323 protein-coding genes, 10 tRNA genes and 1 riboswitch are annotated in these 403,256 nt (G+C 37.2%); of the genes, 101 read left to right on the top strand and 232 right to left on the bottom strand.

Annotated features, from left to right (window positions below; translation table 11 throughout):
• From KO524_RS00005 to KO524_RS00020, 4 genes are all read right to left on the bottom strand, one after another.
• On the bottom strand, positions 1 to 2,553 hold a 2,553-nt coding region (locus tag KO524_RS00005; RefSeq protein ID WP_219287931.1), incomplete at its 3' end, for a hypothetical protein.
• A 1,198-nt stretch (positions 2,554 to 3,751) separates the two neighbouring features.
• Positions 3,752 to 4,276, bottom strand: a complete 525-nt coding sequence (locus tag KO524_RS00010) for a hypothetical protein (RefSeq protein ID WP_219287933.1) — start codon at positions 4,274 to 4,276, stop codon at positions 3,752 to 3,754.
• 3 nt (positions 4,277 to 4,279) lie between these two features.
• Positions 4,280 to 4,666 carry a hypothetical protein gene (locus KO524_RS00015; protein ID WP_219287935.1) on the bottom strand — a complete coding sequence of 129 codons (387 nt, stop codon included), beginning with the start codon at positions 4,664 to 4,666 and terminating at the stop codon, positions 4,280 to 4,282.
• 398 nt (positions 4,667 to 5,064) lie between these two features.
• Positions 5,065 to 6,198, bottom strand: coding sequence for a DegT/DnrJ/EryC1/StrS aminotransferase family protein (locus KO524_RS00020; RefSeq protein WP_219287937.1), 1,134 nt, complete (start codon positions 6,196 to 6,198; stop codon positions 5,065 to 5,067).
• A 1,630-nt stretch (positions 6,199 to 7,828) separates the two neighbouring features.
• Here KO524_RS00020 and KO524_RS00025 point away from each other — a divergent pair.
• A complete protein-coding gene (locus KO524_RS00025) occupies positions 7,829 to 8,110 on the top strand; it encodes a helix-turn-helix domain-containing protein (RefSeq protein ID WP_219287939.1) in 282 nt (93 codons plus the stop codon).
• A 7-nt stretch (positions 8,111 to 8,117) separates the two neighbouring features.
• Here the strand turns inward: KO524_RS00025 and nagB are convergent, their stop codons facing one another.
• A complete protein-coding gene (gene nagB / locus KO524_RS00030) occupies positions 8,118 to 8,912 on the bottom strand; it encodes a glucosamine-6-phosphate deaminase (protein ID WP_219287941.1) in 795 nt (264 codons plus the stop codon).
• 366 nt (positions 8,913 to 9,278) lie between these two features.
• Here nagB and KO524_RS00035 point away from each other — a divergent pair, with 366 nt between their 5' ends.
• A complete protein-coding gene (locus tag KO524_RS00035; RefSeq protein WP_219287943.1) occupies positions 9,279 to 9,680 on the top strand; it encodes a helix-turn-helix domain-containing protein in 402 nt (133 codons plus the stop codon).
• 69 nt (positions 9,681 to 9,749) lie between these two features.
• On the opposite strand, the gene KO524_RS00040 is transcribed toward KO524_RS00035, so the two are convergent.
• Both KO524_RS00040 and KO524_RS00045 read right to left on the bottom strand, forming a co-directional pair.
• Complete coding sequence (locus KO524_RS00040; RefSeq protein WP_219287944.1) at positions 9,750 to 10,478, bottom strand: hypothetical protein; 729 nt, start codon at positions 10,476 to 10,478, stop codon at positions 9,750 to 9,752.
• A 1-nt stretch (position 10,479) separates the two neighbouring features.
• Entirely contained in the window at positions 10,480 to 10,725 is a 246-nt protein-coding gene (locus KO524_RS00045; protein WP_219287946.1) for a hypothetical protein, read from the bottom strand.
• A 13-nt stretch (positions 10,726 to 10,738) separates the two neighbouring features.
• Between KO524_RS00045 and KO524_RS00050 the strand changes: the two genes are divergently transcribed.
• Positions 10,739 to 10,993 (top strand): hypothetical protein, encoded by a 255-nt coding sequence (locus tag KO524_RS00050; protein WP_219287948.1) that lies wholly within the window; start codon positions 10,739 to 10,741, stop codon positions 10,991 to 10,993.
• A gap of 88 nt (positions 10,994 to 11,081) precedes the next feature.
• On the opposite strand, the gene KO524_RS00055 is transcribed toward KO524_RS00050, so the two are convergent.
• The 20 genes from KO524_RS00055 to KO524_RS00150 all read right to left on the bottom strand — a co-directional run bounded on the left by KO524_RS00055 (position 11,082) and on the right by KO524_RS00150 (position 32,555).
• Positions 11,082 to 11,558 (bottom strand): transferase, encoded by a 477-nt coding sequence (locus KO524_RS00055; protein ID WP_219287950.1) that lies wholly within the window; start codon positions 11,556 to 11,558, stop codon positions 11,082 to 11,084.
• Between the two features lie 2 nt (positions 11,559 to 11,560).
• Positions 11,561 to 12,520, bottom strand: coding sequence for a glycosyltransferase family 4 protein (locus KO524_RS00060; RefSeq protein ID WP_219287952.1), 960 nt, complete (start codon positions 12,518 to 12,520; stop codon positions 11,561 to 11,563).
• Between the two features lie 52 nt (positions 12,521 to 12,572).
• Positions 12,573 to 13,472, bottom strand: coding sequence for an NAD-dependent epimerase/dehydratase family protein (locus KO524_RS00065; protein WP_219287954.1), 900 nt, complete (start codon positions 13,470 to 13,472; stop codon positions 12,573 to 12,575).
• A gap of 6 nt (positions 13,473 to 13,478) precedes the next feature.
• Entirely contained in the window at positions 13,479 to 14,603 is a 1,125-nt protein-coding gene (locus tag KO524_RS00070) for a glycosyltransferase family 4 protein (RefSeq protein WP_255555078.1), read from the bottom strand.
• Between the two features lie 618 nt (positions 14,604 to 15,221).
• A complete protein-coding gene (locus tag KO524_RS00075; RefSeq protein ID WP_219287956.1) occupies positions 15,222 to 15,803 on the bottom strand; it encodes an acyltransferase in 582 nt (193 codons plus the stop codon).
• Positions 15,803 to 16,711, bottom strand: a complete 909-nt coding sequence (locus tag KO524_RS00080) for a glycosyltransferase family A protein (protein WP_219287958.1) — start codon at positions 16,709 to 16,711, stop codon at positions 15,803 to 15,805. The genes KO524_RS00075 and KO524_RS00080 overlap by 1 nt, the downstream gene beginning before the upstream one ends.
• 10 nt (positions 16,712 to 16,721) lie before the next feature.
• A complete protein-coding gene (locus tag KO524_RS00085; protein WP_219287960.1) occupies positions 16,722 to 17,888 on the bottom strand; it encodes an O-antigen polymerase in 1,167 nt (388 codons plus the stop codon).
• A gap of 71 nt (positions 17,889 to 17,959) precedes the next feature.
• Entirely contained in the window at positions 17,960 to 19,264 is a 1,305-nt protein-coding gene (locus KO524_RS00090) for a hypothetical protein (RefSeq protein ID WP_219287962.1), read from the bottom strand.
• A gap of 74 nt (positions 19,265 to 19,338) precedes the next feature.
• Positions 19,339 to 19,839: a DapH/DapD/GlmU-related protein gene (locus KO524_RS00095; protein ID WP_219287964.1), complete on the bottom strand. Its 501-nt coding sequence runs from the start codon at positions 19,837 to 19,839 to the stop codon at positions 19,339 to 19,341.
• Positions 19,840 to 19,969: 130 nt separating this feature from the next.
• Positions 19,970 to 21,250 (bottom strand): oligosaccharide flippase family protein, encoded by a 1,281-nt coding sequence (locus KO524_RS00100; protein WP_219287966.1) that lies wholly within the window; start codon positions 21,248 to 21,250, stop codon positions 19,970 to 19,972.
• Between the two features lie 438 nt (positions 21,251 to 21,688).
• Positions 21,689 to 22,747 (bottom strand): N-acetylneuraminate synthase family protein, encoded by a 1,059-nt coding sequence (locus tag KO524_RS00105; RefSeq protein WP_219287967.1) that lies wholly within the window; start codon positions 22,745 to 22,747, stop codon positions 21,689 to 21,691.
• A gap of 3 nt (positions 22,748 to 22,750) precedes the next feature.
• Positions 22,751 to 24,379 carry a cytidylyltransferase domain-containing protein gene (locus tag KO524_RS00110; RefSeq protein ID WP_219287969.1) on the bottom strand — a complete coding sequence of 543 codons (1,629 nt, stop codon included), beginning with the start codon at positions 24,377 to 24,379 and terminating at the stop codon, positions 22,751 to 22,753.
• 50 nt (positions 24,380 to 24,429) lie between these two features.
• Entirely contained in the window at positions 24,430 to 25,752 is a 1,323-nt protein-coding gene (locus tag KO524_RS00115; RefSeq protein ID WP_219287971.1) for a nucleotide sugar dehydrogenase, read from the bottom strand.
• Positions 25,753 to 25,838: 86 nt separating this feature from the next.
• Positions 25,839 to 26,807 (bottom strand): SDR family oxidoreductase, encoded by a 969-nt coding sequence (locus KO524_RS00120; RefSeq protein WP_219287973.1) that lies wholly within the window; start codon positions 26,805 to 26,807, stop codon positions 25,839 to 25,841.
• A 67-nt stretch (positions 26,808 to 26,874) separates the two neighbouring features.
• Entirely contained in the window at positions 26,875 to 27,495 is a 621-nt protein-coding gene (locus KO524_RS00125; RefSeq protein WP_219287975.1) for a hypothetical protein, read from the bottom strand.
• Between the two features lie 15 nt (positions 27,496 to 27,510).
• Entirely contained in the window at positions 27,511 to 28,392 is an 882-nt protein-coding gene (gene rfbA, locus KO524_RS00130) for a glucose-1-phosphate thymidylyltransferase RfbA (protein ID WP_219287977.1), read from the bottom strand.
• Entirely contained in the window at positions 28,389 to 29,447 is a 1,059-nt protein-coding gene (gene rfbB, locus KO524_RS00135) for a dTDP-glucose 4,6-dehydratase (protein ID WP_219287979.1), read from the bottom strand. Before rfbB ends, rfbA begins: the two co-directional genes overlap by 4 nt.
• Positions 29,448 to 29,457: 10 nt before the next feature.
• Positions 29,458 to 29,892, bottom strand: a complete 435-nt coding sequence (locus KO524_RS00140) for an adenylyltransferase/cytidyltransferase family protein (RefSeq protein WP_219287981.1) — start codon at positions 29,890 to 29,892, stop codon at positions 29,458 to 29,460.
• Positions 29,893 to 30,108: 216 nt separating this feature from the next.
• Positions 30,109 to 30,630, bottom strand: coding sequence for an ArsR family transcriptional regulator (locus KO524_RS00145; RefSeq protein ID WP_219287983.1), 522 nt, complete (start codon positions 30,628 to 30,630; stop codon positions 30,109 to 30,111).
• Positions 30,631 to 31,031: 401 nt separating this feature from the next.
• The gene (locus tag KO524_RS00150) at positions 31,032 to 32,555 is read right to left on the bottom strand and encodes a 7TM diverse intracellular signaling domain-containing protein (RefSeq protein ID WP_219287985.1); all 1,524 of its coding nucleotides are present in this window, start codon (positions 32,553 to 32,555) and stop codon (positions 31,032 to 31,034) included.
• A 271-nt stretch (positions 32,556 to 32,826) separates the two neighbouring features.
• Between KO524_RS00150 and KO524_RS00155 the strand changes: the two genes are divergently transcribed.
• The 10 genes from KO524_RS00155 (at position 32,827) to KO524_RS00200 (ending at position 46,423) form a co-directional block, all read left to right on the top strand.
• Positions 32,827 to 33,435, top strand: a complete 609-nt coding sequence (locus KO524_RS00155) for a phage tail protein (RefSeq protein WP_219287987.1) — start codon at positions 32,827 to 32,829, stop codon at positions 33,433 to 33,435.
• Between the two features lie 91 nt (positions 33,436 to 33,526).
• Positions 33,527 to 34,150 (top strand): phage tail protein, encoded by a 624-nt coding sequence (locus tag KO524_RS00160; RefSeq protein ID WP_219287989.1) that lies wholly within the window; start codon positions 33,527 to 33,529, stop codon positions 34,148 to 34,150.
• Between the two features lie 78 nt (positions 34,151 to 34,228).
• Positions 34,229 to 34,840, top strand: coding sequence for a phage tail protein (locus KO524_RS00165; RefSeq protein ID WP_219287991.1), 612 nt, complete (start codon positions 34,229 to 34,231; stop codon positions 34,838 to 34,840).
• 68 nt (positions 34,841 to 34,908) lie between these two features.
• A complete protein-coding gene (locus tag KO524_RS00170; RefSeq protein ID WP_219287993.1) occupies positions 34,909 to 39,582 on the top strand; it encodes a hypothetical protein in 4,674 nt (1,557 codons plus the stop codon).
• Between the two features lie 56 nt (positions 39,583 to 39,638).
• A complete protein-coding gene (locus KO524_RS00175) occupies positions 39,639 to 39,872 on the top strand; it encodes a hypothetical protein (RefSeq protein WP_219287995.1) in 234 nt (77 codons plus the stop codon).
• A 296-nt stretch (positions 39,873 to 40,168) separates the two neighbouring features.
• The gene (locus KO524_RS00180) at positions 40,169 to 41,035 is read left to right on the top strand and encodes a helix-turn-helix transcriptional regulator (protein ID WP_219287997.1); all 867 of its coding nucleotides are present in this window, start codon (positions 40,169 to 40,171) and stop codon (positions 41,033 to 41,035) included.
• Between the two features lie 118 nt (positions 41,036 to 41,153).
• Complete coding sequence (locus KO524_RS00185) at positions 41,154 to 41,696, top strand: hypothetical protein (protein WP_219287999.1); 543 nt, start codon at positions 41,154 to 41,156, stop codon at positions 41,694 to 41,696.
• 78 nt (positions 41,697 to 41,774) lie between these two features.
• Positions 41,775 to 42,575, top strand: a complete 801-nt coding sequence (locus KO524_RS00190) for a molecular chaperone (protein ID WP_219288001.1) — start codon at positions 41,775 to 41,777, stop codon at positions 42,573 to 42,575.
• On the top strand, positions 42,568 to 43,605 hold the full coding sequence (locus tag KO524_RS00195; protein WP_219288003.1) for a hypothetical protein: 1,038 nt from the start codon (positions 42,568 to 42,570) through the stop codon (positions 43,603 to 43,605). The genes KO524_RS00190 and KO524_RS00195 overlap by 8 nt, the downstream gene beginning before the upstream one ends.
• Positions 43,606 to 43,609: 4 nt before the next feature.
• Entirely contained in the window at positions 43,610 to 46,423 is a 2,814-nt protein-coding gene (locus tag KO524_RS00200) for a hypothetical protein (protein WP_219288005.1), read from the top strand.
• Between the two features lie 33 nt (positions 46,424 to 46,456).
• Here KO524_RS00200 and KO524_RS00205 read toward each other — a convergent pair whose 3' ends face one another.
• Entirely contained in the window at positions 46,457 to 47,260 is an 804-nt protein-coding gene (locus tag KO524_RS00205) for a hypothetical protein (protein WP_219288007.1), read from the bottom strand.
• A 111-nt stretch (positions 47,261 to 47,371) separates the two neighbouring features.
• The gene (locus KO524_RS00210; protein ID WP_255555079.1) at positions 47,372 to 48,010 is read right to left on the bottom strand and encodes a helix-turn-helix domain-containing protein; all 639 of its coding nucleotides are present in this window, start codon (positions 48,008 to 48,010) and stop codon (positions 47,372 to 47,374) included.
• Between the two features lie 1,106 nt (positions 48,011 to 49,116).
• On the opposite strand from KO524_RS00210, the gene KO524_RS00215 reads away from it, so the two are divergent.
• Entirely contained in the window at positions 49,117 to 50,058 is a 942-nt protein-coding gene (locus KO524_RS00215) for an MBL fold metallo-hydrolase (RefSeq protein WP_219288011.1), read from the top strand.
• A 15-nt stretch (positions 50,059 to 50,073) separates the two neighbouring features.
• On the opposite strand, the gene brnQ is transcribed toward KO524_RS00215, so the two are convergent.
• On the bottom strand, positions 50,074 to 51,387 hold the full coding sequence (gene brnQ / locus KO524_RS00220) for a branched-chain amino acid transport system II carrier protein (protein ID WP_219288013.1): 1,314 nt from the start codon (positions 51,385 to 51,387) through the stop codon (positions 50,074 to 50,076).
• Positions 51,388 to 51,711: 324 nt separating this feature from the next.
• On the opposite strand from brnQ, the gene KO524_RS00225 reads away from it, so the two are divergent.
• Positions 51,712 to 52,686: a YpdA family putative bacillithiol disulfide reductase gene (locus tag KO524_RS00225; protein WP_219288603.1), complete on the top strand. Its 975-nt coding sequence runs from the start codon at positions 51,712 to 51,714 to the stop codon at positions 52,684 to 52,686.
• A 5-nt stretch (positions 52,687 to 52,691) separates the two neighbouring features.
• Here KO524_RS00225 and KO524_RS00230 read toward each other — a convergent pair whose 3' ends face one another.
• Positions 52,692 to 53,117: a Fur family transcriptional regulator gene (locus KO524_RS00230; RefSeq protein WP_370629706.1), complete on the bottom strand. Its 426-nt coding sequence runs from the start codon at positions 53,115 to 53,117 to the stop codon at positions 52,692 to 52,694.
• 178 nt (positions 53,118 to 53,295) lie between these two features.
• Between KO524_RS00230 and KO524_RS00235 the strand changes: the two genes are divergently transcribed.
• Positions 53,296 to 54,501, top strand: coding sequence for an aromatic amino acid transport family protein (locus KO524_RS00235; protein ID WP_219288015.1), 1,206 nt, complete (start codon positions 53,296 to 53,298; stop codon positions 54,499 to 54,501).
• Between the two features lie 172 nt (positions 54,502 to 54,673).
• Here the strand turns inward: KO524_RS00235 and KO524_RS00240 are convergent, their stop codons facing one another.
• The gene (locus tag KO524_RS00240) at positions 54,674 to 55,681 is read right to left on the bottom strand and encodes an LLM class flavin-dependent oxidoreductase (protein ID WP_219288017.1); all 1,008 of its coding nucleotides are present in this window, start codon (positions 55,679 to 55,681) and stop codon (positions 54,674 to 54,676) included.
• 190 nt (positions 55,682 to 55,871) lie between these two features.
• A complete protein-coding gene (locus tag KO524_RS00245; protein WP_219288019.1) occupies positions 55,872 to 56,687 on the bottom strand; it encodes a DNA alkylation repair protein in 816 nt (271 codons plus the stop codon).
• Between the two features lie 311 nt (positions 56,688 to 56,998).
• Here KO524_RS00245 and KO524_RS00250 point away from each other — a divergent pair, with 311 nt between their 5' ends.
• On the top strand, positions 56,999 to 57,433 hold the full coding sequence (locus tag KO524_RS00250) for a hypothetical protein (protein ID WP_219288022.1): 435 nt from the start codon (positions 56,999 to 57,001) through the stop codon (positions 57,431 to 57,433).
• Positions 57,434 to 57,483: 50 nt separating this feature from the next.
• Here the strand turns inward: KO524_RS00250 and KO524_RS00255 are convergent, their stop codons facing one another.
• The 44 genes from KO524_RS00255 to rpsL all read right to left on the bottom strand — a co-directional run bounded on the left by KO524_RS00255 (position 57,484) and on the right by rpsL (position 92,497).
• A complete protein-coding gene (locus KO524_RS00255) occupies positions 57,484 to 59,871 on the bottom strand; it encodes a M48 family metallopeptidase (protein ID WP_219288024.1) in 2,388 nt (795 codons plus the stop codon).
• Between the two features lie 177 nt (positions 59,872 to 60,048).
• The gene (locus KO524_RS00260; RefSeq protein WP_219288026.1) at positions 60,049 to 61,170 is read right to left on the bottom strand and encodes a calcium:proton antiporter; all 1,122 of its coding nucleotides are present in this window, start codon (positions 61,168 to 61,170) and stop codon (positions 60,049 to 60,051) included.
• Between the two features lie 305 nt (positions 61,171 to 61,475).
• Positions 61,476 to 63,116, bottom strand: coding sequence for a S41 family peptidase (locus KO524_RS00265; protein ID WP_219288028.1), 1,641 nt, complete (start codon positions 63,114 to 63,116; stop codon positions 61,476 to 61,478).
• 114 nt (positions 63,117 to 63,230) lie between these two features.
• Positions 63,231 to 63,689: a PH domain-containing protein gene (locus KO524_RS00270; RefSeq protein WP_219288030.1), complete on the bottom strand. Its 459-nt coding sequence runs from the start codon at positions 63,687 to 63,689 to the stop codon at positions 63,231 to 63,233.
• Between the two features lie 305 nt (positions 63,690 to 63,994).
• The gene (locus KO524_RS00275) at positions 63,995 to 65,299 is read right to left on the bottom strand and encodes a T9SS type A sorting domain-containing protein (protein WP_219288032.1); all 1,305 of its coding nucleotides are present in this window, start codon (positions 65,297 to 65,299) and stop codon (positions 63,995 to 63,997) included.
• 92 nt (positions 65,300 to 65,391) lie between these two features.
• On the bottom strand, positions 65,392 to 66,819 hold the full coding sequence (locus tag KO524_RS00280) for an HmuY family protein (RefSeq protein WP_219288034.1): 1,428 nt from the start codon (positions 66,817 to 66,819) through the stop codon (positions 65,392 to 65,394).
• Position 66,820: 1 nt separating this feature from the next.
• The gene (locus KO524_RS00285; RefSeq protein ID WP_255555081.1) at positions 66,821 to 68,971 is read right to left on the bottom strand and encodes a TonB-dependent siderophore receptor; all 2,151 of its coding nucleotides are present in this window, start codon (positions 68,969 to 68,971) and stop codon (positions 66,821 to 66,823) included.
• Between the two features lie 196 nt (positions 68,972 to 69,167).
• The gene (gene ctlX / locus KO524_RS00290) at positions 69,168 to 70,103 is read right to left on the bottom strand and encodes a citrulline utilization hydrolase CtlX (protein WP_219288036.1); all 936 of its coding nucleotides are present in this window, start codon (positions 70,101 to 70,103) and stop codon (positions 69,168 to 69,170) included.
• Positions 70,104 to 70,129: 26 nt separating this feature from the next.
• Positions 70,130 to 71,044: a dimethylarginine dimethylaminohydrolase family protein gene (locus KO524_RS00295; protein WP_219288037.1), complete on the bottom strand. Its 915-nt coding sequence runs from the start codon at positions 71,042 to 71,044 to the stop codon at positions 70,130 to 70,132.
• Between the two features lie 169 nt (positions 71,045 to 71,213).
• Positions 71,214 to 72,497: a citrate synthase gene (locus tag KO524_RS00300; RefSeq protein WP_219288039.1), complete on the bottom strand. Its 1,284-nt coding sequence runs from the start codon at positions 72,495 to 72,497 to the stop codon at positions 71,214 to 71,216.
• Positions 72,498 to 72,827: 330 nt separating this feature from the next.
• Positions 72,828 to 74,117 carry a phosphopyruvate hydratase gene (eno, locus tag KO524_RS00305; RefSeq protein WP_219288041.1) on the bottom strand — a complete coding sequence of 430 codons (1,290 nt, stop codon included), beginning with the start codon at positions 74,115 to 74,117 and terminating at the stop codon, positions 72,828 to 72,830.
• A 190-nt stretch (positions 74,118 to 74,307) separates the two neighbouring features.
• Positions 74,308 to 75,417: a glutamine-hydrolyzing carbamoyl-phosphate synthase small subunit gene (carA, locus tag KO524_RS00310; RefSeq protein WP_219288043.1), complete on the bottom strand. Its 1,110-nt coding sequence runs from the start codon at positions 75,415 to 75,417 to the stop codon at positions 74,308 to 74,310.
• 129 nt (positions 75,418 to 75,546) lie between these two features.
• Positions 75,547 to 76,032 carry a 50S ribosomal protein L17 gene (gene rplQ / locus KO524_RS00315; protein WP_219288046.1) on the bottom strand — a complete coding sequence of 162 codons (486 nt, stop codon included), beginning with the start codon at positions 76,030 to 76,032 and terminating at the stop codon, positions 75,547 to 75,549.
• Between the two features lie 31 nt (positions 76,033 to 76,063).
• Positions 76,064 to 77,056, bottom strand: a complete 993-nt coding sequence (locus tag KO524_RS00320) for a DNA-directed RNA polymerase subunit alpha (RefSeq protein ID WP_219288048.1) — start codon at positions 77,054 to 77,056, stop codon at positions 76,064 to 76,066.
• Between the two features lie 25 nt (positions 77,057 to 77,081).
• The gene (rpsD, locus tag KO524_RS00325) at positions 77,082 to 77,687 is read right to left on the bottom strand and encodes a 30S ribosomal protein S4 (RefSeq protein WP_219288050.1); all 606 of its coding nucleotides are present in this window, start codon (positions 77,685 to 77,687) and stop codon (positions 77,082 to 77,084) included.
• Between the two features lie 86 nt (positions 77,688 to 77,773).
• A complete protein-coding gene (gene rpsK / locus KO524_RS00330; protein WP_010251764.1) occupies positions 77,774 to 78,157 on the bottom strand; it encodes a 30S ribosomal protein S11 in 384 nt (127 codons plus the stop codon).
• Positions 78,158 to 78,165: 8 nt separating this feature from the next.
• Positions 78,166 to 78,540: a 30S ribosomal protein S13 gene (gene rpsM / locus KO524_RS00335; protein WP_219288052.1), complete on the bottom strand. Its 375-nt coding sequence runs from the start codon at positions 78,538 to 78,540 to the stop codon at positions 78,166 to 78,168.
• 2 nt (positions 78,541 to 78,542) lie between these two features.
• Positions 78,543 to 78,659 (bottom strand): 50S ribosomal protein L36, encoded by a 117-nt coding sequence (gene rpmJ, locus KO524_RS00340; RefSeq protein ID WP_219288054.1) that lies wholly within the window; start codon positions 78,657 to 78,659, stop codon positions 78,543 to 78,545.
• 11 nt (positions 78,660 to 78,670) lie between these two features.
• Entirely contained in the window at positions 78,671 to 78,886 is a 216-nt protein-coding gene (gene infA, locus KO524_RS00345; RefSeq protein ID WP_090677799.1) for a translation initiation factor IF-1, read from the bottom strand.
• 6 nt (positions 78,887 to 78,892) lie between these two features.
• Entirely contained in the window at positions 78,893 to 80,239 is a 1,347-nt protein-coding gene (secY, locus tag KO524_RS00350) for a preprotein translocase subunit SecY (protein WP_219288056.1), read from the bottom strand.
• 16 nt (positions 80,240 to 80,255) lie between these two features.
• Positions 80,256 to 80,708, bottom strand: coding sequence for a 50S ribosomal protein L15 (rplO, locus tag KO524_RS00355; RefSeq protein ID WP_219288058.1), 453 nt, complete (start codon positions 80,706 to 80,708; stop codon positions 80,256 to 80,258).
• Positions 80,709 to 80,719: 11 nt separating this feature from the next.
• Positions 80,720 to 80,902 carry a 50S ribosomal protein L30 gene (gene rpmD / locus KO524_RS00360; RefSeq protein ID WP_219288060.1) on the bottom strand — a complete coding sequence of 61 codons (183 nt, stop codon included), beginning with the start codon at positions 80,900 to 80,902 and terminating at the stop codon, positions 80,720 to 80,722.
• 11 nt (positions 80,903 to 80,913) lie between these two features.
• Positions 80,914 to 81,438: a 30S ribosomal protein S5 gene (rpsE, locus tag KO524_RS00365; protein WP_219288062.1), complete on the bottom strand. Its 525-nt coding sequence runs from the start codon at positions 81,436 to 81,438 to the stop codon at positions 80,914 to 80,916.
• Positions 81,439 to 81,444: 6 nt separating this feature from the next.
• Positions 81,445 to 81,795, bottom strand: a complete 351-nt coding sequence (gene rplR, locus KO524_RS00370) for a 50S ribosomal protein L18 (RefSeq protein WP_219288064.1) — start codon at positions 81,793 to 81,795, stop codon at positions 81,445 to 81,447.
• Between the two features lie 11 nt (positions 81,796 to 81,806).
• The gene (gene rplF / locus KO524_RS00375) at positions 81,807 to 82,349 is read right to left on the bottom strand and encodes a 50S ribosomal protein L6 (protein ID WP_219288066.1); all 543 of its coding nucleotides are present in this window, start codon (positions 82,347 to 82,349) and stop codon (positions 81,807 to 81,809) included.
• Between the two features lie 16 nt (positions 82,350 to 82,365).
• Positions 82,366 to 82,764 (bottom strand): 30S ribosomal protein S8, encoded by a 399-nt coding sequence (gene rpsH / locus KO524_RS00380; RefSeq protein WP_219288068.1) that lies wholly within the window; start codon positions 82,762 to 82,764, stop codon positions 82,366 to 82,368.
• 21 nt (positions 82,765 to 82,785) lie between these two features.
• The gene (gene rpsN / locus KO524_RS00385; protein ID WP_219288070.1) at positions 82,786 to 83,055 is read right to left on the bottom strand and encodes a 30S ribosomal protein S14; all 270 of its coding nucleotides are present in this window, start codon (positions 83,053 to 83,055) and stop codon (positions 82,786 to 82,788) included.
• Between the two features lie 3 nt (positions 83,056 to 83,058).
• Positions 83,059 to 83,610, bottom strand: coding sequence for a 50S ribosomal protein L5 (rplE, locus tag KO524_RS00390; protein WP_219288072.1), 552 nt, complete (start codon positions 83,608 to 83,610; stop codon positions 83,059 to 83,061).
• A gap of 2 nt (positions 83,611 to 83,612) precedes the next feature.
• A complete protein-coding gene (rplX, locus tag KO524_RS00395) occupies positions 83,613 to 83,927 on the bottom strand; it encodes a 50S ribosomal protein L24 (protein WP_219288074.1) in 315 nt (104 codons plus the stop codon).
• Between the two features lie 12 nt (positions 83,928 to 83,939).
• The gene (gene rplN, locus KO524_RS00400) at positions 83,940 to 84,308 is read right to left on the bottom strand and encodes a 50S ribosomal protein L14 (RefSeq protein WP_219288076.1); all 369 of its coding nucleotides are present in this window, start codon (positions 84,306 to 84,308) and stop codon (positions 83,940 to 83,942) included.
• Positions 84,309 to 84,310: 2 nt separating this feature from the next.
• Positions 84,311 to 84,568, bottom strand: a complete 258-nt coding sequence (rpsQ, locus tag KO524_RS00405) for a 30S ribosomal protein S17 (protein WP_219288078.1) — start codon at positions 84,566 to 84,568, stop codon at positions 84,311 to 84,313.
• Positions 84,569 to 84,585: 17 nt separating this feature from the next.
• Positions 84,586 to 84,777, bottom strand: a complete 192-nt coding sequence (rpmC, locus tag KO524_RS00410) for a 50S ribosomal protein L29 (protein WP_219288080.1) — start codon at positions 84,775 to 84,777, stop codon at positions 84,586 to 84,588.
• A 12-nt stretch (positions 84,778 to 84,789) separates the two neighbouring features.
• Positions 84,790 to 85,209 carry a 50S ribosomal protein L16 gene (gene rplP, locus KO524_RS00415; protein WP_219288082.1) on the bottom strand — a complete coding sequence of 140 codons (420 nt, stop codon included), beginning with the start codon at positions 85,207 to 85,209 and terminating at the stop codon, positions 84,790 to 84,792.
• Positions 85,210 to 85,226: 17 nt separating this feature from the next.
• A complete protein-coding gene (gene rpsC, locus KO524_RS00420) occupies positions 85,227 to 85,952 on the bottom strand; it encodes a 30S ribosomal protein S3 (protein WP_219288084.1) in 726 nt (241 codons plus the stop codon).
• 8 nt (positions 85,953 to 85,960) lie between these two features.
• Positions 85,961 to 86,371, bottom strand: a complete 411-nt coding sequence (gene rplV / locus KO524_RS00425) for a 50S ribosomal protein L22 (RefSeq protein ID WP_219288086.1) — start codon at positions 86,369 to 86,371, stop codon at positions 85,961 to 85,963.
• Positions 86,372 to 86,380: 9 nt separating this feature from the next.
• Positions 86,381 to 86,659, bottom strand: coding sequence for a 30S ribosomal protein S19 (gene rpsS, locus KO524_RS00430; protein ID WP_219288088.1), 279 nt, complete (start codon positions 86,657 to 86,659; stop codon positions 86,381 to 86,383).
• A 10-nt stretch (positions 86,660 to 86,669) separates the two neighbouring features.
• Positions 86,670 to 87,494: a 50S ribosomal protein L2 gene (gene rplB / locus KO524_RS00435; RefSeq protein ID WP_219288090.1), complete on the bottom strand. Its 825-nt coding sequence runs from the start codon at positions 87,492 to 87,494 to the stop codon at positions 86,670 to 86,672.
• 6 nt (positions 87,495 to 87,500) lie between these two features.
• The gene (gene rplW / locus KO524_RS00440) at positions 87,501 to 87,791 is read right to left on the bottom strand and encodes a 50S ribosomal protein L23 (RefSeq protein WP_219288092.1); all 291 of its coding nucleotides are present in this window, start codon (positions 87,789 to 87,791) and stop codon (positions 87,501 to 87,503) included.
• Between the two features lie 7 nt (positions 87,792 to 87,798).
• Positions 87,799 to 88,428 carry a 50S ribosomal protein L4 gene (gene rplD, locus KO524_RS00445; protein ID WP_219288094.1) on the bottom strand — a complete coding sequence of 210 codons (630 nt, stop codon included), beginning with the start codon at positions 88,426 to 88,428 and terminating at the stop codon, positions 87,799 to 87,801.
• A complete protein-coding gene (gene rplC, locus KO524_RS00450) occupies positions 88,428 to 89,045 on the bottom strand; it encodes a 50S ribosomal protein L3 (RefSeq protein WP_219288096.1) in 618 nt (205 codons plus the stop codon). Before rplC ends, rplD begins: the two co-directional genes overlap by 1 nt.
• Positions 89,046 to 89,141: 96 nt before the next feature.
• Entirely contained in the window at positions 89,142 to 89,447 is a 306-nt protein-coding gene (gene rpsJ, locus KO524_RS00455) for a 30S ribosomal protein S10 (protein ID WP_026710316.1), read from the bottom strand.
• 11 nt (positions 89,448 to 89,458) lie between these two features.
• Positions 89,459 to 91,594, bottom strand: coding sequence for an elongation factor G (fusA, locus tag KO524_RS00460; RefSeq protein WP_219288098.1), 2,136 nt, complete (start codon positions 91,592 to 91,594; stop codon positions 89,459 to 89,461).
• 19 nt (positions 91,595 to 91,613) lie between these two features.
• Positions 91,614 to 92,090 carry a 30S ribosomal protein S7 gene (rpsG, locus tag KO524_RS00465; protein WP_219288100.1) on the bottom strand — a complete coding sequence of 159 codons (477 nt, stop codon included), beginning with the start codon at positions 92,088 to 92,090 and terminating at the stop codon, positions 91,614 to 91,616.
• 26 nt (positions 92,091 to 92,116) lie between these two features.
• Positions 92,117 to 92,497: a 30S ribosomal protein S12 gene (gene rpsL / locus KO524_RS00470; protein WP_219288102.1), complete on the bottom strand. Its 381-nt coding sequence runs from the start codon at positions 92,495 to 92,497 to the stop codon at positions 92,117 to 92,119.
• Between the two features lie 189 nt (positions 92,498 to 92,686).
• Here rpsL and KO524_RS00475 point away from each other — a divergent pair, with 189 nt between their 5' ends.
• Positions 92,687 to 94,345, top strand: coding sequence for a hypothetical protein (locus tag KO524_RS00475; RefSeq protein ID WP_219288104.1), 1,659 nt, complete (start codon positions 92,687 to 92,689; stop codon positions 94,343 to 94,345).
• A gap of 5 nt (positions 94,346 to 94,350) precedes the next feature.
• On the opposite strand, the gene KO524_RS00480 is transcribed toward KO524_RS00475, so the two are convergent.
• Positions 94,351 to 94,779: a hypothetical protein gene (locus KO524_RS00480; protein ID WP_219288106.1), complete on the bottom strand. Its 429-nt coding sequence runs from the start codon at positions 94,777 to 94,779 to the stop codon at positions 94,351 to 94,353.
• 669 nt (positions 94,780 to 95,448) lie between these two features.
• Between KO524_RS00480 and KO524_RS00485 the strand changes: the two genes are divergently transcribed.
• From KO524_RS00485 to rlmB, 3 genes are all read left to right on the top strand, one after another.
• Positions 95,449 to 98,712 (top strand): SusC/RagA family TonB-linked outer membrane protein, encoded by a 3,264-nt coding sequence (locus tag KO524_RS00485; protein ID WP_219288108.1) that lies wholly within the window; start codon positions 95,449 to 95,451, stop codon positions 98,710 to 98,712.
• 11 nt (positions 98,713 to 98,723) lie between these two features.
• Positions 98,724 to 100,160 (top strand): SusD/RagB family nutrient-binding outer membrane lipoprotein, encoded by a 1,437-nt coding sequence (locus tag KO524_RS00490; RefSeq protein ID WP_219288110.1) that lies wholly within the window; start codon positions 98,724 to 98,726, stop codon positions 100,158 to 100,160.
• A gap of 164 nt (positions 100,161 to 100,324) precedes the next feature.
• Complete coding sequence (rlmB, locus tag KO524_RS00495; RefSeq protein WP_219288112.1) at positions 100,325 to 101,059, top strand: 23S rRNA (guanosine(2251)-2'-O)-methyltransferase RlmB; 735 nt, start codon at positions 100,325 to 100,327, stop codon at positions 101,057 to 101,059.
• A 104-nt stretch (positions 101,060 to 101,163) separates the two neighbouring features.
• Here rlmB and KO524_RS00500 read toward each other — a convergent pair whose 3' ends face one another.
• Entirely contained in the window at positions 101,164 to 101,937 is a 774-nt protein-coding gene (locus KO524_RS00500; protein ID WP_219288114.1) for a rhomboid family intramembrane serine protease, read from the bottom strand.
• A gap of 189 nt (positions 101,938 to 102,126) precedes the next feature.
• Here KO524_RS00500 and KO524_RS00505 point away from each other — a divergent pair, with 189 nt between their 5' ends.
• Positions 102,127 to 103,404 (top strand): replication-associated recombination protein A, encoded by a 1,278-nt coding sequence (locus tag KO524_RS00505; RefSeq protein ID WP_219288116.1) that lies wholly within the window; start codon positions 102,127 to 102,129, stop codon positions 103,402 to 103,404.
• A gap of 562 nt (positions 103,405 to 103,966) precedes the next feature.
• On the opposite strand, the gene KO524_RS00510 is transcribed toward KO524_RS00505, so the two are convergent.
• From KO524_RS00510 to hpt, 9 genes are all read right to left on the bottom strand, one after another.
• A complete protein-coding gene (locus tag KO524_RS00510) occupies positions 103,967 to 104,662 on the bottom strand; it encodes a YjjG family noncanonical pyrimidine nucleotidase (protein ID WP_219288118.1) in 696 nt (231 codons plus the stop codon).
• Between the two features lie 54 nt (positions 104,663 to 104,716).
• Positions 104,717 to 105,412 (bottom strand): DNA repair protein RadC, encoded by a 696-nt coding sequence (gene radC, locus KO524_RS00515; RefSeq protein ID WP_219288120.1) that lies wholly within the window; start codon positions 105,410 to 105,412, stop codon positions 104,717 to 104,719.
• Positions 105,413 to 105,581: 169 nt separating this feature from the next.
• Positions 105,582 to 106,937, bottom strand: a complete 1,356-nt coding sequence (murC, locus tag KO524_RS00520) for a UDP-N-acetylmuramate--L-alanine ligase (protein WP_219288613.1) — start codon at positions 106,935 to 106,937, stop codon at positions 105,582 to 105,584.
• 100 nt (positions 106,938 to 107,037) lie between these two features.
• Positions 107,038 to 109,281, bottom strand: coding sequence for a hypothetical protein (locus tag KO524_RS00525; RefSeq protein ID WP_219288122.1), 2,244 nt, complete (start codon positions 109,279 to 109,281; stop codon positions 107,038 to 107,040).
• Positions 109,241 to 110,242: a hypothetical protein gene (locus KO524_RS00530; protein WP_219288124.1), complete on the bottom strand. Its 1,002-nt coding sequence runs from the start codon at positions 110,240 to 110,242 to the stop codon at positions 109,241 to 109,243. The genes KO524_RS00525 and KO524_RS00530 overlap by 41 nt, the downstream gene beginning before the upstream one ends.
• A gap of 161 nt (positions 110,243 to 110,403) precedes the next feature.
• The gene (locus tag KO524_RS00535) at positions 110,404 to 112,560 is read right to left on the bottom strand and encodes a S46 family peptidase (RefSeq protein ID WP_219288126.1); all 2,157 of its coding nucleotides are present in this window, start codon (positions 112,558 to 112,560) and stop codon (positions 110,404 to 110,406) included.
• Between the two features lie 156 nt (positions 112,561 to 112,716).
• Positions 112,717 to 113,730 (bottom strand): GTPase ObgE, encoded by a 1,014-nt coding sequence (obgE, locus tag KO524_RS00540; protein ID WP_219288128.1) that lies wholly within the window; start codon positions 113,728 to 113,730, stop codon positions 112,717 to 112,719.
• 147 nt (positions 113,731 to 113,877) lie between these two features.
• A complete protein-coding gene (locus tag KO524_RS00545; protein ID WP_219288130.1) occupies positions 113,878 to 114,450 on the bottom strand; it encodes an adenylate kinase in 573 nt (190 codons plus the stop codon).
• Positions 114,451 to 114,471: 21 nt separating this feature from the next.
• Positions 114,472 to 115,002, bottom strand: a complete 531-nt coding sequence (hpt, locus tag KO524_RS00550; RefSeq protein WP_219288132.1) for a hypoxanthine phosphoribosyltransferase — start codon at positions 115,000 to 115,002, stop codon at positions 114,472 to 114,474.
• 120 nt (positions 115,003 to 115,122) lie between these two features.
• Between hpt and KO524_RS00555 the strand changes: the two genes are divergently transcribed.
• The 3 genes from KO524_RS00555 to purE all read left to right on the top strand — a co-directional run bounded on the left by KO524_RS00555 (position 115,123) and on the right by purE (position 117,538).
• Positions 115,123 to 115,665: a hypothetical protein gene (locus KO524_RS00555; protein ID WP_219288134.1), complete on the top strand. Its 543-nt coding sequence runs from the start codon at positions 115,123 to 115,125 to the stop codon at positions 115,663 to 115,665.
• Between the two features lie 84 nt (positions 115,666 to 115,749).
• On the top strand, positions 115,750 to 116,904 hold the full coding sequence (locus tag KO524_RS00560) for a 5-(carboxyamino)imidazole ribonucleotide synthase (protein ID WP_219288136.1): 1,155 nt from the start codon (positions 115,750 to 115,752) through the stop codon (positions 116,902 to 116,904).
• 151 nt (positions 116,905 to 117,055) lie between these two features.
• Positions 117,056 to 117,538, top strand: coding sequence for a 5-(carboxyamino)imidazole ribonucleotide mutase (purE, locus tag KO524_RS00565; RefSeq protein ID WP_219288138.1), 483 nt, complete (start codon positions 117,056 to 117,058; stop codon positions 117,536 to 117,538).
• A 175-nt stretch (positions 117,539 to 117,713) separates the two neighbouring features.
• Here purE and KO524_RS00570 read toward each other — a convergent pair whose 3' ends face one another.
• A complete protein-coding gene (locus KO524_RS00570) occupies positions 117,714 to 118,712 on the bottom strand; it encodes an Rpn family recombination-promoting nuclease/putative transposase (protein ID WP_219288140.1) in 999 nt (332 codons plus the stop codon).
• A 243-nt stretch (positions 118,713 to 118,955) separates the two neighbouring features.
• Between KO524_RS00570 and KO524_RS00575 the strand changes: the two genes are divergently transcribed.
• Together KO524_RS00575 and KO524_RS00580 are read left to right on the top strand one after the other, a co-directional pair.
• Positions 118,956 to 119,447, top strand: a complete 492-nt coding sequence (locus KO524_RS00575; protein WP_219288142.1) for a hypothetical protein — start codon at positions 118,956 to 118,958, stop codon at positions 119,445 to 119,447.
• A 77-nt stretch (positions 119,448 to 119,524) separates the two neighbouring features.
• Positions 119,525 to 121,552 (top strand): M3 family metallopeptidase, encoded by a 2,028-nt coding sequence (locus KO524_RS00580; RefSeq protein WP_219288144.1) that lies wholly within the window; start codon positions 119,525 to 119,527, stop codon positions 121,550 to 121,552.
• 43 nt (positions 121,553 to 121,595) lie between these two features.
• Here KO524_RS00580 and KO524_RS00585 read toward each other — a convergent pair whose 3' ends face one another.
• The 3 genes from KO524_RS00585 to KO524_RS00595 form a co-directional block, all read right to left on the bottom strand.
• Positions 121,596 to 121,955, bottom strand: a complete 360-nt coding sequence (locus tag KO524_RS00585; protein ID WP_219288146.1) for a hypothetical protein — start codon at positions 121,953 to 121,955, stop codon at positions 121,596 to 121,598.
• Positions 121,952 to 122,278 carry a hypothetical protein gene (locus KO524_RS00590; RefSeq protein WP_219288148.1) on the bottom strand — a complete coding sequence of 109 codons (327 nt, stop codon included), beginning with the start codon at positions 122,276 to 122,278 and terminating at the stop codon, positions 121,952 to 121,954. Before KO524_RS00590 ends, KO524_RS00585 begins: the two co-directional genes overlap by 4 nt.
• A 142-nt stretch (positions 122,279 to 122,420) precedes the next feature.
• Entirely contained in the window at positions 122,421 to 123,995 is a 1,575-nt protein-coding gene (locus KO524_RS00595) for a M20/M25/M40 family metallo-hydrolase (protein ID WP_219288150.1), read from the bottom strand.
• 223 nt (positions 123,996 to 124,218) lie between these two features.
• Between KO524_RS00595 and KO524_RS00600 the strand changes: the two genes are divergently transcribed.
• Positions 124,219 to 124,482: a hypothetical protein gene (locus tag KO524_RS00600; RefSeq protein ID WP_219288152.1), complete on the top strand. Its 264-nt coding sequence runs from the start codon at positions 124,219 to 124,221 to the stop codon at positions 124,480 to 124,482.
• A gap of 223 nt (positions 124,483 to 124,705) precedes the next feature.
• Here the strand turns inward: KO524_RS00600 and KO524_RS00605 are convergent, their stop codons facing one another.
• The 3 genes from KO524_RS00605 to KO524_RS00615 form a co-directional block, all read right to left on the bottom strand.
• On the bottom strand, positions 124,706 to 125,986 hold the full coding sequence (locus KO524_RS00605; RefSeq protein ID WP_219288154.1) for a sodium:proton antiporter: 1,281 nt from the start codon (positions 125,984 to 125,986) through the stop codon (positions 124,706 to 124,708).
• Between the two features lie 167 nt (positions 125,987 to 126,153).
• Positions 126,154 to 127,554, bottom strand: a complete 1,401-nt coding sequence (locus KO524_RS00610) for a M17 family metallopeptidase (protein WP_219288156.1) — start codon at positions 127,552 to 127,554, stop codon at positions 126,154 to 126,156.
• Between the two features lie 36 nt (positions 127,555 to 127,590).
• Positions 127,591 to 128,424, bottom strand: a complete 834-nt coding sequence (locus KO524_RS00615) for a hypothetical protein (protein ID WP_219288157.1) — start codon at positions 128,422 to 128,424, stop codon at positions 127,591 to 127,593.
• A 187-nt stretch (positions 128,425 to 128,611) separates the two neighbouring features.
• Between KO524_RS00615 and gcvP the strand changes: the two genes are divergently transcribed.
• The 4 genes from gcvP (at position 128,612) to KO524_RS00635 (ending at position 136,059) form a co-directional block, all read left to right on the top strand.
• Complete coding sequence (gene gcvP, locus KO524_RS00620) at positions 128,612 to 131,401, top strand: aminomethyl-transferring glycine dehydrogenase (protein ID WP_370629707.1); 2,790 nt, start codon at positions 128,612 to 128,614, stop codon at positions 131,399 to 131,401.
• Between the two features lie 147 nt (positions 131,402 to 131,548).
• Positions 131,549 to 132,700, top strand: coding sequence for an alpha/beta hydrolase-fold protein (locus KO524_RS00625; RefSeq protein ID WP_219288161.1), 1,152 nt, complete (start codon positions 131,549 to 131,551; stop codon positions 132,698 to 132,700).
• Between the two features lie 13 nt (positions 132,701 to 132,713).
• On the top strand, positions 132,714 to 133,940 hold the full coding sequence (locus KO524_RS00630; protein ID WP_219288163.1) for a PepSY domain-containing protein: 1,227 nt from the start codon (positions 132,714 to 132,716) through the stop codon (positions 133,938 to 133,940).
• Entirely contained in the window at positions 133,930 to 136,059 is a 2,130-nt protein-coding gene (locus tag KO524_RS00635) for a TonB-dependent receptor domain-containing protein (RefSeq protein ID WP_219288165.1), read from the top strand. Before KO524_RS00630 ends, KO524_RS00635 begins: the two co-directional genes overlap by 11 nt.
• A gap of 460 nt (positions 136,060 to 136,519) precedes the next feature.
• Here the strand turns inward: KO524_RS00635 and KO524_RS00640 are convergent, their stop codons facing one another.
• Together KO524_RS00640 and KO524_RS00645 are read right to left on the bottom strand one after the other, a co-directional pair.
• Entirely contained in the window at positions 136,520 to 138,904 is a 2,385-nt protein-coding gene (locus KO524_RS00640; protein WP_219288167.1) for a TonB-dependent receptor domain-containing protein, read from the bottom strand.
• A gap of 84 nt (positions 138,905 to 138,988) precedes the next feature.
• The gene (locus KO524_RS00645) at positions 138,989 to 140,227 is read right to left on the bottom strand and encodes a DUF4374 domain-containing protein (RefSeq protein WP_219288169.1); all 1,239 of its coding nucleotides are present in this window, start codon (positions 140,225 to 140,227) and stop codon (positions 138,989 to 138,991) included.
• Between the two features lie 453 nt (positions 140,228 to 140,680).
• On the opposite strand from KO524_RS00645, the gene KO524_RS00650 reads away from it, so the two are divergent.
• A complete protein-coding gene (locus KO524_RS00650) occupies positions 140,681 to 141,739 on the top strand; it encodes a 3-oxoacyl-ACP synthase III family protein (protein ID WP_219288171.1) in 1,059 nt (352 codons plus the stop codon).
• Between the two features lie 78 nt (positions 141,740 to 141,817).
• Here the strand turns inward: KO524_RS00650 and KO524_RS00655 are convergent, their stop codons facing one another.
• Positions 141,818 to 143,287, bottom strand: a complete 1,470-nt coding sequence (locus KO524_RS00655; RefSeq protein ID WP_219288173.1) for a lipopolysaccharide biosynthesis protein — start codon at positions 143,285 to 143,287, stop codon at positions 141,818 to 141,820.
• A 94-nt stretch (positions 143,288 to 143,381) separates the two neighbouring features.
• On the opposite strand from KO524_RS00655, the gene KO524_RS00660 reads away from it, so the two are divergent.
• The 5 genes from KO524_RS00660 to KO524_RS00680 all read left to right on the top strand — a co-directional run bounded on the left by KO524_RS00660 (position 143,382) and on the right by KO524_RS00680 (position 147,227).
• Complete coding sequence (locus tag KO524_RS00660; RefSeq protein ID WP_219288175.1) at positions 143,382 to 143,906, top strand: class I SAM-dependent methyltransferase; 525 nt, start codon at positions 143,382 to 143,384, stop codon at positions 143,904 to 143,906.
• Positions 143,906 to 144,754: a glycosyltransferase family 2 protein gene (locus tag KO524_RS00665; protein ID WP_219288177.1), complete on the top strand. Its 849-nt coding sequence runs from the start codon at positions 143,906 to 143,908 to the stop codon at positions 144,752 to 144,754. The genes KO524_RS00660 and KO524_RS00665 overlap by 1 nt, the downstream gene beginning before the upstream one ends.
• Positions 144,755 to 144,822: 68 nt before the next feature.
• Positions 144,823 to 145,569 (top strand): ABC transporter permease, encoded by a 747-nt coding sequence (locus tag KO524_RS00670; protein WP_219288179.1) that lies wholly within the window; start codon positions 144,823 to 144,825, stop codon positions 145,567 to 145,569.
• Positions 145,566 to 146,339, top strand: a complete 774-nt coding sequence (locus KO524_RS00675) for an ABC transporter ATP-binding protein (protein WP_219288181.1) — start codon at positions 145,566 to 145,568, stop codon at positions 146,337 to 146,339. Before KO524_RS00670 ends, KO524_RS00675 begins: the two co-directional genes overlap by 4 nt.
• 180 nt (positions 146,340 to 146,519) lie before the next feature.
• Positions 146,520 to 147,227: a hypothetical protein gene (locus tag KO524_RS00680; RefSeq protein WP_219288183.1), complete on the top strand. Its 708-nt coding sequence runs from the start codon at positions 146,520 to 146,522 to the stop codon at positions 147,225 to 147,227.
• Positions 147,228 to 147,270: 43 nt separating this feature from the next.
• On the opposite strand, the gene KO524_RS00685 is transcribed toward KO524_RS00680, so the two are convergent.
• From KO524_RS00685 to KO524_RS00880, 40 genes are all read right to left on the bottom strand, one after another.
• A complete protein-coding gene (locus tag KO524_RS00685) occupies positions 147,271 to 148,350 on the bottom strand; it encodes a mannose-1-phosphate guanylyltransferase (RefSeq protein ID WP_219288185.1) in 1,080 nt (359 codons plus the stop codon).
• Positions 148,351 to 148,354: 4 nt separating this feature from the next.
• Entirely contained in the window at positions 148,355 to 148,975 is a 621-nt protein-coding gene (locus KO524_RS00690) for a SprT-like domain-containing protein (protein ID WP_219288187.1), read from the bottom strand.
• An 11-nt stretch (positions 148,976 to 148,986) separates the two neighbouring features.
• Entirely contained in the window at positions 148,987 to 149,664 is a 678-nt protein-coding gene (locus KO524_RS00695; protein ID WP_219288189.1) for an SDR family oxidoreductase, read from the bottom strand.
• Between the two features lie 212 nt (positions 149,665 to 149,876).
• The gene (locus KO524_RS00700; RefSeq protein WP_219288191.1) at positions 149,877 to 151,511 is read right to left on the bottom strand and encodes a 2-oxo acid dehydrogenase subunit E2; all 1,635 of its coding nucleotides are present in this window, start codon (positions 151,509 to 151,511) and stop codon (positions 149,877 to 149,879) included.
• A gap of 5 nt (positions 151,512 to 151,516) precedes the next feature.
• Positions 151,517 to 152,515: a pyruvate dehydrogenase (acetyl-transferring) E1 component subunit alpha gene (gene pdhA / locus KO524_RS00705; protein ID WP_219288193.1), complete on the bottom strand. Its 999-nt coding sequence runs from the start codon at positions 152,513 to 152,515 to the stop codon at positions 151,517 to 151,519.
• Between the two features lie 333 nt (positions 152,516 to 152,848).
• The gene (locus KO524_RS00710) at positions 152,849 to 154,240 is read right to left on the bottom strand and encodes a nucleotide sugar dehydrogenase (RefSeq protein ID WP_219288195.1); all 1,392 of its coding nucleotides are present in this window, start codon (positions 154,238 to 154,240) and stop codon (positions 152,849 to 152,851) included.
• Between the two features lie 380 nt (positions 154,241 to 154,620).
• Positions 154,621 to 158,544 (bottom strand): T9SS type A sorting domain-containing protein, encoded by a 3,924-nt coding sequence (locus tag KO524_RS00715; protein WP_219288197.1) that lies wholly within the window; start codon positions 158,542 to 158,544, stop codon positions 154,621 to 154,623.
• Between the two features lie 385 nt (positions 158,545 to 158,929).
• The gene (locus KO524_RS00720) at positions 158,930 to 159,160 is read right to left on the bottom strand and encodes a hypothetical protein (protein WP_219288199.1); all 231 of its coding nucleotides are present in this window, start codon (positions 159,158 to 159,160) and stop codon (positions 158,930 to 158,932) included.
• 18 nt (positions 159,161 to 159,178) lie between these two features.
• On the bottom strand, positions 159,179 to 162,238 hold the full coding sequence (locus KO524_RS00725) for a T9SS sorting signal type C domain-containing protein (RefSeq protein ID WP_219288201.1): 3,060 nt from the start codon (positions 162,236 to 162,238) through the stop codon (positions 159,179 to 159,181).
• Between the two features lie 195 nt (positions 162,239 to 162,433).
• Positions 162,434 to 170,533: a T9SS type A sorting domain-containing protein gene (locus tag KO524_RS00730; RefSeq protein WP_219288203.1), complete on the bottom strand. Its 8,100-nt coding sequence runs from the start codon at positions 170,531 to 170,533 to the stop codon at positions 162,434 to 162,436.
• Between the two features lie 146 nt (positions 170,534 to 170,679).
• Complete coding sequence (locus KO524_RS00735) at positions 170,680 to 177,183, bottom strand: fibronectin type III domain-containing protein (protein WP_219288205.1); 6,504 nt, start codon at positions 177,181 to 177,183, stop codon at positions 170,680 to 170,682.
• A 240-nt stretch (positions 177,184 to 177,423) separates the two neighbouring features.
• Positions 177,424 to 183,813, bottom strand: a complete 6,390-nt coding sequence (locus tag KO524_RS00740) for a fibronectin type III domain-containing protein (RefSeq protein ID WP_219288207.1) — start codon at positions 183,811 to 183,813, stop codon at positions 177,424 to 177,426.
• Positions 183,814 to 183,956: 143 nt separating this feature from the next.
• A complete protein-coding gene (locus tag KO524_RS00745; RefSeq protein WP_219288209.1) occupies positions 183,957 to 191,255 on the bottom strand; it encodes a T9SS type A sorting domain-containing protein in 7,299 nt (2,432 codons plus the stop codon).
• A 493-nt stretch (positions 191,256 to 191,748) separates the two neighbouring features.
• A complete protein-coding gene (locus KO524_RS00750; RefSeq protein ID WP_219288211.1) occupies positions 191,749 to 196,122 on the bottom strand; it encodes a T9SS type A sorting domain-containing protein in 4,374 nt (1,457 codons plus the stop codon).
• A gap of 517 nt (positions 196,123 to 196,639) precedes the next feature.
• A complete protein-coding gene (locus KO524_RS00755) occupies positions 196,640 to 201,025 on the bottom strand; it encodes a T9SS type A sorting domain-containing protein (RefSeq protein ID WP_219288213.1) in 4,386 nt (1,461 codons plus the stop codon).
• 426 nt (positions 201,026 to 201,451) lie between these two features.
• Positions 201,452 to 201,760 (bottom strand): DUF3467 domain-containing protein, encoded by a 309-nt coding sequence (locus KO524_RS00760; RefSeq protein ID WP_219288215.1) that lies wholly within the window; start codon positions 201,758 to 201,760, stop codon positions 201,452 to 201,454.
• Positions 201,761 to 201,764: 4 nt separating this feature from the next.
• On the bottom strand, positions 201,765 to 206,060 hold the full coding sequence (rpoC, locus tag KO524_RS00765; RefSeq protein WP_219288217.1) for a DNA-directed RNA polymerase subunit beta': 4,296 nt from the start codon (positions 206,058 to 206,060) through the stop codon (positions 201,765 to 201,767).
• A 74-nt stretch (positions 206,061 to 206,134) separates the two neighbouring features.
• Positions 206,135 to 209,947: a DNA-directed RNA polymerase subunit beta gene (gene rpoB, locus KO524_RS00770; RefSeq protein WP_219288219.1), complete on the bottom strand. Its 3,813-nt coding sequence runs from the start codon at positions 209,945 to 209,947 to the stop codon at positions 206,135 to 206,137.
• Between the two features lie 126 nt (positions 209,948 to 210,073).
• Positions 210,074 to 210,439, bottom strand: coding sequence for a 50S ribosomal protein L7/L12 (rplL, locus tag KO524_RS00775; RefSeq protein ID WP_219288221.1), 366 nt, complete (start codon positions 210,437 to 210,439; stop codon positions 210,074 to 210,076).
• Between the two features lie 76 nt (positions 210,440 to 210,515).
• The gene (gene rplJ, locus KO524_RS00780) at positions 210,516 to 211,028 is read right to left on the bottom strand and encodes a 50S ribosomal protein L10 (protein WP_219288223.1); all 513 of its coding nucleotides are present in this window, start codon (positions 211,026 to 211,028) and stop codon (positions 210,516 to 210,518) included.
• A gap of 22 nt (positions 211,029 to 211,050) precedes the next feature.
• Positions 211,051 to 211,740 carry a 50S ribosomal protein L1 gene (rplA, locus tag KO524_RS00785; RefSeq protein WP_219288225.1) on the bottom strand — a complete coding sequence of 230 codons (690 nt, stop codon included), beginning with the start codon at positions 211,738 to 211,740 and terminating at the stop codon, positions 211,051 to 211,053.
• An 18-nt stretch (positions 211,741 to 211,758) separates the two neighbouring features.
• Positions 211,759 to 212,196 (bottom strand): 50S ribosomal protein L11, encoded by a 438-nt coding sequence (gene rplK / locus KO524_RS00790; protein WP_219288227.1) that lies wholly within the window; start codon positions 212,194 to 212,196, stop codon positions 211,759 to 211,761.
• A 59-nt stretch (positions 212,197 to 212,255) separates the two neighbouring features.
• Positions 212,256 to 212,807, bottom strand: coding sequence for a transcription termination/antitermination protein NusG (nusG, locus tag KO524_RS00795; RefSeq protein WP_219288229.1), 552 nt, complete (start codon positions 212,805 to 212,807; stop codon positions 212,256 to 212,258).
• A 17-nt stretch (positions 212,808 to 212,824) separates the two neighbouring features.
• Positions 212,825 to 213,019, bottom strand: a complete 195-nt coding sequence (gene secE / locus KO524_RS00800) for a preprotein translocase subunit SecE (RefSeq protein WP_219288231.1) — start codon at positions 213,017 to 213,019, stop codon at positions 212,825 to 212,827.
• A 15-nt stretch (positions 213,020 to 213,034) separates the two neighbouring features.
• Positions 213,035 to 213,105, bottom strand: a tRNA-Trp gene (locus KO524_RS00805).
• 57 nt (positions 213,106 to 213,162) lie between these two features.
• Positions 213,163 to 214,350 (bottom strand): elongation factor Tu, encoded by a 1,188-nt coding sequence (tuf, locus tag KO524_RS00810; protein WP_219288233.1) that lies wholly within the window; start codon positions 214,348 to 214,350, stop codon positions 213,163 to 213,165.
• Positions 214,351 to 214,408: 58 nt separating this feature from the next.
• Positions 214,409 to 214,480 (bottom strand) — tRNA-Thr (locus KO524_RS00815).
• 23 nt (positions 214,481 to 214,503) lie between these two features.
• A tRNA-Tyr gene (locus KO524_RS00820) sits at positions 214,504 to 214,584 on the bottom strand.
• Between the two features lie 28 nt (positions 214,585 to 214,612).
• Positions 214,613 to 214,686: transfer RNA gene (locus KO524_RS00825), tRNA-Thr, on the bottom strand.
• Between the two features lie 92 nt (positions 214,687 to 214,778).
• Positions 214,779 to 215,081: a ribosome hibernation-promoting factor, HPF/YfiA family gene (gene hpf, locus KO524_RS00830; RefSeq protein WP_219288235.1), complete on the bottom strand. Its 303-nt coding sequence runs from the start codon at positions 215,079 to 215,081 to the stop codon at positions 214,779 to 214,781.
• A gap of 26 nt (positions 215,082 to 215,107) precedes the next feature.
• Positions 215,108 to 216,007 (bottom strand): tyrosine-type recombinase/integrase, encoded by a 900-nt coding sequence (locus KO524_RS00835; protein ID WP_219288237.1) that lies wholly within the window; start codon positions 216,005 to 216,007, stop codon positions 215,108 to 215,110.
• 168 nt (positions 216,008 to 216,175) lie between these two features.
• Positions 216,176 to 216,370: a 30S ribosomal protein S21 gene (gene rpsU / locus KO524_RS00840; protein ID WP_219288616.1), complete on the bottom strand. Its 195-nt coding sequence runs from the start codon at positions 216,368 to 216,370 to the stop codon at positions 216,176 to 216,178.
• A gap of 131 nt (positions 216,371 to 216,501) precedes the next feature.
• The gene (locus KO524_RS00845; protein ID WP_219288239.1) at positions 216,502 to 217,254 is read right to left on the bottom strand and encodes a LytTR family DNA-binding domain-containing protein; all 753 of its coding nucleotides are present in this window, start codon (positions 217,252 to 217,254) and stop codon (positions 216,502 to 216,504) included.
• Positions 217,255 to 217,264: 10 nt separating this feature from the next.
• A complete protein-coding gene (locus KO524_RS00850) occupies positions 217,265 to 218,302 on the bottom strand; it encodes a sensor histidine kinase (protein ID WP_219288241.1) in 1,038 nt (345 codons plus the stop codon).
• 1 nt (position 218,303) lies between these two features.
• Positions 218,304 to 218,927 carry a hypothetical protein gene (locus tag KO524_RS00855; protein ID WP_219288243.1) on the bottom strand — a complete coding sequence of 208 codons (624 nt, stop codon included), beginning with the start codon at positions 218,925 to 218,927 and terminating at the stop codon, positions 218,304 to 218,306.
• A gap of 279 nt (positions 218,928 to 219,206) precedes the next feature.
• The gene (locus tag KO524_RS00860; protein ID WP_219288245.1) at positions 219,207 to 219,881 is read right to left on the bottom strand and encodes a hypothetical protein; all 675 of its coding nucleotides are present in this window, start codon (positions 219,879 to 219,881) and stop codon (positions 219,207 to 219,209) included.
• A gap of 508 nt (positions 219,882 to 220,389) precedes the next feature.
• Complete coding sequence (locus tag KO524_RS00865; protein ID WP_219288247.1) at positions 220,390 to 221,532, bottom strand: acyl-CoA dehydrogenase family protein; 1,143 nt, start codon at positions 221,530 to 221,532, stop codon at positions 220,390 to 220,392.
• Positions 221,533 to 221,552: 20 nt separating this feature from the next.
• Positions 221,553 to 222,428: a helix-hairpin-helix domain-containing protein gene (locus tag KO524_RS00870; RefSeq protein WP_219288249.1), complete on the bottom strand. Its 876-nt coding sequence runs from the start codon at positions 222,426 to 222,428 to the stop codon at positions 221,553 to 221,555.
• Positions 222,429 to 222,496: 68 nt separating this feature from the next.
• The gene (locus KO524_RS00875; protein WP_219288251.1) at positions 222,497 to 222,718 is read right to left on the bottom strand and encodes a PspC domain-containing protein; all 222 of its coding nucleotides are present in this window, start codon (positions 222,716 to 222,718) and stop codon (positions 222,497 to 222,499) included.
• 204 nt (positions 222,719 to 222,922) lie between these two features.
• Positions 222,923 to 224,203, bottom strand: coding sequence for a DUF2851 family protein (locus tag KO524_RS00880; RefSeq protein ID WP_219288253.1), 1,281 nt, complete (start codon positions 224,201 to 224,203; stop codon positions 222,923 to 222,925).
• 92 nt (positions 224,204 to 224,295) lie between these two features.
• Between KO524_RS00880 and KO524_RS00885 the strand changes: the two genes are divergently transcribed.
• Positions 224,296 to 225,981 (top strand): GLPGLI family protein, encoded by a 1,686-nt coding sequence (locus tag KO524_RS00885; RefSeq protein WP_219288255.1) that lies wholly within the window; start codon positions 224,296 to 224,298, stop codon positions 225,979 to 225,981.
• A gap of 76 nt (positions 225,982 to 226,057) precedes the next feature.
• On the opposite strand, the gene KO524_RS00890 is transcribed toward KO524_RS00885, so the two are convergent.
• From KO524_RS00890 to KO524_RS00910, 5 genes are all read right to left on the bottom strand, one after another.
• A complete protein-coding gene (locus KO524_RS00890; protein ID WP_219288257.1) occupies positions 226,058 to 227,416 on the bottom strand; it encodes a pyridoxal-phosphate dependent enzyme in 1,359 nt (452 codons plus the stop codon).
• Between the two features lie 185 nt (positions 227,417 to 227,601).
• A complete protein-coding gene (locus KO524_RS00895; RefSeq protein ID WP_219288259.1) occupies positions 227,602 to 229,626 on the bottom strand; it encodes a putative porin in 2,025 nt (674 codons plus the stop codon).
• A gap of 111 nt (positions 229,627 to 229,737) precedes the next feature.
• Positions 229,738 to 231,123 (bottom strand): RagB/SusD family nutrient uptake outer membrane protein, encoded by a 1,386-nt coding sequence (locus KO524_RS00900; protein WP_219288261.1) that lies wholly within the window; start codon positions 231,121 to 231,123, stop codon positions 229,738 to 229,740.
• Positions 231,124 to 231,129: 6 nt separating this feature from the next.
• Positions 231,130 to 234,219 carry a SusC/RagA family TonB-linked outer membrane protein gene (locus KO524_RS00905; protein ID WP_219288263.1) on the bottom strand — a complete coding sequence of 1,030 codons (3,090 nt, stop codon included), beginning with the start codon at positions 234,217 to 234,219 and terminating at the stop codon, positions 231,130 to 231,132.
• A 125-nt stretch (positions 234,220 to 234,344) separates the two neighbouring features.
• On the bottom strand, positions 234,345 to 236,228 hold the full coding sequence (locus tag KO524_RS00910; protein ID WP_219288265.1) for a S8 family serine peptidase: 1,884 nt from the start codon (positions 236,226 to 236,228) through the stop codon (positions 234,345 to 234,347).
• 68 nt (positions 236,229 to 236,296) lie between these two features.
• Between KO524_RS00910 and KO524_RS00915 the strand changes: the two genes are divergently transcribed.
• Positions 236,297 to 236,896 (top strand): ribonuclease HII, encoded by a 600-nt coding sequence (locus KO524_RS00915; protein ID WP_219288267.1) that lies wholly within the window; start codon positions 236,297 to 236,299, stop codon positions 236,894 to 236,896.
• A gap of 138 nt (positions 236,897 to 237,034) precedes the next feature.
• On the opposite strand, the gene lipB is transcribed toward KO524_RS00915, so the two are convergent.
• Entirely contained in the window at positions 237,035 to 237,736 is a 702-nt protein-coding gene (lipB, locus tag KO524_RS00920; RefSeq protein ID WP_219288269.1) for a lipoyl(octanoyl) transferase LipB, read from the bottom strand.
• 9 nt (positions 237,737 to 237,745) lie between these two features.
• Entirely contained in the window at positions 237,746 to 237,904 is a 159-nt protein-coding gene (locus KO524_RS00925; protein WP_219288271.1) for a YqaE/Pmp3 family membrane protein, read from the bottom strand.
• Between the two features lie 288 nt (positions 237,905 to 238,192).
• On the opposite strand from KO524_RS00925, the gene lysS reads away from it, so the two are divergent.
• The 9 genes from lysS (at position 238,193) to KO524_RS00970 (ending at position 247,825) form a co-directional block, all read left to right on the top strand.
• Positions 238,193 to 239,893: a lysine--tRNA ligase gene (gene lysS / locus KO524_RS00930; protein ID WP_219288273.1), complete on the top strand. Its 1,701-nt coding sequence runs from the start codon at positions 238,193 to 238,195 to the stop codon at positions 239,891 to 239,893.
• Positions 239,894 to 240,051: 158 nt separating this feature from the next.
• Positions 240,052 to 240,675 (top strand): SCO family protein, encoded by a 624-nt coding sequence (locus KO524_RS00935; RefSeq protein ID WP_219288275.1) that lies wholly within the window; start codon positions 240,052 to 240,054, stop codon positions 240,673 to 240,675.
• Complete coding sequence (locus KO524_RS00940) at positions 240,676 to 241,050, top strand: hypothetical protein (protein ID WP_219288277.1); 375 nt, start codon at positions 240,676 to 240,678, stop codon at positions 241,048 to 241,050.
• A 43-nt stretch (positions 241,051 to 241,093) separates the two neighbouring features.
• The gene (locus KO524_RS00945; protein WP_219288279.1) at positions 241,094 to 241,960 is read left to right on the top strand and encodes a helix-turn-helix transcriptional regulator; all 867 of its coding nucleotides are present in this window, start codon (positions 241,094 to 241,096) and stop codon (positions 241,958 to 241,960) included.
• Between the two features lie 288 nt (positions 241,961 to 242,248).
• Positions 242,249 to 242,617, top strand: a complete 369-nt coding sequence (locus KO524_RS00950) for a hypothetical protein (RefSeq protein WP_219288281.1) — start codon at positions 242,249 to 242,251, stop codon at positions 242,615 to 242,617.
• Positions 242,618 to 242,925: 308 nt separating this feature from the next.
• Positions 242,926 to 243,846 (top strand): hypothetical protein, encoded by a 921-nt coding sequence (locus KO524_RS00955; protein WP_219288283.1) that lies wholly within the window; start codon positions 242,926 to 242,928, stop codon positions 243,844 to 243,846.
• A gap of 5 nt (positions 243,847 to 243,851) precedes the next feature.
• Positions 243,852 to 245,834 carry a TonB-dependent receptor gene (locus KO524_RS00960; RefSeq protein WP_219288285.1) on the top strand — a complete coding sequence of 661 codons (1,983 nt, stop codon included), beginning with the start codon at positions 243,852 to 243,854 and terminating at the stop codon, positions 245,832 to 245,834.
• 21 nt (positions 245,835 to 245,855) lie between these two features.
• Positions 245,856 to 246,722 (top strand): MbnP family protein, encoded by an 867-nt coding sequence (locus KO524_RS00965; protein WP_219288287.1) that lies wholly within the window; start codon positions 245,856 to 245,858, stop codon positions 246,720 to 246,722.
• Between the two features lie 77 nt (positions 246,723 to 246,799).
• Positions 246,800 to 247,825, top strand: a complete 1,026-nt coding sequence (locus KO524_RS00970; protein WP_219288289.1) for a cytochrome-c peroxidase — start codon at positions 246,800 to 246,802, stop codon at positions 247,823 to 247,825.
• Positions 247,826 to 247,903: 78 nt separating this feature from the next.
• Here the strand turns inward: KO524_RS00970 and hemL are convergent, their stop codons facing one another.
• From hemL to KO524_RS00990, 4 genes are read right to left on the bottom strand one after another with little or no spacing between them, the layout of a single operon-like run.
• Positions 247,904 to 249,193: a glutamate-1-semialdehyde 2,1-aminomutase gene (gene hemL, locus KO524_RS00975; RefSeq protein WP_219288291.1), complete on the bottom strand. Its 1,290-nt coding sequence runs from the start codon at positions 249,191 to 249,193 to the stop codon at positions 247,904 to 247,906.
• Complete coding sequence (locus KO524_RS00980; protein ID WP_219288293.1) at positions 249,193 to 250,062, bottom strand: glucosaminidase domain-containing protein; 870 nt, start codon at positions 250,060 to 250,062, stop codon at positions 249,193 to 249,195. The genes hemL and KO524_RS00980 overlap by 1 nt, the downstream gene beginning before the upstream one ends.
• A 3-nt stretch (positions 250,063 to 250,065) precedes the next feature.
• Positions 250,066 to 250,959 (bottom strand): 1-aminocyclopropane-1-carboxylate deaminase/D-cysteine desulfhydrase, encoded by an 894-nt coding sequence (locus KO524_RS00985; protein ID WP_219288295.1) that lies wholly within the window; start codon positions 250,957 to 250,959, stop codon positions 250,066 to 250,068.
• Positions 250,959 to 251,291 (bottom strand): hypothetical protein, encoded by a 333-nt coding sequence (locus KO524_RS00990; protein WP_219288296.1) that lies wholly within the window; start codon positions 251,289 to 251,291, stop codon positions 250,959 to 250,961. Before KO524_RS00990 ends, KO524_RS00985 begins: the two co-directional genes overlap by 1 nt.
• Positions 251,292 to 251,520: 229 nt before the next feature.
• Between KO524_RS00990 and KO524_RS00995 the strand changes: the two genes are divergently transcribed.
• Together KO524_RS00995 and KO524_RS01000 are read left to right on the top strand one after the other, a co-directional pair.
• Positions 251,521 to 253,509: a urocanate hydratase gene (locus KO524_RS00995; RefSeq protein WP_219288298.1), complete on the top strand. Its 1,989-nt coding sequence runs from the start codon at positions 251,521 to 251,523 to the stop codon at positions 253,507 to 253,509.
• 29 nt (positions 253,510 to 253,538) lie between these two features.
• Positions 253,539 to 254,069 (top strand): DUF4136 domain-containing protein, encoded by a 531-nt coding sequence (locus KO524_RS01000; RefSeq protein WP_219288300.1) that lies wholly within the window; start codon positions 253,539 to 253,541, stop codon positions 254,067 to 254,069.
• A 98-nt stretch (positions 254,070 to 254,167) separates the two neighbouring features.
• On the opposite strand, the gene KO524_RS01005 is transcribed toward KO524_RS01000, so the two are convergent.
• Complete coding sequence (locus tag KO524_RS01005) at positions 254,168 to 255,340, bottom strand: hypothetical protein (RefSeq protein WP_219288302.1); 1,173 nt, start codon at positions 255,338 to 255,340, stop codon at positions 254,168 to 254,170.
• A gap of 387 nt (positions 255,341 to 255,727) precedes the next feature.
• Between KO524_RS01005 and KO524_RS01010 the strand changes: the two genes are divergently transcribed.
• Positions 255,728 to 255,928 carry a hypothetical protein gene (locus KO524_RS01010; protein ID WP_219288304.1) on the top strand — a complete coding sequence of 67 codons (201 nt, stop codon included), beginning with the start codon at positions 255,728 to 255,730 and terminating at the stop codon, positions 255,926 to 255,928.
• 362 nt (positions 255,929 to 256,290) lie between these two features.
• Here KO524_RS01010 and KO524_RS01015 read toward each other — a convergent pair whose 3' ends face one another.
• Positions 256,291 to 257,466 carry a hypothetical protein gene (locus KO524_RS01015; protein WP_219288306.1) on the bottom strand — a complete coding sequence of 392 codons (1,176 nt, stop codon included), beginning with the start codon at positions 257,464 to 257,466 and terminating at the stop codon, positions 256,291 to 256,293.
• 215 nt (positions 257,467 to 257,681) lie between these two features.
• Between KO524_RS01015 and KO524_RS01020 the strand changes: the two genes are divergently transcribed.
• Positions 257,682 to 259,424, top strand: a complete 1,743-nt coding sequence (locus KO524_RS01020; protein WP_219288308.1) for an aromatic amino acid hydroxylase — start codon at positions 257,682 to 257,684, stop codon at positions 259,422 to 259,424.
• 137 nt (positions 259,425 to 259,561) lie between these two features.
• On the opposite strand, the gene KO524_RS01025 is transcribed toward KO524_RS01020, so the two are convergent.
• The 3 genes from KO524_RS01025 to alaS all read right to left on the bottom strand — a co-directional run bounded on the left by KO524_RS01025 (position 259,562) and on the right by alaS (position 263,892).
• Positions 259,562 to 260,197 carry a DUF4230 domain-containing protein gene (locus KO524_RS01025; RefSeq protein ID WP_219288310.1) on the bottom strand — a complete coding sequence of 212 codons (636 nt, stop codon included), beginning with the start codon at positions 260,195 to 260,197 and terminating at the stop codon, positions 259,562 to 259,564.
• A gap of 37 nt (positions 260,198 to 260,234) precedes the next feature.
• A complete protein-coding gene (locus KO524_RS01030) occupies positions 260,235 to 261,188 on the bottom strand; it encodes a GSCFA domain-containing protein (protein WP_219288312.1) in 954 nt (317 codons plus the stop codon).
• 76 nt (positions 261,189 to 261,264) lie between these two features.
• Positions 261,265 to 263,892: an alanine--tRNA ligase gene (alaS, locus tag KO524_RS01035; RefSeq protein WP_219288314.1), complete on the bottom strand. Its 2,628-nt coding sequence runs from the start codon at positions 263,890 to 263,892 to the stop codon at positions 261,265 to 261,267.
• 313 nt (positions 263,893 to 264,205) lie between these two features.
• On the opposite strand from alaS, the gene KO524_RS01040 reads away from it, so the two are divergent.
• Genes KO524_RS01040 through KO524_RS01060 form a run of 5 tightly spaced genes read left to right on the top strand, consistent with a single transcriptional unit; the run spans position 264,206 to position 267,391 of the window.
• Entirely contained in the window at positions 264,206 to 265,183 is a 978-nt protein-coding gene (locus KO524_RS01040; RefSeq protein ID WP_219288316.1) for a M23 family metallopeptidase, read from the top strand.
• Positions 265,183 to 265,512 carry a MerR family transcriptional regulator gene (locus KO524_RS01045; protein ID WP_219288318.1) on the top strand — a complete coding sequence of 110 codons (330 nt, stop codon included), beginning with the start codon at positions 265,183 to 265,185 and terminating at the stop codon, positions 265,510 to 265,512. Before KO524_RS01040 ends, KO524_RS01045 begins: the two co-directional genes overlap by 1 nt.
• Before the next feature lie 18 nt (positions 265,513 to 265,530).
• The gene (locus KO524_RS01050; RefSeq protein WP_219288320.1) at positions 265,531 to 266,121 is read left to right on the top strand and encodes a LemA family protein; all 591 of its coding nucleotides are present in this window, start codon (positions 265,531 to 265,533) and stop codon (positions 266,119 to 266,121) included.
• A gap of 13 nt (positions 266,122 to 266,134) precedes the next feature.
• Positions 266,135 to 266,572 (top strand): TPM domain-containing protein, encoded by a 438-nt coding sequence (locus KO524_RS01055; RefSeq protein WP_219288323.1) that lies wholly within the window; start codon positions 266,135 to 266,137, stop codon positions 266,570 to 266,572.
• Positions 266,573 to 267,391: a YgcG family protein gene (locus tag KO524_RS01060; RefSeq protein WP_219288325.1), complete on the top strand. Its 819-nt coding sequence runs from the start codon at positions 266,573 to 266,575 to the stop codon at positions 267,389 to 267,391.
• A gap of 90 nt (positions 267,392 to 267,481) precedes the next feature.
• Here KO524_RS01060 and KO524_RS01065 read toward each other — a convergent pair whose 3' ends face one another.
• The 3 genes from KO524_RS01065 to era form a co-directional block, all read right to left on the bottom strand.
• The gene (locus KO524_RS01065; protein WP_219288326.1) at positions 267,482 to 270,268 is read right to left on the bottom strand and encodes an outer membrane beta-barrel protein; all 2,787 of its coding nucleotides are present in this window, start codon (positions 270,266 to 270,268) and stop codon (positions 267,482 to 267,484) included.
• Positions 270,269 to 270,335: 67 nt separating this feature from the next.
• Positions 270,336 to 271,640: a ribosome biogenesis GTPase Der gene (der, locus tag KO524_RS01070; RefSeq protein ID WP_219288328.1), complete on the bottom strand. Its 1,305-nt coding sequence runs from the start codon at positions 271,638 to 271,640 to the stop codon at positions 270,336 to 270,338.
• A 117-nt stretch (positions 271,641 to 271,757) separates the two neighbouring features.
• On the bottom strand, positions 271,758 to 272,642 hold the full coding sequence (era, locus tag KO524_RS01075; RefSeq protein WP_219288330.1) for a GTPase Era: 885 nt from the start codon (positions 272,640 to 272,642) through the stop codon (positions 271,758 to 271,760).
• 117 nt (positions 272,643 to 272,759) lie between these two features.
• On the opposite strand from era, the gene KO524_RS01080 reads away from it, so the two are divergent.
• Together KO524_RS01080 and KO524_RS01085 are read left to right on the top strand one after the other, a co-directional pair.
• Positions 272,760 to 272,832 (top strand) — tRNA-Met (locus KO524_RS01080).
• Positions 272,833 to 272,944: 112 nt separating this feature from the next.
• Positions 272,945 to 273,017, top strand: a tRNA-Met gene (locus tag KO524_RS01085).
• 369 nt (positions 273,018 to 273,386) lie between these two features.
• On the opposite strand, the gene KO524_RS01090 is transcribed toward KO524_RS01085, so the two are convergent.
• The 8 genes from KO524_RS01090 to topA form a co-directional block, all read right to left on the bottom strand.
• Positions 273,387 to 275,306 (bottom strand): ABC-F family ATP-binding cassette domain-containing protein, encoded by a 1,920-nt coding sequence (locus KO524_RS01090; protein WP_219288333.1) that lies wholly within the window; start codon positions 275,304 to 275,306, stop codon positions 273,387 to 273,389.
• 119 nt (positions 275,307 to 275,425) lie between these two features.
• Positions 275,426 to 276,475, bottom strand: a complete 1,050-nt coding sequence (locus KO524_RS01095; RefSeq protein WP_219288335.1) for an FAD-binding oxidoreductase — start codon at positions 276,473 to 276,475, stop codon at positions 275,426 to 275,428.
• A gap of 75 nt (positions 276,476 to 276,550) precedes the next feature.
• Entirely contained in the window at positions 276,551 to 277,438 is an 888-nt protein-coding gene (gene gldN / locus KO524_RS01100) for a gliding motility protein GldN (RefSeq protein WP_219288337.1), read from the bottom strand.
• A gap of 32 nt (positions 277,439 to 277,470) precedes the next feature.
• Positions 277,471 to 279,030, bottom strand: coding sequence for a gliding motility protein GldM (gldM, locus tag KO524_RS01105; RefSeq protein WP_219288339.1), 1,560 nt, complete (start codon positions 279,028 to 279,030; stop codon positions 277,471 to 277,473).
• Positions 279,031 to 279,065: 35 nt separating this feature from the next.
• Positions 279,066 to 279,743: a gliding motility protein GldL gene (gene gldL, locus KO524_RS01110; protein WP_219288341.1), complete on the bottom strand. Its 678-nt coding sequence runs from the start codon at positions 279,741 to 279,743 to the stop codon at positions 279,066 to 279,068.
• 64 nt (positions 279,744 to 279,807) lie between these two features.
• Entirely contained in the window at positions 279,808 to 281,202 is a 1,395-nt protein-coding gene (gene gldK, locus KO524_RS01115; RefSeq protein ID WP_219288344.1) for a gliding motility lipoprotein GldK, read from the bottom strand.
• Positions 281,203 to 281,331: 129 nt separating this feature from the next.
• Entirely contained in the window at positions 281,332 to 282,483 is a 1,152-nt protein-coding gene (locus tag KO524_RS01120) for a formimidoylglutamase (RefSeq protein WP_219288346.1), read from the bottom strand.
• Positions 282,484 to 282,488: 5 nt separating this feature from the next.
• A complete protein-coding gene (gene topA, locus KO524_RS01125; protein ID WP_219288347.1) occupies positions 282,489 to 285,017 on the bottom strand; it encodes a type I DNA topoisomerase in 2,529 nt (842 codons plus the stop codon).
• A gap of 350 nt (positions 285,018 to 285,367) precedes the next feature.
• Between topA and miaB the strand changes: the two genes are divergently transcribed.
• The 7 genes from miaB to groL all read left to right on the top strand — a co-directional run bounded on the left by miaB (position 285,368) and on the right by groL (position 292,023).
• A complete protein-coding gene (gene miaB / locus KO524_RS01130; RefSeq protein ID WP_219288349.1) occupies positions 285,368 to 286,816 on the top strand; it encodes a tRNA (N6-isopentenyl adenosine(37)-C2)-methylthiotransferase MiaB in 1,449 nt (482 codons plus the stop codon).
• Between the two features lie 39 nt (positions 286,817 to 286,855).
• Positions 286,856 to 288,151, top strand: a complete 1,296-nt coding sequence (locus KO524_RS01135; protein WP_219288351.1) for a sigma-54-dependent Fis family transcriptional regulator — start codon at positions 286,856 to 286,858, stop codon at positions 288,149 to 288,151.
• Between the two features lie 13 nt (positions 288,152 to 288,164).
• A complete protein-coding gene (locus KO524_RS01140) occupies positions 288,165 to 288,668 on the top strand; it encodes an LptE family protein (RefSeq protein ID WP_219288353.1) in 504 nt (167 codons plus the stop codon).
• 15 nt (positions 288,669 to 288,683) lie between these two features.
• Positions 288,684 to 289,541: a tetratricopeptide repeat protein gene (locus KO524_RS01145; protein ID WP_255555085.1), complete on the top strand. Its 858-nt coding sequence runs from the start codon at positions 288,684 to 288,686 to the stop codon at positions 289,539 to 289,541.
• Between the two features lie 6 nt (positions 289,542 to 289,547).
• Positions 289,548 to 289,928: a preprotein translocase subunit SecG gene (secG, locus tag KO524_RS01150; RefSeq protein WP_219288355.1), complete on the top strand. Its 381-nt coding sequence runs from the start codon at positions 289,548 to 289,550 to the stop codon at positions 289,926 to 289,928.
• A gap of 146 nt (positions 289,929 to 290,074) precedes the next feature.
• Complete coding sequence (gene groES / locus KO524_RS01155) at positions 290,075 to 290,350, top strand: co-chaperone GroES (RefSeq protein ID WP_219288357.1); 276 nt, start codon at positions 290,075 to 290,077, stop codon at positions 290,348 to 290,350.
• A gap of 44 nt (positions 290,351 to 290,394) precedes the next feature.
• Positions 290,395 to 292,023 carry a chaperonin GroEL gene (groL, locus tag KO524_RS01160; protein WP_219288359.1) on the top strand — a complete coding sequence of 543 codons (1,629 nt, stop codon included), beginning with the start codon at positions 290,395 to 290,397 and terminating at the stop codon, positions 292,021 to 292,023.
• A gap of 160 nt (positions 292,024 to 292,183) precedes the next feature.
• Here the strand turns inward: groL and rpe are convergent, their stop codons facing one another.
• The 5 genes from rpe to KO524_RS01185 form a co-directional block, all read right to left on the bottom strand.
• On the bottom strand, positions 292,184 to 292,843 hold the full coding sequence (gene rpe / locus KO524_RS01165; RefSeq protein ID WP_219288361.1) for a ribulose-phosphate 3-epimerase: 660 nt from the start codon (positions 292,841 to 292,843) through the stop codon (positions 292,184 to 292,186).
• A 131-nt stretch (positions 292,844 to 292,974) separates the two neighbouring features.
• Positions 292,975 to 293,838: an RNA polymerase sigma factor RpoD/SigA gene (locus KO524_RS01170; RefSeq protein WP_125016647.1), complete on the bottom strand. Its 864-nt coding sequence runs from the start codon at positions 293,836 to 293,838 to the stop codon at positions 292,975 to 292,977.
• A gap of 410 nt (positions 293,839 to 294,248) precedes the next feature.
• Positions 294,249 to 296,420, bottom strand: a complete 2,172-nt coding sequence (locus KO524_RS01175; protein WP_219288363.1) for a polyribonucleotide nucleotidyltransferase — start codon at positions 296,418 to 296,420, stop codon at positions 294,249 to 294,251.
• Between the two features lie 179 nt (positions 296,421 to 296,599).
• Positions 296,600 to 296,869 (bottom strand): 30S ribosomal protein S15, encoded by a 270-nt coding sequence (gene rpsO / locus KO524_RS01180; RefSeq protein ID WP_219288364.1) that lies wholly within the window; start codon positions 296,867 to 296,869, stop codon positions 296,600 to 296,602.
• A gap of 159 nt (positions 296,870 to 297,028) precedes the next feature.
• Positions 297,029 to 297,487: a GAF domain-containing protein gene (locus KO524_RS01185; protein WP_219288366.1), complete on the bottom strand. Its 459-nt coding sequence runs from the start codon at positions 297,485 to 297,487 to the stop codon at positions 297,029 to 297,031.
• Positions 297,488 to 297,565: 78 nt separating this feature from the next.
• Between KO524_RS01185 and xrtF the strand changes: the two genes are divergently transcribed.
• Genes xrtF through KO524_RS01210 form a run of 5 tightly spaced genes read left to right on the top strand, consistent with a single transcriptional unit; the run spans position 297,566 to position 301,709 of the window.
• On the top strand, positions 297,566 to 298,090 hold the full coding sequence (xrtF, locus tag KO524_RS01190) for an exosortase family protein XrtF (protein WP_219288368.1): 525 nt from the start codon (positions 297,566 to 297,568) through the stop codon (positions 298,088 to 298,090).
• A gap of 23 nt (positions 298,091 to 298,113) precedes the next feature.
• Positions 298,114 to 298,542 (top strand): exosortase F system-associated protein, encoded by a 429-nt coding sequence (locus KO524_RS15480; RefSeq protein ID WP_370629708.1) that lies wholly within the window; start codon positions 298,114 to 298,116, stop codon positions 298,540 to 298,542.
• Between the two features lie 52 nt (positions 298,543 to 298,594).
• Positions 298,595 to 299,032 carry a hypothetical protein gene (locus KO524_RS01200; protein ID WP_219288372.1) on the top strand — a complete coding sequence of 146 codons (438 nt, stop codon included), beginning with the start codon at positions 298,595 to 298,597 and terminating at the stop codon, positions 299,030 to 299,032.
• 55 nt (positions 299,033 to 299,087) lie between these two features.
• Positions 299,088 to 301,349, top strand: a complete 2,262-nt coding sequence (locus KO524_RS01205; protein ID WP_219288374.1) for a TonB-dependent receptor — start codon at positions 299,088 to 299,090, stop codon at positions 301,347 to 301,349.
• 18 nt (positions 301,350 to 301,367) lie between these two features.
• Positions 301,368 to 301,709 carry a heavy-metal-associated domain-containing protein gene (locus KO524_RS01210; RefSeq protein WP_219288376.1) on the top strand — a complete coding sequence of 114 codons (342 nt, stop codon included), beginning with the start codon at positions 301,368 to 301,370 and terminating at the stop codon, positions 301,707 to 301,709.
• A gap of 235 nt (positions 301,710 to 301,944) precedes the next feature.
• On the opposite strand, the gene KO524_RS01215 is transcribed toward KO524_RS01210, so the two are convergent.
• The 17 genes from KO524_RS01215 to mraZ form a co-directional block, all read right to left on the bottom strand.
• On the bottom strand, positions 301,945 to 302,367 hold the full coding sequence (locus tag KO524_RS01215; RefSeq protein ID WP_219288378.1) for a CBS domain-containing protein: 423 nt from the start codon (positions 302,365 to 302,367) through the stop codon (positions 301,945 to 301,947).
• A gap of 778 nt (positions 302,368 to 303,145) precedes the next feature.
• Positions 303,146 to 303,376: a hypothetical protein gene (locus tag KO524_RS01220; protein ID WP_219288380.1), complete on the bottom strand. Its 231-nt coding sequence runs from the start codon at positions 303,374 to 303,376 to the stop codon at positions 303,146 to 303,148.
• A 274-nt stretch (positions 303,377 to 303,650) separates the two neighbouring features.
• Positions 303,651 to 303,724: transfer RNA gene (locus KO524_RS01225), tRNA-Arg, on the bottom strand.
• Between the two features lie 10 nt (positions 303,725 to 303,734).
• The gene (locus KO524_RS01230) at positions 303,735 to 304,187 is read right to left on the bottom strand and encodes a GatB/YqeY domain-containing protein (protein ID WP_219288382.1); all 453 of its coding nucleotides are present in this window, start codon (positions 304,185 to 304,187) and stop codon (positions 303,735 to 303,737) included.
• A gap of 91 nt (positions 304,188 to 304,278) precedes the next feature.
• Positions 304,279 to 306,303: a cell division protein FtsZ gene (ftsZ, locus tag KO524_RS01235; RefSeq protein ID WP_219288384.1), complete on the bottom strand. Its 2,025-nt coding sequence runs from the start codon at positions 306,301 to 306,303 to the stop codon at positions 304,279 to 304,281.
• Between the two features lie 11 nt (positions 306,304 to 306,314).
• Entirely contained in the window at positions 306,315 to 307,745 is a 1,431-nt protein-coding gene (gene ftsA, locus KO524_RS01240; RefSeq protein WP_219288386.1) for a cell division protein FtsA, read from the bottom strand.
• A gap of 3 nt (positions 307,746 to 307,748) precedes the next feature.
• Positions 307,749 to 308,486: a cell division protein FtsQ/DivIB gene (locus tag KO524_RS01245; protein ID WP_219288388.1), complete on the bottom strand. Its 738-nt coding sequence runs from the start codon at positions 308,484 to 308,486 to the stop codon at positions 307,749 to 307,751.
• Between the two features lie 20 nt (positions 308,487 to 308,506).
• Entirely contained in the window at positions 308,507 to 309,868 is a 1,362-nt protein-coding gene (gene murC / locus KO524_RS01250; protein WP_219288390.1) for a UDP-N-acetylmuramate--L-alanine ligase, read from the bottom strand.
• Positions 309,869 to 309,872: 4 nt separating this feature from the next.
• Complete coding sequence (murG, locus tag KO524_RS01255; protein WP_219288392.1) at positions 309,873 to 310,964, bottom strand: undecaprenyldiphospho-muramoylpentapeptide beta-N-acetylglucosaminyltransferase; 1,092 nt, start codon at positions 310,962 to 310,964, stop codon at positions 309,873 to 309,875.
• 278 nt (positions 310,965 to 311,242) lie between these two features.
• Positions 311,243 to 312,535 (bottom strand): FtsW/RodA/SpoVE family cell cycle protein, encoded by a 1,293-nt coding sequence (locus KO524_RS01260; RefSeq protein ID WP_219288626.1) that lies wholly within the window; start codon positions 312,533 to 312,535, stop codon positions 311,243 to 311,245.
• A 15-nt stretch (positions 312,536 to 312,550) separates the two neighbouring features.
• The gene (murD, locus tag KO524_RS01265) at positions 312,551 to 313,885 is read right to left on the bottom strand and encodes a UDP-N-acetylmuramoyl-L-alanine--D-glutamate ligase (RefSeq protein WP_219288394.1); all 1,335 of its coding nucleotides are present in this window, start codon (positions 313,883 to 313,885) and stop codon (positions 312,551 to 312,553) included.
• A 1-nt stretch (position 313,886) separates the two neighbouring features.
• A complete protein-coding gene (gene mraY, locus KO524_RS01270) occupies positions 313,887 to 315,095 on the bottom strand; it encodes a phospho-N-acetylmuramoyl-pentapeptide-transferase (protein WP_219288396.1) in 1,209 nt (402 codons plus the stop codon).
• A gap of 6 nt (positions 315,096 to 315,101) precedes the next feature.
• Positions 315,102 to 316,562 (bottom strand): UDP-N-acetylmuramoyl-L-alanyl-D-glutamate--2,6-diaminopimelate ligase, encoded by a 1,461-nt coding sequence (locus KO524_RS01275; RefSeq protein ID WP_219288397.1) that lies wholly within the window; start codon positions 316,560 to 316,562, stop codon positions 315,102 to 315,104.
• Positions 316,559 to 318,559: a penicillin-binding protein gene (locus KO524_RS01280; protein ID WP_219288399.1), complete on the bottom strand. Its 2,001-nt coding sequence runs from the start codon at positions 318,557 to 318,559 to the stop codon at positions 316,559 to 316,561. Before KO524_RS01280 ends, KO524_RS01275 begins: the two co-directional genes overlap by 4 nt.
• Positions 318,550 to 318,894: an FtsL-like putative cell division protein gene (locus KO524_RS01285; RefSeq protein ID WP_219288401.1), complete on the bottom strand. Its 345-nt coding sequence runs from the start codon at positions 318,892 to 318,894 to the stop codon at positions 318,550 to 318,552. Before KO524_RS01285 ends, KO524_RS01280 begins: the two co-directional genes overlap by 10 nt.
• An 11-nt stretch (positions 318,895 to 318,905) precedes the next feature.
• Positions 318,906 to 319,814 carry a 16S rRNA (cytosine(1402)-N(4))-methyltransferase RsmH gene (gene rsmH, locus KO524_RS01290; RefSeq protein WP_219288403.1) on the bottom strand — a complete coding sequence of 303 codons (909 nt, stop codon included), beginning with the start codon at positions 319,812 to 319,814 and terminating at the stop codon, positions 318,906 to 318,908.
• Positions 319,807 to 320,265, bottom strand: coding sequence for a division/cell wall cluster transcriptional repressor MraZ (mraZ, locus tag KO524_RS01295; RefSeq protein ID WP_219288405.1), 459 nt, complete (start codon positions 320,263 to 320,265; stop codon positions 319,807 to 319,809). Before mraZ ends, rsmH begins: the two co-directional genes overlap by 8 nt.
• Positions 320,266 to 320,634: 369 nt before the next feature.
• On the opposite strand from mraZ, the gene KO524_RS01300 reads away from it, so the two are divergent.
• Positions 320,635 to 321,399, top strand: coding sequence for an alpha/beta fold hydrolase (locus KO524_RS01300; protein WP_219288407.1), 765 nt, complete (start codon positions 320,635 to 320,637; stop codon positions 321,397 to 321,399).
• Between the two features lie 7 nt (positions 321,400 to 321,406).
• On the top strand, positions 321,407 to 322,021 hold the full coding sequence (gene yihA, locus KO524_RS01305) for a ribosome biogenesis GTP-binding protein YihA/YsxC (protein WP_219288409.1): 615 nt from the start codon (positions 321,407 to 321,409) through the stop codon (positions 322,019 to 322,021).
• A gap of 119 nt (positions 322,022 to 322,140) precedes the next feature.
• On the opposite strand, the gene gldC is transcribed toward yihA, so the two are convergent.
• Both gldC and gldB read right to left on the bottom strand, forming a co-directional pair.
• Positions 322,141 to 322,476, bottom strand: coding sequence for a gliding motility protein GldC (gene gldC / locus KO524_RS01310; protein ID WP_219288411.1), 336 nt, complete (start codon positions 322,474 to 322,476; stop codon positions 322,141 to 322,143).
• Position 322,477: 1 nt separating this feature from the next.
• Positions 322,478 to 323,461 (bottom strand): gliding motility lipoprotein GldB, encoded by a 984-nt coding sequence (gldB, locus tag KO524_RS01315; RefSeq protein WP_255555086.1) that lies wholly within the window; start codon positions 323,459 to 323,461, stop codon positions 322,478 to 322,480.
• 74 nt (positions 323,462 to 323,535) lie between these two features.
• Here gldB and nadE point away from each other — a divergent pair, with 74 nt between their 5' ends.
• Positions 323,536 to 324,345 (top strand): NAD(+) synthase, encoded by an 810-nt coding sequence (nadE, locus tag KO524_RS01320; RefSeq protein ID WP_219288413.1) that lies wholly within the window; start codon positions 323,536 to 323,538, stop codon positions 324,343 to 324,345.
• Between the two features lie 69 nt (positions 324,346 to 324,414).
• Positions 324,415 to 325,005 carry a response regulator transcription factor gene (locus tag KO524_RS01325; protein ID WP_219288415.1) on the top strand — a complete coding sequence of 197 codons (591 nt, stop codon included), beginning with the start codon at positions 324,415 to 324,417 and terminating at the stop codon, positions 325,003 to 325,005.
• Here the strand turns inward: KO524_RS01325 and dnaG are convergent.
• The 7 genes from dnaG to rlmN form a co-directional block, all read right to left on the bottom strand.
• Positions 325,002 to 326,975, bottom strand: coding sequence for a DNA primase (dnaG, locus tag KO524_RS01330; RefSeq protein ID WP_219288417.1), 1,974 nt, complete (start codon positions 326,973 to 326,975; stop codon positions 325,002 to 325,004). The two genes, KO524_RS01325 and dnaG, sit on opposite strands and share 4 nt — an antisense overlap.
• 82 nt (positions 326,976 to 327,057) lie before the next feature.
• Positions 327,058 to 328,128: a hypothetical protein gene (locus KO524_RS01335; RefSeq protein ID WP_219288419.1), complete on the bottom strand. Its 1,071-nt coding sequence runs from the start codon at positions 328,126 to 328,128 to the stop codon at positions 327,058 to 327,060.
• Between the two features lie 29 nt (positions 328,129 to 328,157).
• On the bottom strand, positions 328,158 to 328,805 hold the full coding sequence (locus tag KO524_RS01340; RefSeq protein ID WP_219288421.1) for a hypothetical protein: 648 nt from the start codon (positions 328,803 to 328,805) through the stop codon (positions 328,158 to 328,160).
• Complete coding sequence (locus KO524_RS01345; protein WP_255555087.1) at positions 328,784 to 329,353, bottom strand: RNA polymerase sigma factor; 570 nt, start codon at positions 329,351 to 329,353, stop codon at positions 328,784 to 328,786. The genes KO524_RS01340 and KO524_RS01345 overlap by 22 nt, the downstream gene beginning before the upstream one ends.
• 79 nt (positions 329,354 to 329,432) lie before the next feature.
• Positions 329,433 to 331,829 carry a DUF5686 family protein gene (locus KO524_RS01350; protein WP_219288423.1) on the bottom strand — a complete coding sequence of 799 codons (2,397 nt, stop codon included), beginning with the start codon at positions 331,827 to 331,829 and terminating at the stop codon, positions 329,433 to 329,435.
• A gap of 69 nt (positions 331,830 to 331,898) precedes the next feature.
• Positions 331,899 to 332,876, bottom strand: a complete 978-nt coding sequence (locus tag KO524_RS01355; protein WP_219288636.1) for a polyprenyl synthetase family protein — start codon at positions 332,874 to 332,876, stop codon at positions 331,899 to 331,901.
• A gap of 116 nt (positions 332,877 to 332,992) precedes the next feature.
• Positions 332,993 to 334,033, bottom strand: coding sequence for a 23S rRNA (adenine(2503)-C(2))-methyltransferase RlmN (rlmN, locus tag KO524_RS01360; protein WP_219288425.1), 1,041 nt, complete (start codon positions 334,031 to 334,033; stop codon positions 332,993 to 332,995).
• A gap of 162 nt (positions 334,034 to 334,195) precedes the next feature.
• Between rlmN and KO524_RS01365 the strand changes: the two genes are divergently transcribed.
• Complete coding sequence (locus KO524_RS01365; RefSeq protein WP_219288426.1) at positions 334,196 to 334,837, top strand: O-methyltransferase; 642 nt, start codon at positions 334,196 to 334,198, stop codon at positions 334,835 to 334,837.
• A gap of 64 nt (positions 334,838 to 334,901) precedes the next feature.
• On the opposite strand, the gene KO524_RS01370 is transcribed toward KO524_RS01365, so the two are convergent.
• The 3 genes from KO524_RS01370 to KO524_RS01380 form a co-directional block, all read right to left on the bottom strand.
• Entirely contained in the window at positions 334,902 to 335,459 is a 558-nt protein-coding gene (locus KO524_RS01370; protein ID WP_219288428.1) for a phosphatase PAP2 family protein, read from the bottom strand.
• A 1-nt stretch (position 335,460) separates the two neighbouring features.
• Positions 335,461 to 335,760, bottom strand: a complete 300-nt coding sequence (locus tag KO524_RS01375) for a twin-arginine translocase TatA/TatE family subunit (RefSeq protein ID WP_219288430.1) — start codon at positions 335,758 to 335,760, stop codon at positions 335,461 to 335,463.
• Positions 335,761 to 335,858: 98 nt separating this feature from the next.
• Positions 335,859 to 336,605 carry a hypothetical protein gene (locus tag KO524_RS01380; RefSeq protein WP_219288432.1) on the bottom strand — a complete coding sequence of 249 codons (747 nt, stop codon included), beginning with the start codon at positions 336,603 to 336,605 and terminating at the stop codon, positions 335,859 to 335,861.
• A 244-nt stretch (positions 336,606 to 336,849) separates the two neighbouring features.
• On the opposite strand from KO524_RS01380, the gene pepE reads away from it, so the two are divergent.
• Complete coding sequence (pepE, locus tag KO524_RS01385; RefSeq protein WP_219288434.1) at positions 336,850 to 337,557, top strand: dipeptidase PepE; 708 nt, start codon at positions 336,850 to 336,852, stop codon at positions 337,555 to 337,557.
• A gap of 190 nt (positions 337,558 to 337,747) precedes the next feature.
• Positions 337,748 to 339,097 (top strand): acyl-CoA dehydrogenase family protein, encoded by a 1,350-nt coding sequence (locus KO524_RS01390; RefSeq protein ID WP_219288436.1) that lies wholly within the window; start codon positions 337,748 to 337,750, stop codon positions 339,095 to 339,097.
• A gap of 93 nt (positions 339,098 to 339,190) precedes the next feature.
• Here KO524_RS01390 and KO524_RS01395 read toward each other — a convergent pair.
• The 3 genes from KO524_RS01395 to KO524_RS01405 all read right to left on the bottom strand — a co-directional run bounded on the left by KO524_RS01395 (position 339,191) and on the right by KO524_RS01405 (position 339,482).
• Positions 339,191 to 339,263: transfer RNA gene (locus KO524_RS01395), tRNA-Gly, on the bottom strand.
• Positions 339,264 to 339,296: 33 nt separating this feature from the next.
• Positions 339,297 to 339,372, bottom strand: a tRNA-Gly gene (locus KO524_RS01400).
• Between the two features lie 34 nt (positions 339,373 to 339,406).
• Positions 339,407 to 339,482, bottom strand: a tRNA-Gly gene (locus KO524_RS01405).
• A gap of 257 nt (positions 339,483 to 339,739) precedes the next feature.
• On the opposite strand from KO524_RS01405, the gene KO524_RS01410 reads away from it, so the two are divergent.
• From KO524_RS01410 to KO524_RS01430, 5 genes are all read left to right on the top strand, one after another.
• Positions 339,740 to 340,213 (top strand): transcriptional regulator, encoded by a 474-nt coding sequence (locus KO524_RS01410; RefSeq protein ID WP_219288438.1) that lies wholly within the window; start codon positions 339,740 to 339,742, stop codon positions 340,211 to 340,213.
• A gap of 16 nt (positions 340,214 to 340,229) precedes the next feature.
• Positions 340,230 to 341,381: an efflux RND transporter periplasmic adaptor subunit gene (locus tag KO524_RS01415; protein WP_219288440.1), complete on the top strand. Its 1,152-nt coding sequence runs from the start codon at positions 340,230 to 340,232 to the stop codon at positions 341,379 to 341,381.
• 3 nt (positions 341,382 to 341,384) lie between these two features.
• Complete coding sequence (locus KO524_RS01420; RefSeq protein WP_219288442.1) at positions 341,385 to 344,522, top strand: efflux RND transporter permease subunit; 3,138 nt, start codon at positions 341,385 to 341,387, stop codon at positions 344,520 to 344,522.
• A 10-nt stretch (positions 344,523 to 344,532) separates the two neighbouring features.
• Positions 344,533 to 345,945, top strand: a complete 1,413-nt coding sequence (locus KO524_RS01425) for an efflux transporter outer membrane subunit (RefSeq protein WP_219288639.1) — start codon at positions 344,533 to 344,535, stop codon at positions 345,943 to 345,945.
• Between the two features lie 76 nt (positions 345,946 to 346,021).
• Positions 346,022 to 346,648 (top strand): polysaccharide deacetylase family protein, encoded by a 627-nt coding sequence (locus KO524_RS01430; protein ID WP_219288444.1) that lies wholly within the window; start codon positions 346,022 to 346,024, stop codon positions 346,646 to 346,648.
• Here the strand turns inward: KO524_RS01430 and KO524_RS01435 are convergent.
• Both KO524_RS01435 and KO524_RS01440 read right to left on the bottom strand, forming a co-directional pair.
• Complete coding sequence (locus KO524_RS01435; protein WP_219288446.1) at positions 346,643 to 346,936, bottom strand: co-chaperone YbbN; 294 nt, start codon at positions 346,934 to 346,936, stop codon at positions 346,643 to 346,645. The genes KO524_RS01430 and KO524_RS01435 overlap by 6 nt on opposite strands.
• A 76-nt stretch (positions 346,937 to 347,012) precedes the next feature.
• Positions 347,013 to 348,239 (bottom strand): metallophosphoesterase, encoded by a 1,227-nt coding sequence (locus tag KO524_RS01440; RefSeq protein ID WP_219288448.1) that lies wholly within the window; start codon positions 348,237 to 348,239, stop codon positions 347,013 to 347,015.
• 290 nt (positions 348,240 to 348,529) lie between these two features.
• Here KO524_RS01440 and polA point away from each other — a divergent pair, with 290 nt between their 5' ends.
• Positions 348,530 to 351,346 (top strand): DNA polymerase I, encoded by a 2,817-nt coding sequence (gene polA, locus KO524_RS01445; RefSeq protein WP_219288450.1) that lies wholly within the window; start codon positions 348,530 to 348,532, stop codon positions 351,344 to 351,346.
• A 63-nt stretch (positions 351,347 to 351,409) separates the two neighbouring features.
• Here polA and KO524_RS01450 read toward each other — a convergent pair whose 3' ends face one another.
• From KO524_RS01450 to KO524_RS01460, 3 genes are read right to left on the bottom strand one after another with little or no spacing between them, the layout of a single operon-like run.
• Positions 351,410 to 351,895, bottom strand: coding sequence for a hypothetical protein (locus KO524_RS01450; RefSeq protein ID WP_219288455.1), 486 nt, complete (start codon positions 351,893 to 351,895; stop codon positions 351,410 to 351,412).
• Positions 351,846 to 353,003 carry a hypothetical protein gene (locus KO524_RS01455; protein ID WP_219288457.1) on the bottom strand — a complete coding sequence of 386 codons (1,158 nt, stop codon included), beginning with the start codon at positions 353,001 to 353,003 and terminating at the stop codon, positions 351,846 to 351,848. The genes KO524_RS01450 and KO524_RS01455 overlap by 50 nt, the downstream gene beginning before the upstream one ends.
• A gap of 50 nt (positions 353,004 to 353,053) precedes the next feature.
• Complete coding sequence (locus KO524_RS01460) at positions 353,054 to 353,401, bottom strand: hypothetical protein (protein ID WP_219288459.1); 348 nt, start codon at positions 353,399 to 353,401, stop codon at positions 353,054 to 353,056.
• A gap of 597 nt (positions 353,402 to 353,998) precedes the next feature.
• Here KO524_RS01460 and rplM point away from each other — a divergent pair.
• From rplM to KO524_RS01485, 5 genes are all read left to right on the top strand, one after another.
• Entirely contained in the window at positions 353,999 to 354,454 is a 456-nt protein-coding gene (gene rplM, locus KO524_RS01465; RefSeq protein WP_219288461.1) for a 50S ribosomal protein L13, read from the top strand.
• Entirely contained in the window at positions 354,454 to 354,840 is a 387-nt protein-coding gene (gene rpsI, locus KO524_RS01470) for a 30S ribosomal protein S9 (protein WP_219288463.1), read from the top strand. The genes rplM and rpsI overlap by 1 nt, the downstream gene beginning before the upstream one ends.
• Before the next feature lie 138 nt (positions 354,841 to 354,978).
• Positions 354,979 to 355,737 (top strand): 30S ribosomal protein S2, encoded by a 759-nt coding sequence (gene rpsB / locus KO524_RS01475; RefSeq protein WP_219288654.1) that lies wholly within the window; start codon positions 354,979 to 354,981, stop codon positions 355,735 to 355,737.
• Positions 355,738 to 355,840: 103 nt separating this feature from the next.
• Positions 355,841 to 356,665, top strand: coding sequence for a translation elongation factor Ts (gene tsf / locus KO524_RS01480; RefSeq protein ID WP_219288465.1), 825 nt, complete (start codon positions 355,841 to 355,843; stop codon positions 356,663 to 356,665).
• A 217-nt stretch (positions 356,666 to 356,882) separates the two neighbouring features.
• The gene (locus KO524_RS01485) at positions 356,883 to 358,064 is read left to right on the top strand and encodes a dicarboxylate/amino acid:cation symporter (protein WP_219288466.1); all 1,182 of its coding nucleotides are present in this window, start codon (positions 356,883 to 356,885) and stop codon (positions 358,062 to 358,064) included.
• 72 nt (positions 358,065 to 358,136) lie between these two features.
• On the opposite strand, the gene KO524_RS01490 is transcribed toward KO524_RS01485, so the two are convergent.
• The 5 genes from KO524_RS01490 to KO524_RS01510 all read right to left on the bottom strand — a co-directional run bounded on the left by KO524_RS01490 (position 358,137) and on the right by KO524_RS01510 (position 362,207).
• The gene (locus KO524_RS01490; protein ID WP_219288468.1) at positions 358,137 to 358,937 is read right to left on the bottom strand and encodes a hypothetical protein; all 801 of its coding nucleotides are present in this window, start codon (positions 358,935 to 358,937) and stop codon (positions 358,137 to 358,139) included.
• Positions 358,938 to 359,001: 64 nt separating this feature from the next.
• A complete protein-coding gene (locus tag KO524_RS01495; RefSeq protein WP_219288470.1) occupies positions 359,002 to 359,853 on the bottom strand; it encodes a hypothetical protein in 852 nt (283 codons plus the stop codon).
• A gap of 352 nt (positions 359,854 to 360,205) precedes the next feature.
• Entirely contained in the window at positions 360,206 to 360,853 is a 648-nt protein-coding gene (gene aat, locus KO524_RS01500; protein ID WP_219288472.1) for a leucyl/phenylalanyl-tRNA--protein transferase, read from the bottom strand.
• Positions 360,854 to 360,914: 61 nt separating this feature from the next.
• Positions 360,915 to 361,292 carry a DUF3127 domain-containing protein gene (locus KO524_RS01505; RefSeq protein WP_219288474.1) on the bottom strand — a complete coding sequence of 126 codons (378 nt, stop codon included), beginning with the start codon at positions 361,290 to 361,292 and terminating at the stop codon, positions 360,915 to 360,917.
• A 39-nt stretch (positions 361,293 to 361,331) separates the two neighbouring features.
• Positions 361,332 to 362,207: a flavin reductase family protein gene (locus KO524_RS01510; RefSeq protein ID WP_219288477.1), complete on the bottom strand. Its 876-nt coding sequence runs from the start codon at positions 362,205 to 362,207 to the stop codon at positions 361,332 to 361,334.
• 154 nt (positions 362,208 to 362,361) lie between these two features.
• Here KO524_RS01510 and KO524_RS01515 point away from each other — a divergent pair, with 154 nt between their 5' ends.
• On the top strand, positions 362,362 to 363,507 hold the full coding sequence (locus KO524_RS01515; RefSeq protein WP_219288483.1) for a PAS domain-containing sensor histidine kinase: 1,146 nt from the start codon (positions 362,362 to 362,364) through the stop codon (positions 363,505 to 363,507).
• A gap of 56 nt (positions 363,508 to 363,563) precedes the next feature.
• Here the strand turns inward: KO524_RS01515 and KO524_RS01520 are convergent, their stop codons facing one another.
• Positions 363,564 to 363,953, bottom strand: a complete 390-nt coding sequence (locus KO524_RS01520; protein ID WP_219288485.1) for an HIT family protein — start codon at positions 363,951 to 363,953, stop codon at positions 363,564 to 363,566.
• Positions 363,954 to 363,974: 21 nt separating this feature from the next.
• On the bottom strand, positions 363,975 to 364,451 hold the full coding sequence (gene greA / locus KO524_RS01525; protein ID WP_219288487.1) for a transcription elongation factor GreA: 477 nt from the start codon (positions 364,449 to 364,451) through the stop codon (positions 363,975 to 363,977).
• Between the two features lie 151 nt (positions 364,452 to 364,602).
• Between greA and KO524_RS01530 the strand changes: the two genes are divergently transcribed.
• Positions 364,603 to 365,025: a hypothetical protein gene (locus KO524_RS01530; protein ID WP_219288490.1), complete on the top strand. Its 423-nt coding sequence runs from the start codon at positions 364,603 to 364,605 to the stop codon at positions 365,023 to 365,025.
• A gap of 82 nt (positions 365,026 to 365,107) precedes the next feature.
• Here the strand turns inward: KO524_RS01530 and KO524_RS01535 are convergent, their stop codons facing one another.
• The 5 genes from KO524_RS01535 to KO524_RS01555 form a co-directional block, all read right to left on the bottom strand.
• Positions 365,108 to 367,282 (bottom strand): TonB-dependent receptor, encoded by a 2,175-nt coding sequence (locus KO524_RS01535; RefSeq protein WP_219288492.1) that lies wholly within the window; start codon positions 367,280 to 367,282, stop codon positions 365,108 to 365,110.
• 79 nt (positions 367,283 to 367,361) lie between these two features.
• Positions 367,362 to 367,451, bottom strand: a riboswitch (TPP riboswitch).
• Positions 367,452 to 367,555: 104 nt separating this feature from the next.
• Positions 367,556 to 367,960: an alternative ribosome rescue aminoacyl-tRNA hydrolase ArfB gene (arfB, locus tag KO524_RS01540; RefSeq protein WP_219288493.1), complete on the bottom strand. Its 405-nt coding sequence runs from the start codon at positions 367,958 to 367,960 to the stop codon at positions 367,556 to 367,558.
• Complete coding sequence (pnuC, locus tag KO524_RS01545) at positions 367,953 to 368,588, bottom strand: nicotinamide riboside transporter PnuC (protein WP_219288496.1); 636 nt, start codon at positions 368,586 to 368,588, stop codon at positions 367,953 to 367,955. The genes arfB and pnuC overlap by 8 nt, the downstream gene beginning before the upstream one ends.
• 61 nt (positions 368,589 to 368,649) lie before the next feature.
• Positions 368,650 to 369,339 carry a Bax inhibitor-1 family protein gene (locus tag KO524_RS01550; RefSeq protein WP_219288499.1) on the bottom strand — a complete coding sequence of 230 codons (690 nt, stop codon included), beginning with the start codon at positions 369,337 to 369,339 and terminating at the stop codon, positions 368,650 to 368,652.
• A gap of 74 nt (positions 369,340 to 369,413) precedes the next feature.
• Positions 369,414 to 370,046, bottom strand: coding sequence for a 4'-phosphopantetheinyl transferase superfamily protein (locus KO524_RS01555; RefSeq protein WP_219288502.1), 633 nt, complete (start codon positions 370,044 to 370,046; stop codon positions 369,414 to 369,416).
• Between the two features lie 124 nt (positions 370,047 to 370,170).
• Here KO524_RS01555 and ahcY point away from each other — a divergent pair, with 124 nt between their 5' ends.
• Positions 370,171 to 371,487 carry an adenosylhomocysteinase gene (ahcY, locus tag KO524_RS01560; RefSeq protein WP_219288505.1) on the top strand — a complete coding sequence of 439 codons (1,317 nt, stop codon included), beginning with the start codon at positions 370,171 to 370,173 and terminating at the stop codon, positions 371,485 to 371,487.
• Between the two features lie 354 nt (positions 371,488 to 371,841).
• On the opposite strand, the gene KO524_RS01565 is transcribed toward ahcY, so the two are convergent.
• The 7 genes from KO524_RS01565 to KO524_RS01595 form a co-directional block, all read right to left on the bottom strand.
• Positions 371,842 to 373,152 (bottom strand): DUF4302 domain-containing protein, encoded by a 1,311-nt coding sequence (locus KO524_RS01565; protein ID WP_219288508.1) that lies wholly within the window; start codon positions 373,150 to 373,152, stop codon positions 371,842 to 371,844.
• A gap of 2 nt (positions 373,153 to 373,154) precedes the next feature.
• Entirely contained in the window at positions 373,155 to 374,147 is a 993-nt protein-coding gene (locus KO524_RS01570; protein WP_219288511.1) for a substrate import-associated zinc metallohydrolase lipoprotein, read from the bottom strand.
• A gap of 2 nt (positions 374,148 to 374,149) precedes the next feature.
• Positions 374,150 to 375,592, bottom strand: coding sequence for a RagB/SusD family nutrient uptake outer membrane protein (locus KO524_RS01575; RefSeq protein ID WP_219288514.1), 1,443 nt, complete (start codon positions 375,590 to 375,592; stop codon positions 374,150 to 374,152).
• A gap of 57 nt (positions 375,593 to 375,649) precedes the next feature.
• Complete coding sequence (locus KO524_RS01580) at positions 375,650 to 378,991, bottom strand: SusC/RagA family TonB-linked outer membrane protein (RefSeq protein ID WP_219288517.1); 3,342 nt, start codon at positions 378,989 to 378,991, stop codon at positions 375,650 to 375,652.
• 287 nt (positions 378,992 to 379,278) lie between these two features.
• A complete protein-coding gene (mscL, locus tag KO524_RS01585; protein WP_219288520.1) occupies positions 379,279 to 379,713 on the bottom strand; it encodes a large conductance mechanosensitive channel protein MscL in 435 nt (144 codons plus the stop codon).
• A gap of 72 nt (positions 379,714 to 379,785) precedes the next feature.
• The gene (locus KO524_RS01590; RefSeq protein ID WP_219288523.1) at positions 379,786 to 382,221 is read right to left on the bottom strand and encodes a bifunctional UDP-N-acetylmuramoyl-tripeptide:D-alanyl-D-alanine ligase/alanine racemase; all 2,436 of its coding nucleotides are present in this window, start codon (positions 382,219 to 382,221) and stop codon (positions 379,786 to 379,788) included.
• A 373-nt stretch (positions 382,222 to 382,594) separates the two neighbouring features.
• Positions 382,595 to 383,014 (bottom strand): DsrE family protein, encoded by a 420-nt coding sequence (locus KO524_RS01595; RefSeq protein ID WP_219288526.1) that lies wholly within the window; start codon positions 383,012 to 383,014, stop codon positions 382,595 to 382,597.
• A gap of 180 nt (positions 383,015 to 383,194) precedes the next feature.
• Here KO524_RS01595 and KO524_RS01600 point away from each other — a divergent pair, with 180 nt between their 5' ends.
• The 4 genes from KO524_RS01600 to KO524_RS01615 all read left to right on the top strand — a co-directional run bounded on the left by KO524_RS01600 (position 383,195) and on the right by KO524_RS01615 (position 386,502).
• On the top strand, positions 383,195 to 383,755 hold the full coding sequence (locus KO524_RS01600; RefSeq protein ID WP_219288530.1) for a YeeE/YedE family protein: 561 nt from the start codon (positions 383,195 to 383,197) through the stop codon (positions 383,753 to 383,755).
• Positions 383,756 to 383,765: 10 nt separating this feature from the next.
• On the top strand, positions 383,766 to 384,179 hold the full coding sequence (locus tag KO524_RS01605) for a YeeE/YedE family protein (RefSeq protein WP_219288533.1): 414 nt from the start codon (positions 383,766 to 383,768) through the stop codon (positions 384,177 to 384,179).
• Positions 384,180 to 384,321: 142 nt separating this feature from the next.
• Positions 384,322 to 384,966 carry a Crp/Fnr family transcriptional regulator gene (locus tag KO524_RS01610; RefSeq protein WP_219288536.1) on the top strand — a complete coding sequence of 215 codons (645 nt, stop codon included), beginning with the start codon at positions 384,322 to 384,324 and terminating at the stop codon, positions 384,964 to 384,966.
• 126 nt (positions 384,967 to 385,092) lie between these two features.
• Positions 385,093 to 386,502 carry a rhodanese-like domain-containing protein gene (locus tag KO524_RS01615; RefSeq protein ID WP_219288539.1) on the top strand — a complete coding sequence of 470 codons (1,410 nt, stop codon included), beginning with the start codon at positions 385,093 to 385,095 and terminating at the stop codon, positions 386,500 to 386,502.
• A gap of 211 nt (positions 386,503 to 386,713) precedes the next feature.
• Here KO524_RS01615 and lepA read toward each other — a convergent pair whose 3' ends face one another.
• Positions 386,714 to 388,510, bottom strand: a complete 1,797-nt coding sequence (lepA, locus tag KO524_RS01620) for a translation elongation factor 4 (RefSeq protein ID WP_219288568.1) — start codon at positions 388,508 to 388,510, stop codon at positions 386,714 to 386,716.
• 372 nt (positions 388,511 to 388,882) lie between these two features.
• Between lepA and KO524_RS01625 the strand changes: the two genes are divergently transcribed.
• The gene (locus tag KO524_RS01625; protein WP_219288571.1) at positions 388,883 to 389,761 is read left to right on the top strand and encodes a hypothetical protein; all 879 of its coding nucleotides are present in this window, start codon (positions 388,883 to 388,885) and stop codon (positions 389,759 to 389,761) included.
• Here the strand turns inward: KO524_RS01625 and KO524_RS01630 are convergent.
• Positions 389,744 to 393,466, bottom strand: a complete 3,723-nt coding sequence (locus KO524_RS01630; protein WP_219288574.1) for a metallophosphoesterase — start codon at positions 393,464 to 393,466, stop codon at positions 389,744 to 389,746. The two genes, KO524_RS01625 and KO524_RS01630, sit on opposite strands and share 18 nt — an antisense overlap.
• A 28-nt stretch (positions 393,467 to 393,494) precedes the next feature.
• Here KO524_RS01630 and KO524_RS01635 point away from each other — a divergent pair, with 28 nt between their 5' ends.
• The gene (locus KO524_RS01635; RefSeq protein WP_219288578.1) at positions 393,495 to 394,694 is read left to right on the top strand and encodes a Pycsar system effector family protein; all 1,200 of its coding nucleotides are present in this window, start codon (positions 393,495 to 393,497) and stop codon (positions 394,692 to 394,694) included.
• Here KO524_RS01635 and KO524_RS01640 read toward each other — a convergent pair.
• On the bottom strand, positions 394,675 to 397,047 hold the full coding sequence (locus KO524_RS01640; RefSeq protein WP_219288580.1) for a GAF domain-containing protein: 2,373 nt from the start codon (positions 397,045 to 397,047) through the stop codon (positions 394,675 to 394,677). The genes KO524_RS01635 and KO524_RS01640 overlap by 20 nt on opposite strands.
• 95 nt (positions 397,048 to 397,142) lie before the next feature.
• Entirely contained in the window at positions 397,143 to 397,631 is a 489-nt protein-coding gene (locus KO524_RS01645; protein WP_219288583.1) for an ecotin family protein, read from the bottom strand.
• A 435-nt stretch (positions 397,632 to 398,066) separates the two neighbouring features.
• On the opposite strand from KO524_RS01645, the gene dusB reads away from it, so the two are divergent.
• A complete protein-coding gene (gene dusB, locus KO524_RS01650) occupies positions 398,067 to 399,059 on the top strand; it encodes a tRNA dihydrouridine synthase DusB (protein WP_219288586.1) in 993 nt (330 codons plus the stop codon).
• 33 nt (positions 399,060 to 399,092) lie between these two features.
• Here the strand turns inward: dusB and KO524_RS01655 are convergent, their stop codons facing one another.
• Both KO524_RS01655 and KO524_RS01660 read right to left on the bottom strand, forming a co-directional pair.
• Positions 399,093 to 399,920, bottom strand: coding sequence for a mechanosensitive ion channel family protein (locus tag KO524_RS01655; protein WP_219288589.1), 828 nt, complete (start codon positions 399,918 to 399,920; stop codon positions 399,093 to 399,095).
• A 122-nt stretch (positions 399,921 to 400,042) separates the two neighbouring features.
• Positions 400,043 to 401,239, bottom strand: coding sequence for an aminopeptidase C (locus tag KO524_RS01660; protein ID WP_219288593.1), 1,197 nt, complete (start codon positions 401,237 to 401,239; stop codon positions 400,043 to 400,045).
• 218 nt (positions 401,240 to 401,457) lie between these two features.
• On the opposite strand from KO524_RS01660, the gene KO524_RS01665 reads away from it, so the two are divergent.
• Positions 401,458 to 403,113, top strand: a complete 1,656-nt coding sequence (locus KO524_RS01665; RefSeq protein ID WP_219288596.1) for an AarF/ABC1/UbiB kinase family protein — start codon at positions 401,458 to 401,460, stop codon at positions 403,111 to 403,113.
• The last annotated feature ends 143 nt before the right edge of the window (positions 403,114 to 403,256 follow it).

Below are 403,256 nucleotides of genomic sequence, written 5' to 3' on the forward strand. Positions count from 1 at the left end.
GGTTTCAGCAGCTTTTACCAATTCGGTGATGTCGATAATCTGAACTACGCCGTTTTCGTCGTAATACACAAAATTATCTCCGTCGTAAGTCACGTTACCTTCTACCTTGGTTAAATATTCATTAAGAATGTTTTGAACCGTGGTGTTGTTGATGATTTCCTCGAATTTGTTGGTCACATCGGCAATGACGTTGATTTCAACTTTGTCTCCTGCCTCATTTTCGTAAGTATAGACACGGGAAGTAGCGTCTTGAACGATGGTCGTTACGGTTTCAGCAGCTTTTACCAATTCGGTGATGTCGATAATCTGAACTACGCCGTTTTCGTCGTAATACACAAAATTATCTCCGTCGTAAGTCACGTTACCTTCTACCTTGGTCAAATATTCGTTAAGAATGTTTTGAACCGTGGTGTTGTTGATGATGTCTTCGAATTTGTTCGTAACATCAGCAATGACGTTGATTTCAACTTTGTCTCCTGCCTCATTTTCGTAAGTATAGACACGGGAAGTAGCGTCTTGAACGATGGTCGTTACGGTTTCAGCCGCTTTTACCAATTCGGTGATATCAATAATCTGAACTACGCCGTTTTCGTCGTAATACACAAAATTATCTCCGTCGTAAGTCACGTTACCTTCAACCTTAGTCAAATATTCGTTAAGTATGTTTTGAACCGTGGTGTTGTTGATGATGTCTTCGAATTTGTTGGTCACATCGGCAATGACATTGATATCAAATGTGGCTCCTGCCTCATTTTCGTAAGTATAGACACGGGAAGTAGCATCTTGTACGATGGTCGTTACGGTTTCAGCCGCTTTTACCAATTCGGTGATATCGATAATCTGAACTACGCCGTTTTCGTCGTAATACACAAAATTATCTCCGTCGTAAGTCACATTACCTTCTACCTTGGTCAAATATTCATTAAGTATGTTTTGAACCGTGGTGTTGTTGATGATGTCTTCGAATTTGTTCGTAACATCAGCAATCACGTTGATTTCAACTTTGTCTCCTGCCTCATTTTCGTAAGTATAGACACGGGAAGTAGCGTCTTGAACGATGGTCGTTACGGTTTCAGCCGCTTTTACCAATTCGGTGATGTCGATAATCTGAACTACGCCGTTTTCGTCGTAATACACAAAATTATCTCCGTCGTAAGTCACGTTACCTTCTACCTTGGTCAAATATTCGTTAAGTATGTTTTGAACCGTGGTGTTGTTGATGATGTCTTCGAATTTGTTGGTTACATCGGCAATGACGTTGATATCAAATGTGGCTCCTGCCTCATTTTCGTAAGTATAGACACGGGTAGTAGCATCTTGTACGATGGTCGTTACGGTTTCAGCCGCTTTTACCAATTCGGTGATATCAATAATCTGAACTACGCCGTTTTCGTCGTAATACACAAAATTATCTCCGTCGTAAGTCACGTTCCCTTCAACCTTGGTCAAATATTCGTTAAGAATGTTTTGAACCGTGGTGTTGTTGATGATGTCTTCGAATTTGTTGGTTACATCGGCGATTACGTTGATATCAAATGTGTCTCCAGCCTCATTTTCGTAAGTATAGACACGTGTAGTAGCATTTTGAGCAATGGTCGTTACGGTTTCAGCCGCTTTTACCAATTCGGTGATATCAATAATCTGAACTACGCCGTTTTCGTCGTAATACACAAAGTTATCTCCGTCGTAAGTCACATTACCTTCTACCTTAGTCAAATATTCGTTAAGAATGTTTTGAACCGTGGTGTTGTTGATGATGTCTTCGAATTTGTTGGTTACATCGGCAATGACGTTAATATCAAATGTGGCTCCAGCCTCATTTTCGTAAGTATAGACACGGGTCGTAGCATTTTGAGCAATGGTCGTTACGGTTTCAGCATCTTTTACTAAATCGGTAATATTGATGATTTGTAAAACACCGTTTTCATCATAATAGTTGAAATTGGTACCATCATACGTTACATTTCCCTCTATTTTTGTGATGTATTGGTTTAAGATATCTTGAACTGTGGTGTTGTTTATGATCTCCTCGAATTTGTTGGTTACATCGGCAATGACGTTGATATCAACTGTTGCTCCAGCCTCATTTTCGTAAGTATAGATACGGGTAGTAGCATCTTGAACGATGGTCGTTACGGTTTCAGGGCTTGCGATATCCGATAGTAAAACGGAAACCACTTCTCCTTCACTATCCTCTAAAACCAACGCTCCATTAATAACGCTTAACTTAACGTTACTCGTATTTAAGAGCAAAGCAGTATCTTGGTCGCTGATTATTCGAGTCCATCTGTCTCTAAACCAGTAAAAGTAACCCGGTCTAATAGCTGCTGTATCGGTTGTATTGTATACAAGCAAACTCTCTACATTTCCATTTTGAATTGTGGCGTTGTCTGTAACACTGCTTAAAGCAATTTGAGGGATTAAAATCCCCTTGTCTGTCGATCGAACATCTAATTGAGATGACTTATGGGGATAATGAGTACCTACACCTACTTGCGAATACATCATACCACTTACAAATAAGGCTGCTAAGGGAAGTAATTTTTTCTTCATGTTGAAACAAATTATTTGAATTATTTTTCCGTTTTTCCTAAAGTAATAAGACCATCCATGCTCTTTATAGTAAAGAATAACTAACAAATCACATTTTTGATAAAACAATCACCATTTTCGATTATTAATACTTTAGAATGCGAATTTGGCGCTTATTTAAGAGAAATATGTGTCATATTGATGGCTGAATGTAGGTCTAATAATTTGGGACAATCGTAAAAATCAGCTGTTTACAAAAAAAATGAAGGATATAAAATGAAAATAAAAAAAAACGGTAGCTTTTATAAATTTTCTAGTACTTTAACCAGTTAATTCGAATAAATATGTTTTATATTCATCTTAAAGAATTCTATAATTTATCATCCATTCTCGATTATTTAATCTTAGATGTACAAATCGAGACTTTTTTGTCTTTATCTGCTTTAAAAAAAAACTTTAAAATAGCGCAAAAAACACCTTCCTATTCATTATGTTTATAAAAAGGCAAATAAAAGACAGATTTCAGCAACAACTGGCCCCATTATTATATTTAAAAAATAAATTAAAAATTAATTTATTTACTAAATTTTTAAACATAACACAATTAAGAACTTATTCTCTACTTTATTCATTTCTTTAAAATGTGGCCAAAGTCATTCTTTAGTGGAGACTCTACTAGCTCGCTCTATGGTTCAGGTCTTTTTTTCAAGGAGTATATTGCTTTCACATAAAAAGACCTGGAAAAGGCTCGCGCATACAGACCATCCTATTGTGTACTCCCAATAATCTTTAGTTTTGCGAATCACAGAGGTTTTAATCACCTATTTGTGTATATCACCGCTATTTCTAATCCAGCAAGATACGCTATCGAAAAACCACAGTATTCCCGTTTGTCCATCAAAATTTAAAGGGACTGGTTTGCAATGCCAGTTAAAATCACTCCGCAAAGTCAATGGCTCACAACTTATAAAAAGTGTGTTGTTGTTTGCGTTGCAAAACGATTTTTAAAAGATTGTTCCTGTGCTTTTATCACTTTAAGAAAACAAAAACAATATCCCTTGGTTTAGAAAAAGCTACAAGCCGTTTGTAATTTCAGTAAAAAACAAAAGGCCGTCTCGATTTACGAGACAGCCTTATACGTTTTTAACTTAAGTAAAAATTTTATTTTCATGAGTTAAAAAACAAAACTTATAAATAACTTTTAGAAAAAGCAAAGTGATTAACTAACAATAAAATAGGTATTTGTTCCACCAATAGTAAAAAAACTAGCGTAAGTATATTGCGCTTGGGAATAACTGTCAAGACCATGACAGGCTATAGTCTCGGGTAATCCAAGATGCGTACCTTCTGTTATTCCAGTACCAAATATATCGATTTTAAAAGCAACGCGATTCCAAGCAACTAAAGAAGCATAGGCTTGCGCTTGTGCAGGGAGAATCGTATTGACTGGCCCTCCTATACTGGTTTGCAATGTAAATCGTAGTCCGGTGCTAAACGCGCTAAAAGCAGCAAAATTATTATAGGTTACTGCTGAAGCTGTATTAGGACCTATATCCATATAGCCCGCCCAAGCACTTAAATTGTCTTGCGTACCCAATTCTGGGTAACACGAAGTCGTATTTGCTGCATATCCCTTAAAATGTAAGAGGTCGTTACTCGTTCCGTTAATAATTGTTAATGAACCTAAGGCATTAGCCTGATTTACAAAAAAACAAGTGATCGCAAGTAAAAATATTTTTTTCATAATTTAGTTGTTGTTGATTAATGATACATAGACTTTAAATCCAAGATTAATAACTTTATCTCTTTCGTGATTGGTAAGAGCAAGGAAGGTGGCATCGTCCATTCCGGAGGCATAAATCAGTTCTTTCGCAGGGGCATATAATCGCTCCTTATTACCATCCGAAAGTTCGGACCCCAACACTAATCGTTCCTCAGCTGTAGGCTGATTCTCGGGTAAATTAATCCATTTTAAGGCTTTCTTAAAATTAGTAATCTGATCATTAATGTCTTTAGATTGCAATTTTTCTGTGTTGATGTCGTTGCTTTCATCAGTTGATTTGGGCTCGTCGCTACAAGACGTAAAGCCGCACATTAGCACAGTTAAAAATGCGGAAATAATAAATTTTTTCATAATTTTAAGTTTTTGATTATATAAACATACAATTATTTACGCAGAAACAATAACGTTTTGTTAATTTTATTTTACAACAACCTTAACTATTGTCTTTTTAATAATTTCAAAACATACTCAATATAAATCCTAAAAAACAATAAAAACACACGGTAAACAGACAAAACTTTACTATAAACCATATAATAAAACGGTAGTACACCTAATAATACATTGTTGTAGTTCCGTTGTTCGAGAAGTTATAAAAACGGACATAGCTAATTTCAAGCTCTTTTATCGTTAAAATACTTGGCTGTGGTATTCGGAAAAACGGGCACAAAAAAAGCCGTCCCCAATGCGAGACGGCTTTTGATTTAAATACTATAATTACTTAAAAATCCATGTATTGATATTTTACACTAAGCGAAAAAACTGCGTATAGCCGTTGCAATTCGGTGTAATTCATCTTCTTCTAAATTAGAGCCAGAAGGTAAGCACAGACCTGTTTTAAACAAATCTTCTGCTACTTGACCACCATAATAGGCCGAACCTTCAAAAACAGGCTGTAGGTGCATGGGTTTCCAAAGCGGTCTTGACTCAATTTGGTCTTCCAATAAATGCAATCTTAGTTGTTCTGCTGTTTTTCCACAAATCTTTTCGTCTAAAGTAATGCAACTCAACCAATGGTTGGAGAAAAAATCAGCTGATGGTTCAACAAATACCGTAACTCCTGCAATATCTTGAAACAGTTGGCGGTAAAAAGAATTGTTGGCTCTGCGTTGTTGTACACGATCGGCCAATACTTCCATTTGTCCTCTACCTATACCCGCTGCAATATTACTCATACGGTAATTGTAACCGATTTGTGAATGCTGATAATGCGGTGCGTCATCACGTGCTTGAGTAGAAAGAAAAACCGCTTTATCCTTCGCTGCTTTGGTCTGACAAACCAAGGCACCACCACCTGAAGTGGTAATGATTTTATTGCCGTTAAAACTCAAAACACCAAAATCGCCAAAAGTACCACAGTTGACGCCTTTATAAGTACTACCCAAACCTTCAGCGGCATCCTCCACTACGGGAATGTCGTATTTTTTAGCTACTGCATGTATTTCTGTCACCTTATACGGCATACCATACAAATGCACGGCAATAATCGCTTTGGGTTTTATTCCTTGAGCTATTCGATCTTGTATCGCTTCCTCTAAGGCTATAGGACATAAATTCCATGTGTCTTTTTCACTGTCGATAAATACCGGAGTAGCGCCACAATAGGCTATCGGGTTGGCCGAAGCCGAAAAAGTCATAGTCTGACAAATTACTTCATCACCCGCTTTTACCCCCAATTCGATCAAAGCCAAATGCAATGCCGCTGTTCCACTATTCAACGCTGCTACAAAATATTTTTTATTTAAAAAGGACGCTAAGTCCTTTTCAAAATAATCTAAGCAATGTCCCTGTGCGGTAATCCAATTCATTTCAATAGCTTCACGAATATAATGCAATTCATTTCCTCCCATATGGGGAGAAGACAACCAAATTTTTGAATTCATTTTCTGCTTATTTTGGAGATCTAAAGATAATGTTAAATTTTAAAACCTAAAATAGATTTTTAAGGCTTGTTCCTTTTATGTAGCGGCTTTATTGCAATGCAATTTACAGACCTCTATTTTCATACTGGGCTAGAAATAGCAGAAAACAATAAAAATACGAACGTGAAACAGCTGGCGAATACCGTCTGTATAGTTGGAATAATTTGCGGCTGTTTAGCCGCTTAGTCCTCTGTAGGATATATGCAAATCTAAAGGCCTTTTGAGCCCTTTCTGCAACGGAATCAGAACATCCGGCTTAGTAGTCACAATTGGCATCGATGACAGTTTTTATCGCAGTAGTAAAAAAAAACCTTCTCTATTCCCACTACCATGGATTATAGAGAAGGTAAAATACTACGCTGCTTCTAAGTTCCTCTCGAGTCCTTAGACCCGTACATTTCAGTCTAAAACTATTCTACTTAAATATTTATATCATGAAAAAACAACTGAAATGAACGTGACGTAGATTTAAGAAAACAAATTCTCAAAAAGCAAGGAATTACATAAATGGCTAGTTTAAAAAACCCTTGAGACCGTTTTACAAATTCATAAAATTGTTGGCGAAAAAAACCAGATTTTAACTTACAGTAAATCCACTATCGTTCTTCGCATTTATCTAACGCTTATACGCGATTGTCGAGATTATTATTTTAGAGGCTGTCGCCTTTTTCGTTTTAAAAAACGTGAGCACCACTGCCTTAAGACACTCGGCTTATCTACCGGCCGTGGTAACTCACGCAACATCCGCAATATCAATTTAAAATCTCCATTGTTATTAACAACAGGCTTTATTCGAGATTCTAAAATTGCTTTTTAGCATAGGCATTTACACAGAGTCGCTATTGTATAAAACCCGTACTATTAAGGATAGACGTAGGAACCTTAATTCCCAAAATCGCTGTACAGACCCATGCTAGCGTGTTAAAACATCGGCAAGCCCAGCGCTTAAAATAATGAATGTCGTTTCCCTTACAAACATTGCGAATTTTAATCAAAAAATATAAAAAAATGAGCATTCTCATTAAAGACGTGCAAACAAACTCCCTTGCGCTTGTAAAATATTTCAAATAAAAGCTATAAATCAAGCTCCTAACATCGAATTTCGGGCATTGGCTCGTTATTCCATTTTTAATTTTATTATATAACAAATACGTCGTTACTTTCGTTGTATTCATCTACAAAAAGCATCCCTTTCAAAGCAGCTCTTTTACTTAACGAAAAGTGATGCCTTCTACTCCTTTTATAGTCGCTTAGAACCGTTTTTTAAAGTATCTGTAGTTGGTTTAATAACAAGCATCACATTTAAAAAAAGCAAACCTTATTATCAGTTCCTACTTTAAACCTTAAAAAATGATGTAGAGCGAGCCTCCATAAGCGGTGTGCTTTATTTAGTCTATTGACGCCTCACATCAAAACAAGTACTAAAAGAACTTTTAACGTTGTAAACCTTATACCTACCTTAACATTTTCACTCCCTAATCGCGGTATTTAGGATACCTTTATCGAACGTATTGAGTCAAAAATATAAAAAAAAATAAAAGTAACCTATAAGTGTCCTGATTTTTTTTGTTAAAATTCGAAATTTACTTTTATGGATAAAGAGAACTTCAAAGAAGAAAACGAAGCACTGGGCTATCGCATCCGAGAACTCAGGGAAAGCTATGTGAACGAAAAGATTTCACAAGAAGAATTGGGTCTAAAAACAGGGAACGCCAAAAAGACGATTGGCGCGATAGAACGTGGAACTACGAATCCCACTTACGAAACTTTACTCAAAATAAGTAAAGAGCTCGGTTTAAGCATTAATCAGTTGTTCGATTTTGATATGAAAAAATATATCGAATTATCCAAACAGTACAAGCGGGGCAAGTAAGTTTTACTTAGGGATTCGTAACCGCTGAGCAGTAATTGGTGGCGAGTTGAGAAGCGGCTTCTTGATCCAAAACATATTCCACATTTTTAAATTGCTGTAGAAAGGAAGCGGGAATATGGGACGATATCCCTCCTTCAAGGGCTTGTTGAATGATATCGGCTTTGCGTTGTGACAGGGCCAACAAAATGATCTCCTTGGCCTGAGTAATGGTTTTGACACCCATAGTAATCGCCTGACTGGGAACGTGTTCTTTACCTCCAAAGTCGGCTATGGCGTCGGATATGGTTAGGTCGTTTAAATGCACCAAACGCGTTGTGGAATGCACTAAGGATCCCGGTTCGTTAAAACCGATATGCCCCGTACGTCCAATGCCCAACAACTGCAAATCCAATCCACCAAAGTCCTGTATTTTCTTTTCATAAAGCGCACAGTGTGCCTGTACCGCCTCTAAATTCAACGTACCGTCAGGGATATGAATGTTTTCCGAAGGCATATCCACGTGGTTAAACAGGTTGACATTCATAAAAGAACGGTAGCTTTGTTCATCGACCGCTTGCATCGGATAATACTCATCCAAGTTAAAAGTCACCACAGATTTAAAGCTCAATCCCTCATATTGATGCAATCGAATCAATTCTTTATATACCAATTTAGGCGTCGCTCCTGTAGCCAATCCCAAGACTGTTTTTTGACCTAATTCGCTCTTTTTTACGATTAAAGATGCGATGCGCCCCGCCACATAAAGAGATGCTGTTTCACTATTGGGATATACTTTTATAAATTTTTCTTCTTGATTATTCAATGGTTGGGGGGTTTAAATAAAACGTTCTTTGACATCATCGCAGCCTTCATTCAAAAATACAAAAAAAAACTAAAAAAAACAATGTTCTAATCGCAAATAAGGCCCATTTAGTATAGGTTCTCCTTTTTTTTAAAGTCGGGTTAATTTCATTCGAACAGCTCGAATCCCTGCTATTCCTTCTAACATTTACGCGTACAGTCCCCAAGCATTCACTAATTTATCTATCCGTATGGCTGTGTATTTTATTTGAAACCACCGACAGCGGGATACGATAGCGCAACACTCTCACCAAGAAAGCTGTTAATCATTTGTATATCTTATTTCAATCCGTTACTTTTGAGTAGTTACAATCCAAACGCAAAACTTATGGAAACAAAAGATTTAAAGCCAAAAAGGCATATCGGACGCAACATTTGTCGCCTCCGTGAAATCAGGGGGATGAAACAAGAAACCTTAGCCGAAATATTGGGTATTAGCCAACAAAAATTGTCCTTAATCGAAAATACCGAAGAATTGGAAGATCAAAAAATCACAGAGATTGCCAAAGCACTAGAAGTAAACACGGAAACCATTAAAAGTTATTCAGACGAAAAGGTTTTGAGCATTATCAACAATACTTTTCATGATAACGCCTTTCAAAATGGTGTCACTAACTACACACCAACCTTCAACCCCATCGACAAGGTCGCCGAACTCTACGAACGGTTATTAAAAGCCGAACAAGAAAAAGTAGCCTTTTTGGAGCAATTGCTAAATAAGAAGGAGTAATTGGTTTTACAGTATACTACAGCCTTGTTTTGCGGCAAGGCTTTGTGGAGGTAGTAATCGAAAACAGCGTTAATGCAATCCTTCATTTAATTTGAGTCTCTTAACCAAATATTCCATTATCCATTCCGGCACTTGGTCTGTATGAAACCTTACTTTATCGCCTACTTTTTCAAAAAAGATACTTCTTTCGTTTTCAATAGAACTATCGCAAATATATGCCCTGTCAACGGCTAAAAAAGCATCTTTTAATAACTCTAAAGAGGCGTAATACCGTTTCTCAATCTTGCTTTCCTCAACATCATGTCCGCCCTTTAACACTCTTATCTTGACTCTGCTTTTATTAATTGCAGGGTCGCTTGTACTTATAAAATATAAATAAGTTTTAAATCCTTTTTCTTTAGCTTCTTTCAGAAAAGAAACCTTAGAGGCATGAGACATGACCGTTTCAAATGAAAAGGATTTGTCGCACTCTAATAAAATATATCTAAAAAATTCTGCTATAACCGCAGCAAAATAACTATTAACCATACCACTTACTAACAACGTATTGTCAACAATAGTAACTTGTTTTACGTCGATGCTTTTATACCTTAAATCCTCTGTATTTTTAATTATAAAAGAATCCCAGTCTTCTTGACTAACAAGAGAGGGAAAATAATCTGAACATTTGAGTTTGTTCTCATTGGTATGTAAAATTTGCTCTATATCATCTGCATTAATATAATAACCGATAGAGCACTGTTTCTGAATTTCTTTGACAAAGGTAGATTTCCCAGCCCCATTTGGTCTAGCAATCATTCTAAAACGTTTCACTTACTTCTTCAAAGTTCAAGGTAAATTCCCTTTTCTGCGTGGTTAATTGTACCGTAGTGAAACGTGATTTTCTCAACACTCTACGGTTTCCGTTCGCACTAACTTCTATTAATTCATTTCCTTGAACTATACTGTAATTCAAATTCAACGCCTCGTTTTCCAATACAGCATTGGACCACGCCTCACTTTGAATAAAGTTCAGTCCAGCTAATTTTAAATCTACTGTTTTCATAATATTCTTGGTTTTGGATAATGTAAAGATACGTAAAATTAATTGTTTTTATACCTTTCAGACTTGGGGTATAGACGAAAAGGTTTTGAGCATTATAAATAACACTTTTAATAGCAACGACAACGCTACTATCAACGGTGGAAGAGCAACTAATTACTCTCCTAGCTTCAACCCTATCGACAAGGTCGCCGAACTCTACGAAAGACTATTAAAAGCCGAACAAGAAAAAGTAGCCTTTTTGGAGCAATTGCTAAATAAGAAGGAGTAATTGGTTTTATAGTACACTACAGCCTTGTTTTGCGGCAAGGCTTTATTTTAAAATTTAGGTATTAGCATAATTTAAATGCGCTGTAACACTATAAAGTAGCGTTTCTAGCTATAACTTGATTTGCATCTAGAGTCTTCCCTGTAGAGATTAAAGCCCCTCCTCCCACATAAACTCCGGGATAAACACTTACAAAATCCTCAATTATTACATCGTGATCAATAGTCGAATTGGCATTGATTATACAGTGCTTCCCAATTACAGTTCCTGTCTGGATTACAGCATTAGCAAAAACTACCGTACCCTCTCCTATTATTACATCAGTAGCGATTTGCGCCGAGGGATGGATGATGGTTGCAAATGAATGAGAAATTGTCTTTGAAATACGCTTTCTTACTTCATTATTGCCAATTCCTATAATTAGAGGAACAGCAGCATTAAATTCAGCATTATAAGGAAAATCTCTATCTTCAAAATATTCAACTGTGGCGCTGCTATCCTTTTTTAAAATAGCATCGGCAATGACCTGTGCATGTCCGCCCTTACCATATATTAACCAAGAATCCATGTTTATTGAATGTTGTATTTTTTAATTAAACTGCGTTTTAAAACCAAGTAAACAGCACTTAGACCAAATAGCAAGCCGATACCAAATAAGATTTGAGTAGTGACGCTACAATCACTTACCGCGATAACAAGATATCCCACTATAAATTGAATTACCGCATAGGCAACAGACACGGCTAGTTTATTTTTCTTAGCTTCATTACTCAACAGCTGATACAGATGCGAGCGATGCGCTTTAAATATATTTTCTTTTTTAAGAGCACGGCGAAATATTGTCCAAACTGTGTCAATCCCATAAATTGCCAAAAACAATATATATATAAAATTCTCTGTCTTAATCAGTAACATGCCCAACATAAACAATACTATAAAAGCCATACTTACACTACCAACGTCACCGGCAAAACATTTCGCTTTTACTCTAATATTAAAAAACCCAAAGACTACAGTCCCGATTATACTATAGTATATCAAACTGGGATCAATAAAGTTCACTTGTAAATTCACAATGGCTAACAATCCTAAAACAGCTAAGCTATACAAGGCCGTTATACCGTTAATACCATCCATAAAATTGTAAGCATTGATTGTTCCAATCACCACAATCAAACTCAGTAGTATCCAGATTACAGAAAGGTCGAATAAGCCCCACTGCTGAAACATCAATAACACAGACACCAGGTGTATAAATAAACGAATCTTGTTAGACAGCGTAAATACATCATCTAAGAAACTGATTAAAGTTATCAATGTAAGTCCTAAGAAAAACCAAGGATATTCAAAACCAGAATATAAAAAAAATGCCATTACCGCAAAATAAAACACTATTCCCCCACCACGAAGGGTGACCTCAGAGTGAGAACTTCTTTCATTGGGTTTGTCGATAATATTAAACTTATCGGCTATTTTGAAATAAACCCATTCAGTAACAAACAGTAAAATAACGAGTACTAAATAATGCATTTTTATTAGAATTATGTCTTTAAATTAACTAGAAATTGTATTGAAATTATTTTTATTTAAAAGAAGTTACTGTTTTCTTAAGTCCTTCCGATGCTGAATATGGTAAATTTTCTATTCCCAAAGCTTTTTTTATTTTAGAATTTGAAACTTTGTAGTTTTCGGTTAGTTTCTTTAGTCGCTCAGTGTTCAATGGCAAACCAACTTTATCGCCTATTATAGCTATTGTATCCATAAATTTCTTATTTATTGACCATAATTTTGCCTGCTTATTAGACGCTGAAGCGATCAATCGAACTAACTCATTCGTTGACAATGATTTGTCATCTGCAAAATTATAAACTCCAGATTTAACGTTTTTATTAATTAATAGCTGGTATATTAAAAAATTCAAATTATCAATACTTAAAAAAGAACGTTTATTGTCATAAGCCGCAAGTGGCCAAGGAATTCCCTTATTGACAATTTTATACAGTAAATTGAGATTTCCTTTATTTCCTGGCCCGTGAATCATACATGGTCTAATAATCAACAAACGTTTACCCTCTGGTAGGGTTTTACTTATAAGATATTGTTCCGCTTGTAATTTCGACTGTCCATAAGGTGTCATTGGCCTGCCAATAACCTCCTCGTACAAAACACCTTCCACAGTATCTGCGACCGCCTTAACAGAGCTAAAATAAATAAAATCCTTTATATTGCTCTCTAAAAACACATCAAACAACACTTTTGTCAATGTTGTATTAATATCAAAATACTCACTAGCCTCAGCCGTATTTGAAGTATCATGCGCCTTACCAGCTAAATGAATCAAAGCATCGGATTCGAGATCTATTTGAGATATCCAAGTCGTGTTGCGCATCGAAAGCGATGCTACTTGATGACTTTGACCTATCAGGAAATTCGTCAAGTTTTGACCGACAAACCCAGATGTTCCCGTGATTGTTATTTTCATGATATATTACTTAACAAAATTGTCATATATTTCTAGATGTTTTTCTATAACATCTTTTACATCAAATTCTCTTTCTGCCTTTTCTCTAGAAGCTTTTCCCATTTGAATGATACAGTCTTTATCCTTCACAAGTTTTTCGATAGCCTTTGCCAGCTCATTAACAGAATACACAGGTACTTTATATCCATTGACTCCCTCATCAACACATTCTCTACAACCAACAGCGTCTGTAGTTATTATTGCTTTACCAACCGCACAAGCCTCAATTAATGTCTTCGGCATTCCCTCTCTATAAGATGGTAATACTACAATATGAGAGTCATTATAAATTGAAACCATATTTTGTTGATATCCCACCCATTTAACGTAAGAACCATCTTGCCAATCATTTAAATATTGGGCAGAAACACCTGCCTTATTCTCTTCGTCGGCCAAACCCGCTAAAACAAATTGAATCTGATGCCTATAGGTTTCTTTTAAGATATCCGAAGCTTCTTTTAGCTCCCTTACTCCTTTATCCCATAACATCCGAACTGGAAATAAAATTTTAACCACATCAAAAGGAGGAAATTCTGCTTGTTTAAATTTAGTCAAATCAACTCCCGAACCTTTTATACGAACAATACGATTAATAGGACTCACTACTCCTACCTTAGTTAGTTCAGATTGGTCGTCTGCATTTTGAAAAATAATAGTCAAATTTTGACGGTTAAATCCAAATTTCATCAATCTAAGCATTATTCTCTGTACAATTCCTTGACGTCCACTCGTAAAATTATATCCTAATCCGCTAACCGCATTAAGAACTCCTTTTACACCAAGTAACCTAGCCACTATAGATCCGTAAATAACCGGTTTAAGAGTAATATGATGTACTACATCCGGTTTAATCTTCCGATATAGCTTCCGAAAATCATTCAATGTTTTTAACTCATTTAATGGATTTGTTCCAGAACGCGAAAATTTAAAATCGATAAATGTAATTCCATCTATATTAATCTCCTGCCCACGACCAGTATCTTCCGCAGCAACAAATACTTTCCATCCCCGTTTTACCGCTTCTTGAGCGATGCATAAACGATGAGAAATAAAAAACCAATCTACGTTGGCGACCATTAAAAGGGTTTTCATAGTTTATTATTTTTTAAAAAAAAGTAACCAGTTTTTTTATGCAGATTTTTCCACAAGAAAGATATATAAACCCCATGTTTTATGATTTATCACTACCCTCAAAAAAGAAATTAACACCATACGAAATCCTATAAGAAACTTCCTTTAACATATCTGTTACTGCAAAATTATTATAAAGCATAAAATCATTGACAACTTCTGAAATCGGATAGACCAAATTAAAGGTTTCACAGATCCCGTTTTTTTACAAAATTGAATATTGATTACTCTACACCATTAGTTTCCATTATTCTCAAGTCAAAAAACCGTATGGAACATTTCCAATTTATCCTAGACCATACCCACAGTCTATGCCTTAAGTATGTGTGAACGTGCAATAATTGATTTTCCCTTTTGCAAAGTTTATAAAAATTCCATAGGAAAACCAATTTAGCTAATGGAGCAATTGTACAAGTCTTTTATACAGCTACAGAATTTCCGTCATGCTAAAGAACCGCTCCCAAATCTTTTCAACAAGAAGAAAAACTAACCACTTCAAAACCCTGTTGGGTCATAAAATGATGCTGGTCTTGTAAAAGTTTTTCTAAAGAAATAGGAACAGTGGTTATACGAATCAGCTTAGTTTTTATTAATATTCTTTATCAATTTAGCAGGAACCCCTCCTATTAGCGAATTCTCAGCAAACGTTTTGTTTACAACTGCACCAGCAGCGACTACAGAACGTTTCTTTATTTCTACGCCTGATAAAATTCTTACTCCGCAACCAATCCATACATCATCGTTTATAATAATTTCACTAAAGGTCTCTTTATTATATTTTATGGGAATACGTTCATCATCCCAAGTATGGTTTGTCGAAATTAATGATGACGCATGAGCAATAGACACATCATTGCCAATAGTAATACCGCCTGCCCCTTCAATATAACACATGGGATGAATACTTACATTATTACCTATTTGAATATTTTGTAAATTGAACAAAAACACATTAGGTTGTACTGAAACATTATCACCTATGCTTTGACAACAATTTTTCAGAAATACATATCGCAACAAAAGACCTAATTTCCCATTAATATTTCTAGCCATTCTAAGAAAATAAGCATTTCCTCTTTTTCCGAACAAACCAAAAAAAGACACCAATACATTTATGATAACTTTAAATTTACCAAATTGTTTTCTACCCGTTTTTCTCATTATACTGCTCCTTTTTTGCTTGTTTTATTAAGATAAATATTTAATAGTACTCCTAATGGGACAGCAAAAAAAGTAGTTATAGGATATTTATTATTTTTAAAAACATTCTTTTTCGTAAATATACCACTACTAACATAATGAATAGCATTCTTAAATCGCTCAGAAAAGCTGGTAGCTAATCGCATCCGTTCTTGGCGGTAAAACATAAAGGAATTAGGTGCTTTTTTAAACTGACTAAATTTATTCTTTGACAAACCATCCTCAAGGTATTCAACTATACACAAGGGCTTATTTATAATCCATAAATCATAATCCAAATCGATCAGTCGATATAGATAACCTGGAGCAGGAAATTTTTCTCCTTTAAAAGAAGGATAGGGCGGATAGCTACTAATAACGCTTGTTCTATAAATAAATTTTTTATCCCCCTTTACGCCCCGTCTTTCAAAATCGCGGAACTTTATAGAAGATAGACCCTCTGGAAATTCAGTACCCACAACATTACCGTTCTTAAAAACATCTAAACCTACCAAGCCACCGATTTGAGAATTCCCCTTAACTACCCTCCAAACCTTAAAAATTTCATCTAAGGCGTTGTCCGTTAAATAATCGTCCGAATCAACACATACACAGAGTTCTGTTTCAATAATTTGATGAATAAAGTTGAGTTTAGCCATCTTTCCTTCATTTTCTTGTTTGTAAAAGATGATTTTAAACGGCGCTATTTTCATCCATTTTTGAACCAAATGCTCCGTATCATCAGTAGAACCATCATCGACTATCAGCCATTCAAAATCTCTATTCTGTTGAAGCTGTTTACACAAACTATCGTACAATTGATGCAAACAATAACCCCTATTGTAGGTAGGTGTATATACAGTTATTTTATTTTCTATATACTTTGTCATGTTTTTTACTTTATTTATTTTGATACTCAGGCCTTAACACTAAAATGTATCTGAAAAGAACCCAGATTAAGATACAAAATTTAAAAATTCCAAGTACGAACGTAATATCTAACCGATGGGAATAGAACAACAAATAAGTAAAGCTGGAAATATAAATTAGGTTAAAAAAACTCAACCCATTTGTCAAAATATTATTATTAAAATTACTTACTATTTTGTTCATCAATAGATATATGATGATAAAACCTAAAAAACCAGAAATTGCAATTAACTCGGCGTACAATGAAGAAGCCAATCCCCAATGAATATCTACATATTGATTTGCCAAAATCGCAGAATAACGAGGATAATTTTCACCTGTTAGTAAAGAGAAAAAATCACCTCCTCCAGGGACAATACTGAAAATCCTATGAAACAAATATTCTATAGACAAATTGATATCATGATTTATAGAATAATTTAAATTATAAATTACAGCTGTAGGATCTCCAATCAATTGTGCCATCACTAAATCATAATTTAATCCGCCAATGATTGAGGCTAATTCTCCTAAACTTGCTCCCTTTACAACTGCATAGATATATTTAAAAATTGCCATCCCAATAGCAAAAGCAATTCCAAGTATAAATAAAGGGAATTTACTTATCAATCGAATTTTGTTAAATCTGAACATTACAAATGCACATGATATTAAGGTTACAACAAAATAAGACCTTGCCCCATATAAAAGAAAAGAAAATAAAATAAAGAAATAAACAGCTAACGAAATCCATTTTCGATAAAACAAGGAAACTGGTAACATAATCATAGACAGTACAACACTTATTTGTATCAGTGCTATTCGCTCTTCGTTTGTTGATTTACTAGCAACTAAGTAATTGGAAAAACCCAACTGAAATACCCCAATTAAAAAGACTGAAAAAATGAATACCGTTAAGAAATTAATTCTTTTCGAAGTAAGCTTATTTAGGTAACCTCGGGTTTCATATTTAATTATTGGTTTTTTTTTATTATCACTTTTAATCATAAAACATAGTGAAGCAATAAATGCAAAACCATAAACCATATATACTATGGGATTAATGGACTGATTCATCACAACACCTAAAAGCGATATTTTTCCTATCACTAAAGGTAGGGAATAATATAACAATCCCCCAAATAGAATGGTAAACAAATCTACCGATCTCTTTTTAAATAGCATATAACAAAGCGCTATAAAATAGATTAATATAAATATATAATACATTATTTTAATATAATTGGTTCGTTTACTCTTATAAAATCCTCCATATACTCTATACCATCCACATCTAACAGCACTGTTTTACAATTAAATTCTAAACCTTCATATAATGCCGTAGAGAAAACCCCCACCTGATATTCGCAAATCGCCATTAAATAATACATATCTTTTTGATTGGTAACAATCTCTATATCCAATAATTCCTTGAGCTTAATCAAGCTCTTGTTGTTTTGCCAAATTTCAAATTCACCAGGGTGTAATTTATAAATAATTTTTTTTTCTTTAAAAAATTCTATGTTGTCTAACAACTTTTGTGCTACTTTTTCGCTGATAGCAGTCTGAGACAAAATCAAAAAACTGTTTCTAATTTTTGTCTTATCTGAAAATTGTTTCTTTTTAATTTCAAGATATCTAAATTTATCTACAACTATATTGTGTTCCGCTAGAGGAAAATCACTCATTTTCGTCCAATTAGCTCCCCATACTAACAGTTCATCTGGAAAATAATGTAGTGGCTTCGTTATGTTTGGAAAACTATATCCCAAATGATACTTGGATATAATACCGTGCTGCAATTCCATAACTTTAATATTGTTTTCTTTTGCTGCCTTAGTAATTGGTGCATAGTAATATGCGGTCGTTAAATAGATAGAAGAAGGCGTTACTTTCTTAAATATTTTTGAATAAATATCGTAGTATAAATTAAACTGCTTTACTTTATTTTCTAAAAAACTTAAAAAGGAAAAGTTTCCCCCATACTGCTGATTAATGTCATTTTCTATCGAACGGATTAAATCTATTTCTCCCTGATTTAACAGTTGTTTTTTGGCAATAAAAAAATATTTTACATACACCAACTGCTTCACCCAATCCAAAATATGTACGGCATGTTTATTTTTTCTGACATGATTGCCTTGATAGTCGCCTTCAAAATCAACTATAGTTTGACTCGTACTTAATTCGTCTATTAAAAAATTGGTATATATATCAATATAGTCCTCATTAACTTTAACCGATCTAGTGTGACTTAAAAAGATGGTATCGTATTTTCTTAATGTCCAAAAGTTATTAGTCAGAATATTTTTAAAGCTCTTAACAAAAAACCAGATTCTGTTTAGTTTTGACTTTCTTTTTGTTTGAGGAGTCAATACACCTATGGAAACAGCTAAATTGTAATAAAACTGCATTCGAATATACTCCCATATATATACATCATTTATCTTCAGATCAAAAAGTTGATATTTTTCTTCCAAATGCCAAATAAACTCGCACAATTCTTTTACGCTATTAGATGATTCTCTATTCACTTAGTTGATATTTTTAATTTGTTTTATTAATCTATAACAAAACAATAAATTATGTACTTTCCCTTTAATATAAACTACCAAAATTTCTCCTTATCTTTCAAATCATGATAATGTTCTATATCTCTTTGCTTAAATACTTTTGCGGGATGTCCTCCTGCAATGGAATATTTAGGGATATTACTAACTACTACACTACCCGCTTGGATAATTGATCCTTCACCAATCGTAACTCCCCCCATTATCATAACACCTTGTCCCAACCAAACATTATCCTCAATAGTCACATCTTTCTTTATATATTGACCATCATAAGGGATAGCCTCTCCCTCATAATTATGATATTGAACAATTATTACACATTCTGGACCAGAATGAAAATTATCTCCGATATAAACATTACCTCCTTTAGAAATCATCATTCCATTAAAATGAACATTATTCCCTAGATGAACATTACTGCCTATGAAAGACTTCTGGTTTACCTTTATTTTTCCTTTATAACTACCACATCTTTTCTTTGTCAAAAGTGTCCAAAACAAGCTTTTTCCTTTACGGTAATATTTAGTTAACAACATAAAAAATTAAAAATTAAATTAATACTTATCTTTTTTATTACAACGATATATAAACATTTAGCTAAACTACACATATTTATTAAATCCATTATGCCAGACTGCATAGCCCCTTTACTGTATCATATTTTTTCTATCTATCTCTAAATTTAAACCAAGGCATCGGATACAGTTTGTTAGAATACCACCATACAGCAACAAACATAAAAATATAGGATATTAAAGTAGCTTGAGCCGAACCAACAGCTCCATTCATCTTAATCAAAAAATAATTGGCAATCATATTTATCACAGCAGCTGAAAACGTAATGATTCCTAAATATGATGTTTTTCCTACGTGAACACCGTACGGAAATACCAAAGTATACATACCGAAAAAGGCATAACCCAATGCAATCCAAATCACATGTACAAAAGCCCCGTGGTAATGCTTAGTTGTCATAAGTGGCAATAAAAAGTAGGAAATAAAAGTTATTAAAAAAGCCAAGCATACAAATCCGATACCTACCAAATAAGTTGCTTTGACGATTTTTACTTTACTTTCCATTTTGTCTTTTGCTAATAACTCATACACCCAAGGTGTCCAAGTCTGATTAAATGCCGTTGTAAACAAAATCATAATCATTCCAAACTGATAACCTACAGTATAAATCCCCATTTCGGCTTTCCCTACCATTTGATCTATAAAAATTCGATCGCCAAATGCCATAATTACCCCACCTAATGCGTGGGGTATTAATGGTATTGAAATTTTTAAAATCTCCTTGATTTGAACACGATCAAAAATAAAGGTTAAATAACCATTTTTCCAAATACGATAAAATGATATAGCGCCTATAATTATCGTACTTAACAACATTCCAGTAGTACGTCCCTCCCATCCAAAATTATAAACAACAATTAGAAGTATGGTTAAAGAAAGATCAATAATGGTCTTAGAAATTTCAAATGCGCCGTATTGCAATGCTTTTTTACTATTTCTTAAAATCGTTAGATTAAAATCATTAAAAACGTTCATATAAGCAATGATAGGTAAAGCAAAAATCCATCTTTCTGGAATATCAAAACGAGTCCCTCCTAAATACAAATAGATGGAAATTAAAATCAATACTATAACGAAAGTCCCTGTTAAGACTACCATCAGATTATAAACCAACTTTGCAATAAACTCCTTGGACTGGGAGAAAAAATTTCTAGTGATATTATTTTGCATGTTCATGCCAATAAACGGCATAACAAAACTAACCATCACCTGATAAATCGCCAATACCCCATACTCTTCTGGCGATAAATATTTGGTCAAAATTGGAAGCAGTAAAAAAGGAATCGCCTTATTAATTACTGAAGTTCCAAGATAAACAGCAAAGCCTTGTAAGAGATTTCCTCTAAATAAGGATAAAATTTTTTCTTTCATTTACTTTAAAGCGCCATATATTATCAGCACATTTTTAGTGTATTATTATTATTTCTTTCGCATAAAAAGCACCTTGTTTTCTTTCAAAATTTAAAAACACCAATATTCAAAATGAATAAATCTGGGGATATCTGAAATATTAACCCTAAGCATCAAACCGAGTTTCATAGAAATCGTAGTTCAATTGACACTATCTTAACTCTTAGTAATTGAGTAACTGTAAGACATTTTATGCTGTAAAATAGCTAAATCTCTAAAAGTACAATTGTCTTGCAGCTACTAATAGTATCAAAATCATCTTATCTAATACCTTCTAAATACTAAAACAAACAATATTTCTATCCGGTCTTAATTCACTAAAGTGCTACTTGGGACGGTATTTTATTAAAAAATCACCCGCATTGTTTTTACTCCCCGTTAATACAACATAATAATCCTTTATTCTATATTTTTCCAAACGATTACATCATCTTCCGCTATATCAGTAGCTGCGATTTTTCCAATTACACTATCTATATACTTAGGAGAAACCCCATGAGCCGGTCTTTTAAAGGTCAAATCAGCCGCATCAATAAGCTTACCTTTAGGTATTGCTCTGGTAGCCACTAAACTTCTTCTAGCTTCTCTTCTCGATGTTGCCTCTGCTTCAAGAGCAATAATTTTGAAACCGCCAAGTATTTCAAATGTGCTATCAAGATTCTTTCTAAACAACTTCAAATCCTCTTTATCCATAGCATGATAGTGATCATTTCCAGGAAGTGACTTGTCGTGCGTAAAATGCTTTTCAATGATTATACTTCCTAAAAGCGTAGCAATTTCACACACTTTCATATCATTGGGTAAAGTGTGATCACTATAGCCAATTAATTTATCAGGGAATCTAGCTTTTAAATCCATTATCATTCCCAAATTTGCATTTTCATCTGGAGTAGGATAATTAAGTACACAATGAAGTAATGCTACCGGGTTTCCTAGTTTTTCTATCCAACTTACCGCCTCAATAATTTCACTCAAATCACTTGCTCCAGTTGAAAGAATTATAGGCTTCCCAAACGAACACATATATTCTATAAATGGCTTGTTTGTAATATCACTAGAAGATATTTTAAAAACATCCATCATTTCATTTAAAAATGTCGCTGATTCTACATCAAATGGAGTACTTAAGAATTCAATTCCAATATGATCACAGTAATTTTTCAATTCTTGCATCTCGTCTTTCCAAAAACCTTGATGTTTCATAAAAAGTTCGTGCTGACTTTTTGTTGGTTCTTTGGTAGTATCCCAATATGCTGGTGAATTTTTGGAAGCAATGGTATCCGCTTTATAGGTTTGGAATTTAGCTGCATCAGCCCCGCCTTCTTTTGCCTCATCAACTAATCTTTTCGCCAACTCCATGCTTCCTTCATAATTCACACCTATCTCTGCAATTATATAAGGTTTATGTAATTTATTTTCGTACGGATTTATATCACTAAAAAGTTCTTTAAGTTTCATTCTCTATTCGTTTATTAAGTTTTGTATTAGTTTTATAACTGATTCTCTTCCTTTTTTTAAATCTTTTTGCCCCATAAGTTCATGCATACGTAATCGGGTTTCAAAAGACTCTACTAATTCTATAAAATTGTTCTTTAATTCTGTATTGTCAAGCATATAACCCAACCCCAAATTCAAAAATCCGAATTGACTACTTGCAAAAAAGTGAGTCAATTCTCGTTCATTTTGTGCTAAAACTAATGCTGGAGTACCTACACTAGAAATCTCAAATATTGTTCTGCCTGCTGAAGTAAAAACCAAATCAGCTTGCTGCATATAAGTAGAGATATTTGGTGTGTTTTTTATAATATTAACATCCTTAAATACTTCTAAAGTATCGAATTTATCATAACCAAACCCTGTTATAACATTGATTAAAACACCATTATTCCGACAATAGTTCCCGATGGCATCCAAAACTTTTTTTGTATAATTATTAGGATCAACCCCTCCAAAAGTAATCAATATACTTTTTACTTCTCTATTTATCTCTTTTCGCTTTGAATAGATAAATTCATCTCGGAGTAGAAAGTACTTGTGCCCAAAATAATGATTTGACAAGACGCTTTTCTCTGGATATATAGCATTGATAACCAAATCGGCTTTTTTAGCCCCAGCTCCCAAATCTTCAAAATTTATTACTTTAAACTCAAAATTCTTAAGATTTAATACATACTCCTCTGATGTATCCAGTCTGTCATTAATAACAATATCAGGATTGATTTCCTTAATATCATTTACTATATCATCACTAATTTGCATAGAAACGGCATAGTTTTTAGAAGCAATCTTGTCATAAGCTAATTGACTTTCTTTATCAACTAAAAATGAGATTTTATGGTTTAAAATATCGTTAGCTATTAATAGTGTATTATACACATGCCCTAGTCCAACAATATTATTTCCAGTTACTACAAAAAGTATGTGTTTCTTTCTAATATGATATTCGCAAATATTCCAATCTTCGTATGTATCAATATCTAATTCTTCCCCATTAGACAAAACAAATAATTCGATATTCGCTCCTATCCTACTTTCTTTAGTAACAATATCTTTTCTACTTATAAAAAAGCCTCCTGTTTCCGAAAAATTTGGTGTTAGATATTGTCTATTAACCCTTTTTTCGTAATTCGGTAAAAACTTGTTGTCTACTTTCCGCCAAGATAAATGTGTATCATCTTTGGCTGAAATAATCGTATCAATAGCAACATTACCTAAAGCCTGCTCTAAAGCACTATCAAGCGAAATTGTTCTCAAGAGCGGTGAAGTTGGTTGCATCGTAACCACATAATCATACTCTTTATTCTCAACCTCTTTCGCATATTCATAGCAAGAATAAATAACCGGATCAAGGGTAGTGTTATCCTTGGCTATTGCTACGTCTCGTCTATGAACTTTTGCCCCAAACTGAATTGCTGTTTGAAGTATTTCCTCATCCTCACTAGACACATACACATCTAGATTAAATTTTGAATTTAATGCAGTTGCTATCGAATAATAAATTAAAGGTTTACCAGCTAATAATCTCAAATTTTTTCTTGGAATTCCCTTTGACCCTCCTCTAGCAGGTATTACAACAAGTATGTTATTCATAATCTATTTATATTCTTTAGGCATATTATTAAATATTTGCTATGATCTGCTTACAATCTCTCATCACATCGATCTCCTAAAACTCCCTTTACATCATATAAAATGGACTCTTTCTTTTGTAAAGCAGTAATATCCAAACTTAAAAATTCTTTATGTGCTACACCCAAAACGACACCATCAAATTGTTTTGTAGGTAAACTGTCCAAACTATCAATACCGTATTCGTGTTTTACTTCTGCCGGATTGGCCCATGGATCAAAAGTCGTTACTTTGATGCTGTAGTCTTCCAAAGCACGAATAACGTCAACTATTTTGGTGTTGCGTACATCGGGGCAATTTTCTTTAAAAGTCACACCCAACATCAATACTTCAGCGCCATTGACCTTAATGTTTTTCTTGATTAATGTTTTTACTACTTGAGAAGCCACGTATTCTCCCATAGAGTCGTTTAAACGACGACCGGCCAAAATAATCTCCGGGTGGTAACCGTGCTCTTGTGCTTTTTGAGCCAAATAATAGGGATCCACACCAATACAATGCCCACCTACTAGACCCGGCTTAAACGGTAAGAAATTCCATTTGGTTCCGGCAGCTTCCAAAACTGCATGGGTATCGATATTTAACAAATTAAAAATTTTAGCCAATTCATTGACAAAGGCAATATTAATATCGCGTTGGGAATTTTCGATGACTTTGGCCGCTTCCGCTACTTTTATAGTCGGTGCCAAATGCGTACCGGCTATAATAACCGATTTGTATAATTCGTTGACTACTTGTCCTATTTCTGGAGTAGAACCCGCTGTTACTTTTAGAATTTTTTCAACGGTATGCTCTTTATCTCCTGGATTGATACGCTCTGGCGAATAACCGGCAAAGAAGTCTACATTAAATTTTAAACCGGAAACCCGCTCCAAAACCGGAATACACTCTTCTTCTGTAGCGCCCGGATATACCGTAGATTCATAGATAACAATATCGCCCTTTTTTAATACTTTACCCACCGTTTCCGAAGATTTGTATAAAGGGGTTAAGTCCGGACGGTTGTTTTTATCGACTGGTGTCGGTACCGTAACCACATATACATTACAGTCGGAAATGTCTCCTAAATCATAAGAACAGTATAAACCCGTCTGGTTTTTAGAATCCGTAAATTCTGGCGTATTATATATATGAGGGTTTTCTGTCAACAATACCGATTGTAGCAGTTCATCACTGACTTCAAGGGTTCTGTCGGTACCCGAACGCAATTCTGCAATTCTAGATTTGTTGATATCAAAACCGATTACGGCATATTTTGTCGCGAATAAACGCGCTAAAGGCAAGCCTACATAACCTAGGCCTATCACTGCTATTTTGTGTTGTAAATTACTCATCTGAAAATATTGATTCTATGATTTCACATCCCTTTCGGGTTTTCTTTTTGTTTCTTTGAGGCTACTGAAAAGCCCTTCTTTTCTCTTTACTTTAAGTTTTGCCAATACCAGCCAACAGCTTCTGCAAGTCCTTGTTTAATATTATGCGTTGGCTCGTAATTCAACAAGCTCTTAGCCTTATCGATTGATGCTAAGGAATGTGGAATATCGCCTTGACGATTGGGACCGTGTAACACGGCTACCTCTCCAATAGCCTGATCAAAGGCTGTCAAATATTCTTTGAGGTAAGCAACCAACTCATTTAGGGTTGTTCGATCGCCCACAGCCGTATTGTAAACCGTATTGATCGCTTCGGGTTTTTGCGTTAACATGGCGCGTTCGTTCATTTGAATCACGTTGTCTATATAGGTAAAATCTCTAGAGAAATCGCCTGTACCGTTGATCAGCGGGCTTTGGTGGTTCATAAATTGTTTAACAAATAGGGGAATAACCGCAGCATAGGCACCGTTGGGATCTTGACGTCGTCCAAAGACATTAAAATAACGCAAACCTATGGTTTCCAATCCGTAGGTTTTACTAAAGATATCGGCATACAATTCGTTGACATATTTGGTAATGGCATAAGGTGATAAGGGTTTACCGATTTGATCTTCCACTTTTGGCAAGGCTACCGAATCCCCATAAGTCGAAGAACTGGCAGCATATACAAAGCGTTTTACCTGGGCATCTCGTGCCGCTACTAACATGTTTAAAAAACCCGACACGTTGACGTCGTTAGTGGTGATTGGATCATTTATAGAACGGGGTACCGAACCCAAAGCCGCTTGATGCAACACATAGTCCACGCCTTTTACCGCTTTATGGCAATCGTCTAGGTTTCTAATATCGCCTTCGATTAATTCAAAAAGCGGATTTTCTATAAACGGAGCCACATTATGACGGTGACCCGTTGCAAAATTATCCAAAACCACTACTTGGTAATTTTGTTTTAAAAAGTGTTCGCATAAATTGGAACCGATAAATCCTGCCCCTCCTGTTATTAAAATTTTTGCCATGGTCTTTATATATACTGATATCTTAATTTCATTTTTTGACTCTATGTAAATTCAATTTGCAAGTGGTTTAATTCAATTTATAAGCCACTCCCAAATTCGCTAAAAAGTAACCGCCTATAGCGCTTTTTCCGCTGATTTGTGCCGCAGCTCCTTGATAGCCATAATCTTGGCTAAAATTAAGCACATAGCTGGCATCGACAAGCAGACTCCACTGCTCGCTAATATGGTATTTGGGCATTATACCCATTTGAATATTCCCCATCATATCGGAACCCGATTTGATCTCACTTTTACCCAACGACAAACCCAAACCGGCATGTGCCATCACCTCAAAGGGTGTGGAAGTTTGTTGTTGGATGGTACTGATGATATTTAAAGTCACTTCTGCCACCACTTTATGTATTTTTAAACCGGTAGCTTTTTCGTCTTTATGTTCAAAGGCGTTATAGGCATAGGTAGCACGCAACCCCCACAGTTCGTCAATTTCATATAAGGCGCCTGCATAAAAACTCTTAAAACCGGCGAAATCGCTGGTCGTTATGTTATCACTTGGCGCTGTTGGACGGTGGTAACCCAGACCGGCTTCCAATGTAGTTCTGGATAAAAAGTCGCTCTGTTGTGCTTGTGTCTTTATAGCCAACAAAATCGTTATTAATAAACACAGTGTTAAAACAAGCTGTTTCTTCATAATTTATGGTTCGTTCTATACTATAGAATCGTCTAATTTTCTATGGAGGTAATCAAAATACGCTCCTTTTAAACCTTTAATTTGCTTTTGTACTGTTTCTTTGCTGATCCAGTGGTTGTTTAGGGCCACTTCTTCTATACAACCGATTTTTAGCCCGGTTCTGTTTTCAATTACTTTTACAAATTCCGTTGCTTCGTTTAAGGATTCATGGGTACCGGTATCCAACCACACAAAACCCTGATTCATGGTTTGAACCCGAAGCTGATTGGCCTTAAGATAGGCTTGATTGATATCGGTAATTTCCAATTCTCCCCTTTGTGAAGGTTTGATTTTCTTGGCTATTTCAATAACATTATTCGGATAAAAATACAATCCCACTACGGCATAATTGCTTTTTGGATGCTGGGGTTTTTCTTCAATTCCCAGAGCTTTGCCCTTAGCATCAAATTCGACTACACCATAGCGCTGCGCATCTTGTACATAATATCCAAATACGGTGGCTAGCTTGTTTTGTGCTACCTCGAGTATGGCCTGAGTTAACAACTGCTGCAATCCCGCTCCATAAAAAATATTGTCGCCCAAAATCATACAGACATCGTCTTGACCTATAAAGCTTTCGCCTATGATAAAAGCTTGGGCTAATCCGTCGGGATTGGGCTGCTCGGCATAGGCGATTTGCATGCCCAAAGGACTGCCGTCACCCAAGAGTTTTTTAAAATTGGGCAAATCGTATGGGGTTGATATAATCAGAACCTCCTTGATTCCCGCCAACATCAATACCGATAGCGGATAATATATCATCGGTTTGTCGTAAACCGGCAATAACTGTTTGGAAACCGCAACGGTTAAAGGATGTAGTCTGGTGCCGGAACCGCCTGCTAGTATGATGCCTTTCATTTTAATAAGGTATTATATTGGTCCTGATAATAACGCAAATAATCGCCGTTAGTCACCTGTTCCAACCAAGCTTGATTATCCATATACCAGTCGATGGTTTGAGACAAACCTTCTTCAAAGGTAACCGACGGTTTCCAGCCCAATTCGGCGTTGATTTTGCGCGCATCTATAGCGTAACGCAAATCGTGCCCGGGTCTGTCGGTGGTATAGGTAATTAATTTCTCCGAAGTTCCGACGGCTCGTTCTAACTTTTGGTCCATTAATTGGCACAACAGTTTAACCAAATCAATATTGGTCCATTCATTTGAACCTCCTATATTATAGGTTGTTGCGTTTTTACCTTGGTGAAACACCAAATCGATAGCCTTGGCGTGATCAAGCACATACAACCAATCGCGAATAAACTTGCCGTTGCCGTATATGGGCAAGGGTTGGTTGTTTAAAATATTGTGAATACACAACGGTATTAATTTTTCGGGAAAGTGGTTGGGGCCGTAATTGTTCGAACAATTGCTAATCACATACGGCATGCCGTAGGTTTCGCCATAGGCTCGAACAAAATGATCCGAACTGGCCTTGGAGGCGGAATAAGGTGAATTGGGTGCATAGGGTGTGGTTTCTGTAAAAAAACCCGTTTCCCCTAAACTCCCATATACCTCATCGGTACTGATGTGATAAAAGCGTTTTCCTTCCCAGTTGCCCATCCAAAGATTTTTAAAGGCTTGTAATAAGATTACGGTACCCAAAACATTGGTTTTTACAAAGGAAAAGGGATCGCTGATTGATCGATCCACATGCGATTCGGCCGCTAAATGCAAAACGGCATCAAAGCGGTATTTTTCAAACAAATTATTGATTACGGCTTCGTCGGTAATGTCTGCTTTGATAAACGTATAATTGAGCAGTCCCTCCACATCGGAAAGGTTGGCCAAATTACCCGCATAGGTCAGGGCATCCAAATTGTAAATATGATCATTCGGATAATTACATACGAATTGTCGCACTACATGTGAACCTATAAAACCGGCACCGCCTGTAATCAATATTTTCTTCATATATGTTTAACTATCCTATTTTGATAATTTTACTTTTTTCCTTTTCCGCTACTTCTTTTCTCAATGTACTACTTGAAAAACGATGGTCTCTGCGGTTGTAAAACAGCTCGATTCCCTTTTCTTCGCAATAGGATCTACCTGTAAAGTTTTTGTTTTGATATTCGTCTCCAATGATTCGTACATCAATCTTAAAAGAACGCAAAATATCTTCCAAATCCTGTTCGGTAGCATAAGGTACGATTTCATCGACAAAGCGACATCCTTTGAGTTGAATATATCGTTCCACCACGGTTTGGGTCGGGTGATTCTTTTCCGGCCGATCAATGGTTGGATCGGTTTGTAGCCCAACAATCAAATAATCGCATTGGCGCTTGGCCTCTTCGAGCATTTTAATGTGCCCGGCATGCAATAAATCAAAGGCACTAAAGGTAATTCCTACTTTCATAAATTATAATCTTAGCAATACTAATTATTCCTAGTGTGGTTCTAGACTTTTTCTAAAACCATCACATCAAAAACACCGCCATTCTTCAACCGGCTATTATTAAACGAAATAAGTCAAAACCACTTGGTTTCCCTTACCCCAAATTGAGTATTTTCGACTCAAATTATCGTCCTATAACCGCAGCGATTGGCCTAGTTTAATAACCAGTACTATTTTTTAATTTTCATCTTCACTTATACTATCCAATAGAATAAGTCCTGTTTTTTGAGGTGTTGTCGTTAGGGTCAAGGCCACTTTACGATCGATCAAAACCTCTATTTTTTCACTTAACTGAGCCACGTATTGGGAGTCTAATGACTGTCCTACTATAGTGACACAAATGGTGCCAGAATCGAGTCCGTTAGCATAATCTCCAGTAACGACTACTTGTTGTATCTCTCCCATACGCTCGACTACCTTTTCCACTAAGGTGTCCAATCCCAAATATTTGCGAACGATATCTTGTATAGATCCGAACAAAGGATGGTGGATATTGGCTTTATAGCGCACCTTATTTTGTACGTTCTCCTTTTCGAGATAACCCGCATCGGACAGGTTGTTTAATTCCTTGCGGATCGCATTGGTCGATTCTTTAAATTCTGTCGCTAAACCTCTTAAATGCGCTTGATTACTGGCGTTTATAAAAAACTTTACCAATAGACGAAGCCGCGTTTTAGACGTAATTATCGAGTCTAACATTTTATGCTGTTTGTTTTTTGTTGTTTCGTATAACAAAAGTACTCGATTTAACATAACGAGCAAGTTTTTTACTCACTTTTATTTTTTAAATCAAACCAACAAAAAACACATAAATCGCTATTAAAACAGGGTTTTATCAACAAATTCACATTTTTATACGCACTTTAGGTTTTATTGTTAAGAGAATAGTCGGCTATTTTAACTATATTAAAGCGGCGAATGTATAAAAATTTTATAGTTTATTCACAGGAGCTGGGTCATTATTTGACGCACAGTTGTTATAAAAGTTCGCAAGAAGTCCGTATTGCCACCAGGTAGTTTACTCTCTTTTTAGGTATAAAATGATGGTTTTCGGATTTTTACGAATTTTTTTAGGGGAATCGGCAGTGTGGTTTAGGCTATTAACCGTTGGTGGTGGCATTGGTGTATTCGTGCATAAACTTGACGGCCTGGCTTCTGTTTTTGATTTCCAATTTAAAATACAAATTGCTAACATGATATTTTACGGTACTTACCGACACAAATATTTCGTCCGCAACTTCTTGATTAGACAAGCCCTCCGATATCAATTTTAAAACCTGTAGTTCGCGATCGGTTAAGGCATAACTCTGTTTTAAGTTTTGGAAGATTAAAATCATCGGTACAGCGTCAAGGTTGGGTTTGACTTCTTCCGGTATCTCGCGTTCGTTGGAACTGTAGCTCAACAGTTGCAATTGGGCGACATATTTTTGAATTTCGTTTCTATAATGAAAATTTTCTGCTCTGATTTTTTTGATGTCATAAACAATGGCAAAACTGATGCTGATGATTTCAAAAGCACTCGCCAGCCTAAAGGTATCTCTATTGAAAAAATCAAAAAAGGGCGAAACGGAGAACTGATGTAAATTATAGCCAATACCAAACAGCAATACGATGCCAAGCGTAGCAACTAAAAACCGCGCCAATACATTGGTTCGAAACAAGGTAATGGCTATGTAACAACACCATAAGGCCGCTAGAACATTAAACAAATTGGCCAAGAGTAAAAACAGCAAATGATCGAAAGTAAAGTAGGCGAGTGTGCCCACCATGGCAACTAAAATCAATATGGCCGCAACCTTTAAAAAATGGGGTGCTCGGTTTTTTAAATTTAAAAAATGGTAAGTAAACACACAGCTCATGGCAGCGGTTAACAAGGAAAAAAGCAGTACAAAGTTTTTGAGTATCCAGCTGTTAGAGGTAATAAAAAACAACAAACCGTCCTCATATAAAAACTGCAAAAAGACAAAAAGTAATAAAAAGCAATACGAAATAAACCTTTTGTCTTTAAAGATAATAAAGAATACCAGATTAAAGACTATAGACATCATGGCCAATCCGTAGTAGCCCCCGAGTTTAAAGAAGTCCCAGCGTTCGGACAAATACATGGCTTTGGTTTCTTTGATTACCAAATCCACCCCGGCATAGCGGCTTACTTTGTTTTTAATATAAATTACGGGCTGATCGGTTGTAAAGGCAATTTGATTAAATCGGGTGGGAATGCTGTCTCTATTTCGAAAGTTGTTACCCGATTGACCTACCCGATGGAACAAGCCATCATTTCGTTGGGTATAGAGATCGATTTCGTCAAAATACACACTGGAAATTTGCAGGATTAAATCCTTTCCTATCGCTGTTTTAGGCAGTATGCATTTGATCCAAAAGGTATCCTTTTCCAGACCGTCTGCTTTAAACGTTTGATTGTCTTCGTTTAAGTTTTCAAATGTTAGAGAACTAAAAAAAGTCGGTTCCACTACGGCTTGTTCCGATTGAGCAAAAGAAGGTGTTGCCGTTAAAACAAAAACCAAGGTAACGACTAGGATTCGAATAAAATACAATTGCTGTGGTATTAATTTAGATTTAAAGTTTAAACGGACTGCTGCAAATCTAATAAAATATATATACAAAAATTAAGTTAATTCCATTTTTACACAAGTTAATAATATATAAAACACGCAATTTGTATGAAAACACTCTTTTAGAGGGCTGAAGTGATTGTTTTAAAAAAAACAATTTCACAAAAACACAGGTTACTACTAATCAACAACTTAACAATTCAACTGTCCTTTTAAAACTACTAAACTAGCCTAAAGTATAGGTGTTAAAAATTTTATAAGAACTATTTTTGGAGCCAAATAACGTATAAAAGTCCAAATTCATTTATTAACACATTTCCTTATGAACAAAAAACTACGATCCCTTTTAAACTGGACCCTATTGCTCTTTGTAGCCGGTGTGTGTCAGGGCTATTCTCAAACACCCTATGTAGGTGAGATTCGCCTTTTTGGCGGAAACTTCGCTCCTGAAGGATGGGCGATATGCAACGGTCAATTGCTTCCGATATCCGAATTTGAAACCTTATTCGTGCTCATTGGAACTACCTATGGTGGGGACGGAATAAACACTTTTGCCTTACCCAATTTACAGGGAAGAGTTGTAGTGGGAAGAGGGCAAAATGTAGGTACATCCAACTATGTAATAGGACAAAATGGAGGTACGGAACAAGTTAGTTTAATCAGTACAAACATTCCGGCGCACGACCACCTGTTCCATGTCAATAGCGGTATCGGAAATAGCAGCGATGCCACCAACAAAACCTTAGCTGTTAGTCGTTCAATTGACCTCAATAAAACGACCAAAAAATATACTAACAACCCGCCAAATGCCGAACTACATCCTGCCAGTATCTCTACGTATTATCGCGGGCTACCGATCGACAACGTCCAACCCTCCACTGGAATTACGCACATCATATCTTTATTCGGCGTTTTTCCATCAAGCAATTAAAACGTTTGTACTACAGGCCCTAGCCTATGTTGTAAAAACAGCTTAAACTATAGACCATAAAAACAACAATCATCAAAAATAAAATATACCTATGAAAAAAACAGTATATGTGTTCGCCCCCTACTTTTTAATCCTTTTTTTATTGCTATCGTCTAAATCTTGGTCACAGGATCAATTTGTAGGAGAAATCAAGATGTTTGTAGGGAATCTCGCGCCCCGTGGATGGGCAAAATGCGAAGGTCAAATCCTACCTATTCAGAGTTACCATACCCTTTATAGTATCTTAGGCCCTTTTTATGGTGGAAATGGAACAACCACCTTTGCCTTGCCCGATTTAAGAGGCAATGTGCCCGTTGGAGTAGGTCGATCCTCTGGACAAGCTCAATTAGAAACCACGCTGTTTTACGCCGGAACAAAAGTAGGGACAGAAACCAATACTCTGACTATAGATAACCTACCGCCTCACCATCATTCTTTTCGTATCTATAACGGTAGTGGTACTACCGACATAGCTACAGGAGCGGTTTTGGCCGTTGCTCAATCTTTGGACTTAAATACGATTATTTTTCCCTTTTCTACCCAAGCACCGAATACCGATCTTAAAACAAATTCGGTATTGAGCATCGAAGGAAATTTTCCTATAAACAACATCCAGCCCTCCGTAGGGGTATCTTACATTATTGCGCTGGAAGGTTATTATCCGTCACGCTCGTAACTGGCTAACGGATGGAGCACAAATTTAAATGTATAAAGACTTTGCTTACTCAAAACAACTATAAAACAATAACTGTATATGAAAAAAACATACTTTACCCTACTGTTTTCCCTTTTGATAACTTTAAGTTATTCATGGAAAACCGCCGCACAGGACTACCCTATATTGGGTGAAATAAAAATTTCGCCTCTATCTAATCTCATCCCTCGCGGTTTTATGGAATGCAGAGGACAATTAATGAACATTGCACAAAACCAAGCCTTATTTAGTTTGATAGGAACCCGTTATGGCGGTGACGGGGTCCGCACTTTTGCGCTGCCTGACCTGCGCGGTCGTGTGGCCATAGGTGCCGGAACAGGCCCGGGTTTGACAGAGCGCGAGATCGGTCAGGTTTACGGAAACGAGACCACTACCATAACCCGGGAAAACCTTCCTTCTCACGTACACCTTTTAAAGGTATTTAACGGTCCAGGAGACACCCATACCGCCAATGGAAACAGTTTGGCTACAGGGCAAACTCTAGACCTTAACAATTTGGAAATGCCGTATACCACTGCCGAACCAAATGATGTCCTCAATCCCATTTCGGTATCGAGCAACTACAACACCGTTCCAATAAATAATATGCAACCCTATCTTACGATGACCTATATCATATGTATTAACGGACTGTATCCCAGTTCTAATTAAATCCAAAAGCAGTTCGGATTTAAAAAACCAAACGATATGTCTTGCCTTAATGTAAAAACAACCGTTATATGAAAAAAATATACTCCCTAATACTATGGCTCTTATTCCCCCTGTTGTTACAGGCTCAGTATAAGATCAATACGATACTTGGTGATGGAAATACCGCAATAAGCAATCAATCAATCGGAGGCAGTACCAGTATTGCTAGAGATAATCAAGGTAATTTTTATTTGGCTACAGCGGGTAGCCACGTCATTTTAAAAATTTCTACCGCTCAGGTAAAAACCGTTTTTGCCGGTAACGGTACGGCCGGTTTTAGTGGTGACAACGGTCTAGCTGCGGCTGCAACTCTAAATGCTCCGTCGAGCGTGAGCGTACAAGGAAACGATTTATATATAGCCGATCAAGGCAATAGACGCATTCGAAAAATAAATCTAAACACCAATATCATTACTACGGTAGCCGGCGACGGTACCGAAGAAATTACAGGAAATGGATTGGGTGGTTGCGTTGCTGTTGCTGTAGATAACCTGCTCAATATTTATGTGAGTACTGGAAGTAAAAACACCATCAAAAAAATAACTCCAACGGGTGTACACAGTACCTTTGCCGGTACAGGTACCGCTGGATATGACGCCAATCAAACGACAGCAACTGCATCGCCTTTATATGCACCAGCTGCGCTGTTGATCAAAAACAACCACTTGTATATAGCCGATATGGGCAATCGTCGCATTCGAATGATTAACCTGACGACCCATCTCATACGCACGGTTGCTGGAGACGGGACAACCAACATTATAGGTGATGGACTTGGCGGTTGCAACGGTGTTGCCGTGGACGACCAAAACAACATCTATGTGAGTACGGGAGGAAAAAACATAATTCGAAAAATCACCCCAGAAGGTGTACACAGTACGATTGCTGGAACTGGAGTAGCTGGATTTAGCGGTGATGGCAGCACGGCAACATCAGCACTTTTAAAAGGTCCTAGTGGTTTACTTTATTCCAATGCCAAACTCTATGTGACCGATTTGGGTAATTACCGCGTTCGAAGCTTAGTAAACCTCAACTTTCAACCCAATTCCAGTGGTGTTTTATTTGTAAAAAAAGGCAGCACGGGTACAGGAGACAGCTGGAACAATGCCGTAGGCGAATTGGCTGATGCCTTAGAATGGGCTAAAGACCGAGCAGTTGACACCCCTTGGACTTTACAAAATCCGTTGCAAATTTGGGTTGCTGCTGGAACATACGTACCGCAATATAAATTGGCAAATCTGGATTCAAACAACAACCCTACTACCACTCGAGATCAGACGTTTTTAATTCCAAATAACGTTTATCTATATGGTGGTTTTGCTGGGCATGAAGCCTTAGAAACGGACCGAATTTGGAATGCGAATACGACCGTCTTAAGCGGCGATTTGACCGGAAATGATTTGGCCAACTCCTTTGACAATCACACCGAAAACGCTTATCACGTTGTTTGCGCTATTGATGTTAACACCACTTTGGATGGGTTTACCATTAGCGGAGGAAGCACCTCCACCCAAGGATCGGTGTTGTTTAATCAAAAACATATTTATAAAACCTCCGGAGCCGGAATAGTCAGTTACTATTCGACGGTAAAGCTATTTAACGTCACTTTGGAGAAAAACAAAGCAACGGCCGCAGCGGCTGCCTATATTAATCAAAGCATCTTGACATTTAAAAACAGTATTGCTCGAAATAATTTGGCGACCAATATGACCTGTTTTTCAATTTCGAATTCCTCTACGGTTAAGATTCTCAACAGTGCATTTTATAACAATACGGCTACTAACTTGTATGCTGTTTTGATCAACAACCAATCCAGCACTACCATAACCAATAGTGTGTTTACAAAAAACAGCTCGCAAACAATATCCCCTATACAAGGCACTATGATGTCCGATGCATCTCCCGTTAAAATTTATAACAGTATTATATGGGACAACACCACCGGATCGGGCCCTTTTAGCGCGACTAATTTTACGGTTACAAACAACATACTACCGCAACCGCTAACAAACAATTGGAACATAAACCCCGAATTTACCGATGCAGCCAACGGTGATTTTAGCTTAAAAATTACGAGCCAGGCAAGAAACAGAGGTCAAAACTCCCTTTATACCGCAACTGGAGGTGACTTGGCCAACGACAAAGATTTGGCCCATTTTTCGCGTTTGATGGAAACCCAAATCGATTTAGGTCCTTACGAACTTCAAGTGCCCCTATTGCCGTTATCAGCGGTTTTCAGCGATACCCAAATTCTGTGTTATGGACAAAACACAGGAGCCATTTCCACTACGGTAACGGGCGGGATTCCTCCTTATACTTATTTATGGCTCGACACGCCTTCAACAGCAAGTGCGAGAACTGATTTAGCAGCAGGACCTTATTCCTTAACCGTTACTGATGCTATCGGAGGCTCCGTTACGGTGCTTACCACATTAACGCAACCTGCGAGTGCTTTAACGATCACCGAAACTATTAGCCCAATTAGTTGTTATGCAACGGCTACAGCTGCAGTCGAAATCGATGTCACTGGAGGAACTGCTCCTTATACATACACTTGGACAGGCAGTACTTCTACCACTGCGACTGCGACTGATTTGACTGCCGGCAGTTATACCGTAACCGTAACCGACGCGAACGGGTGTAGTACATTTAAACAGTTTACCCTGATACAACCGAGCCCACTAACTGCAGAAGTGACACAAACCAACATACTTTGCCATGGGACTGCCACGGGTGTGGCTTCGGTAAATGCCGATGGAGGAACAGCTCCGTATTCTTATTTATGGTCTAACGGTGCCACTTCACCATCCATTAATGCGCTTACAGCCGGTACTTATACGGTGGTGGTGACCGATCGCCATGCTTGCACTACGAGCAGCAGTGTCACTATTTCGCAAACCGATGCCTTGCAACTGACAAGTACGCAAACCAATATGGGTTGTAGCGGTGGTACTGACGGAACTGCCAACATAACCGTTACAGGAGGTAGCGCACCTTATACCTACAGTTGGATGCCAAATATTAGCGATCAAAGTACTGCAACGGCATTGACAGCCGGTACTTATACGGTAACGGTAACCGACGCCAACGGATGCAGTCAATCCCATGAGATCACTATTCTAGACGATGCCCTTACCACCATTTGGGATGGAGCAACATGGAGTAACGGAACACCTAATTCTTTAGAATACAGAGCTGTATTTAGAGGAGATTACAATTCCATCTCCAATTTAGAAGCCTGTAGTGTTTTAGTAGAGAGCCCTGCCCAAGTTCGTATTCAAGCTGGACATACCCTTACGGTAAATCACGGTGTGGATATCGAAATCGGTGCTGAATTTATACTTGAAGATCAAGCGAATTTATTGCAATTAAGCGACGATGCTAATTCCGGTTTGGCCACGGTTATAAGCAAAAGTGATCCGATGAGATGGTTGGATTATACCATTTGGTCGTCGCCAGTAACGGGACAAAAGGCGTTTGCCTTTTCACCGGCAACAATCAGTACGCGTATTTACACCTATAAAGGTCCCTTAGGAACCATCAATCAGTCTCCGATAGACAATACTATATTATCCAATACTTCTCTAATGGAAGTGGGTTATGGCTATTTCTTTAGAGCACCCAATTCGTATTCGTTACTAAGCGTTCCGACGGCTTATGAAGGTCGATTTAGCGGTGTCTTAAACAACGGAATGGTTACGGTTAACACCTATACCGGCGATTATACTTCTATAGGAAATCCATATCCTTCTGCTTTGGACCTAACGGCTTTAGTAAGCGATTATGATGCGACCTTGTATTTCTATACCAACTCGTATCCTTATGTTGACGGTGCTTATACTGGAAACAACTACGCCAGCTATAACAGCACGGGAGCTACTGCTTCAGGAAATGGTGTGGTACCCACTTCTGTCATCCAAAAAGGACAAGGATTTATTATTGAAACCCTGGCCACTGAAGTGGAGTTCAACAATTCGATGCGGGTAAACAATGCTGAAGTTTTTATGAGAGAAAATCTTATTGAACGACACAGGTATTGGATTGACTTAAAAGACGAGCAAGGCGATGCGTTATACAATCAAATGTTAATCGGGTATATCGAAAGGGCTACCAATGGTTTTGACAACGGAAAAGACGCCAAACTCTTTGGTCATAATGGCAGCTCCGTTTACAGTTTAATCGATCAAGATGAAAACGCCTATGTCATTCAAGCTAAGGGATTGCCTTTTGTTAATACAGACGTGGTTCGCCTTGGATTTAAAGCTGAAAAGCCGAGCACTTTTACGCTTAAATTGAATCATTTTGATGGTTTATTTACGGAAAATCAAAGTATTATTATAAAAGATGCTACGCTAAACATCGAGCAGGATTTGCGTTTGGGCGACTATGTATTTAGCAGTGAGGCCGGTGTTTTCAACAACCGCTTTGAAATTATTTACAAGTCTCAACAACTCAGCACAAATAAACCGACAGCTGTGAGAGATTGGCTGGCTTATAAAAAAGGTGAGGTGTTCGAAATTCACAGTACAGGCTTTGATATTCAAAACATTGAAGTGTATGATATGACTGGTAAAAGACTCTTTAAATCGGCTAAAATCGATGCCAATAGTTATGTATTACCACAAATCAATAACCAGCAAATATTGATTATCAAACTGCAAACTATGGGCAACCAGACCTTTTACAAAAAAGTAAAAAACTAACCAACTAACCAACAATCCGTCTCCGATTTACGGAGACGGATTTAATCATCATTCTTATGAAAAAATATTTTAAAACCCTATCCCTACTCGGTTTATTAGTCTGTTTTCAAACTGCTATCTATGCAGGACCTCTAGACCCTCCGGGCGATCGTGACGAGCCAGAAGAAGAGCCTGTTCCCATAGACGATTACTTACCCTATTTATTAGCAGCCGGTGCGCTAGTAGGCGCTTTTACGCTTTACAAAAGCACTAAAGCTCAAGATAAACGACCAAGACGAAGTGAATATTAGTCATCACCATCCCCAGTAAATAACTGGGGATTTTTATTTTGGTATATATCCCTGAAATACAAGCCCGAGGAGAATCCGTTTTCATCCGTAAACACCGGGTTTAAAAAAATTACTATCTTTATTGCAACTGGCAAAATGTGCCTTAAAAAAAGCCTTCAAACCCCTTGAAAAATCTCAAATCGTCATCTATAAATAAAAATTTAACAAAATCTCATTAAAATAAAATATATTTGTACCATTACACCTATTAATCACAAAACCTTAACGTCGCTATTTGAAAGGCGTAAAAACTAATCATGCTTAATCCTAACATTCACCCAAACTTTATTACACAATTAAAAAGCATTTGTTTACTGAGTTTAGACAGCTTGTTAACGAATTTCCCCGAAGTACTTACCGACCAGAGATGGCCGTGTTATTCGATACTTTGGACTGGAAAACAAGAATACACTCATGTAATTAATACAACAACGGTTTTAATTCCTGAAAATCATTTTCTTTTTATAGGTCCAAACAAACTACATCATTTTTTAACTCAGAAAAACAAACATGCCTATTTGTTAATTTTTAGTGCTTTTTTCTACGCTAGAACTGATTTGGAAATTTTCCAATTAGAAAACAACCCGCTCTTCGCCAATAACGATCGCTTTTATAAAGCTAAAAATTTTATAGATAAGATATCGGTGTTTAAAAATGCCTATTTTCGGTACCTAGCCGATTCGGAAATTTCATTGACAAATCCGATTAAAAGGGGCATTGCTCACAATATAGTAGAACGGATCATACTCAACGGATTGGAAGAGAACGACGTGGTTATTCAAGACACTTCCCTAGATATTTCTGAATTTAAAATCGCTTCTGCCTTTAAAAAAATGGCCTTGGAAAAGGTTATTGAAGAGAAGAATGTTGGCTATTATTCTGACCGATTAAACATCACCAAACGCAGTCTAGACAAGGCTACTGAACGTGTTTTTGGCAAAAAGGCCAAGGCGATTTTGATTGATTTATTGATTGAAAAATCGAAGATATTCTTAGCCAATACCGATCGAACAGTGAAGGATATTTGCATCGAATTGGGCTTTAGTCAGGAAACTAATTTCAGTTCTTTTTTTAAGAATTACACCAACGAATCGCCCTCAGAATTTAGGAATAAATACCTTTAAAAAAATGATATTTATCATCTATTAATTGTCTTTTTTCATCAGTTGTTATTAAAAACTCGCATTACATTTGCATCGCTTCAAATCACACACCCAGGAGCACTTTAATAACGACAAAAAAATGAAAAAAACACTTCTATTCAGCGCGTTACTTGCAGTAACAGCTTTTACAGCAACAGCACAATCTAGTGCAGAAGTAGCTTTATCGGTAACGTTACACCCTATCCAAACTATCGAAATTAATTCCGGTAAGCGTGTAAACTTAGACTATGTAGAGAAAGACCATTATACCAATGGGGTTACGTCTGATCAACTTGACCACCTTAGTATCTACAGTACTGGAGCTTTTGCAGTAAATGTAAGATCTACAGCTACAACATTGAAAAATCCTAACACCGCAGTAGTTACGACAGATATTGCAGCAAAGGATATTAAAATTACACCATCTTTGGGTTCTTCTGAATTAAGAGGTTCCGTTTTAAAAACGGTTAGACTTTCTATTGAACCACAATTGTTGATTTCAAACACTAAAGGTGGATTTGATAAAAAGTTCAACATTAACTATGCAGCTGCAGGTGCAGACAAATATGTTAATAAGTACTTTAAAGAAGAAAGTCCTACTGTTTATTCGACTACAGTAGTTTATACTATCGAAGCTCAATAATAAATAATCACTTTATTATTTTCACTAAGAGAGCAATTAGAAAACACCCTTTTTAATTGCTCTTTTTACTTTATTACTATGATTGCATTCCGCAGATTTTCAACAATTCTACTACTGGTTTTGGCTTATACAAGCATTCAAGCCCAATCTGGTATTTCCGTAAGTCCACCGCGAAATTACTTTACCGTAGCAGCAGGACAAAGCGAAAGCAAAAAGATATTGGTCAGTAATCCAAGTAAAACGACACGCTTGGATTTGGCCGTATCTTTAAATGATTGGAATTACGATTCCTATGGTAGTAATTTGATTCACGACGCGGGTACACTACCCAATTCGTGCGCCAATTGGATTTCTATTTTACCGCAATCCTATTTCTCCTTGGCCCCCGGTGAAACCCATGAAATGGAGTTAATTGTTTCACCTCCGCCTACTATTTCGGACCCCATTCCCGTTCATACAGCCATGTTGTATATCACTCAAATCAATCCTGAAGATGCGGTCAATGAACACGGCGCCAACATCAAAGTTTCGGTGCGAACCGGTATCAAAATATACCAACGCTACCCCGGAGCTCGATTGCCACAACTGGAAATAGACAATTTCAGCTACAGTGATACTAAAGATTTACTACTCGAATTCACCAATAACGGTAATATTTGGGCAGATGGTACTTTAAATTGCGAACTGATCAATCAGGAAACCGGTGCGAAAACCCAATTATCCGACGCCGTTTTTTACACCATACCCAACGATTCTAGAAAGATAATCATTGCACTTCCAGATGATTTAGCCCCAGGTAAATATATCGCGACGGCTATTTTAAACTATGGTGATGATGCAACTATAAAAATGGCTGAATTAAGTTTTTCTCATGAGTAAAGCATTTCCTACCTCTTTAGCTAAATGCGCCCTTTTCTTTATGGCACTGTTGTGTATAACAGTTGTTCAGGCTCAGCCGAATGTAGACATTAACACCTATTCTGATGGTTTTATTCCAATCAGTAGTTATCAGGGAATAACAAAAACAAACCACAGTAGCATACAAATGAACCTCCGAGGCAATTCAAACTTGGAGAATTGGACTCTAACAGTACGAATAACCAATCCTATTCGCAATTCGGAAGGCAAAATATTTCCCGCTGATAAAATAGCTATGAGAATTAATCATATCGAAGGCAGCATACAGGGTATCACTCCAACGATAACAACCATCGGAGCGAATCCCAATCCGATTTTTATGCAACAGTCCGATGTCCATTTAATACAAAATTCACCGTTAAAATTAGTCAGTCCTGCAGGTACCTACAATCAAGTAAAAATAGTTTACGATATCATTATCGCAGGAGGTTCTTATTTACAAAATTTAAAAAGCTGGCAAAATTATACTTTTAACTGCCTAGTGACCTTAAGAAATGCAGCCGGGAACATAGTTTCTCAAGATAATATCTCAAATTATTCCTTGCAAGTAATGCCTACGGACAGTCCGCCTATAGAGACCACCTATGGAATTGAAGTCAATATTAATGCTAAAAACAGTATTTTAAATCTAAAAACCATTTCGGATTATGTATATGGAACACAAGTGCAATATGACAATGCTTTAAAAGTTATTGCTTCTACCCCATATTCTATACAGGTACGCTCGACCAGCGCTCAATTAACCGCAAACCAATTTGAATTACCTATCGGTATTATCAAATTGTCAGTAATAGATAGCAACACCACATCTCAGATCAGATCCGTCGATTTAAGCACCGCTTATCAAACGATTTACCAGAGCAATACCGCTAGTATGACACCTAAATTTTTTCATTTAAAATACGCTACGCCTCCTAATGACTCCCGCTTATTAGAAGCTCAAGCAACTACATACACCACCACGTTAATCTATACGTTAACGCCACAATAGATCGATGCACTTAGTTTTAGAAAAACCTTATATTAAGCGTTTACTGTTGTTGTTTTTACTTGTAAATACTGCGCTATGGAGCCAAGTTACGACCACTCCAGATATCAGCTTAAAAACCGATATCGAAATTCTCGCCGCTAATGAATCACTAGTATCCATCGTGGCTTCTTTAAAAAACAACAGTTCTAAAGATTTTGTTGGAACCTTAGACGTGGATACCAATGAATTTATTAGCCGAGTAAACAAAGGCCCCATTTCAATTCACCTCGCAGCAGGAGAATCTTCTTATTTACCGATAAAATTATGGGTTAACAGACAGCATCCGGCAGGTAGCTCACTGATTAAATTTAACGTCATCAATTTAAATAATGACAGCTCCGCGAATGCTCATACGACAATCACGATTGCACCAAAGCACCAAATTCGCATAGTACCGTTAGAAACACAAATCATGATGAAGCAGGTAGGCGACTCCATACGAGCGAGCGTACGTGTATTCAATAATGGAAATCAAACAGAACGCATTAAATTGATCGCGTCGTTTCCGAAACTAGCGTTTCAAAATACCCAACAAAACAAAGAAATAGAACTCAAACCCTTTACGGATATCACCATTCAATTCAGTAAAATTATCGATCGCGAATTGATGTCATTGGAGTATTTTACGGTAAATATAGCCGCCTTATACGAAAATAACGATTTTATAGGAAATACCCTTTTTACGGTTCAAAATGCATCAGGAGATCGTCGCTATTCACCTCAAACCAATAATGGCTATACACCCAATCATTGGAACAGCAACAAAATAAGCCTTAGTGCAAGGGATTTAGTAGGCCAGTTTCCATCTTATTCTCTATTCGCAAAAAATGAAATGCAACTCAATAAAGGAAAATTGGCGTTTAGCGTGGATGGTACTTATTGGAATCAATCTGTACTCGAACCGCTATTTACCAATACCTGGGTTGAATATGAAGAGAACGGCAAAGGTTTGCTGTTGGGAAACATACAAGAAAATGAACTCGAAATGAATCTAGCAGGGCGCGGAATTAAAGCCTATACTGTTGGAGAAAATCAAGAGAAGATAACGGAGTTAGGCTTTATCGATAAAACTTATAATCTCATTGGCGCCTCGACTTGGGATACTCAAGGCTTTGCCGCTTTTGCAAAACACAAATTTGAATTCAGTGATAAGACAAAGGTCTATAGTTCTGTTATTTTCGATAGAAACTACGGTATCGACAGTTATATCGCGTCCAATAATTTAGCCTATACGCCAAATCAAAACTGGAATTATGAGTTCCGATTATCCAATGGTTTTACCGGAGCCAGTACAACAGATTACAAACTTCCCTATAAACCCTCTTTAGCAGTCGGGGCGAATATTCAAGGAAATGCAGGCGCTTATCAATTGATTAGTAACAATTATTACAGCAGTGGCTATTATCCGGGAATACGAAAAGGGATTTTATCTTTTGACGAGCGTATTTCAAGAAGCTTTAACACTTATCTGATCTGGGCGGGTATCAATTATTATAACTACAGGCCGGAATATATAGATGAAGCTTTCAGTTATCAGAATGATTCGGAAAACTTTCGCGGGGAATGGGGAATAAATTTTTCACTTCCCTCGAATTTTAGATTGAGTATTATTCCTCAGTTTTCCTTTGAAAAAGGACAATTTTTTATACAGCCTAGCACCTCATTTCAAGAAATCCGTTATCAATCCTATATTTTAAACGAAACGGTAAACTGGAGCAGTAAAAACCAAAAGCATTTATTGTATTTATCCATGAATCAAGGTATTGCAAGATATCCTTTTTCAGCTGACAACCAATTGATACACAAAACACAATTGACCTGGAGCTTCCAAGGATTTCAAGTGAGTACTTATTTTCAACAGGGAAATTTTATGCTTACAGAAGGTTTGTTTAACGCTTTTAATTCCAATGAAAAACTGGAACGTCTATCCATCATGCCCAGTTATCGACAGAGCTTTTGGCAAGAGCGCTTATCTATCAATCTCAGTGCCATGTACAGCAAAGACACTTTTTCAGGTGATAATTATATGATTGCGGCTACTAGCGAATGGAAAGCGTTTAAGAATACCACTGTCTTTGTGTCGTTGAATCAATATTATTATCAAAACAACCAATACGAAACTCAAAACAGTTATTTGCAAGCCGGTATCAGTCAGGCCTTACCCAATACTAGTAGCACCATAACAGTCAAAAAAGGCACTATTCAACTTTTTTGTTATTACGACCGCAACACGAATGGCATTTATGACGATGGCGACGAGCCTGCTGCTAATAGGATTGTGATGATCAATGAGTCGGCTTTTGTTACCCAGAAAGACGGTACGGTTAAATACAGAGGAGTTCCTTATGGCTCATACCACATTTCTTTAAAAGGTAAAAACTGGATGGCCGAAGAATACGACGAAAACCTGGTTTCCAAAAACTTACAGCGATCTATCCCACTTCAAGAAACAGGTAATTTAAGAGGAAAATTTGAGTATGTATTCAGTCAAAACTTGCAGTTTGAAGTAACTGGAAATCGCTCCGGTCTTGGGGTGATTCTAAAAAACCAACAGGGCAAAGTGTTTGATTTTAAAACCAACGACCAAGGGGAATTCATGGCCTATCTGCCCTTAGGTACTTATGAGATAACAGTGGACCACAGCCTGTTGCCTAAAAACGTTTATACCGAAGAAACCAGTAGAAAACTAGTTATTAGCAAAGGCAATTCACAGATTATTGAGCCTATTATCCTAAAGGTTAAAGAACGCAAGGTCGATATTAAGCGTTTTGGAAAATAGCGGTATTTATACGAGCCAGAGCAGCTCCATAAACTAAAGTGCTGCTCGGTTTCTTTTAATGGGTGTGCTTTTTATTTCTTGGGTTCTACTTATGGGCACCCCTCTAGCATCCAATAAAATCACCTTCATGTACGATACTACTTGCATTGAATTGGCCGCTTCAATACTGATTTCATTGCGCTGGTTTTCCCCTTCTTTCGGATTGACAATTTTTTGTTTTATCCACCAAAAAAACTTTTGCTTTTCCGGATCAAAATCAAAAGAGACCGATTCAATGGGCTCCACTTTGGTACCCGTTTTCTTAACCAATTCCATGACTTTACAATAATCTAATCCGGCTTCTTCCGGTAAGTAATGTTCTTTTTGAGGAAAGTTAAATGAAGATATGATGTTTTTTTTATCGTCTAAGGCAATGCCAATGCAATACTTAATTTGAGGATTGGGATAGTAATAATAATAGAAAAAATATTTGGTTTTACAGGCATACATATCTACGGGAGGGTAGCGTCCACTAAATTTCTGAATGCTGTCGTAATTACTTATATCTACCGACTTAAATTTCATTTTGGAAAAAAACTCATCGCCTACATAGGCTTGTAATTGTTGCTCTAAAGTCTCTTTCACCGGTAGGATTTCGTCGGCAACCAAACTAATGTCTAAGGATTTTGATGCATATACCCATCCCTTAGCGTTTATACCGTCAAAACTAAAATTAAAAACCGGACAAGGCGAACTGTATTCCTTAGATTGAAAATCGCCAGAAATGGTTTCTTTACATTGTGCCCTAGTGAAAAACGACCCTAAAACAAAAAATAAGACAATAAAAATAATTTTCATTTTAACAAAATTTTAAAAAAACGAAATTAATCAATTATCTCATTTAAAAAACATTTGAAAGCAAAATATGCAGCACAACAGTTCCACGTGATTAGGACGTCATGCTGCCTCTTAAATGGAAAGCATATTGCCCAAATAAGCCGCTTTTATTTCCCATAATTCCCCTATGCTTTCTCTTCTAAATATTTTGTCGTTAAAAAAAGAATTATCGCTGGTAAACAGCAACTCCTCTGCATTGAGAACCGATTTAAATCGATGTAGAAAAATGCCTTTATTAAAATCGACCAAGACATAGATATTTCCTTCGACCAAACCTAAAAGATTGGCTTTCTGACAAATCGCAAAACTACTGACCCGAATAGTCGGTGTCATGTTTTCGCTAATAACCTGAAATGCAATCTCACAGTGATCCAAAAAGGGAAAGTGATAAGCGCGTAAGCTAGGTAAAATCTTTTCAGACTGCAACACATACTGAAATTGCATATCTGAACTGATCATTTTGACCCCAACATTATCCTTACCTTCAGCTGCATAGGGTAGTTTTAACTTATTAACTCCATAAAGAAGTTCATTTAAATCAATATGATGGGTTTCACAGACATCGATAACCGAATCAAACTGCATACTATTTCTTTTCTTCCAAGAAGAAATCGTGTTGGGTTTTACCTTCAAAATTTTAGATAACTGCAAATCAGTCTTCACATTTAAGTGAGTTTTAAGTCGTTTTAAAATAATATTTGTATCTAGCATTCCATATTCACATTATGTGTTATACACTTAACTATCGACTTAAAATCGAAGTTCCTTGCTTTATCAAATCTCCTCTATTGATTTAAGAGCAAACTCTATTTTATACACTTGTTGCAAAACAAGGGAGTGTTTATAAAATAGTATTTAATCGCCAATAGTGCAGTTATATAAATCTTTATTCAAAAAACACACCAATTATATGTCTAACTATTTTCACAATCAAAATAGCGACAAAATAAAAGGCATTATGTCTAATTTAGACTCCAAAAAACTCAAAAGTCACATTTATTATATCACTTTACCGAATTAAATTCACTTTATAGCTAGGCACACAACAAGATATAAAAACACAAAAAGCTGAAAAACAAGAATTTAAAACGATTTAAACCGAAATTTAAAATCCTCAATTATATTAAAAAAAAACATATTTATTTGGTTTAAAAAACAATGTATCCATAACTATCTAAAAATAATTATCTAATTCTTAAAAAAGAGCTGCTGTTCATCCCTAATCCATTCGATATCATTCTGCATTTTGCCGCAAATGTACTCCATATTACAATTTACAAAAAAAATATTTTCTATAAAGAAAATACGGAAATAGATCAAATGCATGTTTGATTTTTTTAAATATCCTCAAATTATTGCCCAGAAGTCCACAGATAACTAACGATTAAGTCCCCAATATGCCGATATAGTAAAAATATCTATTCCAAAACGAAACATTCGTCATTTTTGACACAAAACGTATTAAACCTGACCGTTTGTGATTCGTTTTAAAACTCATTTTTTTGGTATAAACTTCTTCTTATTGCTCCTAAATAAATGCCACGGTAATTTTATAAACAATACTAACAAAGGTATGGGCGCGACCTCCAAAAGCGCGATTGAATTTTGATATATGGTTTGTACGGACTAACGCTAAAAACCAAACCGATATTGCACTGTGATTCCACTGTTTTTGCGGTTATTTCCGCTTTGTATTTTAAACAAACTAAATGAGACCATACCTACCTCAACAACAACTTTTATCTAGCGATATAGGACTTTTTTATAGGGAACTCACACCAATCGCCACAAAAGTAATAACTTTGAAAAAAAACAACATGAAAAAGCTGTTCCTGTTTCTACTTCTTCCCTTTCACGCTATATTGTGGTCGCAATCCTTTGAATTGGTTCCTTTAGGCGTATATGGCGGCGGCGATGAAAGCAACCTTTCGGCCTATTTAATTGGAGAACCGGGTAAAAATGCATTTTTAGCTTTGGATGCCGGAACACTGCGTTCGGGCATTCAAGTTGCCATCGCCAACCAAACCTTTACAGCTACAGAAGCGGTTGTATTAAAATCTTATATCAAAGGATATTTTATCTCCCACGGTCACTTGGATCATTTGGCCGGTTTGATTATCAATTCCCCAGACGACAGTAAGAAGAATATTTATGCGATGGACTATGTGATCGATATCTTTAAAAAATATTATTTCACCAACGGCCCTTGGTCGAATTTCGCCAATGAAGGTGCAAGTCCTGTGCTCAACAAATACACTTATAAAAAGCTGGACACGCAAACCAAACAAAAAATAGAAAACACCGGCTTACAGATAGAAGCATTTGAACTAAGTCACGGTGATTTTAGCAAAAGTTCGGCTGTACTGGTTGAGAACAATGTAGGAGCTGTTGTTTTGTATTTAGGAGATACCGGCGCTGATCGCATAGAAAAATCGGACAATCTAGCCCGTTTATGGAAAAATACGGCTCCACTACTGCAATCCAAAAAACTAAAAACCATATTGATTGAGGTATCCTTTCCCAATAGTCAACCCGAAAATGCTCTATACGGTCATTTAACACCAAAACTCTTAGTAGAAGAGCTCCAAGTATTGGAATCTTATGCCGGAAAGGGAAGTCTCGATCGTTTTAAGGTGATTATTACCCATTTAAAACCCGGTGGTGACCAAATCGAGACCATTAAAAAAGAGTTGGAAGAAAACAACCCATTAGGCCTTGACTATATTTTCCCAAAACAAGGAGAGCGCCTTCTTTTTTAATAGAGATGCACAGACTTATTCGACTTTTTTAGGTTGCGGAAATAAAAGTAAATCGACCAAGTAAAAAAGCACAAAACACACGAATGAGGGTACTACCCAAGCCAAGTCGTATTGTTGTAGCGGAATCCAGGATTTAAAAAGCGCTATATTTTCTTTCTGAAAGTTGAAGCGGGCAGCAAACTCGAGTAAAGCAATAACAGATGTAGCTCCGACAGCCCCGATAAAAGGGGCTTTTCTAAAGACTATTTTTCCAAATAAAACGATATACAAAACCATTGCTAAGGTGATTGGATAAACCACCGCTAAGAAGGTACTGGCATATTCAATTATTTCATCTACCCCTTTTACAGCAAGTACACTGGACGATATACAGGTTGCAATAACCACAACCCTATAACTGAGCAAACCTTTGGTTAGACCGCTGAAGAAGGTTCCCACAGCACAAGTCAAGGCGATGGCCGTTGTTAAACAAGCCAGAGCTACACATAAAGACAAAGCAGCCGTACCACTGGTGCCCAATATATTTTGGGATATATGCAGCAACAAATCGGAACGTTTATAATCGGTTGAAGTATCATAACCCGAAGTGGCTCCTAGATAGACCAAACCTCCGTAGATAAACAACAAACAAAACATAGCAATCATTCCAGCTGCCATAGTAATCTTGGTTTTCTCACTTATAGTAACATAACCTTTGGCTTTGGCTGCCAATATTATTATGCTTGCAAAAATAACCGAGGCCAACACATCCATCGTTTGATATCCCTCTCTAAATCCATTTATAAAAGCTTCTCCAACAGGGGTATCTGTACCCAAGTCAGTGCTCAACGGATTCCATACTCCCATAGCAACCAGTACGACCAATATAAGCAACAGTAAAGGTGTTAAGAATTTACCTATAATATCAACTACTTTAGACGGCGATATAGACAACAACAAGGTTATTGCAAAAAAGATAATAGAAGAAATAATTGGACTAAAATCGGGAACCAATGCCACTACTCCTACTTCAAAAGTAGTTGCTGCTGTACGTGGAATTGCGACCAAGGGACCGATGCTCAGCATGATTACTATAGCCAAAATCACCGCAAAATACTTATTGATTCGCGCCCCCAAATCGGTAAAGGTTTCACCGGAAAACAATACGGCTAGAATTCCTAAAAATGGCGCTAAAATAGCCGTTAAACTAAAACCTGAAATGGAGGCAATCCAGTTAACTCCGGCATTTAAGCCTAATGTTGGAGGCAACAATAAATTGCCTGCGCCAAAAAACATAGCAAATAGCGCAAATCCAATTGTTACGGAGTCGCTGATTTTTTTAGAATTCATTTAAAAACGGTATTAAATAGTAAATTAAAAACAAAGTCACTTGTTTTTAATCCACGCCAATATATTTATATTTAACATTAAGAAATACTATAATATCATATAAGTAGTAGTGCTATTATTTTGCAGTATATTCTATTTTTATACGCGATTTACATCCATATCGGTATAAATCGGTTTACAAATATAACCTTATCTTGGAATTATCTCCATAAATCTAATAAATTCTACCCATTTACACTTCAGCTTTGTCTACTTAAACTTCAACAGTAAACCTATATGGGAACGGTTTTTGAGTATATACTGCTTGAAATCAAGAATATATTCATGAACCACTTCTACGACATTATTATCATTGGCGCCGGTCCTATAGGAATCGCTTGTGCTTTGGAAGCCAAAAAGAAAAACAAAAGCTATTTGATCCTTGAAAAAGGTTGTTTGGTAAATTCCTTATATCATTACCCAACCCAAATGCAGTTTTTCTCTTCTTCGGAATTATTGGAATTGGACAACATCCCATTTACCAGTATAGAAAACAGACCCAAACGAAACGAAGCGCTAGAGTATTACAGGCGTATCGTAGAATCTCGCGATTTAAAAATACAACTATTTGAAGAGGTATTAGGTGTTTATAAAACCGATTTTTTCAACATTCAGACTACCAAAGCCAATTATACCGCTACCCAAGTGATTGTTGCCACGGGTTTCTATGACGTGCCGAATTATTTACATGTTCCCGGTGAGGAACTCACCAAAGTGGCACATTATTATAAAGACCCTCATTATTATGCACAACAAAAAGTAGTTGTGGTTGGTGGTAGCAATTCATCGGTTGATGCAGCCTTAGAATGTTATAGAAAAGGGGCTAAAGTCACTATGGTTATTCGAGATAAAGCCATCGGAAGTCATGTGAAATACTGGGTTCGTCCCGATATAGAAAACCGAATTTCCGAAGGATCTATACAAGTGTTTTACGAAAGTCATCTCACGGAAATATACTCGGATCGTGTTTCGATAGCCACTCCTAATGGCTTGTTTGAACTTGCTAATGATTTTGTCTTGGCTTTGATTGGATACCGCCCCAATATCGAATTTCTAGAACGAATTGGCGTTTGTTTTAGCTCGGATTCAAAAAAGGTTCCCGCTTACGACCCCCAGTCGATGGAAACCAATATAAAGGGTTTGTATTTAGCTGGAGTGGTTTGCGGTGGACTCGACACACATCAATGGTTTATAGAAAACTCGCGAATACACGCCAAACAGATTTTAAACCATATCGACAACGGTTCAACCCCTAAATAAGTTATTTATTTGGTCGAGCAAACACCGCAAATACCGCGAGCCAAAACTTCGTATTCCTGCAATTGAAAGCCCGACGGAATCTCGATTTCAGGAATGTGTACTTGGGTTAAGCAAATGGTTTTTTTACATTGATTACATATAAAATGTACATGGGTATCTCTATGGCTGTCTTCGGAACAACGGGAATCGCATAGGGCATATTTAACTCCAGTACCGGTACTTATTTTATGTATAACGCCTTTTTGCTCAAAAGTCTTTAGTGTTCTATAAAGGGTAACCCGATCGGACTGCCCAAAACCACCTTCGATATCGCTAAGGTTTACTGCCTGTGACTGCGCTTTTAAAAATTCTAATACCAAAATGCGCATTGCGGTAGGCTTAATATGCTTACTCAACAATTCGGTTTCCAACTGTAATTTACTGATAATCAAAACATTTATTTTTTAATTCCAATTAATAAAGTGTCTTTAAATTTAACCTCAGCCGTTATTTACCAGTAAAAGCATGGCGTTAGTTATACTTTTAAGACGAAATGAAGGTATTTCTTAACTTAAAAAAGTACCTTTATTTTTTAAACATAATAATAATCTCAATTTACAATTAATCCCCGTGAGTAGCAAAATTATTGGAAGTATTTTAATTGTTGCCGGAACTGCCATTGGTGGTGGTATGCTAGCCATGCCCATTATATCTGCTGGAGTTGGTTTTGGCGGTATCACTATTGTCCTGTTTTTAATTTGGCTTGCCATGTGTTATACCTCGTTGCTGTTTGTAAAAATTTATAAATACAATCCGCACGATGTAGGTTTGAATACCCTTACTCAAAAATATTTAGGTAAAACCGGGTCTTTTATAACCGCAGTGAGTATGCTCACGTTGATGTATGCACTTATCTCTGCCTATATTACCGGTGGTGGTGCCATCATCAGTACCAATCTCAAACTTTGGTGTAACATCTCCATACCCCCCACTATTAGCGCCTTGATTTTTACCCTGCTGTTCGGCGGAATCGTATCCTTAGGCACCAAACTAGTGGATTTAACAACCAAATGGATTTTTACGATTAAGCTTATTTTTCTATTGGTGGTTATTGTTGCGTTAATTCCCTTTGTAAAAGCCGAAAATCTGGCGACTCTCCCCGTAGAACGCGCACTGATTTTTGCTGCTATACCGGTTATTTTTACTTCTTTCGGATTTCATGTCGTGATTCCGAGTTTGGTATCTTACTTAAAAGGAGATTACAAACAATTGCGATTGGTAATGATTGTTGGAAGCCTTATTCCTTTAGTCATTTATCTAATCTGGGAATTATCTGTACTTGGAAGTATTGACAACAGTATTTTTCTGTCGATTCTACAAAACAATGCCGGCCTAGAAGGTCTGATCCTTTCGATTAGACAAATTTCTAATGCCCCAGTAACCAATATAGCTGTTAATGTATTTGCCGCTGCCGCTATATTAACCTCTTTTTTAGGCGTGGCTTTGGCCTTATATGATTACATCAAAGATCTCGGCAAAAACAACAAATGGATCAGTAATTCCTATGGAAGTATTTCCTTAACTTTTTTACCTTCTTTAGGTTTTGCTATTTACTATCCGGAAGGATTTATCCTGGCCTTGAGTTATGCCTCTATATCTTTAGTAATCTTGTCGCTTATTTTACCCGTATTGATGCTGATCAAGGCAAAAAAAGCCGCCCAAGAAAAAATTTCATTAGGTATGAAAATCAGTTTTTTCGGAATTTTTTTATTATCGATGGTCATTTTTGGAACTCAAGTTTTAATTGCCCTGGGGAAAATACCTAATGTAGGCTAAGATGTGGATAGGTCTATACGCAGATACGCAGATTCACGTATTTGCACATCAGCGTATCTGCGTATCATCATCTAAAGCGTATTCGCCCCAACACGTAAAAAAAGATAAGCCTTTCAACCGATCTGCATCTACACCTATTTGCATATGTGCCTATCAGCGTAGATGCATCCCCTTATGACATCGCTTGTTTGAATAAACCAAAACTCTTTAGTCGTGCTTGATGGTCGTAAATAGGACTGGTAATCATCAATTCGTCGATTTCTAGAACGTCGCAAAAGCGTTGAAGATCGGTCTTTACACTATCTTTGGTTCCTATAAAACTGCAGGATAATTTTTGATATACCAAATTCTCTTCCTCTTCACTCCAAATTTCATCCATAGAATCTACTGGTTTTTGCATGGGTTTACGGTCGTTTCGTATAATTCCCAAAAACATTTGGTACAAAGATGTTGACAAGCGTCTGGCCTCGTCTTGGGTGTCTGCTATCACAGCATTGACACAGGCTAAAAAATAAGGTTCGGTCCATTTTTCGGACGGCTGAAACTCGTTTTTATATATTTGAGAAGCGTGCTGTATTTGTTCGGGTGCAAAATGGCTGGCAAAAGCATAAGGCAATCCCAATTTTGCCGCCAAATGTGCACTATCGGTACTGGAACCTAAAATCCACAGGGGCACTTCCAATCCGTCACCTGGAAAAGCACGTACCTTAGCCGCTGCATTATCTTTGGAAAAAAACTGTTGCAATTCCGCTACTTGTTCTGGAAAATAGTTGGCCGATAAGTTGTTGGTTCTACGTAAGGCCATAGCGGTAAGTCCGTCGGTACCTGGCGCTCTCCCCAATCCCAAATCAATTCTGCCCGGATATAGGGATTCCAAGGTTCCAAACTGTTCTGCGATTACCAAAGGCGCGTGATTGGGCAACATAATTCCTCCAGAACCGATGCGGATGGTTTCCGTTCCCTGCGCTAAATATCCAATTAAAACCGCTGTAGCCGAACTGGCTATATAGGGCATGTTGTGATGTTCTGCCACCCAAAAACGCTTATACCCTAAGGCTTCTACATGTTGGGCCAACAACAAGCTGTTGTTTAAGGTTTGCTTTGTACTTATATCTACGCCTATTACGGCCAAATCCAATACCGATACCGGAATATCTTGAAGGGGTTTATATCTTTTCATCTATTTTACATCTATATTTTCAACACTTAAAGATACAAAAAAAACCACACTTCTAAGAACTGGCTTTGTCGGGAATGCTTCTAAATCTGCGCGTTTTTTACTAGCTAATGAAAAAACAATCTAAGTTGTTAAATGCTTCTTTTTTCTATAGACTAAGCATGAATTCGCAGCTACTTTGACACTCCCCTTTTTACTTATCTAAGGTGCGCAAAGCTCTTTTAACAATGTATTGGGTTGCGGGAACATGGGATTCTTGGCTCCATCTCGCGCATAAATTTCTTACAAATTCGGGCTGGGATTTACTCGCATCATTCAACCAATTAGCCACGCTGTTTTGTACATATAAAGAGGGATCTGCCCTTAAAACTTCTAATATAGGCAAAGCTTGCTCCGGATGATTTTTTAAGGCTACTATGGTTGACGTCCAAACTCCTTTAGGACGGGTCACCTCTGTAATAAATCTACGAATACGCTCGTCGGAATCGCCTGTCCAACCCAACAAATAAAGCAAAACCTCATCGAGCTGTTTGACGAGTTCTGGTCGTAATGCCATCCAAATAATCTCTCTAACTCCAAAATGAGGGTCTGCAATTAGAAAACGTGCTTCCTCTAATCGATGCTGTATACTTAGGTCTTTTTGCAAAGCGATGATATAACAGGCATAACATCGGATACTATCCGATGAATGAGCACACAACGCGGTGTACAGTTGATCTAAGATTTGATTTTCAAAAGCATGTTGATACAGAAATTCACCAATTGCAGCAACGCTTTTCATTGTTGAAGGTTTTGCCAAGCCGTCTATAACAGCGATGATATCGGGTATGATTGCCTCCAAACCCAATTGAGGAAAAGTACTGCGAACCAATTCCCTATGATTAACTGCCGACCATTCTACCAAGTTTACGGACTCTATAAGACCTTGATTTAATAAGCTCACAACAGCTTCAGGAATCAATTCAGCCTTTATAGCACCTTTACGATTCAAAATTTCCAAGTGTTTCATTTCTTTTTTCCTTAATGATTACATGCTAATTTGCAAAAAAAGTCATTATAAATCAATTCATTCATGTCCTACAACAACTTCTTCTTAATTTTATATTTACTGCCCTCTAGGTTAGCGCTTAACACCTATTTCGTTGCGAAAAAAGCACTTCATGTCGATTTATTATGTGCCAAATTTCATGTTTATCATTTTTTGCAATCAAATTCAACACGATATAACAAATTGTTTAGTTAAATTTTAACATTATATTTCAAATGAATTATTTTAATTATATATTTATCCCCTATTTTAAATTTATAAAACACTTTGGCATGAAAAAAACGATATTCCTCTTTGCATTTATTTCTACCTTGTTGATGGGCTGTTCTAAGGATGATGATTCCAATTCCGCAGATAAGTACATGGCTTTTATTACTGTCAAAGACGAATTGGGAAAAAACATACCCAATACAACAATTTATGCCTTGAGCGACTATACTTGGCAAGCCAACAATGAAAAAACAGATTTTGCAGAATGGACCAATATCACCGATAAAAAAGGACATACCGTTTTTAAAGATTTAAACGACGATTTACTGAAGGTGTACAAAGAGGGAATAGCTCAATTTCCAGTAGAATTTCAACCAAAAACAGATTATAAAGAAGGAATTTTTCGCTTTGTCATTAAGCATCAGGATCAAGATTTTATCACTAAAGTGATTTTCGAAAAAGGCGAGCAAAGACACTTTGTTATTATCTTAAAATAATACAGCAAACACCAAAGGCTACAAAATAGCGTTTGGTGTTTTTTTTTATACTATCTTTCTATTTTATGATTGTGTACCAAGTTCGTAACCCAAAGATTCCATAAATACTGTGCTTTTCTTTGGTAGTATTCCGATTCCAAATCAAAATCTATCGGTATGGCTTGTTCTTCATTTTCTTTAAAATGGTAAAACAACACATACATTTTACTTCTTTGTTTAGTCTTAGCACCTACACCAAAAAATCCTTTGGATGTTTCTACCCATTCCACCAGGTTAAAACGGATGGTAACATTTGGTTCTAAGAAATAAAAATCCAACATGGAATCATGGGTTTGTTCGTCAGGCACTTCCCGTTGCGTTCTGCCAATAAAATGAATATGAATATTATCTTCTATCCAGGATTCTGCTTCCAGTTCTCCCGTCTCAACAAATAAATCAATGAGTTGCTTTAAGTAGAGCTCATGAGGTTTGCTTTTATCTGTAATAGAAAAATCAAAGACCTTATCCTGTCTCTGTCTATAAAAATCTCTAATTTTTTTTGCTTTAAGGCTGTCTGCTTCTCTGTCAAATTCGCTTGGAATATCTTTTAGGGTGGATTTAAATTCTTCCATATCCCCATATTTTTCAGCCATTTTACCAAAGTACTGTTGTGCCGTATCCAAATCACCTAATTTATAATAGGCCCAACCCAAATTGTACCACCAATACAAATAGGCTCTTTCTTCTTCCATTTTAATATAAATAGATTCCTGAAAAAAGGCATTGATTAAATCTATGGATTTTCGATAGTCTTTCTTTTCATATCGGACAAATGTAATATACTCCAATGCGAAATTAATCATGTCATTTACTTGATCTTCATCCTCATTGTTCGTTTGTTCAAAGCCGTTTTTAACTTCGTTATAAAAAGCTTCTACCCTTTCCAAATCGTCGATTTGCTGAAAGGCTTTTAGTCGATTAAATTGCACGTTAAACCACGAATCCGTATAGGGTTCATAGTAGGTAAGCAACTGTATTGAAAAAGCTTCTAACTGCTCCAAATCGTTGGCCATTTTACTGATAGCAATACCACTGGCTAAATTTTCCCAAAACGGAGCTAATTCATAACCTCTTTTATGTAGGCCTATGGCGAATTTGGCTTGATCCATATCAAGCACTTTATCTTCCCTTAACTCGATCAAAGTTTTAATAACTACTCCTAGATTATTACATAACAGTGCAAATTCGTAGACACTATTATTATTTGCAGTTCCTATACCGTGAGTGAAATAATCGTCGTAGGCTGCATAAGCTTTCCTCCCATAAAATTCAGCGAGTTCATAAAAATATACAGCTTTATCCCTTTCGCCATGTTCGGCTAAATCTGTAGCCTTTTCCAATAATGCTACATGGACGGCATAGCCATTAAAGCCATCTAATTCGATGGGATAATCAAAGTGCTCCAAAGTCAACTTAAGCTTATCACAAAGTATAATGTAGGTACTGGCTAATGAATCCGAGATCTGCTGTACCATATGATAATATTGCGTATAGCCTTCGTAAGCTTTTTTGCTGTTTTTTTCTATCAACAAATAATGACTCCCGTACATTCTCCAAGCTAATTGATTCGACGGATTTTGATCGATCTCTGTCAAAATCAAAGGCAAAAACTTCTGCCCCCATTCTTTTACAGTAGCCACACCAAATTCCGTATGAAATTCCATTCCGATATTAAAAAACAACCGAAATAGATTCCAATGATTATGCAACAAACCACGATCAAATAATTCTTGTATTTCTTTTGCAAAAACGATATTGGCCTCACCAGGATAGTAGGTTTTATAAGCATCTAACAATAAAAAAGCCTCATCAAATCGGTGTAGTTTTAGCAAAAGCCGGCCGCCGTGATAACTTTGATAGAAATGGTTTGGCGTGTGTTGATGCGACAGCAAATAGTAATCTGCCGCGCTATCTTCTTTGTCCAATTGTTCATAAATCGTTGCTAAACGATAATAAGTATCGCCAAATTCCGTATCTTGAAAAGAACGTTTGTTTTGAATTTGAGAGATTTCAATCAGTTTATCTTCCAAAGCTACAATTGCACGATCCTTCATTTCCAATTTCTCAGAGTATATCCAAGCTTTCCAATCGTATGCTTCTACTTTTTGTTCGCGATCTGTTGTACTATCTAAAATTTGCTCGGTGGTATTCAACATTACCGAAATATCATTAAAGTAGGGACCGTTAAATATTTTAACCTTCCAAAACAAGGCTTCCAACTGCTTTGCATCATTGGACAACACTTCTTCTATGGCCACAAGTATCTGTTCCGAAAGGAGTTGGTTTTGATTAAAAATCAATACCTTTTCCTCATCAGACACTAGTGTATCCTCTTCTAAAAATTGAAGCTGACTATATAAATCTTTAACCTCTGCTAGTTTGAGTTGTACCTCACTCATAATGGTTAATTCGTTTTTAAATGTTTATAAAAAACTAAGTGAAAAAAAAAATCAAGTATAAAGATAATATATAAATTTCACATGATACTTTTTTAAAAAAAAACATAAAAAAACAGGCAGTACGCCTGTTTTAATTTCTTATTCACTTGTTTTTAACACTGTTTCTCAGTAATTCTATTATGGCACTACCGTAGTAAACAAATAGGTCGCAAACAAAACAAGTAATACCACACCTTGTTGAATATTGGTACGACCCGAGTTTAAGGACAGGTATACGGTGAACAATGATAATCCCAAGAGTAAGGTGGATTTGGCATCAATTCCCAAACCGACAGTCATACCAGTAAAGTACGAGACTACTGCTACAGCAGGGATGGTTAATCCAATGGATGCCAAGGCAGATCCCAAGGCTAAATTAAGACTGGTTTGTAGTCTATTTTTTCGCGCAGCCTTATAAGCAGCAAGTCCTTCTGGCAATAAAATAACCGTTGCAATGATGATACCAACTAAAGATTTTGGTGCCCCAATTTCGATGACAAAAGCTTCGATAGTCGGTGATAATGTTTTGGAAAGCAACACCACAGCAACCAAAGCAATCAATAACAAAACCAAAGCAAAAACAGTGGTTATGCTGTTGGGAGGAGCCACATGCAACTCTGAAGACTCGTCAGAACTCTCCGTTTCTTCTGGTAAAAAGTAATTGCGGTGTCTGATGGTTTGTACCGAAATAAATCCACCATATAAAATAAGTGAAATGATGGCCACAAATATCAATTGACTGTTGGAATAACTATTTCCCGCTAAGGTGGTTGTATAGTTTGGTAAAACCAAAGTTAGCACGGCAATGGCAATTAAGGTAATTAAGGCACTACTAACTCCTTGCTTGATAAAATTTTGTTCGCGATAACGCACGCCACCTACCAAAAGACAAATACCTATAATACCCGTTAATATGATCATAATTGCTGCAAAAACCGTATCCCGCGCGAGATAAGACGGATGCTCATTTCCTTCTGAAAGCATAATGGAAACAATAAGAGAAACCTCAATGACCGTAATAGCCAAAGCTAAAATAATGGTTCCAAAGGGCTCTCCAACTTTGTGAGCCACAACTTCAGCATGGTGAACAGCTGCTAATACAGCTGCGATTAATGCCACTCCCAGTGTTATCAAAAACAAACTAGATTCTGGAAAAAACCCTTTTATACTGATTAAAAATAAGGCTAATATAGGACATAGGATGGTCCAAATTGGTAAGTCAATTTTAAAGTTCCTACATAAAAAGTTTTTTGTCTGCATATAGATAAGTTAAGTTAAGGGGATGATATTGTATAAAAAACAAAAATAACATTATTTACTAGAAAACCAGCATTTAAATCGTATTTCATTTCATTTTACAACACAAAAAGCTTTAAATTTAACTTTTTTAAGCACATTTGACAATTTCTTAATATAAAAAAACAGGAGAACCCCATAAATGAAATAAAATTCAACTATTTATCGACTGCTCCTAGGAATGGATCTGCTTTTTTTATTAAATATTTAAGATTTCACCGCGTTAATTACGTTAATCAAAATAAACCGTTCTTAAAATAAGCTTGGACCTATGGCGTCTCCGTTTTTTGCACAAGCCTAAGAATTTTCTCTATAACTTCTTTTCTATCGTCAGAAGTAGCTCCTAAATCTAAAAGCAGATCCGGCTGAATTCCCTTTTGCTGTATATCTGTACCGTCAACATTTTGCACACCTATTCCTGGAAAGAAGGCATTTACATCACCTGGAAGTACTATTTTTGTCAGGTAACCTAAGGTACCGGAACTATGACTCCCTATCGTTACCATACGATCACTTCCCTTTAGAAGTAGCGCTAATAATTCTGCCTGCCCCCTTGTTTTCTCATTGATTAAGACATAGGTAGTCCCTCTAAAAAATCGTTTAACCGCAGGGATTTCATTTTTTTTGGGTACGGTATTAAAGTTTCCGATATAGCGGCTGTTAGGTTCAACCATTTGTGCGAAAATTTTGCTTCGCGGAACCAAGTAGTCGCCCAGTTTTAAACCCGATGGCAATTGGTAATCGCGTAAATCCAGAATCAGATAACGCCTGGTAGCCGAAGCAGCTTGAAATGCATTGATTTGATTGTAATCCAATTCCGAAGCCTTTAACCAAATGATTTTATCATCGACAATATCCCACGCATTATCGGCTTCACTTTTGTCTTTATCCCAGTAGAAGTCAACTACAGCATATCTTTTTTGAACAATTTTGGAGGTTTCACCAGATCGACGTATTGTCAAATCAACCTGATCTTCTACTCCATTCAGTAAGGTAGCTGCAACGGAAACCATGAGACTTTGAGGATTGGAATTAGACATCCAAACGCCATATTCGTCCACTAAGGTCTGAATAGGCTTCCCCGCTACTTCCAAAATCTCGTCGCCCAATTGCAAACTCCCCAAATGGGCCAAAGAATCGTTTTCAAATTCAACTACTTTCCACTTTTGATCAACATACTCTAGCTTAAAGGGAATCTTTTTCTTTCCAATTTTATCGAATATCAAATCTGAAGCGATAAAAGCACTGCTATGAGCTAAATCTTTATTCATTTTTAAAAAACATTCTTGATAAGCTGTAGCTGAGGCAGCCGATGCAAAATCAGGTAACATTTCCGTTAAAACATCCTGCCATTTCACTGCCATTAAATGCTTATACGGATAAAAATAATTAATCGCATTCCAGTATCTCGCCAAGGCCAAAATGCGTTGTGATTTATTGGGCAATGCCGCCGAGGTTATTAGTCGCTCATTGTTAAATAATGGAAGTTGGGTTTTTTGATGAAATTGAACAAAATAATTTTTACCCAAATTTCTGTTTTGCAAAATATAGTGCAACTGGTTTTTGATATCGTCATTTAAAGGAATCTCGTTGATCCAATCCAGCACCACATTACCGGCATAAGCAGTTGTTTTTACAGCACTACACTCCAAACAAGGTTTTGGCGTTTTTAGCTTAGCTAGCCAGTCGATATATATTTTATTCTGTTGATCTACTGTAGTCGTGTTTTGAATTTCTTGCCATTTTTCGACAAATTCCATATCCCAATCCACCACCCCAGTTGCTACTTGAGGATGGTTGTATTTTAGAAAACCCCAAACTTGAATTAAAGTCTCTATTTTATTATTATTATCTTGAGCCCAAGAAGTCGTACCCAAGAAGATTAGCAAAAAAACTATTTTTAATTTCATAAGTGGAATGAGTATTCTCTTTTAAAGTCTTTTGGTAAGGTGTACTACTACATACATATTAATACTACCTCTTTTTAGGTCGTCAAAGATTAGGAATCGCTTTTAAAGCCTTGTCTAATACTTTGAATAAATGATTTTACGTTCCACTTTAATCTGCGGATTGGTATGCAAGATACGTTTAATAAATCCTTTTGGATTTAATGGTGCAAGAAATACGCGTTTCCCCTCTTCAAAATAGATAACCATACCTTTCGAAGCTAAGGCTGGGCGTACACCTTCTTTAGGACGGTTTACCCATTCTATTTTCTCAATATCCTTAATGTAAAAAGAGCCGCGAACAAATGCCGATCGGTAAAAGATTTGATCGTTGATAATATGATAAGTCGTTGTACAATATATCCATAACAAAAACAAAAAAGGAACAAAAGAAATCATACTATAAGGTATCAATTCTTTAAACTGAAAACTTATTAACCAAATATAAATAACCGGAAGAAATAGTGATAAAATAATAAATAGTAAGTAATTACCTTTTTTAGCAGGATACTTTTGAACAGCACTGTTTGTTTTCATAATAGTTGTTGCACTTTACGCAGTTGATTTTTACAATAAATCAAATATTATCAATAAAACACGAATAAAAAAAACAAAATATCTATTTTAACATTTTAATTTTAAATAATTCTCATTTTAAACCCAACTTAAAACAGTACTTTAATTTAAAAAATCAAAAATCAATGTTAATACTCTTATTTTTCGTCTAAGATTTTATCTTTTTTCTTATAAAAACAAAGAACTCCGCTTTCGCGGAGTTCCTAAACAAAAATAAACTAACAACTCAATGAACAACAAATAAAAACTTATTTGCAACGTCACTTTTATTTTAAAATCACTTTTTTGATTTGTGATTGGTTTGCTGTATGTACTTTGACCATATAAACCCCAGCTGGATATCTCGACAAATCAATGACTTGATTATGAAGTCCAGAGGCTGCATTTAATTGCGATTCATATACCAAGGCTCCCGTTAAACTAAAAACAGCGATTGTACTTAAACCTTCTTGAGCTACTTCATAGATTAAATTAATTCGTTTATCAATCGCTGGATTGGGTACGATATCAAATTTAACCTTATCGTCAAAACTGCTCGTAGATAGCCTGCCCACTTTTTTATATTTAAAAGAGAACTTCCCCGTACTTGAGCCTTCAAAAGTTAGAAAATTGATTTTATACAAATCACCATCTTCCGTTTTGATATAATAGTTTTGTGTTGAAGGAACATAACTATATCCCGATAATACTTTAAAGTCTTTTCCAATAGTATTTGATGCTTCCTGATAATCATTCTCCACCGGCAATGCTGTATTTCCCTCAGCGGTTATAGCCACTGCCGCTTCAGGATTCTGTAATATCAAACCATAAGAATAATACACTCCCATACCCGGCACTACTTCATAGTCATTGGTAAACATAAAATCCCATTGTTTTTTAGTCGGCTCCAATATCGTTTGAGTACTGTTTGACGGGTTTTCAAAGGAGAAATAGTTAAAATAACTATTGGGGTTAGTAGCATTGCTGATTGTGGCCTCTTGATCGGCTTGCCATCCTCCGATTCCGTCAGAAATGGCATATTTAATCGTATAAGCAGCCAAATATTTTACTACATACATTTTCACATATTTGGTAGCACTATACTTCAACAAAAAAATTCGATTTCCACGAATGGAATGATCAGACATTTGATAAGTACCCCAACCGATATGGAGTGTACCGTTAGGTCCCATATTCTGTGATGCCGATCCGTTATCCAAGGCTCCTTGAAAAATATTATCGTTGGAGTTGTACAATACGGGCATGGTTGTTTGACTCTCATCGGTATAACTAATGGCATTCCATTGCGCTAAGTCTGAAGAAGCTTCTAAAACCTGAATAGCTCCGAATTTAGACATGTTTACGCGGATTCCCTTATCCATATCATTATCTCGCCTAAAAGCTAAGTCCCAACTACTATCAGTGATATAAGTGACTTTCGCCCCTTCTGGAGTGTCTGTAAGTTTTACAAAAGCAGATTTTTTATATCCAGCCTCTGTATTGACTTCAACGTTATGTTCTTGCCCTTCTTGAGCAAATAACGATAGGGAAGACAGTAATATCCATCCCAAAAAATGTAAAGATTTTGTCATAAATATATTTTTTTGGTTTTAACAAAGGAAATCACTTTAGTCCCTCTGGATTTACTCGTCGCCTCCCTAAGGCTTAAGCGATTTCATGAAAATTAAGGTATTAATTCATACTCAAATTTAGGATATCCACGCTTTCCGTTTTCGTCGAGCATCGACATCATTTTTATTTTATAATAATTATCCTTAGCATCTTTAATAACGAAAAACCGGTCTTTAAAAGCTTGCCCCGAAAACACATCACGCCATTCAGCACCGATGACTCTTTGATCATTGGAAAATTTACTCGAATCAACTACTAGGTTGTTGTAGGCTTCATTTAATCTTTTTGCTACTTCTTCAACTGTTCCATTGTTATCAACAAATACCGCATAGGCTTTAACATTACCCAGTACATTATTACTTACAAAATCAGAATATCCATAAGATCCACTACCGGCAATAATATTGGTAAAAACAGTAAAGTTTAAATCCCAATTTGACTTGGTCGGTTCTACCGAAACTACCGACTCGGTCTTCATACTGAAAAAGCTAAAATTATAGGCTTGATTTTTTGTTATGATTGCCTCTTTATGGGTAGTATCATCCAAATTAGCGTATTGCAACAGGTAAGTGTTGTCGCGTTTTAAGATTCTGATTTTTTTCCAACCTCGGTGTTCTCCTGCTACATCTACACCAGATGGGTTTGCTGCTGTGCCGGGTTCAAAGCCCATATTCACCAAATAAACGGCATTGTCCGCATCGTTTTCTGATATCTTAGCAATAGCGGTTTTGGTGATATCCCCTGTAGGTGAATCAACATAATTCTCGTTGACCGGATTAAAAGTTCCTATAGCCACGTCTGCAAAAAAACCGCTGACTTGATTTTGCCTAACGGCATCTATATTATTGTTATCAAGCTTTTTTACAGCCATATAAATGGATCCGTTTAGCTTGACACGATCGCTTTCCGTTGAAAAGGCTAGATCCCAAGAATCTCTTGCCACCTTTTTCTCGTTACCACTACTCAATTCTACATAAACCTGAAAGGCTTGATTTGGACCCCCAATTTCTGGCGCAATAACACCCCCTAAAGAAGCGGCGAACGAAATCATTGTACGTGAATTTCCTTGAATCAAGGAATCCTCGGGATACGTAATCTTGACAATTTCAAATTGTATTGTTTTATCTTCGCGATCAAAGGGATAAATCAAATTTTTAAATACGAATTCTGTACTTTGAGCACCTGCCTTGATTGGTATTTCAAATTCGTTATTCGCATTGATTCCAGGCATGGTACTATAATCAATACCGTATTCCGCGTTTTTCTGACTTAATTTAACCGTAACAAGCCCATCAAAATCGGCCTTTTTTGAAAATACCAATTCTATTTTTCGCTCATCGCTAATATTGGAATAGCTGGTAAATGGCTGTGCAAAAGCCACTACAAAAATTTGTGGTTGTACCTCATGATCCTTTTCACAACTGGAAAATCCTATTGCTATAACGAAAAGTAAAACAACTATTTTATAAAACGTATTCATCTTATTTGAAATTTAAAAAGTATTGAATTTTCACAAATACACTGGTCCCATACGCTAATAACTGCGTTGATGATGCTGCCGAATGCGCTTCTCCAGAACTGGTAGATGTTTTGGTTTCTTTTACATTTAAGAGGTTACGCACACCTACAGTGGCTGAAAACTTTTTATCTAAAAAAGGTTGATGTACCGTGATGTCTAACAATGAATAAGGATTTTGCTTTCCCTTTACATATACCAGTGGTTTAGTAGGATCAACCGGCCCAGACTCCGCCACTGTCGTAAATTTATACTCCGGTCCGTTGTATTTAAAGAACAGTGAAAAACTGGTATTGGTTTTAGGTAACAAATAACCGATATTGGCATTAAGTTGCCCTGAGAACAACATTTTATCGGTAGTCCCTTTAGGCGATTTATAAATCTCTTTAATCATACCTGCATAAGTAAAACCAATACCCGCAGTTAAATTATCGAAACGCATATTGTTGTTATAGGTAAAACTGTAATTGTGGTATTTATCAAGATTTTCAAATTTGTAATTTTTAGGAGAACTATCCATCTGTATCAATTCAATAAAATCACTAACCAAAAGCGCACGAACAGATAGATTATTTTCCATCTCGAAGGTTTCGTCAACGATAAAGTTTTTCTTTAAATTCAAAGAAGCACTCCATCCTTTTTCTGCTTTTAGATTTTCATTTCCTTGGATATCGTGATTGACATCTACCATATAAGTATAGAGTTCCTCGAAATTAGGTAGTCTTGGCGACATCCCTAAATGCCCGCGTAATTCGTATCCTTGATTAAATAGATATTTGGCGGTTAAACTCGCTGCGTGTTGCGTTGGTAAAAGATTAGACGTCATGGCGCGGTATCCTGGACGAAGAGAAAGCCTGTCGGACAGAACAATTTCCGACGAAGCAAAGAAATCATAACTACCCAAGGTTTTAGTAACCGGTATAGCTTCTTTTAAATTTTCTAGAGACGAGGAATAACCTTTATGCTGAGAGACTTCATAACCCGCCTGAAAGTCGAATTTATCGTTGTTGATAAAATTGCTAAACAAACCCTTTGAATAAAAACCATCTCTGCTTTCCGTTACGTATTGGCGTTGGTTAAATTTTTCATCACTTAAAATTCGATATTGGTATCTATCGACTGTGGTTTCTTGTTTTTGATATGAAAAAGAGGCATCAAAATTAAAAGCATCACGAACGCGACCCGAAGCATTTAATAAGTGGAAAAAACGTTGTGGATTATGAATTGCATCATCTGCTATGGGATTGCTAGTAGCTGTCGGCTTATTGACGTTCATACTAACATTGTCGTTAAAATCCTTCATCGTTTCATCAAAAAACTCGAACTTATAATACACTCGGTAATGGTCGTTATAATAGTTCAACAAGGCTTTGACATTGTGTTGGTTTTTTGGCAACCAACTGTACCCTCTTTTAAAATCATCTACAGCGTGATATTGCCCTTTGCGATCATCCCAAAAGCCCTTAAAATCGTTGTGGATATAGCTGACGCTAGCAAATAAATTATCGGATAACTTGTGTCCTACTTTTATAGACTGTATATGACGCCCCTTATCTCTTAGGTTATACTCATTACCCACGCTTTCTTCTTGTACGCTTGGTGTAATTTCCCATTTATACTGAGAGCTTTTTTTGGTAATGATATTGATGATTCCCGTTACAGCGTTGGCTCCATAGTCTACGCCCATAGCCCCTTCAACAATTTCAATCTGAGCGATGTCGTCCAAATTTATCTGTGTCAAATCGGAGCCCGATCCAAATCCCTCTTCGTTGATTAAGGGAATATTATCAACTAAAATTTTAAAATAGGAAGAACCCAATCCAAAGAGTTTTACCCCCGATTTTCCCGTTTTAGCGGTAGGTATGATATTGATATTTAAAGTCTGATTTAATACATCGGCCAGATTATTCCCACCCTGTCTATCGATCATCTCTCTACTGATAACCGTTACGTTATAGATCGATTTATTAACCGATTGCGGACTAAATTGTCCCGAGATTACAATCTCTCCCAACGGGTTATTTATAGTGGATATACTGTCTTTTTGCTGTGCCTGAACCTGTAGTCCTAGGACAGTAAAAAATCCAGCAGTAAAAATATTTTTAACAAACATCATTTCTCTTAAAGTTTATTCTAAAGGTCAAATATTCCTTTCTTATTATTTAGACTTATTCTTAATTGCAAATATATGTATTAATTTTATTTATACTAGATTTAAATAATATTTTTATCAATATTTTTTATGCAAGTTACTAACAACAAAAAAGCGGTAGCATCAGCTCCGCTTTTTTTATTTATCATCGGTAAAACCGCTATACTTTGGGTAAAAAAACTTCAGCCATCATACAACGAGCACTACCTCCACCACAAGCTTCGATAGTATCCAAGCTGCTGTGAACTATTTTATTATGTTTTTCAATGGATTTGATTTGTTGAGGCGTTAAAGATTGGTATGCCGAAGTACTCATAACTAAGAAACGCTCGTCATTAGCCCCTTTTACCTGCAACATATTTCCCGCGAAGGAATTCACCTGTTCTTCCGTAATGGTTATGATTTCTTTACCAGATTCCTTTAGGTGTTTTAAAACGATTTTACGCTCTTGCTTGTCGTCTATACAATCCGAACAAATAACTGCAAAAGTTTCAGCCAAACACATCATCACATTGGTGTGGTAAATTAACTTACGTTCACCATTAACCGTTTGGTAAGCTTCGAAAATTACCGGATCCATTTCAAAATCCTCGCAAAATTCAATGACTAATTCTTCATCTGCTCTCGGCGACAAGGCACAATAAACTTTTTCATTTTCACGATCGATTAACAAACTTCCCGTTCCCTCTAAGAAAATCCCATCTTCTTCAGCAGCTGTATAATCCATGATATCTTTAGTAGGATAACCTTTTTCTTCTAAAATATCCAAAATATCTTCTCTGCGTTCTAATCTACGGTTTTTAGCAAACATTGGATATAACACCACGTCGCCATTTTCATGGAAAGAAATCCAGTTGTTTGGAAAAATACTATCTGGTGTATCTGGGCTTAAAGTATCGTTTACCACGATTACTTCTACTCCAACCGCCTGTAATTTTTCTACAAAAGCGTCAAATTCCATTTGAGCTTTCGCGTTTACAGTTGCTGGGGTGGTATGATCTAAAACTTTTTGATAGTAATTATTCACTGCCGTTTGCTCATTCATACGAAAAGCTACAGGGCGTATCATTAATATGGTATTGGTCGTTTGACTCATGTTATGGTATATTATATCTTATAAACTTAATCTCTAATCAAAGGCAGCGTAGAACAACGCAACAAGCCTTCTTGCTTGGCGATTTCCGCATAAGGAATTTCCTCCACAGTAAAACCTTTGCTGCGCAGCCAATTGTTTAATCGCGTAAAGTTGCGTTCTGAAACCACCACTTCAGGCGAGATGGAAAACACATTGGAATTCATATTATACATTTCTTCTCTATCGATATGAAACAAATTTTCCTTACCAAATAGATTCACTAAAAACATATAGTCTGCTTCTTCTCTAAATCCACTTTTGTAGATAATGCCTTTGTCTGTACCTACTGGCTGAAAACAACAGTCTAAATGAAGCGCATTGTCACGAGCCTCGATCTTAGATTTTACCAAATCAAATTCTTTAACAATTTTATTTGGAAATTGTTCTCTTAAAAACTGAACCCCTTGCATATTGGTACGTGCCGTAATATAATCTTTGTAGTCGCTTCCTTTATAAGTACCCACAAATATATAATCGTTCCAAGGCATTACATCGCCACCTTCAAAATGAAATTCTTCTGGTGCTGATATAATGTTTTGGGGATCTATTTGATCAATAATATATTGGATAGCTTCTAATTCGCGAGCGCGATCAGGTAGTATATTGGCTTTTACAAATTTATCGTCTATAACAAATCCAATATCTCTAGCGAAAATTTGATTGTAATCTGAAATGAGTTTGGGACGTAAGACCGTCACATCATATTTTTCAAAAACAGCAGCAAAAGCTTCCATTTCCGCAACCATATCTTTTTCAACAGGATAAGTACCTGCTAATATATGCTCGAGTGATTTTGGGTCATAAGCCTCTTCTATTGAAGGTGTGGGTCCATTGCTTGTAGCAATTCCTAGGACCACTGTCCGCAGTCGAGCAGTTTCGTTTTTTACGTTTAACTTAAGCATAGAAATATGTTTTAGCAAAGATACTAAAAGTAAATCGAACTCGGGAATTGATGATCAGTAATCCGTGATTCGAAAGTTGCAAGAGATGCAGGACTATACCGACTTAAGAAATGTAAAATATAAAAAAAGCCATCCGACGGATGGCTTTTTTTATAGTAATAGTGCTCGATTAACGATCATCCATTTTTTTATAAGAACGCAAAGTTTCTCCTACATATACCTGACGCGGTCTTGCTATAGGTTCTTTGTTTACTCTCATTTCTTTCCATTGTGCAATCCATCCCGGTAAACGTCCGATTGCAAACATTACCGTAAACATTTCGGTAGGAATACCCAAGGCACGATAAATAATTCCTGAATAGAAATCTACGTTCGGATACAAACTTCTAGATTTGAAGTATTCGTCTTCCAAAGCTCTTTCTTCTAACTTTTTAGCAATTGCAAGAATCGGATCATCAACACCCAATTTTGCCAATACTTCGTCTGCTGCTTTTTTAATAATTCTAGCACGAGGATCAAAGTTTTTATATACTCTATGTCCGAATCCCATCAAACGGAAAGGATCATTTTTATCTTTTGCTTTGGCCAAATACTTTTCAGCATCCCCGCCATCATTTTGGATTTCTTCCAACATTTCCAACACAGCTTGGTTAGCACCACCGTGAAGTGGTCCCCAAAGTGCTGAAACACCCGCTGAAATAGAAGCAAATAAGCCTGCATGTGAAGAACCTACCATTCTCACTGTTGAAGTCGAACAGTTTTGCTCGTGTTCAGCATGTAGAATAAATAATTTATCAATAGCATTTTTAACTACCGGGTCAATTTCATAAGGCTCTGTTGGCAATTCAAACATCAAACGCAAGAAATTATCTACATAACCTTTAGTGTTGTCGTAGTAATTTAATGGATAACCTTTTGTTTTTCTATAAGTCCAAGTAGCAATAACGAGGAATTTACCCATCGTTTTACAAACTGCATCATACATTTCTTTTTCACTTTCTACATTGACTACTTTTGGATTAAAAGCGGTTAATGCGCTAGTTAAAGAAGACAATACGCCCATAGGGTGCGCATGTTTAGGGAATCCATCAAGGATACCTTTCATCTCTTCGTTAACTAAAGTGTATTTTCTAATATCCGTTTCAAAATCTTTTAATTGCTTGGCTGTAGGTAACTCTCCAAAAATCACCAAATAGGATACTTCTAGAAAATTAGAATTGGCTGACAAATCTTCTATTGAATATCCTCTATATCTTAAAATTCCTTCTTCTCCATCTAAATAAGTAATCTCACTTTTACAAGAACCTGAGTTTTTAAATCCTGGATCAAGTGTAATCGCTCCTGTAAGAGCACGAAGTTTCTCAACATCAATGGCTACCTCATTTTCAGATCCGACGAAAATGGGAAACTCATATCTCTTGCCATCAAGCTCTAATATTGCAGTTTTTGACATATAATTATTGTTTTTTATTTTTTATTTTGCTGATTGCGAATTTAATAAATTAGGTGTAATTTATAAAAGGAAAGATAACAAATAATCTTATTTATTACAAGTTAAATAATTATTATCTTTTTAAAAACTAAACATTTTTAAGGCTGACCAATTTTTAATACCCGCAGTACCATAACGACAATAATAAAACTTTTTTTTTATCATATCTATTTTTTAGACGCCTAAAAAATGATAATTTAACAATCCTGTCCCTTAAGCGTTTGCACTTTTAAAAATAAGAAAGCCCGATAAATAGTTTATCGGGCTTTCTGACTTTAAAAAAATAAATATTTATTTAATTTTAAATGCTTTTTCTTGCGGATAATAAGCCACTTCGGCCAATTCTTCTTCGATTCTCAACAGCTGATTGTATTTAGCCATACGATCAGAACGAGAAGCCGAACCCGTTTTAATTTGCCCACAGTTTAAAGCTACGGCCAAATCGGCTATAGTATGGTCTTCAGTCTCACCAGAACGATGTGACATTACAGAGGTAAATCCGGCATTATGCGCCATGTTTACCGCTGCGATAGTTTCTGTTAACGTACCAATTTGATTTACTTTAATCAAAATGGAATTCGCTATATTTTCATCAATTCCTCTTTTTAATCGACGAACATTGGTAACAAATAAATCATCACCTACCAATTGTACTTTGCTACCAATTTTTTCAGTTAAATATTTCCATCCCTCCCAATCGTCTTCTTGCATACCGTCTTCAATTGAAATAATTGGATACTCTTCTGCCAATGAAGCCAAGTAATCTGCTTGTTCCACAGCCGTACGGATTTTACCTTGAGCGCCTTCAAATTTGGTATAGTCGTATTTTCCATTTACATAAAATTCCGACGCAGCACAGTCTAAGGCAATCATAATATCGCCACCAAAAGTATAACCAGCAGCTTCCGTTGCTTGTTTAATACACTCTAGGGCATCTTCAGTTCCGTTTAACGTTGGTGCAAAACCGCCTTCATCACCTACTGCAGTACTTAAGTTACGGTCTTTTAAGACCTTTTTTAAATGATGGAAAATCTCAGTCCCCATTTGCATGGCTTGTGTAAAATTTGCCGCTTTAACCGGGATAATCATAAATTCTTGAAACGCAATAGGGGCATCTGAATGAGAACCTCCATTGATAATATTCATCATGGGTACTGGAAGTGTGTTTGCAGAAACACCACCCACATAACGGTATAAAGGCAATCCCAATTCATTGGCAGCCGCTTTGGCTACAGCCAAAGAAACACCTAAGATTGCATTGGCTCCTAAATTCGCTTTGTTTGGCGTACCGTCCAAATCAATCAATAACTGATCGATTGCATTTTGTTCGAACACACTCATACCAACAACATTTGTTGCTATATATTCATTTACATTGGCTACGGCGTTTAAAACTCCTTTACCCATAAAGGCTTTTCCGCCATCTCTTAATTCGACAGCTTCGTGTTCTCCAGTAGAAGCTCCAGAAGGAACTGCGGCTCTACCTAAAACACCATTTTCGGTAACGACATCTACTTCTACTGTAGGATTTCCGCGGGAATCCAAAATTTGACGAGCGTGTATTCTAACAATTGTACTCATGATTTATTGTGTGTGTGTTGTATAGTTAGACTTTAAAAGTATATTTTCAACAAATTTACGAATTTATTGTAATTTTAAAATCAATTTCGCTATAAAAAGCAAGCTAAAACCAATAATTGCCAACAAAAAAGGCTGCCTTAAAAAGGCAACCTAGATTATATTTGATAAAAAGTTAGGTCGTATTTGCGAACTAAGCTTTTTTATTTTTCATATTACTAACAAATTGATCAAACAAATAATGTGAATCATGTGGTCCTGGGCTGGCCTCAGGATGGTATTGTACTGAAAACACATCCTTGTTTTTTACGCGAATCCCCGCAACGGTTTGATCGTTTAAATGCAAGTGAGTAATTTCTAAAGTAGGGTGTTTTTCCACCTCTTCTTTATTTACGGCAAAACCGTGATTTTGAGAAGTGATTTCACCTCGATTGGTTAACAAATTCATTACCGGGTGGTTGATTCCACGGTGACCGTTAAACATTTTATAAGTAGAAACACCTTGCGACAAGGCGATTAATTGATGTCCTAAACAAATTCCAAATACGGGTAAATTAGACTCAATGGTTTGAGCTACTACTCTTTTGACATCGTTTAATGGATCGGGATCACCAGGTCCATTTGACAGAAAATAACCATCAGGATTGAACTGCGCTAATTCTTCGAAAGTACTGTTATATGGATAAACTTTAATGTAACAATCGCGTTCTGCAAGACAGCGAAGGATATTGGTTTTTATACCCAAATCCAGAGCAGAAACTTTATAAGTAGCTTCGGGATTCCCGAAAAAATACGCTTCTTTAGTAGAGACCTTAGAAGCCAACTCCAATCCATTCATGGAAGGCACTGTTTTAAGGAGCTCTTTTAGTTCTTCTACCGATTTGCCATCTGTAGAAATTACAGCGTTCATAGCACCATTATCGCGAATATAACTAGCCAATGCACGGGTATCCACATCGGAGATGGCTACTAAATTATTTTCGGTAAGATATTCCAATAAGGTAGCATTAGAATTTGGTCTGGAATTGGTAAAACTAAAGTTTTTACAAACCAAACCTGAAATTTTGATACCGTCAGAATCTACTTCATTCGGATTTACCCCATAATTTCCGATATGAGCATTGGTTGATAACATGATTTGTCCAAAATAAGAAGGATCTGTAAAGATTTCTTGATATCCCGTCATACCGGTGTTAAAACAGATTTCACCAAAAGTAGTTCCCTCAATACCGATTGATTTACCATAAAAAACGGTTCCGTCATTTAAGAGTAGAACGGCGCTATTTCTATTATTATATTCCATTGTGATGTGTTGTATAGTTGGCAAATGTAAAATAAATAAATTAAAATATAGGTCTAAAAAAAAGGACAAACTCGAAAGTGTGTCCTTTTATAAGAATATTAAATAACTACAATTTTATAATTGTAAGTACTATTCATTAGTTTCAGTAGCAGTTTCAGTTGCTTCTGCTTCTGGAGTTGTAACATCAGCTACTTTTTTAGCTCTACCTCTACGAGTAGTTGCTTTTTTAGCTTCTTTTTTACCTCCGTTATAGATTTCATTGAAATCTACTAGTTCGATCATAGCCATATCAGCGTTATCTCCAAGACGGTTACCCAACTTGATAATACGAGTATATCCACCTGGACGATCTCCAACTTTTTGAGCAACTTCTCTGAAAAGTTCAGTTACTGCATCTTTATCTCTAAGGTAAGAAAAAACTACACGACGATTATGAGTATCATCAGTTTTTGATTTAGTTACCAAAGGCTCAATGAATTGTTTAAGCGCTTTTGCTTTAGCTACGGTAGTATTAATGCGTTTGTGCTCTATCAATGAACAAGCCATATTCGCCAACATAGATTTTCTATGTGCGGTTTTTCTGCTTAAGTGATTTATTTTTTTTCCGTGTCTCATTGCTTTCTAGAATTTAGACTAAAAGTCTAGTTTATTCTTTATCTAATTTATATTTGGAAAGATCCATACCGAAGTTCAATCCTTTAACAGCTACGAGTTCTTCTAATTCAGTAAGAGATTTCTTACCGAAGTTTCTAAACTTCATTAAATCGTTTTTGTTATAGGAAACCAAATCTCCTAATGTATCTACTTCAGCCGCTTTTAAACAATTTAATGCTCTAACTGAAAGATCTAGATCTACCAATTTTGTTTTAAGAAGCTGTCTCATATGCAATGATTCCTCATCGTATGATTCAGTTTGAGCAATTTCATCGGCCTCTAAAGTGATTCTTTCATCAGAGAACAGCATAAAGTGATGAATCAGTGTTTTTGCTGCTTCTGTTAATGCGTCTTTAGGATGAATTGAACCGTCAGTGATGATGTCAAAAACCAATTTTTCATAATCGGTTTTTTGCTCAACACGGTAGTTTTCAATAGCATACTTAACATTCTTAACTGGCGTATAAATAGAGTCAGTAAAGATTGTACCTATCGGTGCATTTGGTTTTCTGTTTTCTTCTGCAGGAACATAACCTCTTCCTTTTTCGATAGTTAATTCCATATTAATGGTAATTTTGCTATCCACATTACAGATGATTAAATCTGGGTTAAGAACCTGAAAACCAGAGATGTATTTTTGAAAATCACCTGCGGTTAATTGGTCTTTACCTGAAAAGTTAATGGTTACTGCTTCGTTATCGATATCCTCAATTTGACGTTTAAAACGAACTTGTTTAAGGTTAAGAATAATTTCAGTAACGTCTTCAACTACACCAGGGATGGTCGAAAACTCATGATCAACACCTTCAATACGAACTGATGTAATTGCATATCCTTCAAGAGATGAAAGAAGAACTCTTCTTAGTGCATTACCAACTGTCAATCCGTATCCCGGTTCCAAAGGTCTGAATTCAAACTTACCTTTAAAATCGGTCGAATCAATCATGATAACTTTATCGGGCTTCTGAAAATTAAATATTGCCATATTTGTTTCGACTGAATGTCAATTATTATTTGTTGTACAACTCTACGATTAACTGTTCTTTGATGTTTTCAGGAATCTGAAGTCTTTGAGGAACAGATACAAATGTTCCTTCTTTAGTTTCATTATTCCAAGTAATCCATTCATAAACAGCGCTAGAATTAGATAACGAACGTTCTATAGCATCTAGAGATTTTGATTTTTCACGAACTGCAACTTTATCACCTGGTTTTAATTGGTAAGAAGGAATGTTTACCAATTCACCGTTTACAGTGATATGTCTGTGTGAAACGATTTGACGTGACGCTCTTCTAGAAGGAGCAATACCCATTCTAAAAACCACGTTATCTAATCTTGATTCACATAATTGAATTAATACCTCACCAGTTACTCCACGAGCAGCAGAAGCTTTTTGGAAAAGCCCTCTGAATTGTTTCTCTAGAATACCGTAAGTGTATTTAGCTTTTTGTTTCTCCATCAACTGGATAGCATATTCAGATTTCTTACCTCTTTTTTTTGCTAAACCATGTTGCCCAGGAGGGTAATTTCTTTTTTCAAAAGATTTGTCATCTCCGAATATTGCTTCGCCAAATTTACGAGCAATCTTTGTTTTTGGACCAGTATATCTTGCCATTTCAAAAAATTAAAAAAAGGTAGGGATTATGAATTCAGGTCTCATCCTCCGATAATCTATTCCTACCTTTGGGTTATACTATAAAATTAAACTCTTCTTCTTTTAGGAGGACGACATCCATTATGTGGCATCGGAGTAATATCGATTATCTCGGTTACTTCGATTCCATTATTATGAAGTGATCTGATAGCAGATTCTCTACCATTTCCAGGTCCTTTAACGTAAACTTTTACCTTTTTTAATCCAGCTTCTAAAGCAACTTTACCACAATCTTCAGCAGCCATTTGGGCAGCGTACGGAGTGTTCTTTTTAGAACCTCTGAAACCCATTTTACCTGCAGACGACCATGAAATAACTTCACCTTTCTTGTTAGTTAACGAGATGATGATGTTATTAAAAGTTGCATTAATATGAGCTTCACCTGTTGATTCAACAAGCACTTTACGTTTTTTTGTATTCGCTTTAGCCATATTATTTATTATTTAGTTGCTTTTTTCTTGTTGGCAACAGTTTTTCTTTTACCTTTTCTTGTTCTAGAGTTGTTCTTAGTTCTTTGACCTCTCAAAGGAAGTCCAGTTCTATGACGAATTCCTCTGTAGCATCCGATATCCATTAAACGTTTGATGTTTAATGAAACTTCTGAACGAAGTTCTCCTTCAATTTTGAAGAATGAAACCGCTTCACGGATTGCTCCGATTTCGTCATCATTCCAATCTTGAACTTTTTTATCTTCGCTAACTTGAGCTTTCTCTAAGATTTCTTTAGCTCTGCTGCTCCCAATTCCGAAGATGTAGGTCAAAGCTATAATTCCTCTTTTGTGTTTAGGTATGTCTACCCCTGCGATTCTTGCCATAACTATCCTTGTCTTTGTTTAAATCTAGGATTCTTTTTATTAATCACGTAAAGTACTCCTTTTCTACGTACTATAATGCACTCGGCACTTCTTTTTTTGACTGATGTTCTTACTTTCATTTTAAAAGCCTTTAATATCTATAAGTAATTCTTGCTTTAGTCAAGTCGTAAGGACTCATTTCTAATTTCACCCTGTCACCAGGAAGTAATTTGATATAATGCATACGCATTTTACCGGAGATATGAGCAATTACAATATGTCCATTTTCTAACTCCACGCGGAACATTGCATTTGATAATGCTTCAATGATTGCTCCGTCTTGTTCAATTGCTGATTGTTTTGCCATAAAAAATTAAGCGGTTGCTTTTCTATTTTTACCACTTGTCATCAACCCGTCATACTGCTTATTTAAAAGGTATGCATTAACTTGTTGAATCGTATCAATTGCAACACTTACTAAAATTAACAGCGATGTTCCGCCATAGAACATTGCCCATCCTTGTTGAACACCTAATAAACTTACCACGATTGAAGGGAACACAGCAATCAATGCAAGAAATAGGGAACCTGGGAAGGTAATCAATGACATCACTTTATCTAAGAACTCAGAGGTCTCTGTTCCTGGGCGAATACCCGGAATAAAACCACCACTTCTCTTCAAATCATCAGCCATTTTATTAGTAGGTACTGTAATTGCGGTGTAAAAGTAAGTAAAAATAATGATTAATAGTGCAAAAAGTAAATTATACTGCCATCCGAATACATTATGGAATGTAGAACTGATAGATTGAGCAGTATCTGATGTTGATAAACCGGCTACTGCAGCAGGAATAAACATGATTGCTTGAGCAAAAATAATCGGCATAACACCAGAAGCATTTAATTTAAGGGGAATCCACTGACGGTTTCCACCTAACATCGTTTGATCGTAATCTCCTGATGTGCTTCTTCTAGCATATTGTACTGGAATTCTTCTAACTGCGAGAGTTAAGAAAATACAAGCAATAATAATTAATAACCAAATAATTACTTCAATAACTAACACCATTGGACCTCCGTTGTTATCGGTGATTCTAGATTGGAATTCTTGAATGAAAGACACTGGTAGTCTTGCAATAATTCCGACCATGATCAACAAAGAGATTCCATTTCCGATACCTTTATCTGTAATTTTCTCTCCTAACCACATTGCAAAGACAGTCCCGGTAACTAATATAATTACAGAAGAAAACAAGAATGAGAAAGAATTGAAACCTAGTAAAAAGGCATCTGGTGGTAATTGTAAATACAAGTTATAGATATAACTAGGTCCTTGCAACAAGGTAATACCGATGGTTAACCATCTGGTAATTTGATTCATCTTTTTTCTACCACTTTCACCATCATTCTGCAATTTTTGTAGATAAGGAACCGCGATTCCCATCAACTGAACTACGATGGAGGCAGAAATATAAGGCATAATACCTAATGCAAATACAGATGCTTGCGAGAATGCACCACCTGTAAAAACATTGATCAACCAACCAATTCCTTGGTCAGTCTGCGCCGACAAAGCTTGTAATTTCGTTGCATCAATACCCGGAAGTGTTATTTGTGTACCGAAACGATACACAACTAACAATCCTAGAGTTACTAAAATTTTACTTTTTAGTTCTTCAATTTTCCAAATACTGGCTAATGTTTCTATAAACTTCTTCATCCTGTTTATTAAGATTTTATAAAGTTACAACTTCACCGCCAGCAGCTTCGATAGCTTCCTTAGCTGATGCTGAAAATTTATGTGCGGATACTTTTAATTTAACCTTAAGTTCTCCACCACCCAAAATCTTTACTAAACCATTTTTAGAAGTCAATCCTAGATCCACTAAAAGCGAGAAATCTACTGTATCTGTAACGCTTCCATTATCAACTAAGATTTGCAATCTATCTAAATTGATAGCTTGGTACTCTACTCTGTTGATGTTTTTGAAACCGTATTTAGGTACACGTCTTTGAAGTGGCATTTGCCCTCCTTCAAAACCGATTTTCTTAGAATAACCAGAACGCGATTTAGCTCCCTTGTGTCCTCTTGTAGAAGTTCCTCCTTTTCCTGAACCTTCCCCACGACCAACTCGTTTGTTTTGATTGTGGGTTGAACCGTTCGCTGGTTGTAAATTACTTAAATTCATACTTTACAAAATTATTTAATTTCCTCTACAGAAACTAAGTGTTGAACTTTATTTACCATTCCTAAGATCGCACCTGTAGCTTCATGTTCCACTACTTGGTTTAACTTACGAAGTCCTAAAGCCTCCAATGTTCTCTTCTGTGACAAAGGACAATTGATTTGGCTTCTTACTTGTTTTACTTTAATTTTTGACATATCTCTCAAAATTAACCTTTAAATACTTTGTCCAATGAAATCCCTCTTTGTTTTGCAACAGTAGAAGCACTTCTTAGACGTAATAAAGCGTCAAAAGTTGCTTTTACCACGTTGTGTGGATTAGAAGAACCTTGTGATTTCGACAAAACGTCTCCAATTCCTACTGACTCAACAACGGCTCTAACAGATCCACCTGCAATAACTCCTGTACCCTTAGATGCTGGAATTAAAAACACACGTGCTCCACTAAATTTCCCTTTTTGTTCGTGAGGAATAGTTTGACCGTTTAGAGGAATTCTCACCAAGTTTTTCTTAGCATCTTCTACCGCTTTCGCGATTGCTTCAGAAACGTCTTTAGATTTACCTAAACCATGACCCACTACACCGTTTTCGTCACCTACAACAACTACAGCTGAAAAACCGAAAGCTCTTCCTCCTTTAGTTACTTTGGTAACACGGTTTACACTAACCAAACGATCTTTTAAATCAAGACCACTTGGTTTTACAAATTCTACGTTTTTATAATTTTGATACATAACTAATTAGAATTTTAAGCCAGCTTCTCTAGCGCCTTCAGCCAATGATTTCACACGTCCGTGGTATAAATAACCATTTCTATCGAAAGAAATAGTATCTACACCTGCTTTAGAAGCCTTCTCTGCGATAAGTTTACCTACAGATGCAGCAGTTTCAATATTGGTGCCTCTTGTTATCCCGGCTTCTCTTGAAGAAGCTGAAGCTAGAGTCACTCCGTTTACGTCATCTATTACTTGCGCATAGATTTCTTTATTACTTCTGAATACAGAAAGTCTTGGTTTAGCAGCAGTTCCGCTTACAATCTTTCTGATTCTGAATTTAATTCTTTGTCTTCTTTCAGATTTTGTTAATGACATAGTCTTAATTTTTAAGCTGATTTACCTGCTTTTCTTCTTAGTTCTTCTCCGACAAATTTCACACCTTTTCCTTTGTAAGGTTCTGGTTTACGGAAAGAACGAATCTTTGCAGCAACTTGTCCTACAAGTTGTTTGTCAGAAGAAGTTAATTTAATAATAGGGTTTTTACCTTTTTCTGAAATGGTTTCAACAGTTACTTCTGCAGCAACTTCCAAAAGGATGTTGTGAGAAAAACCTAATGCTAAATCCAGTTTCTGACCTTGATTAGATGCACGGTAACCTACCCCTACTAATTCAAGTGATTTTGTAAAACCTTCTGATACACCAACAATCATGTTGTTGATTAAACTTCTATATAAACCGTGTTTAGATCTTAGATCTTTAGCGTCTGAATCACGCGTAACGATTACTTGTCCGTCTTCTACTTTCACTGAAATATCTACTATTTTCTGAGAAAGTTCGCCTAATTTTCCTTTTACAACAACCACGTCTTCGTTAACCGTTACAGTTACTCCAGCTGGGATTGTTATTGGATTTTTACCTATTCTTGACATTTCTAAGTCTTTTATATTAGTATACGTAACAAACTACTTCACCACCTACATTCAATTGCTTAGCTTGTTTTCCAGTCATCAAACCTTTTGATGTAGAAACAATTGCAATTCCCAAACCGTTTAAGATTCTAGGAAGATCTGCTGATGAGGCATATTTACGCAAACCTGGTTTACTAATTCTTTGGATATCTCTGATAACAGACTCTTTAGTGTCTTTATCGTATTTTAAAGCTATTTTGATGGTTCCTTGAACAGAACTGTCATCGAATTTATAGCTTAAGATATATCCTTGATCGAATAATATTTTTGTGATTTCTCTTTTGAATTTAGAAGCAGGTATTTCAACCACTTTATGATTTGCACGTACTGCGTTTCTAATTCTTGTAAGAAAATCTGCTATTGGATCTGTGTACATTTTATTTACCTTTAATCTTAATTACCAACTTGCCTTTTTTACTCCAGGTATCAATCCATTATTTGCCATTTCACGAAAAGTGACACGGGAAAGTCCGAATTGACGCATATACCCTCTAGGTCTTCCTGTTAATTTACATCTGTTGTGTAAACGAACTGGAGAAGCATTTTTAGGCAATTTTTGTAACCCTTCATAGTCACCAGCATCTAAAAGCGCTTGTCTTTTAGTTGCATATTTATCTACTAATGCTTGTCTTTTAACCTCACGGGCCTTCATTGATTCTTTAGCCATAACTTAATTCTTTTTAAAAGGTAGTCCTAATTCAGCTAGTAATGATTTGGCTTCTTTATCTGTTTCAGCAGAAGTTACAAAAGTGATATCAAAACCAGCGATTTTGTTTACTTTATCGATGTTGATTTCTGGGAAAATGATTTGCTCAGTAACCCCCAAGTTGTAGTTTCCTCTTCCGTCAAATCCATCAGATTTGATTCCAGCGAAATCTCTAACACGTGGTAATGCAGAAGTAACCAAACGGTCTAAAAACTCATACATTCTTTCTCCTCGCAAAGTTACTTTTGCTCCAATCGGCATACCTTTTCTCAATTTAAACGCCGCAACGTCTTTCTTTGAAATAGTAGCTACTGCTTTTTGGCCCGTAATCTTTGTTAATTCTTCTACTGCGTAATCAACTAATTTCTTATCTGATACAGCAGCTCCAACGCCACGGCTTACAACAATCTTTTCAAGTTTAGGAACTTGCATAACATTTTTGTATCCGAATTCTTCTGTAAGCGCAGAGATTACTCTGTTCTTATATTCGTCTTTAAGTCTTGGTAAATAAGCCATAACTATAATACTTGATTTGATTTTTTAGAAACTCTTACTTTCTTGTCTCCTTCAACTTTATAAGTAACTTTCGTTACTTCTTTAGTTTTTGTATCAACTAAAGCGATGTTTGAGATATGAATAGCAGCTTCTTTTTTCACAATACCACCTTGAGGGTTAGAAGCACTAGGCTTCACGTGTTTTGAAATAATATTCACCCCTTCAACAATAGCTTTGTTTTTTTCACGTAATACACGTAGAACAGTACCTTCAGAACCTTTATGGTCTCCAGCAATTACTCTAACGGTATCTCCTGTTTTTATCTTTAGCTTTATCATCTTTCGAACGAATTATAACACCTCAGGTGCTAATGATACAATTTTCATGAATTGTCTTTCACGAAGTTCTCTTGCTACAGGACCAAAAACACGAGTACCCTTCATCTCACCAGACGCGTTTAACAACACACAAGCGTTGTCATCAAATCTGATATAAGATCCATCGGCTCTTCTCACTTCTTTTTTGGTGCGTACAACCACTGCAGTAGAAACTGACCCTTTTTTAACGCTAGCGTTAGGGGTAGCTTCTTTAATTGAAACTACAATTTTATCACCTACAGAGGCATAACGACGTTTCGTTCCTCCAAGTACACGGATAGTCAAAACTTCTTTTGCTCCCGTGTTATCTGCTACTTTAAGTCTTGATTCTTGTTGTACCATAATTATTTCGCTCTTTCAATGATTTCAACTAATCTCCAACATTTTGATTTACTTAAAGGTCTAGTTTCCATGATCTTTACAGTATCTCCAATGTTACAATCGTTTGTTTCGTCGTGTGCAACGTATTTCTTTGTTTTTAACACGAACTTACCATATAACGGGTGTTTTACTCTCTTTGTCTCCGCAACTACAATAGATTTCTCCATTTTGTTACTCGTAACAACACCTATTCTCTCTTTTCTTAAATTTCTTTTTTCCATCTTTCAGCAGAATACAATTATTGTAACTCTCTTTTGCTTAGCTCAGTTGATACTCTAGCAATAGATCTTCTTAAAGATCTGATTTGTAAAGGATTCTCTATAGGAGAAATCGCATGAGCTGATTTTAGGTCGGTATATGTTTTCTTTAACTGACTAAGTCCATCTTGTAACTCAGCTGCAGATAGATTCACTATTTCTGATTGTTTCATAATAAATTTAGATTATGCTTCGAAATCTCTAGCAACGATAAACTTAGTTTTTACAGGAAGCTTCTGAGCTGCCAAGCGCAATGCTTCTTTGGCAACAGAAAGAGGTACTCCTCCTACTTCAAACATGATTCTTCCCGGTTTAACTACAGCAACCCAATATTCTACTGCACCTTTACCTTTACCCATACGCACTTCGAGAGGCTTCTTTGTTATAGGTTTGTCTGGAAATATTTTGATCCACAATTGCCCTTCACGTTTCATAAAACGAGTAGCCGCGATACGCGCCGCCTCGATTTGTCGAGAAGTGATAAATGATGAGTCTAAAGATTTAATTCCAAACATTCCATTTGAAAGTTCATGTCCTCTTTGAGAAATGCCTTTCATTTTACCTTTCTGTACCTTACGGTATTTTGTTCTTTTAGGCTGTAACATTTTTCTTTAGTTTAAAATTACTTTCTTTTGCGTTGGTGGTTCGGTTTAGCCGGTTTTCCTGATCCTGTTGATTTAGACTGTTTTTTGTCCATTCCAACTAACGGAGAAAGATCTCTTTTACCGTAAACTTCACCTTTCATGATCCACACTTTGATTCCCATTCTACCATAAGTAGTATGAGCTTCTGCAAGTGCATAATCAATATCAGCTCTGAAAGTTGATAGAGGAATTCTACCTTCTTTGAACATTTCTGAACGAGCCATTTCAGCTCCATTCAAACGACCTGAAATCAAAACTTTGATTCCCTCTGCATTCATTCTAATCGCTGCAGCAATAGCCATTCTAATGGCACGACGATAAGAAATTCTGTTTTCGATTTGACGAGCGATACTAGTTGCAACTAAGTAAGCGTCAAGTTCTGGTCTTTTAATTTCAAAGATGTTGATTTGAACCTCTTTGTCAGTAATTTTCTTAAGTTCTTCTTTCAACTTGTCTACCTCTTGTCCACCTTTTCCGATAATGATACCAGGTCTAGCAGTAGTGATAGTAACGGTTACAAGTTTTAAAGTTCTCTCAATGATTACTTTTGATACACTAGCTTTCGATAAACGAGCATGGATATACTTTCTGATCTTGTGATCTTCGGCTAATTTATCACCGTAGTCATTTCCACCATACCAGTTTGAGTCCCATCCCCTGATAATACCAAGGCGATTCCCGATTGGGTTAGTTTTTTGTCCCATACTGTTTATTAATTGCTTTGTGTGTTATTACTAGCTCCTAATACCACGGTAACGTGATTTGAGCGTTTTCTTATTCTGTGCGCACGACCTTGTGGAGCTGGACGAAGTCTTTTCAACATCATTCCACCATCTACTCTTATTTCTTGCACAACCAAACCTGCCTCTTCTAAATTAGCTTCGCTGTTTTTAGCTTGCCAGTTTGCGATTGCTGATAAAAGTAGTTTCTCCAATTTACGTGAAGCCTCTTTTGAACTAAATCTTAATATATTAAGAGCTTTCTCTACCTTTTGTCCTCTAACTAGATCTGCAACTAAACGCATCTTTCTAGGCGAAGTAGGGCAATTATTCAGCTTTGCAAAAGCAACATCTTTCTTAGCTTCTTTAATTTGCTCGGCTCTCTCTCTTTTACGAACTCCCATAGCTTCTTATTATTTTTTTCCTTTATTTTTCGCACCCGCATGACCTCTAAAAGATCTAGTTGGTGAAAATTCCCCTAATTTATGCCCTACCATGTTTTCTGTTACGTAAACCGGTACAAATTGACGACCATTATGCACTGCGATAGTTTGTCCAACAAAATCTGGAGTAATCATCGAAGCTCTAGACCAAGTCTTAACAACCCCTTTATTACCCTTTTCAATATTATCTTGAACTTTTTTCTCTAACTTAAAGTGAACATAAGGTCCTTTTTTTAATGAACGTGCCATGTCTTATCTTTTATTTCTTTCTACGTTCTACGATATACTTATTACTCGACTTAACTTTAGAACGAGTTCTGTACCCCTTAGCTGGAATTCCATTTCTAGAACGTGGGTGACCTCCTGAAGAGCGTCCTTCACCACCACCCATTGGGTGATCAACTGGGTTCATCGCTACTGGTCTTGTTCTTGGTCTTCTACCCAACCATCTTGATCTACCGGCTTTACCAGAAACGATCAATTGATGATCATGGTTAGATACTGCACCAACTGTAGCCATACATTCTAAAAGAATCAATCTAATTTCCCCTGAAGGCATTTTGATTGTAGCATATCTACCGTCTCTTGCAACTAACTGAGCAAAAGTTCCTGCAGAACGAGCAATTACTGCTCCTTGACCAGGACGTAACTCGATACAAGAAATAACAGTTCCTAAAGGAATTTTACTTAAAGGCATTGCATTCCCCACTTCTGGAGCTGCATCTGGTCCAGACATTACTGACTGTCCCACTTTCATACCACTTTGGGCGATAACGTAAGATTTCGCACCATCAGCATACGCGATCAACGCGATAAATGCCGTACGGTTTGGATCATACTCAATAGATTTCACTGAAGCAGGAATTCCCACTTTAGTTCTTTTGAAATCAATGATACGGTATCTTTGCTTATGACCACCACCGATATATCGCATGGTCATTTTTCCTTGACTATTTCTACCTCCAGAGTTTTTTTTCGGTGCTAGCAAGCTACGCTCCGGCTTATCAGTTGTAATAGCGTCAAAACTATTCACAACTCTAAAACGCTGACCTGGGGTAATAGGTTTTAATTTTCTAACTGACATTATTTATTAGATATTTGAATAAAAGTCTATTGTCTCTCCTTCTTTCACTTGCACTATTGCCTTCTTGTAGGCATTAGTTTTACCGTTAATCATTCCACTTTTGGTGAATTTAACTGATCGGTCTGCTCTGTAGTTAAGGGTATTTACTCCAACAACACTCACACCATACGCAGCTTCCACTGCGTTTTTGATCTGAATTTTGTTAGCTCTTTTGTCCACTACGAACCCAAAACGATTGAAAATTTCTCCTTGTTTTGTGATTTTTTCGGTAATGATAGGCTTAATTAAAATACTCATCTTCCTATTATTTACTTAAATTTTCAACAATTCCCTCTAAAGAACCTTCTGTTAGAACTAGACTTACCGTATTTAAAATAGCGTAAGTACTTAATTCTGAGTTCATTACAACAGAAGTCTTCTCTAAATTGCGTGAGGACAAATATACATTTTTATTTGAATCACCCAACACAAATAGAGATTTTTTATTTTCCAGTCCTAAAGCATTCAAAACATTGATGAAATTTTTAGTTTGTGGAGTTTCAAAGTTAAAATCTTCAACGATAATTAAATTTGATTCTTTTGCTTTAATCGAGAATGCCGATTTTCTAGCTAAACGTTTCAAATTTTTATTAAGTTTAAAAGAATAACTTCTTGGTCTTGGTCCGAAGATGGTTCCCCCTCCTTTGAATAAAGGGTTTTTCATACTTCCCGCACGAGCGGTACCCGTACCTTTTTGTTTTTTAATCTTACGTGTACTTCCCGCAACTTCAGCTCTTTCTTTAGCCTTGTGTGTACCTTGTCTTTGATTTGCTAAATATTGTTTAACATCAAGATAAACTGCGTGCTTGTTCGGTTCGATTGCAAATACTGAATCCAAAAGTTCAACTTTTCTTCCAGTATCTTTTCCTGTGATATCTAAAACTTTTACTTCCATTACTTCTGAATGATTACATAAGAGTTATTGTGCCCTGGAATTGCTCCTTTAACAACAAGTAGGTTCTTTTCAGCAACTACTTTTAAAACTCTAAGGTTTTGAATTGTTACATTTACTCCTCCCATTCTTCCTGCCATACGCATTCCTTTGAATACTCTAGAAGGATAAGAAGAAGCACCGATAGATCCTGGTGCTCTTAAACGGTTATGTTGACCGTGTGTTGCTTGACCAACTCCACCGAAACCATGACGTTTAACAACCCCTTGGAAACCTTTACCTTTAGAAACACCTTGAACATCTACAAAGTCACCTTCTTGAAAAAGATCTACTGTGATAACATCACCTAATTTATACTCGCTTTCAAACTCCTTAATCTCAATGACTTTTCTTTTTGCAGACGTACCCGCTTTCTTAAAGTGACCTAACTCAGCTTTAATTGCGCTTTTGTCTTTTTTGTCATCGAAACCAAGTTGTAACGCTTCATACCCGTCAACCTCATTGGTTCTGACTTGGGTAACTACGCATGGACCTACTTCAACTACGGTACAAGGGATGTTTTTCCCGTTCTCGTCGAAAATACTAGTCATGCCGATTTTTTTACCTATTAACCCAGACATAAATATTAAATTAATTAATTATTGAATTCTATTAAAAAATCAAGTACCGAAACCCAAGTCTCCGTACTTGATTGTATTATTAAAGGAAGAGTATTATCACACTTTGATTTCAACTTCTACTCCACTAGGTAACTCTAATTTCATTAGAGCATCAATAGTTTTAGAAGAAGAAGAGTAAATGTCTAACAATCTCTTGTAAGAACTTACTTCAAATTGCTCTCTTGCTTTTTTGTTTACGTGCGGAGAACGCAAAACAGTGAAAATCTTTTTATGAGTTGGCAAAGGAATTGGCCCTGTTACCACTGCTCCTGTACTTTTTACAGTTTTTACGATTTTTTCTGCTGATTTATCAACCAACATATGATCGTAAGATTTTAATTTTATTCTTATTTTCTGACTCATTTTCTTTTAGATTAAGCGTTTCCTTTAGCTTTTTTAATAACTTCTTCTGAAATATTAGAAGGTGTTTCAGCATAGTGAGAGAATTCCATAGTTGAAGTCGCTCTACCAGAAGATAACGTTCTAAGCGTAGTCACGTACCCAAACATCTCTGAAAGTGGCACACTAGCCTTAACAACCTTTGCTCCTGCTCTATCGTCCATGTTATTGATTTGACCGCGACGACGGTTTAAATCTCCAACAATATCACCCATGTTTTCTTCCGGAGTTAATACCTCTAATTTCATGATCGGCTCAAGAATAACAGCACCTGCAGCTTTTGCAGATTCTTTATATCCCATTTTAGCTGCTAATTCGAAAGACAAAGCATCCGAATCCACCGCGTGAAACGATCCGTCCGTTAAAGTCACTTTCATCGAGTCCATTTCGAAACCAGCCAAAGGCCCTTGTTTCATAGCTTCTCTGAAACCTTTTTCTACAGAAGGAATATATTCTTTTGGTACGTTACCACCTTTAACAGCGTTAACAAACTGTAAACCAACAAATGGTTTTCCGTCTACGTCATCTGCAGGAGAAATTGTAAATACAATATCTGCAAATTTTCCACGACCACCTGATTGTTTTTTATAAACCTCTCTGTGTTGAGCAGCACGAGTTAAACACTCTTTGTACTCTACTTGAGGCTCACCTTGGTTTACTTCAACTTTAAACTCACGTCTCATACGATCGATAAGTACATCTAAGTGAAGCTCACCCATACCTGAAATTACCGTTTGCCCAGAAGCTTTATCTGTCTTAACCGTAAAAGTAGGATCTTCTTCAGCTAATTTAGCTAAAGCCATACCCATTCTATCAACGTCCGCTTTGGTTTTAGGCTCAATAGCGATACCGATAACTGGATCAGGGAAATCCATACTTTCCAAAACGATTGGGTTTTTCTCATCACACAAAGTATCCCCTGTTTTGATGTCTTTAAACCCTACCGCTGCTCCAATATCTCCTGCCTCGATATAATCGATAGGATTTTGTTTATTGGCGTGCATTTGGTAAACTCTAGAAATACGTTCTTTATTACCAGAACGCGTATTGAATACATAAGAACCAGCATCTAATCTTCCTGAATAAACACGGAAGAAAGCCAATCTTCCTACGAAAGGATCCGTAGCAATTTTGAAAGCTAAAGCAGCGAAAGGCTCCGTTGCTGATGGTTTACGCACAACAGGCAATTCTGTATCAGGATTGATTCCTTCAATACCTTCCTTATCCATTGGAGAAGGCAAGTATCTACAAACAGCATCCAATAAGAACTGTACTCCTTTATTTTTGAATGAAGAACCACAAACCATCGGTATGATAGACATATCAATAGCCGCTTTTCTCAAAGCAACGTGAACTTCTTCTTCTGTAATTGAATCTTCATCTTCGAAGAATTTCTCCATCAAGGTTTCATCGTAATCCGCAACAGCTTCGATTAACGCAGCTCTGTATTCGCGAACTTCATCAACCATATCCGCAGGAATATCAACGATATCGAAAGTTGTTCCATGGTTCTCATCGTGCCATACAATAGCGCGGTTCTTAACCAAATCAACAATACCTCTAAAATCTGCTTCTTCTCCAATTGGTAAAACAATAGGCACAGCGTTAGATTTCAACATTTCTCTTACTTGCTTACACACGTTTAAGAAGTTAGCACCTTGACGGTCCATTTTGTTTACAAACCCCATACGAGGCACCTTGTAATTATCAGCTAATCTCCAGTTAGTTTCTGATTGTGGCTCAACACCATCAACAGCACTAAATAAGAAAACCAAACCATCTAAAACTCTCAAAGAACGGTTTACCTCTACGGTAAAATCAACGTGTCCTGGAGTGTCAATGATGTTAAAGTGATACTCTTTAGATTCTGGCAACTTAGCTCCTTGATTTGTTGGGAAATCCCAAGTACAAGTAGTAGCCGCAGATGTAATGGTAATACCTCTTTCAGCCTCTTGCTCCATCCAGTCCATAGTTGAAGACCCTTCGTGAGTTTCTCCAATTTTATGGTTCTTACCTGTATAGAACAAAATACGCTCTGTAGTAGTAGTTTTACCTGCATCGATATGCGCAGCAATACCAATATTTCTTGTATATAATAAATCTCTAGCCATCTATATTATCTTTCTTGGATTAAAATCTAAAGTGAGAGAATGCTTTGTTCGCTTCAGCCATCTTATGAGTATCCATTCTTTTCTTTACAGCAGCTCCTTCTTCTTTAGCACCAGCTAAAATTTCAGAGGCTAACTTTCCAGCCATAGATTTCTCATTTCTTCTTCTCGCATAAAGAATCATCCATTTCATCGCCATAGAAATTTTTCTATCTGGACGAATTTGCATTGGAATCTGGAAGGTAGCTCCACCAACACGTCTAGATCTTACTTCTACGTGTGGCATAACGTTAGTTAAAGCGTCTTTCCAAATTTCTAATGATGTTTTTTCTTCATCTTGCTTTTTCTCTTCTACGATTTCTAATGCATCATAAAATACTTTAAAAGCAGTCGATTTTTTACCATCCCACATCAAGTTGTTCACAAAACGTGTTACTAATTGATCATTAAATTTAGGATCTGGTAAAAGAGGTCTTTTTTTAGCCTGTCTTTTTCTCATGTCTTTGTCTTAAACGTTTTAAACGATTACTTTTTGTCTTTAGGGCGTTTCGCTCCGTATTTAGATCTTCTTTGAGTTCTACCGTTTACTCCGGCAGTATCAAGAGCTCCACGTACGATGTGATACCTAACCCCTGGCAAATCTTTTACTCTTCCACCTCTAACTAATACTATCGAGTGCTCTTGTAGATTGTGTCCTTCTCCTGGAATATAAGCGTTTACCTCATTACCATTTGTTAAACGAACCCTTGCAACTTTACGCATTGCAGAGTTTGGTTTTTTTGGTGTAGTGGTATAAACACGCGTACAAACCCCTCTTCTTTGAGGACATGAATCCAAAGCAACCGATTTACTCTTCTTAGTCATCTGGGTTCTCCCTGTTCTTACTAATTGTTGAATTGTTGGCATAATGTTTATTAATAATTATCTACTATCTATTAACTCCGCACTTTATACGGGGTTGCAAATGTATGAAGTTTATTTTTTATATACAACACTCAAAACATTAATTTTCAATCGAATTGAAAATTAATTTCTCTTTTCCCTATTGTTGCTTTTATTTATTTTACATTACTTTACATCAAAACTTTCCTTGTCTTGAAAAATTTTATCTTGTTGCTGACCGTGTTTTTTTACTCCTTATATATAGATGCACAAAATACCACATTAAAATTAATAGGCACTTCCCCAACAGAAACTGCCGTTATCGACAGTATCGGATACAGCATTACCCACGAAAACTTTCAATCGATTAAAGAAACTCAAAAAATACTCGAAGAAAAATTAAACCAGATTGGATTTTTATTTCTCGAACAGCAACAATTGGAAAGCGACTCCCTTTCCCTAGTTATTTTTAAATACCAACTTCACCATCGCCTCAATCAAACTCAAATCGACCTGAGCGCTATCGACGCAAACACCAAAAAATTACTGCAACTCCAAAGCGACACGATCAACATACCGTTTCATCAAACACAAGCAACACTACAGTCACTCACCAACCAATTGGAACAACTCGGCTACGGAACCAGCAGCTTAAAACTAAACAAACATCAGATTTCCAATACCACACTCCTCGCCAGTTTGCAAATCGATTTGGACAAAAAGAGAAAGTTGGACAAAATTGAAATAATATCCGACACCAAGATCCCCAAGCAGCTGCTCCAAAATCTTTTAAAACACAAAAAAAACCAACCACTAACCAATCATCTGATCGAAGAAATTGATCGCGAACTCAAGTTAATCCCCTTCATCAAACAACGAAAAACTCCAGAGATTTTATTTACTACCGACAGCACCAAAGTTTACCTCTATGCCGACCGATTTAACGCCAGTAGATTTGACGGAATTGTCGGATTCAACAACGACGAAAAAGGAAAGGTTCAATTCAATGGATACCTTAACCTCCATTTGCTAAATATTTTAAATTACGGTGAAGAATTTCACCTGGAATGGAAAAACGATGGCAACAAACAAACCCTTTTTGACCTGGGAACAGAGATTCCCTATTTGTTTAAATCCCCTATAGGATTAAAAGCCAAAATTGAAATCTTTAAACAGGACAGCACTTTTCAAAACACCAAAATAGACCTTAATCTCGGTTACTATTTTTCTTATTTTAGCAAATCGTACATCGGCTACCAAACCACCAGCTCAGTAACACCGGAAAACAGTAGCCTGATTCAAAGTTTCGACAACCGTTTTATAACCCTGAGTTACGACTACAAAAGACGCAGACCCGAAGACATTCTTTTTCCAGAAAAAACCGTTTTATTTACCCGAATAGGCAGCGGAAAAAGAAGCCTGGAAACCACAGAAGATTCCCAGAAATTCATAGAATTAAACACCTTTAATAACTTTATTTTCAATCCGAGAAACAGCTTATACACCCACCTGCACTTATATTCTTTATTTAGCAAAAACTACATCACCAACGAATTAATGCGTTTTGGAGGCCATAATTCCATCAGAGGCTTTCAAGAAAACAGCCTTCAAGGCAATTTCTTTACCACCCTAAGCACCGAATATCGATACAAACTGAGCCCTACCCTTTATGCACACAGCATTCTGGACTACGGACTTATCGAAGACAAAACCACCGGCATTAAAGAAAACCTCTATTCCTTCGGCGTTGGCTTTGGTATCATGACAAAAAACGGAAAATTAAATTTGATTTACGCCAATGGAAACACCGGCAAACAAGAAATGGAATTAAAAAACTCCATAGTACACATTACTTTTTCTACAGCCTTTTAACCGATCTAATCCGCCGCCCCGACAGACCAATCCCCTTTACTTAAGACCGCCTCCATATCACCTCCTAAACGACTGATCTCACGAAGCAACAACAATCGGTTCTCTTCCAACAACAACACCTTAGCACGTAACAAATCGTTGTTTTCACGCAAAAAGTGCAATTGCATAGCCGCAACGGAGTCCGGATCACCAACAACATCCCCCTGATCAACAGCTGCCCCTCGCAACATCGACCCCTTGCCCGTAAGCAACCATTCTGGATTAACCTCAGTAAAATAATCGAGAAATCTCGTTGTATTTTCCTCGCTCATACCGTTATTTTGAGTTAAAATACCTCGAGTTATACCGGTATCTTTATAAAATTTATATAGCGTAAGCCCCTTATACCGCAGATAAGTCAAAATATTTTGCTTTATAATCGATTTTTCTTGCATATTATTTTTTTTAATCGAGAAATATCGTTTATATTTGGTACTGAATATTTATATAAACCGACGTAGAATTGGATTTAATTTACTAAATCCACTAAAAGTTAACTAATAAATCAAAAAATAGAACTATGAGCTGAAATCAAAAAAATCCCTAATCGAGAGGCTTAAAATTTTAAAGAGTTATAACAAAATTTACAAAGCTAAAACGCATACCACGGTATTGCAGCCCAATCAGCTTGATACCACATTATCATCGTCAACACATACAAAATTGTTACTCTTTAAGGCGCATTTCGCACGCCACAAAGCCCCCCCAAATATTTTCTCCAAACACTAGGAGTATTACACGAATTGCGGTCAATCACCAAGCCCAATCCTTTGATTTTGGGTTTTATACCGACTATTGCTAAAACGAATTAGCAAATACAATTAACAAAGATATTAAAAATTAGCCGCATCAAACAGTAGCTAAATGGAATATTATGCTCCATTTTAAAATCTGACTTAGTTAAAACGCAAATTTAAACTACTTAATTTAATAAAAACAAAAACGCTTTTTATTTTAAACGACTTACGCAAAAAAAAATGTACAGAAAAAACCGTTAAAAGCATATTTTAAAGTCAAAATCATTTTCATTTTATACGCTATGCTTTTCAAACAACCCATAGATTATGAAAAAAGAATTATTTTATATCTGGATCGTGGTACTCGCGACTTTTACAACTATTCACGCCCAAGAAATTAGCGTATCAGGAACTGTAAAAGACCCCAATGGGTTTCCTCTACCTGGAGTGACAGTACAAAACAAACAGTCACAAACTGCAACTCAAACGGATTTAGACGGTATTTATATTTTAAAAGGCCAATTGGGAGCCCTTTACGAATTTAGCTTCCTGGGAATGAAAACCCAAGAACACCGAATTACTTCTGCCCGACTCAACCTAACTTTAGAGGAAGATGTTGTTGAACTCGAAGGGGTGGTAGTTACCGCTCTAGGCCTAACTCGAGAAAAAAAATCCCTCGGATATTCCACCCAACAAATCACGGGAGAAACCCTGTCGGAAACACCTGTAAGAAACTTTGCCGATGCCTTATATGGCGAAATTGCAGGGCTGTCTATTAAATCTTCCGGATCCCTGGGAGGCTCGAGCAACATGATCATCCGCGGCTTTAGCTCCTTGACCGGAAACAATCAAGCTCTTGTCGTTATCGACGGAATTCCCATCAACAACAAGACGCACAATACCGTCGAACAGACATGGGGCCGCGGGGGTTATGATTATGGAAATGCCGCTTCAGACATTAATCCAGATGATATCGCTACTTTAAATGTTTTAAAAGGTGCTGCCGCAACAGCCCTTTATGGTTCAAGAGGACAAAACGGCGTTATCATGATTACAACCAAAAAAGGAACTGACCAGAAAAACAAAGGAATTGCAGTGGAGTTCAATTCATCTCTTATGATCGGTACTGCAGACAAACAAACCCTACCCCAATACCAGAAGAAATATGGAGCGGGATACCGCCCCTTAACTCCAAACGAAAATCCCAATCCAAATAACCCTTATTTTAGCGGCGAAGACATCAACGGTGATGGTGTTCCAGATTATGTGGTACAGTTCGGCGAAGACGCCTCTTATGGTGCCGCTTTCGACCCCAACTTGATGGTTTATCAATGGAACGCCTTCTTCCCAGGTATGTCTACTTATGGAAAAACAACACCATGGGTAGCCGCTAAAAACGACCCGAATTCCGTTTGGGGAACTTCTCACATTTACGTGAACTCCCTAGCTCTTTCTGGAAACACCGACCAGAGTTCGTATCGGTTGGGGCTCACCAACAACAGCACGGAAGGAAATCTCGTAAATAGCCAACTAAAAAGAAACAGCCTTAATCTAAGCGCAAGCCACCAAATTAGTGAGAAACTGCGCTCATCCGCAAACATAACCTATACCAATACCAGTGGATTAGGAAGAGTTGGAACGGGTTACGACGGTCTTAATCCCATGCAAAGTTTTCGCCAGTGGTGGCAAAGTAATGTCGACATGAAAGAACAAAGGGAAGCCTATTTCGCAACCAATCAAAGCAATGCCAGTTGGAATATATATGACACCGAAAACACCAAACCAGTATATACCGATAACTTCTATTTCACCCGATACAAAAATTTCCAAACCGATTCTAGAAATCGCTATACCGGAAACATCGATATCAACTACACTTTAAACCCGTGGATCAATATCAGCGGAAGATACACTTTTGACAATTATGACGAAACACGCGAAGGCCGAACCGCCGTAGGCTCCGCAGGTAGTTTTGGCGAATATACGCTGTTTAACCAATCCGTATCAGAAAACAACTATGACTTGATTGTAAATATCAAAAAAGACCTTAACGAAAACATTACACTTGATGCGAATTTAGGTTGGAACTTAAGAGTTGAAAAAATTGATCGCAACGATCAAAGAACCAACGGCGGTCTTAAACTCCCCGAAATCTATACCTTGGCCAATTCAATCAACCCTTTAACTCCCGATGACATAGTGCAATTTAGAGGAACCAAAAAGGTTGATGGTCTATATGCCCGTGCCAGTATCGGACTGTACCACCTCCTTTATTTGGACGGAAGCATTAGAACAGACCGTTCATCTACCTTATCTAGCGAAGTACAAAACCGCTATTGGTATCCCTCTGTTTCCGGAAGTTTTATATTCTCAGAACTATTCGATAGTTCGTTTATCAATTTTGGAAAATTACGTGCCAATTACGCTCAAGTAGGAAACGACACCGATTTATTTAACCTCCACAATACCTATACCTTAAATGCTTCTTTTGACGATGCGTATTCCGCCAGAAACCCTAACACTTTTCTCAACAAGGCTTTGCGTCCAGAAATGATGAATGAATACGAGTTCGGAGCCGAAATGACAACTTGGAACAACCGTTTGTCACTAGAGCTCTCCTACTACAATCGAACGACTAAAGACTTGATTACTCCCGTAGATGTATCCAGTTCATCCGGTGCCCTAGCTGTATGGATGAATGCCGGTGATATGGTCAATAAAGGGATTGAAGCCAATCTAAACATTACGCCAATACGAACAACGGATTTCAATTGGAAAATCGGGTTGAATTTTGCCCGAAATAGAAACGAAGTTTTAGCGCTAGCCGAGGGCATTGGCGGCTATTTACAGTTAGCCAGTCTTCAAGGCGGTATATCCATCGGAGCCCAAACAGGAGAAGCCTATGGTGTTATCCGCGGAACCGGCTATGTTTACAACGACAATGGTGACCGAGTTGTCGGAAAAAACGGGCAATATTTACACAGTCCGACAACGACTGTTATCGGAAATATGAACCCCGATTGGAATGGTGGAATCAGAAACTCCATTACTTATAAAAACTTAAATCTAAGCTTCTTGATCGATATGCAAAAAGGAGGTAGTATTTTCTCTTTAGATACCTACTACGGTTTTGCAACAGGACTCTATGACAATTTCACCTCCGGATTAAACGACCTAGGCAATCCAGTGCGAAACAGTTTAGAAGAAGGAGGCGGAGTAATTCTTCAAGGAGTCAAGGAAGACGGAACACCAAACGATATCCGTGTCCGTGCCGACCGAGGAGATGGAACTAATAATCCGTGGGGATACCTTAGCAATACAGCACCTAGGCAAGCACACGTTTACGACGCTTCTTATGTGAAATTAAGAAATGTTACCCTCTCCTATGATTTTCCACAAAAATTGATAGAAAACGTCTTTATTAAGAAACTGACTATAGCGGCAATAGGTAGAAATCTATGGATCATTCACAAGAATATCCCATACGCTGACCCAGAAGCCGGTTTAAGCTCCGGAAATATTCAAGGCTATCAATCGGGAGCACATCCAACTATTAGAGAAATTGGAGCCAGTATAAAAGTTCAATTTTAATACCCCAAAAGATGAAAAAATTACTATTAAGCATACTATTCTTAAGCCTGTTGTCTTCTTGTTCAAATGAACACTACGACGCTTTAAATCACGACACCGTCCAACCTGAAAAGGTACCTTCAGATTATTTGGTCACCTCCGCCATAACCAGCTATACCGACCGCCTACACAGCACCAATGTCAATAATAATATCTTTAGACTGGTAGCGCAATACTGGAACGAAACCACCTATACGCAAGAGAGTAATTACGATTTAGAAACCAGAGCCATTAACGATCGTTTTTGGAATGAACTCAATACGAGAGTGCTTTATGATTTAGAAGATGCCAAAAGAACCATTCCCGACGAAATAGGACCTTCTGATATGGATAAGAAAAATCAACTAGCCATTATCGAATTGCTACAAATTCAAACGTGGCAATCCCTAGTCGATACTTTTGGCGATATTCCGTATACAGAAGCTTTAATGGGGACAGCGATAGCCGCTCCAAAATACGATGATGCTAAAACCATTTATGACGATTTGATCAAAAGAGCCGTTGCTGCAACCAACGACCTCAATGTTACCGCAAAGAGTTTTGTAAGCGAAGACATTATTTATCACGGTGATATTGCAAAATGGAAAAAATTCGGAGCATCCTTACAACTAAAACTAGGTCTCAACCTCGCAGATGTTGACCCCAATTTAGCTCACACAACGATTAATAATGCGATAACAACAGGTGTTTTTAGCTCACAAGCAGATAATTTTACTTTAAACTATACAGGAACACTTCCATACACCAACCCTTTATGGGTAGACTTGGTGCAAAGCGGTCGAACTGATTTTGTCGTCGCCAATACCATTGTAGATTATATGAATGCACTAAATGACCCTAGAAGAGCGAAATATTTTCGACAAAATCTAGGTGATGGAATTTATCTAGGTGGCGTATATGGCAACGCTACCTCTTATGCCAATCATACCCAAATCTCCAATACGCTTCATCAAGCAAATTATCCTGGAACCCTACTCGACTATACCGAAGTATTGTTTATGCTCGCCGAAGCCAGTGCAAGGGGAATTAATACCAGCCAAAGTGCGGAATTTTTATATGAATCCGCTATTAGAGCTTCCTTTGATTTTTGGGGCAATACTCCCCTAGAAGCAGATGAATATTTAGCACAAGCCGACGTGAATTACGAAACTGCAGAAGGAAGTTGGAAACAAAAAATAGGCTTGCAATACTACCTTGCCTTATACAATAAAGGCCTGGATGCCTGGACCGTATATAGAAGATTAGACGCCCCTAAACTCAATATAGCCGCCGCAACTGGACTACCTATACCCAACCGATATACGTATCCCGTACGTGAAAGAAATCTAAACAAAGCGAATAACGCACAAGCAGCAAGTGCTATTGGCGGAGATACTCAGTCCACTAAAATATTTTGGGACAAGAATTGAATTAGTTAGTATCAAGGATTTTTTTGTCAAGAAGAGGTTACCTACCCGTAACCTCTTCTACGTTTTATCGCTTAAAATCCTTGATTCTTTTACTCAAAAACACTTAGCGTTGATCCTTTTTCAAAGCACCACCGAAGCGTTGGATTTTTTTATATATTTGCACTATGGAAAAAGAGAATCAAATATTTGGTATTAGAGCCATTTTAGAAGCTGTAGAAGCGGGGAAAGACATTGATAAAGTTTTTATTCAGAAAGAAGCTCAAGGAGAACTAATGAGCGACTTGCTTAAATCTTTGCGTAAAAACAACATCAACTTTTCATACGTACCGGTTGAAAAACTCAATCGTTTAACTCCTAAAAACCATCAAGGCGCCGTAGCTTCAATAGCTCCGATAAGCTTTGTTGGATTGGAACCCCTTATTGAAGGCGTGCTAGAAACTAAAGCCAACCCTCTTTTCTTGATCTTAGATCAAATTTCCGATGCTCGTAATTTTGGAGCGATAATCCGTACCGCTGCATGCTGTGGTGTCGATGGAATTATCATTTCAAAAAATGGAGCTGCTCCCGTTAACGGAGATACCGTTAAAACATCTGCCGGTGCTGTATTCAATATTCCTATCTGTAAGGTAGACCATATTAAAGATGCCATCTTTTACCTACAAAGTTCAGGTGTTAAAACCGTAGGCGCTACCGAAAAAGCAGAAAAAGAAATTTACGACGTTGAATTAAACACGCCCTTAGCGATTGTTATGGGAAGTGAAGAACGCGGAATCAACCCTTCTGTCCTTAAAATAATAGATGAAAGTGCAAAACTACCCATGTCTAGCGCTATTGCTTCACTAAACGTATCTGTTGCCTGTGGTGCATTTCTTTATGAAGCCATTCGTCAAAGAAGATAAATTTTTTAAACTTCATCAAAGGGGCTGTGTCTAATTAGGATACAGTCCCTTTTTTGATCGCTAAATGGCAATTCGTAATCAAAATGCAATTCACCAATAACGCACTAGGATTCGTTTTCGTCTTTTTCCTTTAAATGATATACCACCTGATAATTACATTGGAAATACGACGCTTCAACAGCTTCTGACTGCTCTTCTAACTCAGGTGGTGGTGGTGGTGGGGAAAAATTACCAAATTCATCAAAACACTGCATAAAAGGATCATTTGAACTATCGTAATCGGGCCGTTGCCAATCGTATTTATAAGGGCGATGATAATCCGGCACTTCTAAGGAATAACACAAGATAAGGCCTCCAATAAATCCACTTAAATGCCCTTCCCATGAGATTCCCTCTTCAATATCAGGAAACATATACCAAAACATCCCTCCATACAATACAACTACCGTTAGCGATAAGGCTACCAATCTGTAATAACGCGTTTGTATTCCCTTAAAAAAAATAAAACTCACCAATACATAAATCAACCCACTTGCACCAATGTGATAACTTTCTCTCCCGATCAACCAAGTACCAAAACCCGATAAAGCAATACCCCACAAGAGGACATACCAAAACTGTTGTTTATAAAAATATTGTAAAGCGATTAACAATACAAAAATTGTTATGGAATTGTTGTACAAATGCTTAACACTTCCATGTATAAAAGGACTGGTGAATATACCGATTAAACCGTGAAACGACCGCGGGTAAATTCCCCATTCGTATAACTCTATAAAGTAATTCCAATCCAACCAATACATCCCCCACATGACTACTAAAAATAGTAAGGGCAAGATTAATAGTTGCAAAAGAAATTGGGATTGACTGTTGCTCATTCTTTAAAAATAGAAAACGAATATAATCAATATTGAGCAGACGAAGCACGGAATCGCCTAAATATATATCGCCAAAAGAGAAATAAATTTAGGCATAAATTGTATCTTGCCTTCTTTATTAAAGCCTATTAATGCTCCACAAAAAGGTGAGTATAGCTTTAGCAATTATCGCTTAAAACGTTTACAACCATGCAAATTCCCTTAGCCGAGCGCATTCGCCCACAAGATCTTTCTCAGTATATCGGTCAAGACCACCTGGTAGGTCCCAACGGCGCATTAACCCAACAAATCAAAAGAGGAATCATTCCATCTATTATTTTCTGGGGAACACCCGGCACAGGAAAAACCACCTTAGCCGAAATCATCGCCAAGGTTAGCGATCGCCCTTTTTATGTCTTAAGCGCTATTAATGCCGGAGTTAAGGACGTCCGAGAGGTTATCGAAAAAGCGAAGAAAAATACCGGGATATTTACGGCTCGTAACCCAATCCTTTTTATCGACGAGATTCATCGATTCAGCAAATCACAACAAGACTCTTTACTCGGTGCTGTGGAAAGAGGCTGGATTACTTTGATCGGGGCCACTACAGAAAACCCCAGTTTTGAGGTGATTCCCGCACTTTTATCGCGTTGTCAGGTGTACACCTTAAACCCCTTTACTAAAGCCGACTTGGAGGCGCTATTAGAGCGAGCCATCAAACAAGATGTGCACTTGCAAAAAAAGAATATCATCCTTTCAGAAACAGAAGCACTGTTTCGAATTTCAGGAGGTGATGGAAGAAAGCTTCTCAACACTTTTGAACTCATAGTCAATTCGTCCGTTGGTGATACTTTGGATATCACCAACGAAAAGGTGATGCAAATTGTACAAAAAACCACCGTGTTATACGATAAAACCGGCGAACAACATTACGATATCATCTCTGCATTTATTAAATCCATACGCGGCAGTGACCCCAATGGAGCACTATATTGGCTAGCACGAATGATTGAAGGCGGTGAAGACGTCAAGTTTATTGCACGTCGTTTGTTAATATCGGCTTCTGAAGATATTGGCAATGCTAATCCAACAGCCTTAATTATGGCCAATAATATCTTCCAAGCAGTTGCTGTTATTGGAAACCCTGAAAGCAGGATTTTATTGAGTCAATGCACCGTATATCTAGCTACATCACCCAAAAGCAACTCCACTTACTTAGCCATAGCCAAAGCACAACAAACCGTTAAGCAAACAGGAGATTTACCCATACCTATCCATTTGAGAAATGCACCGACCAAATTGATGAAGGAACTCGGATATGGCGAAGACTATAAGTATGCGCACGATTATACCAACAATTTTGTAACTCAAGAATTTTTACCCACAGAAATCAGTGGCACCACTTTCTACGAACCAGGAGATAACGCACGCGAAAAGGGAACTCGCGAGTTTTTGAAAAATAGATGGCAATTGAAGTATAGGTATTAAGGCTGATACGCGGATGGGCGGATGGGCAAATACGCCGATACGCCGATACGCCGATACGCCGATACGCCGATACGCTGATACGCTGATACGCTGATACGCTGATACGCTGATACGCTGATACGCTGATACGCTGATACGCTGATACGCTGATACGCTGATACGCTGATACGCTGATACGCTGATACGATGATACGCTGATACGATGATACGCTGATACGCTGATACGCTGATACGCTGATACGATGATACGCTGATACGCTGATACGCTGATACGATGATACGATGAGACAAGGATGGGCAGATCAAATTTTCCTCGATCTAAGAGTGATTAATTTATCTAAATGTCGATTTACCACTCTCGAATAACGTTTACTGATTACAGATTACTAACTTTTTCACCTTGCAGATACGCGAATAGGCCTGTAGTCGAATAAGCTGTTAATTCGAGGCATTCACCTCGAGTTTTAGACAAAAATAAATAAGATTAATTTATCACTCTTGCCCAAGTACCGGATTAAAGCGTATACGCGAATAGGCGTGTAGACATATTAATCAGTAACAATTAGAGCAATTGCTTAATCTGCGTTAAAGTGTGTACTTGAATTAATTCTGGACGAAGGGTATTTTTATGCTCGTTAAAATAAATGGTATCCATACCTGCTTTTTGAGCACCATCAATATCCGCAATCAGATTGTCGCCAATCATCACGCTTACTTTAGCGCTGGTTTTAGCCAAATCTAAAGCGAAATTAAAAATCTTCGCATCGGGTTTTTTAACTCCCGCCATTTCTGAATTGGTAACGGTACTGAAATAAGAATCGAGGTTTGAATTTCGAATTTTAAGTTCTTGAACCACATGAAAACCATTCGTAATCACGTGTAAGTTGTAGTTTGGACTGAGGTAATCCAATAATTCAATTGTTCCCTCATACAAATGATTGTACTGAGGTAACATGTCGATATACTGATCAGCAATATTCTCGACTAGCTGGGAAGAAGCTTTAAAAGACAAAGCCTTAAAAGTATCATTTAACCTCCCGAAACGCAGTTGTGACTGGGTAATTTGATTTAAACTATACCGCTCCCAATAGGCTTCATTAATTCCTACATAGTGTCCTAAAAACTCCTTGATGGTAAAAGGCACCTTTTGGGTATTCAATACCGTTTCAAAAGCCAAGGCAGAGTTGCGTTCAAAGTCCCACAGTGTATGATCTAAATCAAAAAAGATATCGGTTTTGTTTTCAAATTTTATAGCCATGATGCTGTTTTTAGAGGAGCAAATTTACAACAACCCCTTGTCCTACCCAAACCTTTATAAGATGTTTTCGTCGGCAAAGCTATAATAGTCTTTTTCGGTAACAATTAAATGATCTAATATCGAAATATCAAATAACAGGGCTGCCTGCTTTATCTTTCTGGTAATGCGTAAGTCGGTTTCACTAGGAGTTAGTTGACCCGATGGATGGTTATGACATAGGATTATGCCAACTGCCTGATGTTCTATGGCCAGTTTAAACAATATACGAACATCAACTACAGTAGCTGTTAAACCTCCTATACTTAGTTTCTGCTGATGAATTATTTTATTAGAATTATTGAGCAATAATACCCAAAACTCTTCGTGAGCTAAATCGCCAATTATAGGTTGCATTAAATCATAGACCATACGACTAGACTCTATCTTAGTCCATAATTTCCCCATTTCTCGTTGCCGACGTTGCCCTAACTCCAAGGCAGCTACTATGGATATCGCCTTGGCCTGACCTACTCCTTTAAATCGCAACAATTGCTTTAAACTTTGCTTGGATAAGTTGCTCAATTTATTGTCGTATTCGTTCAATATCCGCTTACTCAAATCGACAGCACTTTGATCGGTACTACCTGAGCGCAACAATATGGCTAGCAATTCGGCATCACTTAAAGCGGCCTTTCCCTTTAGCATTAATTTCTCTCTAGGCTTATCATCTTCGGCCCACGACTTTATTGATGTTCCCTTATACTCTTTCATAACCAACTACTTAGACAGCTACTAATATATAAAAAACACCCTAAAATCATTTTATTTTTGCTATTCAATTTTCGTTTTTAACAGTAATAAGCTTCCAATAAAAAAGTCCTAATAAAATATTTAAAAGGACTTTTTTATGATATAGATATAAATTATTACAAGCTGTGGCTTACTTTACACTGCTAAAAAGCTCGTTTAAATCAATTCCACCATAATTTCCCGAACTCATAAACAGTACAACGCTGTTGGTTAAATCCAACTGATTTACAAATCCTTTAAATTGATTGGAATCCGTATAAGTCAGCAATCCTTCGCGTTTAAATGCCTTTTCCATTTGTTCGTTTGAAATGGCTTCCAATCGTTTGATTTGAACTGCTTCAGGTGAATAGAATACCACCGCTTGGTCTGCCGCATTTAAAGCTCCTTCATATTCGCTTAGGAAATCGGCATTTAAACTGCTGTAAGTATGCAATTCCAAACAAGCAATCAATTTTCGGTTTGGGAACTGTTGTTTTACCGCTTCAGTTGTAGCGATGACTTTACTTGGCGAATGAGCAAAATCTTTGTAGATTACAGTAGTATCATTTTCTGCAATTTTCTCGAGCCTCTTAGATGCTCCTTTAAAGGAACCGATGGCCTCGTAAAAATCTTCTTCATCGACACCCATATTCTGACAAATCCATTTCGCCCCATTTAAATTGCTCAAATTATGAGCTCCAAATACCTCTAACGGCATAGGACCCTCTGGAGTTTCTAAAAATGTTTTTCCGTTTTCAATAGTATATTTTGGTGTTCCGTAGGGTAGTTTACGGATGGGTTTGGCCGCTTCTTCTACCAATTGAGCAACAATAGGATCTTCTTCATTATAAACCAAAATCCCTCCATTAGTAATTTTGTCTATAAAAATTCTAAATTGATCGACATAGTTTTCAAAAGTGGGAAACACATTGATATGATCCCATGCAATACCGCTAATCAAAGCAATATTTGGCTGATATAAATGGAATTTTGGACGTAAATCTGTTGGTGAGGATAAATATTCGTCGCCTTCCAAAAGGATAAAATCATTTTCCTCAGTCAGATGCACCATACGATCAAATCCTTCCAACTGAGCACCTACTAAATAATCGACCTCGATACCGTGGTAATTCAAAACGTGTAATACCATAGATGTTATGGTTGTTTTCCCATGTGAACCTCCAATAACCACACGGGTTTTTTGCTTGGAATGTTCATATATAAATTCGGGATAGGAATAAATTTTCAATCCCAATTCTTGTGCTTTCAGTAATTCTGGATTATCGGATTTGGCATGCATACCCAAAATAACCGCTTCAATATCTGCTGTTATTTTTTCAGCATCCCACCCCATTTCTTGTGGCAATAATCCTTTGGCTTGCAAACGGGATTTGGAGGGCTCAAAAATAGCATCATCACTACCGGTCACCTGTTCTCCTTTGACATGTAAAGCCAATGCCAGATTGTGCATAGCACTTCCTCCTATTGCGATAAAATGTATTCGCATCATTTTCTTATTTAGTAGATTAATTCCAATGGGTAAATTTACACTTTTATTTTTGTGATAAAATTTTTCCCCAATCAGAATAAAATAATTTTCCTTTAAATTATTGCCCGATATATTTTCTAAAATACCCACATTCGTTAATCACTTCATTGTAAAAGTTGGTATTCGAATACTTTGCTTCCAATTGCTTATACCCTTTAAACGCAATAAAATTTACCGAAGGATAATCGTAATAATTATTGCCTTGATAATACTTATTACTATAAAAAGTATTTCGCTCACATTTAGTCATCATATAGGTACAACGCGCGCGTTGCTCATCATTTGTAGCTGCTTTTAGCGCCATTTGATAATAGGAATTTGCCGTTTTATTACTGTGTAAACGCTCGTTGTTTAACTCTGAAATGTAGTTGCCGTATTCATCCATGATAGGGTTGTCATAAAAAACACGTGCATTACCAAAATAACTCAAATTATAAAATGCATTCCCCAACAACAAAGCATTGTTGTACACATCATCACCTGCTGCTATCTTCGCTTGCATCTCTTGTACTTTCTTTAAAAAGTCGAGCTTACTGTATTTGACTTTTTGAACCGCAACGTGATCGCAGTCGTTACAGTCTTTGATTTTTCCATTAAATGGATTCCCCTGTAATACCGCTATAGTATCAACCTGCGCCATAAAAGCAATCGCCTCAGGAACTTTATTGGCGTAAGTCAATTGAATAGCCTGAAATTCATTGATGTCCGATAACTTAATGCGGTAAATACTCATTCCCAATTTCTCCCAATCACTAAAGTTCCCCTTTTGCATCAAGGTCTTCATCGCGTCCAAATTCACGGTTTTATAATAGTATTCTTTACTAGGTGAAAACAATTCCGCCATCACTTTATCTTTCTGCGCTTCATATAAAGAGGCCACATATTTACGACTCCAATCCAAAGCATAACTATATCGAAACACGCCATCATCAATTGTTTGACTAGGCACGGTTAAATTCAACCATCTAAGCTCTTCTACTAGACTCTTATCTGTTTTGCCGTCTATCTTATCCGTTGCACTTAATTGATTGATTAAACGCAGTAATCGCAATTGATTGGATGCTAATTCTGATTTAGGTGCTGTTTTTTCCACCAAGTCGAATTCTCTTTTAGCAAAGTCGTACTCTTGATTATAAATTGACAGATATCCATTGGCCAAATGCCACAGATAAGGTTTGGTCGTTTTCTGTTCCTTAGCTATTTTTTTTACCAAATTTAAAGCTTCGGAATCCAATTTATTTTTTAGTTCCGAACGATAGGCCTTTGGCGCTTTTATATCGGAATAATACGTATTCAATTTGCTCTCCTCTATATTGACCAAACGGGTCAATAAAAATTCCAAATGCACACTTTTTGGGTTTAGTTTATAAATTTCTTCAATTGCTTTGCGCTCGTTGGTATAGTACCCCAACATGGCCCACAAAGCTACTTTTTCATCGGCCGTTGTCGCCAACTCTAAGGATTGGTCAAAATCCGTTTGTTGCTGTGGTCTAAAATTATAGGCCGTAACCGTTCGAAGCTCTGGGCATTTGTCAAACACAATGCTGTATAGGTAATTGGATTTCGCATATTCCTTAGACCTATAATGCACTCCCGCTACATAAGCCAAACCGCGGTAATACAATAAATTCTTAGGCTGCTTATCTGCAGTAGCATCAAAAAAGCGAATTAGGTCATTTTTATCTTCTCCATAAAAATAAGCTTTCATCGTTTGGAACCAATACCTGTTTTTTAGAAATTCATCAGCTGAGATAGCCTTGTATTTTTTCTCCAAATCCAAGCCGATACTTTTGGATGCAATCGGAATTACCGTTTCTTCATAGTCCCAATAATTATAAGAGGTTGTCGAGAATGCTTCTACGCGTTTAGCATCGGCTAAAAACTTAACAAAGTTTTTTACTCTAGGTTCTTTTATATCCACGCTAGGACGTATAACATTTTTCTTCTTTTTCTCGATGGCGCTATACAAAGTACTAATATCATCGGCGGCATTTTTATCTAACAACAGATAATTAATATCCTCAGCACTCATTACACCTTTTAAATAGTCGTTCCAATCTTGAGTAATATTCGTATTAAAACGCCCAATCCCATCTTCTAAATAACCAATTCCATAGAACTGTTCTTCACTCGAAAAAAACAAAGGACGATAGCTCGGGTCCGCATAGACCTCTGGCGTAAAACTAGAACTGTAGTCATAACCCCAATAGTCGCCTCCTCCACAGGCATAAATAACACCGGCTGAAACTAAGACTGAAAGACTAAAACCCGCTATTAACTTTTTTATAAAATTCTTTTTCATTAGAATAGTTTTTTAAATTTATGGAATCCAAGTCGTAATAGATAATCTCCTTGGGTACTGTTTTAAGATTTTTTTTAATATTTGAAACCATCTTTCTTAAATCAGCCTTTGACACAGTCTCCATCTTAACTTGATCGCCTTGTCTAAAATAGGTACCAAATGCGATTATGTCCTCGTTGATTTCAAAGCGGTTTTTACTTTTTGAAGTAGCTTTTACGGTATTCAACAATTGCTTCTCATTGATTTTTGGAATTAATCCAATCACTTTTTGATTGCGAATGTGAACTCCCCAACCAAATATTGGAAGCGCCACATCTAATGATAAGGGATAAGTGGAGAGACTTTTAATATAACGAGCCGCAATTTGCTCGTCGTAGATGGAATTAAGATCATCACTGGCAACTTGCCCCATATTATAGTACATCAATACACCCTGATCAACATTGGGTACACCCGTTTCTTTGTAATATTTGATTTGATGCAAACGTATAGTGGCCGAGATTTTTAAATTCGCCTTGCGACGCAAAGCGTCGATATACGTCATAAATTGATCTTTACTCTTTAAAGTCCAGTCGCAATCAATTTGAATTTCATCAACGTTAATTAGATTTACCGTATTGATTTTACCAATCATACTCAAAGTTTGATCTGCCAATTCCTCTACATTAACTTGATTATCGAGCATGACCTCATTTTTGACATAAACTACAGGAACGATTTTATAAGAAGTTGTTTTATCCTGAAAACGAATTGGCGACAATGGAACCGCTATACCATCGCGTAGGGCAATATCGAAATACCTCAAATATAATTTACTAACCTCATTTTCTTGAAGCACCTCTTTTTCCGTTGCCGACAACTTAAAAACGGTCTTCCAATAGTAAAACGATACCGCTGGTTTAACTGTCGAAGTACATCCTATAAGCAGTACTACCAAAAGCAGAAATACGTATTTTTTCATCCTTTATTTATAATCACGCAAAAGTACTGATTTATTCAAACATGCCCAAGATTGGCTATTTCTAATTATACCGACCGTATCAAAAATGACAACAGTCCATTTTATAAACAAAAAAAGCCGTTCTTTTTAGAACGGCTTTTGTAAACAATATTTATAGTGATTTAATTAGTCACCAAGGTCATTTCGTCAACAATGTGTTTGGCATCTGCAAACTTGTCAATGATAAACAATACGTAACGGATATCCACGTTGATTGTTCTTTGCAATTTAGCATCGTAGATTACATCTCCAGCCATAGCTTCGATATTTCCATCAAACGCCAATCCGATTAACTCTCCCTTTGCATTCAATACCGGTGAACCTGAGTTCCCTCCAGTAATATCATGATCCGTTAAAAAGTTTACTGGCATATACCCTTTTTTATCCGCATAGATACCGTAATCTTTAGCATTGTAAAGGTCAATTAATTTCTGTGGAACCTCAAATTCGTCGTCCCCAGGAATATTTTTAGCAACCGTTCCTTTTAAAGTAGTGTACCAATTTTCATCTGCATCGTTTACTTTGTTTCCTCTAGGAAGATCAATAACCTTTCCGTAAGTCAAACGCAAAGTAGAATTAGCATCTGGATAGTATTTTCCATTTGGATTTGATTTGCGAATTCCATCAACTAATAAACGATATGATTTTTGGTAATCATTTTCTAAAGCCGCAACATTTTCTGGTTGCTCTCTATATTTATTTAACAGTGCTGTTGAAATCTTTACCAACTCATCATTTTTTAAAGCTGCTGCATCTGGCTTAGCTAAAAAAGCTTCTGCTTTCGCTTTAGAACCGAAGATACTCGTTTCAAAAGCTTTGTTGATTACTGACGTAAAGTCATTGTTATTTGCTTTTCCTAATTCAGCGATATAAGGAGCAATTTCATATCCAGTAGATTTTGTTGCATACAACTTCAATTGCGCACCCAACATTTCTTTTTCTAAAGGCTCGTAATACTCTCCATAAGTAGCTTCAACAACTTCTTTTAATTTAGGTAGCATTTCCTCACGAACTGCTTCAGTTGATGCGGCATATTTTTCAAAGGCACTCGCTAAACGGTATGGCGCAGCAGCCATAGTTGACGTACGTAACATAGTCATCAAATAATTATCGTGACGCGCTTTTTCATTTGTCGCAGCATAATAAGCGTTGATGTTAGCTACTACGTTTCCGTATTTCGCTTTGTTTTCTTTTTTGTTAGCCCATTTATTAAATACAGCTTCTGACTTATCTTTAGTCGCAGCCGTTTTGTGCTCACCTAAAGCCTCAATCATCCCTTGGCGGTTTTTCCAATAGTTAGCTACACCTGCATATTTAGACGCATAATGTAAACGAACTGCAGGATCTTTATCCATGTATTTTTTCATTACATCCATTCCCAATTTAGATCCTTCAACCCAAGCTGGATAAGCAAATTTTACGTTTTGCTCAATACCTTGTGCCGGCATCCAACGGTTCGTTCTACCTGGATAACCTAAAATCATAGAGAAATCACCTTCTTTAATTCCCGTTACAGAAACTGGTAAATGGTGTTTTGGTTTTAATGGTACATTCGACGTAGAATATTCTGCTGGATTACCATCTTTATCTGCATAAACTCGGAAAAGAGAAAAATCACCGGTGTGACGAGGCCACTCCCAGTTGTCTGTATCTCCACCAAATTTACCTATACTGTTTGGAGGTGTCCCTACCAAACGAACATCGTTATAATCTTGATATACGAAATAATAATATTCATTTCCTTGGAAAAATGATTTTACTGAAACGGTGTATTTTCCGCCTTCATCATTCTCTTTTTGAATTTTAGCAATCTCTTGATTGATTACTTTTTCTCTTTCTACCTCAGACATCGCATCGGTTACTTTAGAAAGAATTCTTTTACTCACATCGTCCATTCTCACAAAGAAACGAACCGATAAAGCTTTTGGTTTACGCTCATCAGCTTTGGTTTTTGCCCAAAATCCATTGGTCAAAATATCGTCTTTTGGCGTAGCTAGTTCGGCAATTTTATCATAACCACAGTGATGGTTTGTTAAAACCAATCCTTGATCAGATACAATTTCTGCTGTGCATCCTCCATCAAATTGAACAATCGCATCTTTTAATGAACTATTATTGATGCTGTAAATTTCTTCAGCAGTTAACTGAAGACCCATCTTTTCCATATCTCGTTGGTTTAGACGTTCAATAAACATCAAAAACCACATTCCCTCATTTGCTCTCAGCTGTGCTGGAAGTGCTAATAAAGCTACGGTTAAGAATAAAATAATTTTTTTCATAATTAATTATAGTATGTTATAGCTGCGAAGATAAGTTTTTTCCTCCAATGTATAAAAGCGTTGTTTGAGGAATCTTAAAGGAAAACGCTGTAATATTGTAGTCTTAACAAAAGTTTATGTACAAAAAAAGGTCTTGCTTGGGGCAAGACCTTTTTTTTATGATTTTAATTCGGCATTTAACATCTTCCAAAGGGTGTCTTTCAATTCTGTAAGCCCTTGTTGAGCAATAGAAGAGATAAACATATAAGGAACCCCTTTTAGTTCAATGTCTAATTGTGCTTTTAGCTCTGTTTTCAATTCTTCGTCTAACATATCGGATTTGGAAATAACAAGCAGCCTGTCTTTGTCTAACATCTCTGGATTGTATCGTCTCAACTCGTCCAACAAAATTTCGTACTCCTTTTTAATATCCTCTGCATCGGCTGGCACTAAAAACAACAGGGTTGAATTTCGTTCTATATGTCTTAAGAAATAATGTCCCAATCCTTTACCTTCTGCTGCTCCTTCAATAATTCCCGGAATATCAGCAATTACAAATGATTGAAAATCTCTATAGGCAACAATTCCCAAATTGGGTTTTAATGTGGTAAAAGGATAATCGGCAATTTTTGGTTTTGCTGATGTCAGTACCGACAACAAGGTCGATTTTCCCGCATTTGGAAAACCTACAAGTCCAACATCTGCCAAAACTTTTAGTTCCAAAATGATATCCATTTCTTCAGACGGCAATCCCGGTTGTGAATATCTTGGTGTTTGGTTGGTAGAACTTCTAAAATGCCAGTTTCCCAATCCGCCTTTTCCTCCTTGAGCAATTATTCTCTTTTCACCGTGTTCTGTGATTTCAAATAAAACTTCTCCGGTTTCTTTATCTTTTACAACAGTACCTAAAGGCACTTCAATATATCGATCTACTCCATCAGAACCGGTACTTCTAGATCCACCACCATCTCCACCATGACCCGCTTTTACGTGACGTGCAAATTTTAAGTGAAACAAAGTCCATAGGCCTTCATTACCTACAACATAAACGTGACCTCCACGCCCACCATCTCCACCGTCTGGGCCTCCTTTTTCAATAAATTTCTCTCTGTGTAAATGCGTAGATCCCTTACCTCCTTTTCCTGAAGCAACATATATTTTTACGTAATCGACAAAATTCCCTTCAGTCATCTTTCCTTGTATTATTTTTAATTATAGTTCCGTTATAGATGCTCCTAAAGAATCTATCAAGTGGACTAAGCTTGTGTTTCTGACTGCAAATTTAATTTATTTTCAGCAAAACAGTATAGGTAATCGCAATAAGGTAATTGAATTTCACTAAAGCTGATCAATCACTTGGCTTAAACGCTGAGTGATTTCCTCAATAGTTCCAATACCGTTTACGGCGTGGTATTTGTTTTTAGCTTTGTAATAATCGATTAATGGTGCCGTTTTTTCGTTATACTCAGCATAACGGTTTCTGATTTTCAATTCATCCTGATCATCCGAACGTCCGCTAGTTTTACCGCGTTCTAAAATGCGCTGCACTAAAATATTGTCATCGGCCTCAAGAGCTATAGTAGCTGTTAAATCCCAATTTTTAGAAAGCAACAATTCATCTAATGCCTCAGCTTGCTTGATCGTTCTTGGAAATCCATCAAATAAAAATCCATTACAGTCCTCATTTTTCTCTACCTCATCACGCAACATATCAATAGTGATTTCATCTGGAACCAATTCACCGTTGTCGATAAAAGCTTTCGCTTTTTCACCTAAGGGCGTATTGTTTTTTAAATTAAAACGAAACACATCTCCCGTAGAAATGTGCATTAAATTATATTTTTCTTTCAAAAAAGCAGCTTGAGTACCTTTCCCCGCACCAGGCTTTCCAAATAAAACTATCGTTATCATATTCTTTTATCGTGTATGTTTTTATTTAATTTGATATATCTCTGGTATGTTTCTCCCGTGTTTATCGTAGTCCATTCCATAACCAACGATAAATTTATTGGGAATTTCAAAACCTACGTAATCCAAGGGAATAGTCTTGGTGTATGCTTCCGGTTTTAAACACAATGTAAATATTTTAATTTCCTTAGGCCTGTGTTGTCCAAAAAGCTCTTTTAGAGCTACCAACGTATTTCCCGTATCAACTATATCTTCCACTACGATGATTCTTCTATCCGTAATATCGATATCCAAACCCAATAATTGGTTAACCTGATTGGATGATTGCGTACCAATATACGAAGCCATTTTGACAAAACTCATTTCGCAAGCACTTGAATAGTGTTTCATCAAGTCTGAAACGACCATAAAAGAACCGTTGAGTACACCAATAAACACCGGTACTTCACCATTCATATCAGCTTGAATTTGCTGAGCCAGCTCCTTTAAGCGAACTTGGATTTCGGAAGCCGAAATAAAAGGTACAAAGGTTTTATCTAAAACTTGGATTTCCATAGGGACATAATTGTTCGATTCGCAAATATAATAAATATGAAGCGAAAATTTAAATTCCACGCAAAGAATTACGGATTTATGTTTTTTATTTGTACTCTATTTAAATTTATTACAAAACGCATGGCATCACAACTACGCAGTCGTCTTGAATCTTGCTCTGCCTTATTAGAAAGCAGAACAGCACTCAAAAACCTGGTGTTATCAAAACCCGACTATGTTAATTTGCTTTTTAAAATGGCTATGGATAGCACTTTTAAAAACAATTATCAAGCCTGTTGGATTTTGGAGCTTGTTTTAGCTGAACAACCTTCCTTACTCTACCCTCATATTGCTAGTTTTTGTGATTGCCTAAGCAGCATAAAGCACGAAAGTGCTAAACGCCCTATGGCAAAAATTGCTTTTCTATTGGTCTCGTCATCTGATTTTATCTTAACTCCCTCTCAAAAACAACTTCTAATGGATTGCGCTTTGGAATGGTTAATTACCGACACCAAAATAGCCACCCAATGTTATGCCTTGGATATATTAAGTGAATTGAGTGCCACATATCCCGAATTACTTGAAATCTGTCGATCCATCATCGACCAGAGATACGCTAGTAGTAAACCTTCTTTTCAACGAAGATCAGAAAAGTTTGTACGCCGCCATTTCGGCTCTGTATAGAAAAAGCAGTAAACCGGTTTTAAGCATTTACGGTATGAGTATTTTAAATTATCTTTGCAAAAACACACAACAACAGACAATACTATGAATTATTTTTCTTCTGATTTTAGATTGGGAATTTTAGGGGGCGGACAATTGGGCAAAATGTTGCTTGCTGACGCTCGTAAATTCGATATCGCTACTTTCATTTTAGACCCGAGTTCGGAAGCACCGGCTCAATACGGTGCACATCAATTTTTTAAAGGAGATTTGATGGATTACGAAACGGTTTATCGGTTTGGAAAAAAAGTTTCAGTATTGACTATAGAAATTGAAAACGTGAATTTGGATGCTTTGGATCAATTGGAAAGCGAAGGATTATTAGTGTATCCATCTCCAAAAACTTTACGCCAAATTCAGCATAAAGGCATACAAAAAGATTTTTATAACCTACACCAAATTCCAACTGCCCCATACACCCGATTTGACCGCTTGGAAGATTTGCAAAACCAAGTTGAAACGCAACAAATCTCCATGCCTTTTGTATGGAAATGCGCTCAGTTTGGCTATGACGGTAATGGTGTTAAGGTAGTGCGTAGTCTTTCGGATTTACAGACTTTACCCCATGTGGAATGTATAGCAGAGGTCATGATTCCGTTTAAAAATGAATTGGCTGTTATCGTTGCTCGCAGCGCTAGTGGCGAAATCAAGACTTATCCGGTTGTGGAAATGGAATTTCATCCCGAAGCCAATCAGGTGGAATATGTAATTTGCCCGGCAAGAATTGATTCAAAAGTAGCCGATAAAGCACGTGCTATTGCTTTAAAAGTTTCTGAGAAATTCAATCACGTAGGACTTCTAGCTGTAGAAATGTTTCAAACGGTTGACGATGAAATTTTGGTCAATGAAGTAGCTCCTCGTCCGCATAATTCCGGACATTATTCGATTGAAGCCAGTTATACTTCTCAATTTGAGCAACACTTGCGCGCAATTCTAAACTTACCATTGGGAAATACCGATAGTAAAGTAGCTGGAATTATGGTAAATTTAGTAGGTGGCGAAGGATATCAAGGCGATGTTCATTATAAGAATATGGAAAAAATTCTTCAGATAGATGGGGTTACTCCACACATTTATGGCAAGAGAGAAACCCGTCCATTTAGAAAAATGGGACATGTTACCATCGTCAATGCCGATATGGTGGAAGCCCGTAAAATTGCACAGGTAGTTAAGGAAACAATCGAGGTCATCAGTTTATGATTCAATGCTGCCTTTGATCGACAGCAAGAATTTGCGTTAGAGATGGAAGCGACATCCTTTGCTTTTGCGCAAGCGAAAACAAAGATATAGCGAACAGCCCGACCCGCAGGGTAACGCCCGAAATAGAGTTAAAATAACGAAATAAAACAGTATGAAAATAGCCGTAGTAATGGGTAGTATCTCGGACATGCCGGTGATGCAAGATGCCATAGACATCATTAAAGAATTTGGAATTGAGGTGGTAGTAGATATTGTTTCTGCACACCGTACACCAGAAAAACTAGTAGATTTTTCGTCTCAAGCACATTTAAGAGGATTTAATGTCATTATAGCTGGTGCCGGTGGCGCTGCACATTTACCGGGAATGGTAGCATCAATGTCTCCGCTTCCCGTAATTGGCGTTCCAGTAAAATCGAGCAATTCAATCGACGGCTGGGATAGTGTTTTGTCTATTTTACAAATGCCTGGTGGTGTACCTGTTGCTACTGTAGCACTAAACGGTGGTAAAAATGCCGGTTTACTAGCAATCCAGATATTGGGAAGTCAAGATGAAACATTAAGAAATAAAATGATAACATACAAAAATGGTTTACGCGACGTGGTGCTAGCCGCAGCTGCAAAATTAAATTCTTAAGAAGTTCTTAGAATAAGTAGTAATGGTCTTATCGATCATTACTACTTTAATTCGATGATTTTTCACAACAACCTATCTCCCATACGGATTCCCTTTAGCGAAATCTTCAGCCAATAGGTAATTCCACCGAGCCTTGTATTTTCCTTATTCCGCTAAAATTCCTGTTTACTCGCTTTTATTCTTTTCCCGAATTCGCGCGCACTTCCTTCACAAAATCCAAGGTCACCTTAGCCATATCGCAGATTTGCACGTCTGTAAAATCATACTTACTCAGTAAATTTCGCACAATCTCCGTTTTAACTTCTAGCTTTCCTTCTAGCTTTCCTTCTAGCTTTCCTTCTAGCTTTCCTTCTTCCCTGCCTTCTTCCCTGCCTTCTTCCCTGCCTTCTCTTCTTGCTACTAGTCCTTCTTCTTTTGCTTCTTTTCTAGCTTCTTTTCTAGCTTTTTTCTTGGCTTCATTGATCTGATAATAGGTTGTATTCTCTTGATCTCTTCTTCTTTTTACTTCTGTATTATACATAAACTGTTCTTCTTTAGTTAAATTAGTAAATTCTGCTAAATCAAATAATCTTTCAAATACCGTTTGGTTCAAAAACTCCGGTAGATGATTCAATTTGGACAGATGCTTAAGCACATACATCCAATGATCCAAATCTCCGTCTAAGTCCTCGGGTTGCTTTAAGAAAAGATCTAACTCCAAATAGACAAATTCCAATCCCGAATAAAAAACAACACCGCTATCCTTATTACACAAGCAAACATCATGCACATAACCCGATTTTGAATCTGATATTACAAAACCGTCTATAATCGCTACAACCCCTATTGGTGGAATATTAAAATTCCACTTCTGCCTATCTCGTTTCGGCGCTTGATCAGCTATTAATCTACTACTATAATACAACATGCGCTTTTTTAAATTGTATTGGTTGCTTCGTTGCACTTCAATAATATATTTAGACCCATCTTTAGCTGAACAGGTCAAATCAAAAATGACTGTTCCCATATCCTTGGAATCGCCGACATATTCATTTTTATCATACACCATATCTGACAAATGCTTCTGTCCTCTAAAAACGGCATGAAGCAACGACATCAACAGCTCCTTGTTTGGCTCAGAACCAAATATCTTTTTAAATGCAAAATCGGTAAGCAAATCAATATACCTTGCCACAACATCATAGCACTTTGATTATTAGCTATCTAAAAATAAATAACCTGAAGTAAACAACCAAAATATTTAACGTTTTTATTTAAGCCTTCTTCTCCATTGGCATATCTGAATTGAAAACAATAAAAGTTAAATTTTGCTAAATAAATATAGTATTCTTTTTAATAAGTTTTATTACCTTACTTTAGCCACCATTAAACTACTAATTAAGCAAAAAAAACTACTTAACCTCCTAAAACAAAAATTATGAAAAGATTCACCATCAAAAACCTTTTAACATTACTAGTACTATTTTTAGCCCTGTCTTCGTGTAGTTCCGATGACTGTTCTTCTTACGCTGACTCTCCTCCTCTATTTCTCGCAGATCTAAAATTTGAAGATGCCGAAACCGGTGAGAATTTATTTCTTAGCGGAAAAATCACACCCAACGACATCAAACTAATTGGAAGTGATAACAATCGTATTATCAGAAATGAAGGGGTGGCAGTCGAAAATCCAAAACCAACGATAACCTTTAATTTAGGCACAGAACACCAACAAGCTAAAATCTATTGGGAATATACCATTCACGATAAACCAGCCTTTACAATCAGTTTTAATGCTATTGAAACAAAAAGCAATTCTAAGTGTTCTGGATTCCGTCACTATTTTTATCCAGATCACCAGAGCTTAGAAATCAAAGACACTAAAGGAGTGATTATTAAAGAAGGAGAGACGCAATTTGTAATAAAAATTTGATTTAGAATGAATAGTTTTTTAATGATTTTTCAAAGCATAAAAAAAGTCGTATTTTTAGCTTTTTAAAAATCTGTTTAATGACTATACTGAATTCAAAATTTCAAACGGTTCACGACACTGCTCCGTTTACTCAAATAAAAAAATCCGATTACCTTCCCTCTTTTGAAAAAGCCATTGCAGCGACACGTAAAGAGATTGACCATATAGCCGCCAATATCGATGCTGCTACATTTGAAAACACTTTGGAAGCTTTGGCTTTTTCAGGGATGGAATTGGATCGAATATCCCATATTTTCTTTAACTTAAATTCCGCTGAAACCAGTGATGAATTGCAGGAAATTGCACAGGAAATTGCACCCAAACTTTCTGAACTGGGCAACGACATAACCTTGAATGAAGAGCTTTTTGCACGAGTAAAAGCCGTTTATGACAGTAAAGACAACTTGACTTTATCGACAGAGCAAGAGATGTTATTGACCAAAAACTATTTAAGTTTTGTTCGCAATGGCGCTTTGTTAAACGAAGAACAGAAACACCGCTTACGCGAGATTGATAGCTCCTTATCACTATTGTCCTTAAAATTTGGTGAAAATGTACTAAGTGAAACGAACAATTACCAATTGCATTTAACCGATATAGCAGACTTGGCAGGACTACCGGAAGGATCCATAGAAGAAGCCCGTTCACTGGCTGAATCTCAAAATTTAGAAGGCTGGATATTCACTTTGGACTTCCCGAGTTATTTGCCTTTTATAACCTATGCAGACAATAGAAACTTACGAAAAGAACTGGCTATAGCAGCCGGTAGAAAAGCTTTTCAAAACAACGAATTTAACAACGAAGAAAACGTTTTGCAAATCGCAAAACTTCGCCACGAACGCGCCAATGTATTGGGATACCAAACCCATGCTCATTTTGTATTAGAGGAACGAATGGCACAGAATCCAACCAGGGTATTTGAATTTCTAAACGATTTATTACAGAAAGCTGCACCCGCTGCAAAAAAAGAATTTGCGGAACTCCGCGATTTTGCCCGTGAATTGGACCAGATTGACCATTTGGAAAAATGGGATGGCCCCTACTATTCCGAAAAACTAAAACAACAACGTTTTAATCTTGACGATGAAATTTTAAAACCATACTTTCAACTTGAAAAGGTTTTAAACGGCGCTTTTGAAGTAGCACATCGTTTGTATCAACTTCATTTTAAGGAAGTTTTTACTATCGAAAAATATCATGAGGATGTTCAAACATTTGAAGTGACTGATTCAAACAACCGTTTAATCGCTATTTTTTATACAGACTTCTTCCCGAGAAAGAGCAAACGCAACGGTGCTTGGATGACTTCCTTTAAGTCGCAATACATTCAAAATGGAACGGATCAACGTCCACATATATCCATTGTCTGTAACTTCACCAAGCCAACTGCCACCAAACCATCATTATTGACGTTTAACGAGGTCACTACCCTCTTTCATGAATTTGGACACGCCTTACACGGTATGCTCGCTGATACGGTATATCCGAGTCTTTCTGGTACAAATGTCTATTGGGACTTCGTTGAACTACCAAGCCAAATTATGGAAAACTGGTGTTACGAAAAAGAAGCGTTGGAATTGTTTGCCAAGCATTATAAAACCGGAGAAGTGCTACCTATGGACTTAATCGAAAAAATAAAAGAAAGCGCTAGTTTCCAAGAGGGAATGGCTACACTACGTCAAATAAGCTTTGGACTATTAGATATGGCATGGCACGGTCAGGACCCCACAGGAATAACAAATCTAAAAGCTTTTGAAACCGAACAATTTGCCGATACACAACTCTATCCAGACGTGGCAGAAAACGCGATGAGTACGGCATTTTCTCATATATTTCAAGGAGGTTATTCCTCGGGATACTACAGCTATAAATGGGCAGAAGTACTCGATGCGGATGCTTTTGCCTACTTTAAGGAATATGGTATTTTCAATCGCGAAATAGCTTCTAAATTCAAGGAAAACATTTTATCAAAAGGCGGTACCGAACATCCAATGACTCTCTACAAAAAATTTAGAGGACAAGAACCCAATCCGGAAGCTTTGTTGAAAAGAGCTGGATTGTTATAGGCAGCTACGTCAATTCGCACAAATAAACCCAAAAAAGGCTGTTTCAAGATTTGAAACAGCCTTTTTTGTATAAAAGCATAAAAACCATCGTGCCGATGAAATAACAAATCACATCATAAACGTCGGAGGTGTAACGAGCATTTACGGTGGGCAAATAGCATTCAAAAAAAACACTGTAATAAAGCAATAAAGACAAAGCCATTGACCATGAAAGCTGCGCTTCGACACCCTTTATCTCAACCAATACCGCCCAAACAATCCACAACACCAAAGGCATCACCAATAAGTCATTGAGGTAATTCTGAATAAAGGCAGGTAATTCAACTGCCAGTCTCTGTAGGAAATATACACAAGTACCCAACAGCAGTAAGCCTATAAAATATCTATTTGACAATATCCTCATGCTACGATTACTGCTATTACCCACGCAATAAACCCTCCTACCGCCATCGCAATTACCCAGCCGACATAGACGACTTCAAACAAAACACGAACCAACCAAAATCGGTGGTTTTGCATTTTCTTGATCTGCAATTCTATTTTGGAAGGTCCTTTCTCTGCCTCGCGTTTCCGCACTTCTTTAAACTGTTCTTGACGCACCAATTCACGTTGCTTGACAACGGAAAGCAAAGCACCACAGTTGTCACAATGAATCTTATTTGCGTTAAAAGTTCCACATTGCGAACATCGTATATGAACTTGCTCACTCTTCTTCTCTGTAGTCAAAATTAAATTGAAAATTAAATTAAATCCAAAGTTACACCTTTTTTACGCATGACTATCTGTATTTGTTCTCCGTTCGTTTAAAAGCAAAAAGACCGACACTTGCGTGCCGATCTTTTCTAATTTGAAACTAGTATAAATACAACTAATTGTTCAGTCCTCCAGTTCTTTTTGGACTTTTTTGAGCAGGCCATTCTATAGTCTTGCCATCGCTGCTCTTGGGCAAGTTGATTTTTTGACGCGGTACCAGTTCTTCTTCTTGACTGGCTTTATAAGCCAATATTGCAATTAGAATAGCGTTGTTACGAACCTCATCAAATACGATTTTATCATAGGTATCTCTATTGGTATGCCAAGTATGGTTTCCATAACCCCAACTTAAAGCTCCCAACATAAAAGCAGGTATGTTTGCACTTACAAAAGAAACGTGATCGGAGCCACCTGAAGATGGTGATCCAGGAAATGTTGTTTTTAAATCTTTTTTGTAATCTTCTGGTACATCATAAAGCCATTTTCCCAAGAAATCATAGGCATGTAGAAATCCTTGTCCGTTTAAATTGACTATCCTACCCGTTCCATTATCCTGATTAAAGACTGCTTGAATTTTGTCATGCAACTCCGGATGATCTTCTACAAATGCTCGAGAACCGTTAAGTCCTTGCTCTTCACTTCCCCAATTTCCAATTAAAATCGTTCGTTTGTTATTAGGCAATACTTTTTTTAATATCCGGGCAGCTTCCATCATAACGATAATACCCGTTCCATTATCAGTAGCTCCAGTGCCTCCATCCCAACTATCTAAGTGAGCTGATAAGATAACATACTCATCGGGCGTTTCAGTACCCTTGATTTCCGCAATCGTATTGTATGTTTTTGTCTTACCTAAGTTTTTTGAAATTGCTTTAATTTTGATTTTAGGTTTGATTCCCTTTTCCGCCAAACGATATAAGGTACCGTAGTCCTCCAAAGCCATATCAATAGTAGGTATTTTTGTTGTAAAAGCTTCAAAAATTCGATTGGCCCCCATAATCCCCGTCCAAAATGACGATACTATGCCGACTGCTCCGGCATCTTCTAATGCTTTAGGTAAGGTTTTTATGTCATAACCTGTATTTACTATACGCTGATTCCACGAATCGGTCTGACTTTTCTTCAAATCTTGCATTTTCGCAAAAGAAGCAGGCGTTGCATACTCTTTCCATTGTTCTTCCGATCGACCGGTCGGTTGAAGCATCGATATCAAAATAATTTTTCCCTTAGCATTGGGTAGCCATTTTTGAAATTCAATACTATTGTCCACAAAAGGCAATACAATGACCTCGGCTTCTATGCCCTGATCTACAGTTGAAGGATTCCATGCCAATTGGATGGCTTCCAAAGACTTTAAACGGGGCGCTGTCATCTCCACCTGTGTCACTCCTCGCTGCCACGCTCTCCACTCCCCATATTCCTCATTACGTGCATTTATCCCCATTTTGAGGTATTGATCCACCACCCAATCATGTGCTTGCTTCATTTGAGGAGTTCCCACTAAACGAGGACCAATAACATCCATCAATTCAAAAGCATATTGTTCTAATTGTGAATTTTGATTAGCCTCTTTTACGATAGCATCGACGATTGGGTCTTGTTGTTGTGCACAAACTGTCGAAGTTGACAAAATAAATAGAGCAAACGTTAGCCATCTAACGCTTTTATTCCTTGTAACATAGCTAAACATAGGGTGCATTTTTAAAAGGTGAGATTTAAAAGCAGCAAATTAGTAAAAATACCTCGGCTTTTCAAACCTAAAAGTAAAGAAACTATTTATCGAGCAAGCATAAACTGTATTTACTCTAAAAAAGAAAGCCTATTAAATAATTTATGACAATTGTTTAAATAAGAAAAAAACTGGCATTGTTTTGGATAATAATTTATCAATATAAAACCTTAATCATCTCAGTATGAAAAAATTAATTTTAACAGCATTACTTGCACTACCTGTGCTCGGATTTGCACAAGAAAGGCCTAGAGTCGAGAAAAAGAACAGCGAACCAAGAAAATCTAAGGATAAAATCGCCTATATCTTAAATAACCAATTGGTGAGTAAAGCAGAACTCGATAAACTCTCCACAGAGCAGATTACAAAAATCAATATCGTTAAAGAACCTTTTATCAAAGACGGTATAGAGTATATGGGTCAAATTCAAATGGAATCCATTGAGTAGTTCTCGGGAGGGAATTTTTACCTGGAATATATTCTCACTCCAATGCATTAATAATCCATATTTATTTTTATAAGTAACCAATTCCCTTCGAGTCGGTCGTTATATAGAAATAAATATGGATTTTTTTATTTCAGCATTTTCAAATTTTACAATTAGACGTTTTACCCTCAGTAAATTGCGCTAATGTGCTGATTTTTATTAAAAACCCCGGTTTATACCTCCCTTATTTCTGAGTTGGATTTTCAAGATTCTTTTCACTAGTTTCCTCTTTCAAAACTGTCTTGGCGACTTTTCCAATAGAAAGTCCTTGCACTACGATAGAAAACAACACCACGATATAAGTAATCTCTAAAAGCATTTCTTTGTATTCGTTATAAGGTAGTGATAACACTAAAGCAATCGAAACACCTCCACGAATCCCTCCCCAAACCAACACAATCAAGGATCCTTTAGTATAAATTCTATTTCTCGAAAAAACTCTATAGGGTATTAAGATTGACAACATCCTCGAGAATAAAACAACTAATATCGTAATTAAGGCTAACCAAATATGTTTTTCAATATCGGGTAATAACAACAATTCAAACCCGATAAACATAAACAGAATTGCATTTAGGATTTCATCTATTAACTCCCAGAACTTAGTGAGATAGTCTTGAGTTTCGTCGTTCATCGCCACTTTTTTTCCGTAATTACCAATAACAAGCCCGGCAATTACCATGGCCAGCGGACTTGAAACATGTAAGGTTTTGGTCAGCAGAAACCCACCCATAACCAAGGCCAATGTAATGAGTACAGTCACTTTATAATCGTCTATCTTTTTCATTACATGTGAAGCGGAATAACCCAACAGAAAACCTACCAAAACACCTCCTATAACTTCTTGTGCGAAAAACTTAGACACCGACAAAAAGGTGATGTCCACATCTTCACTCAAAGCCAATCGCAAAACTACCGCAAACATAACTACGGCAACTCCATCGTTAAAAAGAGACTCCCCAGTGATTTTTGTCTCTATGGACTTGGGCACTTTTACCTGTTTTAAAACACTTAAAACCACTATAGGATCTGTCGGTGAAATTAAAGTTCCAAACAGTAAACAATAGATAAAGGGAAGTGAAACCCCAAATAAAGGACAGATATAGAACAGGAATCCAGCAATAAAGAAAGCGGAAAGAACTACACTGACAGTTGAATACAACATAATAGCGAGTCGATGTTCACGCAAATCAGCGATATTGATATGCAATGCCCCAGCAAACAACAAAAAATTCAACATGGCACCCATCAATACCTCATCAAAATCAAACTGACTGATCAACTTAAAAAAATCTCGGGTTGCTTCGGGGAAAAGTTGATCGCCAAGCAAACGTATCCCTATAGATACCAATACGGCAATAACCATGATACCGATTGTCGTAGGCAGTTTTAAAAATCGCAAATTCAAATAAGCAAACCAAGATGCCAATACAATAAATATTGAAAAAGTATAATAGAGCTCCATAAAACAGAATCGTTTACTTCAAATTTAGTCAAAAAACAACAAGTAATTACTCCGGATTCGAAGATACTTATTAAGCAGCTACGAGGATGCGACCATGCGACCATGCGCATATAAAAAAAGCAGCCAATAGGGCTGCTTTATATATATAATTCTAGATTAAAAACCGTTTAAAGTCCTTTGTAGTTAGCTAAGAAATGTACCAAAGTACGGATACCGGTTCCGGTTCCACCATGTCCTTTATAATTTTGAGGAGCTTCTGTAAAAGCAGGTCCAGCAATATCGATATGAACATACGGATATTTGGCAAAATGCTCTAAAAACTTACCTGCAGTAATGGTTCCTGCATTACGACCACCAATGTTTTTTAAGTCGGCGATTGAGGACTTTACTTGTTCTTTGTAATCATCCCAGAAAGGCAATAAAGCCAAACGTTCGTGTACTGCAAATCCCGATTTCACTAAAGCTGCCAAAACCTCATCACTTGCATTACCCATAAGGCAGGAAGCACGGTCTCCCGCCACCATTAAGGCTGCTCCAGTAAGTGTTGCAGCATCAATAATCAATTCGGGTTCATATTGATTGGCATAGGCAATAGCATCACCTAAGATCATACGTCCTTCTGCATCGGTATTCAATACTTCCACTGTGGTACCGTCATACATGGTAATTACATCACCAGGTGTATAGGCGTTTCCACCGGGTCTATTATCCGTTGCAGGAATCAAACCGATGATATGTACATTCATTTTATTTAAAGCCGCTGCATAGATAGTACCCGCCATACAAGCTGCACCACCCATATCCGACTTCATCAAATCCATAGAACTCGGTGTCGGCTTTAAACTCAAACCTCCCGTATCATACACCACCCCTTTACCAACTAAAACCACCGGTTTTGAATTGATAGCATTGGCTGGTTTGTATTCCATAATCGTGAAAGTTGGAGGATCAATCGACCCCTTGTTTACAGCAATTAATCCACCCATTTTCAGGTCTTCAATTTTTGCCTTATCCAATACCTTTACGTCGAAATGAGCTTCCTGACCTAATAATTCAATTTCTTTGGCCAATTGTTCCGCAGTCAAAAAACTAACGGGCTCGTTAACCATTGTTCTAGCCCAATATACCGCTTTAATAGTGTGGTTTAAATCACTGATTATTTTAGCGTCAAAAGCACCTTTCAGTTGAATCTGTTTTAAGGCATAGCTTTTCTCTGCTGCATCTTTGAAATATTTTAAAAACTGATAGTTTGACAAAGCTATACCTTCTGTCAAGGCTAGAGCGGCATCGGTACTACCGACTACAGTTAAATTATCTGCTTTTACATCCAATTGGGTGCGTATCGCATATCCAGCAAGCCGCATTTTCTCTAAATCAGCGTTTTCCTTTACAAAAAAGAAATATTGATTGCTCATTTTAACGAAATCACTTTCTTTTTTTGACTTTAAGAATTCTTCTACAAAAGTAGAAAGCCATTCCACATTAGGAAATTCAAGTGTATTTTGTTCCGCACCCAGGACATAAACGACATTTGCCTGAGTTTGGATTTCATTAACCAGTTGTATCATTTTATTATTTATTTTAGAAATACAAATATACCTTTTTTAGACAAAGCTAAAAAACTTCTCGCCAACTATCAATAGCCACCAAACTATCGGAACACTTTCTACCCAAAAGAGGGTGAAATATTTGGTTTGTTGAGGCGAAGCCTTCCATGTAAAAAATAACACCAAGGCTACGATGACCAAATTATTCCATGCTTGTATAGACTGAAACCCGAGCTTAAAAAACTCTAAAAAATAAAATGGAATCAACAATAAGAAAATGAGTCTTTTGGTTTTTTCCATTCCCAAAGTCTGAGGCACGGTTTTTAACTTTTTATCATCAAATTGCAAATCGACGATTTCAAAAATTAAAATTAAGATCAAGACGAGAAAGAAACGTTGCAAAAACTTGATTCCAATATCCTGTGTCAATGCTAATCCGGCATTAACTATCGGCACAATCAGTGTGACACCAGCCCAACAAAACGATACAATATAAATTTTAATACCTGCCCAATTTCGTAAATTTGGAATTTTCGGGTAAATCGGTATCGCATACAACAAGCACAGTAACAACAGTCCTAAAGTAACGAGCTGTGCATTAAACTGCAGCATAAAAAAACTAAAACCCGCAATCGTCAAAGCAATCAGACTCATCGCAATTATCGCTTTCATGTTTTTTGAAAACACGCCTTTTGACTTATAAACCGTTTCGGCATATTTAATAAAATTATAGGAAAAAAGTGTCCCAAAAAAAGCAAGGGCAGATACGACTGTATCAAATGGAATATTGCAAAAATAAAAAGTCATTTGAACCAGTGAAAATACGGCCAACGAAACATGTACACTCCCATTGAGATAGAGGTTGAAAGCAGTTCGGATAGAGTTATTCATAGGGAGACTTCTGTATGAAGCTGTAATTTAAGTACATTTTTAAAATTAGGTTCTATATTCGGTAAAAATATCGGATTTATGGTTATTTTTGTATGCTTAAACACAACTTATCTTTTATAATAGTAGAATGAAAAAAAATGCATTTGCTTTAAGACACATTGGTCCAAGACCGGCGGATTTGGAACATATGTTAAAAACTGTTCAAGTTGACAACATAGAACAACTGATTTACGAAACTTTCCCAGACAATATTCGGTTAAAACAAGATTTACAATTAGACCCTGCTATGACAGAGTATGAGTATTTGGCTCATATTCAAGAATTGGGTAATAAAAACAAAGTTTTTCGTACGTATATCGGAATGGGATATCACGAAGCAGTTGTACCTGCGGCTATTCAAAGAAATATTTTTGAAAATCCAGGATGGTATACCGCATATACTCCATATCAAGCAGAGATTGCCCAAGGTCGTTTGGAAGCGCTTTTAAATTTTCAGACTACGGTTATAGAGTTATCGGGTATGGAAATTGCCAATGCTTCTCTATTGGATGAAGGAACTGCTGCTGCTGAAGCTATGGCTCTTTTATTTGATGTTAGAACCCGTGACCAAAAGAAAAACAACGCAAACAAATTTTTTGTTTCAGAAGCTATACTTCCTCAAACGCTTTCGATTTTACAAACCCGTTCAACGCCAATTGGAATTGAATTAGTAGTTGGTAATCACGAAACTTTTGATTTCTCAGAAGCTTATTTTGGAGCTATATTACAATATCCAGGTAAATACGGTCAAGTTTATGATTACACAGACTTTATCCATATAGCCAAATCCAAAGACATTAAAGTAGCCGTTGCTGCAGATATTTTGTCTTTAGTGACTTTAAAATCTCCAGGAGAGATGGGCGCTGATGTTGTTGTAGGAACTACACAACGTTTTGGTATTCCACTAGGATTTGGAGGTCCTCATGCAGGTTTCTTCGCAACTAAGGAAGAGCACAAACGCAGTATGCCAGGACGTATCATTGGGGTTTCTCAAGATGCGGATGGAAACCGTGCACTTCGTATGGCTTTACAAACTAGAGAGCAACATATCAAACGCGAAAGAGCGACTTCTAATATTTGTACAGCTCAAGTATTATTGGCTGTTATGGCAGGAATGTATGCGGTTTATCACGGTCCTAAAGGATTGGAGTTTATCGCCAATGAGGTTCACACCAAAGCGGTAACTGTTTCTAAAGCTTTAGAAAAACTAGGCTTTAAACAAAAGAACAGCGATTTCTTTGATACGATTTTGATCGAAGCCAATTCGGCTAAAGTTCGTGCCATTGCAGAACATTACAGTGTAAACTTTAATTATATCGACGAGCAAACACTTTCTATTTCCTTAAACGAAACGGCAAATTTAAGCGACATCAATACGATTGTTGAAATTTTTGCAGAAGTTGCTGACAAGGATTTCTTTAAGATCACCGAAATCGAAACCGGTGTTCATTTTGCAGAAAGACTAGCTAGAAATACACCGTTTTTACAACATGATGTGTTTAATAGTCACCATTCTGAAACGCAATTAATGCGTTATATCAAAAGATTAGAGCGTAAAGATTTGGCTTTAAATCAATCGATGATTTCTTTAGGATCTTGTACGATGAAATTGAATGCTGCTGCTGAGATGCTTCCTTTAAGCAATCCGCAATGGAACAACATTCACCCGTTTGCGCCTGCTGAACAAGCAGAAGGCTATATGACCATGTTAAAAGCTTTAGAAGAGCAATTGAATGTGATTACAGGATTTGCAGGTACCTCTTTACAACCAAACTCTGGTGCACAAGGAGAATATGCCGGTTTAATGGCCATCCGTGCTTATCACCATGCCAATGGAGATTTTCAAAGAAACATCGCCTTAATTCCAGCTTCTGCTCACGGAACCAACCCGGCTTCTGCTGCAATGGCAGGAATGAAAGTTGTAGTTACTAAAACTACGGAAGAAGGTAATATCGATGTGGAAGATTTAAAAGCTAAGGCGGAATTACACAAAGATAATTTATCTTGTTTAATGGTAACTTACCCATCTACTCATGGAGTTTATGAAAGTGCTATTACCGAAATAACAAATATCATTCATCAAAATGGTGGTCAAGTCTATATGGACGGTGCCAATATGAATGCCCAAGTTGCCATGACAAATCCAGCCAATATCGGAGCTGACGTTTGCCACTTAAACTTACATAAAACTTTCGCTATTCCACATGGTGGAGGTGGACCAGGGGTTGGACCAATTTGTGTAGCACCACATTTAGTTCAATTCTTACCGTCAAATCCTTTGGTAAAAACCGGAGGCGAAAACGCAATTACTTCTATCTCTTCGGCTCCTTATGGTTCGGCATTGGTTTGTCTGATCTCTTACGGTTATATCGTGATGTTAGGTGCTGACGGTTTGAAAAAAGTAACGGAACAAGCTATTTTAAATGCCAATTATATGAAAGCCCGTTTAGAAGGTCATTACGACATTCTTTATACGGGTGAAAAAGGAAGAGCCGCTCACGAAATGATCGTAGACTGTCGTCCATTTAAACAAAACGGAATTGAAGTAACCGATATCGCAAAACGTTTAATCGATTACGGTTTCCATGCACCAACGGTATCTTTCCCTGTGGCTGGAACACTTATGATTGAACCAACAGAAAGTGAAAGCGTTGAGGAATTAGACCGCTTCTGTGATGCGATGATTTCTATTCGTAAAGAAATTGCCAACGCAACAGCAGAGAATCCGGTAAACGAATTGAAAAATGCGCCTCACACTCTAGCTTTATTAACTGCTGACAACTGGGATCTACCTTATTCAAGAGAAAAGGCAGCCTACCCAATAGAACACGTAGTGGATAATAAATTCTGGCCTAGTGTTCGTCGTATTGACGATGCATACGGAGATAGAAACTTAGTTTGTTCTTGTGCTCCTATCGAAGCATATATGGAAAACTAGTCGAAAACCGACTTCAAAATAACTTTTAAGGACCTCTAATCGGGGTCCTTATTTTTTTAGCTTTTATTTTTGCTTTTATTTAGACTAATTATGAATAATGATTATATTTGCATCTTTATTAATCATTTCCCCCTAAATAAAAGAAACATGTTCCCCCCTAAAAAAACTTTTTTTAACTGGCTTCTTGTACTTTTACTATCCCACAATTTAACTAGTGCGCAAGATAAAATTGCGATTGGAGAAACCCGTGAACTGCAGTCCAAGATACTTCATGAAAATCGAAGCCTACAAATTTACCTTCCCCCATCCTATCAAAATTCAAAAATTCAGCAGGCCCACTATCCCGTTATTTATTTATTAGATAGCGAAACTAATTTTCACTATCTGACGGGCTTTATCGAAAAAATTTCGCAGGGGCCCTATGCCTATATTCCCGAAATGATTGTAGTAGGTATCGTCAATACCAACCGCTCCAGAGACTTAACTCCCACCCCTATAATCGATAAAAAAACCAAACAACTAGACACTAAAAACTCCGGTGGCAATGAGGCTTTTATCTCTTTTATACAACAAGAACTGTTCCCATGGGTCGATAGTCACTACCGCACTGAAAACTATAAAATACTAATCGGTCATTCCTTTGGTGGAATCACGGCTTTAAATATACTGCTGCATCACACCAAAATGTTTAATGCTTACCTGGTACACGATCCGAGCATTTGGTATGATAATCAGCTTGTTTTAAAACAATTTGAAGCAAGTACTACAACCGACTTATTAAAGCGAAAGCTCTATCTAACTCAAGCCGGAGAACCATTTAATAACACCGAACTCAACGATCATTTTACATCCAACAAAAAATTTAAAGCTTTGTTGGATAAGGGTAAATTCCAAAATTTAAAATGGCAATTTCAACAATATGAAGCGGAAGATCACGGAAGCATACCGATTATTGGCAATTTAGATGGTTTACGATATATTTTTAAAGCACATCAAATCAATATCAAAGCGGTAGCCACACAACCCGATCTAATCAAAAATTCTTACCGTAAATTGAGCGAAGACTTAAATTTTCAATTTCTTCCCACGGAAACCTATATCGAAAAAGTTGCTCGCTATTTGATGCGTATAGGCAAAATGGAACAAGCTCTTGGCTATCTCGAACAAAACCTCAGTAGTTTTCCACACAGTCCGCAAGCCCATTATTCTTTGTATGAATATTATATACAAATCCAGCAAAAAGAAAAAGCTGAAGCTTATTTAAGTGAAGCTTTAACCTTGGGCTATCCTTCTAATTAATACAATCTACATCATGTCGAGGAAATCAAAACCCACGTGGAAACAACGTGCGAAAAAAATACTGGGTCAACTTCACTTATGGCTGGGATTACTCTCTGGAATTATTGTATTTATTGTATCCATAACCGGAGCTATTTACGTTTTTAATGAAGATATCACACATTTTACCAGAAGTCATGTTATTTATCATGGCGAGCAAAGCATCGAAAATAAAAAACCGCTACCTGTATATGAGTTGCAACGTATCGTCAACGATTATGTTCAAGAGGAAATATCGTCAGATGATGTCACTATACCCATTGATAAAAATCAATCTTATCAATTTGGTTTTAACAAAACCAATCGCAAGGGCTGGAATTATTTCGACACTTATTTAATTTACAAAAATGCTTATGTCAATCAATATACCGGTGAAGTACTAGGAGTTTATAACATTCGAGAAAACATTTTCTTTTTTACGATGATACTACACCGCTCCTTGTTGCTTAATGCGGGAATTGGAAGCTTAATCGTAGGAATCGCAACAATCATTTTTACGCTGATGTTGATTACAGGTATAGTATTGTGGTGGCCGAAAAATAAAAAGGCTGCCAAACAACGGATTTGGTTTCGCTGGAAAAACATCAAAGGGTGGAAGCGAAAAAACTATGATTTACACAATATACTCGGATTTTATGCATCGCTTATAGCCATGATTGTAGCCCTTACAGGTTTGTGTTTATCGTTCCGCATTTTAACTAGCGGCATTTATATGTTGCTCTCAGGAGGCACCGGAGATTACCCCAATTTTGATCAGTATAAAACCACCGCTCCGGAATCGGTAGAAACACTACAGACCATCGAAGAAATTATAGAAAAAGTACGCTATTATTATCCCGATGCCGCTTCCTTCGGATTAGATTTAGAGGATCATTCTCAAGGCGATCACCATCACGATAATTTAAGTATTTATGTAAAGAACTCCCCATTTACTTATTATGACAATCACTTATTGATATTTGATGAGCATTCGGGAGACTTATTGTTTAATAGACCCTACCAAGACCAAACGTTGGCCGAAAAAGTAGTCGGCGCCAATTACGACATACATGTTGGTGGTATACTCGGCTTTGGCGGTAAACTGCTGGCGTTTGTATCGAGCCTTATTTGTGCCTCATTGCCGATTACCGGATTTCTAGTCTGGTGGGGTAGAAAAAAGAAAAAAAGAAAGACAATTACAACACAGTATCATGAAAAATAGATTTATAGTTGCCTTAACGCTTTTGACTGTCTGTAGCTATGGTCAAACAGAAGCGCAAATAGACAGTATTTTAGCCATACATAACATACAATTGGGCGAAGTGCTCATTACCGCAAAGAAACCGCTGTTTAGCCAAAAATCGGATAAGATGATTTTTAATGTTGAAAACAGTGTTTTATCTGAAGGAAGTAATGTGCTCGATTTGTTGGCCCGTGCGCCCGGAGTCGTTGTCGGACAAGATGGCGACATATCGCTACGCGGTAAAAGCGGTGTGAGTGTGATGATTAATGGTAAGATGACCTACCTCTCTCAGAAAGATTTGGCCAATATGCTCAAATCCACCACATCGGGTGCCGTAAAACACATCGAAGTAATCACCAATCCTTCGGCAAAATACGATGCTGCTGGTAATGCCGGTATTGTGAATATCGTTTTAAAAACGGCACAACTAGAAGGGCTTAATGGTACGATATTCACCAATTATGGCCGTGGTCGTAAAAACAGAACCAACTCGGGATTTAGTTTAAATTATTCCAAAGCGCGTGTGAACGTGTTTGGAGATTACAGTTATACTTTTAGAGGAGAAGAGGAGCGCAAAACTTTTAAACAAGATTTTTACAACCCAGCGCAACCTTCAATTCTAGAGCGACATACTTTACAGCGCAATACTACCGATGAACCGTTAACATCAAACAATTTTAAATTTGGTGCGGACTACGCTTTAAGCACCAATAGCCAGATCGGCTTTTTAGTCGATGCGAAACTCGGTCGCTATGAAGATCGAGTAGGTGGTAGAAACAGCCTATATAACGGAAAACAACTATTACTAACCGATGCTTTAACCCGAAATCACAATAAAGAATCTTGGAATGACCTTACATACAGTATCAACGGTAGGCATCAATTTAATGAAAAAGGGCTGTTGTTGAATTTCGATATTCAATACAAGAACAACAGCTTTAATTCAAATCAACTTCAACAGGCCAACTATTTACAAATCGACCCCGAATCGACTGTAGAGTTGCGAGATAGACGGGGTCAAATCCCGTCTTCCTTAGAGGTTTGGGATGCTACCGTTGATTTGGTTGTTCCGTGGAATGCCAAAAACAATTTGGAGTTGGGCTGGAAATCAAGTATCAAATCTAATGATAATCCTTCTACATACGAATTTCAAGAAAGCGACCATTGGGTTATTGACCCAAGCGCAACCAATCACTTCGTATTTAAAGAGCAAATCCACGCCGGTTACGCCAATTATAAATTTCAGGGTTCCCGGTTTCATTTTCAAGCTGGCCTACGAATGGAATACACCACTATCGATGGTGAACAGCGCATTTCCAATCTGAAGAATACGGATGATTATATAAAATTCTTTCCTAGCCTATCCATGAAATACGAACTTAACGACCAAAATGCCTTTCATACTTCTTATAGCAAAAGAATTAATCGTCCCAGTCACTTTGATTTGAATCCGTTTCGATTTTATGATGATCCTTTTAATTATTGGTATGGAAACTCCGATTTAATTCCGGAAATAACGCATTCCGTAGAACTGGGATACAGCTGGAGAAACTGGCTTATGAGTTCTCTGTATTTTAGTCAAACCAACAATGTAATGACCGAAGTTTTCGATTACGATTCCCTAACCAATACCACCGCTTCGACTCAAAAGAACTTAGACCATTCGTATAATTACGGTATCAATATAACCAGCTCTGTGAACTTATTTTCCTGGTGGTCTATGAGTAATTTATTTAATGTTTTTGAAAACCGTTACCGCGGAAATTATAAGGATATGACTATAGATACCAACAAGGCTACTTTTACTCTAAGTTCGCAAAATGCCTTTCAAATAGCAACAGGTTTTCAAGCAGAAGCCAACGGTCAATATCATGCGAAATCCAATATTGGACTCTATGAAAGAGCCGCATATTTTGATTTAACTCTCGGTTTATCCAAGCAAATTTTAAATGAGAAAGGCAGTATAAAACTGTCGCTAACCGATGTTTTAAGAACGCGTAATTACGAGGTTATTTCCCATATGCCTAGCTCAACCATTAGCAAAAATTACAGCTTAGATAGCCGAATTGCAACCCTGTCTTTTACCTATAAGATATAAAGTACAATTCGATTTTTGAAACTGTACTACTCCTGCGAGGTCTATTTATAGGTCTCGCTTTTTTTGGCTAAAGATTAAAAAATGCGGTAAAGTCAGCACTTTACAAATAAGATACAAACACTATACAAACACAGCACAACTAAAAACCGGTATATTAAATATCTAATAAAAATGATACAAACCGCTTACAAAGACAGTACAAATATCATACAAAGGCCTCAATACTACGCTTGTGTGATACGAACCCGTAGGTATAGCAACAGCCGTTTGTCAAACACAGCAAATCAGGCGTAAAAAAGAGGCTATTTCCTAATTCGAGGCGCCGCTGTTTTTACCGTATTTTCACTTAAAAACGGATATGTACTTGGTTTTAACGGTTTAATTATAATCGTAAAAAACGAAGAGGCTACCCTTTTGAGATAGCCTCTTTATTAAAATAAAAATACTTTTTTGGACAAACTTAGAAGAAATAGCGAACTTTTCCCGAGAAACTTCGACCGGGTTTTTGCAAGCTAAAATTGTCGTAAACCAATTTATCCCAGAGGTTCCGGCATTCAAAAGTAAATTGAAATTTTTCTTTTTTACCCAAGGTATAGGCAGCCATAAAATCGTGTGTAATCTGTTCTGGAATAAGTCTTTTTCCGTTGTTTTTATCTCCTTGACTCGGCCATAACAAATAAAACTCATGGATATACATCATGGAATATCCAAAGGTCAAATTATCGTCTTTCCCCGTCCATAAGTCCTTTAAGGTATAAGAGGCATCTAGATTTCCGTAAAGATAAGGTACGTTGGGCAAACGGTCTTTATACACTATGCTTTGTACCCCTTCAACATATTTAGTATTGTTTAGCATTTTTTGGTAGGTACCGTTAATGCCGATAGAAAATTGATCTTTATACAAATACCTCCACTCCGCTTCAATACCATAATTTTTGACAGCAGCTAAATTTTCAGACATTTGATAGTTCTCTTTAAAATCCAGTTTTTGTCGGATAAAATCTTTAGAATCTCTATAAAAAAGGTTGGTATCAAAAATCACTCGGTTATGGGAAAAAGGCCATTGAAAATTAAATCCTAAATTATAATTTTCGCTCACTTCAGGTCTTAGATTGACATCGCCAATAATGTTGATCATATCTCCAAAAATCTCACTATTATCCGGAAGTCTGATTGCTTTTTCAAATGAGGCTTTCAATTGAAAATTGTCGTGAATAAAGTAAGAAGCCGTTAAACCATACCCATATTCGTCATACTTTTTTTCAAATTCTTGATAAGCGATGTCACCCCATTTTCCACTAGGATTATAGGATTGACTGTATTTATTAATTTGATTGTAGTATTTGACAAATGCCGAGGCGCTCCAAGTATTGTTCGGAGTAAATTGATAGCCCAAGCCCGAGATGTTTTTTGTTGTTTTTGCCGGTTGTTCGTATTTCTGCGCTTCGGGAAACAGCTCATCACTACCCTTTCTATTGAATAAATTAATGGTGTTACTCAAGGAGATTCCATGGTGTTCCTTCCATTGGTAGTTTAACGAGGAAGACAGCATACCGTTGTTGTTTTTGAATTTATACATCGAATAATCCCTTTCACCGCCTTTTTTCTTATTTTGCAACTGGTAATCGATATAGTCACCCGTCCAGCCATATCTTCTGTATAGGGTATCTATATTTTGTTCCGTTCCCAAATTGTAATTTGCATTGACATTAAAATCCAATCCAGCGATTATGAAATCCTTTTTTTGATATACAAAAGTTGGCATCACAATATTCCCTCGATGATGCAAGCCTCCAAAAATTGTTTCCATACGAGCTCCGGTTTGGATTTCCTTATAACTTTGCCCCAATGTAATTCCAAACGCGAGTTTATCGGCAAACTTTTTATTGACAAAACCAATTTGACCAATAAAAGTCTCGTTGTGATACTGATCGTGAAAACGCTTTAATTTTTTATTCTTTTCAATCAGTTTTCCCGAATTCAAATCGTATAAATCGACTTGAACCTTATAATCATTATCGGAAAAATTTTGGAAGGCATTGATTTGAGTAAAAAACCCATTATCCGTTGCATAAATAAAATTAACATTAGAACGGTGTGTATTGAAGGATCCATAGGAGTAGGACATGTCCAAGCTGGTTTTGCTAAAATTATTGGTGATAATGTTAATCGCTCCCCCTAAGGCATCGGAACCCAAACCAACCGGAACAACTCCTTTGTAAATCTCGATTCGTTTGGCCAAATTAATCGGAATATTATTAAGTTGAAAAGCCGAACCGAAATTATCCATTGGGATTCCATCTAAAAAAAACTTGATTTGATTACCTCCATAACCGTTAAGTGCGAAATTCATTGTGGACCCCACTCCGCCACTTTCTCTTACGCGCATACCCGATACTTTGTTCAGCGCATGCCCAATATCCATGGTGGTATTATGCAACTTGACAGCATCGACAACAGCAACATTAAAGGCTTTTTCCTTGACCTGTTGAATTTGATCTTTGGCCGTTATATTAATTTCTGAAAGCGTACTTACTTTGCTTTCCAAACGAATAGCCAAGACCACACTTACATTTTTAAGGCTGATTTTTTCAGAATAAGTTTCATAACCGATGTCATTTACATCCAACGTATAATCGCCATTTTTCACATTATTAAAACTGTATTCTCCTTTACTGTTGGTTTCAGAAAATTTATTGGTTTCTCTTAAAACAACCATAACTTTAGATACAGCAACCCCATCTTGATCGCTAACCTTGCCCGAAATCTTTATGAATTCCTGCGCAAAACTCGTTTGGATTGCCACTAAAAGCAAAAAGACAATCCACTTCATCTGTTTTTTCATCCTGATTTTTTTTAGTCTATTGGTGTGAAACTTAAAAACAAAACAACTCACAGTGGAGTTGTTTTGTTTAATAAAATCTATAAATTACTCCGCAGATACTTTTGAAATAGCGGTAATTCTACCACCTTCTACTTTCAGTCCTCTGGTAGCAGTTGCAGCTACAGCATCAAATTTATATACATAGGCACCCTCTGGTGCATTGATACCCACATATACCGTTTTACCGTCCATTGGAGCATAATCACCTTTAGTCGCAAAACCGCTGTCTTTTAAATTTGACGGTAAGCCAGTCACCCATTGGAAGGTTTTGTTGTAAACATTAATAGCCGCAAATTTGATTTCATCATTATTGGAAGCCTTGTCGTTAATCATTCTTGCAATAAAGTTACCGTTACCTGCATATTTGAAATCAACTATATATGCACCACCTGAAACCTGTTCTAAATTAAAAAAGTAGTTTTTGTCAAAATCTATGGATTTCCCATCAATTTTTACGATAGCAGAAGGTTTTGTAGTCAACAACTGGTCTTGATCTCCTTTGACATTGGCAGAAGAAAATCCATAAGCATCTCCTTTCTCGTCACGCACCAAACCGTTTAAGTAATATCCGCCTAAATAGCTGGTTCTATCGTCTGTTATCACTTTCTCTAAGGTCATGCTCGGATAAGAATATACTGCAGCCCAGGTCGTATTTGGAAAAGAAGTTCCCCAAACATCACCACCAGCAACGCCGCGAATACTCATATACGGAGCAATTAATTTATTTCCTACTAAGGTAAAACCAGTGAAATGTGCACGCTCTCCGTTATTCGCTAGTTGTACTATATCTATAGCACCACTATTGACAATTTCATTCTTTTCTGTACTCACATTAAACCATCGCGCTTCTGTCTGCCCTGATCGAGGCACTTTACACAACATAATATCGCCACCAATTTCCGAAATCACCTGTACGGTTTCCGTTACAAAATCATTGGTTTTAGTCAATTTACCACTGGTACTTAAACCATATGTAGTTACAGCTCCTGGTCCGCCTTGCCCGTATAACATACTGTAAAACTTGTTTTTTACCGTTAAGTAATAACGATAACCATCTTGTTCAATTCCGTTGCCCGAAGTCGTGATACTACCGCTTTCTAAACTTTCAGCCGTCAATAAATAATCGGCTGTATCCGAGAACTCAACCGGTACAGCGGCAATTACATACCTTTCCTCTCCCTTTTCAATTGGAATTACTAGATTACTATCGTCACTTTTATCACAAGATGTCGTAATTACTCCCATCAAAAGCATCGCAAATACACTGAATTTAATTCTTTTCATTTGTTTTATGTTTATTTAGACTTAATTTTAATAGTGCAAAACTATTAGTTAAAAATCGCAAAACATAATTTTTTACTCATTTTATTTTAAATAAGTCTTAATAAGAATATAAATAGATATTTGCCTTTTTAACTACTTATTTTACAATGACAAATAGTGGGTTTATGTCGGAAAATCACAACAATTAAGAAAAACTAAAAATTCAAAAAAACTTAGCCTCAAACTATAAAACACATTAAAAAAACACAGCTCATTATAAATGTGGTAGTTATAAGTCATTTTCAATTTTAATAATCATAACTTCAAAATGCGTTTTATAAAAAAAAACTGTCTTTGATTACAAACTAGAAATTAATTACTACATTTATATATAATGAACGATTTATTTATCTCTAAACCTCTTATAATTAAAAACTATTTTAGGCGTTAACATATCAAATTCAACAAAAAAACATGAGCGTAAGAATAATTGGTTCGGGATGCTTTGTTCCCAAAAACGCGGTAACAAACAAAGATTTCGGAAAATTCGATTTTAGGGATGAACACGGAACTGTATTAAAGCACTCAAATGAAGTTATTGCTAGAAAACTTCAAGAGATTACAGGTATTGAAGAAAGACGTTATGTCGACGACGACAAACTGACTTCGGATATGGGCTTTTATGCGGCTCAAAAAGCGATTGAAACAGCGAATATTGACCCTGAAACTTTAGATTATATTATCTTTGCACATAATTTTGGCGATGTCAAAAAAGGGGCTATACAAACCGATTTACTACCCACTTTAGCAGCAAGAGTAAAACACAATCTGCGAATTAAAAACGCAAGATGTGTGGCTTATGATGTTTTATTTGGATGTCCTGGTTGGCTGGAAGGATCGATTCAAGCAAAGGCTTTTATCGATGCTGGAATTGCCAAAAGATGTCTGGTTATCGGAGCAGAAACCCTATCTCGAGTGATTGATTTACACGATCGAGATTCGATGATTTATGCCGACGGTGCTGGTGCAACTATTTACGAATTTAGCGATGAAAAAGGCGGTATATTGGCTCATGAAACGGGTTCATTCACTTATGATGAAGCCTTTTATTTATTCTTTGGAAAATCATACAATCCCGATTTAGATCCCGATACGCGTTATATAAAAATGCACGGCCGTAAAATCTATGAATTCGCTTTACAACAGGTTCCTCAAGCCATGAAAAGCTGTTTGGATAAAAGCGGCGTAGCCGTTGATGATGTCAAGAAAATCATCATACATCAAGCCAACGAAAAAATGGACGAAGCCATTGTTTCTCGATTTTACAAGCTATACAATAAAGAAGTTCCTAAAAACATCATGCCTATGAGTATTCATATGCTAGGCAATAGCAGTGTAGCTACCTTACCTACTCTATTTGATATGATTATGCGCAATGAAATGATCAATCATCAATTCAGTAAAGGCGATGTAATTCTCTTTGCTTCAGTTGGTGGCGGGATGAATATCAATTCCATGGTTTATCAGTTTTAAATAGTCTACAGTGAGCAGTTGCTCGTCAGTAGAGCACAGCAATATATGAATTAAGCAGTAGTTACGAATGACTGCTCACTAGAACCTAAAAATGTTCCCCATAATGCGCTTTATCCAATATTTTACTGCAGGACACCAAGGCGTAAAATAAACTACAGTAGTGTTTACTCCTAAAATCAATGCCACTTTAGCTATCAAATCGACAAGATTCGAATGAAGAAAAGGAAGTAGGTATACCCCTAATAAGGTAAGTCCGAAGAGCAGTATCATTTTGATAAAATTCCAATCGAAAGGCAATAGCTGCATTTTTAAATAAATAAAGTAGGTTTTTGCCGAGTTAAAAAGTGCGAGTGAGAACAACGAAGCATAAGCTACACCCAAGATGCCTAGATCCGTTTGTGTCAGCAAAACAAGGTTTAAGACTACATTTAAAACCATCAAAGATAAGATTGAAACAAGATTGAATCGATAATGTTTGGAATAAGAGATGATTTCAGTATTAAATCCGGTCGACATATTGATTACGACATTTAATCCCAACAAGATTATAACCGGTATAGAAGGTGCCAAATTATCATAGGTAGGCATCATCTTAAACAGAGATTCTATACCTACCACTATACATGAATATAGTATGGCAGCAATAAAAAACAGGGTTTTTGAAACCTCTTTATACTTCGCATTCAATTCTTGCCATTGCTCCTTTTTAATAAAATCTGAAATAACAGGTGCATATAGGGCAAAAACCCCTGTAGCGGGAATCGATAAAGCTGAAGCCAAGGTAACTCCAATATTATAGGTTCCATTGGCCTCAAACGAAATAAAGCTCGGAATCATTAAGGAATCCACTCTAAAAGCAAAAAAAGCACCAAAACTGCCTGCAAAAGCATATAAACTATAGGAATAATATTGCCGTTTGCTTACCTCCGCAAATAAGTCATGGAAGTGTCTATGGACTTTAAAAGCATAGTTTTTATATACATAATACCCAATCAAAAGCATGATACACCCGAATGAAAACACATACATCCATAAAGCCGTATTTAAAGCAAGCCCTTGATACATCACCAAAAGAAACAAAAGTGGTAAGGTGATTTTAGGAATGATTTTTTCGTATAAAGTTGGTACAGCTAGTTTTTGTAAGTTGGTTGCTTGCCTGCGAAACAATTCTATATAGGCCATAAAAATAGCCAATACAAAAGCCATCCAAATGTAGTCCATAGGTTCGGACCACGAAAAAGGAGCACTGAGTAACAACAATACAAACAGGAGTATAGCCAATTTAAAAATAGAAACTAAACTAAAACCAAACAATTTCTGTTGTAACTTGGCGTTGAGGCTGGGATAAAAATTAATTAACGCGTGAGTACTTCCCAAAACCAGTATAGGAAACATGATTTGTGTACAGGCTTCTACATAACGTATGATGCCCAACATCTCTTTGTTTCTTGGATAAATCAAGATGGTAGAAACAATTCCAATCAAGACACCTACGTAATTAATTACAGTAAAGAGAACGGCTTGTTTGGTGGAAATTTTTTTGCCCATTGATTTATAATAAAATAAATACAAATATACTTTCTAAAAACGGTAAACGACTATTTTTTTTAACTTTGTCCATTCAACTTTTCTATAAAACTATATGTACGAACAGACTTACCCAACCAAACGATTCCAAATCACTTTGAACTTTATAGAAAAACACCTTTCCAAGTCGGACAGGATTCTAGACTTAGGCGTTGATAATCCGTTATCTCAATTGATGAGATCAAAGGGATTTGACGTTAAAAACACACAAGGCGAGGATTTGGACAACGATTTTTCGGCTCTAAGTCAACAGGAGTACACTGTTTTAACCGCTTTTGAAATATTTGAGCATTTACTCAATCCCTATACCGTTCTAAAAAACGCTAAAGCTGAAAAGATTATTTTATCGGTACCCTTACGCCTCTGGTTTAGTCGGGCATACCAAAGCAAAACCGACTTAAGAGACCGCCACTATCACGAATTTGAGAGCTGGCAATTTGACTGGTTATTAGAAAAATCGGGCTATCGAATTCTAGATCGTAAACAATGGGCTCATCCCGTTGGCAAATTGGGGTTTCGCCCCATATTACGTCTGTTTACGCCCCGTTACTATATGGTATATGCCGAAAAAATAAGATAATGAATTATAGTATTATCATTCCAGCCTATAACGAAGAAGCTTTTATCGGGCGTACCCTACAATCTTTGGTAGAGCAAACTCGACAAGCCGAACAAATTGTTGTAGTTGACGACAATTCTACCGACCAAACCGCCACTGTCGTTAGCACTTACCAAAGTCAATACCCCCATATTAAGCTGGTTTATAAGCAATCCGACAATATACATTTACCGGGGAGCAAAGTAATCCAAGCTTTTCAAACAGGCTTTAATCAATTGGATGCTTCGTATGATGTTATTGTGAAACTTGATGCCGATTTAATTTTACCTACAGACTATTTCGAACAAGTGATGACCACCTTTGAAGATAATCCCAAAGTCGGTATGGTTGGCGGTTTTGCTTATATCGAAAAAAACGGGAAATGGATTCTGGAAAACCTGACCGATCCAGACCACATTCGAGGAGCTTTTAAAGCCTATCGCAAATCCTTGTTTGTGCAGATGGGAGGTTTAAAACCCGCAATGGGATGGGATACGGTTGACGAACTGTTGTGCCGCTTTTATCAGTGGGAAATAGTAACTCTCCCGGAATTGAAAGTCAAACACTTAAAACCCACTGGTGCTTTATATAACAAGACAGCCCGCTACAAACAAGGTGAGGCATTTTACAGCCTGCAATACGGCATAGCGATAACCCTTATAGCCGCATTAAAACTAGCCATCAAAAAAAAGCGCCCTTTGCTCTTTTTTGACTATATTCAAGGTTATTATCAAGCCAAAAAGCAAGGCATAAGCTTTTTAGTTACCGATGAGCAAGGTCGATATATTAGAAACTATCGTTGGAAAAAGATAAAATCCAAATTAATATAAGTCATTTTTTTAGTTCAGTATACAGAAACTCAATTGTAATTGGTAATTTAGCCATTATTTTTAAATATATGATTCGACAGATATTAACTCAAATAGGGAAATACTTCATTATGCTAAAAGAGATTTTTAGCAGGCCTACAAAATGGAGTGTAATGCGCGAATTAATCTTTAAAGAAATCGATGAACTCATCATTGGTTCTTTAGGGATTGTTGCTTTTCTTTCCTTTTTTGTCGGCGGTGTTGTAGCCATACAAACCGCTTTAAACTTAACCAATCCGCTTATTCCAAAATACCTTATCGGTTTTGCAACCAGACAATCGGTTATTTTAGAATTTGCTCCAACCTTTATCTCGATTATCATGGCAGGTAAAATGGGGTCGTTTATTACTTCTACCATTGGAACGATGCGCGTAACCGAACAAATAGATGCCCTTGAAGTTATGGGAATTAACTCCTTAAACTATTTGGTGTTTCCAAAACTCATTGCGCTGTCTTTATACCCTTTTGTTATTGGTATCAGTATGTTTTTAGGAGTATTGGGAGGTTGGGTTGCCGGTGTTGCCGGAGGTTTTGTATCGTCGGATGATTTTATATTGGGTTTGCAAGACGAATTTATTCCTTTCCATATCGTTTATGCTTTTATTAAAACGGCTTTATTTGGTTTCTTATTGGGAACAATTCCTTCCTTTTACGGTTATTATATGAGCGGAGGAGCTTTAGAGGTTGGTAAAGCGAGTACAACGGCCTTCGTGTGGACGAGTGTTGCCATTATTTTAACCAACTATGTATTAACTCAATTACTTTTAAGCAAATGATCGAAGTTCAAGATATTGAAAAATCCTTTGACGGACAAAAAGTTTTAAAGGGAATTAGTACCACATTTGAAACGGGAAAAACCAATCTAATTATAGGTCAAAGTGGATCGGGGAAAACCGTTTTACTCAAAACCTTATTAGGTGTACATATACCTGATGCTGGAAAGATTATTTTTGATGGTCGTACTTATTCTGAATTGACTAAGGACGACAAGAGAACCTTAAGAACTGAAATCGGAATGGTTTTTCAAGGAAGTGCTCTCTTTGATTCGATGACTGTTGAAGAAAATATCGCTTTTCCCCTACGTATGTTTACCAATAAAACTACTAAGGAAATCATGATGAGAGCTAATGAAGTAATTGACCGTGTCAATTTAGACGGTGCAAATAAAAAATTACCCTCTGAGATTTCCGGAGGAATGCAAAAACGTGTAGCCATTGCAAGAGCGATTGTAAATAACCCTAAATATCTGTTTTGCGATGAACCCAATTCAGGACTTGACCCCAAAACAGCCATCGTAATTGATAATCTAATCCAGGAAATTACGCACGAATACCAGATTACTACGGTAATCAACACCCATGATATGAACTCCGTCTTAGAGATTGGTGAAAACATTGTCTTTTTAAAGGATGGCGTATTGGCTTGGAGCGGTAATCATAAAGAAATTTTAAAAACCGAAAATGAAGACATCATTGACTTTGTGTATTCATCAGAGCTTTTTAAGGAAATCCGAAGAGTCAGCTTACAAATGGTTTCTAATAAATAATTAATAATAAACGACTTAGATATAAATAAAAAGTGTATTTTTATTGCTGTTAGTTTTAATTCTTAAAATAGTTTAGAAGAGAGTACCTTACAACAAGGTACTCTTTTTTTTATACTGCTTTTATAAAACACCTCTAATTCCCATTTTTAGAGGTCGATTCTCTACTAAATCGCGATACTGATGAAAAATCTACTGGTATTTTTCTTGTTTACCGTTTGCTCATCGCTCTTTTCACAAAGTAGGGAAATACAATATCACGCCTTAAGCGAATCCTATTTTGTGTTTTCTTCGTATAAAAACATAAAGAGAAGTGATTTATTAATCAATGGTATGTATGTCGTTACCAACGAAGGAATTATGGTCGTAAACTCACTAGGAAACAGTGCTGATTTCGAAACGTTTTATCAATACGTCACTACAAAACATCAAAAACCCATAACCCATTTTATCACAACAACCAGTGATATTGAAGGAATAAATATGATTGATTTTTTTAAATCTAAAGGTGTTAAAACCTACTCTACTAGAGAAACAGACCAAATTAGTAAGGCTAAAGGATTGAGTAGAGCCGCTTACTTTATAGACAAAGAAACCTCATTTCGATTCGGCAATGAAATTTTTAAACTATATTATCCAGGCCCTGGAGCAAGCAAAAGTAATTTTGTTATTTGGTTCCCTCATATTAACACATTATATGCGGGCTGTTTTCTACAAGGAAGCGGCACTCAAAGGCTTTTTCATTTAGCTGATGCAGATGTTAGTGCTTGGAAGGGGTCTTTATTAGCGCTTAAGGATCACTATCCCTCTCCCAAGCACATCATTGTAACCCACGGTCATTACCAAGCATCAGACGCCTATAATAACACCTTACAATTACTCCGTAAGTAGCCCGAAAGAAGGGGGCAAAAAAAAACCTCTAATCGAGGTTCTTTTATTCTTTATTGCGGGGAAACAACTGTTCGGTTTTCGATAGTATTTTTTTGATGTCTTGTTCCTTTTTCTTAGGATAAATCAACAACACATCCTTTTTATCTACTACGATATAATCGTGAAGACCGTCGATTACTACTAATTTATCCGTCTCCGTTCTCACGATGTTGTTGGTGGCATTGTCCATCACTACACGAGCATTGATAATGGCATTATCGCCGGCATCTTTTGGAAGTTTCTCATAGAGTGAGCCCCAAGTCCCCAAATCGTTCCAATCAAAGGTTGCTGGTAACACAAAGACATTGGATGCGTTTTCCATGATGGCGTAATCAATAGAAATATTTTCGGCTTTCGAATAATTCGCTATTATAAAATCTTGTTCTTGATCGGTATTGTAAAAATCCTTACCCGCTTCAAAAAGCTGCATCATTTCGGGTTGAAAGCTGCTAAAAGCTTCTAAAATTGCAGATACACTCCAGATAAAAATACCGGAATTCCAAAGAAAGTGTCGGCTTTGAATAAATTTACGCGCGGTAACATAGTCTGGTTTTTCTCTAAATTGAACAACCTTTTTTACTTGACTACTATCCAATTTATCAAATTCGATATATCCGTAACCTGTATTAGGAAAAGTAGGTAAAATACCGAGAGTCATCAATACATTGTCTTTTTCACAAATATCAAAAGTACGTTGCAAATTGGCTACAAATTGCACCTCATCTTCGATCCAGTGATCACTTGGAGCTACCAACATCACCGCATTGGGATTTATAGCCTTTATTTTCATGGCGGCATACAAAATACACGGAGCTGTGTTGCGCATATCGGGCTCTAAAATCACTTGATTTTGATCGACCTCAGGCAATTGTTCCATGACAATGTCTTTGTAAGCTTTGTTGGTTAAAATCAGTATATTCTCTTTGGGAATCAATTGAGATAACCTAGAAAATGTCTTTTGAATTAAGGTTTCGCCAGTGCCAAGCATATCGTGAAACTGCTTTGGAAATTCTGGTGTACTCACTGGCCAAAAACGAGATCCTACACCCCCCGCCATTACCACAGCATAATAATTACTGCTCATATTTTTATCTTTTATTTTGAACATAGGCCGAAAGTAGTTCCACTTCCGCATTGGGCTTGAATGTATACATTCTCCCTGAACTGACTTCCAGACATTCAAAGCGTTTTACACGCAAGGGTCCTCTTTTAAAAATTTTTCCGTTTGCAATTTTGAAATGACTTCCGAGTGGTACTTCATAAATAAAGAAGACTTCGGTTCTATTTTCATCGTATTGTTTTAGAGCAATAGACAAAGCAGCATCTGTATCACTACTTGCCGAAGGGTTTCTAAAATGTTTTGCCAACAAGGGTAGCAATTGTACCGGATATATCTCTGGACGTATAAAAGGCACCATCAATCGTTGAAAAGTCATCTTCCATTCTATACCGTGAGGTCGAATGTTGGTACCACATTCTTCTATGGCTACCAAATGTGCTATTTCATGAATTAATGTCATCAAAAAACGGTATTTATTTAAACTCGCATTTACCGTAATTTGATGTTGTCCACTTATGCTTTTCCGATAATCGCCATGTCTCGTAGCCCTTTCATTGACAATTTTCAAATGAACTTGATGTGTTTTTATCAATTCAAATGCGGGAACCAAAGCGTTTTCCGGTAAATAAGGTGCTAGAACCTTTTCCACGTATACTCTTTTTATGGAGTTGTACTTGAGGCTTGAAGTACTTTTCCGTTAAAATATTTATTTCCATTTTGTGAAAATTCCACAATATATTCTGCCATTTCAACTGGTTCCACTGGTGCTAAATAACCTGGAAATGCTTCATCCAACATCTCTGTTTGAACAGCTCCTAAAGCAATTACATTAAATGAAATACCCAATTCTTTATATTCTTCTGCCAACAATTCTGACAAAGTAATTACAGCACCTTTACTAGAACTGTAAGCGGCTAATCCCGGAAATTTCATACTGCCTTGAATTCCTCCCATACTGCTTATAGTAACGACATGGCTACCATTGTTTAAATACGGCAAACAAATTTGAATAATGGAAGCTACTGCAAATACATTTACTTTGTAAATATATTCAAATTCTGTAGCGCTAATGTCTTCAAAAGATTTATTTATAATCGCACCAGCATTATTTACTAAGATATCGACATGAGTCCAACTCTTTTTTATAAAATCGCTTACTTTGTTCAATTCGACTGCATTAGTAATATCTACCGATAAACAATGAATATTAGCGACTCCTGCTAATGCACTAGGTATTTTTCTCGAAACAGCCAATACTTGGTGCCCCTGAGCAGCAAATTGTAAGGCCATCTCCAGACCAATTCCCCTACTCGTACCCGTTATAATTACATTTTTCATTCCTTCTAATTTAGTTTAATTTCTTGCGAACTCCGTTCTAAATAATTTATTTATAACGCTCGCATTACTTTATATTTAAAAGCCACTAGGCTTTTTTTAATTTAAAATTGCTTTTAAAGGTCAATCTAAAAATAATATAGAAATAATTTATCGTAAAAAAACACAAAAACCCGTTTATTCCAAAACGGGTTTTTGAATATATACATTTTTTATTATGCCAACATCGTTACCGGGTTTTCGATAAAACTGCGCAAGGTTTGCAAAAACTGTGCTCCTGTTGCACCGTCTACAGTTCTATGATCACAAGCTAAGGTCACTGTCATGGTATTTCCAACAACAATTTGACCGCTTTTCACCACGGGTTTTTCTACAATTGCTCCTACAGATAATATAGCCGAATTGGGTTGGTTAATAATGGAAGTGAATTCCTTAATTCCAAACATCCCTAGATTGGAAACCGTAAAGGTACTTCCATCCATTTCTGCAGGTTGTAATTTTTTAGATTTCGCTTTAGCAGCTAATTCTCTTACAGCTGTTCCAATTTGAGTTAAGCTCAACAAATCTGTAAAAGCTAAAACCGGTACAACTAAACCATCTTCTACTGCTACTGCTACACCAATATTAACATGGTGATTGATTACCGTAACATCTTCTTTCCACTGAGAATTCACTTGAGGGTGTTTTTTCAGAGCCATAGCACATGCCTTAACTACCATATCATTGAAAGAAACCTTAGTATCGGGCAGGCTATTGATTACCGCACGAGATGCTATTGCTTGATCCATGTCAATTTCGATGGTTAAATAATAGTGAGGTGCTGTAAATTTAGATTCTCCTAAACGACGAGCAATGGTTTTTCTCATCGAAGAGTTTTTAATTTCCTCTCTATCAATTACTCCTGCTGGCGCGAAAGCTTTTACCGGAGTAGCCGATTTGGCTTCCGCAGTTGGAGCTGTTGTCGCTTTAGCAACCGGTGTAAAGTTTTCAATATCTTTTCTAACAATTCTTCCGCTTTCGCCAGATCCCTTTACATCGTAAAGTGAAATCCCCTTGTCTTTAGCAATTTTTCTAGCCAAAGGCGAAGCAAAAATCCTAGCTCCTTCGTGGTTTTCAACTTCTTGAACCTTATTTTCAACTGCTTGCTTTTTATCTTCTGCAACGGTTTCTTTTGGCGCTTCCACTACAGCGGTCTTACCACCGTTTGCAAGAACGGCATTTACATCCGTTCCTTCTGGACCGATAATAGCTAAAACACTATCCACTGCGGCCGATTCGCCCTCTTGAATGCCAACATAAAGCAAAATACCCGATTGAAAAGATTCAAATTCCATGGTTGCCTTATCGGTTTCAATTTCAGCCAATATATCGCCTTCCTCTACCTTGTCGCCTACTTTTTTTATCCAAGTTGCTACCGTACCGTCCGTCATGGTATCACTTAAACGAGGCATGGTTACTATCGTAACTCCCTTAGGTAAAGCAGCTGCACTTGTTGTTGTAGTTGCCTTAACCGTTTCCGTCGTTTCTGTTGTTTCTGCCTTCACGGCTTCCACTACTTCTTCAACTTTAGCACTTGCAGTTCCACCGTTTATCAATGCAGAAATATCTTCTCCTTCTTTTCCAATAATGGCTAAAAGGGAGTCAACCGGAGCCGATTCACCTTCTTGAAGTCCGATATACAATAAAGTTCCTGAATGGAATGATTCAAATTCCATGGTTGCCTTATCGGTTTCAATTTCCGCTAGGATATCTCCTTCTGAAATCTTATCACCTACTTTCTTTAACCACGTTGCTACAACACCATCTGTCATGGTATCGCTCAAACGCGGCATTGTAATTACTTCTGCCATATCAATTATAGTTTATGAGGTAAAAAAGGATAATTCTCTTGTTCGTAAACAACATCGTACATCACATTTTTATCTGGGTAAGGAGAATCTTCTGCGAATTTTTCACATTCGGCAACTAAATCTTTAACTCTTTGATCGATTACTTCTATTTCTGAAGTTGTTGCGTAGTTGTTCTCCAATATAACATCCAATACTTGTGTAATCGGATCTATTTTTTTGTACTCTTCTACTTCTTCTTTAGAACGGTAATTTTGTGCATCAGACATAGAGTGCCCTCTATAACGGTATGTTTTCATTTCCAAAAATGTAGGTCCATCACCACGACGAGCTCTTTCAATAGCTTCATACATGGCTTCGGCCACTTTTACTGGATTCATTCCATCTACTGGTCCACATGGCATTTCGTAACCCAATCCCAATTTCCAGATATCGGTATGATTTGCCGTTCTCTCTACCGAAGTTCCCATGGCATATCCATTGTTTTCCACAATAAAAACTACGGGTAATTTCCACAACATAGCCATATTAAAAGCTTCATGTAAGGAACCTTGTCGCGCAGCACCATCTCCAAAATAGGTCATGGTAACGCCACCTGTATTAAAATATTTATCTGCAAAAGCCAAACCTGCACCTACTGGAATTTGTGCTCCAACGATACCGTGACCTCCGTAAAAATTATGCTCTTTTGAAAAAATATGCATCGATCCACCCAAACCTTGAGAGGTTCCCGTAGCCTTACCCAACAATTCTGCCATAATACGCTTAGGGTCAACCCCCAAACCTATCGGTTGAACATGGTTTCTATATGCTGTAATCATCTTGTCTGTCGATGAATTCATCGCATGTAAAGCTCCAGCTAATACCGCCTCTTGTCCATTATATAAATGTAGAAAACCTCTAACTTTTTGTTGAATGTATAAAGCCGCTAGTTTATCTTCAAACTTTCTCCAAAACAGCATGTCTTCATACCACTTTAGATAAACTTCTTTCGTAATTTCTTTCATATATAGATAATATTTTTTTTAAACGGTTCCACAATCTTACCTCCTTTTCATTTTTGTTGGTAAACAACAAGCGAATTTGTATTAGCAATCTCGTAAAACTATTCTTTATCTTGGCGGAATATACCGCTTTTAATACGGGTTTTCTTCATTCACAATTTTCGTGAAGTAGCAAAAATAGTATATCCCTTTTAGATGGGAAAATTTATTTAGATGATTTTATGAATCTCCAAGCGATGTTATGTTATTTTATCGATTATAACCTAATCCTTACCCAAACATCTGTCTCTATACTGCGAATCAATTAAAAACATTTGCAAACTACACCCTATTGGTTTAGCGCCCTATAGCGGAATACGTAAAACCTATTTTCTCTAATAGTTCTTTGTTCAATACATTTCTTCCATCAAAAACAAATGCTGGTTTTTGCATTTTTTGATAGATTAATTCCCAATCATAAGTATTAAATTCTTCCCACTCCGTTAATATAGCGATGGCATGTACGTCTTCACAGGCTTGATAAGCTGACGTATGAACCTTCACCAACACTTCATTTTCAACTTCGGTTCTACTATTTAAATAATTTAAATCGGTATATACTTGTTGAGCCGTTACCTTGGGGTCATAAACCTGAATTAAGGCTTGTTCATTTAAAAGGTAATCTGCCACATAAATGGCTGCCGATTCTCTAGTGTCGTTAGTATCTTTTTTAAAAGCCCAACCGAGAAATGCAATTTTTTTATCCGAAACCGTATTGTACAGCGTTTTCACTATGCGATGCGCAAAACGTTCGCGCTGATGATTATTCATCAATATCACTTGTTCCCAATAGTCTGCAACCTGATGAAGCCCATAGGTTTTAGCGATATACACCAAATTCAATATGTCTTTTTGAAAGCAAGACCCACCAAAACCGACAGAAGCTTTTAAAAACTCTGAACCAATTCTACTGTCCATTCCAATGGCTTTGGCTACTTCAGTAACATTAGCTCCTGTTTGCTCACAAAGCTCTGAAATGGCATTAATTGACGATACTCTTTGGGCTAAAAAGGCATTAGCTGTCAGTTTTGACAATTCGGAGGACCAAACATTAGTGGTCAATATTTTTTCTTTAGGAACCCATCGGGAATAAATATCAACTAAAGCTTGAACCGCTTCGAGTCCTTTAGCCGTTTCCTCTCCTCCTATCAATACGCGATCGGGATTAAAAAGATCCATTACCGCAGTTCCTTCTGCTAAAAATTCTGGGTTTGATAAAATTTGAAACTGAACAGGATTTCCCGTATTATCTAAAATATTTTTAATAGCTGTAGCCGTCCGCACGGGTAAGGTTGATTTTTCTACTACAATTTTATCGGTAGTAGCTACTCGAGCAATTTGACGAGCGCAAAGTTCTATATATTTTAAATCCGAAGCCATACCTTTTCCCAATCCGTATGTCTTTGTAGGCGTATTTACCGAAATAAATATCATATCCGCTTGTTCAATCGCCAAGTCCACATCAGTCGAAAAAAACAAATTTCTCCCACGAGCTTCACGAATTACTTCGCTAAGTCCAGGTTCATAAATTGGCAATTGATTCAAATCGTCACTGTTCCATGCTGCAATCCTTGATGCATTTACATCAACAACTGTAATTTTAATATCCGGACATTTCTGAGCAATAACCGACATGGTTGGTCCGCCCACATAACCCGCACCAATACAACATATATTTTGAATCTTCATTTATAAGTATTCCTTTAATTTGTACTAGCAAATATAATAAACTCTGACTGCTTCGCTTCAATTAAATGGTGTTAAAAGCGATTTTATAGCCGATTTAGAGGATTCGAAGATTTCATAGAACAACTCTTATACGGTTTTACATACCAACACTTAACTTGACTCCATATACCCATCAAAAATTAAGAGCGCTGCATTTTCTCATTAGGATATGTTAGACCTGGTTGTTTGGATTAACTTATACAAAAACAAAACACCCCCTAACCCGTAAATACGAGTAGGAGGTGTTCTTTAAAACGCCACAAAAATTCATTGGATCTTGCGAGTTCCCTTCTATCCATCGACCTAGATTCGATAGCTCACCGCAATCTCCAATTGACCAACTATTGTTTGATGACTCTTAGGGATTGCGTATCCGCTCCAGCAAAAATCTTCACTATATAAGTCGCTTTTGCCAAAGTACTCATATCGATTTCAACCGAAGTCGCAGCAGCATTTGTCTCAAGAATCAGTTGTCCACTCAACGAGTAGATTTCCACTTTACTGATTTTCTCTTTATAAGAGATATGCAATAAATCACTTACCGGATTTGGATAGTAATACAATTGTTTTTCATCAAAACGCTGTGTTGACAACTTAATTTTTACCGTTACCGCAAACGGCGCTCCCCAACAGTCTTCTGCGGAGAACAGTACACCGTAATATACCTCCTCATCTGTCAATGGATGATTTCCTGCTAAACTGTTGTTATTCTCTTGAGCATCGACTAGAGACTCAAACCAAACGACATTGTCTTGGTCTGTCACTAAATCACCAACTACTGAATCTCCTTCAAATTCTTGTAGAGCATTTCCAGTTGGTGCTAGTGGTATATCATTGATCGTTAGCTGTACTGCTGTTCTTGGCGATTCACATCCGCCCAGGCTTTGACTTAAATAATATGTTCTGCTCGTCAAGAGCTCCGTAGCTTCCATCGCAACAGTACTGTCGAGTTCCATATACCAGTTTGCAATGGCATTGGGCAAAAGTTGTGGATCTAAGTCTCCTACGGCAATTGGTCCGCATATAGAATCTGGGCTAAAATCGGGTGCAATAGGAGCCGAATTGACCACAATATCCACTGTAGTTCGTACTGATTCACAACCCTGATTACTTTGTGAAAAGGAATAAGAACCCGTTGTCATTAAAATGTTTGTGTCAATCAAATTATCAGCTGCATCATACCAATGTAAGGTATTGTTCGGATCGTATGTCACATTTATATCCTGTAAATACGTAGTGCCACAATATACTTGTGAGGTGTATAGTGGCGGAACAGGTGGAGTTAGCAGATTGACTGTAAATCTTTTGGGGATCGATTCGCAATCATTAATAGTTTGAGACACATAGTAGTCTCCCGCTTCCAATATATGAGTTTCTGGAACGGGTGTACTTCTATCTGCCGATCTATACCATCTTAAATTTTGACCTATGGCCACAAGTTCAGAGATTGCCGTTTGCTGACACAACATATGCGTTTCATCAATTTGCACTTCTGCAATATCTAAGGTAGTCACATTAAAAACTTTCGTTTTTTCACAAGTTTGTATCGCCATACTAGCTATCACCTCCGTAGCTCCCATTTGACCAGCTCTATAATACACCTTATTAGCATGGGTGTCTATTGAATAAGGAATCGTCGCGGTTTCATCTAAAAACAAACTTCCTGCCGTGGCAGTCCATTTTACTTGAACTGGGAAAACCTGCTTGAATTTAATATTAAACCTGTTTTTAGATATATTTATATTGGTCCCATTATATTCATAGACTACGCTATAAACAGCTGTGTCGGTATAATTGGTCCTTGCACTGCTCGAAGAGTCAATACCATCATGTGCAATCTCGATGATTAAATTGGATAAACCGTCCCAATCATAATTGGTATCAAAAAGAATTTCTTGCCAGCCTGAAGCTGTGTGAGTATATGTTTTTGGTGTAAATACCGTTGTAAAGTCAGCATTGATAAAATCGGAATAAATAAATTTGCCTAAATTTGTTGGTGCTATTTTTACTGTATAATTGTCGTTATCGGCGCTAGCTCCTAAGGTCGTTATATCAAATGATAAAGAACCTATGTGTCCTTTAGTAAGCCCCGAATTTCTAAGTTCTTCCGCGGTAAATATCATTTGGACCCGAGCAGATCGTCGGTAATTATTAAATGCTGATAAATTAGAATTGAAATACGATGGTGAATCCGCTCCTATTTGCTTAACGACAAAATCAGGATCCACGACTTCTAATGGTAGTATATCAGAAACACAACCCGCTGGAAGGTCTGAACTTGGAATATACGTTGGCTCAAAATCAGAAATCACTAAAGTATTTAAATCTAGAATGGTTTGACACTGTTGCCCACTAGATTGCGAAGCAGTCAGTGTATATTTTTGAGCTTCATATTGATCAAAAGTCCAACCGTTTACCGCATTACCACTTACGCCGACAGACGGGTTCCAAGAATAGGTGTCATAAGAACTAGCTCCTTCTTCTATGGTAACTAGCCCTGCGCCTATGCCTTCACAAAGGAGCAAATTAGTAGTATTTAACCTTAACTCAGGAGCAGGCAATACCGTAGCGATGATTTCCTGCCTTGGAGATACACAACCCACTTCAAATTGGAGATTGTAAAAATAAAAATAGTACCATGGAACATGAGCCCCTCTATAAGAGGCTGGAATACTCACCACACCATTAGATTCCTGAAAGGGATATGCTATTTCTACATCATCATCGTCATCATATAATAATCGTAATCCTGAAGATGATTTAATCAATAATCGATAACCATTTCCCGCGGTAATTTCTGTGTTCAAAGGTATGGTTACCGCGCCATCCCCCTCATTAAAAGTAATATCTACGTTTCCAGTCGAATAAATTTCCTGACCCGATGAATTAACAATCTTAAGATCCAAGGTACCGGAGCTTGTTGGGTAAACATCCACACTTTTCAATCGAATATCTTGTGAAGTATTAAATACTATTCCGTGATTATCCAAAGCACTGTATTCCGTCATCAGTTCAGGCTGCATTCTCCCTACTTGTGTGTCTATCGAGTTTAAAGTTAGCGTAGATACCCAAAAACGAGTTGTCTCGTTTAAAATCGGTGTGATTAAGGTATTAACATTACTAATAATATTACCTCCTAATTCGCGATCATACCATTGCACGCTAGCATTGGCGACATCTGCACTAAGTGTTGCAGCATTCTGTCCACAAACAGTTGCGGCAGTTACTGTCATGGGAGGAAAAACACAAGTGGTTCTAATTGGAGTACCCGAGGTCCATCTGCTAACACTAGTAGCAGTGCATTGATATCTTAAATACAGCAAATAATTGGTTGAATCTAGTAAATTGGTAAAGTCTTTAGTAAGAACGCTATTAGCTGTCGTTCCTGTTTCTACTAACCCCACACTACCACTACCAGCTGCTCCACTCGTTCTCAATTCGTACTCACATCCCAAACCGGATAGTAGATTGATGTTTAACCAATTTACCGTAGCTGTCGTAGCGGTTACATTGGATACAGAGATCATTTGGGGTTCCAAACAATTTGGAGTTTTTAAGGCACTAACAGCAAAAACATTAAGTACCGCCCCAGAATTAGCCGTTTTCGTGATAATTACTGCAGTCGGTTCTTTAGTATAGTTGATGACATCTAGGGGAATCTCAACACTAAATAATTTTGGATTACCGGAGGGTGCTTCAATATGATCATTGGTCACGTTGATTCTACCTATACCAGAGATGACAATGTCCCCGACACTTCCGCCATACCAGTCGGCGACTCTTAATCCACTGACTGTTTGTGAGCTTCCATCACTAAATTTGACGGTCGCACTTAAAAATGCTGAATAATCACCAGCGCTTCCACCCGTAGTCAATAGATACATTTTCTGCATCTTCACAGAAGAAGAGAAAACCAGCGTATGTGAACTGTGAAGCTCAGTAATACGCAAGGAATTGTTCCGATCGTAAGGTTGCATTTGAAAGCTCAATCCCGAAATGTTGCTTGCCGTAATTACACCGTCAATAGGCAAACCAACGGTTGCTGCAGGCGAGTTGGCATTAGCCTTAAAATCCCTACTGAGAAAATTGAAATTGTCACTATCCACCCTATGGGTTGTTGATGCACTTGAAGGTCCCGTACCGTTGGCGATTACGTCCGAGTTAAAACCGGAGGACACTCCAATAATTTCATATTCTTGAGCTAGACCACAAGTGCAGCATAGCAACAAAAAAATGTTTAAAAAAAATAAAGTAGTTTTTTTCATTACCAAAAATATGTTTTGTTTATACTAAAAACAAAAATATGCGTTTTGAAAATAAATCAAAATAAAAGATAATTTTTAACAAAATTCACAATAAAACAAACAAAAACACATATTAACACAAAAAAAACAAGCATAGCTACCCATGCAGCGCCTTGTCGGTTTACACCATTTATTCCAGGATTGTAAAAGAGATGCGCTTTGCGAATAAATCAATTGAAAAATTAATACCATTTAAACTTAAGTAACTGAAAACCTGCAATTAAACACCTTAGGTTGAAATTTTAAGAATCTTAAAAAAACCATTAATTCTTTAGAAATTCCAAAAATACTTGGCAAAAAAAATGGCTGTCTTTTTTGAGACAGCCAAGATTTATTTATTTTTTAATCAGATTTTTTGCTTTTTGCTTGCAGTCGCATAAAAAGCAATTCCCACACCAGCCAACAGTAAACAGGGTAGGTAATCTCCTATAGGAACCGGCAAATCATCCTCACCTGGAGGTGGGGTCGGCGCATACGGATGTACATCTCTAGGATCTGGCTGTGCATATACTCCGTAAGCCGAGGTCAAACAAAAGAACATAAAATAGCCTATTAATGTTTTCGATATCTTTTCCATCATTAATCGTTTTATAAATTAAAAAATCAATTTTTTCGTCATCTTTTGTCCCGATTTACTCTGAATTACTATAAAGTAAATACCTTTCGAATATGCCGCATATGGAAATTCAAATCTAGTCTGATTAAGCTCTTTGCCGTGGTATATTGCTCGTCCATTAAGGTCAAAAATTTCAATATTATTCAATAGGGCTTTTCCTGTCTCAACAACTAAAATTTGATTGTTTTGGAAAACCACTATATCGCTATTGCTATGCATGTCATCTATGGACAAGTTCGGTTCTTTAAATACTAACGAAAATCGATTGTCAAACCTTCCTATTGCTGATGTAAAAACATAATCCGCAATTGTTAATTCAACGGTAGTATTCGCTAACGCATCTTTTAAATATACCTTTTGATCAACTGCAAACAAGCCGTCTTTAGCCGCTATTTTTAAACTAAAAACCCCAGCTGAAACCGCTGTAAACCTCAAGGCAATTTCATCGTCTACACTAAAAGGCAGACTCTTTCCTTGAATAGCTAAACTTTCGTCATTTAATAAAGAAGTAATACTGTTGGTGTTTTGATCTAATTGAACCGCGTCAAACATACGGTCTTTTTGATTGGTTGCCCCTTCAATATACCCTACTAAGGTTTGATTTTTACTGTTTTCTGGAGATTTCAATTCCATCCATATTCTGTGTTTTTCTAATTCGGGCTCGTTTCTATTAAAAAACGGAGCTCCCGAATCAACACGCATATCATTGGTAAACAAAACCTCAGAACTCGCTAGTGCCTCGACAATAAAACCCTGAGCTACTGAAAGCTGTGCTGTTGGAATTTGAACACTGTTATCAGCAGCTACAGATCCCGTGGTATTGTAAACCGCAAAATTATTGGCTGCATAATTTTGAGTTTGCTCATTAAACGCATTGGTATTGGTATATAAATATACCGCTCCTGAAAGGTTGGTGTTTTGAGCGAGAAATAAATCGGCATGAATCGTCGAAGGGTATGGGTTTCCAATTAAATTGAATCCAGAACCTACTGCGCTCACCGGTATTGTATAGTTTCCATTGTTTAAAACGCCTTCAAAAGCTGCCTCAAATATCTGCGGCTGTTCCGTAAAGTTATTAGGTGCTCGAACCCCAAAAGCCTTAGCCCCTTCAAATACGGTTGCCGCATGGATTCCCGTAGTAGAGAACTGATTTAAAGCGGTATCGTAACTATAGAATCGGCCTTCTATCGTCTGGGGTGAAAAGTTGTACAAATTCTGTCCAGAAACCGGGCTACCCCAAAGTATATAATCCAGTCGTTTTAAAGGCAAACTATTTTTACGCACTTGTACCACTCCTGTATTTATAGCTGTAGCAGTTTGAATTACCGCTGCCTTATCGTTAATTATAAAGCTTCCACGATTATCGATATCTCCTACGGTAAGCACATGATTTGAGCTTAATGTTAAGTTTTTTGCAGGATTTATCTGTATGCTTTTTGCTATTAAATCCGTTGTTGAAACAAAGTCTGCATCGATAATTACCTTTTTATTTGCGGCTGGAATCCCATTGCTCCAATTGGTTCCATCCCAAATTGTTTCTTCGGATTCCCCAGCAATATAACAAGTCCAAATGATGTCGTCTAAGGCAATTTGTGCGCCAAGTGATTTAATTTCTAAAGTTACATCATCAGCTATGTTTATTCCAGTTACTTGAAAAACCACTACTGTCGCATCAACGCCACCTTCGAAAACCGGTTCAAAAATTTCTTTTAGGGTTCCGTTAATCCATAATTCTAATTTTCTTGGTGCACTAGACGAATAGGCCTTTCTGGTTTTAACGCTAAAATCTCCTATACCATTAACCAATTGAGTAGTTAATGAACTACCCGCTTTCATTATGGCGCCTTTCCCATCTATTTGATATAAGGCGTCATTTCTCAAATCAACATAATTCCATATATAACCGTTTTCTCCATTGAAGCTGCCACTTCCATAGGTATTAGAAACAAAACTAGCTCCATCGAAAGTTTCGAATCCGCATTGGTCGCCACCTGGATTAGTGATTTCATTGACCAATACTACAAATGTTGTTGTATAGGGTTCGTAATTTTCATTACCTGCTTGTACTGCAGTAATAGTGGCGGTTCCGACTCCGTCCATGTGAAGCACATTGCCTGATATTCTTACTATATCTTCAGCCGAGCTGCTATATGATATATTTAGATTTGCCGACGTTTTTTCTAATAAGGGAAACGGTAAAGTCCCTAAAGGAAATACTTTGTCAACCAATCCCTCTGTCAGTTGTATGGCCTTCACTATTTCTACAGTCATAATTACTGCTTCACTAACACCTACTGCATTTGTAACAATTACGGAAACAGGAAAAACGCCAACTTGCATTGGAGTACCCTGGAATACGTTATCTACCAAAGTTATCCCATTGGGAAGCAGCCCGGTGACTTGAAATGAAATCGGGTTGTTTGAAGCTTGAATAGGACTATTTAAAACTTGATTGTAAACCCCTTGAACAGCTGTATTAACAATTTGAGATAGTTCACCCTCCGCAACGTCTTCTTGAGAGATTACTTTTATATCGTCAATAAAAAAACGGGAGTTAGCTGCTTGTTCTCCTTCAAAAACAATTTTAGAGTTGGTTGTTCCTGCTGATATTTCTACGGTGTATAGCGAAAAAGCACCTTTAACCAAAGTTACACCAGTAACAGAAAGGCTTCCCCCTCCTTCGATTCTTACTTTTAATTGTGTTTTTTCATTATTAGAATTCCACGCACCAGCCCTAAACGTTAAGGTAGCCGCTCCATTAAGACCTGTTAATTCGGGTGTTTTTAAATTTCCTAAAGCACTCCCTGTACCCAGTTTCAAACACGAATCGCCTTTAAATCCTCTTGTAAATTCAAAGCCGTCAAAGTTTATTTGGGTGTTACTTGCAGCCGATCCCGACCAAATACCATCATTCCCCCCTGTTCCACTGATTGTACTGAAATCTTGATCGAGAATAACAGCCTGAGCAAATCCTATGCTCGAGACCAGGAGCATGATGAGACAAGCTAAATGCTTCGTTTTGTGTAAAAATGTTCTCATAAATAAATCGTTTTTAATTTTTTACTAAACTAAAAATTCCCTTTTTATAAACACCCTGTGATAGCTTAACGAATTGTTATGCTTACATTAATGAGACAGTCATCCAATTTTTTTTTTATAAAAAGAAATTCTTCACCATAAAAAAACCCCAATTGATTGCTCAATTGGGGCTTTTAGTACTATTTAAAAAGAAATTTAATGCTTTACAATCTTCACAAATTGTGTTTGACTGTCTGTATAGATTTTCACCACATAAGTAGCTGTAGCCAATCGGCTCATATCCACTAAAACGATGTTGTCTGAAGCATGCTGTGTCAAAACGCGTTGTCCTGTTAGAGCATATACTTCGACTCTAACGATTGTTTCTTTATAAGTTATTGTCAAAATATCTTTAACCGGGTTTGGATAATAATTCAACTTAGTCAAATCAAAATCGTTAACACCTAGAGTCGGATTGATTTTCACCGTAACTGCAAAAGGCAAACTCGGGCAACCCGCTGCAGAATGAACCACTCCATAATAAACGTTTCCATTTATTAATGGCATGTTTGCTGCCAAACGATTATTGTCAAGAAGTGCATCTTCTTCAGAACTATACCACACCACATTGTTTTTATCAAGTACTAAATTAGCGATGACGCTATTTTGTGCTTCCTCAAATTCTTGTAGTGCATTTCCGTTTGGAGCTGCAGGAATAGGGTTAATAGTAACCTGTATGGCTTTTCTAGGAGACTCGCAGTAGTAAATCGACTGACTTACATAATACGTTCCCGATTGAAGCAAGGCATCATCAGTCAAGACTGCGCCACCTTCCGCTTGTTTGTACCATTTGACAATCATTCCCGTAGCCACATTTACCTGTAGATCGCTAACTTTTGCTTCTCCACAGAAAGCTTGCGCACGAGCATTTGGTGCTGTCGTATTACTAACGATATTAACGCCAATTCGAACACGAGCAGATTCACAATCTCCAATCTTCTGAGCTACATAATAAAGACCTGAACTTAAGTTCTGGTTATCACCTAAAGCAACTCCACCAGTAGCCACATTGTACCATTTTACTTGCGCGCCTGGTAATGTTGTAACTTGTAAATCCCTAACTGTTGCAGTAGCTGTACAGAAATTTTGATTTTGAGCCGTAGGCATTGCAACTGTTTCATAAACTGAAACGTTAACTGCTATTCTTGTAGACTCACATCCGTTGCTACTCTGAGCTACATAATAAGTTCCTGTTCTAAGGAAATCATTCGGAGACAATACTACATTAGAATCCATAGAAGTGTACCAATTAGCTACTGCTCCAGGAGCCATTTGTACTGCTAAATTAGAAACTCGCGCTGTACCACAATAAATTTGAGTAGCCGTAGCCGTAGGAATTCCAGGAACTGGATTCACACTAATATTAACTCGTGTACGATCAGACTCACAAACCGTATTGCTTTGAGATACATAATATACCCCTGTTTGCAAGGCAATATCGCCCACAATCAGATTTTGATTGGCATCATACCAATTTAAAGTATTTGCCGTATCATAAGTAACTTCCAAATCAGACAGTACAGCCGTTCCACAAATATTTCTATTTGGTGAAATCGGTGCAGTCGGTTTTACTTTAATAACAATCTCAACTGGTACTCTAGTGGTAGATTCACAATTTCCAATTATCTGAGTAACAAAATAAGTTCCCGTTGTAACTATAGTAGTCGGAGCTAAAACCACTCCTCCAGTTGCCTGACGGTACCATTTAAAAGCTGCACCCTCTTGACCTGTAGCAACTAAGTCCGAGATTCGAACTGCACCACAAAACTCTTGATCTTCTGCAACAGCATCGGTAATTATAACGGTTCTCACAGTATAGGTTTTCACCAAAGGACATCCATTTCCAGAAGAGACATTTGCTACCAAATCTTCATAACCTTCCGTTTGCCCTTTGTAATAAACCTTCTTAGCAGAGGTACCGGCTACATAAGGAACGGTTCCCGCTGCATCTGTGTAAACATTTGTAGCAGGAGACCAAGTTACTTTATAATCTCTTTCTCCTTTAAATACTACGTTATATCTATTTTTACTTTGAGTAGGGGTTCCTGTAGTACCGAATAATAATCGGTTTTCAGTTCCTGCGGTATAGTACGTATTAGCATTATTAGCTAAATCTGCACCTGTGTGTGAAATCTCAACAATAATGTTAGAAGTTCCATCCCAAACATAAGGAGTGGCGAATACAATTTCTTGCCAACCGCTATCTGTATGTGTATACGTACTCGGTCCATAAACCGTCGTAAGACCTGTTGTTACATATGCTGATGATGCAAATGCATTTAAGGCAGTAGTTGCAATCTTCACTATGTAATTGGCATTGGTCAAACGAGATCCTGGAGTAGCTATATTAAAAGATAAACTCGAAATATTTCCAGCTGCTATTCCAGCCTCATTTAACTCCGCAGCTGTAAATAGTAATTGCGATTTTCCAGCCGTAAATCTATTGTTAAAAGCCGTATTATTATCGTTATTCCCAGATACGGTAGTACCGGTACCAAATGTGGCTTGGAAATTTCTAGTATATTCAACCTCTAACATCTGAGTTTCCTCTTCACACACAACAAGGTCTGTTTCAATGGGGGAGAAAGTTACCGCAGGTAAAAGCTTAACCACTACATTTACTTTTTTCATTACTTCACAAAAATCACCTGAGGTTTGTTTTGCAATTAGTGTGTATTCTGTACTTACAGTCGGATTAAACACCCATCCTGTTTGTGCATTACCACTAACTCCTGCAGCAGGTGACCAAGTATAAGTATTATAAGTAGCTAAATCGCTAGTCACAGTAACCACACTAGAAGTTTCTCCTTCGCAGATAATCACATCTAATGTACTTAAAGAAACAGCAGGTGCAGGGCTAACCACCACATCTATTTTCTTTCTACCTGACAAACAAAGATCATTCCCTGTTCCAGTAGTTCCCTCAACCCAGTACGATTTATTGGCAGTCAGCAGTGGTGTTGTAAATGTCAATCCTTCTGAAAGGACTACGCCACCGGTAGCCACATCGTACCATTTAAAAACTCCTGTAGTTCCCGTTACTGTTACCGTTAAATTCACTGTACCTTGTCCACATATAGCAGCATTTTCCACTGTGAAATCGGTATAATTACATAAGGTAGTAAACTTGGTAGCTAAGGTCCATTCGGAATTGGTAGTAGCAGAACATTTTGAACGAATATAAACCGAATATTCTGTTGCAGGTACCAATCCGGTAAGTGCTTTGGTTAAAATTGTATTGCCCAATATTTCAGTGGCAAATCGACCAACTGCGCCTGAACCAGCAGCCCCAGCAGTTCTAACCTCATATTCATAACCATTAGTAGGAACTGTAATAGGTGCCGTCCAATTCATTGTAGCCGTATTTTTGGTTACATCGTTAACTCCTAAATAAGTAGGTTTTAAACATGCTGGCACCACACCCGTTTCAAAAATAATTTGAGGGACATAAGTATATCTTGTACCCACACCAGGATTAGCTGGATTTTGCACCGTAATATCGCTACGGGTAGAAAACCCACGATTAGCACCCGGAGTATCCATTCTTCTAAAATTAGCTCCAGCTGATCGAGATGGCGTATACTCGTGAACGCCGATAACAATATTACTTGTTCCATCCCAAATAAATGGTTCCGTAAAGGTAATTTCTAACCAACCTTCTATTGGATCTCCTACTGGATAGGTCACCTCGCCATCAAACACCTGTTGCATAGCTGTAATAGGCACCCACTGGTCAACGCTCGTTGCAGTAAATTCCGTTTTAGCCGTGTTTCCCATAAAAACTTTCCAGTCCTTATAAGTAGCGGTTGCCGAAGTAGTTCTGATATGGAATTTCAACTTCGTTATAGCTTGTCTTGTTGTTGCTCCAGCAGCACTACTGATTTCGCTAGCAAGATAAATTTGTTGTGTATAATTATGATCCCAGTTTGAACTCATTGGTAGCTCAGCGGTTGTTACAACACCACTACCAACAAATCCACTTACTAAAGTTTTAAAAGACATAGGAATTGCACTCCAAGCACTAGATTCTGTAGCAGTACATTTATTCCTAAACCACACATAATACTGAGTATCAGGAATTAATGCTGTTAAGTTTGCAAACATATTCGGAACATTAACAGTACCCATAGGCGCTGTAGTACCAATAGGTGCTTGTGCTAAACTCGTAGCATAAAAATACTCCGTTCCTAGAACAGTTGTCGAATTCGTCCATTGCACCTTAACCGAATTGATAGTCAAATCGGAAAAGCTGTATGAAGAAACACCAACACAGCTCGGCGCCGGCTCTGCAATCAGTACCACTTGTGGTACATATTGAAAACGTTCACTTGCCGCAGGAGGGTTATTTGGATTTGGGTTTGATGCTACGGCATCTACCCTATAGAGTAAGCCACGGTAATTAGTACCGGTATTCATTCTTCTAAAAGTTGCTCCAGCAGTATTCCCTGGAGTATTTTCGTAAACTCCAACCACTATATTACTTGTTCCATCCCATAAAAATGGCTCTGCAAGCGTGATTTCCATCCAATCTCCAGCAGCTGCATCAGCAGGAAAAGTCACTTCTCCATCAAATACTGTTGTCAATTGCGATGTAGGAATCCATTCTGTGGCAGTTGTAGCACCAAATGCAGCCTTGGCGGTATTACCCATATAAATCTTCCAATCTTTATAGGTGGCATTTGCTGTGGTAGATTTATAATGAAATCTGACTTTCTTTATATATCGCTCCGTACCTATAACCCCAGTCACTTCACTAGCTAAATAGATTTGTTGAGAATAATTATAGGAAAAACTAGAGTTTACAGGCAAAGTTGTAGCCGTTGTTTCTCCTGTACCAATTAGACCATTTGGATTGGTTACAAATGTATTCCCTTCTGTCCACTGACTAGTTTCAGTAGCGTTACATTTTACTCTAAACCAGATATAATAACGTGTGTTTTCATTTAAACCTTGTATTACACCTTCTGTAACTCGACCGATAAATTCTCCTGAAATATCCGTATTTGGATCTGGTACTGCGTCGGAAGTAGATAAATAATACTCTACGCCAACTATAGGTGCCGTTCCAAAAATAGACCAAGTATATTTTACTGAATTATTTGTAACATGGTCAAACATTAAGTTTAAAGGCGCCAGACAAGGAGGCGCAGGCTCCGCATGTAAGACTATTTGAGGCACATAGTATTGTGATGTACCCGAGTTTAAACTTTGAAGATTTGGATTTGCAGTACCAAATACTCCCATTCCTCTTTTGTTAATTGTATTAATCTTTCTAAAAACAGCACCGGCCAATAAATCTGGCGTATATTCATTAACAGCAATTACCAAATTACTCTCACCATCCCAGATAAATGGTGTTGTTAATTCTATTTCCATCCAATCACCTACAGTAGGATTAGGAAAAGAGACTTCACCATCAAAAACCTGTTCTAATTGATTTTGAGCAATCCAAGAAGTTCCTGTTGCAAATTCGGTTTGATTGGTGTTACCAATAAATATTTTCCAATCTTTATAATTGGCTGTAGCTGCTGCAGATTTAAGATGAAACTGAATTTTTGTAATCACATTATCCGTTCCTATTGCTGCAGTTATTTCGTCTTTTAAGTAAATCTGTTGTGAATAATTAAATGCAGAACTCGATCGTAAAGGCAATTCACTTCCTACCAATTCCCCAGTACCGATTTGACCGATTAAGTTGGTTCTGAATTTATAAACCGTTGACCATTCACCAGTAGTAGTAGCATTACATTTCACTCTAAACCAGATATAGTATTGAGTGTTTTCGTTTAAGCCTGTCAAAGCCAATTCTTCTCCAGGTGCACTTACAATTCCCGAGGGCTGTGTTGTTTGAGTAGGAGCAGTTGCCGATGTCGAGTAGAAATATTCGGTTCCTAAATATGGATTTGTCCCGTAAATATCCCAACTGTATTTAATCGAATCGTGTCTCAAATCACTTGAAACAACATTTATAGGAAACACACATGTAGGTACATCTCGACTGACCAACGTCAGTTGAGGGACATAGGTGTATGTTGCTCCTGAAGTTAAGTTTTGAGGATCTGGATTAACCATATCTGTTCCCGTAATGATTCCTCTATTCCCTGCAGTATCCATTTTTCTAAATGCACCACCAAAAAGGAAACCAGGAGTAAACTCATGAACCGCAACGACTAAATTACTAACCCCGTCCCAAATAAATGGGGTTGTCAATTCAATCTCCATCCAGTTATCTGTAGGAGTTGGAAAAGTAACTACGCCATCAAACACTTCACTCAATTGGTTGTGGTTAACCCATGAAGATGTTGTTGCAAATTCCGTTTGATTAGTATTACCCATATAAATTTTCCAATCTTTATAGGTATCTGTGGCAGTAGTAGCTGTAAAATGAAATTTAACTTTTGTAATTAAATTACTTGTTCCAACCGCACCTACTACCTCTGCTTTAAGATAAATCTGTTGCGAATAATTATAACCGAAATTTGGCCTCATAGGCAAGGTCGTACTAGTTAATTGACCGGTACCGATTTGCCCCAAAGGAAGGGTAGTAAAAGTAGATACAGCTGACCATTCGCTAGTTGTAGAAGCATTACATTTTACTCTAAACCAAATATAATATGTCGTATTTGCACTTAATCCTGATAAGACAAGTTCCTCTACAGGTTGATTTATGAGTCCTGTCGGTACTGTTGTTTGTGTTGGTACTGTTTCCGATGTAGAATAGAAATACTCGGTTCCTAAATAAGGGTTGGTCCCAACAACTTTCCAGTTATATTTAACTGAACGACTCGTCAATTCACTAGATTCTACGTTTAATGGATATTGGCATGCAGGTAGCGGACCACCTTCCAAAATCAATTGAGGAACATAGTTATATGAAGTACCCGAGCTTAAATTTTGAGGGTCTGGATTAACCGTATCTGTTCCCGTAATCATTCCTCTTTTGCCGACAGTATCCGATTTTCTAAAAACACCTCCAGCAAGAAAACCTGGAGTATATTCATGAACAGCAACGACTAAATTGCTGACGCCATCCCAAATAAATGGTGTTGTCAATTCAATCTCCATCCAATCATCTGTAGGATTTGGAAATGTAACAACACCATCAAAAACTTGACTTAGCCTACTTTGAGGAACCCATGCAGTTCCCACTGAAAACTCCGTTTGATTAGTATTACCCATAGAGATTCTCCAATCTTTATAGGTAGCTGTAGCCGTTGCCGATTTAAAATGAAATTTAATTTTTGTAATTATATTATTTTCACCAACCGCATTAACTACCTCGCCCTTCAAATAAATCTGTTGCGAATAATTATATCCGAAATTGGGTCTTATAGGTAAGATTGTACTTGTTGTTTCACCTCCTCCAATCTGCCCGATACCCGTTGTCGTAAATGGCATTGATAACCAATCAGTTAATTGAGAATCCGAACATTTTGAACGTATATAAAGTACATAAGCCGTTTGTGTTGCAAGTCCGCTCAATACCACATTAACATCTGTAAATAAAGCAGTCGTAACTAATCCTATAGGTCCCGAACCTGCCAAACCTGAAGTCCTCAATTCATATTCGTATCCCATTGCTGGTACCGTTATAGGTGGCGTCACTGTAAATGATGCCCTTGTACCAGAAACAAAAAAATCAGTAACAGCTCTTGGTTTAAAACAAGTTTCCGCAGGTCCAAATGTCATTTTTATATTAGGACGATTGTTACTAAGTGTTCCATTATCACTATCTGTTGAAGGCGTATTATCCTTCTGTAGTGTCAAATGTTTGTTAGTAGCTGAAGAATATCTCACTGCATTTCCATTTGCACCTCCGCCATTACCAGTTCCACCAAAATTAGCTTCTACTAAAACCATCAAGTTATTTGCATTACCCGTATAGTTGAAAGCAGCCATAAGACTTACACTATTCCAACCTACCACAGGTGTCATTGTACCCTCATATACTAAAGTGGCACCAGCAATTAAGGTACTCCATGGAACGGATGTTAAGACACTAGCCGTTGATTCCTTTAGATATATCTTAATGGGGCGAGGTCCCCTTTCTCCAACAGTAGCATACCAGGCTAATTGCTGAATATTTCCGACACTTTGTACTTCTGCCGCAGTATATATAGAGGCAGAGCGATCAAATCCAAAATGATTTCCCAAGGGAAATCGTTGAGTGTCGGTTCCCGTACCAATCTCAACCTGTCCCCAAGAAGACATAATATTGAATAGTACAAAAAACCATAATAGTAATAGTTTCTTCATTTTTACACGAGTTATTTAGTTAGTGGGCGCTAAAATAATATATTCTTCTAAAGAAAAGAGTTTTTTATAAACTTTAACTTTTAGACAAAAAGAAACCCCCAATTGACGAATCAATTGGGGGTTTTCAAGACTATAAAAAACTATTTTTAATTTTTAACAATTTTAACGAATTGAGTTTGGTTGTTTGAATAGATTTTCACGACATAGGTCGCAGTCGCCAAACGACTCATATCTACTAAAACCATGTTATCTAAAGCATTCATGGTCAACACACGCTGTCCAGTTAAGGAATATACTTCTACTCTAGTTATGGTTTCTTTATAGGTAATCGTCAAAATATCTTTCACCGGGTTTGGATAATAATTTAACTTGGTTAAATCAAAATCATTAATTCCCAATGGAACATTAATTTTCACGGTAACTGCAAAAGGCAAACTCGTACAGCCGGCAGATGAAAGTATTACACCATAATAAACATTCCCATCAATTAACGGCATATTTGTAGCCAAGCTATTGATGTTTGCAATTGCGTCTTCTTCAGAACTAAACCAAATAATATTCATTTGATCTAGGACTAAATTGCCTACTACGCTATTTTGTTCTTGTTCAAACACTTGCAAATCACTTCCAGTAGGCGCCGTTGGTATTGGATTTACCGTTACTTGCACTGCTTTTCTAGGAGACTCACAGAAGTAAATCGACTGACTCACATAGTACGTTCCCGTTTGAAGCAAAGCATCAGCAGCTAATACTGTACCACCTGATTCTTGTTGGTACCATTTTACAACCATACCCGTAGCCACAGTCACCTGTAGTTCACTAACTTTTGCTTCTCCACAGAAAGACTGCGCACGAGCATTTGGTGCTACGGTATTACTAACGATATTAACGCCAATTCGAACACGAGCAGATTCACAATCTCCAATCTTTTGAGATACATAATAAAGCCCTGAGTTCAAATTTTGATTACTACCTAAAGCAACGCCTCCAGTAGCTACATTATACCATTTTACTTGTGCACCCGGTAATGTTGTAGCTTGTAAATCTCCCACTGTCGCAGTAGTTGTACAGAAATTTTGATTTTGAGCCACCGGCTGCGATACCGTTTCATACACAGAAACGTTAACCGCAACTCTAGCAGACACACAACCATTAATCATCTGCGCACCGTAGTACGTTCCCGTTCTTAGCAAATCATTAGGTGATAATACCGTGGTGGATTCTAAACTTGCATACCAGTTTGCAACAGCCCCTGGAGCCAATTGCATCGCTAAATTAGAAACTCTCGATATACCACAATAGATTTGAGCAGTAGTAACCGTTGGGATTCCAGGAACTGGATTCACACTAATATTAACTCGTGTACGATCGGACTCACAAACCGTATTACTTTGAGACACATAATATACCCCTGTTTGCAAATCAATATCACCAACAATCGGATTTTGATTGGCATCATACCAGTTTAAAGTATTATCCGTATCGTAAGTTACTTCCAAATCAGATAATACAGCCGTTCCACAAATATTTCTATTTGGTGAAATCGGTGCAATCGGTTTTGTTTTAATAATAACCTGAACCGGCACTCTAGTGGTAGATTCACACGTTCCTATTATCTGAGTTACAAAATAAGTTCCCGTTGTAACTATAGTCGTCGGCGCTAAAACCACCCCTCCAGTTGCCTGACGGTACCATTTAAAAGCAGCCCCCTCTTGACCTGTAGCAACTAAGTCCGAGATTAGAACCGCACCACAAAACTCTTGAGTTTCTGCGACAGCATCGGTGATTACTACGGTTCTTATATTAAAGGTTTTCACCAAGGGACAACCGTTACCTGAAGAAACATTCATAACCAAATCTTCATAACCTTCTGTTTGTCCTTTGTAATATACTTTCTTAGCAGAAGCACCTGCTACATAAGGAATCGTAGCATCCTCGTCTGTAAAGACATTGGTTGCTGGAGCCCAAGTAACCATATATTCTGCTTTTCCTTTAAACTTAACATTGTACCTATTCTTACTTAAAGTTGGCGTTCCCGTATTAAAACTAAAAAGCAAATTATTAGTTGTAGAAACGGTATAAAACGTCTGTGCATTATCAAAATCATCTGCTCCAGAATGCGAAATCTCTACTATTAAATTAGATGCACCATCCCAATTATAAGGAGTCGCAAACGTTATTTCTTGCCAACCAGACGCCGTATGAGTATAAGTACTCGGCCCATAAACTGTAGTAAACCCAGTTGTAATATAAGCCGCAGAAGCAAATTGAGCCAAATTAGTAGTCGCAATTCTCACGGTATAATTTGCGTTGGTTAAAGCGTCACCTGGAGTGGCAATGTTAAATGAAATCGATTTTAAAGCTCCAGCCGAAACTCCATTAGCAGTTAATTCAGCTGCGGTAAACAACAGTTGCGATTTCCCACTAGTCCATCTATTGATAAATGCACTATTATTATCTGCATTACCAGACAAAGAAGTTCCCATACCAATTTCAGAATATGATTCCCCACCAAAATCAACATTAAACTCCTTAACTCCTCCTTCACAAATAATATGATTTGGCTCGGTAGGTGTATATACAATAACCGGTAAAGGTTTTACCGTAACCTTTAGTTGTTTTGCAACCTCACATAGATCGCCAGAGGTTTGTTTTGCCGTTAATACATAGTCCGTAGTAACCGTTGGATTAAAGACCCAACCGGTTTGTGCGCTACCTGTCACTCCCGTTGCAGGCAACCATGTATAATTGTTATAGATACTGACATCACTCGTTATAGAGACTACGGCTGAAGTTTCATTTTCACAGATAGTCACTACCGCTGTACTTAAAGTCAAGGCAGGCGCTGTAGAAACCACAACATCTACTTTCTTTCTCTCCCCGACACAAGCTGTATTTCCAGTACCGGATGTGCCAGATACCCAATAAGATTTATTAGCTGTTAATACAGGTGTTGTAAATGCCGGTCCCTCAAAAAGAACAGCGCCACCTGTAGCTACATCATACCATTTAAACACTCCAGTCGTTCCTGTTACAGTAGCTCTTAATGTCACTATTCCTTGACCACAAATCGCTGCATTCTGTACGGTAAAATCTGGATCATCGCATTTAGTGGTAAACTTGGTTGCTAAAGTCCATTCGGAATTATTCGTAGCAGAACATTTTGAACGAATATAAACCGAATATTCTGTAGAAGGTGTAAGTCCTGTCAATGCTTTAGTCATAACTGTATTAGCTACAATTTCTGTTAAAAACCTTCCAACAGCGCCGCTACCAGGAGCACCAGTGGTTCTCACTTCATACTCATACCCGTTCGCAGGCACTGTAATTGGTGCAGTCCAATTTATTGTTGCAGTATTTTTAGTTACCTGACTAGCTGCCAAATAAATTGGTTTTAAACATCCCGGCACTACACCTGTTTCAAAAATAATCTGAGGAACATAAGCGTATGTACTACTAGCAGCAGGAGGAGTACTTATATCAGGTGCAGTACCGTCATTACGATAAGCAATCGCTCTATTAGCACCTGGGGTATCCATCCTTCTAAAACTTGCTCCATTCAACCAAGCCGGAGTATATTCATTAACAGCGATGACAATATTACTAGTACCATCCCAAATAAAAGGTTCTGCGAAAGTAATCAACATCCAGTCACCAGTTGGCGCAGGAAACGTCACCACTCCATTAAATACTTGTTGCATGGTCGAAATCGGAACCCATTGATCCGCAGCTGTACTGGCGAATGCCGTTTTGGCGGTATTACCCAATAAGACTTTCCAATCCTTAAAACTATCTGTAACAGCAGGAGTGGTTACATGAAACTTTAAGGTAGTGATAGCTGTTTGTCCAGTACCACCTACGGCAGCACGTATCTCACTAGCTGTATAAATCTGTTGCGTATAATTATAACCCCAATTGGAATGCATTGGCAATTCAGTTGCCGTTGCAGTTCCACTACCAATAAAACCTCTTACCAAAGTTTTAAAGGATAAAGGAATTGCACTCCATGCACTTTTATCAGTTGCATTACATTTATTTCTAAACCATACGTAATATTGCGTATCAGAAGTTAAGCCCGCTAAGTCTGCGGACATAGTCGGCACATTAACTGTACCCATAGGTGCAGTAGTTGCTATAGGTGCTTGTGCTAAACTCGTAGCATAAAAATACTCCGTTCCTAGAACAGTTGTCAAATTTGTCCATTGTATCTTAACTGAATTAATAGTCAAATCGGAAAAACTGTATGAAGAAACACCTACACAGCTCGGTGCCTGTTCAGCAAGCAGCACCACTTGTGGTACATATTGAAAACGTTCACTTGCCGCTGGAGGACTATTTGGATTTGGGTTTGATGCTACGGCATCTACTCTATAAAGTAAGCCACGATAATTGGTACCCGTATCCATTCTTCTAAAAGTTGCTCCAGCAGTATTCCCTGGAGTATTTTCGTAAACTCCAACCACTATATTACTTGTTCCATCCCATAAAAATGGTTCTGCTAGCGTGATTTCCATCCAATCGCCAGTTGGATCTGGAAAAGTAACCTCGCCGTTAAATACCGTAGTCATAGAAGCGGTAGGTATCCATTCGGCTGCGGTGGTTCCAGCAAAATTCGTTTTGGCCGTATTACCCATAAAGATTTTCCAATCTTTATAGTTAGCTGTAGCTGTCGTAGAATTAAAATGAAACTTAATCGTTCTAACATATCGATCGGTCCCTACTGAACTTAAAACATCACTAGCCAAATAAATCTGCTGGGAATAATTATAAGCCAAACTCGATTGAATTGGCAAAGAAGCCGTTGTTAAGTCTCCGGTTCCAATTTGACCGATACTGTTGGTCTTAAAACTAGACATATTTGTCCATTCACTAGTTGAAGTTGCAGAACATTTTACTCTAAACCAAACATAATAACGCGTATTTTCATTTAATTCCGTCAATAACAATTCTGCAACAGGAGCATCTACGATTCCTGCTGGCTCTGAATTGGACTCAGGTTCATCGGGAGAAGTAGATAAAAAATATTCTACTCCAACATATGGATTTGTCCCATGAATATTCCAAGTATATTTAATGGAACTACTCGTTAAATCGCTAGTACGGATATTCAAAGGAAACATACAAGCAGGCAAAGGATTACCTGTCAAAATTATCTGTGGAACGTGACTAACAGTAGTACCAGTAGGTGGACTTAAAGGATTCGGATTATTCGTATCACTTGTATAGGACATTCCCCTATTCGGAGTGGTGTCCATTCTTCTAAAAACACCTCCGTTTAAAAAGTTAGGAGTATATTCATGAACTGCTATTACTAAATTATTGACTCCGTCCCATATAAAAGGAGTAGCCAATTGAATCTCCATCCAATCATCGGCTGGAAAAGTAACTTCACCGTTAAACACTTCACTTAACTCAGTAGGAGCTACCCACGAGGTTCCGTTAGTAAAAGTAGTTTTAGTTGTATTTCCCATAAAGATTTTCCAATCTTTATAAGATGCTGTAGACGTTGTAGCTTTAAAGTGAAATCTAACTTTTGTTATTAAATTATTGATACCAATTGCTTCCTGAACCTCAGCTTTTAAGTAAATCTGTTGGCTATAATTAAACCCCCAATTGGTATTTAATGGCAATTGTGTACTTGTAGCAATACCTGCACCAATTTGCCCTAAACTCATAGTTGACCCTGTAGTATTTGCCCAACCTGAAAAAGCACTTCCGCAACTCAATCTCAAATAAAGATTGTAGTTCGTATTTGGTAAAAGTCCTGAAATTAGTTGTGAATTGGCTCCAACAGCGGTAGCCCCACTTGTAACCAATCCGACAGCACCACTTCCAGGCCCACCCGAAGTTCTAACTTCGAATTCCCCTGTTCTTTGTAAATCAGTTGCTGTCCAATTCAACACCATAGAATTCGTAGTTTGTGCAGTAGTAGTTATTTCAATTACACCATAGCAAGATGGAGGAGTAAACCTATAAATCTGCCCCGTTACCGGTTTTGTAACAATTTCCGTAACTGAAGTGGTACTTGTAATTACAGGAGCAAGTGTTCCGGTAAGATTGATATAACTACCATTTCCTGAGCCAAATTTACTTCCTAAACCGATAGTTGCGCCACCTGGATTCACATCTGCTGCTTCTGGTCTATAAATGAATTCAACAACATTGGTTGTCTCATACAACTTAACTTGAAAGCTAATTACCGGATTAGTACTATTAAAATTCCACTCCCAGTTTCTCCATTCTATCGTTAATACCCGATTAGGAGCTACCCCGGTAAGTTCATACCCGGCATAAGACCCCCCAGTTGCGCGACCATCTAAGTCATCCCATAAAGGAGCAATAATAGGTCGCGAAGTAGCATTTACCGCAGATAAATCATTACCATTCAAGGTTGCAGTCCCATTTCCAAAACTTACAAATCCATTTGAGCTCATCTTAAAACTGGTATAAGATGCACCTTCATACAAAAAATTAAAACCAATATTAGTAGCTGCTGAGATTGCGTCATCAGCCTTAACATTTGCTAATTCTGTTGCATTGGTACTTACCGGAACATATGCACCCACCTCATTGGTGAACACATAGCCCGTGACCTGAGCATTTATAGCCATAAAGCTCATTAAAAAAAACAAAAGTGTAATGTTCTTCATTTTATTATTTACAGTTTAATTAGTCGCCCTAAAATAATACTTTATTTTAAAATATTTAGCAATTAATTAACTTTAACATTTAGTAATTAAAATAAACTCTAAAACAACGCCACAAACACATAATTATATTTATAATTTTCACCTAAAAACAACTTTATAACCATTTGCTTATTTAATTATAAAACAAAAAAAAGGAGTGGCCTTTTTAGACCACTCCTTAATTTCATAAAAAAAACCTTATTAATTTTTGACAATTTTTATAAACTGCGTTTGATTGTTTGAATAGATTTTCACCACATATGTAGCAGTCGCCAAACGACTCATATCCACTAAAACGATGTTATCTAAAGCATTCATGGTCAATACGCGTTGCCCCGTTAAGGAATAAACCTCTACTCTAGTAATGGTTTCTTTATAGGTAATCGTTAAAATATCTTTCACCGGGTTTGGATAATAATTCAACTTGGTCAAATCAAAATCGTTAATCCCCAATGGAACATTAATTTTCACGGTAACTGCAAAAGGCAAACTCGTACAGCCGGCAGATGAACGTATTACACCATAATAAACATTCCCATCAATTAATGGCATATTTGCAGCCAAGCTATTGATGTTTGCAATTGCATCTTCTTCAGAACTAAACCAAACAATATTCGTCTGATCTAGGACTAAATTGCCTATTACGCTATTTTGTGCTTGTTCAAACACTTGCAAATCACTTCCAGTAGGAGCGGCAGGCAATGGATTAACTGTAATTTCCACACGTTTTCTTGGAGATTCACAGAAATAAATCGACTGACTCACATAGTAAATGCCTGTTTGAAGAGGAGCATCCATAGACAAGGCCGTACCGGCTTGTTCTTGGGTATACCATTTCACAATATAACCTGTACCTACAGTAACTTGAAGAGCACTTACTTTTGTTTCTCCACAAAAAGACTGTGCTTGCACATTAGGTGCTGTAGTATTGGTTACAATATTAACACCAATTCGAGTACGCGCAGACTCACAATCTCCAATTTTTTGAGATACATAATAAAGCCCCGAATTCAAAACCTGATTCGTACCTAAAGCCGTTCCACCTGTAGCTACATTATACCAATTCAACTGAGCTCCCGGCAATGCCGTAGCTTGCAAATCTGCAACAGTTGCATTGGTCGTACAGAAATTCTGATTTTGAGCTAATGGCAGGGCTACCGTTTCATAAACCGCAACGTTAACCGCAACTCTAGCAGACACACAACCATTAAGCATTTGCGCACCGTAATAAACTCCCGTTCTAAGAAGTTCATTTGGCGACAATACCGTAGTGGACTCTAAACTCACATACCAGTTCGCAACAGCCCCTGGAGCCAATTGCATCGCTAAATTAGAAACTCTCGATACACCACAATACATTTGAGTAGCGGTCACAGTTGGAATTCCAGGAACTGGATTCACACTGATATTAACTCGTGTACGATCGGATTCACAAACCGTATTGCTTTGAGATACATAATAAACCCCTGTTTGCAAAGCAATATCACCAACAATTGGATTTTGATTGGCATCATACCAATTTAAAGTATTATCCGTATCGTAAGTTACTTCCAAATCAGATAATACAGCCGTTCCACAAATATTTCTACTTGGTGAAATCGGTGCAGTCGGTTTTGTTTTAATGGCAACCTGAACCGGAACTCTAGTTGTAGACTCGCAAGTTCCTATAATCTGTGTAACAAAATAAGTACCTGTAGTAACCATAGCAGTTGGAGCTAAAACCACACCGCCAGTTGCTTGTCGGTACCATTTAAAAGCAGCACCTTCTTGCCCTGTAGCCACTAAGTCCGAAACCGGAACAGTTCCACAAAAATCTTGATTCTCTGCGGCAGCATTTGTGATAAACACCGTTCTAATATTAAAGGTTTTCACCAATGGACAACCGTTACCTGAAGCAACGTTCATGACTAAGTTTTCATATCCTTCTGTTTGTCCTTTATAATACACTTTCTTCGCAGAGGTACCTGCTACATAAGGAACCGTCGCAGCTTCATCCGTAAAGACATTCGTCGCCGGAGCCCAAGTAACTTGATAATTGTTACCTCCTTTAAATATAACGTTATAACGTTTTTTACTAACCTCAGGAGAATTGGTATTGTAACTTGACAACAAAGTATTTCCCGCGGTCTCTGTAAAATATGTATTGGCATTATAAGAAGAATTTGCACCTGATGATGAAATTTCAACAATTATATTGGAAACGCCATCCCAAGCATAAGGTGTTGCAAAAACAATCTCTTGCCATCCCGTTGCTGTATGTGTATAAGTACTCGGTCCATACACGGTAGTAAATCCAGCAGTAACATAGGTTGCTGATGGAAACACATTTAAACTCGTATTGGCAATTTTCACAGTATATCCCGCATTAGTCAAAGCTGATCCCGCCGTAGCGATATTAAATGACATACTTGAAATATCCCCCCCCAAAAGGCCACTTGCCGTTAATTCCGCTGCAGTAAATAACAATTGCGATTTTCCAGAAGTCCACCTGTTATTAAAAGCAGTATTGTTGTCATAATCTGCAGAAACGGTAGTAGCTGTTCCGATAGTTCCTTGGAAATGTGAAATAAAACTAGCTTCTAAAACCTGAGTTTCTCCTTCACAAATAATCAAATTACCTGGCTCTGGAGTTAATGTAATTACCGGTAAAGGTTTAACTACGACCCTAACTTTCTTAGCGCTCTCGCACATACTGCCAGTAGCTTGTTTAGCCGTTAATACATATTCGGTAGTCGTCGTTGGATTAAACACCCAACCCGTTTGAGCATTTCCACTAACTCCTGTAGCTGGTGACCAAGTATAAGTATTGTAGAGACTTAAGTCGCTGGTTACAGTAACCACAGCACTAGTTTCTCCTTCACAGATGGTTAGAGTAGCAGTACTTAAAGTGAAAGTTGGCGCTGCAGTTACCACTACATCAATTTTCTTTCTACCCGACAAACAAGCCGTGTTTCCCGTCCCAATAACTCCTTCTACCCAGTACGATTTGTTAGCTGTTAGTAGTGGCGTTGTAAAGGTTAATCCTTCAGAAAGAACAACACCTCCTGTCGCTACATCATACCATTTAAAGACACCGGTAGTTCCTGTTACGGTGACGGCTAAGTTTACAATTCCTTGTCCACAAATAGCAGCATCCTGAACCGTAAAATCAGTGTAATTACATTTCGTAGTAAAAGTCCTTACTGTAGTCCACTCTGAAAAAGACGTAGCTGTACATTTCGAACGTACATACACAAAGTACTCTGTTGACGGAGTTAATCCCGTAAGTGCTTTGGTTAAGATTGTATTGGCAACCAATTCGGTTGCAACGCGACCAATAGCACCAGAACCAGCTAGACCTGAAGTTCTAATTTCATATTCATAACCTAAAGCCGGAACATTGACAGGCGCTCTCCAACTGATTGTCGCTGTATTTTTAGTAACATCTGTACTTTGAACACCAAGTGGTTTTAAGCACGACGGCACTACAGTGGTCTCAAAAACAATCTGAGGAACAAAATCATACCTATACGATGCTATAGGAGGATTTGATAAATCTTGTGCTCCACTATCCGTAGTATGGAGAAACCCCCTAAAAGTAGGAGTATCTTGTTTTCTAAAAGTAGCCCCTGATGTATAACCTGGGGTAGTTTCATTTACAGCTACAACAATATTACTTGTTCCATCCCACACGAAAGACTCATCCAATATGATTTCCATCCAAGTATCTGAGGGATCAGGAAACGCAATCACTCCACTAAATACTTCTTGCATAGCCGAAATTGGCACCCATTGGTCTGCCGCCGTTGTAGCAAACTCCGTTTTAGCAGTATTACCTAAAAATATTTTCCAATCTTTATAATTAGCCGTACCTCCAGTAGTCTTAAAATGGAATTTTAATTTAGTCACATACTGTTGTCCATTAACCCCCAAGGATGCGACAATCTCACTAGCCAAATAAATCTGCTGCGAGTAATTAAAACTATTATAGCTATAAATTGGCAAACGATCTGTAGTTGCGTTCCCATTACCAACCTGCCCTCTAATACCCGTTTTAAAACCAAGAGGAATGGCACTCCAAGCACTTTTATCTGTAGCATTACACTTGTTTCTAAACCACACATAATATTGGGTATCCGGAGTCAATCCAGTTATATTAGCAAACAATGTCGGCATATTCACTGTTCCCGAAGGCGTCGTAGTTACTGTCGGAGCTGGCGTTAAGGCTGTCGAATAATAATATTCTGTCCCCAAAACTGTAGTTGTATTCGTCCAATTCACTTTTACCGAATTAATACCCAAATCAGCGTAGCTATACGAACTCACGCCAATACAAGTTGGTGCTGGATCTGCTAACAATACGATTTGTGGAACATAGGTAAAACGCTCACTAGCTGCAGGTAATGCATACAAATTCAGAGCTGAAGTATCACCATCTACACGGTAAAGTAGCCCTCTATTCGCTGTTCCAGTATTCATCTTTCTAAAATTCGCACCTGCCATTTTATCATTTGTATATTCATGAACTCCAACAACTATATTGCTGGTTCCATCCCATAAAAACGGTTCGGCCAAAGTAATCTCTATCCAATCTCCGGTAGGATTTGGAAAAGTAACTACACCATCAAATACCGTAGTCATACTCGCTACAGGCACCCATTCTGCGGCAGTTGTTCCGGCAAAACTTCCCTTGGTTGTATTACCCATAAACACTTTCCAATCTTTATAATTCGCAGTCGCTGCGGAGCTGGTAAAATGGAATTTTATTTTCTTGATATATCTATTTGTTCCAACTGATTCCAAAACCTCACTGGCCAAATAAATTTGCTGTGAAAAATTGTAATTATAATTAGAGGCTAGAGGCAAGGAAGCCGTCAATTCATTTCCGGTACCAATCTGCCCTAAGCTGTTTGTCTTAAAAGTAACAGTATTAGCCCACTCGCTGTTTACAGTGGCACTACATTTTGTTCTAAACCAGATGTAATAACGGGTATTTTCCGTTAAATCACTTAGTTGTAATAATCTACCAGGCTGCGCTATATTGTCCGAAGGAGCCGTACTTTCATCTGGTCCTTCTGGTGATGTACTTAAGTAGTAGTCCGTTCCTAGAATTGGATTTGTACCGTGAATGCTCCAGGTAAACTTAACAGAACTACTCGTTACATCGGTATACTGTATATTTAAAGGATACATACAGGCAGGTAATGGATTCCCGACCAAGCCTATTTGAGGTACATATTTATACAAGGAGCCGCTTGGAAGGCTGTTCAAATTTGGAATTGGTGAATCTGTTGTATACAGAATCCCTCTGTTGTCCGTCGTATCTGTTTTTCTAAAAACGGCTCCATAGGAATAACCCGGAGCATATTCGTTAACCGCAATAACCAAATTGCCTACGCCATCCCATATAAAAGGGGTAGCTAATGTAATTTCCATCCAACCATCGGTTGGGCTCGGGAAGGTTATCTGTCCATCAAACACTTCTGTCAACTGAGCATTTGGTATCCATGAGGAAGAACTTGCAAAAGCATTCAGGGTTGTATTGCCCATAAATATTTTCCAATCTTTAAAACTTGTCTCCGATGCTCCTGATGAATTAACATGAAATCTAATTTTCGTAATTAGATTATTAACCCCTAAAGCAGCAGTAATTTCAGATTTCAAATAAATCTGTTGCGAATAATTATTATTATTACCACTATATAATGGCAACTGCATAGTAGTAGTAGTTCCTTGCCCAATTTGACCTGTAATCGTCGTTCTAAATGGAATTTCAACCCAACTACTTAGAGCTGTAGCCGTACACTTGGCTCTTACATAAACTTTATATGCAGTGTTTTCTATCAGTCCTGACAACGTAATCACATTTGAAGCGACTGTCGCAGTTTGAACCAAGCCTGTAGCACCTGAACCTGCTACACCAGTAGTCCGCAGCTCATATTCATTACCCAATGCCGGAATCGGCAAAGCTAATGTAATAGCAACACCCGTTGGAGAAGGGATTATACCTCCATTTGCAACTGGATTAAGACAAGCCGGTGGTGGCAAAGTAATTCTTATATTCGGTCGATTAGCATTTACTGTTCCACTAGTTGTTGGAGCTGTAGTATCACTCTCCAATTGCATATGCTTATTTGGAGCCTCACTGAATCTTACCATACTTCCATCACTGCCAGTACCACCTCCGCCTCCAAAATTGGCTTCGACTAGAACCATAAGATTTTTAGCTCCCCCTGTAAAATTAAATGCCGCAGTTAGCGCAAAACTATTCCAGCCTTGAACAGGCGTCAAAGTACCGTCATAAACCAAAGTAGCACCAGTAGTTAATGTGCTCCAAGGAACAGCGGTTAATACACTTTCGTTTACTTCTTTTAAATAAATCTTAATAGGCCTTGCTGGCCCTCCACCAACATTTGCATTCCATGCTAAAGCGGTAATTGCTCCAACACCCTGCACTTCACTGGCCATATAAATGGATGCGGATCGCTCAAATCCATAGTAATTACCAAATGGATACCGCTTTCCCTCTGTTCCCGTACCTATTTCAATCTGAGACCATGAGGTCCATGTATGAAAAAGCACAAAAAACAACAAGAGTATTAGTTTTTTCATGTTAAAAATAATTATTGGTTAGTGCTTACTAAATTAGTTTTTTATTTTAATAATAAATCCTAATAAATGACTTTTAACAAAAAAAAACCAAAAAAACCCAAATAATTTCTCATTTGGGTTTTATTTTACTCACTAAAAAATTGTTAATATTTAAGAACCTTCAAGAATTGTTGCTGTTTATCTGAATAAATTTTAACTATATAAGTAGCTGCAGCCAATCTGCCCATGTCAACAAAAACAACGTTATCAGAGGTATTCAACGTCAAGACACGATGCCCCGTCAAGGCATACACTTCTACTCGGCTGATTTTTTCATGATACGATATAGTCAAAACATCATGGACCGGATTTGGATAATAATTCAATTTGGTTAGATCAAAATTATGTACTCCTAATTTTATCGATACTTGTACTTTAAATGGTAGGCTTAAACATCCGTCTTCAGACTGCACAACACCAAAATAAAAATCTCCATCAATTAAAGGCATGTTACCATCTAACCTATTGATATCGTTTAGAGCCTCTTCTTCTGAGCTAAACCAAATGATAGCAGGTTCGTTCAATTCCAAGTCTCCCACAACAGCAGTAAAGTCCGGTTCAAACTCTTGAACCTCATTTCCCGTAGGCGTCATTGGGCGTGGGTTAACATTAACCTCTACGCTCTTTCTAGGAGATTCGCAATGATAGATGGATTGGCTTACATAGTAAGTTCCAGTTTGCAGGACTTCTTCTTCACTTAAAACAGTTCCACCTTCTTGTTGAGCATACCATTTTACAATAAACCCAGTACCAACAACTACATGAAGATCTTGTACTTTTGCATCTCCGCAGAATGATTGTGCCTGAGCATCTGGCGCCCTGTTATTATCAGCAACATGAATACCTACGCGAACACGCGTAGATTCACAATTTCCTATTTGCTGAGACACATAATACAGACCGGAATAGACCGCTTGATTTGGACCTAAAGGTATTCCACCAGTTTCAGTGCCGTACCAATGTATTTCTGCTCCTGGCAATCCCGTCACTTGCAATTGAGCCACTGTTGTACTAGTATTGCATAAATTCTGATTAGACACTATAGGTTCAGCTATAAAATCGGCCACTATAACAGTTATTCTAACTCTTGTAGATTCACATCCACCGACTAGTTGCGCTCCGTAGTAGGTCCCCGTTTCAAGAAAATCATTCGGAGAAAGCGCAACAATTGATTCCATATCACTATACCAGCGTGCTACAGCTGTGGGCTCCAAATCCAAGGATAAGTCAGCAACTCGTGCTGCATTGCAAAAGTATTGATTTGCATCGGCAAATGGAACAGTAGGTGCGGTCCCTACAACTACATCAACACGTACACGTTCCGATTCACAATTTACCGAACTCTGCGAAACATAAAGCGTTCTCTCATCTAACATTATGTTTCCAGTTATCAAATTATGGTCTGCATCATACCAGTTTAACGTATTTGACACATCATAACTTACAATTAAGTCCGCTAAAGTACCTGTGTAACAAACCGCATTATTCACCACAATCGGATTTACTGGTTTCGGCCTGATGGTGACGCGTACCGGAACTCTTGTCTCCGATTCGCATAGACCAATAACTTGAGTAACAAAATAAGTTTGCGTACTTAATGGGGTTGTAGCGTCCAAAGCCCGACCTCCTTCTGCGTAACTATACCAATAGAAGCTAGCCCCCTCTTGCCCAGTTGCAACTAAATCCGCGATTCTTACCACGCCGCAAAAATCTTGATTTGTCGCTTGTGCATTGGTAATTAGCACGGTTCTAAGGTTAAAGTTTTTCACCAAGAAACAACCGTTGTTCGAATCAATCGTCGCTGCTAAGTTTTCATAACCTTCGATAGCGCCCTTGTAGTACACTTTTTTAACAAGTACCTCCGGATCATAAGAATAAGGTATCGTTGCGGCAGGATCTAAATAAACATTTTCAGTCGGAGACCATTTGATATTATATTTTTGTCCACCGGTAAACTTTACGTTTAAACGCCTCGTACTTAACATCGGTAAGAAATCATTATAACTAAATAACAACATATTATCTACAGTAGTTGTATAATACGTTTCCGCATTATCAAGACGATCAGCACCCGAATGCGAAAACTCTAGGATTAAGTTCGACACACCATCCCATTCGAACGGCGTATCAAAAACAATCTCTTGCCAACCCGTTGCTGTATGAGTATAGGTAATCGGACCATAAACAGTCGTAAAGCCTGTGGTTTCAAAGCTCGCAGTTGCGAATTTATCCAAAGTAGTTGTCCCAACTCTTAGGGTATAGTTTTCATTTATCAAAGCATGTCCTGCAGTAGCAATATTAAATGCAATCGAATTTAAAGAACCTGAAGAAACACCGTTTTCCCGTAATTCACTCGCTTTAAACAACAGTTGTGCCTTTACACTTCTTCTTCTATTGCTAAATGCTGTAATTTCTTCCGTTCTTGTAGTCAAGTTTTCAGCTTGACCTACTACCCCCGAGTAATTTATTTCGTTGAGCTCTATTTCAAGAGTTTGCACCTCATCTTTGCAAACCACAATAATCTCCTCGCGTGGAGTAATTTTTACTACCGGCAAAGGTTGTACTCGAACCCTAACTTTTCTAGCGAATTCACAGAAGTCTCCTCGATTCTGCTTAGCCGTAAGTATATATTCTGTAGTAATCGCTGGATTAAAGACCCATCCTCTTTGAACATCCCCGCTTACACCTATAGATGGAGACCAAGTATAGGTATCATACGTGCTTAAATCACCTAAATAGAAAACCCTTGTCGTATAGTCTCCCTCACAAATATCAAAAGTACTTTCACTCAATTCAAAAGGTAGACCGTCAGTCACCACTACGGTTACCATCTTTCTTCCGGCTGGATTCAGGCATACCTCGTCATCTGACCCAACCAATCCTTCTACCCAATACGATGTAGTCTCCGTTAGTAAAGGCGTAGTAAACACCTGACCCTCAGCAATCTCCACACCTCCTTCAGGCACATCGAACCATTTAAAATTCCCACTCACTCCAGTTATGATTACCGACAAATCAGCTATCCCCTGACCGCAAAACGGAGCTACTTCTACAACTTCAAAATCCGGATACTCGCAAATAGTAGTAAAAGACACCCCTGGCGTCCAAGGCGACTCATCAATCACACCACATAGCGCCTGAAAATAAATCGTATAGGTTGTAGCAGGCATCAAACCAATCAAGTTTTGTAACAAAATGGTATTCTGGACCGTACCCGTCAACGCAAGTCCTTCATCACCACTACCGGGCACTCCTTCTGTTCTAATTTCATATTTATAACCGTTTTCTGGAACTCCTTCGAAAGGCACCTCCCATCTTACCGTAGCACTATACCTATCCACATCCAAAACCCGGACAGCAGTAGGGGGAAAACAGTTTGGAACAGCTTCGCTTACGATGAAGATCTGAGGAACATGATTAAAATCATAATTAGCATCTGATAAATCATGAAGATTTTGACGCGCAATATCGGTATAGTGAATCATTCCCCTTTTTTCAGCCGTGTTCATTACACGAAACGCAGCCCCCGAACTCCAACCTGGCGAATATTCATTCACTGCAATTACCAGATTACTCTCCCCATCCCAAACAAAGGGATCCTGTAAGGTAATCTCCATCCATGCATCAGTAGGATTTGGGAAGCTAACCACACCATCAAACACTTGCCGCATCGCTGTTGTTGGTACCCATTCAGTTGCACTTCTTCCTTCGAAACTATGCTTAGTTGTATTACCCATAAATATATTCCAATCTTCATACCTCGTCCAGATACTAGTTTGGGGTATATTAACATGTAGTCTTAATTTTGTGATATACTTCCTTCCATCAGCCCCTAGTACAGATTTAAGTTCACTACCCATATAGAGTTGTTGCGAATAATTATAAGCATATAGGGAATATAGAGGTAAAAAAGTACTTATTTCTGTACTACCATCACTTATAAGTCCTTCAATATGGGTCCTAAACACAAGAGGAACCACACTCCAGGCACTGGATTCGTCCGCTGTACAACGGTTTCTAAACCACACGTAGTATTCGGTATCAGACATTAAATTATTTAAAGTAATACTGGTCACCCCTGGCAGCGTTATTCCGGTTGGCATCGAATTTGGGGAAGGGGCTTGTGTGATGTCGGTAGTAAGGAAGTACTCCGTACCCACATAACCGCTGATCAGATTGGACCACAACAGAACCGCAGAATTAAATCCGACATAGGAGTAACCAAACGTACTAACACCTATACAAGCAGGTGTTGGTTGGGCACTCAATATGATTTGAGGTACATAAGTAAAGCGATTAGTCGCAATAGGTATATTATAAGGATCAACCTCACGAATATCGTCTTGTGTTTTAGCGAGCAACCCTCTATATACATCTCCCGTATCCGTTTTCCGAAAAACAGCACCTGCATTATTTCCCGGAGTAAATTCGTGTACACCTATTACTATATTGCTTGTGCCATCCCATAAGAACGGCTCTTCTAGGCTAATCTCCATCCAATCTCCTGTAGGCTCTGGAAAACTAACTGTTCCGTTAAAAACAACCTTCATATCAGCTACCCCTATCCATTCCGTCTGCGTTGTACTTTCAAAGCTAGTCTTGGTCGTGTTGCCCATAAAAATTCTCCAATCTTTATAACTATCTGTGGCATTATTGGAATTGAAGTGAAATTTAATCTTATCGATATACCTATTTTCACCTATTGCCTGTAAAACTTCACTCGCTAAATAAATTTGTTGCGAATAATTAAAGTTCTGATTTGAATCAAGAGGTAAAGAAGCTGTTGTCAGTCCTCCACCACCAATCTGCCCGGGGTATAATGTTGTAAAACTAGTGGGACTGATTGACCAGTCACTTCGAGAATCTCCATCACACCACACTCTAAACCAGATATAATAGGTAGTCGCTTCATTTAGACCTTCCAAAGCCAACTGATTATTTGGGCTTAATACTTGTCCCGTGATTTCTGTATCGTTGTCTGGAGGAAAGTTGGAAGTTGACATAAAATACTCGACGCCTCTTATACCTTCTCGACCCGCCCATTCAAAATTCACGGAACTGGATGTTAAGGCTGTATATTCATAGCCACCAGATAAAGAACTACAGGGTGGCGGAAGTTCCGCATTTAATATAATTTGAGGAACTGCTTTGTATAACACAGAAGCACGAGGTAATTGATTAACATTCACATCACCACTCGACCTGCGGAGCATCCCCCTGTTGTTTACTGTATGTTGTATTCTAAATCGCGCAACATTACTTGAGGTTCCTGATCCTGGTGTATTTTCATGAACTGCCACAACGATATTAGAGGTTCTATCCCAAAGAAACGGATTCGAAAAATTAATCTCCATCCATCCATCTGCCGAACTTGGAAATGTAACAGTGCCTCTATATACTCTTTCCAATTCAGAAGTAGGAATCCACTCTGTATTTGACAAATCATCAAATTGTACCTTTGACGTATTACCCATATAAATCGTCCAGTCTTTATACTTCTCCTGATTTAACTCTGTATCCCTTAGATTGACATGAAATTTTATACCCGTAATATAATTATTGGATTGTAAAGCCGTTCGAACTTCATTTGCCAAATAGATTTGCTGCGAATAATTATAGCTATAATTACTAGCAATTGGCAAAGCACTTAACAATCGATCACCGTGGCCTAACTGCCCTGGAAGTAAGGTTCTAAATTCTAAAGGAATACCGCTCCAATTGCTTTTTTGATTTTGCTGACATGCATTTCTAAACCACACATAATACGGAGTATCTGAAGTCAAATCATTTAAAATAACCTCCGTAATTTCGGCGCTCACCACGGCTGTAGGCAAGGCATCAGCTGTTGGAGGCTGAGGTGTATTTCCCAAATAATATTCAATTTGTTGAGCTGAAGCCCAAGAGTTTACCCATTTAATCTTAACACTTGTGTCTGTTAGATTCTCGTAACTATGAGATTGAATACCCATACATTCTGAAACTTGTTCACCAACTAAGATTATTTGTGGAACGTATTGATAAAGGAAAGAAGCCTCTGGCGGAAAATGGGGATTTGGATTATTATATTCATTATCGGTTCTATACAACATACCCCTATTGACAGGTCTCGTTTGAAATGCTCTAAATCGCGCACCACTGGTAAAGTTGGGAGTGTATTCGTGAACTGCTACAACCAAATTACTCGTACCATCCCATAAAAACGGTTCCATCAAATTTATTTCCATCCAATTTCCCGTTGGATTTGGAAAAGTGACCTCCCCATTAAATACAGTAATCATATTAGCGGCTTTAACCCATTCCGTAGAGTCTGTAGATTCAAAATTACTTATAGTAGTATTACCCATAAAAATCTTCCAATCCTTATAATTATTCGTTCCTTCAATAGAGGTGAAATGAAATTTTATTTTGGTGATATACCTATTTTCTCCTACAGCATTCAATACCTCATCTGCGAGATAAATTTGCTGTGAATAATTATAGCCGTAGTGCGATTGAATAGGCAAACTCGATTCCGTCTGTGTACCCCTACCGATTTGACCTTCAAACACGGTGGTAAATCCTTGCGAGACCCAGCCACTGGTTTCACCAGCATCACATAGCGTACGAATGTAAAGCACGTAGTTTGTGTCTTCTGCCAATCCTGACAGCTGTAATATTTCTAAACTACTAATTCCACTTTGCTCCAAACCTATCACGCCAGATTCCGGTTCACCCGAACTTCGCAATTCATACTCATAACTTGGGTATGATGCTCGCAAAGAAATTGAAAATCGAACGGATGTACCCCCCACATGAATAGGATCAGGCATCAATGGCGAAACACACCCCTGTAAGGGAATTGCAATCCTTATATTGGGCCGATTACTCCCAACGGTCCCGTCTTGATCTGGAGCTTCATAATCTCGAACAATTGACATATGCTTGCCCGCCGCTGTCGTATATCTCACACCATTGCCTGCGCTACCATTGCTGTCACCACTACCACCAAAATTCGCTTCAACCAGCACTAATAAATTTTTAGTTCCAGTAAAATTAAAAGGCGTACTCAGTGTAAAATGATTCCATCCACTAGTAGCTGAAAACATAGCGTCATAAACTTTGACAGCTCCTGCTGTTATCACATCCCAAGCAACCCCTGACAAGACATCATCATCTACTTCTTTTAGATAAATGACTATAGGTCTAGGAAGTGAATTAGGTGTAATTGCATACCAGCTTAGGGCAGTGATATCTCCTGTTCCCATCACTTCCTCTGCCGTGTATAAAGAGGCCGATCGTTCAAAACCATAAAAATTTCCCAAAGGAAAACGTTGCGTTAATGTTCCTGAGCCAATGTCCACTTGTCCCCAACTGGACAAAATATTAAAAAGCACGAAAAACAAACATAGTATAATTTTTTTCATAATTTTTAGTTTTAATTGTATCATTAAAAATAATAAAAAAATCATAAAAGCAAATTATTGTCAATAATTTAACTAAAATAATGAATTTATATACTTTTTTAATAATAGATATTTAATAAGTAAATATATTATCTAAAAAAATAACTATAAAAAATCATTTTAGTAAAATACCAAATAATAAAATGTATTTTTAATACTAATTAACTGCTAAAAAAATAAAACGCCGTATTTCAGTCTCTATATATAGGCTGCTGTGTACAAAAATATCGTTGTTTTTCTTGAATAACTTAGGTCGCTGATATACGCATTTTAGCGGTCGAAAAGCGTAAGCTGGTAGCTAGGCAGATTCGCGAAAAACAAAAAAAAGCACCTCTAAACTTGTTTCCACAAGTCAGAGATGCTTTTATATCACATCGATTTTCAGGATTTTCACTAATTTTAATCTAAAATAAAGATTTTATCGTTAGCCCTTACTCCGTTGGAATGTGACTATTTATTTTTTGATAACCTTAATCGATTGAACCTTAGTTTTTGTATACATTTTAACGATATAAGTGGCATTTGCCAACGCACTCATATCCACATTTACTTCGCTATCTGCTGTATGCAGAACCATCAACTGTTGTCCAGTTATCGCAAATACCTCCACTTTGGTAATTACCTCGTTATAGGTGATATTTAAAACATCTTTAACCGGATTCGGATAGTAGTTCAATTGTTTCAAATCAAAGTTATTAGTTGACAACTTTATCTTAACTCTCACGGCAAAAGGCGCACTTAAGCAACCGCCATCTGAGATAACAACACCATAATAAACCATATCGTCAATTAAGACAATATCAGAAAACAGTCTATCTCTATTATCTTGTGCATTTATAGCCGATGCAAACCAAATTACATTAGGTACATTAAGTCTCAAATCACCCACTACACTACCGGAATCAAATTCTTGTATAGCTTCACCAGTTGGTTGCTGTGGGATTTCATTGATAATCACCTCCACACGTTTTCTAGGTGATTCGCATCCAGATAAGGATTGACTAGCATAATACCAGCCACTTTGTAGTTGAGCGTTGTTTAGCAAGGCTACCCCTCCTGTTTCTTGAGTGTACCATTTGACAATCATTCCGGTTGGAACATTAGCTCTTAATTGCGACACTATAGCTCCACCACAAAACTGTTGACTAACTATATTTGGCGCTACCGTATTATCGATAATATTAACACCAATACGTACTCTCGGCGATTCGCAGTCTCCTATTTTTTGAGACACATAATACAGTCCGGAAGTCAGTATTTGATTTTGCGGCAAGACTTCACTTGTATTAGCACCAGCATACCACTTTATAGTGGCACCAGGGAGTGCAATAGCTTCTAAATTGGAAACACGCATACCGGTGGTACAAAAGTTTTGGTTTTGTACTAAAGGCACAGGAACCGCAGCATATACCGATACGGATACAGCTGTCCTATCCGATTCGCATCCTTGTAAAACTTGACTTAAGTAATAAGTTCTCGTACTTAGAGGTTCATTAGAATTCATAGGCACCTCACTATTAGCAGCTGTGTACCATCTTGCCGAAGCACCTGGTAGTAGCTGTGCATTCAAATCGGAAACACGAGCTTGCCCACAAATAATCAAAGGCGTGGCAGTAGGTACAACCGGAACAGGATTGGCATTTATATTAACCGCTACACGCGCCGACTCACAAGCTGCATTACTCTGTGAAACATAATACACCCCAGTGCGCAACAACACATTAGATGTAATTAAATTGTCACCTTCATCATACCAATGCAAGGTATTTGCCGTATCGAATTGTACTTGCAAATCATTTAGATAAGTTGGCCCACAGACACTTACAGACGGTGAAACTGGTGGACTCGGCTGATTTAGAAAACTTACCCTAAAACGCTTTTTCAAAGATTCACATCCATCTACAGTTTGAGAAACATAGTAATCACCAGCGCGCAACACAGTTGTTGCAGCTAATGGGGTTCCCCCTAATGCGACATCATACCACTTAAGGTTTTCCCCAGTAGCAACCAAATCTGAAACGCTAGCCTCTCCACAGAAAGACAAACCTTCCTCAACAAGAGGTTCGGAAACTGTAAAAGTATTTACGTTAAAGACTTTAGTAACCGAACAACCACTTACCGTAGCAATAGCAGTTACCTCATTCAAACCTGTTTGCTGAGGTCTGTAATAAATTCTTCTAACATTGCCATTCGCCAAATAAGGAGTCACAGCGGCCGCATCTATATACAAACCGTCCCCAGCAGCTTCCCAATTTACGATGGTGTTTAAATTTTGAGTAAACTTAATATTAAACCTGTTTTTTGACAAGCTAATATTAGCGCCATTATAACCGAATATCACCGAATTATCTGTCGTAACCGTATGGTGGGTATTGGCACTAGCAGAGGAATTTGTTCCACTGTAATCCAGTTCTACAATTAAATTCCCTAAACCGTCCCAATTGTACGGAGTATTGAATACGATTTCTTGCCAACCACTTGCCGTATGTGTATGCGTTGCTGCGGAATAAACCGGAGTGATATTTTCTGTAATAAAACTCGCACTAGCAAAAGCAGTTAAATTGGTGGTTGCCATATTGACCTTATAATTGGTATTGTTGGCACTAGAACCCAAGGTCGCTACATTGAAAGCAATGGATTTAATCTGTCCGGCTTCCAAACCAAAATCATTCAATTCCCGAGCGGTAAACAACATTTGTACGCGCGCAGAAATTCTATAATTATTAAATGCCGATAATTCATTTGAAAAACTCGTCGGAACAGCATCCCCCACTTGCGCGGTTTTTTCAGTGGTATTATTGACTTCCAAAGCCACAATACTACTTACACAAACCGGTGCAGCATCCGTAGCCGGAACATAAGTCGGAGTTGGTGTTGGTCGTACTTTGACATCTACTATTTTTGCCACCTGACAACGCTGACCTGCGTTTTGTGAAGCTATTAAGGTGTATTGTGTACTCACTGTTGGATTAAATACCCAACCGTTTTGCGCATTCCCTGTCACTCCTGTAGCAGGTGTCCATACAAACGACTCGTAAGCCTCTCTTCCCGTAGTAATAGTAACCGCCGTAGAAGGCGTTCCTCCACACACTGATACCGCACTCGCACTCAAATTAAAAGCCGGAGCAGGTGTTACTGTAGCTACCACTTCTTGCCTTGGAGACACACAACCTTTTGAATACTTTATATTGTAAAAATAGAAGTAAAAAGACGAAGTGGTCCCACCCCATTCCGAAATAGGAACCGTGATAACACCTTCTGGATCCAAATAAGGAAAAGCCAAGTTCGAACCATCTCGCAACAACCGCACGCCTGAATACGCCTTAATCAATATCTTATAAGTACTGCCCGCCGACACATCAAACCCTAGAGGTATAACATTAGCCGCAGCAGCCCCTCCGTTTACAATGTTAATATTACCTGTAGAAAAAAGCTCTACCCCTTCTGCATTAGTAATTTTAACATCTAAAGTTCCATTTCCATCTGAATAAACATCGACACTTTCCAAAGTAACATCTTGTGCAACATTAACAACTACCCCATAGTTATTTGAAGCAGTATATCCTGCACTTGTAGCAGGAGTAATATTTCCGCCTTGCCCTTGAACAGCATTTGTTCCAATAGAAGAAACCCAATATGATTTGGTCGCTTGTAAAATTGGTGTCAATAATGAATTTTCGATTCCCAAAACACTTCCTCCAACAGCCCTGTCGTACCATTTGACAGTACCCGAAGGCACCGTAGCCGATAAAGTAGCCGTGCCTTGCCCACAAACAGGGCTGGCCGTAGTTACAATGGTTGGAAACACACATAAAGTGCTGAATTTTTTCTGTACCGTCCAAGCACTAAAACTAGTAGCTGAACACTTAGACCGTACATAAACGAAATATTCGGTTGAACCCGCTAATCCAGTAACGTTTTTTAGTAATATGGTATTGGCTACATTACCCGAAGCTGCCAAGCCTGTAGCACCACTACCAGGCAAACCACTCGTTCTTACCTCATAATCGTAGCCCATAGCAGGAACAATTTCAGCTGCCAGCCATTTGATGGTTGCCGATGTGGCCAATACAGCATCTACTGAAACCGTATTTGGAACAAAACAAGCCGGAGTTTTCACTACAGTAACCGCAAAGACATTTAAAACACCTGTAGCTGTAGAAGTTTTAGTAATCTCTACATTAGCTATTTGCTTTTGATAGTTGGCAGCAATTAAATTAATTTCGACGCTAAATAATTTCGGATTCCCCGCTGGTGTTTCAACGGTATTATTAGCTGTGCGAATCCGCCCTATACCGGCTATTACCGTTGTAGCAGTAGTCCCTTGATACCAATCCGCAACGGTCAAGCCCGTCACGGTTTGAAAACTATTGTCTGTAAAATTAATTTTTGCACTAAAAGTTACAGGAGTTGATCCTGCATTTCCAGCAGTAGTCAATAAATACATTTTTACCGCACTTTCCTGGTTGGTAAATGCCAAAGTCGAAGGCGTATTGGCTGCGGTAATTCGAAGCGAATTATTCTGATTATAAGATGCTAACAAAAAACTCAATGCCGGTATATTAGTAGCCGTGATTAATCTATCTACAGGCAATCCCACAGTAAGTGGGGTAGATGTTTCTGATAATTTAAAATCTTTACTAATAAAATTGAACTCGCCACTGTCAACTCTTTCGCTGGTTGACGACATAGCTGGTCCCACCCCATTAGCGATAACATCCGCATTAAAACCTGAGGTCACCCCCAGTTTCACATATTCTTGTGCCAGCGCCGTCCATCGGAACAGTATCAAAAATAGTGCTAAAAATAAAAGTGTAGTTTTTTTCATGAATAATGTTTTTGTGTTTATATTAAGAGTTTTAAAAATACACATTTTATCCATAAATACACATAATACGGAAATTTTAACATACAAATATAGATTATAAACAAATTTGCATGTTTTTATATATAAATTACAACACAAAATAAACGCCTTCTATGTCACAATTCAACCATATTCCGAAAACAAACGCTATATTTTTACACCAACTACTATTTGAGCCGCTTTAGACCATCTATTAACTGTTCAACAAAACTTATCCTATAAATCCCTTCCGCATAAGGTGATTAAAATTCACAACTAAGTGACTTTATATTTTTCTAATGATGTATTACCCCTCGAAAACGAGGATGCTCCCAAAGACGATTTGTCGTATTTAGGATAAAAGCAAAAAGACAACTGCTCCTTATTTTCATTAGAAGCAGCTGCCTTTTAATTATTTAGTCTCAAGTAATATTATATTTTGTCGAGCTAAAAATTGAAACAAAGTTGTTACAAATCAACCTTTATTCATCACCAAAAATTACTTTTTAAACACTTTTATCGTTTGCTGTTGACTGGCGGTATAAATTTTAATAAAATAAGGTGCCTTTTCCAAATTACTCATATCGACATCTACATTAAATGAGCTGGTATGGCTTACGAAAACGCGTTGACCTCTTACACTATATACTTCAATTTTAATAATTAAGTCCTTATAACCAATACTCAAAATATCAGATACCGGATTTGGATAATACTTCAATTGTTTTAAATCAAACGTATTCATACCTAAAGTGAGTTGAACTTTCACTTGAAAAACAGAGCTTAAACAACCGCTCTCCGAGATTACAACACCATAATAAATCGTGTTGTCAAACAGTGGATAATCGGCTTGCAGTCTATTTCTATTGTTAAGTGCATCAGGCAAGGTTCCAAACCAAACCACATTTTCTTGATCCACTACCAAGTCACCAATCAAGCTTCCTTCTTCAAATTGTTGAAAAGCATTACCCGTTGGAGGCTCTGGTATTTCATTAATTACGACTTCCACTCGTGTTCTCGGTGATTCACAACCATGTAGTGATTGACTTATGTAATACCAACCACTTTGCAACAGTACTTCATTTGACAAAGCTTCACCTCCCTCCGCTTGTAAATACCATTTTGGCAACATGCCGTTCGGTAGATTTACTCGTAATTGAGATACGGTTGTTGTTCCACAAAAAGTTTGTAGTGCAACCGTTGGTGCAATGCTGTTTTCAACTATATTGACGCCAAATCGAACTCGGCTCGATTCACAATCACCCATTTTCTGAGAAACATAATACAAGCCCGTAGTTAAAACTTGATTGACCGGCAAAGCAGCACTGCCTTCTTGACTGTTATACCAATTAACCGTGGCGCCTTCTAATGCTTCAACTTCTAAATCAGCGACACGAACTGCGGTTGTACAAAAATTTTGATTTTGAACTTGTGGCTCAGGTACTCTAGCAAAAACGGATATAGGTACCGCTATTCTTTCTGATTCGCAACCGTTCAACACTTGACTTAAATAGTAAGTATGTGTAGTCAAAAAGCTTGCGGAAGACAATTCATTAATATCTGTTTCGTTTGCATAACATTTGATGCTAGCTCCTGGTAAAGCATAAATACCTAAATCGGATACCAGAGTTCGCTCACAAAAAATCAACGGTCTGGTCATTGGAACTGCTGGAATTGCATTCACTTGAATATGTAGTGTAGCCCATTCCGATTCACAGTCCGCATTGCTTTGCGCTATATAATAAGTTCCAGAACGCAACACCATATTTGTTGTAATTAAACTACCGTTTTCGTTATACCATTTTAATTCATTTGTAGGATCGTATTCCATCATTACATCGTTAATATAGGTAGTGCCACAATAAATCCTAGGAGTCCAAGTTGGTTGTGCAGGTTGGAGTAACAAGTTGACTGTACATTTTTTAGGTATTGACTCACATCCGTCCAGATTTTGAGTAACATAATAATCACCTGCTTCCAGAATGTCATTGTCTAGAAGTGGACTTGCATCATTAATTTGTTTGTACCACCGTATATCCTCCCCATCAACCTGTAAATCGGCTACTCGAGCTACTCCACAAAAACTTTGGGTTGCTTCGACAGCGGGCTGTGGTGTAACAAAAGTATGTATATTAATAAGTTTGCTTACCACACAATTCCCAACCTTGCTATAAGTCCAAACACTATTTAAACCGACCACTTCCGGTCTGTAATACACTCTTCTCGCATTTCTGTTAGGTAAATATGGAATAGAAGCTTCTGCATCTATAAAAAGTTCTCCTTCGCGGGCATCCCATTCTACATGATAAGAATAAACTTGTTTCAGTTTGATATTAAATCGATTTTTGGATAAGGCAATATTTGCATTATTATAACCGTAAAGCACTTTATTTTCAGTGGTTACTGTATAATGTGTATCGGCACTAGAAGAGCCATTAACCCCTCTATGAGTAAGTTCTATAATTAAGTTTTGAACACCATCCCATACAAATGCTTCATGAAAATTAATTTCCTGCCAACCAGAGGCTGTATGTATATGTACCCCCCTAGAATATACTGTCCTGAAGTTATCGGTCAAGAAATGTCGGTTTTCAAACTTAGTTAGGTTAGTAGGTGCTATTTTTACGGTATAATCCGCATTCGAATCATTTACCCCCAAACTACTTACAAAAAAGGCAATAGAATTCAGAGGCCCACTGCTCAATCCCAAACTCCGCAATTCTTCCGCTGTAAATAACAACTGCACGCGGGCATTGTTTCTATAATTATTGAAAGCTGAAAGATCAGCTGAAAAATTAGTAGGTACTTGATGTCCCACTTGGATTGTATTCTCTACGGGGGTAGTCACTGTTTCGAGAGGAATAATTGAAGTCAAACAAACGGTTTCTCCATCGGTTTCTGGTATATAAGTAACATTTGGAGTCGGAATAGGTTGAATCCAAACATTTTTAAAAACAGTACATTGCTGCCCCCCAGTCTGCTTTGCAGTCAAAGTGTATATTTGATTAGTCGTTATTTCAAATAGCCAACCATCTTGAGCATTACCGCTAACACCAGTACTGGGACTCCATTCATAGGAATCAAAAACATCCATTCCTCGAACAATAGTGATGGTATCTGACAGCTCTCCAGCACAGCCAGAAATTCGATTTGCACTGAGTTCAAAGTCAGGTGCAGCATTCACCGAAACAACCACTTCTTTCCTAGGAACTACACAGCCTGTTTGGTATTTTATATTGAAAAAATACATATAAACATTGGTATTGAAACTACCGGTATCCGAACCTCGCACCGTCAACACACCAGAAGAACTCACAAGAGGAAAATAATTTTGATTCCTTATCATATCACGATATATATTTAATCCAGCACTGCTTTTAAGCAAAATCCGATAACCCGCGCCTTCAGGTACCGTAAAACCCAATGGCACCGTATTGGGCACTTGTCTTCCTGTATTGGTGATTTCAATATTTCCAGTCGAAAAGAGTTCGTTCCCATTGGAATCAACAATTTTAATATCCACCACTCCAACAGCATCCGAATACAAATCGACACTTTCCAAATTCACTTCTTGAGTACTATCAAAAATAATCCCCCAATTGGTTAAAGCAAAAGCAGCTGAATCTAAGAATGGCCGGTCCTTTCCTCCCGCTCCATGTAGCGGATTAGTACCGATTGATTGCGAAACCCAATAGGAAGTAGTTTCAGTCAAAACCGGTGTCACAAAGCTATTACCTTCTTGTAAAAAACTTCCTCCAATAGCACGATCATACCATCTTAATATCCCTTCATTAGCCGAAGCTTCAAGTGATACACTACCCGATCCACAAATAGCAGCATCTGCTACAACCACACTAGGAGTAGCGCACAAAGTTCGAAAGCCTTCTACACTGATCCAAGGGCTAAAACTCTCCGCATCGCATTTAGACCTTAGATACACATAATACAAGGTATTCGTAGTCAATTCAGAAATAGCCTTTAAAAAAACATCATTGGACAGCATACCAAAATCAACTAAACCCAAAGTACCACTACCGGGCTCACCGCTCGTACGGACTTCGTACTCATATCCTAAATCAGGTGTGCTAAAGGCTGCATCCCAATGAATTTGAAATGAATTTGCACTAATATCTCTCGCAGCAACATTATTCGGAGGAGAACAACTATCCATAGAAATAGCACTAACTGCAAATATATTTATTACTCCTGCGGCGCTAGATGTTTTAGTAATTTCTATAGACCGAATGGCTTTATTATAATTTGTGCTGTCTAAGTTTATTGCTACACTAAACATTTTAGGGTTGTCCTCAGGAGTTTCAATGTTGTTATCGGTAACACTAACCCGGCCAAACCCACTAGTCACAGTACTTCCAACTAAATTCTCAAACCAATCCACTACCTGCAGCCCGCTAATAAGCTGAGATGTATTGTCCGTAAAATAGACCTTTGCCTGAAATACAGTAGGAATATCACCAGCATTACCTGAAAGCGCTAATAAGTACAAAGTTGTAACTCTAGGGCTATCGGAGATTACTAAGGTTCCAGATTGATTAGCTGAAGCTATTCTTAAGGAATTATTTTGACTATACGGTTGTAACTGAAAACTGAGTCCCGTGATATTATTAGCCGTTATCAGCCCGTTTACAGGCAAGCCAACAGTTGCTGGCGGTGAGTTCACACTCGATTTAAAATCTAAGCTTAACAAATTAAACCGATCGTTATCTATCCTTACTGTGGTTGATCCAGAAGCCGGCCCCACCCCATTGGCAATGACGTCCGAATTAAACCCTGAAACGATTCCTAATCTCGTATATGTCTGTGCTGTCACATCATGTGAAAACAACAAAAGAAGCACAGTTAAAAAGTACATGTATTTTTTTTCCATCGACGTAATAGTTTAAAATTTTATTTTAGAGATTAAAAATAAACATTTCACCAATAACTCAAAAAAAATACAAATAATTAACAATAACAGATTAAAACATCAGAATTAATTAAAGAAACCATTTTTAATTATATTTATTAACAATAAAGTATAAATTTTAAAACGAAGGAAATAAACGAATTAGGAGATAGATTCCAATGAGTATCTACTTAATGTGAATCTAATATAGAATTTATATGAAAAACAGAAGACTTATTCACATCTATAAAGGTAAAACCACTCACATCGCGACCCAATTACGATTAAAGCTAAAACACTTAATTATTTGAACATATTCAAATAATTTAAATAAAAAAAAAGTTCTTTTTTATAAAAAAACCCCAACTGACTACTGTCAATTGGGGTTTTTTAAATGAATTATTGATTTTAAGCTTGTCCTGTCGGTCCAAAATTAAGCGGAATTGGAACTTGTTCCACCTCTTTGATTTCGCCGTTAGCAGCCTCAAATCTATGAATATTCTCTTCTAATGCTTTTAGCAATCTCTTAGCGTGTTGTGGTGTCAAGATAATTCTCGACTTCACTTTAGCTTTGGGAACGCCCGGCATTACACTAATAAAATCTACTACAAATTCCGTATTGGAATGATTGATAATCGCCAAGTTGGAATAGGTTCCTTCCGCGGTTTTTTCATCCAATTCTATATTGAATTGGCCTTGTTGTTGATTAGTATCCATGTTTTTAGAAATTTAAATCCTCAGTTTCGTTGTTCAATTCCACATCGTCCATTGAACTAACAAGGATAGATTCGTATTCTCTCATACCCGTTCCTGCAGGAATTCTATGTCCTACAATAACGTTTTCTTTTAATCCAGTCAATCTATCGATTTTACCTGCTACAGCTGCTTCGTTTAACACTTTTGTAGTCTCCTGGAAGGATGCTGCAGAAATGAACGATTTCGTCTGTAAAGAGGCTCTAGTAATACCTTGAAGAATTGGAGTAGCTGTTGCAGGCATAACATCTCTTGCAACTACTAAGTTTTTATCTTCACGTCTTAATAAAGAGTTCTCATCACGTAATTCTCTAGTAGAAATAATCTGACCTTCTTTCAAGTTTACCGATTCACCAGCGTCTTCGACCACTTTCATTCCGTATAATTTATCATTGTCTACGATAAAGTCACTAGCATGAGCCAATTGATCCTCTAAGAATAGGGTATCACCTGGATCCTGAATTCTAACTTTACGCATCATTTGACGAATTACTACCTCAAAGTGTTTGTCGTTGATTTTTACCCCTTGCAAGCGGTACACCTCTTGAATTTCGTTAACCAAATACTGTTGAACAGCAGAAGGTCCTTGAATTCTCAAGATATCATCTGGAGTAATTGCCCCATCAGAAAGTGCCATACCGGCTTTCACGAAGTCATTTTCTTGAACCAAGATTTGGTTGGAAAGTTTCACTAGGTATTTTTTAACATCACCTAATTTAGACTCCACAACAATCTCGCGGTTACCTCTTTTAATTTTTCCAAATGACACTACTCCATCAATTTCAGAAACTACAGCTGGATTCGAAGGATTACGAGCTTCTAACAACTCGGTAATTCTTGGTAAACCTCCTGTAATATCCCCTGCTTTAGAAGAGTGACGAGGAATTTTAACTAAAACTTTACCCGCTTTAATTTTTTCTCCGTTATTTACCATTAAGTGGGAACCTACTGGTAAGTTGTACGAACGAATCAATTCCCCATCATTACCGTAAATCAATAAGGTAGGAATTAATTTTTTATTTCTCGATTCCGAGATAACTTTTTCTTGGAAACCGGTTTGCTCATCGATTTCAACCATGAACGTTTGTCCTTGTTCGATATCTTCGTAAGCAATTTTTCCAGTAAACTCAGAAACAATTACCCCATTATATGGATCCCATTTACAAACAACCGTACCTTCATCAGCTACTTGGCCATCCTTAACATAAATAGTCGATCCGTAAGGAATATTATGCGTATTTAAAACGATACCTGTATTTTCGTCAACCAATTTCAACTCCGTTGAACGAGAGATTACAATATCAGCGAAATTACCATCAACATCTTCACTCTTAACCGTTCTCAAATCTTCCATGTCTAAGCGACCTTTGAATTTGGTAATGATGGTAGAAGTTTCAGAAATGTTACCCGCAGTTCCCCCAACGTGGAAAGTTCTCAAGGTTAACTGTGTACCCGGCTCACCAATAGATTGTGCAGCAACTACACCGACAGCTTCCCCTTTTTGGGTCATTCTACCAGTAGCTAAGTTACGTCCGTAACATCTTGCACAAATACCGCTTGTAGCCTCACACGTCAATGGCGAACGTACCTCTACTCTTTCGATCGGAGATGCGTTAATGATTTTCGCATGAACTTCCGTAATTTCATTTCCTGCTTCGATGATTACTTCAGAAGTCAATGGATGAACCACATCTTCTAAAACAACACGACCTAAGATTCTTTCCGCTAAGGTTTCAACAACCTCTTCGTTTTTCTTAAGTGCAGACACTTCAATTCCTCTTAAAGTACCACAGTCAACGGTATTTACAATAACGTCTTGAGCTACATCGTGAAGACGACGTGTTAAATATCCAGCATCGGCCGTTTTCAAAGCCGTATCCGCAAGACCTTTACGCGCACCGTGAGTAGAGATAAAGTATTCCAAAATCGACAAACCTTCTTTAAAGTTCGAAAGAATCGGGTTTTCAATAATCTCTCCACCACCTGCTGTAGATTTCTTAGGTTTAGCCATCAAACCACGCATACCTGTAAGCTGACGAATCTGTTCTTTAGATCCCCTTGCTCCAGAGTCAAGCATCATGTAAACCGAGTTGAACCCTTGTTTATCCTCACGGATATTTTTCATGGCTAATTCCGTTAACAAGGCGTTTGTAGATGTCCAAACATCAATAACCTGGTTGTAACGTTCGTTGTTGGTGATCAATCCCATGTTGTAGTTTACTGTAATAGCAGCTACTTGTTGGTTTGCCTCATCAATCAATTCTTGTTTGCGTTCCGGAATCATAATATCACCCAAACTGAATGATAAACCTCCTTTAAATGCAAAGTTGTATCCCATGCTCTTCATGTCATCCAAGAAGGCAGCGGTAGTAGGAACATCAGTTTGGTTTAAGATTCTACCAATAATATCTCTAAGCGATTTTTTGGTCAATACCTCATTGATGAATCCTGCTTTTTCAGGAACTACTTCGTTAAACAAAACTCTTCCTGCGGTAGTTTCGATGATTTGGTAAACCAATTCCCCTGCTGCATTAAAGTCTTTTGCACGAACTTTGATCGAAGCATTCAACGCTAATTTACCTTCGTTTTTAGCGATGTTTACTTCTTCCGCAGAGTAGAAAGTCATTCCCTCTCCTACAACGGGTTCTTCTGGAGTTGATTTACGAACTTTCGTCATGTAATATAACCCCAAAACCATATCCTGAGACGGAACCGTAATAGGAGCTCCATTCGCAGGGTTTAATATATTATGAGAAGCTAACATTAACAACTGAGATTCCAAAATTGCTTCTGGTCCTAGTGGTAAGTGGACAGCCATCTGGTCACCATCGAAATCGGCATTAAAAGCGGTACAAACCAATGGGTGAAGCTGAATTGCTTTTCCTTCGATAAGTTTAGGCTGGAATGCTTGAATTCCGAGTCTGTGAAGCGTTGGAGCACGGTTTAAAAGAACAGGATGTCCTTTAATCACGTTTTCCAAGATATCCCAAACTACTGGTTCTTTTTTGTCTATAATTTTCTTTGCAGATTTTACTGTTTTAACAATACCTCTTTCGATTAATTTACGAATCACAAAAGGTTTGTATAATTCAGCAGCCATATCTTTTGGCAATCCGCATTCGAACAATTTCAATTCCGGTCCAACAACAATTACCGAACGAGCAGAATAATCCACACGTTTACCCAATAAGTTTTGACGGAAACGACCTTGTTTTCCTTTTAAGGAATCCGAAAGTGATTTCAAAGGACGGTTGGATTCGGTTTTAACAGCAGAAGATTTTCTGGTATTGTCAAAAAGGGAATCTACCGATTCTTGAAGCATACGTTTTTCGTTACGTAAAATTACTTCAGGAGCTTTGATCTCCATTAATCGTTTTAAACGGTTGTTTCTGATGATTACACGACGGTAAAGATCATTTAAATCCGAGGTTGCAAAACGACCTCCATCTAGTGGCACTAAAGGACGAAGTTCTGGTGGAATAACAGGGATTACTTTAAGTATCATCCATTCCGGGCGGTTTTCACGAGAATTGTTCGATTCACGGAAAGCTTCCACAACTTGAAGTCTCTTTAAAGCTTCTGTTTTTCTTTGTTTAGACGTTTCCGTATTAGCAGCATGACGCAAATCATAAGATAACTGATCTAAGTCGATACGTGCCAATAAATCCATAATACATTCAGCCCCCATTTTGGCGATGAATTTATTTGGATCGTTATCGTCTAAATATTGGTTTTCCATCGGAAGGGTATCTAAGATATTTAGATATTCTTCTTCCGTAAGGAAGTCCAGTCTTTTTAATGATTCTCCCTCTGTAGTTTTAGCGATACCCGCTTGAATAACTACATATCGCTCATAATAAATGATCATATCTAATTTCTTAGACGGAAGTCCAAGGATATAACCAATTTTATTTGGAAGTGAACGGAAATACCATATATGCGCAATTGGAACAACCAAGTTAATGTGTCCAACTCTATCTCTACGTACTTTTTTCTCTGTAACTTCTACCCCACAACGGTCACAAACGATTCCTTTATAACGGATTCTTTTGTATTTACCACAAGCACATTCAAAATCTTTAACAGGACCGAAGATACGTTCACAGAAAAGACCATCACGTTCCGGTTTGTGTGTACGGTAATTTATGGTTTCAGGTTTTAAAACTTCACCCCTAGACTCTGCAAGTATAGACTCTGGAGAGGCCAGACCAATTGAGATTTTATTGAACCTTTTTACGGTATTTTTCTCTTTATTTTTATTCATGGTAAACTTACTTGTTAAAGTGTATTGTAAAAAACAAGCAGTATACAAGTACACTGCTTGTCACATTACTTAGTTTATTCTTCTAATCTGATGTCTAATCCAAGACCTTTCAATTCATGCATTAATACATTGAATGATTCTGGAAGTCCTGGTTCTGGCATAGGTTCTCCTTTAACGATTGCCTCGTAAGTTTTAGCTCTACCAATAACGTCATCCGATTTAACCGTCAATATTTCACGTAGTGTACTCGATGCACCATAAGCTTCCAAAGCCCAAACCTCCATCTCTCCAAAACGTTGACCTCCAAATTGCGCTTTACCACCTAATGGTTGTTGCGTGATTAAAGAGTATGGTCCGATAGAACGCGCGTGCATTTTATCGTCTACCATGTGTCCTAATTTTAACATATAAATTACACCCACCGTTGCTCTTTGGTCAAAACGTTCTCCCGTTCCCCCATCGTATAGATAAGTATGTCCGAATCTTGGGATTCCCGCTTCATCAGTAAATTCATTGATTTGATCCAAGTTTGCACCGTCAAAAATAGGAGTCGCAAAAGTTCTTCCCAATTTTTGTCCAGCCCATCCAAGTACTGTTTCATAAATCTGACCAATATTCATACGAGAAGGTACTCCAAGTGGATTCAATACAATATCAACCGGTGTTCCATCTTCTAAGAAAGGCATGTCTTCATCACGTACAATTTTGGCAACAATACCTTTATTACCGTGACGTCCAGCCATTTTATCTCCAACTTTTAACTTACGTTTTTTGGCGATATAAACCTTTGCTAATTTAAGGATTCCAGAAGGAAGTTCATCACCAACAGTGATCATGAATTTTTCTCTTCTCAACATTCCTTGAAGGTCGTTCAACTTGATTTTATAGTTGTGAATTAAATCTGTAATCATATTATTCGTATGATCATCAGTAGTCCACTGTCCTTTTGTCAAGTGAGCAAAATCTTCTACTGCAAACAACATTTTTTGAGTATATTTTTTACCTTTTGGCAAAATTTCTTCTCCCAAATCGTTTAACACCCCTTGAGATGTTTTACCGTTTACGATAAAAAATAATTTCTCAACTAAACGCTCTTTTAATTCGTTGAATTTTATCTCATACTTGGTTTCAAGTACCGCTAATTCATCTTTATCTTTTGAACGTTTGCGTTTGTCTTTTACTGCTCTTGCGAACAATTTTTTATCTAAAACTACACCTCGTAAAGATGGTGAAGCTTTCAAAGAAGCATCTTTTACATCACCTGCTTTGTCACCAAAGATAGCTCTTAAAAGTTTTTCCTCTGGAGTTGGATCAGACTCTCCTTTTGGAGTAATCTTACCAATCAAGATATCACCTGGTTTTACTTCTGCTCCAATTCGGATCATTCCGTTTTCATCCAAGTCTTTGGTTGCTTCTTCACTAACGTTAGGAATATCATTAGTCAACTCTTCGTTTCCTAATTTGGTATCTCTAACTTCCAGTGTATAATCATCCACGTGAATTGAGGTAAAGATATCATCGCGAACCACTTTTTCAGAGATTACGATAGCATCCTCAAAGTTGTATCCTTTCCATGGCATAAAAGCCACTTTCAAGTTACGACCTAAAGCCAATTCTCCTTTTTCAGTAGCATAACCATCACAAAGTACTTGTCCTTTACTCACGCGATCACCTTTACGAACAATCGGTTTTAAGTTGATACTTGTGCTTTGATTGGTTTTTCTGAATTTGATTAAGTTATAAGTTTTTTCGTCGCTATCGAAGCTGATCAAACGGTCTTCATCAGTACGATCGTACTTGATGATGATTTTTTGAGCATCTACGTATTCTACAACTCCATTCCCTTCAGCGTTAATCAAAACTCTCGAATCCGAGGCTACTTGACGTTCCAATCCAGTTCCAACGATAGGCGCTTGTGGTCTTAACAAAGGCACCGCTTGGCGCATCATGTTAGATCCCATCAAAGCACGGTTGGCATCATCATGTTCCAAGAAAGGAATCAACGATGCTGAAATCGAAGCAATTTGGTTTGGTGCAACGTCTGTATAATGAATTTCCTTAGGTGTTACCACTGGGAAATCTCCTTCTTCTCTTGCAATAACGCGTTCTGCAGTTACTGTACCGTCATCAGTCATCGCGATGTTTGCCTGAGCAATCATCTTCTCTTCTTCTTCTTCCGCACTTAAATAAACAGGTACAGAAACCAAATCCACTTTACCGTCAACAACCTTTCTATAAGGTGTTTCAATAAAGCCCATTCCATTTACTTTAGCATAAACAGCCAAAGACGAAATCAAACCAATGTTTGGTCCCTCTGGAGTTTCAATTGGACATAAACGACCGTAGTGCGTATAGTGAACGTCACGTACCTCAAATCCGGCTCTTTCACGAGAAAGTCCACCAGGTCCAAGGGCAGAAAGTCTACGCTTGTGAGTAATTTCGGCCAATGGATTGGTTTGATCCATGAACTGAGATAACTGGTTCGTTCCAAAGAACGAGTTGATTACCGATGATAATGTTTTCGCATTGATCAAATCGATAGGCGTAAACACCTCGTTGTCCCGTACGTTCATACGCTCACGAATAGTTCTTGCCATACGAGCCAAACCAACACCAAACTGAGCTGACAATTGTTCTCCTACTGTTCTAACACGACGGTTAGACAAGTGATCAATATCATCAATCTCCGCCTTAGAGTTAATCAATTCGATTAAGTATTTAACAATAGTGATAATATCTTCTTTTGTTAAAACTTGTTTATCGATTGGTGTATCCAAGTTTAATTTTTTGTTCATTCTATAACGACCAACTTCACCTAGATTGTAACGTTGATCGGAGAAAAACAATTTGTCAATGATACCACGAGCCGTTTCTTCATCAGGCGGTTCTGCATTTCTCAATTGACGGTAAATATGTTCTACGGCCTCTTTTTCAGAGTTCGTAGGATCCTTTTGCAAGGTATTATGTATGATGGCATAATCTGCCTGATTCGCGTCTTCTTTGTGTAAAAGAACTGTTTTAACGTTGGCGTCTATGATTTCTTCGATATTATCTTTGTCTAGCACCGTATCTCGGTCTAAGATAATTTCATTTCTCTCAATAGAAACAACCTCTCCAGTATCTTCATCAACGAAATCTTCATGCCAAGTGTTTAACACACGAGCAGCAAGTCTTCGTCCTATGTATTTTTTTAGGCCTGTTTTCGATACTTTAATTTCCTCAGCAAGGTCGAAAATCTCTAGGATGTCCTTGTCTCTTTCGAAACCTATAGCACGGAATAAAGTTGTAACAGGTAATTTTTTCTTTCTATCGATATACGCGTACATCACGCTATTGATATCGGTAGCAAACTCAATCCAAGATCCCTTAAACGGGATTACTCTAGCTGAATATAATTTTGTACCATTTGCATGGAAAGATTGACCAAAGAAAACACCAGGTGAACGGTGCAATTGAGATACTACTACACGCTCAGCTCCATTGATTACGAATGTACCGCTCGGCGTCATATAAGGTATGGTTCCTAGATACACATCTTGAACAATAGTTTCAAAATCTTCGTGTTCTGGGTCAGTACAGTACAATTTCAAACGTGCTTTTAAAGGAACGCTATACGTTAAACCTCTATCAATACATTCTTCAATTGTATAACGGGGAGGGTCTACAAAGTAATCAAGAAATTCCAATACAAACTGATTTCTAGTATCAGTAATAGGGAAATTTTCCATGAAGGTATTGTATAAACCTTCATTGCCTCTTTCTTCAGATTTGGTTTCTAACTGAAAAAAATCCTTAAAAGATTTCACTTGGATATCCAAGAAATCTGGATATGCAGGTATGTTTTTAGTCGAGGCAAAATTTAATCTTTCAGTCTGATTTGTAATCATCAATGGACAAAATTTTGATTAAAAAAAAATAATAATATTGCGTAGAAAAGTGCTTATACGCAAAATGGTTTAGGCCTTTGAGAGTGATTCTCAAGGCCTAAACCTGGTTATATCATGTTGGGTTGATTACTTAAGCTCAACAACAGCTCCAGCTTCTTCCAATGATTTTTTAAGACCTTCTGCTTCATCTTTAGAAACTCCTTCTTTGATGTTAGATGGAACTGAATCAACGATGTCTTTTGCTTCTTTAAGACCAAGACCTGTTAATTCTTTAACTGCTTTTACAACAGCTAATTTAGAAGCTCCAGCCTCTTTTAAGATAACTGTGAATTCAGTTTGCTCTTCAACTACTGCTGCGTCTCCTCCAGAAACGATTACTGCTGCTGCTGCTGGCTCAATACCGTAGTCATCTTTTAATATAGTTGCTAATTCGTTAACTTCTTTAACTGTTAGGTTAACCAATTGTTCTGCGAATTGTTTCAAATCTGCCATTTTTTCTATCTTTTAATTTGATTTGTAAAAATATAATTTATTAAGTGCGTTCTTGTATAAGAATCAAAACGAATGATTACTCAGCTGAAACTTCTTCAGCAGCAACTTCGTCTTTAAATTGATTTTGAAGAGCTGAAATAACTCTCTGTGCAGGAGACTGAAGTAATCCAATGATTTCTCCAATAACTTCTTCTCTTGACTTGATAGCCACCAAAGAATCCAATAGGTTATCCCCAATATAGATTTCTTCGTTGATATAAGCTCCTTTCAAAAGTGGTTTAGCAGATTTTTTTCTAAAATCTTTGATGATTTTTGCTGGAGCGTTTGCTACTTCAGCAATCATGATCGCACTATTCCCTTTTAACACAGAAGGTAAATCTTCGTAATTATTTACAGAAGCTTCCATTGCTTTTGCAAGCAATGTATTTTTTACAACTTCTAATTTGATACTTGCTTTATAACAAGCTCTTCGTAGATTCGAAGTAACGTCCGCATTTAGTCCAGATATATCTGCAATATATAAAATATTGGCTCCAGCTAACTGTTCAGTTAAAACTTCAATCGCGAGTGATTTTTGTTCTCTAGTCATGCTTACAATTTTTAACTACCAATTAAACTGCTTTCGGATCTAAAGCAATAGCAGGACTCATAGTACTTGATATATGAATAGACTTAATATAAGTACCTTTAGCTGCTGTTGGTTTTAATTTGATTAATGTTTGGATCAATTCCGCAGCGTTTTCAGTAAGTTTTTCTGCCTCGAAAGACACTTTACCGATAGACGCGTGAACGATACCTGTTTTGTCAACTTTAAAATCGATTTTACCAGCTTTCACTTCTTGAACTGCTTTCGCAACATCCATAGTTACCGTTCCAGTTTTAGGGTTAGGCATTAAACCTCTTGGCCCTAAAATTCTACCTAATGGTCCTAATTTACCCATAACAGCAGGCATAGTGATGATCACATCAACATCTGTCCAACCGTCTTTGATTTTTTGTAGGTAATCATCAAGTCCAACGTAATCTGCACCAGCTGCTTTAGCTTCTTCTTCCTTGTCTGGAGTAACTAATGCTAAAACGCGAACATCTTTACCAGTTCCGTGAGGTAATGTTACAACTCCACGAACCATTTGGTTTGCTTTTCTAGGATCAACTCCTAAACGAACAGAGATATCTACTGATTCATCAAACTTTGCAGAAGCGATTTCTTTTACTAATGCCGAAGCATCTTTCAAAGAGTAAGCTTTATTCTTCTCGATTTTAGAAGCTGCATCTTTTTGCTTTTTTGTTAATTTTGCCATTTCTTTTTTCTTTTACAATTAAAAAGGAGCAGTCCCTGTTACAGAAATTCCCATAGATCTTGCAGTACCCGCTATCATTGACATAGCTGATTCAACCGTAAATGCGTTTAAATCTGGCATTTTGTCTTCTGCGATAGCTTTAACTTGTTCCCAAGTAACACTAGCTACTTTTTTTCTGTTTGGTTCACCAGAACCGGATTTTGCTTTTGCAGCCTCTAATAATTGAACAGCAGCAGGTGGCGTTTTAACAACAAATTCAAAAGATTTGTCTTTATACACAGTAATTTGTACTGGTAATATCTTGCCTGGTTTATCTTGTGTTCTAGCATTAAATTGCTTACAGAACTCCATGATGTTAACTCCAGCAGCCCCCAAAGCAGGTCCAACCGGTGGCGAAGGATTCGCTGCACCTCCCTTAACTTGTAGTTTAACTACTTTACTAATTTCTTTTGCCATTTTTCAAAAAATTTAGCACATCTTCAATTGGAAGCAAAGATGCGTACAATATGTAACAATTATATTTTTTCTACTTGCATAAAACTCAACTCTAGCGGTGTTTTTCTTCCAAAAATTTTCACCATTACTTCGAGTTTACGTTTTTCTTCGTTGATGTTTTCAACTGTACCGTTGAAACCATTAAATGGTCCATCGATAACTTTTACTGTCTCACCAACGATGTACGGAATAGCACCTGTATCGACCTTAACGGACAATTCATCCACTTTTCCTAACATTCTATTTACTTCAGCAATTCTTAACGGCACTGGTTCTCCGCCTTTGGTTTCACCCAAAAAACCGATAACTCCGGTTATGGATTTAATCACGTGAGGAACCTCTCCAGTTAAATTCGCTTCAACCATAATGTAACCTGGAAAATAAACCCTTTCTTTAGTGGTTTTTTTTCCGTCGCGAATTTGAACAACTTTTTCTGTCGGAACAAGTACTTGGGAAAGGTAATCAGACATTCCTAATCTAGAAATCTCGGTTTCGATATAATTCTTAACCTTGTTTTCCTGTCCACTCACCGCACGAACCACATACCATTTTTTGACATTATTATCAGTCATATCTATTCTCTTATGATTTAATTTTTAACCCAGTTATAAAAGACACCTAACAATTCCGAGAAGGAAGAGTCAACGCCCCATGTCGCTAAAGAAAAAACTACTGTAAACACAGCTACAATAATTGTCAAGCGCTGCACTTCAGACCAAGGAGACCAAGTCACATTGGATTTCAATTCTCTGAATGCTTCAGATATGTAATTAATAACTTTCATTGTTTACTTTATTTGCACGGGTGGAGGGATTCGAACCCCCATCAACGGTTTTGGAGACCGCTATTCTACCCTTGAACTACACCCGTTTGTTAGAAAAGTCAGTAGTTAAAAACTACTGACTTTAAAAATTATTTACTAATAAATTAGTCTAGAATTTCAGTTACCTGACCAGCTCCTACTGTTCTACCACCCTCACGGATTGCAAAACGAAGACCTAAACTCAAAGCAATTGGGCTCAATAATTGAACGTCAATTGTTAAGTTATCTCCAGGCATAACCATCTCAACTCCTTCTGGCAACATGATAGTTCCAGTTACATCCGTTGTACGAACGTAGAATTGTGGACGGTAGTTATTGTGGAATGGAGTGTGACGTCCACCTTCTTCTTTTTTCAAGATATAAACTTCCGCTTTGAATTTAGCGTGTGGTTTAACTGATCCTGGCTTAACGATAACCATACCTCTACGGATATCATTTTTATCAATACCTCTCAACAATAAACCTACGTTATCTCCAGCTTCACCTCTATCAAGGATTTTACGGAACATCTCAACTCCTGTTACAGTAGAAGTCAATTTATCTGCACCCATACCAATGATTTCAACAGGATCTCCTGTATTAGCAATACCAGTTTCGATACGACCTGTAGCAACAGTTCCACGTCCTGTAATTGTAAATACATCTTCAACTGGCATCAAGAATGGTTTTTCAGTATCACGAATTGGCTCTTCGATCCATTGATCAACTTCTGCCATCAATTGTAGTACTGTATCAACCCATTTAGGCTCTCCGTTTAAAGCTCCTAAAGCAGATCCTTGAATAACTGGTCCGTTATCACCGTCATATTGGTAGAAAGACAACAAATCTCTGATTTCCATCTCTACTAACTCTAATAATTCAGCATCGTCAACCATGTCAACTTTGTTCATGAAAACAACAATTCTAGGAATACCAACCTGGCGACCTAAAAGGATGTGTTCACGAGTTTGTGGCATTGGTCCATCAGTCGAAGCAACTACAAGAATTGCACCATCCATCTGAGCAGCACCAGTAACCATGTTTTTCACATAATCCGCGTGACCTGGACAGTCAACGTGAGCATAGTGACGGTTTGCTGTAGCATACTCTACGTGAGATGTATTGATAGTAATCCCTCTTTCTTTTTCTTCCGGAGCGTTATCGATTTGATCGAAACTTCTTGCTTCAGAATAACCTGCATCAGATAATACTTTAGTAATAGCTGCAGTCAAAGTTGTTTTTCCGTGATCCACGTGTCCGATTGTACCAATGTTAAGGTGCGGCTTCGAACGATCAAAATTTTCCTTTGCCATGATTTAATAATTTAATCTTAGTTATATAATTAGTGTTCAAATTTAATAAAAAAACTTGAGCCAATGACGGGAATTGAACCCGTGACCTCTTCCTTACCAAGGAAACACTCTACCCCTGAGCTACACCGGCATACGCTTTTTACTTATTTATTGTGGGGAGAGCAGGATTCGAACCTGCGAAGGTTTCCCAACGGATTTACAGTCCGTCCTCGTTGGCCGCTTGAGTATCTCCCCTAACCCGTAAATGTCAAATATTCTATTGAGCCGATAGAGGGACTCGAACCCACGACCTGCTGATTACAAATCAGCTGCTCTAGCCAGCTGAGCTACACCGGCGGCTTCAATAAAAAAAGCCCGCTATTTCTAACGGACTGCAAATGTATATATTTTATTTGTTAAACAAAACTTTTTTTAATTTTTTTTGCCCTTTATAGATGAGATTTTATTCTTTCTTTACGTTTAAGCAACAATCGTTCTAAAGAATCCCCACACAAATCTACTGCCTCTTCAAACGTTTTGGCTACCTTCTTTACAATCAACTCATCTCCAGGAACCAAAATCTTGACATCAACACATTTGTTTTCCTTATCACTACCGTTATCCAACTTTAAAAACACATCAAAAGTAACTATCTTATCATAGTACTTCTCTAATTTGGTCAGACGTTCATTTATAAAATCCACTAACTTTCTATCGACGTTAAAATTAACTGCTTGAATGTTTACTTTCATAATTACTTGTTTTATCAATTAAAAATCTATTTGTCTTTCTTGACCCGAGGATGCGCATTTTGATAAACCAATTTCAGCTGATCCAAACTCGAATGAGCATAAACCTGAGTGGACGATAAACTCGCATGCCCCATCAATTCTTTTATCGCATTGATATCCGCTCCATTGTTTAACAAATGCGTCGCAAACGTATGCCGCAACATATGTGGACTTTTCTTTTCCTTTGAGGACACATGACTAAAGTACTTATTTATTAATCGATAAACAAATGTTTCGCTTACTTTATTAGCGTGTTTTGAAATTATTAACACTTTAAAATTCGCATCAACAACCAAAACTCCCCTCAACGACAAATATTCTTTTAAAAGGTTTTTTAACGGTTTAATCATGGGCAACAATCGAACCTTGTTTCGCTTTCCACAAACCCGAACCACATCGTTATAAAAATCCAAATCATCAACCTCTAAAGCCAATAATTCAGCACGTCGCAACCCCAAAGCATATAACAACTCCACGACCAAGCGGTCACGCACATCCTCAAACTGATTGGATTGGTCAAATTGCCCCAAAACCGCTCGAACTTCCGTAACAGAAAAAGGAACCTGAATCTTCTTATCTACACGCAAGGAAACATGACTTTTTAGAGGATGCTCAGCAACCAACTGCAATCTTAAAAGAAACGAATAAAACGATTTTAAAGCACTCGTTTTGCGATTAATCGTATTGTTCGATAAACCTTGCTCAGAAAGCTCCACAACCCATGCTCGCACATGATCATAGGTGACTCCGAGATAACCCACCTCTGTATCGGTTGCCAAAAACACTAAAAAGCCCTCCACATCCGACGAATATGCCGACACGGTTTTAGGCGAAAAGTTTTTCTCTTTAACGAGGTAATCTACATATTTTTGAAGATCTGTATTCATCAAACTGCTTTTTTCATCTATTAAAAGTTTTCCAATACACCCTTACCAAAACCCACATACTTTTTCATAAATCCCATCGAAGCTTTGATTTTAAGACACAAAAAAACCGTTACAACAAAGTTAAACACTTTATCATAACGGTTTATATTTAATTCAATTATTAAAAGGCTAGATTTCTACAGCATCTCTTAATCCTTGAACGTAAGCAGCTTTCTGCATTTTTGCTCTTTTGGTGATCGAAGGTTTCGAAAACGCCTGACGAGATCTCAATTGACGCAAGGTTTTAGTCTTGTCAAATTTACGTTTGTAACGCTTTAGCGCTCTATCGATATTTTCTCCGTCTTTAATTGGAATGATTAACATAGTATATACACCTCCTTTCATTTATGTGGGTGCAAAGGTATTGCTTTTTATTTAACTAGCATAGTAATTTTAAAAAAAAGCTACATGCTGTTGTTCTTTTACTTCTTACTAGATTGCTCCAGCATACAAATTCAGTAAACTTTCTTTTGACTCAACCAATTCTTAAAATCATTTACCCGTTCTCTACTCACAATAATATCATCCTCACTATAGGTTTTCAAACCGATTTTTAATCGAGAATTTAAATATACACTGATTTCCCGAATCGCAGCTAAGGATATAATTTGTTTTCTATTTACTCTAAAAAACTGACTGGGATCCAGCTCTGCCATAACCTCCTCTAAAGTATCTTGATCTAACAAATAATTCCTGTTTGAATTGAGGTGTATAAAAACCCCTCTATGTCTAATAAAAACGCATTCTACCTCTTGAGTTTCCACGATCTTTACTTGAATCCCCAACCTAACTAAAAATCGTTTTCTATAGTTGATTTCCAAATAGCGCTCCCGTACTTTCCCTAAATTCAAAAGGGCTTTATTAAAAGTTCGGTATTTATCCAGGGCCAACATCAACTCCTGTTGATCGATAGGCTTTAACAAATAATCGAGACTATTAAATTTAAAGGCTCGCAGGGCATATTCATCATAAGCCGTCGTAAAGATTATCGACGAATGCAAAGTCAGCGCTTCAAAAATATCAAAGGAAAGCCCGTCAACCAATTGAATGTCCGCAAAGATCAAGTCGGGCTCCTCTTCCTTTTTAAACCAATCGATTGCTTCACGTACGCTATACAATATCTGAGCGACCTGAAAACCACAACGTTCGATTTCTCGAACTAAAAGTCTGGCAGCAGGTTTTTCATCTTCTATGACTACTATTCTCATATTACACTTTTTAAAAGGACATCAAAGGCAACTTGACTATAAAAAAAACATTGTCGCAATCGATAAAAACAGGTCTTACTGTCAACATTTTATAACGCTCTATCACATTATTAAGTCCTACATTAGACTCTTTAGACCGACTTTTTTTCGGTCTAAAAGTATTGGTCACTACCAAATAGTCTTTTTCCCAAGAAATACGAACTCTTAACGGATTTATCGGATCGGCCTGATTGTGCTTTAAAGCATTCTCCAATAAAATTTGCAAGCCCAAGGACACCACTTGGAAGTTTACTTTATTATCATCCACGTCTTCTATAGTAAATTCCAAACTGTCTTCAAATCGCAATTGCAATAGTTGCATATACAAACGCGCAAATTGCAATTCCTCTACTAACGGTACCAAGTCTCTGTTTTTCTGTTCTAAAACATAACGATATATCTTTGACAGCGACCGCGTAAATACTTCTGCCTGTGTTGGGTTCTCTTGAATTAAGCCCGTCAAAACATTAAGACTGTTAAAAAGAAAATGCGGGTCTAACTGGTTTTTCAATCCCTGTAACTGGGCCATTTGATTTTCAGCCTGCATGTTGCGCTCACGCTGCTGCTGTTGTAAAAACGCCCTATAAAACATCCATCCAAACACTACTGTCAAAACCATCGCTGTAATGATTAATGGAAGTACCAACTTGTGGAATGAAAAGTTTTTAATAAAATCAAAAAACTCCTGAAAACCGGAAACCCCACTAAAAACCACTTCTATAAAAACCACAAAAAAAACCGTAATCAATAGACTACATGGAATAAACAACAGGATTCGTTTTTTATAATCCACATCATTCTTTACAATCTTTACAATAAGTATTGACAATAAAACATTAAATATATAAATGCAAAAACTAATGCTAAAATCAACGAATACTTTTTTTAAGAAAAGGGGCGTCCACTCCAAATAACCAGTAATTGTATACTTCAAACCAATTAAAAGTAACACGACTAGCCCTCCGACAGAAGCAGCTCCTAACAATTGTTTTTTTAACTGATTCATCATACTAATTTACACAAGTTTTAAGTAATTCCGCCAAACGTTGTTGTTCCCAATTTGGATAAAATGCCGTAGTAGCTGTAGGCGAACTTACTAAATAAGATTTCATTTTGCTTAACTGCATACAAAAGGGTTTTAGGTCTTGATTATAAAAGCGGGCTGTTTCCATTTTAAACGCAGTTTTCTCCAATAATACACGCGGATTTTGCGGGTCTATTTTTAAGGCTTGATCATACAAATCCAAGATTACTTCAGTTAAATACGCGCCTTTATTAATCGGATCTGTTGTTAATTCGGCTGTATAACAAAAAGCGGATAATACCAACCATTCTACATTAGTTTCCTTAGCTAAATACTCCGCTATAGAAGGCTTAATTTTGGAAATCAAACGGAGTTGTTCTTCTCGATCTGTACTTCGAAATACCTGTTTAAGCTCAGTTAGTACTAAATAATACTGTGGAATCCAATTGGCCGTATCCGCATGGATTAAGTGTTCCAATTGGGTTCTTGCTTGTAAGAAATTGCCTTTACCCATTGCTTTCAAAGCACTTTCCATTTGCCTTTCATAACTACTTTGCGCACACATGATGACCGAAGTCAGACTTAAAATAAAAATAAATAATTTTCTCATAACACTATGCTTTCTAAAGATTAAAATATATGGAAACAAATATATCTTGCCTTTATTAGAACTCGAAAAACATTGGTTTGAGCTGTACAAATTAAGGCTTGAGTTGTATAATTGGACGACTGACTTCACAAAGCCACTGTACACAAGAAAAAAAAGTAGCCAGAAAAATAAAATTTCCCTGGCTACTTTTTTCGTCGTAAAAACAACTTTTGATAAGTTTTTATCACTTTACATTAATCGAATGCTTTTCCTATTAACTCAAATACTCCTTTGTTATTTTTAATTGGCACAAACGGCTTGATCTAATTTTCGCGCTTGATCTTCACCCCATTTTGGATAAAACGGAATGTCTGATTTTTGATTGTCAAAAGCAACTAAAGCTTGTTTAAGGTCTGGACAATGAACCGTTTTATCTTTTCCAAAATATTCAGCCTCTTTTATAAAATAGGCTGCTTTGCCAAATAAGGCTCGTGGGTTATTCGGTTCCAACTCCAAAGCTTCATCATACAAATCCATCACTTTTTGAGATAATGCTTTTTTACCCAATGGATCTATACTTACTTCTGAACTGTAGTTCAATGCCAATAAAATTAACCATTCTGCCTGATTTGAGGTATCTATATAACTTTCTATACTCTTACGTGCCTTATCAATTTGATTCATCTTATCTCTATGATTAGTGACATCAAACGAATTGGTCGTTTCTAACAAGGCCAAATAATAGGCAGGAATCCAATTTTCCTTATTGTCCTCGGCTAGCTTATCAAAAAACATGGTTGCATTTTTAAGATCGCCTTTGCTCCACAGTTCCAATGCTTTTTCCATAGAGGGTTTCCCCAGCGGTGGTGCTTTTCGTTGTACTGGAGGACGCTGTTTCTTTACAGGAGGAGTCTTTCTTTGCGCTAAAGCTCCAACTGATAGCAATAAGAACAAAAAAATCACTATTCTTTTCATATTTTATAGTATTAAGGTTTATTAATTGTATTTTCCACTAAAGTAAGTAAACTTAAAAAAGAATTAGATAATTTCAACTTTTAATGCAATGTTTTTTTTTAAGTACAGAGGTTAAAGCGCAGCTAGGCGTATTTGTCGTAGAAGTTTTTGAGGTTTGAAAACGCTGTTATTTAAAAAACGATTCCTTGTTTACTAGTTGCAGATTCGATTATACGAGAGCCCTTAATATAAAAGATCTGTTTTTGAAAGCAGACTATAAGCAACTCCTTTAAACAAATAAAGATGGCCTTTTCTAGACCATCTTTATTTTATATTCTAATGTTTTAGGCTCCATGTAATACTACACTTAAAAACTTACTATGTAATTCTCCTGTTTACAAATCACAGTTCGTGTCAAATTCATTCGAATTTGCGATTTATAAATACCAACTCCCATATGAAGGAAGTAGCCACAGAAATAAATTAAATCATTTTTATCAACACCTAAATCCTATTTGATTTTGACGTGTTAGTCTTTTAACACATTTCTTGAAATGACTAATTTCTGGATTTCAGTAGTTCCCTCGCCAATAGTACATAATTTAGAGTCTCTATAGAATTTCTCTACTGGAAAATCTTTGGTATATCCGTATCCTCCGTGAATCTGTATTGCTTCTGAAGAAACCTTTACACACACTTCTGATGCATACATTTTAGCCATAGCTCCCAACTTTGTCATCGGTTTATGATTGTTCTTTAAATAAGCCGCTTTGTGCAACAACAATTCTGAAGCTTCGATTTCCGTAGCCATATCAGCCAATTTAAAGGCAATGGCCTGGAAAGAGCTGATTGGTTTTCCAAACTGATGTCTCTCTTTTGAATATTTCAAAGCTGCTTCATAAGCTCCTTTGGCAATACCTAAAGATAAAGCTCCAATAGAAATACGTCCACCATCTAATATTTTCATAGCTTGGATAAATCCTTCTCCTACTTCACCTAAACGATTATCGTCTGAAATACGGCAATTGTCAAAAATCAACTCTGCCGTCTCCGAAGCTCTCATTCCCAATTTATTTTCTTTTCTACCACTTGAAAAACCTGGTGTTCCCTTTTCGATTACAAAAGCAGTCATACCTCGAGAATCTCCTTTTTCTCCCGTTCTTACAATTACTACCGCTACATCTCCTGAAATGGCATGTGTAATAAAATTCTTAGCACCATTAATTACCCAATGATCTCCGTCCTTAACTGCAGTAGTATTCATCCCTCCTGCATCTGAACCGGTATTGTGCTCCGTTAACCCCCAAGCTCCAATCCACTCTGCCGTAGCTAATTTAGGAATCCATCTTTTCTTTTGTTCTTCATTACCAAAGGTTAAAATATGATTGGTACACAAAGAGTTGTGCGCTGCAACAGAAAGTCCAATAGACGAATCTACTTTGGATATTTCCTCAACAATGGTGATGTATTCGTGGTATCCCAATCCTGAGCCTCCTAATTCTTCTGGCACCAAAACACCCATAAAGCCCATTTCACCTAGTTTTTTAAACAAATCAACAGGGAAAAATTGTGCTTCATCCCACTCCATAATGTGTGGGCGGATATTTTGTTCAGCGAAATCTCTGATTGACTGTGCAATCATCGCTTGGGTTTCATTATAGTCGAAGTTCATTGTAGTTGTTTTTATATTTCTTAAAAAGCCAAATATAAGCTAATTATCTCCAATTTGTCAAGTGGGAAATTCACAATATTTTCAAATTCCTTTAAATGTGTGAAATCGCCATGGCTACTCCTATAAATCACTATCCCTCTAGCAATGCGATAGTTAATATACGGTATTTTACTAATTTCGTCTAGTGTTGCCGTATTGACATTGGTTTTTAAAACGACAACAGGATCTAAAATATCAAAATAGGCATTCAAATTAGCTATGTTTTCTGGGCTAAGGCCCCAAATAAAATCAAGTTGTTTCATATGAACAAAACCCCTTAGACGATTTCTTTCGTTAATAATTCGATCAGAAAAAACCGGTCCAATTCCTCTAACTTGCATCAGTTCATCTCGAGAAGCTGTATTGATGTCTTTGATTTCTAACGCAGTTGTTATGGCGTCCTGCTTTTTGGGCAACTGAGCTTTTTGTGAACTCGAAGTCCATTGCGGAAATTTAAAATATACTGAAATACTATCTAACCATTGCTTTGACACTCCTGTTACGGTCTGGAATTCTGCTGCCGAATTTACAAAGTGGTTTTTCTCGCGATAAGCATGTAGTTTATCAATTTCCTCCAAGGACATCCCCAAGGAATAGCCCTTATAGTCGGAAATAAAATTGGGATTAAAAGGCTTTAGCTCCAGCTGTTGTTTCGTCTGAAGAGCAATAGAATCTAGCACGAGCTGCTGGGCATGCCACTCAACATCAAAGGGTTCAATTACCGTCCTATTCATCGCCCAATTGAGATATACAAAATAAATGATTTGAAATACTATAATCAATAAGGCAAGCCATAGTATTCCCATCCGTTGCGAACGGGTAACATAAGGAATATTATTTAGCCATCGATTTTTCACTGTTAATGCGCGCCTTTTTATATTTTAGAAGCCTAAATATAAAAATATAATGAAATAAAGCCTAACGCCTATAAATCAAAAACAGAGCTGCGTTTGGTATATACCAAATCCTTAATACGCACTACAAAAGCCAAAGTAAGGTAAAAAGCAAAAGCCAGTCCCAAGGTAAAAAAGGAGAGATAAATAAAGAAGAAACGCACACTACTGGTACGCATGCCAATACGATCCGCTAAGCGAGCCGATACTCGGAAACCGTGCTTTTCAAAAAAATATCTAATATTATTGACCATTTTCTTCTAGTTGGTAGACAAATATAAGCATTTAATAATTATGGTAACAAAAGAAAAAACAACTGCTTTATGACGCTATTCCTTATAAAAAACACCACAGTACTCACTTTTAGATTGTATACAATATGACAGATGTTAATTCTCCTATTTGCTTTTCCAGATAAACAAAGACACCATAGAAAAGGATGCCAATACTGCTCTTATTTATTTTATTTTATCCTTATACAAATAAGCTCGACCAATACCGCAGCTCAAGCATTTTTTCGCATCGCAATAGTGCTTTTTGAGATGCAATAGCGATTGGGTATCAAAGCTGCTATTTACCGCTACGCCCAGTACCGAAAAATAATCAATAATACTGTTTTTTTCCGGTTTTAGACTACTGACTAAATCCAATAAGGCATCGGAATAATCCATTCCTTTGGATTGATAATAAGCGTATTTAAGTGGGATAACCGTATTAATAATGATTAAATCGATAAAGGTCTGGGTTGTTCTCTTATTTTTGGATGGACTTATTTTATCCATTATATAATGCGTTCTCCAATATTCACTAGTACTTATATCCAATATTTTATAATAATCTGCCTTTGTTGTAGCCTGCAGTATGGCATCAAATAAACTGGAGTGCTGATGTATCAAATTTGCCAGCTGAGATAAACGTATACTCGGAAAATTATCGGGATGCAGTTTAAAATAACTCACTTGTAAAGCATCTAAGTTATCCAATTGGTATTTATGAGATAAAAAAAGCCACGTATCCCATAGATTTTTACCATAATATTCTTGAAAATCAGCACGGAGTATGTTGGTTTTCCCAAAAAATAAGGCTTCTAAATTGCTCACGGACAAGCGTTCTTTGTTGACCAATTGTATCGGTAGGGATTTTGCCATATTTAAAAAAGTGGCGCCATTAATGTTTAGACCAAATCCCTGAGCAATTTGACAAAAGAACACCGATTCCCAATCTGAATTATGCTGTATTAATAATTGTTTAATCGGATTTACCTTATGTTGCATCCGTTCAAAAAAAAGGGTTTCCAACCATTTATTTCGCTTAAAAACATCCATAGTTCCAATAAAGTCTTCGCAGTAAATCCACTTTTTTGGTTGATCCAACAACCTATAGCGCTTTAGGATTTCGCAATCGACGTATTTGGAGAGCAACAATACCGGAATTTCAGTTTGATTAGACCGCATTACGGGAACATCATATTCCCATACCACGTGCAAGATAACGTTGTCGTAATTTTTATCGCGTTCATGGTGATGCAAATACCAATCCGATGACTTCGTGTGTATTTCAATATTTCCCGCCCATTTTTGATTACCTAAAACAATTAGGCTGTTAAAGAAATCAGGTCCTGACTGTTGCGTATATTCACCCGATCGAATAATTTGCAATGATTCTCCTTGTTCAGTTTTTAAATCCGTAAAACTAAACAACTTATATTGCCATATATAATGTAAAAAAGCCTCCTTCATAACTCCTTAATTATCAACGGAATCTAAGATATTGAAAAAAAATTGATATTTTTATGCTTTTTTAGAAGCTTTTACAAATTTTGCTCCCTTTTATGAAACACTATTACTTGATCATTTTACTACTAACTACTATCTTTTCACTACCGAGCTTCGCTCAAAAAACACCGTTAAATTTCACTGTCGAATACCAAACTTTTGATCACGGCCGCCTTATTGACGCAGAAAACCCTATTTTAATCATTGCGAATACTCAGCAAACATTAGTGAGTACTTTAAAGGAGTTTGAAAAGAAACAAGAAACGTTTCCATTGGAGGAATATTATATCGATGTGGCAAGAAAACAACGTTTTAACCTTTCTCAATTAAACTTAAAAGAACGGATTGGGAGCGCAGATAACGTATTAGACGATCCTAAAAAATATACCCTAACAGGCCAGACCAAACGAATACAAGGGTATCTTTGTAAAAAGGCAACCACCACAGTAAATTCTAATGCAATTGAACTTTGGTTTACTACTGAGATTCCAGTTAAAGGAGCTCCAAACTTGTTGGGAAGTTCATTGGGATTGGTTTTGGAAATGACCAGAAATAAAGAATACCGAATTACAGCATCCAAGATTAATAAAAACATACCTTTCGACATCGACGCCCATGTTAAATTGGCCAATACCCCTCTTTTTGACGCGTTGACTTACCAACAAAAAATATGGCAAAGCCGCTTTATCAACATTCCGATATTTAAAAATGAAACCATTAACTATACAGCAAATGCGCGTTCCAACGACAGTATTTTTCGCTTTGCAAAGGGAAATGTGATTGTTCGCAAAATAAAAATCCCTAAGTACAAAAAGGGAAGTCAACTTTTCTTAGATGTTACTCAGTCGTCACTAGGTGATGCATACGACCGCACTGCAAGCGTTTTCATAATACCTACCTACTACAAAAGTTCCTTTCTCGATGCCTTACAAAACGGCAAGGAGTTGCTTCCGATTTACACCGGAGGCAACGGAAAAAAATATCAAGGTTTTGTTGCTACTCCTACTTTTAATCCACTAATTGAATTGATGCGTTTTTTTACACCATTTGGGATTGGTAAATTTAATCACATCCAAATCAAAGATAAAATATGGAACCCCGTCGCTCATTTCCGACAAGAAATCACAGCCTATGCTCCGCTCTTAAAAGACCGAGAAGTATATATTGGTATGTATATTAGTAATTACGATAGCGCCGGTCATCAAGTATCTGCCGATATCAGCATACATCCCAGTGAATCAGAGAAGGAAGAGGCTGTTGTAATTATGCCGCTTTTCAATACGGTTAACGTACTTGAAATGGACGGTCAGGAGTATCCAACCCTATTCAGCACAGACAAGGGACTCTTTGTAGAATTTGAGCTACAAAAGGCCGTAAACAACGCCCAGTTGCGCTATATAACAACCGGACACGGCGGTTGGAAAGCTGGAGATGAATTTAATGCTAAGGAAAACAAGATTTTTGTCGATGGTAAACTGGTGCATAGCGTAATTCCTTGGCGTGAAGATTGTGGCTCGTATCGTTTGATGAATCCAGCATCGGGCAATTTTAAAAACGGCTTATCGTCTTCTGATTTAAGTCGCTCCAATTGGTGTCCAGGAACAGTGACATACCCGATGAGCGTTGGGTTGGGGGATTTGGCCGCAGGCAAACACAAAATTCAAATCCGAATCAATCAAGGCGACTCTCAAGGTAGTAGCTTTAGCTATTGGAATGTCTCTGGTGTTTTAATTGGATATTAATGACTAATTGCGATTCCCTATTCAACAAAAAAAGCCCTGTAGAAAATTTACAGGGCTTTTTTTGTTGATCAGTACATTATTGAATCGAACTGATAATATCGTGTTTGGTAATGATGTTGTATTTACCGTCTTTTGTTTTTAGTAAAACCGCAGCATGATCCTGGAATAAAGGCGATACTTTTTCAACTGGAGTATCTTCATCGACGATGGGATAGGGCTTACCCATCACTTCGCGAATTGGTTTATCGGAAATATCTTTATTGATTAGATAACTTTGGAATAAATCGGTTTCGTCTAATGAACCCACAAATCCCGTAATATCGACTACTGGTATTTGAGAGATATTGAATTTATGCATTCTCAATATGGCATGAGACACCAATTCTTCGGTACGAACAATAACCAGAGGCTTGTCTTTATGTGACTCTACCAAATCTTTAGCCAATACCACTTGTTCTTCTAAGTAGCCTTGTGAACGCATCCAATCGTCGTTAAACATTTTACCTACATAACGACTACCGCTGTCGTGAAACAAAACAACTACCACGTCATCGGGACCGAAATGCTCCTTCAATTGCAACATTCCTTTGATAGCTGCTCCAGCAGAGTTACCAACAAAAATCCCTTCTTCCAAAGCAATTTTACGCGTATAAACCGCAGCATCTTTATCAGTAACTTTGGTGAATCCGTCAATTAGTGAAAAATCAACATTTTTAGGCAATATATCTTCACCGATTCCTTCAGTGACATAAGAGTACACTTCGTTCTCGTCAAAGATTCCGGTTTCATGGTATTTTTTGAATACAGACCCGTAAGTGTCAATTCCCCAGATTTTGATGTTGGGATTTTTCTCTTTTAGGTATTTTGCCGTTCCAGATATCGTACCCCCCGTACCTACACCTGAAATAAAATGGGTGATTTTTCCGTCGGTTTGTTCCCAAATCTCCGGTCCGGTTTGTTCGTAATGCGCTAAGGCATTCGACGGATTGTCGTATTGATTTACATACCAAGCATTGGGTGTTTCTTCGGCTAATCTTTTGGATACAGAGTAATAAGAACGCGGGTCAGCTGGTTCTACATCGGTCGGACAAACCACTACTTCGGCACCAACTGCACGAAGTATATCCATCTTTTCTTTGGATTGTTTATCGGATATGACACAGATCAGCTTATATCCCTTTACAATCGCAGCCAAAGCCAATCCCATACCTGTATTTCCAGAAGTACCTTCGATGATAGTTCCGCCTGGTTTTAATCGGCCGTCTGCCTCTGCATCGGCAATCATTTTAACCGCCATACGATCCTTAATCGAATTTCCCGGATTAAAGGTTTCTACTTTGGCCAAAACCAGAGCGCTAATATCTTCTGTAACCTTATTCAATTGAACCAAAGGCGTATTCCCTATGGTTTCTAGTATGTTTTTTGCGTATTTCATCGTGAGTATTTTTATCATATACTAAAGCTTGACAAAGGTATTGATTGCCCTGCTTTATATACCTATCTATTATTTTTAATTTAATGCGATTTGCGTGAAGGATGGTAGCGACATCCTTTTGATTTTTATTTTAAAAGTCAAAAGATAAAGCGAACAGCCTGGTCCGGAGGACACGCTACAATATCTTATGTAAAGAAATTCCAAACCAAGCCAAATCGAATTGCAAAATCGCGGTATGGATAATTCGGTGCCGAATAAAAATTATAGCCCGTCATCGACGAATTAAAATGCTCGGCCTTTAGATAAATTCTAGCCGTACGGACTTTTAAATTGATAAAAAAATCAAGTACAGGGTAATCACCCATTTTGCGTTGGTCTTGTACGTAGAAATCTCCGATTAAGGGATTGTAGTCGTTAGCATAATAACTACTAAAGTAGTTTAACGTTACTCCCGTTTGGAATTTTAATGCCTTGTCAAAAAAGGCATCGGTAAAATACAAGGTACTCCTCCATACGATTTCTGGCACATTCAAAACTGCTTGGGACTGATCCACTTTTTGATACAATACCGTGTTGTCTAACCCCCATTTACCTACACGTAAATCCTTATTGGCTTGTATAGATAAATAATTTATGGTTCCGTCGTATTGTGTGGGTTTTACCACCAATTGTATCGGCATACCTTCATCATTAAGCGCTGTAGCTGTATTGGTAAAATATATCTTGTCGTTGATAACTTCATATTTTGCCGATATGTTTAACCACGGTGTGGCAGCCGTTGCTGTGAACTGCGTAATTTTTTCGTTGTTAAACTGATTATACCAATTGTAATTTACATAATCACTTTGGTATAATTGATAATTTAAGTCAGGAGTTTTATTGCGTTTTTGAAATCCAAAATCAATCTGAATTTCTGGGTTTATATGATATCTCAAATCCGCTTCAATATTACTAGTATCGTCGTTACCCAAAGAGTTTGAAATCAACAAACTTCCCTTCCATTTATCTTTGTGATAGGTATATTTTCCACCCACTAAAGTAATGTTGTTGTGCAATCCACTTGGAATCACTTGATCTGAAATGACCGCTATACTTTTATAACGATAATCGTATTGTAAGAATTCGGTAAAAAATTCGAATCGTCCAAATAAACTCGATTGGTAGGCCGCACCAACTTTGTTATACCATTGATAATAGCGGGTTTTGTTGCTGATTTCGGACTGGAAAAAATTGCCAAACCTCAAAGGCTCTCCTACAATGCCCCCGGCTGCCGCATTGGGCTGAGAGTAATTAAAAAATTTATCTTCATAGGTAAATTCATGGGTCAACAATATCCCGTTTTCCAAAGAGCTATTCAATTGATATTGATGGTTGATATACAACCGCTTTCCCTTTAACATGGTTTCTACATCGCGGAAATATACATTGAGCTGATCTCGCTTATCGTAAGGCACCTCACTGCTCTCAAAGTTAGCCAAATCAGTGATTCCCCCATTCTCCTGATTTAAGATATCCTGAGCCGTTATATGCGTTCGTAAGAAATACCGTTTGTTGTCAGAGATATAGCTGGATCCGAGTTTAAAATTACCCGTCGAAGCCAATTGATTAATGTATTTACCCAAGGACCTCATTCCTTTATAACCTACAAAAAAGTTTAGATTTTTACTGGTATTTAAGGTTACAAAGGCATCTAAAATCTGTCCTTGTTTTATAACGGAGCGGTAAAACAAATCGGTATATGGAGTCGGTGCAGAAAAATAATTGATGTCTTCAATTTGTAGATAATTAAATTGCTTGGCATTAAAACCCATTGCGGGTAAAACGCTGTTTTTTTGGGCACCGTAATTTAAAACGTTATAAGTCTGGCCCTCATTTGCAAAAGGCAATAATCCAAACTCATCTTTACGCAAATAATTCATCGCGTAATACTTTTTAAGACTTAAAGCAGTATCTACGGAAATGGTATCGTTTCTTAAAGTAATGATTTTATAATCGGCTATAGGAGCGACAGAATCTTTGATGACAGCCTCTTTATCTTTACGAGTTCCGTCACTGTTTTCAAAATCGTCATTATTATTATTGCTTTTATTTAAAGACTTTTGATCCGTTGAAAATTGATTTCCACTGTCTACACGAACGGCTCTTTTACTGATTTGAGCCGAAACACTCAAAGAGACTAAAACCAATAAAACGGAAAGATACTTTTGCATAAAAAAGATTAGTTTGGACAAAGGTAATTTTATTTTTGAATAAAATAAAAAAAGCCATCCGAAGATGGCTTTTTAGTTATAAAGTTTAGATAAACTATAGAAATCAAAGTACTAGTAACCTTTATTTTGTTTGATTTTAGTAACGTTAATTTCATTTTGAGGAATTGGAAAAGCCAATTTGGTATCTCCGTAAGGAATCACTTTAGTCGTTACTGGACTTGTTGGTATCTCCATTTTATAACGCATCATATCATCAAAACGGAAACCTTCAAAAATCAACTCTTTTCTACGTTCTGTACGAATGTCTTCCAGTGTCAAAGCAGTAAATGCTACTTCTCCTCTTTGAGCTCTCAATTGGTTTATCAAATCCAACGCCTGAGCATCGCCATTATTTAAAATAAAAGCTGCTTCAGCATAGTTCAATAAAAGTTCTTCAAAACGCATTACTTTAAGATTGGAACTCATCTTTGGATATTTCCCGATGTTTCTAAGATCTCCGTCAACGTCTTCCGCTATCATTTTTTCACCACCTCGAACATCGTCAGGGTTAGCGAATAAATCCAATACATCAGGATGTACTAAAACATCTCCATACCCATCATAGCTAAACACATAAAACATCGAGTTCGTTCCTTGATTGAAGACACCAGACTGTGCCAATTCAAAAATGGAGTTTGCCTGTTTGCTTTCTGCTCCAAATGAAGCATCAAATGCCGATTTAGACACGATGCTTCCACCCATCTCCATAGCCTTTGCAGCTGCATCTTTAGCTACAGCATAATCTTCTGGGAAAAAAGCAGCGAAATACAAAGCCATTCTAGACTTTAAACCTAAAGCCGATTGTTTGTTTATTCTAGTAAACTCACTAGTATCGTCGGTCATTAAAGAAATCGCTTTATCGATATCAGCATAAATCGAGGTTCTGTTTTCCTTAACAGTTAAACGAACATAACTCTTTGCATCTAATTCTGAAAACTTAGTAATATACGGCACTCCTAAAGCATCCGCATTTTGATCCACATTTTGTTGACCATACAATTTCACTAAATCAAAATGAGCTAAAGCACGGATAGCATATGCTTGTCCTTTATAGTTATCTATAGCTTCTTTATCACCTTTAGTAACATCAGCACCAATAGCCAAATTGGAGGAATTTATTACTTTGTAAATTTGTTTCCAAGTATCCGCTGGATAAACATGGTTAGCGGTAACTGCAAACTGGCTTACGTTGATAAAACGGTTTGAATACCCAACTGAATAGGCATTATCCGTACGTACCTCGTCAAACATCAAGATTTCTCTACCGTAATAAGTAAAGTGAGTCATCGTTTCGTAAGCACCAGTAAGCACCGCTCTCAAGTCCGACTCGGTCTCGATTGGTTTCACATTTAAATCTCTATCTACAGATAACGACGGATCTAAAGCATCTTTGGAACAAGACACCAAACCACCACCTAATACTAATAGTGAGAAAACAGTATAAAATATTTTTTTCATGATTTCTTAGAATTTAACATTAATCGAAAATACTACCGATTTGATAGGAGGAGCAGTTAAGCTCGTAAATCCACTAGCATCAATTTCTGGATCGTATTTCAATCTACTATCTTTAACCCAAGTAGCTAGGTTTGTTCCTACTACAGACAAGGTGATTCCATCCAATTTGATAAATCTCAATGCTTCAGAATTGAAATTATAACCAAAGGCTACGTTTCTTAGACGGATATAATCGCCGTCATATAAAAATCTTGAAGAAGGTGATGTTGACGCAGCATTAGGAGTACTTAAAACATCCACTCGCGGTACATCAGTGATATCACCAGGATTTTGCCATCTGTCCATCAAATTATCCACCCCATTGTATGTCACTAAAGAACTTGTACTTACACTATGTGTTTGAGCAGCCCAATCTTCATATACTTTATGTCCACCAGCAAAGGAGAACAAAGCATCAACGAAAAATCCTTTATAATCTAAGTGAGTAAATACTCCTCCAGAATAAGTCGGTAAAGGACTTCCTCCTTGATATACTGCCTCAGCATCCCCATAAGTCGAAGTTGTAGTTCCATCAGCTTTATACCACTGTGCCAAACCGTCTTTAGGGTTCACTCCTGCATAAGTTGGCATATGCCATGCGTAAATAGGTTGACCTACAGCATCTCTTTTATAAGAATTCTTAAGAACTGTATATTCTCCATTTTCAATAGGCATCTTCGTCATTTCACTTTTAACAGTTCCCAAGTTACCACCAATAGACCAGTTGAAGTCTTGTGAACGGATAACATCTACATTCAATTCAAATTCAAAACCTTTGTTTTCAACCGCCCCAATATTTTGAATTTGAGAATCATATCCACTCATTTTAGAAAGTGGATTAGCCATCAACATGTCTGATGATTTGGTTTTAAAATAAGCTGCAGATGCTGTAATTCTATTGTCAAAAAGACCCAATTGAATACCAACGTCAAGTTTATCTTGTTTTTCCCACCCAATCGGTCCACCTAATTGCAAAGGTGCGATTCCACCTTCTCCATCATAAGAAACCGTATTAGCTAATGCTTGAAATTGATTTACGTCAAAATCAGCATTACCATTGCTACCAATCGAACCTCTTAATCTTAAAGTACTAAATGCCGATCCTTTTAAAAACTCCTCTTCATGCGCATTCCAAGCTGCACCTACAGACCAGAAATTACCCCAACGAATGTCATCACTAAAACGAGTGTTAGCCTCTCTTCTTGCGGTCACATCAATTAAGTATTTATTTAAATAGCTATAATTTAAGATTCCTACGTAACCTTGATTAGCCGCATCATAGTCTTTACCCGTTGCATTGAAGTTAGTCGCCGCAGTACCCAAATGAGTAAAACCAAGCGGAATAACTTCTCCATATCCTTGTAACAATTTGCTTTTAAACTTTTGGTATTCATAAACAAACTTCACATCAAATCTATGATCGTCAGCAATATAAAAACGATAATCCAAACCGTTTTGCACCAAATAAGAAAAAGATCTAGTGATATAATTGGAAGAACTTCCTCCTATACTAGTTCCATCACCATGAACTGGGTTTTGGTAACCAAGATAGTCCGTTAAACTATAATCCAACGACAAATTGGTAGTGAATTTTAAGTTGTCTGTAATTTTATAAGACAAACTGTTGGTATTCATCACTTTTGTATAATCATTGATATCATAATTATTTTCCTTAATGTAAAGTACGTTTGCCAAACCACCTGATGGCAGATTATACGACCCGTCTTTGTTATATGCCGGAGTATATGGACTCATAAACAATTTGGTCAAGTTGGGATTTGAGAAATAAGCACCATTTTCCAATAAAGCATTTTGCCTTACATTGGAAACGTTAACACTCGTATTGAATTCTACCCTGTCTGACAATTGTCTCATCATAGTCAAGGAAGCAGAAATTCTTCTAAAATCAGCACCGATAACCGTACCTTCCGATTTATCATGTCCTAAAGATGCATAAAAATTGGATTTTTCATCACCCCCAGAAGCCGATACATTGACACTTGAAATAGGAGCATCTTTTCTACGTACCAGGTCACCCCAATCAGTAGAAACCTCACCATCATTAACCCATTTCAATAATTGTGCACCACCGCTTACTCTATTATCTGGATTTACTGCATAAGCATAAGCCCCATCTCTACCAAATCCTTTACTTTTTCCATAAGTATTGTAAACCGCCTCAAGATAAAGTTCTTTTCTCTGAGCACCGTTTAACATCTGTGGTCCTTTAACCGCATTGTTTTGAAAACCTAAAGTAGTGTTAACAGCAAACTTGGTAGCTCCGCTTTTTCCTCTTTTAGTGGTAATCAAGATAACTCCATTAGCACCTCTGGCACCATAAACCGCCGTAGATCCTGCATCTTTCAGTACAGTCATCGACTCAATGTCTGCGCTATTAATACCTGCTAAAGGAGAAAGAGAAGTAATTTCCTTTCTACCTGACTGGTTTCCAGATGCATCACTAATATTGTCTCCAATTTTAGGTGCAGTCATCATAGGTACTCCATCAATTACGATTAACGGTTCAGTACCCGCCGAAAACGAGTTACGTCCACGGATACGAATGTTTTGTTGTGCTCCAGGAGCTCCTGAAGTCGTTGACATTTGTAAACCCGCTACCCTTCCTTGAAGTGCTTGATCCGCAGAAACCAAAGGAACTTTAGAAACAACGTCTCCTTTAATAGAAACAACGTTACCCGTAATCTCATTTTTCTTTTTTACTTGTCCGTAAGCTAATACGACCACTTCTTCCAGCATCGCATCGTCAGATACCATACTTACATTAAGTGTGTTAGAAGCTCCAACAGTTTGGCTTACATTTTTAAGACCAATAAAGGTGAATACCAAAACATCCCCAGCCTTTGCCTTGATGGAATACCTTCCATCTAAATCCGACTGAGTACCGTTTTGGGTACCTTTAATCACTATTGAAACCCCGGGTAAAGGAAACCCGGACTCAGAAACAACTCCCGAAAGAGTTTTTTCCTGCGCAATCGACAATTGCACAGAAAACGCCAATACTAGTAGCGTTAAAATCCATTTAAACTTCGATTTCATTATTGAATTGAATTAGTTAGTCTAACAAACTTACTAAAATTTTGTTAGATAATATATTTTTAACATTCTAATTCCCTCAATATCCGAGCATTTATGCTATATATAGTGTATAAAAATTCGGCTTTTTATAATTTAATCACAGTAAAAACTTCTTTAACTCCATTTTTTTTAAATATTATGAAATAGACACCCGATTTTAACATAGATATATCAATTTTACACATATCCTTTCGATTTGTCTCAACAGCATTGATTTGGAGTACATTTTTTCCATTTGTATCGTAAATTTCGACTCTTCCACCATTCATATCCGCCCCTCCCATAGTCATACTTATATAGTCCGAAGCAGGATTGGGCCAAATTTTAACTCCTCCTTCAAATTTCATGTCATTTTTGTCAATTTTATTTATCCCAGAAATCAAAATGGAATAATCTTGTTCACCTAAAAATAATTTCTTGGAATGTGATACCTTTATAGTATATTCTCCTAGCTCTGGATTGACAATTTCTATTTTTTCAATATTATCCACATCGTTAATTCCCTTTTCAGCAATCGGATTCGACTTGTCTTTTTTTAATCGCCATGGATAATATAATATACTACCTTTTTGGACCAAAACATTTAAATCGTTCACCAAATCTGGTGTAAAATCATCTAGTTTACCAAGCTTTACCGCCCCCTCCTTATCAGTCCACGCAAGGGTAATTTCCAGTTTTTCTTTGGGTTCACTAATTTGAATTTTATATGTATTCACTTCCCCTTGTCCCAATACCGTTTCTTCTAAAAAGTCGCCCTGCATGCTGTTGGCCGATTTCAAAAAACGCGTTCCTTTACTCGCATTGATTAATCCCCATCCAAATTGATAATCTGGTCCAGGGTACAAACCCGCTTCATCTGCCGTATGCGCCATGATGCCCCGAATGCTCGCCGAGGTCAAGGCTTTAGTATTGTCGTTTAATATTCCATAATATTGCTGCCAAAGTGCAAAAATAGAACTGACCACCGGTGTAGCCATAGAGGTCCCACTCAACAAAGCATAAGCCGTATCCGTAGCATCTACCGTTGACAACACATTGACACCCGGAGCAGCTATATCGGGCTTAATCCGATAATCGTCTGTCGGTCCCCAATTGCTAAAGTAAGACATCACTACATCCGATGGCTTTTGATAATCCACAAGCTGTTCTACTGCCGCAACGACTACTGCATTTTTGGAAACAGCCATTGCCGTCAATAAATCGCGTCCATCTTTAGTAGGGTTGTATTCTAAATATTTTTTTCGATCATTTCCAGCAGCAACCACAGGTTGATAGTATTTCATATTATACGTCATCGCATCTACTGCCTGAGTGGTTTTGGTATAAGATCCAAAATAATACTCGGGCATATTTTCCGGGTCCAAACCATAGGAATGATTAGAAACCAATAAACCGAGACGGCCCAATCCTATCATTTCCTCTAAATCATTTACCCAATTTCCAACCCACAAAGTACCCTTGGGCATCAAACCTCTACCTTTAGCGCGAACGCTACCCTCCGAAACCATAGTCCCACTGACATGAGTCGCGTGTTTTGTAATCATACTTTCATTGCTGTCGTCCTTTATAAATACCTTACCCTTAAGGTCTATATGATCCAACTTGGGAATACCGGCATCCCAAACCCCAACTATCATTCCTTCTCCGTTTAATTCTAAACCTTGAATCCCTCCGCTGTTGATTTCGTTCACTCTAGTAGCAACCGCGGAAACTTGATTATTTGTTTTATAATATAATTTATTACCCAATGCATCAACTTCGACCCACTGCCGATTGTCTAATAAAATCGATTTACTTGCAACACTATCTATCACGACTCTTTTATAGTCCTTAATAAGTGTTTCAATAATTGCAGGTTTATAATCTTGAGTTATTTTTTTTCGCAATGAATTGTTTTGTCCAAGAACGCTATTGCCTACAAAAAGCAATACGCCCCAAGCAACTATTTTAAAAAACGAAGACTGCTTCATTGCTTTTATATTTATTAGTTTTGTTATTTTTACCCCCTAAATGTAATCAAGTCTAAATTAGATTCAAAATGTTACTATCAAACTTTTCTGGAAAACTGATCGAAGCCGGTACCGACGAAGCCGGCAGAGGATGTATTGCAGGGCCTGTTACTGCAGCTGCCGTCATTTTGCCCTTTGACTTCCAACATGAAATACTTAACGATTCTAAGAAGATTACCGAAAAAACACGTTATTCCCTACGTGAACTTATTGAGCGAGAAGCGCTTTCCTTTAAAGTTACCCATTTAGACGAGTCTGTTGTTGATGAAATCAATATTTTAAATGCTTCGATAAAGGCAATGCAATTGTCTTTACAAAAATTAGATCTGACACCGGAGTATATTATAGTCGATGGCAATCGGTTTTATCCCATCGATGAAATTCCCTTTCAGTGTATCGTAAAAGGCGATATGAAATATTTAAGTATAGCTGCGGCTTCCATTTTAGCCAAAACCTATAGGGACGATTATATGAATCTTATACACGAAGAATTTCCGATGTATAATTGGAAAAAAAACAAAGGCTATCCGACAAAAGAACACCGTGATGCCATACGAGCGTTTGGTCCTTGCAAATACCACAGAACCACATTTCGATTATTACCCGAACAACTGAGTCTCGAAATCTAATCCATTGCCACCGCTTTCTAAAAAACCAGGAATAACTATTAGCCTATGGCATTTAAAACGAGCTAATACAACAAGATTCGCAATCATACCTAAGTACACTTGCGAATCTTTATATCAAGAGAAAATCAATCTGAATCTTTACGAAACCATCTCGGCTTCGAACAGCTGAGCGAAATAGTGGATAATCTTGCGTTTCACTTCGGTTTCATCTACCTTATCCACGCCCAATTCTACATTCAAAGACGTAACTCCTTTTCCTCGAATCCCGCAAGGAATAATATTGTCAAAATATCCTAAGTCGGAGTTGACATTTAAAGCAAAACCGTGCATGGTTACCCATCGTGATGCTCGAACACCAAGCGCACAAATTTTTCTTGCAAAAGGAGTTCCAACATCCAGCCAAACTCCCGTTTCACCTTCACTCCTCCCCGATTCAATTCCATAGTCCTTCAGGGTTAAAATCATCGATTCTTCTAAAAGTCTCAGGTATTTATGAATATCACTAAAGAAGTTTTCCAAATCCAAAATGGGATAACCCACAATTTGACCCGGTCCGTGGTAGGTAATATCACCTCCTCTGTTTATTTTATAAAAAGTAGCCCCTTTTTCTTCCAATTGCTTTTCACTGAGAAGCAGGTTTTCGAAATCACCACTTTTCCCCAAAGTATAAACATGTGGATGTTCTACCATTAAAAAGTAATTCTTTGTCTCGTCTTGTTTTTCTTCTCTTCTATTCGAAATCTTGGTATCGATCACACTTTGAAACAATTCTTCTTGGTAAGCCCAAGTTTCTTTATAATCTTTATTTCCCAGATTGATTAACTGCACTTTTTTATTCATTTTGTAGTCTTATCTATTGGGGTTGTTTAAAATAATTAATGCGGCAATGACTCCGGGAACCCAGCCAAACAAAGTCAAAATCCCTACAATAATCACAGAACCACATCCCTTATCCAAGACGGCCAAGGGAGGCAAAAAAATTGCTAATATCACACGCCAGAAACCCATAAAAACCGCTTTTCAAAAATTAATTTTATTCTAAAACAACTCCATTTATACTTTTACAAAGTACGGTATTTTTTCAGAGGAATTTCGAACCAGGTTCCAAAATATTTTATCGTGAATTCCTCGTTTATTCCCAGAACCCCAATCAAAACAAAACCCCTTAGAAAAATCCTTTTATACAGTTCTCAGAATTAGCGTATTTTTTGCCTATAATCCGTTCATTTATAGATTTACAATTGCCTCCAACTCAAATTATAACTATATTTGTCGCCTTTATATAAATAGACTATTATGCAACTTTCAGAACAAGAAATCATTCGAAGAGACAAGTTGGGCAAATTAAAAGAGCTCGGCATCAATCCTTATCCTGCTAACCTATTTGCTGTTGATCATACATCCAAGCAAATCAAAGCTGATTTCGAAGAGGGAAAGAAGGTTGTAGTAGCTGGACGATTAATGTCTTCTCGTATTCAAGGTAAGGCTTCTTTTGCCGAGATTCAAGATAGCGAAGGGCGTATTCAAGTATATATCAACAGAGACGAAATCTGTCCAGGAGAAGACAAAACTTTATATAATGAGGTTTTCAAAAAATTGATTGACCTCGGAGATATCGTCGGTATTGAAGGAGAGTTATTTGTAACTCAAGTAGGAGAAAAAACGTTACGCGCAAAAAACTTAACGTTATTAAGTAAGTCTTTACGTCCATTACCGCTACCAAAGACCGATGCAGACGGTCAAATTTTTGATGCTTTTACCGATCCTGAATTGCGTTATAGAATGCGTTATGTGGACTTGGTAGTTAACCCTAACATCAAAGAGACCTTTATCAAAAGAACAAAGTTATTCAACGCCATGCGGGAGTATTTTAATGCGGCCGGTTACATGGAAGTTGAGACCCCGATTTTACAACCGATTCCTGGAGGTGCTGCGGCAAGTCCATTTATCACGCACCACAATTCTTTGGACATGCCCTTATATATGAGAATTGCCAACGAATTGTATTTAAAACGATTGATTGTCGGCGGATTTGACGGTGTTTATGAATTTTCCAAAAACTTCCGAAATGAAGGTATGGACAGAACTCATAATCCGGAGTTTACAGCAATGGAAATCTATGTAGCCTATAAAGACTACAACTGGATGATGGATTTTACCGAAAATCTGTTAGAGCATTGTGCCAAAGCTGTGAACGGAACAACAGAAGCTGTTTTCGGCGACCACAGCATCAATTTTAAAGCGCCATTTAAACGCGTTACAATGACGGCCTCTATACTTGAGTTTACCGGTTTTGACATCACAGGAAAAACGGAAGACGAAATTCGAACTGCTGCTCTAGGCATGGGAATTCCAGTAAATGAAACCATGGGTAAAGGAAAATTAATCGATGAGATTTTTGGTGAAAAATGCGAGGGTAATTATATCCAACCCACTTTTATCACAGACTATCCCATTGATATGTCACCTTTAACTAAAGTACATCGCGATAATCCAGAGTTAACCGAACGCTTTGAGTTGATGGTTTGCGGTAAAGAAGTGGCTAATGCCTATTCCGAGTTAAATGATCCTATCGATCAACGAGCGCGATTTGAGTCGCAAATGGCTTTATCTGAGCGTGGGGATGACGAAGCGATGTTTATCGACCAAGATTTCCTTAGAGCTTTGGAATACGGTATGCCACCAACATCCGGTTTGGGAATTGGAATGGATCGTTTGATCATGTTTCTAACGAACAACCCATCCATACAAGAAGTTCTTTTCTTTCCTCAGATGCGTTTGGAAAAAACAACTCCGACTATTGAATTAACTGACGAAGAGAAGGAAATTGTTGCTATACTTATAAAAAATGAAAATAAATTGGCTTTAAACGATTTAAAGGACCAAACCGGTTTAAGCGGTAAAAAATGGGATAAGGCTATGAAATCCTTAGCTCAACATCATTTGACTACTGTTATTACAGAAGACGACGTAAAGAAGGTTGTTTATCAAGCCTAAAGCAAATAGAAAAAGCCTGTTTTGAAAAACCAAAACAGGCTTTTTTATTTCCCGCCTTTTACTGTTTATAAATTGAAACGCCTTAGCATTTGTGAAGTTATATTGCGCCAAGGAAATCCTTTTCGTATATACTAAACAATTGATTATATTTGCACTCGATGAAAAATGTACTACTAATTTCTTTTATACTTATTTTTATTTCGTGTACTAATGCGGACAAACTGCCCTATTTAGGTAATCACAATACGGTTATGTCTAAAAATCAAACTAAAGTAATCCAACACTTTAAGGTCCCCGATTTTAATTTAACCAATCAGGAAGGTATAGCCATTACCAATGCGTCTTTTAACAACAAGATATACATAGCCGATTTTATTTTTTTAAAATGCCCAACCATCTGCCCGATTATGAATCAACAACTTAAAAGGGTTTATGACGTTTTTAAAAAAAACAAGGAGGTGCTTTTCGTTTCTCATACCATCGATCCCGAAAACGATTCGATTCCAGTGCTTAAAGCATATTCTGAGCAATTAGGCGTCGATTCCAAAAAATGGCACTTTTTACACGGTGAGAAAAAAGATATTTATAAATTAGCAGAACAGGGATATTATACTCAGGCTTATCAAGAGCCACAAGCCCCTGGAGGATATGCCCATAGTGGCGGCTTTATCTTAGTCGACGAAAATCGTCATCTTAGAGGCGTATACGATGGAACTAATGCCGCAGATGTTGATCGATTGATAAAAGAAATTGTAATTTTGCTTAAAGAAAAATCCAAATAGGTGAAGAAAAGTATATTAATCTTATTACTACTCTCTTTTATTTACCAAAATACCTCAAGTTTTTGGATCATAACTGCATTCTATATCAATCGCGACTATATCGCTCAAAATGTTTGTATTAATCGGTTTGACGCCATTCCAGTATGTAATGGAACTTGCTACCTTCAACAGGAACTCTCCGCCGATTCCGACAAAAAACCAGACCTTCCCATCATCAAAATAAAAGAGGCACAACCCCTTTTTTATGAAAACATCTCCTATCAAACGGTTGTAACCTCAACGGTTTTATCACCTAGAACATATCCCAAATACCATTCAAAGTTTATCATTTCTAACTTAGTTTTTTCTTTATTTCAGCCCCCTGAACTCGCTTAACTTTTTTTAGAATAAGTCGAGTATAAATTAAAAACTAAATATTATGCAATCAAACCGCTTGCCGGTATGCGATATTGGTTTATTTGATGATGCGCGTAATTTCTTTATTAGCTCCATTGCAGGATTATTAGAACGATATCCCGCATTGGAATTTCCTCATGAAAGCAATTTTTATACCCTCTTAGTTATCGAGAAGGGCAAAGGAAATGTGGTTATTGATAATAACAGAAAACCGATCGATGATGCGCAAGTAATCATTATAAAACCCCATTGTATTACCGAAATAAAAATAGACCGAGAAGCTCAAGGAAAAATCATCTGCTTTACCGAAGACTTTTTCTTGTTGAGATACAACAACAACATCCTTAACCAGTTCTCTTTTTTTAATGGAGAATCGCTCAGTGCCATGACTGTATCTGAAGATAATTCCAGTTATCTGTATACGTTATTGTCTTTTATGTGCGCTGAATTTAACAACCTGCGTAAGGTTTCAATCAATGCCCTGCGCTCGTATTTAAATATTTTATTAATCGAATTAGAACGCATTCACAGCCCCTTAAAGACGGCTCATACGACTAATCCTGCACGAGAAAAAGTACAGCTTTTTCAAAAACTGATTGTCAAAAACTTTAAGACCAACAAAATGCCCTCGGAATATGCCGAAATGCTTAATTTAAGCACTAATTATTTAAATAAAATTTGTCAAAAAACCTTGGGACAAACCTCTGGGGACTTGATTCGAAAACATTTGATACTCGAGGCGCAGCGGTTATTGCATTATACCAACTTATCGATTAGTGAAATTGCCTATGAATTGGGATTTGAGCACGCCTCCTATTTTATCACTTTTTTTAAAAAAGGAACAAACCAAACTCCCGAAAAATATCGTAAAACAAGAAATGATGGATAAGTGCAGTTACTGTAAATAAACAGAAAAACGGACATACGTAAACAAGTCCTGGTTTCATCAAGTAAAAAAGCAGTAGCACAACCTATTAAAATACTGCTTTTTTTACTTTTAAAAACCCTATATCAATGTCTTTATTCATTAAAACAACAACGGTATGCAGAACCCATTACAGCAGATAGATTATCGTTTTTAAATTTTAAAAAGCTGTTGACTTACTTAATCAATCCATTATTTAATACAAACAATCTTAAACTTGGTGGTCGATAAAAAACGATTGACCTTTGTATTGTGAAAAATATAACCCTCATATTATCCCTATTTATACTGTTTAGACCGGTGCTTCCGGCTCTAGAATATGTGGTGTTTTATGACTATATAAAAAATGAGCTCTGTGTCAATAAAGACAAACCCAAAATGGACTGTAACGGTAAGTGTCATTTAAAAAAAGAGCTTGCAAAAACAGCAGAATCCGACAACAATAAAGATAAGCAACACACTTTTTCGCTAGAAAAAAACCTGACCTATTACACAGAAATTTCATGGGAACTTCCCCGATATATTAAGATCAAAAGCAACTTAAAACCGCTTTTTACCTATGATAATAGGTATCATTTCTCCTTTGCAACTTTTGTTTTTAGACCCCCGCTATATCCTTAATCCACTGGATGAGTTCCTTGTTTTATTTATAAAAAACATCGCCCCTGGCATAAATGCTGCTACTGGGTTGTGTCGAGCTATCCATTCCTTTTCGATTTTATGCCATTGAAATCCGCAGAAATACTAAACTCATTACAGACGCTATTGCTCTCGTATAAAAGCCACTAAAATCTGGTTGTTTTTGCGACAGTACATCCGCTGTGCTACCGCATTGGTGAGTTTCCTATTTCTCAAAATTTAAAATTGGCTAAACGATAAAAAACATTTAGTACGCTGTACGCAACGCCCATTTAAACAAACCGCAAAACATGAAATGCTATACCTTTTTTGCAATGGCACTGTTTTTTGCCATGACCTCCTGTACCGTGGATAAAACGGACTACGAAGAGGAAATAAATACGATAGTACCCGAATATTACGACTTTAAAGAGGTGGTTTCTATTACTTCAGGTATCTATAAAATCAACATTCAAGCCTTGAACGGCACCCTGTATAAAGGTTTTAATGAAATTAAGATACAGATTTTCAATACTGCGAAAAACGAAGTATTGAGCAATGCAGCGGTCGCTTTTTTAGCCGTTTTGGAGAAAACAAATGGCGAAAAAGTTTCGTGTCCTCACAGCTACCATTGGGTTTATGATGCCGCGGACAAACAATATTCCGGATATACCGTTTTTCCAAATGAGAGTACAGACGGCAGTTGGACACTATCTATTCATTTTACCGATAACGGTCAAACCGTTTCGGTTAGTCAAGCTGTTACCGTTTACAAACAGATCAACAAAAATCTAAATATGACCGCTTTTACGGGTAATGACGGCAGGCAATATATCATTGCCTTAAAAGCACCTCAGAAACCAAACGTATCCGAAAATCAACTCATTGCAGGAATCTATCAATCCGATTCCTCAAACAATCATGACGGTATTTTTCCAGATTCCAGTTTGGGTTCCTATTCTGAGGTTCAAAACCACACTTTGCTCTTGGACCCCAGAATGCCAGAACCTTCGATGGGCAATCATACATCGCCAAACAATCAAGATTTAAAACAAGCTGCCGATGGCTTTTATTACGGAGTTGTCAATTATACAATGACCGGCAATTGGACCTTGAATTTTATTTTACGCGATCAAAATGGTAAAATTATAAAGGGTTCTCCCGTTTCGACAGATTTTACGCCTGGAGTTGATGGTGCAAAAAGTGAACTATATATCGATATTTTATTTTAGTTCCTATGAGACCTACAACCCTAGTTTTACTTTTTTGGGGAATCGCTGTAAGTGCCCAAAATAAGCCCATTAAAAACGATACTATAACTGCCTTAGATAACATCGATTTGACTGTTATCGCTAAAAAGAAAATCGAAACCGATATAAAAATGGCGGTAACGATAGATGAATTTTTGGCCTCTTCAGATCAAATCAGTTTTATTAAAAGAGGTGCCTTTGCCTGGGAGCCTTTACTCAACAATATGAGTACGGAGCGTTCGACGATTACTATTGATGGAATGCACGTTTTTGGAGCCTGTACCGATAAAATGGATCCGATTACTTCCTATGTAGAGCGTAATAACTTGTCGAGCATTGATATTAAATCCGGACAAGAAGGAAGTCTACAAGGTGCAACCATTGCGGGAAGTATCGACCTAAAAAGAAACAACACTCCTTTTGGTCGTGAACAGCAATGGAGCGGTGCCTATCAAACGGGTTTAGAATTTAACAATAAACAGTTTTTAAACTTAGCTAATCTGTCGTATTCCAGTGAGAAATTTGTTGCGGATGGAAGTATTTCGTATCGGAAGGCCAGCAACTACAAAGATGGGAATAAGAACGAGGTAGAACATTCCCAATACAAGAAGTTGAACACTTCCTTGGGTTTGGCTTATAAAACCACTGCCTTATCGTCGGTAAGAGTAGATGCGATATTCGATGTAGCTAAAGATGTTGGTTATCCGGCTTTACCAATGGATTTATGGCTGTCTAGGGCGATTATCACTTCTGCCTCTTACAAGCAGTTATTTGAAGATGGGGTAGTAAAAGCTTGGGATACTAAATTATATTTCAATGCAATAGAACACTATATGGATGATACCACACGTCCTGAGAATTTGGTACACATGGATATGCCGGGCTGGAATACCACTTACGGCTTGGTGTCCAGATTGGACTTACAGAATAATCGTTATCGTTCTGAAGTCCAAATCAACGCTTACCACAATTTATCCATAGCCGAAATGCGCATGTATCCGCAAGACCGCAGCGAGCGCAGCATGTTTGCCTATAGTTGGCCGTGGGTTACCACAGCTCATACCAGTATCTCAACAACTAATACATGGGAAATATCCGACGAGAGCGAACTGAACTTCGGCGGTTCCTTAGGAGTTCATTACAATCATTCCAAATACGTTGAATTTAATTGGATTTTTTATCCTGAAGCACCTCAAGAAAAGACGCGGTATTTGCCGAGTCTCTACGCCAGCTACAAGTTTAACCTTAGTAGATTTCGCTTTTCACTCGGAACGGGTTACGGCCATAGGGCACCTTCGGTATCTGAAGCTTATGGTTATTACATCTACAACAGTTTTGACCGATACGATTATATTGGGAATCCCAATTTAAAAAACGAAATCTCTTACGAGACCAATGCAAGTGCCGGTTTTAAAAGTGGGAAATGGAATATTCAAGCCAAGGTCAACTATTTCTATATCCAAAATTACGTTATCGGTAAGGTATTGAGTTTGGGTAGTCCAATGAATTATCAATCGGTTGGTGTAAAGGGATACACTTCCTTAGACCATGCGAAACTATTCAATTTCGCTCTAAACACCGATTACCACATTCTTAGCGATTTACATTGGAGCGGAACCTTAACCTATGCACGTGGTCAAGATGACAAAAATGGTAATCTACCCTTTATCCGTCCCTTGAGTTATCAAACTTCGCTGCATTTTGGCTATCGTAATTTCGGGTTTCAAACATCGGTTAATGGCGATTTTGAACAACTGAACTACAGCCCCGAATATGGAGAAGATCAAACACCGTCTTATGCCGTCTGTAATTTTTCAGCCGACTACCGCTTTACAGTCAAAAACAAGGGTGTCGTAGTTCAAATCGGCGCGGAAAACATCTTTAACAAATACTACAGTACTTATGCTGATTGGGGTAATATTCCCAGAGTCGGACGTAACATTTTTACCTCATTAAAATTTAATTTCTAAACATTTAAAAATACAAACAACATGAAAAATATAAAAACATATCTTTTATTAACGGCAATTTCATTAATTTTTGCTTCTTGTCAAAGTGATGACAGCAAGCCTGTAGCCAACAACGTAACTTTAGCTTTCAACAATACTTTTAAAGACATTGCCATTGTACTCGGCGATGTCGCCTCTAGCCAGGCTACTGTAAATACCTCAGCAGCGGGACAATTGCATCAATTTTCCGAATTAAAATATGTCATCAGTAATATTCGTCTAATCAAAACAGACGGAACGGAAATTCCTTATAACATTAATGATTTGGACAAAGGAGCTGCTGTGATTGACCAATCTAAACCGGCAACGCTGCATCATACTTTAAACAACATCCCTACTGGCGATTATAAACAACTAAAATTCGGACTGGGCGTAAAAAGGGATTTAAATGTTTTAAATCAGGTGAAATTCCCAATTTTCTACGCCACAGCAGGAGCTAACGATACCGAAATGATGTGGGAATGGGGAACGGGCTACCGCTTTACCAAAATCGAAGGTTTTTACGACACCGATAAAAAAATCTTATCTATTCACACAGGAAGCACTATCGAAGGAGAAGAAGGCAGTTATATTCAGGGTGTTGACTCTTATAGAGACATCATACTTACTCTTCCCATACATGCACAAGTAGGTGCTAAGGCTCCTAAAATAGTAATCAAGGCAGATTTTGACCAGTTATTGAGTGGAAAAACCCATACGATTACATTGAAAACCGGAAACGGAATGGATGACAACGCGACTCCAAATATACATACAGCCAGTCAAATGGTTCCGTTTGTTGATAATTTAGGCGGAAACGGTTCTAATGATGTAACGGGTATATTTTCGATACTAAACGTAGAAAATTAAAAAGCATAATAGCGTCGCCTTGTTTTTATATTTAAGGCGGCGCATTATTTAAATCTAGTTGAAAACACTTTTCTAGAATGAAAAAAAATTTAGTCCTATTATGGGCACTATTGTTATTAACTTCGTGTGCCAATGAGGAACCCGAGCCGATTCAATTTGACAATCCCGAGTTTGCTTTACAAATTCCAGCCGGCTTTCCCCCATTGAACAATGCCGTGGCTGAAAATAAACCTACTCTATACGGCGTTGAATTAGGTCAAAAGCTCTTTAATGAAAAAAGATTTAGTGCCGACAACAGTATATCCTGTGCCAGTTGCCATCTTAAAACAAATGCTTTTGCCGATAATCAGGTGCAGGCTGTTGGAATATACGGTAGAATTGGCCTACGGAATGTTCCTCCCTTACAAAATTTAGCCTTTTTAAATTTTTACAATTGGGACGGTAGTAAGCTACAGTTAGAGAACCAAGTTTTAGTACCCATTATAACTCCTGAAGAGATGCATTCTTCGATTGTAGAAGTAATTGATAAAATTCAAGGGGATTCGACCTATAAAGAATTGTTTTATAAGGCATTTGGCGACATAAATATTACTGCTGATAGAATCTATCGCAGCATAGCCCAATATCAATACACACTCATATCAGCCAACAGCAAATACGACCGAGTTCAAAACAATCAAGGAGCTCATTTTACGGAAACTGAAAACCGGGGTTTTCAAACTTTTCAACAAAAGTGTGCCAGCTGTCATAGTACAGCGCTCTTTACCGACCAAAGCTTTAGGAACATTGGCTTCCCCGTCAACACAGCTACCAATGAAGCGGGCCGCGCCAGGGTTACAGGTGTAGCAACCGATTATATGAGCTTTCGAGTACCTTCTTTGCGCAATATAGCCTATACGGCACCTTATGGAAGTTTTGGTCAGTTTGCCACTTTAAAAGCGGTTTTAGATTATTTCGACAAGGGTGTATTATACTCAGACAATCTCGATCCGGTTTTCAAAAACAATGCCAATAGAATACCGCTTACAGAGCAAGAAAAGTACGATTTAATCTCTTTTATGAAAACCTTGAGCGACGAAGCGTTTGTCGGGAGCTTACCTTAAATAAAAAAGCTACTAGCAGGGATTACCTCTAGTAGCTTTTTTACATTCCTTAATTTTACAAACTATGATTACTTTAGACTACCCTGCGTTTTGAAAAACAGTATTTACTGCATTGATTGTAAAGTCTAAATCTTCATAAGTCAAGGCATCGGTAATAAACCACGTCTCATAGGCTGAAGGAGCAATATAAACTCCTTGTGCCAACAGTCCGTGAAAAAACTTTTTAAAGGTTTCGTTATCTCCGTTAGCGGCGGTTTCAAAATCAAAAACGGGTTTGCTATCAAAAAACACCGAAATCATGGATCCCACTCTATTGATGGTATGATTTATATTATTTTGAAACAAAACGTTGCGCAAACCCTTTTCTAGGTATGCTGTTTTTTCCTCTAAGCGCGTATATAAATCCAAATCTTTTTCGATCGATTGCAACATGGTCAATCCTGCAGCCATCGCCAATGGATTTCCCGATAAGGTTCCAGCCTGATAAACCGGTCCAACGGGCGCTAAATAATCCATAATTTCTGTACGAGCGGCAAAAGCCCCAACCGGTAGTCCACCACCAATTACTTTTCCAAAAGTTACGATATCCGCTGCTACGCCAAACAGCTCTTGAGCTCCTCCTCGAGCCAAGCGAAATCCAGTCATTACTTCATCGAAGACCAACAAGCTGCCGTACTGCGTACAAAGTGCACGTAGGTCTTCTAAAAATCCTTTATTGGGCGGAATACACCCCATATTACCAGCAACAGGTTCAATAATTAAAGCGGCTATTTCATTTGGGTTGGCTTCAAAAAGCATTTTTACGCTTTCTAAATCATTATAGTTAGCCAACAAGGTATCCTTGGCTGTTCCTTGAGTTACACCAGGACTATTCGGAGAACCGAAAGTAACAGCACCACTTCCAGCTTGAATCAAGAAAGAATCTGAGTGCCCGTGATAACAACCTTTAAATTTGATAATCTTTTCTCTATTTGTATAACCACGCGCCAAACGAACCGCACTCATACAGGCTTCTGTTCCAGAATTGACAAAGCGAATTTTATCGATATTAGGTACCATGGATACCGCCAACTCTGCAATTTTAGTCTCTATTTCAGTTGGCATACCAAAGGAAGTTCCCAACTTTGCCTTTTCTATAATCGCATTAACTACGGGTTCATAGGCATGCCCTAAAATCATCGGTCCCCAAGAATTGATATAATCAATTAACTTGTTTCCGTCTTCATCATATAAATATGCACCTACAGCTTTTTTTACAAAAATGGGTGTTCCTCCAACGGATTTAAATGCTCTAACAGGTGAATTGACACCACCTGGAATTACTTTTTCTGCCTCTGCAAAAAGCTGACTGCTTCTTTGATATAACATTATTTTATTTTTAAGATTTGTCCGACTGAAATTGTGTTGTCGGGTAAATTATTTAATTTTTGCAATTCAGCTACCGTGAGGTTGTAACGCTTCGATATAGAAAACAAGGTATCGCCTCCCGACACTTTATAGCTATTGTAATTAGTAGTTAAAGCCGATGCTGAAGTTGTTACGGGAACGGATTTGACTACTGCTACATATTTATTACCCAATACTTCGGCATCAAAATTGAACAATTGGTACCGCTCAATTAAGCTGATTAATTTCTCAGGATATTTAGGATCTGTAGCATAACCGGCAGCACGCAAACCACGAGCCCATCCGATATAATCCCCTTTATCCAATTCAAACAATTTCGAATATCTTCCTCTTTTGGTTAAAAACATCGAATGATCTCTATAGGATTCTTCTGCGGTTTCATATTTTCTAAAACATTCATCAGGCGCATCGTCGGTATGTCGAACAGATTCACCTTCCCACCCTTGATGGCATTTAATACCAAAATGATTATTAGCGTTTTGACTCAGTGTGCCTTGCCCGGAACCGGATTCCAGAACTCCCTGTGCCAAAGTAATGCTCGCTGGAACCCCATGGTCAGCCATATTATTTTTAGCAATATCTTTGTAACGCATAATATATTCTCGAATCATATCATTGGTTACACTCAATCTTGAAGTCGCCTCTAAAGTCTCCATAGTACCATTTTCTCTCGACTTAATCGGTTTCTTATTTAACTGAGCTCTGTAAGAGGCCTTGTTAATCAATTCCGTCCTTTTCTTCTTTTTCTTTGTAAGGCTACTCTTGCTATTAGTTGAGCCACAACTCACTAAAAAAGCAAGAAACACAAATAAAAAAACTTTTTTTAGCATAACTTATATTTTAACTAATTCTAAATCAAATTTTGAATTCCATCCCTGTAAACCACCGGTATGAATGGCCAATATTTTACTTCCTTTAGGGAAATAGTCTTTTTCGATTAAATCTATGATACCATACATCATCTTTCCGGTATATATAGGGTCCAATAAAACTCCCGTTTTCTGATGAAAAACTTTTAAAAACTGCATCAATTCCGGAGTAGTTTTTGCATAGCCACCAAAATGATAATCGTGAATTAAGTTCCAATTAGTACGAACTACCAAACCGTCGATTACCGCATTCAGAAAACTTCCTTTAAGTGCCGGAAAGCCCAATACAAATTGTTTATCTTCTACAGAATTAATTAATCCAGCTACAGTACCTCCCGTTCCTACGGCACTACAAATATAATCAAACTCTAGATCTTGTTCTTTTAAAATTTCCTCACAACCTTTCACAGCGAGATCATTAGTTCCTCCTTCCGGAATCAAATAAAAATTCGAGAACTCGGTTTTTAAATCTGCTAGAAAATGGGGTTCCGTTTTTTCCCTATAAGCCTTTCGGGTAATAAATTTTAATAACATACCGTTCTGCTCAGCTTTTCTTAAGGTAGGATTGTCTAAATACTGCTTACTTAATTCTTCCCCCCTAATCACTCCTATCGTTTGAAAACCAAATTCTTTACCCGCTGCAGCTGTGGCAGCAATATGATTGGAAAATGCCCCTCCAAATGTCAAAAGTGTATTCAAACCTAAATCTTTGGCCTTTAATAAATTGTACTTTAATTTCCGAAATTTATTTCCAGAAATTTGTGGATGCAATAAATCTTCTCTTTTAATATAAAGCGAGATGTCATGCTTAAAGAAAAGTTCTACCTTTTGATTTTCGATTTGTTGTTCTACAAACATTATATATATTTTAAAAAAGCCGCAAATTTTCTCGTTTGCAAATAATTTAGCTCCGTTTCATGTAAGTACGCCTCGCGTTCGAATGAAATTGCTTTATATGCCTTTTTTTTATCTCTTAATTGTACTACTTTTATTAAAAATTCCAAGATATACCAGATATAAAAAAACACCACCAACAATTCTAATTGTTGTTTGATGTGAATTTTTTCATGGGCAATCAAAATCTCGTCTGCAAGGCTATCCCTTTTTTTAAAGATAATGAACGGGTATATCGTGACTCCGACAAAGCCTTTTGGAACCCATTTTTGGTTTATTAAAATCTTGTAATACATTTTATACAAATTGACAGCATTTTTCTGTAAAATTCAATAATTTTAAACTTTTATTATCATATTAATTGAACGTTGTTTGTATTCAATCATTACAGTTGTTTTTGTATTTTTACCCTAAGAGCTATAATGATCATTACCAATGACTTATACTCCTAATAAAAATAAGAAAAAAAGTCTTGTAAACCATTTATAAGACGCATAAATATCCATTTATACTAAATTTTTAGACATGAATTTTAAAGAACAGGTTCAAATAGGGATTCCAACCGTATTGCCGAGTCCTAAATCTTATGATTATTCGATTAATCACGCTCCTAAAAGAAAAGAAATACTCAGTACAGACGAGAAGAAACTCGCCTTGAAAAATGCCTTACGCTATTTTAAACCCGAACAACATGCCGAGCTTTTAGAAGAGTTTAAATCGGAACTCGAAAAATACGGTCGTATCTATATGTATCGTTTTCGTCCCGATTATAAAATGTATGCCCGTCCTATAGATGAATATCCCGGGAAATCGCTACAAGCGCGTTCCATTATGTTGATGATTCAAAACAACTTGGACTATGCTGTTGCTCAACATCCGCATGAACTGATTACTTATGGTGGAAATGGTGCTGTTTTTCAAAACTGGGCGCAATACCTATTGACGATGAAATATTTGTCTGAAATGACCGATGAGCAAACACTGGCAATGTATTCTGGACACCCTATGGGACTTTTCCCTTCGCATAAAAATGCACCCCGTGTGGTTGTGACTAACGGCATGATGATTCCTAATTACTCTAAACCGGATGATTGGGAAAAATTCAATGCTTTAGGTGTATCTCAATATGGACAGATGACCGCCGGAAGTTATATGTATATCGGACCACAGGGAATTGTTCATGGCACAACGATTACGGTATTAAACGGAGGCCGCAAGATTTCAAAGCAAGGCGAAGGTCTAGCAGGAAAACTATTTGTAACCTCAGGTTTAGGAGGTATGAGTGGCGCACAACCTAAGGCCGGAAATATTGCTGGCTGTATTACGGTATGTGCAGAAGTCAATGCTAAAGCGGTCGATGTGCGTCATTCTCAAGCTTGGGTGGATGAGGTTGCTACAGATCTAGATACTTTGGTAGCACGGGTTAAGAAAGCTAAGGAAAACAAAGAAATCGTTTCCATTGCCTATCACGGTAATATAGTCGATGTATGGGAGAAATTTGACACAGAAAACGTTTATATCGATTTGGGTTCTGATCAAACGTCCCTACACAATCCATGGGCAGGGGGATATTATCCCGTTGGTCTAAGTTTTGAAGAAGCCAATGAGATGATGGCCAATGATCCTGAAAATTTCAAGAAACAAGTTCATGAATCATTGAGACGTCAAGCCAATGCTATCAATAAGCACACCGCTAAAGGCACTTATTTCTTTGATTACGGCAATGCCTTTTTATTAGAAGCATCTAGAGCTGGCGCCGATGTAATGGCAGCTAACGGCATTGATTTCAAATATCCAAGTTATGTACAAGACATTATGGGGCCCATGTGTTTTGATTACGGTTTTGGCCCATTCCGCTGGGTGTGTGCCTCGGGAAAATCCGAAGATTTATTAAAAACGGATCAAATTGCCTGTGCTGTATTGGAAGAAATGAAAAAAAGTTCACCTAAAGAAATCCAACAACAAATGGATGATAACATCCGTTGGATTAAGGGAGCACAAGCCAACAATTTAGTAGTTGGTTCTCAAGCACGTATCTTATATGCCGATGCAGAAGGACGTATCAACATAGCTGAGGCATTTAATCAAGCGATAGCTGCAGGTCAAATTGGCCCTGTAGTACTAGGTCGCGACCATCACGATGTTTCCGGTACAGACTCTCCTTATCGAGAAACGTCTAACATATACGACGGGTCTAAATTCACTGCCGATATGGCCATTCAAAACGTTATAGGTGATAGCTTTAGAGGCGCAACCTGGGTTTCTATACACAACGGTGGAGGTGTTGGATGGGGCGAAGTGATTAACGGTGGTTTTGGTATGCTTCTTGATGGTACTAAAGAGGCTTCTGACCGCTTAAAATCGATGTTATTCTGGGATGTCAATAACGGAATAGCTAGAAGAAGCTGGGCCAGAAATGAAGAAGCTATTTTTGCTATTCAAAGAGCTATGGAAGTGGAGCCCTTATTAAGGGTTACATTGCCTAATTTGGTAGACGAAAATTTATTAAAATAAACTCACTATTAACCAAATTCTTGTCAATCATGAAACTTTTAAAATTTATTCCATTAGTTGCGTTAGCCTTTATCACCGGATGTAGCTCCGTTCAAGTAGCTACAGACTATGATAACAAAACGGATTTTAGCAATTACAAAACCTATGCTTTTTTCAAAGAAGGTATCGATAAAACAGAAATCTCCGATTTGGATAAAAAACGTATACTCACTGCAATCGATACGGAATTGACAAAAAAGGGAATGACGAAGAGTGCTAATCCAGATTTTTTAATCAACATTTTCACCAAAGCACAACAGCGTGTTGACGTTAGTCAAAATGCTTACTATTCCCCATGGGGTTACGGATGGGGTTGGAATCCATATTGGGGATCGACCTATAATACGGTTTCTACTTCAGTAGAAGGAAATCTGTATATTGACGTACTAGATGCTGGACGAAAGGAATTGGTTTGGCAAGGTGTAGGTACAGGATACTTGACTAAAAACAGGGAGAAAAAAGAAGCGCGTATTACTGAATTTGTAGCGAAAATCCTTAAGGACTTTCCTCCTAAGAAGTAATACTATACTTTTACTAAATAATACAAAGAGGCTATCCCAAAACAAATGGGATAGCCTCTTTTAATTTTTAATAAATGATGAGACGCAGTATTTAATGTTTACTTCGTGTTAACACGATACATTTTTGCGTTATTTTTAAGCGCTTGATTAGAATCAATACTTAGAACAGCAGTAGCCGCTGAAGCACTTTGATTGAAATACCCTTCAAAAAAACCTGTAAAATCTGCATCAATACTTAATCCCGTATTGAGAGTCACTCCCCCTACAATACTAAACTTCCAAATTCCCTTTGCAGATCCTGGAGAAGGAGGATTAGTGAAAGAAAAGCTTAAATCAATTTCTTCACTTGCGTCGAAATCAACCGCATTCATAGCACCATAAACATCCCCAATTATCCAATTCGCAGCAACACTTCCATCAACTTGCCATGGACGCACAACATTAGCATTGGTAACTTCCCTACCTACAGCAACATTCTGTTTAACATAAACGGTAAAGCCAATAAAGTTTTTATAATCTTCAATAGTACTTTGCCCGGTATCACTTATGAAAGTTCTGAATCCAAAAGGAACATACAGAGCTCCATCCCGAGTAACCGTTTGAAAGTTTACACCTCCGAATTTAAAAAACTGAAATACGTTAGTAAGCTTCAAATCTTTAACTGCATTACCCACTTTTAAAAAATTTTCAGTTGGCGGTACTACATCAGCTTCTTTAACGATAATTGTGACCTCGTTACTGTCTTCAGAACCCGCTAGAGAAGCTCTAGCTATGTAGCTTCCAACGGCAGTTCCTCTATATTTACCTCCCGTTACAATTATACCTTCAACTTTAATAGTAGCCCTAGCAGTAACATCCGTATTATTTAATATCACTTTAAATACCGTTTCTGTATCAATATCAATAGTAGTTGGAGTTGCCGTCAAAACTAACTTCTTAACTGCTTTAGGACCGAATTTAACTATAATTTCTTCTGAATCAATCGCATTTGCTTTTTTAGCCACGACTTTAAATTCCCCTTCCGTTTTAGAGGTTAGTTTTTTGTCTGGAGCTATAGTCCCATTTATATAAATATCAGCATCGGCTGTGACATCAGTCGTTCCTTCATTAACAGTAAAAGTAACCGTTTCTCCAATTTCAGCTGTTGCATTGCTTGCTGTCACAACTAAAGTGATTCCGTCAATAGGCTCATCACTGTCGTCACTTGAACTACAAGCTATTCCGAAAGTAGCCAGACCAGCTACTGCCAAAAACATAAATAATTTTTTCATAATTTTTAATTTTCAAAATAGTTAATCCAACGCAATATATAAATTATTTTATGTCGAAATTATCTAAACGTTAATTTTTTTTTAAAATTTCGATAATATTAACAAAGATTTTTGCTGATTGAATAACAATAAAGGGAATCTAACATAGGTTCGTATTCTCAAGACCAGCAATAATACAGTAACAAGCGACTATTTGAACTCAAATAGTGCTACTGATTTTAAAAACTTTCAAACTGTAAATAAAAGAACTTACTACATTTCAATCATTCCGATAATTCATTAAAAAACTAATTAAGAAACTTTTTTACCGTATAACTAAATATAAAGAAGCAACCTAACCCTTTTAAATTCATCTAACAATTGAAATGCACGCAAAAAGAAATCAATATGAAGATAACTACTGTAGAAGAAAGAAATCCTTTAGTTCAGGCACATCAAAACAAAAATTCAGCGAACAGAAAGTTAAGCTTCGTTTACGAGAGTAGCAAGATTCATATTAAAGGGAATCTATGTGGAAGGACTAAAGTGATAATTGTTATTGATACCATAAGAAACAAGGTCGGAAAAGATGTAAAACAGCACGTATAATTAATCATAAAACATACCATCTGAGGGCATATTAAACGGAGAAAAACAAAACCACAAGCGTTATTTACAGATAATTTGGTATCAATAGAAAAATCTAATTTAAAGGTTTACATCCTTTCTAAGTCATTATACGATAAAGCAAGAAACTATAATCGTAATTATAGGATTTCTCTGTTATCTATATAAAAGCGAACTATTGTTAAAATACGGCCCTACTAATAATTCACACTTACTAATAAAATCCCTCAGTAAACGAGATACCCTACAAAAAAAAACAGCAACAAACTTTAGTTTGTTGCTGTTTTACAATGAATTTAAACTCTTGTATTAAATATACGAGTTTAAACTATAAAGTTTAAAAATTATTTAGTCGCTCTAACAGCTCCTTTATTCATTTTTACACTTGTAGTTAATCTTTTTAATTCTTTAACAGAAGAAATGTTTTTTGCACGAGCAGCAGTTGGATTAGCAACTATATTGTAGTATCCTTCAAAAGGACCTTCAAAAGTAGCATCAAGACTGTTTCCTTCTACAGTGAAACCATCTTCGATTGAAAATGACCAAACTCCAGATCCTTCAGTTGGAGCACCAAATGCCCAACGAACTGATACCTCATCATCTCCAGTAAATGCTACAGCTCCAATTGCTCCGTCTGCTCCACCAAATAAAACATCATTAGCAGCAGCTTGCCAAGGGCGAACTACATTTTGGTTAGTTACCTCAGCACCTACAGCAACTGTTTGCTTAACATAAACTGTTAAAGCAATATAGTTTTCGAAATCTACTGCAGCAACTGTTCCAGTTAACTCTCTAGATAAAGTTACATAATCAAAACGAGCATATACAGCATTTTGGAAAGTAATTGTATTATGGTTAACACCACCTACTTTAAAGTACTGATATAAAGCAGTTCCTTTTAAATCAATAACATTACCATCAACTTTCAAGAAGTTTTCAGTAGGTTCAGGTACGACAGCAGGCTTAACTGTGATAGTAACTTCAGCACTATCTTTAGCTCCTGTCATAGAAGCTACAGCTTTAAAAGTACCAGCAACAGTTCCTTTGTATTTACCACCTGTTACAGCAACACCACCAACTTTAATAGTAGCAGTACTAGTAACGTCAGCATTATCTAAAGTAACTTTGAATACAGTTTCTGCATTAAGTTCGATAGTAGAAGGAGTTGCAGTTAAAACTAATTGTTTCAATTCAGTCCCTTTTTCAACAAATTTCACAGTAATTGCTGCAGAATCTTTAGAATTTGCTTTTTTAGCAACGATTTTAAACTCACCAGCTGTTGCGCTAGTTAATTTTTTATCGCTAATTTTATTACCGTTAACATAGATGTCAGAAGTTGATGTAACATCAGCCGTTCCTTCTTTAACAGTAAAAGTAACCGTTTCTCCAACTTCTGGAGTAAGTTTACTAGCACTTACAACCAATTGTCCTGGTTCTGGTTGCGGGTCTGGATTTGGAGTACTGTCATCTGAACTACATGCTGTTCCAAAAGTAGCCAATCCTGCTACCGCCAAAAACATAAATAATTTTTTCATAATTGTTAATTTTAAAATAGTTAATCTGGCGCAAGATATAAATAAATTCAAAGTAAAAAAATATTAGCGTTAATTTTTTTTCAAGATTAAGTTAATTCTTGTTTGCAATTATCTTTGTAAAACAATAACAACACACTAAATGATGTGTAAATAAATTTTGTTATATTTACCAATAATACATTTATAAACGACAGTACAGGATGAAAACGCAAGATTACGAAAGCAATCCATTAATTAACAGACTTCCCGAACACCTTAAACAATTCATAAAACCGCAACACTACGACGACTATACTGCCATAAACCAAGCAGTTTGGCGCTATGTGATGCGTAAGAATGTAAGTTATTTAAGTAAAGTTGCACATGCTTCATATTTGGAAGGATTAAAACAGACAGGGATTTCTATTAATGATATTCCCAATATGTACGGTATGAACCGTATTTTAAAAGAAATCGGATGGGCTGCTGTTGCTGTAGATGGGTTTATTCCACCGAATGCTTTTATGGAATTTCAAGCCTATAAAGTATTGGTTATTGCGTCAGACATTCGCCAACTAGAACATATTGAATATACTCCAGCACCAGACATCATACATGAAGGTGCAGGACACGCACCTATTATAGCCAATCCCGAATACGCCGAATACTTAAGACGTTTTGGAGAAATTGGCTGCAAGGCCATTTCTTCCGCCAGAGACTATGAGATGTATGAAGCTATTCGACTGTTATCCATTCTAAAAGAAGCAGAAGATGCCGACCCAACAGCTATAGCAGCGGTAGAAAAAAGAGTTGATGATTTACAATCCAATATGGGCAAGTTGTCTGAAATGGCACAAATCAGAAACTTACATTGGTGGACTGTAGAATACGGATTAATAGGAACCTTAGAAAACCCAAAAATTTACGGAGCTGGACTGCTTTCATCCATAGGCGAAAGTGCGTGGTGTATGACCGATGCCGTAAAAAAAATACCTTATAATATAAACGCTGCACAGCAAAACTTTGACATCACCAAACCACAACCGCAATTATACGTAACTCCCGATTTCGCATACCTAAGTATGGTATTGGAAGAGTTTGCCAATAATATGGGTATTCGAAAAGGCGGTATAGAAGGTGCAGAAAAATTAATAGAATCCAATGCCATTGGAACCATAGAGTTAACTACTGGAATTCAAATTTCTGGTAAATTTACCAACGTAATCGCGTTTGAAGGTAAGCCAATATATATTCAATCAGAAGGTCCAACCGCTCTAGCCTATAGAGAAAAGGAATTAGTCGGACACGGAAAAGATTATCATGCTGCTGGCTATGGAACCGCCTTAGGAAACCTAAAAGGCGTTAATTTAGCTATTGAAAACATGAGTCCTAAAGATTTAAATGCTTATTCGATTTCTGAAGGAGAAAACGTTAGTTTGGAATTTGAAGGAGGTATTCGCGTAGCTGGTGAAATCATTACCGGCATGAGAAATCTACACGGCAAAATCATTCTTATCAGTTTTAAAAATTGTACGGTTACTCATTTTGACACTGTATTGTTTCAACCAGAATGGGGTATTTACGATATGGCCATAGGCACACAAATCGTTTCGGCCTATTCCGGACCAGCCGACTACAATAGTTTTGATTTAATCACCCATGTACCGTCATCTAAAACAATCAAATCCGATAGAACCCCTAAGAAAAAGGCTCTGGAACAATTGTACCAACAAGTTCGCGATGCGAGAGATTCAAATCAAAAAATCGACACCCAAGCCATTCTTAACGATTTAGATCAAAACCATCCATCCGATTGGTTGCTAACCTTAGAACTTTTGGAATTAAATACAATACAAAATAATAACGAGATGATTGAAAAAGCAAAACAACGTCTAACAAACTTAACGACCCAAAGACCCAAAGTAGCTCATTTAATTAGCAATGGAATCGAACTAATTAACTAGAACTAGTATATTAGTAAATAATAAAAGCTAGGGTTGTTTCTCGATTTGAAACAACCCTAGCTCTTTTATACGACTTTTGTAAATAATCACGACGCTACATCCTCAAATCAAACAAGCCCGATCTATATATACTAAACCTAGAACAATACTTTAGTATTAAAATCCATTTCGGAGTCAATGACCGTATCTTGATATTCCAATTTCCATCCTAAAGACTGTGTTACTATCAATATTTTAGAGAGCTCTGTAATCAAGCGGTTTTGAGCATTCGCTTTTAAGGTAGAACCTTCAATTTTACGTAGCAAATCTTCTTTAACCTTGGTATTAATCTTATTGTAATCTTCTCCTTGAAAAGGATTAAACTTACTCTGTTCTACGTCGTATAACTTAATTTCGGGATAAAGCTTAATTTCCTCTTTGGGCAAGTTAGTAATCCGTACCACTTTGTTTACTTCATCCAGTTCGTATGCTATCTGACTCATATCATAAGAAACCGTTGCATCCGCGTTGATAATAACCACCGCTTTCTTTTTAAAGGATACTAAATCCATCAAATACTTTTGTTGGTCTTCATAAGTCATTACTTGTGAAAACTTAGCTTCGGTTACAATTAATTTACTCACGTTTTTAAACTGATTCTGAATCAAATCAGAATTGTATTCCATTTTAGCCTCCTCATCCTTGTTGTCGAAATAACGGTAAATCATTGCACCCGTCAACATCATCAACAGTACAAAAAAGAATGCTATAATTATTTTAAAAAGTCCTTTCATATCTAGTTCTTATTTAATTCACATACCTACCTCCTTACTACCTAAAGTTCATAAAAGGAAATTGATCTAACAAATCGTCTATTTTACTAACCAACTTGTCAAGAAATATGCCGTGTTTTTCAGAAGCAGGATTAAATGAACGGTGATGGAGTCCTTTTTGCACTTCATCAACTTTTTTCATAATCGGATATGCTACTTCTTCTACCACAACTTGCGTCCACTTTTCCCATATATATTGTATAGCAATAGAGTTCGGATGCAGCATGTCTGACTCATAAAAACGATAATCTCTTAACTCGTCCATAAGGATCTCATAAGACGGGAAATAAAAATGTTGTTTTGGATGTTCTTCCAAAAACTGATGCAAGGCAGCTGTTAAAATAGATTTACTTCGCTGATTTTCGACAAAGCCATCTTTGATGTGACGAACCGGAGAAAGGGTATAAATAATTTCCACTTTTGGATTTAATTCTTTAATTAAACCGGCAATTCGTCGATAACTATTCAGTACCTCTTCATAAGACAAAAGTTTTTTATCAAATTGCTGCTGCGGTAGTTTATGACAGTTAGCAACCACTGTCGCCGTTTCTTTAAACTGATAGACCCAAGCGGTTCCAAATGTCAGCATAAGATGTGATGCTTCTTGTATATCGAACTTCAAATTAGCCAAAGCCGCATTTAAATGATCTATACAATCCGACTGTTCCAACTGATTTAAATCGGAATGTGCATCGAAACAACTCCAAACACCATCTATGCAAAAAACATCTTTTTCAGTAAAAACATAGTCCGATACGGCATATTCCAAAATGCGTTCTATCGCTATTGGATGAAATAAAATACCAAATGGATTTGCACGGACCTGAAACTGAAACTCTTTAAATTTCTGAGCCATATTAACAGCAAAGCAAGAACCTAAAGAAACAATCTTAGAATGGTAATTGATTTTAGCTTGATAGGACTTTAACGGTACTTTAGTTAGAAACTCCATATTTATAATGGCTTTAGGTTAGTCAAAACGACTTCTATAATAAAAAAAGATTCTCTTTCGAGAATCCTTTTCTATACTATTTAATATATTCCAAAGCTTTTGACAAGGCTTCTACAATTCCGTCTGGATTTTTACCTCCTGCTGTAGCGAAGAAAGCTTGACCGCCTCCGCCTCCCTGAATGTATTTTCCCAACTCTCGAACAACGAGTCCGGCATTGAGTCCTTTGTCTGTAGCCAATTCTTTAGAAATATAACAGGTCAACATCGGCTTTCCATCAGTGACCGTAGCTAAAACCAAAAACAAATTGGTTTTGTCTGCCCCCAATTCATAAGCCAAGTCTTTAGCACCGTTGGCATCTAAATCAACTTGCATCGCCAAAAACTGAACGTCGTTAATAATCTGTATTTCCGATACCAGTTCTCCCTTAAGTCCTTTTGCTTTTTCACGCAACAATTGCTCCAATTGTTTTTTCAATTTTGCATTTTCGTCTTGTAAAGAAACCACTGCTTTTAGAGTGTCTTGCGGATTCTTAAGTACGTTTTTAACTTCTTTCAAAGTTTCCTCTTGGTCTTTATAAAAGGTTCTTACCGCTTGGTTCGTGATTGCTTCGATACGACGAATGCCCGCTGCAACAGCCCCTTCACTAACAATTTTAAACTGCCAAATATCCGCTGTATTCTGAACGTGAATTCCACCACAAAGTTCCATACTTGTTCCAAAGCGAATCGCTCTCACTTCATCCCCATATTTTTCGCCAAACAAAGCCATAGCCCCTTCTTCAATAGCTTGTGCAAAAGGAATACTTCTACGCTCTACCAAAGGCAATTGCTCTTGAATACGTTGATTTACAAAATCTTCTACCGCCTTTAGCTCCTCTTCAGTCAATTTCGCAAAATGGGAAAAGTCAAAACGCAAATAGTTTGGTGACACCAATGATCCCTTTTGCTCCACATGCGTTCCCAAAATGGTTCTTAAAGCTTGGTGCAATAAATGGGTTGCCGAGTGGTTGCTCGCGCTTTGTTTTCTCGTTTCTTCATTTACTTGTGCCGTAAAACTTCCCTCTAAATTCTCTGGGAGTTGCTTGGCAAAATGAAGAATTAGATTGTTTTCTTTTTTAGTATCTATAATTTCAATGGTTTCATTAGCCGAAATCAAGAAGCCCTTATCTCCTACCTGTCCTCCTCCTTCCGGATAGAATGGTGTTTGATCTAAAACCAATTGAAATAGTTTTCCGTCTTTTTTACTATCTACTTTTCTAAAACGTGTGATTTTCACTTCGTTACTCAATAAATCATAACCAACGAAACGCTCGATATTACCCGGAATCAAAACTGTCCAGTCATCTGTAGTTACTTCCGAAGCAGCTCTAGAACGATTCTTTTGCTGACTCATGGCTAAATCAAAGCCAGCCTCATCCAATTCCAATCCACGCTCTCTCAAAATCAATGCAGTCAAATCTATTGGAAAACCAAAAGTATCATATAATTCAAATGCTTTTGCTCCTGAAACCACTTTAGAATCCGATTGAGCAATCACTTGATCCAACAAATGTAACCCTTGGTCCAGAGTTCTTAAAAAAGAAGCTTCTTCTTCTTTAATCACATTCATCACCAAAGCTTTTTGAGCTGTAATTTCCGGAAAAACACTCCCCAACTGCCTACTCAAAACCTCTACTAATTGATATATAAACGGTTCTTTTTTATTTAGAAATGTAAAAGCATAACGAATAGCACGGCGTAAAATTCGACGAATCACATATCCCGCACCATTATTGGAAGGCAACTGTCCATCGGCAATCGCAAAAGCAACTGCTCTTACGTGGTCGGCGATAACCCTAATGGCAATATTTATTTTTTCTTCTTCATCGTCTTTCGCCTTAATCGTATATTTACCTTGAGTTAATTGGGAAATCTTTTCAATTAAAGGACTAAACACATCGGTATCGTAGTTTGATTGAACACCTTGTAAGACCATACATAAACGTTCAAATCCCATACCGGTATCCACATGTTGAGCTGGTAATTTTTCCAAAGACCCGTCTGCTTTACGGTTGAACTCCATAAATACATTATTCCAAATCTCTACTACCTGTGGATGATCAGCATTAACTAAATCCTTACCCGAAACAAGTGCCTTCTCTTCTTTAGAACGTATATCAACATGTATTTCAGAACAGGGTCCGCAAGGTCCTTGCTCACCCATTTCCCAGAAATTATCCTTTTTGTTTCCCAACAAAATACGATCTTCTGCTATTAAGGATTTCCATATGTCATAAGCCTCTTGATCAAAAGGTACATTTTCTTCTACACTACCTTCAAATACGGTAACATATAAAATGTCCTTAGGAATCTTATAAACCTCAGTCAATAATTCCCAAGCCCAATGTATGGCCTCTTTTTTAAAATAATCTCCAAAACTCCAATTCCCCAGCATTTCAAACATGGTATGGTGGTAAGTATCAATCCCAACTTCCTCTAAATCATTATGCTTTCCTGAAACTCTAAGACACTTTTGAGTATCGGCAATTCTTTTGCTTTTCGGACTGGCATTTCCTAAAAAATACTCTTTAAACTGAGCCATCCCAGAATTATTGAACATTAAAGTCGGATCATCTTTTAAGACAATCGGTGCCGATGGAACTATAAGATGCCCGCGTTCTTCAAAAAAACTTAAAAACTTTTGACGAATTTCTTGTGATTTCATATGTCGTTTTATATGGTTTGTTTAGGTTTCTCTGATATCTATCCAGTTAGCTGCCCCAGGGACAAATAATTCTTCTGGAATGATTTCATCTTTTGAAAACCAATGATTTTTTACATTTAAATAATTTAGCCCTAATCAAATCAAGATTTATTGGCTTTTTTAAATACTTTTGACCGAATTAGATATTAAACTCGTATTAAAATGTATAAATGAAAATGGTATCATCGAAACATTTTTTACATTTGTTATCTAATCGATTCGCAAGCATGAAATACAATGTATTTTAACATGCAAAAATAGCATTTTTTAAGATATGTCTAAGGTAAAATATTATTACGATTCCGAAAAACTAGCCTATCAAAAAGTACAACCCAAAAAGCACAAGCAAATCGGGTTTATTTTGCTATTTATATTCTCTTCAGCTATGTTTGGTTTGTTGGGTATTATTATTTTATTGAACACTTCCATATTTGAAACACCTAAAGATAAAATGCAAGCGCGCGAGATTGAAAATTTTAAAACCAATTACGCTGTTCTCAATCGAAAAATAGAATTAATCGATCAAGTTTTGAGCGAATTGGAAGTTCGAGACAACTATATTTATCGAGCTTATTTTAATACTACACCAATTCCAAGCGAACAAAGACGTTCGGGTTTTGGTGGATACAACCGTTATAAAGACCTAGAAGGATTTAATAATTCGGACTTGGTAAAAAACACCAGCAAAAAAGTAGATCGTATTTTAAAACAAACCGCTATACAATCGCGTTCTTTAGACGATATCATTAACTTAGCCCAGGGAAAAGAAAAACTTTTAGCAGCAATTCCAGCGATTCAACCAATAAAAAATGAGGATCTTACTCGAGTGGCTTCTGGTTTTGGATACCGATCTGACCCCTTTACCAAGATTAAAAAATTTCACGAAGGGATGGATTTTTCTTCCAAACCGGGTACACCGGTTTACGCCACTGGAGATGGCGAAGTTATCCGAGCTAACAACCAATTATCAGGATATGGCAATCTCATCGAAATCAAACACGGTTTTGGTTATTTAACTCGGTATGCACATTTAAGCAAATACAATGTTAAGCAGGGACAAAAAATAAAACGCGGCGATTTAATCGGGTTTGTTGGAAACACCGGGCGAAGTGAAGCCCCTCATTTACATTATGAAGTACATTACAATAATGAAGTCATGAACCCGTTGAATTTTTATTACGGTTCTATTTCTGCTAAAGAGTTTGAATTACTCTCTCAAGCAGCCAATCACGAAAATCAATCTCTAGACTAATGCATATAGACTTACCAGAAAAACGATATTATAGCATTGGCGAATTGGCCAAGGCTTTCGATGTAAACACATCACTGTTGCGCTTTTGGGAAAAGGAATTTGATATTCTTAAACCCAAAAAAAACGCTAAGGGCAATAGAATGTTTACCCCTGAAGATGTGAAAAACTTAAGACTACTGTTTCATTTGATTAAGGAACGTGGTTTTACGCTTGACGGCGCCAAGGAGTACATTAAGGCCAAACCCAAAAAATCTCTCGACACTTTCGAAATTATTCGTAAATTAGAAGCAATTAAATCAACTTTGATCCATATTAAAAACGAACTTTAACAAAAAAACAAACTTCCTATGAAAAAGTGGCTTATCCCCGTAATTATTATTGCTGTCATCGTAATTGGTCTTTACAGCTGGGCAAAAAGTTTTAACAACACTGCCGTAACTCTTAATGAAAACATTCGTGAAAGCTGGGGTAACGTCGAAACCGCTTACCAACGTCGAAACGATTTAATCGGCAATTTAGTCAACACGGTAAAAGGTGCTGCCGATTTTGAAAAAAGCACTTTAGAAAGTGTTATTCAAGCGCGTTCAGAAGCGACAAAAACGGTTATTGATCCGTCTAATATTACGCCAGATCAATTAGCAGAATTCAATAAAGCACAAAGCGGTGTCTCTTCTGCCTTATCTAGATTATTGGTTAGCGTAGAGCGCTATCCCGACTTAAAAGCAAACCAAAATTTCTTAAAACTGCAAGACGAGCTCGCTAGTACTGAAAATCAAATTCTAACAGCAAGAACGCGTTTTAACGAAAACGTAAAACCGTATAACAACCATATTAAAACCTTCCCAAACAGTTTGTTTGCAGGTATCTTTGGATTTAGCGAAAAAGCTTATTTTGAAGCCGTTGCTGGAGCTGAAAAACCGGTAGAAGTAAAATTTTAATTTTAAAATAACCATGGGACTAGTAGAACGTTTTTTTTCCGAAGCTGAAGAGGCTGAAATTGTCAAGGCGATTATTAAGGCAGAGGAGAATACTTCTGGCGAAATTCGCGTGCACTTGGAAGGACATACCGATTTGCCTGCGTTTGACCGAGCCAAAGAAGTATTCTTTGACTTAAATATGGACAAAACAGCAGAGCGCAACGGTGTACTATTCTACTTAGCTATTGAAGATAAGTCCTTCGTCATTATCGGTGACGAAGGAATCGATAAAAAAGTCGAGGCAGATTTTTGGGACTGCATCAAAGATACGGTCATCGAACATTTTAAAATCGCTGACTTTAAAACTGGACTGATCAAAGGCATTCTTAGATCTGGCGAAAAACTTAAAGCCTATTTTCCCTATCAAAAAGATGATGTCAACGAACTTCCAAATGAAATATCAAAAGGATAAATGAAAGATTATTTTCAAAAAGCTTATCAAAAAAGCCTATTATTTATTGTTGTTCTTATCAGCACACTTGGGTATAGTCAATTTACGATACCCGAAGCTCCAAAGAACTTACAAGAGCAAACCAGCGTATATGATTATGCTAAAATTTTAAGTGCCTCCGAAAAAGAGGCTCTTGAAAAAAAGTTAATTCATTATTCCGACTCAACCACAACTCAAATGGTCGTTATTACCATTCCTTCGCTAAAAGGAGAAGACATTGGTATATTAACACCTAAGTGGGCTCATCAATGGGGTATTGGACAAGCTAAAGAAGACAATGGTATACTGATACTATTAGCTAGAGACGAACGTAAAATATGGATTTCTCCAGGTTATGGTGTTGAAGACCGTTTGACTGCTGGAATAGTTGGTCAAATGATTCGAGACGTTATCATTCCCGAATTTAAAACGGGCAATTATTACCAAGGTTTAGACAAGGGTACGGATGCGATAGTCGATATACTCAAAGGAAAATACAAAGGAACCCGAAAAGCCAATCCGGAAAATGACGGTAATGGTATTGGAACCCTAATTCTTATCTTTATTGCGGTGGTTCTTTTACTTTATATATTTAGTAGAAAAGGCGGCGGTAAAGGCGGTAGTGGTGGTCGATTTGCTGGCCCAAGCTTAGGAGAAATGATTATACTTAGTAGCTTAGGTCGCGGCGGAGGCGGTGGCTTCGGTGGAGGAAGCGGCGGCGGATTTGGCGGCGGAGGCGGATTCGGTGGTGGATTCGGCGGCGGCGGATTTTCTGGCGGTGGCTCTGGCGGAAGCTGGTAAAACCTATTCAGCTAGTCAATCACTTAAAAAACAAAGAGGCGATTCCAATATGGAATCGCCTCTTTGTTTTAAAGAACGTACTATCTATATTTACATGCTACGAACACGCATCCTAGGAGCACCATCTCTAACTCCTCTATTAGGTCGTTCATTTTTCATTTGCTTACCACCAAACTGGTCGAGTTTATAGGTTAAGGAAAACATTACATAACGCTTTAGTACCGTATTTTCCGAATCAACAATCGCAGTAGGATCTATTGTTCGCGTGGAGCTGATATTCTGATTTAACAGGTCATATACCTTAACCTTTGCCATAAATTTCTTATCAAAAAACGCATAAGACAAACTCGTATTCCACAAATAAAAATCTCTTTTAAACCCGGACGCAATATTGGAGTTATAAGTATATCCAAAATCATTTCCGAAAACCCAATTCTCAGGCCAATAAGTGGTAGCTTGTAGATTCAACCGATGAGTAAAATTTGTAGCACTACTTACAGCATAATTTTTATAGTCTGTAGTATTAGAGCTATAACTGTACGACGGCATAATAGAAATTAAATCGCCGTAATCCCAACTCAAATATACCCTTGGCGAAATGGATGTTGCTTGAGCTTCATATAATGTTCCATCTGTAAATCCTCTACTGTTGGAAAAAGTATAGCGCATATCAATTCCGTAGCGGATTTTGTGCTCATCAATGGTATATGACTTATTCCAATTTCCCCCTAACATATAGGAATAAGCACCTGAAAGTTCGCGATATGTAGTGGTTCTCTTCCTGTTTTCATCGTAAATAGAATAGGTAACGACTTGGTTGTCGAAATAACTTCCTCCCAGATAGAAACTGTATCCAGAACGACTAGCAAAATCGTAATTTCGAAAACTCAAAAAGGTCGAGTGGGATTTATTGGGATTTAAATCTGGATTTCCTATGACGGTATTCAACGGATTAGACACATCTTCATAATCCAAAACCGATCTGGCATCTACCATTTGTGCACTATACTGATAAGAACCCCAAACCGATAAAGACTTAGTAAAGCGGTAATTCAAATACGCACTCATCGCTGGAAGTATATATTTTTTTGAAAAATCAATATCCGTCTCTTTATAAACGGCATTAACATCGTATTGTGTAATAGCCAGACCTGGAGCCAAACTCAAATTGAATTTCGACTTTGAAATCCGAATTGCCGTTATGGGTCTAAGTACTTTTATTTGGGTGGTATAATAATTGGTTAAATCCACATTCGGCTGAACATAGGATTGCGATGCATCATCAAAATCAAATACACGTTCCTCTTGTACGTTATTGGTCCAATCGTATCCCAAATTAAATTCCAACGCCAGAGAGTCTACTATAGGTTGTGAATATTCGAGTTCTAAACTGTAATTATCGGAATTCGAACGCGTTTTACTATACTGTTTTCTAAAATCATCTTGGTCGGGTTCGTTAAAAAATCGCGTCGCAGATTCATTGCGATTTTGCCCGTCGTTGGTTGTATTTTGATTGCTTAATGCCACGGTAAAATACTGACCTTTAGTTTTTAAGTTTTTAGAATACCGTATTTGATTGGAAAAATTTAAACTATTTGAACTATTATAAGCCTCTGAATTACTCTCATTTAACCTGCTTCCTCGATCGTCAACATCATATTGATCAGATATCGACTTTGATGTTCGGAACGTTTTTGATAGTTTAGGCGATACAAATAAGGTTGCCGTCGAATCGATTTTATATTCTACAGAGAAGTTACCGTTGTGCGATTCGCTATTCTGATTTGTCGCTCCATTGGAGAAGGTTGTAAACTCCCCTGAAGGCAATAAGTTTATACGAGTCGACCGATTTTTATTTTCACTATCACTGGAATTGTAAAAATAACTTCCGGTTGTACTCAAATCTTTGATGAATTCGTCCGAGTAATTCAAACCGACCATATTGGACTGTGTAATTCCAGAACCACCAGAACCAGACGAGCCAAAACTACCTGAGCGTCCTCTACCGCCACCCATATTATCAAACACTTCATCCATCGAAAAGCCCGAAGCATTAATATTATTTGATGAAGCTAAGACACTTATCTTTTGCTTTCCCTTAAAATAATTAGCCAACAAACTTCCCTCATAGCGCTTATCAGAGCCATATCCGCCCATAACTTTGCCGAAAAAACCTTTGTTTTTATCTTCATCTATGGTCAAGTTAATACTGGCATTATTGGAACTGGATGCCTTTTTGGTAAATTCTTCTTTTTTGGTTTTGGTATCTGATATCTGAATTTTATTGATTAATTCTGCCGGTAAGTTTTGTAGAGCAATTTTTCCATCTTCATCAAAAAATGGTTTTCCATTGACTAAAATCTGATTGACTTCTTTACCGTTAACCGTTATTTTCTTGTCGGCATCTATCTCCACGCCAGGCAACTGCTTTAACAATTCTTCTACATTGGCGTCCGGGCGGACTTTAAAGGAGGCCGCATTAAACTCGACTGTGTCTTTTTTGATTCGAATCGGAGGAATATCTGCGACAATAACCAACTCATCTAAGTTGGTCATCACGCTTTTTATTTGAATTTCGGATAAATCGAAATTGGCGTTTAAATCGTCAAATTGTTTCACATAATCGGTATAACCCAACATAGAAACCTTAAAAAAAACAGGCCGCGCTTGTTTTTTTAATTTGAGATTAAAATCGCCTTTGGAGTTGGTTATAGTATAATCTATCAATGTAGAATCTTTGAGAACCGATAAAAAAACCGTTGCAGATTCAACGGGTTTTTTATATTCATCCACTACATTCCCCTTTAACTCAATAGTACTTTGTGCGTGAATTAGCCCTGCTATCATCATCGCAAAAAAAAGTATGGTTTTTTTCATATTAGAGCAAAAAAAAATGCGGTTTAATTGAGTAAACAATAACCGCATTTTTTTATTTATATAAAAATTATTTTTGTCTGAAATACAAATCGATTGGCACACCGTTGAAATCATAGATTTCACGAAGTTTATTTTCAATAAATCGTTTATAAGGATCCTTAACATATTGCGGCAAGTTTGCAAAAAACACAAACTGAGGAGTCGGTGTAGGCAATTGCATACAATATTTAATTTTCACATACTTTCCTTTAAGTGCTGGCGGCGGTGTTTGCTCAATGATTGGCAACATCGTTTCGTTAAACTTAGAGGTTGCAATCCTGCGTTTACGCGTTTCAAAAACATTTACTGCTGTTTCCAAAGCTTTTAACAACCTTTGTTTTGTAATGGTCGACGTAAAAATAATAGGCACATCGGTAAATGGGGCTATTTTTTCGCGAATATCTCTTTCAAATTGAACCGTTGTCATGGTTTCTTTTTCAACCAAATCCCACTTGTTAATCAGAATTACAATTCCCTTTCTATTCTTTTCTGCCAACCAGAAAATACTTTGATCCTGTCCTTCGAAGCCACGAGTAGCATCAACGATTAAGATACAAACATCACTATGTTCGATAGCACGAACTGAACGCATTACAGAATAAAATTCCAAATCCTCTTTAACCTTAGCCTTACGACGGATTCCAGCCGTATCTACTAAGTTAAATTCAAATCCAAAACGGTTGTATCTCGTGTCAATAGCGTCTCTTGTTGTACCCGCTATATCAGTAACAATATAACGATCTTCTCCAATTAATGCATTGATAAAACTGGATTTTCCCGCATTTGGTCTACCAACTACAGCAAAACGAGGCAAGGTCACTTCTTCAACTATAGGATTGTCCGGTAAAGCAATTACCAAAGCATCTAATAAATCTCCTGTTCCACTTCCCGTCATACCAGCAATAGTAAAATACTCCCCTAATCCTAAGTTATAGAATTCGTAAGCATCTTTTTCTCTTTGCCCATTGTCTACTTTATTTACTGCTAGAAAAATGGGTTTAGTAACTTTTCTAAGCAATTTTGCTACTTCTGCATCCATAGGAGTAATCCCCTCTTCTACATCTACCATAAAGATAATTGCATCGGCTTCATCTATCGCTAATTCTACTTGGCGTCTGATTTCTGCTTCAAAAACATCATCCGATCCTTTTATATATCCCCCGGTATCAATAACAGAAAATTCTTTTCCGTTCCATTCACTTTTGCCGTAATTTCTATCACGTGTAACTCCACTCACTGAATCCACAATGGCTTCTCTTCTTTGAATCAATCGATTAAAAAAGGTGGATTTTCCTACATTTGGTCTCCCAACTATGGCTACTATATTGTTCATAACTCCTATAAATATTTTGCAAAGGTACTATTTCGATGCGAGATTTCGATTATTTTTATTTTTCAATTGCGAATAAACCCAATAATTGATTTCTAAATCGTAAAAAGTGCCCTAATACTATTTTTGATTGTATCCAAAACGACGTAATTGAAACGCACTATTTCTCCAATCTTTATTCACTTTTACGAACAATTCGATGTGCACTTGTTTTCCAAAGAATTTTTCTAACTGTTCTCTGGCCATGATTCCTACTTTTTTAATAGCCGCTCCTTTATGACCAATGATGATTCCTTTCTGACTGTCCCGTTCTACCATTATCAAAGCACGAATACGGATGATTTCTTCATCTTCCAAAAACTCTTCGGTTTCAATCTCTACAGAATAAGGTATCTCCTTGTCGTAACACAATAAAACCTTTTCACGTATGATTTCATTTACGAAGAAACGTTCTGGTTTGTCTGTTAACGCATCCTTCGGATAGTATGCCGGCGATTCGGGTAAGAGTTGGATAATACGCTCAAAAACTTCGGTTACATTGAATTTCTCTAAAGCTGAAATAGGAAATATCTCCGCGTTAGGTACTTTCTCTTGCCAAAGTGCCACTTGAGTTACCAACTCCTCTTGATTGGATAAGTCAATCTTATTAAGTAATAGTAATACCGGAATAGTCGAATTGGTTATTCTCTTAAAGAAAGCTTCGTCTTTAAGTTCTTTTTCACCAATCTCGACCATATATAATAAGATGTCTGCATCTTCGAAGGCCGACTTTACAAAATCCATCATTGATTTCTGCAAGTCATAGGCGGGCTTAATGATTCCAGGAGTATCCGAAAACATGATTTGGAAATCTTCTCCGTTAACAATGCCCAAAATTCTATGTCTTGTGGTTTGTGCTTTAGAAGTAATAATGGACAAACGCTCTCCTACAAAGGCATTCATTAGAGTGGATTTTCCGACATTCGGATTACCAATGATATTTACAAAGCCTGCTTTATGTGTCATATGTTGTTTTTTTACTTTGACAAAGGTAGCTATATCAATCAAATAGAGAAAATAAAAAATAAAGAGCTTTAAATTCTTTTTTAATACAAAAAACGTTGTACATTTGCACTACAAAATCGCGGGATAGAGCAGTAGGCAGCTCGTCGGGCTCATAACCCGAAGGTCACAGGTTCGAGTCCTGTTCCCGCTACTAAGTAACTCCTCTTAAAAAAGGATATTTTTATCAAAACGCTCTTAAGAATAAAATCTGAAAATAAATTTTGATAATTCAAAAAATTGCAATACATTTGCACCTCAAACATCGCGGGATAGAGCAGTAGGCAGCTCGTCGGGCTCATAACCCGAAGGTCACAGGTTCGAGTCCTGTTCCCGCTACTAAGTAACCACTCTTTTCAGAGTGGTTTTTTTATGCCCTAAAGTCAAGCATTGCCGTTTTTAGAGAATAAGACCACCTTATTTCCAACCAACTAATATCCAAAATCTATTTTAAGACTCTGTTCTTACCCCTAAGACGATTGAAATAAAATCATATACTAACCACACAATTGAGTATAAATCTTGCCTTGCACCGTACACATGATATCCTATATTATAAATTAGCGAGGCAAAACCCACACCATTACTGTCTTTAAAAGTTTGTTTTTAAGCATAAAATCATCCGTAAATCAATTCCCTCACTGGCAAAATCAATCACAACACTTTATAAAAAAACAAAAAAAGCCGTCTTCTTAGGACGGCTTTTTCTTATTTTAAGGTCTCTAGTTCTTCTTGAACCAGCTCCCAATCTTCCATTAAAGTATCTAAATTTTTCTTTTTCGCTTCGTAGTCTTTAAAAAAGGATTCATTTTGCATCAACTTTTCGTAATCAACAGCTAGCTTGGCGTCGTCTTTCTCAATTTTCTTCTCCAGTTCTTGCACTTGACTTTCTATCTTGCTCAAACGATTCTGCAATGCTTTTTGCTTCTTCTGATCTTCATAAGAAATCACTTCTACCACTTTTTCCACTTTTCGAGATGCTTTGGGCTGCGCTACTTTCTTTTCAACTTCACGCATGTTCTGCAAATTGCGTTGCTCTAAGAAATAATTGATATCCCCCAAATATTCCCGAATCGCCTGATCTTTGAACTCATACACTAAATTAGACATTCCCTGAAGAAAATCCCTGTCGTGAGAAACCAGTATCAAAGTTCCTTCAAAGTTCTTTAAAGCCGTCTTAAGTACATTTTTAGACTTGATATCCAAGTGATTCGTCGGCTCATCCATCAACAATACATTAATAGGCTGTAAAAGCATTTTACACAAAGCCAATCTATTGCGTTCCCCTCCCGAAAGTACTTTTACTTTCTTCTCTACTACATCACCTCTAAATAAGAATGACCCCAGCATATCTCTAACCTTTGCTCTATTTGAATCCGTTGCTGCTTCCAACATCGTATCTAACAAAGTCATCTCACCGTCTAAATGATCCGCTTGATTTTGAGCAAAATATCCAATCTGAACATTATGTCCCAACTTAATATTTCCATCGTATTCAAATTCATCAACAATGGCTTTAATTAAAGTAGATTTTCCTTGTCCGTTTTGCCCGACAAAAGCAATTTTTGATCCGCGCTCTACCAATAAAGAAATATCCTTAAAAACGGTTTTATCTCCAAAACGTTTAGTAACATCCTCAATCTCCAACACTACTCTTCCCGGAATAACACTAACAGGAAAAGAGATATTCATTACTGAATTATCATCTTCATCGACTTCAATACGCTCTACTTTGTCTAATTTCTTAATCAACGACTGCGCCATCGAAGCTTTAGATGCCTTTGCTCTAAACTTTTCGATTAGCTTTTCAGTTTCCTCAATTTTCTTGGCCTGATTTTTTTGTGTTGCTAATTGCTTTTCACGCAATTCCTGACGCAATTCCAAATACTCCGAATAAGGCTTATTGAAATCGTATATTTTTCCTAAAGAAATTTCAATAGTACGGTTGGTCACATTGTCTAAAAACATTTTATCGTGAGAAACAATAGCTACAGCTCCCGGATAACTTCTCAAAAATTGCTCTAACCAAATAATACTCTCTATATCCAAGTGATTCGTAGGCTCATCCAGTAAGAGAACATCGTTATTTTGCAATAACAATTTGGCCAATTCAATACGCATTCTCCATCCACCAGAGAAGGTATCGGTTAATTTATCAAAATCTTCTCTTCTAAATCCAAGTCCTAGTAAAACCTTTTCGGTTTCCCCAATATAGTTGTATCCACCAATAATCTCAAAACGATGGGTTAAGTCACTCAATTCTTCAATTAAATCTGAATAGCTTTCTGATTCGTAATCGGTGCGCGTAACCAATTGCTCATTGACAGACTCCAATTGATTTTCAACAATTTTAATGTCCACAAAAGCTTGATAAGCCTCTTCCAATACCGTTCTACCCAACACAAAATCAATATCTTGTTTTAAGAAACCAATAGAAAGTTCCTTTTCTGTGGCTATACTTCCCGTATCAGGCTCAATCTCCCTTGACAAAATTTTAAGCATGGTCGATTTTCCCGCACCATTTTTACCTACCAATCCCACTCTATCTCCAGCACCCAAGCGAAAAGTAACGTTTTCAAACAAATATGTTCCCGAAAAAGAAACCGATAGATTATGTATATTTAACATGTATTATATTTTCTATTAGAAGCTTAGCTCGTAAGCATTTATATTATTTAACCCCTTTTTGTAAAAAAATTAGGCGCTGCAAAATTAGTCTAAATTTAGGAATATAAATACATTCCTTTTCATCCCTTTTTTTTATCAAACCTTTCTATAGAAATATTGCTATCTAAAGGTACCCCATCTTCAATATTTTGAAATAAATATTTTGCCAAAAAAGGACCTAGAAGCACACCTCTTGTACCCAATCCATTTAACAGATGAATACGAGCACTCTCTTTAGAGCGCCCAACCAAAGGGCGCCTATCCTTAACCGTAGGGCGCACGCCTGCAATTTGCTCCACAATTTCAAACTCTAAATTGACTACACTTCTAAGTCCTTCCAACAATTCTTCCTTAGCAGCGACCGTAATGTTATCCGATTTATCGTTCCAATCATAGGTAGCTCCAACTTTATATAAATCGTTGCCAATAGGAATTAAAAAAACACCTGCTTTAAGGATTTCATTAAAATTTAATTGAGGAATTCGCACTATTAAAAGCTCACCTTTCGTTCCATCCAACGGTAAATCATTAAAAAAAGGATTTTCCAACATCCCATATCCCTCGGCAAAAACAATATTTTTTGCCGGAATGTTTTTATACACTACACCCTCATTATCAAATTGCAATTGATTATAATCGAAATCTGCATGTAAATACATTTCTCTTTGCTGCAAATATTTTCTATAACTACTTATTAAAAGCGCCGTATCAACATAACCGGTTTCAAAAACCTCACCAAATGAGAAGGCAGCCTTTACTCCATTATTCTTATTAGGAACCAATTCAGAAGCCAAATAAGCACTTAAATTAGGTTTATCCGAAGCTTCAAACCAATTATTCTGCTCTTCCACCGACATCAATCGTCTATACAAAGGCAGTTTGTGATCAAGTTTTACTTGAAGTTTTTCTTCCAGCGCCTTAAAAAATGGTCTCGCCAAATCCAATTGTTCGCGTACTTTCCAAACTTCTGTAAAGCGTTTTAACACTACGGGATTATACATACCACCTGCCACTTGCGAAGAAGAACGCTTTTCCCCATCGATTACCAAAATTGATTTTCCAGCCTGCAAAGCGGTTTCCGCAAAACAAATACCGGCAAGTCCCGAACCTACTATAATATAATCTACCATAATGAATAAATTTTAAACAAGAAAAAACTCTTACCTATAAGATAAGAGTTTTTTTTATAATTAATGTATGCAAAATTAGTAATTCCACATATCATCTTCAAGGTTTCTAATCGATTCTTTGATTCTTTCTGCTTCAAGCAACTGTTTCATAGAATTGTCCTTTACATAATCGTCTATACGACGATCTCCGAACATATTGTCCACTTTGTAGATACTAGCACTAAATCTACGAGAATTCAACATATGGTCAAAATTGATTGAGCGCATTGGATTTTTCTCGTTGAAAGCATAATTTCTATGCAAAACTTCTCTAGCATCTGGGAAGAATACCCAAAATAATTCAACAAAGTTTTCGTTGTCAGATCCCATGGTATAAATATCCGGAACTACAGGGCAAATACCTAACAAACGGTATTTCAATTCCCCTTGAGTTCTGTCAAAGTACCACATCCCAACGATGTGATATTCCTTAACGTGACGGGCTTTTAATTCTTCAGTTACGATATATTCGTCAGGAATTTTCTCTCCTGCATTATAATATTCACGACCTGCGTCCATGGTGTCTACTTTCGTAAACGAGGTTTCCAAATCTTTTAAAGTACGTTTTTTCGTGAAATCACTACCATCATACACTTCTGTAATTTCACCAGATTTGATACCATCGATTAAAACCTCATAAAGGGCCTTACGACCAGCTATTGCAGAATCATCAACAGGATAATAGTAAGGTAGATTCATTTTCTCGTCTAAAGAGATTACTTCCCATACCTTTTTCCCAAATAAAATATCGCGGTCAGAGACATATCCGTAAGGAATTGGGCCTTCGCTGTCCACAATAATATCAGCAAAAGATTTCAATCCAATCTCTTCAGCCGTTCTTGCATTAAGCAAGTTCGCCTGTCCGTATCCAGTTACAGAAATCACACAGAATGCGACGAATGATGATAATTTTTTCCAGTTCATATTGTATTTATTTTCTTTTTATATTATCGAAATTAATTAATCTCGAATGTACAAGGTGCCGATTTTGGCAACATATAATCACCTGCTCCTTCTAGACGAACTTTAATATCTGAAATCACTACTACATCACCAGTTCTCGCTTTTTGAATAGCCGATCTAGCTCTGTCGTTCATACGATTCCCTTGAACAACCACAGACGGCTGACCTGGAACTTGTAGAACGAATCCTGTAACAGTTAAATTAAGATCAAAATCAAAGTCTTCTAATTTAGCTCCGATACTAACAATTTCTAAGTTAGATTTAGGTCCTTTAGCAGAGTACTCTCCACGAACAGTACCTCTTGGTGCAGGAATTCCTTTGATTCTAAAAGTTTTTCTATCCGAAACCTTAGATCCATCAGGAAGTGTACCCGTAACGTTAATTACCACTTCTCTCCCCGCCCCTGGGTTCATAATGTATTGATCAGCTTTAGCGCCTTTTCTCAATCCTGGTGCAGAAGCACTTACTTTATCTGAAGAGATACCAGCAAATGAAATTGTCATTGGATTGGCAACACCTCTATAAACCACATTCATTTTATCTGCAGAAATTGTAGCGGAATTCGGTTTAGGAACTACTACATAATTTCCATCAATTGGAATCGGAATTTCTTTTCCATCTTCCATAAATGAGAATGTACCTGTAATTTTATGTTCTCCTACGTTACCCGTTCCAAAAGACAAGTTAACTTGTCCGTCTTCCAAAGCATTCGCTAGGTTAACTTGAGATCCGTTTACAACCACTTTGGTCGGTACAGTAGATTTGTCATAACGACCTAAAACCACTTTCCCTTTAAAGCTTTCTCCTGCAAAATAAGCTGTTTTTTCTGAAATGACAATAGCTTTATAATTTTTCATAGAAGCTGCTTGTGTTAAAGTATTTCCCATGAATGCATTAATCAAATCATGTTCAACCACTTTTACATCATTTTGCATAGCCGTTAATTTAGTCAACGATGCAATCGCAGGAAATCCTTGAAAGTGATAACTCAAATAAGGTTTTACAACTCCTTCAGAATCTTTGATATCCGCTATGTTAAATTTTCGGTCTAAATCTTGAAGTATCGGTAAATATTTTACGTCTTCTCCAACTGCTGCTTTCATATCAGCTTTGTATTTGTTGATTTTATTGATGATTTCTGTACCTTTTTCAGAATACTTATCACCTTTAAACCAACCTGAATCTACAACATCACCCTTATCCATCGTTTCATACTGTAGTCCTCCCGTTTCCGAACGATCTACTTTTTCAGTAATTGCAACTTTCAAAGTTTCAATATAATTGTAAAAGGCTTTTGAAATCGCATCGATTTCTTTCGCTTTTTTACTTGGTTCAGAAAATCTCGTAGGATCATCTGAAGCTTTTATATCTAATGCTTGTAACAATAAATCATTAGTGTCACCAGCCGATTTATTAGCTAATTCAAATTTTTCGTTCATCATCCCAAAAGCAGAAAGAACCTCTTTTGACATATTTAGGGCCATCATCGCGATGAAAACCAAATACATCAAGTTGATCATCTTCTGCCTAGGGGTTAGTTTACCTCCTGCCATTTTTCTCTAATTAGTTTAAATTAATAATAAAAATACTAATTAGCATTTCTTGATCCACCTCCCATAGCAGAAAGCATTCCACCATAAACGGTATTTAATGATGCTAAATTTGACGTTAAAGATTGCATTTGCTCTTTTAACTTCATGTTGTTTTCAGCTACCTCGTTGTTAATTTCCGCGTTTTTAGTTGCACTCTCTAATTGGATTTTATACATTCCATTTAAAGACTCCAATTGTGAAGAAGCCAAAGACATTTCTTCTGCATATTTTCTTGTAGCAGCCATTGTATCTACAGTAGGAGCAATTTCCTTAGCTGCAGATTCAAAGTTTCTGATACTTTTATTTAAACTATTCATTAACTCCCCATCAATTTTAGCATCTTTTAAAAGTTGATCCAATTTTTGAGAAAGCATTCCTTCCTCTTGAGTAGCAACACCTCCAAAACCAGTTCCACCGAAACCAGCTACTTGTACTGCTTTAGCTTCACCTCCTTTTAATTCCGGATATACTCTTGACCAATCCAAATCATCATCAACTGGTTCAAAAGCCGAGATTGCAAAAATCAGTGCTTCTACAACAAGTCCAATGGTCAACATGATATTTCCATTTAAAGGGCCAAATTCCATATGAGTAATTTTGAATAAAGCTCCGAGAATTACGACCGCTGCCCCCATCCCGTAGCAGAAGTTCATCACTTTTTTAGGTATCGCCATAATTTGTGTAATTAATTTAGTTAGTTATTTATTTGGTTTTTTATTTGGTTTTTAGTTTTCGATATTATCTAGCTCCTTTAGGGGCATCTACCACATTAGGTCCTGAGTAAGTTTGAACAGTACGGAAACCGATATAACTTCTAGCTGTATCCGCAAATTCAGAATCTCTAGTACTTACTTGTAAGAAGTAGGCTGGATCTCTCCATGAACCACCTCTAACAACTTTTAAAGGATTAGAGCTCCCTCTTTCTCTTGGTTTTAATGATGCTACAAAATCATAAGATGCCGGATCATAAGAAGAACTTGTCCACTCAGACACGTTTCCAGACATATTATATAAATTGTAACCGTTTGGAAGATATGATCTCGCCTCTGCAGTATACAATGCTCCATCCGCCGCATAGTTTGTTCTAGTCGGTTTGAAGTTGGCTAAGAAACATGCTTTTTCATCCGTAGTATACGGACCACCCCATGGGTACATTGCTGATTCTAAACCACCTCTAGCAGCATATTCCCACTCTGCCTCCATTGGCAAACGGTATGCATTCACTTGAAACGATTCTCTTCTCGATTTTAAATGAGCGTTTTTATACAAGGTTCTCCAAGCACAAAATGCTTTTGCTTGATGCCAGTTTACACCAACAACTGGGTATTCGCCATAAGCTTCATGCCAAAAATAGTCGTTGTGCATTGGTTCATTATAAGAAAATTGAAACTCTTTTATCCAACGGGTTGTATCTGGATAAATCATGATCGTTTCCGATTTCATGTGTTTGCTTCTCTTTTCTCTTACGTTAGTGCTTTTATCTCTAACTGCTGCTTCAATATCCATATAAGAATATTTAAATGAAAGCTTAGAAGCATCAAAAGTTTTTAAACCGTTGAATGATTCGCTAGCAGGTAGGTATAATGAATCCATTACCTCAACAAAATACTCATCTGGATATTTTTTTGAATTAACCGGCAATTTTGCCTTTTTATTCAATTTTTTTCCTGCGTATAAGTCATCATCCATAGACATGCTATAGTAATTGTCGTACATATACTTTTCGTATGGAGTTTGGTTTTCTGGATCGCCCTCTTCTAAGAAAGCAAATTCACCAATCCCTCCTGATCCTTTAGCCATCCCCATTTCGTCAGCAAAAATAGCCAACCTCGTTCTAACTACAGAATCTTTTACCCATTCAACAAATTTTCGATACTGATTATTCGTGATTTCCGTTTCATCCATATAAAATGAACCAACTGTAACGGATTTCGTAGGGGCATCTTGAGTGTTTAGGAAATCTTCACTAGATTTTCCCATCGTAAAAGTACCTCCAGGAATCAAAGCCATACCGTGAGGCTTCTCTGTTTTCCATTGTCTTCCTTGTACGCCACCTAATAGCTCACCTCTATCGCCAGAACCACAACTGAATAACATTGATACAACTGCTGTTAGTGTAATGAACTTCTTCATATATTTTTGGGTTTATAATATTTTAATATTTCAAAGGCGTAAACCTATTTATTTATTTTTAATTACACAACGAAAATCGGAAAAAAAATTAATTTATATTTAACATTTAATTCTTTTAGCGCTCTTTTGTTACAGAAAACTCTTTTTAATCGCTTTCCACCAACGCTCAGGCACTTGCTGAGCAGTAGCTAAGAGATAATCCTCGTAGCTACATGGCAAGAGTAACTTTCTTTTTATAGAATCATTAACACTTCCTCCAAAAGACACCTCAATCCACCATCGTTCCGTTTTATCACTCTTAAAAAAAATCAAATCGTCCTCATCAACGATCGGAACAATGTATTTAAAATAGCTTTCCTTGCTAACAAATGGATATTCATTCGCTCTAAAATTAAAGCCTTCGACAAAATACCAAAGAATTTGTGCTATTAATAACGCTTCTCCAATGGAATTATTATGATTAAAAACGCCAAATAAACTTACGCGATCACTTAGTCCCGAATAACGCGATAAGGCACAAATTTCCCTACCATCGAATCCATTGGGGTTAAAGTAATCAAAATTTCCGGAATCAGCCGATTTAACAGCCATCATATCAATACTGACTATGTCTGCATCGCGCAAAACGGGTTCTGCCAAGGTATGATCGTTCGAAATTTCACCGACTCTATAGGCTTCAAAATACATTTTATCTATCAAATCAATTTCCTCTTGCGAATTGAAATAGGTTTGATAGCCTAAATTGGCATAATTGAACAAATTATTAGGAGCCTCCATAATTATCCGCGACAGGAATGATTCTGCCGCAAATCCCTCTTCTTTTACCAAATCGAGCTTGTTGTCAATGCAAACCAAATTCACCATCTGCTCCAATTGATCATAAGCTCTGTACATCGGATAAGTCAAATCTTGAGATCCCCCAATAATTACCGGTACAATTTTATTGCGAATCAATTCGGCTATTAAGTTTTTTAAAACAAAATAAGTGTCCTCTATATTCTCACCCGGAATTACATCGCCAAAATCAATCATCCTGGCTGTCCAATTGCCGGGGAAAAGCGAATAAAATGCTTTTCTAATTTCCAAAACGTCAGACCAATCGCTACCATCTTGCTGTCCTCGGTTATCCAATACCCCAATAATTCCAATTTGATAGCTGGAAAAAGATTCAAAAGTACCTCCAGAGAAGAAGCTTACTTTTTTACCCAAGGCTTGTCGTGATAATCCATCGATAAATTGCAAAAAATCATCGCTTAAGGGTCTCAAAAACTCAAAAGTCATAAGCCTTATTTTTTAGTTGTTGTCTTTTTAGTCGTTGCTTTTTTTACCGCAGCCTTTTTAGCAGGAGCTTTTTTAGCAGCTGTTTTCTTTGCAGGAGCTTTTTTCTCAATCATCTCTTGAACTTCTTCTAGAGTCAATGCAGCTGCATCCACTTCTTTGCTCAATTCAATTTTTAATTTCCCCTTTAAAATCACTGAACGACCCCATCGCGCTTTCTCTACGCGAATACCTTCTTCTTTCCAATCGTGAACTACCTTGTCGATATCCTTTTGAATTTTATCGCTAATCAACGCATCAATATCGGCTTTCGACAGGTTGTCAAAATCATATTTTTTATTTACATTTATAAAAGTACCGTTCCATTTTAAATAGGGTCCAAAACGACCAACACCTTTTTGTACTGGTAAATCTTGAAAAGTAGCAATAGGTGCATCGGCAACTTCTTTTTCCTTAATCAACTCTAAAGCGCGTTCCAAGCTTACATCCAAAGGGTCTTCTCCTCTAGGCAGCGAGATAAACACTGCTCCATGGCGCACATAAGGACCAAAACGACCATTATTAACCTCGACTTCTTCCCCTTTGTACTCACCGAGCATTTTAGGCAATAAAAACAGGGTCAATGCCTCGTCCAGTGTAATTGTTCCAATATTTTGATCGGGTTTTAAGCTGGCAAACTGCTTGTTTTCTTCATCGGCATCACCGATTTGAGCAATGGGTCCAAATTTACCCAAACGAACCAATACCGGTTTACCCGATTGAGGATCGGTTCCGAGGATTCGCTCACCAGATTCTCTTTCTGCATTCTCTTCTACATCGCGTACAATCGGATGAAAATGATTGTAGAAATCTTGCATCATCTTTGCCCAATCTTCATTTCCAGCAGCAATCTCATCAAAATCTTGCTCTACTTTGGCCGTGAAATTGTAGTCCAAAATAGTTCCAAAATTTTTAACCAAGAAATCATTGACAATCATCCCGATATCGGTAGGCAATAATTTCCCCTTTTCAGAACCCACTTTTTCGATTAAATCAGAAGAAGTAACGGTTCCGTTTTTTAATACCAACATCTGGTAAGGTCTTTCTTTTCCTTCAGAAATTCCCTTTTCAACATAGGTTCTGGCGATAATCGTAGAAATTGTCGGCGCATAAGTTGACGGTCTTCCTATACCCAATTCTTCTAGTTTTTTAACCAACGAAGCCTCAGTATATCGAGACGCTGGTCTAGAAAAACGCTGAGTAGCCGTAATATAGTTATTGAGCAGTACCTCATTGATTTTTAATGCAGGTAAGATTCCTTCTACCTCTTCCTCCTCATCGTCATGCCCTTCTAGATATACTTTTAAAAAACCTTCAAACAACAGTACTTCTCCCGTTGCACTAAAGAGCTCTTTATATTGATTGGCTTCAATCTTAACATTGGTTCTTTCCAAACGGGCATCGCTCATTTGCGAAGCTAAAGTACGCTTCCAAATCAAGTCGTATAAACGCGCTTGATCACGATCAATATTTGCTTGATGCAAAGACATATCAGTTGGACGTATAGCCTCGTGAGCTTCCTGAGCACCCTTGCTTTTGGTAATATATGTTTGAGGTTTGCTGTATTCCGCACCATAAGACTTGGTGATTTCAGCAGCAGCAGCCTTCATGGCATCTTGAGATAAATTAACACTATCCGTTCTCATATAAGTGATTAACCCACTCTCGTACAGACGTTGCGCCAACATCATGGTTTGCCCAACGGTATAATGTAGTTTTCTAGAAGCTTCCTGTTGTAAAGTTGAAGTAGTAAACGGTGCTGCCGGTGATTTTTTGGCCGGTTTGGTCTCTAAATCGGCTACTTTATATTTAGCTCCAATATTTTTGTTTAGAAAATCCTGAGCCTCTTTTAAGGTAGGGAAATTCTTAGGTAATTTTGCTTTTAAGGTTTTACCGGCTTCATTTGAAAACTCGGCTGAGATACTAAAAGACGCTTCCGAATTAAAGTTGTTTATTTCCCTTTCTCGCTCTACGATTAATCGTACAGAAACCGACTGCACACGTCCTGCAGAAAGTCCGCCTTTAACTTTTTTCCACAATACAGGCGATAATTCATATCCTACCAATCGATCCAAAACACGTCGTGCCTGTTGGGCATTAACTAAATTATAATCGATTTTTCGCGGATTCTCAATCGCTTTATGAATTGCGGTTTTTGTGATTTCATGAAAAACAATTCTTTTAGTCTTGTCATCTGTCAAATTCAATTCTTCAGCTAAATGCCAAGCAATCGCCTCTCCCTCCCGGTCCTCATCGGAAGCCAACCAAACCATTTCTGCTTTTTTAGAAAGATCCTTCAGTTTCTTTACTACTGCCTTTTTATCTGGAGAAACCTCGTATCTGGGTTTAAAGCCATTTTCGATGTCAACTCCTATTTCTTTAGACGGAAGGTCAGCAATATGTCCATAACTGGATTCAACTTGAAAATCTTTACCCAAAAACTTTTCGATGGTTTTTGCTTTCGCAGGGGACTCCACTATCACTAAATTCTTTGCCATTTTTCACTATTTTATGGAGCAAAAGTATGCGAATTTTTTAAATATTGCGTTTTTACCCATTTTAAAAAAAATATTTCAATCGGAATTGGTACTATCATTTTGTTTGATTCTACGTTTACATCGGTTATAAAACCCTTAAAATTAACTAAAAAAGAAAAAATAGTCGTGTTCCTTATCAAATGTATAATTCTTTGTCAAAAAGAAATTCGCCCTATAAAATTTAAAACAACTCCTATATATTATTCCAATTGATTCCAATAAAAATGTTAAATGTAAAGCTGTCAACTTGTCAGAATACATTATTATGTACTATCTTTGCTCCTAGATTTTGACCCCGTTTAGAGTAAGATATGGAAAAGGTAATTGAGGAAACAAAACAAGGAACTTCCCTTGTTTTAGAACATAAAGCAGGAAATACAAAGAAACTTTTTATTGAGAGTTACGGATGTGCTATGAATTTTTCGGACAGTGAAATTGTAGCTTCAATCCTTGCCAATGAAGGCTTTAACACAACTCAAATTTTGGAAGAGGCCGATTTGGTTTTGGTGAATACTTGCTCTATACGAGACAAGGCCGAACAAACCGTTCGCAAGCGTCTTGAAAAATACAATGCTGTAAAAAAGATTAATCCAGGAATGAAGGTAGGCGTTTTGGGCTGTATGGCAGAGCGTTTAAAAAACCAATTTTTGGAGGAAGAGAAAATAGTGGATATGGTTGTAGGACCAGATGCTTATAAAGATTTACCCAATTTATTAAAAGAAGTAGAAGAAGGCAGGGATGCGATTAACGTTATTCTATCCAAAGACGAAACCTATGGCGACATCTCTCCGGTTCGCTTATTGAGTAACGGAGTTACTGCTTTTGTATCGATAACCAGAGGTTGTGACAATATGTGTACTTTCTGTGTGGTTCCCTTTACTAGAGGACGTGAACGCAGTAGAGATCCCCAAAGTATTTTGGAAGAAATAGCCGATCTATCTGAAAGAGGTTTTAAAGAGGTTACTCTTTTAGGACAGAACGTGGATAGTTTTCTATGGTATGGTGGAGGCCTTAAAAAAGATTTTATCAAGGCTAGCGAAATGCAAAAAGCTACAGCTGTTGATTTTGCACAACTTCTAGAGATGTGTGCCGTTGCTTATCCAAAAATTCGATTCCGTTTTTCCACTTCGAATCCACAAGATATGCATGAGGAGGTTTTTCACGTTATCGCAAAACACCATAATGTATGCAATTACATTCACTTACCTGTACAATCGGGTAGTACGCGAATTTTAAAAGAAATGAATCGTCAGCATACTCGTGAAGAGTATATGCAGTTGATTGATAAAATACACCTCATTATAGAGGATTGTTCAATTTCCCACGATTTAATAACTGGTTTTCCGACAGAAACAGAAGAAGACCATCAAGATACTTTGAGTCTCTTAAGATATGTCAATTATGACTTCGGTTATATGTTTGCGTATTCCGAAAGACCGGGTACCCTTGCCGCTCGTAAATTGACCGATGATATACCTGAAGAGGTTAAGAAAAGACGTTTACAAGAGATAGTCGATTTACAACAGGAAATCAGCCTTTCGAGAACTGCACGTTTTGTAGGTAAGACCGTTGAAGTACTTATAGAAAAATCTTCTAAGAAGTCTGATGAGCAGTGGTCGGGACGCAATTCTCAAAACACCACTGTAGTTTTCCCAAAAGGACACTATAAAGTAGGCGATTTCGTTATGGTTAAAATAAACGACTGTACATCCGCCACCCTTATCGGGGAAGCTGTTGATTACAGTTCGCTTATGCAATAACCGTTAAAAACCAATATTAACTTTACATTCTCTACTTTCATGGAAAGCATACAAGCCATCAAACAGCGCTTCGAAATTATTGGTAACGACCCAAAATTGAATCGCGCTATAGAAAAAGCCATCCAAGTTGCCCCCACTGATATTTCGGTTTTGGTTACCGGAGAAAGTGGTGTAGGAAAAGAGAGTATTCCCAAGATTATCCATGCCTTATCACATCGAAAACACGGGAAATATATAGCAGTAAACTGTGGTGCCATACCTGAAGGCACAATTGATAGCGAATTATTTGGTCATGAAAAAGGGGCTTTTACCGGTGCCATTGGCACTCGAGAAGGATATTTTGAAGTGGCTGATGGAGGAACTATTTTCTTAGATGAAGTAGGTGAACTCCCCTTAACAACTCAAGTTCGGTTGTTACGCGTACTTGAAAACGGTGAATTCATTAAAGTGGGATCGTCAAAAGTTCAAAAAACAGATATCCGCATTATAGCTGCAACTAATGTCAAGATGATTGAAGCCATCGAAAAAGGAAAATTTCGAGAAGATTTATACTATCGTTTAAGTACCGTCGAAATCTTGCTGCCTCCACTGCGAGAACGCGGCGACGACATACATTTGTTGTTTCGTAAATTTGCAGCAGATTTTGCTCACAAATACAAGATGCCTCCCATTCGTTTAGACGAACAAGCCGCTCAGTATTTGATTCGTTTTCGTTGGGATGGAAATATCCGTCAATTGAGAAACGTAGCAGAACAAATTTCCGTATTAGAAACGGAAAGAGTCATCACCCTTGCCGTTCTACAAGGATATCTTCCTACCAATCACAAGAATCAGCTTCCTAGTATCGTCGGCGGAAAGAAATCCGACAGCGAATTTAACAATGAGCGAGAAATTCTTTACAAGGTACTTTTTGATATGAAAAACGACCTAAACGACCTAAAGAAACTCACTTTGGAATTGATGAAAAACGAAAGTGTAGTCAAAGTTCAAGAAACGAATAAAAATTTAATTCAACGTATATACGGACAACACGACGATCCAAACCCCAATACACCCGCTACATATAACTCCGAGCAAAACGTTCAAAACGTTCAAGTGCTACCGATGGAAAAGCACGGTGCTGAAGAGGATTTTGACGAAGACGACTACGAAAACGAACATTATTTAATAGCCGAAACCGTAGAAGAAGAAGAAACGTTACGATTGGATGAAAAAGAAATTCAGTTGATAAAAAAAGCCTTAGAACGCAACCACGGCAAGCGAAAAGCTGCTGCAGATGAATTGGGTATCTCAGAGCGAACCTTATATAGAAAAATTAAACAATACGATTTATAAACCTAGAGTACTTATGAAAATAAAAAGCCTTCTACTGCTATTTATCTGTTGTTCTGCCTTGAGCAGTTGCAAATATTACAATTTTACGGGTACTGGAAAAATAGATGCCAACACCTTTCAAGTAAATTATTTTCAAAATACTGCGGCATTTGTAGAACCGGGTATTGAAAGAACTTTTACCTTAGCCTTACAAGATTTGATTCAAAATCAAACCAATTTGAGTTTGACCAATTCTGGAGGAGATTTAACCTATGAAGGAGAAATTGTAGATTTCCGAATTTCTCCCATGACAGCAACAGCCGATCAAAGAGCCGCTCAAAACAGGTTATACATCTCGATTAACGTTCGATTTATCAATAAAAAAACGCCTGAGGATGATTTTGAAAAGCGCTTTTCGCATTTCTATGATTTTCCGGCAAACGACCAATTGGTCGGGTCAAAACTAACAACCGCTTTAGATGAAATCTACGAGCGTATTACTCAAGATGTATTCAACGCATCACTGGCAAAGTGGTAACTAAAACACCGTATTTTGAACACGATTGACATACATAGCTTATTGCATCATCCCGAAAAGATGACACCGGAAAACACGGTACAATTGGAACAAATTGTGCGAGAATACCCGTATTTTCAATCGATTAAAGTACTGGTTCTAAAAGGTCTTTACCAACAAAAGAGTTTTCGATATAATGCGGAACTTAAAAAAACAGCTGCTTATACTTGTGACAGAGATGTACTCTTTGACTTTATAGTATCTGATCATTTTGTCGGGTACAAACCTTTGGATGTTGTTTTGGATTTGCAGCAACCAATGGAAGAACCGTATAAGTCCGATGCTGTTGAACCCAAAAACACGCCTTTAGTAGCATCACTTTTAAAAACCATACCACCGCCAAAACCCGAGTTGACCGATAGCGAAATCCCTGCTTCTACTCCGTCCTTTGACCAAAACAATTCCAAACAAGAGTTAGAAGAAAAACTTGAAATCGGACAACCGTTATCTTTTGCAACTGAGGAAAAATATTCCTTCCAAGAGTGGTTGCAACTGGCAAAAACAGGTCCAATTGTAAGGGAAGAAGCTCCGAAATTGCAAATAAATGACCCAGATAAACAAAAAAAACAAGAATTAATTAACAAATTTATCGAGACTAATCCCAAGATAGTAGCAACAAGAAATTCCGTTATAACTCCCGTAAATATTGAGGTTTCCGCGCAAGACAACAGTTATATAATGACCGAAACTTTAGCTAAAATTTATCTCGAACAAAAAAAATATCAAAAAGCGATACAAGCTTATGAGATTTTAATTTTGAAATATCCAGAAAAAAGTAGTTTCTTTGCAGACCAAATAATAGATATAAAGTCTTTACAACAATATAATAATTAAAAAACAATGAACACATTTACAATATTTTTAGTATTAATCGCAATTGTTTGTTTATTACTAATCGTAGTTATCATGGTACAAAACCCTAAAGGTGGAGGTTTGGATTCTTCTTTCGGAGGTTCAACGATTGTTGGTGGTGTAAAGAACACGAATAACTTTTTGGACAAGAGTACTTGGACACTTGGAGGGTTATTAATCGTTTTAATATTATTATCTGGATTAAGCTTTACAGGTGGATTTGGCGGAGAGTCTAAGATTTTAGATGAAAGCGCTATTTCAACAACACCAATTACTGCGCCAGCAGCAACACAACCTGCGGCAACAGCTACTGAAACTCCAGCAGCAGCTACAACAACACCGACACAACAAGAGGCACCTCAAGAATAAGAAGTTCTTTAAGTACAATATACCATGCCAGCTCTGACAAGCTGGCATTTTTTGTATATAAAATGTCAGGTTTGGGCTTTGGCACAGTTTATGAAAATTCAAGACTTGGAGATATAATAATATTAACTTCATAAAAATAAGAAATTATGGCATTAAACATTAAACCCCTTTCGGATCGTGTTCTAATCGAACCTTTACCAGCTGAAACCAAAACAGCTTCAGGAATTTTTATCCCCGATACAGCTAAAGAAAAACCTCAAAGAGGAATTGTGGTAGCAGTAGGAAATGGTAATAAAGACCACGATATGACAGTTAATGTAGGTGATACAGTTCTTTATGGAAAATACGCAGGAACCGAATTAAAATTGGAAGGTAAAGATTACCTAATTATGCGTGAAGACGACATTTTAGCGATTGTATAATACAACGTTAATCAAAAAGAATTAAAAACAAAAATCTAAAGAAAATGGCAAAAGATATTAAATTTGAGATTGAAGCGCGTGACGGACTAAAACGCGGTGTAGATGCCTTGGCCAATGCAGTAAAAGTGACACTTGGGCCTAAGGGAAGAAATGTTATTATTGGAAAATCTTTTGGTGCCCCTACGGTTACTAAAGATGGTGTATCTGTTGCTAAGGAAATCGAATTGGCAGACACTCTTGAAAACATGGGAGCACAAATGGTTAAGGAAGTCGCTTCTAAAACTAATGATTTAGCTGGTGACGGTACTACTACGGCAACAGTTTTAGCTCAAGCTATTGTAAAAGAAGGTTTAAAAAACGTTGCCGCAGGTGCAAATCCAATGGATTTAAAACGCGGAATTGACAAAGCTGTTGAGGCTATAGTTGCTGAATTAAGCGTACAAGCTCAAGAAGTAGGCAGTTCCATGGAAAAAATAAAACAAATCGCTTCTATTTCTGCTAATAACGACGACGTTATCGGTGAATTGATTGCACAAGCTTTCCAAAAAGTTGGAAAAGAAGGTGTTATCACGGTAGAAGAAGCCAAAGGAACTGAGACTTATGTTGACGTTGTTGAGGGAATGCAATTTGACAGAGGATACCTATCACCATATTTCGTAACAAATTCCGAAAAAATGGAGGTAGAACTAGATGATCCCTATATTTTGTTATACGACAAAAAAGTTTCTTCATTAAAAGAGCTTTTACCTATATTAGAACCGGTTGCTCAATCGGGAAAACCCCTTTTAATTATTGCTGAAGATGTAGACGGCGAAGCCTTGTCGACTTTGGTTGTAAATAAATTGAGAGGTGCCTTAAAAATTGCTGCTGTAAAAGCTCCTGGATTTGGAGACAGAAGAAAAGCTATGTTGGAAGACATCGCTATTTTAACAGGAGGAGTAGTTATTGCAGAAGAGCAAGGTTACACTTTAGAAAATACTACTTTAGACATGTTGGGAACTTGTAAAAGAGTCAACATAGACAAAGACAACACTACAATTGTAAGTGGTGCTGGAGAGGCTGATTTAATCAAAAATAGAGTAAATCAAATCAAAGCTCAGATGGAAACAACCACTTCTGACTACGATAAAGAAAAATTACAAGAACGTTTGGCTAAATTAGCTGGCGGTGTTGCAGTTCTTTATGTTGGAGCAGCATCTGAAGTAGAGATGAAAGAAAAGAAAGACCGTGTTGACGATGCACTACACGCTACTAGAGCCGCTGTAGAAGAGGGAATCGTTGCTGGTGGAGGAGTTGCCCTATTAAGAGCAAAATCTGTCTTAGCAAACGTTCAAACCATTTCTGCTGACGAAGAAACCGGTGTTCAAATCGTTGCAAGAGCTATAGAATCTCCTTTGAGAACCATCGTTGAAAACGCTGGATTAGAAGGATCCGTAGTGGTTGCAAAAGTATTAGAAGGCACAGGAAACTTCGGATACAATGCCAAAACAAACGAATATGTTGATATGTTAGCCGCTGGGATTATCGACCCTAAAAAAGTAACTCGTGTTGCTTTGGAAAATGCAGCTTCTGTTTCTGGAATGATCTTAACTACGGAATGTGCTTTAGTAGAGATTAAAGAAGACAACGGTGGCGGTATGCCAATGGGTGGCGGTATGCCAGGGATGATGTAAAATCCTCATACAATCACAAAAAAAGCGGCTTTGAGCCGCTTTTTTTGTGATTCAAAAGTTGGTTGTTAGTGCTTGAGAATTGAGCACAAATACCGATATAGAAAAAGGGATTGTCCTATTAAGACAATCCCTTTTGAATTATATTTAAAAAGCCTAACACTTAAGACAATTGTGATTTTAAATTGGAGATTGTTTCTAAAGGTGCTGCCGAACCAAATACGAAACTTCCCGCAACCAAAACATCAGCTCCGGCTGCAGCTAACTGGTTAGCATTTTTATCGGTTACTCCTCCATCAATTTCAATCTTTGTAGAAGCCCCCTTAGTTTCAATTAGCGTTTTTAATTTACGAATCTTTTCGTAAGTATTTTCAATAAAACTTTGTCCCCCAAATCCTGGATTTACGCTCATAAGACAAACCAAATCGATATCCTGTATCACCTCTTCCAAAACAGCCACAGAGGTATGTGGATTTAAAGCTACTCCCGCTTGCATACCCGAGGCTTTAATAGCTTGTAATGTCCGATGTAAATGCGTGCACGCTTCGTAATGAACGGTTAAAACATCTGCTCCTAAATTTTTAAAAGTCGTGATATACCTATCCGGATCTACAATCATCAAATGCACATCTATGGTTTTCTTCGCATGTCTGGTAATAGCCTCCAAAACCGGCATACCAAAAGAAATATTGGGCACAAAAACGCCATCCATGATATCGATATGAAACCAATCAGCCTGACTTTCGTTTACCATCTCAATATCGCGTTGCAAATTCGCGAAGTCTGCCGCCAAAATAGATGGCGCAATTAAAGTGTTTTTCATAAACTGTTGTTGTGTTTGTACAAATATACGACTTTCTAAAAGACTGAGTTCAACCTAATACAATCTTCCTATCGCCTACAAAAAATTCTTATAAAACAAAAAACGGCACCTATTGGGTGCCGTTTTTGATATTAACCTAAATAGGTTTTTAAAATCTTACTTCTAGAAGTATGCTTAAGCCTACGTATTGCTTTCTCTTTTATCTGACGTACTCTTTCACGAGTCAGGTCAAAAGTTTCTCCGATTTCTTCTAAGGTCATCGGATGTTGATCACCAAGTCCAAAATACAAACGAACTACATCTGCTTCCCGAGGGGTTAATGTTTCCAATGCTCTCTCAATCTCCGTACGAAGCGATTCGTGAATCAATTCTCTATCTGGATTTGGAGACTCACCAGAACGCAAAACGTCGTACAGGTTAGAATCTTCTCCTTCAACTAAAGGAGCATCCATCGATAAGTGACGACCCGAGTTTTTCATACTCTCCTTTACGTCATTAACAGTCATGTCCAACTCTTTTGCAATCTCTTCTGCAGAAGGCGGACGCTCATTGGATTGCTCCAATAAGGCATACATCTTGTTAATCTTATTAATCGAACCAATTTTATTCAAAGGCAATCTCACAATTCTAGACTGTTCTGCCAAAGCAGAAAGAATAGACTGTCTGATCCACCAAACGGCATAAGAAATAAATTTAAACCCTCTAGTTTCATCAAAACGCTGTGCTGCCTTAATTAAACCTAAATTCCCCTCATTGATTAAATCGGGTAGAGTCAAACCTTGATTCTGGTATTGTTTCGCAACTGACACAACAAATCTAAGATTCGCTTTCGTCAATTTCTCTAGCGCTCTTTGATCCCCTGCCTTAATCTTTTGCGCCAACTCCACTTCTTCATCAGCAGTAATCAAATCTACTTTACCAATTTCCTGCAAGTATTTATCCAATGAAGCTGTCTCTCTATTGGTAACCTGCTTGGTAATTTTAAGTTGTCTCATTGTTTATAATCTGTTTTTTTTTATTATTAACCTGTCCTGTTTATATTATACGGTTAATATGCCCTAAATGTTACAGGCATTTTGTATATTATTAGCTTTTAACAAAAAAAATATTATAAAAAAACATCAAATCATTTAAAATCAATCCTTTAACAGAACCTGCGTATTGATATTTATTTTATACATCCATATAGAACCCCAAACAATCAGCAGAGCTTTATCACAAACCTATAATAAATTCCTGTATATATCAGATAATTCACACACTTGTCATATACCCTTGGCTACTTCATTTCAATTCCACCTAAAAGACATTGGTTTTATCCGAAAAAAAACGAACAAAAACCAATGGCTCACAATGGCATTATAAATGAAAAAGGCCGCGAATATCGTGGCCTTTTCTATTTTGATTACTCTTTCTTGTCAGTTGGAGTATCTTTTTTCTCTTCTCTAGGTTTGTCCTCTCTTGGAGGTCTCGGCATTAAAGCCTTTCTAGATACTTTTTCTTTTCTTGTTTTTGGATCTACACCAAGGTATTTCACTTCAAATACATCTCCCATATTTACTACGTCGGATACATTTTCTGTTCTTTCCCAAGCCAATTCCGAAACGTGAAGCAATACTTCATTTCCAGGAGCTTGTGCATATTCGACAACAGCACCAAAATCTAACATTTTGATTACCTTAACCGTATAACTTTCTCCCAATTGTGGTTTAAAAGTAATCGATTGAATTTTTGCCAATACCGCTTTAATTCCTTCTGGATCAGTTCCTAAAATCTCAATAACACCTTGTTCGTCCACTTCGTTGATAACGATCGTAGTTCCCGTAGCTTTTTGCAATTCTTGGATTACTTTTCCACCAGGTCCGATTAAAGCACCGATGAAGTTTCCAGGAATTGTTCTGGTGATAATTTTTGGAGCATAAGCTTTAACATCTTCTTTTGGAGCAGCTAAAACTTCGGTTATTTTTCCAAGAATGTGCAAACGACCGTCACGAGCTTGAGCCAAGGCTGCTTCCATGATGTTATAAGCCAATCCTTCGATTTTAATATCCATTTGACATGCTGTGATACCATCTGCAGTACCCGTTACTTTAAAGTCCATATCTCCTAAGTGATCTTCGTCACCAAGAATATCAGACAATACAGCGAAACGCTCTCCGTCAGTGATTAATCCCATTGCAATACCAGAAACCGGCTTAATCATTTGAATACCGGCATCCATCAAAGCCAAAGTACCAGCACATACCGTTGCCATAGAAGAAGAACCGTTAGATTCTAATACTTCTGAAACGACACGGATAGTATATGGACAATCCAATGGAATCATGTTTTTCAAAGCGCGTTGTGCCAAGTTTCCATGACCAACCTCTCTTCTTGAAGTACCTCTTAAAGGTTTTGCTTCACCAGTTGAGAATGGAGGGAAATTGTAGTGTAAGTAAAAACGCTCTTCACCTTGTTGAGAAGGAGAATCGATTTGGTTTGCTTCTCTAGATGTACCCAAAGTAGCCGTAGCCAATGCTTGAGTTTCTCCACGTGTGAATAGAGCCGATCCGTGAACAGAAGGTAAATAATCTACTTCCGCCCAGATAGGTCTGATTTCCGTAGTTTTTCTTCCATCCAAACGCGTTCCCAAATCTAGGGTTACGTTACGAACTGCTTCTTTATTTGTTTTATGAAAATATTTAGAAACTAAATCTCCATTTTCAGCTAATTCTTCTTCCGTAAACAAAGCTTTAACCTCTTCTTTGATTGCCTCAAATGCTGCAGTACGCTCTTGTTTAGCTGTACCTTGTTTGGCAACAGCATAAATTTTGTCGTAAGAAGCGGCTTTTACTTTTTCAAAGATAGTCTCATCTTGCTTTTCTTCTTCGTATGTTCTTACCTCTTTTTTACCAAAAGCGGCAACAACGCGTTCTTGAGCAGCAATCTGAATTTTAATTGCCTCGTGAGCGAATTTAATTGCCTCGATCATTTCTGCCTCTGAAATCTCTTTCATCTCCCCTTCAACCATAGCAATAGAGTCTTTAGACGCACCAATCATCATATCGATGTCTGATTGCTCTAATTGTTCTCTACTAGGGTTGATGATTAAATTTCCATCTATGCGCGCAACGCGAACTTCAGAAATTAAGGTAGAAAAAGGAATATCTGATAAAGCCAAAGCTGCCGAAGCGGCTAAACCAGCTAATGCATCAGGCATAACACTTTCGTCGTGTGACATCAATTGAATCATCACTTGTGTTTCCGCATGATAATCACTTGGAAACAAAGGACGCAAAACCCTATCAACCAATCTCATAGTAAGTACTTCACTATCACTTGGACGCGCTTCACGTTTGAAAAATCCACCAGGAAAACGTCCTGCGGCTGCAAATTTTTCACGATAATCTACCGTTAAAGGTAGGAAATCAATACCTGGGCTTGCTTTTCTTGCAGATACTACAGTAGCAAGCAACATGGCATTACCCATTTGTACTACTACAGATCCATCTGCCTGTTTTGCTAATTTTCCTGTTTCGATTGAAATGGTTCTACCATCTCCAAGATCGATAATTTCTTTAGTAACCTTAGGAATCATAAATAATTAATTCTTTATTAAACAAAGGGTTTCTCGTCTTCTCCAAATAAGACAGAGTGGGTGTTGTGTGTGTGTTGTTGTGTGTGTAGTTGTTGTAATGACCCAATGAAAAACCAAACTTTTTTTAACGCGGAAGGTAAAAAATAAAAAGAGGCGCGCAGGCACCTCTTCTATATTGACTATTTTCTAATACCCAATTCTTTAATGATCTCACGATATCTATTGATCTCTGTTTTCTTTAAGTAATCAAGAAGTCTTCTTCTTTTACCTACTAAAAGTACTAGAGAACGCTCAGTATTATAATCGTGACGATTTTTTTTCAAGTGTTCCGTTAGATGTGAAATTCTGAATGTAAACAAAGCAATCTGTCCTTCTGAAGAGCCAGTGTTTTTTGCATTACCTCCGTGTTTTGTAAAGAGTTCCTCTTTAGTTTCTTTTGTTAAATACATGCCAATATTATTTAAATGATTATTATGTAGTGAATTATATTAATTACAATTCAATGGGCAAAGGTAAATTTATTTTTGACATTTAACTAACAGAATATCCCTTTTTTTACCAACCGCTAAAATCACCCTATTTCTCTGAACCTCAAAACCTTTGTTAACCTATAGAAACAATACAGAAACCATAGCGTTTATCTCTTCTAAGAACTTTTGATCATCGGCAGTAAAAGCGCCTTTTACATTAGAATCAATATCGATTTGACCTATATTTCTACCATCCACAAACAAGGGCACTACGATTTCGGCCTTAACATGTATATTACACGAAATATAATTATCCTGAGCCGCGACGTCTTCTACCAAAAAAGTTTGATTAGAAACCGCAACTTGTCCGCAAATACCCTTTCCAAAAGGAATAACAGTATGATCAGTTGCTTCTCCTGCATAGGGACCCAAAACCAATTCTTGACGTTCGTGGTTTGCGAAATAATAACCAACCCAATCGTAATAATCTATAGTGTCGTGCAACAAATGGCAAATTCTCAACAGTTTTTCTTCACATAACCAACTGCCTTGATTGACTATATCGTTAACCTTTAATTTCAATGCCGCGTAATCCATATCTTTTTATTTACAAATATATTAGAAATCAATTCCATTAAATACCTATTTTTGTTAAAAAACAACTGCCTTTCTACTATGAAGCAATACCTGCCGTTTTTACTATTTCTAGCGAAGTTTTTTGGCTCTTATATTTTACTTACACTAGCCTATAAATTTTATCTCAATCAATTTGATGCAGCCTCTAATGAACTCGACGGCATTACCCAAGCTGTATCTAATCAAGTCGAACGCAGTTCTAATTTGCTTCAATTTGATGTCCAAATACACCCCAGCACCAAGGAAGCCGCTACACAAATATGGTTTAACGACCAATTGGTTGCCAAAATTATCGAAGGCTGTAACAGCATTAGTGTCATTTTGCTTTTTGCAGCTTTCATTATTGCATTCTCCACCAATTGGATTAGAACTGCCGCCTATATCCTATTAGGAAGTTTTATTATTTACTTTTTCAACATCCTTCGAATAGATTGGCTGATTTGGGCATTGTATTATTATCCCGAACAAAAACGCCTACTACACGATATCGTCTTTCCTCTTATTATCTATGGCATGGTACTCGTACTTTGGTTGGCATGGATCTTTAAATTCTCCAAGAAATGAAGATTATAAGACAACTCTCACCTATGCGGATTTTAGGGATAATAATATGCGTGGTTCTTTTGGCCTTAATTCGCTACTTTGAAACCACGCTTTTTTATGATCCCTTCTTGCTGTTTTTTAAAGGTCATTTCCAAAATGCACCCTTACCCCATATCGAGTATACTCGCTTGATTGGCAATTATATTTTCCGTTATGCCCTTAATAGTAGCTTGTCGTTGTTAATCATTTACTTGTGCTTACAAGACCGACTCGCCATCCGATTTAGCGCTTGGATGTACCTGTTTTTACTAGGACTCCTACTCGCCCTCTTTTGTAGTGTATTGTGGCTTTTTAAAGAACCGGACAAAATGTTTATTTTTTATATCAGAAGGCTGCTTTTACAACCGGTTTTTTTACTTTTATTTTTGGCTGGTTTTTTATACCAAAATCATGTAAAAACCATGAAACCTTGATTTTATTTTATTTTTAACATCGCCAGATCGAAATATTTAATATTTTTGTACTATGTATAACAAAAAATGGATATCCTTTGTATTTCTATTTGCCTTACTTTTCTCCAATGTAGGGCTGGCTTATAATATCCATTATTGTCAAGGACAGATTGAAAAAATTTCCTTGGCCTATACACACGACCATACCGATACGGCTTGCAAGAAGATGGGGCATAAAAGTCCTCAGAAAGATTGTTGTAAAAAACCCGAAGTACAGCAAAAAGAAGACTGCTGCAAAGACAGTGTGGTTACTCAACAGCCTACAGATAAGAATTTTGTCAAAACATTCCCGATCCAACTGGATCACTATATATTACCAGAGCCATGGAATCCTTTAGACGCCTTGTCTAATATTCCTCAAGAGCATTCTTCTACAGCATTGCTTTTTTATTGCGATTCTCATGCGCCACCCTTATTCAAACTCTATTGTCAGCTTATTTTCTACGCTTAATATTAATGTTTTTTTGTTGCCAAAAGCGATTTAAATTTACATTAATATCATATCTATGAAATACATTATTACTTTATTATTATGTACTGCCGCCCCTTTTCTATGGGCACAAGAACACCTTAGTGGGCGCGTTGTTGACGAACACAATCAACCCATATGGAGCGCCTCCGTCTATTGGGAGAATTCTACTATCGGCATAACTACCGACGAAAATGGAAACTTTAAATTAGCGCGAAATCCAGAAAACACCATTCTAAAAATTAGCTTTGTAGGCTATAAAGACCAATCGATTAACGTTACTAAAACCGACGATTTTCGCATACAACTCATCCCCGACACTCAGTTGGCCGAAGTGGTGGTAAACACAAAACAACGGAATACGCAACGTTCCATAAAAGGAACGTCAAACACCATTACCATGAATAGTGGCGAACTTTTAAAAGCCGCTTGTTGTAATATATCCGAAGCCTTTGAAACCAATCCGGCCATTGATGTAAATTTTTCTGATGCCATAACCGGAACCAAACAAATAAAAATGTTGGGATTAAGCAGTCCGTATATTCTTATTGCCGAAGAAAACATTCCATCTGTACGAGGAGCGTCGCAGGCCTATGGACTCACCTTCACACCAGGAACTTGGGTTGAAAGCATTCAAGTAACCAAAGGCGCAGGAAGTGTGGTTAACGGCTTTGAAAGCATATCGGGCCAAATCAACACCGAATTGATTAAACCGATGAACGATATTCCGCTATTTGTCAACCTTTACGGTTCTACCGAAGGTCGATTTGAAGCCAATATTCACGCCAATAAAAAGCTAACAGACAAGTGGAGTACCTCTTTATTTCTACATGGAAATGCTCGAAAAACCAAAAACGACATGAATCACGATGGGTTTCTAGATAACCCTTTAGGTGAACAAATTAACGTGATGAATCGATGGCAATATACCAATTTAGAAAAAGGATGGATCAGTTTTTTAACTTGGAGGTATATGAAAGACAACAAACAATCCGGAGAATTCAATTACGACAAAAATAAAGATAGAATAAGCCGTATCACTGACAAGTTCGCTAAAAACTTATGGGGTTCCGAAGTTAATACAGAGAAATTTGATGTTTCTTCAAAACTGGGATATGTATTTCCAGAAATGCCCTTTCAAAGCATCGGCTTACAAATGTCGTATAACTATCACAAACAAGATTCTTATTTCGGTCTTAATCAATACGATATCAAACACAACAGTGTGTATTCCAATTTAATCTTTAGTTCAATTATCAATAACACCTTAAATAAGTTTTCGACTGGACTTAGTTTTACCTTGGATAAATACGACGAACACCTCGCTTTACCCGTAGAAACAACTTACAATCGAATCGACAATTCGGCTGGCGCCTTTTTTGAATACACCTACGACAATACCGATAACTTTAGTTTTGTAACCGGCTTCCGTTTTGATGTACACAATAGAATGGGGGCTTTTTTCACGCCCCGATTTCACTTGAGATACAACCCATGGGATGATGCTGTGATTCGCGTTTCCGCAGGAAGAGGGAAGCGGATTGCTAATATCTTTGCCGAAAACCAAAACCTTTTTGCGAGTAATAGAGAGTTTACCATCAGTGCAGACGGAGGAAACATCTATGGACTCGACCCCGAAATAGCTTGGAATTACGGATTAAGTCTTTCTCAAGGATTTAATTTATTCGACCGAAAAGCTGATATAACAGTTGATTTTTATAGAACGGATTTTGAAAATCAAATCGTAGTGGATATAGACCAAAGTTCCCATCTCGTGAATTTTTACAACTTAGATGGAAAATCGTATGCAAACAGTCTTCAACTGGACTTAAACTACAATTTGGCAAAAAGCTTTAATCTACGCGCTGCTTATAAATATTACGATATACAAACTGATTTCAAATCGGGCAAACAAGAGCGCGCCCTACAAGCCAAACACCGTTTCTTCGCCAACTTAGAATATGAAACGCCTTTAAATAAACATCAAGGCAATTGGAAATTCGATTTCACCTACAATTGGATGGGGAAACAACGATTACCAAACACTTCGGACAACCTGCCGCAAAACCGATTACCAAACTACTCCAATCCGTTTTCAACCATGAACGCTCAAATAACCAAAGTATTTAATGAGCGATTTGAAATGTATATTGGCGGTGAAAACATCGGTAATTACCAACAAAACAGAGTTATTTTAGGCGCAAATAATCCTTTCGGCCCAGACTTTGATAGCTCTATAGTGTATGCACCTATTTTCGGACAAATGTATTATGCAGGATTGCGCTTTAAAATGAATTAAACCCTAAACAACAACGATATGAAAAATATACTTATAGCTTCCTTAGCTACTTTTTTTACGCTTACAGCTTTTGCACAAGAAAAGCCCAATAAAAATGCCAAACAAACCATTAGCGTAAAAGGCAATTGTGAAATGTGTAAAAAGAGAATTGAAAAAGCGGCCTTTTCCGTAAAAGGCGTTCGCTCAGCAGTATGGTCTAGCGACACACAAAAGCTAGAATTATTGGTTAATGAAACCAAAACAGACTCGAAGAAAGTACAAAAGGCCATAGCAGAAATCGGACACGATACAGAAGCCTATAAAGCCGAACAAAAACATTATGATGCCCTACACGGGTGTTGTAAATATCCACGTGATTAATATACTTTACACGAAATACTGTGCTTTTCTTTACGAAATGTACTAAAAAAACAGAGGACAGCCTTGGCAGACTGTCCTCTTTCAAAACAACAAAATACATCTTATGGCTAAACTCACAAACCACAAGACAAAACTTTCTTTTTCACATCAAACTTTATTTTGCTTTGCCATTATTTTTATATGACCCCTATTTATAAGTGTTGCACACTTTAAACTTTAAGGCCACTAAATATTTTTAATCGTACTGTTTTAATAAATATTTCAACAAATCGGTAGTGGTTAAAATTCCAACCAACAAATCACCTTCCATCACCGGTAAGGCTCTAAATTCTTCTTTCGAAAGTATCTCTACCGCCTCTTTTATGTTGGCATCCGCTTGTATGGTAATCAATTTTTTCGCCATGACCTGTTCTATACTAAACATATTGTATACCGTCACGTCAATCTCTTCATCAAAATCTCCAACACTGTCTGCCAAACTCACCCGCAACAAATCCGTGTAACTCAGCATTCCGATAATAGTATTTCCAGAAACTACGGGAATATGTCTTATCTTATACTTTTTAAATAGACTTTCTGCTTTAGTCAAATTATCTGTCAAATTCAACTTAATAACATTTGCAGTCATTATAGTTGATACTGGGATGCGCTGTTTCATTGTTACAATATTACATGACAAAAGTAATCGCGAAATTTACTTAAAAACATGACTTTTATCATGCTTCTCTAATTGCCTCCAGCAAACTACTTTTTAAAAAATAGTTACTCACTGCATATTACCCATTTGATTTCACTCTTATCAACCAACTGACAACTCAGTTTTTCTTGGTCAAAAACAATCACAATCTAAATAAAGTTCGTTTTAAAAAAAGCCGAATAATTATACTTAATGCGATAAAAACTAAAAAATATTTTTATTTATATATTTTCACAAAGAAATATTTCAATAAAAATATTTCTTTCCTATTTAAATCAAATTGAAATAACCAAGGCTTCAATGTTAATTTTCACCGAACTCAATCCTGATATAATCAGCAACATCTTCACTATTTAGCCTAGGTAGAATGCCCAAAAACAGCGAAAAAAAAATTTCGGAAAATAAAAAATAAATTATTTCCTAAAATTACCCGTTTTAAAAACAAAAAATTAGGGTATTTTACTTAGCAATAATCCAATTAAAAAAGGTTTTTATTATATAAATCGCTATGATAAAAGGTAATGATCACAGTGTCTTCAGTAAACACAAAACAAATCTGGGTATTAGCTATAATCTGTATTAAAAAAAAGATCACAATTGCATTATTGGACTATTATTATATATATAAAATCATGGATTACTATTTCGCTGTAAATAATATATATAGTGAGAGAAACCAATACCGCAGTGTTTGAGTACTTAAACTGATGTCAATGCAAAAAAAACATTAATACAGCATTTAGATATGGAATAACATACCTTGAGATATATAGCGTTTTTTGTCATTATCCGCAAACACAAGGTTTGTACATGGGCTGAAAGCGTATATTCCATCATCGCCCAGCTGAACGAAATCATTTCTACCACCAAAACGTTTTTCCTGAAATTTATCTATGACTGTTATTCTATAGCCTCCTTTTTCAAGTCGACCAATCGAACGCCCTGCCCAAGTTGCAAGAAGTAAATTCATTTCGACTCCATGTCATTCCATCAAACCCACTAAGCTTGAATAACTCAAGTTCGGGATCATCTATGTTTTCACCATTATTAAAATTCATTCCGACACTCCAAATATCTTCATACTGATAACTTGACTTTTTTAAATAAGTGGTTATTTGCCTATTTGGAATCCTGCGATAGTTAGTATTTGCCGTCAGATTTGATTCCAATTACCTAAAGATCGCAATGAATACAATTAATTTTAAACAAAAAAAGCCTCACGTTTCCGTGAGACTTCTAAAATGTGACCGCGGAGGGGTTCGAACCCCCAACCCTCAGAGCCGAAATCTGATATTCTATCCAATTGAACTACGCAGTCATTCTTATTTTTATTTCGTTAAAAGTTGTTTTACCAATGTAGAAATTGTTTTACCATCTGCTCTACCAGCAACCTCTTTAGTTGCCAATGCCATCACTTGTCCCATAGACCCCATACCTGCAAATCCGCCTTCCGCTATGATTTTAGTAATCATTTGTCCAACTTCTTCATCAGATAACTGCTCTGGTAAAAACTGCTCTATAACAGCTGCCTGTGCGATTTCCGGTTCTGCTAAATCAGCTCTACCTTGCTCGGTAAAAATAGCAGCACTATCCTTTCTTTGTTTTACCAACTTCTGAAGGATTTTGATTTCCTCATCTGCTGATAATTCTTCTTTAGCTCCTGATTGAGTCTGAGCTAATAACAATTCTGATTTAATTGCTCTTAATGACTCAAGGGCAACGGTATCTTTTGCTTTCATTGCGCTTTTCATAGCGTCCATGATTTTTGCTTGTAAACTCATAATTAGGTGCTTTTTTGTTGGGCAAATATAAAAAAATAACCCGAAGAAAGGAAGCCTTTTATCGGGTTATTAGTATAATTTATTTTTTTAACTAATCGACATTATCATGTAAAAAAGAATTATTTGAACGCAACTGAGTGTCGTTATTACTATCCGTTCCCAAAGACATTCTCGATTGTGAACCGTCTCTAGTAGGTGCGCTTAAATCAACCCCCATACGCTTGTATGCCGGCTCTTTTTCCAAATCGTTTAACTGCGTATTGGCGTTATTGAATTTGTAATTAAAATCCTTCATCTTTTTCTTACGTTCTTCCGTACGATTTCTCAACATTTCCTCAATAGACATTTCTACTGGAGAAATTTCCTCGTAATCGTTGGTGTCCATAGGAATCAATTCTTCTGCCGTACGGATACTAAAAGAAAAGGTTTCTTCTATTTCTTGTACTGCAGGCTTTTTACTTTTGGAATTCAACAACTCATTCTCGATTTCCATATAGTCTTCCAAGGAGTAGCGAACTACTTCTTCCGGAGCTTTGGTAATGATTTGCGAACGTTGTTCCGATGAAAGTGAAGAAATAATATGCTTCGCTTCATTAACCTTAATTTGATTTACCTCTTCCGAAAAATGAAACAAAACCGGCTCTTCTTCAACAACTTCTTGTTTTGGAATATCGAAATCAAATTCAAATTTGTCGCGAATTACGGGCTCCGCTTTCTTAAAGATAACGAACTCCGGTTCTACTACATGTAAATCTCTTAAATCGCGAACACCTCTATTACTTTTATCTTCCTGTGTATTTGCCTCTGGAGCAGTTGCAGGAGTAACTATTTCGAAAAAAACATCTAAATCAGCTGGTGCGTTTTCAGATACATTAACTTCCGCTATTGTTTTTTTTTCAACATCAAAACCTCCCTGATCATCTGAATCATTCGGGTTGTGATGATCATCTAAACCAAAAACTACTTTTTCCTCAGAAATTTCAGCCGTCACTTGATTGGTCAAAGGTTCTTCTGGAGTTGAAAAATTAAAAGATGGTAAGTTTTTTTGAGATAAATCTCTTACTACTTTTTGCTCTTCCTCTAAAGCATGAACAATTACGCGCTCTTCAGCAGAATTAACTATAACTTTCTGTTGTTCTACATTAAAACCCGTTGCAATAATTGTCACTGCTACCGATTCTCCTAAAGACTCATCTTCACCAACCCCCATAATGATGTTTGCATTATGACCGGCTTCGGTTTGAATATGATCATTGATCTCTCCAATTTCGTCTATAGTAATTTCATTCGTTCCAGAAACAATCAATAACAAGACGTTTTTAGCGCCTGTGATTTTATTGTCGTTTAACAACGGAGAATCTAACGCTTCAACAATAGCATCTTTTGCACGAGTCTCCCCAGATGCAATAGCCGATCCCATTATTGCTGTACCACTGTCAGACAAGACGGTTTTGGCATCTTTTAAATCGATGTTTTGCGTATAGTGATGGGTAATTACTTCAGCTATACCTCTAGAGGCTGTTGCCAAAACTTCATCTGCTTTAGAGAACCCTGCTTTAAAACCTAAGTTTCCGTAAACTTCTCTTAGTTTATTATTATTGATAACAATCAGTGAATCCACATTTTTACGCAAACGCTCCACTCCTTTTAAAGCCTGTTCTTGACGAACTTTTCCTTCAAATTGAAACGGAATTGTTACGATACCTACCGTAAGAATGTTTCTCTCTTTAGACAATTGTGCGATTACCGGCGCTGCTCCTGTACCAGTTCCTCCACCCATACCTGCAGTAATGAAAACCATCTTGGTGTTAACATCCAACATTTTTTCAATTTCCTCGATACTTTCTAAAGCGGATTGCTGACCCACTTCTGGATTGGCACCTGCCCCTAAACCTTCTGTCAGATTAATTCCCAACTGAATTTTATTGGGTACGGTACTGTTTTGTAACGCCTGTGAATCGGTATTACAGACAACGAAATCAACTCCTTTAATCCCTTGCTTAAACATGTGATTAATAGCATTGCTTCCGCCTCCACCTACTCCAATTACTTTAATTACGTTTGATTGATTTTTAGGTAAATCAAACTTTATACTTTCAAAATCTGTATTCTCCATACGTAGCGTTTTTATTCTGACTTATCAATAAATTCCTTAATCTTGTTATAGAAATGAAACAAAAATCCATTTTTAAATTTGTCTGCAGTAGACACTGTTTCTACTTCTTTTTTAGGCTTCACTATCTCTTCAACAGTTACAGGCTCGGTCGATGATAGGGACTCAAAATGATTATCTTGATGGTCTACTACCCTTTCTACACGTTCTGTTTCCCTAAACTGCATCGGATTGTGTTGCTTTTTGGTGTCGTTAAATTCTTGCATAGAAATCGCACCTTGAGTTTGATTTTTTTCGCTTTCCATAACTAAACCTACAGCAGTTGCAAATAGAGGGCTTGAGATTTCTTTTTCAGAGTCTCCTGCCAAATGCTCGTTTGGATACCCTATTCGAGTATCTATACCCGTAATATATTCTACTAACTGTTTGATGTGTTTCAATTCTGAACCACCTCCTGTTAAAACGATTCCTGCAATTAATTTTTTTCTAGGATTTTCATATCCATAGGTTTTAATTTCTGCAAATACCAATTGTACAATTTCTTCTACACGGGCATGAATGATTTTCGACAGGTTTTTTAACGATATTTCTTTAGGCTCTTTTCCTCTTAATCCAGGAATAGACACAATTTCATTATCTTTATTCTCACCAGGCCAAGCCGATCCAAACTTCGTTTTTAACAACTCTGCTTGCTTTTCAATAATCGAACAACCCTCTTTTATATCTTCTGTTATAACATTTCCTCCAAAGGGAACCACAGCCGTATGTCTGATAATTCCATCTTTAAAAATAGCCAAGTCTGTAGTACCTCCACCGATATCGATTAAGGCCACACCTGCCTCTTTTTCTTCTTGACTTAAAACAGCCTCTGCAGAAGCTAAAGGCTCTAAAGTAATACCCGACAATTCCAGTCCGGCATCTTTAATACATCGACCCGCATTTTTTATCAATGCCGCTTGCCCTACCACTACGTGAAAGGTAGCTTCTAAACGAGCACCATACATTCCTATAGGCTCTTTTATACCTGCTTCACCGTCAATTTTAAATTCTTGCGGCAATACATGAATAATTTCCTCCCCAGGTAGCATGCTTAACTTTTGAACTTGACTGATCAACATTTCAATATCCTTATCACCGATGACTTCATCGGGATTGGAACGACTGATATAGTCGCTGTGCTGTATGCTACGAATATGTTGCCCAGCTATACCAACAACCACATTCTTTATCTTATAACCCGAAGAAGCTTCTGCTTCTGCCACGGCATTTTGAATGGATTGAATGGTCTGCGTAATATTATTAACCACACCTCTCTTTACCCCTAAACTTTTCGCTTTTCCAAGTCCTAGGATTTCGAGTTTACCATACTCGTTTTTCTTTCCTATCATGGCAACGATTTTCGTCGTTCCAATATCTAATCCTACCGCTATATTATCTTTTTTCATATTCTAAAATTTGGTACACACTACTTGTTGGGTAAATCTGAGATTTATTGTTTTATAACTATCGATTAGGGTATCGTTTTGTGCATAGTGCAAAAAGGCCTTGTAATTGGCAAATTTGCGCTCTACTTCATCACAACGTCCAAACAAAATATCAAAATTGTGGTTTCTATTCTTCATGATCAACGTCTGATCGGGCTGAATAACAATCCCAGTTATACTTGTTTTTAAAAAATCATCCCCGCTTATGGCTGTTAAAACTCGAGTTATATTTTTCCTGTTTGCATCATTTACGACCCCCTCAATCACCGGTACTCGCGCCGAAAAACTTTCAGACATCGGCATATCATCCCCCTTAGTATCAAGGTAATGAGTACCCCTATCTGAGCTCACTCGGGCTATGGCTACTTTCTGGAGCACATCTGCCATTAAAACCCCATCAACTGTTGTGTAAACTTGAGCCTCAGCAATCATATCATGCTTCAACAGTTCAAGCTCCAACCTATTCAAATCTAATATAGATTTATGAATATTAGAAGTTCTTGGAAAATATTGTATCAACAAGTTATTAACCACTTCTGAAGTCACAAAAAAGCCCTTATTATCAAGGAATCTAACCTCAATTCGCCCCAATTCTCTGGCTTCATTGCGCTTATTCGAAAACGAAAACAGGAAAATCATCGCAAAAAAGACCAGCCAAATGCGGATATCATTCCATTTTATTTTCTTAAAAAACTTTATCAAAACCTCTTTTTTTTAACTATTTATTTAATCTTTAATTTTTCTTCAATCGCAGTTTTAATTTTAGCTACTTCTTCACCTATATCTCCTGCTCCAATCGTTACTATAATCTCAGCATCTGACTCTAAAATGAATGAAATCAAATCCTCCTTAGCTACCAAATACTTGTTTTTTGCTGTAATTTTATCTAACAATACCGCCGAAGTTATTCCGTCCATAGGCAACTCACGAGCTGGGTAAATATCCAATAAAGCTACCTGCTCAAATTGAGATAAACTAGCGGCAAAACCATCCATAAAGTCGCGAGTTCTACTGTATAAATGCGGTTGAAAGACAGCCAAAACCTTACGCCCTACATACAATTCTGAAACCGCCTGAAAAACAGCATTAATCTCAGTTGGGTGATGCGCATAGTCGTCGATATACACCTTTTCAGGTGTTCTAACTTTATATGAAAATCGTCTCCTAACTCCTTCAAAACTCGCTAAAGCCGCTGTAATTTTATCCGAAGCCACTCCATAAGTATAGGCCATAGCAAAGGCCAATAACGCATTGGAAATATTATGGTGTCCTGGCAAAGCAAAACGAACATCACTTATAAGCTCGGTAGGCGTTTTAATATCAAACACATACCAGCCGTTGTCAATTCTAATATTTCTAGCTTCAAAATCTGCTTCACCTAAAACGGCTACCGTTTTCCCTTCTAGATTCACCTGAGGGGTTCTAAAAAAGTTGTTTTTGTCGGTAATTTTATCGGCAAAATCACGAAACGAAATCAACATTTCTTCTTGGGTACCAAAAATATCCAAATGATCAGCATCTGTAGAAGTAATACAAGCCATATCCGGATACAATTTTAAAAACGAACGATCAAATTCATCCGCTTCTACAACCGTTACCGTTTTACCATCACCAATTAAATTGGTTTGATAGTTCTCGACTATACCTCCCAAAAAGGCTGTAACGTCTAAGCCGCTTTGATATAAGATATGCCCTAATATACTCGATGTAGTCGTTTTACCATGCGTTCCCGCAACGGCAAAACAATACGTATCTTTGGTTATAATGCCCAGTACTTCCGCTCGCTTTTGAATGGTGAATTTATTTTCAATAAAATAGTTCCATTCCAAATGTGCTTTTGGCACTGCAGGAGTAACTACAACTAAGGTAGTTTCTGCATCGCAAAACGCTTTGTCGATTTGAGCTATATCATCGTTGAAATGAATAGCTATTCCCGCCTCAATCAGTTCATCAGTAAGCTGTGTAGGCGTTTTATCATAGCCTGCAACCTGCTTACCTATATTTTTAAAATATCGAGCAAGAGCACTCATTCCGATTCCTCCGATTCCTATAAAATATACGCTCTTAATCTTATTGATATCCATTTTACTACTTTATGTATTTTACAATTTGGTCAACAATTTCTTTTGTCGCGTTGGGCAAAGCTCCTTTTTTAATGTTTTCTGAAAGCAATGCTTGATGCGCTGCATCGTGCAACAAGTCGTAAAATTGCCTATCAAAAGCTTCGTCTAAGTCGCGCTCTGCTATCATTATTGCACCGTTTTTAGAAACAATACTTTGAGCATTTTTTGTCTGATGATCCTCGGCAACATTCGGAGAAGGAATAAACAAAACCGGTTTTCCGACTATGCTTAATTCCGAAACAGAAGATGCCCCTGCTCTGGAAATAATAATATCCGCCGCAGCAAATACCAAATCCATACGATCTATAAAATCCAATACCCGAACATCTTTAGACTCAAAACGCTGGTACTCGTCTTTGTAGAATTTACCACACTGCCAAATCACTTGTAAATGTTCGTGTTTTAATTTAGGCAACTGCTCTTCAATCAATTGATTGATTCGTCTAGCACCCAAACTCCCCCCCAACACCAATACGGTTTTTTTTGCGGGATTTAACTTAAAATAAACCAAAGCCTCTTCGCGCTTGGATGTTATTTCCAATAAATCTTGTCGTACAGGATTTCCCGTTTTAACCAGTTTATTCACATCGAAAAAACGCTCCAAACCATCATAAGCCACACATATCTTTACCGCCTTGTGAGCTAACATTTTATTGGTAATTCCCGGATAAGAATTTTGCTCTTGAATCAAGGTCGGAATCCCCATAGAAGCAGCAACTTTTACTACGGCTCCACTAGCAAAACCGCCAGTTCCAATCACCATATCAGGTTTAAAAGCTTTGATGATTTTTCTGGATTTCAGTAAGCTCGACAAAAACTTAATCGGAAACATCAAATTGTCTGCCGTGAGCCGACGCTGTATTCCGGAAATCCAAAGACCCTCAATCGGATAACCCGCTGCAGGAACTTTTTGCATCTCCATCTTATCACGTGCTCCAACAAACAAGATTTCCGCATTCGAGAATCGAGATTTTAATTCGTTAGCAATAGCAATAGCGGGATAGATGTGTCCACCTGTCCCACCACCGCTAATAATAAATCTAGGATTCTCTTTCATTTGTCTTTAATATTTTTACACTTCGGTCAAATGCAATCGCCTTTATATAAGTTCCGCTTACGACCAATCAATTAGCATTTATGGCGATGCCATTTGTCTTTAATATTTTTACACTTCGGTCAAATGCAATCGCCTTTATATAAGTTCCGCTTACGACCAATCAATTAGCATTTATGGCGATGCCATTTGTATTTAATATTTTTACACTTCGGTCAAATGCAATCGCCGTTTGATAAATACTGTTCCTTACTAACTATAGTACTTACGACAATATCACTTTATTTATTTCGAACAGCATCCATTGGATTACCATCCGATTCATTAACCGCATCCAATTCGGCTAAAGCCAATTGTTGCTCTTTCATATGTTTTAATAAAAGCTCTTGTAATGCTTTTTCTTTTTCTTCTTTTTCTAATTCTTCCAATTTGATTTCCTCTTCCTTCTTAGTAACACTGAGAATGATTCCCAAAGAAATACAAGTCATCCAAATCGAGGTTCCACCACTACTTACTAAGGGTAAAGTCTGACCTGTGGTTGGCAATAATTCTACCGCAACACCCATATTAATCAGCGCTTGGAATATGATATAAAATCCCAATCCAACCACCAACAACTTTCCAAACATGGTTGGGGCTTTATGCGAAGCTCGTAAGAAGCGAAAAAACAGACAGAGGTAGGCAAATAAAATAGCAAATCCGCCAATCATACCATATTCCTCTACGATAATCGCATATATAAAATCCGAAGACGATTGTGGTAAAAAGTTTTTCTGAACACTTTTACCCGGGCCTAAACCACTTAATCCTCCTGTTGCAATAGCAATTTTGGCGTTTTCGATCTGATAGACATCTACATTCTCATGATCTGCCGCCGTAAATCTATCGATACGACTCAACCAGGTATCAACCCTATTGGGCATCACCGAAGGAAAAGCTTTGGCTACCAAGAAAAACATCATCAATGCCGCCAAGCCCGTAGCGCAGATTACAGCCAAATATTTAATTGGATACCTTCCAACATATACCAGCATACAAACCATTACAAAAATAAGCGCCGCTGTAGATAAATTGGAAGGCAAAATTAGACCAACCACTATAAATACAGGTGCCCACAACCACATTAATGACGATTTAAACGTGATTACTTTATTTTCAAAATTAGCCAAATACTGAGCCACATAAACCATAAGTACTACCGACGCCACCGACGAGGTTTGGATACTTACGTTTACAAAGGGAATATTGACCCATCTATTCGCATTGGCACCTCCAATAGTTTTACCTTGAAAAGCAGTAAGCATCAATAAGATAATCACAAAAATCATCGCAAAAAAAGAAATAGCCCTAAAGCGATGGTAAGGCATTCTATGTACAAAATATAAGGCGCACATTCCGATAGACAAATGGACTAAGTGCTTAAACAAATAACCCGCTGTCGTCGTTCCAGCTCCAACCGTATAGACAAGATTGGTACTCGCACTAAAAACAGGCATAAACGAAAACATAGCCAATAGAAAAACTAATGCCCAAATGATTTTATCGCCTTTTAAATGTGAGAGAATTTCCTTCATCATACTTTATTATAATTACAAATTTTGTACGGCTTGTTTGAATTGATTTCCACGATCTTCATAACTGCTAAACAAATCAAAGCTCGCACAAGCAGGAGATAATAAAACCGTATCACCATCTTCCGAAAGTTTGGCTGCAATTTTCACCGCTTCGTCCATACTTGTAGTTTCTACAAAAACATCTACTACATTTTTATATGCCGCTTTTATTTTCTCGTTGTCTACTCCCAGACAAACGATACTTTTTACTTTTTCGCGAACTAACGACATCAACTCGTCGTAATCATTTCCTTTGTCAACACCACCTACTATCCAAACCGTTGGTGTTTTCATGCTTTCCAAAGCATAAAAAGTGGCATTGATATTAGTTGCTTTAGAATCGTTGACATACTGTACATTTTTAATCTTTAGCACTTTTTCTAAACGATGTTCTACCGCTTGAAAATCAGATAAACTCTCTCTAATCGTTTGTTTTCTAATTCGCATCAATTGCGCTACTGTAGTTGCTGCCATAGCATTCTTTACGTTGTGTTTACCCTCTAAAGAAATATCGTTAATTGCCATAATGATCTGTTCGTTGTTGCTATTCGCTATTATATTTTCATCGCTTACATAAGCGCCTGTTATCTGTTCATTTATCAAAGAAAATGGTATTTTCTTTGCTTTTATATTATGGTTCGCCAACCACTTTGCAATCTCCACATCATCCGCATCATAAATCAGATAATCATCTACTGTCTGATTCATCGTTATTCGAAATTTAGCGTCGATATACTCTTGATAGTCGTAATGGTAACGATCTAAATGATCGGGACTCAAATTGGTAATAACTGCAATATGCGGTCTGTATTCCTCAATTCCATCCAATTGAAAACTACTCAACTCCAAAACGTATGTTTTATTCGGGTCCTCAGCCACTTGTTTGGCGAAACTGTCCCCGATGTTTCCAGCAACAACCGCATTTAAACCCCCTCTTTTTAAAAGATGTGCGGTTAACATGGTCGTTGTTGTTTTACCATTACTACCCGTAATGGCAATAGTAGGTTGTTTACAAAACGGATACGCAAATTCTATTTCAGATATTATTTTAATTCCGCTGTCTTTTATTTTTACAATAATTGGGGCTTTGTCAGGAATACCAGGGCTTTTTACTACCACATCAGCCGACAAAATAATGTCTGCAGTATGTTGCTGTTCTTCCCAAGAGATCTGATGTTGCTCGAGTACAACTTTATATTTGTCTGCAATTTTTCCAAAATCGGATACAAACACATCAAAACCTTGTTGAATCGCCAATATGGCGGTTCCAACACCACTTTCTCCTCCTCCTAAAATGACTAGCCTTTTCATCTTATCTCAGTTTTAGTGATACCAAACAAAATATGCCTAATAAAATGGCTATAATCCAGAAACGCGTCACAATTTTACTTTCGTGATAGCCCTTTTTTTGAAAATGATGATGCAAAGGAGCCATTAAAAAGATTCGTCTGCCCTCGCCAAATTTTCGTTTGGTGTATTTAAAATAGCCCACTTGCACTACTACAGATAGATTCTCCGCTAAAAAAACACCGCATAAAACGGGAATTAATAGTTCTTTCCTAACTGCTATAGCCAATACGGCTATAATTCCACCTATGGTTAAACTTCCCGTATCTCCCATAAATACTTGTGCGGGAAAAGTATTGTACCACAGAAACCCGACGAGTGCGCCGACAAATGCGGCTATAAACACCGTCATTTCTCCGGAGTTGGGGATATACATAATATTGAGGTAGTTCGAAAAAATAACGTTACCTGAAATAAATGCAAAGATTCCCAAAACCAGCACGGATATGGCCGAGGTTCCTGCCGCCAACCCGTCTATACCATCAGTTAAATTTGCTCCGTTGGAAACGGCCGTAACTATAAAAATTACAATAGGAATAAATATCAGCCAAGCTAATTTTTCATATCCATCTCCCATCCACGCCAAAACTTTACCGTAATCAAATTCATTATTTTTTAAAAAAGGAATAGTGGTAGCTGTCGATTTTACGTCGTATTTGCTCACTTCGGCATGCACAGCTACATTGGTAGGAGTTTCACGAACCGTTACACTCGGATGAAAATACAATACCGAACCCACCAACAAACCCAAACCAATTTGACCGATAACCTTAAAACGTCCCTTTAAACCTTCTTTGTCTTTTTTAAATACTTTGATATAATCATCTAAAAAACCAATTGCTCCCATCCACAGGGTGGTTACAATGAGCAATAAGACATAAATATTATCCAATCTCGCGAACAACAATACTGGAATCAATGTTGAAATAATAATAATTACCCCGCCCATAGTCGGTGTACCTGATTTCTCTTTTTGCCCTTCTAATCCCAATTCTCTGACTGTTTCACCTATTTGCTGTTTATGCAAAAAATTGATGATTCGCTTTCCATAGATAATCGAAATCAACAACGAGAAGATGATCGCCATTCCAGAACGAAAGGTGATGTATTGAAAAACTCCTGTTCCCGGAATCTTGAAAAAATGGTCTAAATATTGAAACAGATAATACAGCATACTTTATTATTTACTTAATTGTTCTAGATATTCCTTAACGATCAAAAGGTCGTTGAAGTCTGTACGTACTCCTTCGATTTCTTGATAGGTTTCGTGCCCTTTACCTGCAATCAAAATGATATCGCCATTTTGAGCCAATTGACAGGCGGTTTTAATCGCTTGTCTTCGGTCTTCAATAATCATGACTTTCTTTTGATTTTGTGGTTCTACTCCTTGTTCCATTTCTCTAAGAATCTCATTAGGGTCTTCGAATCGTGGATTGTCAGAAGTCAAAATCACTTTATTACTCTCCTCAGTGGCTATTTGTGCCATCACAGGTCTTTTTGTTTTATCTCTATTTCCGCCACAACCAACTACCGAAATCAAGGTTTCGTTATAAGTCCGTATCGAGTTAATGGTTTTGATAACATTGTCCAAAGCATCCGGAGTATGAGCATAGTCCACTATAGCTGTAATTTGATTTACAACGATATATTGAAAACGCCCTGCCACACTTTGAAGCTTGCTTATTTCTACCAAAACCGCTTCTTCCGACACGCCCAATTCAATTGCTGCTGCATAAACCGCCAATAGGTTATAAGCATTAAAATCACCTATTAATTGAACCCAAATTTCTTTGCCGTTGATTCGCATCAACATACCCGAAAATTGGCTTTCCAAAATCGCAGCTCTATAATCTGCCATCGATTTTAACGCATAGGTCTTAACCTTAGCAGTAGTGTTTTGAACCATGATTGGTCCATTTTTATCGTCTTGATTGGTTATTGCAAAAGCCGTTTTGGGCAATTGATCAAAAAATATCTTTTTTGCATCTCGATATTCTGCAAAGGTTTTGTGGTAATCTAAATGATCATGTGAAAGGTTCGTAAAAATACCTCCTTCAAATCGCAAAGCACTCGTTCTCTTTTGAACGATACCGTGTGAACTCACCTCCATAAAACAATATTCACAACCCGCCTCAACCATTTTATGCAACCAACGATTAATCGCAATGGAATCTGGAGTAGTATGACTGGCTTCAAAATCAGCCTTGCCTACGGTTACTTTAACCGTCGACAACAAACCTACTTGATATCCCAGATTGGTAAACAAATGATACAACAAAGAAGCAACAGTGGTTTTACCATTGGTCCCCGTTACACCAACTAATTTTAACTTTGTTGACGGATTATCATAAAAATTATCTGCCATTTGAGCCACAGCCAAATGCGTATCAAGTACCTGCACATAGGTAATGCCCGAAATGACTTCTGCGGGAATTACCTCGCATAAAACAGCACAAGCTCCTCCAGCAATCGCCTTCTGAATAAAATCATGCCCATCTACTTGCGTTCCTTTTATCGCAATAAAAACCGAGGTAGCTGTTACATCTCTCGAATCGAAAGTCAGGTGATCAATATCCATAAAGGTGTTACCCAAAACGGATTCGATGCCTACTTTGTACAATATGTCTTTTAACTGTTTCACGATAATTCTAATACAATTGTTTGATTTTTCTCTATGGGCTGCCCTTCAACTATAGACTGTTTTTTTACTTTTCCAACTCCTCTTGAAACCACTTTTAATCCCATATTTTCCAATAGTGGAATCGCATCCATCACATACATCCCTTTAACATTAGGCATCACAGCCGTGTCTTTTTGTGCTTCACTATAGTAACTGTTGTAATCCTGAACTTGATTCTTGATTACCTCATCTATGTTTTTTATCTCTTTGGTAAAAGGCACATCTGTAAATATCTTTTGAGCAATCCTCTTAAATACCGGTCCAGCCACATCGGCTCCGTAGTAACTCTTTGCTCTATTGGGCTTATGAATAACTACTATACACGAATATTTTGGATTAACCGCAGGAAAATAGCCCGCAAAAGACGACGCATAATACATGTCTTTTCCTTTTCCACCACCATAATTTACTTGAGCCGTACCCGTTTTACCGGCCATTGAAAAGTTGGGAGAATACAATTTTCTACCTGTTCCCTTTTTAACCACATTGGCCAAAACGGCTTGAACTTGCGCAATCACTTCCGGAGAAGCAATCTGCGGATTGATAACCTGTTTCTCAAAAACCTCTATGGGTTTATTAAATTCTCTCACTTCTGATACAAAAATGGGTTTTACCATTTCTCCATTATTGGCCACAGCATTATATAAGGTAAGTGTCTGTAATGGCGTCACTGACAAACCATATCCGAAAGCCATCCAAGGCAAAGCAATCCCACTCCATCCTTTAGTACCAGGCTTTGGTATATAAGGCACTCCCTCTCCTTTTAAAGCAATACCCAAAGGTCTATCCATCCCTATTTTATGCAAATAGTTAGTAAACTGACGTGGATTGTCTTTATAAGCCTCATTGACTGCCTGAGTAATTACCGTATTAGACGAAAGCTCTATACCACGAGCTAAGGAAATCTTCCCGTAACCGCCCCTTTTGGAATCATTAACTCTTCTTCTATAAAAACTCACAACGCCTTCATGAGTATCAAATACCGTGGCTGTATCTGCTTTTTTATCTTGCAGCAATGCCAATAAACTCGCTAATTTAAAAGTTGACCCGGGTTCGTGTTTTTCAACTACGGCATAATTGACCGTTTCGTAATAATTCCCAGTATCTGAACGCCCTAAATTTGAAATTGCCTTAATAGCTCCCGTTGCGGTTTCCATCACAATAACACAACCGTGGTCTGCTTCGTAATACTCCAATTGCTTTAATAAAGCATGATGGGCAATATCTTGTATATAAACATCAATGGTCGATACAACATCTTTACCATCTTTTGGTTCTACTTCATTTTCGTCGTTAATCGGTTTATAATGACTACGCGACATTCTTTGCATCATTCGATGTCCGTCTGTACCGTTAAGGTATTGTGAGAAGGCACCTTCTATTCCAACACGTGTAATGGTTTTATCGTCGTTAATCCGTTCATAGCCAATAGTTCGCTGTGCAATTTTTCCGATAGGATGTTCACGTATCGTCTTTTGTTCCGTAATCATCCCTCCTTTATTGGACCCCAGACGAAATAACGGAAATGATTTTATACGTATATATTGGGTATAACTCAATCCACGAGTGATAAAAACATATCTGTTTTTATTTGCTCGTCCCGTTCTCAACAACACTTCAAAATAACTGGACGGCTTACCCATCATTACGGATAAGGAATCCGATAAGGGTTTTACAAATTTTTCAAAATCCTCTTGTTTGGATGCCATAGCATCAAAACGAATCGTGTAATTCGGAATTGAAGTCGCTAATAAACTACCGTCTGCAGAATAAATATTCCCGCGATTGGCAGGAATATCTTCTTTTTTAACGGTATTATCTTTCGCTTTTTGACGTAATTCATCCCCCTCCACATACTGAATATTGACGAGTCGATATACTATCCCAATCACCATTAGCACCATGACTAAGGAGACGAGGTATATATTCATATAGATATTTTTATTATCTACTGCCATAGCTTAAATATTCCTTTTTTTTCTTCTTGAACTACTTTAATCTTTTGCGGCGGAACCTCAGAAGGGAAAATTCCCTTTTCTTCCATTTTTCCAGAAACCGTAGATTCCATTTTCAATTCCATCAATTCTGATCTCGTATCCACAAATTCTGATCGCAACTCCTTCACCTCATGGTTCAATTCTGCTATGCGAAAGTTTTTACTTTCATAATAGTGAATATTTGCAATCATGACCAAAGACAACACTATGAGATAAATAATAAAAAGCCAGTTTTTCATCGAACTTTCGTCGATTAAGTACTTTGCTCTTATTATATTATATACACTTAATTTCATGTGCTACCTCCTTATTTCTTTTCTGCTATTCTTAGTTTTGCAGAACGTGCCCGATTATTTATTCGTATTTCTTCTGCGGAGGGAACTATTAATTTCCCCAATTGCTTTAATGGAACTTCAAATCGTCCATAAAAATCTTTTTCCGGCTCTCCTTCAAACATACCGTTTTTCATAAAACGCTTAACCAGTCGGTCCTCTAAAGAGTGGTAAGAAATAATGCTTAACCTTCCTCCAGGTTTTAATAATTCCTCACTTTCTTCCAACATCTCCTTGAGTACATCAATTTCTTGATTAACCTCTATACGGATAGCTTGGTATATTTGCGCCAATATTTTATGGCTTTTGTGATTCGGTAAAAAACGAGCCAAAATCTCTTTGAGCAGTTCTGAATTTTTAATTTCATTTTCCTTTCTTGCTTCAACTATCACACTCGCCATCGCACCAGCATTGTTGAGCTCACCATAATCTGCCAGAACTCTTTTGATTTCTGCTTCTGTATATTCGTTAACGACATTAAAAGCTGTAATTCCACCCGACTGATTCATTCTCATATCCAATTCTGCCTCAAAACGCGTTGAAAAGCCGCGCTCAGCCACATCAAATTGATGGGAAGAAACACCCAAGTCACCCAAAATTCCATCCACTTCTTTAATACCATAAAAACGCAGGTATCTTTTTATAAAGCGAAAATTCTGATTGATCAACGTAAATCGACTATCGTCGATTGCATTTTCCAAAGCATCGGTATCTTGATCAAAAGCAAATAGTTTTCCATTTTCTCCCAATCGACTTAGAATTTCCTTAGAATGACCTCCGCCACCAAAAGTTACATCTACATAAACACCGTCAGGCTTGATTGCCAAACCATCTACACTCTCTTTTAATAAAACCGGATTGTGATACTCGTTCTCGTTACTCATCTAAATTCATATTTCCCATTACTTCTTCTGCCAAGGCACCAAAATCAAAATCATCATTGTTTAATGCCGCTTCGTATAAGTTCTTATCCCATATTTCGATAATATTCACTTTGGAAGACAAAACCAGGTCTTTCGATATTTTTGCGAACTCCACCAAGTCTTTCGACACTAATAACCGTCCAGCATCGTCAATTTCAACCATTTTTACACCCGCCATAAACTTGCGGATAAAATCATTATTCTTCTTTACAAAGCGGTTGAGACCATTGATTTTTGCCATCATCAAATTCCACTCACCCATAGGCCAAAGCTCCAAACAAGGTTCAAAAACTGAGCGCTTTAGCACAAAACCATCGGCTATAGCCGGTAGCTGCTTCTTCAGAGAAGCAGGAACCGACACCCGTCCTTTGGCGTCTATTTTACACTCGTATGTCCCAATTATTGAAGTCAAAAGTTGATTTGATTTGATTTAATAGCAAATGTAGGTATTTTTTTACCACCTTTTACCACTTTCCCCCACTTTGTTGATAAGTTTTTCCACTTTAACGCTTTTCCCTCCCAAACACAGCTAACCAACTCATTAACAACAGTAAGAGCTTCATTTAGAAATCATAAAAAAACGCTAATAGGGTTCCATTTTTGGATAATAAAAATCTAAAAAAACGCAAAAAATAAGTTTTTGCTTTATCACTAAAACGGGTAAAAACGGGTTATTTTACGACTTAAGCTTGTTTCTTTTTTTCATTTTCATCAATTATCAAAAATTGTAAATTATAAAGTTATATATTTGTATGGATTTAAAAATCGCATAAACTTATACATGGAGCGAACTTTAAAAGAAGAAAGTAAATACCGTTATTATGAGGTAGGAGAAGGTATTCCTATAATTATACTTCACGGTTTGATGGGTGGATTGAGTAACTTCGACGGAGTGAGCAATTTTTTCCCTAGCGCAGGTTATAAAGTAGTCATTCCAGAACTGCCCTTATATACAAATAACATTTTAAAAACCAACGTAAAGGCCTTTGCAAAATTTGTAAAGGACTTCATTACGTTTAAAGGTTATACCGAAGTCATCTTAATGGGTAATTCATTAGGAGGGCATATTGCATTGTATCATGCCAAGATGTATCCGGAAAAAGTTAAGGCATTGGTTTTAACAGGAAGCTCGGGCTTGTATGAAAGTGCTATGGGCGATAGTTATCCCAAACGCGGTGATTACGAATATATCAAAAAGAAAGCTCAGGACGTATTTTATGACCCGGCTATTGCAACTAAAGAATTGGTTGATGATGTATTTGCAACGGTAAATGATCGTATTAAATTGATCAAGACCCTAACCATTGCCAAAAGTGCTATCCGTCATAATATGTCAAAAGACTTGCCGAAGATCAATATTCCGACTTGTTTAATCTGGGGTAGAAACGACCAAGTTACTCCACCAGAAGTGGCTATAGAATTTCACGAATTACTACCGGATTCTGATTTATTTTGGATTGAAAAGTGTGGCCATGCCGCTATGATGGAATGCCCGAACGAATTCAACGAAATATTCTTAAACTGGTTAAAAACCCGCAACATATAAACGGAGCATGAAAATAAATACAGCAGAATTTATCATAAGCAATTCAGATGTTACCAAATGTCCGAAAGAGATGTTACCGGAATATGCTTTTATCGGTCGCTCAAACGTTGGTAAATCATCGTTGATTAACATGCTTACCAATCAGAAGCATTTAGCAAAAACGTCGAGTAAGCCAGGTAAAACACAATTAATCAACCACTTTAAAATCAACTCCAATTGGTTTTTGGTCGATCTACCGGGTTACGGCTACGCTAAGGTTTCCAAAAAAGCCAAATCGACCTTCCAACGTTTTATTACAGACTATTTTGAAAGGAGAGAACAGCTTATCGCTGCTTTTGTTTTAATTGACATTCGTCACGATGCACAGGCTATCGATTTAGATTTTATCAATTATCTCGGAGAAAGCGAAATTCCATTTGCCATCATCTTTACAAAAGCAGATAAGATTGGAAAAACAAAAGTACAACAACACATCGCTGCTTACACAAAATCCATTTTAGCAAACAATTGGGCGGAAATGCCTCAATACTTTATAACCTCCGCAACAGATGGCTTAGGCAAAGAAGATGTATTACAATATATTGACGAAATCAATCACGAACTGTTTAAAAACGGTAATTAATAAAAAAGAGACTCTTGCGAGTCTCTTTTTTATTATAATTAAATCGTAATCGGCAGCATTACAATGCTTAAAAACCACCATCTCCACTCGTATTGACAATTTGAAAATCTTGCGTGGTTTTATTTGGTTAATTCGAGTTTTTCTGCAAAGTAGTCGCAAAAATCTCTCATGGTTGCGGCCATCTTATCCTCATCAGTTGCTCTTTCAAAAGTATCCGCCATCGCTACTAAGGTTTGATGAAAGAACTGCTTCATCTCATCCACTGGCATATCTTTGGTCCAAAGATCGATCCTTAAGGTTTCTTGCGTATTGCTATCCCATACAGACAGCAACATCGCTTTAGCAACAGCCTGATTAATTCCTCCATCCTTAGCGGACCAATTCAATTTTTCAGGAACTTTATTCTCATCTAATTCTACCTGAATATTAATTTCAGAAGTATGTTTTGCGCTCATTTTACTTTTTTGGTTTATATCGAGATTCGTCAAAAATTTCTTTTGTGTCTTTTTGCAAAAGCGTTTGCAAAGTTACGTCATTATTCTTCATATAAGCACGCACAATCTGCCAACCTAACCAAGACCCTGTTCTTCCCGGAGACTCCGAATCAATATCTAAATAATATTTCGAGAAAGGGCTCGGATGTATAAAGCGGGTTTGCAATTTATAGTCTGTACTAAACATCAGTTTTTCATTGACGAAATAACTCCACATTTGCGACTCATTCAATTCACACCACTTCATCTGCTCCTCGGTATACATCATAATAACAGCAGGAGAAACATCGGGTAACAACATTTCCTTGGCATATAAAATTTTCCCCTGATTAATCATGTGCCACAACAAGGTCTTACTATTTAAAGGAGGTATTTTAGTCGTAATAAATGCGTTAGCCACGTCAGGCAATATTTGATTGGGTTCAAATTCCACTCGCAAATATTCCGGAAATCCTTGATAGAAACGGTGGTCTTTCCCCAAATAGGTGTCTAACGAAATCAAAACCAATGAATCTGCATAGATTGCCTTAGATTCGATATCAACCTCAGAAATCAAGGTAATCACCCGCTTAGGATCTTCTTCGGGATAATAATATTTTATTCGTTGAAATAAACTGGTTAACCCAACACTCAACTGGTCTAAGTTTTTAAATTTCTTTTGCACCTCATCATGCAATTCTACAAACAAGGTGTCTTTTTTCTTTTCCATCCAAAACTTATCGTCGAATTGAGCGGGAAAAAAGAAAGGAAAACGCTTTTTTAAGGCTGGGAAATCGGCTTCAGTTGTATCGTAAAATAATTGGTCAAATCGCTCAATCTTAAAATCGGTTGAGATACCAGATACCGCAGCATCAGAAGCTTTTTTATCTGAACAAGAAAAGAGAAAAAAGCCCAATAAGCCGGCTAATAAATAATTAATTTTAGTAAATTTGGAAAAACACATCATGTTGTTGGTGAAGTTATTTTTTAGTATTTAGTTACAAATATAATATAGAATCTTAACTATTGATCTATTCCCTTATGAAAACTCCAATTTTTAACGCCGAGGCGGTTGCTCAACACATTACTTTATGGTTAAAAAACTATGCGGAATCGGCAGGGGTAAAGGGATTTGTAATTGGGATCTCGGGAGGTATTGATTCCGCCGTTACCTCGACGCTTTGCGCCTTAACGGGTTTACCAACACTTTGCATAGAAATGCCTATACATCAGGCGGAAAGTCAAGTGGCAAGAGGCCGTGAACATTTGGCGTTTTTACAAGCCAAATTCTCAAATGTACGCACCAACAAGGCCGATTTAACCGAAACCTTTGATGTTTTGCAAAAGGCACTTCCTCAAGAAGATCAAGACTCCGATACTTTACGACTTACATTGGCAAACACCCGCGCGCGATTGCGAATGACAACCCTTTATTATTTTGCTGGTATGGAACGTGCGTTGGTAGCAGGCACCGGAAATAAAATTGAAGATTTTGGCGTGGGATTCTTCACCAAATACGGCGATGGTGGTGTCGATTTAAGCCCTATTGCAGATTTACTAAAATCGGAAGTTCGCGCCTTAGGTCTTTATTTAAAAGTCCCCTCGAGCATCATAGATGCCAAACCGACCGACGGACTGTTTGGCGACGACCGCAGTGATGAAGATCAATTAGGCGCCAATTATGACGAACTAGAAAAAGCAATGTTTGCTCAAGAACAAGGTGTAACAGCCGCTGATTTAAGCGGACGTGAACGCGAAGTATTTGAAATTTATACCCGACTCAATCGAATCAATCAACATAAAATCAACCCCATACCCGTCTGTATAATACCTCAAAACCTGAAAAAATAAGTTAATAAAACCGTTTACCATTTGCATAATTTTTAGTATTTTTGATAAATTACTTTCAATAATTCAGTTATGGCAACAATAATTATAGCTGATAGTCAGCCTGTATGCATTCTAGGATTAAGAACGCATTTTGAAAAGAGTAGTCACTTTACCCTTACTGATGAAGTCACTAGTTTCTCCAAGTTAAAATCGGCTCTAACCGTACTGGCCTATGACATCATATTGTTAGATATCAACATTAATGGCTTTTCCAACTTAAAAGATATTCAAGCCATACGTGAATTAGCTCCCGCCTCCAAAATAGTCGTTTTCACCACGAAACAGTCTGCTTATTTCGAAACGGTATTATTAAAATTCGGTGTGGATTTATTTGTGGAAAAAGACGAGAGTTTAGAGTATCTCGAATCGCATATGGAACAACTCCTCCATCAGAATTCTCATACCAATTATCCCTACGAATCTAAAGTAAAAATTCTATCCATACGAGAATTGGAAGTATTAAAACTCCTAGCGAGAGGAATGAAAAACAAAGATATAGGCACCAAACTTCATCTCAATGAAAAAACCATCAGTACCTACAAACTTCGGCTGCTTTCTAAACTAGAAGTGCACAACACTTTAGATTTAGTCCAGAAAGCCCTTCTTATTGGTATTATCTAACGGTATCTAGAAGTCACTTGTCCCAGTTTTTCCGAAAAACTATGGGTTAATTTGGAATAGTCCATCACCATCAATAAGGTTTCTGAATAATCTACCGTTCCACCTCCAATCAACGATTCCTTTAGTTCATTGATAATACTATTTACCAAAAATAAACGTAGCGTAAGTATGTTTTCCGAAACATATTGTTCCACACTTTGATCTTTGAGTTTAACAAAAATATTCTGTTCTTCCCAACGGTGCAAGACATCGCGTTCTTCCTCCATGATAATACCCGTTACCTCTTGAGCCAATTCGGGCTCTAAGCGCATGATATACCCCTCCAAATTCCATTCTGGGTTGCTGTGATAAAACTCCATGATATCGCTATAAATCTTTTGAAACAAAGGATTCGTCAATTCCACCTCATCTTCTTGCAAACTTAAATACACCCGTTCATAAACCTTGTATTTTTCCTTGTGATTAACTTCAACTATCTCATCATCATCATTGGTTTGTAGCAGCACATCGGTAAACTCCTCTTCATGTTGTCCATATAACAAGAGGATTTCTATAATTTTGCGCTCTAGAAAATGAAGTATATCTACTTTCTCAGGAACAACTTCTGTATCGCGAACGACTTCGAGTTCCTTTTTTTCTTCAACAAATTTCTTATTGGCTTCTGCCAATTCCTTTTTTCCAATTTGCGCCAAAGTACTGAATAGTACTTCTTCAGAAATATCCATAATTCTGGAACATTCCTGTATATAAACCTCCTGTTTAATCACATCGGGTATTTTTGATATACTATGCACCATATCCCTAATCAACTCGGCCTTTTTGATCGGGTCATCTTTGGCTTCATTCATTAACATAGATGCCTTAAATCGGATAAAATCCTTGGCATTATCCTCAAAATACCGCTGTAATTCTTCTAAGGAATTTTTACGAGCAAAACTATCAGGGTCTTCTCCTGCTGGAAAGGAACACACCCGAACATTCATTCCGGCTTCAAGAATTAAATCTATCCCTCGAAGTGAAGCGCGTAGACCGGCTGCATCACCATCAAACAGCACCGTAATGTTTTTTGTTAATCGATTAATCAGGCGAATTTGATCCGTACTCAAAGCAGTTCCCGAAGAAGAAACCACGTTCTGAATACCCGATTGATACATTTGAATTACATCGGTATACCCCTCTACCAAAAAACAGTTATCTTGCTTGGCTATTTCCTGCTTGGCATGAAAAATTCCATACAATACTTTACTCTTATGGTAAATATCGCTTTCCGGCGAATTGAGGTATTTAGCCGCCTTTTTATCATTGGTTAAGATTCTTCCTCCAAAACCCAAAACACGACCAGACATACTCTGGATAGGAAACATAACCCTGCCTTTAAAACGGTCAAATTTCTTGTCGTCTTTAACTATGGTCAATCCGGTTTTATCCAAGTATTCCAATTGATATCCCTTTCCTAATGCATCGCTGGTAAAAGCATCCCAAGCATCTGGAGAATATCCTAAATTGAACCGTTCAATAGTATCTGTGGTAAATCCCCTTTCCTTAAAATAACTAAGACCTATGGCTTTTCCTTCCTCAGAGTCCGTAAGTGTTTGATGGAAATATTTTTTGGCATATTCAGAAACCAAAAACATACTCTCCTTTTCGTTGAGTTGTTCTTTCTCATCATCGGTTTGCTGGGTTTCCTCAATTTCAATATTGTATTTTCTTGCCAAATAACGTATGGCTTCGGGATAACTAAAATGTTCGTGCTCCATTAAAAAAGCAACAGCATTACCTCCTTTACCCGAACTGAAATCCTTCCAGATTTGCTTGACAGGAGAAACCATAAATGACGGCGTTTTCTCACTGACAAAAGGACTTAAACCCTTATAATTTGTACCTGACTTTTTTAAACTTACAAAATCGCCAATCACTTCCTCTACTCGAGCAACATCAAAAACGGTATCAATCGTGCTTTTTGAAATCATCTTACTTTTTTATTTCCTGTTGACAAAGATACGAGGTTAATACAAAAGTAAAAAGACAGCTGCTGCTGTCTTTTTATACTAATCAATTGAAATCTGCCCGAATACCCAATGAAATATTGTTTTGATCGATGCTGTTTGATTTAAAAAGCGGACTGATATCGTATTTTGAATACAGGCTAAAAGCGCGATAACCCACATATGCACTAGCGCCATATACAAAATCATTGGTACGGAAGTCGTTTTTATTCTTTACTTTATATTGTTCTCCGTCCTCATTGTATTTCAATATCTGTTTGGTTTTAATATTAAAACCGGCATATCCACCTATTCCCATGTGAAAACCTTTTTTATTGCGAACTGTTTTTCTAACTCCATCAGCATTTAACTCGGTAGGCGAGAAATCAAATTCTAAATGCACGGGTATTACTAAATTTAAGTTCCTGAATCGCGACTCCTTAAGGTTTTTGTCGTAAATCTCGAGATGGGTTTGCATATCGTTTTTTACAAAATAACGATTAGCCGTTGGCCTTAGATTATTATACATCATCGACAACCCGTATTTTAAATGCAACAGATTGTCTTCTTTAAATAATCTACTGGTATACGTCCATCCAATTTCATAAAAATGCGATCCAAAATATCTGAAATCCGAATGAGCTACAGCGCCATCAGTCATTAAATTATTAAGCCCCATTGCAAATACCAACTGAGAAGTCGTTCGCTTCCACGGCCGTTCTACACCTTTCTTTATTCCCAATTTATAATCCGTAAATACATCGCTTTCTCCACCACTTACTAAGGAGTCTGAATAAATACTTGGCTCGACTTGCGACAAACCTAAAGTTACTTTTTCTTTAACCAGCTGGTCAAGCACTACTTTTTCCTGACTGATTCTGTCCTCAATTTGCTTAGCATGTAACACCGCTAGTTGTTGCTTGGCCAATACCGCTTGATCAAAAGTAATTTCGCCCTTTTGCAAGGATTCATTGATTTGGTCGATTTTCAATTTTAACGTTTTTTTCTCCTCTCTAGTTATCGTTTCCATATTCATTGAAACACGTTGAACTTGAGCTTCAAACTGCTTTTCCTGTGCTTGTAAACCCGTAAAAAACAGGCATACTCCGAGCACTGCATAAAAATATCTCTTTTGCATAAGGGGGTTGTATTTAAAAAATTGGTTATTTATTTGTAATTCCTGTTCGCAAAGTTTGATTTTGCGCTTTTAAAATTTCGTTTTAACTGATCAAAAACGGTTTCTCTGTATTCTACTTTTAACTCGCTTTCTACTTCCATAAGCAACGAATTCGGGTCTACTTTAAAACTTTTGATATGGGTAGGTTCTAATGCCAATATGGTTATGGAATCCAAATCAAATTCATCATTAACAACATAAGTCTCACTGAAAACCGATGTTTTTGGCGCTTCGGATTGCGCCTGCTGTGGTTTTAAATCAGCCCCTTTAAAGTCTTTACTCGGCACTGACGTCGTCGAGACTACCGCTACTGTCGTCAGCGGCTTAACTCGATCCATATCCCTGCTTTCCTGTTGTTTGATATGTTGTTCGTCTATTATTACTACGGGGAATTCCTTTTCAATTGATTCGTCTGAAATCCCGACCTTCGACGTTGAAAATAGAAAGAATGCAGTAACGCCCAGGAACAACACTACACTCGCTGCTATCAAATACCACGAAACTCCGTTTTTTTTGTTTACCACTTGCTGTTGCTCTAAACCGGCTTCAATTTTAGACCACAAATCCGGGGACGGCTCTAAAGTCTGATGGTCAAGCTTCTTTTTAATTGTTTCCTCTATTTTGCTCCACTGCTCCATATTCCTTTATTTATTGTCAACAATTGCCTTTGTAATATTTTTCTCGCTTGGGCTAATTGCGATTTAGAAGTTCCTTCTTGAATACCCAATAATTTTGCTATCTCGACATGCTTGTATCCCTCTATAACAAAAAGATTAAAAACCATTCTCGCGCCTGTTGGCAATTGGTCTATGAAACACTGTATTTCGGCAACCCCCATATCACTATCAAAACTCCCTTCTTCCACTACTTCGCTATAAACCTGATCTTCCAAAAAAAGAACCTTTTTTTCACTCCTTAAAAAAGACAACGACTCATTAACCATAATACGTCGAATCCAGCCTTCAAAATTTCCCTTATTTTCAAAATCCACCACATGCCGAAAGACCTTAACAAACCCTCCGACCATGACGTGTTCTGCTTGCTGAACATCCCGAACATATTGCCTACAAACACTCAACATCCTCGGTGCATACCGATGATAAACATCGTGTTGCGCCATTCGATCATTCTCTTTTAGAAGGACGATTAATTCATGGGGGTTGTTACTAATTGGTATTACTTTCAAAATATATAAGGACTTCTATTTACATAGACGCTATTCCACGCAAAAAGGTTGTATCGAGTATTGATTCTTTTTTTAAATATTATTTTACACTAAAGTTAAAAGCTAATTTTAAAGCCACATTATCGTTCAATCCTGGGTAAGCCGTAGGACCGTATCGATAAAATACTCCGATTCCTAAACCTAAAGACCCTATGTTTAAATAATTCATCGAAATCAAATTGCCCAATTGCAATCCTGTTTCCATAAACACTTGGTCTTTTTGACGGTAAGGCATCAGTAAATAGCTTGTACTTTTAGTTAGATTCCCCCAACTTAAGTTATTATGTAGTGCAATTTGAGGCTGAAACTTTCCGGTTTTAAAAAGTAGCGACCCAAATTCATGAGACGTAAATACACTGACATAAGTATCGGATAAAAATTCGTAGGGACGCATGGTTTGAAAAGTATTTGTAATCAGATAAGGCAAATCCTTGTCATAACTCCCCTCCCCAGTAAACAACAAGCCATAAGGCAAAGGCGAATCAATATATCCTCCTTCTAATCTATAAGTGCTTTTTCCTAAGTTTTTAACGAAGAAAGACTGCTCTACGGCTGCTTCAAATTTATTGTATTTTAAACTTCCGTCCAACAAACCGTCAAGACCTCTGTAATATGACAAGTGAATAACTGGATACACCGTACCCATACTTACATTTCGTTTACCCGTATTGACTAGTTTCTCTTTATAGGCGTATCGAAAATTAACTGAAAACTGTGTATTGGTATATGGCCTAAATGAACCTCCTTCTTGATCAAAATCATATAATGGTGAAATTTTAGAATTGCTCAGCGACAGCCTCCATCGGCCATACAACAACATTCTGAAGTTCGCCGTAACACTACTTTCTTCTATTTTGTCCATTCGATACGCCAAGATTCCACGCCATCCTCCAAATAGCCTGTCGGAATATTCAAAACCGTGATTTCCAACTTCAACGAGATTGTTTTGATATTTTGCACCTATAGTAAAATCATCAATGGGTGAAATTTTATAAATCCCCTCAAAACCATATTTCCATCGGTAATCTTTTAGTCCATATCCTATAAAACCACCAAAAGATAAATTTTTAAAAACATCTTCATTGGTATAAGCACCCAAGCCCAATCTAAAACCTTCAAATTCGTTATAAATCAACATCTTTGTAATATCTAAATCCACGTATTTAAAGCCTATTTTTCCCGTTGAAAATTTATCTAAACCGTTAAGCACCTGATCAAACTTATATTTATGACCAATACTATCCAGAAACATATAGGTTTGTATCTCCGCTGTTTGGAGAGGTAATACTCTGTGTCGATTCCAAAACGCGCTATCTTGTTGGGAGGCATTTTCGTCCATACGCACAGTAATTCTGCCAAAATCTCTCTTTTGTAGCGGAACGTCAAATTGAACCCCGTCAATATAACTTTTGCCTTCCATTACTATATTTTGGGTTACTGAAGGTGAAGCCAACATGGTTACCGTATAATTCAACTGTTGTGGAAACCAATATGTATTATCCAAAAACACATATTGCTGCTGAATTTTAATATCCATCTTCCCCTTTTCAAAAGGTGTCGCGATTACATTTTGAATTGCATAGGTATTGGTATTAATATACAATACACCTTGTAGCCCTTCAAAGTTTTTATTGGCCAAGGGTTTATACGAAATCAAATGTATGGTATCCGATCCTTGACTCCAACTGTCCTCCAGAACAAACTTGTATTTTGAAAGACTGCCTTTGCTTATCGGATTAAGATAATAGAGGTCGAACAATTTAATATTGTCATCGTAAAAAGAGAAAGGTTGCAAATCCGTAGCCAAGGCGGCAAATGTTGGATTTTTAAGCCCCGACACTCGGGTAGCTTTGACGACTTCTTCGTTCCAATCTGGCGCTAAGAATTTGCGTTCGGTCACGGATTCCATCAAAAACAGATTGCCTCCTTTAAACAGTTCTTTGAGTTTAATAGTATCATCCGAATTCTGGCTTTTGATATCCATGACCATCTTATTGTAGGAGGTATACTGGAAGGCAGCAATTTTTTCGGGATTATTTTTGGCTTTATTCGCCAACACCTCTTTCATGATTCTATGAGCGGGATTCTCAGACAACGGAATAATTAACTCCTGCAATTTTTCAGTACTAGGTTGCATTGCTATACGAATATTTTTCTCGGTGGCAGACACGGTGGCCGTAACGGTGGTGTAGCCAATAAAACTACTGCTAACCGCAGTAATCGGTTGAGAAGCATAATAGTTAAAATGCCCATCTATATCTGTCATTACAGCCCACTGTTGATTTTGATTAAAAACAATGGTAGCAAATGCTAAGGGTTCTTGATTTTGCCCATCAACAACCTGTCCGCTAAAATAAAATGGCTGTGCGTGCAAGCTAGAGCTAAAAACTACAAGAAAGAAAATTAATAGGGTCGTGAGATAATAGTGATCCTTCATTATTGTCCATGTGAGTTATACACATAAGACCCGAAAAAGAGTGAAAAGTTACATAAAAAACAAATAATCTTATTTTTTACGTTCAATTACATAATTAACCATCAGGATTAAAGCCTCTTTATAAGAAGAATTTGGGAAGGGTTGCAGTAGCTGAAGTGCTTCTTTTTGAAATTCAATCATTTTGTGTTCAGCATAAACCAAACCCTCTTTTTGTTTCACAAAATCAATAACTTCGCGAACGCGTTTTTTGTCTTTATTGTGGTTTTTTACCGAATTGATCAACCAGCGTTTTTCTTTTTTATCAGAATGATTTAGAGCATAAATCAAGGGTAATGTCATTTTTTGCTCTTTGATATCTATACCGGTTGGCTTTCCTATTGGACCGTCGGTATAATCAAACAAATCATCCTTAATCTGAAATGCCATTCCGATTAATTCACCGAATTTCCGCATGTTTTCGATATATTCAGAGTGTTCAGGCAAAACAGATGCGGCACCTAAAGAACAACAAGCTGCAATAAGTGTAGCTGTTTTCTGTCGGATGATTTCGTAATACACTTCTTCTGTAATATCTAACCTTCTCGCTTTTTCAATTTGCAACAATTCTCCTTCGCTCATCTCTCGTACAGCTACAGAAATAATTTTCAGTAAATCAAAATCATTGTTATCAATAGAAAGCAAGAGACCTTTAGACAACAGATAATCGCCAACCAAAACCGCAATTTTATTTTTCCACAACGCATTTAAGGAAAAGAACCCTCTACGTTTGTTACTATCGTCCACAACATCGTCATGAACTAAAGTAGCTGTATGAATAAGTTCAATAACCGAAGCACCTCTATATGTTCGCTCATTAACTTCCCCAGCCACCATTTTGGCTGTTAGAAAAACAAACATTGGGCGCATTTGTTTTCCCTTTCGGTTAACAATATAATAAGTGATTCGATTGAGTAAGGCTACTTTAGAAGCCATAGACTTATGGAACTTTTTTTCAAAAAGTTCCATTTCATTTAAAATCGGCTGTTTTATTTGCTCAACTATATTCATCGTAGTCAAAAATACAATTTTTAAGGAGTTTACATACCTTTAAAATCGAATAATTATTTTAAAAGCAACTGTTCCAAAAATCAGTGATGACTCTTATCATTACTAATTCACGCTGATTACGATTTATTCGCCAATTGCCCACAAGCGGCATCGATGTCTTTACCGCGACTTCTACGTACTTTAGCAACAATGTCATTGCGTTCAAGAGTTCGAATATAGTTATCTATCGCACTGGAGTCGGCTTGTTGAAACTTACCGTCATCAATGGGATTATATTCAATTAAATTCACCTTGCAGGGTACATACTTACAAAATTTCACCAAGGCATCGATGGATTTTTTATCGTCGTTGATTCCTTTCCAAACCACATATTCATACGTAATACGGCTGCGTGTTTTTGAGTACCAATACTCTAAACTTTCGCGAAGTTCTTGAAGTGGAAAATTCTTGGCAAAGGGCATAATATCCGCACGAATTTCATCAATTGCAGAATGTAACGATACCGCTAATTTAAACTTAACCTCATCATCAGCCAGTTTTTTAATCATTTTGGGAATCCCTGAAGTAGAAACGGTAATGCGTTTGGGCGACATTCCCATCCCTTCGCTAGAAGTAATCTTTTCTATCGCTTTTTGAACGTTGTTATAGTTCATCAAAGGTTCTCCCATGCCCATAAAGACAATATTTGAAAGTGGTCGTCCAAAAAGCTGACGGCTTTCTTGATCAATGGCAAGCACCTGATCGTAAATTTCATCAGGGTTTAAATTTCGCATTCGCTTTAATTGAGCCGTTGCACAGAAAGTACAATCCAAACTACAACCTACTTGGCTCGAAACACAAGCGGTAGTACGTGTATTGGTAGGAATCAATACCGACTCCACGATTAATCCATCGTGCAAACGGACGGCATTCTTAACCGTTCCATCGGAACTTTGTTGCCTTTGATCCACGTTGATGTGGTTAATAACAAAATGCGCCTCCAACATTTGGCGACTTTCCTTAGAAAGATTACTCATGTCTTCAAAACCATGAGCCCCTTTACTCCACAACCATTCGTACACTTGATTTCCTCTAAACGACTTATCTCCTTGAGTTACAAAGAACTCACGCAGTTGTTCTTTAGTTAGAGATCTGATATCTTTTTTTTCCACTTGCATGGCGCAAAGGTAAAGATTTTTCGTTTTAAATACTTGATATTATTTGCAGATTCGTCTATACGCGAATTTGCATAGTCGCAACTGCATCGTTTACTAATGAACTGTTTACTAGAAACTTTATTTATCTTTGCCGAATATAGCAAATTCTAAATCACGTTAAAAATGCATTTTATATCGCCACAATTAGAAAATTATGTACTACAACATTCGGAAAACGAGCCCGATCTACTAGCGCAACTCAATAGAGAAACACATCAAAAAGTACTTAGACCCCGTATGTTAAGCGGTCATTTTCAAGGACGTGTTCTGAGTGTATTGTCTAAAATAATCGCTCCTAAACACATTTTAGAAATCGGTACCTATACTGGTTATTCAACCCTATGCTTGGCAGAAGGCTTACTTCAAGGAGGCACTTTAGATACCATTGATATCAATGAAGAATTGATAGATATCCAAAGAAAGTATTTTGATTTATCGCCATATGCTACTCAAATAACTCAACACTTAGGCAGTGCTATTGACATCATCCCTAGCTTGGATAAGAAGTTTGACTTGGTTTTTATAGATGCCGACAAACCCAATTATTGCAATTATTTTGAATTGATTGTTCCCAAAATGAATCCTGGTGGCGTCATTTTATCAGATAATGTTTTGTGGTCTGGAAAAGTATTGGAAGAAATCGAAGCCAATGATAAAAGCACCATCATCATAGACAACTACAATAAGTTACTAAAAAACGATCCCCGTGTGGAAACGGTTTTATTACCTATACGTGACGGTATCACCGTAAGTCGTGTTTTATAAAAAAAGGGCACAAAAAAAGGGCTGGTATCTCATGGATATCAGCCCTTTTCGTTGCTTTTAAAAACTAAAAATTATATTTTCTTTCCGCATACTGAAATAGTTTATAACACAGGCTGCCCATAACAAGCCCCGCCATGTATCCCACTAATATATCTCCTGGGAAATGCAAAGACAAATATATTCTACTGTATGCAAAAACCAATGGAAAAATAAACACTAAAAAAGCATATTTATAAAATCTGCGTAAAATCAAAAACAGAAACAACATCGTTGCCGTAGAATTAGAAGCGTGTCCAGAAAAGAAACTATAAGTATCACTACATTTCACTACCCTAATAATTCCGTTGATATCTAAATCGTTACACGGACGTAAGCGCTGTACATTATATTTAACCAAATTGGTAAATTGATCGGTACATAAAATCAATAATGCCAAAAATAAGATGGTTATCCCTAGCTTTTTCCAACCTAATTTCTTGTATAAAAAATACATTACAATTAAGAAAAACGGAATCCAATTAAGCTGTTTGGTGATAAACAACCAAAATGGATCGAAAGTCTCTGATCCAAAACTATTTAAAAAGACCAGCAATTGCTTGTCTAACTGAATTAATGTTTCCAAACTATAATTGTCTTTTTATTGGTCCGGTGATATTTTCCAAATCCTCTTTTGTCTTATTAATTTCATTTTTGATATCCGATGTTGGATCGATATCAAAATTTAGAGTTTCTTTAATTTCGTCCGCAATACCTGATTCCTCAGCACTTTTCTTGATTTCGCTTTTAATATCGTTCGTCGCATTTTTTAATTGAGACATGGCTTTAGCAAATGTTCGAGCCATTTCAGGCACTTTATCCGAACCGAACAACATCAAAATAACTAAAATGATAAAGAATATCTCTCCCCCTCCAATTCCAAACATAATTGAAAATTTTATTTTTTCGTAGAATGCAAAGCTACAAAGATTTATAAACGTATGTTGTAATTATAACGGAAAACCTTTCGTTAAATTTTAAAAAACTAATTTTTAGGATTCCCCTTTTTATCTTTTTCCTGAATCATCTCTAAGAATCCCAGCGCCAAATCACCTAATCGCAACTGCAATGAAGCTTTAGCAACTCCCTTTGCATTCAACAATGACAAGACTTCCGGATCGGATACGGCATTATATACAAAACCCATCACATATGCGTCTGGAATACCGTAGTTCTCGCGAATAAATTTTTCGTCAAAAATGCGTAATAGTTTTTCCTTTCGCATTTCTTCTTGCTCGTATTTCAGTGCTTTTTTCAGCATTTTTGTACGTCCAGTAATGGCATTGACAATCATGTCAATAGGAATTAAACCCCCTCCGGAATTCGCCGTGTACAGTCGCCTTTCTGCCGGTGTCAATATTTTCCTACCCTTGGGAACTATCCCCAAAGATTCTGCAGTAACTTTATAAATCATGATTTCGCTCAATTGATACGATAAATCATTTTCTTCTAAGGGTATAAAAAGCATCTCCTTTTTTAAATCTAACTCATCCAAGGTTCTGCGATATCCTATAAAAAGTGAGCCCGAAAACATCAAGGTATCGTTTGCCTTACCCATCAATTCAAAATAACCTCCCTTACGACTCAACACCGATTCACCAGTATTGACATTGGCAATATAAATGCCACTCAACAATTTTGAACGAGAAACAATTTTACCCTGAAGCAATTCTCTCTCTTGAGAAAATGCCGTAAATGAAAAAAATAAAAACAAAAAAAGAATGCCTCTCATTTAATTAATCAATTATAATTTGACGGTAAAATTATCCGAATAATCCACATCTAGAACTTCTGCATGGGTAAATTTATGTTAAATGTGAATTTACAAACAATTCATCAAAATGAATAGCTATTGTATAAACTATCCTTTAATCGTACTTTTGATTTAAATTGCCTCCATTGTAATCCTTATAAAACAACAAATCCTTCTTATCAATAAAATCACATCTTATATCCGCTTAAATGCATATCAACTCATGAAAAAAATAATCATAGCGAGCACCTCTACCTTACACGATGGGGACTATTTGGACTATTTGTTACCAGAATTAAAAACATTTTTCAAACAAGTTAAAACTTTGACTTTTATTCCTTTTGCAAGGCCTAGCGGTATTTCACATGAAGACTATACCGCAAAAGTACAGTTAGCCTTTTCCAAAATCGGAATTGAAGTTAAAGGCCTGCATGAATTTGAAGACCCTTTACTTGGCTTACAAGAAGCCGAAGCCATTTTTACGGGTGGCGGTAATACTTTTTTATTGGTAAAACAACTTTATGATCACGGTCTGATGCCAACGCTAATTGAAACCGTTAAGTCTGGAACGCCCTATTTGGGAACCAGTGCCGGTAGCAATATCTGTGGACTGACTATGGAAACTACCAATGATATGCCAATCATTTACCCTCCTTCCTTTCAAACTTTGGGATTGGTTCCCTTTAACATCAATCCGCATTATTTAGATCCCGACCCCGACTCCAAACACATGGGTGAAACTCGCGAAACGCGCATACATGAATTTCATCAATTTAATTCACAACCCGTGATTGGATTGAGAGAAGGAAGTTGGATTGAAGTTTTGGGCGATTGCATCACATTAAGAGGGCAACTGACCGCGAGAATATTTAGAAAAAATCAAATTCCAAAAGAAATCGAAACCGCCAGCTCACTCTCTAATTTAAATTAGAAAAAATAATTTCCACATTACAAAAAGGTTTGTTTTAGATCTATTTTAGAACAAACCTTATATTAATTCGCGGTTTTCACAGCTGAAAATTAATTTTTCGTAAAATAATAGTTAAATATATCCTATTTTTACAAGTTCGCTTTTAAATTTTACGTACCTTAAACATGAAATAACAACCCAATCATTTACTATGTTTAAGAAAATTCGAAATACGGTTCAATTACTTCGTTCAATAGATCTGGAGCAACTAGCATCTTTATCTGAAAAGGTTGATTTATCAGAAATCGTCAATTCCGTATCTCAGATGGATGAGACCCAATTAAAGGGATTGTCAAAAATGCTATCCAGCCAGAACAAAACGAAGGAACTTCCACCTATAGATGCCGATTTTTATAAAATGGACCAAAAGTTATCCGCAGAAGACCGCTTACTACAATTAAAAGTACGGGCTTTTATGGAAGACGAAATTCAACCGCTCGTCAACGACTATTGGCTACACGACGAGTTTCCGATGGAAATCATCCCTAAACTCGCTCAGTTAAACGTTTGTGGACTTACTTTTGAAGGATATGGTTGTGCTGGCAGATCATCATTAATGGAAGGCATTATTGCCAGTGAGATGGCGCGAATCGATACCTCTATCGCTACTTTTTTTGGCGTTCAGAGCGGGCTAGCCATGGGCTCCATTTACTATTGTGGCTCTGACGCGCAAAAGGCGGAGTGGCTACCAAAAATGCAACAAATGAAAACCATTGGTGCCTTTGGACTAACGGAACCCGATGTTGGATCCGGGGTTGCTGGAGGACTAACTACTACAGCAAAAAAAACAGCAAACGGCTGGGTTTTAAACGGCCAAAAAAAATGGATTGGCAACGCAACCTTCGCTGATTTAATTATTATATGGGCCCGCGATGTCGACGATAATCAAGTCAAGGGGTTTCTTGTAAAAAAAGACAATCCCGGTTTTGAGGTTGAAAAAATTAAGGGGAAAATGGCATTGAGAATTGTTCAAAACGGACTCATCACCCTAAAGGACTGTGTCGTTGAGGAAAAAGACCGCCTTCAAAATGCAAACTCTTTTAAGGATACCGCTAAAGTACTTCAAAAAACGCGCGCTGGTGTGGCCTGGATGGCTGTTGGCTGTGCAAGAGGGGCTTATGAAAACGCTTTGGATTACACTCGAAAAAGAAAACAATTCGGAAAACCAATTGCTTCTTTTCAATTGATCCAAAACCATCTGGTTGAAATGCTTTCCAATTTAACCGCTATGCAAACCTTGGTATTTCGCCTTTCTCAATTACAAGATCAAGACTTACTAAAAGACGAACACGCTTCTTTGGCTAAAGTTTTCTGTAGCCTAAGAACTCGAGATATAGTTTCTAAAGCCAGAGAAGTAATGGGAGGCAATGGAATATTACTAGAACATAATGTCGCCCGATTCCTAGCCGACGCAGAAGCGATTTATTCCTATGAAGGAACTAAGGAAATCAACTCGTTGATTGTTGGGCGAAGTATTACTGGTTTTTCAGCATTCGTATAAAACAGCACAAAAAATAAAGAATGAAACTTAATGTTCTTTGACAAATAAAGGTAAAAAAAAAGCCTTATCTTATAGATAAGGCTTTAACTGCAGAGCGGAAGACGAGGCTCGAACTCGCGACAACCAGCTTGGAAGGCTGGAGCTCTACCAACTGAGCTACTTCCGCAGGTGATGATCTTTTAAAACTTTCATCCAGTTTTGGAGCGGAAGACGAGGCTCGAACTCGCGACAACCAGCTTGGAAGGCTGGAGCTCTACCAACTGAGCTACTTCCGCAATATGATGATCTTTTAAAACTGTCATCCAGTTTTGGAGCGGAAGACGAGGCTCGAACTCGCGACAACCAGCTTGGAAGGCTGGAGCTCTACCAACTGAGCTACTTCCGCATTAATGTGGGTGCAAATATAACGCTATTTTTGAATTTTAAACAAACCTTTTTAAAGATTTTTTTCAATTTCAGACAACATATCAAATTAACCTCTAAAAATCAATCCATTAAAAAAGTAAAAAAATAATCGAACGAAGCATAGGAACCCTTTTTACCCCAAACCGCAACAAAACTTCCACTAAATTAAGAAAACTTTAAGTTCGATTGGTTTTGTTTTTACCGAACTAACTGTACTTTTGTACAAAATTTTGAAAGATGAAGCATGAAAAGGAATTAATAGAATTTTTCCAAGATTACTGCGCCCATCATGAAACCATGTATAATTATTCGCCTTTAACCGCAAAGATATATACATACCTGATGCTCAGCAGCGATCGAGAGGGAATAACATTTGATGAGATCGTCGAAAAGTTAAACGCGAGTAAAAGCTCCGTTTCTAGCAGCTTAAATACCCTAGTTAATAATGCACATGTCGAACATTTTAATAAAATCGATGAGCGCAAAAGATATTTCCGCGTTAATCCAGACTATTTAACCATACGTTTGAATACCATAAGAGATATACTTGCAAAAGAAAAAAATCTGGCCTATCGCCTACAAGAATACAAAGCAACTAAAACGGCAGAAACCAAGCCATGTCAAATGAAAATGGGCATTTACATTGAGCACTTAGAAAAAGCCACCCATGAATTAACCAATACTATTGAAAAATTAAAAAATTCAAATTAACAATCATTATAACATTATGAAACATTTGATCAACACGTTCCTAATTACTGCAGTAGCCCTTACTGTTACCTCATGTAGCCAAAAGCAAGCGCAGCAGGGTCCTCCTTCAATGCCCTATGGAGTCGTTGATGTTCCGACAAGAACAATAGTAGGATATCAATCATTTCCAGCCAATATTCAAGGGAAAATCAACAATAATGTCCGTGCAAAAATTTCGGGTTATATCCAAGAACTTTATGTAGATGAAGGTCAGATTGTTACTAAAGGGCAACCTTTATTTAGATTGGAAACCAATACATTGAACCAATCTGCTAATGCAGCTAAATCAGGTATTCTTTCTGCTGAAGCAAGCGTTACTGCTGCACAAGTTGAAGTTAATAAGTTAATTCCCCTAGTGAATAAAAACATTATTAGCCCAGTTCAATTAGAAACAGCCAAAGCCAACTTAGCTGTTGCAAAAAGTCAATTAGCCCAAGCTAAAGCGAATTATGGAGGTGTGGTTGCAGATATCGATTATTCGATTATCAAAAGCCCTGTTTCAGGAGTTGTCGGTAGCCTTCCTTTTAGATTAGGAAGTTTAGTAGGTCCATCGGATGCCGTTCCGCTAACCACCGTATCGGATATTAGTGAAGTATATGCTTATTTCTCAATGAATGAAAAAGAATATTTCAACTTTTTAAATAGTACAGAAGGAAAAACGGTTAAGGAGAAATTAAATAATCTTCCTAAAGTAGATTTGGTTTTAGCCAATAACGAATTGTATAGTGAAAAAGGAAAAATCGAAGCAGCTACTGGACAGATTGACCCACAGACAGGTACTATACAATTTAGAGCTGTATTCTCAAATAAAGCAGGACTTTTAAACAATGGAAATAGCGGTTTTATTCGTATTCCAAAAACATATACCGATGTATTAGTAGTACCTGAATCAGCTACGTTTGAACAACAAGGCTTGGTGTATGTTTATAAGGTTGAAAACGATACAGCATTATCTACTAAGATTACAGTTCACAATCGTGTAGACCGTATGGCTATAGTAGAAGATGGATTGAAAAAAGGCGACAAAATTGTTGTATCTGGAATCGGTTCATTAAGAACCGGAACTGCGATAGTACCACAACCGGTTAGTTTTGACACGATCATTAACTCCATTAAACCAAAATTCTAGAAAATGCTTAAAACCTTTATAGAAAGACCTGTATTATCTACAGTAATTTCAATCATCATCGTAATACTTGGGGTACTCGGATTAACAATCCTCCCAGTAACGCAATACCCCGACATTGCCCCACCAACTGTGCAAATTAACGCCAATTATCCTGGAGCCAATGCCGAGACGGTTATGCAAAGTGTTATCATCCCTATTGAAGAACAGGTTAATGGGGTTGAGGGAATGGATTATATTACCTCAACAGCCAGTAACGACGGTAGTGTATCGATACAAGTTCTGTTTAAACAAGGAGTGGATCCGGATATCGCAGCTGTAAACGTTCAAAACAGGGTGTCCAGAGCAACGCCTTTGTTACCATCAGAGGTAACGCGTTCGGGAGTTACAACACAAAAGCAACAAACCAGTGCTTTGATGTTCGTATCCTTCTACTCTACTGACAAAGCCTATGACGCCACTTATATTCAAAACTACATGAACATCAACGTAGTTCCTGAATTAAAGAGGGTTAGTGGTGTTGGAGATGCAACGATTTTTGGTGCGAGGAACTATTCAATGCGCGTTTGGTTGGATCCAACTAAAATGGCGAATTACGGATTGGTTCCCGCCGATATTAATGCTGCGCTAAACGAACAGAGTTTGGAAGCGGCTGCAGGTCAGTTGGGAGAAAACTCCGGTCAGGCCTTTCAGTATGTCATCAAATATAGCGGTAAATACAAAACCGAAAGTCAATACGAAGACATCGTCATTAAATCCTTAAATAACGGTCAGATTTTACGACTTAAAGATGTTGCTAAAATAGAATTAGGCGCACAATCTTATGCTGGTTCATCTGAGTTATCCGGTAATGATGCTATCGCCATGGCGATCTATCAAACCCCAGGATCTAATGCACAGGAAATTAATAAAAACTTAAAAATAGAACTCGAAAAAATCAGTAAATCATTGCCTAAAGGTGTTCATTATATGATCAACTTTGATACCAATGAATTTTTAGATGCCTCTATCAGTAAAGTAGTAAGCACTTTAATTGAAGCTTTTATCTTGGTTTTTATCGTGGTTTATATCTTCTTACAAGATTTTAGATCAACCTTAATTCCACTGATTGCCGTTCCGGTTTCTATTGTGGGTACGTTTTTCTTTTTAAATTTATTTGGATTCTCGTTAAACTTATTGACGTTGTTTGCCTTGGTACTTGCGATTGGAATTGTCGTCGATGATGCCATCGTCGTCGTCGAGGCAGTGCATGCCAAAATGGAAGAAACCAAACAAGATGCCCGTACCGCTACACATGAAGCCATGGGAGAAATCTCTGGAGCTATTGTTTCGATTACCCTAGTGATGGCCGCCGTATTTATACCGGTAACGTTTATTACAGGTCCTACAGGTGTTTTCTATAAACAGTTTGGTATTACGCTAATCGTAGCGATTATTATCTCGGCTGTAAACGCCTTGACTTTGAGTCCAGCACTTTGTGCTATGTTCTTAAAACAAGGGCACTCGAGTGATCATCAAAAAAGAAATTTTGTAAGTCGCTTCTTCTTTGCGTTTAACACGGCATTTACTTCGTTGACCAACAGATACGGGAATGGATTTAAATTCCTTTTAAAACACAAATGGATCACTTTCGCGATCTTAATAGCTTGTTTGGGTATAACATTTTACGCCAATAAAACCATGCCTTCTGGGTTTGTACCTAACGAAGACCGTGGATTTATCTTAGCCAACGTAGAATTACCTGCTGGAGCATCTAGTGACCGTGTTTATGAATTACAAAAGAAATTCGAAAAAGCGGCTGCTCAAATTCCAGGTGTTGAAACCGTAACCGTTATTACAGGAAACAGTATCATTTCTGGTGCTGGATCTAACTACGGTATGGGATTGATTAAAATGAAATCTTTTAAAGAGAGAAAGTCAAAAGAGATGGCTACCGACGTAGTAATTGGTAAGTTGTTTGGCTTAGCAGCTATGCAGTTTCCCGATGCGAAAATGATTTTCTTCCAACCACCGAGTATACCAGGTTTTGGTATGTCGTCTGGATTTGAGTTAAAATTATTAGACAAATCAGGAGGAAGCTTAAACGATTTCGACGTGATTGCCAAAAATTATTTGGGCGAATTGATGAAACGTCCAGAGATCATGTATGCTCAAACTTCGTTTAACACCAATTTCGCACAATATGAAATTGACCTAAACATCCCAAGAGCCAAAGAATCTGGTGTTGCTGTTAGTGATATATTCTCCGCTTTACAAGGATATATTGGAGGTATTTACGCTGCCGATTTTACCCGTTTTGGAAAACAATACCGTGTAATGATTCAAGCATTGCCTGAGAGTAGAACTAATGTGAATAGCTTAAATGAAATTTTTGTACGCACCAGTAATGGAAACATGACACCTGTTACTCAGTTTGTCACTTTGAAACGCGTGTATGGACCACAGTCGGTAAACCGTTATAACTTGTTTACGTCTGCCAATATATCGGGAGCGCCAAATCCAGGATACAGTTCTGGAGATGCGATTCACGCTGTTCAAGAAGTTTCTAAAAACACCTTATCATCAAGTTACGGAGTAGACTTTACCGGTTTGTCTCGTGAGGAGATCAACGCCGGTTCACAAACCATGTTGATTTTTATCTTGTGTATCGTGTTTGTTTACTTTATTCTTTCAGCTCAATACGAAAGTTACTTATTGCCGTTTGCTATTATATTATCACTACCAACGGGTATTATGGGTGCATTTCTCGCTCAAAAACTCGCAGGATTAGAGAACAATATCTATTTCCAAATTGCACTGATCATGCTGGTCGGATTGCTTGCTAAAAACGCGATTCTTATTGTGGAGTTTGCGGTTCAAAGACGTCGACATGGAGAAACTATTGCAGAATCTGCTATTAATGGTGCCAAAGCGCGTTTACGTCCAATTTTGATGACTTCGTTTGCCTTTATCCTCGGTTTGATGCCATTGGTACTCGCTTCTGGAGTTGGAGCAAGTGGTAACCGCTCTATCGGAACTGGTGCTGTTTTCGGATTGTTAATCGGTACTATATTAGGGGTTTTTGTTATCCCAGTACTTTATGTAATATTCCAATGGCTTCAAGAAAAAGTTAAACCTATGAAATTTGAAGAAAAACATAATTAGTGAATTCAAAATGAGAAAAAACACTTTATATAGAATCATCCCTGTAGCCATCGTTGCCCTTAGTGTCCAATCGTGTTTTGTAGCCAAAACCTACGAGCGACCTGAAGTGATTAACGAGCAAAATTACAGAACAGATCGTCTCAACTCAGACAGTCTTTCCATGGCCAATGTGCCGTGGAAGGATTTGTTTAGCGACCCTATATTAATTCAATATATTGATAAAGGTCTTGATACAAACTTAGACATTCGTGTGGCCATGCAAAACATCGAAGCCGCCAATGCCTATTTTAAACAAGGAAAAATGGGGTATTTACCTACTTTAAACTTAGGAGCCAACTATACCCACTCTGTTCCTTCAAAAAACACCCAATTGGGTGCCTTGTTTTCCAACGGTGACCGAGTAAAAGTAGACCAATATGATATCACAGGAAATTTTTCTTGGGAAGCTGATATTTGGGGAAAAATAAGAAGTAATAAAAGAGCCTTTGGCGCGAGTTATCTACAGACCGTAGCGGCTCATCAAGCGGTAAAAACGCAGTTAATCGCTACTATTGCTTCTACTTATTACCAATTATTATCTCTTGACGAACAGCAACGCATCACTAAGGAAACCATTTTAAACAGAGAGAAAAGTTTAGAAACCATTATTGCTTTAAAAGAAGCTGGACAAGTGACTGAAGTGGCTGTTAAACAAAACGAAGCGCTATTACTCAATACAAGATCACAATTGTTAGACATCAACAACAACATCAAGTTGATGGAAAACACTTTTAGTATTTTATTGGCTGACAATCCAGAAAGCATCAAGCGTTCTACTTTGGCCGAACAAAAATTAAATAGCGATTTGACTGTTGGAGTTCCAATGCAACTATTGAGTAATCGTCCGGATGTTCTAGCAGCAGAATACGGATTGATGAATGCCTTTGAAATGACCAATGTTGCGCGTAGTAATTTCTACCCTTCTTTTAAATTAACCGCTACTGGTGGTTTGCAAAGTATTAAATTTGATGAATTGTTCAACACCAATTCTCTATTTGCTAATATCATAGGAGGACTAACTCAACCGTTGATCAATGGAAGACAAATCCGCACCCAACACCAAGTGAGTCAAGCCAATCAAGAAATCGCATTTTTGAATTATAAAAAAGCCATGCTAAATGCCAGTAAAGAAGTTTCTGACGCACTTTACACATATCAAGCCATGGATGAGAAAATTGGTTTAAAAACGAAAGAAGTGGAAGCTTATAGTCTAGCAGCTGAATATTCAGAAGAATTGCAAAACAACGGTATGGCGAATTATTTAGAAGTTTTGACCGCTAAAGAAAATACTTTAGCTGCACAACTCAATTTAATCAATACGCAATTTAGCAAATTGAATGCTATAGTACAATTATACAAAGCAGTAGGTGGTGGAGTAAAATAATTCCACTTATATACTATCAATAATCGAGCGGTTTGATCTAATCAAACCGCTCTTTTTTTTTATCTTTATAAAAAAAATGTTTGCCAAAATCCCTTTTTTAGTACCGATACTATTCCCCAAACAATTGTGGGCAGTAGCCAATACGGATAAAAAAATCTACCTTACTTTCGATGACGGCCCTATACCCGAAGTTACAGAATGGGTCTTAGAGCTGCTTGCATTATATCAGATCAAAGCAACGTTTTTTTGCATAGGGGATAACATTCGCAAGCATCCCAATATTTTCAAAAAAGTCATTCATGCCGGTCACCAAATTGGCAATCACACCGATCATCATGTCAACGGTTGGAAAACGGAAACATCAATATATATTGAAGAGGTTGTACAATGCACAAAAAAAATAGAGAAACACACGAAAGTTTCGCAGCACTTATTTAGACCCCCGTATGGAAAGATAAAAGCTTCCCAAGCTAAAATCTTGCTACAAAAAAAATATAAAATAGTTATGTGGACGGTGTTGAGTAAAGATTATGACGCCAAAACGTCTCCGGAACAGTGTTTACAGAACGTAGTAAAGCACACCCGATCAGGTAGTATTATATTGTTCCACGACAGCTGGAAAGCATCGGGAAATTTAAAATTTGCCTTGCCCAAGGCTATTGAGTATCTCCTAAAGGAAGGCTATCAATTTGAGCTATTATAAGGCTTTAGAAATGGTAATTAAGGCATTAGCCTCTATAGTTCCCGTTTGCCTCCATACCATTGCCCCATTGCGATAAATCATCATCGTAGGTACATTTTTGATACGTAAGGCATCCGATAAATCCTTATTTTTCTCCACGTCTATTTTAATAACGCGCAATTGGTCGCCCATAGCCGCAGCCACATCATGAATCACGGGTTGCATCGATTTGGAACTTTCGTTCCACTGTGCGTAAAAATAAATTAGAACGGGTACATTAGCACTAATTAATTCTCCAAATTTTGACATAAACAGTTATTTAGCTTATTAAACATAGCAATTCCGTAGGCACTCTAAACAAAAATACGATTTTTTGGGAATTGAACTAGTTTTTTCTGCGTTTAAGTTCAAAAACTGTAATCTCGGGCCAGATCCCTACTCGACCCGGATAAGCATGGTATCCAAAACCTCTATTTACATATAAATAACGACCTGCAGTTTTATATAATCCAGCCCATTGTTTATAGACATACTGTATAGGACTCCACTTTATTATTCCCGGGATTTCGATACCAAATTGCGCACCGTGCGTATGTCCCGCTAGCATCAATTGCACGTTTTTAGGATGGCTTACTACTTCCGCATCCCAATGCGAAGGATCATGAGATAATAAGATCTTAAAATCTTCAGCAGCAACACCAGAGGTTGCCTTATTTAGATCACCGACTTTTTTAAATTTAACACCCCAATTTTCAACTCCTACAATGGCTATACGTTGTCCTTCCTTTTCAATCCACATCTTTTCATTCAACAATAAACTGAAACCCATCTTCGGGTGCAAATCTTTTATTTCCTTAAAATTGTTTTCTTTTTGAGCCGCCGTATCCCATTCTACATATTCGCCATAATCGTGATTCCCCAATACGGAAAACTTACCGTATTTATGCTCTCGAATTCCTTGAAAGGTTGCTAACCAAGGATCCATTTCATTAGCCAAGCTATTAACTAAATCTCCAGTAAACAACAACAAATCGGACTCTTGATCATTAATTACATCTATGGCGTGTTGAATTTTTTCCTTGTCGTCAAAACTACCACAGTGAATATCCGAAATGTGCGTAAAGGTAAATCCGTCAAAAGCTTCAGGTAAATCGTCAAAAAAGACCGTTTGTTTAATCACTCTAAATTTGTATCTACCTACAGCTATACCATGAATGATGGATAAAAAGGGAATCGCCGCTACTCCTAAAGCTACTTGTGTTACGAATTTCCTTCTTTCAGGTAGAAATTCACCCTCAATTTGAGCTGCTGACACAAAATAATTACAAACTCCAATGATTAATCGCGCGGCATCTTCTACGAATAAAAAAATGGTAATAACCAATTTGGGCATATACAGTAATAAGACCAAAGCAATAGCCATCATCAAGGTTTTATTTTGGCCGACCGATCGATCAAAACTCAAAAAACCATAAGCAATCATCCCGATGGCCACTAAAGTAAACAAAGCATAGGCAATAATTATCCATCGATTCTTCGTCAGATTACTTAAGGCTTGGTAGGAATAAAATTCTAAAAGGACAAGAAACAATATAAGGATAATCCAACGCATAAATATCGAATAAAGATAAGCTTACAAAAATACTCGTTTAAAAACACTCCATACAGTATTTAACATTAATTATCACTCTTTAAGACCGTTGTTTGAAGTAGTTTATCAGTATTTTTTGATATAACCCCAAGCAATAGCAACACATTTTGCGAATTTTCGTTCTATAAACACTATAAATCCACACGACATCTAGCCGATGCAATCGCTTTGATGTTTCCCAAAAAGGTCATCGTCGTTTGCTTTTAAGTTTGTATTTTTGAAAAATAATATAACAAAACCCTTTTTAGGTTATGGAACCACAAAAACGTCTTTTTCTACTCGATGCCTACGCCCTTATTTTCAGAGGATATTATGCTTTTATCAAAAATCCACGTATCAACTCTAAAGGTTTAGATACTTCGGCAGTATTGGGGTTTATGAATTCACTTATCGATGTTATACGAAGAGAAAAACCCGATCATTTAGCTGTAGCCTTCGACAAAGGAGGAAGTACTGTGCGAACGGAGATGTTTCCCGAATACAAAGCCAATCGTCAAGCAACACCAGAAGCAATCAAAATAGCAATACCTTATATCAAGCAACTTTTAGAAGCCATGCATATTCCCATTATGGAAGTGGAGGGCTGTGAGGCCGATGATTTGATTGGAACTCTGGCCAAGCAAGCAGAAAAAGAAGGCTATCAAGTATTCATGGTTACTCCAGACAAGGATTTTGCTCAATTGGTTTCTGAGAATATTTTTATGTACAAACCAGCCAGAATGGGCAACGGTATAGAAATATGGGGAATACCAGAAGTTCAGGCTAAGTTCGAAGTTGAAGATCCCTTACAGGTCATCGACTATTTGGGAATGATGGGCGATGCTGTCGATAATATTCCAGGCCTACCTGGTGTTGGAGAGAAAACCGCAAAAAAGTTCCTACAGCAATACGGCAGTATGGAAAATCTATTGGCCAACACTCATGAACTCAAAGGCAAGATGAAAGAAAACATCGAAGCCCATAAAGACAAGGGAATTCTTTCCAAAACCTTGGCGACTATTTTATTAGACTGCCCGGTAACTTTCAACGAAAAGGATTTTGAGTTGGATAAACCAGACGTGGAAAAAACCGACGCCCTATTTATCGAATTGGAATTCCGACGTATGAAAGAACAGTTCGACAAATTGTTTAATCCCGAAGCAACAGCTACAGCTGTCCCGACAAAAACAAACGCAGCTTTATCGACAGACGATCAATTTGATTTGTTCGGTAGTAACGAGTCTTCCGACTCTCCTACTTCATCAAGTCCGTATAAAACCCTACAAGACACGCCACACTTTTACCAAATTATTCAGGGCAACATGGCAGTTAAAATGTTTATAGAAAACCTATTAGAACAACCCAAGGTATGTTTTGATACCGAAACCACGGGATTAGATGCGCTTCATGCGGAACTGGTCGGTATCGCCTTCTCTTACGAAAAAGGAAGTGCCTTTTACGTACCCTTTCCCGAAGACCAAGAAGAGGCTAAGGTCTTGGCTGCACAGTTCCGCCCTTTCTTTGAATCTGAAACGATTACCAAGATTGGCCAGAATTTAAAATACGACATAAAAATACTCGCTAGATACGACCTTGCTGTACGAGGCCCTATATTCGATACGATGATTGCACATTATCTAATTAACCCAGATATGCGCCATAATATGGATATACTAGCAGAAACCTACCTGAGTTATTCTCCGCAATCTATTGAAGAATTGATTGGCAAAAAAGGTAAAAATCAAAAAACCATGCGCGAGGTCGATTTGCAATTGGTCAAAGAATACGCTGGTGAAGATGCTGATATTACTTTTCAATTGGAAGGCTATTTTGACAAACAATTGATTGAATCTGAAACAAAAAAACTCTTTGAAACCATAGAGGTTCCGTTGGTACCGGTATTGGCCGCGATGGAACAAGAGGGAATACGAGTAGATGTCGATTTTTTAAAATCGCTATCAAAAAGTCTCGATAACGACATCAAAGATTTAGAAAAGGGAATCTACGAACAGGCTGGAGAACAGTTTAATTTGGCTTCTCCAAAGCAATTGGGTGAAGTTTTGTTTGATCGATTAAAGATTGGAGGAAACAAACCTAAAAAGACCAAAACGGGTCAATATGCTACTGGCGAAGAGGTTTTGAGTTATTTGGCAGACGACAATCAAATCGTTAAAGACATCTTGGAGTGGCGTCAATTGATTAAATTACAAAACACTTATGTAGATGCCTTGCCAAATCAAGTGGATACCGTAACAGGCAGAATACATACGGACTATATGCAAACGGTAGCCGCAACGGGACGTTTGAGTTCTAATAATCCCAACCTACAAAACATTCCTATACGCACGGAACGCGGTCGCCAAATCAGAAAAGCCTTTGTGGCTCGCGATGAAAATTACGTCTTACTCGCTGCCGATTATTCTCAAATAGAATTGCGTATTATCGCGGCCTTGAGTCAAGAACCCAATATGATGGAATCCTTTAAGAAAGGGGAAGATATTCACCGTTCTACCGCAGCTAAAGTATTTGGCGTTCCTCTGGAAGAGGTTACCAAAGAGCAGCGTAGCCATGCGAAAACGGTCAACTTCGGAATCATTTATGGGGTATCTGCGTTTGGATTGAGCAATCAAACTTCCTTATCGAGAGCAGAGAGCAAGGAATTGATCGATGCCTATTATGCTACTTATCCCGAATTAAAGAAATACATACAAACGCAAATCGACTTTGCGCGCGACCACGGTTATGTGCAAACGATTTCTGGTCGTAGGCGTTATTTAAAAGACATCAATTCACAGAACGCTATTGTTCGTGGAGCAGCAGAGCGAAATGCCGTAAATGCACCGATTCAAGGAAGTGCTGCTGATATCATCAAAATTGCGATGATAGCGATTCACAAACGCTTGATTAACGAAAATTGGAAATCCAAAATGTTATTGCAAGTACACGATGAGTTGGTATTCGATGCTCATAAAGAGGAGCTCGAGAATTTAAAAACCATGATTAAGAGTGAAATGGAAAATGCCTTTGTATTAGAAGTTCCCTTGGTAGTAGACCTTGGAACCGGTGATAACTGGTTAGAAGCCCATTGATATTGATTTAATAAAAAAGTGCCTTTGTAGAAATGCACTTTTTTATTAAAACCGCAAAACAATTCAATTCTCAAAAATATATTTAAATTGACGCTCTAGTTCCCGAGCATTAATAGTGACCACCGTATCAATCTTATTGTGCTCTAAGTATATCACTTTGGTTTTATTAACAAATGAATTCTGTTTATTATACGTTCTCGCAACATAAACATTGTTAACCGCCTTCTCTGCCTGAATTAACGCAGTAATATCTACTCTTGAACCACTGGCATTTGCAATTATAATAGAATGAGGATCATCGACATATTTAATCACCGCTTTAGCGAAATAACTATTACAGCTTGGACAATCTTCTTCTGTCAAAACCAATATTCGCTGTATCTGACTATCTAATTGAATACCATACTCCCGTTTTAAAGAATCTGCCAATTGCTCAAATTCCGAATTGCCGCTACCAGAACAGCCCCAGAAGAAACTGAGCAAGCAAATCATCACACCTTTATAGCTCAAAAAAGTCGTATTTTTTAATGCCAAAATTACTTTTTTCATCTTCTACCTTTTTTAAAATATAAACTCCATCGTCCGCAATAAACGAACTATACCACAAATATTTTCCTTCGTCGAAAACAACTACTTTTTCAATTTTAAATTTCTCATCCAATACCGAAACCTTAAAAGGACGGTAGCCCTTTTCCTTGTTTTTAGAAATATCAATAGTTTGTATCAGTATATATTTTTTATTTTTGGAACTATAACCAAAATCCCCAACTATGCTTTTATGTTGCAATTCGAAATTTAGAACATCACTATCGATAGTTTGCGCCAAAGGAGCGGGCAATGCAACCGCTTGAGCATCTTCGACAATCCGTATCTCTTCGATGATTTGTAGATTTATTGGATTTACACAAAACAAATTTGGAGAAAAGCACGAAAAAACAAAAACCTTCCCATTCTTATAGGTACTAAAACACCCATCTATATAAGCTGCAACTTTGTTTTCCATATTCCAATAAAAATCATCCAACCCATAAATCGCCTTAGGCGATGGAGAAAAAACATCTTCAATTTTAATCAAATGAGGACTGTGGACAAAATGAGTGTAATAATATTGCGCACTTTCATAGCCTTCTCTCGGCACCTTATCCTCTTTGATATCTTGCGGATTTCCATACCATATCGGGTGCAACAACAAACTATTGCCTTCCAAAACAAAATTTCCACTAATGGAAGATGAAAAATGATAAATAGCACCTGTATCGAAAGAAAATTGATTTAAATCTAGGCGATACCAAGTATTCCCAGCCCTATCCAATACCCGCAACTGGTTCGCACGTTTATTTAACAAGACTATCGAATCTTTGGATATAACCGAGATACCGTCTACTACTTGTATCTCTGCCACAGCAGCGGCAAGACTTACTGAATCGTTTAAATTACCCCTATTGTCATAAAACTTTATAATTCTATCCGAAATAGGATCCGCAAAATAGAATAGGTTCTCTTTACTTTCGCTATCATATAGGATACCACTAAATTTTCCTTGGTTCACAAATCCAATATCAAAAACCACCGATCGAGATGGCAACCATTTATCTTCAGACTTTCCGCAACTGACCGTCAAAATAAATAGAAAAACAACACTTACTGTTTTATACATAAAAAACCATATTTAAAAGGCTGTCTAGCAAAAACCAGACAGCCGCTACATTAAAATAATTGTTTTTTAAAAGGGTATACCAAAACTATTTCCTCGCTTTTAGCTGAATTAAAAAACAAATAATCAATCTGTGTTTCTCTGTTTTTTCGAACACTTAAATACAACTGACCATCAAGCACAGCGTCTACCATTTTTAAATCTAACAACCTTAGCAAATTTTCTTTATCACTTCGAATGTACTCTCTTACGAATTTTTGGTCTTGATGTAAGACTACATCAAACAAGCGGTCTATAGCGCTTTGATATGCTGGTACTGTAATAATTATGGTTGGCAAACAATTACCATTGTTTCCCTCACAACCAAATTTATCTCCTCCGCGATCATAATACGCTTGCAACTCCGTAAATTACGTCACAGGGGGTTCTTGCAGTATTATTCGATTCTCAACGGCCTCACTATCTATGGTATGGTCAGTATCACAGGAAGCCAACACCAAGGAAATCAAACTAATAAAAATAAAATATTTCATAACAAAAATTTTAATATGTTAATAATCATAAAAATAAATGAAACAACCAAGAATAAATGTTAAAAAAACAACTTTAACCCAATTGCTGTGTATGCAAAATTTAAAGTATTTAGATGTTGAACAATAATTGATTATCTAAAATATTTTAAAACGACACAACAAATTAACACCACCTCAGTTATGAACTACTTATAGAATACCCATACCTCCTAAGTAACACTTCAAAAAACATGAGATTACTTTAGAGTTCCCCATTCCACAACAATTGAAACCGCAAATAAATTCAAAAGTCAGAAAGAAAATTTATACAGATTCCACTTCAAGAACCCGATTAATAGTTTCATTTTCAATAAACTGATCAATATCGATCCAAAAAATAAACAGTTGTATTGTATAATAAATAAATAGTTGTACTTTTGCACTCCCTTTATTGGGAATGGAATGTTTAATTAAAATAATTTATTTGTGAACAATTTAAGCTACAAGACAGTATCAGCAAACAAAGCTACTACTCAAAAAGAGTGGATCATTGTAGATGCTGAAGGTCACAACTTAGGTCGTTTTGCTTCAAAAGTAGCTATGCTATTGAGAGGTAAATACAAGCCAAGTTTTACACCACACGTGGACTGTGGAGATAACGTGATCGTTATCAATGCAGAAAAAATCAATTTGACTGGAAACAAATTGGAAGAAAAACAATACATCCGTCACACGGGTTACCCAGGAGGACAAAGAGTATTGACAGCTAAAGTAATGCAACAAAAGAATCCTGCATTATTGGTTGAAAAAGCAATCAAAGGAATGTTGCCTAAGAACAAATTAGGAGCACAATTATTCCGTAATTTAAACGTAAATGTAGGTACTGCACATAAACACGATGCGCAACAACCTAAAACCGTTAATTTAAACGATCTTAAGTAATGGGAGTTATTCACAAAATCGGTAGAAGAAAAACCGCTGTTGCTCGTGTATATGTTTCAGAAGGAACAGGAAAAATCACGGTAAACAAAAAAGAATTTGCAACTTACTTTCCAACAGCTACTTTACAATACAAAGTAATGCAACCGATGTCTTTGACAGATAATGCAGAGAACTTTGACGTAAAAGTTAATGTTTACGGAGGAGGAACTACTGGTCAAGCAGAAGCTGTACGTATGGCAATTGCAAGAGCAATGTGTGAAGTTGATGTAGAAAACAGATCTATCTTGAAACCAGAAGGTTTATTGACTCGTGATCCAAGAATGGTTGAACGTAAGAAATTCGGTCAGAAGAAAGCGCGTAAGAAATTCCAGTTCTCTAAACGTTAATTTTTATTTATTATTAAAAAATCTAAGTTTTTGTTGCTCTCCTGCTGCGGTAGGAATTAGTTTAGCATCTAAATGGTTCAGACCGAGACAATCGCTACCGAATCATTGCTAATACACAAGAACGTAAACTATTACAAAATGGCAAACAAAGTAGAAGTTAAAGAATTACTAGAGGCAGGTGTTCATTTTGGACACATGACTAGAAAGTGGGACCCAAACATGGCTCCTTACATCTATATGGAGCGTAATGGTATTCACATTATCAATCTATATAAAACAGCTGCAAAAATCGAAGAAGCTAATGAAGCTTTGAAAAAGATTGTAGCATCAGGTAGAAAAATACTATTCGTAGCTACCAAAAAACAAGCAAAAGACATCGTAGCTGAGAAAGCAGCTGCAGCAAACATGCCTTACATCACTGAAAGATGGCCAGGTGGTATGTTGACTAACTTTGTTACTATCCGTAAAGCTGTTAAGAAAATGGCTTCTATCGATAGAATGAAGAAAGACGGTACATTCTTAACTCTTTCTAAGAAAGAGCGCTTACAAGTTGACCGTTTACGTGCGAAATTAGAGAAAAACTTAGGTTCAATTGCTGACATGACTCGTCTACCAGCTGCTCTTTTCGTTGTAGATATCAAAGCTGAACACATCGCAATTAAAGAAGCTCAGAAATTAAACATTCCAATTTTCGCTATGGTTGACACCAACTCTGACCCACGTCAAGTTGATTATGTAATCCCAGCAAATGATGATGCTTCTAAATCAATCGATAAAATTTTATCTTTAGTAACCAATGCAATCATTGAAGGTCATTCTGAAAGAAAAACAGAAAAAGACGATCAACCAGTTGTAGCGGCTCCAGCTCCAGAAGTAGCTAACTCTACTGAAGAATAATAATTTAACAGTATCATAAAGTCGTTATGCTGATGGATGTATACTTTTGTAGACAACTATCCATAACGACTTTTTTTATTAACACATAACACAAGACTTTAAAATGGCAAATATTACTGCTGCAGATGTAAACAAGCTGAGACAAATTACAGGTGCCGGAATGATGGACTGTAAAAAAGCGTTAGTTGAAGCTGACGGAGATTTCGATTTAGCAATTGAAAACTTACGTAAAAAAGGACAAAAAGTTGCTGCAAACAGAGCAGATAGAGAATCTACTGAAGGTGCTTCTATCGCTATTGTAAATGCAGATAAAACAGCGGGTGTTGTTATCACTTTAGGTTGTGAAACTGATTTCGTTGGTAAAAACGAAGGATTTGTAAAGTTGGCTACAGATTTAGCTAACCACGCTTTGGCTTTCCATACAAAAGAAGACTTTTTGGCTTCTGACTTTGGTGGAATGACTGTTGCTGACAAATTGATCGAGCAAACAGGAGTTATCGGAGAAAAAATTGAAATTACTGTATTCGAAAGATTAGAAGGTACTTTCGTTGGATCTTACATCCACGCTGGAAATAAAATCGCTACTATCGTTTCCCTTTCTGCTAATGTAGAAGGAGCTGAAGAAGCTGCAAGAAACGTAGCTATGCAAGCTGCTGCTATGAACCCAATCGCTTTAAACGAAGCTGGTGTTGATCAAGCTATCATTGACAAAGAAATCGAAATTGCAAAAGAGCAATTGAGAGCTGAAGGAAAACCAGAAGCGATGTTGGAAAACATTTCTAAAGGAAAAATCCAACGTTTCTACAAAGACAATACTTTAGTTAACCAAGATTATATCAAAGACGGTTCTATGAGCGTTGCTGCTTATATTAAAACGGTTGATCCTAGTCTTGTTATCACTGGATTCAAAAGAGCTGCTTTAGGATAATCCATCCAATAGCATCTATTACTATATTAAAGCCCTTAATCTCGCGATTAAGGGCTTTTTTTGTTCGTCTATTCGTGTATATGCGTGTATACACATCAGTGACCCGAGACTGAAAGCCAAACAAGCGAAGCAATCTGCAAATCTGCGTATCTGCAAATCCGCCTGTATGCGAATTCAATAAAAAAGTCTATTTTTGACAACTTATAATAACGACTCCATGAAAAACTTAAGCAAAAACATATTGTTCCAAATTATCATAGCGATTACCTTAGGAATTGTCTTTGGACTTTTTACACCCGAAGCAATTGGTCGTGTTTTCGCAAGTTTTAACGCTGTTTTTAGCTCGTTTCTATCCTTTACCATCCCGTTGATCATTCTGGGGCTTGTTGTGCCTGCAATTGGCAAATTAGGAAAGGGCGCTGGAGGCCTTTTGATTATGACTGTTGCCATAGCTTATGGCTCTACACTCTTCGCTGGATTCACCACCTATTTTGCGAGTATCAACATTTTCCCAGAACTACTCGCTACTCAAACACAACAATTAAATGTCGTTGATAAAATTTCAGATTTAGCACCCTATTTCACTATTGAATTCACACCTATTATGGATGTGATGAGCGCTTTAGTACTTGCCTTTATCATCGGTATAGGCATTTCAAAATTGAACAATTCTACCCTAGAAAATGCTTTTGACGATTTTTTAATCATCATTACTAGCGTAATCAACAAAGTAATTATACCCTTACTTCCGGTATTTATCTTTGGAATATTTTTAAACATGTCTTATACCGGACAGGTTTTCTCTATCATACAGGTTTTTGTAAAAATCATCGGAGTCATTTTTGCCTTGCACATACTGTTGTTATTGATTCAATTTTCTATAGCCGGTATCATCGCTAAAAAAAATCCCTTCAAACTATTAATCACCATGATGCCTGCATATTTTACGGCATTGGGAACCCAATCATCTGCCGCCACTATTCCCATCACTTTGCAACAAACCCTTAAAAATGGTGTTTCTGAAAAAATAGCTGGCTTTGTCATCCCTTTAGCTGCAAACATCCATTTGGCAGGAAGTACTTTAAAAATCGTCGCTTGTGCGATTGCTTTAATGCTTTTGCAAGGGCAACCGATTGAATTTGGCGCTTTTGCTGGGTTTATCTGTATGCTGGGAATCGCTATGGTAGCCGCGCCAGGCGTACCTGGAGGAGCCATTATGGCCGCCATCGGTATCATTGCAAAAATGCTCGGCTTTAACGATGAAAGTCAGGCCTTAATGATTTCACTATATATCGCTATGGATAGTTTTGGTACTGCCTGTAATGTTACCGGAGATGGTGCCATTGCTGTGGTTGTAGATGCTTTGACGAAGAAAAAATCAATTAACACGGAAATCTAAACCCGCTTTTTTATAAAAATAGTCACTCCCTTTTAGTAAAAAGGGACACTGACTGCTTAACAGATCCTAAAATTAAAATTTTCTATATTTCATTTGCAATTTCGCTCCTAACTGCACTTTTTCAAACATGGTATGAGTGGTTTGTATCGCTATATTGTTATTCTTCTTGATGTCTATATTTTTAAACACCTTCTTTTTTGTGCTTTTAAATTCATACAGCTCTTCAGCGACAACCTCCTTTTCGACTAACTTTCCGTTGTATTCATAACATATACTCAACGCCCTTTCCACAAGTTGACTGTCTCTCTTAAAAAAAATGTTGTCGCCCACTTCAAACTCATTAAAACTCACTCCGTTATTGACAAACCTAGTCAATACCCGATTTTCTAAATCGACCTCAAAAACAACTTTGTAATTCCAATCGTCATCATATAAATAAAAAAACTCATCTACCCTGTGAACCTTGTGTCGGTCTATTGCCTTCAAAAGCAACTTAAAATTACTTTTACTGCTAAACATAAAATAATGGTACTTCATCAAACTGACAAAAGGAACCGAATCACTTATATCGTATTCCGCCTCTGCCTCCGATACCAGCAACACCATATTATAAAAGGAGTTCTTTTTAAAAAAACCTTTGTCCGACTCTAACAAGCGTCCAGCACTATTGTTTTCTGAGCTAAAAGTATCGTATTCATAAAAATTATCGGCATCGTACAACTTATAACTGTTTTTTAAGATTGCTGTCAATTCCTTCTTGTCTTTCTGACTGTCAACAGAAATAACAATATCATCTAAAACACGACCTTCAGACTCCTCTTGACCATATAAAATAATAGGTCCCAAAAATAACCAAAAATAAAAAAATCTCATACAACACCATATTTAAAATGAGGCTACTTCAGTAGCCTCATCAGTTAATAATTACAAGTCAAACCTATTCAAATAGTGTTGAATAATATTTATAACCATATCTGTAGGTGGCCATTTCAAACAATAGGACATCTTTAGTCTGTTGCGATAATTGAGCATCTTTTGACACAGCATGTTCAATCTCAATAGAGTACGCAGCAAACTGGTTCGCGGGAATATCCGCATTAAAAACTCCTTTATAACTATTCGAAATCATTTTAAAATGATTAGCCTCTTCCACATTATCAAATTCATACATGGTTTCATAAAATTGATCACTTCCAAGGTTCTCAAATACCTGAAGTCGATTTATAAATCCTAAAACAGCTTCTTTCTCAAAAGGAGGATTTAAGCCTAAATTACTTACTTCTGAAAAAGTAATATCATAAACAACTTCATTTAATTTCACCAAGTCAACCGAGGCTAAACCTTCATCCTTTAACACCTCGTTCACTACCACATAATGGTTAAACCCATAAATATCCAAATGGTTACTCGAATTCGAAACCTCCCGAAGCGACGCTACTTTATCAAGTAGTTCATCTCTAAAAGGATATGAATTAGCAGTCTGCAAACTAAACATTTCTGACACTGAAGCGACAGCAGCAGAAACCAAACCTCCAACCCAATTAGCATTTTTCGTATTATTGGATAAATAGACTCCCGCTCCAGCAGCATCTTTACCTAACACCCTTTTCCACCATCCCCAAGAACTACTAATTTTTCCGGATTCGTCGTCAATTCCTTCCATGTACTTTAACGCAATACGCTCGTATGCGTTCTTTCCATCGTCTATTAACACCTCATCGTTTTTATCTGAGCTGCATCCTACAGCCATAAAAACCAAACTAAAAAATAAAAATAGATTTTTCATCATTTCAAAGTTTTTAAAAATTGATAAATTAAAAATAATTTTCTCCTAATAAATAAACAAGAAATACAGCGGTTTTAACTGTTTTACAAAAAATACAACCTTTTAATAATCAAGTGATTACTATAGTAATGGAAGTTTTAAAAACAAGTATTTAAATATTAAGGTGTCTAAAAAATACAACATATTTATTAAATTTTTAGATACTTTATGACCGAAAAATAAATATAATGATTGTTTTAATAAAAAAACACCGCATAACTTGCCTGTACAATTAAAATGACACGGTTAACACTTTTCCTCTAGTCGTTTGAACAACAAGAAAACAAGAATATAATTCAGCCTTACCGGGATTTACCTAGAAAAGCTTTGTATTCTTAAGTATCTGCATGAATTGCGTTCGCGGAATTTCGCGCGCACCGAGACTGTCTAAATGGTCGTTATAGACCTGACAATCGAGAAGTTGGTATTGGTGCAGCTGTAAGTGCTGTACCAATGCGATAAAAGCCACTTTACTGGCATTAGAAACGAGAGAAAACATGCTTTCACCACAAAAGATATGACCTAAGTCAACTCCATACAACCCACCAACTAATTGGTCGTCTTGCCAAACTTCAACCGATTGGGCCCGGTTTTGTTTGTGTAATTCGCAATAGGCTTCAATCATGTCGTCGGTAATCCAAGTGCCGTTTTGACCTTGTCTTTTGACCATTTGACAATGATTAATCACTTGACGAAATTCGCGGTTAAAGCTTACCTTGAATTCGTTTCGGTTGAGAATGTTACGCATACTTTTAGACACTTTGAGTTCGTCTAAAAACAGCACCATTCGCGGATCAGGTGCCCACCAAGTAATGGGCTCCCCATCTTCAAACCACGGAAAGATTCCCGATCGGTACGCCAACAACAGGCGTTCGGTTGATAAATCTCCCCCCAAGGCCAAAATTCCCGACTCATGAGTTTGTGTGACTTCGGGAAAAAAAAGATTCTTATTAACTACATACATCTCAACAAACAACTAGTATAAAAACCAGTGGCCATCCTTTTGAGATAGCCACTTTTTATTTTTAGAACGGTAAATCGTCGTGTTCTTCTTCGTTAAATTTCGGAGCCGATTCAAATTGCTCTGAAGGCATAGAAGGAGGTGTTGCCATCCCAGCCGGTTGCTCTGCAACAGCCTTTTCAATTCTCCATCCTTGGATTGAGTTGAAATATTTGGTTTCTCCCTGTGGGTTAACCCACTCTCTACCTCTTAAATTAATCGATACTTTTACGGGTTCTCCTACTTGGAATGCATTTAATAAATCACAACGATCTTGAGTAAACTCAATCATAATATGTTGTGGATATTGTTCGTCTGTTGTTACTACCAACTCTCTTTTTTTAAAAGACTGACTCACTTGCTGTGGTTGGTTGATTACTTTAATTCTTCCTAAAACTTCCATCGTATTAAATTTTATCGCGTTATATTGATTTGTGGAAAACTATTTTTGAGCTAAAATGGTTTGCCACGCCAAAGTTACATTATTTTCAATTAAATATTCTTTTGCTTTTTCCAATTTCTTGTTTTGATCGTCTTCTAGCAATAGCTGTTGCAGTTCCGGATTTTCGGAAACGAAACTTTGCACCTCCTCCATAGTAGGCAATTGCTCCACATTTCCGAGTATTCCTAAATCATTACCGCTAAAGATAGGATTTTTTTTAACTGCTTCAGGAATAGCATCCACACCAACACCTAAAGTTGTCAACGGTTTTTCTACTTCAAACATGCCTGCATTAGCGCGGGTGTACCAGTTTCCACCCATACGGGCTACCAAATCCATCTTATGCTGCTCAATCGCTCCCTGTTCGTTTAAAACCGCTTCGTTGATGTGCATTTTAACCACTTCGCAAATCACTAGGTTTCCAGCTCCTCCCTGATCGCCCAAACCAATAACTTCCTTGACAATACATTCGAATTGCACCGGGCTTTCCGCTACTCTAAACGGCTTTACTATATCCGATTTTAACATCGTAAATCCAGCCTTATCGAATTCATTTACGCCATCTTGATATTCCGTACTGCTCAAAGAAGTCTGTTGTACCATCTCGTAATTCACCACATTAATCACCACCTGCATCGTCGCTTGAACGTTAAACAAAGTGTGTTTTAACGTATTATCGCGTACCCGTCTTGAAGGTGAAAAAATCAAAATAGGCGGATTTGCACTAAACATATTAAAAAAGCTAAATGGCGATAGATTGGGATTTCCATCGGCATCAATAGTACTTGCTAAAGCAATAGGTCTCGGACCAATTGCCGTTTGCATATACGCTTGCAATTGAACTGTTGTAATATCTTTAGGATCTATGGTTTTCATGAAAAATGCTTTATTTACTTAAGTTTTATAAAAGGTAAAAATAACAAAAATGATCCATAATCCCATTGATAAGCATAAGTTTTCGTATGCAATTAAAAAGTTTACTGAAGGAAGCCGCTAATTTTTTATTACTTTTAAAGTCAAATTGATTTTTATGTTTTTTACAAGCAAAAACAATACTTGGCGCTGGCTTATTATCTTAACGGCTTTTGGTACTTTGGTTTTAATACTTTGGAACACCTTTACGTTTTTTCAGACTTTTAAGAACGAAGAGCGCTTGAAAATGGAGATTTGGGCCACAGCCTCACAAACGCTAAACAAGGCCGACCTAAACGATACCGATTTAGCCTTGCCCTTACAAATTCTAAACACCAACAACACCATTCCGATTATACAAACCACAGACAAGGACAGCATCATTAACATGGTGAATGTGGAAGAACAAATTGCCAGAGACCCTAAAAAAACTGCTGTCTTTTTTAATAAACTCAAGTCTCAGAATGCGCCCATAGTCATTGAATTCGACAAAACCAAACAGTATTTATATTACGGAAATTCATCCTTACTTACCAAATTAAAATATTATCCAGGTGCCCTAATCTTGATATTTATATTTTTTACGGCTATGATTTTTAGTTTTTATCGCGCCAGTAAGATGGCCACTCAAAATCGATTATGGGCAGGAATGGCCAAAGAAACTGCTCATCAAATCGGCACTCCCCTTTCCTCTTTATTAGGCTGGGTAGAGATTATGAGATTGGATGAAGTAAACGAAGAGACCGTAGTTGAAATTGAAAAAGACGTACACCGCTTGCAAACCATCGCAGAACGATTTTCGAAAATTGGATCCAAACCCGTTTTAGAGCTTTGCGACGTGGTAACAGAAACACAAATGGCTTTTGATTACCTGCGTTCTCGAGTTTCCAAACAAATCATGTTCTCTTTTAAAGCTCCTTCGTATGCACTGATGATACCTATGAATTCGATACTGCACAGTTGGACTATAGAAAACTTAATCAAAAATGCTATTGATGCCATGAAGGGGAAAGGTGCTATTGACATCATCATTGATGATAACGATAAAGGGATTCGAATTCAAATTAAAGATACCGGTAAAGGAATCGCGAAAAATCAATTTAAACGCATTTTTGAACCGGGTTATACCACCAAAAAAAGAGGTTGGGGACTTGGGCTATCATTAACGAAACGCATAGTAGAAACCTATCATAACGGATCCATCAAGGTAACGCATTCCGAATTGGGTAAAGGCACCACAATTTGCATTGTCTATAAAAAATAAAAACCGCAAATAATTCTCAACTATTTGCGGTTCTATGAAATTGATTTGTTCAATCTCTAATTTATATGCTGCTGAATAGCCTTGGCTAAGGCATCAAATTCTGTTTCCGATAAAGATGTTTTTTTCACAAAGCGCATATCGTCCATGTCTTGTAATGGAATCAAATGAACATGTACGTGAGGAACTTCTAGTCCTACTACAGCCATTCCAATACGTTTACAAGGAACGGTAAGCTCTAAAGCTTTGGCTACTTTTCGAGAAAATTTCATCAATTCAAGATAGGCTTCTTCGTCCATATCAAAAATCTTATTGACTTCTTGTTTGGGAATACAAAGCGTATGTCCTTTTGCATTTGGATTTATATCCAAAAATGCTAAAAAACGATCATCTTCTGCAACTTTATAAGCCGGTATTTCTCCGTTAATGATTTTGGTGAATATAGACATAGTTCTCTTGAATTTTCTAAATTAATCTCTACTGATTTCTAGTACTTCAAACTTCATAATTCCATTAGGAACTTGAATCTCAGCAATTTCTCCAACTGTTTTTCCTAATAAACCTCTTCCAATAGGAGAAGTTACGGAAATTTTTCCAGCTTTCAAATCTGCTTCACTTTCCGCTACTAAAGTATAAGTCATTTCCATACCGTTGAGTTGATTTTTAATCTTTACGGTTGAAAGGACTAAAGCCTTGCTAACATCTAATTGTGATTCATCAATAAGGCGTGCATTAGCATTGACCTCTTCTAATTTAGAAATTTTAAGTTCTAACAAACCTTGCGCTTCCTTAGCTGCATCATACTCTGCATTCTCCGATAAATCTCCTTTGTCTCTGGCATCCGCAATTGCTTGCGACGCTTTTGGACGCTCCACACTCTTTAACTGCTCAATCTCATCTCTTAGTTTTTTCAAACCCTCAGCAGTATAATACGAAATTTTACTCATAATTTACATGGTTTATAAAATAGAAAAAATCCCATTGAAACGGGATTTCTTTCTATGAAGATATTATTTAATCGCTATTTTTAATTATTTACTAACTGTATCATTTTTGTCAAAGTTAAATAATTAAATTTGTTTTCCAAATTCTTTAATCATGAAAAAGCTTTTTCTATTGTTTATTATTACTATTTCATTTTTAGGCTGTTCCAAAGATAGTTCTAGTAATCGCAATCCCTATTTACCCGACTACCCGATTTCCCTCAACATAAATTTAAACCTTCCTCAGTATAGCAACTTAAGGCATCCATCGACTGCTGTTCGCGTTTTTGGAGAAGCACTCGGTGCTCGGGGTTTAATTATTTTCAATTCGGGAAGCGGCTATATGGCCTATGATGTTGCTTGTCCCAATCACGAACTAAAAGATTGTTCGACTATGGAACTCATAGGAGTTTCTGCAGAGTGTCCTTGCGACGGTTTAAAATATTTGTTGTTTACCGGTTTATCCGAAGGAGCGGCTTACCCACTTAAACAATACCGTATTGATATTATGGGCGATGTGTTAAGAGTGTATAATTAACGATTCCAAATTCGAAACTAGTGACTGCCTTACAAGCTAACATTCTCAAGGCTTCGCAGTCACTAATTACGAATTGATAAGCTTAGAATTTAAGGGTCAAGCCTGCTAAAACATTAAAGGTCGCTTGCGGAAAATATCCCGCTCCCTCCACGGTGCTCAACCCAGCGTTTGTTTCTTCATCGTAAGAATAATAATACCCATTCGACAGGTATTTAACATCAAAAATATTATTGGCCAAAACAGATAAACCGATAGATTGAAACCATCCCTTCATAGGAAATTCGTAATTCATACTGATGTCGTTGACAAAGTACGAATCCAACTTTGATTTTTTACTATCGACATTACCCATATACTGTTCCCCGACAAATTTGGTTAACCACGAAATATGCATGCCTTTAATAGGTACATAGGTCAAGATGTTTCCCGCAATAAAACTCGGCGAAAACGCGATATCCGTATTTCCTAAATTGACTAATCCGCCATCCCATTCTGTATGGAAATCGATATTTTTATTGTCACTTATAGTAACGCTTGGATTCCAATACACTTTTTGGTGTAGGCGCACTGTTGCGTCAATTTCCAATCCCAGACGGTAGCTGTCACCACTGTTTTCACGAATTGCAGCGCCAACATCATTTAAGGCTCCTGTCAAGACCAATTGATCCTTATAGCGCATATAATAAGCATTAACATTTACCGAAGCCGCTTCTGAATGATACCTCCATCCCAATTCAAAATCGTTTAGCTTTTCCGGCTTTGGGCTCCCATCTTTATAGTCGTTTCTACTGGGTTCTCTATGGGCACGAGCATAAGAAAAATACAATTGATTTTCATTATTGGCTTGAAATGTTATTCCCGCTTTTGGATTAAAAAAATCAAAAGTATCGTTGACCTTGCCCGTTTCTAACCCATCGGCTTTATATTGTACCTTTCGAAATTGTAAGTCACCATATAGGCTCCATTTTGGAGCAAATTGATAGGTCGCCTTAACATAGGCATTCATATCGGTTTTAACCGCGTCGTCGTCGTAATATTTTTGATTGTAATCATATTTTACCGGTTGCTTAACCCATAGTATCGTTCCGAAGTGATTGCCTTCATATCTATTTGCTGCTCCACCAACAATAACATCTAGGTTTTCCTGTTTATAATTTACCGAAAAAGTAAAGCCATAAAAATCATTTTCTAACCATTTCTGACGTACGATATCTGTTTTTTTAATCTCCTTTCCATCGACCATAATCGGACTAAATCCGTATTCCGCAAACTTGCCGTTGACTTTATAGTTCTCATAATAGCCCTTCCCCATGGTATAATGAAGAGCCGCATTGCTCGTCCATTTTTCGGACCATCGCTCGTTCCAATGCAATTGAAAATGATCTTGTTTGTAGTTATCGGTTTCATTATCGTAAAACTTCATGACACCCGCATTGTCGTAATACACTCCAGAAGTATTAAATCGACGATTGTTTTCGAGTTTGTCGGGGTCTTCTAGTCCATTCCAAGCTTGATAAGTTTTTTGATCTCCTCCAAACGCCAATGCCTTAATCAAAGTAGTCTTACCCAAAAAAGTTCCTTGTAAGAAATAAGATTTCAAGTCCGATGAAGCCCTATCGATATAGCCATCCGAATGTATGTTCGACAGACGTCCAGCTAATTCAAAATGATTATTCATCAATCCTGTACTGAATTTCACTGTGTGTTTTCTGGTATTATAACTCCCAAAAGAATTGGATATCTCCCCAGTACTTTTATACGAATAAGAATCCGTAAGCAAGTTTAAACTGGCTCCAAAAGCAGCAGATCCATTGGTGGAAGTTCCAACACCGCGTTGCAACTGAAGGTTCTGAATGGATGAAGTAAAATCGGGCATATTAACCCAAAAACTACCTTGAGACTCTCCGTCGTTATAAGGAATTCCGTTTAAGGTTACATTGACCCGAGTAGCATCGCTACCCCGGACACGAATGCTCGAATACCCGACACCATTCCCAGCATCTGTAGTCATCACTACCGACGGCATAAAATTCATCATAGCAGGAATGTCCTGTCCAAGGTTTCTCTTGGCTAGCGCTTCTTTACTTAAATTACTATAAGCGATGGGAGTTTTGTCGTCCACGCGAATCGACGCCACTAAAATTTCATCTAAAGCGGTTACTTTAGTAGAGTCTACCGCTATACTCTCTTGCGCCATTCCTGAAATCGACGTCAATAATGCGAGAGCAAAAGATGGGTAAAAAAAAGTTTTTTTCATTCGTAAAAAAGTTTTTTACAAATAAAAGGGGCAATTATTTATTATTAATAATTACACATGGTATTCCGCGAGCTCAACAGTACGTCAAACTCTTTTTCCCTTGACAGCATTACCCGTCCAGGTTCTATGGGTATAATCTCAGCCTTTTTCGGCACCCCTTTGAGACGTTGCAAAAGTATTGGTTATTCTTCAAAATACAAGTTTTTTTTACTAGAAAGAATTTCTAAATAGTTCGATACTTACAAGTATTTTTTTTCGATACTGTTTTTTATTCTAATCTAAATCGGGCCTTCTACGCATAGCCTTTTTTAGCGACAACTGTTGTTTGTTGTCTTTGCGTTTTTTAATTACGCTCCGTGATACTCTAGTTGCTCTTCGTGGTTTTTCCCTGATTAAAGCCGTTTCTAATATAGAAAAGAATCGGGCTATTGCTCCGTCCTTATTGCGAATCTGACTCCGAGTAGCATCGCATTCCAACTGCAACACAGCCTCTTTTGACAACCGATTGCGCAACGCCACTTCCAAACGTTCTATTTGTTCTTCTGAAAACGCTAATGTCTTGGACAACTCCCACGTCAACACTACCTTAGAGGATACTTTATTTACATGCTGTCCTCCAGCTCCACCACTTCGAATGGCTTTAAACTGCAATTCCGACAGTAATTTTTCTTTATTCACTGTTACTTTTATTTAATTTCTCCCCTTCTAATATGGTCCGCCATTCCAAATAAGCTTTAATGGCTAAGGCCGTAAAAATAATAAATTGAACCGATAATATTCCCAAGCCTCTATATGCATATAACGGTATGGAAATAATATCTCCAATAATCCATAAAGTCCAGTTCTCAATCTTTTTTAAGGCCATAAAATACATGCCGGTAAAGAAAATTCCAGACGTCAACATATCGATATAATTTTCTGGATGAATATCGTAGTCGAAAATGCGATATACCCCATAAACAACCGCTATAGTAACCAAAAATATCAACACCCCAATTTTCTTCTCTCTAGTATTGGTTCGCGTTATCTTTAGGGTTTGTTTGTTAACGTCTACTTTACTCCAATTATACCAACCGTATAAACTCATCACGGAATAATAAGCATTTAAAACCACCTCGCCCAAATAACCTGCTAAGAACAACAAATAGACCGATATAACCGTAGCGATCAATCCTGTTGGATATACCCGTATATTTTCTTTACCCGCATACCAAACACTCAAAATACCGAATATAAAAACGACAAATTCTAATATTATCTGAGTCCAAGATGTGTCTTTATAGGCATTAAAGAAGAAGTCAACCATTTTGTAGTGTAATAAAAAACCGCATTCGAAAATACGGTTTATAGATTTTTAATAGCTTATCTTAATTTCTACTCATTAACAATCGCAATATATACCAAAACAACAACATTAAAGAAGCGAACAAGGACAAAGCAGCTGGAACGTATTGTTCGGTACTGTATTCGTTTTTTATATTGTATGTTGAGTACAATATGGAGCCTGAAGCCAATAAAATCATTGCTCCAGAAAACCATAATCCCAAGTCAAAACCAAAAATCATTCCCGCTACAATCAAGCCCATCGCTACGAAAAAGCCCATGGTTAATATCGATTTTAGAAATGAAAAATCCGTTTTAGTTAAAAAGACTACCGCTGTTAAACCCAAAAACAAACCGCCAGTCAAAATCGCTGCCTGATTGATCAACTCCATTCCACCAGAATAATAAATAGCGATGTAAATCAAGGGTACAAACAACAAGGCTTGCGCTAATATATATAATCCAAAACCGAGATACTGTTGACTCGGATTAGCACTTTTATAAGTCATTTTTTGAGCAAACCAAGTGATTCCCATAAAGGCCCCTAACATAACCAACCACAAATAACCTTGAGTCATGTTCAGCATAAAATCTACCAAGGGGTCAATTTTTAGCAATAGACTTTCTATAATTACAAAAGCAAAAACGCCTAATGCTAAATGCGTATAGGTCTTTCTATAAAATGTCACTTTTTCAGAATCGGTAGCCTGAGCTACTAAAATATTTGTTTCCATTATTCAAATTTTTTCGCATTTATACCAAGCGAAGATACTAATAAAAAGATTTATGTCATGATCTTTACCCAAAATCACAACGAGGTATAGACCAATACAAAATTCTCAATTACCAAGAAGTAAAAAGTAAAATCATGAGAAAATTCGTCTGATATTACTTGACAGTGCCCTTCTTGAGCATCTAGGTTAAAAGGAAACACATGCATATGACTCTTAAAACTCAGACTGCGCGAATTACACATTTTATACATGGCTTCTTTAGCCCCCCAAATGACCGTTAATTGCTTGACTTTTTCCCCAATTGGATTCGCTACTGCAAACATTTGTTCTTGTTCATTAGTGAATTTATCGGCTATACGGATTATCTTTTCACGCATCATTTCTATGTCAATACCTACATTATGATCACTAATTATAAGTGCAGCATAGGTAAAGGAATGCGTAATTGAAATATGCTTCCCATCGACTAAATGCGGTTTGCCATTTTCGTCGTATTGCAAATCAGAGTCGCTATACCCCGCCGCTTTTAATAGATGACGTATGCTAAGAAAGCCACATTGATGACTAACAGATTTCATGCCAAGCAATCGTTGTCGCGTCGTTTCAAGCAGTTCAATGCCCTGAATAAGGCTATCAAAATCTTCGGCTATTTTCCAGATAAACACCTGTGTACTAGCATTAACTGTAATTATTCTGTCTAATGGCATTTTAGAATTTTTAGAGTATGGTTTAGACAAACTCCTTAACGACGAATTAAGATTCGCATTTCTCTTTTTAAAAAGGAATTCCGTAAGTTTGTATAAAAATTTTGTAAATACAAATATACAACAGATGAGCACAAAAATACCGCCTTTTGTGGCATACAAAGTGAAAGACATTTCTCTGGCTTCTTGGGGAAGAAAAGAAATAGAATTGGCCGAAGCAGAGATGCCCGGACTAATGGCTCTTAGACAAGAATATCACAACGAACAACCGTTAAAAGGAGCAAGAATTGCGGGTTGTTTACACATGACTATTCAAACTGCTGTTTTAATCGAAACTTTAGTAGCTTTAGGTGCCGAAGTAACTTGGAGTTCTTGTAATATTTTCTCTACACAGGATCAAGCTGCTGCTGCTATAGCAGAAAGCGGGGTTCAGGTTTATGCTTGGAAAGGCTTAAACGAAGTTGATTTTGACTGGTGTATCGAGCAAACCCTTTTCTTTGGAGAAGACAGAAAACCATTGAATATGATTTTGGACGATGGTGGTGATTTAACCAACATGGTTATTGACCGTTTCCCAGAATTGGTTGATGGAATTAAAGGACTTTCTGAGGAAACGACAACTGGAGTTCACCGTTTGTACGAAAGAATGAAAAACGGCACTTTACCGATGCCTGCTATCAACGTTAATGATTCGGTTACTAAGTCTAAATTTGACAACAAATACGGTTGTAAGGAATCGGCAGTAGATGCGATTCGTCGTGCTACTGATTTAATGTTGGCTGGTAAACGTGTAATTGTATGTGGATATGGTGATGTGGGTAAAGGAACTGCAGCATCATTCCGCGGAGCTGGATCTATCGTTACCGTAACAGAAATCGACCCTATCTGTGCTTTACAAGCAGCTATGGATGGTTTTGAAGTTAAAAAATTAGACACGGTTATTGCTAATGCCGACATTATTATTACCACAACTGGAAATAAAGATATCGTAGTGGGTCGTCATTTCGAAAAGATGAAAGACAAAACGGTAGTATGTAATATCGGTCATTTTGACAATGAAATCGATATCGCTTGGTTAAACAGCAACCACGGTGCTTCTAAAGTAGAAATAAAGCCTCAGGTTGATAAATATACGATCAACGGTACAGATATCATCATTTTAGCAGAAGGTCGCTTAGTAAACCTAGGTTGCGCTACAGGCCACCCTTCGTTTGTTATGTCAAATTCATTTACCAATCAAACTTTGGCTCAAATTGAATTGTGGAAAAACAGCGAACAATACAACAATGAAGTTTATATGTTACCGAAATATTTAGATGAAAAAGTAGCCCGTTTGCACTTAAATAAAATTGGAGTAGAACTGGAAGTTTTATCTACAGATCAAGCAGACTATATTGGTGTAACACCTGAAGGCCCATACAAACCGGAATACTATAGATATTAGTGTCATAGATTATTAAAAACAAAAGGGGCTATCTTTTAGATAGCCCCTTCTGTTTTTAGCTTTTTTCTTTATGACAATAAATTTATTGTTGTTTAAAATCAGTTAAAAAACACATTTTAAGCAACAATATTTTGAAAAGACAGGCCGTATCGGGTTTCGATACGGCCTGTCTTTTTAGTGTACTAAAAAACGGCTACAGACCATTCCAATCAACAGCAAAAATAGCGCTTCTATCGAGACATCGTCTTGCAAAATAAATGGCAAAATATAAAGCCACAATCAACCAAGAATAAAAAAAGCCCAGTGAAATCACTGAGCTTTTTAAATTTATTTAATCAAAAACATATGTTTTATTTAATTAAAACCATACACTGCAAATTTGATCTTAATTTGACTTGCAGAAGTTATCGAGAAAGCAGGATTACCATACTCTCCGGTTTGTCCTTCTCTTTTAACAAAAAATCCAGCTGATTGAATCAAAGCATCATCTATAACTTGAAGTTCTGCAGGAAGTGTTCCATTAACCGAAACATTAGTAAAAATCAATCTACCATCAGCGCCACTAGAAAGTCTAACTCTACGCAAAATAGGAGCTTTACCTTTTAAGAAGCTATATTGAATAGCTGAATTATTACCGTTAAAGCTAATATCGATTCTCTCTAACATTGAACCGGTTTCACCATAACCAACAGATTTAAAATATTCCATCATAACTTTATTAAACAGCATAGAGTTTACGGATACTCCACGTAGAGATGACTCCAAATGCGCCACATCCTTACCGGCTAGAAAAGCTCTATAATCGTCTGTAACGAATAAAGGCATTTGAAGATTTTTAACGGTTACTGTTCCAGTACTTGCTGTACCAATAAACTCATCACTTCCAGCATTATAATCCAAGAACTTAACCAATTCTCCACCTACATTAATAGCAGGGCTTACAACAAGACCCGTAGCAGTATATCCGAAACCGATTCCACCCTCTTTATTTAGCGGAGTTCCATCTTCACTTGATACTAATCCAAAACGAGAACTTCCATTGTAATCTAATGCGTATTTTTGTAAATTCCCGCCATCATTTACAATAAGACTCTTAAACATAGTGGTTTGAGGTCCATCAAATTTAAGGAACATCTGTTTGTTTTTAGAAAGGTCGAATTGTTTTTCCTCTGCAGTAGCCGCAGTAAAAACAATCGTATTTCTGCTAGTATGTCCTTTAAAAATAATTTTTCCTTCTTCATACTTATCTATCAAAAACTCGATATCTGCATGATTTGTCATTTCATTATCCTTAATAAACTCATGAACAACACTTCCAGTAGGAAAACTCAAAGCAATCGTGCTCAACAACACAAAATTGTACTCGTCGTTCTGTATACTCGTATCGTCAAAATTTCTATCTGACCTCACTTGAACACTACCGTTTTCATTAAAGTCCATCCACATTTGATATCCACCCAACAACTTATTGTTAGGGAAAAACTCCACAATCCAGCCATTTTCAGCACTAAGCAAAGCTGCCTGCAATTTCTTTTCAGCCTCCTTTAATCTCGTAGATGCATCAACACCATCTATTCCAACAGAACTATCGTCACTATTACAAGAAGTAAAGACACTACCAGAAATAGCTAAAAAAAGAACTGCTATATATTTAAATCTCTTCATAATTATTTTTTATTATTAATTCCAGTCCAATCATATTCACAGTAATGAACTTTACCATTTGCAGTTACTCCATAAGGGCTTTTTGCTCCAATAGACTTCGCTCCAGTAGGATTCAACAAAGGTGAGTCAGCTGCATTTCTGTTAGCAACTCTACAAACCTCTTCAAAGTCCACATTAAACTCCGTTTTGAAATAATCTCTAACGAAGTTTACTTTGTACATAATCTTAGCACGACCTGGTCTGTAAGTAGTAGTACCTGCAATTTTAAAAGACTCCAAAAATGCAGCATACTCTGCTTCGGTATGCGTTAACAAATACGACGCCGTTTCAGCGAAATCTTCAAAGATATTATTAGACGCATAAGGCGTTACAAAACCCTTTTCATTTGCCTCTGAATCACTTACACCAGTCCAAGCAGGACTATAATCACTCATGGTCTGTTTTCCAAAATCACTTTCGCTAAACTCAATAGCTTGATTGATGATGTGGATGTATTCGTGTTGAATGGTATGAATAAATTCCATAGCCTTATCTGGATTAACGATTACATCATCCACTTCATATAGCGTAACACGAACTCCTGAAGATGCCAAACCAAGCGTTCTTGAATTGTTTTCATTATATGCTGCACCACCTGCAAGCAAGAATTGGAATGGTCTAATATTTTTAATAAAATCAGGACTTGCAGCCTCATTATACGTATTGATCCAAACCTGTTTTACCATCTCCATAGCTGGTATAACATTGATTCTTTTCGAAGGATACAAATTTCTTAAAACATCACGTGAGGCACCATATTGATTACGATCCCATTTATACAATACTTGAATTTTATAAGGATCTGTAAAATTCTCCTTAATATATAAACCCTCTGCGCTATTGTCAATTTCCGCGTCTTTTAGAACACTCTCTTTATTAAGACTATCATCTTTTGAACATGCAGTCAAGCAGAACAACGCTGCTACAAATGCACTTTTTACAATATATTTTTTCATAATTATCTTGGATTTGGTACTACACCGTATTGCGCTACTTGAGCCGGCACTTGAATTGCCTTTCTATTGTCTTTTTTGCCTAAAACAATTTCTTCATTCTCAATTAACAATCTATGTCTTACTTCTAAATTAAAACGTTTAATATCGAACCAACGAGCACCTTCACCAACAAATGCAGCTCTTCTAACCTCTGCAACGTATTTAAAGAATTTTCGTTGATCTGTATCCAATGCAAAAAACGGTTCATACTCATCGGCATTAGGAACCAAACTTAAAATTTTAGCTTTAGTTACTCTATTAAGATCCGAAGGTACAAAACCAGCAGTTTTATCTTTAGAAAAATGAGCAATCATTTTTGCCGCTTTATCTAAATCTCCCTTCATAATCGTTGCCTCGATACGCGATAAATACATTTCATCATTACTCAATGCCACCGTAGCAACATAAGGTGTACCTGATGTAGTATTACTACCTTCAAACACGAAGTAAGCATAAAACTTATTCGGCACATAAGTTCCTGATCTAGTAAACTGTACAAACCTCTCTGCCCAGGCTTTTCCGAAAGGATTTCCTTTTTTATCCACAAGTAAATCTTTAACTTGATCCGTAATACCAAATCTACCGATACCAATAGTCTGGTCTACAACAGAATTTCCTGCCACAATTAAAAGATTATTATCCTCATTTGCTGCTGCCCATCTTTGAGCAAATTCAGGAATACCTAATCCTGCAGCGATTAATGCATTAACATCTCTCAACTTACCTGGAGCATCTCCTAAATCAGTAGAATATTCCAATACTTTATCCCAATCCGCTTTAGCTGAATAGAATCGAACTGCCATTGCTTTAGCTGCTGCACGAGTAAAATGGAACCCTTTCTTCTTGTATTTTTTGTCATCTACTAAATTCACTCCTTCTAAGATATCTGCTTCAATAAGGTCATATACTTCTTGAATAGTCTTTCTCTTATAGTTAACGATTAAGTTAGTTTCTACTTCTTTTACATAAGGAACACCCAATTCGAACTCTGCCGTATTTGGATCGTAAGCTTGTGAAAAGATATTAACCAACATAAAATGCGAATAAGCACGTGTCATTAAAGCCTCTCCTCTTTGTGCAGACAACGATGCTGGATTACCCAACTTATCGATTGCCTCTAAAGCCTGATTTGAATGCGCAATAGCAGAATAACAAGTCTCCCAATACCAAGCTGGTGAATCGAATTCTATAAGTTCATTATCCTCAAATCTAAAATACTTAGAATTACCAAGTTCTGTTACATCTAATCGTCTTGAATCGGCGAAGTTATCCGTCATAGACTCCGTAAATCCCATATAAGTTCTACCTACATACGCATTTACTAAAAGTTCTGATATTTTTTCTGGCGAATCTAATTGTGTTCTATTATCAGGCGTTTCAGAAAGAAATTCTGAACAGCTATTCAAACTAAGTACAACTAGAGCCGCTACTAAAATTTTTACTTTTTTCATTTTAATTAACTTTTATATTGATAAGTTCAACGTTAGAGTATACTGTCTTGTAACAGGCATAGCAACCCCACCAGATCTATAAAATTCTGGATCTTGTCCATTTAACTTTTTATCAGAATACAACAAAAATGGATTCACAACTGAAGCTTTCATAGAAAATGCAGAAACACCTATTGTTTTCTTGAAAAGTTCCGGGAATTCATACGTCAAAGTAATGTTTTTAACACGAACAAAACTACCATCTGCAACACGTACATCAGAGAAATTATAAGTATTATAAGCTCTATCCATACGACCTGAATCTTCCATTAACTTAGAAGCATCAAGGATAGTAGGAATATTCGTTTTAAACTCATCTCCTGGAATCAACCAACGGTCGTTCATGTCTTTAGTAAACACCTGTGTATCATTATATTGAGAAGAAAATGAAGGATTCAAACGAACCACATTTCCACCCGAAGCCATAATCATAAAGTCTAACGTCCAGTTTTGAACCGTAAAGGTATTTGTAAAACCAAGAGATTTATTTGGCTCTAATGCTCCACTGTATTTTAAATAACCCGTTACATTCGTTCTGTCTTGGAAGTTTGCACCACCTATTTCATCCGTAATTCCAGGGGCTTGATTAAAATGAGGTAAACCATCATTATCTAAACCTAAGAATTCATAAGAGAATAATCCATTTCTCGGATATCCAACAACATTTCCACCAACACCTGAAATTAACTGGTGTGCTTGAGCATCATAAGCCAATTTCTTGATTTTTTGATCGTAGTAAGAAAGGTTAATACTAGAAGTCCATTTAAAACCTGGAGCAACAATATTTCTTGTTGTAATACTCGCTTCAAAACCTTTAGTAGTCATATCTGCATTATTACCCCATTTGTTTTCTTGTCCACCAATTCCTGATGTTTTTACTAAATCAACTAAATCAAATGCATCTCTTTTATAAACATCAGCAGATATATACAATCTGTTATTGAACATACCGAAGTCAATTCCAATATTTGTTTCAAATTGTTTTTCCCAAGTTAAATCACTGTTTTTTAATTCAGAAATAGATAAACCAGACTCTCTATCACTTGGATTGTAACGCTCTCCAGTAATAGAGTTCAAGAATACCGCACTTGAATTCGATGCAGGACCAGCTGTAGCTGTTAATCCATAAGCTCCACGAATACTCAAATCAGAGAAAGTAGTTTGCTCTTGCATAAATTTCTCTTGCATGATATTCCATTTAGCACTTACCGTATAAGTTGGCAACCAAGATGTACCTCCTTGACCTTGTTGGTTTGAAGCATCATAACGACCAGTAGCAGATACAGTATATCTTCCATCATAGGTATAAGTTCCTTTAGCAAAGAAACCCATTGTTCTTTCTTTCTCAAGTCCCTTACCGTAGTAATACTGACCTTGAGTAATCAATTTTTCAATTAATCTAGCATCTGTAAAAGCTACAAATCCTTTATCATATTGTAAACCATATCCAGAAAAGTTATCGTTATTACGATCAACATGACGTAACTCTTGACCTGCAAAAGCCTCTACTTCATGAATTCCCGTAGCTCCAAATCGCTCTTTATAACTAAAACTGTTTCTAAAGTTATAAGATAACAACGTATTGGAATACTTAGAAAGAATACCTCCATTTTCCAAAACCACTTCTTTTTTCGCTCCAGGATTATCCGGATCTACATAAAGATAAGGGTTTTGATCTTTTGTGATTTTTGAACCGTCTGCTCTATATGCCCCAACAACGTTAGACCCTTCTAAAACATTGTGATTTCTATTTGAATCTACATAACGAACTGATCCAGAAGAATTAAAAGTTAAATTTTTAAGTATTTTATACTCTAAATCCACTTGAAATTTAATATCTTTTACATCATAGTCCATATAGTTGTTTTCCAACTCATTAACAACGTTAAAAGGAGCCCAGTTTTGTCTGTAATACTCTAAATTTCCATCATTATCATAAGCTCTTAATGCTCTTGAAGTATTCAAAGCATAGCTAAATGGATTGATATCAAAATCCCTAGTTACTTGACCACCAACAACATCACTTTTACTATTATAACTTCCTGGCGCTCTTTGATCACGTACCGAAGCCATAGAAGACAAAGCAACTGTTACTTTATCATTTACAAAGAAAGTAGATTTTAAATTCATTGTAATCCTTTTCACGTTATCCGCAACACTCCATCCTGGATCATTTAAATATCCAATAGATGCGAAGTAACTAGAATTTTTTCCTCCTCCAGAAAAACTCAAAGAGTGATTTTGCATAACAGCAGGTCTGAATAATACCTTGAACCAATCTGTGTTTGCCATTTCATATTGTTGTAAAAAGGCGTTTTTATCATCTTCATACCCAGTTCCATTACCTTGTCTAACATGTTGTGTATATAAATTATAAACACCTCCATATCTTCCTTCTGCAACATCCGGAAACGTAAGACGACCTTTTCTTTCCAATTCAGTAAGAACACCCATAGTTTGCTGAGAGTTCATAATATCATACTGACCGTAATTTGGCACTTCTCTAATTGTATTTTCCAAATTGTATGAAACCGTTAGTGGACTTTCTCTTTTTCCACTTTTTGTAGTAATAACCACAACACCGTTCATCGCTCTAGCACCATAAATAGAAGTAGCCGATGCATCTTTTAAAATCTCAATGCTCAAAACATCACTTCCGTTTAAACCAGCAACTGCAGAACTCAATAAGGTTTCCGCATTACCCGATGCTAAATCAGCAAAACTTACGTTAACAATATCCTCTTGAACCACTCCATCAATAACCCATAACGGTTTAGTATCTCCAAAAATAGAAGAAGACCCACGTACCGTGATTTTAGGTGCCGCTCCAAATGAACCTGTAACGTTTTGTACAGTTACACCTGCTGCTTTACCCTCAATTCCACGACTCACATCAGGAACCCCTTCTAATCTTAAATCTTTTGCTTCAATTCTACTTACAGCTCCTGTAAAAGTTCTTTTATTTACTTTTTCATAACCTGTTGTAATTTGAATCTCAGCCATAGTTGAAGACTCTTCTGCCAAAGAAACATCTACCTTAGCTCTTCCTTGCAATTTCACTTCTGAGTCTTTATACCCAATGAATGCAAATACTAAAGTAGCATTACCATCTTTGACTGTAATCGAATAATTACCGTCCAAATCAGTACTAACACCATCAGTGGTACCTTTAATTAGAACACTTGCTCCTGGAAGAGAGAAACCATCTCCAGCCGAAACAACCTTACCTGTAACCTTTCTTGCCTGTGAATACGCCTCTTGAACACTCAAGAGAGTCAGTAACACTAGAAAGAAATTGAGTACAATTTTCCTCATGTTTTATTATTTTTAAATTGTTTAACAAACAAATAACAAAAAATCCATATATGCTAATTTTGTGTTATTTTTTTTTATAGTTTTTTTCTATTATAGAAAACTTAAAACTTAACATTTAAAAGCACTCACAGACTTTTTTACTCCCATTGCATAACCGTTTACTTTCATCATAAAACACCGTTAAAAGTTATATGTCTTACTGAATTTTCTTGTAAATAGCTTCATATACAAAGAATAAAAAACCCCGTCCAATGGACAGGGTTTAAAATGCTGTTGTAATTTTATTCTTATTTCTGCTGTTTCAATAAATCTCTAATTTCAGCAAGCAATTGCTCTTGAGAAGGCCCAGCTGGCGCCGCTGGCGCAGCAACTTCGTCTTTTTTCTTTAATTGATTGATGCCTTTAACCAAAAGAAAAACAACCAATGCCAACAATAAAAAACTGATCATCACTGTAATAAAATTACCGTAAGCAAAAATCACAGCTCCCTCTACCCCTCTTGCATCTTTTAAAGCAGCTCCTGCAGGAACGGTTCCTTTTAATACATAATAAATATTGCTGAAATCCGGAGTACCGATAATTCCTGATACTAAAGGCATTATCAAATCATTAACAACACTGTCTATAATTTTTCCAAATGCCCCTCCAATAATCACCCCTACTGCCAAGTCCATTACATTTCCTTTAACAGCAAACTCTTTAAACTCTTTTATGAATCCCATAGCTTTTTGTATTTAAATTTACGCTAAAGTAATAAATTTCCACTTCAACACTAAATGAATTCTTAAAAATATTTATTCTTGATAGAAAATTCGCTTAACTCTTTGAGAAACACCAGTCATAATTTCGTAAGGAATGGTTCCCAATTGAGCTGCCAAAACCGTCACGGGAATCTCCTTTCCAAAAATAATGACTTCATCTCCTTCATAACAGTCAATTTCAGTCACGTCGACCATCATCATATCCATGCAGATAGAACCGATAATTGTAGCTTTACACTCCTTAATATATACATATCCTTTTTCATTACCCCAAGCTCTGGGAATACCGTCGGCATAACCGATTGGAATCACTGCTATTTTAGTGACTCCACTAGATCTAAATTTACGCGCATAACCCACGCTCTCCCCAGCACTTATCGTTTTAATTTGCAGAATAATCGTTTTTAAAGTACTTACGTTTTCCAATTGAGCGGTTTCTACAACATCATTACCCACGCCATACAAACCTATACCCAAACGCACCATGTCCATTTGATGCTCAGGAAAATTATAGATTCCCGACGTATTGAGTATGTGCCGGATGGGATTGATCTCCAAAGCTTCTAGAAGCAAGTTGCTCTGACTTACGAAATCACCGATTTGTTTTAAAGTAAAATCACGGTATTCTGCCATATCACTAGAGGACAAGTGTGAAAATATAGTTTTCACCTCAACGATATTAGTCGGCTGTAAAATACCTATCAATTCTGGTAGGTCCTTTGCATCAAAACCCAGACGGCGCATCCCCGTGTCTAATTTTATATGTATAGGGTATTGGTAAGCGTTTTTCTCTTGCGCCAAATTTAAGAAAGTCTTTAATTCCTTAATAGAATATATCTCCGGCTCCAATTCATAGGCTATCATAGCAGAAAACGCACTTGCTTCCGGATTCATTACTATAATGGGCAATTGAATTCCCGCCTTACGCAGAGCAATTCCCTCATCGGCAAAAGCAACGCCCAAATAATCGATTTTATCGTGCGCCAATAACTTGGCGATTTCCAAACTACCGTTACCGTAACCAAATGCTTTTACCATGACCATAATCTTGGTTGTCGATTTTAGTTTGGAACGATAGAAATTCAAGTTGTGACGAATTGCATTTAAATCAATCTCCAAAACGGTTTCATGGGTTTTCTCTTCTAAGAGGCTGCAAATTTTCTGAAACTGAAATCCACGAGCTCCTTTGACTAATATGGTCTCATTCTGAAAATCTTCGGCAGAAAATTTTCTCAAAAAAGCATCGGTACTCCAAAAACCATAAAAATTCTTTAGTCCTTTTAAGTGTTTTGAAATCGATGCGCCTATTCCAATAATGCGATTCACTTTATTAGCCTCTAATAAAGTACTCACTTGTCGATACAATTCTACTTCGGGCAAGCCGCTTTGAAAAATATCGGATAGTATAATCGTTTTGACGGAATGCGTTTTGTGTTTCTCCAAAAAGTCTAAAGCGATTTTTAAAGATTGGAAATCGGAACTATAACTATCGTCTATCAAAGTACAATGATGAATTCCATTTTTGACTTGTAATCGCATTTCTACGCGATACAGTTTCGAAATACGCGCTGCAATTATTTCGCTACTGTATTTTAAACAAAGTAAGGTCGTGATACAAGTAGCTATATTGGACAAGGCAATACTGTCTTCAAAAGGAATTTCCACTTCAAAACTGGCCTTTTTACCTATAATATGCAGTTTCCCCTTGGCCGTTTTACTAAAAAACACATCGGCATTGGGATTACTAAAACTCCAAGAAAAAACTTTGTTACGATCTTTTATATAACACAATACGGCGGGGTCTTCTTCCAAAATAATTTTACCCACATGATCAAACAATCTTACTTTTTCACTGATTTTTTCGGTGAGATTTAAAAAACCTTCATTGTGATCTGCTCCAATCGAAGTCAATATACCAATAGTAGGTTGAATGATTTTTTCCAAAATCTCCATCTCTTTTACCGTTGAGATACCCGCTTCAAAAATTCCGAAGTTGTGCTTGTGATCCATACCCAATACCGACAAAGGCACACCGACTTGGGAGTTATAACTCTTTGGACTCTTAATAACATTATAATCGGGATTAATCAAAAAGTTCAACCATTCTTTGACTACCGTTTTCCCTCTGCTACCCGTAATTCCAAGGACTGGAAAATCGAATTGAGCGCGGTAAAAAGCCGCGTATTTCTGAAAGGCTTCTAAGGCATTTGAAACTACAAAATAGGATATTCCATTTACATTTTCTGCCGGCTTTTGAGTTAATACGAAATTCCGAACACCTTTTTGAATCAAATCCGGGATAAAATGATGGGCATCGTGATTTGCGCCGCTTAAGGCGAAAAATAAGGTTTGGTCGTTATTTTGCAAAGACCTACTATCTATGGATACGTGACTAAATAACAATTCGGTCTCCCCTCCTAAATAATTAGCAGACACTATTTTACAAAAATCCGATACTTTTATTCTCATTGCTTATTGTTGCTTATAAATTGCTTATCAAAGTTAAGGGAAATCGAATAAGAAACTATAAAAAAGCGATCGTTTTTAACTGCAAATCAATTGACACTAATCAAGGTCTCCAACTTTATTAAAACCTGTATTTGAAATGGAATTACCGTAAGCAAACTGCTAAATTCTCGCCTCCAAATCAGTTAAACCACTTTCTTTTTATTACTCCAAGATACCGGACAGCAACTGGTAAAAAACGCTCATCCCCTTGTGTTGTTTTAATTCATAGTCAACTAGACCTATACTCCCTTATACACCAAAACAGCTTGAGAATAAAACAACAATATCCCGAAATAATTTTCTACGTCTATATTGCTAACATCTGATTTCTACTTCAAAAATTACTCTTAATATAACTCCATCCCTGCTCTTGTTTTAGTATAATTTCCGCTATACCTGAGGGCACGAATTGCATATTATTGCGTATTGCTTTTTTGTCAATTCCCTTTTGTTTCAAGGTGTTTTCACAAACTTTAAAAACAACTCCGCTATCGATTAACCGAGTCAGATCTGCTTTAAAAGTGGTCTTTTCCGCCAAAACTAAGGCAATACCCGGACCGTGAATCACGACGTGAATCGTTACATCGTCTTTCCACAGCTTAATCAAATTATCGATATTATTAAGCAGTCCCTTTTGTTCTGCTATTTCTGCGCTGGTCATCTGAAAAACCACTCGATGAGCGGTTTCTTTCTCTTGCGCTTTTACCGGATTTACAAGCATCAAGAAAACACTTAATAAGAGTATGTTTTTCATTTTATTTTTTGTTCAATATCCGAAATAATTACGATTTAAATGGAAGTTTTACGCGACTTATTGCACACCCCCCTTTACGGTTGAAACAAGTTCGACAAGACTACTATTTAATCGCTTTGTAGCAATTGTTACTGTACACATTTCATTTTATGCGTTACTTTGTCGAATAAATGTAAAACTATGAGTATTATTTTAGAACCTTGGCCTTGGTATATAGGAGGTCCTCTAATTGCTATTACGATGATAGCGTTATTGTATCTGGGAAAATCCTTTGGATTTTCGTCCAATCTACGTACACTCTGTGCTATGGGCGGCGCGGGAAAGCATTGCGATTTTTTCTGCTTTGATTGGAAACTCCAATCGTGGAATTTAATTTTTTTAGTCGGTAGCGTCTTAGGAGGTTTTATTGCAATTCACTTTTTAAGCACACCCGAAGTAGCGGCTCCACTAACCGAAGCAACCTTAGTTAAACTACACGCTTTAGGTTTTGAAAGTGCCGGAACGAGCTATATGCCAACCGAATTATTTGGACCAAAGGCATTCGATTCTCCCAAGCAACTTATTTTACTGTTGGTAGCAGGTTTACTCGTAGGCTTTGGCTCGCGATATGCTGGTGGTTGTACTTCCGGGCATGCGATATCGGGCTTGAGTAACTTCCAACTGCCGTCGCTATATGCTGTTATCGGTTTTTTTATAGGCGGTCTCCTTATGGTACACCTGCTTTTCCCCCTAATATTTTAATTGGCTTATTATGAAAAAATTAGTTTACCTCTTTCTGGGGATGTTCTTTGGAATAGCCTTGTTTAAGTCCGGTGCGGCATCGTGGTTCCGCATTTACGAAATGTTTCAATTCGACTCGTTTCACATGTATGGAATCATCGGATCGGCATTGGTGCTTGCGGTATTGGCGGTACAGCTGATCAAAAGAAAAAAAATCAAAGATATTTCTGGAAACCCCATAGTATTCCAAGATAAAAAAAAGGGCCTTGTCCGTTATGTAGTAGGTGGTATTATCTTTGGATTAGGTTGGGCACTTGGCGGAGCTTGTCCAGGACCTATGTTTGTGCTGTTAGGCGCTGGTTTTTTTCCGATGGGCGTCGCCATAATCGGAGCCTTGCTAGGTACGTGGATTTACGGTTTAGTTCAAAACAAACTACCCCATTAATAGCATTTATTTTTTGAGCACACTTGGCAACAAGGATGACAGTATTGTCCTTTTTGATTTTGCTAATAATGTACAACTGGGTTTGTGAGATGGGTAAAATAATCCTATTTTTAGCTTCTATTAAATCTTTTAAACCATTTTTATGAATATTGCTATAAAAGAAGCTTACGGTACTGTTTTTGAAGCGGAGTTGATGGAGGAGTTGATGGAGGTAGCGACTATTTACGATTTTGAAGAAGGAGATATACTGATTGAAATTGGCGAATACATCAAGAAAATGCCATTATTGTTGAGCGGCGCTATCAAAATTATGCGTGAAGACAAGGATGAAGGCGAATTGTTACTTTATTTTATCGAAAAAGGCGATACTTGTGCGTTTACGCTGAAATGCACTTTAGGAGAAAAACAAAGTGAAATTCGTGCTGTTGCAGAAACTTCTGGTAGCTTGGCTCTGATTCCCGTAAATAAAATGGAGGAATGGATGGGCAAATACCGCAGTTGGCGTAATTTTGTACTCAACAGTTATAACAACCGCTTGTCTGAGATGTTGGTTGCAGTAGACAATCTGGCTTTTATGAAAATGGATGAAAGGCTACTTACTCATTTACAAGAAAAAGCAAAAATCAATAAAAACACGATTATAAACCATACACATCAAGAAATCGCTTACGAATTAAACACTTCTCGCGTGGTCATTTCCAGACTGTTAAAGCGCTTTGAAAAAGAGGGATTGATTCGACTGAATCGCAAAAACATTGAGCTGTTAGATTCAAACCTATTAAATTAGTTTTTTTATCCTTTGTAACCGTGGTTACAGCTATTGAAAAAAAAGGATTGTAATTTTACTTTACAAACAACAGACAACGATTAGTAAATTATTCGGCATCGATTGTCTTAAAAACATTATCGCTATATGAAAATAGAACAAATTTATACCGGCTGTTTGGCCCAAGGAGCCTATTATATTGAAAGTGAAGGCGAAGTTGCCATTATAGATCCACTACGTGAAGTACAGCAATACATTGATAAAGCCACAGCTGCCGGAGCAAGAATTAAATATATTTTTGAGACCCATTTCCATGCCGATTTCGTTAGCGGCCATGTGACTTTGGCAGAAAAAACAGCAGCGCCAATTGTTTATGGCCCTACAGCTTCACCAACGTTTAAAGCACATATTGCTACAGATGGGGAAGTTTTCCAATTGGGAAAAATCAGCTTAACAGCACTGCATACTCCAGGACACACCATGGAAAGCACCACCTATCTGCTGAAGGACGAAAACGGAAATGACCACGCTATATTTAGCGGCGACACCTTGTTTTTAGGTGATGTTGGACGTCCTGACTTGGCACAAAAGGCAACGAGTATGACGCAAGAAGAACTTGCTGGAACGCTTTTTCACAGTTTGAGAAACAAAATTATGCCATTGGGCGACCACGTTATAGTATATCCCGCTCACGGTGCGGGTTCAGCTTGTGGAAAAAACTTAAGCAAGGAAACCATAGGAAATTTAGGAGAGCAAAAACAAACCAATTACGCACTACGTGCCGATATGACTAAAGCAGAATTTATAGCCGAAGTGACAGCTGGTTTATTGCCTCCTCCAAGCTACTTCCCTTTAAACGTAAAACTCAATAAAGAGGGTTATGAAGATGTTGAAAAAATAATTCGTGAAAACCAAGCCTTAAATCCAGCTGAATTTCAATTGGTTGCCGATGAGAATACAGCACTTATTCTAGACGTTCGTTCGGTCTCAGAATTTGCTCAGGGACATATTCCCGGTTCTATTTTTATTGGTATTGACGGACAATTTGCCCCATGGGTAGGTGCCTTAATTACCGATATTCAACAACCTATTTTAATTGTTGCCCCAGAAGGAAGAGAAGAGGAAACCATTATTCGTTTATCGAGAGTGGGATACGACAATTCTTTAGGTTTTCTAAAAGGAGGTTTTGATACTTGGAAAAAATCAGGACTGGAAATCGATACCGTTACACAAATTACGGCCGATACTTTTGCAGAAAAAATGCAGGATGATACTTTAAACGTTTTTGACGTTCGTAAACCCGGTGAATTTGAAGCATCACATTTGGAAGCGGTGCATCATGTTCCACTAGATGTTTTAAACGACAATATAGCCGATTTCCCGACGGATAAACCATTTTACATACATTGTGCCGGAGGCTATCGTTCGTTGATAGCAGCGTCGATTTTAAAAGCCAGGGGCTATCACAATATGATAGATATTATTGGAGGTTTTGCCGCAATCAAACAAACCGATTTAAAAACAACGGAATTCGTTTGCCCTTCAACTCTTAAGTAATAATCGCCAATCAGAAGTCGTAGGAAGTGAAATCACACAAGGACAGCCTTAACCCCTGTTTATCTATAAAACAGGGGGATTTTAATGCGCTTGTAATGACTGACAAAACCATAAAAAAAGCCAGAAGCATATGCTTCTGGCTTTTTTTTATTACCAAGAATTTTTATATAAAAATATTAAGCTACCGCACTAGGTGCAAACAAAATATTTATTAATCGTTTAATTTTAAAACAGCCATAAATGCTTCTTGTGGAATCTCTACGTTTCCAACTTGACGCATACGTTTTTTACCCGCTTTTTGTTTTTCAAGTAGTTTACGTTTACGAGAAATATCTCCTCCATAACATTTGGCAGTAACGTCTTTACGCAATGCTTTCACTGTTTCACGAGCGATTACCTTAACGCCTATTGCCGCTTGAATTGGAATATCAAATTGCTGACGTGGAATCAATTCTTTTAGTTTTTCACACATCTTTTTACCAATGTGGTGCGCGTTATCCTCATGTATTAAAGCAGAAAGCGCATCTACAATATGTGCGTTCAACAATACATCGACTTTTACCAATTTAGATGTACGCAATCCAATAGGAGCATAATCAAAAGAAGCATAGCCCTTAGATACGGTTTTAAGACGGTCGTAGAAGTCAAAAACAATCTCAGCCAATGGCATATCAAAAGACAGCTCCACACGCTCCGGCGTCAAATAATTCTGATTGGTAATAAGTCCCCTTTTCTCTATACACAAACTCATTACTTGTCCTACGAAATCGGATTTAGTAATGATGGTCGCCTTGATGTACGGTTCCTCTACACGTTCTAAACGTGACGGTTCAGGTAAATCAGAAGGGTTGTTTACGATTAATGGAGTATCTGGATTTTTTTTGGTATAAGCCAAATACGACACGTTAGGTACGGTTGTAATCACGGTCATATTAAACTCGCGTTCCAAACGTTCTTGGATGATTTCCATATGCAACATTCCCAAGAATCCACAACGGAAACCAAAGCCCAATGCCGCAGAACTCTCTGCTGCAAAAACCAAGGAAGCATCGTTTAATTGTAATTTCTCCATAGAGTTTCTCAACTCTTCGTAATCTTCTGTATCCACCGGATAAATACCGGCAAATACCATAGGTTTTACGTTTTCAAAACCGGAGATCATATTTTGTGTAGGCGTTTTAGCATCGGTAAGGGTGTCCCCTACTTTTACTTCTTTAGCCTCTTTAATTCCTGATATCAAATACCCAACATCTCCTGTCGAAATCTTTTGCTTTGGGGTTTGACTTAATTTTAAAGTTCCTATTTCATCGGCGAAATATTCATTGCCCGTAGCCATGAATTTAATTTTCTGCCCTTTGGTAATCGACCCATTCACCACACGGAAAATAACTTCAATTCCACGAAATGGATTGTAAACAGAATCGAAAATCAAAGCCTGTAACGGCTCCTCTGGATTTCCTTTTGGAGGAGGAATACGCTCGATAATAGCCGCTAGGATATCCTCTACTCCTAAACCTGTTTTTCCAGATGCCGGGATGATGTCTTCATACTCACATCCTAAAAGTTCCACGATATCATCACTTACCTCTTCTGGATTGGCACTAGGCAAATCGATTTTGTTTAAAACCGGAATGATTTCCAAATCGTTTTCCAAAGCTAAATACAGATTGGAGATAGTCTGTGCTTGGATACTTTGTGCTGCATCTACAATCAACAAAGCTCCTTCACAGGCTGCAATGGAACGAGAAACTTCATAAGAGAAATCTACGTGTCCTGGAGTATCAATTAAATTTAGAATATAGTTTTCTCCTTTATACATATATTCCATTTGGATGGCGTGAGACTTGATGGTAATACCACGTTCTCGCTCCAAATCCATATTGTCTAGTAATTGGGCTTGCTTCTCTCTTACCGTCACGGTTTGTGTTGCATCCAAGAGTCTATCTGCCAAGGTACTTTTACCGTGGTCGATATGGGCAATAATACAAAAGTTTCTTATGTTCTTCATCGTCGTTCAATATCAGTTGGTTCCACCGCGCATAGACAAAAACAGCTGGCTGTTTTTCTGTAGTATCCTATCCGCAATTTTTGTTTTTTTTGTATAGTTTGCCGCAAAAAATGCCATAACTATAGTATATGCTGCAAATATAGTTTAAAGTTTGAATCTTTTTTTATATTTTTTAATCACCAACTGCTAATCTCCGTAAAAACACCTTCATGTAACGTTTACACAAACGCAAAATACACCTACATAAACCTCTTTTTTTAATGATAAAACCTCCAATATCTTAAAACATAGTGGCTTCTGATTCTACTGACAAAATCACACATTCCACAAAAAAGGACTATCTTTAACCAGCTTAATTCCTAAAGGTGTATTATGAAGTTTTTCCAATCGTTTATAGTCTTACTGGTTTTTGCCAGTAGTTGTGCTCAAAAAGCAGATTTCACCGAAGTTTTATACCCCTTTCCCAAAAACTTAAAAGAAGTTTCCGGTATGCATTTAGACCGCAACAAGCTGCTGTGGGTTATTGAAGACAGCGGTAATAAAAATGAAATTTACGCCTTAGATCAAAGCGGTAAAATTCAAAAAACACTTGCCATTACTAATGCGGTTAATCACGACTGGGAAGAGCTAACCTACGACGCAGACGACAATTTATATATTGGAGATTTTGGCAATAACGACAACCTACGCCAAGATTTAAAAATATTAAAAATCGCTGCTGCCGATTTAAGCACTAAAAAAACGGAAACCACAGCGGAGGTTATTTCTTTTTATTACCCAGAACAAAAAGCTTTTCCACCAAAGAAAACAAAAATGTTATACGATGCGGAAGCCTTTTTTAGCTTGGGTGACTCCTTTTATATTTTTACAAAAAACCGCAGCAAAGCCTTTGACGGAACTTCTTTGGTCTACCAAATTCCCAATAGAACTGGACGCCATGCTGCTCAATTAATAGGTACGTTTAAAACATGTGGTATCTACCAACAATGCGCAGTAACCAGTGCAGCTATAAGCCCCGATTTAAAAACCATTGCGGTATTGACTCAAGGCAGAATTTGGCTGTTGGAAAATTTCACAAAAGACAATATACTCTCAGGAACTACTTCGTCTTTTGAATTTGCTGAATTGACGCAAAAGGAATCCATCTTATTTCAAGACAATCAAACGCTGATTGTCTCTGATGAAGCCAAGAAAAAACAAGGCGGTCTGGTTTATCGTATAAAAATATCTGATTTAAAAACCAAATCCTAAACCAAAGACAAAACGCCCTCCATCCACACTTTTAAAATACGACGTTTGTAGAGTTAAGGATTCTATGGCATTAACCCAAAAGCCCAAACCATAGGAATTATGCCATTTGTTCGATGACTCACCAGGATTCCATACTCGGCCATAATCGAACCCTACCAACATACCATATTGCATAGGAACTAAACCACCATTGATTTCGCCTATATTCCATCGAACATCAGAACTGTGCATAAACGCTTGTTTTCCAGTAAATCGCTCCGGACGAAACCCTCTTAACTCATCATTTCCTCCTAAAGTGGCTGCTTGATAAAAATCAAAACCATCTTCTAGACGAGCTTTATATTTAAATTTCGATGCCCATACGAACCGTTCTAATCGGTCTATTGGCACATTAAAAGTCAGACTGGTATTGATAAAACCAAATTGTTTGTCGCTATCGGCTGTATTGTATTTCCATCCGGATTCCCAATGAAACCCAAATCCTAAAGTCGGTTTGGATTTGGAATTATAACGTTCATAATCGTAATTAATCTGAGCGCCCAAATAATTTTGAAAGCGAAATACATCCGGAGAAATTTCTGGTGACTCCGTTACAAAACGACCCGAGGTTTTTTCTACTTTTAAAGTTTCAAAACTCGCCCCTATTTCAAATTGCCCTCCCAATTTACCTTCATAACGGTAGGCGGGTTTAATTTGATAGGATTCAATGCGCACCCGCTTATAGTCATCGCCTTTTTCCTCATCAAAATAATGGGTTTCGTTTCCAAATCCGTAAAAGTTTTGTGCAAAATTAGGACTGGTTGCCTTAGCTTCAACAGCAAACATCCAGGAATTAGTTGCATTGGCAAAAAAGCCTTTATAGGTGCCGTCCAAACCTTGTGTAGCAAATGAATAATTGGCCTTAAAAGTATGTTTAGTAGTAAACGGTTCTTGTACAAAATTGTTGCGAATCGACGAATAATTGATTCCTAGCTTAACGCCGTCATCTGGATTGTAGCCTACATTTGGCAACAACATATTAACGTTTAGTGGTACTTTTCGGTAATCGTAATTATTTAAATCATAGCGATCACTATAAACGGTTCGCGTAGAAGATTTGGACTCGACGGTATTGTCTTTTGTTTTATAGTCGTAAACAATCAGCTTACGGTTGTTGTCAATTTGGAAAAGATCGTGATTCTGCCCGCCAATCAAACGCACTTTAATTTTCGCCTTTGCGGCTCCTACTATTTGAAACTCGTCTTTATCGTCCAATCCATAAACCCAAATTTCTTTGGTTTCTTTAGCTGCATAAGTCCGTTCAAAGATTTTTTCTTCGCCCGATTTTTTGGCACGGTATTGTTGGAGTTGAACCGAACCGTTGTCTAATCTAGTTAGTACAAACCGATCTTTTTTATCGGTTCCCCGAACTACAACTGTCTCTGCTAATGCCTTATAATATTTCACTGCAAAGTCGGCCAAACCACTTCTTCTGATTTTTAAGGTTTTTATGATGCGCTTCATTTCATCGTCTTGCACTTCTATCGGTAATTTAGAAAAGGCTTCGTCAATATGAGCATCGGTCAATGTCGCTGCGATTTCTTTAGCTTGATTCACCCAATCCGCTTCCGATTTACTTTTGAGAAAGTCCATATCCATTGGAAACGCCGTTTTATTCATCCACCGCGCAGCGGGGAAATCTTCTTTAAAACTTTGCATATGTCGTAAGGGCGGTAATTTTTTTATCAGCGATAAAAGCGCCCCATCAATTTTGGCAAAAGCCTGATCTCGGTCGCGCGGAATCGGTTTATAAACAACGGCTTCCCCTTCTTTGAATTGTGCCCAACGCCATTGATCAGCATGTCGATCCCAATCGCCGATTAACATATCGAACAAACGCGCTTTTAAGTAAGCGGTATCGTCAATTTTATATTTTTCGTCTTTACGCAGATTATTCATCACATCATCAGTACTGATAATTACAGCAGCATTCCCAAACGATTCCTCTTCTTCATGCCCGTCTGTTGGACGTTCTTCTATCATATAGAGTTCTCCACCGTAAACTGCATTATAACGTCCTAATGCCTGTTGCTTCGGTATATAATACAATTCCGGATTGGTGTGATAGATACCCAAATACTCGGACAAATCACCAATAATAAACGGAGTAAATGGATGGGCTGTGGTATAAAAATCATAAATAAAACGCTCTGCAAAAGTGCCTTTTATCGCTTCTTCTACATATTGATCTTTAAAGACCGCCGACTGTACAAAACGAGATGCACTTTTCTTTACGCCTCGCATCACGTACTCTTTGCCTTCACCAGATTCTAATCTAAGAGATAAAGATTGATTTCCCCCTCCTGAGATCTTTGGCTTTAATCCGCCGTGAATATCTTCTAAATAAAGGGTAGGTGCAACGATATCCATTCCGTAATATTTCCGATAATGGTCGCCCCAAATAAATCGATAAGCCCCCCCTTTAACCGTCCAAGCTTTTGGATAAATACTCGAGGCAACCACGGCGCTTTTGTTTTCTAAAAAAGTAAATTCTTGCGGCGGAAGCGGCGTAATTATCTTGCGGCTAAATGCCAATTCTTCCCTTCCGTTTTCAACCGTATAAAATTGAATGGAACTCGCTCCGTCTTTTAAAATTTCTAGCGTAGCATAACCCAATCTACCCGATGAAAAACTGATGGGCTGTATGGCTCTTGCCTCCTCTTCCTTAGAACCCGCACCGCTTATCACTTGCTTAACACCGTCTTTCTCTATGTATTGTTGGGTATGCTCGTGCCCCGAGACGATTACAATATTGTCCTGACCCTGAACCAAAGTACGCACCCGATTGGCCAGTTCACTATACCTTTTGTTTTGAATTTCCTGTGGGCTTGCTCCCGAAACCTTACGCAAATAATTAACCAGAGAACCCAAAATTGGCGCCGGGATATTTTTATATGGGAACAAATGTTTTTTTGCCGAAAAATAACCCCCATGAGACCCGTTACTATATACCGGATGATGCATGGCTATCACTATGGTTTTATTCTGATTCTTATTCAGCTCACTGCGAAGTTCTTCAAAAAAGTCCTCCCGTGTTTTAATGCTACAATTTTCATTGATTTTTGGATGTTTGTCCCAGTCTTGTAAAAACCACTCGCTATCAATCACCAACAACACTACCTCATCGGAAATTTTCAAACGCTCAAATCCGCAGGTTTTACGAGGTAAAAAAGCCTTTTTATCGGACAACTTTTCCGTTATATAATTCGCTTGTTGTACCACACCGTCATAACCGTTGTACCAATCGTGATTTCCATTTATAAATACAGACTTGCCTTTAAAATCTTTTGCTAACGCGATTTGCTCATCGATTTTACGCTCTGCTAATTTTCTATCTACTGCATCCATTGCTGGCATTCCGCGAGGATAAATATTATCGCCCAAAAAAAGCAAAGTGCTATTTTTATTTGCATGGGACAACCGCATACTAAATAACGCTAATGCGCGTTTAGCTTTAGACTCTTCTGCATTGCCCGCGTCGCCTATTAAATAAAAAGTATGAGCTATATTTGCCGAGTCTGTCGTAACAGTCTCAAAGGGGTCTACTACCGCGCTACCATATTGTTTTTTATGTGTAGCACAAGAATTCAAGAGTAAAACCAAAAAAATAACGCTAAAAACGCGATATTTAAGCAAAATTGCAGTAGCGTAAAAAAATATTTTCATAAGTTTAAAGTTCGTAAATTTGGTCATTATGGCAGTACTGGAAAAAGCGGAAGAATTTATCTCTAAGTTATACAAAGATAAGTTATATCAGCAACATTCATATCACAATTTTTCACATACCGTTCGGGTAGTTTATGCTACCAAAGAGTTGATTACAGCCGAAAATATTCCAGACCAAGATGCGGAGCATTTGCTTATTGCCGCTTGGTTTCACGATATTGGATACAGTCAAAACTGCGAAAAACACGAATTTGCAAGTGCTCAAATGGCGCGTGAATTTTTGGAAAAAGAAGCGTATCCCGAAGCAGGGATACAAGCTGTGTGCAATCTTATATTAGCGACTCAATATACCCTTGAACCTAAGAACAAATTAGAAGGTTATATCAAAGATGCCGATTTCTCGCATTTTGGAGACCCCAATTACAGCCATATTTGTTGCCTTTTACGCACCGAATTAAAAAATTGTTTAAACAAGGATTTTACAGATTTGGAATGGGCTTTAGGCAATAAGGATATGATGCTAAATAAGCACCGCTATTACAGCGATTACGCTAAGAAAAACTGGCAACCAATCAAAGAACAAAACCTTTTAAAAATAGAACAACAAATCGAAAATTTAAATTCAAAAGACAACGAAAAAGAGGCTTTAGAAAAAGCCCTTAAAAAACAGAAGAAAGCTGAAAAGGCAGAAAGACCAGAACGCGGTATAGATACTTTATTTCGAGTAACCCTAAACAACCATACTCGTTTGAGTGACATTGCAGACAGCAAGGCCAATATTTTACTATCGGTCAATGCAATCATCATTTCGATTTGTCTTTCTACGCTTATTCCAAAGTTGGACAGTGCTAAAAACGCACATTTGATATACCCTACCTTTGTTTTGCTTATATCAAGTGTTGCTACAATCATTTTTGCGATATTGTCAACCAAACCCAAAGTGACTAGCGGTACTTTTACCCGGGAAGATATCGAAAAACAAAAAGTCAATCTGTTGTTCTTTGGAAATTTCCATAAAATGCCCCTTGAAGAATACACTTGGGCAATGAACGAAGTTATGAAAGACCGAACTTATCTCTACAACTCACTCATTCAGGATTTGTATTATTTGGGCTTAGTCTTAAATCGCAAATACAAATTATTACGCATCACTTATAACATCTTTATGGTTGGCATATTGGCATCTGTGATTTCGTTCGTTTTAGCGTTTATTGGAATTGGGTTTTAAGAAATTCCTTCATTAGATTATCATATTTATAAGCTTCTTCCGTTTTTTCTTGCAAGACATTTATTTCTACCCTTAAAGCATGTAGTCCTGAGATTCCCTGTAAATTTTCGATACTAATTTCCTCTATTTGCTCCAACAAGACATTTTTGAATTGCAAATACCTTACGTATTTTAAGTATTCCTCACGATCGACGGAATTCATATAAACAATGGTAATTTTATTGGGCTGAACGATGCGCTCTTGACTATCGAGTATACGCGCCTTATCCAATCGCTTTTTAATCACTTCAAATCGAGAATGATAAGACCCATCAATATCAAAACGCTTTTCATCCATTCGAAAGCGGATGGCAACCGCCGCATCGTAAATTAAAATCAAAGAAGTCAATTGAATGTCAAATGGCGCATGACTTTTATCCCTTTCATGTGCATATACCATTTCACACATTACTTGTAATTGCCACAATCTTAAATTGTGTAAATAAATGATATCAAATGTTTGTGTAGGAGTAATCGAGGCGCCTATATACATATTGTGCTCAATACCATCACTTCTAAAGCGCTCGTAATAATGCGGGAAAATGTGCTGAGCTTTTTCTTGATTCGTATCTAGAAAAGCCGATAGTTTTTTGTTCACTTGCGCTACCGTGGTATCAAAAAGCTTGCGCTTTTGATAATAGGTTTGCGAATCGGAATCGATTAGCGCAAAATAGTTCTCCAAACTGGCTTGCTGAGAATCATTCCAAACCAAACGTTTTAATAGGGGGTGAATTTCCTTAACTATATATTCCTCTATTTGCTGTTCCATACCCGACAACAAATGCTTATCGAGTAGATTAGAAAATCGTTCCAACTCGAAAACCCGTTGTTCAAATAACAGAAAATTATCCTGAGAACTCATGGCTTTTAACATCGAGAGCAACGCCAACAACTGTGCCTTAAGGTCCAATACTACCGCTTCATTTCGAATATCCGTAGATCCTTTGATATCCGTTTCACCAAAAAGCGGATATACCTTTTCGAAAACAATTTCTTTATAACTGAAGTTTCGTTGGCCTATGGCCTCAAAATATGCCTTTCTAGCTTCTTGTAAAAACTTCCAGTACACACTAGGGTGAATTGTGGTATATTCTTTTTGAATAATAGCTTCTACTTGATTATCTATGTCGGAATTAACCCGTTCAAAAGTATCTAAGATAATCGGCATAACATAGTCAAGTTTTCTAGCATTGACGCTGTGTAATGCGCCTTTTTCCGGCGATATTACTTCTATAATCCCCTCGATTTTACCACCAACTATTATCGGTGCTAAAATACAACTCGCGATGCCCACCGATAATAAATATTGTCCCATTTCTTCATTGCCCTCTTGTTGGGCAAAGATTTCCATGTCCGATATACTATAATAGTCCATATCATCAAACAACACCTTTAAAACGTTTTTAGACAAAATCAAGTCGTTCGAATTTGGTCTTAACGAATAGGTTGTAAAACCCACAATGGCATTGGTACCAATAATAATTCGTTCCGCTTCCAAAAAAGGTGTAAAACCAATATGAATAGATCCGATTTTAAAAATCGAACTAAAAATACGTTGCAACTCCTCTTTTAAGCTGTAGCGCTCCAATTCTGATTTAAGTAAATTCCCCTTTAAACTAGACAAGGCATTTTCTATGGTAACATCAACCAAACTCAATATTCCGAAACCCTTTATAATCCATGCATCTGGCGGAAATTTTTCCATCCATAAATCTAAATCGTTATAATTCTCCTTCAACAAAATAATATCCTCCGGACTAATAGCCGTAGCCGTTTCCGTAGGAATAACCTCGATAAAATCGGCATTGTGAAACATGCGGTAATGCTTCATAATCCCCTTTTCATCGGGTATATCAAAGAAATAAGGTCTGGAGAGATCAAAATCGGTCTGATAATAGTAATTTAAAATAATACAGCAACACATCACATAATATTCATGTTGCCCCAAACCGCGAATAACGATTTCAAAATCACTTCCCGCAGCAGCCAATATTTTTTTAAAACGGGCTGTATAATTAAACGTTAGGTTTTGAAACGGTAAAGACACCGCTTTTATTTCGTTATCGGTAAGCGCTTTCGGAAATAAACCCTCGAGTATTTTACCTATTAAAACTTCGTTTCTCAAAACTTCCACATCACTATACATACCGGAAATCAATTCAGGTTTTGCATACACTTGAGTCAACAAATCTTTGTAATAGGCTAGCAAATGACTATTATCCATCTGTACCATAGCCTGCTCCATCGCCTCTACTAATTTATGAAAAGAGATAATGACGCGGAATGGACTGTATTCAAAATTAGGAGACTTCATAATTTATTGAGAAAAAATTGGAAAATAAATTTACGGAAAATAAAGGTATTTAGCCGATATACTATTAAAAAAAAGCCCGTCATACGGGCTTAAATCTATTTTTTTCTTTTAATTTCTTTATTCAACCATTTACCATCTGTTTTCCAAATTTTGTAACGCACCTCCAAATCATCGGCTACATAAAACACCAAAGGTAATTTACTGTTATATTGCAATAAACTTCCTCCATTGTGAACAAATCGTTCCAACTTTTTGTCGTCCGGACACATCATCAAGGTTTTTAAAATACGACTTTCTGAATCAAAATTATAATACGAATACCCCCAACCTTCGACCTGGTGTTCGCTAAGCTCCCCAATTAAAGAATACGTATTACAACTGTCTGTAGTGGTAACTTTACCAATAAAAACTTCAATTTTATAATTTTCCTGCTCTTTTTTAATTTCTGGCAAGCTAATTACGACTTTCTTGTACCCCTCTTTAGCTTTTGGAAACATATCCGTTTTATCCTTATTTTGAGCGGAAATACTGGATGATAATGCCAAAATCAATGTTAAGACAAGAATTTGTGATTTTTTCTTCATAATATATCTATTAAATAGCGTGTTTCGTTCATTTTACCACCCCCAAAAAACCAAAGGTATAGGCCGTGATACCGTGTATAAAATTAGTGTAAAAAATTTAGAAATACCACTGCTTATGCCCGATTATAAAAATCCATACATTAAAAACAGCAGTAAAAACGTGTATTAATTATTGTTTTTAGCGCCCCTTTCAGGCCGGGCTATCCGCTTTAAATCTTTGCCAAGCTTCTAACACTATGAGGATAGCTACAATTTAGGCAAAGGATTTCCGCTGCTATCCCTGGCGCGGAATTACCCTATACAAAACCGGAAAAACCACCCACCCACAATAACAATAAACAGTTAAAACAGTCCGGATTAGCCAAATAAAGCCGTTGCCACAAACCGCACTTATTGAATAAAAATTATCGTACTTTTGCAGCAAATTGAATGACCATGATTAAGATAGGAAACATCGAACTTCCCGATTACCCTTTATTACTAGCTCCAATGGAAGATGTTAGCGATCCGCCCTTCCGCAGATTGTGTAAGATGCACGGTGCTGACTTGATGTATTCAGAATTCATTTCTTCAGAGGGATTGATTCGCGATGCGATGAAGAGCAGAATGAAATTGGATATATTTGATTACGAACGTCCGGTTGGAATACAAATTTTCGGAGGCGACGAAGAAGCCATGGCCCTTTCTGCAAAAATTGTAGAAACGGTTCAGCCTGATTTAGTTGACATCAACTTTGGCTGTCCAGTAAAAAAAGTAGTTTGTAAAGGTGCCGGCGCTGGGGTTTTAAAAGACATCGATTTGATGGTACGTTTAACCAAAGCGGTTATCAAAAGTACGCATTTACCCGTGACGGTAAAAACGCGCTTGGGTTGGGATGAAGATTCCATCAATATCGATGAAGTTGCTGAACGACTTCAGGATATCGGAGTACAAGCGCTAACGGTACATGCACGTACTCGGGCACAAATGTATAAAGGTCATTCCGATTGGAGCCACATTGAACGAATTAAAAACAATCCGCGTATTACGATTCCTATTTTTGGAAATGGCGATATCGACAGCCCGCAAAAAGCACTAGAATACAGAGACAAATTTGGTCTAGACGGCATGATGATTGGACGAGCAGCGATTGGTTACCCATGGATATTTAATGAAATCAAACATTTTTTTAATACAGGTGAAACACTGGCTCCACCAACGGTAGAAGATCGCTTAGAAGCTGCTAAAAATCACCTGATATGGTCTATGGAGTGGAAAGGTGAGCGCTTGGGTATCGTAGAAATGCGCCGTCATTATACCAACTATTTTAAAGGCATCCACAGTTTTAAATCACACCGTCAAAAATTAGTAACCACTGACGATCCTTTAGAACTTTTAAAACAGTTTGAAGAAATCGCCGAGATTTATAAAGATTACGTAATGGAATAAAAAAAAAGACTGTCTTCTAGACAGTCTTTTTTTTTATTCCAAATTTCCTTTCACAATATGTAAATCCCTTTGTGGAAAAGGTATTTCAATTTTATGTTGATCCAAGGCAACTTTTAATTTTTCTTGAATTTCATAGAATACTTGCCAGTAATCCGCAGGTGCAGTCCAACCGCGTACGGTCATATCCACAGAACTCTCCCCCAATCCCTTCACAAAGATATCCGGTTTAGGAGTAGAGAGCACTCTACCATCTTTCATCAGCACCTCCATCATCAACGCTCTGGCTTCCTTAATATTTGCATCATAAGAAATTCCGATTGTAAAGTCAAAACGGCGCTGTGTAATGTTGGTGAAATTAGAAATCACCGAATTAGCTAAGGTTCCATTCGGACTATAAACGCTAATTCCATCTGCCGTGCGCAACGAGGTATACAATATATCTATACGCTCCACGGTTCCTGCTGTTCCCGCCGGGTTAGATATATAATCCCCCACTTTAAACGGTTTAAATATCAAAATCAACACACCCCCTGCCAAATTAGACAAACTTCCCTGCAGCGCTAAACCAACCGCTAAACCAGCCGCCCCAAATACAGCTACAAAAGAGGTGGTTTGGATGCCCATAGTCGAGGCCACCGTAATCAATAATAAAGCGTAAAGTGCAAATCTGAAAATGGAAATCAAAAACCCTCGTAGAGAAATATCGACATTTCTTTTTTCAAAACGCAACTTTATAAACCTTAAAATCCATTTAATCGCAAAACTTCCTATAACTAAAATCGTTAGTCCGACGGCAATTTTCGGTAAGCTTATCAAAATTGTCTCGATCATTTTGCCAATCCCTATCTGTACTTTATCCATAGTGTTTCTTTCAAAAATAATAAATATTATCAAAATAAGGGCGATTTTCATTAAAACATTAACCAAAAAAAGGGCAGTATATAACATACTACCCTTTTTCCACCCCACTTATTGAGATATTCTTATAAATTCATTTTTTTAGCTAATGCCGTTGGAATTCCTTTTTTGTGAATCATAATGGAGGTAGTTTTATACTTTACATATTCTTTTGTCATATACAAATAACCTTTATAATCGTTGGTCGTTCCCCAAGAATTCTTAACTATATAATACTCTTTTCCAGTTTGATCCTTGCTCAATCCTACAATGTGCATACCATGATCGTCGGTAGTACTATAATTTTCAAAGGCGATTTGACGCATTTCTGGAGTTACTTTAGCCTCTTTTTTAGGCCCGTTAAACAAGTCCGCTTTTTCGTCAGCAGTCATGTCTTCAAACTCTTTTTCTGGCACAAAGGCCACGCCGTTTTTCCAGCTAAAAGACTTTTCACTAACATCGCCAGCCCAGGCCACAGTAAATCCGTTTTTAACCGCATAATCAACGATATCGCTTAACTCGTCCATCTTTACATTATACACTTGATCGAATGCCCAGTTATCCGGTACTAACAAAGTAAATTTCGAGTATAAAGGGTAGTCCGTAAGCGAGCTGATCTCAATATAATCGTCCGCATTGATGCCAATGACTTCACTAGCAAAGGTTTTAGGTGTGTATTTTTTTCCTTCGTATTCAAATTGCTCTGGAGGAACTCCAAGATACGCATCGATTACTGAAGTATATGCTTTTTCCCAATTTGGAGTTAGTTTACCATTAGGATTAGATACTACTGCTTTTAAAACTCCTTCCATTACAGCACCCATCTCTCCAAACTTATTGATGGTCGTACCGTAGTTTAATCCCGTATATACCGATTGAGGTACTGCCCCATATTTTCTATACATATTGATAACATCGTGAAAAGCACCACCATCTCCTAATGTTACTGCTCCTTGCATTTTTACATACATTTTTCCCTTTTCAACATAAGCATTACGCGCAGAAAAAATTTGAGAAATCTCTACCGGACGCTTACCCATTCTCATCATTTCCGACTCCAAAAAAGAATTGGCGGAGTAACTCCAACACGTTCCTGATGAACCTTGGTTTTTTATAGAAGTATTTTCAATATTAACAACATCTGTGAACTGAAAAAAATCTTTGCTTTTCTCGCTGGCATTCACTTTTAATGAATTGACTAAACGATCTTGAGCATAACTTGTAGAAACTCCAATACTAAGCACTGCTGCCCATACTAAAGGTTTAATTCTAAATGGATACATATCTAATATTTTTTATAAGACGTAAAGATAAAAAATGATTCTAAAAAACGAGCTTTTCAACAATTTATTCCCTTTGTCGCAACAAATAAATCGGCATAACTACCTATATTGATTAAGTTTAAATTCCTACAATTCCTTAAAAAGAACCCAATGTTTTCGAAAATTCTTACCTATCTTCTTGTTTATAGTTATATTTATATACCAACTTCTATATCAACATGGAAAATCAAAAGAAAAAATTTTTGCGAACCGCCGAATTGATTGCTATTCTTTCAAAATATGGTTTTAATGAGTTACTGATACAGACCAAGCTCAAAAAAAACAGCCCGCCCGATGGGGATAAGGACGTTAAAGAAGGCTTATCCTCCTTTAGTGTTTACGAGAGAATACGCATGGTCTTAGAGGATTTGGGACCTACTTATATCAAATTGGGTCAAACATTCAGCAATAGAGAAGACTTATTACCCGCAGAACTCATCGTGGAGTTGAAAAAATTACAAGACAATGTTGCTCCTATGGATTTGGATATCTATGCCATTTTAAAACAGGAATTAGAAATCGACCCCGAGCAATATTTTCTGGAAATCAGTAAAACACCTCTTGCGACAGCGTCTATTTCACAAGTTTATCGTGCAGTATTGTCGGATAAAAGAGCGGTGATTTTAAAAATAAAACGTCCAGGTATAAAAGAAAAAACCACTTCAGATCTATTGATTATAAAGGATCTCGCCAAATTATTGGTCGCATCTAGTGAAACTTTTAGAAAACTAAACCTGACCCATGTGGTAGCCTCATTCGAAAAGTCTATTTACGAAGAAATGTCTTTTCTAAACGAGATAAACAATATGGATCAGTTCGCTCAAAATTTTAAAGACAATCCCAAAGTACAAGCTGTTTTACCCCATCGAGAACTTTCAAACGACCAGATTTTATGCATGGATTATATAGAGGGAACAAAAGTTACCGATAAGCCCAAATTAATCGAGCAAGGTTTGGATTTGACAACAATAGCCCAAAGTGGGTTAGATGTGTATCTGACGCAAGTTTTGGAGCACGGTTTTTTTCATGCCGACCCCCATCCAGGAAATCTATTTGTAATGCCCAATGGCGCACTTGCCTTTATCGATTTTGGATGTATGGGAAAAATGATTCCCAAAGACAAAGAACACCTAGAAGATTTTATCATAAACTTTATCGCTAAAGATGCCAAACGCCTGATTAAAACACTCAAAAAAATGGCGCTGGAAATCAAGTTGGACGACGAACAGAAACTCGAACGTCAAATTCACGAACTTTTTGATATTTTAGACAACGATTCATTAGAAAACATAGACCTCAAAGACATCTTAAAAAAGTTTACAACGATCCTAAATAACAATGAAATTCTAATGCCCGATTACACCTATTTACTCGTTAGGGGTATAGTGCTGATTGAGGGCATTGGAAGAGATCTTGATCCGAGTATGAATCTAATTCAGAGCGTAAAACCCTATATTAAAAAAATATTTCTGCGCAGATGGAGTCCGGAACAACTGTTACACAAAAGTACTAAAACCTTGAGAAACATCGGCGACGGTTTGGGTGAATTACCCGAAAACCTGAGTTCCTTACTCCAAAAAATTAACGAGGGGAAAATTGTTATCAACCAGCAAAACAAAGACTTAAACTCATCAAATAAGGCCATAGCAACAGCGCTAAATAGACTTGCTTTTACGGTTCTGATTGCCGGATTTTGTATCGCCACCGGCTTATTAGTGATTGCCAATAAACCGCCTTATATGTGGGGCATCCCCACCTTAGGGCTACTGGGTATTTTGGTTTCAAGTATTTTAAGCGTAATTGTATTGCTGTCGATTTTTAAAAAAAATAAATGAAAAACGATTAGAATCATGTCACCCCTACGGGATTCAACGAAAATAAAACATTCTTTTACCGGCATATTTTGTAACGATATATGATTTGTTAGAATCATGTCACCACTACGGGGTTTAACGAAAACGGCATATCATTTTAACAA

It is taken from the genome of Flavobacterium sp. NKUCC04_CG, from assembly GCF_019345525.1.
Lineage (GTDB): Bacteria > Bacteroidota > Bacteroidia > Flavobacteriales > Flavobacteriaceae > Flavobacterium.

Excerpts from the sequence above, each read along its gene's own strand:
- KO524_RS00010 (WP_219287933.1), bottom strand. The coding sequence starts at position 4,276 with ATGAAAAAAATATTTTTACTTGCGATCACTTGTTTTTTTGTAAATCAG.
- KO524_RS00015 (WP_219287935.1), bottom strand. The coding sequence starts at position 4,666 with ATGAAAAAATTTATTATTTCCGCATTTTTAACTGTGCTAATGTGCGGC.
- KO524_RS00020 (WP_219287937.1), bottom strand. The coding sequence starts at position 6,198 with ATGAATTCAAAAATTTGGTTGTCTTCTCCCCATATGGGAGGAAATGAA.
- KO524_RS00025 (WP_219287939.1), top strand. The coding sequence starts at position 7,829 with ATGGATAAAGAGAACTTCAAAGAAGAAAACGAAGCACTGGGCTATCGC.
- KO524_RS00035 (WP_219287943.1), top strand. The coding sequence starts at position 9,279 with ATGGAAACAAAAGATTTAAAGCCAAAAAGGCATATCGGACGCAACATT.
- KO524_RS00040 (WP_219287944.1), bottom strand. The coding sequence starts at position 10,478 with ATGATTGCTAGACCAAATGGGGCTGGGAAATCTACCTTTGTCAAAGAA.
- KO524_RS00045 (WP_219287946.1), bottom strand. The coding sequence starts at position 10,725 with ATGAAAACAGTAGATTTAAAATTAGCTGGACTGAACTTTATTCAAAGT.
- KO524_RS00055 (WP_219287950.1), bottom strand. The coding sequence starts at position 11,558 with ATGGATTCTTGGTTAATATATGGTAAGGGCGGACATGCACAGGTCATT.
- KO524_RS00060 (WP_219287952.1), bottom strand. The coding sequence starts at position 12,520 with ATGCATTATTTAGTACTCGTTATTTTACTGTTTGTTACTGAATGGGTT.
- KO524_RS00065 (WP_219287954.1), bottom strand. The coding sequence starts at position 13,472 with ATGAAAATAACAATCACGGGAACATCTGGGTTTGTCGGTCAAAACTTG.
- KO524_RS00070 (WP_255555078.1), bottom strand. The coding sequence starts at position 14,603 with ATGAAAACCCTTTTAATGGTCGCCAACGTAGATTGGTTTTTTATTTCT.
- KO524_RS00075 (WP_219287956.1), bottom strand. The coding sequence starts at position 15,803 with ATGAGAAAAACGGGTAGAAAACAATTTGGTAAATTTAAAGTTATCATA.
- KO524_RS00080 (WP_219287958.1), bottom strand. The coding sequence starts at position 16,711 with ATGACAAAGTATATAGAAAATAAAATAACTGTATATACACCTACCTAC.
- KO524_RS00095 (WP_219287964.1), bottom strand. The coding sequence starts at position 19,839 with ATGTTGTTAACTAAATATTACCGTAAAGGAAAAAGCTTGTTTTGGACA.
- KO524_RS00100 (WP_219287966.1), bottom strand. The coding sequence starts at position 21,250 with ATGAAAGAAAAAATTTTATCCTTATTTAGAGGAAATCTCTTACAAGGC.
- KO524_RS00105 (WP_219287967.1), bottom strand. The coding sequence starts at position 22,747 with ATGAAACTTAAAGAACTTTTTAGTGATATAAATCCGTACGAAAATAAA.
- KO524_RS00110 (WP_219287969.1), bottom strand. The coding sequence starts at position 24,379 with ATGAATAACATACTTGTTGTAATACCTGCTAGAGGAGGGTCAAAGGGA.
- KO524_RS00115 (WP_219287971.1), bottom strand. The coding sequence starts at position 25,752 with ATGAGTAATTTACAACACAAAATAGCAGTGATAGGCCTAGGTTATGTA.
- KO524_RS00120 (WP_219287973.1), bottom strand. The coding sequence starts at position 26,807 with ATGGCAAAAATTTTAATAACAGGAGGGGCAGGATTTATCGGTTCCAAT.
- KO524_RS00125 (WP_219287975.1), bottom strand. The coding sequence starts at position 27,495 with ATGAAGAAACAGCTTGTTTTAACACTGTGTTTATTAATAACGATTTTG.
- rfbA (WP_219287977.1), bottom strand. The coding sequence starts at position 28,392 with ATGAAAGGCATCATACTAGCAGGCGGTTCCGGCACCAGACTACATCCT.
- rfbB (WP_219287979.1), bottom strand. The coding sequence starts at position 29,447 with ATGAAGAAAATATTGATTACAGGCGGTGCCGGTTTTATAGGTTCACAT.
- KO524_RS00140 (WP_219287981.1), bottom strand. The coding sequence starts at position 29,892 with ATGAAAGTAGGAATTACCTTTAGTGCCTTTGATTTATTGCATGCCGGG.
- KO524_RS00145 (WP_219287983.1), bottom strand. The coding sequence starts at position 30,630 with ATGTTAGACTCGATAATTACGTCTAAAACGCGGCTTCGTCTATTGGTA.
- KO524_RS00155 (WP_219287987.1), top strand. The coding sequence starts at position 32,827 with ATGAACAAAAAACTACGATCCCTTTTAAACTGGACCCTATTGCTCTTT.
- KO524_RS00160 (WP_219287989.1), top strand. The coding sequence starts at position 33,527 with ATGAAAAAAACAGTATATGTGTTCGCCCCCTACTTTTTAATCCTTTTT.
- KO524_RS00165 (WP_219287991.1), top strand. The coding sequence starts at position 34,229 with ATGAAAAAAACATACTTTACCCTACTGTTTTCCCTTTTGATAACTTTA.
- KO524_RS00170 (WP_219287993.1), top strand. The coding sequence starts at position 34,909 with ATGAAAAAAATATACTCCCTAATACTATGGCTCTTATTCCCCCTGTTG.
- KO524_RS00175 (WP_219287995.1), top strand. The coding sequence starts at position 39,639 with ATGAAAAAATATTTTAAAACCCTATCCCTACTCGGTTTATTAGTCTGT.
- KO524_RS00180 (WP_219287997.1), top strand. The coding sequence starts at position 40,169 with ATGCTTAATCCTAACATTCACCCAAACTTTATTACACAATTAAAAAGC.
- KO524_RS00185 (WP_219287999.1), top strand. The coding sequence starts at position 41,154 with ATGAAAAAAACACTTCTATTCAGCGCGTTACTTGCAGTAACAGCTTTT.
- KO524_RS00190 (WP_219288001.1), top strand. The coding sequence starts at position 41,775 with ATGATTGCATTCCGCAGATTTTCAACAATTCTACTACTGGTTTTGGCT.
- KO524_RS00195 (WP_219288003.1), top strand. The coding sequence starts at position 42,568 with ATGAGTAAAGCATTTCCTACCTCTTTAGCTAAATGCGCCCTTTTCTTT.
- KO524_RS00200 (WP_219288005.1), top strand. The coding sequence starts at position 43,610 with ATGCACTTAGTTTTAGAAAAACCTTATATTAAGCGTTTACTGTTGTTG.
- KO524_RS00205 (WP_219288007.1), bottom strand. The coding sequence starts at position 47,260 with ATGAAAATTATTTTTATTGTCTTATTTTTTGTTTTAGGGTCGTTTTTC.
- KO524_RS00210 (WP_255555079.1), bottom strand. The coding sequence starts at position 48,010 with ATGCTAGATACAAATATTATTTTAAAACGACTTAAAACTCACTTAAAT.
- KO524_RS00215 (WP_219288011.1), top strand. The coding sequence starts at position 49,117 with ATGAAAAAGCTGTTCCTGTTTCTACTTCTTCCCTTTCACGCTATATTG.
- brnQ (WP_219288013.1), bottom strand. The coding sequence starts at position 51,387 with ATGAATTCTAAAAAAATCAGCGACTCCGTAACAATTGGATTTGCGCTA.
- KO524_RS00225 (WP_219288603.1), top strand. The coding sequence starts at position 51,712 with ATGAACCACTTCTACGACATTATTATCATTGGCGCCGGTCCTATAGGA.
- KO524_RS00240 (WP_219288017.1), bottom strand. The coding sequence starts at position 55,681 with ATGAAAAGATATAAACCCCTTCAAGATATTCCGGTATCGGTATTGGAT.
- KO524_RS00245 (WP_219288019.1), bottom strand. The coding sequence starts at position 56,687 with ATGAAACACTTGGAAATTTTGAATCGTAAAGGTGCTATAAAGGCTGAA.
- KO524_RS00250 (WP_219288022.1), top strand. The coding sequence starts at position 56,999 with ATGAAAAAAACGATATTCCTCTTTGCATTTATTTCTACCTTGTTGATG.
- KO524_RS00255 (WP_219288024.1), bottom strand. The coding sequence starts at position 59,871 with ATGAGTGAGGTACAACTCAAACTAGCAGAGGTTAAAGATTTATATAGT.
- KO524_RS00260 (WP_219288026.1), bottom strand. The coding sequence starts at position 61,170 with ATGCAGACAAAAAACTTTTTATGTAGGAACTTTAAAATTGACTTACCA.
- KO524_RS00265 (WP_219288028.1), bottom strand. The coding sequence starts at position 63,116 with ATGAAATTAAAAATAGTTTTTTTGCTAATCTTCTTGGGTACGACTTCT.
- KO524_RS00270 (WP_219288030.1), bottom strand. The coding sequence starts at position 63,689 with ATGAAAACAAACAGTGCTGTTCAAAAGTATCCTGCTAAAAAAGGTAAT.
- KO524_RS00275 (WP_219288032.1), bottom strand. The coding sequence starts at position 65,299 with ATGACAAAATCTTTACATTTTTTGGGATGGATATTACTGTCTTCCCTA.
- KO524_RS00280 (WP_219288034.1), bottom strand. The coding sequence starts at position 66,819 with ATGAATACGTTTTATAAAATAGTTGTTTTACTTTTCGTTATAGCAATA.
- KO524_RS00285 (WP_255555081.1), bottom strand. The coding sequence starts at position 68,971 with ATGATGTTTGTTAAAAATATTTTTACTGCTGGATTTTTTACTGTCCTA.
- ctlX (WP_219288036.1), bottom strand. The coding sequence starts at position 70,103 with ATGAGTCAAACGACCAATACCATATTAATGATACGCCCTGTAGCTTTT.
- KO524_RS00295 (WP_219288037.1), bottom strand. The coding sequence starts at position 71,044 with ATGCTTAAGTTAAACGTAAAAAACGAAACTGCTCGACTGCGGACAGTG.
- KO524_RS00300 (WP_219288039.1), bottom strand. The coding sequence starts at position 72,497 with ATGTCAAAAACTGCAATATTAGAGCTTGATGGCAAGAGATATGAGTTT.
- eno (WP_219288041.1), bottom strand. The coding sequence starts at position 74,117 with ATGAGTACAATTGTTAGAATACACGCTCGTCAAATTTTGGATTCCCGC.
- carA (WP_219288043.1), bottom strand. The coding sequence starts at position 75,417 with ATGGAATATAATAATAGAAATAGCGCCGTTCTACTCTTAAATGACGGA.
- rplQ (WP_219288046.1), bottom strand. The coding sequence starts at position 76,032 with ATGAGACACGGAAAAAAAATAAATCACTTAAGCAGAAAAACCGCACAT.
- KO524_RS00320 (WP_219288048.1), bottom strand. The coding sequence starts at position 77,056 with ATGGCAATATTTAATTTTCAGAAGCCCGATAAAGTTATCATGATTGAT.
- rpsD (WP_219288050.1), bottom strand. The coding sequence starts at position 77,687 with ATGGCAAGATATACTGGTCCAAAAACAAAGATTGCTCGTAAATTTGGC.
- rpsK (WP_010251764.1), bottom strand. The coding sequence starts at position 78,157 with ATGGCTAAAGCGAATACAAAAAAACGTAAAGTGCTTGTTGAATCAACA.
- rpsM (WP_219288052.1), bottom strand. The coding sequence starts at position 78,540 with ATGGCAAGAATCGCAGGGGTAGACATACCTAAACACAAAAGAGGAATT.
- rpmJ (WP_219288054.1), bottom strand. The coding sequence starts at position 78,659 with ATGAAAGTAAGAACATCAGTCAAAAAAAGAAGTGCCGAGTGCATTATA.
- infA (WP_090677799.1), bottom strand. The coding sequence starts at position 78,886 with ATGGCAAAACAATCAGCAATTGAACAAGACGGAGCAATCATTGAAGCA.
- secY (WP_219288056.1), bottom strand. The coding sequence starts at position 80,239 with ATGAAGAAGTTTATAGAAACATTAGCCAGTATTTGGAAAATTGAAGAA.
- rplO (WP_219288058.1), bottom strand. The coding sequence starts at position 80,708 with ATGAATTTAAGTAATTTACAACCAGCGAACGGTTCAACCCACAATCAA.
- rpmD (WP_219288060.1), bottom strand. The coding sequence starts at position 80,902 with ATGTCAAAAATTAAAGTAAAACAAGTAAGAAGCCAAATCAATTGTCCT.
- rpsE (WP_219288062.1), bottom strand. The coding sequence starts at position 81,438 with ATGTATCAAAATTATAAAAACGTAGAATTTGTAAAACCAAGTGGTCTT.
- rplR (WP_219288064.1), bottom strand. The coding sequence starts at position 81,795 with ATGTCATTAACAAAATCTGAAAGAAGACAAAGAATTAAATTCAGAATC.
- rplF (WP_219288066.1), bottom strand. The coding sequence starts at position 82,349 with ATGTCAAGAATAGGTAAAAATCCAATAACAATCCCAGCTGGAGTAACT.
- rpsH (WP_219288068.1), bottom strand. The coding sequence starts at position 82,764 with ATGTACACAGATCCAATAGCAGATTTTCTTACAAGAATTAGAAACGCA.
- rpsN (WP_219288070.1), bottom strand. The coding sequence starts at position 83,055 with ATGGCTAAAGAATCAATGAAGGCCCGTGAGGTTAAAAGACAAGCATTA.
- rplE (WP_219288072.1), bottom strand. The coding sequence starts at position 83,610 with ATGGCTTATTTACCAAGACTTAAAGACGAATATAAGAACAGAGTAATC.
- rplX (WP_219288074.1), bottom strand. The coding sequence starts at position 83,927 with ATGATAAAGCTAAAGATAAAAACAGGAGATACCGTTAGAGTAATTGCT.
- rplN (WP_219288076.1), bottom strand. The coding sequence starts at position 84,308 with ATGGTACAACAAGAATCAAGACTTAAAGTAGCAGATAACACGGGAGCA.
- rpsQ (WP_219288078.1), bottom strand. The coding sequence starts at position 84,568 with ATGGAAAAAAGAAATTTAAGAAAAGAGAGAATAGGTGTTGTTACGAGT.
- rpmC (WP_219288080.1), bottom strand. The coding sequence starts at position 84,777 with ATGAAACAATCAGAAATAGTGAATCTATCTGCAGCTGAGTTACAAGAT.
- rplP (WP_219288082.1), bottom strand. The coding sequence starts at position 85,209 with ATGTTACAGCCTAAAAGAACAAAATACCGTAAGGTACAGAAAGGTAAA.
- rpsC (WP_219288084.1), bottom strand. The coding sequence starts at position 85,952 with ATGGGACAAAAAACTAACCCAATCGGGAATCGCCTTGGTATTATCAGG.
- rplV (WP_219288086.1), bottom strand. The coding sequence starts at position 86,371 with ATGGGAGTTCGTAAAAGAGAGAGAGCCGAGCAAATTAAAGAAGCTAAG.
- rpsS (WP_219288088.1), bottom strand. The coding sequence starts at position 86,659 with ATGGCACGTTCATTAAAAAAAGGACCTTATGTTCACTTTAAGTTAGAG.
- rplB (WP_219288090.1), bottom strand. The coding sequence starts at position 87,494 with ATGTCAGTTAGAAAATTAAAACCTATTACCCCAGGTCAGCGTTTTAGA.
- rplW (WP_219288092.1), bottom strand. The coding sequence starts at position 87,791 with ATGAGTATTTTAATTAAGCCTATCATTACCGAAAAAATCACAAAACAA.
- rplD (WP_219288094.1), bottom strand. The coding sequence starts at position 88,428 with ATGGAAGTAAAAGTTTTAGATATCACAGGAAAAGATACTGGAAGAAAA.
- rplC (WP_219288096.1), bottom strand. The coding sequence starts at position 89,045 with ATGTCTGGGTTAATAGGTAAAAAAATCGGCATGACTAGTATTTTCGAC.
- rpsJ (WP_026710316.1), bottom strand. The coding sequence starts at position 89,447 with ATGAGTCAGAAAATAAGAATAAAATTAAAATCTTACGATCATATGTTG.
- fusA (WP_219288098.1), bottom strand. The coding sequence starts at position 91,594 with ATGGCTAGAGATTTATTATATACAAGAAATATTGGTATTGCTGCGCAT.
- rpsG (WP_219288100.1), bottom strand. The coding sequence starts at position 92,090 with ATGAGAAAAAGACAGGCTAAAAAAAGACCTCTTTTACCAGATCCTAAA.
- rpsL (WP_219288102.1), bottom strand. The coding sequence starts at position 92,497 with ATGCCAACAATTCAACAATTAGTAAGAACAGGGAGAACCCAGATGACT.
- KO524_RS00480 (WP_219288106.1), bottom strand. The coding sequence starts at position 94,779 with ATGCAAGAAAAATCGATTATAAAGCAAAATATTTTGACTTATCTGCGG.
- KO524_RS00485 (WP_219288108.1), top strand. The coding sequence starts at position 95,449 with ATGAAAAAAGAATTATTTTATATCTGGATCGTGGTACTCGCGACTTTT.
- KO524_RS00490 (WP_219288110.1), top strand. The coding sequence starts at position 98,724 with ATGAAAAAATTACTATTAAGCATACTATTCTTAAGCCTGTTGTCTTCT.
- rlmB (WP_219288112.1), top strand. The coding sequence starts at position 100,325 with ATGGAAAAAGAGAATCAAATATTTGGTATTAGAGCCATTTTAGAAGCT.
- KO524_RS00500 (WP_219288114.1), bottom strand. The coding sequence starts at position 101,937 with ATGAGCAACAGTCAATCCCAATTTCTTTTGCAACTATTAATCTTGCCC.
- KO524_RS00505 (WP_219288116.1), top strand. The coding sequence starts at position 102,127 with ATGCAAATTCCCTTAGCCGAGCGCATTCGCCCACAAGATCTTTCTCAG.
- KO524_RS00510 (WP_219288118.1), bottom strand. The coding sequence starts at position 104,662 with ATGGCTATAAAATTTGAAAACAAAACCGATATCTTTTTTGATTTAGAT.
- radC (WP_219288120.1), bottom strand. The coding sequence starts at position 105,412 with ATGAAAGAGTATAAGGGAACATCAATAAAGTCGTGGGCCGAAGATGAT.
- murC (WP_219288613.1), bottom strand. The coding sequence starts at position 106,937 with ATGCGAATACATTTTATCGCAATAGGAGGAAGTGCTATGCACAATCTG.
- KO524_RS00525 (WP_219288122.1), bottom strand. The coding sequence starts at position 109,281 with ATGAAAAAGAATTTTATAAAAAAGTTAATAGCGGGTTTTAGTCTTTCA.
- KO524_RS00530 (WP_219288124.1), bottom strand. The coding sequence starts at position 110,242 with ATGAAAAAATACGTATTTCTGCTTTTGGTAGTACTGCTTATAGGATGT.
- KO524_RS00535 (WP_219288126.1), bottom strand. The coding sequence starts at position 112,560 with ATGAAAAAAATTATTTTATTCTTAACCGTAGCTTTATTAGCACTTCCA.
- obgE (WP_219288128.1), bottom strand. The coding sequence starts at position 113,730 with ATGACTGAAGGGAATTTTGTCGATTACGTAAAAATATATGTTGCTTCA.
- KO524_RS00545 (WP_219288130.1), bottom strand. The coding sequence starts at position 114,450 with ATGATAACGATAGTTTTATTTGGAAAGCCTGGTGCGGGGAAAGGTACT.
- hpt (WP_219288132.1), bottom strand. The coding sequence starts at position 115,002 with ATGGAAATCCAAGTTTTAGATAAAACCTTTGTACCTTTTATTTCGGCT.
- KO524_RS00555 (WP_219288134.1), top strand. The coding sequence starts at position 115,123 with ATGGCATCACAACTACGCAGTCGTCTTGAATCTTGCTCTGCCTTATTA.
- KO524_RS00560 (WP_219288136.1), top strand. The coding sequence starts at position 115,750 with ATGAATTATTTTTCTTCTGATTTTAGATTGGGAATTTTAGGGGGCGGA.
- purE (WP_219288138.1), top strand. The coding sequence starts at position 117,056 with ATGAAAATAGCCGTAGTAATGGGTAGTATCTCGGACATGCCGGTGATG.
- KO524_RS00575 (WP_219288142.1), top strand. The coding sequence starts at position 118,956 with ATGAAAAGATTCACCATCAAAAACCTTTTAACATTACTAGTACTATTT.
- KO524_RS00580 (WP_219288144.1), top strand. The coding sequence starts at position 119,525 with ATGACTATACTGAATTCAAAATTTCAAACGGTTCACGACACTGCTCCG.
- KO524_RS00585 (WP_219288146.1), bottom strand. The coding sequence starts at position 121,955 with ATGAGGATATTGTCAAATAGATATTTTATAGGCTTACTGCTGTTGGGT.
- KO524_RS00595 (WP_219288150.1), bottom strand. The coding sequence starts at position 123,995 with ATGTTTAGCTATGTTACAAGGAATAAAAGCGTTAGATGGCTAACGTTT.
- KO524_RS00600 (WP_219288152.1), top strand. The coding sequence starts at position 124,219 with ATGAAAAAATTAATTTTAACAGCATTACTTGCACTACCTGTGCTCGGA.
- KO524_RS00605 (WP_219288154.1), bottom strand. The coding sequence starts at position 125,986 with ATGGAGCTCTATTATACTTTTTCAATATTTATTGTATTGGCATCTTGG.
- KO524_RS00610 (WP_219288156.1), bottom strand. The coding sequence starts at position 127,554 with ATGATACAACTGGTTAATGAAATCCAAACTCAGGCAAATGTCGTTTAT.
- KO524_RS00615 (WP_219288157.1), bottom strand. The coding sequence starts at position 128,424 with ATGAATAACTCTATCCGAACTGCTTTCAACCTCTATCTCAATGGGAGT.
- gcvP (WP_370629707.1), top strand. The coding sequence starts at position 128,612 with ATGTTAAAAACTGTTCAAGTTGACAACATAGAACAACTGATTTACGAA.
- KO524_RS00625 (WP_219288161.1), top strand. The coding sequence starts at position 131,549 with ATGTTCCCCCCTAAAAAAACTTTTTTTAACTGGCTTCTTGTACTTTTA.
- KO524_RS00630 (WP_219288163.1), top strand. The coding sequence starts at position 132,714 with ATGTCGAGGAAATCAAAACCCACGTGGAAACAACGTGCGAAAAAAATA.
- KO524_RS00635 (WP_219288165.1), top strand. The coding sequence starts at position 133,930 with ATGAAAAATAGATTTATAGTTGCCTTAACGCTTTTGACTGTCTGTAGC.
- KO524_RS00640 (WP_219288167.1), bottom strand. The coding sequence starts at position 138,904 with ATGAAAAAACAGATGAAGTGGATTGTCTTTTTGCTTTTAGTGGCAATC.
- KO524_RS00645 (WP_219288169.1), bottom strand. The coding sequence starts at position 140,227 with ATGAAAAGAATTAAATTCAGTGTATTTGCGATGCTTTTGATGGGAGTA.
- KO524_RS00650 (WP_219288171.1), top strand. The coding sequence starts at position 140,681 with ATGAGCGTAAGAATAATTGGTTCGGGATGCTTTGTTCCCAAAAACGCG.
- KO524_RS00655 (WP_219288173.1), bottom strand. The coding sequence starts at position 143,287 with ATGGGCAAAAAAATTTCCACCAAACAAGCCGTTCTCTTTACTGTAATT.
- KO524_RS00660 (WP_219288175.1), top strand. The coding sequence starts at position 143,382 with ATGTACGAACAGACTTACCCAACCAAACGATTCCAAATCACTTTGAAC.
- KO524_RS00665 (WP_219288177.1), top strand. The coding sequence starts at position 143,906 with ATGAATTATAGTATTATCATTCCAGCCTATAACGAAGAAGCTTTTATC.
- KO524_RS00670 (WP_219288179.1), top strand. The coding sequence starts at position 144,823 with ATGATTCGACAGATATTAACTCAAATAGGGAAATACTTCATTATGCTA.
- KO524_RS00675 (WP_219288181.1), top strand. The coding sequence starts at position 145,566 with ATGATCGAAGTTCAAGATATTGAAAAATCCTTTGACGGACAAAAAGTT.
- KO524_RS00680 (WP_219288183.1), top strand. The coding sequence starts at position 146,520 with ATGAAAAATCTACTGGTATTTTTCTTGTTTACCGTTTGCTCATCGCTC.
- KO524_RS00685 (WP_219288185.1), bottom strand. The coding sequence starts at position 148,350 with ATGAGCAGTAATTATTATGCTGTGGTAATGGCGGGGGGTGTAGGATCT.
- KO524_RS00695 (WP_219288189.1), bottom strand. The coding sequence starts at position 149,664 with ATGAAAAATGTAATTATAACGGGTACGAGTAGGGGAATTGGTCTGGAG.
- KO524_RS00700 (WP_219288191.1), bottom strand. The coding sequence starts at position 151,511 with ATGGCAGAAGTAATTACAATGCCGCGTTTGAGCGATACCATGACAGAT.
- pdhA (WP_219288193.1), bottom strand. The coding sequence starts at position 152,515 with ATGAAAGAAATTACGAAAGAAGTTTATCTAAAGTGGTATGAAGACATG.
- KO524_RS00710 (WP_219288195.1), bottom strand. The coding sequence starts at position 154,240 with ATGAAGATTCAAAATATATGTTGTATTGGTGCGGGTTATGTGGGCGGA.
- KO524_RS00715 (WP_219288197.1), bottom strand. The coding sequence starts at position 158,544 with ATGAAAAAAACTACTTTATTTTTTTTAAACATTTTTTTGTTGCTATGC.
- KO524_RS00720 (WP_219288199.1), bottom strand. The coding sequence starts at position 159,160 with ATGGAAAAGATATCGAAAACATTAATAGGCTATTTTATGTTCTTTTGT.
- KO524_RS00725 (WP_219288201.1), bottom strand. The coding sequence starts at position 162,238 with ATGAGAACATTTTTACACAAAACGAAGCATTTAGCTTGTCTCATCATG.
- KO524_RS00730 (WP_219288203.1), bottom strand. The coding sequence starts at position 170,533 with ATGAAGAAACTATTACTATTATGGTTTTTTGTACTATTCAATATTATG.
- KO524_RS00735 (WP_219288205.1), bottom strand. The coding sequence starts at position 177,183 with ATGAAGAACATTACACTTTTGTTTTTTTTAATGAGCTTTATGGCTATA.
- KO524_RS00740 (WP_219288207.1), bottom strand. The coding sequence starts at position 183,813 with ATGAAAAAACTAATACTCTTGTTGTTTTTTGTGCTTTTTCATACATGG.
- KO524_RS00745 (WP_219288209.1), bottom strand. The coding sequence starts at position 191,255 with ATGAAAAAAATTATACTATGTTTGTTTTTCGTGCTTTTTAATATTTTG.
- KO524_RS00750 (WP_219288211.1), bottom strand. The coding sequence starts at position 196,122 with ATGAAAAAAACTACACTTTTATTTTTAGCACTATTTTTGATACTGTTC.
- KO524_RS00755 (WP_219288213.1), bottom strand. The coding sequence starts at position 201,025 with ATGGAAAAAAAATACATGTACTTTTTAACTGTGCTTCTTTTGTTGTTT.
- KO524_RS00760 (WP_219288215.1), bottom strand. The coding sequence starts at position 201,760 with ATGGATACTAATCAACAACAAGGCCAATTCAATATAGAATTGGATGAA.
- rpoC (WP_219288217.1), bottom strand. The coding sequence starts at position 206,060 with ATGAATAAAAATAAAGAGAAAAATACCGTAAAAAGGTTCAATAAAATC.
- rpoB (WP_219288219.1), bottom strand. The coding sequence starts at position 209,947 with ATGATTACAAATCAGACTGAAAGATTAAATTTTGCCTCGACTAAAAAC.
- rplL (WP_219288221.1), bottom strand. The coding sequence starts at position 210,439 with ATGGCAGATTTGAAACAATTCGCAGAACAATTGGTTAACCTAACAGTT.
- rplJ (WP_219288223.1), bottom strand. The coding sequence starts at position 211,028 with ATGACTAGAGAACAAAAATCACTCGCGATTGAAGTTTTAACTGAACAG.
- rplA (WP_219288225.1), bottom strand. The coding sequence starts at position 211,740 with ATGGCAAAATTAACAAAAAAGCAAAAAGATGCAGCTTCTAAAATCGAG.
- rplK (WP_219288227.1), bottom strand. The coding sequence starts at position 212,196 with ATGGCAAAAGAAATTAGTAAAGTAGTTAAACTACAAGTTAAGGGAGGT.
- nusG (WP_219288229.1), bottom strand. The coding sequence starts at position 212,807 with ATGACTGATAATAATGTCAAAAAATGGTATGTGGTTCGTGCGGTGAGT.
- secE (WP_219288231.1), bottom strand. The coding sequence starts at position 213,019 with ATGAAAGTTATTAATTACATATCTGAAGCATTCAGAGAATTGAAATCC.
- tuf (WP_219288233.1), bottom strand. The coding sequence starts at position 214,350 with ATGGCAAAGGAAAATTTTGATCGTTCGAAGCCGCACCTTAACATTGGT.
- hpf (WP_219288235.1), bottom strand. The coding sequence starts at position 215,081 with ATGAAAGTAAACATTCAAGCAGTTAATTTTAACGTCGATAGAAAGTTA.
- KO524_RS00835 (WP_219288237.1), bottom strand. The coding sequence starts at position 216,007 with ATGAATACAGATCTTCAAAAATATGTAGATTACCTCGTTAAAGAGAAA.
- rpsU (WP_219288616.1), bottom strand. The coding sequence starts at position 216,370 with ATGTTAATCATTCCAATTAAAGACGGAGAAAATATCGATAGAGCGCTA.
- KO524_RS00845 (WP_219288239.1), bottom strand. The coding sequence starts at position 217,254 with ATGAGAATAGTAGTCATAGAAGATGAAAAACCTGCTGCCAGACTTTTA.
- KO524_RS00850 (WP_219288241.1), bottom strand. The coding sequence starts at position 218,302 with ATGATGAATCAGTTAAAAAAACAATTGTTAGGAGCTGCTTCTGTCGGA.
- KO524_RS00855 (WP_219288243.1), bottom strand. The coding sequence starts at position 218,927 with ATGAGAAAATTATTTATTTTTATTTTAAGTCTGACTTCGGTCATCATG.
- KO524_RS00860 (WP_219288245.1), bottom strand. The coding sequence starts at position 219,881 with ATGAAAAGAATAGTGATTTTTTTGTTCTTATTGCTATCAGTTGGAGCT.
- KO524_RS00865 (WP_219288247.1), bottom strand. The coding sequence starts at position 221,532 with ATGAACTTCGACTATAATGAAACCCAAGCGATGATTGCACAGTCAATC.
- KO524_RS00875 (WP_219288251.1), bottom strand. The coding sequence starts at position 222,718 with ATGGTCAATAATATTAGATATTTTTTTGAAAAGCACGGTTTCCGAGTA.
- KO524_RS00880 (WP_219288253.1), bottom strand. The coding sequence starts at position 224,203 with ATGAAGGAGGCTTTTTTACATTATATATGGCAATATAAGTTGTTTAGT.
- KO524_RS00885 (WP_219288255.1), top strand. The coding sequence starts at position 224,296 with ATGAAACACTATTACTTGATCATTTTACTACTAACTACTATCTTTTCA.
- KO524_RS00890 (WP_219288257.1), bottom strand. The coding sequence starts at position 227,416 with ATGAAATACGCAAAAAACATACTAGAAACCATAGGGAATACGCCTTTG.
- KO524_RS00895 (WP_219288259.1), bottom strand. The coding sequence starts at position 229,626 with ATGCAAAAGTATCTTTCCGTTTTATTGGTTTTAGTCTCTTTGAGTGTT.
- KO524_RS00900 (WP_219288261.1), bottom strand. The coding sequence starts at position 231,123 with ATGAAAAAAATATTTTATACTGTTTTCTCACTATTAGTATTAGGTGGT.
- KO524_RS00905 (WP_219288263.1), bottom strand. The coding sequence starts at position 234,219 with ATGAAATCGAAGTTTAAATGGATTTTAACGCTACTAGTATTGGCGTTT.
- KO524_RS00910 (WP_219288265.1), bottom strand. The coding sequence starts at position 236,228 with ATGAAGCAGTCTTCGTTTTTTAAAATAGTTGCTTGGGGCGTATTGCTT.
- KO524_RS00915 (WP_219288267.1), top strand. The coding sequence starts at position 236,297 with ATGTTACTATCAAACTTTTCTGGAAAACTGATCGAAGCCGGTACCGAC.
- lipB (WP_219288269.1), bottom strand. The coding sequence starts at position 237,736 with ATGAATAAAAAAGTGCAGTTAATCAATCTGGGAAATAAAGATTATAAA.
- KO524_RS00925 (WP_219288271.1), bottom strand. The coding sequence starts at position 237,904 with ATGGGTTTCTGGCGTGTGATATTAGCAATTTTTTTGCCTCCCTTGGCC.
- lysS (WP_219288273.1), top strand. The coding sequence starts at position 238,193 with ATGCAACTTTCAGAACAAGAAATCATTCGAAGAGACAAGTTGGGCAAA.
- KO524_RS00935 (WP_219288275.1), top strand. The coding sequence starts at position 240,052 with ATGAAAAATGTACTACTAATTTCTTTTATACTTATTTTTATTTCGTGT.
- KO524_RS00945 (WP_219288279.1), top strand. The coding sequence starts at position 241,094 with ATGCAATCAAACCGCTTGCCGGTATGCGATATTGGTTTATTTGATGAT.
- KO524_RS00955 (WP_219288283.1), top strand. The coding sequence starts at position 242,926 with ATGAAATGCTATACCTTTTTTGCAATGGCACTGTTTTTTGCCATGACC.
- KO524_RS00960 (WP_219288285.1), top strand. The coding sequence starts at position 243,852 with ATGAGACCTACAACCCTAGTTTTACTTTTTTGGGGAATCGCTGTAAGT.
- KO524_RS00965 (WP_219288287.1), top strand. The coding sequence starts at position 245,856 with ATGAAAAATATAAAAACATATCTTTTATTAACGGCAATTTCATTAATT.
- KO524_RS00970 (WP_219288289.1), top strand. The coding sequence starts at position 246,800 with ATGAAAAAAAATTTAGTCCTATTATGGGCACTATTGTTATTAACTTCG.
- hemL (WP_219288291.1), bottom strand. The coding sequence starts at position 249,193 with ATGTTATATCAAAGAAGCAGTCAGCTTTTTGCAGAGGCAGAAAAAGTA.
- KO524_RS00980 (WP_219288293.1), bottom strand. The coding sequence starts at position 250,062 with ATGCTAAAAAAAGTTTTTTTATTTGTGTTTCTTGCTTTTTTAGTGAGT.
- KO524_RS00985 (WP_219288295.1), bottom strand. The coding sequence starts at position 250,959 with ATGTTTGTAGAACAACAAATCGAAAATCAAAAGGTAGAACTTTTCTTT.
- KO524_RS00990 (WP_219288296.1), bottom strand. The coding sequence starts at position 251,291 with ATGTATTACAAGATTTTAATAAACCAAAAATGGGTTCCAAAAGGCTTT.
- KO524_RS00995 (WP_219288298.1), top strand. The coding sequence starts at position 251,521 with ATGAATTTTAAAGAACAGGTTCAAATAGGGATTCCAACCGTATTGCCG.
- KO524_RS01000 (WP_219288300.1), top strand. The coding sequence starts at position 253,539 with ATGAAACTTTTAAAATTTATTCCATTAGTTGCGTTAGCCTTTATCACC.
- KO524_RS01005 (WP_219288302.1), bottom strand. The coding sequence starts at position 255,340 with ATGAAAAAATTATTTATGTTTTTGGCAGTAGCTGGTCTGGCTACTTTC.
- KO524_RS01010 (WP_219288304.1), top strand. The coding sequence starts at position 255,728 with ATGAAGATAACTACTGTAGAAGAAAGAAATCCTTTAGTTCAGGCACAT.
- KO524_RS01015 (WP_219288306.1), bottom strand. The coding sequence starts at position 257,466 with ATGTTTTTGGCGGTAGCAGGATTGGCTACTTTTGGAACAGCATGTAGT.
- KO524_RS01020 (WP_219288308.1), top strand. The coding sequence starts at position 257,682 with ATGAAAACGCAAGATTACGAAAGCAATCCATTAATTAACAGACTTCCC.
- KO524_RS01025 (WP_219288310.1), bottom strand. The coding sequence starts at position 260,197 with ATGAAAGGACTTTTTAAAATAATTATAGCATTCTTTTTTGTACTGTTG.
- KO524_RS01030 (WP_219288312.1), bottom strand. The coding sequence starts at position 261,188 with ATGGAGTTTCTAACTAAAGTACCGTTAAAGTCCTATCAAGCTAAAATC.
- alaS (WP_219288314.1), bottom strand. The coding sequence starts at position 263,892 with ATGAAATCACAAGAAATTCGTCAAAAGTTTTTAAGTTTTTTTGAAGAA.
- KO524_RS01040 (WP_219288316.1), top strand. The coding sequence starts at position 264,206 with ATGTCTAAGGTAAAATATTATTACGATTCCGAAAAACTAGCCTATCAA.
- KO524_RS01045 (WP_219288318.1), top strand. The coding sequence starts at position 265,183 with ATGCATATAGACTTACCAGAAAAACGATATTATAGCATTGGCGAATTG.
- KO524_RS01050 (WP_219288320.1), top strand. The coding sequence starts at position 265,531 with ATGAAAAAGTGGCTTATCCCCGTAATTATTATTGCTGTCATCGTAATT.
- KO524_RS01055 (WP_219288323.1), top strand. The coding sequence starts at position 266,135 with ATGGGACTAGTAGAACGTTTTTTTTCCGAAGCTGAAGAGGCTGAAATT.
- KO524_RS01060 (WP_219288325.1), top strand. The coding sequence starts at position 266,573 with ATGAAAGATTATTTTCAAAAAGCTTATCAAAAAAGCCTATTATTTATT.
- KO524_RS01065 (WP_219288326.1), bottom strand. The coding sequence starts at position 270,268 with ATGAAAAAAACCATACTTTTTTTTGCGATGATGATAGCAGGGCTAATT.
- der (WP_219288328.1), bottom strand. The coding sequence starts at position 271,640 with ATGAACAATATAGTAGCCATAGTTGGGAGACCAAATGTAGGAAAATCC.
- era (WP_219288330.1), bottom strand. The coding sequence starts at position 272,642 with ATGACACATAAAGCAGGCTTTGTAAATATCATTGGTAATCCGAATGTC.
- KO524_RS01090 (WP_219288333.1), bottom strand. The coding sequence starts at position 275,306 with ATGTTAAATATACATAATCTATCGGTTTCTTTTTCGGGAACATATTTG.
- KO524_RS01095 (WP_219288335.1), bottom strand. The coding sequence starts at position 276,475 with ATGGTAGATTATATTATAGTAGGTTCGGGACTTGCCGGTATTTGTTTT.
- gldN (WP_219288337.1), bottom strand. The coding sequence starts at position 277,438 with ATGAACTGGAAAAAATTATCATCATTCGTCGCATTCTGTGTGATTTCT.
- gldM (WP_219288339.1), bottom strand. The coding sequence starts at position 279,030 with ATGGCAGGAGGTAAACTAACCCCTAGGCAGAAGATGATCAACTTGATG.
- gldL (WP_219288341.1), bottom strand. The coding sequence starts at position 279,743 with ATGGCGATACCTAAAAAAGTGATGAACTTCTGCTACGGGATGGGGGCA.
- gldK (WP_219288344.1), bottom strand. The coding sequence starts at position 281,202 with ATGAAGAAGTTCATTACACTAACAGCAGTTGTATCAATGTTATTCAGT.
- KO524_RS01120 (WP_219288346.1), bottom strand. The coding sequence starts at position 282,483 with ATGACTTTTGAGTTTTTGAGACCCTTAAGCGATGATTTTTTGCAATTT.
- topA (WP_219288347.1), bottom strand. The coding sequence starts at position 285,017 with ATGGCAAAGAATTTAGTGATAGTGGAGTCCCCTGCGAAAGCAAAAACC.
- miaB (WP_219288349.1), top strand. The coding sequence starts at position 285,368 with ATGGAAAAGGTAATTGAGGAAACAAAACAAGGAACTTCCCTTGTTTTA.
- KO524_RS01135 (WP_219288351.1), top strand. The coding sequence starts at position 286,856 with ATGGAAAGCATACAAGCCATCAAACAGCGCTTCGAAATTATTGGTAAC.
- KO524_RS01140 (WP_219288353.1), top strand. The coding sequence starts at position 288,165 with ATGAAAATAAAAAGCCTTCTACTGCTATTTATCTGTTGTTCTGCCTTG.
- secG (WP_219288355.1), top strand. The coding sequence starts at position 289,548 with ATGAACACATTTACAATATTTTTAGTATTAATCGCAATTGTTTGTTTA.
- groES (WP_219288357.1), top strand. The coding sequence starts at position 290,075 with ATGGCATTAAACATTAAACCCCTTTCGGATCGTGTTCTAATCGAACCT.
- groL (WP_219288359.1), top strand. The coding sequence starts at position 290,395 with ATGGCAAAAGATATTAAATTTGAGATTGAAGCGCGTGACGGACTAAAA.
- rpe (WP_219288361.1), bottom strand. The coding sequence starts at position 292,843 with ATGAAAAACACTTTAATTGCGCCATCTATTTTGGCGGCAGACTTCGCG.
- KO524_RS01170 (WP_125016647.1), bottom strand. The coding sequence starts at position 293,838 with ATGAGACAACTTAAAATTACCAAGCAGGTTACCAATAGAGAGACAGCT.
- KO524_RS01175 (WP_219288363.1), bottom strand. The coding sequence starts at position 296,420 with ATGATTCCTAAGGTTACTAAAGAAATTATCGATCTTGGAGATGGTAGA.
- rpsO (WP_219288364.1), bottom strand. The coding sequence starts at position 296,869 with ATGTATTTAACAAAAGAAACTAAAGAGGAACTCTTTACAAAACACGGA.
- KO524_RS01185 (WP_219288366.1), bottom strand. The coding sequence starts at position 297,487 with ATGGATTACGCGGCATTGAAATTAAAGGTTAACGATATAGTCAATCAA.
- xrtF (WP_219288368.1), top strand. The coding sequence starts at position 297,566 with ATGAAGCAATACCTGCCGTTTTTACTATTTCTAGCGAAGTTTTTTGGC.
- KO524_RS15480 (WP_370629708.1), top strand. The coding sequence starts at position 298,114 with ATGCGGATTTTAGGGATAATAATATGCGTGGTTCTTTTGGCCTTAATT.
- KO524_RS01200 (WP_219288372.1), top strand. The coding sequence starts at position 298,595 with ATGTATAACAAAAAATGGATATCCTTTGTATTTCTATTTGCCTTACTT.
- KO524_RS01205 (WP_219288374.1), top strand. The coding sequence starts at position 299,088 with ATGAAATACATTATTACTTTATTATTATGTACTGCCGCCCCTTTTCTA.
- KO524_RS01210 (WP_219288376.1), top strand. The coding sequence starts at position 301,368 with ATGAAAAATATACTTATAGCTTCCTTAGCTACTTTTTTTACGCTTACA.
- KO524_RS01215 (WP_219288378.1), bottom strand. The coding sequence starts at position 302,367 with ATGAAACAGCGCATCCCAGTATCAACTATAATGACTGCAAATGTTATT.
- KO524_RS01220 (WP_219288380.1), bottom strand. The coding sequence starts at position 303,376 with ATGAATTTACTTCTTGCAACTTGGGCAGGGCGTTCGATTGGTCGACTT.
- KO524_RS01230 (WP_219288382.1), bottom strand. The coding sequence starts at position 304,187 with ATGAGTTTACAAGCAAAAATCATGGACGCTATGAAAAGCGCAATGAAA.
- ftsZ (WP_219288384.1), bottom strand. The coding sequence starts at position 306,303 with ATGGAGAATACAGATTTTGAAAGTATAAAGTTTGATTTACCTAAAAAT.
- ftsA (WP_219288386.1), bottom strand. The coding sequence starts at position 307,745 with ATGAAAAAAGATAATATAGCGGTAGGATTAGATATTGGAACGACGAAA.
- murC (WP_219288390.1), bottom strand. The coding sequence starts at position 309,868 with ATGGATATCAATAAGATTAAGAGCGTATATTTTATAGGAATCGGAGGA.
- murG (WP_219288392.1), bottom strand. The coding sequence starts at position 310,964 with ATGAAAGAGAATCCTAGATTTATTATTAGCGGTGGTGGGACAGGTGGA.
- KO524_RS01260 (WP_219288626.1), bottom strand. The coding sequence starts at position 312,535 with ATGAAGGAAATTCTCTCACATTTAAAAGGCGATAAAATCATTTGGGCA.
- murD (WP_219288394.1), bottom strand. The coding sequence starts at position 313,885 with ATGAAAAGGCTAGTCATTTTAGGAGGAGGAGAAAGTGGTGTTGGAACC.
- mraY (WP_219288396.1), bottom strand. The coding sequence starts at position 315,095 with ATGCTGTATTATCTGTTTCAATATTTAGACCATTTTTTCAAGATTCCG.
- KO524_RS01280 (WP_219288399.1), bottom strand. The coding sequence starts at position 318,559 with ATGGCAGTAGATAATAAAAATATCTATATGAATATATACCTCGTCTCC.
- KO524_RS01285 (WP_219288401.1), bottom strand. The coding sequence starts at position 318,894 with ATGAAATTAAGTGTATATAATATAATAAGAGCAAAGTACTTAATCGAC.
- rsmH (WP_219288403.1), bottom strand. The coding sequence starts at position 319,814 with ATGAGTAACGAGAACGAGTATCACAATCCGGTTTTATTAAAAGAGAGT.
- KO524_RS01300 (WP_219288407.1), top strand. The coding sequence starts at position 320,635 with ATGGAGCGAACTTTAAAAGAAGAAAGTAAATACCGTTATTATGAGGTA.
- yihA (WP_219288409.1), top strand. The coding sequence starts at position 321,407 with ATGAAAATAAATACAGCAGAATTTATCATAAGCAATTCAGATGTTACC.
- gldC (WP_219288411.1), bottom strand. The coding sequence starts at position 322,476 with ATGAGCGCAAAACATACTTCTGAAATTAATATTCAGGTAGAATTAGAT.
- gldB (WP_255555086.1), bottom strand. The coding sequence starts at position 323,461 with ATGATGTGTTTTTCCAAATTTACTAAAATTAATTATTTATTAGCCGGC.
- nadE (WP_219288413.1), top strand. The coding sequence starts at position 323,536 with ATGAAAACTCCAATTTTTAACGCCGAGGCGGTTGCTCAACACATTACT.
- KO524_RS01325 (WP_219288415.1), top strand. The coding sequence starts at position 324,415 with ATGGCAACAATAATTATAGCTGATAGTCAGCCTGTATGCATTCTAGGA.
- dnaG (WP_219288417.1), bottom strand. The coding sequence starts at position 326,975 with ATGATTTCAAAAAGCACGATTGATACCGTTTTTGATGTTGCTCGAGTA.
- KO524_RS01335 (WP_219288419.1), bottom strand. The coding sequence starts at position 328,128 with ATGCAAAAGAGATATTTTTATGCAGTGCTCGGAGTATGCCTGTTTTTT.
- KO524_RS01340 (WP_219288421.1), bottom strand. The coding sequence starts at position 328,805 with ATGGAGCAGTGGAGCAAAATAGAGGAAACAATTAAAAAGAAGCTTGAC.
- KO524_RS01350 (WP_219288423.1), bottom strand. The coding sequence starts at position 331,829 with ATGAAGGATCACTATTATCTCACGACCCTATTAATTTTCTTTCTTGTA.
- KO524_RS01355 (WP_219288636.1), bottom strand. The coding sequence starts at position 332,876 with ATGAATATAGTTGAGCAAATAAAACAGCCGATTTTAAATGAAATGGAA.
- rlmN (WP_219288425.1), bottom strand. The coding sequence starts at position 334,033 with ATGCAAGTGGAAAAAAAAGATATCAGATCTCTAACTAAAGAACAACTG.
- KO524_RS01365 (WP_219288426.1), top strand. The coding sequence starts at position 334,196 with ATGCATTTTATATCGCCACAATTAGAAAATTATGTACTACAACATTCG.
- KO524_RS01375 (WP_219288430.1), bottom strand. The coding sequence starts at position 335,760 with ATGTTTGGAATTGGAGGGGGAGAGATATTCTTTATCATTTTAGTTATT.
- KO524_RS01380 (WP_219288432.1), bottom strand. The coding sequence starts at position 336,605 with ATGAGAGGCATTCTTTTTTTGTTTTTATTTTTTTCATTTACGGCATTT.
- pepE (WP_219288434.1), top strand. The coding sequence starts at position 336,850 with ATGAAAAAAATAATCATAGCGAGCACCTCTACCTTACACGATGGGGAC.
- KO524_RS01390 (WP_219288436.1), top strand. The coding sequence starts at position 337,748 with ATGTTTAAGAAAATTCGAAATACGGTTCAATTACTTCGTTCAATAGAT.
- KO524_RS01410 (WP_219288438.1), top strand. The coding sequence starts at position 339,740 with ATGAAGCATGAAAAGGAATTAATAGAATTTTTCCAAGATTACTGCGCC.
- KO524_RS01415 (WP_219288440.1), top strand. The coding sequence starts at position 340,230 with ATGAAACATTTGATCAACACGTTCCTAATTACTGCAGTAGCCCTTACT.
- KO524_RS01420 (WP_219288442.1), top strand. The coding sequence starts at position 341,385 with ATGCTTAAAACCTTTATAGAAAGACCTGTATTATCTACAGTAATTTCA.
- KO524_RS01425 (WP_219288639.1), top strand. The coding sequence starts at position 344,533 with ATGAGAAAAAACACTTTATATAGAATCATCCCTGTAGCCATCGTTGCC.
- KO524_RS01430 (WP_219288444.1), top strand. The coding sequence starts at position 346,022 with ATGTTTGCCAAAATCCCTTTTTTAGTACCGATACTATTCCCCAAACAA.
- KO524_RS01435 (WP_219288446.1), bottom strand. The coding sequence starts at position 346,936 with ATGTCAAAATTTGGAGAATTAATTAGTGCTAATGTACCCGTTCTAATT.
- KO524_RS01440 (WP_219288448.1), bottom strand. The coding sequence starts at position 348,239 with ATGCGTTGGATTATCCTTATATTGTTTCTTGTCCTTTTAGAATTTTAT.
- polA (WP_219288450.1), top strand. The coding sequence starts at position 348,530 with ATGGAACCACAAAAACGTCTTTTTCTACTCGATGCCTACGCCCTTATT.
- KO524_RS01450 (WP_219288455.1), bottom strand. The coding sequence starts at position 351,895 with ATGAAAAAAGTAATTTTGGCATTAAAAAATACGACTTTTTTGAGCTAT.
- KO524_RS01455 (WP_219288457.1), bottom strand. The coding sequence starts at position 353,003 with ATGTATAAAACAGTAAGTGTTGTTTTTCTATTTATTTTGACGGTCAGT.
- rpsI (WP_219288463.1), top strand. The coding sequence starts at position 354,454 with ATGGGAGTTATTCACAAAATCGGTAGAAGAAAAACCGCTGTTGCTCGT.
- rpsB (WP_219288654.1), top strand. The coding sequence starts at position 354,979 with ATGGCAAACAAAGTAGAAGTTAAAGAATTACTAGAGGCAGGTGTTCAT.
- tsf (WP_219288465.1), top strand. The coding sequence starts at position 355,841 with ATGGCAAATATTACTGCTGCAGATGTAAACAAGCTGAGACAAATTACA.
- KO524_RS01485 (WP_219288466.1), top strand. The coding sequence starts at position 356,883 with ATGAAAAACTTAAGCAAAAACATATTGTTCCAAATTATCATAGCGATT.
- KO524_RS01490 (WP_219288468.1), bottom strand. The coding sequence starts at position 358,937 with ATGAGATTTTTTTATTTTTGGTTATTTTTGGGACCTATTATTTTATAT.
- KO524_RS01495 (WP_219288470.1), bottom strand. The coding sequence starts at position 359,853 with ATGATGAAAAATCTATTTTTATTTTTTAGTTTGGTTTTTATGGCTGTA.
- aat (WP_219288472.1), bottom strand. The coding sequence starts at position 360,853 with ATGTATGTAGTTAATAAGAATCTTTTTTTTCCCGAAGTCACACAAACT.
- KO524_RS01505 (WP_219288474.1), bottom strand. The coding sequence starts at position 361,292 with ATGGAAGTTTTAGGAAGAATTAAAGTAATCAACCAACCACAGCAAGTG.
- KO524_RS01510 (WP_219288477.1), bottom strand. The coding sequence starts at position 362,207 with ATGAAAACCATAGATCCTAAAGATATTACAACAGTTCAATTGCAAGCG.
- KO524_RS01515 (WP_219288483.1), top strand. The coding sequence starts at position 362,362 with ATGTTTTTTACAAGCAAAAACAATACTTGGCGCTGGCTTATTATCTTA.
- KO524_RS01520 (WP_219288485.1), bottom strand. The coding sequence starts at position 363,953 with ATGTCTATATTCACCAAAATCATTAACGGAGAAATACCGGCTTATAAA.
- greA (WP_219288487.1), bottom strand. The coding sequence starts at position 364,451 with ATGAGTAAAATTTCGTATTATACTGCTGAGGGTTTGAAAAAACTAAGA.
- KO524_RS01530 (WP_219288490.1), top strand. The coding sequence starts at position 364,603 with ATGAAAAAGCTTTTTCTATTGTTTATTATTACTATTTCATTTTTAGGC.
- KO524_RS01535 (WP_219288492.1), bottom strand. The coding sequence starts at position 367,282 with ATGAAAAAAACTTTTTTTTACCCATCTTTTGCTCTCGCATTATTGACG.
- pnuC (WP_219288496.1), bottom strand. The coding sequence starts at position 368,588 with ATGGTTGACTTCTTCTTTAATGCCTATAAAGACACATCTTGGACTCAG.
- KO524_RS01550 (WP_219288499.1), bottom strand. The coding sequence starts at position 369,339 with ATGGAAACAAATATTTTAGTAGCTCAGGCTACCGATTCTGAAAAAGTG.
- KO524_RS01555 (WP_219288502.1), bottom strand. The coding sequence starts at position 370,046 with ATGCCATTAGACAGAATAATTACAGTTAATGCTAGTACACAGGTGTTT.
- ahcY (WP_219288505.1), top strand. The coding sequence starts at position 370,171 with ATGAGCACAAAAATACCGCCTTTTGTGGCATACAAAGTGAAAGACATT.
- KO524_RS01565 (WP_219288508.1), bottom strand. The coding sequence starts at position 373,152 with ATGAAGAGATTTAAATATATAGCAGTTCTTTTTTTAGCTATTTCTGGT.
- KO524_RS01570 (WP_219288511.1), bottom strand. The coding sequence starts at position 374,147 with ATGAAAAAATATATTGTAAAAAGTGCATTTGTAGCAGCGTTGTTCTGC.
- KO524_RS01580 (WP_219288517.1), bottom strand. The coding sequence starts at position 378,991 with ATGAGGAAAATTGTACTCAATTTCTTTCTAGTGTTACTGACTCTCTTG.
- mscL (WP_219288520.1), bottom strand. The coding sequence starts at position 379,713 with ATGGGATTCATAAAAGAGTTTAAAGAGTTTGCTGTTAAAGGAAATGTA.
- KO524_RS01590 (WP_219288523.1), bottom strand. The coding sequence starts at position 382,221 with ATGAGAATAAAAGTATCGGATTTTTGTAAAATAGTGTCTGCTAATTAT.
- KO524_RS01595 (WP_219288526.1), bottom strand. The coding sequence starts at position 383,014 with ATGAAAAACATACTCTTATTAAGTGTTTTCTTGATGCTTGTAAATCCG.
- KO524_RS01600 (WP_219288530.1), top strand. The coding sequence starts at position 383,195 with ATGAGTATTATTTTAGAACCTTGGCCTTGGTATATAGGAGGTCCTCTA.
- KO524_RS01605 (WP_219288533.1), top strand. The coding sequence starts at position 383,766 with ATGAAAAAATTAGTTTACCTCTTTCTGGGGATGTTCTTTGGAATAGCC.
- KO524_RS01610 (WP_219288536.1), top strand. The coding sequence starts at position 384,322 with ATGAATATTGCTATAAAAGAAGCTTACGGTACTGTTTTTGAAGCGGAG.
- KO524_RS01615 (WP_219288539.1), top strand. The coding sequence starts at position 385,093 with ATGAAAATAGAACAAATTTATACCGGCTGTTTGGCCCAAGGAGCCTAT.
- lepA (WP_219288568.1), bottom strand. The coding sequence starts at position 388,510 with ATGAAGAACATAAGAAACTTTTGTATTATTGCCCATATCGACCACGGT.
- KO524_RS01625 (WP_219288571.1), top strand. The coding sequence starts at position 388,883 with ATGAAGTTTTTCCAATCGTTTATAGTCTTACTGGTTTTTGCCAGTAGT.
- KO524_RS01630 (WP_219288574.1), bottom strand. The coding sequence starts at position 393,466 with ATGAAAATATTTTTTTACGCTACTGCAATTTTGCTTAAATATCGCGTT.
- KO524_RS01635 (WP_219288578.1), top strand. The coding sequence starts at position 393,495 with ATGGCAGTACTGGAAAAAGCGGAAGAATTTATCTCTAAGTTATACAAA.
- KO524_RS01640 (WP_219288580.1), bottom strand. The coding sequence starts at position 397,047 with ATGAAGTCTCCTAATTTTGAATACAGTCCATTCCGCGTCATTATCTCT.
- KO524_RS01645 (WP_219288583.1), bottom strand. The coding sequence starts at position 397,631 with ATGAAGAAAAAATCACAAATTCTTGTCTTAACATTGATTTTGGCATTA.
- dusB (WP_219288586.1), top strand. The coding sequence starts at position 398,067 with ATGATTAAGATAGGAAACATCGAACTTCCCGATTACCCTTTATTACTA.
- KO524_RS01655 (WP_219288589.1), bottom strand. The coding sequence starts at position 399,920 with ATGGATAAAGTACAGATAGGGATTGGCAAAATGATCGAGACAATTTTG.
- KO524_RS01660 (WP_219288593.1), bottom strand. The coding sequence starts at position 401,239 with ATGTATCCATTTAGAATTAAACCTTTAGTATGGGCAGCAGTGCTTAGT.
- KO524_RS01665 (WP_219288596.1), top strand. The coding sequence starts at position 401,458 with ATGGAAAATCAAAAGAAAAAATTTTTGCGAACCGCCGAATTGATTGCT.